Genomic DNA, 461,373 nt, shown 5'->3' with positions numbered 1-461,373 from the left:
GTGCGACAACCAGCGCTTTCACCGCTTCTCGCATGAGGTTGCGGGACAGGCCCAGCTCCGCTGCCAGCTGCTGCTCGGGCGGCAGTTTGGCACCCGGCCGCAGCTCGCCTGAGTGGATGAGGTCCCTGATGCGGTCGATCGCCTTGTCGGTCAAAGACATCCGTCTGCTCCCTGCTCGTCGCCCAAGCGGCGGCAGCGTAGCAATACATCCCATCGCTGCGGAATACATGGGATGACCCAGGCTCGCGTCCGCATGAAGGGCCGTCACATAGCTGCAGGTCGAAGGCGTATCGGAATCCTTTGCCTGTCGGGGGTATGGACAACCGTGCGGGCCGACCCTATAAATCCATCCAATGTCCGAGGCTGGTCATGACGAAGAGAACATCTCGTCGACACATGAGGACGGGTGGTTGCCATGAAGCGGGGAGTGCGCCGGAGCCTCCGAGCCGGAGGCGCCCGAAGCGATGACTGAACTGATCACCGCGGTCGAGGCGGTCGACGTGCGGTTCCCCACCTCGCGGGAGCTCGACGGTTCCGACGCCATGAATCCCGAGCCCGACTACTCCGCCGCCTATGTGACGGTCCGTACGAGTGCCGGGGGCGAGGGATACGGACTCGCCTTCACGGTGGGCCGCGGCAACGACGTCGAGGTCGCCGCCGTCCGGGCCCTGGCCCCACTGGTCGTCGGACTGCCGGTGGAGGAGGTACTGGCCGATCTCGGAGGCTTCTCGCGGCGGCTGACCGGCGACAGCCAACTGCGCTGGCTGGGCCCGGACAAGGGGGTCATCCACATGGCCGCCGCAGCCGTCGTCAACGCCGTCTGGGACCTGTACGGCCGCCGCACCGGAAAGCCGGTCTGGCGACTACTGGCAGAGCTGTCCCCGGAGCAGTTGGTCGACCTCGTCGACTTCCGCTACCTCCAGGACGCCCTCACCCGTGACGAGGCGCTGGAGATCCTGCGACGCGCCGAGCCCGGCCGCGCCCGGCGCACGGCGCACCTGCTGGAGCACGGCTACCCGGCGTACACCACGACCCCGGGCTGGCTCGGGTACGACGACGAGAAGCTGGTGCGGCTGGCCAAGGAGGCGGTCGCCGAGGGCTTCGGCCAGATCAAGCTGAAGGTCGGCGCCGATCGCGAGGCGGACGAACGCCGCATGCGGCTGGCGCGCGAGGCGGTCGGGCCGGACGTCCGGATAGCCGTCGACGCCAACCAGGCGTGGGGCGTCCAGCAGGCGATCGACTGGATGGCGTCGCTCACGCCCTACGACCCGTACTGGATCGAGGAGCCCACCTCTCCGGACGACATCCTCGGCCATGCCGCCATCCGCAGGGCACTGGCGCCGGTCAAGGTCGCCACCGGCGAACACACCCACAACCAGGTGATGTTCAAGCAGCTGCTCCAGGCGGGCTCGCTCGACGTGCTGCAGCTCGACGCCAGCCGCACCGCCGGGGTCACCGAGAACGTCGCCGTCCTGCTGCTGGCCGCCAAGTTCGGCGTCCCGGTCTGCCCGCACGCCGGCGGGGTCGGGCTGTGCGAGATGGTGCAGCATCTGGCGATGTTCGACTACGTGGCCGTCAGCGGCACCACCGAGGACCGCGTCATCGAGTACGTCGACCATCTCCACGAGCACTTCACCGACCCGGTACGCATCCGCGAGGGCCGCTACCTTGCGCCGGTCACGCCCGGCATCAGCGCCGAGCTGCACCCGCGGTCGCTGGAGGACCACCGTTTTCCCGACGGCCCCGTGTGGGGCGGGGAGGCCGGCCGATGAGCGACCCCGAGTTCACGGGTCTGAAGGCGGTCGTGCCCGGCGGCGCCTCCGGCATCGGGCCGGCCGCAGCCCGTCTGCCGGCAACCCGTGGGGCCAAGGTAGCCTGCCTCGACCTCACCCCGGCCGATGTCCCCGAACCCCTCATCGGCATCCGCGCGGACGTCGCCGACGACGCGAGCGTCCGGGTGGCCGTGGAGGAAGCGGCGCGGTTGCTCGACGGCATCGACGTCCTGGTCGACAACGCCGGAATCGGCGCCCAGGGCACGATCGAGGACAATCCTGACGAGGAGTGGCAGCGGGTCTTCGACGTCAATGTCTTCGGCATGGTGCGGGTGACCCGCGCCGCGCTGCCCCATCCGCGGCGATCCGGCAGCGCGGCCGTCGTCAACACCTGTTCCGTCGCCGCCACAGCCGGACTGCCCGACCGGGCGCTGTACTCCGCGACGAAGGGCGCTGTGCTCGCCCTGACCCGTGCGACCGCTGCCGACCTCGTGCACTCCGGCATCCGCGTGAACTGCGTCAACCCCGGCACCGCCGACACGCCGTGGATCGGCCGCCTTCTCGATAGCGCGGCCGATCCCGAAGCCGAACGCGCCGCGCTCTGCGCACGCCGGCCCATGGGCCGCCTCGTCTCCGCGGACGAAGTCGCCGCCGCCGTCGTCCACCTCGCGAGCCCGTCGTCCGGTTCGACCACCGGCACGGCTCTCGCCGTCGACGGAGGCATGGAAGGCCTGCGGATCCGCCCGCGCGCCTGACCCCTGCCCTTTCCCGGACACTCCGGCACGCCCCCCCCACGTCAGCCGGCGTACAGCCCGCCCTCGCGACCCACCGGCAAGGAGAACGAGCAATGAAGCTCAGATTCACGCGGCACGCATGCTTCGGCGGCCTCGCCGCCCTGACCGCCTTCGCACTCACCGCCTGCGGCGACCCCGGACCCGCGTCGGGCGGGGGAGGCGGTTCGACGGTCATAGGGGTCGACTACCCGCGCTCCGACACCGATTTCTGGAACTCGTACATCAAGTACACCCCGGAGTTCGCCAAGGAACTCGGGCTGAACCTTAAGACCACCAACTCGCAGAACGACGTCGCCAAGCTCACCGCCAATGCACAGACCTTCATCAGCCAGGGCGTCAAGGGAGTCGCGATGGCGCCTCAGGACACCGCGGCCATCGCGCCGACCCTGGCGCAGATGGAGGCGAAGAAGATCCCGGTCGTCACGGTGGACACCCGACCCGACACCGGCAACGTCTACATGGTGGTCCGCGCCGACAACCGCGCCTACGGCGAGAAGGCCTGCCAGTTCCTCGGCACCAAGCTGGGCGGGAAGGGCAAGGTCGTCATGCTCCAGGGCGACCTCGCCTCGATCAACGGCCGAGACCGCACCGAGGCCTTCAACGCGTGCATGAAGAAGAACTACCCCGCCATCAAGGTGCTCGGTGAAGCCACCAACTGGGACGGGGCGGTCGCGGCGCAGAAGCTCCAGACGGACCTGACGGCGCACCCCGACATCAGGGGTGTCTACATGCAGTCCAGCTTCGCGCTCGCCGGGACCCTCCAGGTGCTCAAGCAGAAGGACCTGCTGGTCGGCCCTGAGGACAAGAAGCACGTCTTCATCGTCTCCAACGACGGAATCCCCGAGGAGCTCAAGAACATCGCCGAGGGGAAGATCGACGCCACCGTCTCCCAGCCCGCCGACCTCTACGCCAAGTACGCCCTCTACTACCTCAAGGCGGCGATCGAGGGCAAGACGTTCCGGCCCGGCAAGACCGACCACGACAGCACGATCATCCAAGTCCGTGACGGCCTGTTGGAGGACCAGCTCTCCGCCCCGCTCGTGACCGCGGACGGCGGCACCTACGGCGGGGTTCCCAGCCTCAAGAGCGACGACTCGTCCCTGTGGGGCAACAACCTCGGCTGACCGGAAGGGCGGTACACACCATGGTCACGGCTCTTCCCGTCGTCCTGGCGGCAGGGCTGACGAAGCGGTTCGGGCCCACGGTCGCGCTGCACGACGCCAAAATCACGATCATGCCCGGCGAGACGCACGCGCTCGTGGGCCGCAACGGCGCGGGCAAGTCCACCCTCGTCTCCGTCCTCACCGGCCTTCAGGCACCGGACGAGGGGACGGTGGCCTTCGACGGGGTGCCGGCCCCCCGGCTCGCCGACCGGGATGCCTGGCGCAAGCGCGTGGCATGCGTCTACCAGAAGTCCACCGTCATCCCCCAGCTCACGGTCGCGGAGAACCTCTTCCTGAACCGGCACGGCAGGGGACGGGGCGGCCTGATCAGTTGGCGCACGGTCCGTGACAGGGCACGCGAGGTCCTGCAGACCTGGTCGGTGGACGTGGACGTGCGCACCCTCGCCGGCGAACTGAGCATAGAGCAGCGGCAGTTCGTGGAGATCGCCCGGGCGCTGTCGTTCGGCGCACGCTTCATCATCCTCGACGAGCCCACCGCGCAACTCGACGGAGCAGCCATCAACCGGCTGTTCGCGCGGATCCGGGAGCTCCAGCGCCAGGGCATCACCTTCCTGTTCATCAGCCACCACTTGCAGGAGGTCTACGACATCTGCGACACGGTGACCGTGCTCCGCGACGCCCGGCACATCCTTACCGCCCCCGTGGCCGAACTGCCCCGTGCCGAACTCGTGGCCGCCATGACGGGTGAGAACGCGGGCAAGGGTGGGGAAAGGCATCGTCGGCCCGTGGACACCACCTCCCCGACCGTGCTCGCGGTGGAAGGCGCGGCCGTGCAGGGAACGTACCGCGACGTGTCCTTCCGGATCCGGGCCGGGGAGATCGTCGGTCTCGCCGGCGCGGCCGGCAGCGGCCGTACCGAGGTCGCGGAGACAGTCGTCGGACTCCGCGCCGCCGAGACGGGAACGGTCCGGATCGCGGGGATCCGGCCACGGCCGGGCAGCGTCCCCGCTGCGCTGGCGGCGGGTGCCGGGTTCGTCCCGCAGGACCGCCACCACCAGGGACTCGTACCGGAGATGTCCATCGCGGACAACGGCACCCTGACCATCCCCGAACGGCTCGGCCCCCGGGGCCTCATCGACAACCGCCGCCGCGACGCCTACGCCCACTCCATGATCGACAAGCTGGCGATCAAGACGCCGGGGCCGCAGCTGCCCGTCTCCGGACTCTCGGGAGGCAACCAGCAGAAGGTCGTCATGGCCCGGGCTCTGGCCAACGGTCCGAAGGTACTGGTGCTGATCAATCCGACCGCCGGCGTGGACGTGCGGTCCAAGGAATTCCTCCTCGGCAAGGTCGAGGAGATCGCCGAGTCCGGCACCGGGGTGCTCATCGCCTCCGACGAACTCGACGACCTGCGCACGTGCGACCGGGTCCTGGTGATGTTCCAGGGCCGTGTCGTGGCCGAGCGGGCCGGAGGCTGGCACGACCACGAACTTGTGGCCGCGATGGAAGGAGTGGACCTCGATGTCTGAGAGCGCGACCGCGGCTGCCGCCAAGAACCCGGACGGCGGGCCGCCCGATGTTCCGGGCGTGCGGCCGGCCGCAGCGACAAGGAGCGGTCACAGGATCGCTCTCGCACGACTGCGCGACCTGGCGCTCGTTCCCGCGATCATCGTGATGGCGATCGTCGGCCAGCTCGTCAACCCGGTCTTCCTCCAGGCTGACAACCTGATCAACGTCCTGCAGACGATGTCCGAGATCGCACTGCTGGTCCTCGCCCAGACTCTCGTGCTGATCGTCAAGAAGATGGACCTCTCCCTGGAGTCCACCGTGGGGATCGCACCCGGCGTCGCGGCCTGGCTCACCGTCCCAGCGGGCGCGACGCACGGAATGGGCGTGCTGCCCGGCGCCTGGTCCGTGCCGGTCACGTTGACCGTGGGTCTGCTGATCGGTGTGGTCAACGCCCTGTTCATCATCCGGTTCGGGCTCAACGGCTTCATCGTGACGCTCGGCATGCTGATCGTGCTGCGCGGTGTCCTGACCGGCATCTCCGGTGGCCAGACGTTCTTCCAGCTGCCGCCGTCGATGCTCTACCTCGGCACCGCCCAGTGGGCGGGCATGCCCGCCTCGGTGTGGATCTGCCTGCTTCTGTTCGCCACCGGCATCGTGGTGCTCGGCTTCACCAGCTTCGGCCGCTCCCTGTATGCCATCGGCGGCAACGTCGACGCGGCGAAAGCGGCGGGCATCCGCACCGACCGCGTGCTGTGGACCGTCATCGTCACCGCGAGCGTGCTGGCCGCGCTGAGCGGCCTGCTGCTCTCGGGGCGCCTCGCCTCGGTGGCCTCCGCCCAGGGCAACGGCTACATCTTCACCGTCTTCGCTGCCGCGGTCATCGGCGGCATCAGCCTCAACGGCGGCAAGGGCACCATGTTCGGAGCCTTCACGGGCATCCTGCTGCTGTTCATGATCCAGAACGTCCTCACCCTCGGAGGCGTCCCCGCGCAGTGGATCGGTGCCCTCAACGGCACGATCATCCTCATCGCTCTTGCGCTGTCCCGCATCACAGGTGGCAGGGCCCAGGAATAGGAGCACTCCGGCCGGGCCGACCCGGGTGGCGGTCACCCGCGTGTGCGAACCACGCCCGCATGCCCAGGGGGCACTCCTCGGGAACGGCCCGGACACCCGCGACCGAAAGGATGACAATCCCATGGAACGAAGAGACTTTCTCGTCGCCTCCGCGGCCACATCAGCCGCGCTGACCGCCGGGCTGCCGGCCGCCGAGGCGACCGCGGCGCCGCATCCGGTTCCGGGAACGGAGCCGCACCCCGCCCACAAGCCGTCTCCCCTTTCCCTCTGGTACGACAAACCCGCCGCGCAGTGGCTGGAGGCCTTGCCACTCGGCAACGGCCGACTCGGCGCGATGGTGTTCGGCGGCGTGAACACCGAGCAACTCCAGCTCAACGAGGACACGCTGTGGGCCGGAGGCCCCTACGAGCCCGCCAACCCCCAGGGCCTGGCCAACCTCGCGGAGATCCGGCGCAGGGTCTTCGCCGGTGAATGGAACTCCGCCCAGAACCTGATCAACTCGTCCTTCATGGGCATCCCGGTCGGCGAGCTGATGTACCAGACTGTCGGGAACCTGCGCCTCACCATCCCGGGCACGGGCGACGTCACCGGCTACCGACGGGAACTGGACCTCGACACGGGCGTCGCGACCGTGACGTACAGCCGCGGCGGAGTCGCGCACCGGCGCGAGGTCTTCGCCAGCCACACCGATCAGGTGATCGTGGTCCGGCTCACCGCCGGCGGCCGCGGCGGCCTGTCCTTCAGCGCCGCCTTCGACACTCCCCAGCAGGCCGGGACGGACTCTCCCGACCTGCTGACGGCCGCCCTGGAAGGTGTCGGACAGACCCGCGAGGGAGTCACCGGACAAGTCCGCTTCCGCGCCCTGGTCCGGGCTCACGCCCACGGCGGCACCGTGCGCAGCGAGAGCGGCACACTCACGGTGACCGGGGCCGACGCGGTGACTCTGCTGGTGTCCGTCGGCACCAGTTACAACGACTACACGGATGCCTCCGGCGACCACCGTGCCCGCGCCGAGCGCCCGTTGAACGCCGCCGCCGCCGTCCCGTACGAGCGGCTGCGCTCACGGCACGTACGAGACCATCGCGCGCTCTTCCGCCGTGTCACGCTCGACCTCGGAACCACGGACGCGGCCGGCGCGCCGACCGACCAGCGGGTGGCCGCCTTCGCCCAGGCGGAAGACCCGCAACTGATCGCCCTGCATTATCAGTACGGCCGTTACCTGCTCATCGCCTCCTCCCGCCCGGGCACCCAGCCCGCCAACCTGCAGGGCATCTGGAACGACCAGCTCTCCCCGCCCTGGGATTCCAAGTACACGATCAACATCAACACAGAGATGAACTACTGGCCTGCCCCCACCACCAATCTCCTGGAGTGCTGGGAACCGATCTTCGCGCTTCTCGACGACCTGTCCCAGGCCGGACAGCGGACCGCGCGTGTGCAGTACGGCGCGGACGGCTGGGTGGCGCACCACAACACGGACGCCTGGCGCGGGACCGCACCGGTCGACGGCGCGTTCTGGGGGATGTGGCCCACCGGTGGAGCCTGGCTGGCGACCTCCGTCTGGGAGCACTACCGCTTCACCGGCGACCGCGACGCCCTGCGTCGCCGCCTGCCCGTGGTCGAGGGAGCGGTCCGCTTCTTCCTCGACTCACTCGTCCGCGACCCCGGTACGGGACACCTCGTCACCTGCCCGTCCGTGTCTCCGGAGAACGCCCACCACAATGGTGTGTCGGTGTGCGCGGGGCCGACCATGGACAACCAGATCCTGCACGACCTCTTCGACGGCTACCTGGCGGCCTGTGACACCCTCGGCGCCTCCAGCCCATACGAGGAGCGGGTGCGTGCGGCCCGGACCCAGTTGCCTCCCATGAGAATCGGCGCTTCGGGGCAGTTGCAGGAGTGGCAGGACGACTGGGATGCCGGCGCCCCGGAGCGGCAGCACCGCCATGTCTCCCACCTGTACGGCCTGCACCCCGGCAACCAGATCACCAAGCGCGGTACGCCGGACCTCTTCCAGGCGGCCCTGAAGACACTGGAGATGCGCGGGGACGCCGGCACGGGCTGGTCCCTCGCCTGGAAGATCAACTTCTGGGCGCGGGCGGAGGACGGTGCCCGCTCCTACAAGCTGCTCAGCGACCTCCTCACGCCCGGCCGCACCGCACCGAACCTGTTCGACCTCCACCCGCCGTTCCAGATAGACGGCAACTTCGGTGCCACCGCGGGCGTGACGGAATGGCTGCTCCAGTCGCACACCGACGAGGTCCATCTGCTGCCGGCGCTGCCTCCCCAGCTCCCGGACGGACGCGTCACAGGTCTCCTCGCCCGCGGAGGACTCACCGTCGATCTCGACTGGCGCGACGGCGCGCTGTCCCATGCCCGCCTGGCGGCGCGACACCGCGGCACCGTCCGGCTGCGCACCACCGTTCCGGTCGAGGTACATTCCCACGCCCATCCTCCGCGGCTCCATGTGGAACGTCCGGAGAACACCGTCGCCGTGTTCGAGGCCGAAGGCGGCAACGACTATGTGATCAAGCCCCGCTGACGGGTCCCTCCAGCGCGGCTGTGCGATCGGCTGGTCAACCGATTCGTCCGGGCACGGAGGGCGATCTCGGGGCCATCGGCCCGGAAATCTCCACCTGGGACCGCGTGTGCCTCCACGTAGTGGTGCCCATCTCGAGAGGGGTGGGCGGCAACCGACGTGGAGGCTCACGCTCGCTCGGCCCAGTGGTCGCAGACGAACACGTGCACAGGCGTGAGCGCGGGGAGTTCGGCGGACTTCCCCGCGCTGCCGGCCGTCGCGGCCTCAGGACGACATGACGCCCACGACCGCGCCTGGCCGCACGTCGGCGTGCCGCAAAGCGTGCATCAAATCGGCACCGCCACGTGAGGCCCCGTCGGATCCCCTCCGCAGCACGAACCAGTGATCACTGCCGCCGGCACAGGCGGTGAAGCCCCGTGCCACGGTGGAACATGTGCGCCTTTCCGGCATCCGATTCAACAGGGATTGCGTGATGTGAGGACACCGCGATGTTTCGCCGGCGTAAAAGGTCGAGGCGATAAGGGTGTTCACCGGCATAGGCACTTCCGGCATGCTCACATGTCCCCAAAGCGGACCATGACGCCCTTTTATTTTCGGCTCGCCGATCCTCCGGACGACCCTCTTGGGCTGCGAAAACCGCCCGGTCGGCGGCCTTCACCAGCCCTTTCGCGATGGGTCGAGAAAGTCTCGCATGTTATCGACTGCCAGTCGGAAGTTCAATGACTTTACAACTCGCTGCCGTTGATGGTCGGATGCGCTCGAACGCCGACTATGGAGGGCTTGTTGCGAGTTCCAATTTCTCGAAGATATGCGGCTTCCCTTGCCGCGGCCGTTGTTGCCGGTCTGCTGCTCTCTCCCGCAGCGTCCAGCGCTGCGCCCTCTCAACCCCTGCGCGGCGCCGCAGTTGGGCAGGCCGGCGCACAGCGCGTACCGGTCTCCGTCACGCTGATCACCGGTGACAAGGTGAGGGCGTCCCAGGAGCCCGGCGGGGCGGTGTCGGTGCACGACGTCCGGCGCGCGCCGGGAGCCAAGGGTTCGGTGCGTGTCGCCGTCGAGAACGGCGACACCTACGTGTACCCCGATGAGGCCATGGCCTACATCGCGACCGGCAGGCTCGACAAGCAGCTCTTCAACATCACGCAGTTGGTGGCCCAGGACTACGACGACGCCCACACCGGCGTGCTGCCCCTGATCATCACTCAGGCCGAGAGCGTGACCGCTCGCAAGAGCGGTGCCACCGAGCAGGCACTGCCGTCCGGTACGGCTTTGCCGGGGGCGAAGGCCACCCTGGGGCTTCCGTCCATCAATGGAGCGGCCGTCAAGGCGCAGCGATCCAAAGCCGCCACGTTCTGGTCCGCGCTCACCGACACCGCCGGACAGGTCGCCCCGCGGTCCGCGGCGCGGACCGCGGGGAGCCCGGACGAGGCGGGCGCCCCCTCGTTCGCCGCCGATGTCGACAAGGTGTGGCTCGACGCCAAGGCGCAGGCGACCATGGCGGAGACCAACGCGCAGATCGGCACACCCCAGGTGTGGAAGGCCGGTGGAACGGGAACCGGCGTCCGGGTCGCGGTTCTGGACAGCGGGGTGGACCCCACCCACCCGGACCTGGTCGAGCGCATCGTGGCATCCCGCAGTTTCGTCGAGGGCCAGGAGGTCGTCGACCGCAACGGCCACGGCACCCATACCGCCTCGACCGTCGCGGGGACCGGGGCCGCCTCCGGCGGGAAGGAGCGGGGAGTCGCCCCCGGCGCGGACCTGATCGTGGGCAAGGTCCTCGGGGATGACAACTCGGGTGCCAACTCGGGGATCATCGCGGGCATGGAGTGGGCGGCGCGGACCGAGCACGCCAAGGTGATCAACATGAGCCTGGGCTCGGGGTCGTGGCACACCCAGGACGATCCGATGAGCCAGGCGGTCAACAGGCTGAGCGCCGAGACGGGCGCGCTGTTCGTCGTCGCAGCGGGCAACGGCGGCAACACCCCTTACAGCGTGAGTGCGCCGGGAACGGCGGAGTCGGCGCTCACCGTAGGCGCGGTGGACTCCTCCGACGTCCTCGCCGCGTTGTCCAGTGCCGGACCGCGGCTGGGGGACGACGGCCTCAAGCCCGACCTGACCGCGCCGGGTGTGAACGTCCTTGCGGCGAACTCACAGCAGGTGCCGGGGGCAGAGGGCTACTACCGCACCGACAGCGGCACTTCCATGGCGGCGCCCCACGTCGCCGGTGCGGCGGTGCTGCTCGCCCAGAAGCACCCGAAGTGGACGGGAGCGCAGATCAAGGACGCGCTGATGAGCACCAGCGCGGTAACCCCCGACTACACCCCCTACCAGGCCGGTACCGGTCGCCTGGACGTCGCAGCCGCCTACCTCAAGGGCCAGGTCGTCGCGACCGGGTCCGTGGACGCCGGCCTCGTACGCTGGACCAGGGACGGGAAGCGGACTGCGGTCAAGCGGAAGATCACCTACACCAACACCACGGACAACGCCGTCACGCTGCGGCTCACGGTGGACCGCGGCAGTTCACCGGCGGGGGCGTTCACCCTGGCCGCGGACCGCGTGACCGTCCCGGCGCGCGGCACCTCGTCGGTCGAGGTCGTCGCGGACCCGAAGGGGCTCGCGGCGGGCCAGTACGCCGCCCAGGTCACCGCACGCTCCTCGGCCGGTGCCGCGCAAACGGCCGTGGGCCTCTCCGTCGAGTCCGAGAAGCACACCCTGACCGTCCTCCTGAAGGACCGTTCCGGCAAGCCTGTCAGCGGCGAGGTCGAGATCACCGGGGCCGACGGGAGTACCACCGTCATGTGGGCCCCGGACGGCAAGCTCACCAGCCGCTGGGCCCCCGGCACCTACACTGTCGTCTCCACTCTCGACGTCGAAGGCCGCAACGGCCCGCACTCCCTCGGGTACGCCGTACTGACCGCGCCCGAGGTGGACCTGAGGTCCGACCGGGCGGTGGAGCTGGACGCGTCGCGCATCCGACGGATCAAGGTGGACACGCCTGAGCCCACGTCCGTCACCAACGCCAGGATCGACCTCTACCGCTCCTTCACCTACAGCGAGCCCACGTACAAGGACACACAGGCACTGCACGACATCATCATGACCTCGCCCGAGTACGACAGCCTGTGGGCGCTTCCGACCAAGGGCGAGGTGAAGAAGGGCAGTTTCGTCTTCACCACCCGAATCCGCGCCAAGCAGACCCCGCTGAAGATCACCTACGGCGGGCGCAGCCTCGACGAGACCCTGCTGGTGCAGCCTGGCTCCGCCCCGTTCCAGGACGGTACCTCGCAGGTCGAGGCCGTCTTCGCCGGCACCGGCAGGCCCGCCGACTACGTCGGACTGTCCGCCCGCGGCAAGGCCGTGGTCGTCCGCGCCGACGCGTGGGTGGCCCCGGCGGACCAGGCGGCGGCCGCACGGGCCGCGGGTGCGGCGATGCTCCTGGTGGTCAGCAACGGCGACGGCCGCCTGACCGACTGGTACGGGGAGCCGGACGGCTACACGACCGGGCGTATCCCGGTCGCCTCTCTCACCGTCGACGAGGGCGGCGACCTGATCAAGGAGATCGCGTCCCCGGGGAAGACCAAGCTGGCGGTCGAGGCCCATCCCTCGCCGCGGTACCTGTACGACCTGGCCGACTACCACCACGGCGGCGTGCCCGAGGACCCCTCCGCATCGACGGACCCCGGCAGCCTCGCCCGCATCGACAACGTCTTCGCCACGCCCGCCGGCAAGGAGATCAGGGAGAGCCGGGAGGACAGCCCGCCGTACGAGCAGTACCCCGCCGGCCATCCCTACAGCTTCGGGCCGCGCAACCCGACATTTCCGAGGGAGCCGGTCGCACCGGGTCCCCGCACCGACTGGGTGTCCGCCGGCGACGGCGTGAAATGGCAGCAGTACGCCGGCGTCGCCGACGGCTTGTCAAGCTTCACCGACATCGTCGGCTACCGTCCGCGCAGCGTGCAGAGCGAAAACTGGTTCGGCCCCCTCATCCGGCCGCGCATGCTCAGCTTCGAGGCCCCGCAGCGCTTCGGCGACGTCATCACGGGCATCATGACGGGCTTCGGTGACGGAGGAGCCGCCCACAGCGGCAGCACCGGCCTGATGTCCCGGGACTTCGCCCTCTACCAGGGCGACGAAAAGGTGTACCAGAGCGGGCCGTACGCCGAATTCGGCGTGGGCGGCCTGGCCCCGCAGAGCCTTCCCTACCGGCTCGTGGCCGACACACAGGGGAACACCGACGTCACCCCGTACTCCTCCACCACGCACACCGAATGGAGGTTCCAGTCCGGCACCGCCGACGCTCAGGTCATCCCTCTGGTCCAGCTCGACTACGAAACGGATGTGGACCGCGCCGGCCGAGCGAAGCGCACGTCGGTCTTCTCCGTCAAACCCGTCGTCCTCGGCAGTGACACCGCCAAGGACGCGGTCTCCTCGGTCAAGCTCGAGGTCTCCTATGACGACGGGGCCTCCTGGCAGCCGCAGGACGTGAAGGCGGCCGACGGCACGTGGCAGGCGCACCTCCACGCGCCTGCCCGGGCGGGTTACGTGTCCATCCGTGTCACCGCCACGCAGCACAACGGCGGCGGCATCACCCAGACCGTCACCCGGGCCTTCGGCCTGAAGTAGCTCGCTCGAGCGGCCGGTGCCCGCGCCCCACGAGGGTGCGGGCACCGCTCGCGGCGCCGTCTTGTCAGGTCGTGGGGCGAGGCCCTGCACAGTCGGGACCGCTGGTCCACCTCGGGCTCGGTCCCGCGAGGCGACCGAGGTGGCGGATCGGAGCGAACGAGGTGTCCGGCACCTCGAGTTCGGTGCGCGGGGCCGGGTCAGGCGGCTCTCCGGGCGCGTCAAGGGCCGCACGGCACGCGCCGACCGCGCCACCGAACTGCTGGACGTGATGGGCGTGGGCTACTGCGCCGACCGCCGCCCGCAGCAGATGTCCGGTGGTGAGCAGCAGCGCACCGCCATCGCCGTCGTCCTGGCCAACCACCCCTCGCTGGTCCTGGCCGACGAACCGACCGGGCAACTGGACCCGGCCACCGGCGAGCAGAGCTTCAACTCTTCCGCACCGCGAACAAGGAACTCGGCACGACCATCGTCGTCGTCACCCACGACCAGGAGGTGGCCACCGCGGTCGACCGCACCGTCGCCATCCGCGACGGCCGTACCGCCTCCGAAGTCCTGCGCCGCACCAGCGTCGACGACGAGGGCCGCACCACCGTCCACGCCAGCGAATACGCCACAATCGACCGCTCCGGCCGCCTCCGGCTCCCCCGCGACACACCCACGCCCTCGACATCCGCAATCGCGTGATGCTCGAACTCGAACCCGACCACATCGCCGTCCGCCCCGACCGCCCTGCCGAAGGCTGAGAGGAAGGCGCGCCGCCCGCACCTCAGCGGCATGTCTCACGCCCCGTTCACAAGGAGTTTGGTCGGATGGGATCAAGGGCGCGAAGGGCGGCTGCCGGTATGAGGACAGCTCCCGGCGCATCCGAAACTCATGGAACGAGGGACTACCGATGCGTACCTCTGTCAATCGCACGCTCGGCATCTCCGTGGTGCTGGCCGCCGCGGCGGCGGCGTTGGTGTTGAACGTCGAGACAGGCAACGCCGTCGACGGAGCGGACCACGAGTACACCTCCGTGTACAGCGGCCCCTTCGACGTGGCCGGGTGGACGGACTACGCGCAGTGTCTGCGCGAGCACGGCGTCGACGCGAGGAATCCCGACCCGAAGCCGGAAGCGAACTCCATGTTCGCCCGAATGGCGGACGGCAGCGCATTGCCGGTGACCGACCCCGCCTTCAAGACGTGCGAGTCGCGTGCGGGCAAGGGGAACACCGTGTCGTTGTACGTGAGCCCGGAGGACATGAAGAGGCACAGGGACTTCTCGGCCTGTGTACGTGAGCACGGACTGCCCGATTACCCCGACCCGGACCCGCGGACTGCTCTGATACCGGACATGACGCCGTTCACGAAGAAGCACTTCAACGCGGCATGGGAGGCCTGCCACGCCCTCGCGCCGCAAAGCCCGGTCGGAGGGTGAGCTCGCTCGCACCGTGCGCAGCAGCTTCCGCCCGGGCGGTGGCCTGCCGGGACGGACGTGCGCCGAGGTAACGGGCGGCACCGGGCGGCTGGTCACATCGTCGTGGCGCCCACGACAGGCACCCAATGCGCAGGAACGATCGTGTCCCGCTGCCGGCCAGCAGCGGGACAGGCGGCCGCCTGACGCTATTGCCAAGGCGGGGCGACAGTGGGACTGACGCGTCATGGCTGCCCAGACCCCCGGCCAACTGGCCCCGTGGTGATGCAGCAGGTCAAGATCCTGCACGCATGCTCGCCGGTGCCCGGCCCCATGAGAAGAACGGTCACAACGTCTCCGGCCCCACGTACCGTGAATCGGCCGGGCGGGCGGAGAACCACTGTTACAACTCGGTCATGGTCCGATCCAGTGGCTATCACCTGCGGACGCCAGTGTTGAGCTCAGCAGGAATTCTGTAGTCGGCCAGACCCTCGCGTGATTCCCACGGTGCCGTCTCCCTGGTGCACCAGTACACCGGCGCTGCCGGCGCGAGCCGTGGTCACACACCCCTGATTCACAGGCCCCCCGCGTATACCGCGCGGCTCACCAGGGGCCCGAATCCCTCTTGATCGGATGGAAGATGTCTGGATCCCGCACTGTTCGGAAACTGGCTGTGGCAGTGAGCCTGCTGCCGCTGCTGGCGGCCTGCGGCGCCGAGACGGCGTCCTCAACCGGAGGGGACGCGCCGGGCGGTGGCAAGGTCTCGGCCGGGTCGGGGCAGCTCGACATCCCCGCTGACGCCAGTGACGACGTCAAGAAGCAATACCTCATGGAGAACGCGATCGCGGCCTGCATGAAGAAGCAGGGCTTCGCCTACACCCCAGAACCTCCCACGGACATCGCATCCGACTGGGCAAATGAGGGCGCAGACTACGAGCTGACCAAGAAGTTCCGGCAGAAGTACGGCTTCGGTTACGCCGCGGCCGCCGTGTACCCCGACGACCCCCAGTCGCCGCTCAGCAAGGCGGCGCAGGACAAGCCCTCGGCAAACGCGCAATACCTCGCCACGCTCACTGCCCAGCAGAAGGCCGCCTACAACAAGGCGCTGGGAGGTCCCCCGGACCCGAAGGCCGACGTCAAGGGCTGGTCCGGCTGCCAGGCAACGGGCAACAAGGCGGCGTACGGCAACGCCTCGACCCAGGAGCGAAGCGCCGAGGCCGAGGAGCAGAACCAGGCGAACGCACAGGCCCTCAACGGTGATCCGAAACTGGTCGGCCTGGCCCAGTCGTACGCCTCGTGCCTGAAGAGGGACGGCATCCCCGTCACGACCACGCAGCCGACCAGCATCGGGGAGATGGTGAAGCTCCAGGTGGCTTCGTCCTCCATGTCCTACTTCGTCGGGGGAGCCGACGGGACCGGTGAGAAGCACCTGACCAAGGACGAGGCCCTGCCGCTGCTCACCAAGGAGATCGACCTGGCGATGAAGGACCTGGCGTGCGGCAAGGACTTCCGGGCCACCTACTTCCCGAAGTACTTGAAGGCCCCGGGGTCCACCGGCAACGGGTGAGGCGGCAGAGGCGCCGACGGGCATGACCCGCCGGCGCCACTCCGAAGCAGCGCCTGCAACCGCCCCGTGGCCATCAGGGCCGTCGGGTCCACACGGTGCACTGCGTGCACTCCTTTTCGCTGATCCGGTGCCGTCGAGCGTGTGCCGGGTCCCACATCCCGCGATCCCCTCGGCCTGACCACAACACCCGCTCTCGCGATCGAATGGAAGACAATGTCTGGATCCCGCACTGTCCGGAGACCCGTAGCGGTGAGTCCGCTGCCGCACTTGGAATGCGGTGCGGAATTCCGGGGCGGAGACGTCAGGTGAGGCAGCGTCGGAAGAGTGGGACCAGCCGTCCCAAGCAGTTGGGGATCATCGTCGCCGGGGTGGGGCTGGTGGGAGCGGGCGGCTGGTTCGCCGGGTCCCAGATGCAGTCCCCGGCGGATGCGGCGGCCGCGCATCGGCCGCCGAAGGCCGGACCGGTCACCGTAGCGGTCGAGCGGCGGTCGCTGACCGCGAGTGTGGTTACCCAGGGCTCGGTGGAGTTCGCCTCGCCGCAGAGTCTGGCGCTGGCCGGGCCGGTGGGGCCCCCGGATTCCGGTTCCGGGGGCTCCGGTTCCACCGGCGAGGTCGTCCAGCGGGTCACCAAGGCACCGGCTGCCGGATCGGAGGTGAAGGAGGGGGACGTGCTGATGCAGGTGAGCGGCCGACCGGTCCTGGTCTTGCGCGGATCCGTTCCCATGTATCGCACACTGGGCCCCGGCGCGTCCGGAGACGACGTCAAGCAGCTCGAGAAGGCCCTGGCGCGGCTCGGCTTCAACCCCGGCGGCACCTCCGGTACGTACGGGCAGTCGGACGCCGCGGCTGTGGTCTCCTGGTACAGGAGCAAGGGCTTCCACGCGCAGGAGCCCAGTGTGGCGGACCAGCAGCAGCTGGGAACCCTCGAAGCGGCCGTGACCACCGCCCAGCAAGGTCTGCTGGAGGCACAGCAGGGCGGCGGCGCCGGTGGCACCGGCAGCACTGGTGAGGCCGGCAAGCTCCAGCTCAAGGCGGCCCGGCAGCAGTTGGACGCGGCGAACTCCGCGCTGTCCGCGTTCCAGTCCTCCTACGGCACCAGGATCCCGGCGGGCGAGGTGGTCTTCCTGCCGGATCTGCCGGCCCGGCTGGACAAGGTGTCCGTGAAGATCGGTGACACCCCGTCCGGACCGGTGGGCACGGTGACCAGTTCCAAGGTCGTGGTGCAGGCCGTGGTGCCGGGCAGCGACGCCAAGTTGCTCCACAAGGGCATGACAGCGCAGGTGGAGACCCCCGACGGCAAGAAGGTGACGGGGGAACTGGTGGCGCTCGGCGACGATGTGCCGAAGAACGACTCAGGGGACGGCAAGGACGGATCGGGGTCATCGGACGCCGAGGGCGGCGGGGGCGGCGGGGGAGGTGACGCCTCGGCTCCGGTCCCGGTGCAGATCTCCATTCCGTCGGGGGAGCTGGACAAGAACGCCAACGGCTCCGCGAAGGTGACCATCAAGGTGGGCTCGTCGCAAGGCCAGGTGCTGACGGTGCCCCTCGCCGCGCTCCACACGTCGGCCGACGGACAGGCCAAGGTCCAGGTCGCGCGCGGCAGCACCGTGGTGGACGTCCCGGTCAAGGCCGGTCTGTCCGCGGAAGGGCAGGTGGAGGTCACGCCCACCGGCGACGCCCTGAGGGTGGGCGATCAGGTGGTGATCGGGCGATGAACGGCCTGCCATCGCCTGCTGCGCCCGACGCGAGAGCCGTGCCCGATGCGAACACGGTCATCCAACTGGTCTGCGTCGTCCGGACTTTCGACTCCGAACCACCGGTGCACGCCCTGCGGGACGTGAACCTGACCGTCCGGCGCGGCGAGCATCTGTCGATCGTCGGCCCCTCCGGCTCGGGCAAGTCGACGCTGCTCAACACCCTGGGACTGCTGGACCGCCCCACCTCGGGTTCCTACTGGCTCGACGGGGTGGAGACCAACAGGCTCGGGGACCTGGAGCGTACCTCGCTGCGCGGCAGCCGGATCGGCTTCGTCTTCCAGTCCTTCCACCTGTTGCCCTACCGCACGGTGGACGAGAACGTCATGCTGGCCGAGGCCTACCGCCGGCCGCGCCCCGGGCGCGGCCGCCCCGGGCGCCGTGCCAGGGCCGAGGAGGCACTGGAACGGGTGGGCCTGGCGCACCGGATCGGCTTCCGGCCGGACCGGCTCTCCGGTGGTGAGAGGCAGCGTGTGGCGATCGCCCGGGCGCTGATGAGCGAGCCCGCGCTGCTTCTCTGCGACGAGCCCACCGGAAACCTGGACAGCGAGAACACCGAAGCGGTGCTGGACCTCTTCGGGCGGCTGGGCGAGCAGGGCATGACGCTGGTGGTGATCACCCATGAGGAGGCGGTCAGCAAGCGGGCCGACCGGCGCGTGAGGATCAGCGACGGACGGCTCACCGAGGAGAACCGATGAGGACCCGACTACGAGCCAAGGCACGCGTCCTCGAACTGGTGAGCCAGGTGGGCATGCCGAGTGCCGACCCCTACCCCGGCGATCGGCATGCTCCTCGCCGGGGAGGTGCGCGGCGCCACGAAAGGCGCAGGCGCGGTCGCAGGGGGCTCGAGCGTCCCTGGATGGACTTCAGGGATCTGTGGGCCGAAGCGCTGGCGGGGGTGCTCGCCCGTCCGATGCGCTCCGCCCTGACCACACTGGGTACGGTCCTCGGTATCACCACCCTGGTCATCACCATCGGGGTCTCGGCCACGGCGGGAAATCAGATCGTCGGCCGGTTCGACGCCCTCACCGCGACCTCGGTCACGGTGGTCGTCCCGCCGCCGCCTCCGTCGGCCGACCCCGTTCCGCTCGTGGAGTGGTCGGGTGTCGACGCGGTCCGCCGGCTGGCCGGGGTCGAATCGGTGGCGGCGATCGCCGACTCGCATGCCACCGCGAACGTCGAAGTGCGCGCGAACGACGTGGTGGCCCCCGGGGACGTCACCGGCCAGACCATGGCCGTCCTCGCCGCGTCCCCCACGCTGCCCGCCGCCGTGCACGGCACGATGACCGCCGGGCGCTTCATCGACGAGGGCAACATCGCCCGGCACGACCGCGTGGCGGTGCTCGGCGACCAGGCCGCACGACTCCTCGGCATCCGCTCGGTACAGGATTCCCCCGCGGTCTTCCTCAAGGGGCAGTCCTACACGGTGATCGGGATCCTCGGCGGAGCCGAACGCGAGCAGCAGCTCTCCACCGCGGTGATCCTGCCGCCCACGACCGCCCAGGACCAACTGGGCCTCGGAACGGTGACCAGGGTCCTGATCAACACCGCCCTCGGCGCGGCGAACCAGGTCGCCCACCAGGCACCGATCGCGCTGGCTCCCGGAACCGAGGACGCTCTCACCGTCACGGCACCACCCGACCCGACCAAGGCGCGCAAGGGAGTGCAGGGGGACGTCAACGGCCTGTTCCTGGTCCTCGGACTGGTCTCGCTGGTCGTCGGAGCCATCGGCATCGCCAACGTGACACTGGTGACGGTCATGGAGCGGATCGGGGAGATCGGCCTGCGCCGCGCTCTCGGTGCCTCGAGGCGACAGATCGCCGGCCAGTTCCTGGTCGAGTCCACAACCATCGGACTCCTCGGCGGCGTCATCGGCGCCGTCCTGGGCATGGTCATCGTGGTGACCGTCTCGGCCATCAGGGACTGGACCCCGGTCCTGGACGTCCGCCTAGCCCTCGGAGCCCCGGTCGCCGGAGCCCTCGTCGGACTCCTCGCCGGTCTCTACCCGTCACTGCGGGCCTCCCGCATGGAGCCCGTCGACGCCCTGCGCTCCTGAGGGACCAGCCGCGGCTCCGCGACGCCACCCCGGGCGTGAGCGGTGACCGATCGCGCCCGGCGTCCCGGTCACCGGCACCGAGATCGGTCGCATGGTGCGTGCAGAGGGCCCCGACCGGGACAGCGGTGTTCTCCGCGATGGTGTGCCGGTTGCCACGGCGCTGCAGGCAATTGCCGACAGAGCCGCCGCTGTGGGCCCTGTCCGAGGCGACGCTGTCGGGTTTCTCGCAGGGGCCTGCCCGGTCCGGGCTTGCTGGTGCGGATCTGTCCGGCACTGCCCTGGAACTGGATCCAGTCCAGAAGCCGCCGGCCTGCAGCAACCTCTTGCAGAGATGAAGGGGGGTGCACCGCCTCCGCACACTGACACTTGTTGAGGACCACATGTCCCTACACCACGCCCAGACCGTCGGCACGCTGCCGGCACGCCGGTTCTCTCCTCCTGAGGACGCCATGACAACCCCCACCGCCGTCGAGCCGGCATCCGCGCGCAGCAGGACAGTGTCTGGGAACGGTGGCGCACCAGCTCGGTTTCAGCCTCCACGCCCCCGCGAGCAGCGCCGAGCACACTGTGCAGGCGGTGACGGTCTGGAAGGCGGTGACCTGGGAGCGAGCGAACAGATTCGGGCCGTTCCGGGCTGCACCTGCTCAGTGCGATCGCCGCCACGGTCATGTAGGTCTTCATCGAGAAGACGTCGGTAAACCGTGCCGATCGCGCCACAGCAGGCCGGCCGGTACGCCGCGCGGAATGGGACGTTCGCAGGCGGGCGGTCCGGTGGATGCTCATCCCGGACCGGGCAGGGGGTCGGCCGGGGGGCGCGCCGGGGGCTCCTCGGCCTTGGCCGCGTCGGCGAGGGCCTCGGCAGCGGCTTCTGCGGCTCGCGCGGCGTCGGCGGCGGCCTGGGCGGCCTTGTCGTCCGAGGACTTCTCACGGGTGGCCGGCGACTGGGGCAGCACTTCGCTGAACGCGCGGGACACACCGTCGAGTGCGGAGGTGACCTCGCTGGGGATCACCCAGAAGGTGCTGCCCGCCCCTTGCGCGAGCTGGGGCAGCATCTGCATGTACTGGTACGCGAGCAGTTTGGGGTCCGGGTCGTTGCGGTGTACGGCCTGGAACACCTCGTCGATGGCCCGTGACTGGCCCTCGGCCTTGAGGATCTCGGCTGTGCGGTTGCCCTCCGCGCGCAGGACGGCGGCCTGCTTGTCGCCTTCCGCAGTGAGTATCTGCGATTGACGTTGTCCTTCGGCCCCGAGAACCACGGCCCGCTTGTCCCGCTCGGCACGCATCTGCTTCTCCATCGCGTCCTTGATGGACTGCGGGGGGTCGATGGCCTTGATCTCCACCCGGTTGACTCTCAGCCCCCATTTGCCGGTGGCCTCGTCCAGCACGCCACGGAGCTGACTGTTGATGGTGTCGCGCGAGGTGAGGACCTTCTCCAGGTCCATGGACCCGACGACGTTACGCAAAGTAGTGACGGTGAGCTGCTCGACCGCCTGGAGGTAGTTGGCGATCTCGTATGCGGCCGCCCGCGGGTCGGTGACCTGGAAGTACAGGACGGTGTCGATCTCCACGACCAGGTTGTCCTCGGTAATCACCGGTTGCGGCCTGAAGGAGACGACCTGTTCTCGCAGGTCGATCACCGGATACACCCGGTCGATGTAGGGGATGACGACGTTGAGGCCGGGTTTCAGGGTGCGGTGGTAACGGCCGAGCCGTTCGACGTTGCGAGCGCGGGCCTGGGGCACGATGCGTACCGCCCGCAGCACGGTGAAGACGACGAAGAGCGCGACGATCACTCCGGCGACGAGGAGCCCCGATTCCATGGTTCACTCCTGAGGGTAGACGAGTGCGGTGGCCCCGCTGATCTCGATGACTTCGACGGTCGTTCCAGGAGGAATCACCAGCGTCTCGTCATAGGCCCGGGCCGTCCATTCCTCGCCGCCTATGCGGACCCTGCCACCGAGGCCTGTGACCTCTGAGACGACATAGGCGCTCCTGCCGACCAGCGCCTCCACGCCGAATCGCTCCGCCTGGGGCCGGCGCATGTGGCGCAGCACGACGGGACGGATGAACAAGACGGTGCTCGCGGCGACGATGGTGAACACCAGGAACTGCAAGGGCAGCGGAAGCCCGACCGCCGCGAATCCCGCCGTGACCAACGCGGCCCCACCCAGCAGTCCCAGCGCGGCAGTGAGCGTGAAGAGTTCCGCCACGGCCAACACTGCCGCGGCGATGAGCCAGATCACCCACAGATCCATGGCCCTCCTGCCGCGTGCAGTAGGTGGACGGCCGGCCGGCGCCCCCTTCAGTCGGCGACCAGGCCTCCCCCTAAGGTGGCCTACCCGTCCCGGATGCCGGAAATCAAAGCTTTAGCGCATACATGAGCGGGAATGTCGCAATTGGTGGCGGGTGCCACGCGCAGGCGTGGCCATTCGTCACGGACGGCGTCGTCGATCGACGAACAACAGTTCGCTTGTGGTCGCGGTCGGGCTGAACGAACATCTCGTCGTGCGTCCCGTGGCCATGACGCGCGCCATCAGCGCCCGCCGCGAGAGGACTCCCGCATGCCGCGTATGACAGTCGAAGAGGCCGCCGACTCCCTCGGCATCGCTGACGAGCACCTCGCCACGTTCGTCGTCATAGTCGACGCACTGCGCACGTCAGACGCCCGGCGGGCCGAGATCGAGCGGCTGCGCGCCGAGCTCGAAGCCGTCGACGAGGTGCTGCACGAGGCGGGCATCGACCATCCGACCGGCGCCCTGGGCGTCCACGACCTGCACAGCATGCGCGACATCGCCCGCGAGGACGCCGACGAGGACGCCCGGGCAGCACGAATCGTCGCCGCCCTCAGACGCACGAGGAGCAGTCTGCCCGCAGAGGTCCTCGCCGCCCTCGACGAGTACGACGCTGCTTCGGCATGACGGGCGGACATCACATGTCGCACTGGGGGTGGACCGGCACGCTCGACAGAGGCGGGGGCCGTGCAGAGGCCGGCGCTGACGCTTTGGGGGCAGGCGTCGCTCGGTGAGGAAGGCGTGTGCGGCGGTCACGGGGGTGACGCGGTGGTGTCGGCCCGGCCAGGAACGGCCTTCGAAGTGGTCCAGGCCCAGTCCGTGCTTGAGTTCGCGGTAGTCGTGCTCGATGCGCCAACGGACCTTGGCCAGCCGGACCAGCTCAGCGATCGGGGTGTCGGCCGCAGTCGGGCAGGATGCCGTCCCACCAGCCTTGTTCTGCTGAGGCGGCGGCTCGGATCGGGCGGTCGACGGCTTTGCCGGCGGGACGGACACGCACGGCCGCGAAGCGGGAGCGTAGGTTTCCTCGGGATCCTTGGTGCCAGGTCACAGTAGTGAAGGCTTCTCGTTCCAGGCCGGCGGCCAGTTCTGCTGCCGACGGTGCGGGGTGCCGGTAGCGGGGCTGGGGCCGGCAGCCGATGTTCCCGCGGCGGTTGCAGCGGGCAGGAAGCGGTGTCGCTGGCAGCGTGCACGCTGACCGCGACCTGGCAGTTGGCCCGCTTGCCCAACGTGCCGCAGTACTGCGGAGCCACGGCCGCCGACATCCGGCCGTTGGGCATCGACACATCGTCGATCACCCAGGCCGCCGGCGCGACGCTGGTCTCAGGGCAGCGCAGTGACGAGTTCTGCCGGCGGAGTGCGGAGTTGGGTGTCCTTGCTGGGCGGTGTGCCGAACATGCGGCGGTATTCACGGCTGAACTGGGAGGGGCTGTCGTAGCCAACGCTGAGGCCCACACCGGTGATGTCTGAGGGGCGGCTGGCGAGCAGGAGCCTGGCTTCTTGCAGGCGGATGCGCTTTTGGAACTGGATGGGGCTCATCCCTGTGACGGTCTGAAAGTTGCGGTGGAACGCGGAAACGCTCATGCCGGCGATTTCCGCCAGCTCCTCCACGCGGAAGGCGGTGGCGTAGTTCTCCCGGATCTGACGCACGGCGCGGTTGATGTGGGCCAGCGCGCTGTCGGCGAGACCGAGCTGGCGGATAGCGGCTCCCTGGTCCCCGCGCAGGAGATGCCAGAGGATTTCCCGCTTGACCATGGGAGCGAGGATCTTGCGGTCCGCGGGCTGCTCCAGCAGCCGCAGCAGGCGCACGATGGCGTCCAGCAGTGAAGGCGAAGCTGTGGAGACGGCGATGCCGGGTGATGTCGTGCGTGGGGTGGTCGGCAGGTCTCGGGGGTCGGCTTCCAGTAGGAGTTCGGCAAGGGCTGAGGGAGCGAGAGTCATGCCGAAGCCGAGGGTGGGCTGCCCGGTGTCCAGGACATGGCCGGTGACGGGGAGGTCGGCAGAGGCGATCAGGTACTCGCCGGGCCGGTACTCGTAGAGGCGTTCGCCCAGGGCGAGGCGTTTGCCGCCCTGGGCGATGACTGCGAGCACAGTCCCGGACATCCCGGCCGCCGAAGCGTTGGGGGTGAACTTGCATACCTGGATGCCGTCGATCGCCGTGCTCATGTCGGGCCGCGCATGCCGGTCAAGAAGCTCACGCATTTCGTCCAGGGCAGACATGAATCCATTCTTGCACGAACCTCCACACGGAGGCGTTGGCTGGGCAGGATTGGGCACGCATTGCCCATTCCGCAGGTGTCCGGTGTCCCACGAGGCCGGACGCCCGTGGGCGGCTGTCTCGGCCGTCGCGGAGTGAGCCGTGGGCGGAGTGCGTGGCCGGAAGGGGCTTGGCGACAGCTCACAGCAGGAGCAGTTCAGAGGTTCTGGCCTCCGGAGACTTCGATGTCCTGGGCGGTGATCCACCGGCCTTCCTCGGAGACCAGCATGGCGATGACCATGCCGATGTCGTCGGGCTCGCCGACGCGGCCGAGGGTGAAGGTCTTCGCCAGTTCCGGGATGATCTCAGGGTTCTTGCTGAACGCGTCGTCGGCGAAGCGGGTGACGGTGGCTCCCGGTGCGACCGAGTTCACGCGGATGCCGCGGGGGCCGAACTCCTTGGCCATGTAGCGGGTGAGCACCGCCACGGCGCCCTTGAGAGCCGCGTAGACGGAGTATCCCGGCGCGGTCACCTGGGGCAGCGTGGAGTTGCTGGTCAGGTTGACGATGGCGCCGCCGTCGGCGATGAGCGGCAGCAGGGCCTGGGTGAGGAAGAAGGGCCCCTTGAACAGGCCGTCCGTGAGCCGGTCGAATTCCTCCTCGCGGGTGTCCTCGATCATCGCCATGCCGGCGAATCCGGCGTTGTTGACCAGGTGGTCGAAGGAGTGCCGCTGGAAGGTCCCGCGCAGCACCTCGGCAACGGTCTCCCGGAAGACGGTGAATCCTGCCGTGTTGCCGAGATCCAGGTGCAGCGCCACGGCAGTGCCGCCGTGCTGCTCGATCCGCGCGACGGTGTCCTTGGCGCCCTGTTCGTTGGAGCTGTAGGTCAGGATGACGCCGGTACCGCGCCGGGCGATCTGCAGGGCGGCGCTCTGGCCGATGCCGGAGCTTGCGCCGGTGACGACGGCTACCTTCATGTTGTGCCTCCTGGGCCTGAGGATTCGTCGGAATCCGTGGGGGAGTGTGTCCCTTCCAGGAGACCGCTGTGCCTGGCCCGCGAAAAGAATGATCCTCTTCGTCTCTTGCCTAATCCTCTTGGATGGGCCGTTTGATCCGTGCCCAGCCACTGCCCGCCGCGTAGGGATGCGTTGACCTCTGCATGGCTGCCTGGCTTCCGACCGCTGGCGGACTCGTCGCCGTGGTGTGCCTGCGTGCGGGCAGGATCGTGCAAGGATCCGCCAGGATGCCCCAGCGGGAAGGTCGACGGGTGGCTGGGGCTGCCGCCGATGGCCTCGGAATCCCGCAGGCATGGTTAAGCTCGCCATCATGTGGAGGCAGGCAGTACAGGAGATCTTCCCCGGCGCAGGGCTTTTGGGGCCGGCTGAGACGTTCGAGATTGCCGAGGCTGAAAGACGGCTGGGGCGAGTCCTGCCGACAGAGCTCAAGCAGTTGCTCCTGGAGAGCAACGGGGTGGTTGGCCACTCCCACGTGGACACGGTCTGGAGCTCGGACCAGATCGTCGAGCAGAACCTTCTCTTCTGGTCCTACGAGTCCTTCGCGCAGCTGTATATGCCGTTCGATGCCCTTCTGTTCTTTGGGAGCAACGGGGGCGGTGACCAGTTCGCGTTCGTGCAGAAGCCTCAGCGGCCAGACATCTTCGTCTGGGAGCACGAGAGCGATAGTCGCAGGTGGGTGGCCAACAACCTGCTGGACTACCTGGGACGTTCGCTACGAGTCGGCGGAGACGACTGGTACCAGCTGTAGGCGGCCCCACGACTGAATCGGGTGTCGTGATCACGGTCGAGTGAGGATGCGTATCCGGGGGAGCCGGAAGCTGGCTCGGTGTCCCATCGACGACGCCGACGCCCGCCTCGCCTACGTCACCATCTCCCGTGCACGTACCTGCCTCGACCTCGACGGCCTGACCTGGCTCAACGACCACCCCGACGGAACCCCGGTGGCCCTGGTCGCGCTGGTCCTCGCCCGCACCGAAAAAGTAGGGACGTCGGTCAGAGCAGTTGCGGCGTTCCTATCGGTGTCGTGCGGCCGGCAGTAGGCCGACGACGCCAGGAGCATCCAGCCGGTGAGGTAGGCGAAGGCGACGGCTGGGGACGCGACGGTCCAGAGGACGCCGGGCGTTGCGCACGGTCCGGCGGCCGAGCTGCATCCCCCCTGGGTGCAGGCGGTTTTGCGGGTGCCTGCCGGTCTGACTTCTCCCGTGTGGGGGGTCGGTGGAGGAGTCCCCCTGCGCGGGATGCGCCCGCCTCTCCGGCCACGCGGGGGCGACCTTGTGGAGCCGCTGGCGCCTGCCGGGGAGTGAGCGCGCGGCCCGGGCGAGGGGGCCGCGACCGGCCCGGGCGCGGGTGTGTGGTTGCCCTGCGGTTGGTGGCGGCAGGGGTTGCGGGGAGAGCCGTTGGTGCCGAAGCGGACGGGGGGTGGCAGGGCCGTTGTCCCGTGGAGGCCGCTCTGCCATGGTCTTTGCTCCGGTCATCCGGTGTAGGACCGGTGTTCGGCCTCTCTGCTGGTGGGATCGCCCGGGTCGGGGACGGCTTGAGGGATTGCCCCCAGGTGCTGGTGACGTTCTGTAGCCTCACGTGGGATGGGCTGTGGGGTGTGAGGAGGGACGGCGGTATGGCGCGTACGTGGTTGTCGGTGCGTGTCGAGTTGGTGTCTGGGCAGGGAGGGGATTTTTGGCCTCGCCCCGGCCGGGTTTTCGCGGTGGCGCGGACTCACTCGTTTGGGCAGTTCGCGGAGGCGATCGACCAGGGTTCGCCCGTTGGGACCTGTCTCACCTGCACATGTTCACCCTTGCCGACGGGATTGGCGTCAGCCCGCTGGAGTGGTGGGAAGGTGAGGCCCCGGAAGGCACCATCGACGGCCGCACGACCATGCTCGGCAGGCTGCGAGGCGGCGAGCAGCAGTTTGCCTATGTCTTCGACATGGGAGACCAGTGGGCCCGCTTGTGCACGGTGGACTCCCGGCGCGTCGACCCGGAGGAAGAGTTCGGGGTCACACCTGACCGCCCGATGCCGGCGCAACAGGCAAGACGGCCGTGTGCTCGGGATCCTCTGGCCCTAGCGGGTGCCGACCCGGACGACTTCCGCGAGAAGCTCGAGCGTGGGGAAGGCATGCCCATGGACGAGTTCTTCCAGGGGGTCGAGCACGACTTCGACACGAGTTCGAAGTACGCCTACGAGCAGTGCGACGGCTTCATCGGCGGCGCCACCGAGGTCTGCGAAGCCGTCAAGCACCTGGTCCAAGGCCGGGTGTGACTGGGCCCCACCGCCTATGCATGGTGGCGCTCCGCGACGTCGGGGGATTGGGGCCTTCGTTGTAGGCGGGGCGTTTCACCAGACGTCGGGGCCGCCGCCTCGCCACTTGCCGGATACGCGCGTTCGCGTCCACCTGGTGCCGCTCGGGGTCGGCTACGTCGGCATCGAGGCCGGCGCGCCGCAGGAACTCCAGCAAGTCGGCCATGCGGTACGCGGTGCCGAGGATTTCGTTGTCCCCCCGGACGACCCGGCCGCCGGTGTCCCCAGGTGGCATCACGACTATGCGGTGCTCCATCTCGCCAGGATGCTCCTGGGGCGGTTGAGGCGCACCGTGGCGCCCCTGTCCGGCGCCACGGGCGGGGCCGCCCATCACCTGCTTGCGGCCCTCAGCTTGTGTCCCTGCCTTGGTACGCGAAGGCTGGGCTCAGTGCGTGAGGGATCTCCTACACTCCATAGGCGCCTCTCGGGCATGCGCGGGCCCCTGCCACGGTGCTGTGGCGGGGGCCCAAATTAGCGCCCGGAGAGCGGGGTGCAGGCTTTACTGCTCGAAAAGTCCAATGACGCGAATAGGGGTGTATACCTGAAGTAACACCCAATAACTCCCATATCGGTCGCATCGCTGCGCCTCTAAGGAGCCCCAAATGCCCCACGGAGCAGATGATGCTTCCCGTCCCCCGCCCCGTGCTGACGTGGCGCTAGCCCGCGACTGTGAAATGTGTCGCGGGTGGGGAACCTTGGTCACCGCCCAGGGATGCCAGGTGCTCTGCACGGCCTGTCAAAGCCGGTGCAGCCGGGTGGGGTGCGCGGGCTGACGATCGCCCCACCATTCCGAGGCCCCTATCGCTTGCTGCCCTGCACGGCGGGGGCCTCGTGCCGTCGGCTTCCCGTTGTGCTTGCTGTCGGGGTGCTCGAAAAGAGCGGCGTGCTCGGGGTGGGCGTACAGGATGACGCTCGGTCCGGAGGCACCGTCGGCCTCGCCGACGGGGGACCGCCTCGCCCTCGATCAGCCCGCCGTAGCGGGAGCAGAGCCGGATCATCGCAGGCCTCCCGGTGGCATGAGCAGCCGCAGCGCGGCGTGACGAGGATTCGGGTAGCCCGGCAGCGTGTAGTCGCTGTCGCGCGCTTGCAGCCGTGGTGCATCTTCCTCGTAGTCCTGGCGCTTGGCGAGTTCGGGGCAGGGCTGCACATTGCCCGCCCGGCCATGCGAGTGGTTCAACGCGGCTGGCCGGACGGGCTCGAAGACGCGGCGGCCCGCCGAAGAACCTCCCCCCTCGGTCCTCGGCGGGACCGCCCGTCGCCCGTGTGCGTCTCTCCGCTTCGAGTGCAGGTCGAAGTCTGGCGCGCCGCAGGATCACCGGAGGGCCACTCCCAGAGCCCTGTCGCGCGCGCCGGCCACCCGGACGTCGGCCCACTGACGCTGTCTTTTCAGGCCCTCGACGTCCGCGAGGCCCCTGGCCAGCAGCTTGTCGTCTATCAAGCACAGCCGGACAGCCCCAGCGCCCAGGCGCTCCACCTGCTGGGCAACCTCCAAGCCACGCGCCGCCAGTCCGAACCAAGCCCCTACGGCCCCTGACCTGCCCGGCGCTGGAAGCGACCTTGTGCATGGCGCCGGCCGGCCGGAATCGGCGGAGCGGGCATTTGCGCCGGACGACGACTCTTGTCTAACCCGTAGCAGGTGAATGAGATTAGTGGCCCTTACATTCTCCGTGAGGGTGCGCCGTCGGTCGCCGACTACCTTCGACTGCGCGCCGCCGCCGGCCTCAGCGCCCGCACGCCCGAGTGCGCCGCCACCGGCCTCGCCGGGACATGGCACGCGGTACGCGTCTTCCGAGGCGAGGACCTGGTCGGCATGGGCCGCGTCATCGGTGACGGTGGATGCTTCTTCCAGATCGTCGACATCTGCGTCACGCCCGAACAGCAGGGCCGAGGCCTGGGCAAGGCCATCATGGGCGCCCTCGTCGGCGAACTCGAGCGCCGGGCGCCGCAGGACGCGTACGTCTCGCTGATCGCCGACGGCGACGCCCGGTTCCTGTACGAGAAGTACGGCTTCAAAGAGACCGCTCCGGCGTCCGTCGGCATGTACCGCTGGTCGCACACCGGCGCGTAAGGCCCCGTTGGCAACGCCACTCCGGTCGGCGGACCCACGACAAGCCGCCAGCCCGTTCTGCGTCTTCCGTGCGACGAGACCCTGAGTCCACTCAACGCAGGCGCGTCGGCATGTTCCGTTCCGCTGCTCAGCCGGTCCATGGCGACCGACCGGTGTGGAAGGAGCGGGGACGCTTCCTCCGAACCGGCCTGCGCCCAGGGGTCATGCTCCGTGCCGCACGGCGTGGACGTCGTCTGCACGCCGCGCGATCGGCCGTCGGCTCGGCAAGCCGGTGCCGATGTAGCCCGAGGGCGACCACGGCGATCCCGTGCTCGGGTCCGACCCCGCGGTCGGCCGCGTGGTGCTCCAGGCCGTCCCGCGCTCCGGCCAACCATTGACGGGACGTCAAATTCTGTGCCGCGCCTGGCCGTTGGGCGTCTGCAATCACGGGCTGCGGCCGGGAGCCGTTCGCGTACGGCGGTGACCGGCGCGCGGTCTGGCGTGCCCGCCCGTGCGACCAGGAAGCCCGTGTTGATCGGCGGATCCTCCGGCGTCAGCAGCTCCACCAGCGCACCGGACGCCAGTTCCGCCTCGCCCAGGTAACGCGGAAGCCGCTCGAAGAGCTGCCGGGCGTGGAAGAGGACGAGCTTGAGCGGGGGTTCGGCGATGGCGAAGTTGGCGTAGCCGTCGCGGAGCTTGGCCGGTTCGGTGCCGAACAGCTTGGTGTAGAAGGCGATGGACGCCTGAAGGTCGGGGACGCGGAGGGCGAGCTGTACGCGGGACATGACGTGCCTCTTCTCTCCGGGTGGGTGGGTGTCAGCAGCCGCCGCTGGTGGTGGCGGGGGCGCCGATGCCGATCTGCAGGACGGCCGGGGCGGCGCAGCAGCCGCCGCCTGCGTCCTGGGTGGTGTCGGGCTGGTCGAACAGGCCGGCGCCGCCGCACACGCCGGTGTCGGGGAGGGTGAGCTCGACGCGTTCGGCGGCCTCGTGGTCGCCGGCGATGGCGGCGGCGATGGAGCGGGTCTGCTCGTAGCCGGTCATGGCGAGGAAGGTGGGGGCGCGGCCGTAGGACTTCATGCCGACCAGGTAGATGCCCCGCTCGGGGTGGGACAGTTCGTTCACGCCGTGCGGGTAGACGGTGCCGCAGGAGTGCACGTTGGGGTCGATCAGCGGGGCGAGCGCCGTCGGGGCCTGCAGGCGTTCATCCAGGCCGAGCCGGATCTCCGACAGGAACGTCAGATCAGGGCGGAACCCGGTCAGCGCGATGACCTCGTCGACGGGCTCCAGGCGGCGTCCGTCTTCGGCGACCAGGACCAGGCGGCCGTCGGTGTCGCGTTCGATGGCCTCGGTGCGGAAGCCGGTCAGGGCGTTGGCGTGGCCGTTGTCGACGGCGGCCTTGGCGGCAAGGCCGAGGGCTCCGCGGGCGGGGAGTTGGTCGGCGGTTCCGCCGCCGAAGGTGTCGCCGGAGATCCCGCGCCGCAGGATCCACACGGCGTGTGTGCCGGTGCCGTCCTCGGCCTTGGTCAGGTCGGCGAGGTAGGCGAGGGCGGTGAAGGCGGAGGCGCCGGAGCCGATGACGGCGGTGCGCTTGCCTGCGTAGCGGGCGCGCACGGCAGGGTCGTTGAGGTCCGGGACGCGGTAGGTGATGCGGTCGGCCGCTGCCTTCTCGCCCAGGGCGGGCAGGCCGTTGCCGCCGGCCGGGCTGGGCACGGCCCAGGTGCCGGAGGCGTCGATGACGGCGCGGGCGGTGATGCGCTCCTCGCGGCCGTCGGCGTGCGCGATCTGGACGACGAACGGCTGCGTTTCCCGGTCGGCGTCGACGATCCGGTCGCGTCCGGCGCGGGAGACCCCGGTCACGGTGGCGCCGTAGCGGACCTTGTCGCCGAGGACGTCGGCCAGCGGCTGCAGGTACTGCTCGGCCCAGTTGCCGCCGGTGGGGTAGGTGGCAGCGTCCGGGCGGACCCACCCGGTGGGGGCGAGCAGCTTCTCCGCCGCCGGGGCGGTGACCTCGGCCCAGGTGGAGAACAGCCGTACGTGCGACCACTCGCGCACCGCGCTGCCCGCGACCGGGCCGGCCTCCAGAACCAGGGGTTCGATACCCCGTTCCACCAGGTTGGCGGCAGCGGCAAGGCCTGCGGGCCCGGCTCCGATCACGACGACAGGCAGCTCAGTGGTGGCAGGCGCGTTCACGACGACTCCTCGCTGTTTCGACATCCGTCGATGCATGCTGGCGACGCCAGGATCGCAGCTGTTTCGATGAACGTCAACATAGACATTCATGGAAGCAGAGGGTTCATCCCTGGAGCGGATCGATGTCGCGGCGGGAGGCGGCTGGCTGGAGGGCGCGTCGGCAGCCTCGACCGGACGGGTGGCGGCCGGGGCCTCCCGTGGTTAGTTCGACGTATGTCAACATAGACGTATGTCGAATGTGGAGCTGCTGCCGGTCCTGGACTCCAGCGTCGTTGTGCCGTGCTGCCCGCCGCTGACCGAACGTCCCCTGGACGCGGAGGAGGCCGAGCGGGCCGCCAAGATGTTCAAGGCCCTCGGTGATCCGGTGCGGCTCCGCCTGTTCTCGGCAGTTGCCTCGCATGAGGGCGGCGAGGCGTGCGTGTGCGACATCTCCGACGTCGGCGTTTCCCAGCCGACCGTTTCGCACCACCTGAAGAAGCTCAAGGAAGCAGGCCTGCTCAGCTCCGAGCGGCGCGGCACGTGGGTCTACTACCGTGTCGAGCCGTCGGTAGTGGCTGCGATGGGAAAGCTGCTGGCCGACGCCACAACCGCCTGAACTTTCGTCCTCACGGTCCAAGGTTGCAGTCAGTGCATGACGGCCGCTAATCGGGCGACGCGCTGCGCGAGTGCTTCACGGACGGCCCGGGCGCTCTCAATGCCCATGCCTTTCAGGTCGGGCAGGTGCCAGTCGTAGTAGCGCCGGCCGGACAGGACCGGGCAGGCATCACCGCAGCCGAGCGTGATCACGATGTCGGCTGCGCGGACGACCTCACGGGTCAGCGGCTTGGGGAACTCATCGTCGGGCGAGAGCTCCAGCTCATCGAGCAGGCGCAGCGCGACATGGTCGATCCACGTGGCGGGCAGAGTTCCGGAGCTGTGTACGCGCACCGTCCCGGCGGTTTCACGGCGCAGTAGGGCGGCGGCCGGTTGAGGGCGTCCGGAGTTCTCGGTGCAGACGAACAGGACGTCCGGTGAGACCTTGGGGGCCAGGACCTCGCTGCGTACGAGTGCCGGGGATGGTGGTGCGGGTGCTGGGCGCGCGAAGGAGGTTTTCGGGTGCGAAGGCCCGCGCCTGCATGGCCTTGGACGCGCGCAGGGTGTCGCGGCGGTGCGCGATGGTGACGGTCTTGGCGAAGCGGTACAGGAACGTCGCTTCTTCGATGGCGGTGTCGCCGCCGCCGATGACGGCGATGTCGTGCTCGCGGAAGAAGAACCCGTCGCAGGTGGCGCAGTACGACGCGTCCCGGCCGGACGGTTCGTCCTCGTTCGGCAGGCCGAGCATGCGGTGCTGTGAGCCGGTGGCGACGATCACGGCCTTGGCCCGGTGGATGGTGCCCTCGGAGTCGGTGACGGTCTTGACGTCGCCGCTGAAGTCGACCGCGGTCACGTCGTCCGGGACGAGTTCGGCTCCGAACCGCTCGGCCTGGGCCCGCATTTCGTCCATCAGGTCCGGGCCCATGATGCCGTCGCGGAAGCCGGGGAAGTTCTCGACCTCGGTGGTCTGCGTCAGTGCGCCACCGGCGGTGACCGAGCCCTCGAAGACCAGCGGCTTCAGGTAAGCGCGGGCGGTGTCGAGCGCGGCGGTGTAGCCGGCGGCCCGGAGCCGATGACGATGACGTCGCGGACCTGCTCGCTCATGCCTTGGGCTCCGGGGCGATCTCGGCGATCAGGCCCTCGATCCGGGCCTTGATCTCGTCACGGATCGGGCGGACGGCCTCGACGCCCTGACCGGCCGGGTCCTCCAGCGTCCAGTCCAGGTAGCGCTTGCCGGGGAAGACGGGGCAGGCGTCGCCGCAGCCCATGGTGATGCACACGTCCGAGGCCTGGACGGCCTCGACGGTCAGTACCTTCGGGATCTCGGCCGACACGTCGATGCCGACCTCCTTCATCGCCTCGACGACGGCCGGGTTGACCTGGTCGGCGGGGGCGGAACCGGCCGAGCGGACCTCCACGCGGTCCCCGGCAAGATGGGTCAGCCACGCGGCGGCCATCTGGGAGCGGCCGGCGTTGTGGACACAGACGAAGAGCACGGAGGGCTTGTCGGACATGGTGGTCTCTCTTGTCTACGACGGAATGTCCGGGCTGGCATCAGCCCCGGCTGATGTGACAGTATCAGCCCATGCTGACGTCAGTCGACACTGATCTGATCCGGGTTCTGGCGGACCCGCTCAGGCTCCAGATCGTGAGCCTGCTCGCCCGCGAGACGCTGTGCACGACGCATCTCGTGGAGGAGACGGGCGCCCGTCAGACCAACCTCTCCAACCACCTGAAGGTGCTCAGAGAGGCCGGTGTTGTCGAGACCGAGCCGTGCGGCCGGTTCACGTACTACCGGCTGCGGCCGGAGGTCATCGAGAGCCTGGCCGGGTCTTTTGCCGATCTGGCCGCCACCGCGCGGGCCACCGCCGAGAACAACACCAAGCGCGCTTGCCCCTGATCCCCGTCCCCTCGCGCCTCGCCGACAGGAGTCCCGTTGAGCGCCACCGAGACCGCCCCCGAGATCACGGCGGAACCTGCCCCCGCCGTCGTCCCCGCACCGCGCGTCCCGTTGACCCGCCGGGCAGCCGCCGAGCTGGTCGGCACCGCCGCCCTGGTCGCCATCGTGATCGGCTCCGGCATCCAGGCCACCGAGCTCAGCAAGGACGTGGGGGTCCAACTACTGGCCAACGCCATCGCCACGGTCTTCGGCCTGGGCGTGCTCATCGCCCTGCTCGGCCCGGTCTCCGGCGCGCACTTCAACCCGGTCGTCACCCTCGCCGAGTGGTGGACCTCCCGCCGCGAGAACGGAGACGGCGTCACGGCCCGCGAAGCCGCCGCCTACATACCGGCTCAGACCGTGGGGGCGATCGCCGGCGCGATCCTGGCGGACGCCATGTTCGCCGAGCCACTGGTGAAGTGGTCCACGCACGACCGCTCGGCCGGGCATCTGCTGCTCGGCGAGGTCGTCGCCACCGCGGGCCTGGTGCTGCTGATCTTCGGGCTGGCCCGCACGCAGCGGCTGCACTTCGCACCCGTCGCCGTCGCGTCCTACATCGGCGCCGCCTACTGGTTCACCTCCTCCACCTCCTTCGCGAACCCCGCAGTCACCATCGGCCGGGCCTTCTCCGACACCTTCGCGGGTATCGCCCCTGGCTCGGTGCCCGGCTTCGTCGGCATGCAGATCGTCGGCGGCGTCGTCGGCCTGGCACTGGTCGCCCTGATCTTCGCCCGCACCGAAAAGTAGGGACGTCGGTAAGAGCAGTTGCAGCGTCCCCATCGGCGTCGTGCGGCCGGTAGCAAGCCGACGAGGGCCGGCAGCATCCACGCCGTGAGGTAGGCGAAGGCGACGCCCGGTGAGGCGGCAGTCCGGAGGACGCCCGCGATGGGGCCGGCGCTCGGCGTGGAGCGGGCGCGATGCGGGGGCCCCGTACGTCCGGCGAAGTCCTGCGCCTTCCATCATGACCAAGCCGGCGGAACTCCACCGTCAAGGCGACGTCAGGGTTTGCCTCGGAGCGAGATCGCGGCCTGACCTGCGGGCATAGCCTCATTGCCGGACGCGGGCCCGTGCCCGTGTCGCGTATCTCCCTCGCTCCAGGAGGAACGACATCCATGTGTCTCTACGTGTACGGCGAAGACCCCGAGCCCGCTGAATCGGACCCGGCTGGGCTTTTCTTCGTCCCCGCCCAGTCGGGTTCCGGCGGCTGCGCGCCCCGCTACTTCCCACGGGGCCGGGCGGACGCCGATGGGGCGGTGCTCGCCAACGACCGGGAGGCAGCCGTCGGCCAACTGGAGTTGCCGAAATCCCGCAGTCGTACATGATGCCGTCTCCTCGCTGTTACGGCCGGCGGATGGCCACTGCGCGCCGATGCCTTTGTGGCGGAGGATGCTCCCGGGATGCATACGGGTCCCTGGCGTCGTCTTGATTTCGATTCCCGTCGCCGGCCGCCGAACGGTGTTACAGTTCGGATCCGTTGAAGGATAAGCGCCTGGAAATGGGGTACGTGTGGCAGAGGTTGTCCCAGCCCTCCGTACTGCGTGAATCCACTCCACTGCGTGCGCCTCGAAATGTGCTTACGACCCGTGTTGAGCTGGAGAGTTGCAGCGGTACTGCGCTGAGGCATGCTCCATGCGCACGGTGAACAGTGAGCGCGATGAGAACTTATCTTCATGTGAATGCGTCATGTGTGCACGAGGCTTTCGAGCAGCAAGCGCGGAGAACTCCGGACCGCCCCGCGGTGGTGGTCGGCGATACCAGATTCGGCTATGCGGAAATCGATCGCCTGGCGAATGGAATCGCCAGGCGATTGCATTCCTCGGGGGTGCGCGACGGTGACCGGGTCGGTCTGTGCGTCCAGCGGGACAAGTGGTTGATCCCGGCAATCCTTGGGGTGATGAAGGCCGGCGCCGCTTACGTACCCCTGGATCCGGCCTATCCCGAGGAGCGCATCAGGTTCATCGCCGAGGACGCCTCGCTCTCGGCGGTCCTCACCTCGGCGGACACGAATCACGCTGTGCCGGCCACCGTCACGTCCGTGCCCGTCGACGACGTACAACCCGCCGACAGCCTCGGTCTGGAGACCGATCCGCACAGCCCCGCGTACGTCATGTACACATCGGGTTCCACCGGCACGCCGAAGGGCGTGGTCGTGGAGCACCGCAATCTCCACACCCTGATCCGCTGGTACGCGGACTACCTCTCCGCGGACGAACTCCGCGGCATGCTGGCGGCGACGTCGGTGTGCTTCGACCCGTCGACCGTCGAGATCTGCGCCCCGCTGGTGGCCGGGGGCACCGTCATCCTGGCGGAGAACCTGTTCGCCGTGTCCGCGCTCCCGGCCCGCTCCGAGGTCACCGTGCTCATCGCCGCGGCGTCCGCCCTGTCGGCGCTGATGCGCGACACCCTGCCTCCGAGCGTGCGAACCGTCATCACGGGCGGCGAGTTGGTCACTCGTGCCCTGTGCGACCGGGTCTACGCCCACCCCCAGGTCCGGCGTGTGCTCAACGGCTACGGCCCCACCGAGTGCACCGTGGCCTGCACCATGGAGGAGGTGGACCGGCACGGCACCGGTAACCCCTCGATCGGGCAGCCGATCGCCGGAGCCGAACTGTCCGTCCGGTCTCCGGACGGTGCGATCCTGGCCGAAGGGGAGACCGGCGAGCTGTGGATCGCCGGGCCGTGTGTGTCCCGTGGATACCTCAACCGTCCCCAACTGACCGCCGAGCGGTTCGGCTCCTTCGGGTACCGCACGGGCGACCTGGTGCGACGCCTGGGGGACACCTACTACTTCGTCGGACGGGCTGACGAGCAGGTTAAGGTCGGCGGCGTCCGGCTGGAACCGGGCGAGGTCGAGGCCGTGCTCGCCGACCACCCCGGTGTCCGGCACGCCGTCGTCCTGGCCACCGGGGACCGGCTCGTCGGATACGCCGAGTCGGACTCGGCAACCGAAGGGGAGTTGCGCGCCTGGCTGACCGCCCGGCTGCCGCAGTACGCCGTCCCCTGGCGGATCGCCGTGCTGCCCCGCCTCCCCGTCCACCCCACGGGCAAGGTCGACCGCGGGGCCCTGCCCGTCATCAGGGCGGGCCGTCGGCCGGACGCCCCGTACACGGCCCCACGCGACGACACCGAGCAGCTCATCGCGGACGTCATCGCCGAGGTCCTGGGCATCGACCAGGTCGGAGTCGACGATCGCTTCGCCGACCTCGGCGGACACTCGCTGGCCGCCGCCCGCGTCGTCAGCGAGCTCGGACGTCGCCGCAGGACACCGGTGCCGCTCGCGACCTTCCTGAACCATCCCACCGCGGCCTCGCTCGCGCGCGCCATGGACACCCTGGCCGCCGAACCGCCACTGCGCCGCACGCCCGGCCTGTCCCGCCACCCGCTCACCGCCATGCAACGGGAGTTCTGGCTGCTGCGCCAGCTCGCCCCGGACGCCCCCGTCACCACTCTGACGATGCGCATCGGCGTGGGGGGCCCGGTGAGTGGACCGGCCGTACGCCAGGCGCTGGACGCCATCGTGCGCCGCCATGAGGTGCTGCGCAGCACCGTCCGGTTCGACACCGAGCCGTACATGGTGCCAGGTCCGCCGGTGCCCGTCCCGGTCACCGAGGCCGACCTGCGCGCACTGCCCGCCGACGAGCAGCAGCGGCGTCTCGACGCGCTGCACCGGGACACGGCGGGACACACCTTCGACCTCGGCACCGAAACCCCGCTGCTGCGCGCATCGTTCGCCCACACCGCCGACGACGCGGGGGAACTGTCCGTGGCCGTCGACCACATGGCCTTCGACGGCGCCTCCGTGCCGGTCTTCCTCAGCGAACTCTTGGGAGAGCTCGCCGGACACCCGGTGGACGAACTTCCCCTCCAGATGGGCGACATCGCCCTCCATGAACAGGAACTCGACGCCGATCGCCCGCGCCACGAGCGGCTGGACGCGTACTGGCGGACTGCCCTGGAGGGAGCCGTCATACCCGACGACCTGCCCGGGAGCGACCAGGCACCGGGGTGGGCCACCGAGCGCGTGACCGTCACCCTGGAACAGCCACTGCTGGCCCGCCTGGGCCGCTTCGCGGCCGAGACCGGGACGACCCCGTTCGCCGGCTACCTGGCCGCCCTGGGACTCGTGACCGGCGGCCTCAGCGGACACGACGACGTCGTGATCGGCGCGGCCGCCGCCCGCCGCCACCGGACCGGAACCGAGCGCCTGCTGGGCCCCTTGGTGGACACGCTGCCGCTGCGGGTGCGCCTCGACGGAGAGCTGACCTTCCGCGACTTGGCCGGGCATTGCGCCACGACGACCGTCGCGGCCCTCGCCCACCAGGAACTCCCCTCCCGCGAGCTGATCGACCACCTGCCCGCCCACCGGGCGAACGGTGCGTCGCGCACTCCGGTCGTCATCACCATGCTGCCGCTCGACGAACCCGCGACGCTGTCCAGCGGCCCCTTCCGCCTCGAGCTGCGCTCGGACCGGGGGAGCGGCGCCGCGGCCAACGAACTCTCGGTCTTCGTCTCGCGGACGGCGACCCGGGCCGAGCTCCAGATCGAGTACGCCACCAGGCGATTCACGCGGACGGATGCGGAGGCCTTCGCCGAGCGCATGCTCAGGACCCTGCGGACCGGCCTGGCCCAGCCCGATCTGCCGCTCGCCGGACTCGAACTGGTCAGCCCGCAGGAACGTGGCGCCTTGCTGGCTCTCGCCGCGGGACCCGCGCTGCCCGAGTCCGTGCCGGCGACCGTGCTGGACACCGTGCTCGCCGCGGCCGCCACCCGGCCGGAGTCGGTCGCGGTGACCGGGCCCGAGGGTTCCCTCACCTACGCCGAACTCCAGGCCTGGTCGGACCGGGTGGCCTCAGGGCTGCTCGACGCCGGGATCGGCCCTGGTGACGTCGTCGGAGTGAGCGTGCCCCGGGATCACTTCCTCCCCGCGGCCCTGCTGGCGGTGTGGCGGGCCGGGGCGGCCTATCTGCCGCTGGACGCCGACTACCCGGCAGAGCGGCTGGCTCAGCTCGCCGCCGACGGCGGCGCCCGGGTGGTACTGGTGCGCGGACCGGTTCCGCCCGCACTGCCGACCTCGCTGGACGCCGACGAGTTGGCCGCGCAAGCTGTCCCGCGCGCCCTGCCCGGGGCACGCCCCGAGGGGCTGGCCTACGTCCTGTACACCTCGGGGTCGAGCGGCCGGCCGAAGGGTGTCGAGGTGACGCACGCCAACCTGGCCGCCTTCGTCGCGGGATTCGTTGTTACGCCCGGCATCGGTCCGGCCGACTCGATGGCCGCGGTGGCTCCCCTCTCCTTCGACGTCTCGGTCGAAGAGATCTGGGCGCCGCTGGCGGTCGGGGGCCGCTGCGTCATCGTCGAACGGGCCTGCGCGACGGACGGGTACGCCCTGGCCGAGCGGATCACCGCCAGCGGCGTCACCGTGCTGCACCTGACGCCCACGTCGATGCGCATGCTGCTTGCCGCGGACTGGCCGGGCCACCCGGAGATGCGCGTCCTCACCGGCGGCGAGGTACTGGACCCGCAGCTCGCGCTTGACCTGCTGGGCAGGGTCGCTCACCTGTGGAACTCCTACGGGCCGACCGAGACGACCGTCACCGCCACCGTGCACCGGGTGGCCGGGACGGACGACCCGGTCCCGATCGGCCGTCCGGTGGCGGGCGCGCGCTGTTACGTGGTGGATCCGCTCGGCCGATTGGTACCGCCGGGAGTGGTCGGCGAGTTGTGGGTGGCAGGGAGCGGGGTGGCGCGTGGATACCGGAACCTGGCCTCGGGGGCGTTCACGGCCGACCCCTTCGTGCCCGGCGAACGGTGTTACCGCACGGGTGACCGGGCCCGTCGGCGGAGCGACGGGGCGCTGGAGTTTCACGGCCGACGCGACAGTCAGGTGAAGGTGCGCGGTTACCGCATCGAGCCGGGCGAGATCGAGGCCGCGCTACGAGCCGACGCGCAGGTGGACGACGCAGCGGTGACGGTCTCCGGTTCGGGCGGCGACGCCCACCTGGTCGGCTATCTGGTGCCCGACAGCGTCGACGCCACGGCCGTCCAGGCACGGCTTCGCCTGCGACTGCCCGAGCACATGGTCCCCGGCCGGTGGGTGAGAATGCCGGCGCTGCCCGTCCTGACCAGTGGCAAGGTCGACCGTGCGGCACTCCCGCATCCGACGGAGGCCTCCGGGCGCTCGCAGGTGCCGCCCGGCGGAGAGGCCGAACAACTCGTCGCCGACGTGTGGGCCGCGGTGCTGGGCGTTTCCTCCGTCTGGCAGGGAGACGACTTCTTCGCCCTGGGCGGTCACTCTCTCGCCGCCACCCGTGTCGCGGGACGGCTGCGGGAAGCCCTGGACCTCCCGGTGGCGGTGAAGTTGCTGTTCGACCACCCCGTCCTCGCCGACTTCGCGGCCGCCCTCGAGGTGCTGCTGCTCGATGACGCGAGCGGCGCGACCCAGGACACCGGCGTCTGACCCGGTCGTACGGTGCGGTCCGGCGACGGGATCGCACCGCACGTTCGTGGCAGTTCGCACATGACGGCTCCCGGTCCGGCACGGCCGGACCGGGAGCCGAAGCGTGTTCAGGCGCGCCACTGCGATGCGGGGGAAGTCACGGGTGAAAGGGCGCTCGACGACCGAGAAGATCAGCGACAAGACCGGGAGCATGGTCCTTGAGGTAGAAATGGCCGCCGTCGAAGGACCGCATGGCGAAGGTGGAGCTCGTCGCGTCGGCCCAGGCGGCTACGGAAGCCGCATCCACATCCCTGTCCGCGCGGCCGTAATAGGCGACCATCGGAACGTCGAGCGGGGCCGTCGTGGAGAATCCCGCCCGGTAGCGTCCGATGAGGTGGTAGTCCGCGCGGATCGACGGGATCAGCAGTTTCCAGAGCTCCTGATCCGCGAGGGCGTTCGCGTCCGCACCCCCGAGCTCTGCTACTTCTTCACGGATCTCCGCGTCGGTCATGGTGAGCGGGTCCCGTGAACCCGAACTCCGACCGGGTGCCGCGGAGCCCGAGACGAACAGATCCGTCAGCCGGCTGCTACCGGCGGACTGCAGGCGAAGCGCCACCTCGTATGCGACGGACGCTCCCATGCTGTGACCGAAGAACACGAGAGGTACGTCGCCCGACGCCAGGCATGCCCGCGCCACCGGGTTCGCCAGATCCGCCATGGACGCGGGTGGGGGATCGAGAAACCGGTCCTCACGACCGGGATACCGGACGGCGGCAAGGTCCATGTCGTCGGGGACCAGGTCCGCCCAGTCCCGGAAGAAGCTCGCGGCACCACCGGCATGGGGAAAGCAGATCAGCCGGGCACGGGGCTTCGTTGAGCGCTTGATCACCCGGAACCAGTTTCCGGCGACTGCTTCGCTGTCTGTGTTTGTGGTCATCTCGACGAGGTACCGCTTCTACTCTTTCCCGTGAACCGGCACTGAGCTCTTCTCCATGGCCGCGACCAGACTCCTGGGGCGCATGTCCGTCCAGGAGCGCTCGACATGGTCGAGGCAATCCTGACGCGGTGCCTCTCCGAAGGTGATCTCCCACCCCTCGGGGACGTCGGCGCGCACCGGCCAGAGGGAGTGCTGGCCCTCCTCATTGGAGAGTACGAAGTAGTGTGCGGTCGGGTCTTCGAAGGGATTCGTCACGGCTGGTCCAGTGCTGTCGTCGGTTGGTTGTGGGCTGCAAGCGCCGACCGAGGGCGGTCGGGGTCAGCGGAGCTCGCTGAAGATCTCGTGCAGCAGGCGGCGTTCGTACGTCTCCTCGTGGTCCACCCCGCCCAGCATGTAACCGCCGAACTTGACGTTGGCGCCTGCGTTGTCCAAGGCGATGACCCCCCGCCCGAGATCGGCCAGCGCCGCTTCGACGTCGGCCAGCTCCACCTCGGTGTTCTCCCGGATGTAGAGCTCCGAGAGTTTCCTGATGGGCAGCAGCTCGCCATGCCATTCCCTGACGCTCGCGTGCTGGTTGAAGGCGTCACGGTACATGCGGGATCCGGGGATGATCGCCGGCGCGGCGACGGATATCGTCGTGATGGATCCCGCATAGGCCTCCGCTATGGAGAGCCAGTTGTCCACTTCCTCTTTGAGCTGCCGCAAAGTGGTGCCCGGGAGACCGAGGATCCCCGAGAGGTACATCTTGTAGTCGAGGCTCTGCGCCAGCTCCAAGGCCTCGATCACCCTGTCGGGTCCCTTGTTGATGCCCTTCGAGTTGCCCTTCAGCAACTTCGGGTCGAAGGCCTCGATACCGACGTTCCAGGTCTTCACGAATCCCTTGCAGAGCTCCGCCGCCTGCAGGAACTCGTAGACCAGGCCGTAGGCGAGCATGAACCGCTGCCCCCGGAGGATCTCCGACCCGGCGCAGGCCTCGGCCAGCTCGTCGAGGAATGAAGAACTCCCGCCCCACTGCGCCTTCGACATCCCCAACGTGGAGTCGCCCGCCGCGTAGACGTTCGACCTCAGCTGGCCGACCAGTACTTCCAGTGTGGAGACTGCCGCGCTGACGTCCGTCGTCTTCGGCGTCAGCCCCTGGATCGAGCAGTGCAGGCACCGGCGTGTGGGGCGCCGGCCCCAGTTGCAGCCGCCGTCCAGCGGCAGGGTGACCATGCGTTTCAAGTCGTAGTGCGACGCGTACCAGACTTTGAACGCGTCGTCGTAGTGCTCCTTCAGCTGGTCCTCGATGAGCCGGTAGTCGGGGAGCATCCGCCCCGACAGGGGATACGTGGGAGCCGGCTGGTTGTGGATCTCCCCGGTTCCGTCCCGGTACGCCAGCGACGGAATCCGGGAGAGGTCGATCCTCCCCTCGAGCCACGACAGCAGTCCCATCATGGTGAACGGGCCGTTGTTCCCCGTGCAGACGAAGTCCACGATCTTCGAACCGTACGTGCCCGAGAGGACCTCGCGATGCAGGATCCCGGGGTGGTCGTTGCCGAAGACGATCACGGCGTCGGGATTCACCCGTTTGATCTCGGCGGCGACGATGTACGCCCACATCGCGGTCGAGGAGTAGACGGTGAACGCCGCCATGTCGGGCGGATCCGCCTGGATCCTCGCCCGCACGACATCCCAGTCGAGATGGCTCATGTCCAGGTACTGCCAGTCCAGATGGGGGAAGCACGCGTTCTGGTAGGTGATCATCTCGACCAGCGCGGAATGCGGGTAGACCGTGCCCTCGTTCGCGTAGCGGGACTGGTCCCCCGCCTCGTCGATGAGGGCTCCTCCGCCGGAGTGGCTGCCGCGATGGGCGGACGTGAGAGGAAGCCCCACGTACCAGATCGTCTGAATCCTCTTCGCCTGCGGCCCTGAAGCCGGCTCGTCGACCGGATAGGACCAGATGTATCGGGAATCAGTGGCGGAGACCTGCTCCTCCACCGGTTCAAGGCTCATCATGACGGTCCCTCACTTTTCCGTAACACCAAACCGGTGCTCACACTGCCGGGCCGCACCGTTGGTCCGCCCGGTGGCGGCTGCCCGAACGGGCGGCCGGACATTCTCAAATGGACGTGCTGCGGCGCTGTGCCGGTGTCCGCAGCCGCGGCGCCAGAGCGGCGACGGTCGGCGCTTCGAAGAGATCGCGGACACCGAGATCCGCGTCCAGCTGGGCGCGGATCGCGGCGACCAGCCTCGCGGCGAGCAGCGAGTGGCCGCCCAGGTCGAAGAAGCCGTCGTCGATCCCGATCCGGTCGATTCCGAGGGCCTCCGCGAACAGCTCGCACAGCGCCTTCTCGTCGCGCGACCGCGGGGTGCGGAGGACGCCGTCTCCTCCGGCCTCCGGCGCGGGCAGCGCCGCGCGGTCCAGCTTGCCGTTGACGGTCAGGGGCAGCCGCTCCAGGTACACCACGGCCGCGGGCACCATGTAGTCGGGCAGCCGCTCACGCAGGTGGGCCCGGAGGAGGGGGGTCTCCTGTGCGCCGTGGCGTGCCGCCATGGGGCTGTTGGTGTAGACGGCCGGTTCCGCGATGGGGACGGTCGGCTCGTACGCCTGGAGGATCCCGTCCACGCGGGAGAAGACGATGTCCATCTGGTCGACGGCCGTCGACGAGGGAGCGACCGCCACCCGGTAGCCGAGTTCCGCTCCGAGTGCGTACACCGCCTCCGGATCGACCCCGTGCGGTGCTTCCGCCAGCAGGCCGTGGATCTCGGCGAGGTCCGCTCCGTGGTCGAAGGCCCGGACGGCCGCGGCTTCCTGGGCTGTCCGTCGGTTCGGCACGCCGGTCACCCTCAACCACTCGGGGCGCTGCTCGCGCAGCTGGGTGGCGAGTCGGGCCGCGGACGCCACGTCCTCGGGCCAGCGCAGCCGGACGGGGTCCGGAGCGGCACGGGTGACCGGTGTGCCCGCCTTGTGCAGCACGGCGTCGTAGCGGTACCGGGTCATCTCGTTGTGGTGGCGGCCGCGGCGCACCTGGACGTCCACCGCGCCCACCGTCGGCTCCCGCCGTGCGAAGGCGTGGAAGAAGTCCGGGGCGACGAGCAGTTCGGCCTCCAGGGCCAGGGCACGTTCGGCGGCCTGCCGCAGCCTTGTCCGGTCGTCCCGTGCGGACGCGCGACGCAGGACGACGGCGCCGGAGAAGCAGCGCAGGGACCTGGCGTCGCGGACGTCGCCAGCGAAGAGGGCTCCACCTGGACGGAGCAGGTTCCAGGCCTTGCTCAGCACGTCGAGCAGGTAGTCGCCGTCGGGGAAGTACTGCAGGACGGAGTTGAGCACCACCACGTCGAAGTGCCCGGCCGGCAGGTTGCCGATGTCGTGGGCCGCGCGGTGGCTGAGCTGGACGCGCCCGTCCAGCTCGGGCCGTTCGGCCGTCTCGCGGCGCAGGGTGTCGACCGCCTGCAGGGAGATGTCGGTTCCCCAGTACTCCTCGCATCCGGGAGTCAGCTGCGACAGCAGCAGACCGGTACCCACGCCGATCTCCAGGACGCGACGGGGGCGAAGTTCCCGGATGCGCCGCACCGTTGCGTCGCGCCATTCCCGCATGTGGGGGAGGGGCAGGGCAGCGCCGTCGGCATAGGTGTCGTGCCAGCCGGTGAAGTCCTCGCCGAAGGCGGCCTCGCGCGTCGTTTCGGCGCCCGCGTACTGGGAGTCGAAGACCTTCGCCCAGTCCTCGACGTGCGCCGTGGTGTCGGCGGGTGCCCGCACCCGGCGGCGGGGGACGACGTAGGCGACCAGGCGCCGATCGCCGGGGGTGTCCTCGCGGACGACGACCGCGGCCTGGTGCACGACCGGGTGGGCCTCCAGCGCCGCCGCGATCTCACCGGGTTCGACGCGGAAACCGCGGATCTTCACCTGTTCGTCCGCGCGACCGAGGAACTCCAGGTCGCCCTGGTGGGTACGGCGGACCACGTCGCCGCTGCGGTACATGCGGGTGCCAGGCGGCCCGAAGGGATCGGCGACGAAGCGCGCGGCGGTCAGGGGCGGTTGGCCCAGGTACCCACGCACCACCCCCGGCCCGGCGACGTAGAGTTCCCCGGCGGCACCGTCGGGGACCGGGCGCAGCGCCTCGTCCAGGATGTAGGTGGACAGGTCGGCGATGCCGGTGCCGATCCGGCTCGGGGCGCCGGCGACGGCGTCGTCGCGGGTGAGTGCCGTGACGGTGGCGTGGACGGTGGTCTCGGTGATCCCGTACATGTTGATCAGGACGGGGGCGTCGTCGCCATGCCGTTCGTACCAGGGCGCCAGCCTGGCGAAGTCGAGCGCCTCACCCGCGAGCACCACGGTGCGCAGGACGAGCGGACTGCCCGTCGAGGGACGGTCCTGGTCGGCCCGCATCAGCGGGTAGAAGGCGGAGGGTGTCTGGCTCAGGACCGTGACCCGCTCGTCGGCCAGCAGTTCGAGGAAGCGTTCGGGAGCGCGGCTGACGTCGTAGGAGACCACGACCAGGCGTCCGCCGTGCAGCAGCGCACCCCACATCTCCCAGACCGACACGTCGAACGCGTAGGAGTGGAAGAGCGTCCACACGTCGCGCTCGGAGAAGCGGAAGAAGGCGGCGGTGCGGGTGAACAGGCGGACGACGTTGTGGTGGGACGCGACCACGCCCTTGGGCCGGCCCGTGGAGCCGGAGGTGTAAATGACGTACGCGGCCGCGTGCGCGGTGAGCGGGCCGTGGCGGTCCGCCGCGGTAGGCGCGGTCACCGGACCGTGCGCCAGGTCCGCCCTGGTCCCCGGGTCGTGGAGGACCATGGGCGGGACGTCGCTGCGCAGTGCGATCGGTTCGAGGCTGAGCAGCAGCACCGGGCGTGCGTCCCGGAGGGTGCGCTCCAGGCGTTCCCGAGGGTGGTCCAGGTCCAGCGGCAGATAGGCGGCGCCCGACTTGAGGACCGCGAGGACGGCCACCACGAGGTCGATCGAGCGCGGAAGGGCCAGGGCGACGACCCGTTCGGGACCGGCACCCCGCCGGATGAGCGCGTGGGCCAGGCGGTTTGCACGCTCGTCGAGGGTGGCGTAGTCGAGGTGCTCGGTGCCATAGGTGACAGCCGTCCGGTCGGAGTGCAGCCGTACCTGTGCCTCGAACAGATCCGCCAAGGTGGCGTCGTTCCTCGCGGGCGCGCGGTCCGACTCCTGCCGGTGGCGTACCGACGTGCGGTCCGACCCGGTCGTCGTCATCGCGCATCCCCATTCTCGTCGTTCATCCAGTGGACTGCGGTTCCGGGCCGTTCCGGTCAGGCGGAGTTACTCCGCCGGACGCGGTAGGGGCCGTTGACTTCGGGGCAGCGGCTCGTGGGTGAGAACCGTCGGCCCGTTCACTACTTCGTCGGGGGCCCGCTGATATCCGTTACGGCGGCCGGGCCGCAAAACAGGGCGACCGGCCGCGTGGGTTTTGCAGTCGCAAGGGAAAACGCGGCCGCCAATTCTCACGCATTTCCCCGGCGGGTGTCCGTCGCGCGGCATCTTCGGTGTCCGGCGCTGCGGCCAGGCCGAACTGTAGCACCCCGGAAAGCGGCGAAATCCATTACCAGCCCGGCTGGATGCACTCTCACTTTTCCGAGGTCCCGACATCGGCACCACCCTGGCCCGGTCCATCGCGGCACCCTGTGGCGGCTGTGCGTGAAATTCGCGTCAAGGGCAGCCTGATAACCGTCATGGACGCGTTAAAGCCTCATTTGACGGTTCCTCAAGGGATCTAGGCTGCCGTCGCCGCTGGTCGTTGCCGAGTGGATGAAATCCGCCCGCGTCGTGCGCGTGAGGGGGAATGCGTCCCGTTCTCGACGAGCAGGCCGAACGACCTCAAGGAACGGAAACGATGAACACCACAGGCGACGGGCCGCACGCACTGCTGAAGGCGCGTTTCGCGGCCGCTCGGGAGGCCTTGGCGCTGGAAACCGTCCTGCCCGCGGACACCGGTCGGCAAGGCCCTGTCCCGCTGTCGGCCGTGCAGCGCAGGCTGTGGTTCCTCGCGCAGCTGGAACCGGACAGTCCGGCGTACAACGTGCCTCTGGTACTGCGCCTGACCGGGCAGTTGGACGAGGAAGCTCTGCTGGGTGCCCTCCGGGACCTGGCGGAGCGGCACCGGGTGCTGCGCGGCGTCATCGATCCGGACGGGGACCAGCCGCTCGTACGTACCTGCCCGGCTGACGAGGTGCCGGTGTCCGTCGAGGACGTGGACGAGGAGGACCTTGACGCGGCGCTGGCCGAGGAGACCGGTCGCCCGTTCCGGCTCACCGCCGAACCGCCGATGCGGGCCGTGGTGTTCCGGTTGCCCGGCTACTGGATGCTCACGGTGACGCTGCATCACATCGCCACCGACGGATGGTCGCAGCGTCTGCTCCTCGCGGACCTGGGCTCCCTGTACGCCGTCCGGTGCGGTGACGGCGAGCCACCGGCGCCGGCACCGCAGTACGCGGACGTGCTGCCAGAGGGGGCCGAGGGCGCCGAGGAACCGGCCGACCTCGACTGGTGGGCCGGGTACCTCGCCGGCCTGCCGCCCGTGCTGAACGTGCCCACCGACCGGCCGCGGACCTCGGAGTCGGCCTGGCCGGGCGGCGCGACGCCGGTGGCGGTGCCGCCCGCGACGGCGACTCGGCTGCGTGCTCTTGCCGCGGAGTCGGGTGCCTCCCCGTTCATGGTGGTCGTGGCCGCCTGGCAGGCCCTGCTCGGACGGCTCGCGGACACCGACGACGTCGCGGTGGGCGTTCCCCACGCGGGGCGGCACACCGAGGCGAGCGAGGCGGTCGTCGGCTGCTTTCTGGACACGATCGTGGTGCGCACCGACCTCACGGGAGATCCGACCGGACGTGATCTGATCGCCCGGGCGCGGGCCGGCGCACTGGACGCGTTCAGTCACTCCCGCACTCCGTTCGAGCGCGTCGTGGAACGGCTCCGGCCGCAGCGGACCCTGTCGGCGACGCCGGTGTTCCAGGTGCTGCTCAACCTGTACGACGAGGTGGCGCCGCCCGCCCTGCCCGGCGTGCGGGCCGAGTGGCGGCTGGTCCAGCCGACCACGGCCAAATTCGACCTCAGCATGGAACTGGCCGACGGCGGTCCCGGCTCCGGGCTGAACGGCCGACTCGAATACCGCCGCGACCTGTTCGACCCGGGCACCGCGGAGAAGCTGGTGCGGTGGTTCCTCGCCCTGTTGGACGGGATGACCGGCGACCCGGGACGTCCGGTCGCCGCGATACCCATGGAACCGGCGGTGGGCCCCGCGTTCGCGGGCCCGACCGCGGAACCGTCCACGGTGCCGGTGCACGCGCGGTTCGAACGGTGGGCGGACGAGCGCCCCGACACGATCGCCGTGACCGGTCCCGACGGCTCCCTCACCTACGGCGAGCTGGATGCGCGCGCCAACCGGCTGGCGCACCGCCTGATCGCGCTGGGCGTGGGCCCGGACCAGCCGGTCGGCATCCTGCTGGACCCCGGAACCGACTTCGCCACGGCCGTGCTCGGCATCCTCAAAGCGGGTGGCGCCTACCTGCCGATGGACAAGGCTTACCCCGCCGCCCGCATCGGCGCCATGCTGCGCACCTCCGGCGCCCGGCTGGTCGTGACGGCGGGCGAACCCGCCGACCGCGTCCGCGGCATCGCGGACGTCGTCGAACCGGGCTCCGCCCACGACGTCTGGCCCGGCTCGCGGCCGGCCGTGGAGGTCGGACCGGACCACCTGGCCCATGTCGTCTTCACCTCCGGATCGACCGGGGCACCCAAGGGCGTCGCCGTGACGCACGGCAACCTCGCTCACTGCGTCACCGGTCTGACCGCCCGTATGCCCCACGTGGCGGGTGGATCCTTCGCGATCGTGTCCACGGTCGCCGCCGACCTCGGCCTCACCTGCCTGTACGGGGCCTGGCTCACCGGCGGCACCCTCCACCTGCCGGACCGGGAGACGGCCACCGACCCGCGGGCCTTCGCCGCGTACCTGACTCGGCACCGGGTGGACGTGGTCAAGCTCGTACCGAGCCACCTGACGATGCTCGCCCGCCACGGAGACCTCGCCGGTGTCCTGCCCGCGAAGCTGCTGATCCTCGGCGGGGAGGGCTGTCCGTGGTCCCTGGTGGAGGATGTGCGCCGACTGCGGCCGGACCTCGCCGTCCACACCCACTACGGGCCCACCGAGGCGACCATGATGTCGCTGGTCTGTGACGTGGACGAGGTCCCCGAGGAGGCGCGCACCGGGCTGGTGCCGCTGGGCCGCCCGCTGCCCAATGTCACCGGCCTGGTCGTGGATCGTGCGGGCCGGCCTCGGCCGGCGGGTGTCCCCGGTGAACTGCTGCTCGGCGGGCCGGGCGTGTCCCGCGGCTACGTGGGACGGCCGGATCTGACCGCTGAACGATTCGTGGACGGCCCGGACGGCGGGCGCCGGTACCGCACCGGCGACCTCGTCCGGCTCCGCGACGGCGGCGTGGTGGAGTTCCTCGGCCGCACCGACGACCAGGTCAAGGTCCGCGGCTACCGGGTCGAACCCGGCGAGGTGACCGCCGCGTTGCGGGCGCTGCCCGAGGTGGCCGACGCCGTCGTGCTGCCCGAAGGCGACGGCGACCAGCGGCGGCTGGCCTGCTGGGTCGTGCCCGCTCCCGGGCACATGCCCGGGGCGGACGCGATCCGCTCTCGGCTGCGTGAGTCGCTGCCCGACCACATGGTGCCGGACGCGATCGTCGTGGTGACCCGCATCCCGCTCACCCCCAACGGGAAACCCGACCGCGCGGCCCTGCGGGAGGCGCCGAGGCCCGTCCAGGACGAGGCGGCCCCGACGGCGCCGGGCACTCCCGCCGAGCAGGCGGTGGCCGAGGTGTGGCAGGTGCTTCTCGGCCTGCCCCGGGTCGGCGCGACGGACGACTTCTTCGCGCTCGGCGGTCACTCCTTCGCGGCCACCCGGATGGTGGGCATGCTGGCCCAAGCCACTGGCTGCAGGCTGCCGGTGCGCGTCGTCTTCGAGCGCCCGGTGCTGCGCGACCTGGCGGCGGAGCTGGAAGGCCGCACGGTGGGGACGGCGGTGTCCGGGCCCGTTCCGAGGCGCCCGGATCCTGCCGCGCCGGTGCGGCTGTCGCCCGCGCAGGAACGACTGTGGTTCCTGTGGCGCCTGCGTCCCGACAGCGACGCATACAACACCAGCGTGGCGCTGCGGTTGAACGGCTCGTTCGATGTGGCGGCCCTGTGTGACTCGGTGCGTGACCTCGGCGGCCGCCACGAGGGGCTGCGCATGGTCGTGACCGAGGGTGAGGCAGGGCCGCTGGCCGTGTCGGTCGACCCCGACACCATCGCGGTGTCCGTGGCGGAGACCGGGGAGGACGGTGTCGGCGCCGCGGTGCGGGCCGAGGTCTCACGGCCGTTCGCCCTGGACCGCGAACCACCCTTCCGGGCCCTGGTGTTGCGCATCTCGGCGGCGGAACATGTCCTCGTGTTGACGGTGCACCACATAGCCGTCGACGCCTGGTCCTGGACGGCGATCCTGGACGATCTCTCGGCGCTGTACCAGGCGCGGCGCGGCAACGGCCCGGCTCCGGAGCCGCTCGGCGCCCAGTACATGGATGTGGCCGAATGGCTGCGCGCCCGGCAGGGCGGCGGAGCGTCGGACGAGCACCTGGACTGGTGGGCAGCGCAACTGGGCGGGCTGTCCCCGCTCACCCTGCCGATGGACCGGCCGCGGGGACCGGCGGCCGGCTGGGCGGCCGCGGTCGAACCGCTGGCGCTCTCCGCGGGTCTGGCCGCGCGGCTCCGGGGCGTCGCGGCAGAGCTGGACTGCACCCCGTTCATGGTGCTGCTCACCGCCTGGCAGGCGCTGCTGGCCCGGCTTGCCGGGACCGAGGACGTACCGGTCGGCGTGCCGGTGTCCGGGCGCACCCACCCGGGCACCGAGCACATGGTGGGCTGCTTCGCGAACACGCTGGTGCTGCGCGGTGACCTGTCCGGCGATCCCACGGTCAGGGAGGCACTGCTGCGGACCCGGGCCCGGGTGCTGGCAGCCCTCGACCACGCCGATACGCCCTTCGAGGAGGTCGTGCACAGACTGCATCCGGAGCGAGACCCGGACTCCACTCCGCTGTTCCAGGCCATGCTCAACGTCATCGACCTGCCTTCCCCCACGAACAGGTTCGCCGACGTGGCCGCGACGCGGCTCGACACACCGCGGACAGCGGCGCAGGCCGACCTGTCGCTCGCTCTCGTCGACGACGGCACCGGGTTCGCGGGCACGCTGACCTACCGGACCGGTCTGTTCGACCAGGCCACCGTGCGGCGCTGGGCTCGCTGGTTCGTCGCCCTGCTCGACGCGGCGCTCGGCGCGACGGACCGGCCGATCCTCGCGCTCGACCCGCTGTCCGCCGGGGAACGCGCGGAACTGCGCTCGGCGGCGACCGGCCCGTCTCTGCCGCAGGAGCGGCCCTCCACGGTCGTCGCCGCCGTGCTCGAGCAGGCGCGCCGAAGGCCGGACGCGGTCGCGGTGCTCGCCGCCGACGGTGCGGTGGGCTACGACGAACTGGCCCAGTGGTCCGGCCGGGTGGCGTCCGCCCTGGCGGCGCACGGTGTTCGGCCGGGTGAACCGGTCGGGGTCTGCCTCCCACGGGGTCGGCTGCTGCCCGGAACCCTGCTCGCCGTGCTGCGGGCGGGGGCGGCGTACCTGCCGCTGGACCCCGACCACCCGTCCGCCCGGCTGGCCCAGCTGACCGCGGACGCGGGGGTGCGCGTGGTCGTCGCCGGTGGCACGGCTCTCGCCGCGGCCCGTGCCGTGCCGGGGGTCACCGTGATCGACGTGGACGAGGCCGAGAAGGGGGCGGCCCTGGCCGCCGAGCTGCCGGAACCGGATGCGCAGCAGACGGCGTACGTCCTGTTCACCTCCGGCTCGACCGGCCGGCCGAAGGGTGTGGAGGTGACCCACGCGAACCTCGCCGCCTTCGTCGCCGCCCTCTCGGCGAGTCCTGGGATGACGGAGGACGACGTCACCCTCGGCGTGGTGCCGTTCACCTTCGACGTGTTCGGCTACGAACTGTGGGTGACGCTGGCCTCAGGCGCCCGGCTGGCGCTCGCGGACCGTGACACCGCGGCGGACGGCCACGCGCTGGCCGACTGGATCGAGCAGACCGGCGTGACCGTCGCGACGGCGACGCCGACCGCGCTGCGCATCCTGATGGCGGCCGACTGGCCCCGTCGGCCCGCGCTCCGGGTGATCAGCATCGGCGAAGTGCTCGACCCGGCGCTGGCCCGGGGACTCGCCGGGAGCGTCGGTGAGTTGTGGAACGCCTACGGGCCCACCGAGACCACGATCTACTCGACCATCGCCCGGGTCGACCAGCCGGTCGCAGACGGTCCGGTGCCGGTCGGCGGTCCGATCGCCGGCACCCGGGTGCACGTCGTGGACCGGCGGGGGCGACTCACGCTCCCCGGTGTGACCGGCGAACTGTGGATCGCCGGCGTGGGCGTGGCCCGCGGCTACCTCGGCGGGTCCGGGCTCACCGAGGAGCGGTTCGTCACCGGTCCGGACGGCGAGCGGTGCTACCGGACAGGTGACCTCGCCCGGTGGCACGGCCGCACACTGGAGTACCTGGGCCGAACGGACGACCAGGTCAAGGTGAGCGGACACCGCATCGAACCGGGTGAGATCGAGGCCGTGCTGCGCCGCCACCCGGAGGTCGCCGACGCCGTCGTCACGGTGGTGGGCCCGGTCGGCGAGCAGCAGTTGGTCGGCTACGTCGTCACCCGTCACGGTGGCCGCCGGACCGAGCCCTTCGAGGCCCATCTGGGTGCCACGCTGCCCGAGTACATGGTCCCCCGCCGGTGGGTCGTCCTCGATGCGTTCCCCACCACGGCGAACGGAAAGGTCGACCGCGCCGCGCTGCCGGCGCCCGGCGCGGCAGGGCCGACGGCCGCGGCCTCCATGTCGGCGATGCAACAGCTCGTGGCGAGGATCTGGGCCGAAGTGCTCCACGTGGACGAGATCGGCCCCGAGGGCGACTTCTTCGCGCTGGGCGGCACGTCGCTGTCCGCGACCCGGATGCTGGGGCGGCTGCGCGACGCGCTGGGCCAGCGGGTGCCGGTGCGGACCCTCTTCGACCGGCGGGTGCTCGCGGACTTCGCCGACGAAGTGGAGCGGACGATGCTCGAGCACCTCGCTGACGAGCAGGGCGACGGACCGGCATGACGGATCTTGCGAGAGCCGTGTGCCGGCTCAGAACGATCCTGAACGCCCGAGGAGAGAACAAGTGACGACGGCCCATCCCGTGATCATGGTGGGATTCGCCTGGGTGGCGGTGGCCGCCATCGGCGTGTTCCAGCCCGACGCCTCGGTGATCCTCATCGAGGAACCGGGGACCATCCGCAAGGGTCACCTGCGGTCCCGGCTGAAGGACGCGGCGGTGATCCGTGAAGTGGTCGGCTGGGATTACCGACGCGCGGGTACGGCAGACGAGTTCTTCAACGCCCACCCCGATCTCGCCCCGGCCGCGATAGCCCCGGCCGTCGAGTACGCCACTCCGTTCGCCGCGCGGCTCGCCGAGCGCTACGGCCTCCCCGGCGCCGGCCTCGGAGCGGCGGAGCTGCTGCGCGACAAATCGGTGCTCCGCAGGGTGACCCGGGCGGCCGGTATCCCCAACCCCGAGTCGCAGTCCGTCAGCAGCGCGGATGAGGTACGGGCGTTCATGGCGGGCCATCCGGGCGCTGCGATCCTCAAGCCGGCCGACCGGGTGGGGTCCCTCGGCACGCACGTCCTCCGGTCCGCCGACGACATCGATGCGGTCTGGGCGCAGTGCGTCACGGAGTGCCGCACCCTGGATGTGAGCGTCTCGGGGTCGGACCGGCCGGCCGATGTGCGGATGCTCGTCGAGCGCTTCGTCCAAGGACGCGAGTTCAGTGTGGAGTTGCTGGTGTCGGCCGGCCGGACGCTGTTCGGCAACGTGACCGAGACAGAGCTGTACCCGGGCCCCAGGCCGGTCGAGCGCGGAAAGCTGGCGCCCGCCGACATACCCGAGGAGCTCGAAAGGCGTCTGCGTGACCAGACCGAGGCGGTCGTGCGCACGGTGGGCTTCGGTACGGGCCTCGTCTGCTGCGAGTGGATCGTCGAAGCGGGCACGCCCTACCTGGTCGAGTGCGCCGGACGCCTGCCCGGCGACTTCATGGTGGATTTGATCGAGTGGGCGTACGACACGGAGTTGTTCCGTGCCTACTGGGGCCTCCACAAGGGCGAGATCCCGACGCCCTCGCTACCGCGGCGGGCCGGGCGGTTCGCGGCGGTCCGCTTCCTGCACGCCGGGCCCGGCGTGGTCGAAAGCGTCGGCGGGCTGAAGGAGGCGTATGCGGTTCCGGACGTGATCCATTGCGGCTTCATGGTGGAGCCCGGCACACGTACCTACGAACTGCGCCATTCGATGGACTGCGCCGCTTTCGCCATCAGCTGTGCAGCGACTCCGGACGAAGCCGTGCGCCGGGCCGAGGAGGCGGTGGGCCGCTTGCGGATCACGATGCGGCCGTCGTCCGGCACACACGGATCACGAGGCTTTCCCGGGCGGCCATCGGATGCGTCCGCGCTGTACCCGCAGACATGAGGCCGTGCCGGCCGGACCGCCGGCCGCCGGCCGGCGGCAGGCATCTCGAAGGAGGATGAACGCCATGGGAGCTGGGGCTCTCGGTGAAGGCTCGCTGGTGACCGCGGACGATGCGCAGACGCGCTCCCGTGAACTGCTGGAGCGGCGCCTTGTCGCCGCGCTCGCCAAGCCCGCCGACACGTTGCCGCGACGCTCCGACCCGTCCGCGCCGGTCCCGCTCACGTCCGCGCAGACCAGGCTGTGGTTCCTCGAGCAGCTCGGCACCAGCGGCTCCGCGTTCCACTCCCGCGTCGTGCTACGGCTGCGCGGTTCCCTGGACGAACAGGCCCTGTTCGATGCCGTCCGGGAGCTGGCGCAGCGCCACGAGGTGCTCCGCAGCCGGATCGAGGAACGGGACGGGGAACCCGTCACCGTCGTGGGCAGCGCCGCGGACGTACCGGTGACCGCCGAGGACGTTCCCGCGGAACGCCTGGACGCGGCGCTTGCGGCGGAGGCCGACCGGCCCTTCGACCTGGCGCTGCTGCCGCCCATGCGTGCAGCGCTGCTCCGGAGCGGCGACGCCTGGGTACTGGCTCTGACGTTCCATCACATAGCGATCGACGGAACATCCTTGGGCGTGATCCGCGCCGAACTGCCCGTCCTGTACGCCGTAAGGCTCGGACTTGCCGAGGCCCCGCCGCCTCCGGAGCAGCACACCGATTACGCCGCGTGGCAGGTCTCCCGTCCGGAGCCGCACGACGACCTGGACTGGTGGGAGGAGGAACTGGCCGGGCTTGCGCCCCAGCTGGACCTTCCGGCCGACCGGCCCCGGCCCGTGGTCGCAAGCCCCGGGGGCGCCGAGGTCGACCTGGTGATCGCAGGCGACCGCGCCGAGCGGGTCCGGGCGGTCGCCGCGCGGACGAGCTGTACCCCGTTCATGGTGTTTCTCGCGACCTGGCAGGCGTTGCTGTCGCGTATGTGCGGCACCACCGACGTGCCCGTCGGTGTGGTGGAAGCAGGCCGCCGCCATCCCAGTACGGACAACATGGTGGGCTGCTTCATCAACACCGTCGTCATGCGTACCGACCTCTCCGGCGACCCGACGTGGGCGGAACTTCTCCAGCGGACCCGGGAAGTGGCCCTGGACGCGTTCGCCCACGCCGACGTGCCGTTCGAACGGGTGGTCTCGCGGCTCCGCCCCGACCGCAGCGCCACCTCCGCCCCGATCGTCCAGACGCTGTTCAACTTCCTCGTCCTGGGCGACGAACCGGAGGCCTTCCCGGGACTCGAGGTGACCGCGCTGAGCCCACCGGTGCTGTCCGCCAAGTCCGATCTCCACCTCACCCTGGCGGAAGGTCCGGCCGGCTTCACCGGCAACCTGAACTACCGCAGCGATCTCTTCGACGAGGAGACCGTCCGGGACATCGCGTTGTGGTACCAGAACCTGCTGGCGCAGATGCTGGACGACCTCGACGAGCCGGTGGGCGCCGCGAAGTTGACACCGGCCGCAGCGCCGTCGCTGCGCGGCCCGGTGCGCGAGGAGACACCGCGCCTCCTGCACCCGCTCGTCGAGCGGTGGGCGGACCGTACCCCCGACGCGCTCGCCGTCGTGGCGCCCGACGGGCGGCTCACCTACGGCGAACTCGACCGCACGGCCAACCGCATCGCCCACGCCCTGATCGCCGCGGGCGTCACCTGCGACGAGCCCGTCGGGGTCCTGCTGGAGCACTCGGTCGCCCTGCCCGCCGCGCTGCACGGCGTACTCAAGGCCGGCTCCGGATACGTGCCGCTGGACGCCATGTATCCGGCGAGCCGGATCGCCTCGATACTGGAGACCGCCGGGGTCCGCACGGTCGTGACCGTGCGCGAGTTCGCCGCACTGGTCGAGGGGGACGGCAGACACGTCGTCGTCCTCGACGACCCCGCGACGCTCCGGGACCGCCCCGAGCACCGGCCCGCCGTGCCGGTGCGCCCCGAACACCTGCTGCACGTCATCTTCACCTCCGGGTCCACCGGCACCCCCAAGGGCGTCGCCGTCGAGCACGGCGGCGTGACCGACTACCTGGAGGGCGTCCTGGAACGGCTGGGGGAGGATGTCCACGGCGGGGTCTACGCCGTGATGTCCACGATCGCGGCCGACTTCGCCCACACCTGCTTCCACGCGGCCCTCACCACCGGCGGCACCCTCCACCTCGTGGCGCGTGAGACGGCCATGGACCCCGTGGCCCTGGCCGGCTACCTCGCCGACCACCCCATGGACGTCATCAAGCTCGTCCCGAGCCACTTCGAACTGCTCGCGGCCCACGGAGACATCGGCGCCGTCCTGCCGAGCAAGCTGCTGATGTTCGCCGGCGAGGCGCTGCCCTGGTCCATCGTCGAGCGCGCCCGCGCCGCCCGCCCCGGGCTGCGGGTGCAGAACCACTACGGGCACACCGAATCCACGATGGTCCGCATGGTCTGCGACGTCGACGACGTGCCCGAAGGCCTGCGGACCGGCATCGTCCCGCTCGGCCGCCCGGTGCCGAACACCACCGGCTTCCTCGCCGACCGGGACGGCCGCCCGCTGCCCGCCGGCATACCGGGGGAGTTCCTCGTCGGAGGCCCCGGAGTCGCACGCGGCTACATCGGCGCACCGGAGCTGACCGCACAGCGGTTCGTGACCGTGGACGGGCGGCGCCTGTACCGCTCGGGCGACGTCCTGCGGATGCGCGCGGACGGCTGGGTGGAGTTCCGCGGACGCGTCGACGACCAGGTGAAGGTACGTGGCTACCGGGTGGAGCCCGGCGACGTCGCCGAAGCCCTGCGCGGGCTGCCGGGTGTCGCCGAAGCGGTCGTGCTGCCCGTCGGCGAGGGACAGCGACAGGGCCTCGCCGCCTGGGTCGTACAGGACCCCGGAAGCTGCCTCGACTCTCGCGAGATCCGTACCGGGCTTCGGGAACGGCTGCCCGAGTACATGGTGCCCGCCTCCCTCACGGTCCTCGACCGTTTCCCCCTGACCCCCAACGGCAAGGTCGACAGAACCGCCCTGCCGCGCCCCGCCTCACAGGACGCCGAAGACCGCGTACTGCCGCGCACCCCCACCGAGCACCGCCTCGCCGAGGTGTGGGCACAGGTCCTCGGACTGCCCGGCATTGGGATCGACGACGACTTCTTCGCCCTCGGTGGCGACTCGTTCACCGCGGTCCGGGCTGTACGGGCCTGCGACCCCGGCCTGCGGGTGATCGACATGTTCACCCGGCCCACCGTCCGCGAGTTGGCCGCACACCTCGACGCGGCCGACGCCGGGCGGGGCCGCCTGCTCCACCGCCTCAGCGGGTCGCGGAACGCCGCGGCCACCGTGGTCTGCTTCCCGTACGGCGGCGGATCGGCGGCCGTCTACCAGCCGCTCGCCGCGGCACTCCCGGACGATCTGGCGCTCCTCGCCGTCGAGTTGCCGGGACACGATCCCGCGCGCCCCGACGAGGAGTTCCGGCCGCTGGACGAGCTCACCGAACGGCTCGCCGAGGAGATCGAGGCGACGGCCGGCGGCCCCGTCCTCGTCTACGGGCACTCCGTGGGATCGGCCGCCGCCGTCGCGCTCGCCCGCAGGCTCGAGGCCGGCGGACGCGAGGTGCTCGGCGTGGTCGTGGCGGGCAACTTCCCCACCGCGGGCCTGCCGGGACGGGCGGCCGCCTGGGCCAACCGCGTCCTGCCGCTGGAACGCTGGGCCTCCAGCCGCCACTACCGCGACATCCTGCGCACGACCGGCGGAATCCTCGACGACATGGACGACACCACCACCGAGACCGCCCTGCGCGCCATGCGCCACGACTCGACACAGGCCCGGGCCTGGTACGCCCGGGAACTGGCCGCGCCACGTGCCGCCCTGAAGGCGCCGGTCCTGTGCGTGGTGGGCGAGGCCGACCACTCCACGGAGCTGTACCAGGAGCGGTACCGCGAATGGGGCGCCTTCGCCGACCGGGTCGAGCTCGCCACCATCCCCAAGGCGGGCCACTACTTCCTGCGCCATCAGGCGACCGCCCTCGCCGCCCTGCTCAGCGAGCGGATCACGGACTGGACCGCCGGGCGCCTGCCCGAGCCGGTCGCCGCGACCCCGGTACGGCCCTCCGGCCTCCGCGGCTTCCACACCGTCGCGGCCGGGCAGTTCCTGTCCATGCTGGGCGGCAGCCTCAGCATGTTCGCCCTCGGCGTGTGGGCCTACCAGCGCAGCGGCCGGGTGCTCGACCTGGCCCTCGTCACGATGCTCGCCACGCTCCCCGCCGTGCTGGTCACCCCCATCGGAGGGACGGTCGCCGACCGGGTGGACCGCCGCCGCGTCATGCTCGCGGCGGACGGCACCAGCGCCCTTGCCATGGCAGCACTGGCGGTGCTCCTGGCCACCGGCCGGACGTCCCTGGCGGCCGTGTGCCTCATCGTTACGATCACCTCCATCGCGACCGCGTTCCACCGGCCCGCGTACCTGGCCGCCACCGCCCAGCTGGTGCCCAAGCCCTACCTGCCGCAGGCCAACGCCCTCGTGGGGCTCGGACTCGGCTTCGCGAACGTCGTCGGACCGCTCCTCGGCGGCGCCCTCGTGGCCCTCGTCGGAGTGTCCGGCGTCGTCGGAGTGGGCGTGGGCGCCTTCGCCGCGGGCATCGGGTCCCTGCTGGCCGTCCGCTTCCCCGACCGGATGTTCCGGCGGCAACGCGAGACTTTCGGCCAAGCCCTCACCGGGGGCTGGCGGTTCATCGCGCGTCGCAGGCCGCTGCTTCTGCTGACAGGCTTCGCCGCGGTGCTGAACCTCTTCGCCTCGACGGTGTTCGTCGCCGTGCAGCCGCTCGTCCTGTCCTTCGCAGGAGTCCCGCAGCTCGGCCTGGTGACGACCCTGGGCGGACTCGGCGGTGTGCTGGGCGGACTGCTGATGATCCCCTGGGGCGGGACCCGGCGCCGGGCGATCGGCGTGATCGGCGCCACCCTCGGCGTCGGCGCCGGCACCGTTCTGATGGGCCTGCACGCGTCCCTGCCCGTCGTCGCGATCGGCCTCGCACTGCGGATGGGCGCGATGGCCGTGATGAACGCCCACTGGCTGTCCATCATCCAGGTCAAGGTGGGACAGGAACTGCAGGGCCGGGTCCTGGCCACCAACGTCATGCTCGCGCTCGCCACCCAGCCCGTGGGGTTCCTCGCGGCGGGCCCGCTCGCCGACGGCGTGTTCGCCCCTCTCCTGCGAGGGCACCCCGCACTCGGCGGCCTGCTCGGCAGCGGTCCCGGACGCGACATGGCCCTGCTGATGATCGCGTGCGGGCTGTGCATCGCCGTATGGGGCGCCGTCGGCCTCCTGTACCGGCCGCTGCGGCGGCTCGAGGACGAACTGCCCGACGCGACACCCGGTGCCGAGACCGAACACGACCTGGACCTCGTCCAGGAACAGGCGGACACGCGGTTCGCCGCCACCCGCCGCAAGGGCTGAGTCCGCCGAAGAAGCGGTCCAGCCAGCAGCATTCCCCGTGGTCTCGCCAGAGCCACCCAGCCAGACATGAGGAACAGACCGTGCCCGTGCACGACAAGCCCAGCCGCACAGCGGGGCGGGAGTCCGCCCAACCCATCGCGGTCATCGGCATGGCCGGCCGGTTCGCCGGCGCCGACACCGTCGACGAGTTGTGGGCGCTCCTGCGCGACGGCACCGACGCGATCACCGAGATCCCCGCCGACCGTTACGACGTCGACCCGCTCTACGACCCCACCCCGCGCACCCCCGGCCGCACCGTCAGCCGGTGGGGCGGATTCGTGCGGCAGGTCACGGACTTCGACGCGGGCTTCTTCGGTATCACCCGGCGTGAGGCGGACAAGATGGACCCCCAGCAGCGTCTGCTGCTGGAGGTCGCCTACGAGGCCCTGGAGGACGCGGGCCTCCCGCTGGCCGCGCTGGCAGGCTCCGGCACCGGCGTCTACATCGGCCAGATCAGCGACGACTACTGGCACGTCCAGCGCGCCGCACGTGACCACTACGACCTGTACGACATGACGGGAGGCGGCCTGCGCGCGCCCATGTCAGGGCGGCTGTCCTACGCCTTCGACCTGCGAGGCCCCAGCCTCACCGTCGACGCGGCGTGCTCCTCGGGACTGGTGGCGGTGCACCATGCCGTGCAGGCGCTGCGCCTCGGCGAATGCCGGCTGGCCGTCGCCGGCGCGGCCGGTCTCGTCCTCCGGCCCGACGCAGGAGTCGCTTACTCCGGAGCGGGCATGCTCGCCAGGGACGGCCGCTGCAAGTTCGGCGACGCGTCCGCGGACGGCTTCGTCCGCAGCGAAGGCGTCGGCAGCGTGATCCTCAAGCCCCTCTCCCAGGCGGTGGCCGACGGGAACCGGATCCGGGCGGTCCTGCGCGGCTCCGCGGTGGGCAACGACGGCCGGTCCGGCGGATACATGGTCGCCCCCGGGGTCAAGGGCCAGCGCGACGTACTCCTGCGTGCCTACGCCGACGCGGGCGTGAATCCGGCCGACGTCGACTACGTGGAGGCGCACGGTACCGGGACCGCTGTCGGTGACCCGGTCGAACTCGAAGCCCTCGCCGAGGTCCTGGGCAAGGACCGGCCCGCCGATCGCCCCGCCCTCGTGGGCTCGGTCAAGACCAACATCGGGCACGCCGAGGCCGCGGCGGGAATCGCCGGCCTCATCAAAGCGGTGCTCTGCCTCGAAAAACGCGTCGTCCCCCCGAGCCTGCACTTCAACGAGCCCAACCCGGCCGTACCCTGGGCGGCACTTCCGCTGAGCGTCGCGACCCGGAACACGCCGCTACCCGACGCCGGACGGCCCGCTCTGGCAGGCGTCAACAGCTTCGGTATCTCCGGCACCAACGCCCACCTCGTCCTGGAGGAGCACGTGCCCGCCCCGGTGCCCGTCGGGGAGAAGGCGACGGACCGCACGGAACTGCTCACCCTCTCCGCCGCGACACCCGAGGCGCTCACCGAACTCGCGGCCTCCTACGCGCGATTCCTGACGGCCGGGAGCAGCCGTTCCCCCCGCCTGCGCGACGTCTGCCACAGCGCGGCGCTGCACCGTTCCCACCTCGACGCCCGGCTGGCCCTTGCGGCCGCCACCCGTGAGGAGGCCGCATCGGCGCTGACCGCTTTCGCGCAAGGCGACCCCGAGCCCTCCCTGTCCTTCTCGGAGTACACCGATCCCGCACAGCGCCCCAGGGTCGCGTTCGTCTTCCCCGGCCAGGGCTCCCAATGGATCGGCATGGGACGTGAACTGCTCGACGGCGAACCGGCCTTCGCCCGCGCCATGCGGGCGTGCGACACCGCGATCCGCGCCGAGACCGGCTGGTCCGTCATCGACCTACTGCAAGACGGGTCCGAGGACCGCTTCGCCGAACTCGACGTCATCCAGCCCACGCTCTGGGCGATGGAGATCGCCCTGGCGGAGGTGTGGCGCTCCTGGGGCGTCGAACCCGACGTCGTCATCGGCCACAGCATGGGCGAATCGGCGGCGGCCTACATCGCGGGAGCCCTGAGCCTCGAGGACGCCGCGGCCGTCATCTGCCGCCGCAGCCGGACCGCCAAGCGCCTGGCCGGCCGTGGGGCCATGGCCGTGGTCGCCCTGCCCGCCGATGAGGCGGGCCGGGCCCTCGCGGGCCACGAGGACACCGTCTCCGTCGCGGCCGCCAACAGCCCCACCTCGACGCTGCTCGCCGGAGACGTGGACGCCCTCGCCGAGGTCCTGGTGGGCCTCGACGCACGGGGGATACCCAACCGGCTCGTCAAGGTCGACTTCGCCTCGCACTCCCCGCACATGGACGTGCTCCGCGACGACCTGCTGGAGGCACTGAAGGACCTCGCCCCGCGCCGAGCGATCGTCCCGATCCACTCGACGCTCCTCGGCGAGGTCATCGACGGCTCCGGCATGGACGCCGACTACTGGGCCAGGAACATCCGTGAGGCCGTCGACTTCGTCGGCGCGGTACGTCACCAACTCGACGCCGACGACACCGTGTTCATCGAGCTGAGCCCCCACCCGGTACTGATCAACGCCATCAGGGAGACCGGACGCGCGGCCGGCCGCGACGACACCATCGCCGTCGGCTCCCTCCACCGCGACGAAGGCGAACGCTCCGCATTGCTGACGGCGGCGGGGCGCCTCCACATCGCCGGGGTGGCGCTGGACCTCGCCGCCATCGTCGACGGCGGCCGGTACGTTCCGCTGCCCGGCTACGCCTGGCAGCGCACCCGGCACTGGCTGCCCGAGTCCGCCGCCGCTCCGAAGCCCGCGCGGCCCCGGCCGGAAACCAGGCCGGGCCACCCGCTCCTGGGAACCCGCACGACGACCGCCGGAGACACCCGCACGTGGGAGGGACCCCTCGATCCGCGCCGCCACGCCTACCTGGCCGACCACCGGATCCAGGACACCGTCGTCGTGCCCGGCACCCTCTACCTGGAACTGCTCACGGAAGCCACCCGTCAGATCATCGGTGACGGACCGGTCGCACTGACCGACGTCCACTACCGTCAGGCCCTCTACCTCGACGGGAACGGCCCGGCCCCCACCCTGAGGGTGAGCGCCGTCCTCCGTGCGGAGGATGTGGCGTTCCAGGTCCACGGCAGATTCTCCGACGACACCCCGTGGGTCCTGCACGCCGAAGCAGCGGGGCACGCCCTTCACGACCCGGAACACGGAGCCCCGGTCGACCTGGCGGCCGTCCGGAACAGCCTTCCCACCCACCAGAGCGCCGCCGAGTTGTACGCCTACAACGCCGAACGCGGCAACCAGTGGAACGGTGCGTTCCGGGGCGTGGTGGAGCTGTGGCGCCGGGACGGCGAGGCGCTGGCACGCCTCGCCAGTCCCGAGGCGGTGCGCGCCGGCCTCGGCGACCACCACTTCCACCCCGCGCTGCTCGATGCCGGCTGCCATGGGATGGCGGCGGCCCGTCCCCGCACGGTGGCGGACGCGGAGGGCGTGTTCGTCTTCGGCGGCATCGACGAGTTCCGCTCCTACCACCGGCCCGGGCACCAGGTGTTCAGCCACGCCCGCCTGGTACCGACCTCGCGCGAGGACTCCTTCGCCGCCGACATCCGCATGGCCGACTCCTCCGGCCGGCTCCTGGCCGAGATGCGCGGTGCGCGACTTCAGTACCTCGCCGGTCACGCCCCAGCCCTCGAGGAGGACCCCGTGACAACCACCCCGGTTCCCTCGGCCCCTGGGGACGACCTGGACAGCCTCCGGTACGAACTCCAGTGGAAGACGCAGCCACGCCCGGACACCGTCGGCGCACCTTCCCAGCACGGAACCTGGCTCGTCTTCAGCGACAGCGGGCCCCTCGGACGGGCCGTGGCCAGAGGGCTCGCGGCCGAGGGCGAGGACACCGTCGTCGTGACCGCCGCCGCGAGCTACCAGGCCGCCGACGACCGGTTCCGCATCGACCCCGCCGACCCCGCGCACTACGCCGAGGTGCTGGACGACGTCGCGGACCGCGGCCCGCTTCGTGGCATCGTGCACCTGTGGTCCCTGGACGCGGAAGCAGGACTCCACGCCACGGCAAAGGAGATCGACAGAGCCCAGCTGCTGTCCTGCGGCAGTGTCATCCACCTCGCGCAGGCCCTGGACGCCCGGAAACACCCCGGCCCCCCCGGGCTGTGGCTTACCAGCCGCCACGCCCAGCGCGTCGCAGCCGACGACCGGCACGTCGCCCCCTTCCAGGCGCTGCTGTGGGGACTGGGACGCACGCTCTCCGCCGAGCACCCGGAGCTGCGCACGCGCCTGGTCGACCTCGACCGCGACCCCAAGAGCGTCGACGCCCTGATCGCCGACCTCCTCCGACCCGACGACGAGGACCAGATCGCGTTGCGTGACGGCGCGCGCCATGTCGCCCGCCTGGTCGCGCGTCAGAAGATCCGCGAGGGCGCAGGGACGGTGGCGGCCGTGCGCCTGTCCCCGCCACGGCCGGGGAGCGCCGACGAAGTGCTGACCCCCTTCACACCTCCCGTGCCCGGCGCGGACGAGGCCGTCATCCGTGTCTCCCACGCCGCAGTCGACCTCCCGGGCGTCCCGCTGGCCACGGGCTGTTCCGGGACCGTCATCGCCGTCGGGGACGGCGTGCGCGACGTGGTCGTCGGCGACCTGGTCATCGCCCTCGCCGAGAACGCGACGGCCTCCCACGTCGTCACCGAGGCGGTCCTCACGTCGCCGATTCCCGCGGGCATCGCACCCGCCGAGGCCGCCACACTTCCCTGGGCGTACCTCACCGCCTACCACGCGCTTCACGACGTCGTCCGTGTCGCGAAGGGCGACCGCGTACTCGTCCATGCGGAGACGGCCGGGATCGGTTCGGCCGCGGTCAATGTGGCCCGGTGGCTGGGGGCGGACGTCCACGCCGTCGCCGGAAGCACCGACGATTCGGCGCTCCGTGAGGGCGCGGGCGGGGCCGGGGCCGGATTCGACGTCATCCTCAGCACCCGGACGGGCCACGGCCCGGGCGCCGGCCTCTCCTTGCTGGCACCTTATGGACACTACCTGGAGCTCAGCGGGCCCGAGAGCGCCGATGCCGGCCCCCTGGAGCGCATACCGCTGGTGCCCAACCTCTCGTTCCACACGGTCGACATCGCCCACATGATCCGGCACCAGCCCCATCGCGCCGGTACGGCGCTGCGGACGGTGGCGGACCTCGTCGGCAAGGGGGCGCTCTCCCCACTGCCCCACCGGGAAGTCAGCGCCGCCCGAGCCGCTGGGGTCCTCCAGCGGGAGAGCCCGGCCGGGCGCTTCACCGGCCAGACCGTCCTCGCCTTCCCCGACGACGTGCTGCCCGCCGCACCGGTCCGCAGGAGGACCACGTCCGCCGCTTCCGTGCGCCCTGTGGGCACGTACCTCATCACCGGTGGCGCGGGAGGCATCGGGGCACGGCTCGCCTCCTGGCTCGTCGACCAGGGAGCCCGCACCCTCCTCCTGACCGGCCGAACCCCGCTGCCCGATCCGGCAACAGCCGCCCCCGACCACCCACAGACCGGACTACCGGTCCTGCTGCGGGATCTCGCGCTGCGGGGCGTCGACGTCGAGTACGCGGCCGTCGACGTGGCCGACCACCAGGCCATGCGCGCGCTCCTCGCCGACAGGTCCCACAGGGGCAAGGCACCGCTGCGCGGGGTGTTCCACGCCGCCGGGACCTACGACTGCGTCCCGGTGAGCGACACGACGGCGCTGCACCTCAGCTCACTCCTCAGGGCCAAGGTGTCAGGGGCCTGGAACCTCCACCGACTGGTGCAGGACATGCCCCTGGACATGTTCGTCCTGTTCTCCTCCGGCTCCTCGATCCTGCCGTCACCCCTCCTGGGCGGCTACGCGGCGGGGAACGCGTTCCTCGACGCCCTGGCCCACCACCGTCTTGCCGCCGGCGCCCCGGCCACCTCGGTCAACTGGGGCTACTGGGACGGCGTCGGCATGGTCGCCCGCCAGGAACAGGAGAACGGCCGGGACCTCATCCCACAGGGCATGGCGAGCTTCACTCCCGACGAGGGACTCACCGTTCTGGGGCGCATCCTCGCCGAAGGCACCTCGCACTCCCTCGTCCTGCGAACCGACTGGCCGTCATGGGCGCGCGTCCATCCGCACGCGGCACAAGCGCCGCTGCTCGGCGAACTGACCCGGCGCGACACCCCCGCACGGCCGCACGCTCCGGCTGACCCGGCGCGATCCCAGACCCGCGCGGCCCGCCCGGCACCCCCGACACGACAGACCGTGGTCAGCCCCGTCCCCGTGTCACGCGCAGGGACGGATTCCGGGGTGGTCGAGACGCTGAAGAAGATCGCCGCCGCCATCCTGGGCCTGAAGCCGGAGCGCGTGAACGCCAGCCGGCCGCTCAACAGGATGGGCATGGACTCGATGATGGCGGTCCAGCTCAGGAACGACATCGACCGGCAGCTCAGGGTCAGACTGCCGATGGTCAAGATCCTCCGGGACAGCTCCGTCGAATCCCTCGCCCAGGCCATTGCCGACACCAAGGCCGCCACGGCGGCCGACCACGAGCCGGAAGGAGCGTCCTCGAAGTGAAGACCCCCGACCTGTACATCGCAGGGCTCGGCGTACACGTCCCCACCGTCCTCGACGCCAGGAGAGCGGTGGAACTGGGCCTGTACGACCCCGAAGACCACGAGTACCAGGGATGGACGGGAGCGGCCGTCGCCGGCGACACACCGGCACCGCACATGGCCGTGCGGGCAGCGCGCCAGGCCATCGAGCGCGCCGGTACCCACCCCCACGACCTCGCCCTCCACATACACGCCGGCATGCACAAGCAGGGGCCCGGAGCCTGGTCGGCCCAGCACTACGTCCTGCGCCACGTCACCGACCGGGACATCCCCTCCTACCAGGTCAGTCAGGGATGCAACGGACTGATCGGCTCACTCGAACTCGCCGCCTGCCATCTCCTGGCCGTCCCCGAGCGCGTGGCGGCACTCGTCACGGGCTCCGACAACGTGAGCGCCCCGCATTTCAACCGCTGGGCATCGCTGGAGAACGGCGTCATCGCCGACGGAGCCAGCGCCGTCGTGCTCACCAAAGAGCCGGGTTTCGCCAGGCTCCTGTCGATCAACAGCGGATCCACCGCCGAGGTCGAGGAGCGCTTCCGTGACGAGGAGTTCCCTCCCGTGACGGGCGTGGACGCCGAGGACCGGCCGGTGACGGCCGCACCCCTGGACGAGGCGGTCTCCGAAGCCGTGGGGCGTCAGGGGGAACTCCGGACGGAGCTCGCTCTGCGGACGATGGCCGAGGCCGACCTCGACGTCGGCGACATCACCCGCGTGGCGCACATCTTCACCGGCCGGGAGGGCTACCTCAAGGGGATCCTCGACCCCATTGGCCTGCGTACCGAGCAGGGGCTGCTCGAATTCGGCAGAGGGCTGGGGCACATGACGGTCAACGACCAGATTGTGGGCCTCAATCACCTCGTCACGATGCGGGAAGTCGACGCGGGCGACCATGTGCTGATCGTGGCGCACGGGGGCGGGGTCTCGATCACCTGCGCCGTCGTTCGCATCGAGCACCTGCCGACCTGGGCCGTGGGGCGGCCCTCGGCGGCGGCAGCCGAGAACCGCCGAGGATAGGAGCGCCTACACCTCGATCTGCGAACCCATGATCACCGTCCGGTCGCGGGGGAGCCCGAAGTACTCGGCGGCGTCGGCGGTGATGTACGAGGTGGTGATGAACAGGCGTTTGCGCCAGGGTGCCATGGTGGGCGCCTTCCCACGCCGCAGCTCGATCTTCGACAGGAAGTAGGACGCCTCGTCGAGCCGCAGCCGCCCCTCGGTCACCGCCGGGTCGAGCATCGCGATGGCCCCGGGCACGTCCGGGGTCTCCATGTAGCCGAACCGGGCGGTGACGTGGACGATCCCGTCGTCGGCGTAGCCGAGGTCGTCGACGGCGATCCGCCGGTCGGCCGGGACGCGGGGGACCGGCTCGGTCTTCAGAGCCAGGATGACGACGTGGTCGTGCCGCACGTGGTTGTGCTCGACGTTGGCGCGCAGGGCCAGGGGTGCCGTCTCCTTGCCCCGGTTGAGGAAGACGGCCGTGCCGGGCACCTGGAGCGTGCGCACCTGCCCGCCGCGGAGCCGTTCGACGAACTCGCGCAGCGAGCCTTCCCGCCGTGCCCGTTCCGCGGTGACGATCTCACGTCCGCGCTGCCACGTTGTCATGACGGTGAACGCGGTGAGCCCGATCAGCAGCGGAAGCCACGCGCCGTGCACGAGCTTGGTCAGGTTGGCCGCCACGAACAGCAGGTCGACGAAGAGCAGCACCGCCGCGCCGGCAGTGAGCAGCCACACCGGCGTGCCCCATTTCGCGCGGGCGACGTAGAAGAACAGCAGGGTCGTGATGGTGATGGTGCCCGTGACCGCCATGCCGAAGGCGAAGGCCAGCGCCGTGGAGCTGCGGAACGCGAAGACCAGGGTGAGGACCGACACCATGAGCAGCCAGTTGATCCAGGGGACGTAGACCTGGCCGATGGTGGACTCGGAGGTGTGCGCGATCCGCAGCCTCGGGAGGTAGCCGAGCTGGGCCGCCTGCGAGGCGACCGAGTACGCGCCGGTGATCACCGCCTGCGAGGCGATCACCGTCGCCGCGGTGGCCAGCAGCACCATGGGCAGCCGACCCCAGTCCGGTACGAGCAGGAAGAACGGGCTGCTGATGTTGGCCGGGTCCGCGAGGATGAGCGCGCCCTGGCCGAAGTAGCTCAGCACGCAGGCGGGGAAGACGAGGAACAGCCACCCGCGGGTGATCGCCCGGCGGCCGAAGTGCCCCATGTCGGCGTAGAGCGCCTCTGCCCCGGTCACTGCGAGCACGACCGCGGCCAGGGCGAAGAAGGCCGTTCCGAAGTGACCGAAGAGAAAACCCAGGGCGTACGTCGGCGACAGCGCCCTCAGGATCTGCGGATGGTCGGCGATGCCCGCCACTCCGCAGGCGCCGATGGCCAGGAACCAGGCGACCATCACCGGCCCGAACACCCGTCCCACCACGGCGGTGCCCCTGCGCTGCACCAGGAACAGCAGCACCAGGATGACCGCCGTCGCCGGTACGACGACGCTCTCCAGCGACGGCTGGACCACCTTGAGCCCCTCGACCGCCGACAGCACCGAGATGGCAGGGGTGATCATGCTGTCGCCGAAGAACAGTGACGCGCCGAAGATGCCCAGAGCGGCCAGCACGGCGGTGCCCCGTGCGCCCTGCTGTGCGCTCCACCCCCGCAGCAGGGTGATCAGCGCCATGATGCCGCCCTCGCCGTCGTTGTCGGCGCGCATCGCCAGCAGGACGTAGGTGACGAGGACGATGACCACCACCGACCAGAACACCAGCGAGACCACCCCGTACACGTTCTCCGTGGAGACCGGGACGGGATGCGGATCGCTCGGGTTGAACACGGTCTGGAGGGTGTAGATCGGACTGGTCCCGATGTCGCCGAAGACCACGCCGAGGGCGGCGACCACCACGGCGAGACGCACCGTGTCGCGTGCTCCCCGGCCGCTGCCGGGCGAGCCCGCCGCGGATCCGCCGTCCGGCGCGGTCCCGTGCCGGCCATCGGCCATGGTGCTCCTCCTCCGCGCGGGCCGCTGTGCTGCGGGCCGGGTGCCGTACGGCGGACGATACCCACACCCTCACGCCGAGGCGGGGATGCGGCGTCCGCCCGGACCTGTCGTCAGGGCGCCATCAAAAAATGAGAGCGGTACGATTCGACGGCCTCGACGAAATCGCCGTCACCGGCCTGCTGGGTGCGGGAGCCTCGGACCTTCGGATCGGCCCATCCGATTCCCGCGTCATTCGGACCTTGGCCCATGGCGGCCGGGGCGGACGGCCCCGAAAGTCCGGCCGGCCGTCCGGGAATGTCCGCCGCGCTGTCGGTGCAGTGGCCAACTTTCCAGGACGTCTCAGGTGCCGCCGCACCCGTCATGCTTCCCGGCGCATTCGGGTGAACACGGACAAGAGGCCGGGGAATGGCACGGTTGTTAAGGACTCATCAGCACCTCTGTGGCTTTCGACCAGATGTTCCTAGGGTGACTTGCGGCCCTGTCCGGGCGAGAGGAGCAGAGGACGTGCAACACAATTCGGGTGCCGGATCCGTGGAACTTACGGGACCCAAGGTCATGCGGGACTGTCCGACCGGCTTGCCGGGTCTGATCAGGGACGTGGCGGAACGGCACCCGTACCGCCCGGCCGTCCGGTCCGGGGCGGACACTCTCACTTATGGGCAGTTGGACGCGTGGTCGGACGCCATCGCCCGGACCCTGCGTGACCGGGCTCCGGAGGGCGTGCCGGTCGTGGTGGCGGTGCCCCGCAGCAACGGGCTGCTCGCGGCGCTGCTGGGCGTCCTGAAGGCCGGGTTGCCCTACCTGCCCGTCGACCCGAACGATCCGCCCGCCCGGCTGGCCGCCGTCCTGGAGACCGCGGGCAGCCGAATGGCGCTCGTCGGCGGGCAGGCCGGACCGGTCCTGGCCGCGCACGGACTGCGCACGGTCGAGGTCGATGCGTCGCGTGTGGCGGCGGACTTCGGTGGCTCCGGGTTCGTGGCGGATCGGTTGCCGCCGGTGGCTGACGACCAGCCGGTGTACGTCCTGTTCACCTCCGGCTCCACGGGCGCGCCCAAGGGCGTCGTCCTGCCCAGCATGGCGCTGTGCAACCGGCTGCTCTGGATGCGCGACACCTACGGCATCGGGCCCGAGGACCGGATCCTGCAGAAGGCCCCGGTCACCTTCGACGTCTCCGGCTGGGAGCTGTGGCTCCCGCTGATCTCCGGCGCCACCTGTGTCTTCCTGCCGCCGGAGGAACACCGCGACCCGGCCCTGGTGGCGCGCGCCGTCCAGGAGCACCGGATCACCGTGTGCCACTTCGTGCCGTCGATGCTCGGCGAGTTCCTGCGTGGGCCCGGCGCGCAGGACTGCACGTCGCTGCGCCATGTCTTCTGCAGCGGCGAGGCCCTGCCCGTCGCCGTGGCCCGCGACTTCACCGCGAGTCTGACCGCCCGGCTGCACAACCTGTACGGCCCCACCGAGGCCGCCATCGACGTCACGCACTGGACCTGCCCGCAGAAGGCGGCCGACATCGACCGGATCCTCATCGGGCAGCCTGTCGACAACTGCGTCCTCGGCGTCTTCGGTGGCGACGGCAAGCCGGTGCCCGCCGGGGAGGAAGGCGAGCTGCGCATCGGCGGCATGCCGCTGGCCCTGGGCTACCTCAACCGGCCGGACCTGACGGAGCGGGCCTTCGTTCCCGCGGACGCCGACGCGTCGGTGCCCGTCTGGTACCGCACCGGCGACCGGGTGCGGGTGGTGGACGGCGGCCTTGAGTACCTGGGCCGCGTCGACGACCAGGTGAAGATCCGTGGCCAGCGGACCGGTTGTCGCCTGCGACCACGCGGTGCGGGCCAGGGGTCCTGACTCAGGTGCCGCAACAGATGAGCCTGCCTACGCTAGTGCTGCGTGTCGCGTAACTCGCTGTGCGGCAGGGGGTGCAGGGACAGGCAGTGGGGCTGCGGTAGGGGGAGTCGGCACCGGCGGCGAACTGCCACCGAACTTGCCGTCTCGTGCCGGTCGGCCAGATACGGCGTGCACGCGAGCGCGAACGCGTCGCGGGTCTCATGGTGGCCGGGTCGTCGACTAGCAGCGTCAAAGCCGTGAGAGCCTGGGGTTTTTGTGCACTTGTGCACTGCTGAGCGCGCTTCCCAGTAGCCGATCGCAGTCAGCTGCTGCCGGCTGCCGGGAGGCGGCGGATCTCAGCGTGGCCAGCCGCAGTGCATGTGGTTCGAATGGCCACGATCACCGGGACAAAAGGCCGGGAAGGGAAGGCAGGCGCGCCGCCGGCGCCGCGTACGCCGCAGTGGGACACCCGAGCGGCCGAGCGGGAGCATCAGCGGAACAAGGGGCAGGTCGAGGCGGGGGAGACGTTCCGGGCGCGGCAGCAGTCGACGTGGCGGGTGGGCGGCAGGTCGTCCCGCGCGGGGGGAGAACACCCGCTGAAAGGATTGTAGCGGCGCGTACCATCCGCTACAGTGCATGAGCAGCCAGAGGCAGATCAATGTGCGGGTGGACGAGGCGACAGCCGCCGGGATCGAGGCGCGTGCGGCGGCCGCCGGCATGAGCGTGACCGACTACGCCCGGCAGGTCCTCGCGGACGAGGCGAACGACCTGCGGCACCGGTTCCTGGGCGCGGGCGCGCACTTCGCGGACGCCTGGGGCGACACCTTCGCCGAGCAGTTCGGCCACCCGAAGGCCGGGGACGGCGCCGGGGCCGCTGCGTGATCGTTCACATTGACCGGGCGTGGCTGCTGGACCTCGCACACCGGAACATGCCGGGTGACCCCGACGTGACGGACTTCGGGTCGATGGCGGCCGCCGTGGCGCGGCACGCGGACAAGGTGATGGAGACCCCGGTGTACACGGAGGTGCACCCCGCGCGGCCGCGCTGATGCACCAGCTCATCCGGGTGCCGGCGCTGGAGCACGCGAACGAGCTGTTCGGTGCGGTGGTGGCGGCGGCGTACCTGACGGCGAGCGGGGCGATCGTGACGGTGGTCGCGAAGGAGGCGGCGGAGCTGGCTGCGCGCATCGACCGGGACGCGCTGGATGTGCGGGCGGTCGCGGAGGCCATCCGCGGGTGGGTGGCGGCGTAGGCGGTCGCGCTCGGTAGCCGTGGAGGACCCCGGCCCGAGAGGGCCGGGGTCCTCTGGCTTTTGTCGGCAACACAGAGTGACAGTCTCGCGGGCCCCGCGGATCGTAGGTCCTGCAGTGGCATGGAGGGGCCGGATCACTCGCAGGGCGATGAGCACCAGCGTGTCCACCCGCAAGGTCATCCCCGGTACCAAGCTCTACGTTCGGTGTGGCAGACATGAGCGGCCCTCGTCCTCTCCAGCGTGCGTGGCGGCTTGGTGCGATGCACGCTGGAGCCGTGAGCTGGCGGCAGCCGCCTGCCGGCTGCGACGAGGACAACCTCGGTCGCCTTGCGTCAGGGCGGGCCGGCCTTTCAGCTGGGGCGGCCGGGGGCTGAGGAGCCGCGCTGAGGCGGCGGCCAGGCTCCAGGCCAGCGCCGTTCCCGGGTGGCCGCTGGGGTGCGTGAGAGGGGGTGAATGTCGTGCAGCGGCATGGTGTGCGGCGGCCCGCAGCGGGGCTGGGCCGGCTTACGGGTTTGTTCGGCCGACTGGTGCGAGAGACCGATGCGGCGGTCGGCATGCTGTATGTGCTGCCACCGGGGGAGCGGGTGCTGGAACTGGTGGCGTTGTCGGGGATGTCCCGCCGGATCGCTGCTCCGTGGGCGCGGATGGGTGTGGGCGATGCGACACCGGTGGCGGATGCCGTACGCCAGCGGCGTCTGGTGTGGGTGGGCGGCCCGGACGAGATGGCCCGCCGTTATCCCCTGATCGGTTTGATGGCCCCATTTGAGACGGTCCTGGCGGCCGCGCCGGTGGCTGGGCAGGACAGGGTGTGGGGCGGAGTGTGTCTGGTGTGGCCCTTGTGGCATCCGCCGGAGCCGAGCAGGATTGAGCGTGAGGCTATCAGCGGTTTCTGCCGCAGAGCAGGCCGACTTTCGGAGCAGGCGGCAGCACATGGTCACCCACTGTTGCCTGCTTCCGAGCCGGTCGTGCTGGCGCCGAACCGTTCGCGTACTCCAGGCCGCGGCGAGGCGATGGGTGCGTACGACTTCGCCGAACGTCTGCCGGTGGGTTGCTGTTCTTTGGACTTGGACGGCCAAGTCACCTTCCTCAATACCGCGGCGGCCGAACTGCTGGGAGTGGGGGCTGCCGACTTGCTCGGCGCCAGGCCTTGGGAACGGTTGCTTTGGCTGGGCGATCCTGCCTTCGAGGATCGTTACCGTGCTGCGCTGATGAGCCGGAAGCCGACCGCGTTCACCGCGATACGGCCGCCTGACCGGCGCTTGTCGTTTCGCCTCACCCCGGGAGCCACCGGCGTCAGCGTGCGGATCACACCCGCCGACACGGCAGCCGAGACGGGGCCGCCATCCCCGCAGGGCGCTCTGGGGGCGCTGCCGCTGTATCACCTGATGCATCTGGCGACTGCCCTGACCGAAGCGGTGAGCGTCAAGGATGTCGTCGACCGGGTCACCGACCAGGTCGTGCCGGCCTTCGAAGCCCAGGGGCTGGCCTTGCTCACGGTCGAAGACGGGCGTCTGCGCATCGCCGGATACCGGGGCTATGCGCCCGAGTTCATGGCCCGCTTCGACGGCGAACCCCTCACGTCCCCCACCCCGATCGTGCGGGCCCTGGCCACCCAGACCCCGAGGTTCTTCACCAGCTACGACGACTTTCGCCGCGCCTATCCGCAGGCTCCCCGCTACGGCGACAGAGACGCCTGGGCCTTCCTGCCCCTGATCGCCACCGGCCGCCCCGTCGGCCTCCTGGTCCTGTCCTACGACCAGCCCCGCTCGTTCACGCTGGCCGAACGCACCATCCTCACCTCACTGGCCGGCCTTATCGGCCAGGTCCTGGACCGAGCCCGCCTCTACGACACCCAGCACCAGCTTGCCCGCACCCTGCAAGACGGCCTGCTTCCCCAGGAACTCCCAACGATTCCGGGCCTGGAGGTCGCTGCTCGCTACCTGCCGGCGGGCCACGGCGCCGACATCGGCGGCGACTTCTACGACCTCATACGGTGCGGGCCTCACTGCGCGGCCATCACCATCGGCGACGTCCAGGGCCACAACGTCCAGGCCGCAGCGCTCATGGGCCAGGTCCGCACCGCCGTCCACGCCCACGCCACCTCGCACCTCACGCCTGGCACCGTCCTTGCCCGCACCAACCGCCTGGTCACCGATCTCAATCCGGGTCTGTTCACCAGCTGCCTGTACGGCCACCTCGACCTGGCACGGCACAACGCCCGCCTGGCCACCGCCGGCCACCACCCACCCTTGATCCGTTATCCCGACGGGCACACCGAAAGCCTGCATCTCCCGCCCGGGCTCTTGCTCGGCATCACCCCGGACAGCGACTATCCCACCACCGCGATCCCGTTGCAGCTGGGAACCGTCCTGGCCCTCTACACCGATGGCCTGGTCGAAGCCCCCGGCATCGACACCGACCGCACCACCGCCGACCTCGCGCGCCACCTCACCCAAGCCGACGACGACAGCGCGGACCACCTCGCCGATACCCTCTTGCACCACGCCCTGCAGACGGTCCCCGGCACCGACGACATCGCCCTGCTTGTCGTCCGCGTCAACAGCTGAATGCGTCTGCGCCGTGCGCCCGCCAAACTGCGCTGTGGCGTTGCCACACCCGGCCCGCACCGCTCATCTGGCCTGGGCTCCGGCTGGGCAGCCACGACCCGGCAAGGACGGATACCGCGGTCACCACCGCTCGACGGACACGGCGAGTCGCCGGGTCCATGGCGTTCCGCGAACCGAACGAGGAATGCATGTACACCACCCGGTTCCGGGTGGGCGCTTGGTCGGAACACCCGTCCTTCGCGCCCCCTCGGTGACACGCCACCCAAAGGGCGGGGCGGCACCCCCTCGTAGGGGGCAGGCGCAGGCGAGCTTTCCACCGCCCTCTCCGCCGGCATCGTCACGGACTGAGCACCGATCATCCGGTAACGCGGACGGGCTCGGCGCCCTGTTGCAGGCGTTCCGCGCCCCCGAGTTCTTGGCGTGAACATGACCTCTGTTTGGCGTGAAGTTGACTTATCGGTTCACCTGTCGAGAGCTGTCTAATGGCGCGATGGCTCCAAGGGGGGGCCTGGATCAGGGGGTCGTCATGAGTCGGCACAGAATGCGCTTCCAGGTGTGCGCGAGCGCGGTGGGGGCACTGACCGCCGCGGTCCTCGCGGTGAGCACCACCCCTGCCGTGGCGAGCGGAACCTACAGCGGTCGCGCCTACATCTACGGGGCAGACGCCTTTGGGAACGACTGGGGCGACGAAGGCGTCCTGTCCACCAGCACGCACCGCAACTCCAACGCCACGTGCATGTGGCAGGAGCTTTTGGTAGCGGACGGCAAGCTCGAATGGGACCAAATCGACGGGGAGTTCGGGCCCGACACCTACAACGCGACCGTTCGGTGGCAGACGGACTACAACAGGTACTGGCGTGGCAGCGACCCCGTCATCACGGTGGACGGGTCGGTCGGTAAGGCTACCTTCGGTGCCGCGGACAAGTTCCTTTCCGCAGGTAACGGGGACATCGTCTACACCGGCGCCGTGCACAATGTCCGATTGGAGCGCGACGCGGACGGCAACTACACCTTCTTGGACCAGTTCGCCAACCGGCGGAAAGCCGGATACGACTACCTGTCGTGTTCCAGCTGACGCCGAACGCTCCGGCCGCGGGGGGGGCTCGCCTCCGACAGGGGAGCCCCCGCCGCACGGCAACCCGCTCTCCGTGCTCCTGCTGCTGGTGCTCGGCGCGGCGGCCTTCTCCGGCCTCGGACCGCGCGCGTGTTCGCGACCTGGGCCCGGACGGCGCGACCATCACGCTCCACGACCATGGCCTCCGCCAGGGCTGCATGACCCACCTGAGGTGCCCTCATCGCAGAGGACTGGCCCGTGCCAACGGGCTACGGCATGATCGGCCTGATGAAGGGCAGTACGCGCTATGCGACGGCCGCGGTCGAGGCCGTGCTGTGCTTGGCTGCGCCGAGACAGCGCATGGTGGACGACCACATGTTCCGCGCACGAACCGCCACGGGACATGAATCGACCTTCCGGCTGCAGTTGTTCACCGCGCCCGGCACACGCACGGTGGCGGTAGCCACGCAGACCGCTGGCGAGGGCATGTTCCTGGCGAACGGGGCGGAGCGGTTCGCTGCCGCTGTGTGGGAACGGCACTTCCCTGCCGACTCGCAGCCTCCGGTGTGGATTCAGCGCCAGTTGCGCGATATGACCACGCACTTTCCTGAGGTCTTCCAGCTTGTCATCTTCGCCGGCGTCCACCCCTACCGGCTGAGCCAGCCGGGCTGGGCGACGATCACTCCCGAGCAACTCGAAGACCTCGTTGGCCTGCCCGTCGCCACTGACCGCGGCACCGGATACACCCCACCCCCTGCCGAGCCCGAGCCGCAGGTGAGCTTCGAGGTGACGGCGGTACGCCGGCTGGCCAGGCCGCGACCGTTCCGCGACCGACTGCATGCCCTCGGGCATCCGCTGGTGGCGCCGGTGGGCACGCCAGGCACGTCCCCGGCGAGGCTCCCGTACCTGCTGCTGGTACCACGGCGGGGACTGGCACCAGGTCAACGCCATGGCACTGGAGGTCCTCGCACGCGCACGCGCCGCCGGCGTGAGCGCCGACAGCATGGAGAACTTCGCCTTGGAGCACGCCGCCACGGCCGGAGCGGACCCATGGCAGACCCGGGCGCTTGCCACGCTGTTCAACACCGCCCACGCAATCGATGCCGATAGCCGCGGGTACACCAACGGCCGGCACCGAGTGATCGTGACCGGAGGGTCGTCCGGTCTCGGTGTCGAGACGGAGGCGGCCCTGGCCATCGTCGGAGACCATCAGTTCCGTGTTCCGTGTTCCGTGTTCCGGAGCGGGGTGGCATGCCATGCCGCCCGGCATGGCATGCCACGGTGCTTACTTCGCGGCCGCAGTAGTCGGCGGGGTCCAGGCCGGCAGCGGCTCCATCCAGAAGCGGGTCAGATTCACCGAGCTGATCAGCCACTTACCGTGGGCCTTCTCGTAGGTTTCGCGGTACTGACCGTAGCCGTGGTGTCCCTCGATGCCTTTGGTGCCGGCCGGGATGTTCATGATGTCCTGCATGGACCAGATGCCGGTCGCCGTGCGTGGTCCCGTGATGGTGACTTCCGGCATGTAGCCCGAGTGGGCGGTCGGTGCGGCGCCGATGACGTCATGGATCACCTGTGCAAAGTCCTGCGGCGACTTGAAGGCGGTGCCGTCGGTGACGATCTTGGCGTCGGGGGTGAACAGCGAGGCCAGCCGGTCGGTCTTCTTCTCGTCCACGAAGCGGAAGTAGCGGGCCTTGAGCTGGTGGATGTCCTCGATGTCGTCCAGGCGCTGGACCTTGGCCTCGAGCTCCCGGTAGGAGGAGCTCGACTGGTAAGAGGCCCGCGACTGGTTGTCGGCGATGGCGGAAGTGGAGGTGAACGCGACGGCGGCGGCTCCGCCGCCGACCAGCAGTCCGGCCGCAAGGGCCGATCCGACGATTCGTGAGCGCCAGGCGGAGGCCCTACGGGTCTTCTGCTCGTTCATGACGTGGTTCCTTTCGTTTCCGCGGGATGCCGGTGCCTCGCGCGTCTGGGAAATGACGAGCCGTCGGCCTGCCGGTGCGGAGGATCAGTGATGTGCTGGCCGGTGCGCGACCTGCCTCGTCGCCGTGGTCGCGTTTACGGCCGGGAGACCGCAGGGCCAGGGAAGACTTCCTTGGGGCGCCGGTGAAAAGCGGTTTTCACCGTCCGGGCGGAACGCCCCGTCGATCGCGTTCCCAGATGGCCGGCAACCGACCGGCTGTACGGACCAGCTTGGGCCTTGATGTGGGATGCGGGGTGTGCACAGAACCGGACGGTCAGGCCGGTCGCACTGGCCATCCCCCTGTCATCGTCTGGCTACGGTGCGGGGCAGCTTGAGGGACGGCATGTGCTGAGTCCATCGAGCAGCAGTTCTAGATGGCGATGGGCGAAGTGGTCGTTTCTTTCCAGACCAGTGCCTGGTAGAGGCCGTGCCAATTGGGCGACGGCGGCTGTCAGATCTGAGGCGGTGACATCTGCTCGAAGCGTGCCCGAGCGCTGGGCTGCCTCGACCAGGTTCGATACCAGGGCCTCCAGGCGTGAACGTGCGCGGTACAGCTCATGGTCCCGCGTGTCGGAATAGTCGGCGAGCATCGGGCACAGCGCCCCGAAGTACTCGTTGACCGCGTGGTGCATGAAGCGCCGTACGGCCTCGAAGGGGGACGGCTCTGTAGCGAGTGAGGCTTCGGCCTGATTTGCTGTATGCGAGAGCAGCGACAGCGTGACCGTGCGGATGAGATCCTGCCGGTTGCCGAAGTGCCGGTACAACGTGGCATTGCCGATGCCCGCCCGGCGGGCGATCTCGTCCAGCGGAACACCTGCGCCGTGTTCGATGAACGCTTCACAGGCGGCGACCATGATGCGCTCACGATTGAGCAGCGCGTCGATCCTGGCACGACGTTCATGCGGCGCTGTGAACCGAGTTCTCGGAGGGCCGGCCGGGTGCGCCAGGGGAGATCGGGGAGCCACCGCTACTGGCACCCGGCGCTCAGAAGGTGAGGACGAGCCTGCCACGCACGCCGCCCGCTTCGAATCGACGATGCGCCGCGGCTGCCCGGTGGGCCGGGAACTCCTCCGCAACCCGCAGTGAGATCCGCCCTTCCTCCGCGAGTGCACGCAGGGCGTCGAGCTTGTCGTTGGCATAGCGGTACTCCGGCACGAATATGTTCTGGATCGTCACGTTCTCCTGTTGGCCAAGGGGGGTGACTCCGGGTTCCCCGTCGCTGCGTACCAGGGCGATCTGTCCGCCGGCCCGGACGGCCTCCAGTACCTCGGGGCCGATGATCGCGGCATCCACAACGGCTTCCACGCCGCCGGGAATCAGCTCGCGGATGCGCTGTGCGACACCTGGTCCCCGATCGACGACGAGATCAGCGCCCAGCGCGCGCACCAACTCCTCGTCGGCGGGAGCCGCGTCCGCCACAACGCGCAGCCCATCGGCCTTGGCCAGCTGTACGGCGTATCCGCCCACAGCGCCTGCGGCGCCGGTCACCGCTATCCAGTCGCCGGGAGTCAAGCCGAGTACGTCCAGGGCCCGGCGTGCGGTGAGCCCGTTCATCGGAAGCGTGGCTGCCTCGACGTGTGTGGATCCGGCCGGGGCCCTGACGACCTGTCGGGCGTCCAGGACGAGGTACTCCGCGTAGGCTCCCCCGGAGGGGTCAATGGGAATCACCATCGCCATCACGCGGTCGCCAACCCGGAGGCCGGTGACCGTGTCCGGACCGATCGCGTCCACCACGCCCGCCGCGTCCATACCGGGTCGGTACGGCGGGGTCAGGCGACCCGCCAGCATCTGGTCGGTGTATCCCATGCGCAGCAGCACGTCCGAGGGGTTCACCGCCGCCGCGTGCACGCGCAGCCGGATCTGCCCCGGCCCCACCTCCGGGATGGGAAGATCGACGACCTCGAGTACATCGGGCTCCCCGTAGTGGAAAACTCCTACAGCCTTCATCGGGTTTCTTCTCTCTTTCGGAGGTGTGCGGGCAGCCGTGCCGCTGGGACGGACCTGATGCCACGTCGCCTCGGCGCTGTGCCGAATGGTCAGCCCGGGCGCACGGTGCGGACCGTATGAGCTGTGAGGCTTGCGCCCGTCGGTGCTTTCTCGTGTGCCCGACGGCGACGCCCCGGGTGCTGAAGTGAGGCGTCGCCGCTGTTGGCGGTGCCGTTCTGCCCTGAATCGTGGCTCCTATGCGGCGAGCCGCCGAGGCTGATCAGGGCTGCGCGTGCCGGTGTTGCCACCCCTGATGGCAGGGCTGCATGGTGATCGCAGCGCACAAGCACCGAGTGAGCGGGCCTGAGCGCGCTTGGGGAGGATTTAGTAGCCGGAGGTGAGTGCGCCGTCGATGGCGAGGGCCGCGCCGGTGATGAACGGGCTGTCGTCGCTGAGAAGGAAGGCGGCGAATGCGGCGATCTCCGTTTCGTCGGCGGCGCGGCCGGTCGGCTGCTGGTTGAGGAGGGCGCTCGCGGCTTCCGGGTTGCTCGCGGTAAAGCCTTGCCACAGGGGGGTGTTGACCAGGCCGGTCACCAGGGCGTTGACTCGCACGCCCTCCTTGGCCGCGTCGAGCGCCGTGGAGCGGGTGAGGCCCACGACACCGTGCTTGGCGGCCGCGTAGGCGGCGGCTCCCGGGTCGCCCACGACACCGACGACGGAGGCGTTGTTGACGATGGAGCCGCCGCCGCTGGCGACGATCGCGGGGATTTCGTGCTTGAGGCTGTAGAAGACGCTGGTCAGGTTGAGAGCCAGGACGCTGTTCCAGAACGACGCGTCGATGTCGCGGATAGCTCCCTGACTGTTGCCGCCGCCGGCGTTGTTGAAGGCGCCGTGCAGGCCGCCGAACTCCTTGACCGCGACGCCGACCAGGTGGGCGACCTCCTCCTCGACGGTCACATCGGTGGGCACGAACAGGGCCGTGCCGCCCTCCGCGGTGATCTCCGCCACGGTTGCCTCGCCGCGCTCCTTGTCACGGGCACCGATGAGGACGGTCGCGCCCTCGGAAGCGGCGCGCTTGGCGAAGGCCGAGCCCATGCCTGAGGTGCCTCCGGTGACGATGATGACCTTGGACTGAAGACGGTTGGACATGTGTTTCCTTTCGTTGCCCGGTGTGGCAGCGGCCACGGCTTGCCGGGAGGGGGGTTGGGCGGGCGGCTAGTTCGGATCGACGTGCATGCGGTGATCCGCAGTCGGTTCCGCCGGTCCCGTGTTTCTGGGACCCCGCTATCAGGAATGACTGATCGGTCAATAAAGAGGGTGCGAACGCCTGCGGTAGTCGACCTCGGGACGGGTCAGTGCACCGGGACGGGCTTTTCTGTGGTTGCTGCGCCGGCGGAGGACGCGCTGTGGTCTGGGCGGGGGGCGTTGACCGCGACGAGGGATATCAGCGCGGACAGGAGCAGGAAGCCGAAGGCCCACCAGTAGGCCGTGGTGAATCCGTGGACCAGTGCGACGTCGGTGACTGCCCGGCCGTGTCCGCGGGTGGCGAGGTAGGCGGTGGTGGAACTGGCGGCGATGGTATTGAGCAGGGCGGTGCCGACCGAGCCGCCGACCTGCTGGGAGGTACCGACCATGGCGGAGGCGATGCCGGCGTCCTGCGGGGCTACGCCGTGGGTGCCCAGGGACATGGCGGGCATGAAGGCGGTGCCGATGCCGAGTCCGGTGATGACCTCGGCGACGGCCAGCAGCCCGTAGGAGCTGTCGGCCTGCAGCGCGACGAGCAGGAGGACGCCGATCGCGCTGACGAGGTAACCGCCGCCCATCAGCAGCCCGGGGCGCATCCTGCCGGACAGCCGGGTGCCGAGGACCATGGAGCCGAAGGCCTGGGCGGCCCCGAGCGGAACGAACGCGGCGCCGGTCAGGACGGGGGAGTAGCCCTTGACCAGCTGAAGGTAGTAGCTGAGGAACAGGAACATGCCGAACATGCTCATCACACCGAAGGCGACCGAGAGGTAGGCGCCGGCCCGGTTGCGTTCGGTCAGCACGTGCAGCGGGAGCAGCGGCGACTTGATCTTGCCCTGTGTGATGAGGAAGGCCAGCAGTAGCACCACGGCTGCGACGAACAGGGTGATGGTGAGACCGGAACCCCAGCCTCGGCTTTCGGCCTCGGAGAAGCCGAAGACCAGGGCGACCAGTCCGAGGGTGGCCAGGATCGCGCCGGGTATGTCGATGCGGGCACGCTTGCCCTCGGTGGGGATGTCCTGCACGACGGTGATCGCACCGATGATGCCGATGACGGCGATGGGGATGTTGACGAGCATCGACCAGCGCCAGTTCAGGTACTCGGTGAGCAACCCGCCCAGGAGCAGGCCCAGGACGCCGCCGGCGGTGGCGATGGCGCCGTAGATGCCGAAGGCCTTGGCGCGTTCCCTGGCGTCGGTGAAGGTCAGCGAGATCAGGGCGAGGGCGACCGGGGCCAGAAGGGCGCCGAAGACGCCCTGGCCGGCCCGGGCCACCAGCAGGACGCCCAGGTTGCCCGCGGCTCCGCCCAGTGCGGAGGCGACGGCGAAGCCGATCAGGCCGATGGTGAAGGCCCGCTTGCGGCCGAGCAGGTCGCCCAGGCGCCCGCCGAGGATCAGCAGGCCGCCGAAGGCCAGGCCGTAGGCGGTGATCACCCACTGGCGGCCGCCGTCGGAGAAGTGCAGGGCCTGCTGGGCGGAGGGCAGCGCGATGTTCATGATCGCGCTGTCCAGGAACACCATCAGCTGGGCGATGGAGATGAAGGCCAGCGCGGCCCAACGGCGCGGGTTCGGATGGAGTGGTGTTGCAGCCATGGGAAGAGTGGTTCCTCGAAGGGGGGCGGGGGAGAGCGGGACTCTCAGACGAGCGGCCGCGGAGGCCTTCGGCAGATGGTGAGTCTCGGTTATCGGCTCGGCCAGGAGGAGTCGAACGTCCCGGCGGCCAAGTGAGCTCGCGGCGCCTGTGGAGGTGACCGCAAAGCGGACGATACTCATCCGCTTCTGCGAATGTACCACAAGGGGACACCCATCGTCCGTTTTGCTTCGGTGGCGGTCGGAGAGCTGACGTTGGCCATCTGAAGATGCCTTGGTCGGGCCTCGGCCAGACCGCGTCTGACCTGGACCGGAGGCTTGACCGGACCGGTCGGTGGACCTCCTGCGTCTTCGCGTGAACGCGGCGCCGAGAGCCCCTGTGCCCCGCCTCGCGCTTGGCCGTGCGGCGAAGGCGAAGGTGCTGTTCGAACCTGTTGCCGCACATTCCGTGATCAAGGGCGGAAGGTCGGACCGCGGGACTGGCAACGGCTTTCGCACCCGGCGGGGGAATTTGCGGACGGCATTTGGGGCCCCGGCGTGGCGGGCTGCGGTGTGCGTCGCGCCAGGTTCACCACGGAATGAAGTCCCGGGCTACGGGAAGCGGAAGCTGCGGACTCGACGAGGATGCCGTCGCCGATGCGTCTCCTCAGCCGTGATGCCTCCCCCAGGGACCCTGATGTGAGCGGGCACTGGGCCGTCCAGCCGATCCACGGCTGCGCCGGCTTCGCCGGCCCCACGGTAGGTGTGCAGCCGGAGTGTCTCGACCTTGAGTGGCTCGGTGGTCTATGTCACCTCAAGGATTGCTCTTCGGTCGTTGGTGATCGAAGCGCAGCGCGGTGCCTGCCGAAAATGACCGCGTGCTGGGCAGCGCGGGATGGCCGTTCCGGTTAGGGGCGGACCTGAGGCCCCGGCCCTTCGAGCGGGGTTCGCGCGGGGGCGCGCATCCCGTCAAGCAGGATCGTGATGACCCGGCGCCACCCGTCGGGACCGGCGTCGACGCCGAGGCAGTGGTCGGTGTCCAGTGAAGCGCGTGAGCAGATCATGATGTCCTGCCAGGTCACGTCCTCGCGCAGCTCGCCTGTTGCGCGTACCCGCTCGGTCAGCTGGATGACAGCGTCCTGCACTGCGGCGGTCCGCTCCGCGAGCTCGGGAGATGGCGGAACATCGCACGCCGCGGTGACCTCGGCCAGGCCGATGTTGTCTCGGTGTGCCCCGGCAAGTTGCATCACGAACTCCACGAGCCCGTCCCACGGGTCCTCGCGTTCCATGCACCTTTGTGCGAGGACGCACAGCTCGTCGTAGAAGCTGAGGACCACAGCGCCCAGCAGCGCTTCTTTGGTGCCGAAGCGCCGGTACAGCGTGCCCACGCCCAGGCCGGCCGCCTTCGCGATGTCCAGCGCCGAGACTTCGAGTCCGCGAGCAGCGATCGCTTCCCGCGTGGCGACGATCAGAGCGCACCGATTACGCTGCGCATCCGCCCGAGGCTCAGGCGCGGTGCCCAAATCGGGTGGTACTTGAATCTCGGTTCGCAGCCGGCCTGATCGACGGACTATCTCCTTGCGGTCGCTCACAGTGTGGCCTTCTTGTGCGTGTGCAGTGCCTGCTCAGACAGCCAGGCAGTCGGGAGAGGGGTATCTCCTTCCGTAGGCTACCACAAGGGGACGGAGTCCGTCCGCTTACCTTGTGTGCGCCCCGGGGAGCCGCCCGCCGCCAACGCAGTCCGCACGCTAGGGGAGGGATTTCCACTTCTTGTCGGTGGCCATCGCGGTGAGCTGCTCCATGGTCAGTGCAGGTGTCTCGCGGGTGACCGGCAGTTCAAAGCCGGCGGAGTTATAGGCCACGACGAGCACCCGCAGACCGTCTGTCCGCAGGCTGTCGGCCGACCACATGACCAGGCCGTCCGCCCCGTCCGCCTGCTTCGAGGTTTTGAGCAGTGTGCCGTCCGGAAGAGTGGTGGAACCGCTGAACAGGTCGTCCTTTGTCGAGGACATCCCTGTCTGCACTGTCACGTCGAGACGGGAGGCGCCCTTGCCGTCCGTGACCACGACATACGCGTTCTCGCCCTGTTGGCTTCCGTGATCGGTCACTTCGAGTTCGGGTGGAACCATCGCGGACAGCGTCGCCTGGAGTTTGGCATCGGTCAGGCCCGGCACAACGCCGATATTCGGCGCGTCGTTGACGACGTGCCCGGCCGCACCGACGACCACATAGGACAGAAGGGAGAAGACGACGGCGACCGACAGGGTAAGGGCGCGGTCCTTGAGGGTGCGGGGGAGCAGGAGGGACACGAGCAGGAGCACGACGAAGCAGCCGGTCGCCTGGGTCCAGTAGTGATGCACCCACGCGTACCCGACGCCCTCCCCACCGAAGACACCTGCGAGGGCCGCGGTCCCAGCGACGCGACGCCAACTGTTCCGGCCCGTGCGTGACCACACACCGGCGACACCGAACAGTGGGCCGGCGACGCAGGCCGCGCTCGCCCAGAAGAGCGGCATGTCGAGGGCGCCCATGCCGTCGCGCCCGAATTCGGCATAGCCGTAGTAACCGATGACCAGACCCAGTTCAGTGAGCAAGCCGGTCACAGCGGCGATCAGAAGGGAGGCCCGACTTGCGAGGATCGCGCCGGCAGCGAAGGCAGAAGCGGACCAGACCGCTCCCGAGTTGGGTATCTGGTTCGAGGCGCCGGGAAGCGGACAGCACGCCGAGGGCGGTTCCCGCGGCGAGTCCCACCCCCGGTACATAGAGGACAAGAGCACGCTTCTCTGTAAGGGAAACCGGCGTGGTCGGTGACATGATGTCCGTTCGGTCGGTGCGAGGAAGTTCCGAAGTACGCCCTGACGTCGACGGCGTACTTCGGGCCTGTCAATGTCATGGCAGGGGCGCAGAGCCGCCCCGCGAGGAAGGCGCTGGCTGGTTGCGAGGGCGGCAGATCTCAATGGCGCCTGAAACGGCAGCTCGGGGGCTTACTTGGCTGCGCCGAGCTCGATCGGCACGCCGACGAGGGAGCCGTACTCGGTCCAGGAACCGTCGTAGTTCTTGACGTTGGGCTGGCCGAGCAGCTCGTGCAGCACGAACCAGCTGTGCGCGGAGCGCTCGCCGATGCGGCAGTAGGCGATGGTGTCCTTGGCCAGGTCCACGCCCTCGCCCTCGTACAGCTCCTTCAGCTCGTCGTCCGACTTGAAGGTGCCGTCGTCGTTGGCCGACTTCGACCACGGGATGTTCCGGGCGGTCGGGATGTGGCCCGGGCGCTGGGACTGCTCCTGCGGGAGGTGGGCCGGGGCGAGCAGCTTGCCGGAGAACTCGTCGGGCGAGCGGACGTCGACCAGGTTGAGGCTGCCGATGGCGGCCACGACGTCGTCGCGGAAGGCGCGGATCGAGACGTCCTGGGCCTGGGCCCGGTACTCGGTGGCCGGGCGGGCCGGAACCTCGGAACCGTCGACCAGGTCGCGGGAGTCCAGCTCCCACTTCTTGCGGCCGCCGTCGAGGAGCTTGACGTCCTGGTGGCCGTAGAGCTTGAAGTACCAGTACGCGTAGGACGCGAACCAGTTGTTGTTGCCGCCGTAGAGGACGACGGTGTCGTCGTTGCCGATGCCCTTCTCCGACAGGAGCTTCTCGAAGCCGGCCTGGTCGACGAAGTCACGGCGCACCGGGTCCTGGAGGTCCTGCTTCCAGTCGATCCGGACGGCGTTCTTGATGTGGTTCTTGTCGTACGCCGACGTGTCCTCGTCGACCTCGACGATGACCACCTTCGGGTCGTCGATCCGGGCCTGGACCCAGTCGGCGTCCACCAGGACGTCACTGCGGCTCATTGCTGTCTCCTCCGGGGCAGTTGCGGATGTCTCGGCGCACGGACGGGTGCGCACGGGTGCCGGGCTGCGCTGCCGCATGCCTCAGGAAGCCGCTTCGAAGGCGATCTTCGTGAGCAGGGCGGCGCACTCCACAGGCATGGAGAGGAACGGAGAGTGGTGGCTGGGCAGCCGGTAAACAGCTCCTGCACGGCGTGCCATGTCCTCCTGGCACGCCGGAGGCACCGCCTGATCCTGTTCGCACACCACGTAGGTGGAAGGCACTGTGTGCCAGCCTGCGCGGGTCAGCGGCTCGTTGAACGACTTCGCGCTCTGCGGCACCAGCCGTGCGACGGCCGCTTCAGCCAGGGTCTGCGGCACGTCGCCGTACAACGCCTGGAGCGGTTCGCTGAGCGGCGGGTTGACGCCCCGCGGCTCGGTGGTTACCGGGGCTCCGTGATAGCCCAGAAGGCTCTCGCCGACATCGAGCTGGTATGCCGCCAGATAGACCACATGCGCGACGTTGGCTGCCTCAGCGGCAACCTGGCTGACCGGCACACCACCGTAGGAGTGCGCGATGACCACCACCGGGCCGTCGATGGTCGACAGTTCCCGCAGTAGTGCATGGGCGTCCTCGTGTATGCCGGCGGCCTCGTCCCCCGCGCTGGGCAGGTCGACGACACGGGTTGTCCAGCCGTCGCCATCGAGTACCACTCGTAGTTGGTCCCAGCACCAGGAGCGGTGCCAGGCTCCGTGGACCAGGAGCAGGGTCGGCCGGTTCGGTGGGATGTTCGTGGCAGTCATTGTTCGCTTCCGATGATCGGATGGATCTGAGCCCGTGGGCTGTCTGGGTCGCTGGTCGACCAGAGTTGCCCTTGGGTGAGGTTCGCGGGCAGGTGCAGACCCAGGAAGCCGGCCTTGCGCAGTGCCGTGAGCAGGGCGTCTGGCAGTCGACAGTTGCTAGTGATGTTCGCCTGCGCATTGACGGGACGGGGTTTCGGGGGTGTCGACCAGGCTGCTGGGGTCGGGAGGTAGGAAGTCGGTGCAACCAAGTACTGCTCGATCTTCACGCGTACCTCTGGGTGAAGGAGCCGGTGGACAGGCTCCGATGAGCTGAAATAGGCGTCGGCCAGGTCTGGTCACCGACCGCGACGCGAAAGAACGATTGACGGCCGGTACCCGTCTGCCCATGCACGGGATGCTCCCGTGTGCCAACAACCGGCCTGGCTTGTCCCACCGGTCAGTGACGGTGGTAGATGATCTCTGCGCCGTACCCCTTTATACAGGGTACGTGCGAGCCTGGGCAATCCACGCTCCCTTGCCGGTTGGGGTGGCGAACTGCCGCGAAGCCTGTGTGGACGAACGGGCAGAAGCGCGGAACCTGTGGGGAGCGTGACGCGGTATATGGAGCGCGTTCAGGACTTGCTGTGGTCACTGGAAGGGTGCCGACGCTGAGGATGGCTTCGTCTTGGCGGGGCCGAGCGGTACCTGGGTGGGTCGACGCGCGCGGTCAGCTTCATTGATAGTGGCCCCTCCGCCGGGACGCATGTCCATGTGCGTGGGGCTTGGTGCCGGCGGATCGGGGCCGTGACCCATTCCGCCGTGACAGCCAGCGGTGGGGCCGGTATGCCTACGGTTCTGACCGGGAAGGTTCCCCCACGAGACGTTCGCCGCATTCCATCAGAGCACTAGGCAACGCGCATCGCGCGGCGGCTGCGAACGCGATACGACGTTTAGCGAGTGGGAGGCCGGCGATCGGTATCTCCCCCGGAAGCATTCCGAGCGCGCAATTTGCGCATTTTGTGCCTGTTCCCGCAGCTGTCCTTGGCGCACCAGCGGCGCAGGCCAGGTCGCGAGGTGTCGACGAAGATCAGGAAGCACTCAGGTGCCTCACATTCGCGGATGCGATCCGCGAGCTCGCCGGTGAACAGATCCACCGCATCCCGGGCGATCGTTGACAGGGCTTCGGACCCGCTGGCCGGATAACGCCATGCAGCCGCGCTGCCATGGATTTTGAGGGTGAGGGGAAGGTGTTCGGCGGCGTTGTTGACGCATTGCACCTGGTCATGTGCAAGTGCTTGGCCTCGTGCCGCGTGTCGTCCCATGCCCCACAAGGCGGTGCGTAGGTCGAGTGCCTCCTGTAGTTCGGCATCAGAGACGCGAACCTTCTCGGGATCGAGCTGTAGCCGCGACAGGCTGAACCAGCGCGCAAGGTCCTCAGGGGTATGCAGAACGTCGTAGCGGCGCAGTTCGCCCGGGCCACCTGACGTGAGGAATTCCAGGCACAGGGCCCCCGCATCGAACAGGTATGGCGTTCCGTTGGGCGTATATGCCGTCACTCCCGGCGCGGCGGTCCTCATGGCAGCCTATAGTAAACCCGTTTTCATCTGGGGTTTTCCGTGATCCGGTGTTCGGGAACGAACACGTCCCCGCCGATCAAGGTGTTGCTGGCAATGCCACGCATGCCCGCGGTGTGCCAGGTGTCCTCAACGATCAGGTTGGCAGCCGGGATCAGTACCAGGGCCTGGTCGACCACTGCATCGTGCTCGTCCTTGAGGAGAGCGCCAACTGCTGCCCAGGTCGCGTACGGTGCACCGGAGTTGTAAGACCAGCGGCCGCTGACGCGCTTCCCGCCCGGGACTCGCCTCCCTATGCCTGTCGGCGCCGCCACACCGGTCACCCGCGCGTTCGGGTCGGCGCCGAAGGCCTCCTCCTGTGCCTTGTCCGGGAAGAGGCAGGCCAGTCGGTTGGGCACCGAGATGATCATTCCGTTTCGGGCTGCCGAGCAGTCTGCCAGGCCAGGGTCTCCGACACCGCGGGGAGCGTCCGAAGGTCCGTCTCGTGGCCGCCGTACCTCTTGGGGGGTCAGCAACCGGAACACGCCGGCCTCGTTCAGCGCCTCGAGGACGGTCGGTGGTATGACGTGGTTCGCGTCACCCTGCACGAACGCCCGCATCAGATGGAACCCGTACACCACTTCCAAGGACGCAACCGATTCTTGCCTCGCCATGATGGGCCCGCTCGATTGCGCTGCGCGTGTGCGCTTCCGCCGCGGTGGTCGACTCAGACGGCATCCGGCGTCCAGTTCTCCAGCGGGTCCATCCGCAGCCTCGTGAGCAGCAGTGAGTCGATCAGCCACTTTCCGCCGACCCTCCGGTAGCTATCCCGGTACTGTCCGTAGCCGTTGTGCCCCTCTGGGGCGTCCGCTGCCGCCGGGAAGGTCAGCAGGTCCTCCATCGCCCAGATTCCGGATGCCGTATCCGGCCCTGTGATCTCGATCTCCGGCATGTGTCCGTGATGTACGGACGGTGCGGCGCCAGTGAGATCGCGGACCGTGTTCGCGAACTCCGTCGGCGAGCCCCAGGTGATCCCGTCGGTCACGATCTTGGCGTCGGGAGTGAATAGTGCGGCCAGCTCATCGTGCTTCTTCTCATCGACGAAGCGGAAATAGCGGGCCTTGAGTTGCTTGATGCCTTCGATGCTCTCGAGAGCGTCCAGCCTCCGCAAGATTTCGTCGAGATCACTCATGATCGAGTCTCCTGTGCGTGCGGCGTCCATCCAGCCCCCGCGACAAGCGGACGCTTGCCGTCCTCTTCCGTAAGGTAACACAAGGGGACGTCGATCGTCCGTTTGAGACAGCGGCTGGTGGCACGTGAACCGGGAACTCATTTAGGGTGCGAGAGGTCCGCTTCTGGCCAAGCCGCCGGATGACCCGCGTCCCCACCACGGGACAAGGTGACGCGCGGCCGAAAGCGGGCCCCGCTGTGCAGAGTGTCATCGCAGTCCTGGCCGCTTGCTTTGGGCTGGTGTCGATCACCCGATTGCGACGTCCAGCACGGAGCGTGACTGTATCCGGCGTGGGACTACCGGTGACCAGGTTGGCCGTACCCGTCGCTCTAGGCGTCGATACGGCGACACGTATCTCCGGGGGCCTGGCCAAAACTGGACAGCACCTCGACGGCGTGGATCTTCGACCCGCAGCCGGTCACCCACTCGGATCGCACATAGCGGCCCGGCGCGGGGAGCCCCTGATGGGCGACCGCGGGAACGACCGAGAAGACCAGTGGGGGAGTGAAGGAGAGCAGTGAGAGACGAACCTGAAGCCGCGCACATCGACGACACGGCGCTCACACGTGCTGCCCAAGCGGGGGAGATCGCGGCGCTGAGCCTGCTCCTGGAACGGCACCGTGCGGGGATGCGCGCCGTCGCGCTGAGCGTTCTGGGGCCGGGCCCCGACGTCGAGGACGTGATGCAAGAAGCGGCTGTGACTGCGCTTCGGCGCGTGGGTGAAGTCCGCGACCCGGCGGCCGTGGGGGCATGGCTGCGAATGATCGTTCGGAACGCTTGCCGTTCGCTGCTGAGGAGTGTGGTTGACGTGGTGCCTGTGGCTGATGTGCCAGCAGCCTCGGCGAAGGCCAGTCCTGAGCAGTGGCTGGAACAGCACGCGTTGCGGAACTGGGTCTGGGAGGCGATGGAGAATCTTTCTCCCGCGCTGCGCCTGCCCCTGGTCTTGCGCCACTTCAGCTACGGCGTCACCTCCTACGAGCAGATCGCCGAGGCCTGCGGCATCCCCGTCGGAACGGTCCGCAGTCGCATAAGCCAGGGCCGGACCAAGCTGGCCGAAGCCCTCACGGCCACGACGGACGCTGCCCACGGGGACGTCGTGCGGCGCGTCCGTGCCAGCGAGGTCGAGGCGAACGAGACGCTGGCAGCGGCCGAACGTGGGGACTTCGGCGAACTGTTGACCGAGCGCTGGTCCCCAGACGTTCTGCTGATGCGCGGCAAGGAGCCGGTAGGTGACCGGAGCTACCTCGTACGCAGTATGAACCGGGACATTGAAGCCGGCGTGCGCCAGCGCCTCGTGCACACCGTCGCCGGAAGGTCGCTGGCTGTCTGGGAGACAGACATCCTCAATCCGGCGGACAACCCCGACCACTGCCCGCCCGCAGTGGCGTGGCTGATGAGCCTGGACGCCGATGGACGCGTGCACCAGCTGCGCCTCTCCCACCCCATGACCGGGCAGGTCGCGGACCCGGAACCGGCGATGTGACGCCGAACCGCGGACGAACCTGCTACCGGCGGGGAATGTGACGCTCGCCATACGTCTCGGATCGAACTTCCGCTCTTCTCCCGCGTCTTGTTATTGCAATCGTCACCTGCAGGACTACGGAGAACGTCATGGCCGTCCCGGCGAACGACCCCTTGGCGGTGGGCCCGCACCACTTCGAGGTGGACGGCGTCGTCCAGCGCTACCACGTGCACGGCGCAGGACCCGTGTGCATCGCGCACTCCGGCGGACCGGGAATCCTCTGGGAGTACCTGCGGATGCCGGCTCTTGAACAGCACCTCACCGTCGTCTATCCGGAACCTGTCGGATCTGGTGCGTCCGGCCGCCTTCCGACCCACCCGCACGGCTACACCCGCTCCCGCTACAGCCACTTCCTCGAGGTACTGGTGGACCACCTCGGCGTACCCCAGGTCCACCTCCTGGGCCATTCGCACGGCGGCTTCGTCGTTCAGTACTACGCGCTGAACCACCCGGAGAAGATCGCCGGGGTCATCCTGTACGACAGTGCGCCACTCAACGGACCCGCGCACGACGCAGAGACCCGGCACCGGTTCGAGCAGTTCACAGCAAGGAATGCCGACCGCCCGGAACTCGACGCAATTCTTGAAACCTTCCGAGCCCGCTCCGAGCGGTCCACCGACGAGCACGCGACAGCCTTCGCACGAGGGATGTTCCCGGTGTACTTCGCCGACTACTGGAGCCGGGAGAAGGAGTTCGCACCCCTGCGTTCCTCCGTGGACGTCACCCGCATCTCCGGGCTGGACGAGAACCAGGAGTGGCAGAGCTTCGACGACCGCGAGTCCCTGAACTCCCTCAGCGCGCCGACCCTGGTCGTCGTCGGTCGCCACGACTTCATCTGCGGAGTGCGGTGGGCACAGGAACTGCACGAGTCGATTCCCGACTCCGAGCTGCTGATTCTGGAGAGTAGCGGGCACTTCGGTCATCTTGAGGAGACGGAGCGCTTCACGCAGGCCGTGGCGGGCTTTGTAGCCGCCACTGTTCCGGCTAGCGCCTGAGCGCGGTTCTGCCTGCCCGTCCCCGTCCGGCCCGGCAACCAAGTCCATCGCTTCGACGTTCCGTGACCGCTCCTGAAAGGACTCCTCACCCATGACCATTGCAGTTGACCCGTCCGTGACAGAGCAGTCCGAGGCGGAAGCGTGGTTCCAGTTCCAGAAGTACGTACCCGACGCCACGCGCGCCGCACTGGGGATGGGCTCCGCGCGGATCGGAGACGCGGTCGCGCTCTCGATGAGCAACGACGTCACCAGGTTCTGGAGCAAGTCGCTCGGATTCAAGACAGCTGTGACCGCCGACGTCATCCGGGAGATATGCGACTTCTACCGTTCGGCGGACGCGCCGCAGGCCACCTTCCAGATCGCACCGGCGTTCCTGCCGGAGGACTGGAAGGAGATCTGCCAGAAGGAGGACCTCACCCCGCAGTCGCTGTGGGTCAAGCTCGTCTGCCCGGTCCAGGACGCCGTCGCCCGCCTCGACACACTCCAGTCGCCTGCCAGCGGCATTCGGATCACTCCCGTGCGGCCCGAACAGGCCAGGGAGTGGGGCCGGACCATGTACAGGTCCTACGGCATGCCCCTCGAGCACTACTCGGAGATGGGCCCCGGGACCGTGGGGTTGCCGGGCTGGCACCCGTTCGCCGCCTGGCTGGACGACGAACTCGTCGGGACCGGAACCGTGTTCGTGCAGGGTGAGACGGCGCAGATGTTCGCCGGCGGCGTGCTGCCACATGCCCGCCAGCGCGGCGCCCAGACGGCGTTGCTGGCCGCCAGGGTTCGCCTGGCGCAGGAACTCGGATGTCGCCTGCTCATCGCCGAGACGGGCGCTGAGGGCCCCGGAGAACACAACCCCTCGCTGCACAACATGTTCCGCCTCGGTTTCCAGGTGGCATATGAGCGCCGTAACTGGGCCTGGGTGCGGTGATCTGCCACGAGGAGTTCACCGGAGTCCGGCGATCGCGTCCGCGAGGGGCAGCAAGATCGGAAATCCTGTACCCTGTATAAAGGAGTACAGCCGTTGAGGTCGCAAACCGTCACCCGCGCACGGGGAAACCATCCCTAGGCGCACCGCGACAGGCTGCCGGTACCCGATACCCCAGGCCCGGCCGTCAAAGCAGCTCCCCAGCTACCGCTGGGAGATGACTTCACCACCCCAACAGCGGGCCCCGCGGTGTCTGGTGCGGCCTATCACGAGGCGGAGAGCCGTCCTCCCCCTAGTGGGCTACTCGGACGATTCGACAACGCAGCGTCGGGGCGCCCTGGCCAAAGGGTGGGGGAGACCGCAGGACAGCCGCGACGTTGACGACAAGACCCGGAGGCCCCTCACTGCTGGCCCAGCAGCACTGAGCACGTGAGGGCGTCAAGTACTTCCTCCTCGCCGAACGTGCCCACAGTCCGCCGGAGCGCCCCCGGCCACATCTACGCAGGGCTAGCCCCAGCGTCTGGCGACTGCTCGACCCGTGCTCTTCTCCCGGCTATGGCTTCCGCCCCGAAGCCGCTCCCTGTCCATGTCAACTCCCCGCCGACTAGGCGAGGCGTCTCAACATTGCTCACCTTCGAAGGAGAACTGTGCCCAACGCTCACGGACGCGCCGATATCCGCGACATGCTCGTCGTCCACGAGGCCTTCCGCAGGGCCTACGACAAGATGCCCGACCTCGTCCTCGGAGTCACGCCCGGCGACACGAAGAGGGCTCTCGTCGTGGCCGATCACATCCAGATGATCGAAGAGTTCCTGCACCTGCACCACAAGGGCGAGGACGTCCTGCTGTGGCCAAAGATTACGGCCCGTGCGCCACAGGGCCTGGCCCCCGCGTTGGCCCTGATGGAGGAGCACCACACCGAAATCGACGGCCTGATCGTTGAATCGTCCGCCTCACTGGCACGGTGGAGAAGCGACGCCAACGCCTCCGATCGCGATCAACTTGCCGCAGTTCTCCGGACCCTGGGCAAGAAGCTGACGGAACACTTGGCCGTGGAAGAGGCTGAGATACTGCCCATCGTCGACCAGTACCTGACGGCGACCGAGTGGCACGAACTGGGAGACCACGCCATCAAAAGCCTTCCCAAGAACAAGCTGCCCATCATCTTCGGCATGCTGGCCTCCCTCGCGGACCCCGCAGTTGTCACCCTGATGCTGTCCACCGCACCCCTTGTCCCGCGCATTATCATGCCGATCGTGGGCCCGCGTGCGTTCGCCGCACACGCCCGCAAGGTATACGGCACTGCGGGCTTCTAAAGGCCGTGCTGACCGGTGGCTACTCGCTCCTGCGTGAAGCCACCGGGCGAGGCGCGCAGCAGGCGCAGACCTGCCGTCTGGTCCTTCGGGTGAAATATGTCCGGTGGCGCGCATCCCATTGAGCAGATTTCTGGTGGCCGACGCCACCGACTCACGTACTGGGGTGCTGCTGCATTCCGTCGGAAAGCCTTGCGCCACGCAGGACATCGGCAAGGAAAACCCCGAGCGGTCGGGTTCATCGGACTGTCATCGGATTCCGTCAAGCTGACGTGGCATAGGGAGCGGTGGCGTTCCGCAGGAACGAACCGCGCACCGGCATCGCACTCGACAATGCACCGGGCACGAAGGCAACCGAGGCCGCGCCGGACGAGATCCAGGGCCGCGGGAATGTTATCGACCTCAAGGGCGGTCTGGTTGCCAGGAGGCAACTGGAGCCCCTGCTCATCAGAAAGAGCGAACCATGGTAAATCGCCCCATCCTCGTCAGAGGCGGCCACGTCGTCACAGGTGACCCGCGTCTTGGCGAACTGCCGGGAGCCGACGTGCTGGTGAGCGGCGACACGATCGCCGCCGTGGGCCACGGGCTCCAGGCGGAGGGCGCCGAGGTCATCGACGCCTCCGGCCACGTCGTCATGCCGGGCCTGGTCGACTCGCACCGTCACGTGTGGCAGAGCGCCATCGGCGGCGCCGGCGGCAAGGTGTCCCTCGGCGGCTACTTCCAGGTGGTGCTGGCCGGGCTGCTGGACAAGTACGAGCCCCGCGACGTCTACGCCGGCGTGCTGTGGGGCGCCCTGCAGGCCGTCAACGCCGGAGTCACGACCGTCGCCGACTGGTCCCACATCGTCACCACACCCGAGCACGCCGACGAGAACGTCCGCGCCCTGCGCGACTCGGGCATCCGCGCCGTGTTCCTCTACGGTCCCCCCGTGGGCGAGGGCGTGATGAAGTGGTTCGTGGAGAGTTCCGAGCGGCACCCCGCCGACGCCCGCCGCATGCGCGCCGACGTGCTGTCCGACGACGACGCCCGCGTCACCATGGGCCTGGCGCTGCGCGGACCGGAGTTCTCCACCGCGCAGACCACCGCCGACGACGTCCGCCTCGCCCGCGAACTGGCCGTCCCCTTGAGCATGCACTCCGGCATCCCGGGCTACCTGTCGAAGTACCGCACCATCGGCACACTGGAGGAACTGGGCCTGCTGGGCCCTGACGTACACCACGCCCATGGGGCGGCGTTCAGCGACGAGGACCTGAAGCGGATCGCCGCCACCGGCGGCCACATCACCCCCTGCCCGACCGTCGACATGCAGATGGCCATGGGCACCTTCCCCATCACCGGCCGCGCCCTGGCCCACGGCATCCAGCCCGCCCTCGGGGCCGACACCATCGCCGGCGCCGGAACCGACCTCTTCAGTGAGATGCGCCTGACCCTCGCCGCCGAGCGAGCCCGTGCCAACGCCGCGGCGCTCGCCCGCGACGAACCGCCGACGGAGGTGGAACTCGACCACCACGACGTCCTCGGGTTCGCCACCACCGCCGGCGCCGCAGCCTGGGGCATGAGCGACCGCATCGGCTCCCTCACCCCGGGCAAGCGCGCCGATCTCATCCTCGTCGACACCCGCCGCCCTCACCTGAGCCCGCTCAACGACGCCGTCACCACCGTGGTCCTGAACGCCGGCCCCGCGGATGTGGACACGGTCCTCGTGGACGGCCGGATCCTCAAGCGCCATGGCAAGCTGACCGGGCAGGTCGCCCACGCGCAGGAGCGGCCGGAGGAGTCCCGTCGACGCCTGTTCGCGGCCGCCGGCCTGAACGGCATCCTCGGACCTGCATGGGCATGACAGCGGGGGTGCGACGCAGCCTCTGAGGAAAGCCGTGTGCCGACGACATGAACGACGCGGTGGAGAAGCAGATCCGTGAGCTGCACGCGGCCTCCGCCTCGAAGGGCAGGAAGCCCGTCATCGAGCAAAGCGGATTCCACGGGACCAGCGTGATCCGTCGAAGACCCCAGGGAGGGGCACTGCGCGACCGGGTGATTCGCTTCGTCGAGTCCGCCTACGCCCACGTCGTAGCACGCCAGTCGACGACGGCGGTCGCGCCGGACGTAGATCTCCGGCACTGTAGTGGGTGTGCGCCTGTCGCTCGACCACCACTGGCTGGTGTGTGCCGCTGGTCGACTTGGTACCGTCAGCTTGCTGGACGCTCCCGTCACCCTCCGTGCGCTGAGCCCCACGTACCGGGTCTACATGGGGGCCACCGCCATCAGTGCCCTCGCCGCCGCCACGATCCTCGCCCGGCTGGCGAGCTTGACTGTCCACTGTCCTGACGGTGACACGGACCGTGGCGTAGGGTCTCGCGTTCCTGCTCTTCGGGACGGGGTGGATTCCTCTGCTGCTGGCCTTTGCAGCGCGGCGCCACGAGGTGAGCGGAGAACCGGTGGGCTGTGAGCCTGCCCTGTGGAGCATTCTTCCCGCTGGGCATGTACGCGGCGGCACACGCCAGCTACGGACATGGGACCGGACCGGACTCCATGGCCGAGATCGCGCGTGTAGCGGTGTGGATCGGCTTTGCGGCATGGGCTGCGGCTGCTGCTCATGGATCAAGACGTTCGTTCCTCGCCGAGGAGCAGCGCTCACGCCATAGCCCGGCGAGAGGAAGGTAGCGATGAAGACCGACCGCATCGACGACATCTGGGGACCACGCACCCCGCACACCAGCGGCAGCATATGGCCGCAGCGGGTGGACCAGTTCCTGATCGACGGAGTCAGCGAGGGCGACGTTGACGCGTGGATACGAGGAGCGTGCCTTCTGTGCTCCAACGGCTGCGGTCTCGAGGTGGCCGTCCGGGACGGCCACATGGTCGGGGTGAGAGGCCGGGCCGAGGACCGGGTCAATCACGGCCGCCTCGGGCCGAAGGGTCTGTATGGGTGGCAGGGCGAGCAGCACGACCGTCTGACCACGCCACTGATACGCGAAGGTGACCGACTGGTTGAGACAGACTGGGAAACAGCCATGTCGACGGTGGTGAAACGCTCCCGGACACTGCTTGAACGTAAGGGCCCGCTAAGTCACGCGTTCTATACCTCCGGGCAGCTGATGATCGAGGAGTACTACACGCTGGCCGTGATCGGCAAAGCAGGGATCGGCACCCCGCACATGGATGGCAACACTCGCCTGTGTACGGCGACCGCGGCATCGGCGTTTCAGGAATCCTTCGGCTCGGATGGGCAGCCCAGCTCCTACACGGACATCGACAGCTGTGACGCACTGTTCCTGTTCGGTCACAACGTTGCCGAGACCCAGAGTGTGCTCTGGTCGCGGATGCTCGACCGCCTGGACGCTGCTGACCCACCGCGGCTGGTGTGCGTGGATCCACGCCGCACCAAGGTGGCCGAGCGAGCCACCGTGCACCTGCCGATCCGGAACGGCACCAACCTCGCACTGATGAACGCACTGGTGCACGAGCTGATCGCCCACGACCGGGTGGATCATGTATACGTCGACGCGCACACCGTGGGTTTCGAGGAGATCCAGCAGATCACCCACGACACGACGCCGGAATGGGCCGCCGACATCTGCGGTGTGACCGCCGACGGCATCCGAGCGGCAGCCGAGATCTTCGGCACCAGCGACCGAGTGGTCTCCACCTGCTCGATGGGCTACTACCAATCGCACCAGGCCACCGCCGCCTCGTGCCAGGTCAACAACATGCACCTGCTACGCGGCATGCTCGGCCGCCGGGGTGCCGGGATCCTGCAGATGAACGGCCAGCCCTCGGCGGAGAACAACCGGGAAGCCGGATGCGGACCCGCACTCCCGGGGTTCCGCAACTGGGACAACCCCGAGCACGTACGTGAACTCGCCGAACTGTGGAACGTGGACCCGATGGTGATCCCGCACTGGTCGCCGCCCACCGACGCCAACACGATCTTCCGCTACGCGGAGCAGGGATCGGTCGGCTTCCTGTGGATCGCCGGCACCAACCCGGCGGTGTCGATGCCCGACCTCGGCCGCATTCGCCGCATCCTGGCCGGCGACCAGTGCTTCGTCGTGGTCTCGGACGGATACCGTACCGAGACCACGGAACTGGCCGACGTCGTAATGCCGGCGGCACTGTGGGCAGAGAAAACGGGCACCTATACCAACGTCGATCGCACGGTCCACCTGCAGGAACAGGCCGTAAAACCTCCGGGCCAGGCCCGCAGCGACCAAGTGATCTTCACCGAGTACGCCCGCCGCCTCGGCCTGACGGACAGGGCCGGCCAACCGCTCCCGGCCTGGGAATCCCCCGAGCAGGCCTTCGAAGCCTGGAAGGCGGCCAGCGCCGGAAGGCCGTGCGACTACTCCGGACTCACCTACCGACAACTCCACGACGCCGGTGGTATCCAGTGGCCCTGCAACGAAACCGCACCGCAAGGAACCGAGCGCCTTTACGTAGACGGCGTGTTCAACACGGACATCGAAATGTGCGAGACCTACGGCCACAACCTGTCCACCGGGGCACCCGTCAGCGAAACCGCCTATCGCGCACGCCGCATCGACGGCCGCGCCATCCTCAAGTCCGTTCCCTACGAGCACGCCTTCGAGGAACCCGACGAAACCTACCCCCTGCGGCTGACCACCGGCCGCACGGTCTACCACTGGCACACCCGTACAAAGACCAGGCGAAGCCGACAACTCAACGATGCCGCACCGTCGATGTGGATCGAACTCTCCGAGCCCGATGCACAGCGTCTCGGAGTCAAGGAGGGCGACATCGTGCGTGTCACCTCCCGCAGGGGAAGCATCGAAGCCCCCGCACGGGTGTCGCACATCCGCGAAGGCGTGGTCTTCGCGCCCTGGCATTACGGAGACAGCACCACGGCTGCCAACGAACTCACCCTCACCGGCTGGGATCCGGTGTCCAAGCAGCCGGAACTGAAGGTCGCCGCAGTCGCGGTCGAACGGATCGCCCCCGGCCACGGCCCCGCGCCGGCCCCCGCCAACACTGCATCCACACCGGTACGTCCCCCCGACGAAACGGTCCGTGACTGAAGGAGGCCATTGTGCATCTCGTGACCTACCTGCAGTTCCAGCGCGCGAGCGAGATCACCCTGGGCAGCAGTTACACGGTAATCTCCGAAGGCCACATTGCGGACGCAGATGTGCGCTGGACCACGGCCCGCTTCTCCCGCCAGTGCGCCGCCCATGCAGACGCACTGGTACCCGTCCTGGCCCGCCTTGACGCGCCGGACGAGTCCGTTCCCGAGCGCCTCCACATCCAGGGCGTCGCCGCCGCCCGGACGGGGCCGGCAGGACTGCTGCGCGACCTGCTGGACCTCTACCAGCTCGGCAACCTCCTCGACATCACCTGGTCCTTGGTCGGACAGGCAGGCCGCGCCATCCGCGACCACGAACTGCTCCGCGTCATCGACGACTGCGCCGCACAGACCACGGCACAACTCGACTGGCTCCGCATGCGCATGAAGGAGGCTGCACCGCAAACACTGCTCGTCGCCGCATGAGGCCTCGGCCCCGCCTGGGCATGACACCGGGGTGCGACCCAGCGTCTGAGGAACGCCGTATGCCCACGCCACGATCCAGCGGCCTCTGCCTCAGATGCGTGTGCCGTGTGCGGCTCATACATCGTCCTGCCGCACCTTCGCACAATCGGGTATCAAAGCGTTCAGCAGCGCCGAGCTGACTCCTCCCAAGGCCCGTTGCTGTTCGGGCGTCAGCACGTCGAAGACGTGCCGACGCACGTCCTCGACGTGCCCGACGGCCGCCGTCTCCAGCGCGTCCAGCCCTGCGTCCGTCAGCAATGCCACCGACCCTCGTCCATCGCCGTCCGCGACCTTGCGGCTCACGTATCCGGACTTTTCCAGTGCGGTCACGGCGTGCGACAGCTTGCTGCGTGTGGAGAAACACCTCTCGGCGAGCGTGGCCATGCGCAGGCTGCGGTCAGGTGCTTCGGAGAGGTGCACAAGTATCTCGAAGTAAGTGGCGGGGGTCGCGGAATTCTGCCGTAGCTGTTGGTCGAGATGCGCGTTCAACTTGCGGGTCGCGGCGATGAAGAGGCGCCAGACCCGTTGTTCCTCTTCAGTGAGCCAGTGAGGATTGTGCATATCTCAGCCTGCCAACAGTTGAACGACGAGCGGTAACTTGCAGTGTTTTGTCGCCTGTGGGACCGGCCCGGTCCCTGCCCCAAGGCGAGGCGGGGACCGGCGGTCGAGGGCAGTGCCGCCTCCGGCCGAACAGGCGAATCCCGGGCGCCGGACAGCGGGCCCGCACACCTGCCCTGCGGCTGCTAGGGGCAGGACGCGCCCTGTGGGCTTACTTGTCGCGGCTTGCCTACTTCTCGGGCTTGTGGCGGTCGTTGCCTCCTTCCCAGGAGGTGTAGGTGTACGGGTTGGATATCTGCTCCGTGTCCGGGAGTTCAGGCTCCTGAGCCGCCTTCCACTCCTTTTCGCCCATGGAGGTGCGGAAGTGCTCCACTGTCTCGGCGACCGCCGCACGGGCGGCGCTCAGAGGAGCGGCGTCGAGCAGCGTGTGTTCGTACTTGACGACTTTGCCGTTGACCATGACGGTGTGGACGTCGCCGCGGCCCGCCTGGAAGACGACATGTCCATAGGGGTGGACTATCGGGTACATGGCCGGCGATCGATCGTTCTTGATCAGGACCAGGTCGGCCTTCTTGCCGACAGTGATGCTGCCTACGGTCGAGGAGAGCCCGAGCGCGTGTGCGCCGCCCGTCGTGGCCCATCGCACGACCTCCTCGGCCCTGAGGTGGTTGTGGACCACGGTCTCGTCACGACTGTGTGCCTCGAGGTGGTCCCGGGCGCGATCCGCACTCAGGGTGGAACGCATGGCGGAGAACAGGTCGGCGCTCCACCACATGCTGGAGTCCATGGACAGCGAGACCGGAATGCCGTGCTTGCGCAGGTGTCGCGTGGGCGGGTAGCCCTGCCCTGCGTTGAGCTCGCTCTCAGAGGAAACCGAGACGGTGCCACCGGTCGCCGCGATCCGGTGGTAGGAGTCCTGGGACAAGGACGCCGCGTGGACGTAGGTGACATCCGGGGTCATGAAGCCGTGTTCCCACATCAGGCGGATGCTGTTGTCGTTGGTGGCCCCCCATACCCCGGCGTGGGTGGTGACGCGCAGACCCAGATCGCGTGCCGTCTCGAAGGCCTTGCGCTCGGGGAAGTCGGGGTCTGCTGTGACGTCGAAGGCCAACTGGAGACCGAGCATGTCGTCGCCTGCGGTGAACCGGCGTGCCGCGAAGGCCCTGAAGTCGGGACCGGCGGCCCACTCCCACGGGGCACCGAGCAGGTTGCCGTAGGCGAGTACGTATCGGCCGGGTGTGGCTTGGAGGGCGTCGACGGCGGCGTCGGCATGGTCCAGGGTCTGCAGGCCGTGCGACCAGTCCAGGGTCGTGGTCACCCCTGCGTCGAGCGCTTCGACAGCGGCGAGGAGATTGCCGGCGTAGATGTCCTGGGGCCGGAAGAGTTTGCCCCAGTTCAGGTAGCAGAACACGAAGTACTGGCTGAGGGTCCAGTCGGCGCCGATGCCGCGCAGCGCCGTCTGGTACATGTGGCGGTGCGAGTCGATCATGCCGGGCATCAGGATGCCGCCGGCGGCATCGATCTCGGCCGTTCCCTCGGGAACGGCCAGATTGCGGCCGAGCGCATCGATGCGGTCCCCGATGACCAGTACGTCGCCGTCCTCGAGGGCGTCCTGGGAGTCCATGGTCAGCACGGTGGCGTGGCGGAAGACAACAGGGCGGCCGGGGGCGAAGTCGTGCGGACCTGTGACGGTCTGGCGCGGGGGGTCAGAAGGGGAGTGCATGATCAGTATTGCTCCTTGTGGCGGTGATGCGGATGGATCCGGGCAGGAGGCGCGAGGACTGCGCAGTGATGCGGCGGACCGGCGGCCCATGCCGCAAGGTCAGCCGCCAGCGCGGGCGCCGAGTCGACGCGAGGCGCCGACCGCGATGAGTGCACCCAGCGAGAGCGCGGCAGCGAAACCGATCATCGAGGGGCGCAGACCGAGCTGGCGTGCAGCAAGACTGAAGCCGATCGAGGGCAGCCCCATCCCGGCGTAGGAGATGGCGAAGAACACGGCGAGCACGCCGGCCCGGGAAGCAGGCCGTGCGGCTGCCACGCTCTGCCCCACGGAAACCTTGAACAGCAGCCCTGCCCCGGCCCCGGTCAGCGCTGCGGCGACGAGGAACAGCGCCAGCACCGGATGGAAGAGTGACAAGGCGGTCAGGGCCAGGCCGACCGGGAAGAGCATTACGCCTGTTGTCAGCATGCGGGGAGCGGACAGTCGTCCCAACGCCAGCTGGGCCACTGCGGAGGCGGCGAACACCGCGAAAGGAGCGAGTCCGGTCACGAACGGAGCGGAGATGCCGAGCACGTCACGGACCATCACCGCACCGAGAGATGAGAAGAAGCCCATCACGGCGAACGCGAAGAAGCCGATACCTGCTGCGGCGGCGAAGACTGCGCCGCCTCCCGGCCGCAGCCCAAACCGGGCGGGAGGCTCTCCTGCCGTCTGCCGGTCCACGGTCTCCGGGCCCGCCAGCACCAAGGCTCCCAGGGCCACGAGCACCACGCCGAACAGCGCGAAAGGAGTGGTCAAGGGCGCCGGGACCCACTGAGCCAGTATCCCGGCGACCAGCGGCCCCACGGCGAGGCCGCCGAGGTTGGCCGCGGCCGCCACCAGACCGGGCAGGGGCGACCCCACCCGCTCCGGATGAGCCCGGGCGTACAAGTCGCTCAGGTAAGCGGTGGCGGTCGAGGCCATCAGCCCGGTACCGACCCCTGTCACCACGCGCGCGACGAGCAGCCCCGTCACTCCGTGCCAGGTCACCAGCAGCAGGGCGGCAAGGGCGGAGGTCAGCAGCGCCGGGACGATGATGCGTCGGCGCCCGAGCCGGTCAGACAAGTGCCCGAGGAACAAGAACCCCGCAGCGGCACCGACGACCATCGCAGCGAAGGCCACGGTGACCATCGTCGAACCGAATCCGTCACGGCCGGCGAACAGCGGCCACAGAGGTGTCGGCACCGTACCGAAGGCCATCAGCGCGCCGAAGGCGGCGGCTACGGTCCAGAAGCTACGCGCAGGTGGGGATCCCCGCGACGGCCCGTCCAACGCCTCGGCGCGGCGGGCGGAAAGTAGGGAAGACAACGAAACGACTCCGCTTGTTCGGAATGAATGGATGGCGACGCACCCGACCCCGGTCGATCTGCGCCTTCCTTCCAACCCGCACAGCGATCCTGATGATTTCCACTCTGAGACAGAAGATATAGATGATCCACATCTCCATGGGAGATACTTCTTCCCATGGAACTTCGTCATCTCCGGCATTTCGTCGCGCTCGCCGAGGAAGGCAGCTTCACGCGTGCCGCCACAAGGGAGCTGATCGTCCAGTCCGGGCTGTCCACCTCTGTGCGCGCCCTGGAGAAGGAACTGGGCGCACTCCTCTTCGTGCGCGGCAGCCGCCCGGTCCGGCTGACCGCCGAGGGCCAGGCCCTACTGCCTGCCGCCCGCCGCACCCTGGAAGCAGCTGCAGCAGCCAGCCAAACAGTGCAGGATGTACGCGGCCTCCTCTCCGGACACCTGCGCATCGGCACCTACCCGGTCAGCCCTCGCCTCCTGCCGCTGCCTTCGTGGCTGGCCGGCTTCGCGCGCGCCCACCCGGCACTGGAGATCACGGTGCGGCAGACCGACGGACCGGCCATGACACAGATGGTTGCCGACGGCCGACTCGACTGCGCAGTAGTCGACCCGATAGCAGGTCCACCAGACGGCCTTCACGCCCTGCCTCTGGCCTCCGAACCACTCATGGCCGCCCTACCCGCCGGGCACCCGCTGACCGAAGAGACAAGCCTGACGCTTCACCAACTCGTCCAGGAGCCCTTCGTCGAGACCGATCTTGCATGGACGACCCGCACACGCACCGACGCGGCATTCGCCGCCGCAGGCTTGACCAGACGCATTGCCTGCGAGGTCGCCGATTGGCGACTCGTGCTCGACTTGGTCTGCGCCGGGCTCGGGATCGCCCTGGTCCCCCCCAGCCATGCCGACACCATTGACGAGGAGACCCGGAACCTCCTCCGGCTGATCCCCCTGTCGGGAGTGGACATCAAGCGGGAGCTAGGCCTAGTGCTGCCTGCCAGCCAGTCTGCCTCTCCCGCAGCCAAGCGCTTCACCTCGTACCTGAGCCAGAGGATTCACGAGAGTGACGCGGGAGCATAAATCCCCAGCGCAAAGCCCGCGTCGCTTCCCGATGGCGACTCAGCTGCTGGCGTCCATGGAGTGGCTGATGGAGAACATCTGGCTGCACTCAAGCACCGAGCTGACGTCTGGGAACCTGCGGTTGGAAGGGTGACCAAGTTGAACGAGATATGGCCCTTCCAATTCGCGCGCATGCTGACGCGCCCAACTCAGGGCGGTACACCGCCCGGTACTCTGCTCCGGCCACGGGGTGCCGACGCGTAGCGATCCCTTCCGATGGCATGTTGTAGCAGCCCGGTCACCTGTGTGCGCTGCCCCGCTCCGGGACCGGACGAGCCTGCCGAGGTCGTACCGGACGAACGGGAAAGGCGGGCCACGTCCAGGTCGCGGACGTGGCCATCCGGGGTTGGCCAAGTCTGTCCACCCGGCGGCCCCGACCCGCCTTCCAGGCCAGCACAGCCCACAGGACGAACCAGCCCGACCAGCTCATGGAGTGCGCGGGCCTCGGCTCTGCTGTGGATTTCTGCCGTGAGGTGTGCGACTGTTCCATGATCTCTTGGAAGTAGATGCAGTAGAGCTCGGCAAGCGAGGCGATCCTGCTCGCGTCCGGATGGTTGGCCGGGACCGGTGCGTCGTCGAAGAAGAACGGTCGCAGGTGCGGGTACTCGATCAGGGTCAAGTGCCACCGCGCTGCCTATTACCGCGGCGAAGGCTTTCGCTTTGTCCGTCGTCAAAGTCGCTGGGGGCGGCTCGTCCCGCCAACACACCTTGTGAACGGCGTACCCAGGGCTCAACTATCGGGCAGTTAAGGGGTAGTTGAGAAGAAGCGAGATGAGCGAAGGCAGGCGGATGCCCCGCCTGTGGCAGGAGACGCGCCGCCTCCTGCCACAAGCGCTTGAGGTCAGGCCGTTGCCGGTACGGGTTCTGCGGTGTCGGACGTTGCTGCCTCCGCCATATCGCCGGCGTCGGCGGCCGAGGGGGTGAGGGGGGTGTAGAAGACGCTGCCCTGCTGGCGGGCACGCTCGGCGAGGCCCTTGGCCACCAGCGACTCCAAGGCGTTACGCACCACGGGGGCACTCGGCGTGGCACGATCGGGGTGCCGCTTGGCCAGGGCATCGACGAACTCGCTGACCATGCGCGGTTCACTGCTCGCGGTCAGTATGTCCACGACGAGGCTGCGCAGTGTCGGCTCCGTGCTCGACCGCGAAGCGGAGGGCTTGGGCTTCGTGCCCGCCTTGGGGGCTGCCGTCTTCTTCTTGGCCTTGCGGGCTGCCGACTCATCGGCCGGCTTCTTCCGCCCGCGCGGACGGGGCACCGGCTGGGTCGAAGGCGTCACCTTCGGCTCGTCGATCTTGTCGCCGGCACACGCTTCATCTGCCGGTTGCTCCGGCGCAGCCGTGCTTTGGGCACCGGCCACGGTTCCCTGCAGTTGGGTCAGCCATGCCCGCTCCTGTTCGAGCTGAGCGAGCTGGTTCTGGAGGTCCGCCAACTGCACGCGGACCTTCTCCTGCTCGTTGGCGTTGTTGTCCAGGTCCTCTGCGAGACGCGTCGCATACCGGTCCTGAATGGTGTTGTTGTTGGACACGACAGCCGCTCCTCGTGTATCGGGTGTTGCTGCCGGATAGTACCTACCCGCGAGTCAATGTGCGTTGTTGTCGTGTGTGAACAACCCCTATCGAGCATCTCGTGGCAGCCTTGTTGTGCCCTCGCAGGGCGGTGACGAAGCCATCGACTAGAGCGAGCACGGTCCTTGGACCTGCAGTTTCTCGCCACCCTTCAGGGCTTCTCCTCACTGAGGTCGAGAGCATGAAGTCACTCGCAAATTGCTCGAGTTGGGGTTGCAGGCATCACCGATGAGGAACGGTCCGGTGACTGGCTGAGCCGATTTCGGATGCCCGGATCTGGAGGGGCGTCGCACCGGAGGAATGTGTGCACTGAAACACGCGAGCATCCAGGAGATCTGCTGGTCACACGTGCAGGGCCCCATCCCTGGACTTCTTCTGATGACAGTCGAAGCCTTTCCACCAGGGAAGCCTGTTCTGTCTCGAGGTCGTGGTGAGCCCAGTCTTCTCCGGGATAGACCGGGCGGGGGATGGGGAGAGGAGCGTGAGGGCGCCGAGTCAACCGGCGCCGCCGGGGGAGGGGGACCAGTCGTGGTGGTGGTGTGGGTGGTGGTGGCGTTAGCTGCTGTGGCTGGAGCTGTGGTGGTGGCCGGGCTGGTGCGGGCGGGCCGCCGAGAGGCTGCTGCCGAGCGGATCAGGCTGGCCGAACAGGCACGACTGCAAGCCGTTCAATCGCTGGACGCGGTCTGGCGGATGAACGACCAGGAATTCGAGGAGTACGTGGCCATGCTGTGCCGCCGGGACGGCTGCACCAATGTCCGCCGCGTAGGCGGCGCCGGCGACCTGGGCGCCGACGTCATCGGCTACCTGCCCGATGGCAGAAAACTCGTGATCCAGTGCAAGCGCTACGCCCGGCACCGTTCGGTTGGCAGCCGGGATATCCAGACGTTCAACGGCACCGCCCGAGCCGAGCACGAGGCGGACGTCCCGGTCTTCGTCGCTTCCTGCAAGTACACCCAGCCAGCGAGAAGGTTCGCAGCCAAGCAGCAGTTGACGCTCGTCGACGTCGACCTACTGGGCTTCTGGAACAGTGGCACCCCTTTGACGTCGTTTCTCAGCCTGGACATCAACCGCTCGGGTACCAACCGAAAGCTTCATCCCGAGCTATGACCGTGCCGGATGGCAATGGGGGACGACGACGGTCAGGCAGTCGGCCCGACCTTCGACTACGTCGCGCCCGAAAACCGCGCCTGAACGATCCGCTGTCCAGCGGTCCTTCCGGTGTCTCGGGGCATGCAGTTCCCCCATGGTGACAGCATCAGCTCTGCCTGAGTGTCCTCGAACGTTCGACGACCTCATGGTCGTCGTGCGTGGGCATGCTGCCGAACGGAAGCAGATCCGGCGCTCCGGAGGCGGCCGCTGTGGCGTCCCGCGTCTGCCGTTACTTCAGATGAGGGGACAGGGCCCGCCTCAGTTCGTGGGGCGGGCCCCGGCATCGCCAGGCACGGGTGTCGGCCGATGCTGCCGGCCCACAGGCGGTTCAGTTCAGCAGAAGGATTGCTGCGCGTTCGCGAAGGTCTTGAATGCCGCCTGGGTACCCGATCCGGCGTCCCCGTCGATGGCGCCGGTGTAGCCGTAGTGGGCCTTCAACAGCCGCTGCAGGGCAGTCACGGTACCGCTGCCGACGACTCCGTCGATGGCGCCGGTGTAGCCGTAGGCAGGCTTGAGGTAACGCTGGAACGCCTTCCAGCTCTCGGTGCCCAACTGGCCGTCGAGGGCACCGGTGTAGCCGTAGTTTCCGTACTTCAGCCAGCACTGCACGTACCTGGCTTGCGTGGTGCTCAGGCCGAGGTTGACCACCGCCAGCGGGGTGACGCTGCCCGGGCTCGCGGCCACCGTCGAGGCCGGCACGGGGGCGGCGATGCCGGCTCCGGCCCCGGCCAGTCCGCCGGCTGCGATCCCCACCACTGCAGTGACGCTGAGGAGCGTCCTGGTCAAAACCTTCGATCGCATTCGTTCCCCTTCACGTTGCGGGTGATGTGACGCAGCCGGCGTCGGGCCAGGGCGCCACCCTTGAGCTCTCACTGCGACAGCCCGCCATTGCGGAGACTGCCGAGAACGAGTCTGTTGTGCAGGCGGATCAAGCCGCCATGCCATTCACGCCTGGCCAAAAGGGCCCAGGCCAGATCAGGATCAGTCAGCATGATGCGCTTACAGTTCACCGCTGCCGACCTGCGCAACATCACTCTCATGACACCCATAGCGCTTGAAGAGGTCACGTCCAGCGCGCGCTTGCTACGCACTGGACCTGTCAGAGGGCAAGGAAAGCGGCCGGGTCTTGTCCAGTGGTACCGGGAGCACCGAGCCAAAGCAGCCGTCCGGGCGGGCATCCTCCGCGACTTGGTGCCCCCACAGGGGAACTTTCCCGACTTTCTACTGCAGCTGTCCGACGACCTCGGATCCAGCGTTGCGCTAGCCGCCCAGACGCCTTCCAACCAACTGGCAGCTGGCATCGAGCAACTACCAGCCTCCGTCGGCACCCAGCGTCGTCTGAGAGCACTGGCCGACGGTGCACCGGATGCACGTCAGGACCTGGCCAAGGACCTACACAGCTACTTTGACACCTGCCTGTCCGAGTGGTGGCCAAAGATTCAAGCTCAGGCTGCGGCCGACCGGGCACTGAGAGCCGAGACGCTGCTGCGCGGCGGAACGGATGGGCTGCTAGCCACGCTCGGCTCCCGCTGGCGCTGGGAAGCCCCCACCCTGCACATCCCCTGTGCGGGTACGAGCGACATTGAGGTGCCCCTCTGCGGCCGGGGACTGGTCCTGGTCCCCTCCTACTTCGGCGGTCCGGCACTGATGTACCGGCCCGAGGCGTCCACCGTTCTGGTTTACCCCATGCATGTCGGAGAACCTGCCATCGGCAGCGCGGACGCGCTTGGCCCGCTGCTCGGCCGGACCCGCGCGGCTGTCCTAGCCGCCACCCGTCACCCAGCCAACACCACCACGATTGCCGAGCGGGTAGGCGTCTCGCTGCCATCGGCGAGCCAGCACACCACTGTTCTGCGCAACGCCGGCCTGATCACCACCACACGCACCGGCGGCGCAGTCCTGCACACCCTCAGCCCTCTTGGGCAGGCACTGCTGCACGGCGATAGCACCAGGCGCTGAAAGGTCACCGTCGTATCCTTGGTGACCCTCACCTCTCAGTTTGACCACCTTGCGCAATCCCTGGCCGGCGGCGGCGTTGTCCAGCGTACCGAAGGTGACCTGGTAGCTGCCCTCCTCGACCTCGGCGACGGCGGAATTGAGGCTGGCTGCAGCCCACTGACGAACAGATCGCGGCCGCCGACGCCTTCGTCACCGGTGACCACCTGGTCATCCAGGCCGGTGCCGGCACGGGTAAGACCACCACGCTCACCCAGCTTGACGCCAGCACCTCACGCCGGGGCTTGTATGTGGCGTTCAATCGATCCATCGCTCAGGACGCCGCCGGCCGCTTCCCCAGCACGGTGCTCTGCAAGACCGCGCACTCCCTGGCCTACGCCGCCATCGGTCACCGCTACCGCGCTCGCTTGAACAGCCCCCGGCTGCCCGGGAGGCACACCGCCGACGCACTGGGCATCACCAAGCCGATGCGCATCGGCAACCGCGTCGTCTGGCCGGCGACGTTGACCTCCACGGCGCAGCGCACGGCATGCTCATTCCCTGAAGCCGGGGCGGCAATCGCGGCGCCTGGGCAAGGCAGCGGGTATGACGGTCTTTGCTTGGACGCTGGGCACGTTCACCGTACGGCCTAGGTGTATTGCCCTGTGAGGTTCGGAACGCGGGTGGCGGGTGGTTGGCCTCCGAGTGAGGTGTGTCCGCGATGGTGGTTGTAGTTGTGCAGCCATTGCGGGAACGCTTCGCGGCGTTCGGTTTCGGTGAGACCTGGAAACGCTCGGCTGCCCGTCGCAGCGCCCAGCCGTCGTCCACGACGCAGCGGGCCAGTCGCAGACGACCGGTCTCGGTCAGCGGTGCATTGCGGTATGGCATGAGGGCCTTTCGAGTCGGTGGGACGTCGCAATCCACACCGAACCCGGAAGGCCCTCACTCGTTCAAGATCCCCCGACCGTGATCACCACCACTGTCCACATCGCCCCGGACAGAACACCTAGCCAAGCATGAACGCGAGCGCACTGAGCGCGAGCAGGCCGACCGAGAGCAGAAGCGTCGTTGCCGAGACGACCACGAAGCAGAGAGCCACCCTGCCGTTCCCCACCTGATCAGGGGTCAACACGTTGACGGGTTCCCGCGGATCGTAGACCACCTCGAACAGGCCCCCGACACGGGCAGGCGGGACATCGAAAGGCGCAACCGTTGTGTGTACGCCCTGGCCGCAGTCCGTCGTGAACTCGATCGTGAGTTTGTGGTTTCCGTTCGGTCCTCCTGCGATGTTCACGCACCTCGCCTGAGTCCGGATCCCGCGCTTACGCAACGCACGGCCTCCCTGCAGGATGCGCCACGAGAGCCACAGGACGAGAATCGACGCAGCCGCCAGGATCACCAGACCGAACACTTCATCCCCCCAGATGCCAGCCGCAGGAGCGCCCAGCGGTGAAAGAGTGCACGTCAAGCGGCAACCGCCCGTCACTCTAGGGCCGTTGGTCCACGCTTGTCACGAGGTGATCGATGCCCGCGGCAGTCTCTGGCGAGTCGATCACCGCCGGCGATCAGCCGATCTGCTTCGGTGTCTTCAGCTAAGTCTCCTGAGGACTGAGCTCCGTCCGGCGTTGATAAATCTGCGGGAGCGGATGCGCGAGGCGGTCCGGCCTTTGGGCACAGGGCCTGGACAGCCCAGCCATCGGCAAGCGGCTGCGCATCAGGCTCAGTACCGCCCGCGTCCACGTCTACCACGCCCGTACACGACTGGCGGCAGCAGCCTATGGCGCACGAACCGCATCACCCTGAGAGGCAGGACCGCAACGACCCTTGTTCGCCGACGCACGACACGCGGGACGATGCGCGGGTGCCGGCAGGGCTGCAGCGTGGTTCCCTCACCGAGGCCGCGGAGTTTCACCAGACGGCTGTTCTCAGATCCTCAAGATCCAGTGTCTCGTGTGTCCAAGATCAGGGGTCAAGCCCTGTTCATGGCCTCTCCTGCGGGCCGGACAAGCGACTCTGGGCGGCGGTCACCAAAGCGTGAGTTGGGCCCAGGGGGTCTGCTGCCGGGAGGGCCGTGTCCTCGTGCCGCCCGGATCCGGCCCTCCCCCTTCCGTCGGCTACCCGGCGGTGGGGACACCGAGCAGAGCCGACGCCTCCTGGAGCGGGGTGAGCCCGAGTGCCGGTGCCGTGGCAGGGAGCTCGCGGCAGGTGAAGCCGAGGCGGATCATTGCCCGGAGGACTTCGCCGGCGGTGAAGTCACGACGGTCCTGCCGGGTGATGACCTCGCCCACTTGCATGACGGGGTAGTGACGGCGGCCGATGATCACGGTCTCACCGGTGACCGGCCCGGGTCTGACGCCCCTCATCGACGCCACGACCCCACTCTTGGACAGGTCGAACGCAAAACGGGCGATGACGCAGCGCATTGTGCCTCACAGGAAGGTGGGAAGGCAAGGGAACCGGTGGCCGACGATCAGTGTGAGCGGGTGAGAACACCCACGGCGCAGCCGTGCTCGTCGATGACGGGCACGGCCGTGAGCCGTCGATGGCTCATGGTGTGCTGCGCCTCGGCCATCTGGGTCACCGGCGAGGCGAACGGCCCACCGGTGCCGGCGACCTCCCGCAGGCGGACCTGATCGGTGTAGGCGTGGCCGTCACGAAAGGCGGTGAGCTGGGCGAGGGTGACCAGACTTGTGCACCGGCCGTCCTCGTCACAGACGACCAGGTGCCCGGTGCGTGCACTGGCCATGACCGACAGGGCTACCTCTACGGTCATGTCGTCCCAGACCTGCGGTCCGGGCGCGTCCATGGCTTCGGCCACGGTGCCGTGGGCGGAGTCCGCACGGCGTGGCAGGTCGTGTGGCAGGGTCAAGAGTGCCTCCTGGAGGGGTGGATGGGCGTCATGGCCGGGAAGGTCCTAGGCCACCGCGTCGTAGGCGGATGGACGCTGGGCCGAGCGGCGTGCTGCCCGCATGGTGCGGCGCTCCTGAGTGGTGTCACGGCCGCGTCGGCCGTGGGAGGCGGGGGTAGCGCCCTCGCGTCCGGCCTCCGGAGCGGTGATGACGACGGGGGTGCCTGAGGGGGCCTGCGCGCCGGTGATGCGGATCAGGTCGGCCCCGGCCGGGTGAACCTGCGTGGTCTGCGGGTGGATTCCGGCGTGCTGCATGAGGCGGGCCATGTCGCGGCGCTGGTCGGGTGTGACCAGTGTGACCACGATGCCGGATCGGCCGGCGCGGGCGGTGCGGCCGCCCCTGTGGAGGTAGTCCTTGTGGTCGCCGGGCGGGTCTACGTTGACGACCAGGTCGAGGTCGTCGACGTGGATCCCTCGTGCGGCGACGTTGGTTGCCACCAGCACCGTCACGTGGCCTGCCTTGAACTGGGCCAGGGTCCGGGTGCGATGCGTCTGCGTCTTGCCGCCGTGCAACGCGGCGGCGCGGACTCCGCTGTTCAGCAGGTGTTCGGTGAGCCCGTCGACGGCGTGCTTGGAGTCCAGGAACATGATCACCTGGCCCTGCCGCGCCGCGATCTCGGTCGTCGTCCGCTGCTTGTCGGCGGGGTGCACGTGCAGTACGTGGTGCTCCATCGTGCTCACCGCGCCCGCGGAGGGATCCACGGAGTGGACCACCGGGTCGTTCAGGTAGCGGCGGACCAGCAGGTCGACGTTGCGGTCCAAGGTAGCCGAGAACAGCATTCGCTGTCCTTCGGGATGCACCTGGTCCAGCAACGCCGTGACCTGCGGCATGGAGCCCATGTCGGCCATCTGGTCGGCCTCGTCGAGGACGGTGACGGCGACTTGGCCGAGTCGGCAGTCGCCGCGCTCGACGAGGTCCCTCAACCGGCCAGGCGTCGCTACGAGGACTTCCGCGCCGGCGCGCAGCACGCCGGCCTGACGGCCGATCGGCATCCCACCGACGGCGGTGGCCAGTCGCAGCCTCATCGAGCGGGCGTAGGGGGCGAGAGCGTCGGTGACCTGCTGGGCCAACTCCCGGGTGGGTACCAGCACCAGGGCCAGCGGTTGCCGGGGCTCGGCGCGCCGTCCGGCGGTACGGGCCAGCAGGGCGAGGCCGAAGGCGAGGGTCTTACCGGACCCGGTCCGTCCGCGGCCCAGGACATCACGGCCCGCGAGGGTGTTGGGCAGGGTCGCCGCCTGGATCGGGAACGGCACGGTCACGCCCTCCGCGGCGAGCGCCGACAGCAGTGACCGGGGCATCGCGAGATCGGCGAACGTCTCGGCGGCGGGGAGTGCCGGGGTCATCGTGTCCGGCAGGGTGAACTCGCCCTGTGGTGCTGCGCGGCGACGGCGTTGGCCGCCGGAGCGGCTGGGGTCACTGGTCTTCGTGCGGCTGCTGTTCTTGTCGGTGTGGGAACTTCCGCTGCGAGTATGTGTGAATCCGTCGTTCGTAGGTGTGCGGCTCATACAGAACCTTCCTCAAAACGGCCACATCAGGGGATCCTGCTCCGATGAGGCAGGACACGGAATCGCGATGACGGGCCGGGCAAATGCGATGGCGAGCCGGGCCTGCGGGCGATGCCCGCGGGCCGGGTCGCTGAACGGGTGGGGTTGGGGCGATCCGGTCCGCGTCCCACATACCTGGGTTTCACGGACGCCTGGAAGCTCTGACGGATGTGCATCCGGAGCCTGAGGCGGATATCTGCTGCCAGTGGGGGATCGCGGCACCCTCAAAATCCTGCACCCCGTGAAATCGTCACGGCGTGACCAGGCAGGGTACGTGCTGATGTACCGCAAGCTGGGGCCCGCACCCAAGGTGCGGGCCCCAGCTGTGATCTACGCGTGTCCGCGTCAGGCCGGAACGATGTTCTCGGCCGTCGGGCCCTTCTGACCCTGCGCGATGTCGAAGCTCACCTTTTGGCCCTCGAGCAGTTCGCGAAAGCCCTGGGCGGCGATGTTCGAGTAGTGGGCGAACACGTCAGCGCCGCCACCGTCCTGCTCGATGAAGCCGAAACCCTTTTCCGCGTTGAACCACTTCACGGTGCCAGTAGCCATGTGTTGCATCTCCTTCGGGGCACAGCCCGGAGCCTGTACTGTACGGACCCCGCGTCGCCGCAATGATTGCCCCGCCAGTGGATGACCGGAATCAAGAAATACTCCCATTGGCATGAGCCAGTGAGGGCACTTTTCTTGGAACCACAACTGCAACTTATTCGAGAGTAGCACGGCGCGATCGGCTGTGCACGGTTGATAACCACACCCTGTCTGTCACGTGAGATACCTCATCGCGCGTTGCACAAAATCTCACTTCGCGAGCCAGCCACATATCGGGCGTCGCGGACTGCGCCGTTCCCCCGGTGCGCACGCCGACGAGGTCGGCCGCGCTTCGTGGCCCATCCGTGTCCGGCCCAGTCGTCAGGGGCCAGGACGCAACCCGTCCGCCGCCGGCCGCCTATGGAAGCTGGACGGGGGCATGAGGACAGAACCGCGGTGACTGGGGCGGCCGACGCTCCGATGGCCAGCGGCGGATGACGCCCCGTAGGTGCGGTGTACGGGCGCCGCGGTGAAAGCGCGGCGGGCCTGTGGCGGGGAGTGGGATCGGGAACCGGTGGTTCGTGGGGTGCGTCTGCCAGGTGACGGGTCGGTGGGGCCCTGTGTTTGCGGGGATGGCGAACATGTTCGTTGTGGTGTTGCTCGGTGTGCTGGCGCTTGTCGTGGGTGGGTGCGTATGCGTGGTGTGGGCGGAGCGCGGCGGGCCTCACTGGGTTCGTGTCGTTGCGACCGTGACGCTTGCTGCGGGTGAGTTGCTCCGTCTATCGGAGAGGAACAGGCGTCGGAGCATGAGCGGGACGGGCGGCGACGGGGACTAGGAACCGGGTGGCGGTTGGGTCGCGGTGACGGCGAGCCACGCTTGAGGAGCAAGACGCGGTCGTTCCTTGACCGCAGCAGCCGCCCTCACCAGTGCCCGCGTCGCACACCCGCCGACGTGGAACAGCGGGTGCTCTCCGCTCGCCGCGAACTGCGATGCGGACCCCAGCGCCTGGCCGACTACACCGGGGTGCTGGCCCGCACCGTCAGCCGCATCCTGCACCGCCACCACGTGCCGCCGCTGTCGGCGTGTGACCCGCTGACCGGACAGGCGATCCGTGCCTCGCGTGCCAGTACCGAGCGCTATGAGCACGCCCGTCCCGGCGACATGATCCACCTCGACGTCAAGAAGCTCGGGAAGATCCCCGACGGCGGCGGACACCGCGCCCACGGCCGTGGCACCAAACCGGCCGCGGTGCGCGGTCTGGGCTACGACTATGTCCACGCCGCCATCGACGACCACTCACGGCTGGCCTGTGCCGAGATCCTGCCCGACGAGAAGGGCATGACCTGCGCAGGCTTTCTGACCCGCGCCGCCGCGTTCTTCCGCACCCACGGCATCACGCGCATCACGCGGATCATGACCGACAACGCCAAGAACTACCGGCTCTCGCACGACTTCCAGGCTGCCTGCCACGCCATCGGAGCCCGGCAGAAGTTCACCCGGCCGCACTGCCCATGGACCAATGGCAAGGTCGAACGCTTCAACCGCACCCTGCAAACCGAGTGGGCCTACCGGCAGGTCTTCACCAGCAACGCCGCACGCGAAGAAGCCCCTGGCACCCTGGCTGGAGTACTACAACACCTAACGACGGTACACCGCGCTCGACGGCCAGCCCCCGATCAGCAGACTGACACCAACCTCATGACCGAGTACAGCTAGTAGACTGTCGCAGCTAATGTGTGGGGTATAGGTGGCGGAGTTTGGTGCGTGCGTCGTGGGTGGTGAACTGCCAGTTCACCTGACGTTGGTCGGTGTTGGTGGTGTTCTGCCAGGCTGAGAGTTCGGTGTTGAGGGTGTCGAGGTCCGCGATGCGGTGGTCGAGGCATTGCCGGGTCAGTGCGGAGAGTTCGATCTCTGCGATGTTGAGCCATGACCCGTGTTTGGGGGTGTGGTGGATCTCGAGGCGCTGGGCCAGGGCGAAGGCCTCGGCTGGTTCGAATGCTTCGTACAGTGAGGCGATGCCGTGGGTGTTGAGGTTGTCCATGACCAGGACCACGGTCTCGGCGTCGGGGTAGTCCTCGGTCAGTAATCGCTTGACCTGGCCGGCCCAGTCGATCCGGGTGCGACGAGGCTGGGCGTCTACTCGGCGCCACCCGCGCAGGGGTTCAACCCACACAAAGATCGAGCACGTGCCGCAGCGGATGTACTCGCTGTCCTGGCGGGCGTCGCGGCCGGGGCGGGCCGGGAGCGGGTCGCGGGCCTGGGCGAGGAGTTGGTAGGGCTTCTCGTCCATGCACACCACTGGGCGGGCCGAGTCATAAGGTCGGGCATAGACGGCCAGCACGTCTTCCATCCGGGCCGCGAACTGCGGGTTTGCTCGTGGTGGGATGGTCCAGCACTTCCTCAGATGAGGACGCAGCCTCGTTTTTTAAGATCCGCCCGATGGTTGAGTGGTCCAGATCGGGGATGCCCTCGACCAGGGCGACGTGCTTCTCCAGCAGCCGCAGCGACCACCGGGCACGGCCTGCAGGAGGCTGGGAGCACGCCAGGGCGATCAGCCGGGCCTCGACTTCACCAGTCACCGGCGAGGGCACCGGCGGGAGATCCCGCGGTTTCCGCTGGATCGTCGCCTCGACGTCACCACCGCTCTCGGCGAACCGCTTGGCCACCAGCCGCAGCGTCTCGCCCGAGACCCCGACCCGGGCAGCGATCGCATCCTGGGAGTCGATCTCACCAGCAGAGGTGTCCAGCGCGAGCAGCACCCGCGCCCGCCTGATCACCGAGGCCGGATGGACCCCCGTCGTGGTCACCCGAACCAGCACTTCACGATCGCCCGCGGTCAGCACCACCGGCCTCTTCTTCTGCGAACCCATCACACCAACTCCCGCTCGACAGAAGGGAAGGAACATCTGCCGGACACCACCATCCCAACCAAATAACCCAGGATTAAGCAACGACACGCTACTAGGACAGCCTTCACCCGCGGCTCGGCAGGATCTCTCCTTCGACCGGTCCTGCGTGCCGTCCGCAGGCGGGGCGGACAGCGCCGGGGGCGGGCAATCCAAGCAGGCACGACCGCCGTGCGCTCCAAGGTTGCACTCCCGTGCTTGAGGGCCTTGTCTCACCGTGAGTCGGTGGGGATCATGACCGTGTGCAGCGCCAAGTCGAACTCCATGAGCTACTGGCACGTGCCGGACTCTCGGTCGTCCAGGATGTGCGCCCGGGCAACCTGTTCCCGCCGGAGGCGGGCTGGCGGATCGCGCGGGGGCTCGCGGCGCCGGACGCAGTGGCCCGCGAAGCACTCGATGCCGCGTGGTGGCGCCGTCTGTGCGATGTCGACGGTGAGTTCCTGGTGGCGGTCCTCAGGCACCGGATCGGCGGCAACGACTCTTGGTGGACCCGGGTCCGGTATGCCGGGAGCGGTGTGCCGGGGTTGACCGGCGACCCCGGGTTCGTGGCGCTCTCCCTGGACGGGCAGGTGCTGCTGGCGGAGGTGCCCGGCGAGGACGGGTTTCGGGTGACTGCTCTCGACCGGCTGCCGGAGCGGCTGGAGGAGGCCGCCGCGGCAGCAGGGCTCGAGACGCAGGCCGAGCGCGCCGATGTGTGGGCGGCGGTGCCCGGTCGGCGTGCGTGGCCTCTGCACTGGGCGGAGGGGATAGGGGCCAATCCGGCCGCGACGGACGAACTGCTGATCCGGCTGCTGGATGTGGACGAGGGCTTCCTTCACGGATGCGACCGGCCCGCCGTCCTCGACGCCGCCGTGGCGCATCCCGATCGGCGGGTGCGGTCACGGCCCGCCGACACCTTCCGGCCCCAGCTCACGTCCGACCAGTGGGTACGCCTGGTCCGCGCCGAGCCGTCGCCGGATCGACGCATGCTCTTGGCGGAGCACGCCTGCTTCTGGGGCGCCGAACTTCCCGAGGACCTGTACGACGACCTCCTCGCCGGCCCGGCCCGGGCGCAAGCCGCCGAACTCCCCACGCTCCCCGCACGGTACCTGCCTGGCCTTGCGGCCGACGCCGATCCCCGGGTGCGGGCGGCGGCCTGCGCCCGGTGGGAGGACCTCACTGCGCCGCTGCGGAAGCGGCTGCTGGTCGACCCCGACCACGCGGTGAGAACGGCTGCGCTGCTCGCCCACCACACTGGCGTACCCATGCCACGCGAGATTTTCGCAGCTCTGACCGACCCGCGGCGGGCGCTCGAACGGTGCCGTCTTGCGCCCGAACTGGAGGCGGAGCTGGTCCGCAACGGGGACGTGGACGTACGCCGGGCGCTGGCCGCCAACCCGGGCCTGCGCGCACACAGCGTCGGCCTGCTGGCAAAGGACCCGCAGGACGACATCCGCTCCGCGGTGGCGGCGCGCTGCGACCTCACCGAGGAGCAACGTGCCGCGATACGCCACGACTTCGACCCGACGTCGATGTCGCGCACCCTGCCCTGGGTCGAAGACCTGCACGGTGACGCCGACGCGATGCGCGATCTCGCCGCGTCGTCCCACCCGCTGGTCCGCCGCAGTGTGGCCCGAGCCCGGCACCTCCCGCCGGATGTCGTGGCGCGCCTGGCGCGGGACGAGGACCGGGTGGTCCGCCTGTTCCTCGCCGAATCGTGCCAGGACGCGCCGGCCGACATGCTGCTGGAGGTCTGGCGCTGGTGGGACGGCAGCTTCAGCCACCCCGACCGGCCCCGCAGCCACCCCAACTTCCCCCGTACGGGACTGCTGCGCTACATCGCCGACCCCAGCGGGCGGATGCGCCGCCTGGCCCTGGACGATCCGCAGTCGACACCGGCCGACGTCGCACGCCTGGCCCGGGACCCCGAAGCCGAGGTGCGCCGCCGCGCGGCGCAGGACCCCCGGCTGTCACCGGCCGACGCGGTGCGGCTGCTGAACGACCCGCAAGCCCACGTCCGTGGCACAGCGATACGCAATCCGCGGCTGCCGGCCCGCGTCCTGGCCGGACTGCTGCACGACCGCGACACGGCAAGCGCAGCGGTCACCAACCCGGCGATCCCGGTCCCCGTCCTGCACCGCATCCTGACCGCGGCCGCGGCAGCCCCGCGCTGAACACCGGCACCCCCCCCCGCACGGACGCCGTGCCGGTGCGATGCCCAACTCCGACACGCCCCGCCCGGCCACCCCTGCTCGCTCTACCGTGGGTGCGTACCCCACCACCCGCACCCCCGCCCTGGGGGGGGGTGAGGGTGTGTTCGCTGAATCAGCCCTGGCATGAGCAGGACCTTTTCGTCAGCCAAGACGGCGGCGCCAGCCATCTGGCGTGTGAACGGGGTTGAGACGCTGCGGAGGGACCGGACGCGCCCTCCCAATCGGTGTGCCGTCCCCTGCGGGTGGCCCCCCTTTCTCACGGAACGGGGCGGTCAGCCCTCTCGCATGAGGGTGGCGAGGGCTGTGGTCCAGTCGATGTGATCGAATTCCGTGCCGGGAGGGACCAGCTGGAATGTCTCTTCCAGCCATCTCTGCAGTTGCACCAGGTCCATCTCGAAGAGGCTCGACATCTGCTGTACCTCAAGCCTCAGGAGCACCACCCGGCGGGTACGGACGCGCGAGGGCCACAACCGCACGTCCCCGATTCCGCTGGGTTCTTCCGTTCCCTCGAAGAGCACGTCACGCGAGACCATCCAGCGGACGACGGAGCCTTCCGGCGTGCGCAGGGCCAGCGAAACGACGAGGGGATCGGTCTCGTCATAGCGGAACTCGGCCTCGTGGGGGATGCGGAGCGAAGGCGACAGGATCCTGTCGGCACGCAAGCGCAGCGACCTCATGCGGTGTGCGGGCCGCTTACGCGTCGGGAAGTCTGGTTGCTGGTACGGCATGGCAAGGCCTTTCGGACTGCGGGAACTTCTCTACTGTGGCTCGGGGGACGTCGACCTGACATCAGTAACCCGACCAGGCCCATGGCTTATGTGGGGAGCCGAAGGGCGTGACACCACGAGGGAAGTGACAGGTGCGATGCCCTGTAAGCGTCTGCACTTTTGCGTGTGTGCCGGTTTCGGCGCACACGCGTCAGAGCCGGCCGCGAGGTCCTCTCGCAGCCGGCTCTGTCTGATGGGGCTTCGGTGGCCGCACTCACCTTTCCCCTGGGCTCTGGTGTTCGTGGCCCGCCTTTGATAGCCGCCCAGCCCGGGCTTTGCACAGTGCGTAGAGATCGGCAGCCGTGACGATGGCGGCGGGCAGGGGGCAGCACCGTGCCGGCCTTGTACCAGAGGAACCCGGAGTGGGAGGCGGGTGTGCTCCGCCGAGGGCCCGTCGTTCGGTTGCGGCGTGCGGAATTGAGCAGACCGGCGCAGACCGAATTGCCGGGCACGGCGACCGGCGGCCATCGGGCCGCAGGTGACTACCGCTGCGGCGGCCGGAGGGCGAGTTCGTGGCGGAGTATGCGGGCCAGTTCGGCCGGCTGGGAGAGGAACGGGCTGTGCCCGGAACGTAGCCGGACCGTGCGCTGGGCACGGGTGGCCATGGCTTCCTGGAGCGGCAGCGGGATGGCCAGGTCCTGCTCACACAGGATGTAGGTGCTGGGCACGGTGCGCCAGGCAGCCTGGGTGAGGGGCTGGGTCACCGAGGCCAGGGACTGGCGGCCGAGCTTGGCGGCTGCCTGTTGCGCCAGATGCGGCTCGACGTCGCTGTACAGCACGTCCGAAGCCTGGGCCGCTTCGAAATAGCCGTGGCCGGCTTGGCCCTGGTGCTCCTCGTGCACGTCCCAGTAGGGCGGATGAACGCCGCCGACCAGGGAGAGGACCGAGTCGCCGGCGTCCTGCATCAGGGCGCTGAGGTAGATGACGCGTTCGACGTCGCCGGCTGCCGCGGCGGCTTCGGTGACAGGGCATCCTCCGTAGGAGTGGCCGACCACGACGGTCGGGCCGCCGACGGCCGCGATGGCCTTGGCCACCGCCTCCGCATCGTCGTACAGGCCACCCAGAACTGCCGGGTCCTGCCCGCTGCTGGGCAGGGCGACGGTACGTACGTCGAGATCGGGGAGGTGCTCGACCAGCGGCTGCCAGCACCAGGTGCCGTGCCAGGCGCCGTGGACCAGGACGAGGGTGGGAAGTGTGCTCACGTGCTGGGTCCTTCCGAAGTGAAGCGGCAGTGCCCGGTCGCCTGCCGATCGGGTGAGGTGAGGGAGCAGAGGACGACGGGGGGTCAGGACTCGAGGGTGTCGCGGATCATGCCCCGGGAGGTGATGCCCAGCTTGGGGTAGATCTGGTAGAGGTGGGCGCCCACGGTGCGGTGGGAGAGGAACAGGCGCTCGGCTATCTGCTTGTTGGTCAGGCCCGAGGCCGCAAGCCGGGCTATCTCCAGCTCCTGGGGGGTGAGCGTGTGCGGTCTGGCGGTACCGGGCCGCCGCTTGGCGGAGCCGGCGGCGCGTAGTTCGGTCTCGGTACGCTCCGTCCAGGGATGGGCTCCCAACCGCTGGAAGGCGGACAGCGCTGCTGCCAGTGGTGCTCTGGATTCGGTGGTTGCCCTGGCCCGCCGCAACCGCTCGCCGTAGGCCAGCTGGACGCGGGCGAAGTCGAACGTCCACCGTTCTGCCCCGGGTACGTCAAGGCCGTGGGCGAACAGCTGCAGGGCCTGGTCGTCACCGGCGGTGCTCAGCGCGGCGCAGGCGTGGGTGAGCAGAGCGTGCCGTGAGGAAAGTTCGGCGATGCCGGCTTCCCGCATCGCCTCGACGTGGGAGGCTGCTTCCTGGTGCCGGTTGGTTCGCATGGCAGCCTCCACCAAATCCATCGTTGCCCACAGCGCGTGCGGGGCATGCGAGGCGAGGTGGCCGGCGGGGCTGATGGCGGTGGCGTGCTCGTACGCGTCGGCGAAGTCACCGCGACCCAGGGCCGCCACGGCTGCGGCGTGGTGCGCGTAGTGCGCAGCGCCGAACGCCTTGCGGCGGGTCGCCCAGTGAATGACCCGCTCGGCTGTCGTATCCGCGCGGTCGGCCTCGCCTCGGGCAGCGGCCAGGAGGGCCTGGGCGTACAGGAAGTACCAGGCAAAACCCATGTAGCCGTGGGTCTCGCACAACTGGAGCCCCTCGTCGGCAAGTTGTGCTGCCTCGTCCCACATGCCAGTGAGGTAGTCGTCCAGGGTCAGGTGGATCAGTCCGGCCATGTGCCGGCGGGCCGGGCCGCCGTCTCGTCCCATGCGGACCATGCGCCACTGTGCTTCCCGAACGTCGCCGAGGCGGTCGACATACAGGGCTGCCGAGCCGGTTCGCTGGAGCTGGACCGGGTCGGTCACATCGTCCAGCTGGGCTATCAGTTCGTCGAGTTCGTCCGAGGCCGTGATGCCTGTGCGGGCGGGGTCGGAGAAGGTCTTGGCCAGCGCGGACAGCACCGGTGGGGCCTTGGGCGTCAGCTTGTCCAGCGCACGGTGGTAGGGCTGCCACAGCTCAGACCGGGCACCGAAGAAGCACACCAGGGCAAGCGTGTGCAGGGCATCGATGAGCGCCTTGTCCTCGGCGTCGTATCCGTGGGTTCCGGCTTCGATCGCGTCGACCAGCAGGGTGTGCGCGGTGTCGATGTCGCTGTCGCTGTTCAGCATGAGAACGGCGGCCGCTGCGGCCGAGTGCAGGGAGCTCTTGGGATCCGAGACCGTGTGCCGTGCGTCGTCCAGGAGCTTTTGGGCGCTGTACAGCGACCCGGTGGCCTCGGCGCCGATGTAGGCCGCGGTGGCGAGGCGGCGGCTGCGGTCGGCTCCGGGAGGTGTGAGATCCGCGGCCCGGATCAGGGTGCGCATGCCGCCCACGGCGTCGCCGCGGCGCAGGGTGACGCGCGCCGCACCTTCCAGCAGGGCGGCCACGTTCTCGTCCGGCTCCAGGGTGGCCTCGCCCAGATGCCAGGCCCGACGCTCGGGCTGGTCCACCAGGACCTGGGCCAGTGCCGTGTGGACCGCACGCCGCCGGCTGCTGGTGGAGTTCTCCACCACGGCCGAGCGGATGAGCGGATGGCGGAACCTCAGGCGCCGTGCGTCCTCGTCGACGTAGACCAGTTGGTCGAGTTCGGCAGGTCCCAGGTCCTCCAGGTCATAGCCGTCGTCGGTCTGCCTGGAGGCGGCCTGCAGGACGCCGAGGTCCCCGACACCTTCCAGCGCGGCAAGGAGCAACAGGCGCTGGGAGGGCTGCGGCAGGCTGGTGATGCGGGAGCCGAACACTGCTTCCAGGCGCCGGCTGAGGGGCAGTACGGCCGGGACGTCGCCGCCGGCCGGCCCTGGCGTGGCCGGCAGGGCGGACGGCAGTTCCAGCAAGGCGAGCGGGTTGCCGCACGCCACGGTCAGCAGGCGCCGGCGGGCGCTGGGCACGAGGTGTGGGGACCTGTGGGCGACCAGGCGGGCAGCGGACTCGTCGTCCAGCGGCTGCAGCCGGAATTCGGGCAGGGCCCCGCAGTCGTTCAGGTACTGCACCCCGGTACGTGACGCGGCGAGAAAGCTCACACGGATGCCGACCGCCCGTCGTCGGACGAAGCCCAGGACGGCCGCACTGGCCTGGTCGAGCCAGGGCAGGTCGTCCACGATCAGGAGAAGCGGGCCTTCTTCTGCGACCGTTCGCAACAGGAGCAGCACGGCGTTGGAGACCATCAGCATCTGGGGCGGTGAGCCGCTTTCGAAGCCGAGCGCCACGCGCAGGGCGTCACGGAAGGGGACCTCCAGTTTCTCGAGTTCGCGCTGGAAGGGAAACAGGACCTGATGGAGACCGGAGTAGCTGCAGTTCGCCTCGAACTCCACCCCGGCGGCTCGCAGCAGCCGGGTGCCCTCGGCGAGGGCTCCTGCTGCGACGGCGTCCAGCACTGCAGTCTTTCCGACCCCGGCGTCCCCCGAGACCAGCAGTGCTCCGCCTCCGGTTCCGACGCCCGCGAGCTCTCGGATCGTGTGCAGATCGCGGTCCCGACCGATCAGCGCATCGGCCGTATCGCGCTGGGAAGAGTCACTACCGATCACTGCTTGCATCCGTTTCTTTTCGCGAGCTGGGGGACGGGCATGGGGCAGGGCTGCCTGGCGGCGCCCGGCGCGGGGGGCGTCGTGCAGCGCCTGGATGAACCGGGGGTGCGACGGCGAGGCCGGTTGACCGCGCCGGGCGAGTCGTGTGCGGCCGGTCGCCGGCTGCGCGGCCTGGGGCAGGGCCTGCGGGCAGACTCCGGTCAGCGCCCGGCGAGGTGGCCGGGGCCGGTGGTCGACGTGTCGAGGTTGTCGACAGTGTCGGACGCCCGACCTCTGCCGGCCACGGTCGGCGTGCCCCGCCGACGGGGGAGCGCGGCGTCCGTTCTGGCGGTGCCCGGGGGACGGGGGCTCGTGGGGCCCTGTACGCCGAGCCGTTCACCGGCGACGGCGTAGCGGACCGGCGGCGCGGCGGCCGCCCTGTCACGGACGCGGGCCACGCGGCGAAAGCGGTCCGCATCGGGGGTCGAGGGCACCAGGTCGTGGTCGTACGAGGTCCGTCCTCGGCCCCGAGTCCGCACGGTGCGGCTGGTGGCCGCGTACGCATCGGCAGTGGAGAGCGAGACAGGAATGACAGGGAACCTTTGCACTAGTGCAGAACTAAGTTTGAACTAGGAGGATACATGGACACGGGGCGTCATGCTGCGGAGGACCGAGCCGCACCGTCGGCGAGGCCTACGGTTCCGAACGACGGCCGGCCGTCCTCACCGGTGATCAGGCCACCGTCAACCGGGTCCGTGGCAGCCTCCGGCCGGGTGTCGCGACGCGACGCCGGTAGCGGCATCAACGTCGGGGTCCCGGTGCGCGACGAGATCGCGGTGCCCGGATACTCCACTGCGACGCCCGGCGTGTGCTCCCCCTGGACTCTCAGCCGGACATCGGCACCACCGTCTCGCCGCCCACGGCGGGCGAGGTCCCGTCCCTGCCTGGCGCCGTTGCCGCGCGCACCGTGCGGGTGCTCGGGTGCGGCGGGCCCGCGGGTGCGCGCCCGGGCCAGGCGCCTCCCCGCCGGCATCCCGGCTGCGCGCTTCCCGGAGCCGGTTTGCGGCTTCGAGCCGCTCCTGTGTGCGATCGGTCTCCCGGCGCGGCAACGTCGATGAGGGATCGTTCTGCCAGGCAACGCTCACTGCGGCAACCATGACGGCGCCGCAGGCTCGAACAGGAGTCAGCTCCCGGTGCCAAGCGCCTGCCGGAGGGTGGTCACGGCCTGGGCGACCGCCTTGCGGGCCGCGTCTGTCGCCGACAGCGCGTTGAGCATGACGAAGTCGTGGATGGTCGCCTCGTAGCGGGTCGCGGTCACGGGAACTCCGGCGGTGCGCAGCTTCTCGGCGTAGGCCTCACCTTCGTCCCTCAGGACGTCGGCCTCCGCGGTGATGACCAGGGCCGGGGGCAGGCCGGCGAGTTCCTGCTCGGTGGCGCGCAGCGGGCTGGCCGTGATCTGTGAGCGTTGCCCTTCGTCGGTCGTGTACTGGTCCCAGAACCACTGCATGACATCTCGGCGCAGGAAGTAGCCCTCGGTGAACTGACGGTAGGAGCGGGTGCCGAAGTCCGCGTTGGTGACGGGATAGAACAACACCTGATGGCGGAAGGAGACGTCCCCGCGTTCCTTGGCCAGCAACGTCAGGACCGTGCTGAGGTTGCCGCCCGTGGAGTCGCCGGCCACGGCCATTCGTGTGGGGTCGATGCCGTGCTCACTTCCCTGGCGGGTCACCCAGCGGGCGACCGTGTAGCACTCTTCCAGCGCCTGGGGGTAGCGGGCCTCGGGAGAAAGGGTGTACTCGGGGAAGATCACGGCAGCTCGCGCGCCGATGGCCAGTTCGCGCACCAGGCGGTCGTGGGTGCGCGTGCCCCCGAGGACCCAGCCGCCGCCGTGGATGTACAAGACGGCGGGCAGCGGCCCATCGGCGTGTCTCGGGCGCACGAGGCGCACCGCGACGCTTCCCTTCGGCCCGCCGGAAACCGCGACCCAACTGTCCTCCACCTCAAGGTGGTGGAGTTCCAAAGCCTGCGCCTTCTCCAGTGCCTTACGGCCTGCGGCCGGTCCCAGATCGAACGGGAACGGCGCGGCAGCGGTGGCTTCGGCGAACTCGCGAGCAGCCGGTTCAAGATCCGGCTGCTGCGAGGGGACGTAGTCAGGCATCACGTACTCCTGGTGGGGGGAGGGGCGAATCTGTGGAGCTGGGGGAATCGAGCCCGTGGCGGGCCGCGTCAGCTGCCGATTTCCCGGCCCCGCCCTGGGCACAGACGCTGCCTGCGATCCAACCTCGAAAGCGTGCCTTGCGGCATCGGTAATGTGACTGCGAACCCTGGATGCGGCCGTGCGCCGCCGGGGAACGGCCCGCCTCAAGGAAGCGGAGTGCCGTTGCCGCACCTGGTGACGACAGTTCCTCGACAATGCCGCCTCGGCAGCAAGGCAACGACCCTCACCGGTGGCTGGGGCTCACCCAGGAGCATCCCGCGCCATGCCAGGGCCTCGGCAGACGGGGCGAGACCAAGCACATGATTCACATGGCCCTCTTCAGCACCAATAAGCAGTGCAGTACCGGAATTTCTGCAGATCGGATTCCGCGAGGCGGGATGGCACCGGGAACGGGCGCCGCGTACTCCACGCACTGGTTCCGCAACCCTATGTGGCAATTTTAAGTGTGCGCAATATAATGGCCTGCATGGAAGTTGTGAAGTGTATAGTTTAGTGCGCAAGTATTATGTGAGAGGAGTTGCGATGAGTGAGAACCAGCCCGCCGTCGAGCAACCAACGGCGGAGACTGACGAGGTCAGCCTGCTCCTCGACGACCAGATGTGTTTCGCCCTGTACGCGGCGCAGCGGGCCTTGACCAACCGCTACCGGCCTCTGCTGGAAGAGTTCGACCTGACCTATCCGCAGTACTTGGTCATGCTGGTGCTGTGGGAACACGGTGCGCTGCCCATCAAATCGCTGGGCAAGCTCCTGCAACTCGACTACGGCACCTTGACGCCGCTGCTGAAGCGCCTGCAGGCTCACGGCCTGGTCCGGCGCGAGCGCCAGGCGAACGACGAGCGTTCGGTGCAGATCAGCCTCACCGAACAGGGTGCCGAACTGCGGAAGCGCGCGCGCGTCATTCCCGCCACGATCGGGCAGGCTGTAGGCCTCACCCCGGCCGACGTCGGGAATGTCAAGGCTCTCCTGGAGCGCCTGACGGCAAACGTCACCGCAAGCCAGTAACTCCCTGGGCGGGGCCGCCAGCCGTCAGGGACCGATCGCGCAGTCAGTCGAGCAGCCCGCGCCGATGGGCGGCGGCAGTGAGCGTTCCAAGGAGAAGGTTCCGTCCGTGGCGGAGACGCGATCGCACAGTGCCCGGAAGGATGCCCAGGATCTCCGCGACGTCGGCAGCAGTGAAGTCTTCAGCGTCGGCCAGATACACCACGATCCGTACCTCGGCCGGCAGGCGCCGCAGCGCAGCGGACACTTCCTCGTCGGGCAGTAGGTCCAGCGCCTGTGTGACCCGAGTCGCGTGTTCACCAGCGACCCAAGTCCGCGCACCGGTGACCTCCTGCGAGCGTTCTGCTGCGGGCTGGAGGGCAAAGCCCCCGGGCCGGTTCCGCTCGCCGAAGGCGTCGAGCACGGTGTCGGCGAGGATCCGGAACAGCCAGACTTTCACGCTGCCCCCCTCGGGCAGCGTCTCGAACGCCTCAAATGCCTGCAGGTACGTCTGCTGAACCAGGTCGTCGGGGTCGGCATGGCCACATGCCATCCGCGTTGCGGCTGCGTACAGCCGGCCGAGGAAGGGCATGGTCTCACGGTCGAACCGCGCGATCCTGGTCTCCCCGCAGGCCGCCCGCCGGATCAGAGCGCTGCACCCATCCCGCTCGTCCATGTGCCTGACCGGGCGGACGGGATCGATGCGGGAGGAAGACCGGTTCATGTCTGCCCTCGTGTGGAGACGACCGTTGCGACACGGCGATGCCGTCCGTGTCCGGTCAGCCAGAGGTCTCGCAGACGTTCGGATGCTGCTTTCCCCCGATGCCGGCCCTTCGCACAGTCCGTGATGACCGGCAGGCATGAAGTGTCAACGGACACCGCTATCGCTGAAGACACGTGTTTCTCCAAACTGCCAAGGAACCCCTTCTCGGTAGAAGGGGACGGGCGGTTGCCATCGCCGAGCCGGCGGTCACGGCACAGCGATCAGGTGCAGGGATGCAATGTCCGGTGACCGCAGGGAAGTCCACGGCCCAGGGCCGCGCGACCCGGGGCGGCCGGGCAGCTCGGTATCGAGCCGCTCGGCCGCCCCGCCGGGCTACGGTCTGTGCACGCGATAGGGCACAGGCCGTAGCGTCAGCGCAGGGTACGGAAGCCCGCACGCATCTCGCCGACGAGCAGCTCCGGCTGCTCCCAGGCGGCGAAGTGCCCGCCCTTGGGGAGCCGGTTGTAGTGGACGAGGTTCGGGTAGGCCTGCTCGGCCCAGCTCTTGGGGGCCTGGTAGAGCTCGTCGGGGAAGACGCTGACGGCGACGGGGAGCTTGACGCCGTTGACGCCGAAGAACGCGGTGGTGTTCTCCGCGTACAGACGTGCCGCGGAGACTGCCGTGTTGGTCAGCCAGAACAGGGTGATGTTGTCCAGGACGTCGTCCCGGGACAGACCCTCGGTCACGCCGTCGAAAGCCCTGGTGATCAGGGCCAGGCTGGCGGCGTCGTGGTCGAGCATGAAAGAGGCCAGACCCACAGGAGAATCCGCGAGCCCGGTCAGGGACTGCGGGCGCGAGCCCATCATGTAGGCGTAGTAGACGTGCCGGTACACGAAGTCCAGCTGCTCGACCGCGGCCTGCTCCTCGTCGGACAGCGACAGGCCCTCGGGCAGCGGGTTGCCCTTGGCGAGCGCGGCGTCGATGTCGCCCGGGATCACGCCCGGCATGTTGGTGTGGATGCCGGCCAGGCCCTCGGGCTCCTGCGCACCCATGAGGTCCGTGACGATCGCGCCCCAGTCGCCGCCCTGCGCGACGTACTTGGTGTAGCCCAGGCGCTTCATCAGCTCACCCCACGCGCGGGCGATCCGCTTGGGGTCCCAGCCCTTGGCGGCGGGCTTGCCGGAGAAGCCGTAGCCGGGCATCGAGGGGATCACCACGTGGAAGGCGTCCGAGGCGTCACCGCCGTGGGCGGTGGGGTTGGTCAGCGGCTCGATGATCTTCAGCTGCTCGACGATCGAGCCCGGCCAGCCGTGCGTCACGATGACCGGCAGCGCGTCCTCGTGCTTCGAGCGGACGTGGATGAAGTGAATGTCCAGCCCGTCGATCTCGGTGATGAACTGCGGGTAGGAGTTCAGCTTCGCCTCGACCGTGCGCCAGTCGTACTCCTTCGCCCAGTACTCCGCGAGCTTGCGTACCGTGTCGAGCTGGGTGCCCTGAGACTGGTCCTCGACGGTCTCCTTCTCGGGGAAGCGCGTTGCCTCAATGCGCTGCCGCAGGTCCGCGAGCTCCGCCTCGGAGAACTGGACGGTGAACGGACGGATGGCGTGTCGGTCAGTGCTGACGGACATGATGATCTCCCTAATGCCTAAAGCGATTAGCAGGAAAGGCGGGCGACGCGAAGTTCGCCGAGATTTCCGCGAATCGCGATCCCGCCGGCCGGCTGAGGCCTTGTGGCCCGCTCCTGTCTTCCGGCGCACTTCAATAGTGGGCGCTAGCTGTAAGCGCGGTAATCCGGAACGTGACCTAGATTCCGTAGCGGCGGTGGCGCTGTTCCTAGGTAACGTGACGCGGATCCTGCGGGCAGAGCCATGACAGTCATGTGGCCCAAAGCTGGCCGGCGGCGGCGCGCTCATTGCCAACTTGTCTCCCAGCAGGGCGAATTAGGGAGGTGAGAGTCTGACGACAGGTGAGCGGAACGATCCGCAGGAGGGGCTGTACAGCAGGGGGCCCCACGTGAGGCGAACCAACGGTCGGCGGCGAACGCCGGAAACGTCAGGCCCCGCCGTCCGGCCGAGGCTCCCTCAGCCCCGGTGGGTCTCCAGCAGCCTCAGCCAGATCTCGCTGATCGTGGGAAAGGCCGGCACGGCATGCCAGAGCCGGTCGATCGGCACCTCGCCGGCGACAGCGACGGTGGCCGAGTGCACCAGTTCCGCCACGCCGGGCCCGGCGAACGTCACGCCGGCCACGGTGCCACGGTCGAGGTCGATGAGCATGCGGGCCTGACCGCGGTACCCCTCGGCGTACTGGTGGGCGCCCGCCACGTGCCCCAGGTCGTAGTCGACCACCTTGATCCGGTGCCCGAAACCTATGGCGTCGTGAGTGGTCATGCCGACGGAGGCGACTTCCGGATGCGTGAAGACCACCTGCGGAACGGCCATGTGGTCGGCGGTAGCCACATGCGCACCCCACATGGTGTCGTCGACCGGTTCGCCGCTGGCGCGCGCCCCGATGACAGCGCCGGCGATGCGGGCCTGGTACTTGCCCTGGTGGGTCAGCAGGGCACGGTGGTTGACGTCGCCGACGGCGTACAACCAGCCGTCGGCGACGCCGGTCACCCGGAAGGTGTCGTCCACCTTCAGCCAGTCCCCCGGGGTGAGACCGATCGTCTCCACCCCCAGGTCCCAGGTGTTGGGGGCCCGGCCGGTGGCGAACAGGATCTCGTCCGCCACCAGGTGCCCGCCGTCGGCAAGGGCGATCTGGACCTCGCCGTTCTCACGCGCCAGGGAGGCCACGGAGGTCTTGAACCGGACGTCGACGCCGGCCTCACGCAGGCCGTCCGTCACCAGCCGGCCGGCGAAGGGTTCCATTCGCCGCAGCAGCCCGTCCTCGAGAACCAGCATGGTCACCTCAGAGCCGAGCGCCTGCCAGGCGGTGGCCATCTCGACGGCCACCACGCCGCCGCCGACGATGGCCAGGCGTCCGGGAACCTTGTCGGCGCTGGTCGCCTCACGGCTGGTCCATGCACGGACGGTGTCCAGGCCGGGAACCGCGGGCACAGCCGCATGGGTGCCGGTGGCCACGGCCACGGCGTGCCGCGCCGAGAGCGTGATCGTGTCTCCGTCCGCAGTCTCGACGCGGACCCTGCGGGGGCCGTCGAGCCAGCCGTGGCCGCGGATCAGATCGACGGAGACTGAGTTCAACCAGTCGACCTGGTCCTCGTCCTTCCAGTAGGAGGCCATCTTGTCGCGGTGAGCGAGGACCGCCCCGGCATCCAGTGGCCCGGCGACCGCCTGACCGAGCCCGGGCACCCGGCGCGCGTCAGCCTGTGCTACCACCGGGCGCAGCAGCGCCTTGCTGGGGTCGCAGGCCCAGAAGGAGCATTCGCCGCCCAGCAGTTCGCGCTCCACGATCACGGTGCTCAGCCCGGCGGCACGAGCGCGTTCGGCCACGTTCTCGCCAACCGGCCCTGCGCCGATGACGATCACGTCGTAAATGCGGGTGGTCTCGTTCATCACTGCTCCGTACTGGTGTGGGAGGAATCAGGTCAGGAATCGCAGGCCCGGATGACTGCCGACACGCGGGCCTCGGTCGCCTGCAGCGAAAGGGGGAGGCAGGCAGCCCGTCGACGGACTCCCGTGTCGGCCGCCGGGGGGTGCGGGGTGTGCCGGTGGTGGTGCAGCCGGCTGCACCTCGAGGGATCTGGCACCTGCCGGGAGAGCCGGGGGTCGAGGCCGTGCACCGTTCCACCAGGCTGTGCATGCGCTGTATCAGGCGGGACCTGCGGCTGACCGCATAGCCCGGTCCGGCACCGGGTGGTGGGGTGGACGGGGCGGCTCAGCGGCCAGGGAGCCGCTTGCTCACTTCCTGGAGCACCCAGCCGTTGCCGTCCGGGTCACTGAAGGTGAGGTAGGAGCCATAGGAGGCGCGCTCGGGGTGCAGGCCGGCGATGCGCCGCTGCCCTTTACCGTCGTGGACGCACCTGCCGCCCGCGTGGCCGTGGTGGAGGAGACCACCCTCATCGTGGAAGATCTCGCTGACGGCGATACCGCGACCCGTGAGCTCTGCGTGAGCCTCGTCGATGTCGGACACGATGAGATACAGGCCCTGGAACGCGCCCGCAGGGATATCGGTCATTCCCTTGCCGAAGATGATCGAGCACTCGGAGCCGGGCGGGGTGAAGTGCACCACCCGGAAGTCGTCACTGGCCGTGTAATCGACGTCGAGACGGAAGCCGACCTTCTCGTAGAAGGCCCTTGCCCGGTCGATGTCGGAGACGGGGAGCACGATCATTTCGAGCTTCAGGTCCATGGGGATGTCCTTCGGATAGTGATTCTTGACTGGTGAAAGGGCAGCACTCGATGCGCCGCGTGTTCATCGATGTGATGGCGCCGGCACAGCGGCGCGTACAGCCCGGGCTGCCACAACGGGCACGGGCAAGGGGGTCGGCCGATCGCCGTCGGCTCCGACCCACAGGAAAGGTACCTGCCGTTTAACTTTGATGCAAGTAACGCTTGCACACTTAACGATTGCCAAAGGTATTTTCCTTGATCGAGAAGTGCTTCCCCGGGCGGTAACCGTATGTGCGGTCACATCGGGACGAGGGCGTCACTTCGGCCCCTTGCGTGCGGCATGCGGCACCTCTGGCGCTGGCACCTACTGCAGCGCCCAGTCGACCGGCGAACTGTTACGCCGCCGCTGCAAGCCCCAAGATCGCGGACAGCACCGTTTGATGGATTCGCCCGCCGGGCCGGATCTGGGGAAGCGGGTTCAGCCGGTGTAGCTGCCGGGCAGGCGGACCCGCTGACCCGGCACAGGTGAGCAGGGACGGAGACGGAGGTGCCCCACGCAGGGCGAGATAGGGGGCACTGCGACCTCAGGGCGCGTACGCCACAGGATGGGCGGCGAGAAGAGCGCTTCGATACTGCAGGGTCCACCCCGTCACGGGTTGAGTGGCCGTGGGTGCGGGCGAGCCCGATGACGGGGTGCGTACAAGGGCAGCTACCAGCGTTTCCGCGCCTACCTGCACACGAAGCGCACCTCACCGCGACCGGTGACCGCCGTCGCCCCGAACGGTCTCCGGATGGATCCTCCGCCGCCCGGAAACCCTCACCGAGCCCGAACAACTCCAGCTCAAGACCATCCGCACCCAGTGCCCCGAGCTCGATGCCTGACCCGCCACGTCCGTTCCTTCGCGACCATGCTCACCGACCGCCAGGGCGAGCGTCTTCCGGAGTGGCTCGACGCAGTTCGGCAGGACGGCCTGCCCAGCCTCCACACCCTCGCCACTGGAATCGACCGCGACCTCGACGCCGTCATCGCCGGCCTGACCCTGCCCTGGAGCTCGGGCGTAGTGGAAGGCCACGCCAATCGCATCAAAATGATCAAACGGCAGATGTTCGGACGCGCTGGTTTCAAGCTCCTGCGCAAGCGGGTGCTGCTTGCCTCCTGACCTCATTGTCGGTGGCCAATGCGACGATCCCCAGACGACCGCGCGAGGAGAGATATGGGCACCTGGGACATGGGCCCCTTCGACAATGACACCGCCGCCGACGTCGCCGGCGACCTGGACGAGGCAACCATGGAAGAACGCGAGTCCATGATCCGCAGAGTCCTCAAACGCGCCGCGGACCCTGCGGACTACCTGATCACCCCCGACGCCGAGCGAGCAGTTGCCGCAGCAGCCCTGGTGGTCGCACAGCACCCTGACGGCGAGCCCGCATGCTCGAACTACGGCCCATCAGAGCCGCTGCCGGAGTTGCCCGCGGACCTTCGGAGGCTGGCCGTCGGCGCCCTGGACCGAGTAGTCGACGAGCGGTCTGAAATCGCCGAACTGTGGGACGAGACCACGAACGGTCCGAGATGGCGCCAAGACATCACCCGCCTGCGCGACGTCCTCGACCCCCCGATCCCGCCACAAGACGAAGCCCTCTTCGAGATATGACCGGTGACCCACAGTCATGGACCACAGAAGTTGAGCCAGAACTCATTCTCGTAAACGAAGCCGGAGGGGCTGTTGCCTCTGATCGACCGCGACCACCCGCTCATCACCGGGCTCGGCGATGCCCCCGACCCCGTCGCGGCCGCCGTGCTGCGGGACGCCGTGGCTCCGAACCGCTGGTCCTGCGCGTCGTCGGCCTCGACGGCGCACAGGTGGTGATCGCTTGGAACCACGACCGCACCACTGACCGGGACAACGGCCAGTGGTGGGAAAGCGGTGGCACCTGCACCTGAACTGCCGGCCCCGCTCCATGCATCAGTCGGCCCGCCCTGTACGGCTGCGGGAGATGACCGACACCGGCTGCCGCCGCCCGCTCATCGACCCCATCGCCTACCTTGCCCACCGCGTCATGACCGACGCCCTCGAAATGACAGGACTGGCTGGTCGGTGCTGTTCCTGATGCGGTCATGCCATGATGATGGTGCTTATCCTGGGTTCGTTGCGCGCGCCCACCAGCCGTGATTGGCTCGCCCGATGGAGCTTCTGTTGACGGCAGCTGGCCTGCGCAACGAGACACTGCAGGATGCGCTGCGGGACATGCTGGCAAAGCCTTTTGGATCGGCGAACGTCGTGTACATTCCCACGGCGTCAGTTGCAGAGCCCGGGGACCACGGATGGCTCGTCGCGGACATGAACCGAATGCACAGCCTCGGCTGGCGTGAGTTTGATGTCCTGGAGCTGAACGGACTGCCCCGGCAGATGGTGCTCGACCGGCTGCTGCACGCCGACGTCATCTATGTCGCGGGCGGCAGTCACTACCACCTCGCGCGCAGCATCACGGGCAACGACCTGGCCGACGGCTTCCTTGAGGCGCTGGCGAGCCGGGTCTATGTGGGGATGAGCGCCGGATCAATGATCTTTAGCCGGAATCTCACCGGGCGCTCCGCCGACGTCATCGGGGACGCCACGGACCTCCACGTACTCGGCGCGACGACCGTGGAGCCGCCGTTCGGCCTCTTCGACTGGTATCTCAAGCCCCACCTCCACTCGCCGGATTTCCCCGAGCGGGACGACGCCTGGGCTGATCGCATCGCTGCGCGGGCGGACTTCCCCATCTACTTCATCGATGACGAGACGGCCGTTCGCGTCGGGGACGGCAAGGTGGATGTCGTTTCTGAAGGCCGGTGGCGGCTCCATACGTGACTGCTACCTGCGGGGGCTGATGCTGGACGGCCGCCGTAAGTCGATTCAGGCGATGGCATCTCGGTTGCCGGACGGCAACGAGCAGAACCTGCAGCAGTTCGTGAGCCAGTCGACGTGGGATTCGGTGCCGGTGCAGCGACGGATCGCCGAGCGGATGCTGCCTTTGGTCGCCCCGACGGCCTGGGTGATCGACGATGTGTCGATGCCCAAGGACCAAGGACGGCCGGATGTCGGTTGCAGTGGCTCCGCAGTACTGCGGCTCGCTGGGCAAGCGGGCCAACTGCCAGGTCGCGGTCAGCGTGCCCGCTGCCAGTGACACCGCCTCCTGCCCGCTGCAATAACGCCTGTTCCTCCAGCAGGAATGGACTTCGGACGCCGACCGCCGCACCACAACCCGCATCCCGCCCGAGGTCGGCGACCGCGAGAAGTGGCGCCTGGCCCTGGACATGCTGGACACCCTCGCCGCCTGGGGCATGACTCCGCCCGTCATTGTGGCCGACGCCGCTTACGGGACCAACGCCCACCTGCGGGCCGCACTGACCGAACGCGACATCGCCTACGTCCTGGCGATCCGCGCGAACGTAACCGCGCACGCCCTCGACACCGAGCCCGAGGCTCCCGAGCGCCGCGGCGACACCGCATGCTGGCCCCAGCCCCGCTACCGGCACCCCGCACCCTCGGCGGCAGAACTGGCCGCCGGCCTGGAACGCGAAGCCTTCACCACGGTGACCTGGCGCCAAGGATCCCGAGGAGACTTACGCTCCCGCTTCGCGGCCATGCGTGTCCGTCCCGCCGGCAAAGCCGTCGAACGCCCCATCCGAGCCGCCGCCTCAGCAGAACAAGGCTGGTGGGATGGCATCCTGCCCGACTGCTGGCTCCTGATCGAATGGCCGACCCACGCGGAAGCGCCCACCGACTACTGGCTGTCCAATCTGCCGGCCGACACCCCGATCGCCGAGCTGGTCCGGCTGGCCAAGGTCCGCTGGCGCATCGAGCACGACTACCGCGAACTCAAGCACGGCCTGGGCCTGGACCACTTCGAAGGCCGGTCCTGGCCGGGCTGGCACCACCACGTCACCCTCGTGACCGCCGCCCACGCCTTCCTCACCGAACGACGCCTGTCCCCAAAAGCGTCAGCGCCGGCCTCACCCTCTACCGCCTCCTCGACGCCCTCCAGGACATCTTGAGGTGCTGGACCGGTATCCGCACCACCTGCCAGCAACCCCTCCCCGAACGCACGCCTACACCACCAAGATCAAGACAGACCTAATGAAGTCCTACTAGTAGCGTGTCGTTGCTTAATCCTGGGTTATTTGGTTGGGATGGTGGTGTCCGGCAGATGTTCCTTCCCTTCTGTCGAGCGGGAGTTGGTGTGATGGGTTCGCAGAAGAAGAGGCCGGTGGTGCTGACCGCGGGCGATCGTGAAGTGCTGGTTCGGGTGACCACGACGGGGGTCCATCCGGCCTCGGTGATCAGGCGGGCGCGGGTGCTGCTCGCGCTGGACACCTCTGCTGGTGAGATCGACTCGCAGGATGCGATCGCTGCCCGGGTCGGGGTCTCGGTCGAGACGCTGCGGCTGGTGGCCAAGCGGTTCGCCGAGAGCGGTGGTGACGTCGAGGCGACGATCCAGCGGAAACCGCGGGATCTCCCGCCGGTGCCCTCGCCGGTGACTGGTGAAGTCGAGGCCCGGCTGATCGCCCTGGCGTGCTCCCAGCCTCCGGCAGGCCGTGCCCGGTGGTCGCTGCGGCTGCTGGAGAAGCACGTCGCACTGGTCGAGGGCATCCCCGATCTGGACCACTCCACCATCGGGCGGGTCTTAAAAAAACGAGGCTGCGTCCTCATCTGAGGAAGTGCTGGACCATCCCACCACGAGCAAACCCGCAGTTCGCGGCCCGGATGGAAGACGTGCTGGCCGTCTATGCCCGACCTTATGACTCGGCCCGCCCAGTGGTGTGCATGGACGAGAAGCCCTACCAACTCCTCGCCCATGCCCGCGACCCGCTCCCGGCCCGCCCCGGCCGCGACGCCCGCCAGGACAGCGAGTACATCCGCTGCGGCACGTGCTCGATCTTTGTGTGGGTTGAACCCCTGCGCGGGTGGCGCCGAGTAGACGCCCAGCCTCGTCGCACCCGGATCGACTGGGCCGGCCAGGTCAAGCGATTACTGACCGAGGACTACCCCGACGCCGAGACCGTGGTCCTGGTCATGGACAACCTCAACACCCACGGCATCGCCTCACTGTACGAAGCATTCGAACCAGCCGAGGCCTTCGCCCTGGCCCAGCGCCTCGAGATCCACCACACCCCCAAACACGGGTCATGGCTCAACATCGCAGAGATCGAACTCTCCGCACTGACCCGGCAATGCCTCGACCACCGCATCGCGGACCTCGACACCCTCAACACCGAACTCTCAGCCTGGCAGAACACCACCAACACCGACCAACGTCAGGTGAACTGGCAGTTCACCACCCACGACGCACGCACCAAACTCCGCCACCTATACCCCACACATTAGCTGCGACAGTCTACTAGGGTCCGTCTTCAAACCGATCTTGCCCAGATCAGGAACGATGCGAGGGTGACTGCTGCTTCGTAGGAGGTGGCGGTCTTCTCGTATCGGGTGGCGATCCCTCGGAAGCCTTTGAGCCGGTTGAAGCACCGTTCGACGGTGTTGCGGCGGCGGTAGGTTTCCGGGTCGAACATAGGGGGTCTGCCGCCGTGGCGGCCAGGGGCCTGGCGGTGCCGTCGCTGGTCGATCTTCTCGGGGATGGTGTGGGCGATCCCGCGTTTGCGCAGGTAGGCGCGGAATCCGCGGGAGCTGTAGGCCTTGTCGGCGACGACCCGATCAGGCGTGCAGCGCGGTCGGCCCGGGCCGGTGCGGGGGACACGGACGCGTTCCAGAAGAGGGCGAGCGCAGATGCTGTCGTGGCGTTGTCCTGGGGTGAGCAGGATCGCGAGTGGGCGGCCTTTGCCGTCGCAGGCGAGGTGGATTTTGGTGGTCAGCCCTCCCCGGGACCGACCGAGGGCGTGATCGTCCGTTTCGTCCGGCCTGAGGCTCCCCCTTTTCTGCCGGTGGCTGCGGCATGTTGATGGGCGCGGACGATGGTGGAGTCGATCTGCACGGGCCAGTCGATGTCGCCGGCCGCGTCGGCCTCAGCCTGGACTTGTTGCAGGGCCTGGTTGAACACGCCGTGCAGTGCGTAGCGGCGCAAGCGGGTGTAGACCGTCTGCCACGGGCCATAGCGTTCCGGCAGGTCACGCCAGGAGATCCCGGTCCGGATCTTGTAGACCATCCCGTTGATGACTTGCCGGTCATCCACTCGCGGCCGGCCTGTCGCAGCCCGCGGTATCAGCGGAGTGAGCAACTCCCACTCGTGGTCAGTGAGTTCATGGCGACGTACACGCAACCATGATCCACTACCCGATGATCTTTGAAGACGGACCCTAGAGGTCCGCTACGAGAAGTCGGTAGCCGACGTCCAATGTGTCGCGGTCGAGCAGGTCAGCATGCCGTTCGTGCCACAGGCCTGAAGACAGGTCGTTGGACAGCCGGGTCAGGCCCGGGCGGAGGACCTCCTCGCCGGTTTGGGCAAGCATCGAGATACCTGCTCGCACTTCCGGATCGAGGTATGCCTCAGGTCGGCGCCAGAATGCAGCACCGAATCCGTCGGTGCAGTCGTGCGGGATCAGGACCTTCTCGATGCGGGCGCCTCCCAGCAGCGCAACCAGCCGGTCGATCGAGACCGCCCGTGTGTCGTCGAACTCGGCTACCTCCGGCAGGTACTCGTCCAGCAGCCAGAACCTGCGGAAGATGGCCTGGTCCCACGTGAAGATGACGACGCGCTGCCGCGCGATCCGGAGGAGTTCCCCGATGCCCGCTTCCAGGTTCGTCCAGTGATGCACGGTCAGCAAGGCCATCGCCGCGTCGGCCGAGTCGTCGGCGATGGGGATCGACTCCGCGGATGCCTGTAGGGCCCGCGCAGATCCGGCCGGACGTTGGGCGATCATCACTGCACTGGGTTCAACCGCCAGCACCGTTTGCGGTGGTTCGTAGGAGCCGGCACCCGCACCGACGTTGATGACAGTGCCAGCATCGCCGAGCGCCTCGTGGATCTTGACACCGATCCGGCGGTCGGTTCGCCGCGTGTGATTGTAGGTCGCACCGATGCGGTCATACGTCGTCACGACGGACAGTATGCCTCGTCGCTCACCACCTACCGTTGCTGACGAGCCATCCACAAGTATTGACAATTTCTCGGTGCTGGCCAGCGGAGCCAGTGCTGCAGAGCGTTGGCCAGGCTCTCAGGAAGCCCGACCGGCCCGTTGCTGTCGTTCTGGGTCTTGTTGGTGATGTGGTCGATGTGGGCCCACGTGCGGTCCGGGTCTAGGCGCTGCGCCTCGGCGCCGTACTCTTCCAGGCCGCCAATACCAGTTACGAGGATCTTGCCGGTACGCCAATCGGTCACTTCCCACGAGCCCTGGCCGGTCTGGCCGCCATCGACAATGCGGCGCCCTTCGGCCTCCAGGGCGGCAATCTTCTCGAGCCGGGCCTGCTCAGCAGCGAAGTCCTGGCGCAGCACAGCGCGGATGTAGTCGCCGATCGGCTGGTCGTTCATGGTTTCTCCCGGGGGAGCCGGTGCGGACGGTGCAGTTGTGCGACCGCCGGGAGCCGGCGGCTGCGGTTCAGGCCCCTGCGGGCAGGGGCAGGCCCAACTTCCCGAACGCCTCTGCGGCGACGTGCTCGGGGTGGTACTCACGTGCTCATCGGCAGCTCGATCTCCTGCTCGCCGAGAATGGCGGCCCAGGTGTAGGACCCGCCGTCGTACACGAAGTCCAGGCGGCGGCCGTCGGGGAGCGAGATTGCGACCTGTCCGTAGACGTGGCCGGACGGGCCCTTCGGGTCGTATTCCTTCTGCACGACCTGCAATCCCAGCTTCAGCAAGTGCCCCTGCAGGCCATCGACGGCGTCGCCCAGCGACGTCGGCTGGGCGGCCCGGCCGGGCAGTGCCGCCGGCTTCGTCGCTAGTGCTGTGAGGTTCGACGTACGGGAGAGGTTCCCCGGGCTCCCGGGACGGCACCTCCGCCGCATAAGCCAATCGCTCACACGTTCGACTCTGTGGTGAGGGAGTGGCGCAGCCAACCCCGGCCGCCCCCGCTCGGCATGCTCGTCTACCAGCCTGACGACCTGGTCCGTTGCCGCATGCGCATCGTCGCGCCGCCGGAGCTGGATGCGACATGAGGATCCAGCACCCGGGCGTTTCGGCGACGTGTGCGGGGTAAGGCGACTTGCTGGAGCCGCCCGTTTCGCCCCCCGCTCGGGCGGCTCCCCGAGAGCTCCCCCTCTCGGCGGTCAGCGCCTTGCAGGCCGGGGTCTGCTCCGCTCAGACCCTGGCCGGCGAGGAGGTCACATGGACGAGAAGACCCGCATGCATCGCCCCGGCGAGAAGGTCCGCGCCAGCGGCATCTACGAATGCACCTGTGGTCATGGCCACCGCTTCACCAGCACGGACGTGCAAGGCTACACTTTCCCGACTGGCGCAGATGGTCGCGTCCAAGGGGATACGCGTCAACGCCGTCGCTCCCGGCTCGGTGTGGACCCACCTCATCCCCGCCACGCAGTTCGGCGAGCAGTCCCCGATGGGCTGGCCCGCGCAGCCGGCCGAGATGGCACCGGCCTACGTCTTCACCAATTTCGTGATGTGAGTACGGGTTGAGGTTTCACCTCAACAGCGCCGCGGCGTCCAGCCCGTAGCGGGCGGCAATCCGGCTGATCGGCGACCACGGGTCTCCCCGGCCAGCTGAGCGCGTGTGATCCGGTGGTGCGCGCCTGCACCGGACGTGGAATCCACGTCAGCCACCGGCACTGCGCGCCGGTCAGCCGGACTCGGTGAGGTCGGTGGAAGCGGCCATCTCCGTGACTACGCGCAGTAGCCCGCTCAATGCGGGTGACGTGTTTCCGGGCGACCAGACCATCTCAGTGGGGGCGAACTCTCCGGTCAGCGGTACGAACACGACACCTGTGCGGCGAAGACTGCTTGCTGACCGGGCCAGGCGCGTCACCCCGACGCCGGCCGCCACGAGGCCGAGGAGCCCTTGCACGCTCGTGTCCCGATGAACGACGTCGGGGGTGAAGCCGGCCGTACGGAAGGAGCTGTCGAATGCCTGGTGCCAGGGTTCCCACGAGCTGCGTGGTGTCAGCACCCAGCGTTCGTCCGCCAGTTCCCCCAAGGCCAGTTCCGTGCGCCCCGCGAGTGGATGGTCCTCGGGCAGGACCGCGCACACCGGCTCGACCACCAGCGTCCTCGTCTTCAGGCCGTCCACCAGCGGAGGCCGGGTGAATGCGACGTCGTAGCGTCCCTTGAGCAGGCCGTCGACCAGAGGTGCGATCGTGGTCTCCTCGGTCGTCAACGTCAGACTCGGCAGGCGTTGTCGTACGGCCCGGACCACCGGCGGGAGCAGGTGGTTCGTCGTGGTGGCGAGGAAGGCGAGACGCAGGGTGCCGATCTCGCCGCGCGCTGCCCGTGCCACGACGTCGATGGCTTCGTCGGCCCGGTCCAGTACCGCGCGGGCTTCAGGAAGGAAGAGGGCTCCGACCGGGGTCAGGCTGGTGCCCCGGGTGCCGCGGTCGAAGAGCTTCACGCCCAGCATGCGCTCCAGCAGGCTTATCTGCTGGGAAAGGGACTGCTGGCTGATCATGAGGCGCTCGGCGGCACGCGTGTAGCTGGACTCCTCGGCGACGGCGACGAAGTATCTCAGCTGCCGAAGATCAGGTGTCACAGGAAGAGCTTACAACCGCGACAGGTAATCGGTGTTGGACGGCCACGAGGCCCCGAGACAACCATTGACCTCGGTGAATGCCGGATTGAAGGACACAGGAATGACACGCGGCACACAGGAAGGGCTGGTCGATCACGGGCTGCTCGGTGGGATTCGGCCGGGAGATCGCCCTGGCAACACCGGCCTCCGGCGACCGGGGGATGGTCACTGCACGCTGTCGGAAAGGCTTGCCGACTTTGCGCACACCGGCGGTGATGGTGTCAGCACAGTGATGCTGAACGTAAGGGACCCGGCTCCATAGGGACCCGGCTCCATCCTGCCGCGGTCACGGCAACACTGTCCGTGTTCGGCAGCCGACATCGCAACCTGGGAGCCCCTCAGCCGCTCGACATTCCGGTCGTGACCAGGGCCGCCACGTCACTCTCCGATTGCCGGGCCTGCTCAGCCACCTCGCCGGTCCCTTGTGGCCACGGCCACATCGCAGCTCGCTGGATCATGGCCAGTGCGCTTTGCGGCCCCTGGTGCCCGTGCGGCAACGGCAGCAAACGCGTATCGAGCGTGGAACGCCGGCCACCAGCCCTGCCGCGCGAGCAGCGTCTGCTCCCCGCGTCGAACCGAGCCTCAGGAAGCGCCACACGCTTCTGCCCGTCAACCGTTACACAAGAAAGTCGCACCATGATTCTTCGCACTCCTCAAGAACTCAGCGACCGGATCGCGATCCGCGAACTCGTCGACGCCTACTCCCACCACGCCGACCGACGCGAACCCGCACGGCAAGCTGCACTGTTCACGAAGAACGCCCATCTCGCGACCTACTCCGGCGACCCCGCGACGACTTCGCCGGACGTGGAGCTGAACGGACGCACCGAACTCCAGAACGCCTTTGAAAGTCTGAAAAACCACACTGCGACGACCCACCTCAACGGTCAAAGCACGATCGACGTGGACGGCGATCGTGCCACCGGCGAAACCTACTGCCTTGCACATCACCTCTCGGAGCAAGAGGGCGAACGCACACTCATGGTGATGGCAATCCGATACGTCGACGTATTCGTCCGCGTCGAAGACACCTGGCAATTCGACGATCGCGCACTGATCATCGACTGGGTCGACAGCCGAACCTCACACTCCTGACCCCGGGGCCCAGCCCGCCCAGCGTCCCTGGGGCGACAACTTCCACCCGCTCATGGCAGCACCGCCGGCATACCCGGCAGTCAATCTGTGAGGCGCGACCGGGCGCTGATCCTCCACACCACGGCACGAGCCGGTATCGACCCGCAAACCCTGCGCGGCCAGCCGTGGTCCCGCGCTTTCGGCGTGCGGACCCGTGGAAATGCTCCAACCTCAGGACCTGACCGTTCAAATGACAAGGCGGCTACCCACCGCCTCAAATCGATAGCCCCCCAACTGCTTTGAGCCTGAGGCTCAGAAAGTGTGCCAACGTGATCATCTATGACAAACTCTTCATCGGCGGCGAGTGGGTGAAGCCCAGCTCAGCCGAGTTGCTCGACATTCGTTCACCGCACGACCAGTCCTTGGTCGGACGTGCCGTGCAGGCCACCTCACCCGATGTCGACAAGGCAGTGGCCGCCGCTCGGAACGCCTTCGACCACGGGCCGTGGCCGCTGACCACCCCTCAGGAGCGGCAGGACCTGGTCGCCCGCTTCAACGAGCTTCACGCGGCGCGAGCTGCCGAAGCCGCCAGACTGATCAGCGCGGAGCGGGGCGCCCCTATCTGGTTCACCAGCTACCTCCAGACCGCGCTCGCCGGCCAGACAGACGCCTACTTGCGTGCCGCGGCGGCCTTCGGATGGGAGGAAGCTCTCGACCCCTCCGGTGTGGCCAAGGGCTTGGTACGCCGGGAGCCCATTGGGGTGGTCGCCGCCGTCATCCCGTGGAACGCTCCCCATCAGTCGGCACTGACCAAGCTCGTCCCAGCCCTGCTGGCCGGCAACACGGTCATCCTCAAAGCCTCACCGGAGAACTCCCTGAGCGTGTTCATGCTGGCAGAGATCATCGCAGAGGCGGGATTTCCCGAGGGCGTGGTCAGCATCATGCCCGCGGACCGCGAGACCAGCGAGTATCTGGTCGCCCACCCTGACGTCGACAAGATTTCCTTCACCGGATCCACGGCTGCCGGACGGCGGATCGCAGCCATCGCGGGCGAACAGCTCAAGCGGGTCAGCTTGGAGCTGGGCGGTAAGTCGGCCACGATCATCCTTGAGGACGCGGACCTCTCCGCCGTCACGGACGGCATCAAGTTCGCCTCGTTCGCCAACAATGCGGAAAACTGCCAGGCGCACACCCGAGTCCTCGCTCCGAGAGGCCGTTACGAGGAAGTCGTCGCAGCGCTCAAGGTGACAGTGGAAAATCTCGTGGTGGGAGATCCCGCTGATGCAACCACCTTCGTTGGCCCAATGGTCAGGGCGGACCAGCAGCGGCGGGTCCGGTCGTACATCGAGCTGGGTGTCGCGGAGGGTGCCCGCCTGGTCACCGGCGGAGCGGATGTGCCGGAAGGACTGGAGGGCGGCAACTACGTCAAGCCCACCCTGTTCGCCGACGTCGACAACCACATGCGGATCGCTCAGGAGGAGATCTTCGGTCCCGTTCTCGTGGTGATCCCTTACGAGGACGAGGAGGACGCGATCAGGATCGCCAACGACTCGCCCTACGGCCTCGGCGGCGGTGTTTGGACGGCTGACACCGACCACGGTGTTGACATCGCCCGCCGAATCCGTACCGGATTCTTCATGGTGAACGCCGCGCCGGTGAGCTTTGAAGGCCCTTTCGGCGGCTACAAGGCCAGCGGTATCGGGCGAGAATTTGGCTCGGCGGGCCTCAGTGAATACGTTGAGCACAAAACGATCAATATCTGACTGGCCCCCGTCGGTGGTCGTCGTGAGAAGTTGGAGGTCCGGGCGATTCGGCCGAATCCTCCGGCGGATTTCCAGCGGAAAAAAATCGACGCGCATTGTTTCGGCGACCTCGACCGGGAATATTTGAACACCGTTGAGATGTGGTGCATGTCGGTCGGAAGAGATGGCAGAGACTGTTGGAGTGCGGGAATGAATAGGATGCATTCAGACCAGGTTGTTGAGGGATTCTTCGAGGTATTCGAGAGGCTGGTCGGGGTGATTCCCGGGGCGTACATGCGCCAAGGGGCCAGTGGGACGCTGCTGTTGGTCAGTGCCATACCGATTCCGACACTGAACGGACTGAGCTTCGAAGCTGAACCGGACTTCGTGGAAGCCGCGGAACTTGCCGGAGAGCTGGCGGGCGGGCAGCTGCCCTGGTCGGTACAGGTGCGAGGCGAGCCGTCTGCGGAGGTAGCCGCCTTCGCTGCGAGGTACGGACTGGCAAACACCATCCGGCTGCCCCTGCTTGCTCTGGAAGAGGACATCACCCTGCCTGCGCCGCAGCTGCCTGAAGGGGCCGTGGTCCGCACGCTCTCCGGGTCGGACCGGCGCGGCTACGCCGACGCACTTGTGCAGGGCTTTGGAATGCCTGCCGAAGTCGCAGCCGTAATGGCAGCCCCCGCGATGCTCGACGGTCCTGGCATGGCTGGCTACGTTGTTGAGCGGGACGGTGCGACCGTAGCAACCGGCTTCAACGTTCTCATGGGAGACCGGGTCGGCCTGTTCAACGGCTCGGTCCCTCCTCAGCACCGCGGTAGCGGCTACTACCGCGCCCTCGTGCTGACGCGCCTGCACGATGCCCGCCAAGCCGGCGCCAAGCTCGCGTTCACGCAGAACTCGCCCATGTCCCGGCCCATTTATGAGTCACTGGGATTTCGTCACGTAGAGACCTGGACCTACCTGACCACCTGAGCCCTCCCCGTAGCCAGCTTGGCCCGCGTTGGTCACGTCCGTTGGAGTGGTGTATTGACGGCCACGCGGTGACGGGCCGAGGCGGTCGAACACGGGCTGGTGGCGCCCCTGATGGCGCTGGTCGAGCCGGACGAGCGGGGTGATCCGCAGTCTCCGCTGCGGTGGACGACCAAGTCGTTGCGTCACCTGGCGGACGAGCTGGCCGGGCAGGGGTTTCGGGTGTCCGCGCCGACCGTGGGCCGTCTGCTCAGGCAGGCGGGCTTCAGCCTGCAAGGCAACGCCAAGACCCTGGAAGGCATCCAGCACCCGGACCCGGGACGCCCAGTTCCGGTATCTCAATGAGCAGGTCAAGGCCCATCAGGCGGCGGGTGAGCCGGTGATCAGGTGGACACCAAGAAGCGCGAGCAGATCGGGCGGATGCCCATGGCCGGGCGGGAGTGGCGCCCGAAGGGCGATCCGGTCCAGGTCGAGGACCACCACTTCTTCTTCAGCTGCCCGGGTGTCGAGCAGGCGATCCCGTACGGGATTTACGACCTTGACCGCAACACCGGCTGGGTCAACGTCGGCATCGACAACGACACCTCCGTCTTCGCGGTGGAGTCCATCCGCGCTGGTGGACCGCCCGCGGCAGCCAGGACTACCCGACTGCGACCCGGCTACTGATCACCGCCGACGCAGGCGGCTCCAACGGCTACCGCTACCGGGTATGGAAAAGCGAGCTGGCCGCGTCGGCCGCCGAAACCGGGCTTGCGATCACGGTCTGCCACTTCCCGCCGGGCACCTCCAAGTGGAACAAGATCGAGCACCGGCTGTTCTCGCACATCACCCACAACTGGCGCGGGCGCCCGCTGACCAGCCACGACGTGGTGATCCAGACCATCGCCGCGACGCGCACCCGCACCGGCCTGCGTGTTGAAGCAGTGCTGGACACCGGTGACTACCCCACCGGGATCGCTATCAGTAAGGACCGCTTCGCAGCCTTGCCGCTGGAGCACCATGCCGTCCACGGACCGTGGAACTACACCCTCCACCCCCAGATTGCCGGCGACACCCTCCTCCCGGACCCGGTCGGCGAGGCCGTAGGTCCCGCCCAGCGCCGTCAGACGATGCTCGCCAAACTGGCCAACGAGCGGCTGACCGGCCTTTCCGCCGAACAACTGGAACACCTGACTGTCACACTCGCCTCCGCTCAGGCCGCCCGCACCCAGCAACGATTCAGCGAACAACGCGGCGGACGAGCCCGCCGAGCCACCGGAAAGCTACGGCACAAACCGCTCTTCGACGACTCGGCCCGGCTCCTGCTCACCCTGCTCTATCAGCGACAGGTCTGCTCGATGAACGTGCTCGCCGACCTGCTGGAAGTCACCGCGACCTGCAGCGCCAGCCACATCCATGAGACCCGTGAGGTCCTGGAGAACCTCGGCCACGTCCCCGGCACCGCCCCGGTCCGCCTCCCCACCGCTCCCGCCTTGCAGGCTTTCCTCGACAGCGACCAGCAACCTACCCGCACCGAGATCATCAACAAGTTGTCCCACCCGGAACTGACCGGCATGTCACGCCCCGATCTCCGCACACTGATCAGCCGCATGGCGCCCCGTCAAATCGCCCAGACCGAGCGCGTGTCCTACGAGCGCCGTGGCGGTGAACCCAGCCAGGCAACCGCAAAGGCGTCTTCCCACAGAAACTCGGTAACCACGAGCGCGTCGTCATCGCCCTCATTTACCTGCGGAAACTGTGCACCCTGGACGTCATCGCCGACGCCTTGGGCGACGTGAGCAGGTCCTCCATCGGCAACGTCGTCCGCGAACTGCGGCCCCTCCTCCAACGAGGCGGCCACCTGCCACCACCGGGAACCACCCGATACCGCTCCGTAGCCGACCTCCTGGCCGCGACAACACTTTGATTCTTTACGGCTCCAGTGCGTGCGGCAACGCTGCCACGAAGCCCCAGGCAGGACGGCTCCGACGGCGTCGACGCGGCAGGCGCCAGAATCAGACCGGGCAGACACCGCAAGAAACCCGACAGTGGTGTGGGACAGGGCCTACAGCAACGGCCCCTGCCGCCAATACCTGTGGCGCGGGGGCATCCGGCACACCATCCCGGAGAAGACCGACAGGCAAGCCGCCCGCCTACGCAAAGGCTCACGTAGCAGACGGTCACCCGGCATCGGCGAAGACCGCTACAAGAAACGCAACACCGTCGAGCGATCGATCAACCGGCAGGACGCCGACAGTGCTCAGCCTGGTGCCCGGATGCACGGTCGAAGTGCTTCACACCCGGCCATGCACTCCAGCAAGGTGATCTGCCGCGCCCGGAACTGCCGGCTGATCATCAGCAGCTCGCTGCCCGCGTGTGGCTGGACTCCTCGGCGACGGCTACGAAGTTCTCAACTGTCGGAGATCAGGGGTCACAGGTAGAGCCTACAGCTGCGACAGGTAGCCGATGTTGGACGGCGCTAGGTGTCGAGACAACGATTGATCTCGGTAAACACCCCTTTGAAAGGCATGCGAATGACGAACGACACGCAAGGCCGCGTCTGGCTGATCACGGGCTGCTCGACCGGGTTCGGCCGAGAGATCGCGCTGGCAGCGCTGGCCGCCGGTGACCGGGTCATGGCGACCGCGCGCCGCCCGGAAGCGCTCGCCGACCTCGTGCAGGCCGGCGGTGACCGCGTCAGCTCGGCGGCACTGGACGTGACGGATCCGGCATCCATCCAGGCCGCGGTGAAGGCGACGCAGGGCGTGTTCGGCCGCATCGACGTCCTGGTGAACAACGCCGGGTTCACCATGCTCGGCGCCGTCGAGGAAACCTCGATGGAGCAGCTTCGATCGCTGATGGAGGTCAACTTCTTCGGTACGGCGGAGGTCACCAAGGCGGTGGTCCCCATGATGCGCGAGCAGGGCAGCGGGACGATCGTGCAGATGAGCTCCCAGGGCGGCCGGATGACATACCCGGGGCTGGGCGGCTACGACGCGTCGAAACACGCGGTTGAGGCCCTCAGCGAGTCGCTGTCGAGTGAGCTGGCGCCTTTGGGCATTCGGGTACTGATTGTGGAGCCCGGCATGTTCCGCACCAAGATCACCAAGAACATGGTCCTGGCTCCTGAGAACCCGGCCTACGCCGCGACTTCGGGTGGCCTCCGCCAGATGGTCGCGGGAGTGCAGGGCAATGAACCGGGTGACCCTGCGAAGGCCGCGGCGGCCATTCTCGATGTGCTCGACGCCGAGAACCCGCCCCTCCGTCTCGTACTCGGCAGTGATGCGGTCGACGCCATGCGTGAGCACCACGAGGCCCTGCTGTCCGACATGGTCACCTGGGACGCGTTGAGCCGCTCGACAGACATTTCGTGACCAGGAGCGGGCACTGACCGCAGCGGGCCGTATTCTCCATCACGCGGCACAGCTCGTGGGATGCAGCCTGCTGCTTTGGCGGAGATGATCGCGCAGGGCCGGCCCGCGCCGGCTGGGGCGGCCCCCGGCATCGGGACAGCCCTGCTGAGCGAGCTCGACGCCCGGCCACGGGATGTGAGCAGTCGGCGGGCCTTCTTCGTATGCGGTTCGGCCTGCCCTCCGTCCGCTCACGAGGAACTTCGAAAAGCGTCGCGGGATGCGACTGATCACGCGTGGGCATGACGGCTTTCTGGCAGTTCCACCGGCCGGACTCGATCATGAGTATGAATAGGCGTACCGCATCACGCAGGGCTGTTTCCCGGTGTCGGTGCAGGCCAGGTTGCTTGGCACCGAGGGTGAAGTACTTGCCCACGATGGCAAGGCGGTACGGGAGTTGGAGGCGCGCCGCTCGTGGATCGCGGGCTCCTGCTTTGGCGGCGCAGGCGCCGACAACCTGTCCTCGAGGACAAGTTCAGCTTGGACGGCTGGCTGCGCACCGGGGACCTCGGCCGGTGCGCCCGGATGGGTATCTCACCCTCACGGACGAGGTCAAGGATGTGACCCAGTCCGGTGATGAGTGGTCCTCCGTCGAAGTGGAGAAGGGCCTCATGGTGTACTCCGCGGTCGCGGAAGCAGCCGTCATCGGGGTTGCCGACGACCGGTGGAGGGAAAGGCCACTGGCCGTCGTGGTGGGGAAGACCGACGTGCCCGCGGCCTACTCCAACTGCTGCACACTTTCTGCCACTCGCGTGGCCGGGTGGCAGGTGCCTGAGCGGTGGACGAGCGTAGAGACGATTGTTCGCAGCGAGCCTGCCCCCACATCCCAGAAGCGTGCAGGCCTCGCGCGCACTCGCGCCCTGTCATCTGGCTCAGAGGGGGGGGCTGAACTCCATCGCGGTTCCGTCCACACCCGAGCGCTGTAATCCCCTGATATCCCGAATGCGGCTGCGGTCGACCTGGGCGCCTCCCTTGGCCGGCATGCAGGCCGATCAGACGCTGCTGACACCCGAAGGAAAACAATGACCAACGCCCACGGCCGCGCCGACATCCGCGACATGCTCGTCGTCCATGAAGCCTTCCGCAGGGCCTACGGCAAGATGCCCGGCCTCGTCCTGGCCGTCTCCCCTGGCGACACGGCCAGGGCCGCCGTTGTGGCAGACCATATCGAGTTGATCAAGGAGTTTTTGCACCTGCATCACAAGGGCGAGGACGAGCTGCTGTGGCCGAAGCTCATAGCGCGGGCGACGCAGGATGTGGCCCCGACGTTGGCGCTCATGGAAGAGCAGCACACTCAGATCGACGGCCTGATCTCCACATGCTCCTCCAGTCTTGTGCGGTGGAGAAGGAATGCCGCCGCATCCGACCGCGACCAGCTCGCTGCGGCGCTGCGGGCGCTCGGTGAGGAACTGACAGCGCACTTGGCCGTCGAGGAGGCGGAGGTGCTGCCCATCGTCGACCGGTACATCACCGCGGCCGAGTGGCACGAGCTGGGAGACCATGCCATCAACGGCCTTCCCAAGAAGAAGCTGCCCATCGTGTTCGGCATGCTGGCTTCTCTTGCCGAACCGGCGGTAGTCACGCTGATGCTGGCCAGCGCTCCCCTCGTGCCGCGCATCATCATGCCCGTGCTGGGGCCGCGAGCCTTCGCATCGCATGCCAGGAAGATCTATGGGGCCAGTGGTTTCTAAAACCGCAGGTAGGCATGGCACAGAGAGTGACCACAGTAGCGAGGCGGCTGCGGCCAGTCTCTTTGTCAGGTGGCCTTGCTCCTCACAACTGGGCAGCGCGTCCACGGGGTAAGCAGCTCAGCGCCTGCTTCCCTGGCCCGCTGACGGATCTGTTCGGCAGTGGGCCGGGGGCCGCCATGCAGCACCGCGGCCCGGGCCGCGTCCCAGTCCGGTGCGTCACCAGCGGTGTGCCAGGCGGCGAGCGTGTGCACGACGTTGACGATGCGGACAGCATCTCCTGCTGCACCGGCCCGGCCCACGGGTACTTCTGGCCGTCGAACGGGCAGCCGCGTACGAGAACGGATCGAGGGGTGGAAGGAGTACCCGTCCTTGGGACGTGCAGGTACGGCTCTCCCTGTGGAGTCACGCCGAGGCGGGCCCGGATTTCCGGCAACCGTGACTGCAGCGTGCCGGTCGCCCATGGCGGGCTGGGTCCATCGCCGTGCATAGCGCGTCGGCGTTCCGGCGGGGCTTGAGCCGGGCGTCGCCGCCGGGCTCGGTACTGGTCGGTTCGGGCTGGTGCGCGCTCCTGCGGGGGTTCATCACGGCAGTAGTGGCATGGGTGGTGTGCCGGGCAGCGCGGGCGTGCCGGCAAGGCGCAGTACAGGTCGTGGAAGGTCCGGCCGGAACCGACTGAGGGCGTGGTGCAGGCAGTCCGCATCCACCAGATGCCTGAGTCTGGGCGGGGTGCGCCAGTGAGGCCCGGTCGCGGTGCGGGCACCGGCGCGCGGCAGGGGGATCTTGAACGGACCGCCGAAACACAGCCCGTGTGCGTGTAGTCCGCGGAGGGCCGGCCGGGCCCTTCGAGGACCTCGAGGTGATCCGCGTCGATGCGGGCATGCCGACCGAGGGGTTCTGCCGTCTGATCGGCGTGCCCGAGCGGACCTGGCGCTGCCATCAGGCCCGTGCCCGCCGCGATGCCGAGCCGCGGGGGGCGTGTGTCGGGTGATCCAGCTGGTCACGTCCCGAACGGACGGCGGTTTGCGGGGCGGAGCCGCCTGAGGGAACGCTTCGCGCAGCCGGCGAACGTAGTGTCTGACCACGGTCATGCCGCCTGGGTAGTCGCGCTCGCGGAGTTCTTGGAACAGCTGGGTGGCGTTGGTGCAGCCTTCCTGCCATCGCTGGTGGAGGTAGGGCTTGTGGGGGTCGAGGATGCTGGTGCGGCCGGTCCACTTGCCGACCAGCAGCTCATCTGGGCTCGCAGCGTGGGCGAGGTGGCTCACGGTGTTGCGGGCCAGGCCGAGCCGGCGGGCGATGGCCCGCTGCCCGAGGCCTTGGCCCAGGAGAGCGCGGACGGCTTTGTGCTGTTCACGGACGCGGTCCGAGAGCCGGCCCGGACCGACGGGGCTCGTCAGACGACGTGGCCGCCAGGGTGTCCAGCGGCGGGACGGTGCCCGTCGGCGTCCGGTCTGAGGGTTCTCGCAGGAGGGCCCGGTGGCCGATGACGGTCTTCTCGACGGCCTCGACGAGGTTGTGCCAGATATGCCAGCGATCAGCGGCATGGACAGCGTGCGGTGCCCCGAGCTGTCCGGCCTCGGCATAGGCAAGGGACCGATCGCGGCAGATCACCTCGACACCGGGATGGTCGGCAAGCCACGCGGCAACCGTCTCCACCGACCGGTCGGACAGCACATCGACCGGACGACGCGTCTCGATGTCCACCAGGATCATGCCGTAGACATGTCCCTTGCGCAGCGCGAACTCATCCACGCCCAGCACTCGCGGCGTCTTGAACGCCGGATCGGGCAGCGTGCGTATCAACCGCAACAGCGTGGATCTGCTTGCGGTGACCGCGAGCACGCGGGTCAGGCGGGCGCCGGCCCGGCCCGCCAGCATCAGTGCCACCTGCCCCAGCACCGCCTGCAAGCCGATACTTCGCCGCCCGTAGCGGAAGGTCAGTCCCTTGACCTGCTCGACGAACGTCGCTTTCGGACACTGCTGTTCGCGGCAGCGGAAACGGCGAACGCGTAATTCGATCACCACACGGCGGCCACCGGCCTCACGATCGGCGAGCCGCCGTACGTACCCGCTGTGCACACGGCTCGATGCCACGCCGCAGCCCGGACACCCCGCCTGCTCCGCCACAGCGGGAGCCCGTACGACAACGAACTCGCCATTCAACAGCACGTCTTCGATCAGTACACTCTCGACCTGGTGGCACCACAGGTCGGCCAGGACCACATCACCCATGGCCGTTCATGATCGCGGCTTCGGTGACCCTCCGTGGCCCGAGCACGGAAACTGATCCAGAACCTCATTTCAACCGTTGCCGACAGCTTCTGAGACACAACAGCAGCGAAAGCGTACAGGCTAGCCCCGGTCAGCCGTCCGTGCGCGGTCACGTGTTCAATGAGCGTTGCACCCGGTACATAGGCAGTGGTCAGGCTTTGTGGGGCGGGTGTGTCACGACCGCCTCCGGATCCCGCTCAGATGGAAAGACCCTGCTCAGGTGATGCCGTCGGGCGCGTCGAGGGCGATCTCGACTTCCTGACGGCTCAGCCATCCGCCGCCCGGCACCGAAAAATCGGCCCGATGCAACACGCCACGGCCCGGCCCCTCGCCGTTCGGCTCGGGGCGTACTGCAACGCCGCCCCCGGCCCGCAAAAGTACTAGCGGAATACATGCTTAAAATTCAGCAAAACCGTTAAGAATGGATCATTTGCCGCAGTACGGTGGGAATCCGCCGTCCAATGCAGGCTCCGCGACCGGTTCAGGAGGAAGCCCGCATGGCAGATGAACTTGACGTAGCGTCGCTGACTCCCGGTGATCGAGCGAATGCGATCCGCGAACTCTCGGGGTTCGTCGTCAACGGCCGCGCAGAGGTGGACCTTCCGTCGGATCCGAATCGCCAGCGGGCTCACGCGACCACCAGCGCGCTCGGGTCGGTGAAAGTCTCGGAGATCGGTTGGAACGTGACCCGCATCCGGCGCACTGCTGCCCCGGTGGACGGGGAGATGGTGCCGCAGATTCTCGTCTCCATCCGGGAAGCGGGGGTCTCCCAGTTCCACCAGGCGGGCAGGCACGGACTGATAAAGGCCGGGGATCTCATGGTGCTCGACAATGCGAAGCCCTACGAGGTTTTGTTCCACGGCCCAGTACGTGGAGTTCTAGTGAGCGTTCCCACGCACATCCTGGGGCTGCGGCCGTCCCTGCTCGATCAGATCACGGCTGGTCCACTCAGTTCGGAGCGACCGGCCGTGGGCGCCACAGCAGCGTTCTTCACCCGACTGGCTCGTCTTCGGGGCGCTGCCGGTAAAGCCGATACCGCCCTGTTCGCGGAGCCCAGTGTCGACCTGATCAGGGCTGTGGTCACCATGGTCCTGTACGGGGACGACCTGGCCAGAACGCTCCTGAACAGCACACTTCTTGAGCGTGTTCAGGAATACGTGCGCCTCCATTTGGCAGACCTCGATCTGACTGCCGAGCGTATCGCAGCCGAGCACAACGTTTCCGTACGCTGGCTCTACCTGACCCTGTCCCGAGCGGGAATCACCCTCGGTGAATGGATCAGGACGCAGCGCCTCGAAGAATGCAGGAGGGAACTGGCTTCGCCAGTGCATCAGTTCATGACGATCGAGGCCATCGCCCACCGGTGGGGGTTCCCCAGCGCACCCCACTTCAGTCGCGTCTTCAAGACGGCGTACGGCGTGAGCCCCCGCGACTTTCGGTTGGGTCAGAGTGGGCTTTCACCGGAAACAAAACATCTCCGGCAGAGCACTTTGGACGGACCACCCTGACCGTACCGGGCCCACCTGGAAGGCGAACCGGAGCCGCCCCGCGCCCCGCTCGGAACGTTCGACTGTGAGCGGGGCAGACGACAGGGCCCCCGCCGGTTGCCGATCCGGCGGGGCCCTGTTCTGTGCGTTGCCGCAGGTCAGCCCTTGCGCTTATCCCGCTCGACGTCCTCTGCCGCTTTGTGGGCGATGCCGTCGAGGATGTCGTGCTCGGAGACCACGACCTCCCGGGCGCCCGTGCGCTCCATGATCCGCAGCAGTACCAGGGCCCTGGTGCCGACCACGTCGACCCGGCCCGGGTGCATCACCGGGATCGCCGCACGCTGCAATCTCACCCGGGGCCGCCTTCACCTACCTCACCGCGTGGATGGTCCGCCCCCCTTGCCCGGGGCAGGTCACCAGCCGGTGATGCGGGGCCAGCGCGCTTGGATCACCGGGGCGGGCTCCGTGCCCTTGCTGCTGTCGACGACGTGGTAGCCGTGGTGCTGGGCGGCGGTGGCGCAGGCGTGGTTGGGCAGGATGCGCAGCCGGGTGCCGACCGGCAGGTCGGGCAAGTCGGTGCCGTCGCGGGCGGTGAGGGTGCCATGTTCCTGGCTCGCGGCCGTCATGACCAGGTTCGGGATGAGGTGGCCGGCCATGTCGGTGACCAGACCGTAGCCCTGGTCCTGGGCCTGGGCGGCGGTGCCGCGGTCGCGGGACATGGCCATCCAGCCGCCGTCGGTGACTATCCACCCGTACTCGGGGCGGTGGCCGATGATGGTGACGACCACCGACAGGGCGAGGTCCTGCACCTGGCAGACGTCGAGGCCGGCCATCACCAGATCGAAGAACATGTAGTTACCGGCCCGCAGTTCGGTGACCCCAGTGAGGTCCTCGGCCGCGTGCGCGGTGGGGGTGGAGCCGACGCTGACGCAGGCCACGGGCATACCGGCCGCACGGAGACGTTCGGCTGCGGCAACCGCGATGTCACGTCTGTGCGGCCAGGCGCTGTTCTTCGGCGCTGTAGGCGAAGTACGACTCGCCTGCGTGGGTGAGCACGCCGTCGAGGCAGGCCGCGTCGTGCAGGATGCGGCCTGCCTCGGTGAGGGCGGGGTCGTCGGGCTTGAGACCACCGCGGTGGCCGTCGCAGTCGATCTCGATCTGGGCCGGGATGGGCAGGCCGGCCTGGCCGGAGGCTTCCGCGACGAAGACGGCCTGCTCGATGCTGTCCAGCAGGACTCGCACGGTCACGCCGCGCCGCAGGAGAGCGATGACGCGGGGGAGCTTGTGGGGATCGATGCCGACGGCGTAGGTGATGTCGGTGTAGCCGCCGTCGGCGAACGCCTCGGCCTCGGCGAGGGTGGAGACGGTGATGGGACACGTGTTGCCGTCGTTCAGAAGCGCGGCGACGTCGAGGCTCTTGGCTGTCTTCATGTGCGGGCGCAGGGTGACCCCGAGCCGGCTGGCCCCGGCCCGCAGGCGTTCGATGTTGCGCAGGCTCCTGTGCACGTCGACAACGGCGAACGGGGTGTCCGGATCCATCAGGGTCTGTGCGGCGGGGGCGGGGGTGGTGGTCACAGGGAGATGTCCATCTTCTTCAGGAGGGCCAGAGCCAGGTAGAGGTCTTGCAGCCCGATCCCGGAACTGTCGAAGACTGTGATGTCACGGTGGTCGGTGCGTCCTTGGGCACGCTGGGTGAGGACTTCGCCGAGGGGGATGAGGACGGTGCCCTCGGGTGCGTGCTGGCTTTCGCCCATGCGGCGTGCCTGTTCGGGCAGGTCGCAGAAGACCCGCGCGCGGGCGAACAGGGCGGGGGGCAGCTCCCGCTTTCCGGGGGCGTCGGCGCCCATGCAGGACAGGTGCGTGCCGGGGCGGACCCACTCGGCCTCGAACAGGGGAGGGTCTTCGGCCCGTGCGGTGGTGGCGGTGACGATCACGTCGGCGCTCGCGCAGGCTTCCTCGGCACCGGCCGCACGTGCTGTGTGTCCCTCTGCGGTGAGTGCGGCAGCCTCGGTCGCTTCGCGGCCTTGTCGCGTCCCACGATCAGGATCTCGCCGATCGGCCGGACCCGGGCGACGGCCCGCGCCTCATAGTCGGCCATGTGAACGGGTTCGGACGGCCCGTTCCGGGCAAGGCCTGCCGCGCGGCCGGATGGGGCGGCGCCCGACCCACAGGGCGCAGACCCCCTCCGGCTGCCGGGTCAGACCATGAGGCTCACTCGCTCGTTCACATTCAGCAGTGTCTTGCCGTAGACCTCCAGGCCGACGGCAGGGATCAGGCCGGCGTGGCGGGCTGCGGTGTTCGCATCACGCCAAATGCGCTGCAGGGTGTTTGCCTCGGCGAAGGCAGAGGCACCGTGCGCGTCCAGCAGGATGCCGATGGCCTCGAGGATCTGGCGGGCCGCGTAGCCCGCCTCGGCCCTGATGTGGGAGCGCGCGGCATATTCCAGAGGACCGGCGGCGGCCGCCTGGTCGACCTGCGAGGTCGCGCGGTGGGTGAGAAGCCTGGCTGTCTCGATCTTCAGCGCGGCCTCGGCCACCTGCGTCTGGATCCCCACCGAGTCCGCCTGCCGGTTGTGAACGGTGAACGACAGCGGCTTTGACACCGCAGCACGTACCACCACGTCCAGAGCCGCCTTGCCCAGCCCGAGCAACGGACCGAGCAGGCACAGCAGCAGCATCGGGCCGAACGAAGCGCCGTACAGCTCCTCCTCGCGGGGCGAGCGCGGGTAGACCCCCTCCGCCGCCTCCGTGACCGAAAGGATTCGGTGAGCGGGGACGAACACATCCCGCGCGACGAGGGTGTTGCTGGCGGTACCCCGCATCCCGGCGGTGTGCCAGGTGTCCTCGATGACCAGTTCCGAGGCGGGAATCAGCACCAGAGCCTGATCCGCGACCGCACCATCCTCGTCCTGCAGGAGTGCGCCGACTGCCGCCCAGGTCGCGTACGGCGCCCCAGAGTTGTACGACCAGCGGCCGCTGACCCGCCAGCCGCCCGCCACCCGCTTCCCGATGCCCGTCGGTGCAGCCACACCGGTCACCCGTGCATCAGGGTCGGCTCCGAACACCTCCTCCTGGGCCTGATCCGGAAACAAGCACGCCAGCCAGTTCGTCACGGAAATGATCATCCCGACCCAGGCCGCCGAGCCGTCGGCTTCGCCGAGCGCCTCCGAGACATCGGTCAGGGTGCGCAGATCCGCCTCCTGACCGCCGTATCGCTTCGGTGTCAGCAGCCGGAAGACGCCGGCGTCGGACAGCGCATGGACGATCTCGGCTGGTACGACGCGGTCCCGGTCACCGCGAGCGGCGTGCTTCCGCAGCAGCGGCTGCAACGCGGCCGCCGCTGCGACCGAATCGGACGTGGGACCGGCCTCGACCGGCCCGCCGGGCACGCCGTGGGACGTGGAGCTGTGCATATATGTCTTCTCCGTCGTGGTCGTTGAGTGTGCTGCTAGAGACGCGGCGCTGCCGGCGGTGACAGCAGGTGTGCTGCCCCGCCGCCCCGGCGCCGGCACGAGACCCGCCGGCGCCTTGACCCGAAAAGCGGCCCCACCGGGCGGGGCGGGATGCCAAGCCGGCAATGCCGGCAACGCTGCCGACACCTTCGTCGTCCGTGGATGGCAGGTGCCCCATCCGCGGTGACGTCCGGTTGTTCGCATGCCGTGGCAGCCCGTGTTGAGCTGCTGCCAGGGTGCGTCAGCCCGGCGAGAGGCACGAGCGCCGGCACGGGCGAACCCGGCCCGAACGCTTGGCGCCCGGCTTCATGGGGCGAGAGGCGGAATCAATCTTATATCGAGCGTTCGTTAAAGTTTTGCGTCATGGTGGGCCCGCGGCCCGAGGAGGGAAACGGTCTCGCGTGCGACGTCAGCCGAGGGGCTGCGCGGTCTGCTGGCGGGACGAGTCCTTGATGGCGTCCATCAGTCGGTGGCGTGTGTGGGCATAGGTGAAGTCGGGGGCTGTGTGGGTGCCTTCGCGCAGGTCGCGTCCCAGGTGGGTGTAGAGCGCGGCGACGTTCCTGGCGGGGCCGACGAGGCCGTCGGGGATACCGGCGGAGTACTCGGCGGGCACCTCGAGCTTGGACACGGTGGCGTCTTCGCCGAAGCCGGCTTCGAGGGTGAGGTCGGTGACCTGGATGTTGCCCCAGGGGGCGGTCAGGACGATGTCGCCGTCGGTGCCGTTGATCTCCCAGCGGAAGTTGTCTCCGCGGGAGGCGCCGCCGCGGTAGAAGACCGAGGCCGCGGCGCCGTTCTCGAGGGTGCCGATGACCGAGATCTGGTCGGGGGCGGTGACGGGGAACACGGTGTTGCCGTCGTCGGTGACGGTCACCTCGGTGCGGCCGCGCACGAGGTTGGCCGACAGGTGGTCGAATTCCCCGAGAGTGACATTCAGTGCGTCGATGGCGTGCAGGGCGGCGCCGGACAGGGGGGTGGCGCCCTGCGTCTCGTCGTACCAGTAGGTGTGGGCCCTGGTGGTCTGCCCGTTCCAGACCATGCCGGAGGCGACGAGAGTAGTGCCGATGACCCGGCCGATCCTGCCGTTCTGGATCAGGTGGCGCGCGTAGCGCAGTTCGGGGTGGTAGCGGCCTTGCAGGCCGATGGCGGTGCGCACCCCGGCGGCGTCTGCACGCTGGGTGAGCTCGGTGGCATCCGCCAGGTTCAGGGCCAGCGGCCATTCGCTGTAGACGGTCTTGCCGGCGTCGATCGCGGCCGTGATGAGCTCCCGGTGGTGGGGGACCTTGACCGCCACCACGACGATGTCGATCCCCGGGTGGGCCAGCAGGGCGGCGTGGTTGTCGAACGCCGCCTCCACCCCGAATTCCCGCACGGCCGCCTCGGCGGACTCGCGGCGGGAGGTGCTGACGGCACGCAGTGTGAAGTCCGGCAGGGCCTTGAGGGCGGGGATGTGGCTGATGGAGGCCCAGCCGCCCGGGCTGCCGCCGATGATGCCGACGCCGATGGTGCTCATGTCGTTACTCCTGAGGTGACGGGCCCTGTGCGGGCCGAAGGGGTGGTGGGTGTTACTTCTTCGGCGCGGTGGACGGTGTCCAGTTGGGGACGGTGTCCACCCGGAACCGGGACAGCACGGTGCTGGAGATGTACCAGTGGCCGTGGATCCGCCGATAGGTGTCGCGGTACTCGCCGTAGCCGTGGAAGCCGTTCTTGTAGCTGGATCCGGCGGGGAAGCTCACGTAGTCCTCCATCGCCCAGATCGCCGTGGCGCGGTTCCCGTGCACCTGGATCTCGGGCAGGAAGCCCTGGTGGGCGGTGGGGGCGTCCCCCAGGAGCGCCGCCGTGTTCTTTGCGAGGTCCTTGCCGCTGCTGTACTTCACGCCCACGTCGATGGTGGGGTGGGCGGTGAAGAGCGCGGCCAGCTTGGACCACTGCTTGCTGTCGATGTAGCGGAAGTAGCGCGCCTTCAGCTGGCGGATGTCCTCGATGTCGGCGAGCCGCTGCACCGTGGCCGCGTTGTGCGCCGCAGCGGACTGCGCGGGGTGGTGCGCGGCGGACGCGGGCTGGGAGGCCCAGGCGGCCGCGCCCGCGCCCCCGCCGGCCAGCAGTGCGGCCACGGCGGCGGCGCCGACCACACGTGAACGCCATGCGGAAGGCGTGCGGGATTCCTGCTTGCTCATGCTGTGTCCTTTCGGCGCCGCATCCGTGCGTGGGCGGCGTTCGTTGAGTCCCGGGCCTGTGAGTGACCGACGTGGCGCTCACCGAGGAAGCGCCGCACTACCGGTCGGTCGCGACCCGGCCACGTCAGCCAGTGAACCCTATGTGGAACGATGCGTCAAAAAAATAATCGAGTTTTCTGCCTCAAATGTGAGGAATATTTGTAGCGATCGTTCGGGGCGAAGATCGCTCGCTCGTCGCCCGCACGGGCCGCTCACGCAGTGAGTCCCCCCGTCCACCTGGCCGGCTGGCGACTCGATTGGGTCCGACGCCCTGGGCAGCCTCCGCGTCCCAGGGTTGTGGCGCCCGCGGCCAGGCCGATCGGCAGCCAGGTACGGCCGCCGGTGGCGCGAGGCTCGGGGCGGCCACCGAGGGCAGGTCAGCCGCACGCTCGATGAGCTGGGTCATGGCCTCGGGGTGGGAGACAGGTGCGGCGTGCGAGGACGGCACTTCAACCGAGACGGCATGGCCCCGGGTCCAAGACGGGGCGCCGGGTTTTCACCCGGCTCCATGGCGGCGGTGCACACGTGGCGCCACCGCCCTGCGGTCAGCCGGGGTGGTGGGCGGGCGGTTGCGCCGTGCCCGCCGGGACGGAGCGGCGGGCCATCCACTGGACCAGGGGTTGGAGTGCCCTCAGCAGTGCTTGGCCGTCCGGGGTCAGGCTGTAGCGGATCTGCACGGGCGTGGTCGGCATCACTGTGCGCTCGATCAGCCCCTCGGCGGCCAACTCCTTCAGGCGCTGGGTCAGCAGGCGGTCGGAGATACCACCGACCATCGTCCGGAACTCTCCGTGGCGCCGGGCGCCATGTGCGGCGGCCGCCAGAATTCCACCCGTCCAACGTCGCCCGACAAGCTCCAGCGCGCCCAGCAGATTCGGGCAGGCGCTGTCGTCGATGGTGCGTTCTGTGCACTGCGCGGATGGTGAAGCATGCATTCCGAAAACTCCAATTCAAGGACGGTTGCCTGGTCGACGGAGACCGAGGGTCGGCCGGAGAGCCGGCACACCTCCCGGCACCGGACGGCGGGAGCGGCGCGCGTTGCACGACGGTTGCCGCATCTGAATCTCGCTGTGGCACCGCTCTGCTGCCGCCGTTGTCAACGCGCCAGCGACGAGCGCCGTTTTCTCGTTCTCGGGAAGGACGACGGTGCCCGGTGCGGGCCCGGCGGGAGCCCGGCGCGGAAGGTCTTGAGGGTCAGCGCCGGGCGGGGGCTGCTCCGCCGGCGTGGGCGGCACCGTCGCAGGGCGCCGCGGGCGGGATGGCGAAGTTGCGATTGAAGACGTTGTCCGGATCCCATGCGGCCTTCAGGGCGCGGAGCCGGGTGAGGACGGGCTCTGGGAAGGCGTCCGCCAGACGGGCCGGGTCGGTGTCCGTCTCGAAGCTGGGGTACATGCCGTTCAGGTGCGGGTACAGCCGTGCCCAGTGGGCGTTCATGCGGCTGACATGGCTGGAGGCGGTGGCGGCGATGACGGAGAAGTTCTGGGTGCGGTGCGACCAGGCCATTGCGTCCTCCGGGATGTCGTGCACGGCGCCGCCCATCGAGCGGAACTGCATGACCATCACGTCGCCCGACTTCATCGCCTTCTCGACGATGGCGGCGGCCTCCGGGGTGATGTGGTCCAGCAGCCCGCTGCGGGTGTTTCCCAGGCCTTGGCCGCGGTGCTGGTTCTCGGGCGGGGCGACGATCAGGTGGTACGGGACGAGCTGCGCCTGCTGGTCCAGGACCGGGCCGGCGCCCATGAACGGGGTCAGGGCGTTCTGCGCGTCCTCGGTGTCGTCTCCCGCGTAGACCAGGGTGATCTGCGCGGTGACCGGCCCGCCGCGGCGGCCGGGGAACATCGATATGAAGCTGGTGATCTCCCGCGGGGCGGCTTCGACCAGCCGTCCCCATTCCAGGAGGAAGCCGGCCGTGTCGGTGGCGTCCACGACCAGCGTGGCGTAGGCGACGTTCTCGACCTCGTACGCCTGCAGTTCGAAGGCGGTGACGATGCCGAAGTTGCCGCCCGCGCCCCGGATCGCCCAGAACAGTTCCGGGTGGTGCTCGGCGTCGACGCGCAGCCTGCGGCCGTCGGCGACGACGATCTCGGCGGCGGTGAGGTGGTCGATGGTCAGGCCGTGCTTGCGGGCCAGGTAACCCAGACCGCCGGCGGTGGCGAGGCCGCCGACACCGACGTCGCCGTAGTCGCCGGAGCTCATGGCCAGCCCGTAAGGTGCGAGCGCGCGGGCCACATGTCCCCAGCGTGCGCCGGGGCCGACGCGGATGCGTCCGGTGGTCCGGTCCAGGACCTCGACGGAGTTCATCTTCGACAGGTCGATGATGATGCCGCCGTCGTTGGTGGACCGGCCGCTGATGCCGTGGCCGCCGCTGCGTACCGAGAGCGCGACGTTCTGGGCGCGCGCGTAGGCGAGGGCGGCAACGACGTCGTCTGAGTTCTCGGCCCGGATGACCAGGGCGGGCGATCCGGGATGGATATAGCTGTGGCGGACGTCCTCGTAGGCGGGATCGCCCGGCTCGACGACCTTCTGCGCCAGGGATGCGGGGACCGCGTCGTAGTCGATGGTGTCGCGCCGCCCGGCGAGGACGACAGCCGTTCGGTCCGGCACCGTGCCGGTGCCGGCGGGGGCGGTCGACCGCTCGCGGGCGACGGCCTCACGCAGGGCGGGCGCCACCTCCTCGCCGAAGGTCCGGATCAGCCGGGCGTCGTCGCGGCCGATGAGGAACGCAGAGAAACCCTGCTCCAGGACCAGCGGAAGCAGTTCTTCGACCCACTGTCGCGGCGGGCCCTGGAGGTGACCGCGCCGTGTGGCGGTGAAGTCCACGCTGAAGAGGTTGAGCAGGCGCCGGATCTCCTTCGGGTCGCGGCCCTTCTCGAGGGCGGCGTCGTCGATGATCTTGTTCGCCTCCACCATCCCCGGGGTCCGGAGGTATTCCAGTGTCGGAAGCCAGCCGTTGGCCTTGCGGCCTGTCAGGCTCAGCATGCGCGGTTTGTAGGCGCCCAGCCACACGCTGATGTCGTGAGAGGGGCGCGGCCCCCGCTTCATCGACGGGACGGTGTAGTGCTCACCCTGGAAACGCAGGGAGCCGCGCTCGCCGCTGTCCCAGGCGCCGCGGAGGATGTCGATCGCCTCGTCGAGAGCCTCGACGCCCTGCCCAGGGCTCAGACGGGGTCCGCCCATGGCGTGAACGGCGTCGGGGAAGGCGCCCGCGCCGAGTCCGAGTTCGAAGCGGCCCTTGGACAGGACGTCGATGCTCGCCGCGGTACGGGCGAGCATCGACGGTGGCCGCAAGGGCAGGTTCGTGACGTTCGCCGATACGCGGATGCGGCGGGTTCTGGCCGCCACCCAGGTGAGCAGAGTATAGGTGTCAAGAAAGTCCGCATTGTACGGATGATCCTGGAACGTGGCGACGTCCAGCTGGGCAGTCTCCGTGAGTTCCGCAAGCGCCACGGCTTGCGCCGGATCCTGTGCGGTGGGGGTGATGAATGTGCCGAGCAAGAGTTCGTGGCCGTAGTCGGGCATGCACTTCCTCTGGGTGGGCATTCAGGCAGTTCATCTGCCAGACGTATGGTATCGAAAGCAACACATCTATGAAGCTGCGCATTCCTGGCGTCTGGGCGAAGAGAGGGACGGCTATCGCTGGGCACCTGCGAAAGGTCGTCGCATGCCGTGTGTGTGGGGGGGCCGGACACCTCACGCGCTGGTGTGCTCAGGCCGCGGAGCGCCGCCGGCCGCACCGTTCGCGTGCATTTTCGGTGCGGCTGATGATGTTGCACCCGATGGTTACGAGGCGGTGTTGCCGGGTGCAGGCTGGTCGGCGGCCGGTGAACTGCCGGCACGGTCCGGGGCGTGCATGCTGGCGAGGAGACGGAGGCGTTCCTCGGAGGCGCTGCCCGGCTGTGCGTGGTATGTGATCAGCGTTTGACCGGCGCTCGGTATGAGCAGCTTTTCGTAGCGCAGTTCCAGCGGTCCGGCCTGGGGGTGGCGGAACAAGGTGGTGCCGCTGGTCTTGTGCTTGACGTCCTGGCGGGCCCAGAGGGTGCGGAAGCGTTCGCTGCCCAGGGTGAGCTCGCCGACGATCTCGACGAGTCGCGGGTCGTGGATGTCGGCACCGACGATGGAGCGCAGGTAGGGGACGACCCGGGCGGTCATGTCGTCCCAGTCCTGATGGAGCTCTCGCATCTCGGGTTCCAGGAATGCGGCCAGGATGCCGTTGCGGCCGGGGGCGTTGAATGGCGAGAGCGCGAGGGCGAGGTTGTTGGCGGCCAGTATGTCCATGTACTTGCCGTGGACGTATGCCGGAGTGAGCGGCCAGGAGTCGATGAGGGTGCGAATGCCGTCGCTGACCCTCTCGGGCCTGCGGGGCCGTTTGCGCTGGGGGCCTTTTGGTGCGGCGATCTGCAACAGGTAGGCCGTGGCCTCCTCGTCCAGCCGCAGGGCGCGGGCGATGCTGCGCAGGACCTGCTCGGAGGGATTTTTGTCGCGGCCCTGTTCCAGGCGGTTGTAGTAGTCGGAACTGATTCCCGCGAGGAAGGCGACTTCCTCGCGGCGCAGCCCCGGGACGCGCCGGTTGCCTTGATCGAGAACGCCGGCCTCATCTGGTGAGATGAGCTCCCTGCGGGCGCGCAGGTAGCGACCCAGTGCGTTGGCGTCTTCGGTGGTTGGCATGTCTCCAGCGTACGAAGGCATTCCGGTTCCCTGGGTGGCCCTGCCGGTCCCAGTCTCAGCCCGTCCTGGTCTGCCTGCCGGCGTTCGGTGCAGCCTGGCGGCACAGTCCACGAAGCAGGAGGAATGCATCACATGTCCCAGCTCTTCACCACTGAATTCAACCGCGACAGCACCGCCTCCGAGGTGATCGAGGGCGTCGACCTGTCCGGCAAGCGGGTGGTCGTCACGGGGGCCAACTCGGGCATCGGGGTCGAGACCGCCCGCGCTCTGGCGGCTGGCGGTGCCGAGGTCACGCTCGCCGTGCGCCGTCCCGAGGCCGGCGAGCAGGCCGCGGCGGACCTGCGCAAGGCCACCGGGAACGAGGCGATCCACGTCGCCCGCCTCGATGTGTCCGACCTGGAGTCGGTACGCGCGTTCACCGCCGCCTGGCAGGGCCCGCTGCATGTTCTGATCAACAACGCCGGAATCATGATGCCGCCGGAACTCGAGCGCGGCATCGCCGGCCACGAGCAGCAGTTCGCCACAAACTACCTAGGGCACTTCGCCCTGACCCTGGGGCTGCACGGCGCGCTCGCCGACGCGGAGGGTGCGCGCCTGGTCTCGGTGTCCTCCGGCGGTCACCTGTTCTCTCCCGTCGTCTTCGACGACATCGACTTCCGCTTCCGCCCGTACGACGCGCTCACCGCCTACGGGCAGTCCAAGACGGCCGAGGTCCTGCTGGCCGTCGAGGCGCAGCGCCGCTGGGCCGGTGAGGGCATCACGGCCAACGCCCTGCACCCCGGTGCGATCGCCACCAATCTGCAGCGCCACACCGGCGGCCTGCGGACACCCGAGCCGTACCGCAAGACGGTCGAGCAGGGCGCCGCGACCACCGTGTTCCTCGCCGCGTCGCCCCTGGTCGAAGGGGTCGGCGGCCGCTACTTCGAGGATGTCAACCAGGCACCGGTGGTCGACGCCCGTCCCATGCAGCTCGGTGTTCCCGGCGTGGCCCGCTACGCGCTGGACCCGGCGAACGCCGAGCGCCTGTGGGAGCTCGCCAGCGGCATCGTCCGCTGAGCGCGGACGGTCCGGTCTCCGCTTCCTCACCCGCACCAACGAAGGACCACTGCAATGACGACAATCTTGAAAGCCGGCTTCATCGGTCTCGGTGACCAGGGCGGCCCCATGGCGGAAGCCATCGGCGAGCACGGCTTCGAGCTGCACGTATGGGCCCGGCGCCCCGCCTCGCTGGCCGCGGTGGAGAAGGTCCCGCACACCGTTCACGACACCGTGGCCGACCTCGGGGCGTCCGTCCAGATGATCGGGTTGTGCCTGCGCGACGACGCCGACCTGTGGGACGTCCTGGACGGCCAGGGCCTGCTGGCCGCTGTCGCTCCCGGAACGATCATCGTCAACCACGGCACCGGCGACCCCGCCGAGGCCGTACGCATCGCCGACCACGTCGCCCGGGCCGGAGGGATCTACCTCGACGCACCCGTGAGCGGCGGCAGCCCCGGCGCCCGCGCCCGCACCCTGACCACCTTCACCGGCGGGTCCCGGGACGCCTTCGAGGCGGCCCGGCCGGTGTTCGCCACGTTCAGCGACACGGTCAAGCTGATGGGGCCAGCCGGTGCGGGGCAGTTCACCAAGCTGTTCAACAACGCGCTGACCATCACCAACATGAAGAACGCCGAGGACGTCCTCGGTCTGGCCGCCCAGGTCGGTCTGGACATCCCGGCCCTCATCGAAGTGGTCTCCGCCAGCAGCGGCGGCAGCGCGGCGCTCCGCGCCCTCGGCGGCGACATCTCACCGGAACTGGCCGAACACGTCCACACCCTCATGCACAAGGACATGCACCACTTCGCCGACGCTGTACGCGCAGGTGGTGGTGACCCCTCCGAGGTGCTGGAACGCGGCCTCGCCGGTGCCGCGGGCCTGGTCGAAACGGCCCGCATGGTGGCCCGTACCCGGAAGAGCGCCATAGCGGGCCGAGGTGACGCGTGACCGCCAGGATCCCGGCGACCAGCCGCGCGGCCGCACTGACCGCCACCGGCGAAGCACTGCAGGTACTGGACGTGGAGATACCCGCGGTCATCGAGCGGGACGCGTTGCTGGTCCGCATGACCGCCGCGACGCTGTGCGGCACCGACATACACATCGCGGACGGCTCCGCGGGTGATGTCGGCGGCGCACTGCCCCTGATTCTCGGGCATGAGATGGTGGGCCGGATCGCGGCCTTCGGCGACGGTCCGCGCACCGACTCGCTCGGCCAGCCACTCGCGGAGGGCGATCGGGTCGTCTGGACCCACGGCATGTGCGGCCGCTGCCGCGCCTGCGTCATCGACGGCGAGCCGAGCCTGTGCGAGAACCGGCGCCGTTACATGACCGAGAGCACTCACACCTACCCGTTCCTGCACGGCGGCTTCTCCGAATACGGGTACGTGTACCCGACCGCCGGCAGGGTCCGCGTCCCGGACGATGTCCCGGACGCAGTGGCCTCCGCCGCGGCGTGCTCGCTGCGCACGGTGATGCACGGCTTCGAACGGCTGGGCCGAATAGCCGCGACCGACACGGTCGTGGTGCAGGGCGCCGGACCGGTCGGACTGTTCGCCGTGGCCAAGGCGGTCGCCGAGGGTGCGGGCCGGGTCATCGTGATCGGCGGTCCCGCCGAGCGGCTCGAGGTCGCCGCCCAGTGGGGCGCCGACGTGTGTATCGACGTGGCCGAGGTCACCTCCGGCGCGGAGCGCGCAGCGATCGTGAAGGAACTGACCGACGGCCGGGGCGCCGAGGTCGTGCTGGAGATGTCCGGCGTCCCGTCGGCCTTCTCCGAGGGCATCGACATGCTCCGGCCCGGTGGCCGCTACCTCATCGTCGGCCAGGCCCATCAGCGCGACGTGCCGTTCAACCCCAGTGCGATCATGCACAAGCAGGCGACGCTGATCGGGTCCCGATCCGCTGGCGTCGACCACTACTGGAAGGCCCTGGACTTCCTCCGCACCCACGCGGACCGCTTCGCCTGGGACGCCCTGCTCTCGAACCGGTACCGGCTGGACGAGATCAACACGGCGTTCGAGCGGATGCGTACGTGGAGCGAGATCAAGCCCGTCATCGAATTCGACTGGGCCTGAGGTAGCGGTGAATCCCATCCCTACCGTGAGACACACCGTCCCGGTCTCCCCTGCGCGGGGGGACCGGTGGCGGGTCGCCGGTCTTCTTCTGATCACCCTCGTGGGTGCCCTGGTCAGCAGCCTGGGCGCCCCGCTCATGCCGGCCATCGCCCACTCCACGCAGGTGTCCTTGGCGACGGCTCAGTGGACCCTCACCATCACCGTCCTCGTCGCGGTGGCGATCACCCCCGTGATGGGCAGGCTCGGTGACACCCGTCACCGGCGCATCGCGGTTCTGGTGGCACTCACGCTGGTGGCGATCGGCTCGGTCGTCGCCGCCCTGGGAACCTCGAACTTCCCTGTGCTCCTTATCGGCCGAGCCCTGCAGGGTGCCGGGCAGGGCCTGGCACCGATGACCATCGCGGTCGCCAGCGACACCTTCTCCGGCGATCCCGATCAGCGAAAGCGCGTCGTCGCGATCCTCTCGATCGTCAACGCGGCAGGTGTCGGGCTCGGTTACCCCCTCACCGGGGTTCTCGCCCAGGGTGCGGGCATTTCCGGCGCCTACTGGTTCGGTGCCGCGGTCACCGTGGCAGCCCTGCTCACCGCGCTGGCCGTCATTCCCGCCCCCCGCACCCGCCCCGCGTCTGCAATCGACGTGCCTGGCGCTGTCCTGTTCGTTCTACCGGTCACGGCTTTGATCCTGGCCACCTCCGAAGGCGGGAACTGGGGCTGGACGTCGCCGGCCACCCTCACGGCCGGCTGTACGGCGCTGCTCGTGGGCGCGGCCTGGACCTGGTTTGAGACGCGTACGGAGCACCCGCTGGTCGACCTCCGGCAGCTGCGGGTACGTCCGGTGCTCAGCGCCCACGTCACCGTGCTGCTGGCCGGGATCGGCATGTACCTGCTGCTGTCCGTGAGCACCCGCATGATTCAGGCACCGTCGACGACCGGAGGGCTCGACAAGTCCGCAGTGGTCGCCGGTCTCCTCATGCTCCCGCAGGCGCTGGGAAGTCTTGCCGCCGGATGGATCACCCGCCGACTGGGCATGTGGCTCCCGGCACGCTGGACGCTGCCGCTGGCCGGCGTCGTGATGATGTCCGCGATGGCGTTGTTCGCCCTCTGGCGGCACAGCCTGCCGGGCCTGGTGGCCGCGATGCTCCTGGCGGGCATCGGGATCGGCATCGTCTTCTCCACCGCACCGGGACTCATCGTGGAGAACACCGGCAGCGATCAACGCGGCAGCGCACTCGGCTTCAACCAGGTCTTCCGCTACGTCGGTTACGGCTTCGGCAGCGTCCTGACCGCCGTCGTCCTGGAATCCCGCACACCGCGTGGATCGCCATACCCCGATGACAGCGGCTATGCCGTGGCGGCTCTCGCCGGAGTGGCCATCTGGCTGCTCGTCGCCGTGGTGAGCGGCGTGACCGGTCTCCGGCGCCCCGTACAAGCCTCTCCAGGAGAAAAAACATGACCGCGACCCCCGCCCCCAGCGAAGCCATGCGTCTGGGGGACCTGAACGTCCGCTACCTTCCCGACGGCATCATTCGCGCCCATCCTCTGCAGGCTTACCCGGAACATGCGCACCTCGCGCGGGATTCCGAGCTGAAGCTGCTCGACGAGGACTGCATGCTGCTGCTCAGTGTCGGCGCCCTCCTCGTCGAGACACCCGCGGCACGCATACTCATCGACACCGGAATCGGGCCGCGTGCCATCCCCATACCGTCACCGGACCCCGCCCTGGCCGCGGGCGTGATGGCCGGCGGGCAACTGCTCGACAGTCTCGCGGCAGCGGGCCTTCGGCCTGGCGACGTCGACGCGGTCCTCCTGTCCCACCTCCACGCCGACCACGTCGGCTGGATCACCGCTGACGACGACACCACCAGACCCACGTTCCCCAATGCCGAGTACTTTGTCGGCGTCGGTGAATTCGACTTCTGGGGTCAGCCCGCCAACATGGCACGTCTGACCGCACCGACCCCGCAGCAGTACAGCGTCATCGGTTCACGCCGCCACAACCTGCGCACCGGCGACGAGCCCTACCAGGGAATCGAAGCCCTTCTCACACCCGGGCACACCCCGGGACACGTGAGTTTCGTCCTGTCCGGGTACGGTACTCAGCGCGCGATCGTCGTAGGCGACGCCATGCACACGGCCGCCGAGATCCTGCACCCGGACATGTGCTGGACCGGCGACCTCGACCCCCAGGCCGCGGTCGCCTCCCGGCACGCGCTCGTCGGCGAACTCTCCCGGCCCGGCACCGCGACCATCGGCCCTCACTTCACCGGAACGGTGTTCCCCACCCGTACCTGGCGGTCGGGAAGTTACACGTGATTGGTACCGGGCGGACACTGGCCCCCGCGGCCCGGAAACTCAGCGCGCCGCGTTCCACGCGTCGCGCCGAGCGGTCCGTTCCCCTGAGGCGGTCGTCTCGCGGTGCGAGAGGCCTAAGATCGGTGACGCAGCCGGCCGCCTCAGGCGGTTCAGAACTCCAGGACGAGGCGTCCACGGACGCCACCGGCCTCCATCTGACGATGGGCCTCGGCGGCCCGTTCGGGAGGGAAGGTGCTGGCCACGCGTAGGGTCAGCCTTCCAGCTTCGGTCAGTTCACGCAGGTCATCGAGCCGGCTGCGGTCGCCCAGGTAGTCCGGGACGAAGGCCATGTGCATACGCAGAGACCGCCGCCGCATCTCCTCGGGGCTGACGGCGCGGGATCCTTCGCCGAGGACGGTGACGATGACGCCGCCGTCATGGACGGCCGGGGCCACCACAGCCGAGCCGATGACCGCCGCGTCGACCAGCCCTGCCACTCCCGCCGGGACTGCTCGCAGGATGTGCTGGGCAACATCGGCCCCCCGCGGTACGACGATGTCGGCACCGAACGAGCGCACGAGTTCCTCATCGGCCTGCGAGGCGTCCGCGACGACGGTGAGTCCGTCCGCCTTGGCCATCTGGGTCACGTAGCCGCCGACGGCTCCCGCTGCGCCGGTGACCGCGAGCGTCTGCCCCCGTGAAAGCCCGGTCAGGTCGACAGCGAGCCGCGCGGTCAGCCCGTTCATGGGCAGGGTAGCCGCCTCGGCATGGGTCGTCCCCTGCGGCGCCCGGGCGACCTGCGCCGCGGGCAGGACGACGTATTGCGCGTAGGCGCCGCCCAGGGGACCCCTCGGGTCGGCCATGGCCATCACCCGGTCCCCGAGACGCAGATCGGTTTCCACATCGCTGCCGATCTCGTCCAGTACCCCGGCTGCTTCCATGCCGGGGACATAAGGGGGTGCGGGGGACGTGGGTCCCAGCGCGCCATTGCGCAGGTAGCGGTCGCCAGGGTTCACCGTGGCGGCGTGGACCCGGATGCGTACCTGTCCGGGACCGGCATGAGGCTCGGGCACCTCAAAGACGCGCAGGGCTTCCGGCCCTCCGAATTGGGATACTCCCACTGTTTTCATGATTCCTCTTCATGGGCCGAAGTTGCGTGTGCGTGGCAGGGAGGGGTCGTGTCCAGCCGGGCATCCGGCCGGGTCAGCCGAAGACGTGTACAGACCGTTCGGCTGAAGCACTTTCGATGAGGTCCGTCAACTGGTGGCCTGTGTCGGCGTAGGTGAAGGCCGTAGCTGTGCGGGGCCTGCGCGGAGGCCGCGTAGGTGGGTGGAGAGCGCGGCGATGTTCTTGGCGGGGCCGACGAGGTCGGGGATGCCGGCCGAGTACCCGCGGGACGGCGCTCCGTCCAGGCCAGGCCAGGTCTGATCGATAGCGACGCCGACGATCAGACAGATCTGCCCATGGCGACACGAACGATCTCCTCCACCGTGTCAATCAGACATGCACGGGCAACTCCCGTCCAGAGGAGCCGCCACGCAGGGCCTCGATGAGCGGCAGAGGGTTTTGCTCCCGGGCATACGTCCCGTCTGCGATGCGCAGGTCTTCCGGAAGGCGTTCATCGCCACACGTATGACTCCTCCATGTCGAATCCTCTGCGCCCCATGGAACGGAGTGTATCTCCTCTTTGAGCGAACGATACAGATTGAACCGTGGGCGAAAAGGAGCGGATGTACGGAGAGGGGAGGTGGCGCAGTTCTTTGACCTTTCGTTCCACTTAGGGTTTACTGGCAGAGCCACCGGAACCCGGCGGGGCTCTGACCAGTCACCTCTCGACGGGTGTTTGCGTCACGGGCGACCCGCCGGTGAACGGACCGGCGTGCGTCAATCGCCTGTGCACCCTGGCGTCCGTGATCGTTCAATCCGGACTCTTGCGGCGCGGAGCCCACCCTATTCTTGAGCGTCCTCTCCGGAATTCGTCGCTCGGACAGGGTGCGGACATGGCCGTTCTGGGCACCGGTATCGACGCCGCGCATCCCGACTTCGCCGGCCGCATGGCGGCGGCGGAGAGCTGCGCCACTTACCTGGCCGTGGACTTGCGACAGCTGACGGGCACTTTGATGTCGGTCATCGCAGTGGGTCGGAAACGGAGAACGGCGGCTCGGTTGCCGCGCGCACCGTGTCGACAGTGGCGCCGCGACCGAGTTCCACCAGATGCAGGCCGTCGGCAGTCACGTCGAACACTGCCAGCTCGGTGATGATCCGGTCGACGACACCGCGGCCGGTGAGCGGCAGGGTGCATTCCCGGACGATCTTCGGGGACCCGTCGCGGGCAGTGTGTTCCATGACCACGACAACCCTGCGGGCGCCGTGGACGAGATCCATGGCGCCGCCCATGCCCTTGACCATTTTTCCAGGAATCGTCCAGTTGGCCAGGTCTCCGGAGGCAGACACCTGCATGGCACCGAGGATCGTCGTGTCGACGCGGCCGGAACGGACCATGCCAAAGGACGCCGCCGAGTCGAAGTAGGCGGCGCCGGGCAGGACGGTGACGGTTTCCTTCCCGGCATTGATCAGGTCCGGGTCCACCTCGTCCTCGTGCGGGTAGGGGCCGACGCCGAGGATCCCGTTCTCGGCGTGCAGCACCACGTGCACGCCGGGGGGAAGGTGATTGGGGATCAGAGTGGGCAGGCCGATGCCGAGGTTCACGTACTGGCCATCGGTCAGTTCCCTGGCCGCGCGTGCGGCCAGCGCGTCGCGCAGATCGCCGCTGTGGGTCCCGGTGGTCGTCACTGTTCCTCCTGCGTCGTGTTGTGGTGGGTGTGGCGTGTCGAGGGGGTGAGTCAGACGTCGTTCGGCACGCGCACCGTGCGGCGCTCGATGCGCTTGTCCGCGACGTCGGCGGCCACCACGCGGTCGACATAGATGCCCGGCAGGTGGATGGCGTCGGGCGGAATCTCACCGGGCTCGACGATCCGGTCGGCCTCCACCACGGTCGTCCGGCCGGCCATGGCGCACAGCGGATTGAAGTTGCGGGCGGCGGCGTGGAAGACGAGGTTGCCGTGCCGGTCCGCGACCGCCGCCCGGACGAGCGCGAAGTCGGTGGTGATGGCCTCTTCCAGCAGGTACCGGCGGCCGCCGAATTCCCGCACTTCCTTGGGCGGGGAGGCGACCGCCGTGCTGCCGTCCGGCGCGTAACGCCAGGGCAGGCCGCCCTCTTCCACGAGGGTTCCTGCACCGGCCGGGGTGTAGAAGGCCGGGATGCCCGTGCCGCCGGCGCGCAGCCGCTCGGCGAGGGTTCCCTGGGGCACCAGCTCCACCTCGAGCTCGCCTTCCAGGTACTGGCGGGCGAACTCCTTGTTCTCCCCGACGTAGGACGAGGTCATGCGGGCGATGCGGCCTGCCCGCAGCAGGAGTCCCAGGCCGCCGTCGTCGACACCGCAGTTGTTGGACACCACGGCCAACCCGGAAGTGCCTGCGGCGACAAGAGCGGAGATGAGGGTGGAGGGGATGCCCGAGAGCCCGAAGCCGCCGACCGCGAGGGTGGCGCCACGGGGGATGTCGGCCACCGCGTCGTGTGCCGAGCCGACCACCTTGTCCATCTGACTTTCCTTCACTTCGAAGTTGGGCGCACGCGCGGGATCACCGCCGTGTTGGCACACGGCTGGAGCACGTGCCGCCGGGCACCTGATCGGCGGCACACGACCTAGCGGGGGGCCGTGGGAGCCATGAGCACGGGGTTGCGGAGCCGGCCCAGCCCCTCGATCTCCACGGTGACCACGTCCCCGGAGCGCAGGTATCCGCCGGTCGCCAGGGCGACGCCGCCGGGTGTCCCGGTCAGCACCACGTCGCCGGGCAGCAGGGGCGTCGTGGCCGAGACATGCGAGATGATGTCCGGGACAGAGAAGATCATCTCGCTGGTACGGGAGTCCTGGCGCACCTCGTCGTTGACGTATGTGCGGATCGCCAGGTCCAGGTCGGTGCCGGTCTCGTCCACCGTGACCAGTGCCGGACCCATGGGCTTGAAATGCGGGAAGGACTTTCCCCTCCGCACTCCGTCGATGTCGGTGACGACGCCTTCGGTCATCGCCGCCAGTTGTACGTCGCGGGCGGAGACGTCGTTGACCGCGATCAGCCCCGCGACGTGGTCCCACGCCCGTCCCACCGGGATGTCCCGCCCCGGCCTGCTGACCACCACGGCGAGTTCTGCCTCGTAGTCGACCTGCGAGGGGGCCTCTGCCGGCAGCCAGATGGGGTCGTGGGGCCCGGTCGCGCTCACGCCCGTCACGGTGATGAATACCGGGGCGGTGGGGGTCGGCATGCCGGCCTCCGCCACGTGGTCGCGATAGTTCGCACCGGCGATCACCACAGTGCCCGGGGCCGCCACCGGTGGCAGGAGCACCGCGTCACGCATCGGTATTCTGCTGCGGACACGGGCGGATCGGGCCCGTTCGATGCCCTCCGACAGCAGATCGGCGACATCGAGGTGGGGGAGGTCCAGCAGGGCGAGTTCATCACCCTCGCCGCGGGCCAGCCCCGCGGTCGTGCGGTAGAGGCGCACGGTCATTCACCTCCCGCGATGATGTCCACGACCCGCCGGGCGATGCGCCAGCGGCCGTCGTCGCCCTGCACGAACCGGTCCGTGAGCAGCGTCACCGCACGAGGCACCGGAGCAGTGCCCGCCCGCTGGTCTGCTTGCCGGTACAGATGCAGGTACGTCTGCGCCTCCGCCTCAGTGGGCGACAGCAGCCGGAACGAGGAGGCGGCCGGGACGTGCACGCCCTGCTTGGCGCTGTCCTCCTGCCGGGCCTGCATGGCTGCGGCCAGCCCGGCTCCCGAGAAGGACCACGGACCCATCACCATTTCACCGTCCGGGGTGAACAGTTCCACGGTGCGCGCGGCCTCGCCGTCGTCGACCCATCGGAAGATCGCGTCGATCACGTCCAGGCACGCCACCCGGGCCCGCAGGGCCGCAAGGTCGGGTTCGGTACCAGGCTGCCGCTCCGCCGCGGTGGTTGGTTCAGCCATCACTGAGCCTCATCTTCGGGATTAGGGTTGTGCGTCGTTGAGTGAGCCTTCTCGGTGGCCCCGGTGGAGGGTGACCCCAGGCGTGGCTGACACGCCCGCGATCTGGCGTGTGGGGTGTCACCCTCCTGAATGCCGGCTCACCCGATGGGTGGCCGTTGCGGCAGGCTCAGTGGCCGAGGGCCCAAGCGCGCTCGGTCAGGCCGAGCTTGTCCGTGTACATGTCCACGAGCAGGTGGTCGCCCTTGAGCTGCGCGACCGAGGCATCGTCGAGCAGATCCTCCTGGTTGACCAGCCAGCCGGTTCCCTTGCCCGGGCCGAAGGGCACGACGAGGTGCGGGAAGGGGTCTGCGAACGTGGCGTCCTGCCCCTCCTCCTCACCGGCGATGTGCCGCCGGATGTTCTTTGCGGCCACCTCCGCCTGCAGGTCGGCGAGGAACGCGGTCGGCAGGCCGAGATCGGCGATGTCGCCCACCGCGTAGACGGTCTCGTGGTCCTCGACCCGCATGTCGTCGCCCACCCGCACGGTTCCCGAGGTGTTTCGGGCCGCTGCCAGGCTCCCGGCGAGATAATCGGAGGGCACCGCCCCGCCGAAACAGCGCAGCCACAGGTCCGCTTCGATCGTCTGGCCCGTAGTGGTCTGCGCCGTGAACGGCGCCACCACCCCGGCCGGCGCCTCGGGCAGTTCCGTGAGGCACTCTCCCAGGCGCAGGTCCACCCCGGACTCGGTGATCATCTTCCGCAGTGCCGTCCGCAGCTTTTCGGGGTAGTTGCCGCCGAGCACGTCCGAGGAAGGATCGAGGAGGGTGACCTTCTTGTCCGGCCACTGCGCCAGGATCTCACCGGCCATCTCGATACCGACCGCACCCGCGCCCAGGATCACTGCGTGGTCCGCCCGTTCCAGCTCCTTGGCGGTCCTGGCGTAGTTGTCCTTGGACCTTTCGCTGCTCTCCTCCGCGTCCTTGGCCGGGAAGGGGTACCGCGATCCGGTCGCCAGCACCAGGAAGTCCGGACGCAGGACCTCACCCGAGACCAGTTCGACGCGGCCGGGCTCGACTCGTGCGGCCCGATCGTGCACCACGCTGCCCCGCGTGAGCAGGCGTTCGTAGGACATGAAGATGTTGGGCGCCCAGTCCGGCTGCACCGTCGCGCGCAGTGAACCGATGTTGTGGCGGAAGGAGTCGCGCGGCTCGACGAGGACGACGGCGGCGATGTCGTCCAGCTCCCGGGCCGCACGGATGCCGGCATAGCCGCCTCCGATCACCACGACACTGGGACGGCTGTCGGATGCCTGGGACATGTGCTGTTTCTCCAAATCGGTTGTTGTCGCGGCCGGCACGTTCGTCTGCAGCCGCTGCGGGAGCTGCTGGGATCCACTGCGTAGTGCTCGTTTCAGACCGTCTCGATCAGCAGCGACGGTCGGCACACGACGCCCCGCCGGGACATCAGAAGCGGGGGAGCGGAGGCTGGTGCGGCGGGCGGCTGTCCGTCCGGGATCGTCCGCCGCACCAACCAGGGCCCGCGCGAGGGTCGCCGCGGGCAACCTGCCTCTCGTGTACCCGCACAAAGACGAGAGGCAGGTGCTTTTAGGAGGTCACCAGGTCGGCTTGACCAGATCCTCGAAGGACTCGCCGGCCCGGAAGCGCTGCACCAGGTCGTCGAGGTCGATCGGGGCGCCGCCGGGGCGGCGGAGCCAGACCTCGCCCTGCATGAAGTCTTCGGCCTCCTCCGCCGTGGTGAAGTTGTCGATCTGCAGTTCCACCAGGTTGTCCTCGGGGTCCCGGTAGTACATCGAGGTGGTCACGCCGTGGTTCATCGCCAGAACCGGCCATATCTCGGCAGCGGCCAGCCGCTGGTAGGTGTCCAGCAGCTCCAGGAGCGTGTCGTAGGTGAAGGCGATGTGGAACAGCCCCGTGGCAGGACCGGCGAGCGCCTGGAAGATGTCGGTGTCCGCGGTGATGGGGGCGGGCTTCTCCCGCTTCACGATCGGTCGGACCGGCTCGGCCCGGTCGGGGTTCTCCAGGTCGCCCATGTTGGCCAGCGCGATCCGGTGGTGCTCATCGTCATAGGTGATAAAAGCCGAAGCAGGGTCCTCGTGCATGACCTTGCCGTCGAGCACGGTCACATACCATTCCCGCATTTCCTTCAGGTGCTGCGTCCGCAGGACCACATGTGCGAGCTTGGCAGGAGACGCCATCGTCTTTCCTCCTTGTGGTGGGACGGCCATTGGGCCGGACCGACGTTGACCGCAAGCCTGGGTGCGGCCGCGCCCAGGCTGAAACTGCCGTCAGGGCCATAACGACCCCGTCGGCGCAGCATCCGCTGACGCCGCACGACAGGAGCACGGTGGGCAGATGTGAAGGCCTGCGCGGGCCGAGGCGTCACCACGTCCTGGGTGCGTTCGCCGTTGACCCGTCCCAACCCGTCATGCGGACGGCCGCCACGGTGACCAGCCGTCGCGTCAGCGACGGCGGACGGGGCTATCGGCCGGTGAGGGCCGGATGTGCTCGGTCATGCGTCCCATGGTGCGGCCGACGCCTTTGGCGGCCAAGAGGAACATTAGTCACTAATGAAAAGTAAGTTTCGGCACCGCGCATGGACGCGCGGTCCGCAGACGCCACCCGGGTGCCCAGCGCGGCGCGATCGTGTCGCGGACACCGCCTTGCGCTCCTCAAGGGGGCGGCGGAGCGTGCTATGGGTTGGCCGTCAGGGTTGTGAACAGGGCATCGTCCGTATCGGACAGACTTGTCTGTTAGTTTTGCTGCGCCGGGGCGAACTGACCCTGCTCATCGACGGCACCCTCGCCGCGGGCAGGCTGGAGCAGAACCCGGCGATACCCGCTGCTGCCAAGGACGCGGCGTGTGCCGCGGTCGAGCGGGCCTGCCCGCCTGCCGCCTGAGGGCACGGCCGATTCATCCGCTCCGTCGCCGGCGTTCGCGCCGTGGACGGGGAGCTCGATCCCCCAAGAAGAACAGACCTGTCCGTTCGAAAGGAACCATCTTGACATCCTCCCGTCTGCCGGTCGGCGCCACGATGCGTGCCGCGGTGCTCGAAGAGTTCGGCGGCCCTTTGACCCTGAGCGAGATCGCCAAGCCGACGCCCGATCCGGGCCAGGTGCTGGTGCGGATCGCGGCCAGCGGTGTGAATCCCCTGGACACCAAGATCCGCGCAGGAAGGGCAGGCCACGCCCGCAGCGTGCTTCCCGCCGTGCTCGGCCTGGACCTCGCCGGCGTGGTCGAGGAGGTCGGTGCAGATGTCACGGGCTTCGCGCCGGGCGACGAGGTCTTCGGGATGACCGGTGGGGTCAGCGACCTGCAGGGCTCCCTCGCCGAGTACGCGGCGGTGGACGCCCGTCTGCTGGCCCGTAAACCTCCCGCTCTGACCATGCGTCAGGCCGCAGCACTTCCATTGGTGTTCATCACCGCCTGGGAGGGCCTGGTGGACCGGGCGGGGGTGCGCGAGGGGCAGAAGGTACTCGTGCACGGCGGCGCCGGCGGCATCGGGCACGTGGCCGTCCAACTGGCCCAGGCCCAGGGCGCCCTGGTCTACGCCACCGGCTCGCCGCGAAGCCTCGAGACCATCGCACGCCTGGGCGCGAAGCCGATCGACTACACGTCCACGTCGGCCGAGGCGTACGTCGCCGAGCACACCGGCGGGCAGGGCTTCGACATCGTCTACGACACCGTCGGCGGAGAAACGCTCGACGCGTCCTTCACCGCCGCGCGCACCTACACCGGGCACGTGGTGAGCGCCCTCGGCTGGGGCACCCACGGCCTCGCGCCGCTGTCGTTCCGAGGAGCCACCTACTCCGGAGTCTTCACACTGCTGCCGATGCTCACCGGTCGCCGGCGCGAGCACCACGGCGGGATCATGCGGCAGGCCGCCGCCCTCGCCGAGGCAGGCGCGCTGGAGCCCCGCGTCGACACGCGCCACTTCACCCTGGCTACGGTCGCCGCGGCGCACGAGCTGGTCGAGCGCGGGGAGGCCGACGGCAAGGTAGTCGTGGACGTCGCCGAGTGACCGCTCCGGTCCGGCCGTCCAGCGACCGGACCAGAGCGCATGTGTCAAGGGGTGGTTGCGGACGAGCCGCTGAGCCCATCCACGCAGCACGAGTTCGGCCTTGGAGTCATGCTCGCTCCTGCTTGGAGACATCCGCCCAGACCGTCTTGCCACGCCCGTTGGGCGAGCTGCCCCACGTGGTGGCGAGCCAGTCCACGATGCCCATCCCCCGCCCGTGCTCGGCGATCTGGTTCGTCGCGGGCGAGCTGGTGACGGAGGTGGGTATCGGGGGTTTGGCATCGGTGTCCCGTACTTCGAGATGAACTCTGTCGGGATACTCGCGCAACCGTACCTCCACCTCGCTGTCGGCGTGGATGAGCGCGTTGGTGACGGCTTCCGAGGAGATGACCTCCATGTCGTCGACGAGACAGGAGAGCCCGCGGTGGCGCAGGAAGCCCCGGACAAAGCGCCGCGCCGCTTTGACGCCCTGGATGTCGTGCCGGGTGATCGACATGCGGTCGACTCTTGGCAGCGGGGTGGAGGGACTGCCCTCAAAAAGGGCCAACAGCAAGACGATGTCATCGAAGGGGCGTGCGGAGCACCCCGTATCGACCACTCCTTGCATGATCATGTCCGCGAGCCCGTCGAGGGACCTGCGTTCCACGTCCTCGACCGACTCCAGTAGTCGACGGGCGTCGACGGAGGGATCGCCGCGCGGCTCGCAGGCCAGCCCGTCGGTGTACAGCATCAGCAGCGTATCCGGCGCGATAGGAGTCTCGAGGGTGGCATAAGCGTGCTCCCCGGGCATGACTGCCAGCGGGACATTGGCAGGCGCCTGCACAGAGACGATTGTCCCGTTCGGTCTGCGCAGCAGGGGCGCAGGGTGTCCGGCCAGGGCGACTTCGGCAACGCCGAACTCCAGGTCCACGCGAACGAAGCAGCAGGTGGCGTAGAGTTCGGTGTCCAGTTCGGCCAGCAGCGTGCTGGATCTGGCCAGGACGTCTGCCGGGTCGTGACCCTCGGCGGCGTACGCGTGCAGACTGCTGCGGAGCTGCCCCATGATGACCGCGCTGTCAGCGCTGTGGCCCTCCACGTCTCCTACGACGAGGCCTACTTGCCGGCCTGGTAGCGCGATGACGTCATACCAGTCCCCGCCCATTTCGGATGCGGTCGGGGGCGACTGGTAGCGGGCCGTCGCGACCAGCTCCGACCATTCGGGAAGCGTGCGGGGCAGCAGCTTGCGCTGCAAGGCGTCAATCAGCGTGTGTTCGGCTTCGGTGAGAGACTCACGCTCCATTGCTACGGCAAGGTGGGCGGACATCATCAGCAAGAGTGTCTGTTCATCGGCTGGGAAGGTTCTGGACGTGTCGAAGCCGAGCACGAGGCACCCGAGGACTTGGCCGCTGCCGGCGACGGGCACGACCGCCAGGGCCTCCTGGCCGGCGAGTTCGGTATCGGGGTAGAGGCGCAGGACTGCGGCGCGGTCCGGGAGGAAGAGGGGTCTGTTGGCGCGCAGTACATCGGCGACGGGGGCCCTGCGGTCGAGCGGGCAGCCATGGATGCTCCGTGCCAGTTGGGCGTTGCCGTCATGGCCGACGACCTGCAACCGGCCCGCCTGGCCGACCACCAGGACGAGGGCATGCGCACCGAAGGGCCTCATGATCAACTCACTGGCCGCGCACACGACGCCCTCCGTGCCGGAGGCGCGATTGAGCCGAGCGGACAATTTGTGGAAGTGGTACATCTGTGAGAGCGCTGAAGAACCAGCGAGCTCCGGCAAGCCCCATCGGTGCCGCCCCGCCGCCGGGGTCGTCTTCCCGAGCACCGGGACGATCATGGGTGTGGGTCTGATGGCGGACGCCTCTTCTCGGGGCGGCAGGCTGCGCAGGTCGGCCTCCAGTCGCGCACCCACTTCGGCAAGTCCGTCCAGTAGGCGTGGCGTCTCGGCAGGCCGGGGCGGGACCCACAGTGCGGTCAACGCGCCGAAGACTCCGTCCCCGGATGCGAGAGGAACCGAGACAACGGAGTACGGATAGGAGATGAGCTGCGACGAGGGATCCGCCTCCGGAGTCGCGACGGGCAGGCTCGAAGTCACGGGGCGCCCGGTCCGCCAGGCAGTAGCCGAGGCGTGGGTGCTCTCGTGGTGGATGCGGTCGGGCATCGTGAATACTGCGGGAGGCGCACCGCCCACGGCCGCAGCGATCAGGTCCCGCTCGCCCGCCTGGGCCACATAAACGATGGCCACAAAGGCACCAAGCTCTTGCACGGAGCGTTCGAGAGCGCCCGCGAACAGCTGGTCCTGGCATATGTCGGCAATCACGGCATGATCCGCCAACCTCGTGGTCGGTTGAACGAGCACCGTACGACTTCCATGATGGAGCCCGAGGCGAGGCGAGGCGAGACAGGGGCCGGGTAGGCGTCGTGGACGCCAGGACCACCTGGATCTGCGGTGCCCGCTAGCCAGCCCCGAAGCCGGAGAGGTCATCGGCGCCATCCCAGCCTGCGGTGGCCGCTGGCCTTGGCTGCACAGCGCTACGGGATCTGCGGCCCGAGAGATCACCCCCGGGCCTCGTGCATGCCGTGAGGACCCGCTGCAGTAGCCTCCAGGCCACGCGCTGGTGGCGACGGCCGAATGACGTCGCACGACATGCCTACAAGACCAGATGTCCGCCCCACCCGTGTCCGCAAACCTGTCCAGGAGCAGCCGGTGATGACCAGCCGCAAGACCTCCACCTTTATTTGCCGAACGTTCCAGCAATAGGTACGGTCAGGTTTATGGCACGTACTCGCGAGTTCGACACCGAAGCCGCCGTCACCGCTGCGATGCAGGCGTTCCGGCGTACCGGATACGGTGGAACTTCCGTGCGGGACCTAGCGAACGCCATGGAGATCGGCAGTGGTTCGATCTATGCGGCCTTCGGCAGCAAGGAAGGTCTCTACCTGGCTGCACTCGACTTGTACCGGCGGCGCTACGCGCTGCCGTTCATCGAGATGCTGCGCGCCGGCGGTGACGCGAGGGAGACGATCCGTGCGGCTTTCGCGGCAGTGATCGACGAAGTGACCTGCGGTCCCGGCCAAGCGTCATGCCTGATTGTGGGGGCGGCGATGGAGCGTGCGCACAGCGACGCGCAGGTGGCCGAGCGGCTTCGCGCAACGACGCAGCTGCTGGAGCTCACACTCTTCGAGGTCATTGCCGAGGCGCAAGGGCGGGGCGAGATCCCGGCCGGTCAGAGCGCCGCACACCTCGCCGGATTCCTCGCCATGACCTTCCAGGGCTTGCGGGTCATGGGGGCCATAAATCCGGATCGGGCCGCGCTGACGCAGGCCGCGGAGGTCGCCCTGAACTGCCTTCGCTGACTCCGTGGCGCCGGGCTCCGACCGGTGCTGTCGCCGCACGGCAGCCGCGCGTTTACCTGCCCGCTTAATTTAACGAGCGTTCGTGTTAAAATGGAGATGGGATGCCGGGTTCGGCGGAGGGATCAGGACTGGGCCTCATCTCGCCGCGACGTCAGCACGTCGCGACAAGGTTCGGTGCAGGCCGCCGCAGCCGCGCGCAACAACCGTGAAGAGCCTTTATGCAAGCCGCGAATTGCCTCCTGGCCGGCGCGTGGGGCGCGGACACCGTGGTCCGCTCTCTCCGGGTATCCGGGTCGTGCGGGGGCCACGACGCGCCCGCCGAACTCCGTCACCCCATGCGCGGCAACGACGCCCGCTTGTCCTCCCGGCTCGCCCCGGACCCGGGCCGGCGGAACCCAGATGGCGCCCGACGTCATGCCTTGTCCGCGCCTGACCTATGCCATCGAGCGCGCCTGCATCACCGGCACGGCGCAGACCTTCCACTCACGCGGCCCGGCTGAAAAGCCTGGCCGACAACCGACACCTTCAAGGATTGCCAGTCATGTCCCAAGACGTCCACCATCCTGACCCCCGGCGCTGGTTGGCCCTGCTGTTCATCGCCATAGCCCAGCTGATGGTCTTCCTCGACGGGGCGATCATGAACATCGCTCTGCCGTCCGCTCAGCATGACCTCCACTTCACTGACGGCGGCCGGCAGTGGGTCATCACCGCCTACGGCCTGGCCTTCGGAGGCCTGCTCATTCTGGGCGGGCGCCTGGGCGACCTCTGGGGCCGGAAGAAGGTGTTCGTGATCGGGCTGGTCGGCTTCGCCCTGGCCTCGGGCGTAGGCGGCGCGGCTCAGAACCTGCCCACGCTCCTGACTGCCCGCGCCCTCCAGGGCGTCTTCGGCGCGCTCCTCGCCCCCGCCGCCCTGGCGCTGATCTCGCTGGCGTTCACCGATGCCAAGGAGCGTGCCAAGGCCTTCGGCATCTACGGCGCCATCGCCACCGCGGGCGGCGCCCTCGGCCTGCTGCTCGGTGGAGTGTTCACCGAGTACACCGACTGGCGCTGGGGTTTCTACATCAACCTTCCCATCGCTGCCATCGGCATCATCGGCGTCCTGACTGTCGTCCGTGACGCCGGCGCGCACGCGGGTCGCGGACGGCTGGACGTCCCGGGGGCCATCCTCGCCAGCGGCGGTGCCGTCGCCCTGGTGTTCGGCTTCGCCAAAGCGGAGAGCGACGGCTGGGGCGCCGGTGTGACCATCAGCATGTTCGTCCTGTCCGCCTCCCTGCTGGCAGCCTTCGTCGTGCTGGAGGCCAAGGTGAAGTCACCGCTGCTGCCGCTGCGCGTCCTCACGGAACGCAACCGCGCGGGCTCCTATCTTTCCCTAGCTTTGTCCGTCATGTCCATGTTTGGGATGTTTCTCTTCCTCAGCTACTACTTCCAGCTGGTGAAGGGATACTCGCCGGTGCAGAGCGGTGCGGCCTTTATCCCGATGGCCGCCGCGCAGGCTATCGGCTCTACACAGATCGGCGCCCGCCTCTCGCACCGGGTTCGGCCCGGCTTGCTGATGGGTGTCGGCTACGCGGTGTCCGGCGCTGGTGTGCTGCTGCTCGCCCTGCTTGACGTCGATTCCTCGTTCGGCTTCATCGCGGTTGCCGAGATCGTGGTGGGTGTCGGAATCGGTACGGCGTTCATGCCCGCGTTCAGCCTGGGAGCCCACGGTGTCGAGCCCCGCGATGTCGGAGTCGCCTCCGCGATGACCAACACCGCGCAGCAGATGGGCGGCTCCATCGGCACCGCGCTGCTGAACACCATCGCCGCGAGCGCCACCACCGGATACGTCGCCTCCCACCACGGCTCCACATCCCTCACCAACCTGTCGCTGGTGCACGGTTACTCCATGGCCTACTGGTGGGGCACCGGATTCCTCGCTGCCGCCGCACTGGTCGCGTTCTTCGCCGTCAACGCCGGCAATCCGAAGCGACAGTCGAATGTCGCGGCCAGGAGCGCGGAGACCTCGGAACTCCAGCACGCAGAGTGACGAGAACAGGCCCAGGGGCGCGCCGCGCCCCCGCCGGTGCCTGACTGTGCAGGCGGTTGTCGGCGACATTTGAAAAGTGGTTCTGAAGCGCTTTCCGTGCTTGGGCACGGAGGGTCACCGAAACCGCGATCATGAACGGCCGTGGGTGATGTATTCCTGACCGCCCTGTGGTTCCACCAGGTCGAGGGCGTGCTCGCCGAGGAAGTGCTGTTGGGAGGGGATTCGGTGGTCGTACGGGCTCGCGCTGTCGCGGAGCGCGCGGGGTGTCCGAGCTGTGGCGTGGCATCGAGCCGTGTCCACAGTGGGGACGTACGGCGGCTTGCCGACCGTGAGGCTGGGGGATCCCCACAAGCCCTACCTCCACCAGCGATGGCAGGAAGACTGCACCAACGCCACCCAGCCGTTCGCGGAACTTCGCGGGCGCGGCTACCCAGGCGGGACCACGGCCCTCAGACGCTGTGTCCGCCGGCTACGCGAAGCCACTCCTCAGGCAGCTCCGCCCCGCAAGCCGTCTTCCGCGCGGGATGTGACCACCAGATAGATCACCTGCCACCCCGAGTATGGAGGCCCAGCAGCTCAAGGAGATCGTCGCGCGCTGCCCCGAGTTCGACCGGGCCGCTCTGCACGTCCGTGCCTTTGCCGAGCTGATGAACAACCGCCAGGGATCACGACTCAGCCAGTGGATCGAAGGGGTCCGCAGCAACGACCTGCCCGCCCTCCACACCTTCGTCAACGGCCTTGGCCGAGACCGCGACGCCGTGGTGGGCGGCCTGAGCCTGCCCCTTCAGCTCCGGCGCGGTCGAGGGACACAACATCAAGATCAAGGTGTTCAAACGCCAGATGCTCGGGCGCGCCAACTTCGACCTCCTGCGCAAGTGGGTCCTACTCGCAGCCTGAGTCCGTTCATGATCGCGCTTCCGGTGACCCTCCGTGGCCCAAGCACGGAAAGTGATCCAGAACCTGAAAAGTGGACCGGTATCGACGCCTGAAAGTTGACCCCTTCGGGGACCTGGCTCGTTGAGTCAGGCCGGAGGAGTGGTGATGAGCGTGGAGGAGGGGGCGGAGATTCGGCGGCTTCACCGGACCGAGCAGAAGCCGGTGCGGGCGATCGCTAGGAAATGGGGGACGTGAGGCACACTGTCCGCAGAGCGATCGCGGACGACGCGCCTCCGAAGTAGCAGCGGGCGCCGAGGGGCTCGATCGTGTAGGCGGCCGAGCCGCGGATTCTTGAACCGCTCAAGCAGTGGTGGGAGATGCCGGTGACGGCGATCCGAGCGTATCGGCTGGGAACGCGGACTGACTGTGCTCCCGAATCTGCGGCCGGCCTGTCGCCTGGATCCGGCTCGCGGACGGTTCATGAGCCCGGCGAGATCGGTCAGTGCGACCTGTGGTTCCCGCCCGCCGACATCCCGCTGGACTTCGGGCAGGTCGGACGGCCGCCGGTGTTGGTGGTCGCGGGCTATTTGCGGTGGATCGCTGCGCGGAAGATGCGCTCCCGGTCCGGAGCCAACTTGATCGCCGGACACTGGCGGCTGCTGACCGAGTTGGGGTCGGTTCCGCGGGTGCTGGTCCGGGACAACCAGGGAGCCGTCGGCTCCTGCCAGGCCGGTGACCAGCAACTCACCGATGACTTTGCCGCGTTCGCCGGTCTGCTGGGGATCAAGTTCCTGCTCTGCAAGCTGCGGGACCCGGAAGCCAAGGGCCTGGTTGAGCCGGCCAACGGCTATCTGGCGTGTCAGTTGCCATGCGTCCTATTGTGACGCTGGCCCCTCGGTGAGGAGGCCGGGGCGGTACCTGCCGGCATGGCTGACGGTGCGGCGCCGTTGGCCATATCCCGGTAGCCGCACCACTCCCGGGTGGTGCTCCAGCAGATGAGTAACGCCCGAGGCCGCCTCCCAACCCTGCGAACCCGTGCCGTCACCGGTACGTGTCATCGCTTTGCGAAGTCAGGTGATGGATCGCTGCGGCCGGTCGGGCTTCTGGGAGACATCGACGTCGGCGACCGCCTGAGAGGAGTGCCCCATCATGGGGTCGTCCGGGCTTACGTGGTGGGCGAGGGTGCGCAGCAAGGCACGGAAGGTGGCCCGCGACTCCTCGGGCAGGACGTCCAGGAGTTGCTGCTCGGCCAGGCCGACCGGGCCGCTGAGTTCCTCCCAGCGCTGTCTTCCGTGCTCGGTGGCGACGATGCGCCGACTCCTGCGGTCGGCGGGGTCCGGCTTGCGTTCCACCAGGTCAGCCCGTTCCAGGTCGTCCAGGAGATACGTCATGATCGTGCGGTCGATTCCTAGTCGTTTGGCCAAGGCCCGCTGGCTGTTGGCGTGGCCCTGGAGGGCAGCCATGAGCGTGAAGTAGCCGCGGGGGCCCCCAGGGATCTCGGCCACGGCCGCCTCGACAACCTTGGCATAGGCGCGGAATACCACACCGAGGGCAAAGCCGAAGTTGTCCTCCATGTGGACCCCGGCTTCCGGGTCCCCTGCACTGTTGCTGCGCTGCGAAGTCACAGCGACCACTTTAGTTGACGGAGACATTTGTTTCGTCTGCACTATAGAATGCAGATGCGACATACGGTCTTCTTCGATTCCCGGCACAGGCGCGCACCACCCGGCCGGGAAGGGTGAACGCTCACGGCTCCGATCGACAGACCGGACGGGCTCATGTCGCTGAAGTGGATCTACGAGAACATTGGTCGCGATCGACAACGTAGGAGGCCCTCACCCGGCAGACGCCTGGTCCACGCTCCGTGACAGCGGCGTTGTGCAAGGCACCGGCTGGACCGCCTGAATACCCGCGGCGTTCGACGGCATCATCGCTCAGGGCAAGATCCTGAACTCGCCCTTGCCCCATGCGGACGTTTCCCGGGGGACCCCTCGCGCCTCATGGAGTTGGTGCCCGCGAAAAGCTGACAGTTCTGCTCGGCTGGTGCGATTCATGCGGGCGCTACGACCGGGCGCTTGGCGCGGACGACAAGGGGGAACTTCACGGGCAGACTCGTCCTCCTAGGTTCCCGGGCGGCAGTGGGGGCTGCAGGACGATCTGGGCGTGATCCCGCCGGTGCTGCGCCACCTCCTGCGCGGCTGGGCCGCCGTATCCGGGAGGCGCCTGACGGGCCCGAGCGGGTTCATGAGGCTGACCGCCACCACGAGGCACGGATGCGGTTGTCGAGCAGGTCTTCCCACTGCGACAGCGTGGTGCAGTCCTGCGGGGCACGCGACCGCAGGGCGGTGTCGGCTTGGGTGAACGAAACGAGGATCCGCCGACGGATCGACTGCCCGGCACTGTTGCCGTGCTGTTGCCGTGCTGTTGTCGTCTGTGGCGGCGATGGTGTCTACCAGTGGCCACTGGTGGCGTACTTGTGTGAGCGCCTGGCGGGCAGCGGCGTTGGGTGGTTGAGCTTGTTCCGCTTTGACGGACACCCTTGATGTGGTGGTCAGGCCGCGAGGATGGCCTCGTAGTCGGCGGGTGTGCGGTATCCGAGGCTGCTGTGCAGCCGCTGCAAGTTGTACCAGCTCTCGATCCACTCGAATATCGCGGTGCGGGCGGCGGCCCGGCTGGACCAGGGACGGGCGTCGATCGGCTCGTTCTTCAGGGTGGCGAAGAAGGACTCGGCCAGCGCGTTGTCCCAGCACTGCCCGGTGCGGCCGACCGAGAGCCTGACGTCGAACTCCGCTGCCAGGAGGGCGAATTCATGGCTGGTGTACTGGCAGCCGCGATCCGAGTGGAACATCACCGGACCGGCCGGGCGGCGGGTGCGGCAGGCGGCCCGTAGGGCGTCGGCGACCAGTTCGGTTCGCAGGTGGTCGGCGGTGGCCCAGCCGACGACCCGGCGGGAGGCGATGTCGATGACGGTGGCCAGGTAGAGCCAGCCCTCCTCGGTGGCGATAAGTGATGTCGCCGCACCAGCGGGTGTCGACTGCGGCCGGGTCGGACTGGAAGTCGGGCAGGACCAGGTCTGGGTGGGTGGCCGCGTGCGGGTCGGGGACGGTGGTGCGGTGCAGGCGTCTGCGGTGCCGGCCGGCCAGTCCGGCCAGGCGCATGATGTCGTGGGCAGGTCTTGACTGACCGGGTGTGATGGCTTCAGCCCTTGGTGGGTGCCGGTGAGGGTGTGTCCCTGATGGAGGCGGAACATCCGGTCGCGGCTCGGCTTTGCGGTGGGGGAGGGCGCTGCCCAGAGGGCGGGGACGTTGGTGACGAGGAGTGCCAGGCCTTTCTGGTCGGGGCGGCGGCAGGAGCGTCACAGCCGGGTGATGTCGGTGATGAAGCCGAGCCGGGCGAGGTCGATGGCCGCGTAGGACTTGAGCGCGTATTCCTCCTCCCTCGGCCCGTCGCCGGCCACCCCGTTCCATGCCCGGGTGCAGTGCTTGAACTCGACGGCGGTCCGGCCCGCCGGACCGACGCAGAGCAGGTCCAGGTGCTCGATGCAGTCCGAGGCCCGCTGGCGGACCTCCAGTCGGGAGTGCAGGTGAGGCGCAAGTTCCCACAGGGTGCGGGCGAAAGCGTGCTGCAGATCTGCCTCGGAGTGGAACACCGGCCGGTCGCGGCACAGCCGGTCCATGACCGCGGCGAGCGGTACTTCTCCGGCGATCAACTGTGTGCCGCCGTCGGTGGCGTGCGATGTCATGGTCCGCTCCGTTGCTGGTGTTCTCACGTGTTACGGCTCGTCCGGCAGGCGGTTTCCTTGGGGGGAGATGCCTTGACGGATGGTCTCTACCGCGAACACCGGATTTATTGGTTCTACGAGTGCTGTGGTGGCGATGGCGATAAGGCCAGCGGGTGCGCTGCCCTGCTGCAATCCGCTCATATATGCGTGGGCTTGTGCGGGTGACAGCACGGGCAGTCTTTGCCGCAGGGTGCGTACGGCGTGAATGCGCCCGCGTGTGGCGGCGACTTCGCGTACCTCATCGTGCAGGTCGTCCACTGCGGTACGCACGGGTAGCCCTCGGATGCGGGCGCGGTAGTCCGCTTCCCAGTGCCCGCCTGCCGAGGAGACAACCCCGATCCGGTGCAGGCTTCCGTCGACGCGGTCGACCAGGTACGGGCCGTTCCCGATCAGCGCATACCGCCGGTTACCAGTGCGCACGTATTTGGCGGCCTGCCAGTAGACGATCCAGACCAGTTCGTGCTCATCGACACCCGACACCGCCGTGCGCACCGCGTGCGGATCGGTCGCTGCCCACTTCTGGTCCTCGCGTTCCAGCTCGCCTTCGACGATCCGCACCGCGGCTCCTCGCTCGATCATGCGTGCATCCTCCCGCGCACGCCCGAGACCGGACCAGCTGATTATGTTGACCGCGCTCGGCACGAAGCCAGTATCCGTCTGTGGTGGAGCGAGACCGTTGTGACCGAGCACAGCCCGTTTCCCTCTTGGGAAGAGCCGTGGGGCACCGAGACAGCCGCGGTGCTGCCGTCCCACTGAGGAGGCCCACCCTGCTACGCCGACCGCTGGAGAGGTCAATCCTGGCGAGTGAGCGGTCGACATCCCTGACGAGGGCGCCCCAGCCGACGTGTGCGAGACGGGCCTGTTCTGGGCACAGCGGTGGCCTGGGCCCGCGCCCGCCTCGTACAGGAAGGTGACCGAGGAGGCATCGCCGGGACGATCGTGCCGGGCGGCATCCGCGGGCAGATCCTGCGCCAGCCCACCAGTTCCAGCACGTTCCCGGGGCTGGTGGTGCGGATGCTGGAAGACCTGGAAGTCGCGGAAGGCACGCGGGTGCTCGAGGTCGGCACGGGCACCGGGTACTCAACGGCGCTGCTGTGTCACCGGCTCGGCGACGAGCGGGTCACCTCGGTGGAAGTCGACCCTGGCGTGTCGGCCAGGGCGGCGGCGGCCCTGGCGCAGGTCGGGCATGCGCCGCACCTGGTCGTCGGTGACGGCCTGGCCGGTCACAAGGACGGTGCGCCGTACGACCGGATCATCGCCACGTGTGGCGTGCTCACCATCCCGCAGGAATGGATCGCGCAGGTTGCCCCGGGAGGGACGATCCTGGCCACGGTATGCGGCTGGCTGTACTCGTCGGAGTTGGCGCGGCTGACGGTGCGGGAGGACGGCAGTGCGAGCGGGCGCCTGCTGGGCGGGCAGATCGCCTTCATGCTCGCCCGGCCCCATGCGCCGCCACCTTTGGGGATGCTGCCTGACACCGGCGCAGGCGTGGAGCGTGCCACGTCGGTGGGCGCGGACGTCCTGGACGACTGGACGGCGCGATTCGTGGCGCAGATCGCGGCGCCGCGGGCGCAGCGCGTCACGCTCGATGCCAACGAGCATTTGCTCCTGGACGTGGAGGCCGGCACCTGGGCGCTGGTGTACCGGGAGGGGCAGTCGTGCCGTGTCAGGCAGGGCGGCCCGGCCAGGCTGTGGGACGGCGTGGAGAGCCTGATCGCGCGGTGGCGTGAGGCGGGCGCGCCGGACCTGGATGGGTTCGGGCTGACCGTCACCCCCGAGGGGGAGCACCGGTACTGGCTGGACACCCCGGACTGCCCGCTGTCCCTGGACGGGTAGTCCCTGCAGCTCCCCTCCTTCCCGGAGGGGCACGCCCCCGACCTCCGTGGGGGCGAGCGGCCCGCTCCCGTGAGCGGGCCGTGCACAATCCCGCCGCGCACTCCGAGACGGCTCCCAGGGGTGCGCGGCGGTCGTGTTTCAGCGACGGGGTGTAACAGATCGCGGGCGTTGGCGTTGGGGGCTGTGAAGCGGGTGGGTGCTTTACGTCAACCCCGTGCAGCGCCCCGGGCAACGGTGACAACCGCTACAGCCCCTTCAACCACAACCAACCAGTCGCATCTGCAGGAAGACCTCTTCGTGCCATCGGCGGGCACCTGGGCCGAACCTCTCGGAGCTCTCCGCACGGAACACGGGCGTCGTCGCTCTCACGAGCACGGCAGGACAAAAGATGCCCCGCGGCATCGCGCGGACCAGGCCGGACGGTGGGGAATCGCGGCTGTTCCACTTGGCGGTGCTGCCACCGTGCCCGATCCCGGGCCGTCCGCTGCCCACGGCACGCCATCCAGGCATGAAGATCACGCACTGCGGCTGGAGCGCTGGAAGGCCAGTGTCAAGCACATGAACTTCCGTGCCACGCTCGCCGGGAGGCCACCCAAGCGTGGATGCTGCCCCGAGCGTCGACCGCGCATTGGATCGCGACCTGCGACCGAAGGGCCTCACCCTTTCTACGAATGCGCCGTCCAGCGACGTCAGACGTGATGTGCCGATTCCGAAACTGGGCCAGAACTTCGTCGGGGTGAGGGTGAGTCATGGCCGAGTGAAGGAATGTGCGGCTGTGGCGGAATTTGGCGTAGCGAGCGCTGTCCTGCCGGGCTACCTCCTGAGTCGGGCAGATAATCCGCAACACCCTCTTGGGGGTGCCGATGAGTGAAAGACCTCGTCGGCGGCATCGTTCGGACCCTTGGGGTGGCGCCACTCGCACGCCGGACAGTTCCCAGTCGGGGGCGATCGTGCTGGTCGGGATGCTTCTACCCGGCGGCGGAGTTTCCCCGGACTCAGAAAATGATCAGGCGGTCCTCGGAAATGACCTCGCTGGACTTGTTTCCGCGTTTTCCGTTCGGGGCAATCCTCGTGAGGCCCCGGGCCACAGCTCCGGGACATCCCAAGCTTCATGGAAGCTGTGCAGGAACCCTCGTCCCACGCCTGCGAACCATTATCAAGAGCCCCCAAAAACGGAGCCGCGCTGATCTCAGTTCCCATCCGCCGAGGCTGCACGTCGCACGCCAAAGGCGGCCCGCCGCCCTGGCAGGGCGTCCCTATGCTCTCGATCGCAAGATCAGCAAGCATCGGGAGGTGCTCCTTCATGTCCATACCCCGCATACCCGCCCGCGCAAGGCGAAGGCGGGTGCGTGCCGGCGTGGTTGGGCTGGCCATGGCCGGACTCATGGCGTCCCTGCCCGCCAACGCCGTGGCGGCGACGGCCGCACCGTCCGCGACCGTCGCGGCCCGGGTCGCGTCGACGGCATCCGCGTCCGACTGGCCGTACGCGGGTGGCGACCTCGGCGACACGCACAACGCGGCCGCCGAGCGCACCATCGGCACGGACAACGTGGCCAACCTGAAGACGAAGTGGACCTTCACCACGGGAGACAGCGTTTCGGCCACGCCGACCGTGGTGGACGGCTACGTGTACGCGCCGGACTGGGCAGGCAACCTGTACAAGGTGCAGGCGACGACCGGTCAGAAGATTTGGAGCCACCAGATCAGCGAGTACACCGGGATCGCCGGCGACATCTCGCGGCTCAGCCCCGCGTACTGGAACGGCGAGATCGTCACCGGGTCGGGCGAGCAGCGCAGCGACAGCACGGACGGCGCGTTCCTCTTCGGGATCGACGCCCTGACCGGCACCAGGCTCTGGAAGACCCAGATCGACGCCGACCCGGCCGCCATCGTGACGTCGTCGCCCGTCATCGCCGACGGTGTCGTGTACGTCGGCGTGTCGTCCAAGGCCGAGAAGTTCGCCCCGCCGTACACGTTCCGCGGCAGCGTTGTCGCCCTTGACGCCGTCACCGGCAAGAAGCTGTGGAAGACCTACGTCGTTCCCGAGGGCTACACCGGCGGCGCTGTGTGGGGCAGCAACCCGGTGGTCGACGAGAAGACGGGGCTGGTGTACGTCGGAACGGGGAACAACTACACCGTGCCGCCCGGCGTATGCACCTCGCCCGACGAGACCGACTGCGATCCCGGGGCGGCCGACAACTACCAGGACTCCATCGTCGCCTTCGACATGCACACCGGCGAGATCGTCTGGGGCACCAAGACCCTGACCGCCGACACCTGGACCGTCGGCCAGCGGTTCGGTGACGACTTCGACTTCGGCGCTGGTCCCAACCTCTTCACCACCACCGTCGACGGCAAGACCACCGACCTGCTCGGTATCGGCCAGAAGAGCGGCGTCTACTGGACGCTCGACCCGGCCACCGGAAAGATTGTCTGGGCCACGGCGGTCGGCCCCGGCGGCAACCTCGGTGGCCTGCAGTGGGGCTCGGCGGCCGACGGCAAGCGCATCTACGTCGCCAACACCAACACCAACCACCTGCCCGTGACGCTCACATCCGCGACCGGGCAGAAGTCGACCACCACGGGCGGATTCTGGGCGGCACTCGACCCGGCCACCGGGAACATCCTGTGGGAGACCGCGACGCCCGGCTCGGCGTCCCCCATGTCCTTCGTGTCCAGCGCGAACGGCATCGTCTACGGCGGATCCACGAACCCCACCGGCAACAACATGTACGCCCTGGACGCCGCGACCGGCGCCGTCAAGTGGGTCTTCCCCAGCGGGGGCGCGGTCCTCGGCGGCGCGTCGATCGTGGACGGCTCGGTGTACTGGGGCTCCGGGTACCACACCCAGAACCTGGGCCCGTTCTTCCCGACCAAGGGTGACAACAACAAGCTCTACGCGTTCTCCCTTCCGCAGACCCTTCCGCAGACCGTCTACGTCTCGCCGACCGCCGTTCCCTCCGCGGCCGACACCAGTTGCAGCGCTCCCGCCTTCAGCTCGATCAACGCGGCTGTCAAGGCAGTGGCCGGCGGTGGTCGAGTCGTCGTCTGCAACGGCACGTTCCACGAGGACATCACGGTGTCCAAGCCGCTGGCTCTCGAAGCCCGTTCGAACGTCACCATCGACGCTACCGACCTCATCAACGGCATCGAGATCAACGCGCCCGACGTCACGGTGACCGGGTTCACGGTGAAGAACGCCGTCGGCGAGGGCATCCTGGTCAACAGCGTAAAGAACGCGACCATCGCGAACACCATCGTCACGGGCAACAACACCGGTACGGGCCCGAACGCCGTCGCCAACTCCTACGCTCCGTGCCGGCCGACGCAGGACAAGCCCGGTGACTGCGGCGGAGGCATCCACTTGCTCGGCAGTTCCAACGCCACCGTGCTGGCCAGCACCGTCAGCGGCAACAGCTCCGGGATCGTCATCAGCGACGAGACAGGCCCCGCCTCGGGCAGCACCTTCAGCGGGAACTCCGTACACGGCAACGCACTGGGCTCCGGCTTCACCCTGGTCTCCCGCAACGGGGCGGCGGCTCCTGGAGGCGTGCGCGCCCCCAGTGCCGGTGGTGTCTTCGGCAACAGCGTCACCAGCAACAACGTGTTCGACAACGGACTTGAGGCCGGCGGCGGCGGGATCACCCTCGCGTCGGCCGTGGCCGGCGGCGCGGTCTACGGCAACACCGTGCAGAGCAACGTCGTGACCGGCAACGGCTGGGCGGCTGTGGCTGTGCACGGTGGCGCGTCAGGCCTGGACCTGGGCGGCAACGTCGTCAGCAACAACCAGATCGGCACCAACAACGTCGTGGGGGACTCCTACACGGGCACCACGCACGATCTGCAGTCCACGGGCCTGCTTGTGAGCACCGTGGAGCCGATGTCCATCCAGATTACCGGAAATACGATCTCCAGCAACGTCTTCGGCATTTGGACGCACGGCCCGGTCACGGCGGCCAACGCCGCCGGAGCCAACAACTTCAGCAACGTCACCACCCCGGTGTCGGCTCACTAGTAGCGTGTCGTTGCTTAATCCTGGGTTATTTGGTTGGGATGGTGGTGTCCGGCAGATGTTCCTTCCCTTCTGTCGAGCGGGAGTTGGTGTGATGGGTTCGCAGAAGAAGAGGCCGGTGGTGCTGACCGCGGGCGATCGTGAAGTGCTGGTTCGGGTGACCACGACGGGGGTCCATCCGGCCTCGGTGATCAGGCGGGCGCGGGTGCTGCTCGCGCTGGACACCTCTGCTGGTGAGATCGACTCCCAGGATGCGATCGCTGCCCGGGTCGGGGTCTCGGGCGAGACGCTGCGGCTGGTGGCCAAGCGGTTCGCCGAGAGCGGTGGTGACGTCGAGGCGACGATCCAGCGGAAACCGCGGGATCTCCCGCCGGTGCCCTCGCCGGTGACTGGTGAAGTCGAGGCCCGGCTGATCGCCCTGGCGTGCTCCCAGCCTCCTGCAGGCCGTGCCCGGTGGTCGCTGCGGCTGCTGGAGAAGCACGTCGCCCTGGTCGAGGGCATCCCCGATCTGGACCACTCAACCATCGGGCGGATCTTAAAAAACGAGGCTGCGTCCTCATCTGAGGAAGTGCTGGACCATCCCACCACGAGCAAACCCGCAGTTCGCGGCCCGGATGGAAGACGTGCTGGCCGTCTATGCCCGACCTTATGACTCGGCCCGCCCAGTGGTGTGCATGGACGAGAAGCCCTACCAACTCCTCGCCCATGCCCGCGACCCGCTCCCGGCCCGCCCCGGCCGCGACGCCCGCCAGGACAGCGAGTACATCCGCTGCGGCACGTGCTCGATCTTTGTGTGGGTTGAACCCCTGCGCGGGTGGCGCCGAGTAGACGCCCAGCCTCGTCGCACCCGGATCGACTGGGCCGGCCAGGTCAAGCGATTACTGACCGAGGACTACCCCGACGCCGAGACCGTGGTCCTGGTCATGGACAACCTCAACACCCACGGCATCGCCTCACTGTACGAAGCATTCGAACCAGCCGAGGCCTTCGCCCTGGCCCAGCGCCTCGAGATCCACCACACCCCCAAACACGGGTCATGGCTCAACATCGCAGAGATCGAACTCTCCGCACTGACCCGGCAATGCCTCGACCACCGCATCGCGGACCTCGACACCCTCAACACCGAACTCTCAGCCTGGCAGAACACCACCAACACCGACCAACGTCAGGTGAACTGGCAGTTCACCACCCACGACGCACGCACCAAACTCCGCCACCTATACCCCACACATTAGCTGCGACAGTCTACTAGAGCCCGCCCACCGCCCCGGCGTGCCGTGGAAGGCACGCCGAGCCGCGTCCTGCCGAAAGCCCATTCGGCAGGACGCGGCGGCGCGCCGCTGAGAGCCGTCGATCCTGCATCGAGGCGAGCAGCGACGGCCGGCGAAGTGAGGTCCGCCCGTGGACGAAAGCCCGGTTGTGGACCGGGAATCGTCCGCTCGCGGCCCGGAGCGGGAAGCTCCCGCTCCTTCGCGGCATCAGTGAACGAGCGAGCTCGGTGTCTCGCCGAACTGCCGCTTGAAGGCCCGGCTGAAGTGGCTCACATCGGCGAAGTGCCATCGAGCCGCTACGGCGGATACGGTGTACCTCCCGCCCAGTGCGACGAGTTCTTCGCGCGCTCGCTCCAAACGGCGCCGCCGGACGTATGCCATCAGGGACTCATCGACTTCGGCGAAAGCTCGGTGCAATGTGCGGACCGAGACCGACAGGGTCCTTGCCACCTCGGCCGGAGACAGGTGAGGGTCCAGGAGCCGGGCTTCCACGCAGTTGCGGGCAGCCGTGCGCAGCGAAGGGCGGAAGGCAGGGTCGGCGGACACCCCCCGGGACATGAGCGCGCCTGTCAGCAACTGCACGACGGATTGCTGAGCGGCGTGGACGCCTGCCGGACTCAATTCACCCCGCATCCTGCGGATCAGGTGAAGCTGTCCCAGCAGCAGCCGCGCCTCAGGAGCTTTCTGGGAGATGACCGTGAGCGTCGGCAGCTGGTCGAGTCCGGTGCCGGTCAGTGTTTCGGAGGGCAGGAGCAGTACCCGCGCCCGTGTGCCGGGGCGGTAGGAGAACTCCCGCGGCACCTGTGCATCCCGTACGCACATCGTGCCCGGTGGGACCTGAACGGTACGACCTGCTTCGGTGAGGCTCAGCCCGCCACTGTGCATGATGTGAACCACCGTGCGTCGCTCCGTGGCCCGCTTCATGCCTATGACGCCTTCCACCGCGTCGCCGTATTGTTCGCTCACGGCAATGTCCCCGATCTCGGAGGAGTCCACCCAGCACCGGTAATGGCCTGTCGTGTACTGCCCCGGAACTCGCAACGAGTGCACGTGCCAAGGACGAGCGTCGTTCAGTCTCCGCCACTGCTGTCTCAGCAACTCGTCGCGCTGCGCGTGCGCCAGTGCAACCTGGATGTGCATGCGAGGTGAACTGGAGTTGGACGGCGAGTCGACGCCCGAGATGCCTGGCATGATCACATCCGAAGTGTATATGGTCACCTGACCGCGATCGTGCGCCGGGAAACCACCGGGAACCACACCCGGGCGCCAAGTCCGTCGGCATGTAGGTCGGTAGCCGGATCAAGCAGTCCGATCGTTCCGGAAGAGCTGGTACGGAAGCGGGCGGAGATGCGGTGCGCGTGCCGGTCCGTGCCGGTGACTCTGCTGATATGTGCGCCGACCTTCGAGGTAGGACAGGCCGTGCGAGCCCGTCAAGCTTGATTCACAAGTACCGCTGGCCATGCCAAGATGCGTAGCAGCCGTCAGTCGGCCGTGGCAGGGCCGGCCCCGCTCGCCCTGGGTGCTCGGCGAATCCCGGCGGCCCTCAGCTGAGCTGCTCACCGCGTCCGACGGCGATGCCCTCGGGGCCACGGACGTAGCAGAGCCGGTTGACGTTCTCGTACTGGTGCGCCAGACGCGCTGTTTGCAGCAGCAAAGGGCGGTGGCGAGACCGAGGAAGGCCAGTCATCGAGGGGATCGCGGTCGTATCGGTGGTTGAGCCGGCGGTAGTCGGCCCGCCAGGGCACGGTGCGCCCGGGCTCACCTTCGGCGCCGGAGGAGGAGCCGACCGACGCGGCGTGGCCCGGCAGCACGGACGCCTCTGACATCACCGCGGCGGGCATCACCTCAGCCCGCTCCAAGGCGCAAGGCACCACCGCAGCCGTCCGCTGCTGCGGGACGGCCGACACCACCCCGGCACCTTCAGGCCCAGCACCTCCCGCTCCTTCCGCGGCACAGGCCTGAACCGGTCAGCCGGGCTCTGCATATCGACCGCCTGATGCGGACGTACGCAGTTGTACGTCGCGGTCGCGATGACTTGCTGAGAGCTGGGGACTCCCCAATGCCGGTATGACCTGCGCACCCCCGATGTCATGACCACCAGGCCTACAAGGCGGATGTCGGCGTTCAAAACCGTCCACGCCCACCAGTGAGAAGACCCCCAGCCGGTCATGGCTGACCTGGTGCTGATCGTGGGCGCCGTCGACGAGCCGACCCTGAGCGCGGGACCGGCGCCGTGGGAACGGGCGCCCGGCCGCCGCCGGGGCAGAGTCCCCGTGAGCCGACGCCACGTGTCCGCACCACGACGCCGGAAACCGCACGGCGCCCTTCGGCTGGTCATGCCCATTCCACCGTTTCGGCGGGTTGACGGGGCGACGGCAGCCGATGCACCGAAGAAGGATGACGGGGGCTGCCCCACGGGAAAACAAGTCATCACACTCATGCTCGGCCACGCGTCGATGCGTACGCTCACCTTCGCGGCCATCACCGGACTGGGCTTCGAACGGGATCTGGTTCGGATATGCCGTATCCGCACATGACGACAGGCTCATGGCGATTCGGAAGGTGAGAGGTCTTGCATGCCCGCCCATGAGCTGTGGGAACCCGCCATGACGGATCGTGGTGGGGTGTGCGCGGACCGGCGTGAATCAGACCGCCGGAAAGCCTGCCGGCATGCCGTGTCTGCCGTCCGGATTCCATGGCGTGCATGCGTTCAGTGCGGTCCCAGGCCGACCGCGTGGGATCGGCGGGCGCACCGCGGGAAGTAGCGGCGCAGCCTCTGTGGCCAGTGCCTGTATCTCGGCGGAAGCCGGCGATGTGGTGACCCGTTCCGGGTGCCCTGCATGACGACGGGCTCGCTCACCGGTGGATCCGGACACGGGCGGGCGTACAAGCCGTCGGAGAAACGAACATCAAGGAGTGGACAGCACGTGGCAGCGCATAAGAGGCGGACCTTCTTCGGGATCGCGGGAGGCGCCGTGGCCGGCGTGGCCGGCTACGGGGGGATGAATCTGCTGGCCGGTGGGGGCGCCGAGGCCAAGGCTGCGGTGGACACGTCGGCGCGGCTGAGCGGTGGCAAGGCCCTGGACCTCGAGGGCCCCTCCTTGCCGCGGGTGACCGAGCTGACGCCGTTCGAGGACGAGCTGCCGATCCCGCCCACTCTGAAGCCCTCGAGCCGGGACACCACTGAGGTGCGCCTGGTCGAGAAGAAGATACGTCTGCACTCGCAGCTCCCCGCGACCCGCATGTGGACGTACGAGGGTTACTTTCCCGGCCCGACCATCGAGGCCCGGCGTGGTCAGCGGTTCCGGCTGGCCTGGCGGAACGAGCTCACCGGCACCAGCCCCGTCAAGGGCGTCTTCGTGGAGCCCGAGGGGCCGCCGCCGGGCTTCCTGTCCCTGAACACCCCCGGCTCGCGGGGCGCGAAGGAGCGGCCCGAGGTGGCCGCGCTGACCGCTTGGACCTCGGTCCACCTGCACGGCGGCCGGCAGCACGCGATCTCCGACGGCGCCCCGGACTCGGGCGTGACCCGCGGCAGCGCGCAGCTCGCCGAGTACACCAATGACACGGCCGCGGCGCACCTCTTCTACCATGATCACGCCATGCCGGTGACCGCGCTCAACGTGATGGCGGGCCTGCTCGGCAACTACATCATCCGTGACGAGAACGAGGACCGCCTCGATCTGCCGCGCGGCCGGTACGAGATCCCGCTGACCATCGCCGATGTCAACTTCGACACCGACGGCAAGGGGCGGATCAACGGGCAGCTCCTCGCGAAGCGGATCCAGGTCGGCCCGTCCATCCCCGGGGTGATGGCGGCCGCCGTGCAGTTCCAGGGCCCCTACACCATGGTCAACGGCCGGGTGTGGCCCTACCTCGACGTGGAGGCCACCGCCTACCGCTTCCGCGTGGTGAACGCCTCCAACGCCCGGGTTTACATCCTCGCTCTGGTGGACGAGGAGACCGGGCAGCCTGTCAAGGGCGCGATCAAGGTCATCGGCACCGACATGGGCCTGCTCGACAAGCCTCAGGGCGTCGAGGGGAGCATGACCCTCACTCCTGCCGAGCGCGTTGACATCGTGATCGACTTCGCGGCTTTCCGCGGCCGGCGGCTCAGGCTCGTCAACGTCGCGCCCGGCGCCCCCGGTGCGCCCCCCGCCCCAGCGGGCACGCCCGTGCCCGCGGCCGGCGTGCCGTACCCGCAGGTCATGCAGTTCCGCGTGGGCAGGGGGCGGAAGCAGTCCTACGTCGCGCCGAAGAAGCTGGACCCGCGGTTCAAGCACCTGACCCCGTCCGACATCCCGCAGGACGCGGTCGAGCGCTTCGTCATGCTCTCCTTCGACACGCTGGGCATGCCGACGATCATGGAGCTGCAGGAGGCTCCGGCGGGCATGGGCACCGGCAAGGGCGTCGTGCAGCTCGCCCTGCCCGGCGGAACCCGTACCTTCCGCGTCGTGGGCAAGCACTTCGAGGACGCCACCAACTTCTTCGCCGCGGCGGGGAGCTGGGAGAAGTGGACGTTCATCAGCGTGGGCCCGGTGCAGCAGCAGATCCAGCACCCGATGCACATCCACCTGATGAACTTCCAGCTCCTCGAGCGCCGCATGGTCGACGGCACAGCCTTCGACACCGCGCTGGGCGGCACCACCAGGCCGATCACCATCAAGGACGCGATGCCGATCGCCGTCAGTGAGTCAGGATGGAAGGACACCGTCAACATGCCGGCGAACTCCATGGTGACCGTCGCCGGCCAGTTCGGACGCGAGACCGGCCGGTTCATGTATCACTGCCACATCCTCGACCACGAGGACGAGGGCATGATGCGTCCCTTCGTCGTCATGCCGCCGGAGGTGCTCACCCTGCAGAACATGATGCTGAAGATGATGAACACCCCGGGCAAGCCCGCCGCCGGCGGTGGCGCCGTGCCGCCGATGGACCACGGGGCGATGGACCACGGGGCGATGGGCTGACGGGCTGGGTGCGGCGGGCCTCCCTGTCCAAGGCCCGCCGCACGGTGGTCGCGACCGGAGGAGCACGGGAGGAGTCCGGCGGCGGTCAGGAGAGGATGGAGAGGGCAGGGCCGTTCACGGCTGTTTCCCCTCGGATCCTTCCGTGATCGTGCCGCCGCTCAGGAACGGTGCCCCCCCAGCACACGCCCGCCGGGTCTCCGTCGGACCACCTGGGCGGCCGACCCAGAGATACGTGACGAACCCGTCTCGGCGAACCGGCTCGAGATCCCTCCCAGGGCCTCGCGTTCTCGCGATCGGCGCTGAGATGTCACGTGAGTCCGAGGTGGCCGGTGGACGCAGCGTGGCCACACGCCGGCCGGCGCACGCGTGCGACGCCTCCCCGCCTGGGCGGCCCTGCCGACACCGACCGATTCGGGGCCGCATCATGCCAGGAGGCGGGCGAGACGATCAGGATGGGCGCCGATCTCCTCCTTCACGACTCCCGAAGTCGTGGCGCGTTGCGAACACGACGGCGATCCCCCAGCCGCCAAGGCCACGGGGGGCCGTGAGGGGCCCGGCACAGCTGCCGCGCCTGGAACGAAACGCCGGCAGTGGGCGTTCAAGGAAGACGGTGGGCGCCTTACGGCCGGCTCGGACAGCGGTCCGGTCCGGGGCCCGTCCCCGGCAGCCGTCCACCGCGGTCTGGACCCGCTGCCGCTCCCCCGGCAGCGGCGGAACAACTGCACCACCGGGGCGGACAGACGCTGTGCGCCCTGTGTGATCCAAGTAATTGGGAGACGTTCGTGAGCCGCGATCACCGTTCGCACGACTGCGAACCGGGGGAACTGGTCGGGCGTCAAAAGGACCTGGAGCTGATCGACGACCTTTTCGACCGTCCGGCGGGCGCCCTCGGGGCGCTGCTGCTGTCGGGCGAGCCCGGGGTGGGCAAGACCGCCCTGCTGGACGCGGTCGCCCGGCGCGCTTCGGCGGCCGGTGTCCGCGTCCTGCGGGCGGCGGGCGCGGAATTCGAGACGGGTATGACGTACTCCGCGCTCAACCAGCTGCTTCTCCCTCTCCATGAGGAGATCGAGGCGCTCGACGACCTCTACCGTGAGGCACTGCGGGTGGCGCTGGGGTTCGGTACAGGTGCAACACCGCAAAGCCTCGTCGTCGCCAACGCCGCACTGGCGTTGCTGCGTCGTGCGGCCGCGGAGCAGCCGTTGTTGCTGGTCGTGGACGACCTTCCCTGGGTCGACCGGGCCAGTGCCGTGGTCCTCGGGCTTGTGGCCCGCCGCCTCACCGGCACCGGTATCACCTTCCTGGCTGCGGCCCGCGGGGGAAGCAGGGGCTTCTTCGACGGCACGGGCCTGCCCACACACGAGGTCCTGCCCCTGGACCACCGTTCCGCGTGCCGACTCGTCGGCCTCCGTCATCCGGGCCTGGTGTGGAGCGTGGTGGACCGGGTCCTCACCGCCGCCCACGGCAATCCGCTCGCGCTGCTGGAGCTGCCCACCGCCTTGACCGGACCCCAGCGTTCCGCGCTGGAGCGCCTCCCCGAGGTCCTTCCCTTGGGCCGGCGCCTGGAAGCCCTCTTCGCCGGGCGCGTAGCCGGGATGCCGCCCGCCTCGCGCCGTCTGCTCCTGATCGCCGCGCTGGACGGGACCGGTGACCTGGCCGTCCTGCAACGCGCGGGACAGCACCCCTCTGTCCAGGCCACGCTGGTTGACCTGGGCCCCGCTGAACAGGACGACCTGGTCCGGATCGACGACAGCGGCCACCGCCTGGGTTTCCGGCACCCGTTGATCCGCTCGGCGGTCGTCGGAGCCTCCACCACCGCGGAGCGCCGTGCGGCACACTGCACCATCGCCGACGTGCTGCATGACCAGCTCGAACGCCGGGCATGGCATCTGGGCGAAGCGTCCGTGGAGCCCGACGAGGAGGTCGCGGCCCTCCTCGAACGCAGCGCCCACATGGCCGGCACACGCGGTGACTCCTTCGCCGCGATCCGGGCCCTCACGCGGGCCGGGCACCTGAGCCCCGAGGCGCCCGACCGCGCCCGCCGACTCGCCCAGGCAGCCTTCATCAGCGCCGACGCGACCGGCGAACTGGTCAGCGCCTCCCACCTCCTCCAAGACGCCCGGCAAGCCGGCACCGACGACCACGCCTCCCTCTACTCGGCGGCCACCACGGTCCACCTCATGCTCAACGGCACCGGGGACATCGACCCGGCCCACCAAGTGATGGTCAACGCCATCGAGAAGACGCTCCACCGGCGTGGCTCCTACGATCCCGCGCTCGACGAAGCCCTCTACGTGCTGATCCTGCTGTGCCACTTCGGCGGCCGGCAGGAACCGTGGCAGGCCTTCCACAGGATCGTGGCACGCCTTCCCGACGTGCCCGCGGTGATCACGGTGTCCGCGGCGGCGCTCGGCGATCCCGCACGGGTCGGCGTCGCCGCGCTGCGCGAACTGGACGAACTGCTTGCCGGGCTTGCCCATGAGAGCGATCCGACGAAGATCGTCCGCATCGGCACCGCGGGCGTCTACGTGGACAGGCTTTCCCGTGCGCGCGACGCTGCCCGCCGTATCCATGGCCAGGAACAGGGCGCAGGCCTGGCCGTCAAGAAGCTCGGGGTTCTTCCGCTCCTGTGCCAGGACGCGTTCAACACCGGCCGTTGGGACGAGACGATCCGCCTGGCCGACGAAGGACTGCTGCTCAGCGGGCAGGTCGACTACCCGTCCTACACTTGGTACTTCCGGTACGAGAAGGCACTGGTCGCGGCGGCACGCGGTGATGTCGGTTCCGTTGTGGAGACGGCCGACGCGATGACGTCCCAGGCGGCGTCCCGGGGCGTGGGCCACATGATGAGTACTGCCGCGCACCTGCGGGTGCTGGCGGCGCTGGCGGAAGGGGACTTCGAGAGCGCGTTCCGGCATGCGGAGGCCATCAGCCCGGCCGGCTCGCTGGCGCGCTACGTCCCGCACGCGGTCTGGGTGGTGATGGACCTGGTGGAAGCCGCCCTGCGCACCGACCGCCGGGCGGCGGCGACCGCCCATGTGCGGGCCGTTCAGGAAGCCGGGATCGCACACATCTCGCCACGCCTCGCGCTGCTCGTCGGCGGCGCCACGGCCTTGGCGGCCACGGACACCGACGAGGCGACGGCACTGTTCGAGCGGACGCTGTCGCTTCCCGGCATCGACGACTGGCCCTTTGAGCGGGCCCGGGTGACCCTCGCCTACGGCGAACGGTTGTGGCAAGCGAGGAAGATCAAAGCCGCCAGAAAGACGTTGGTGACCGCGCTGCACATCTTCGAAGAGCTCGGCGCGCGTCCATGGGCCGACCGGGCCGTACGCCACCTCAAGGCAGCCGGGTGGGCGACCCGGCACAAGTCGGACCCCGCCGGGCTCACACCACAGGAATCCGAGGTCGCCCGGCTCGCTGCCTCCGGACTCACCAACAAGCAGATCGCCGAGAAGCTCCACCTCTCCCACCGCACCGTGAGCGGCCACCTCTACCAGGTCTTTCCCAAACTCGGGATCACCACCCGCGCCGCGCTGCGCGACGCCCTGGCCGACCTGGACCGGCCCTGACCACGTCGCGGCGGTTCCGTCCGGCCTGACCCGGCAGCCGCGCCCTGACCCCCCGCCCCTAGCGACCCCGCCGTCTCGACGACACCGGCCGTAGGGCGCCGGCCCCTCGGGCGGAACGAGAGAACGACAAAGCCCTCGAGGTGGATCCTCGGCCCCCGGTTCGGTTGAGATTGCTCCGTCATCCCTTACCTGGGCCGCGTGGTCAAGTCATCTGGCCGATGCACGGGGATGCGTCCTCTTGGCATGCTCTTCTGGCGGCTGCGGCCCGTTCTCCGTTTCCGGCAAAGCAAGCGCCTTGATTCGTAGCGCTTGGACTGCCGGAAAGCCCCGCTCGGCAGCCTTCTTCGACGGCGACGGTATCGCAGCCCACCGGGCGGTCCGGTCTTGCACGACATCGTGCCCGGTCGACGAATACCGGCCGCATCCCGTGGCGGGATGTGCTGCCGCGATACAAGGGAAGAGAACATGGCTCCACTCGTCAATGAACCTATGGCCGACACGCGCGACATGTACATGGCCCACGCAGGGCTGCGCCGGGAGTTCCGGCTGCTGCCCGGCCTCATCCGGTCCGTCGCGCCGGGAGACATCCGGCGTGCGGAGGTTGTCGGCGCCCATGCCGCTCTGGTGTGCGCCGTCCTGCACCAGCACCACGAAGGCGAGGACCTGCTGCTGTGGCCCAAGCTCGTGGAACGCGGGGGCGCGGAGGCGGCGGCCATCGTGCCGACCATGGAGCAGCAGCACCAGGCCATCGAGGACGGGCACACGGAGGTCACCGGGCTGCTCGGCGGCTGGCGCTCAACCGGGCAGGGCGGCGAAGCCCTCGCTGACGCGTTCGAGAGACTGACGGCCGCTCTCGTGGAACACATGGCGCTGGAAGAGGAGCAGATCCTGCCGCTGGTCGAGAAGCATCTCACCGCGAAGGAGTGGCACCAGCTCGCCGAGCACGGCAAGGCGGTCACTCCGAAGAAGGTCATGGCGCTCGTCTTCGGAATGGCGATGTACGAGGGCGACCCCGAGGTCGTCAAGGCCGTCCTCGCGCTGGCCCCCCTGCCCGTTCGGCTGCTCGTCCCGGCCATGGCACGCCGCCAGTATGCGGCCCACGCCAAGCGGGTCCACGGCACTGCCACACCGCCCCGCATCGGCGCCTGAATTCCCCTCTCGGAGGCTGTGGTCTGGGATGCCGGGCGGGGGCCAACTCCGCCCGGCGTGATCAATTCATCGTGACGGCGATGACCAGGCCCAGCACGTCCACGGCCAGCGCCCGCTTGCGGCCCGGCACTCGTTTCCCGGCGTCCCGGCCGGTCGTCGAGGCGGGGACCCCGGCGGCCGCGTGGACACTCTGGGTGTCCAGCACCACCAGGGTCGGGTCCTCTCTACGCGCTGCTCCGCCTGAGATCCGGGTCCCGTCAGCCCCCCGCTTCGAAATCCTCGTGAACGGCCGTCATCGGGACCCAGCCATCGGGGTGGCGATACCAGTAGTGCGGTAGCCCGTTGATGGTCGTGGTGCGGAACGGGCGGCCGTGGTCGTCGACGCGGACCGAGCCGGTCCGGCCCTGCGACGACCAGTCGAGCTCGAGGTACCAGTCACAGGTGCAGGCCCCCGTGCGCGCGGAGAGGAACAGGACCTCCGGCTCACGCAGAGACACCCGGTAGGGGAGGTCGATCGCGGGGGTCGGCCTGTCCGGATCGTTGCCCGGCACTGAACGGGCCAGGGGCTGGTGCGCGTCCAGGTTCACCGAGAAGTACCGGGGAATGAGGACGGCGCCGCAGCCCTCGTACATGGAATAGGCGATGCTTCCGCGGGTGGCGGGAGCACTGCGCTCGACCATGCGCACATGCAGCGCTGTCAGGACCACGGCGCCCGAGCCCCGGCCCTGCACCGTGATCCGCAGATTGGTGGTACGCCCGTGCACCGCCCCCTGGGACGCCGCCCACACTGCGGCGTCCGCCGGGGCGGGGGGCGGCGGAACTTGACGCGGTGGCCTGGCGATGACGTAGTCGTGGTCGCATTCGAGCTGCCAGACATGGGAGTCTGCGGTCCAGGTGAGCGGCGCCCCGGCGGAGACCGTGCCGGTGTCCGCCCGGTCCTCGCGCGAGCTCTCGCCGCTCCCTGCGGCCGGTGCCGAGGGTTTCGACGAGGAGCGCGCGGAGGCCGACGGCCCCTTGCCACTCGCGGAAGGGGCTGCGGCCGGATGTGGACTGCCGTCGCTCCGCGGCGACGATGCCGGGGCACTCGGCGTGCCGCGGCCCGAGACCGCTGACACACGGTCATGCGAGCTGTCGCGGACGGCAGCGGATGCGGTGAGACCCGCCAGCGAGACGACGAGCGACACCGCCAATGCCGTCACTCGCAAGGGCCGCCGCCGGGGGCACCCGTCATGGGAGCGCCGCTCTGCCGACAAGACCCGTTCCCGACCAGGACGGGCCGGCGAGCCCCGCTCGGCGGACTCGTCCGCCGAGCCGTCCGGACTCCCGGCCATGGGCAGCACGGAATTGCTTCCGTTCACTCGCGACTTGACTGCTCGCCGGGCACCGGACGAGCGCTGTCGCCGCCGTTCCGCGTCCGCCAGGATCCACCGGCGGTGCAGGTCCTCGCGCTCTTGCCAGGAGGCTCCGCAGAGTTCGGCGAACCGCTCGACCACGGCGAAGTCCGCTGGAACCACCTCCCCCGCGCAGTAGCGGTGCAGGGTGGAGGCGTTCATGCTCAGGTGGCGGGCCAGCGCCGAGTAGCTGCGGTCCGTGCGGCTCTTCAAACGCGTCAGCAGGGACGCGAACTCCGCCGCCTCGTCGCGGATTACGTCCATGCGGTCCGACCTCACATCCGTCCATCGGTTCCGCGCCTGCATGGCCCCGATCCGTGCCAGCCACCAGCTGCCCCGCGTACGTGCACGCAACTACGGCCGGGATGGTTCCGCCCTCACGCCATCCCTCTCTTCGTCACGCATGGCCTCGCCGCCAATCGGTCGTGACTGTGCTCGGCGCCCGTGGCGCCAGCCGTCCCACCTCCGGCCCGGATTAGTCTTCCGTCCCGGAGCGGCATCCCAGGGATGTGGGTCTTCCCAGGTCACCAGCGCTGGGACCGTCCCACCGTTGCAACCTGCGGGGCAGCTGTTGTCCCACGGCCACAGGGCATCCGACGCTATGCCCGTCGCACCGGCTGAACCGGCCGGAGCACCCGCCGGTGCCAGGACAGCCGTTCATCGAAATGCCCTGGCGCCCCCACGGCCCCGGAGGGGACGGCGGTGTGGCGCGACCGTTTGAAACGCACCTGGCTCACCCCAGTTGCGGACCGATGCCGCGTGCGACCTCGTGACGATCGAAAAGGAACTCCCACATGAACGTGAAGTACCCCGCTGCCCGCCTCGTGGCTGTAGCGACGGGCCTCGTCCTCGTGCTCGGGTACGGAGTCTCGGCGCAGGCCTCCGCCAACGGGCCGCAGACGGCCAAGGGGAAGACCCGCGAGGCGGCGACGCACCGCACTAGCGCCAGCGTCACCGTCTCCGCCTGCTCCCAGAAGGACCTCGGCGTGTCCGCCGTGAAGGAGCCGGCGGACAGTACTGACGCCAGGCACCTGCTCCTCACCGTCCAGAACGCCGGCGACAAGAAGTGCAACGTCTACCGCTACCCGCTCGTGCGGCTCGGCGCCGGCCGGACCATGGCCCCTGTCATCGAGGACAGCGCCCCGAAGCCCGGCGAGCCCGTCACCCTCGCACCCGGTCAGGAGGCGTACGCCGCCCTGCTCGTGAACAGCCCCATGGACGAGTACGAGGCCAAGAGCATCACGCTCAGCCTGCAGGGCCGTAAGCCTGGCAGCACAGCCGGCAAGCCGATCGACGTCCCCATGCCCGTCGATACCCTCTACGCCAACGACGGCCAGCGTGTCACGTACTGGACGACCGCCCCCGGCTACGCGCTGGACTTCATCATGTCGAGGTGACGCCCTTCGACCGGACTGCCGGTCCAACAGCCGACCGGGCAGACCTCTCCTCTGCCCGGCTCGGTCGGGCATCTACGGACAGCCATCTTCAGCGCCCCCTCCTCAGAGGGTGATGGCTCCCGGGCTCCTCGGACCACCGAGGGCAGCGAAAACGCTGGGGTCGTGCCGCTCAAGCCACGAGGTCACCCGGGTCCAGACCTCTCGTACGTTTCCTGTCTCGTGTATCGGCGTCTCACTCACCTGAGATTTCCACCTCGGCACGGTGGACTCGTTCGCTGAGCACGCCACTGACGTCGGTGGCACCCGAGGAGCGTGGCCCGGCCTCGAGGACTATGGAGTTGTCCATCCGAGGAAGCGACGACCGCTGATTATTCATAGGAAGACCGTATGCGGGGCCACTGACAAGGACTGACTCGGAACGAGTGATCGCGGACCGTCGCCGACACACACCAGGCAGGGACTGTACAAAGAATGGCTCTGTCTCACATCCGGTGGTAACGGAGAGTCATATCGAACGAGACTGCCCTGAAGTGCTCTCTTGCAGACCGAGGGAGACTTTCCCGGGGTCCTGCGCGACGTCCACCGTGAAGCTGCTCCGTGTGGCTCATGGGTGTCTGCTACGGCTCGACCTGAGATTATAACTGTGCGCATTCGACATCACCAGGCGTTACCACCGGATGTGAGACAGGGCCGTTCGTTGGACAGACCCACTCCAGTACCGACCACTGCTCATCAGAAAGATCCCCACGCCCCATACGGTGATCATCGTGGAATGAGGCCTGGCTGGAGGACCCGTTCTAAAACACGGCCTCGTCGCCTGACCGGCTGATGGGCTGACGCAGGGGTGAGCGGCCGAGTCGGCCGTGGCCTCTCTTGGGGGGAGGAGATGCGGGCCCGGCCTTCCGCGTTGTGGAGGGAGGAACGGGTGAGGGGACGTCAGTCCCGCGACATTTCGGGCTCGGGCTGCGGCACGCGCAAGCCCTCGTCGCGTGTCCACCACCAGGCGGCCGCCGCGCCGATGCCAGCGACAGCCACTGTGATGAGCCCGCCGGTCAGGAACCCGGCCGTGGGTGAGCCTGCCGCGACAGCTGGGACGACGAGCATCGACGCCGTCCCGGCGGTGCGGATGACCGTGAGGTCCAGCGACATCAGGCGGCGGCGCGGCCCGGCGGGGAAACCGGCGAGGTGGGTCTGCAGGGTGATGCCGCAGAACGGGGCCACGAACCCGGTCGCGGCGGCGAGCGCCAGGAGGACCGGCAGGTTCGAGGCGAGGCCGTTGAAGGCGAGGAGTAGTCCGGACGCGGCCCACACCGCGCAGTACGCGGCGGGGAGTCGGGCCGGGAGGCGGACGTGCCCGGCGGCGAGGTTCCCGGCCAGCGCCCCGGCGCCGGTCGTCGCCAGGATCAGCCCGTACGCCCCGGCCCCTGCGCCCATCGTCGCGAGCAGCGCGGGCAGCGCCAGGGCGACTGCCTGGGCGAAGATCGCCGCGCCGTGCACGCCGATCGCTGCGCCGGTCGCCGGGTGCGACCTCGCCAGGCCGCGCACGCTGAGCGTCTCGGGTACGGCCGGGCGCTTCCCGGTCGGGGCCGTCTTGTGGACGCCCCGGCCGAGGCGGGCGAGCACCGCGGCGGAGACCGCGAACGTCGCGGCGTCCAGCCAGAACAGCGCGCTCTGCGGCATCGCAGCGAGGAGGACGCCGGCGGCGCCGGGGCCGGCGATGCGGGCGACGCGGCCGGTGAGGTCCATCAGCCCGTACACCGCCTGCACTTCGCTGGGGCGGACCAGGTCGGGGACGAGCGCCCCGAGGTTGGGATCGAACAGCGCCCCCGCGGCGCCGACGGCGACGGCCAGGACGAGCATGCTTGGCAGGCCGAAGACGCTCCAGGCGACCGGTAGGAGAGCGACGAGCACGATCCGGGAGGCGTCCACCGCGGCGAGCGCCCGCAGCGACGCGAAGCGGTCCATCAGACGGCGGCCGACGGTGCCCATCACGATGTACGGCACCGATTCGGCGACCGCGGCCAGGCCCATCGCGGCGGCGCCGGACTTCTCCCACGCGAGCCACATGATCGCCATGGCGTACAGGCGGTCACCGAACACCGACAGGCCTTGCGCGCCCCACAGAGCCAGGACGCGGCGGCGTCGCAGCAGTCGGACGTACCCCATGATCACTCCCGCCCAGGAAAGGCGAAGTCCCGGCCGATGGGCGTGCCGGGACTCCCCACACCCTAGTAGTGCTTGGTCAGGTCGGCTGAGTCTGTGCGTGTCCTTGTGGGGTGGTCGGGCGTTGGGAGGGTGTGAGTCCGGACGAAGTTGCTGTGGTGCGTGATGAGTTGGAGGCGTTCGCGGCGGAGGTGTTCGAGCCGTTTGCGCGCAAGGATCAGCGCCGGTGGGGGCAGGTGTATCTGCGTGGTCTGATGACGGACGCGCGGCGCAAGTCGGTCGAGCCGATGGCCGCTCGGTTGGGAGAGGACGGCAACCGGCAGGCGCTGGCCCACTTCATCACCACCAGTCCGTGGGATCCGGCCCATCTGCGGGCCCGTCTGGCGTGGAAGATGGAATCGGTGATCCGGCCCACCGCTCTGGTCTTCGACGACACCGGGTTCCTGAAGGACGGCAACGCCTCGGCGTGTGTGTCACGGCAGTACACCGGGACTGCGGGCAAGGTCACCAACTGTCAGGTGGGTGTCTCGCTTCATCTGGCCCGTGACCATGCCTCGGCGGCCGTGAACTGGCGGCTGTTCCTGCCCGAGAGCTGGGATCCGTCCTCGCCGAAAGCAGACCCGGACAAGGTCGCACGCCGCACGTCCTGCGGCATCCCCCAGGACATCGGGCATGTCGAGAAGTGGCAGCTCGCTTTGGACATGGCCGATGAGACCCGCTCCTGGGGGATCGATGTGCCGCTGGCGATCGCGGACGCCGGATACGGCGACGCGGCGGCCTTCCGGCTCGGCCTGAACGCGCGGGGCATGCACTACGTGGTGGGTATCTCCAGCACGCTGTCGGCCCAGCCGGGCGATGCGGCACCGGTCGCCGAGCCGTACTGCGGGACCGGCCGGCCGCCGGTGCCGAAATACCCCCAGCCTGCCCGCTCGGTGAAAGATCTGGTCATCGCCGCAGGCCGGAGCGCGGCACGGCCGGTGCAGTGGCGCGAGGGATCCCGGCCCGGCACCGGCCGCTCAGGCGTCAAGCGGATCTACTCCAGGTTCGTCGTCTTGCGGATCCGGCCCGCCGGACGTGAGATCCGGCAGGCCACCGACGGCGTCGAGCTGCCGGCGTGCTGGCTGCTGGCCGAGTGGCCCGCGGGTGAAAAGGAGCCGGTCCAGTTCTGGCTGTCCGACCTGCCGGAGACCACCGCGCTGACCACCCTGGTCCGTCTCGCCAAGCTCCGCTGGCGGATCGAGCACGACTACCGGGAGATGAAGCAGGCCCTGGGCCTTGCCCACTTCGAGGGCCGGACCTGGAACGGCTGGCACCACCACGTCACCCTCGTCTCCATCGCCCATGCCTTTTGCACCCTGCAGCGACTGGCCCGAGCCCCAAAAGACGCGGCGCCGGCCTGAGCCTCTACCAGGTCGTCCGCGACCTGCAGATCCTCCTCGCCACCTGGACCGGCGCCTGCCCCACCTGCCACCGCGACATACCCACCCCAATACCAACCTGACCAAGCACTACTAGGGCACCTCACGAGAAGGAAGAGACATGACGACACCACCGATCCCTCTTGAGGCGCGTATCGCAGCAGACGCGACATGCGGCGACGGAACCGTGCTGGAGCCGGTCACCGACCGGCGCGGTTGCGCGGTGTGGAAGGCCACCGGCCCGCTCCGGTCCGCCGCGGTGAAGTGCGGCGCCGGGCCTGAGGGCACGGTCATCGTGCTCCGCGAGTCCGCCGCGGTCGCCGGAATCCTCGGCAGCTCCGCCGTGATGGCGCAGGGCCGCAGCCCGGGCGGGGCCTGGATGATCACCGCCTGGCACGACGGCCCGTCGACCAGGCAGCTCCTCGCCGGAGTCCCCGACGGCACCACCGACCTCGGCGCCGCCCGGGACGCCATGGTTACCGCATGCGAAGCGGTGGCCGCCCTCCACTCGGCCGGGTGGGTGCACGGCGACATCCAGCCTGACCAAATGGTGCACACCCCCACCGGCGTGCGGTTCCTGGACTGCTCATGGGCCTGGCACCCGCTCACCCTCGGCCCGTCCAACCTGTTCCGCGGAGGCATGCCCCACCTCCTCGCCCCCGAGCTGGCGTGGAAGGTCCACCGCGGCCACCGGCCCGTCGTCGTCACCTCCACCGACGAGGTGTACACACTGGCGGCCAGCCTGTTCTGCGCGATCGCCGACGAGTGGCCGCTCTCCTACGCGGAAGCAGGCGTCGACCCGAGCGCCCTGGACGCCCCAGGGCTGCGGCACGCGATCGCCACCCGCGGGATCCCGGTCCGGTCGGCGACGGTGTGGCCTACCGCCCAGGTTGTGCTGAGCCACGTAATGTCCCGGCCGGACTACCGGCGGCCTTCGGCGGCGGATCTGGCGATCCTGCTGGGCACGGTCTTGGCGGGGGCGTGACCAGCACCGCCCGCGTGGCAACGTGCGGTCCTGTTGCGTGGGCGGTAGCCGGGGCGGGTGATGGCGCCGACACGGCCGTGGGGGCAGGTACGTTGAATGCGGCTGGTTTGTCTGCCGGCGGATTCGGAATCTTGGTCGGCGTACTGGCCCGGCAGCCGGCCTGGCGTGGTCTGCGGTTGGCCGGTGGCGTGGGCAGGAAGTCCGGCCCTACCAGTGTGGATCACCGGGTTCGGGCGGCGTGGCTGTCGTCGTTGGCTGCAACGACCTTTGATTATGGCGGGTGCGGGGTGGGAGGCGGCGAGTCCGGAAGCCGTAAGTATCGCAACTATGATAGTTCGGGTAGTGTGGCGGGTATGGAGACGAGGACGTACACGACAATCGACCTCCGCAAGGCCATGGGTGAGATCCTCGACCGCACCCGCATTGCGGGGGAGGCGGCTGCGATCACCCGCAAAGGGAAGACTGTCGCCTACCTGGTGCCCGCCGAGTGGTTTGAGCAGCAGCAGGCCGCACAGCAGTCGGCCTCCGACGTCGGCCAGGACGCGGCCTAAAGCGCCAGGCCGGAAGACCAGGAGCCTTCACACCATGACCGCCCAGCCTGTGCATGTCGATGGATCCGGGGGAGACAAGCCCCGGGTGCCACCGATGCCGGAACTGACTCCGCAAGCTCTGCGTCTGGCCATTCAGGAACACGCCCCTCATCTCCTGCCGGACTTTGAGGCTCATTGGCGGCGGGCGATCGGGGACGCTTTCAACCTCACCCCTGTTCCCGCGTTCCTGCGCCTGTGGTGGACCGAGTACGCCATCGCCCGCGACCCCCGTCTTGCCGCACACCTGCACGACCTCGAAGCTCGCGCCGCGAAGTGCGAGGATCCTGAGGAGTCGGCCGGTCTCCTGGCTGAGTACAGCCGCCTGCGGCGTGAAGCAGCCATGGTGAAGCCCGGCCAGTGACGGACGACCTTCCCCACCCGCCCTGGCAGATGGACTGGACGGCAGAGGCGCGTCAGGACTTCGACGCCATGCCCGCCGACGGCAGAGAGCTCGTCCTGGCCGCCCGCGCAGAACTGATCACCGCCCCGGACCCCTACTACCGTGGCATCGACGCTGATGCTTGCCTGCCGCACTGGATCACTGTCCGCCCCCTGGCCTCGACGAAGCCCGGGGGACCCCACATCGTCGATCTCGCGGGCGGCCGCGGATGGCTTATCTACACTTTCATCCGCCGCCATGCCGTTCCCCAGATCACGGTCATCGAGGCTTTCTGGACTTGATCGGTCAAGGGCCGGAGCGGGGTCCGGCCTTGCGGGGCTCCAGGGTTCATCGGGCGGTCTGTAGCGTGTCGGGCCCGGGCTGTGCGGAGTTGGGGCGGCCGCAATCGGCGGCGGTCCCGCCGACGTGGACTACTCCAGACCGGCTGGGGTCCGCCGATGTCCGGGAGGCGCTCCTTACCGAGATGAGGGCCCGTCCGGAGCACTGGCGACGGACCCTTGCAAGGGCGTGTCGGTGGGGCTTGGTTGCGCATGGGGGAGGTGGCGGGTCGGGTTGGGGTTGCGCATTGGGGTGTAGGGGCGGGGCCTGCGATGCGCAATGGGGGCGCTGGGCTTGTTGCGCATTGGGCCTGGATGCGCAAGGGCGGGGGTTTGGCGGCGCAGGCGGGTCGTCGGCGCTGTGGGCTCGACCCCGGGTTGATCGCGGTTGGACCCGGGGGCGTTCGGACGGCAGTTGCTGGTCTGTGGTGAGGCCGGGGTCGGCACTGTCGGGGGAGTGCTGCTGGCGGGGGTGCCGGCGGTGTTGGTGGTTAATGGTTGTCCTTGGGTGCGGCAGGGCCTCGCCGCCGACCGCGACCTGCTCGCGGTCATCGGCTCGACCGGCGACACGACCACCGGGGCGAGCCTCGACAGCTACGATGCACAGCTCGTCCCCCAGATCACGGCGTCGTCCGCGCAGTCCGAGTACGGCACGGCGGAGCCCGGTCGCTTCCTCCAGGCCGTCCCCGGCTACACGAGCCTGCCTGCCACGGCGGCCTACTCCCTGCACACCCAGGGCGCCCGGCGCGTGAGTGTGCTGATCGACCGCGAGGGGGGCATCCCGGCCTGGCAGCTCGGCCGGACGATGTTCCAGTACCTCGGCGTCTTCAAGATCGCCGGTCAGCCGCGGGTCGTACCGCGGCTGGCCGAGACCCTCGCCCCGGTGGTCGCCGAGATGGTCGCGCACCAGATGGACGGCTTCGTCTACATGGGCACTCCGGCCCGCGGCGCGGCCGTCGCACGCGCCCTCACGCAGACGGGCTTCAGCGGCATACGCGTGCTCGGCTACCCGGCCGCCGGACCGGAGTTCCTGACCGTCGCGGGCAGCGCCGCCGACGGCTGGCAGATCTTCGCCCCGTACATCGACCCTTCGGCCGCCCCCGTCCGCGCTTTCGCCACCGCCTACCGAAAGCGCTACGGCTCCGCGCCCCCCTACTGGGCGGCCGAGGCGTACGACGTGGCCCGCATGGTCATCACCCGCCTCACCGAGGCAGGCGGCCGGCCCTCCAGGACCAGGCTGTACGACCTGCTGCAGAAGGGCACGTACAAGGGACTCGTCCGGACGTACGCGTTCGACAAGGACTACCGGTGGTGGCTCAAAAGCTCTGACGTCTTCCGCTCCGAGGTGAAGGACGGCCGGTACTCCTACGAAGGCAAGGTCGGCATCTGATGCAGCCCCTGACTGCCGACGACCCCCAGGACATCGGCGGGCACCGGCTACTGGCCCGGCTTGGCGCGGGCGGCATGGGCGTCGTCTACCTCGCCCGCACGACAGGCGGGGCGCTCGTCGCCCTCAAGACGATCCGCGCCCAACACGCGGCGGACCCGGCCTTCCGCACCCGATTCCGGCGCGAAGTGACGGCGGTCCGCGGCCTGACCGGGCCCTGGCTGGTGCCGATCGTAGCCGCCGACACGGAGGCCGGCGAGCCCTGGCTGGCCACGCAGTTCATCCCCGGACCCTCGCTCGTGGAGGCGGTCGACAGCTTCGGCGCGCTACCCGTCGCCGCCGTACGGACCCTGGGCTTCCGGCTGGCCGATGCGCTCACCGCCGTCCACACGGCGGGAGTCGTGCACCGTGATGTGAAACCCGGCAACGTCCTGCTCGCCCTGGACGGCCCCCGCCTCATCGACTTCGGCATCGCCCACGCCGCGGGCGCCACCGCCCTCACCGCACCCGACGCCGTCATCGGCACGCCCGGCTTCCTCGCGCCGGAACAGGCCCAGGCCCGCGCCGGAGAGGTCGGCCCGCCCAGCGACGTCTTCTCGCTGGGCTGCGTCCTGGCGTACACGGCCTCGGGCCGGCGCCCGTTCGGCACCGGATATGCAGCGGGCGTCCTGTTCCGTACGGTCCACGAGGAGCCGGACCTGGCGGACGTCCCCGGCGAGCTCCAGGCTCCGATCGGGGCCTGCCTGGCCAAGGACCCGACCAGCCGGCCGACGGCCGCCGAGGTCGCGGCAGCGCTCGGTGACCCGCGGGCCCTACTCGCGCGGGAAATGCCCGAGGCACCAAGGGCGCACTGGCTGCCGCCCGCGGTCCTGCGGGCGGTCGCCGAACGCTCCGCACGAGCGCTGGACGTGCCCACCCCTCAACGCGCCATACGGCAACCGGCGGGCGACAACCCGGCCGCCGACCCGGCGTCGTCGCCCGCGAAGGACGCCCGCTCTCCAACCCGACGGCGCGTGCTGCTGCTGGGGAGCGCGGCGGCCTCCGTGGTCGCCGCCGGCGGCGGGGCCGCCGCCTATCTGGCGGCCGGCCGAGGGGGCACAGAGGGCTCGGGCGGCGCCCTTCCCGTATACACCCTCGGCTTCCAGGCCGACCTCAGCGGCGCAAACAAGGCGGACGGCGTGGCGCAGGAACGGGGGGCGAGACTCGCCGTGGAGCAGCACAACGCGCGCGCTGGCATCACGTTCCGCCTCGCCCTCCACACCATCGACGACCGGGGCGAGGCGACCCGCGCCAAGCAGGTGGCCCAGCGCTTCACCGAGGCCAAGGTGAGCGCGGTCCTCGGACCCAACACGGCCACCGCGGCGCTCGCCGCCGGCCCGCTCTACCAGAACGCCAGCACGGCCATGGTCCTGATCTCCCTCGACGACGACAGACTCACACCGTCCAAACTCCGCACCCTGCGCGTCACCCGCGCACCCGAGTCCTACCTGGCGCTGCCGCTGGCCGCTTATCTGACCGCCGCACGACCGGTCGACCGCACCGCCGTCATCGACGACCGGGCGGCGGGCCGCACGGGATCGGACCTCACCAACGTCATCGCGCAGACGCCGCCCCACGAGGGCACGACCAGCATCCACCCCGTGCCGGCCGACAGCGACAACTTCGCTCCCGCCGTCCACGCCGCCCTCGCCGCCAAAGCGCAGGCGGTCGTCTTCAGCGGCACATCGCCCGAGCGCGCCGCACGCTGCGCCCCCGCACTCGCCGACGCGGGCTTCACAGGACCGCGCCTTGGCACCTGGCGCATCATGCGCCCGGCCTTCCTCCAGCAAGCCGGTACTGCGGGCCAGGACTGGTTGTTCGGTACCCCGTTCACCGACCCCGGCAGCGTGTCCCGCACCTTCAGGACCGCCTACCGCGCCAGATACGGCACGGCACCCGGGCGCTGGTCCCCGGAAGCGTACGACGCCGTGGGACTGGTCGCGCGCACCCTGGAGAGACTGGGCAAGACGGCCGACATCGGACCAGGGGCCGTGGCCCAGCGCCTGTTCGACGTCACCTACCAGGGACTCGCCAAAACTCTCCGCTTCGCCACCGACGACACCCACAGCCTCGATCCGGACCGTGGCGCGTTGTATTTCCTGTTCCAGGCGAAGGGGAATGCCTTCCACCTCCTGGGACGCTACGACCTGGTCAAGTGAACTTAAAGAGGTCTGAACGATGCCGCGGGGCCGCCGCTGCCGCGCCATTGGCCCTGACAACCCTCCGAGTTGGGCAGGGCAGCGTGTGGTCAGCGGGCTGCGGGGTCCCAAAGAGCTCTTTGGGATCGGGTCTGACGGTAGAGCAACGGCCGGTCGGGGGCGCATGATGGAGGCGCCCGTCCCGTCACAAAGCGAGGTGCAGCGTCCCGATGAAACGTAGGACCGGAATCTTCCTGGCGGGCCTGGCCTGCGCCGTCGCCGGCGCGGGCCTGCTGCACAACCGCCGGCCTGATCGCAGGGAACGCCTTCACGTCACGATCTTCAACGAGCCCGGCTACATGGGCCGCAACCAAACGCTGACCTGGACCGGCGGCGAGCGTGAGGTGGTCCCGCTCACCCGGGTATCGCTGCCGCGCATCGGCTCGATCAGGCTGGAGCGGCTGGTGTACCGCTTCCAGCCCGAGGTACGGCTCCCGAACATGTACATCCTGTGGCACGCCCTCACCGAGCGCCCGGACCGCTCGGACCCCGAGGAAGGCGTGGCCAGCTTCATCGCCATGCACCAGCTCGCCGGCATGTTTTCGGTGGGTCTGTGGGAGCCGGTCCGGGAGTCCGAGGCGCGGTCGAGAGTGCGACTCTGGGCCGGGCGTCCCGGCCATCTGCTGCCCGCGCACGACGAGGGGGCCCCTTCCGGGAAGCGGGCTTCCGGCAAGGTGGCGGCTTCCAGCGAGGCGGCCGTTCCCGGCACCCGGCCCTGGCACGACGTCCTGGCCAATACGCCAGACCTCGGCTCCTGGAGCACCCGCACCCGCTACCTCGAACTCGGCTACCACGACGCGAGCGGCCCCCGCAGCTGAACGACCGCCTGCCCTGACTGCCCCCGGCCGCCCCGCCCGTGGGCGGTCAACTTGTCTCGTGGCGGTGGGTGGGGTTGTCGGATTCGTCGTTGGGGCGGTCGATGAGGATGGCTGCTACGTCGTCTGCCAGGTGGCCTTCGGTGTGGTGGAGCAGTTGCTGATGTAGTTGTTCGAGGAACTCCTTCGGGGTGCACATGTGGAGCGCTTGCACGGCTTCGGGCAGGGCGAAGAATTCGTTGTCGTGGTTGCGGGCTTCGATGACTCCGTCGGTGTAGAGGAGCAGGCGGTCGCCGGGGAGGAACGGGTAGCTCTTGGGCTTGGGCGGAGGGCCGGTGTAGAGGTCTTCCAGGCCGAAGGGCGGTAGCGGGCAGGAGGGGGTGAGGGCTTGCACGGTGCCGTGGTGGAGCAGCAGCGGGGGCGGGTGGCCACGGTTGATCAGTTCCACCACATGTTCGCCCGGGATGTCGGGGATCTGGGCCAGCAGGGCAGTGGTGAATCCCTCCAAGGCGACTTCTGGCCCGAACGCCCCGGGCACGTCCGCCTCGCGCAGCAGTGCGGCCCCACAGTGGTCCATGACCTTCACCAGGTCGTCCTCGTAGTGCACGGCTTCCCGGAAGGCGCCCAGTGCCACTGCGACCGCCCGCATGGCGTTCAGGCCCTTGCCGCGGACATCTCCCACGATCAGCCGGACGCCGTACGGTGTCTGCACCGCCTCGTACAGATCACCGCCGACCTGCGCGCCCGTTCCCGCCGCGAGGCACAAGCTGGCCGCCCGTACCGGGCCCAGCCGCGCCGGGACAGGCCGCAGGATGACCTCCTGTGCCGCCACGGCGATCCGGCGAACCTGATCGAGTTCGCTGCGCCGGCGCGCGCGCACCGTCTTGCTCAGCATCACGCTGGCGACCGAGACCACCAGCAGGCCCACGAGATTGCCGAAAACCAGGTGGGTGCCCCATGCGTGGTTGTAGGTGGCGCTGGTCACGTTGACGGCCAGAGCGACAGCCGCCGCCGACAGGGTGCCTTTGGGGCCCATCGTCAGGGCTGCCAGCGCCGGCGCCGCAGTGAGGATGGGGCCGGTCATCAGGACGTGTGCGGGTGACAGTTCGATTCCCAGCACGCCCAGCGCTATCACGAAGGGCACAGCCTGCGCGAGTGTCAGGAGGGCCCTGCTATGGCCGCTCGCTCCCGGCCCGGGAGACGAGCAGGACGGGGACCGCATATATACAGCCTTCCCGCGTGTGCAGCGCCTACCGCATCGTGGAGTGTCCGGCAGGGCCGACCTGCGATTTTGGCACCGTGCCGTAGATGCGACGTTTTAGGAGGGCCCCCGCCGGTGACGTGGTGATAGGCGGCGGGGGCCCGGGTGGTGGAGGGCTGGAGGGGTGGGGGGCCAAGCCCTCTGGATGCACCAGTCACAGCGTGCTCACCGGCTGATGCCTCTGCCACCCGGCAGCCGTCCATCGGGTGACTCGGCGGGCCGCCTGGTCAGCGGCGGAAAGTCCGGAGGAGCGCGGAGGTGCATGGCCGCACTCCGGTTTATCCCGAGTCGGGGGTTGTTCCGACCGGGGGCTGGACCGTGGGTTGCACGGTTGGCTGCGGGGGTGGGCCGTGGGTAGGACCGAAGGTAGGAACACCCGTCCCTGGCGACAGGGGTGTTGCTGCTGGTCATGGCCGTGGGCAAGCCGGTGCGGGACGGCGACACCTCTTCCTGGCGCGATAGCCGCAGGGAAGGACGGCGCGGTGCCGGCGCGGGGCGCGAACTGCCCCGGTCAGGTGGCTGCTTCGCTCCGCGATCGCGCCACCGCGAGGCGGGGTTCGCTGTCACGGCGGGACAGGAGGAGCCAGCTGTGCGGGTTGACGTCGGTGTCGGTGGCGGCGGCGGTGTTGGCCATGACCTCGAAGACCGCTCCGGCCAGTTCTTGTTGGGTCAGTCCGCTGATCTGGGAGAGGGCGAGGGTGGGCACGGGGACGGTGATCTGTCCGTGGGCTCATTCGTTCAAGGTCGCGTGTGCGGTGATCGGTCCTGCGTGCACGATGCGGGCCAGTGTGAAGTGGTACGCCGCCACGACCGGTCACCCCTTTGATCCCCCCGGGGTGTCATGCGTCGTCTGCTGGCCAGAGTCAATGCCCGGCAGGGCACGGCGGACGTCCCGGCAGACCCGGCACCATCCCGTGCACTATCCCCTGCGCTATGGCGTGCACCATCCCGTGCACCATCGCGTGCACCCTGGTTCCGGTCCGCGACAACGCCTGCGACATCACCTGTGGCAACGCCTGCGCCATTACCTGCGCCATCACCTGCGGCTTTGCTGGGACTCACCGGCATGTTGCCGCAGGCCAGACCCGGTGGTGAGTGAGGATTGTGGCTCTGACTTCCCCTGGAACCGCCCCTTGGATCCACGAAACAGGATGGAGAGGGCCGGTTCCGGAGGGATCGCTCCCCGCCGCTGGGCGGGGTGAGAGCGCGCTGCTGGCCCGGGGCCCGGGCCAGCGGTTGCGGCGGCCCCGGGGCGGGGCCGCGCGCTGTGGGCTGCGGTGGGCATCGCGGGCTAGAGGCCGCTTGCGGCGTCGTGGCAGGGGTTGCGCACAGTCCGGCGGCCGAGCTGCATTCTCCCTGGTCACGGGCGGTTTTGCGGGCGTCTGCCGGTCTGGCTTCTCCTGCCGGTCTGGCTTCTCCTGTATGGGGGTGTTGGCGTAGCTGGCCCCTGCGCGGGGTGCGCCCGCCTCTCCGGCCGTCGCGGAGGCGGCCTGGGAGCCGCTGCGCTGGGCCGGTGGTGGGATGGCGGCCCGCAGAGGGCGGGCCGCGCGGGGAGGGGGCCCGCCGCTACGACCACAAGGCCGAGCACCTTCTGGCCTTCACCGCTATCGCCCGCAGCCTCATCTGCTGCCGCGGACTCACCGCATGAGACGACGTCGTAGTGGTCGGCTCCGAAATTCCTTCGGAGGTTGACATGGGGGCCGGATTCCACATCGGTCCATTGGCGGTCTGCGGTGGCGAAGCGGGGCTGCCATGCACGGCCGAAGGTGTCCGCGTGGAGGCGATCGGTGGGCCCAGCGGCGTTTCCGGGGCTTGGCTTGATCACGTCGGAGAGGGCGGAATATCGACGGTGCCGGACTTGCTGCCCAGCGTTGTTGATCAACGAGGAGACCCCATGTCTGTGATCCTTCGGCCCCGGGCACTACGTTCCGGCGACCTCGTCGTCGTTACCGCGCCCTCGGGCCAGCTTGAGCCGGGTGAGGAACCGCTGCTCGCCCGCGGTGTGGCGATACTCGAGCGGATGGGTTTCCGGGTGCGGGTCAGCCCGATGGTCGACCCGGCGCGGAAGCGCTGGTGGGCGGCGGGCACTCCGGCGGAGCAGGCCGACGAACTCAATGCGTTGCTCCGGGACCCGGAGGTGCGGGCGATCGTCGCGCACACCGGTGGTCAGGCGACCATCGGCTACCTTGATCTGATCGACCTGGACGCAATCCGGGCAGACCCGAAACCGATCCTCGGCTACAGCGACATTTCGCTGCTGCACATGGCGTTCTACGCCAAGACCGGCCTGGTCGGTTTCCACGCCGACATCGCCACTCACGGTTTCGGCAGCGACTGGTACACGCTGGGTGACCAGGCCCGTCGCTCCGAGCTCGTCGATCTCTACACCCGTGTACTCACCAAGGCCGAGGCGCCGGGCACACTGCCGGCGGCGGGAGCTTGGGAAACCTGGCGGCCGGGCCGCGCGCAGGGACCGCTGTTCGGCGGTTTGCTGAACCGCCTGGTCCTACTGCAGGCGACACCGTTCGCGCTGGCCCCAGAACGGTTCGAGGGCGCCGTGTTGTTCTGGGAGGAACTGCAGCGGCCGGTCTCGCGGATCTGGAACGACCTGCATACTCTGCGGCTGTCCGGCGTGCTGGACCGGATCGCGGGCATGGTGGTCGGCCTCCCGACCGAGGTCACGCCCTACGAGGGCGGCGGAGAGCGCGCAGATCTACGCGACGTCGTACTCGACGTCCTGGGCCGACGTGACATCCCGGTCCTTGCACAGGTCGACTTCGGTCACACCTCGCCGAACCTGCCGCTGCCCATCGGCATCGTCGCTCACGTGAACGCCGACAATCAGACGCTGTCCCTGCTCGAGTCGGCGGTCGCGGAAAGCTGAGTCGGACAATGCGCGGGCCCGGAGGGCTGCGACCCGTCGTGTTCCGCTGCTCCCGATCGGCCCGCCTGCCATGCCCTTTGCGTCGGCCTGCCCGGTCGTCCCAACCGCTGCCGGGCCCGAACGACTCAAGGAGATGGCCTATGGCCACAAGACCGAGCACCGGCTGCGGTGCCGTGCGCAGATAATCCTGCACGTGGCACGGGGACACTCCAACGCGCGAATCGCCCGCGAGACCGTTCTGCACCTGGGCTCGGTTGGTGCCTGCGCGGCCGGTTCGCCCACGGCGGCCTGTCGGCCCTGGCCGACCGTGACCGCTCAGGGCGCCCGGCCCGCTTCACCCCAGTGCAGATCGCCGAGACCAAGAGCCGGCCTGAAAGTCACCCGCCGAGACCGGGGTGGCGTTGTCGCGCCGGTCGTGAGGGAACCGGCCGCTGAGCTGACCGCACGTAAGATCACCGACAGCATCTCGGCGGCCACGGCGAGCCGCTGTCGGCGCGAGGACGCGCTCAAGCCCTGGCAGTACCGTCCTGGATCTTCATCCAGGACCTGGACTTCCGTGCCAAGGCCCAGCGCGTCCTTGATCTGTAGGCCCGATCATACGAAGGCGAACCCCTCGGCCCTGACGAGTACGTACTCTCCAACGACGAGAAGACCTTGATACGCGAAGCGCCACAAGCGATCACGAACCGCTGCCACGCGGCCTCCGCCTCCCGCAACTCGGCCTGCAGGCCCGTTCCCCGCTGCCGGGCAGCCCCCTCCCGCTGCTCCAACAGCCCCAAAGCCGAAGGCACCCGGCACCTCCACCGCAGAGACGGCACGACACGTCATCCCCTGCCCTGCCGCCAAGACCTCACAACCGTGCCTGACCAGCGAAAATGAAACGGCCACCTTCGGAAGACAAACAGCTTCCAAGGCTCCGGGCCGCCTTCTTCAGTCAGAGCCTCTCCTTGCGGGACCGGCCTGGGACAGGCCGCCGAGCTTGCTCCAGAGCTCCTCGGCGGCGGGATGGCCGATCTCTTCGGCGGTATTCAGGGCCTGGCGCCAGGCCAGCCCGGCCTGCTCTGGGTCGCCGGCGGCGAGATGGGTGTCGCCGAGATGGTTCAGGATCTCCGTCTCGCCGTACCGGTCGCCGAACCCACGGTCCAGTTCCAGGGCGCGTCGGTAACAGTCGAGGGCCGCGGTGTACTCGGCGAGGTGGTGGTGCGCGTAGCCCAGGCTGTCCCATGCACCTGCCTCGCCGTGCCGGTCGCCGATCTTCTGGTTGAGGTCCACCGCCTGCGCGCAGTATTCGAGCGCCGCCCGGTGCTCGCTGAGCGTGATGTGCAGCCAGCCGACGTTGTTGAGCGCCTTGGCCTGACCGGCCAGATGGCCGGTCCGCTGGTACAGGGCCAGTGCCTGCTGGGCATGATCGAGTGCGTCGCGTCGGCGGCCCTGCTGGTCGCACAGCCAGCCGAAGCCGCGGTGGGTGTGGGCCTGACTGACCAGATCGCCCAACTCGCGGTAGAGGTCCAGTGCCTGACGGAAATGGTGGTGCCCGTCGGGCAGGCCCATCTGGGTATGGACGCTCGCGAGGCTGCGGTGCGCCGCAGCCTGCCATGACCGGTTGCCGATCCGCTCTGCCGCCTTGAGCGCGATGCGCTGGCTGGTAACCCAGTCGTGCCAGTGGCCGCGGTAGTCGAAGAACGTCTCCATGGCCCAGGCCAACTGCCAGGACTGCCTGTCGAAGCGGGCCGCCGCCGCCATATCGATGGTGCTCCGCAGCACGCCGTACTCGGTGGTGAACCAGTCAAGGGCCGCGCCGTGGTCCGCCGGTTCCTGTGGCGTGACCCCGGGCATGGCTGTGACCAGGCGGATCCGGTCCCGGTGCGGATCCAGCAGGGCCGCGGCGGCGCAGGCTGTGTGGAGGTAGAAGTCCACCAGCCTCAGCAACGCCTCGTCGCCGCTACCGGCGGATTCCTCTCGTGCTCGTTCGGCCGCGTAGAGGCGGACGAGATCGTGCAGACGGTAGCGGCCCGGGACGGGCTGCTGGACGAGATGGGCGTTCTCCAACTCCCTCAGCGCCGCGCGCACGGCGCTGACCGGCCGGGCGACCAGACTCACTATGGCGGCCTGCCCGATCTCCGGGCCCGATGCCAAACCCAGATGCCTGAACACCTCTGCGGCCCCGGCGGTCAGGGCGCGGTACGACACAGTGAAAGCAGCGCGTACATCGGCCGTGAGATCCCCGGCGTCCAGCGCGTCCAGCCGTGCCGACTCGTCCTTGAGTTCCTCGGCCAGCACGGCGAGCGGGAAGTCCGGGTGGACCGCGGCACGGGCGCCGACGATGCTGATCGCCAGCGGCAGCCCTCCACAGTGCTCCAGCAGGGCGGCGACGGCATCCGGCTCGGCCGCCGTCCGGTCCTGCCCCAGATGACGGACCAGCAGTTCTCGCGCTTCGGGGTGGGACAGCACGTCGAGTGTCACCAGCCGTGCCCCATGGGCGCTCGCCAGCCCCACGAGCCTCCGACGGCTGGTGACCAGCACCACGCAGCCGGCGCCACCCGGCAGCAGTGCGGCCGCCTGCTCGGCGTCGGCGGCGTTGTCCAGCACGATCAGCATCCGCCTCTCCTGGACCAGGCTCCGGTACAGCCCAGACTGCGCCTGCAGGTCCAGCGGCACGGCTCCGGACTCCACGCCCAGCGCATCGAGGAATCCGCGGACCACCACGGCGGGCGCGACGGGCTCCCCTGAGGTATCGAAACCGCGGAGGTCCACATACAGTTGACCGTCCGGGAAGCGGTCGAGACGCTCATACGCCCAGTGCAGGGCCAGCCGGGTCTTGCCGATCCCGCCGCTGCCGCCGATCGCGGAGATCACCACCGTCCCACCCGGCTCGTCCGGCGAGTCCAGTGCCTTGTCGAGCTCCGCGAGCTGCTGCTCGCGGCCCGTGAACAGCCCGAATCGTGCGGGGAGTTGACGAGGAGTGGGCATACTGCGCACACCACGTGGGGCGAGGTCCGCGTTCGGGGTCGGGTCCGGAAGGGCTAGTGCCGGGTCGCCGCTGAGGATTCGTTGATGCAACTGCCGCAGTGGCGCTCCAGGATCGATGCCCAGCTCCTCCGCCAGCCGTCTGCGGATTCCCTGGTAGCACGTCAGGGCTTCGGCGGGGCGGCCACTGCGGGAGAGCGCGAGCATGAGCTGACCGCCCAGACGCTCGTCCAGCGGGTGCTCCGCATGGCGGGTGGTGAGTTCGGGCAGCAGTTCGCCATGGAGCCCGCTCCGTAATCGGAGGTCGGTACCCTCCAGTTCGGCCGAGAACCGTTCCCGCTCCAGGGCCTGCCGCAGATCGTGGAACCACGGGGTGTCCACCGTGGCGAACGGTTCCCCTCGCCACAGCCCCAGCGCCTGCCGCATCATCGCCGCCGCCTGCTCGTCGCCGGCCGTCCGGGCCTGCGCGACCAGGCCCCGGAACCGGTGCATGTCCACGGTCGCCGGATCCACCTCCAGGACGTAGCCCCCCGGACGGCGCACGATCCGCACCTCCCCGGCCGGACGCAGTGCGCGGCGCAGACGGGACATGTAGCCGTAGAGGGTCTCCTTGCCCCGCTGGGGCACCCGGTCCCCCCACACCCGGTCGACGAGTTCGTCGACCGGCACCGTTCGGGTGGCGTCTGTGAGCAGTGCGGCCAGCACGCTCCGCTGTCGAATGTGCCCCACGTCCACCAGACGGCCGTCGACGCGAGCCTCGATCGTGCCGAGCAAGCCGAACTCCACTGCCATTGCGCATCCTCCTCTTCGTCGCGGTGTCACGGAACACCGGGCTCACCAGCCGATTCAAGGTCTTCCCAAGGTTCGCCCCCAGTCAATCGAGCAATGTGGTCACTGTCGAGGACGAGGTACTCGAGCGACGGCACCACGGATGACCACGACCACCCGCAGGTGAGAGGGGGAGCACGATGCGACGTATCAGCTGGGCGGCCGGAGTGGCCGCGGTCCTCGTGTGCGCCGGGGGATGCGGTGCCCAGCAGGGCTCGAGGAACGCGGAGCAGCCGCTGGATCCCGTTCCGGTGTCGGCGACGGGGCCCGCCCTTCCCCTGGACAGTTACATGCCGTCCCCGGATGAGCAGGCCAGGTCGGACCGCGCCCAGGCGGTATTGGAGCGGGCCTGTCTGGCCCGGTTCGGACTGCGCTGGGATGGGCCGGGAGAGTCGGCCCTCGATATCGGCCGGCGTATGGCCGCATCGAGGCAGGCCGAGCGGTTCGGGGTGGTGGACCCCGAGCAGGCCTCGCGCTACGGGTACCAGGTCCCGTCCTGGAGTACGCACAATCCGCGGGTGGGAGCGATCCTGGCGGCCCGGCACGTCGACGTCCCTCCCGACGTGGAGAAGGTGCTGTACGGCATGACACCCGAATTCGGGGGTGAACGCGTTCCGAAGGACGGGTGCCGGGCCGAGGCAGCCGGGCGGCTGGGCCGGGGTGCCCCCGAGGCGGACCGGAACCTTCCCGCCCGGCTGGCGGTACAGGCGGTGGCATCGACCGCCGAGGACCCTCGCCTGAAGCCCGTACTGCGCGCGTGGAAATCCTGTATGGAGCGTGCCGGGCACGACTACGCCTCGCCGAAGGCGGCCTCACAGGACCCCCTGTGGAAGCACCACCAAGCGCCGTCGAAAACGGAACTCACCGTGGCCGCGACGGACATCCGGTGCCAGCACGAAGCCCGTTACCTGCCCACTCTCGTCACAGTGACGGCCCAGCACCAGCGCCGGCTCATGGGCCCCCACACGGCCGAACTCGATCGGCTGCAGGACCAGCAGGAGATCCGTGCGGAGAACGTCACCGAAGCTCTCTCCACGAAACCGTCCCACTCCACGCCGGCCGAAGGCACATGGGACGGCTCCGGGTGAGAACGAAAAGAACCATCCAGCACGATCCGCAACCGAGGAAGGGACCAGATATGCGACGGACGATCACCACGGTGCTCAGCGCCCTGACGATGAGCGCGGCATGCATCACCCTAGGAGCGGCGCCGGCAAGCGCGAGCGATGTTTACCAGGGGAACGACTGGGCGACCCACGCCTACGACGGGACGTCGTTCGACTATTGCGACGGTGAGGACGACAACCACTCGGTGTGGGGCGGCTACTACACCACCGCGTCGAGCGCCTACCAGACGTCCAGCCCGGTCAACGGCTACTGCAACACCGAGTACGTGTCCGGTGTGCTGAGCAACCTCAGGATGGTCGAGGACAACCCGTCCAGCAGCACCAACTACTACGGCGCCTGGCACGGCTATCCGGTGGCCTACGCGTAGGCACGGCGGTCGGTGGCGGGCCACATTCGGGGGAGTGGCCCGCCACCGACGATCGTATCGGGGCATATCCGGCAGATGGGCGTCCGCGGCCTGTCGGCCCCCTACGTGGTCGGACACGGTTGCCGCGGATAAGAGCGACCGAGGGTAGGCGTCGTTTCGGGCGGCAGACTTCTGCTCGGGTGTCCCATCGGTAGCGGTCGCGAGCCTGCTGAATCAAACAACGCACGGTGGCGAACGCGTCGGCGAGGTAGAGGTAGAACTTGACGGTCTCGGTCGTGCGCTGTACGAACGACCGCCGCATGAGGGGCCGGGGGGCCGGGAAATCCAGTTGCTGCCTCCGTCTGTTCAATGATGGAGTGGGCGGATGGATCATGAAGCGGTACTTGCCCTGTTCGACCGACAGATGCGGCAGGAGGCGCGGGCCGATGATCCTGGGGCGCGGGTCGAGCGGATCGGTGACGTGGTGCGGCAGGTCGGCGCCGGCAACGATGACTGGAACGGCGTCGTCTGGTGTGATCTGAACGAGGCCACGGCGGACGGGGCGATCGCGGCACAAGTTCAGCATTTCGCCTCGCTGGGGCGCGAGTTCGAGTGGAAACTGTACGGTCACGATCAGCCCGGTGACCTTGCCGGGCGGCTGCGGGCTGCGGGGTTCTCCCCCGAGTCTGAGGAGACCTTGATGGTCGCCGATATCAACGAACTTTCCACCGACGTCGAACTACCTGAGGGCGTCCATTTGCAGTCGGTCACCGGCCCATCCGGTGTGGATCTCGCGGCGGACGTCCACGAGCAGGCGTTCGGCACGAGCGCCGTCCGGCTTCGCCACCGCATGCTCTCCCAACTGGCCGGGAAGCCGGAAACCTTCAGTATGGTCGTCGCGACGGCCGGTGACCTGCCGGTGTGCGCCGCGCGGATGGAACTGCACCCGGGCACCGACTTCGCCAGCCTTTGGGGCGGGGGCACTGTGGCCGCGTGGCGAGGCCGGGGCATCTACCGGGCACTGGTCGCCCACCGAGCCCGCATCGCCGCCGAACTCGGCTATCGCTACCTGCAAGTTGATGCCTCCAGCCAGAGCCGCCCGATCCTGCAACGCCTCGGGTTCGCCGTCCTGAGCACCACCACGCCACACGTGTACCAGCCATAGAGCGACCCAGGATGGGCGTCATTTCAGGCGGCGGACTTCTGGTCGGGTGTCCCATCGGTAGCGGTTGCGGGCCTGCTGGATCAAACAACGCACGGTGACGAACGCGGCGGCGAGGTAGAGGTAGAACTCGACGGTCTCGGTCGTGCGCTGGAAGCAGCGCCGGAGTTCGCCGTACCCGTTCATCCAGGAATGGGTGCGTTCGACCACCCAGCGGCGCCCGACCTGGATGGGAGCCTTCACGCCCTTGGCGGCGATCTCGCCGACAAGACCGTGTTCCTCCAACACCTCCGCGCATGGCCCGCCGTTGTACGCGGAGTCCAGGCTAACTACCCGGCCTTGGGCTGATCCGCTTTGACGGACATCCAAGATCTGGGGTACAGCCCCGGCAGGATTCCCAACGGAGGTCGCTTGCCAGTTCTTCCGCATCGAATGTCTACATGCCGACCGAAGAAGGCTGGCTCTACCTCGCCACCGTCATCGACATTACCTCCGCCGCGTCGTCGGCTGGGCCACCGCCGACCACCTGCGAACCGACCTGGTCGCCGAGGCCCTCACGGCAGCGTGCCGGCAGCGTCGCCCCACCCGTCCGGTGATCTTCCACTCGGATCGCGGCTGCCAGTACACCAGCCAGCAGTTTGCTGCCCTGGCCGACGAGTTCGGCATCCGGCTGTCGGTCGGCCGAACCGGGCAGTGCTGGGACAACGCGCTCGCCGAGTCGCTCTTCGCCACCATCAAGCGTGAGCTGCTGGACACGAGCGCCTGGCCCAGCCGGGCCGCCGCCCGCACCGCGATCTTCGACTTCATCGAGAGCTGTACAACCTGCACCGCCTGCACAGCAGCCTCGGCTACCGCAGCCCTGCCGAATACCAGACGGCACACGCAGCCTGACCACCACACCATTGGTGTCCGTGAAAGCGGAACAAGCTCAACGGCTGGCTCCTCTCCCTGCGGTGCGCGCCGCAGAGAGCCGGAGTCAATGGCAGCGTCACTACCACGTTACTGGTGGCCGCTTACCGACGTTTCCCAGGTTGCAGGGCCGCAGCGACTTACGCGCCTTGGATGCCCGTGTGTGCATGGAAAGGTGCCCCCTTCGCCGGTCGTCGACGCGGGGCATTCACAGGTCGTCGGACGCCACATGGCGTCGCATGGCCGGTCCGGCTGATGCGGCACTGGCGCCCCAGTCCGTGAACGACCACGTCGGCTGAGGCGCGACACGCGCCTGCCTGCCGCCGAAGCGGCCAGCAGGTGGGTGGCCGGTGATGTCGGGGAGTGTTTACGGTCGTGCGGTCGTCTGCCAGGTGGTTCACGGAGCGCCGGGGGTCGCTGCCGATCACGAAAACGTCCCGCGGATGCTGCACGGAGGTGAGGGAGACCAGAGGGTGACGACCGCAGGACGTCCGCTGGAACCAGCAGGCCGACGCCTACCGTCTGCAGATCCGTACCGGCGCGCGTTGTACGTGGGCGTGCCGGCCTGGGGCAGCCGCAACCATGTCGGTCTCAACCAGGAGACCACCGGTGCCACCAGCCGGCAGCTGACGCTTTCCCAGAACGGCACCCGCCCGGGCCATGGGATCTTCACCACCGTGTGCGACGCCCCCGGCCGCGGGCCGGTGGTCGTCACCGGCACGCGTGCTGTGCCCTTCACCCCGTACTCCTCCACCACCAGCACCCAGGGGACTTCACCTCCAAGGCTCCGGCCGGAGACGCGAGCGAGGCGCTGCTGCTGATCCAGTACCCCTGCCAGGTGAGGCCGGTGCCGGCCGGGCCGGCGCGGTCGGGCTGGAACTGAGCTATGGCGACGGCGGGACCTGGCACAAAGCCGGGTGCGATCGGAGCGGGTTCTTCCGTCTGGACGCCCCCGGCAAGACATCCTTCGTGTCGCTGAAGGCGAGTGCTGCCAAGGACTCGGCGGGCAACGCGGTGAGCCAGACCGTGATCCGGGCGTTCGGCCTGCGCTGAGCCGTCGCCCTTTCCCTCTCACAGCCATGTTCCCTCAGAGCATGGCTGTGAGAGGGAGGGTGCGTTCACCCTGGGACCAGGAACGTGGCAATGCAGCCGAGGCCTCATGACAAGGAGCATTCGATGAAGGACGTCGCCGTGCCGGATCTGCGGGGAAAGCTCGCCGTCGTGACAGGGGCCAGCGACGGAGTGGGCCTTGGTCTGGCCGAGCGCCTTGCCGGCGCGGGCGCCGAATTGATCCTCCCGGTGCGCAATCCGGTCAAGGGTGCCGCGGCGGTCCAGCGGATCAGGTCGACCACCCCCGAGGCGGCGGTCTCCACTCGCGAGCTCGATCTGGCGTCCCTGGAATCGGTCGGATGTCTGGCGGACGCCTTGATCTTGGACGGCCGACCCGTCCATCTGCTGGTCAACAACGCCGGCGTGATGACACCGCCCACCCGGCACAGCACCGCGGATGGATTCGAGTTGCAGTTCGGAACCAACTATCTCGGCCACTTCGCGCTCACCGGACGGCTGATGCCACTGCTGCAGGCCGGCCGCGCTCGAGTGACCACCATGACCAGCAGCGCGGCACGCGGTATCCGGATTCCCTGGGACGACCTGCAGAGCGAGAGGCGCTACGCCCCGATCCGGGCGTACGGTTTGTCGAAGCTCGCCGATCTGCTGTTCGCCCTGCAACTGCAACGTCTCAGCGCCGCCGGTGGCTGGGGCGTGACCAGCAACGCCGCCCACCCCGGCACGACCCTCACGAACCTGTACGCGTCCGGCCCCAACCTCGGGCGGTCCCGGCCGGCGCCACACGAGGCGATCATGCGGCGCCTCGCTCGCTGGGGACTCTTCGCGCAGACCGTGGACGCCGGGCTGCTTCCTCCTCTGTACGCGGCGACCAGCCCCGACGCCGGGGGCGGCCGTCTTTACGGCCCCGACGGCATCGGCCAGTTCACGGGTGCCTCGACCGAGCTGACGATCTACAAGTCGGCTCGCAGAGAGGAGGACGCCACGCGCCTGTGGGGCGTGTCAGAGCGTCTGACCGGTGTGTCGTTCGCGACCGCCTCCCTGTAGCGCGACGCATGGTCACGGTGCCGGACCTCGGCGCGGGCACCACGCGGCTGCCGCGGCCCAATCGCTCTGCAGGCCGACCGAGCACGAGACAAGACGCTCTTCACCCACGGAAACCGCGCGAACCTTCTGTAACGTGTGTCGATTCTCTGGAAGTCAGCAGGGTGGTTGCTACTGCCAGGCCTAAACCACAGGTCAGGATTGTGCTCTCCGTGCCTGCGGAGATGACCTCGAATGCACGTGCGCGTGCAGGGTGAACAAGAAGTGCTCACTGCGTCCGCGGGGATGAACCCCAGGTGATGATGCCTTCGGCAGACGCGTTGTGTTTCCGCCCCCGGGGGCTGTGCGGGCGTCCCGCGGATCGGGCGCGCAGGTTGCCGGATCCCTATGCCCCCTGATGGGCCGTCTGACCGTCACCGAAGCCGACCTCCTCAGAACGACACTCACCCAAACCCGGGTCACAGTCCGGATGTGTACACCAGCAACGGCGGGGCGTCGACGGGCACGTCGGGAGTGGCGTTGGCCAGCAGCCAGGAGGCGAGGAAGGACGTCGAGACGTCCCCGTAGGTGTCCTCACGGCCTTGGCAAAGCCGGGCCTTAAGGCTGCGGCCTGACGACGCTCACCCCCATCGGATCCACACCTGATCTCTCTTTGATCGATATCGGTGGTGGTGTGGTCGGCCAGCCTCTGACCGGAAAGACAGCGTCCCACCTGCGCCGGTCGCTGTGTCAGTCGCCGTCGATGCCGTCGTCACCGCGGGCGTGGGCGGCGAACTGAGCTGCGGCGGTGTCCGGATCGCCGGACTCAAGAGCCGAGAGGAGGTCGGCGTGGTGGTCGGCCATCCTGCCCCAGTCGCCGGTGAACAGCGGGTCCGACACTACGCGCAAGGCGCGCAGGCTGGGTTCCATAACAGCCCAGACCTTTGGGAGGAACGGATTGCCGCTGGCCTCGCAGACGAGCCGGTGGAAGCTGATGTCAGCGTCCCGGAAACGTCCGACGTCGCCTTCCCTCGCGGCCTCTCGCATGGCCTCGACCTGCGTGCGAAGCCCCTCCATCGCGGCCGGCGGCGGGGCCGCGGCCACAGTGCGGGCGGCGAGTTCCTCGATAACCACCCGGACGGACCGGGCGGAGTCGGCGTCGCTCTGCGACACCGAGGCGACGAAGCTGCCGCGGCGCGGGACGTGTTCGGCGAGGCCCTCGTGCACCAGGCGCTTCACCGCTTCCCGGACCGGCGCTTGGCTGACGGCGAGCTGGCGGGCGATCGCGGACTCCACCAGTCGGTCGCCTGGCTTCAGTTCACCGCTGATGATCAGGCCGCGGACCCTTGTGTACACCTGGTCGGACAGCAGGACCCGCGTCAGCGGCTGTCCGATGGCGCTTGCCATGGTGCCTCCCTCGTTAGACCGCTTGATTCTATCGATGATCGCTTTGATTTTGTTACCGGCTCTTGACATCCGGATGACGGGCTACATCATATCGTCTATCGATAGTCGCGAATCGGCCGAGAGGGTGTCATGAGACGCAGCAGGTCAAGCGAGGGGAACAGACCCAGCAGGTTCCTGGGTGTGGCGGGGGCGACCATGGTCGTCGTCAGCCTGGTGGCCGGATGTGGGGGTGGCGGTTTCGCGTCCACCGACTCCAGCGACCCGAAGTCGGGAGCCACGGGCACGGTGCGGATGTTGGTGAACATCACGCCCAACCTGACCAAGTCCTACTGGAGGGGGCTGGTCGCCCCCTTCGAGAAGGCGAACCCCGGGATCAAGGTCCAGATCGACGCCCCCACCTCGTCGGACGGAGGAGTGGACACCACGCTTCCCCAGCTGCTCGCCGCAGGCAACCCCCCGGACGTAGTCGAGGGCTCTCACAGTGTCAAGGTCCTGCCGCAGCTGCGTGATCTTTCCGACCTGCAGTGGGCCGCCTCGGCCCCCATGGCGGACGCCCAGCGCCGCGACGGCCGTCTGTACGACGTGTCGATCGGGCAGCAGGCGCAGTCGTTGATCTTCTACAACAAGACGGCCTTCACCAGGGCGGGCATCACCGAGCCGCCGACGAGCATGCAGGAACTCACCGCCGACATGGCCAAGCTCAAGAAGGCCGGCTACCTGCCCATGCAGACGGCGGGGGAGTGGGTCACCCAGGCGCAGGTCATGATGCTCTTCGACCCCACCCTCACGGCCGGCGACGCCGACTGGTTCCGGAAGGCGGCCGCCGGCAAGCAGACGCTGAGCAAGGACCTGGGACCGTCGCTGGCCCTGTACAAGTCCTGGCTGGACAAGGGCTATGTGGACAAGAACGCGCTGGGCGTGAAGTACCCCGAGGGCGAGTCCGAGTTCCTGTCCGGCAAATCAGCGCTGTACCCGATGGGGTGCTGGTTCGTGGCCGCTGAGGCCCAGGCCAAGAAGAACTTCGAGGTCGGGGTGTTCGCCGCCCCCCAGCTCAACAGCTCCGGCCCCGCGCGTCTCGCGGTCACTCCCGGGGCCAACTACCGGATCTTCAAGGCGAGCAAGCACCAGAACGCCGCGGCCAAGCTGGTGGAGTTCCTCACCACCGATCACGCGGCGGTGGAGAGCCAGCTCAAGCAGGACTCCTCCTTCCGCACCGGCTACCCGTACCAGCTCTCCCCACTGGCCGACGAGGTGCAGAAGCTCTTCGACGCCTCGAAGGACAACCAGGCGATCGTCGGCAGCGGTGAGTACCAGATGCCCGCGGGCTTCGAGGACGCGGCGAACAAGGAGATCCAAAGCCTGTACACCGGGGCGGATCCGGCCTCGGCGCTGAAGAACGTTGATGCCTGGCTCAAGGCGCAGCCCAAGTGACCAGTCACACCTCACAGCCCGCGGTCGCACCGCGTCGAGCCCGGCCGGTTTCCGCGCGCACCCGCGAGCGGCTGGCCGGCGTAGTGATGACCGCTCCCGCGATCGTGCTGTTCACCGTCATGATGCTGGTCCCGCTGGTGCTGTCGGGCTACCTGAGCCTGACCGACTGGGATGGCTACACTGCCCAGCCGGCCGTGATCGGCCTGCACAACTACCGTGTGCTGCTGGACGACCCCGAGGTAAGGGATGCGGCGGTCACCACGGCGGTCATCGCCGTGGCTGGCACCGTCGCGATCAATCTCGCCGGTCTCGGCACGGCGCTGGCCATCTCCACCCCGGGGCGCCTCAACACCCTGCTGCGGACCGTGTTCTTCTATCCGTACGTCATCAGCGCGCTGATCATCGGGTTCCTGTGGTCCGCCCTGCTGTCGACCAACGGCGCCGTCAACACCGTCCTTGAGGCCGTCGGCCACGCCGGACTGCCGTTCCTGTCCATGCCCGGCTGGGCGCTGGTCAGTTTGATCACCGTCATCGTCTGGTCCGGGTTCGGCTTCACCCTCGTGCTCTACATCGCGGGACTCCAGACCGTCCCCGCCTCGCTGATCGAGGCCGCGCGCATCGACGGGGCCGGCCGGTGGCGGACGCTGCGCAGCGTCACCCTGCCGATGATCGCCCCGATCGTCACCGTGAACCTCGTCCTCACGCTGGTCTCACTGCTGCGCACGTACGACCTGGTTCTCTCGCTGACCGGCGGCGGACCGGCGGGGACCACGCAGACCGCGGCATACCTGATCCTGTCGGAGTCCTTCCAGAACAACATGCTGGGGTACGGCTCCGCCCAGTCGGTCGTGCTGACCGTGGTCACCGGTATCGCCGCCCTGGCCGTCACCCTGCTGCGCCGCCGCGCCGACACGGGAGTCTCGGCATGACCCACCAGTCACCGCCCGCCCTGACCGGATCCTCCGGCACTGCCACCATGACGGCCGCCGCCGGGCCGCCGCCTGCCCCTGCTCCAGGAACCGGACCCGGTGGTCAAGCCGCGGGGCGGCCGGACCGTCCCCGCGGACCGGGCCGCGGGGTGCGGGTGGCGCGGGCCGCGGTGCTGGGTGTCGGGGCCCTCGTCATGCTGGTGCCGCTGTGGGTGCTGGTGGTCAACGCGTTCAAGTCGGAACAGGACATCCGGACCTCCCCGTTCGGGCTGCCGCTGTCGCGGCTGAGTCTGTCCCACCTGGCCGACGCCCTGCACAACCCCGACTTCAACGTGGTGAAGGCGTACGGCATCACGGCGCTGTTCGTCGTCCTGGTCAACGTGCTGTCGCTGCTGGTGGCGGCGCCCGTCTCGTACGTGATCGCCAGGGGGACGTCCCGATGGCACACCGGGCTGCTGCTGTTGTTCGTCGCCGGAACCTTCGTGCCCAGCCAGGTGCTGCTCATCCCCGTCGTCTACGTGCTGAAGTACCTCGGCCTGATGGGCACGGTCCCCGGTTTCGTGCTGTTCGAGACCACGCTGACCCTGCCGGTCTCGGTGTTCCTGTACAGCGCGTACATCCGCACCGTGCCCCGGGAGCTCGACCAGGCCGCTGCGGTCGACGGCGCGGGGCGGCTGCGGACCTTCTGGCTGATCGTGTTCCCGCTGATGCGGCCCATCGTGGCGACCGCGGTCATCCTGCACACGCTCGGCGTCTGGAACGACTTCGCGAACCCGCAGATCATCCTCGGTCCGGGCAGCGGCCTCTACACCGTCACCACCGGCGTGTACGCGGCCGTCGGCAAGTACTCCACCCACTACGCCGTGGTCTTCCCCAACCTGCTGCTCGCCATCGCCCCCGCGCTCGCCTTCTTCGTGATCATGCAGCGGCACATCATCAGCGGCCTGACGGCCGGCGCGACGAAGGGCTGACATGACCCCCGACCCGGAAACCAGCCGCACGGACGCGGCGCTCGTGATCACCGCGACCAGCCCCACCGGCCCGCCACCGGCCTGGGCGGTCCTTCAGCGCCGGCTGTTCGACGATCTCGACATCGCCTGGCGGGCCTTCCGTGACCGGTACACCGAAGCCGACGGCCGCCTGTGCCACGAGGGAACGATCGAGGACCGCGACGGCGCCGACGACTTCTACGAGGCGTTCTTCAACTGGCCCGCCCTCTATCTCCTCGGTGGCGCGGACGACCTGCTGCCCGCGGTCAAGCGGCACTGGGAGGGCGTCACCGCGCAGCTCACCGAACTCGGGCTGCTCAAGGATGAGTTCGAGCGCGGCTACGACTGGTTTCACCAGGGTGAGGCGATGCTGATGTTTTACGGCATCTGCGCCGCCGACCCTGCGGACGAGGCGTTCCGGCGCCGCGCCGTGCGTTTCGCCGAGCAGTACCTGCCCGGCAGCGACACTGGCACCTACGACCCGCACGCCCGCGTCGTCCGGGCGCCGCACAACGGCGCGGAGGGCCCCAGGCTGGGCCTCGGCCCGCAGTGGGACGACGCCTTCGCCGCCGACCAGCCCGGTATGCGCGTCTATGGCCTGCCCCTGCAGGACGTCCCCGGCATCGAGAACTGGGAGGACCTCGACGACCCCGTCCTCGCCGTGCGGATGGGGCACGCCATGCGAGACCGTCTCGGTCGCGGCGACACCGCCGTCAACCTGGCCGCGACCGCGCTCGCGGTCAACGCCTGGCTCTACGACCACGACCCCCGCTTCTCCTCTTGGGTGACCGAGTACGTCGACGCGTGGCGCGAACGAGCCGACGCCTGTGACGCGATGCCCGACAACGTCGGGCTGACGGGCACCGTGGGGGAGTACCACAGCGGCCGCTGGTTCGGCGGCCACTACGGTTGGACCTGGCCGCACGGCGTCCACTCGGTCGGCGCGGCGGCACTGGTCGGTGCCATCAGCGCCTCCCTCGTCGGAGGTGACCTCGCACCCCTGGACCTGGCCCGCCGTCCGCTCGACCAGGTCTGGGAACAACGCCGCACCGGCCTGATCGGCGAGGAGCCGGCCAGCCAGGACCACACCTGGAAACCGGTCCTCCAGGACGACGCCGAGCGCCCCGTCGGCCTGCTGCCCACCCGCGTCGGACTCCAGGGGTGGTTCGACCACCAGCCCGCTCAAGTCGCCTACTGGACCTGGCTGTGGTGGTTCGGCATGCAGGACCAGGACCGGGCCCGCCTGGACGCGCTGCGCGACGCCGCCGGCTACGACTGGACCGCCGTACGCGCGTTCCGCGGCAAGGAGGAAGCCGGGCACGAACCACCGTGGCTCGCCTACCTCGCGGGGGACAACCCCGGCTACCCCGAGGCGGCACTGCGTCTGGCACTGGGCCAGGTCTCCCGCCGGATGGCGCTGATCGCCGCCGACGACACCCCGCCGGAGAAGACCGATCTGCACCACTGGCAGCGCCTCAACCCCGTCGTGACCGAGATCCTCACCCAGCTGACCACCGGGGCCCCGCAGACCATCTACAACGGGGGTCTGCCGCTGGCCCGCCTGCGATGGTCCGACCTCGACAGCCGCCGCCCCGGCCTGCCCGCCGACGTCGCGGCGCTGGTCGAGTACATCGGCCCGGACTCCGCCACCGTCCGGCTGGTCAACCTCGGTGTCCTGCGGACCCGTCGGCTCGGCCTGCTCGCCGGGACGTTCGGCGAACACCTCATCACCGCCGTGCACTGGTCGGCGGCCGAGGCCGCCGACAGCTATCCCGGTGACCCGCACGACTACCGCATCCCCGCACCGCCGCGCACGGATCACAGCCTGGACGTACAGAGCAACCGCATCGACATCGTCCTGCCGCCCGGACGCGAGATCCGGCTCGTCCTCGACATGCGCCTGAACGCTCTCACTCCCACCCATCATCGCCTGCCCTCCCCCACACACACTTCCCGGAGCCACCTGTGACCCACCGGTCCGCCGCAGTCCCCCTCGACACCGCATCCGACACCGCACAACACAGGACCGCCACCGAGGAGCCGCCCACGGTGTGGCCGCTGCCCGTCCGCGGGGAGCCCTGGACCCGCCCCGACCGCACTCTCGTCGACGGGCTGAGCCGCGTGAGTTCCGCCACGGCCTGTGCCAAACTCCACGAACTCGGCATCCGGCGCACCTTCGTAGAGGGACCCATGTCGATGGAGCCCGGGACGAAGATCACCGGCCCCGCGCTCACCCTGCAGTTCATGCCCCAGCGCGAAGACGTGGCCAGCGGACTCGGCCAGGAGTACGTCGAACGCAACACGGCGCTGTGGGCGGTACTGGAGGCCGTCCGCCCCGGCGACGTCCTCGTCGTCCAGGCCTACGGCAGCGCCTTCACCGGCTGCTTCGGTGACATGCTCGTGCGTTACTTCAAGAAGAAGGGCGGCGCCGGAATCGTCGTCGACGGCCGCATCCGCGACTCCGAGCGAGTGCGCCGCCTCGGTGTTCCCATCTGGTGCACGGGAACCACGCCGCACTACGCCTCCCAGTCCGAACTGTTCCCATGGGCTTACGACGTCCCCGTCGCGACCGGCGGCGTGCTGTGTCTGCCCGGCGACATGGTCGTGGCGGACGACGACGGCGCGGTGGTCGTCCCCCGCGCCAAGTCCGAGCAGGTCGTGCGGAGCGCCTCGGACCACGAGGAGTGGGAGGTCTTCAGCCGTATGCGGATCGACGCCGGCGCGCGCCTGTCCGACTACTACCCTCTCAGCCCGGACAGCCGTGCCGAGTACGAGCAGTGGCGGGCGGCCCGACCCTCATGACCGGTGACACGCCGGCCCCGCCGCGGAACGCGTTCGGGCTGGGCTGCGCCCCCATTGGCGACCTGTACGGGCCGGTCGATCCTGGCACGGCTGTCGCGACGGTGGTCGCGGGTATCGAGGCGGGGGCCGGGCTGCTGGACACGGCGCCCAAGTACGGTGACGGGCTGTCCGAGCGGCGGGTCGGCGAGGCACTTGCTGCCACTGGGCGTCGGACGTTCCGGCTGTCGACCAAGGTGGGGTGGTTGATCGGCGAAGGACGACCCCCCCGGCCGGCGTTCGGTGGCGATGACATCAGGCGGAGCCTGGAATGCAGTATGCGGCGGCTCGGGGTCGACCGGCTCGACATCGTCCATGTGCATGACCCGGACGACCACATGGACGAGGCCGTCACGCAGGCCGTGCCGGCCCTGATCAGGCTGCGGGACGAGGGCGTGATCCAGGCTGTCGGCGCGGGCATGAACAGCAACGGATTGCTGTCCGAACTGGTGCGGCGAGCGGATCTGGACTGCGTCCTGATCGCCGGTCGCTACACCCTGCTGGAACAGCCCGCACTGGAGGATCTGCTGCCTCTGTGCGTCCGGCGCGGGGTCGACGTCATTGCCGGTGGGGTGTACAACTCCGGGTTGCTCGCCGACCCCCGGCCCGGCGCTCCGTACAACTACCGACCCGTGCCCGACGACGTGCTCGCGCGCGCCCTGAGGATCAAGGAGGTCTGCACGAGTCACGCCGTGCCGCTCAGGGCGGCCGCCCTGCAGTTCCCCCTGGGCCATCCCGCGGTGACGACCGTCCTGGTAGGTGCCGCGACGCCCGCGGAGGTCGTCGAGAATCTGGACCTGGTCCGGCTTCCGCTGCCCGGCCGGTTGTGGGAGGACCTGAGGGCGGCCGGGCTGCTCGACCCGCTGGCGCCGCTGCCGTGATCATCGACGCCCACTGCCACCAGTGGAACCTCGCCCTGAACCGCCACGCATGGCTCGACGACCCGGGCGCCGCTCCACTGCGCCGCACCTTCGACCGCCCCGACCACGGTGCCGCGGCACAGGGCCTGCCGCTGGCCGGGGCGGTCTGCGTCCAGGCGGAGGAATCGGCGGCCGAACTCGCCTGGCTCCGTCGGGCGGAGACCTCCGCCGGCATACCGACCCTGGGCGTGGTGGCGGCCGTCGACCTAAGCAGCCCACGAATCAGTCGTCACGTCGCGATTTTCGGGGACCGGACTCCTGACAGAGCGACCGCCACCGCCCCGGTGGTGGGCGTTCGCGACGCACGCATGCTCGACGCCGCGGGTCCGGGACCGGATCCGGCGGCGATGGCGCTGCTCGCCGAGCGAGGCCTCACCGTGGACCTGCTTGTTCCGGACCCCGGACGGCTGGGCGCCGTCGTTCACCTGGTCGCGGCGTATCCCGCCAACCGCTTCGCACTCGACCATCTGCCACAGGTGTGTCCCCCGGGGCGGTCGGCGGCCGCCCATCGCGCCGCCATGGGCGTCCTGGCGGAACTGCCGAACCTGACCGTCAAGGTCTCCGGGCTGCGGATGGAAGACAGCCCTGGAGAACCCCTGCGGCGCCTGCTCCGGATCGCCTTCGAGTTCTTCGGATCCCGCAGGCTGATGTACGGATCCGACTGGCCGGTCTCGACGGCCGGCCGCGCCCTCGGCGCGAGCGTGCGAACGCTCAGCGAGCACCTCGGCGATCTGACGGATGCCGAGCGCGACGACTTCTGGCACCGGACGGCCCTCACCGCCTACGGGCTGTGACCCGTCGGCGGCCCCCAGCGCCGGCCCGGCGACTTCCTTGCTTATACAGAGGACGGACCAGCGGGACCATGACGACACCCCTGAACATCGCGGACCGGCAGGTCCCGGGACGCCCCTTCACCCACTTCTGGAACACCTGCATCGGCGCGGGCCGCGCTGCCGAGGGGCTGCGGGCAACCTGGCAGGAGCATCTGCGCACCGGGGCCGATGCCGCCGGCTTCCGTCACGCCCGCTCCACGGCCTGCTGGACGACGACATGTTCGTCCACCGGGATGCTGATGAACCGGCTGGGCGGTGAACTGCTCGCCCAGACCGGGGGCGCTGTCGTCACCCGGGACAGCTCCGATGGCCGGCTGTCCGCGCTCGTCTACCACTACCCGCCAGAGGTGAGCCAGGCGCCGCCGGGGTCGTTCGGAAGCCGCGAGGTCGCGGAACGGACGCCGGCCACCGGAGTGCCCCGGCTCCTGAGCATCGAACTGAGCGGACTGCCTCCCGGCGCGGCCATCGCCATCAGCGCACTGGAGCAGGACCACGGCAACGCCCTCCGCCGTGTGGAAGGCCATGGGCGCGCCGCGGAATCCGTCACCAGAAAGCAGGCCCAGGCGCTCCGCGAGGCCGCGTGCGCGACCGGCCACACGGTCCGGTACGCCGACGGCACGGGCCGTTTCGCGTTCCAGGAGGCGATCGCGCCCTGGAGTGTCCTGCTGTTCTCGGAAATCTGACCCGGGCCACCGATCAGCGCGTACGGGGCCGAGGCCAGCCCCTGCCTGCGAGCCCGGCCCCGCGAGCCCGGCCCCTCGGGGCCGGGCTCACGGGGATCGGGGTCACTCGAAGGAGAACCAGTCCACGTTCGCCACTCCTGCCCTGTTGCCGAGAGCGACGAGGACCACGTCGTGGACTCCGCTGGTGGGGGCGATCGGGGTGGACTGGGTTCTGTACGCCGACCAGCCGCCGGTGGACGCGACCGTCATCGTTCCGACGGTCGTGCCGGAGCAGCTGCCGAGCCGGACGGCGAAGGACTGCCCGGCGTAGGCCGGGTCGACGGCAAGGTTTGCCGCGAAGACGGTCCGGCCGGTGCCGAAGTCGACCGAGCGGAAGGTGAGGGAGTCACCGCCGTCGAAGGATCCCGCGACCTTGCCGGTCCCCCCGGTGGCGACTGTGGTGCCCGACGAGGCGTTGGCTGACTCCGCCTCCACCTGCGAGGCGATCCGTTCCACCGAGAAGTGGTCGATGTTGGCGACCCCGGGCCCGGTCCCGAGGGCCTTGAGGTACACGTCGTGCGTGCCACTGGTGAGGGTGATGGGGACCGTCTTGGTCAGGAAGGTGTCGAAGCCGCCGGTGTTCTCGACGGTGACGGTTCCGATGACGGGTCCGGTCAGTGAGTCGATCCGGATCTCGAACCGGCCGCCTGAGTAGGGCAGTTCACTGCCGATGCTCGCCGAGAACAGGTTACGGCCGCTGCCGAAGTCGACGCCGCCGTACTGTGCCCAGTCGCCGCCGTCGAAACTGCCCATCACGGTGCCGGTGCCCGCGCTGTGCGTGGAGACGCCACTGCTGCTGGTGTACGACTCGCCCTGGACGATCGCCCGCGCCATGCGGGTCCCGCCTTGCCACGTGGGCACGCCGTACTGGTAGGCGCCGATGCTCGGTGCGGGATCGGTGTACCCGTCCGTGGCCGGCGGTCGCACCACCGCGGCACCGCGTGCGGGCGAGGACGAGGTGAGACTGAAGTCGAGCGCTGTGGGGTTGGTGAACAACGGATTGGTGGTGTGTGCGAGGTTGCTGGACGAGGTGACACCTGCCGCGGTGTCGGCGTCGCCGATGTTGTTGGCCACTTCCGTTGTCGTGTAGGTGCCGCCGAACAGGCTGACGGATTTCGGGTCGGTTCCGCTGGTGTTGTTGTAGATCTTGTTGCCCGAAGTGCTTCCGCCGTTCGGGTTGATCAGCACGACACCGTAGGTGGTGCCGTTCCACGCGACGTTATTGTGGACGGTCGCGTTGTAGGTGGACAGGTCCAGGTACACGCCGGGTGCCGGGGCGCTGGCTGCGAGCGGCGCGGCGTCATGGAGCAGGTTGTGGTGGATCGTGGTGCCTGCGAGGTTGACGTTGCAGCAGATGTAGATCGCTCCGACGTCGACGACGAGATTGCCGTAGTCGGACAGGTCGTTGTAGCTGATGTCGTGACCTGAGGCGATGGTGCCAGCGACCTTGTTGTCGATGTTGATGTCGCTGCGTCCGCTGTTGGCCACGGTGTTGTGCGTGACGGTCTGATCTGTGCCGAGGATGTTGATCCCGGCGGCGTAGCTGCCGCGGTAATCGACGTTCGTGATGCGGTTGTTGGTCACGACGTTGCCGGATCCGGCGATCAGGACACCGTTGCCGGAGCTGTGGTCGACGGTGCTGTTGCGGAGCGTGTTGGAAGTGCCACGCAGCAGGATGCCAGTGGTGGTCTCGCCGGCAGTCAGGACATCGCAGGCGTCGGTTGGGGTGACCTTGTTCGGGTCGACGTCGAGGTCCATGGAGTGGGAGACGTAGTCGGCCCGTATCCCGTCGAACACGTTCCCGGTGGAGGTGGCCGAGGTCTGCGCGGTCGCGGCGCGGATTCCGAGGCCGACGACCGAGATGTAGGAGCGCCCGGACAAGTTGATGGCCACGTTGCGCTGTTTGGCCTCGACGGCGTGCGAGCCGGGGTTGCCGCCGTCGGCGGTCCACAGATACAGCTGGTGGGCGGTCGCGTCGTAGAACCACTGACCAGGGTGGCTGAGGGCCTCGAGTTTGCCCGAGAGGGAGTACAAGTTCTGCTGGTTGGGGCCGAGCCCGACGCACGACGGCAGTCCGGCCGCCGTCACGGAGCCGGGGCCGGAAGCGGTCACCGTGCCGGTCTCACTGACGAACCAGTTGTGCGAGGTGAGTGTCGCGCCGGTCCAGAAGCCCGCGGGCTGGGTGAGTTCCGAGTCGTACAGCGTCGTTGTGGTGCCGGCGTCCGCCGAGTAGTGAACGGGCCGGGTCGGGTTGTTGCCCGGGTACGGCCACTGGGCCTCGCCGAGCATGCCTCCGTCGACGAACACCTGGTTCCCGGGGAGGGAGGCGTTCAGCACGACACTCGCCCGGAAGATTCTTCCGGAGGCGGCGGCGGACGAGAACTCCGTTCCCGTCAGGAAGGGATCGGCCGCCTGCAGTGCGGAGAGGTCGGACGCGGAGACCGCCGACCAGTTCGTCACCGGGTCACTGCCGTCGATGACGACGTTCGCGCCATCGGCGGCACGGAAGGTGATCCTGGCCGAAGGGGTTCCGCTGTGGGCCGGGGTGACGGTTTCTCGGTAGGTCCCCGACGCGATCACGCAGGTGTCGCCGGCGACCGCGGTCGCCGCGCACTTCTGCACGGTCCGGAAGGGAGAGCCCGAGGTGCCCGGATTGGTGTCCGAACCGGCGGGACTCACGTAGTGGGTGGATCCGGCCGCCTGGGCGGGCGCCGGGAGTGTGACGGTGAGTGCTATGGCTGCCGTCGCCGTCATCAAGGCGAGCGCGCTGCGCTTGAAGATCATTCCCATCCAATCGCCTATCGATAATCGGAAAGTAGTGGCGCCCTTGTGAGGTCGTCAAGAGATCGCGCAGTGCCCGGGGCAGCGGCCCTCGACGCGCAATGCCCGCGGCAGGCTCGACGCGGGAGCGGCATCGTCAGGGGCGCGATCCTTACGCGGTGAGCGCCGCGTCAGCCGAGCCCGTGCAGGTCTTGCGCGAGACGGCGCTGCCGGCGTTTGCCGCGGCAGTGATCGGTCAGCGCCCTCAAGGACCGCTGATGTGCCGGTCGAGCAACGGCAGCAGGGCCCGCAGGGCGGGGCTGGGTCTGCCGTGCGACGCGGTGGCCAGGCTCAGTTCCCAGGGCAGCGGAGGGCCGGCGATCCTCAGTACCCGCAGCATGGGGTAGTCGGTCAGCGCGGCGAAATCGGGGACCACGGCCACGCCGAGGCCCTGGAATATAGGCGGGAGCGTTGACATCCGTTCGGCGCAGTGCGAGCGCAGGAAGGAGAGCGCGCTGCGCCGACTCCTTCATCACGTCGCCCAGCTGCCCGGCGCTCGTCGACGACGGTGCGATTGCCGTATCCGGCGGGCGAGTCGATGAAGAGGGCACCGGCGAGATCCCGCAGGTCCGCCTCCGCCTGCGAGGCGAGGGGGTGGCTGGCGGGCAGGAGCACGACGAGCGGTGAACTGGCGAGCGGCCGCAGGGTCAGGCCGGGCCTGATCGCCGTCACGGCCGCCTTGTGGTAGCCCGGGCTGGCCTTCTTCCTCGTCGGCGGAGTCGTGACGGGCGCCGGGAGGGTTGACGCCCCCGGATCGCCTGGCCGGGCGGGCGCTAGCCGAGCACGGAGAGGAGCTGGAGATTGGTGTGGCTCTCCGTGCCTGGCACCGCGGTATAGACCAGGAGCCTTTGCGACTGGTCGGGGTCGACGAGCGTCTGGCAGTGCAGTTCCAGTAGTCCGACCTGCGGGTGCTGGAAGCGTTTCGCTGCGCAGGAGGGGCCCAGCACGGGATGCCCTCGCCACAGCGCGGCGAACTCCGGGCTGGCCTGGTGGAGCGCGTCGACGAGTTCGCCGGCCGGAGAGTCGCCGCCGTCGCGCGTGTACGCGCCGTACAGGTCCGCCGCCATCAGCCGGCTCTGCTCGGGGACGTCACTCTCGGGCACCAGGCGGGAGGACGGATCGGTGAACCAGCGGTAGTGCGCGCTGCGGGACCACCCGGTGTAGGCCGTCTCGTCGCCGAGCAGCGCGACGGCCAGGCGGGTCTGCTTCAACGTCTCGCCCAGGTGGTTCATCACCTGGGCCGGAGTGTCCTCCAAGCGGTCCAGGATGCGCATCATGCCCGGGTTGAGGTGGTCGCCGCGGCGCACCCTTCGCGGCAGGGCGTGACCGGCGAGCCGGAACAGGTGGTCGCGCTCCTCGAGCGACAGGTGCAGCCCGCGGGCGATCGCGGCGAGCATCTGCTCCGAGGGGTGGGGGCCGCGCGGCTGCTCAAGCCGGCTGTAGTAGTCGACCGACATGTCGCACAGGGCCGCCACCTCCTCGCGGCGCAGCCCGCCGGTGCGCCTGCGCCGCCCGCGCGGCAGCCCTATGTCCTCGGGTTGCAGTGCCTCACGGCGTGCCCGGAGAAACGCCGCCAGCCCGGCTCGGTCCGTCATGTGCCCTCCCGTCCTTTCGTCTGTGCGTTCCGGGGGTTCCGGGCCGCTCGGGTTGCGGGGCACCCACACCGCAGGGTAACTCCGCACCACCGGCCCCCCCGGTGGCGGCCGCGGGGCCGCGGACGTTCCGGTGAGCGTCCGCGGCAATCGGCGGCGTCGGTCAGCGGGTGATCGCCTTGGTCTCGAGGAACTCCTCAAGGCCGGCCCGGCCCATTTCCCGGCCGTTGCCGGACTGCTTGTAACCGCCGAACGGCGCCTGGAAATTGTGGGGCCCGCCGTTCACGTCGACCTGCCCGACCCGAAGACGCCGGGCGATTGCCACGGCGTGCTCCTCGTCGCCGGTGACGGCGCCGTTGAGTCCGTAGACCGTGTCGTTGGCGATCTCGACCGCGTGGTCGTCGTCGGTGTAGGGGATCACCACGAGGACGGGGCCGAAGATCTCCTCCTGGGCGATGGCGGAGTCGGGGTCGACATCGGCGAAGATCGTGGGCTTGACGTACGCGCCGGTCTCGAGGCCCTCGGGGCGGCCGGCGCCGCCGACGACGAGCGTGGCGCCGTCGGCGATGCCGCGACGGATGTAGCCGTCCACGCGCTGGCGCTGGGTCTCCGAGGCGAGCGGGCCGATACGGGTGCCCTCGTTGGCGGGGTCGCCGACGGTGTAAGCGGCGGCGGCGGCGCGCAGCTTCTCCACGACGGTTTCCTGCAGGTGGCCGGGTACGAGCATCCGCGTGTAGGCGCCGCAGGCCTGACCGCCGTTGCCCCAGGCGTAGGCCAGTCCGCGGTTGACGGCGAAGTCGAGGTCGGCGTCGGGAAGGATGATGTGGGCGGCCTTGCCACCGAGCTCCAGTGCGACGCGCTTGACGGTCTCGGAGGCGGCGGCCGAGACACGCCTGCCGGCGGCCGTGGACCCGGTGAAGGACACCATGTCGATCTTCGGGTGCCGCGAGATGGCCTCGCCGACGACCGGACCGGTGCCCTGCACGACGTTCAGCACACCGGCCGGCAGACCGGCCTCGGTGGCGATCTCCGCGAAAATCCGGGCGCTCAGCGGCGAGAGCTCCGACGGCTTGAGGACCACGGTGTTGCCGGCCAGCAGAGCCGGGACGACCTTGGTCACGAGCTGCTGGAGGGGGAAGTTCCAGGGGGTGATGGCGCCCACGACGCCGATGGGCTCGCGGATGATCAGCGAGTTCTCCACCGTCTCGGTCCACTCGAACCGCTCGGCCGTCACGATCGCGGCAAGGGTCGACGCCACCGGGAAGCCGGCCTGTGCCTGACGCGAGAACGTGATCGGTGCGCCCATTTCCAGGGTGATCGTTGCGGCGATCTCCTCGGAGTGCTTCTGCATCCCTTCGGCCACGCGCCGGATCACGGCGATGCGGTCCTCGGGGGCGGTCGCCGACCAGGCGGGGAAGGCGGCGAGCGCCGCGTCCACGGCCTTGTCGACGTCCTCGGAAGTGCCCTGGGCAACGGTGGCGACCACGGAGTCGTCGGCCGGGTTGATGACGTCGATCAGCGGACCGGAACCTGGGACCGCGCGGCCGCCGATCCAGTGGGACGGGGCCGGAAAGGGAACATCGGGGGTTTCGTTCATACCGCCAGACAACAGCGACTGCCACACGGCATCCATGCCCGGCCATGCCCATGATGTGCGTCACGCCCCACAACGTGGGAGTCCAGGGCCGGAGACGAGATGGCTCCGGACACGCAGCGTAGGTTTGGCGGCGGCCGGACGAGCTGGTGGAATCCGCCGGACGGGGGGCGAAAGACACACGCACCGGGGGCGGAGGGGAGAGACAACATGTTGGAGACGGTGGGTCTCAAGGAGGCGAGGGGGATGTGTACCGCCTGTCGTCGCCGGGACGGCGTCGGCGGGCCGCCAGGTCCTGCCCTCGTCGCGACGGTGCTGTCCCCGACGTAAGCACCCCAGGTACACTCGCCGTTGCTCTGAGCGGTAGCGGGCGAGGCCCCTGATCCGACGATCAGTGCGGCGACAGCACCGGCTACAGCGGCGAACTTCTTGTATCTCACGGATGCCCCGTTCATGGTGTCGACATGGAGCCCGCCTCGCCCTCGAAGGATTTAGGGCGGTCGGTTGCGGGGAGAATAGTCGGCTCAGCTGACGCGGCATAGAGGTTGACAGCTCATCGTCAAGAGCGGCCCTGGCGTCTTACCTCGATCCACCGGCTGGTGTCGGTCGTCCGGGAGCACCTGGGAGGAGGGTGGCCCCGGCCGCGCCACTGCCGCCGAGCGCGTTGGAGGTGAGGCCGTGGCAGTCCGGGCCGAAGTCGCGGGTGACGGTGTCGCAAGTAGTTTAGCGAAAATCAATTGAACAGTATCAAGCCTGCACGAAAATCAGACGGGGGAAGGTAGTCGTGCTCAGCCACGTAATGCGCTATCAGCGTCGGCGCCGCATAGAGCACTCCACTTACACCGATCACGCGAATCTCTGCGGAACCCAGGAGACTCTTCCCCTTCGGATCAAATGGGTTCTCAACCCGAATCCAATCCCTCCTGCACAGATAACACGGATGACAGCCCCTGGTCTGATTTATCCGTCGCTCAACAATTGCCTCCAGCAGTGCATCTAGGAGGCCATCCGGGCACTTCCCAGTCGGAAACTCGTGCGACTCATCAAGCCATCCAATATTCAACGGCGCCATATTTGCGGGCTCAGACTGCCGCATGCGAGGCTCCAGATATTCATAGGGTGAAAGATCTGGGTAATACGTCACCCGAAGCTCCTAAAGCCATCGTCACAATTCTTGGCGCACCCTGCACGCAATACAATAACCTCGAATCTCAATTCGAAGTCTATCCCATCCCAGCCTTGGCGACTTATCGGGATAGCGCAGCTCGCCACAAGGCCGCCTCCAGCACTAAGCCACCTAACGAGGGAGCGGGCTCTAAGAACTGCCCCTAAGGGTTGTCCCGGAATGCAGCGCCGGGCTGTCACGCCGCTACGCCTGCGGGGGCGGTGTCAGCCAGCGACCTTGGCACTTGCGTTCGACGGCCCACTCCGGGAAGAGTCTCATCAGGCAAACGCTCACCGGGGCAATGTCGCGAAGAGCTCTGAAACGGTCAAGGACAATCTCCAGTTCAGTGGGGTCTTGCCAGCGCCGTTGGGCCGAGCAATCCGTGTACACCGGGGCGGAGAGTGAGATCGAGCGCGTCGAGAGCGGTCCTCTGGCGTGCCGGACGGTCAGTCTCGTCACCTGCACGCCTATGCCAAATGTCATTGCGATGCTGATCCTGTCGCTCGTTACATTGATATTCACATGCCGGAGTCGACGAAGCCGAAGGAGTTCCGACGCAGGGCGATCAGCACCGCGCATACGGCCGCCCAGCCGCCCAGCCGCCCAGCCGACCTGGGCGGCGGAGGTGGAAGGAAGACTCGAATGCTGCGTCAGCGCTTGCGCCGACGGCGGGACTTTCGCCAAGGCATCCCGACTACGGGGACGAGGACCGCCGGCGCCCGAATGTCGGCCACGATCCCGGCGGCCGTCCGGAAGCCCAGGAACTTCCCGGGTGCCAGAACAGCCAGTGTCAGCACGAAGCCCCGCAACAGCCAAGCCGCGGCGCCTGGGCCGGAGGTCGCGGGCAGCAGGGCGGCGGCTGCGACCACTCCTTGCTTACCCGACGCCCGAGGTGCATACGCTGAGGCTGCCGCGCCGCATCCGGGCATCTGCCGGACTACTCGGTCGCCGAGGTGTCGGCGAGGAAGTCGGCTATGGTGGCTGCGAACTTTTCGGCCTCTTCCACGTGCTGGAAGTGGCCACTATGTTCGAAGACGGTCAGGCGCGAACCAGGAATCTTTTCGTGCATCTCCTCGGACCAGCGGACCGGGCATATCCAGTCGTGACGGCCGACGAGGATCTGCGTGGGGACACTTACCTTGGTAAGTTCGTTCCGCACGTCCCAGTTCCCCCGGTACTTGGCGGGGGCATACTCGATTTCGACAGCCTGTGACCATTCCCGCAGTTCCTCCTCCCGGCTCCAGTAGTCGGCGAAGTAGGCGGGCAGTAGTCTGCCCATGTATGCCATGAGTTCGGCCTTGTTCGCCCGCGGCAACCTCGACCGGTAGGCGTCCACCACATCGGGCATGCCGGGTTGGTCTGCGTGGCGCTTCTCGAAGGCGCTGATCTGGGTGTCCGCCTCGGAGTACAGGTCCGGGCCGAATACGGGAGCCCCGCCGTAGAGGATGAGCCCGGCCAGCTTGCCCGGGTGGTCGAGTTCGTATTGGAGGCCGGCGAAACTTCCTGCGGAGTGGCCCAGGAAGTAGATCTCCGGGACCGCAAGATGACCCACCAGTCCGTCGACGAAGCGGGCGAAACGTGCCGTGGAGTACTGCCCGTCCGGCAGTTCACCGGACTCGCCCGCGCCTACGGGAGCAACGTAGACGGTTGTCATGTGGCGCTCCACCAGGGGCATTCGCATGTATCCCCAGTGGCTTCCGGGCCCACCGGGGTGGACCAGGCACACAGGGCCGCGGCCCGCCACGTGGTAGCGCTGCCTGACGCCGTCGATGGTGAGCTCGTGGGCGCCCGGCGTGAGCCGGTCGTTGCCTTCGAAGGTCATGTGTCGCACGTGCTGCCTCTCACGGGTGTATGGGCCTGTCATGTCAGTGGGGAGAAGGACCCCGGAAGGGGGTGAGGCGGCTGGAGGGGATTCACCGGTGTGTAGGCGGTTTCGGTGGACCAGGAGCGCGCCGAGCGCCGCCATGCAGGCGTTGATGTGTACGGCCGTGCCGCCGGCGAAGTCCACTATTCCGAGCTTGAAGATCCAGTCGGCGGCCTGCCACACCCAGTGGGCGACGGGGAAGTAGACCAGGGTCACCCACAACGTGATGAACAGCATCCAGGCGCCGAACTCGGCACGGTCCGCAATCGATCCGCCGATGAGGGCTGGGGTGATGACGGCGGACATCATCTGGAGGGTGGCGAATGCGAATACCGGGATGGTGCCGGTCAGGCTGGTGCCAGTAATGCCGTGCATGCCGGCGACGCCGCCACCGCCGACAGGGACCGCGCGTCGACCTCGATCGAGCAGCACTGGAAGTAGAACTCCAGTGTCTCCACCAGATCGGTGCCCCCGGGGAAGGAACCGTGCTCCCGCATGAAGTAGCCGAGCGCGAAGTTCCGGTCCGCGGCGCGGCGTTCGGAAAGATGGACTGCGTTGGTGAAGCCAGACCGTGCCGCCGCCGGACAGCCTGCGCCAGGTCTCGGCGACGTAGTCGAAACGGTCGGCCGTGTCCTGCTGCGGACGGATAAGCGAGCACGACATGATGGCACCCGAGTTGATCATCGGGTTGTGCGGCAGGCCGTCACTGTTCAGCGTAAGCTCGTTGAAACCACGGCCACTGGGCTCCCGGCCCACATGCCGGTGCACCACATCGGCGCCGTGCTCCTCCAGCGTCAGACCGTAGTTGACCGGCTTGCACACCGACTGCGCGCAGAAAAGGGTGTCTGCGTCACCGACCGCGAAACGCTGCCCGTCGATGGTGCACAACGCGATCCCGAACTTCTCCGGATCGACCCGGCCGAGCTGCGGAATGTAGTCCGCGACGTGCCCACCGACCCGCCGGAGGCTCTCGTAGATCCCGGATATCTCGGTCTGCAACGTACCGAAGTCCGGGATCACGAAGTCCCCTCGGATGGACTTTGCGACGACACCACCGCCCATCTTGCACAGGTCGATGAACCGGTCGAGGTCGATTCGGGAGCGGCCGTCGATGTCGACCCCCCGGCGCAACGCCGCCCACACCTCTGTGACCCGCGGATCGGTGTCCGAGACACCGGACTCCCGGAGCCGAGCGACCAACTCGGAAGCGGCGATCCGGCCGTCCTCGCCGACACCGAAGGAAGTGAAGAGCTTGCGGTAGTACCCGGTGCCGAAATCGACCTCTCCGAGTTCGGCGCCGGGCTCCTGGGACTGCTGTGCGCCATCGGCATGACGCACCCGGAGTGCCGCTTTCGGCCTGGCGGCGCTTGGTCGCGGGCATGGCGGTGATCCGTTCTCGATAAAAGGGAACTCTAGGCGTCCATTACCACCGGCTAATGGGGAAACGGCTGCCTGCGGAACAAGGTCGATTGGCGGGGGACCTCCCAGCTGACTGTATTCCCCCCCTGTCGCGGGGCTCCCACGAAATGGCGCGGCTCACGCCTTGATTCAACCGTCCCGCGGCCCTGCACCGTTACGGTAGTGCCGGCCAGATGTCACCAACTGCGACGACTCGCTAGAGAAGCGCTAACTTCCCCTTCCGCGAGCGAGAGTAATCATCGGCTGCGAGCCGAGGGTTCGTTCCCATACCTCGGAAGGTTGCACGCGTTGAGGTCTGAACCGCATCGGAAAAACTACTCGCTTTCACGCCGTAGCTACCTTAGGTGTGCATGTTGTCCTTGCCCGCGAGTCGTGAGCTTGGGTTTGACATAGAAGTGCGACCGGCCGTACTTTCGGGCAGTCGCTTGCTGCTACCCGCTATGTCACTGGCGCGATGTCACGAGTGGCGGAACTTTGGCTGATTTTCGAACTCGGCTCTGGGGCGTCTGGATGGCCTGTGTGAGCGGGGGCTCGCTCGCCCTTTCAAGGCAGCTGCGCGGCCGTCGCGGTGTGAGACACCGACAGAAATGCATTCGGCCCGATCCTGATATGTCTGCGGAACGGAGAGGGGTTGTCATGTCTGAGTATGACTACATTGTTGTGGGGGGTGGCTCGGCTGGTTGCGTGTTGGCTGCGCGACTGTCAGAGGATCCCTCCGCGCGTGTGCTGTTGCTGGAGGCCGGCAGCCGTACTTTGCCGCGCCTGTCGGCGGTTCCGGCGGCATGGCCGGCGCTGATGCAGACCCCCCAGAACTGGGGCGATATGTCGGTCCGGATGAAGCACACCGGCACTAGCGTCATGCAGCCGCGCGGCCGAGGTCTAGGCGGCTCGTCGGCGATGAACGGCATGATTTTCCTGCGCGCGCATCGCTCTAGTAGACTGTCGCAGCTAATGTGTGGGGTATAGGTGGCGGAGTTTGGTGCGTGCGTCGTGGGTGGTGAACTGCCAGTTGACCTGACGTTGGTCGGTGTTGGTGGTGTTCTGCCAGGCTGAGAGTTCGGTGTTGAGGGTGTCGAGGTCCGCGATGCGGTGGTCGAGGCATTGCCGGGTCAGTGCGGAGAGTTCGATCTCGGCGATGTTGAGCCATGACCCGTGTTTGGGGGTGTGGTGGATCTCGAGGCGTTGGGCCAGGGCGAAGGCCTCGGCTGGTTCGAATGCTTCGTACAGTGAGGCGATGTCGTGGGTGTTGAGGTTGTCCATGACCAGGACCACGGTCTCGGCGTCGGGGTAGTCCTCGGTCAGTAATCGCTTGACCTGGCCGGCCCAGTCGATCCGGGTGCGACGAGGCTGGGCGTCTACTCGGCGCCACCCGCGCAGGGGTTCAACCCACACAAAGATCGAGCACGTGCCGCAGCGGATGTACTCGCTGTCCTGGCGGGCGTCGCGGCCGGGGCGGGCCGGGAGCGGGTCGCGGGCATGGGCGAGGAGTTGGTAGGGCTTCTCGTCCATGCACACCACTGGGCGGGCCGGGTCATAAGGTCGGGCATAGACGGCCAGCACGTCTTCCATCCGGGCCGCGAACTGCGGGTTTGCTCGTGGTGGGATGGTCCAGCACTTCCTCAGATGAGGACGCAGCCTCGTTTTTTAAGATCCGCCCGATGGTTGAGTGGTCCAGATCGGGGATGCCCTCGACCAGGGCGACGTGCTTCTCCAGCAGCCGCAGCGACCACCGGGCACGGCCTGCAGGAGGCTGGGAGCACGCCAGGGCGATCAGCCGGGCCTCGACTTCACCAGTCACCGGCGAGGGCACCGGCGGGAGATCCCGCGGTTTCCGCTGGATCGTCGCCTCGACGTCACCACCGCTCTCGGCGAACCGCTTGGCCACCAGCCGCAGCGTCTCGCCCGAGACCCCGACCCGGGCAGCGATCGCATCCTGGGAGTCGATCTCACCAGCAGAGGTGTCCAGCGCGAGCAGCACCCGCGCCCGCCTGATCACCGAGGCCGGATGGACCCCCGTCGTGGTCACCCGACCCAGCACTTCACGATCGGCCGCGGTCAGCACCACCGGCCTCTTCTTCTGCGAACCCATCACACCAACTCCCGTCCGGCAGAAGGGAAGGAACATCTGCCGGACACCACCATCCCAACCAAATAACCCAGGATTAAGCAACGACACGCTACTAGTTATGACGCTTGGGTTGAAGTTGGTCTAAAGGGCTGGGGATACGACGATCTGCTGCCGTACTTCAAGCGTACGGAGACCGCCCGGAGTGGAGACACTGCGGTGCGAGGTCAAGGCGGGCCCATGCGTGTGGGCCCAGCGGGAGATGTGCACCCGGTGATGCGGGCCGCTGGTGAGGCTGCGGTCGAGGCCGGGCATCCGCGCACCGTGGACTTCGCCGACGGGCAGGAGGACGGTGTCGGACTGTTCGACGTGAACATCGTCGACGGAATGCGGCAGAGTGCGGCCGACGCGTATGTTCTCCCCGTCGTTGATCGTGTCAACTTGGAAGTGGTGACCGACGCGCTGGTGCGACGGTTGCGATTCGACGGCGACCGCTGTGTAGGTGTCGAGTACACGGCCGGGCACGAGACGACGTTGGCCGATGCCTCGCGTGAGGTAGTACTGACTGCGGGCACCATGGGCTCGGCGCAGTTGCTGATGCTCTCCGGCATCGGCCCTGCCTGCCACCTGCGCGAGATCGGGGTGGATGTTCTGGTGGACGCACCCGAGGTCGGTTCCAACTACCACGATCACCCCACTACCACCGTTACTTACAGCGCGTCGCGGGAAGTTCCAGGCACCTCTGGTAATCACGCCGAGGTAGGTGTGCGCATACGCAGCACACCTGACGCGGAAGCCCCTGACGTTCAGCTCATCCTCAGCGAGGCACCTTTGGCTCCTGCCGTGGAGTATGGGCACGGCTATTCGTTCCTCGTGTCGCTGATGACTCCGCGCAGTCGGGGCACGGTCCGCCTCTCCGGGCCGTCTGTGGATGCTCCCTTGATACTCGACCCCAACTGCTACGCCGATCTGCGTGACGAGCAGGCCATGGTCTCCGCTCTCCGCTTGGCCCGGCAGATTGGTCAGGCCCCCGCGCTCGCCCCGTGGCGGGGCGAGGAAATCCTCCCTGGGCTCCGCGAGACAGACGAGGAACTGGCCGAGTACGCCCGCACAAGCGTTGTGGCCTACTGGCATCCCGTGGGCACCTGCCGCATGGGTGTTGACGACAGCTCGGTGGTCGACGAGGAACTGCGGGTGCGCGGTGTCACCGGAGTGCGCATCGCTGACGCCTCGGTCATGCCATCCATCGTGGCAGCCAACACCAACGCTACCGTTCTTGCCATCGCCGAACGGGCCTCTGACTTGATCAAGAACTCCAACCGCTGACGTGGCGCCGCGCGTTCTCGGCAACGCCAGGTAGCGCGCGACCACACCCCAGATCTGGGTAGGCCGGGTCGGTGGTACCCGATTGACGGGAGGACCTGGCGCCGAGACCGGTGGGCAGGGATGGATGGTGCACGCATGGCGGAGGTGCGCTCGGTCGAACGGGCGTTCGTTGGTGTTGCGGCGGCGGTAGATTTCCCGGTCGGACTTCGGGAGTCCGCCGCCGTGGCGACCAGGGGCTTGGCGGTGCCGTTGTTGGTCGGTCCCGGGGATGGCGTGGGCGATCCCGCGTTTGCGCAGGTAGGCGCGGAAGGGTAGGCCGTGTCGCCGGACCCGATCCGGGCCTGCAGCGCGGTCGGCCCGGGCCGGTGCGGGCGGCCCGGCCTGTGGCTCGCCTCTCTCTGCCGCTGACGGCGGCATGCTGGGCGCGGACAATGGTGGAGTCGATCTGGACGGGCCAGTCGATGTCGCCGGCCGCATCGGCCTGGGTCTGGACCTGTCGCAGCCCGCGATGTCAGCGGAGCGAGTAACTCCCAGTCCTGATCCGTGAGTTCATGACGACATATCACGCTGAGCCAGCACCCGATGGTAGCGGGACGTGTACGGCCGAGCAGGCGGGACCCTTCGAAAGATCTATTGACTATCGATCGATATTGATCGACAATCGATACATGCAGCGTTTCAGTATCGCCACGCTCCGAGTCGGTGTCATCGTGGCATTCCTGGCCGGGCTCTTCGGTCAGATCGTGGTCATCCCCGCGACGGCGGCCGACGAGGTGGACCGCTTCCCGCCTTACGGCCCCTTTGCCGCGCCCTACGTGGCGGTGGCGATCGCCGGCGTCGCCTGCGTCCAAGTCGCCCTTATCGCGGTGTGGATGCTGCTCGCGATGGTCCGGCGGGATGCGATCTTCACGTCGCGGGCATTCCGGTGGGTCGACATCATCATCGGGTCCTCGGTCGTCGCGACGGTGCTGGCACTCGGGGTCACCGGGCATCTCGCGTTGACCGACGTTCCCACTCCCGACGACGGCATGGAGGTCATCGGCGCTCTGGGCGCCGCGACCGTGAGCGTCGGCATCGGGGTGGCCTTCGTGCTGCTGGTCGCCGTCATGCGAAGCCTCCTGCGGAAGGCGACGGATTTGCAGACCGAGATCGCCGAGGTGGTCTGATGGCGATCCTCGTCGACCTCGACGTCCAGCTCGCCAGGCGCAACCTGTCGGTCGGCGCGTTCGCCGAGGCGGTCGGCATCACGCCCGCCAACATCGCCGTGCTGAAGAACGGACGCGCGAAGGCGGTGCGATTCACGACACCCGACGCGATTTGCCGCACCCTCGGCTGCCAACCCGGCGACCTGCTGCGCTGGGTGCCCGACGATCATACGGACAACCCCCGGGCCTGAACCGCGGACGCTGTCGACAGGTCGGTCTCCGTATCCAGGAGACCTCCGTAATGACCGACACGAGTAGTCACGGCGTGCACGGCACCGGTACCTGCGCTTGTGGGCATGGTAGCGACGGGTGAGTCCGGTGTTGGTGTGACATCCCTCGATGAAGTCGCCGCGGTACTGGATCGGGATGACGGGCGTGGACCTTCGCCCGGACCAGGTGCGGCCAGTCGGCGGGTGTCAGCGCCGTCGCTGTCGGTGCGATCAACGCGACAGTTCGTCCGAATTGCATCCACGGACGCGACACCCTGTCCCCACGAACAGTCCCACGACCGTCCAAGCCGACACGGCACAAACGACTCCGTTGAACATCTAAGGTACGCGCCGCGCCGAACCGAGGGTTTCTCCCGATGAGGAGGATCAGGCTGGTGGGCCATCCTCAGGGTGACCGGACAGCCGGTAAGCGAGGAGCGATGCTATGCCGGATGTGCGGTGGGCGAGAGGGGCCATGTTCCGGGGGCTGCCTCGGGGCTTTTGGTGGTTGTGGTCGAGCACTCTCGTGAACCGGCTGGGCACTTTTGTCTATCCGTTCCTGACCCTTTATCTCACTCTCGACCGGGGGTTCTCCGCCACTGAGGCCGGACTGGTGGTCTCGTGCTTCGGCCTCGGCTCGGTTGCGGGCTCGCTGGCCGGCGGTGAACTGAGCGACCGGCTCGGGCGGCGGGCCACCATGGCCGGTTCGTATGTCGTGACCGCGGCCGTCACGGCCGCGTTGGCCGTGACCACGCAGGTCGCCGCCATCGCCGCGCTGACATTCCTCTTCGGCGCCGGCAGTTCCGCGCCACGCCCCGCGCTCTCGGCCATGATCTCGGACCTCGTGCGTCCGGAGGACCGGCAGCGCGCCTTTTCGCTGAATTACTGGGCGGTGAACGTCGGCTTCGGTCTGTCCTCCGTGATGGCCGGGTTCCTCGTACGGGCCGACTTTGTGTGGATCTTCATCGGCGACGCGGTGACGACGCTGGCCTGCGGACTCATCGCGTGGCAGCGGCTCCCCGAGACGCGCCCGCCCACGCAGGACGCGGGCTCGGCGCCGACGGCCGGACCCGCCGCCGCACGCGGCCTGACCCTGGCCCTCCGCGACGGCCGGCTGCTGGCGCTGACCGCCGTTGCCTTCGCACTGTGGTTGCTGTTCCACCAGGGCGTGACAACGCTGCCGGTGGCCATGGAAGGCGAGGGGCTCAGCGCGCGCACGTACGGCCTGGTGATCAGCCTCAACGGCCTGGTGGTCGTGCTGCTGCAGATCCCGCTGACGCGGTGGCTGCGTGGCCGGCGATCCGGCCCGCTGCTCACCGGGGCCGCCCTAATGTTCGGCGCAGGGTTCGGCGTGACGGCCTTCGCTGGGAACGCCGCACTGGTCTACGGGCTCGGTGTGGTGATCTGGACGGTCGGCGAAATGGTCTTCGCGCCCACATCCGCTGCAGCGGTCGCCGACATGTCGCCCTTGCATCTCAGAGGCCGCTACCAGGGCGTTTTCGGCTTCGGAACGGCGGCCGCGTCCTTCGTCGCGCCGATTGTCGGCGGCGTCGTGTTGGACCGCGCCGGCGCCGCGGTGCTCTGGGCGGGTTGTGCGGCTGTCGGTCTGCTGGCGAGCTGCGCCTTCGTCTTGCTCAGATTCGACGGGAGCGCCCGTCGAGTCTGGGGGAAGGACGACGCCGAACGGTCGGGGGCGGCCGGACTGACCGACACCGTGAGTTCTTGACGGGGGTGCTCCCGGCTTCGTCCTGTGCAGCCACTCTCTCCGTTTCCCCTTGGAGGTTCTTGTTGTCCGTCATCGCCGCCGTTGAAGCCCTCAACTTCGGTCTCGACCACCTTGCCGCGGCCGCCCGGCGTCGCGGCCACGGGCTGGTGTTGCTCACAGCCGACCGTTCCCGCTATCTGCACGAGCTCGCCCTGGCGGCGCCAGGATCGCTGACGGTGGTCGACGTGGATACCGATGACGCCGACCGCGTCCTGGCCGTGCTCCGCGATATGCCCGGCGGCGTGGCCGGGGTGCTGCGAATGGTGGACACCGTCAGCGACCAAGCCATCCACGTCGCACGACAGCTCGGACTGCCCCACGCCGACCCCGCCGCAGTGGCGCTGCTGCGCGACAAGGGCGGATTCCGTGAGCATCTGCGCAGCCACGGCCTGTCCCGGGTGCGTAGCCAGGTCTTCGACCCTGCCGCGTCCTCCGCGGCGGACGACCTGGTCCCGTTCCTGGACTTCCCGTGCGTCGTCAAGGACGTGGCCGGTGCCGGCAGCCGCAATGTGTGGCTGGTTCGGGACAAGGAGGAATTCTCCGACGTGTTGGAGGCCGCCCGGCGGTCCGTGTCTCTGGGTGGCAGGCCTTTGACGGCCGAGACGTACCTGATCGGCCCCATGTACAGCGCGGAGACCCTGACCTGGGACGGACAGACGCGGCTGCTTGGAGTCTGCAGTCGCACGCTGTCCCCCGAGCCCGACTTCCGCGAGGAGTCGGCTTCCTTCCCCGTCGCGCTGCCGGACGCCTTGGAGGCAGAGATCCGGGAGCACGTGTCGCGGGTGCTGGCGTCCGTTGGCTACCGGCACGGCTTCACGCACACGGAGTTCATCCGGACGGCCGAGGGTGTGGAGACAGTCGAGGTCAACCCCCGGCTCGGAGGCGTTGTGATCGGGGAGCTCATGCGGCGTGCAGCCGGGTTCGACGTCCACCAGGCGCTGGTGGAGATGGCGCTGGGGGAGCGTCCCGCCCTCATGGACATGGTCCCGCCGCCGCCTACCGGCGCAGCGGCCGTCGGCCTGTACGCACCGGAGCCCGGTATCGTCGCATCTGTTGAGGGCGGGCCCACCCTGGCAAAGCACCCCGGGAGCCCCCGTTTGTACCCCGTCCAGGACCGTGGATCGCGAATCGATTCGATCAGCGACCAGCGCGGTCTGGTGTCCATCGTCCTCACCGAGGGGGAGACGGCCGAGTTGGCCCTGCACCACGCGTGGTCGGCGGCGGGCAAGGTCCGGGTGCGAATGGTGCCCGACGTGACTACCGGCTGACGATCCGCGGACTTCCTTGCCGTGAGCGGTTGCGCGGGTCCACTGTGGCCCGGACACGGCCATCGGGCGGGTCAGCAGGCGGAATCGCGTCTCGTGCGATGATCGCTTGTGTGGAGGATGTCATGGTCAGCCCCGTGTTCATCGGTCGTGACGAGGAGATGGCCACGCTCACGCGGGCGCTCGTCGACGCGGCCGCAGGTGAGTCCCGGATGGTGCTCGTCGGCGGTGAGGCCGGGGTGGGCAAGTCGCGTCTGGTAGCGGAACTGGCCGAGGCGGCCCGGAGCCGGGGGGCCCTCGTCGCGGTGGGCGGCTGCATCGAGACGGGCGCGGAGGAGGTGCCCTTCGCCGCGCCTCTGGCCGCGCTGCGGTCAGCGTTGCGCCAGTCGGCTGGTGGGTCGGCCGACGACATGGGCCCGTTCCCGATGGCCGACCTGCCGACCGAACTGTCCGGCATCATGCCGGAATTGGGACACGTCGCATCAGAAATGTTTGACTCCGGCGCCTCCTTCCTGCCTCACGAGGGACCGGCGCGGATGTTCGAACTCACCCTTGGGCTGCTGGAGCGGCTGTCTGCGGAGCGTGCTCTCGTCCTCGTGCTGGAGGATTTGCAGTGGGCTGATGCGTCCACTCGGCACCTGCTGCTGTACCTGTTCCGGTCACTGCGCTCGGGGCGTGTACTGATCATCGGCACCTACCGCTCCGATGACCTCCACCGGCGCCATCCGCTGCGCCCGTTTCTTGCCGAGGCCGCTAGGCTGCGCAACCTGCTCCGCATCACCCTGCCCGCCTTCACCTGGGATGAGGTGAGAGCACAGGTAACAGCGCTCCTGGGGGCGCCGGCGGATCCCTCGGTAGTGGACCGGACCCTCGAGCGGTCCGACGGCAACGCCTTCTTCGTCGAGGAACTCGTACACGCCGGACGTCTCGGCCCGGATGCCGCGCTGAACGACACGCTCCGCGACCTCCTGCTCGCTCGGATCCACGCGCTGCCCGACGCGGCACAGGAGGTCGTGAGGATCGCCGCCGTGAGCGGTGGTGCCGTCCCGCACGCCCTCCTGCGGGCGGCGTCCGACCTTCCGGAGGCAGAACTGGTCGAAGCGGTGCGTGCCGTCGTTGACTCCCAGCTTTTCCGTGCCACGCCGGATGGCTACCGGTTCCGCCACACGCTGGTCCTCGAGGCGGCCGACGACGATGTGCTGCCCGGTGAGCGTGGCCGGTTGAGCCGTCGCTCCGCCGAGGCGCTGGAAGCCCATCCCACGCTGGCGCCTGCTGAGGAGTACAGCGCCCGCCTCGCCGGATACTGGGCCGGGGCGCACGAGCCGGCGAGGGCGTTCAACTACTACGTGACGGCTGCCGCCGAGGCAAAGGAACGCTACGCCTGCACGGAGCAGTTGCACCTGCTGACCCGCGCGATGGAGCTGTGGGAGACGATCCCGTCGGCGGCCAGGACCTCGCTGCGGGCACCTGGCACCCTGGTCGCACAGGACCCTGCACTCGGCGCAGGGACCGAGGAATTCGTCTACACCGACCTGCTGGCCGAGGCGGTGGTGGCGGCGCGGATAAGCGGTGAGTGGGACCGAGGTGTGACTCTGTGCCGCAAAGCCCTGGCCCTCCCGGACTCGCAGGTCAATACCCTGCGCCGAGCCTGGTTCTGGACCGAGCACGCTCAGCTCGTGCAGGACCTTGGGCTCGGCGACGGCAAGAAGGAACTCGACCACGCACAGGACCTGGTGCGCGAGCTGCCGTCCTCCGCCGTGCACGCCGACATCCTCGGCCGCATCGCCGCGTGGGGGGCCCGCCACCAGCCAGGCCCGGACAGCATGCGAGCCGCAGAGCGCGCGGTCGGCTACGCCCGAGAGGTCGGCGACGCATACGGCGAACTGAATGCCCGAGTCACGCGGGCCTGGCTGCTCACCGGCACCGACGAGTTCGAGGAAAGCGTCACCGAACTGCGCGAGGTGCTGCGCCGCGCGCAGGAACTGCGCGCCGTCGCACTGATCGGCCGCGTATGCATCATGCTGCCCTCCGTACTGGAGGGATTGGGCCGGTCCGCGGAGGCGGTAACTGCGGGCGACGAGAGCGCCGAGCTGTGCCGCGGCCTCGGCCTGGCGAACGTCGAGTCGTGGGTCCACAGCAACCGGGCCCTGTCGCTGTTCTCGCTGGGACGCTGGCTCGAGTCGGCACGGGCGGCCGAGGAGGCCGCCCGGCTCGCCCGGTCCCGCAAGGCCCGCGGCATCGTCGCCGCTCTGAACGCCGAAACGGAGTCCGTCCGTGGCGAGTCGCGGGAGGCGGCACGGCACTTGTCCGCCGCGCGTGAGCTGTACGGCACCCGGGACCCGCAGCCGCAGCTGCTCATTCCGCTGGCCACTGTCGCTGTCCGCATCGCCGCCCGGGAGGGCCGACTGGGCGATGCCCGGCGGGAGCTGTTCACTGCCCTGTCCCGAGGCCTGCCGGCCACAACCGTGCGGTACTCCCTGCCGCTGCTGCACGCCGCCGCCGCCGCGGAGGCCGCCGCATGGGTACCGGGCAGGAACGCCGAACGCGATCAGGTCATCGCCGCTGTCCGGGCGCATGCGGCCGTGATCACCGTGAGGGTGCCCGTCTGGCAGGCGTACCAGCTCATGATCGAGGCGGAACTCGCCCGGGCTGAGGGAGACCCCTGCCCCGAGGCATGGGCCCGCGCCGTGGACGCGCTGACGGGTCTCGAGCGCCCGTACGAACTGGCCTTCGCCCGAAGCCGCTGGGCGGCCGACGCCTTGGCCGTCCGCACGCCGCGCCCGAACGTCGCAGCCGTACTGAACCAGGCGTGGGAGACTGCACGATCGCTCGGTGCCCGGCAGCTCCACAGCGACATCGAAGCGCTCGCCCGCCGGGGGGGCATCGCCCTTCCCAAGGGGGACGAACTGTCTGACGGCATCTCTCCTACGTCCCGCCAGGCCTCAGCCACCGGTGGGCCGTCCGCGACAGCGTTGCGAGCGCTCACTGTCCGTGAGGCCGAGGTTCTGCGCCTGGTCGCCCGCGGATACAGCAACGGCCGTATTGCGAAAGCCCTGTTCATCTCGCAGAAGACCGTGAGCGCACACGTGTCGCACATTCTCGCCAAACTCGGTGTTTCCAGCCGCACGGAGGCCGCGGCCCTTGCTCACCGACTCGGCTTCGACGGCGTCGAGGGGCCAGGCGAAGGCTAGGGTCCGTCTTCAAAGGCCATCGGTTGATGGACGTAGTTGCGTGATACGTCGTCATGAACTCACCGATCCGGGGCGGGAGTTGCCCGCTCCGCTGATACCGGGGGCCGAGCTCCCCGTCTACCGGTACGCCTGCCCCTGCTGCGAGAACGGGGACATGGGCCCCAGCCGGGGACGCTGCCTTCACTGCGCCGGCGTTGGCCTCACCAACGACTTCGCCGGCTGGAAGCCCGAGGAGCTCACGCCCACCCCGCGGCCGCCGGGCTCCGGCGCGTGCGGTCGGCGCCGGAGCCCCCTGCGGGCGCCTCAGTAGGCGGTGAGGCCGTGAACGTCGTAGGTGGAGTTGAACAGCAACCAGAAACGGGTGCCGTCGTTCACGTCGGTGGCGGCCGGCCCCCAGGTGTTGGCCTGGACCGTGCGCCAGGCGTCGCAGGCCTGCCGATCCTACCCATCACCAAGGCGGATCGCCCTGCCGCCTCTTCGGCCTCAGTCGGACCGACAAATCCAAGGCGGATCTCAAACGCGGCCTGAGTGGAGGCGGGGCCGCCCTACTCTCGGCGGGCGCGCTCGCGCCTCACAGGGGCCCCGCCGCCTCCTTCGTCGCCGCTATCCCGTCACCTCCTACGGCATGGCGCGCGCACTCAGGCAGGAGTTCCGTAATCGGATCGTGGAGGGAGGTGGCCTCGGCCGCGAGGTCCTGGTCGAAGCCGGTCAGTACCGTGAGTTCGGCGGTGATCTCGTCGGTCAGGTCAGTGGCAGGGCGCCGATCGAGGCGGGCTGGTCCACGATCACTAGGACGGTGCCGAACTTGGCCCTGAGCTTGTCGAAGACGGCCCGCAGCCTGGGTTCGCTATTGGGCATCGGCTTGTCGAAGACCTTCTTCCCGGCCGGGGTGAGCCCGTGACCGTGGTGAGCGGTCTTGCCGACGTCCATTCCGAGGAAGACGCCCACGCCTTCGGTGTCGAACATCGCACCCCTTCCGGGTCGTTGGCCATGCCGGCCATGGCGGTGGCACCGTGCTCGCGCATCCACGTTATGCAGACCTGCCGCCCACGTCTGTACCCGGCATTGCGCCGGACCGGGCGGTGGCCGGGTCTCTCATCAGCGTCTCCGACGGCACCCCACGGGCCCGGCGACACCACCCCCCCCCAGGTCATCCGTTCGACAGAGGGGACACAGTCATACCGGGCCCGGAGGCCAGCGGCCCCGTTGCAGGACCGCGAAGAACATAACTGTGAGAGTTCTTCTGCGGCCCGGGATGGGTTGCTGCCAGGCTCGGCGCTCGTGATCCGGCATGACTCGCAACATAACTGGCGTCCCGTCAGGGACTGCCGTGCCCCCGAGATGTCTGCCGGACGCGGGCGTCGGCCTGGCCCACCCGTTGGCTTGATCAGCAGCTTGTCCGCCTTCCGGCGTGACTCATCACAGTTCCGCCACGCGGTGACTCCACCCAGGCCGACGCCGACCACGGCCCGTCCGCCCTGAGGAGAACAACCGCGTGACCATGCTCGCAGAACACGTCGACGGCGTCATCGGTGTCGACACCCACCGCGACACGCTCGCCGCAGCCGCCGTCAGCCCCATCGGGGCCGTCCTGGAGACCACCGACACACCCGCACACATCCGCGGCTACCAGCGTCTGCTGGACTTCGCCCAGCAGCACGTGCCCGGCCGACGCTGCTGGGCACTCGAAGGAACCGGCAGCTACGGCGCCGGCCTCGCCGCCTTCCTGGAAGACGCTGGTGAACGCGTCGTCGAGGTCTGCCGTCCCAAGCGCCCGCCGGTCCGGGGAGGCCGCAAGACAGACATGCTCGACGCCATCCGCGCGGCCCGTGAGGCCCTGGCCACGGAGCACGTCATCCAGCCCCGAAGCCGCGGGGAACGCGAGGCGATGCGCGTGCTGCTGGCCACCCGGCAAGGCGCCGTGCACGCCTCCACGGCGGCCATCAACCAGCTCAAGGCACTGATTGTCTCCGCGCCGGACGACCTCCGCGCCCAGCTGCGTCGCCTCAGCCGACCGCAGCAGGTCACACGCTGCGCTGGCCTCCGCGACCGCCCCGCGCTGTCGACCGAGCACCGGATGACCATCCGTGCCATGCGGAGCACCGCCCAGCGCATCCGGCACCTCCAGGTCGAAGCCCGCGAGCTGGAGAACGAGCTTCTCCAGCTCGTCCGCCAGCAGGCCCCTGAACTCTTGGAGTTGCTCGGGATCGGGCCGATCACCGCAGCTCAGATCCTGGTCAGCTGGTCGCATCCGGGCCGGTTCCGTTCCGAGGCAGCCTTCGCCTCCTTCGCCGGGGTCGCGCCGATCCCGGCCTCGTCAGGGCTAACCAACAAGCACCGGCTGAACCGGGGCGGCGACCGCCAGCTGAACCGAGCGATGCACACGATCACCCTGATCAGGATGCGGCTCGATCCTGCCACGAAGACGTACGTCGCCCGCCGCATCAGCGAGGGCAAGAGCCCCCGCGACGCGCAGCGATGCCTCAAACGCAACATCTGCCGCCAGATCTTCAAGATCCTCGAACGACGGAACCAACAGAACCCCGAAGAGCTTCCCCGAGCGGCTTGACACGACATAGCAGCCTCGGGGGCGCCGCTCCCCTGAGTGACGGCGGCGGGCGGGGGTAGCCGGTGTGCGGACGGCCGCTTCGGAGCCGCGGATACCAGGAGAAGCGCATGTTGATGGCCCACCCCGCTGTTCTGGACGACCTCCTCGACCGCTACGAGACGCTGCGCCTGCTCAACCCGGAAGACTCCGAGGTGCGGCGGCTGGAGGACGTGTCCTACACGCTGTGCGTGGCGACCTGCACCAGCGACGTCGATGCCGCAGTGATCGCCGCTCGCCTGCGGCTGCCCGGAGCCCGCCCGCAGGACGACTCCGCAGCGGCGTGAACACGACCCGCACGTGGGAGTGGAGGAAGAACTCCTCTTGCTGGACGCCGAAACGTTTGAGCCGCGCGCACTGTCGTCCGTCGTGCTGGCCTCGACTCGCCGTGACCCCGCGGGCACGGACGAGGTGTTCGAGGCCGAGCTGCAGCGCCAGCAACTGGAATTCGCCACCCGCCCACAGACCCGGATGCAGGACCTGACCGCCGAGATCGCGCGCTGGCGCGCCGAGGCGGCACGCCACGCCGAGAGCCTGGGAGCGGCGGTCGCCGCGCTTGCGACCTCGCCCCTTCCTGTAAGCCCGTCCCTGAGCACGGGGGAGCGGTACCAGTGGATGCAGGAACTGTACGGGCTCACCGCGGACGAGCAGCTGACCGGTGGCTGCCACGTCCATGTGTCCGTGGACTCCGACGAAGAAGGCGCTGCTGTCCTGGACCGGATCCGGCCGTGGCTGTCGGTTCTGCTCGCTATGAGCGCCAACTCACCCTTCTGGCAGGCAAAGACAGCGGATGCGCCAGCTATCGCAGCCGGGTATGGGGACGCTGGCCATCGGCCGGCCCGGTGGAGATCTTCGGCTCCGCGGACCGCTACCACGAACTGGTCCAGGCCATGGTCGCCACCGGCGCCCTACGGGACGAGGGCGTGATCTACTTCGACGCTCGACTCTCCCGCACGTACCCCACAGTGGAGATCAGGGTGGCCGACGTCTGCCTGAACGCGGCCGACACCGCTCTACTTGCCACATTGATACGGGCTTTGGTCGAAACAGCCGCCCGTCGATGGCAGGACGACCAGCCGCCATCCCGGCATGGCGTGGGTCTACTGCGACTGGCGACCTGGAAGGCCGGCCGCGAGGGATTGGACGGACAGCTCATCCATCCCACCACTATGGAGCCCGCCCCCGCGGAGAGCGTCGTGCACGCCCTCTTCGATCACGTACGGGATGCCCTGGAGGACTCCGGTGACCTGATACCCGCTCAGGATGCCCTGGCCGAACTCGTCAAGGCTGGCAATGGCGCACACGTCCAGCGTGAGCTGATGGCGCAGACCGGCAGCCTGCGCGACATTGTCGCCCGCTGTACCCTGCGACCCCTTTGACAAGGGGGCCCGCCCTGACTGGCGCAGTAGGAGCACGGTGCCGGGCAGGGCGCGCAGCGTGGTCGGACGCGCGGGGTTTGCCGTGACGGCTTCGAACGAAAGCCGCTCTTCCTCGACGTGGTGGGCACGACGCCCGGCATATGACGCCGTCCTGCCGTCCCTGGGGCCTGACCACACCTGAAGTGAACAGGCAGGGCAGGCCTTGAGATGTTCCAGAAAGGGCCGACGGCGCCATCAAGGTACTGATGCGGCCCTGAGCGCGCCCTGCCGGCGGCCTCGATGCCGGTGGCGACAACCACGACGGACCGGTGCCGGGCACCATCTGCCCGTACGCGGGTACACGCACCGGAACAGGAGCGGCATCGGGATGGGAGGGCGGCATGAGCGTCGACGGCGAGGACACTTCCGTGCAACAGTCTGGGGGCGGACGCGACGAGACCCGCGAGGAGCGCGCCGACCGTCAGTGGGGCGAGCTCATCCAGGAAGTGCGCGTCGCGCAGACGGGCGTGCAGATCCTCTTCGGCTTCCTGCTGACGGTCGTGTTCACCCCGCACTACTCGCAACTCGGCGACACCGAACAGGTCATCTACATCGTGACGGTCGTCCTCGGCGCTTCGGCGACCGGGGCACTGATCGGTCCTGTGTCCTTCCACCGCTTGGTGTCGGGACAACGGATCAAGCCCCAGGCGGTCCACTGGGCATCCCGGCTCACTTTCGTGGGGCTTGTCCTTCTGCTGGCCACCATGACCTCTGCCCTGCTGCTGGTGCTGCGCGTCGCGACCCACGACGGGTACGTGCCCTATCTGGTGGCCGCGGTCCTGGCCTGGTACCTGCTGTGCTGGTTTGTCCTTCCCCTGTGGGCGCGGATCCGGTTCTCCGAGGACTGAGTTCGCTGAAGTCTCACGGACGGCTGCGCGTCGTCCTCCGGGGGCGTGCCGCAGGGCAGGTAGACCGTGCGGCTCGCCTCCTCAGAGGCGGCCCCGCCGGAGATACGCCGAACGGGTGGTCTCCCACCCCGCACGGGAGGCCGGCGTGGGCCCCGGCCCCTGCTGTGCGGGACGGGCAGCGGTGACGGGACGTGACCTCTGACGTGGCCCTGCGAAGAGCGCTCGGGCGGCAATAAATGGCGACGCGAACGTATCGCGCCTGCGACGGAGCAAAGTAGGACACGCGCACAGCTGAGAGATCAGCCGACGGACGTGCCAGCGTGCAGCCTGGGAAGGACCTCGGCGCGGTAGAAGTCGAAGAACTGCTTTTGATCGGGTCCGATCTGGTTCACGTAGACCTCGTCGAAGCCGGCCTGAGAGTAGGCGCTGATCGCTTCGACGTGGTCGTTGGTGGTGTCGCCGCAGACGATGGCGTCGGCGATCATGTCCTCGGTGACGAGGGTGGCGGCCTGCTCGAAGTGCTCCGGGGTGGGGAGGATCTGGGCCAGCTCGCCCGGAAGCTGCTCGTTGGGCCACAGCCGGTGCACGGTTTTCACCGCGCGCGCTCGGTCGGTGTTCCAGCAGACCTTCAGTCCGCCGATGACCGGCTTGCTCCCGCCCCCGGCCCGCCGGAACTGCTCCACAAGCGCCGTATCGGGTGTCATCGTGACGAAACCGTCCCCGATGCGGCCGGCCAGCGCGGCGGCTTCGGGCCCGAAGCCGGAGATGTACAGCGGAGCTGGTTCGGCGGGAATGGTGTAGAGGCGGGCGTTCTGCACGGTGTAGTGGGTGCCGTGGTGCGTGACGCGTTCTCCGGTGGAGAGTTTCCTGATGATCTGCACGGCCTCTTCGAGCATCTGCAGGCGCTCGGCGGCCTCGGGCCAAGCGTCGCCGAGAATGTGCTCGTTGAGTGCTTCACCGCTTCCCAGACCGAAGCGGAAGCGGCCCTCGGTAAGCACGGCCGCTGTCGCGGCGGCCTGGGCGTTGATCGCCGGATGAAGACGCACCGTGGGACAGGTAACCAAAGTGGTGATCGGCAGCGACGTCACCTGGGACAACGCTCCGATCATGGACCAGACGAACGAACTCTCGCCCTGCTCGTCGTTCCAAGGATGGAAGTGGTCGGAGATGGCCAGCGCCTGGAAACCGGCCTGCTCGGCCATGCGTGCCTGGTCGAGCAGGTCCGCGGGGGCGAACTCCTCCGAGGACAGGAAGTATCCGTAGGCGGTCATAGCGTTTCCTTCTTGCAGATTGATGATCAGGCGACGAGCGATTCGGCGCGCAAGATGTCGCCGCGTTGCTGCGCAGCAGCAACGCGGCCCCTGGGTCACATTGGGACATCGCCGTCAACGACTTGCTGGCTGCAAGGGCTCCGTCGGAGAGCTTGGGGCACGGCACTTTGGGCGGGCTGGACATCTCAACCGGCGTGGCTCAGGACCTGCGGGCGGTTCCAGCACGGCCCGCACCTCCAAGCTGGGCACGTTCCATGGCAACGTCCGTATTCCCATCATGCGCGTTTCTCGCGTGCTGGCGCGCGCTGTGAGCGAGGTCCGTTGGTCATGGCGACGCTCAGGAAGGGACTCGGGTTCTGGCAGTGGGGCGAGGCGACCGTCGTCGAGTGTTCCGAGGTAAGGAGCCGCTCGGGGTGCGATCACCTGGGCGGATAAAGGGCGGCGCGAAGGCTGGCACAGGCTCTCGGTCAATGGATCGCGCCCGTTGGGCCAGCGCCTCCACCAGCAGCGCATACGGCCGCTGGTCCTGCTCGCCTGCGGCCCCACCCCACCCCAACGGGCGGGAGTAGAGCACCGGGTCGACGCCGCGCTCATCGACGAACCCCAGGACATCGACCGTGCGCTTGGTCGGAAGGGCGAGCGCGGCCAGGTCCTCATCGCGGAGCACGACGGCGCGGCCGTCAGGACGCTCCAGGCCGCGCGCGATCTCCGACTGCGAGACCTCGACGTCCTCGCTCTCACGGACCCTCTGATGCCTGATCGCGGAGCTATCACGCGCATGAATCTGATGGAACCCCGCGCCGTGCTCCTCGGTCCCCGAGTAGAGGCGGACAGGGATGGTGACCAGACCGAACGACACGTAGCCGGTCCAGATCGCGCGCATTCTGACAGCGTCCAGCCCGCGGCAGCCTGCACGCGCGGCGTGATGCCCCGGCACGGTGACAGCGGTGAACGCGCGGAGCGTGTTTATTGCGACAATTCATGGCAAGCCGGGCCCTTAGGGGGAAGTCGCATCAACGAGGGAGTCCGTCATGATCATCCAAAAGATGCACGGCATGGGCATACGCAGCGAGCATGCGTACCTGGCCGGCCTGGCATCGATCGGCCTGTCCATCGCCGCCTGGGCCACCAGCATCACCGCGGAACCCGGCGTAGGCCTGGCCCGCGCCGACCGCTGGGGAATCTACGTCGGCGAGTGGGCCCCCACCTTCTTCGGCCTGGGCCTGGCCCTCAGCCAATATGAGCAGGCGGACGGCACGCTCCAGGAAAGCGACATCCATCACCTCAAGGACAAGGTGCAGGAAAAGGTAGCTGCCTGAGGCGCCCGTGCTCGCGCGCACAATCCAAGCTGCCCGTCCGGTTGTGCGGGGCCTACGCTGCGGCCGGGCGGGCGCAGACGCGGTCCCGCCGGACCCTTACCTGCCTGCCGCGGCGGGACCGCCCAACGCGTGCGGTCGAGGGCCGGCGAGCAACCGAAAACAAGGCACCCCCTCGTACCTCCCTTCAAGGCGTCCCGCGGGGCTGGCTGAGGCTCGGGTGGTGCTCGGCAGTGTTGGGGCTGATCTAGTGCACCACGCGGATCGCATCCGGGTTCCACCAGTAGGTGCGCCAGTGAACGAGAAGCCGTCGCCCTAGAGGAACTTCCCTTTCACCGGAACCGCGTGCCGCCCGTCCCGGTACCGGATCTTGTGTCACGCCACGCCGTCGCGCCACTGGCCGCCCACGCGGACCTGGACCCGTGGCTGCCGCCCCGGGCTGTCTCTCGAGCTCCGGGATCTGGCCGTGCGGCACCTCGCCGCGGTGAACGCGGACCACGTCGCCGTCCAGAAGTGCCCCTCCACCGGGCTGACCGCAGTCACCGACGCCGTGACCTCGAAGACTTGGAGGTCCCGGAACCACGCTCGCCGCCCTGCCGTCCGGCAGCACCGCCCGCACCCCCGGCCGTCCGCGTGCTCACGGCGCTCCGTCACCGTGGCCCGGTAGATCTCGGACTCAGTGACGTTTTCTCAACGGTGATCATTTCCAGTTTTCGTTGAGGACGAGGGCGGCGCGGGCGATGTCGCCGATCCTGGTGGGGCTGAGGGTGACGTGCTGCAGGGTGCGCCAGCGCTGCTTGAGCTCGGCTGCGGCACGTTCGCCGAGCGCACGGATGCCTCTGATCAGGCTGTTCGTGGTTTGTGTGTCCGCGTGCAGCGCCCGTTCGGAGCGGCCTTTGGGGCGTCGGACGGGGACATGGATGCCGATGCCGGCTCCGATGTAGCCCTTGTCGGCGAGGGTGGGCAGGCCGTCGGCCGCCGCCTTGTAGAGGGCGGGAAGTGCGTGGATGCGTGCAGCGGTGATGTCGGGGGTGGAGCCCGGTTCGACGTCGGAGACCCACAGCGGAGTGCCGTCCGGGGCGGACAGGAACTGCACGTTCCCGCCGAACGCCTTGTGTTTCTGGCTGAACCACAGGTCGTTGCCGTTCTCGCGGACCCCGGCGACGCGATCGGACTCGATCAGCGTGCCGTCCAGGACCACGTGCGTCATGCCATCGCGCCGGCAGCGGTCCAGGACCTCGTGCAGGTCCGGGGCCTGGTCGGCGAGAACGTCGATGCCTTCGTGGAGGTACCGGTAGCCGGTGGCCTGGGAGACGCCGGCGTCGCGGGCCAGGCAGTGCACGCAGCCGCGTTCGCGGAACCAGCGCAGCACCAACACCGCCTGACGGAACGGACCCAGTGCCCGCGAGCCCCTCGGTGTGCCGATCCGGCGCCGGTGCGCGGCCAGCAGCCGGGACAGGTGGTCCACGACATGGCGCGGGACATCGAGCATGGCAACATAGGTGACCAACGTGAAGCCTCTGGTTCCGCGGACGATCTTGTGGTGAGAACCGTCCTACCAGGGGCTTCACGTCTGCCCAACTCCGGGGCGGGTTCGCCCTACCTGCTCACGAACAGGGTGGTTCACATCGCTTCGCGAAGATCATTTCGCTGAGAAAACGTCAGTGACAGCAATCTGCCCGGTCGCTGATTAGTGCCCGAGGCGGTCATACGGCGGCCAAGGCGATCGCCGCGTAGTGGGCCGTGAAAGCGGCCACGGTGAAGGTGTGGAACACCTCGTGGAATCCGAACCAGCGCGGAGAGGGGTCGGGTCGGAAGACGAGTACCCCGAGGACGAAGAGAGCGAAGAAGGCGACGAAGGCGAAGAGAACGCAGAGGAAGAGGAAGGCGAGTACCCCGAGGACGAAGAGAGCGAGGAGGAGGACGAGGAAGGCGAGGAAGACGAAGAGGGCGAGGAAGGCGAGTACCCCGAGGACGAAGAGGGCGAGGAGAAGGACGAGGAAAGCGAGGCGGACGAAGAGCAGAGTGCGTGATGGCTGTTCCTAGCGGGCGAGGCAGTCGCGGGCATCCTTCTCGATCCTCGCGTGCGCCTGGATGATTCGTGCGCGGTCAGGGGCGCGAATTGAGGTGGGCAATCCTGGCGTTGAGCGCCGAAGCGAACCAGGACCATGCCGCGTAGGGCAAGAGCGCGGCGGCCGCGTGCAGGTCGCTGCGGGCTGCACGCCGAATGAGGTGCACGTTGCTGGCGTTCAGTAGGAGGGCCCCAGCCAATCCGGCACGTGGGCTGCGGGCGACGAAGAACATCCAGCTCCAAGCGGCGTTCAGGGAAAGGTTCACTGCCAGCGCGGTCGCCAGCGCCATCCGTTCCCCGTGGCCGGCCTGGCACCAGGCTCGACCTCCAGACCAGGCGATGCCCGCATACAGAGGTATCCGCGTGGCGCTGAAGGCCCACGGCGGTGGTTGCCTGGAAGGCTTGGGCAGCCGCTGATACCACGCGCTGCGGGTGTCGGCTGCCGCAATGCCAATGGTGGCAGCGGCGGCTACCGCCGCAGCGGCGCCGGCATAGGGCCGCCACCGGATCCTGCCTCCTCGGCCACGTTCGCTGATCAGTCTCACGTAAACCGTCCTTTCCCTAATCGCCCGCGGCGGCACCGAGCGCCACGCCGGTACCCGCTCATAGCCGGCTGCCTCAGTTTCCGCCTTCACGAACGGGCGTCCGTGCGGCCACGTTCGTTGTGAGATCGTGGGTTTTTGCCTAAGGGCTGTCCCGTTAATGATCTTTGAGTCATCGGAGGCAAGGTCGGTCGCGGTGCGGTCCGCTCGCCTATCCGGCGAGGGCGAGGTTGTGCATGCGGGCGATGCCGAGCATGGCGTGGTAGACCCCGTCGCCTTTGAGGCGGCAATCTCGGAGGATCTTCCAGGTCTTCATCCGGGCGAAGACGTGCTCGACACGGGCGCGGACCCGCTTGTGGGATTTGTTGTGCGCCTCCTTCCACTCGGGCAGGTCTTCGCCCTTACGGCGGCGGTGCGGCATCACGAGTCCGGTGCCCGGGTAGCCGCCGTCCGCGATCGTGAGCGTCTTGCCGACGGCAGCCTTGGCGCCGGATTCCTCCCGTGCCTTGCAGTCGTTGCGGTTCCCGGGCAGGGGTCGGCCGATCACGACGACCAGGCGGGTGTCAGCGTCGATAACGACCTGGTGGTTGGTGGAGTACCGATAGTTCTTGGACTGCTCGGCCACCGTATGGTCGGGGGTGGGGACCAGGGTGCCGTCCACGATGAGCACGGTGCCCTTGGCGAACCGCTTGCGGGGCTGGAGCGCGAGCATCGGCCCGAGGTGGTCGATGATGCGGTCCGCGGCCGACTTGGACACCCCAAACAGCGGGGCCGGCTGGCGCATCGTCAAGTTCGTGCGCCAATACGCCGCAACCAACAGTGCCCGGTCTTCCAGCGGAAGGCTCCACGGCCGGCCCTTGCGGACTGCATCCGCACCCTCGCGCCGCAGCATGGTCACCAGCTTCTTGAAGCAGCGTGGGCTCAGACCGGTGAACGGGGCTATCCAGGAGAGCTTCGACGCCGTGATCACAACAGTCACGTTGTGATCCTCTCAGTTCTGGATCGGACCAGGAACCTCAGATGCCCTCCCTGCCTATCGTGAGGCGGCGACGCCACCAGAGGTCAGCACGCCACTGCCGGCGACCGGCGAAGGGGTCAGGCAGAGTGCGCTCAAGGTAGACGGTGTCCAGGTAGGCCACTTGGCGCTTCAGCTCGGCGCGAGAACGCGAGGGCAGCCGTTGGAGAACCTCCTCAAGGACGTCGCGGGCATGCCTCACATCGTCGAAGGAACAGCCGCGGCACGAGCAGTGCGCGTCCTGGGGATACAAGGGCCGTCGCCCTGGCGGTTGCAAGAACGCTTGATAACGCCGTAGCGCGCGGGCCGTAGCGCCGGGGAAGACGTAATAGTTGCCCGAGAGGCGCTCCACTCGATGTATCGCCAGGCTGGTAAGGGCGGAGAGCCCGTGAATCCGACTCGGCGGCGGGTCCTCCCAGACGCGAGGACCATGTTGCTGGGCGCGCAGGGCGCCAGGCCGTCTACGCGGCATCGGCCCTTCGGTATGCGGTCATGGCAGTCATCCTGCCAGTCCCACGCCGACGCAGCCAGGGATTAGCGGGACAGTCCTTAGCAGGGATACTCCAACTGTGACGTCGGCTCTGGTGGGCGGGGCGCCGACTGGCTGGAGTTGCAGGCGAAGCCCGCGTCCTTCGCGCCCGACAGCGGAGACGGTCACGCACCCCAATGAAACCGCTGGTCGGGGACTCCGCCACCGTTGCTCCGCCGATCAGCCCAGGTCTGCACCTTGCTGGGTCGTGCTAAGCGCATTGGTGGCCATACACGGAAGGTCGTCCTGTTTCGCAGGCAACTACCAACACGCGGGGCGAGCGCGCTTGGATGGCCCGTTCGTACTACCTGGAATGGCAAGCGACATCGCTGGGGGCCACGGTGGGAGGCATCGGCAGGCCTGTCGATGCCCTGTGCTACCTGGGAGCGAGCGATGTCCGAACGCAATACCGTGCTGCGCAGCTTGCACGACATAGGACTGGCCGCATGGTTCGGCGGTTCGCTGATGGGCGCGGTCGGGCTGAACGGCGCAGCTAGGACCGAGGGTGGGACGTGGGAGTCCACCACCCGGATCGCTGCCTCCGGCTGGTCAAAGTGGACCCCGGTGAATGCCTCGGCGATCGGCGCCCACCTCGTAGGCAGCAGTGGTCTGCTTGCGGTCAATGCTGCCCGGGTCGTAGCCCAGCAGGGCGTCGCCGCCTCCACCCTGGCCAAAACCGTTCTGACCGGAGCGGCACTGGCTGCCACGGCCTACAGCCGCGTCCTGGGCAAGAAATTGGAGCTCGCCTCCTCCACTCGTTCCGAAGATGCGGAGAAGGCGGCCAAGCACCCGATCGAAACCGACAAGGCACAGCGACATCTGGCCGTCATGCAGTGGGCGGTACCGGCTCTGACGGGAGGGCTGCTCATCCTCAACGCAGTCCACAACGAACAGCAGCGCCCCTCTCAGCAGGTCCAGGGCATGTGGCAAAGGGCCCTATCGATCGCTCCTCACTTGCCCGCTACCCCGGACTGGCACCACCTGATGCACTCGTCGAGGTAGGCCTGCGCACGTCTCGCAAGGGGATGCCGTACGGGCCCGGAACCGATGCCATCGATCAGCTGTCGCCCAGCAGGTTGGTGCATCCGGTGCCGCTGACGGTCTCCTCCCTGGCGATCTCCCTGCAGATGCGAGCCGTAGGGACGAAGCCGATCCTGGAGACAGGGGTGCCTTCGTACAGCGCGCCTCCCGTTGAACGGCAGGTTGCAGCAGGGGCTTATAGCCACTGCAGGGCGCACGAAACGATCGACGAGATGGCTCTGACCAGCCTCACGAGCGCCCGCTGTCAACCGCACCCGACAGCCAGAATCGCAGCACGTGCAGCCCTGGAACACAGGGCGCCTGCGCGGGTGAAGGAGAGAAGCATGACGGGCAACGACCAGCTCACGGCCAGGGACATCATGTCCGGCGGAGTCCAGTGTGTCGGCGCGCATCAGTCCCTCCAGGAAGCGGCAAGGATGATGCGCGACCTGAACGTCGGATGCCTTCCCATCTGCGGGGACGACAATAAACTCACGGGCCTGATCACTGACCGCGACATCGTCGTCCAGTGCGATGCGGAGGGCATCGACCCCGCCACGGTCCAGGCGGGAACTCTTGCCGGTGACCTGCAGTGGATCGACGCGAGCGCCGGCGCCGATGAGGCATTGCAGATGATGGAACAGCATCAGATCAAGCGCCTGCCAGTTATCGACACGGAGCAGGGTCACCAACTGGTCGGCATGATCAGCGAGGCCGACCTTGCGCGCAACCTGACGGACACCCAGATTGCGGAATTCGTGACCCGGGTGTATGTCAACGCCTGATCCGGTGGCGGGCTGCGACGCCTGCCCGGTGCACGCGTCGGGGAGGACAGGGCTCCACATGCAAGATGCGCCGTCTCCTCCGGCGGAGGCATCCTGAGCGTGTGGAGCGGCATCGGGTCGTCGTGTATCCGCCGCCTTCTGAGGGTGGTGGTCGGCGCGTGTGCCTGGACTGCCAGGATCTTGGCATCGCGTACGACCTTCGGGACCTGATGGAGTTCCTGCGGCGCGCGGGCATAGATCCCGACTCGATCTATCTGGACGACGAGCTGTTCGACTGGCGCAGCGCAGGCCCAACAATATGGTGAGTTCCCTGCCTGACCCGGTTGATGGGATCACTTGGGGCCGGGCAAGGGACCCGCACCGCCAGGTCGATGATCGACACACATTCGGTTGCGGGGAGCGCCCGCTCGAAAACGAATCATTCGTCGGGCCGACCGCCGCCGAAGACGGTTGCCGTCAGCACGCCGGCGGCAGCACTCGGCAGCATCCTCCCGCCCCAGGAGCGCCACCGGTGTGCCGCTGGCTCAGACACCACCACCGTGATCCGTACTGTGCAGTCGCGGTGGGAATCGGGGGAGTGCAGCCGGATCCGGATTGGCGGTTAGGTGGGCGGTCCGCGGTAGTCCGGCAGCTCAGCCGTACCTAATGGCCAGGTCGGCCGGATCTCCGCGTCCGCCAAGATCAGCGGCCATGACCCCGGTCTGGTGAAGTGGAAAAAGCTGCATGGCGGGACGCTGCTTCCAGCGGCGCGGAATGTGGAGATGACGCGGCCGATCAGGGCATCGTGCTCCGTCGGCTCGCGCGAAGAGCCCTCGCCGGTGGTCCGGCGGGGGCCTCCTCAGGCCCGAAAAGCTTGCGGCGCAGGTCGAGCTCTCGGACGCACCGGACAGCATCGCGCCCAGTCGCGTGATCTTCGAGCGGGAAGACGCATCCGAGTGACGAGCGACCGCGCCACGGGTCAGGGAAGGGCGGAGGCGAGGCCGCATATCCATCATGCGCCCGCGCCCATGATCCCGGGAGGCCCTGATCGCCACCGCAGGCTGCGAAAGCGCCCGCCAGCGAACATACGGCATGGTGAACGGCAAGGCGGCGGTCACAGTGCCAGAAGCCGTCGGCCCCGAGCTCGTAGTGTTCCGCAGGCATCCGCTAGTGCTTGTTCGCCGCCCGGATGCTCGCCTCCAGCGCCGCCATCAAATCCACCGCCGTCACCGGCTCCTCAGGCTCCTCCAGGCCCGCGCCGGTCAACTTCGCGGCCACCAGCTGCTCCAGCGCCGCCGCGTAATCGTCGTGCAGCTCGGCGATTTCCACCCCGGCAAGCTGGTCCATCAATAGCTTGGCAAGCTCCAGCTCCCGGTCCGTCACCGGGGCATTCGAGGACAGGTCGTCGGGCTCACGGATCTCCTCCGGCCACAGCAGCGTGTGCAGCACGAGCATGCCGTGCCGCGGCCTCAGGACCGCCAGGCGCTCCCGGGTGCGCAAGGTGACCTTGGCGACGGCAATCGTGCCGTGCCGGGCCAGCGCCTCAACCAGGAGCGCGTATGGCCGCTGCCCCTGCTCGCCGGCGGCCCCGACCCAGTAGGGCTTGGCGTAGAGCACCGGGTCGACGTCGCGCTCATCAACGAAGCCGAGGACGTCGACGGTGCGCTTCGTGGCAAGGGGGAGCGCGGCCAGGTCCTCATCGAGGAGCACGACGGTGCGGCCGTCGGGGCGCTGCCAGCAGTGCGCGATTTCTGACTGCGGGACCTCCACGTCTTCGCGCTCACAGACTCTCCGGTGCCTGATGCGGGCTCCGTCGCTCGCGTGGACCTGGTGGAACCCGGTGCCGTGCTCCTCGGTCGTGACCGGTAACGAGGACGGCGCACATCGTGACCAGGCGGAACGAGACATAGCCCGACCACAGTGCCCTCATACGGACACCATGCAAGCCGGGGCGGTTCGTCGCGCGGGCTGCTACTCCGCCCTGGTGACCCCAAGTGCTGGCTGTACTGCGAACCCTGCATCAAATCACCGCACGTCGGAGATCTCGCGGCATCTGCTCGCTCGACTAGAGGACCTGGGTCCCGGCCCCATCAGAAGCCCTCATGCGCCCGCGAGGCGATCCTGCCAAGGACGGCCCCTGTCACCCTGGCGGCGCGTTGAGGGGAGTCGTTGCCAGGGCCTGGGCGACGCCGTACAGGTTCGCGGCCATGGCGCGACCCGTCGTGTGGGACCAGTCGTGGCCGCGTTCGTCGTCGAGGTAGTCGGGGCCGGCCCCGGGGCCGAGGTGCCAGTACGTCCAGGCCTGGCCCGGGATGGTGTACCCCAGGTCGCCACGCCGGCCACCCGGTTGTAGGCGACCGGGCGGCCACGATCGTCCGTCTCGGACATCATGGCGTCCATGCGCTCCAGCACGCGCTGGGCGATCGACGAGGGCCTGCCCAGCCATGTGGGGGAGGCCACGACGAGGATCTCCGAGGACAGCAGCTTCTCGTGGATTTCGGGCCACGCGTCTCCAACGCCTTCGTCGCTGGTCACGCCCGGCTTGATATCGAGGTCCACGGCGCGAACGCAGTCGATGTCCACGCCGTAGGCAGCGAGCTGGTCCGCCACCACCTTCGCCAGGGCGTAGGTATTGGACGGCTGCGGCGACCGTTCGAGAGTGCAGTTGATCACGAGTGCTTCATGCGGCTCTACCTACCTCTGGTTAAAAGCTGCGTCCCGGAATAGCGCTGGAGTCACTCTCCCGGTCAGCGCGGGCTACGGGCCGAGGGCCGACCATGGAACCGGCCCCCGAACCGCGCACCGCGGCGGACAGCGCCTCTGAGTGTCGGCTTGGGGCAGCCGTCCCGGGGTAGCCGAAGGGCGTCTTCGGGGCAGGACACCAGGGAGGGCGGGGCACATGACGACGTTAGACCGGGCGGACCGAACGGCTCCGCGAGTCACGGCGGACCACGCACGCAGTCGTGCGTTTGAAGACGCGACGAAAGTCGCGCCGGGTGACGCCCGGCAGTTATCGAAGGCGTTCTTCAGCCGGATGGACGTGCTCGAGGAGGGGACCGCCGAGTACCAGTACGTGAGGAACACGCTTATCGAGCTCAACCTCTCGCTGGTGCGCTTCGTCGCCTCGAGGTTCAGCAGCCGCGGGGAGGAGATGGAGGACATCGTCCAGGTCGGGACGATCGGGCTGATCAAAGCCATCGACCGCTTCGACCTGACGCGCGGCGTCGAGTTCACCACCTTCGCCATGCCCTGCATCCTCGGCGAGATCAGGCGCTACTTCCGCGACACCAGCTGGGCCGTCCACGTGCCACGCTGCCTGCAGGAACTGCGGATCGAGCTGGCGAAAGCAGTCGACACGTTGACCCAGACACTCGGCCGGGACCCCACGGCCGCCGAACTCGCGGCGCGCATGGGCGCGGGGGAGGGCGAAATACGCCAGGGCATCATCACAGCCAACGGCTACACGGCGGGTTCCCTGCACCTCGCCCTCGACTCCGACGACGAGGAGAACGGGAGCTACGCGGACTGCTTCGGTGCCGTGGACCCCGCGTTGGACGAGGTGGTGAACCTCGTCGCTCTCCGGCCGCTCATGGCCAGGCTCAGTGACCGGGACCGGCGGCTGCTGCAGTGAGGTTCGGCCAGGAACTGACGCAGGCCCAGATAGGCCCAGCTCTCGGAGTCAGCCAGATGCACGTGTCCCGCCTGCTGGCCCGGGTCCTGGCTCGCCTGCGTAGCCGGCTCGACAACGCGGATGAATGAAAGTGGCTAGGCGCGCCGACCGGGCAGCCCGAGAACCGGAAGGGAATCTGTGCCGGTGACGTCCGGGTGTGCCGGCGATGGCTGGTGTCGCACCACAGGTGGGTGCGGCTGCGGCGGCAGGCGCACACGGCCACGACGAAGCGGTCGGAACGCACGACGGAGCCGTGGTCCAGGATCACCTCGACGGGGCCCTCGATCAGGATCGGGCCGTCCCGGGTGATGGCCACGCGTCGGCACTGGTTCACCGTTCACGTTTGGCACGGATCACCACCAGCTCTTCCTTCTCTTCCCCTGCGGCTATCAGCCCTTGGGCCTCCAGCCATGCCGACCGGTCGCGCAGCACAGGACCGAAGGGGATGTACCGGCGCTCGGTGACCGCGGCCCGCAGGCCGGCGTGACGCAGCCGGCCCAGGGTGCGCTCGACACAGCAGAGAGCCGAGTGGACCAGGAGCAAGACTCCTCCCGGGGCGAGCAACGGCGGCGCGTCCGAGCAGATCCGGTCCAGCAGCGCCCGGCCGTCGGACCCCGCATCCCACGCCAGGGCGCGACCGCGGGTCGGGAGGCCCGCCTGCGGCGACGGAACGTACGGCGGATTGGCCGTGATCAGGTCAAAACGGCGGCCCGACACGGGTGAGCAGAGGTCGCCGCGCACGACCTTCACGCGCAGCCCATTGAGGCGGGCGTTGAGCCACGTGGTGCACACCGCGCTCACGGATGCGTCCACGGCGGTCATCTGCGCTTCGGCGGCGGCCAGGGCCAGCGCGCCGCTGCCCGTCCCCAGATCGAGGACGTCGGCATCGTCGACGAGACGCTCCCGCTTCAGCGCGTCTTCGAGGAGCAGCGTGTCGTCCTGGGGGTGGTACACCCCCGGTGGGCACAAAAGACACATACGGCACGACTACCCGCATGTCCGCGGTCAAACGGGCGGGTCCACGAGGGAGGTCATTGCCACGTGGGACTGCTGTCGAGGGAGGCCAGCACGTCGCGTGGGTCGCGGTGCACTGCGGCGGCGCCCGCCTCCTCCAGCTCGGCGCGGCCGATGCCACCGGACAGAAGCGCCACGCAGGTCACTCCTACCTTCCCGCCGGCCTTGATGTCCCACACTGTGTCGCCCACGAAGACCGCCCGGTCCGCAGGTACGCCCGCCCGTTCCAGGGCCTGCGCGACCAGGTCAGGCGCCGGTTTGCTCGCGGATACGTCGTCTTTGCTGGTGGCGTCCGCGATGACGTCGTCGGCGTCGAGGGCGGCCCGCATCACAGCGAGCTCCTTGCCGTCGGCCGAGGTGGCCAGGACGACCCGGAAGCCCCGGGCCGCCACCGCACGCAGCAGGTCCGCGGCACCGTCCAGAGGGGCGAGCGCGGGGCCGTAAGCGCCGTACAGGGCCTTGTGGGCGCCGCTGATCGCGTCATCCTCACTGCGATCGCGCTCCTTGCCCAACAGGCGCTCCAGGAGATGGTCGGATCCCATGCCGATGCAGCGGTGGATGTCCGCCATCGACACTATGTGTCCGGCCTGCCGGAACGCCTCCCACCACGAAACCGCGTGGAGGTAGTTGGTGTCGACGAGGGTGCCGTCCATGTCGAAGAGCGCGGCGCGCTCTGCCCCGTCCCCCATGATGACCGCTCCTTCCGCTCGGCTACCGGAGTGGTTCACGCCAGGGCGTCTACCCGCCACCGGTGCGGATAGACGCACGCCGTCTGCCTGCGGCCGCAACCCCTCTCCGCCGAACTACATGCGGAGTTGCGCGTCAGCACTCTGCGGCAACAGCCAGCCGGATTACCTCGTGGCGCTGGGCGGTCGTCAGCCACGGCAATGCGGTTGACGAAGCACTCAGCGGCCTCCCCGTCATCAGCCGGCCATGAACAACAGCGCCGGGGATCGTCGAGGCGGGAGCCCCGGCGCTTTCGCCGTCGCAGGTCAGGCACTGCCCGGATCTCCCCGTGTGCACGTCTTGCGCGAAGCTTGCGTCCGTGCGTACTGACGATGCGGTCGGTGGCGAGCTCGTCGCGCAGCGTGTCTGCTCAAAATGACCGGACTCGGAGGCCTGAGTCCGGGTAGGCGGATACACGGAATGCCGAAATCATGGGAGATGGTCCGTATGTCGCGCACACAACCCGGCATCGAGTAGCACCCCGATCTGCTTGAACTTCGCGCCGATTACGAGCGTGCGACCGCGACCAATCGCGGTCAGGCCATAGAGGCCATGGCTCTGCTCACGGGTGCGGAGCACTTCTCTACGTTGCGCGGTAGTCAGCCAGGGCATGCGGTCGGCAAAAGTCTCGGCCGCGGCTTTGGCGTCGCTGATCGCGGCGTGCCACGACAGAAAATTCTCACATTGGGCGATGCCCGCAACGACCGTCGGACCGCCGTCCGCACTAGAGAGGCCGCGCCACTTCATGTCTGATCGCTCTCGCCGAGCGGCTTGGCCACCCCCATGCCGGGTTCGATGACGTCGCGACGGCCGGCGTTCTGTTCCTGGTCGAGAGCAGCGACGTCGGGGTGGTGCAGGTCGAAGGCGGGGGATTCGGAGCGGATCTTCGGCAGAGTGACGAAGTTGTGGCGTGGTGGCGGGCACGAGGTGGCCCATTCCAGGGACCTGCCGAAGCCCCACGGGTCGTCCACCTCGACCGGGCGGCCGTAGCGGGCGGACTTCCACACGTTGTACAGGAACGGCAGGGTCGACAGGCCCAGGAAGAAGGCGGCGATGGAGGAGATGGTGTTCAGGGTGGTGAAGCCGTCGGCGGCCAGGTAGTCGGCGTACCGGCGGGGCATGCCCTCTGCGCCGAGCCAGTGCTGCACCAGGAAGGTGCCGTGGAAGCCGATGAACAGTGTCCAGAAGTGGATCTTGCCGAGGCGTTCGTCGAGCATTTTCCCGGTGAACTTGGGCCACCAGAAGTGGAAGCCGGCGAACATGGCGAAGACCACGGTGCCGAAGACCACGTAGTGGAAGTGAGCGACCACGAAGTAGGAGTCCGTGACGTGGAAGTCCAGCGGCGGGGAAGCGAGGATGACGCCGGTCAGGCCGCCGAACAGGAACGTGACCAAGAAGCCGATCGACCACAGCATGGGAGTTTCGAAGCTGAGGCTGCCCTTCCACATGGTGCCGATCCAATTGAAGAACTTCACCCCGGTCGGTACGGCGATCAGGTAGGTCATGAACGCGAAGAACGGCAGCAGGACGGCGCCGGTGGCGAACATGTGGTGCGCCCAGACGGTTGCCGACAGGCCGGCGATGGAGATGGTCGCCGCAATCAGGCTCACGTAACCGAATACGGGCTTGCGGGAGAAGACCGGGATGACCTCGGTGACGATACCGAAGAACGGCAGCGCGATGATGTACACCTCCGGGTGGCCGAAGAACCAGAACAGGTGCTGCCACAGCAGCGGCCCACCGTTTTCCGGGTCGTAGACGTGCGCGCCGAACTTGCGGTCCGCGTAGAGAACGAGCAGGGCGGCGGCCAGCACTGGGAACGCGAACAGCACCAGCACTGAGGTCAGCAGGATGTTCCAGGTGAAGATCGGCATCCGGAACATCGTCATGCCGGGGCAGCGCATGCAGATGATCGTGGTGATGAAGTTGACCGCGCCGAGGATGGTGCCGAATCCGGACATCGCCAGACCCAGCACCCACATGTTGCCCCCCGCATACGGGGTGTGTTCGCCGCCAGACAGCGGGGTGTAGGCCGTCCAGCCGAAGTCCGCGGCACCCTGAGTGGTGAAGAAGCCGGACACGGCGATCAACGACCCGAACAGGAACAGCCAGTACGACAACATGTTCAATCGGGGGAAGGCTACATCGGGGGAGCCGATCTGCAGCGGCATGATGGCGTTGGCGAACCCGGCGAACAGCGGCGTTGCGAACATCAGCAGCATCATCGTGCCGTGCATGGTGAACGCCTGGTTGTACTGCTCGTTCGACATGATCTGGATACCTGGCCGGGCCAGCTCCGCCCGCATCAGCAACGCCAGCACGCCGGCGATGAGGAAGAACCCAAAGCCGCTGGCCAGATAGAGCGACCCGATCCTCTTGTGGTCCGTCGTCGTGAGCCAGTCGACGATCACCGCCCCGGGGCGGCGCCGCACCAGCGCCGCCTGCTCCTCGATCGATGTCACCTGCAACGACATGGATTCTCCGCCCTCGCTGTCGGCGCTCGCTCGAAGCCCTATGCGCGTTCGCGCGAAAGTCTGCGGCTGTGCAATCCACTTTGATAGCGGCCCTGACCTCTGGGCGCTCCGAATTGGGCCGTAAGTGGGTGTGGCGGTCAATCATCCGCCGGTCTGGTTTGTGATATCTCATGTGGGCGGCCTTGTCCGGTGGTGGTCGGCCGGCGGCGCACCCGGCTCAGCCGGGTGCGCCGCCGCCTCCAAGCGTCGGTCAACGATCGAGCCGGTTTCACTGGTGGTGATTACGTGCAACTGAGCCCGGCCGTGGCTACTCGCAATGCAGGCAGGCCCACTTGGGTGGCCACCTCGCAGCTAGCTGGGCGGAGACAGGTTGCTCGTCGCGCGGGGCGGCTGAACCTTGCAGTATTGCGGCCTCATTGGTCTCGCCGGACGCCATCGTTGTCTGGCTGCACGCCCGCCGATACTGCGCACCCGTCGGGCCCGCCGAGACGCCCTGGGGCACCTGGTTGCGCGGCGGAAAACCCTCGCGGCGCTCGCCCAACGATGTCTCCGGGCACCGCCGGACGTGCGGGTTTCGAAGGAATCTGCCGCTCTACTTCGAGCATCGGATGTGCCGTCGGCCCGGGCAGGGTGCACCCCGGAAGTGCGGCTCCGCCGCTTCCTTCCAGGGCTTTCGCAGGCGGGGCCGCCCTTCGAAGAGCAGGGTGTGGCCAACCCTTTCCCGCGGCTCCCCGGGATGATCGCCGTGCAAGCTCGGACTCGCGGCGGCGCCTCGTCCCCTGGTGTTAGACCGGGTGCGCGCCTCCTACCGCCGTGGGCGGTACCGGCTCGCCGCGCCCTGAGGTATCCATCTGTGCTGGCAGCAGTACCGACGTACTGAGGCGCTGGGCGAGTTCTTGCTCGGCTCGCTGTCGCAGGCGGTGTCGCAAGTCTTCAGCGCGGAATGCCCGATTCGGTGTAGGTACTGGGTCTGTCGCAATGCGATGCCCCTTGTCCCCAATCGGTTGCTGGCGGTCTTTCACCAGTGCGCAACGAGTTCACACCGAAGGGGTTGCGCGTGGGAGGGGTGAATTGCCGGCAGGGCCGATCGCGGCCGCCGTTATGCGGTCCGCGTCAATTCGGCCCGGCCGAAAAGCAAGGCGTACCCGGTTGGCAGTTGTGCGAGAACGCGGTTGATGAGGTCGTCCCCGGCCAGGCGACTGACGTTTTCTCAACGGTGATCATTTCCAATTTTCGTTGAGGACGAGGGCGGCGCGGGCGATGTCGCCGATCCTCCTGGGGCTGAGGGTGACGTGCTGCAGGGTCCGCCAGCGCTGCTTGAGTTCGGCGGCGGCGCGTTCGCCGAGCGCACGAATGCCTCTGATCAGGGCATTCGTGGTTTGCGTGTCCGCGTGCAGCGCCCGTTCGGAGCGGCCCTTGGGGCGTCGGACGGGGACGTGGATGCCGATGCCGGCGCCGATGTAGCCCTTGTCGGCCAGGGTGGGCAGGCCGTCGGCCGCGGCCTTGTAGAGCGCGGGAAGTGCGTGGATGCGTGCGGCGGTGATGTCGGGAGTGGAGCCGGGCTCGACGTCGGAGACCCACAGCGGGGTGCCGTCCGGGGCGGATAGGAACTGCACGTTCCCGCCGAACGCCTTGTGTTTCTGGCTGAACCACAGGTCGTTGCCGTTCTCGCGGACCCCGGCGACACGGTCGGACTTGATCAGGGTGCCGTCCAGGACCACGTGGGTCATGCCCTCGCGCCGGCAGCGGTCCAGGACCTCGTGCAGGTCGGGGGCCTGGCCGGCGAGGACGTCGATGCCTTCGTGGAGGTAGCGGTAGCCGGTGGCCTGGGAGACGCCGGCGTCCCGGGCCAGGCAGTGCACGCAGCCGCGCTCGCGGAACCAGCGCAGCACCAACACCGCCTGACGGAACGGCCCCAGTGCCCGCGAGCCCCTCGGCGTGCCGATCCGGCGCCGGTGCGCGGCCAGCAGCCGGGACAACTGGTCCACGACATGGCGCGGGACATCGAGCATGGCAACATAGGTGATCAACGTGAGGCCTCTGGTTACGCGGACGATCTTGTGGTGAGAACCGTCCTACCAGGGGCTTCACGTCTGCCCGACTCCGGGGCGAGTTCGTCCTACCTGCTTACGATCAGCGTGGTTCACGCGGCTTCGTGAAGATCATTTCGCTGAGAAAACGTCACTGAGAACCGCGAAAACGGTGCCGGCGTCCCAGCGTGCGGTGGCGGGTGTGCCGCCGGTGCGGGTGGCCAGGTCGCAGACGAAGTCGAAGCCGGTGAGCGGTTCGGTGCGGGGGAGTTGGACGGTGAGCTCGAGCGCGGCCTCGACAGGAAGCCGGGCGGCCAGGGCGACGCGTTCTTCGCCGATCAGCTGCCGACCGAGTCCGGCCAGCACATCACGGACGGCCTGCTCGGCCCGTTCGCGGGTTGGGTAGGCGCCCTCGTAGCGTACGTGCTCGACCATCGCGTCGAACGTCATCGCCGGTGTGCGGAGGTCCGCTTGGGGCTGCGGGGACATTGGTGCGCCTTTCATCTTCTTGTTGTGGTGTGGGGCGGGGGCGGCGTGTCCCGCCCCCACGGTCGCGAGGGTCAGGCCGGCTCGAGGTGACCGAACAGCAGGTCGTAGCCCGGGGGCAATTGCAGCAAGAGTCGGCGAAGGAGGTCCGGTCCGGCCTCCTCGGCGGCCAGGCTGAGGACGGCGCCGACGTCCCAGCGTGCGGTCTGTTCGGTGGCGCCTTCGATCCAGGCGGCGGTGGCCCGCACGAACCGCTCGGCGTCCAGCGGCTCGGTGGCCTGCAGCGGATTGAGCAGGATGAGCGCGTAGGTCTCCGGCAGGCGGGCGGCGAGTTCCGCACGGTCCTCGCCGACCACGTGTGCACCCAGCAGGGCCAGCACGACGCGCGCCGCCTGGTCCGCCTCCCGTGGAGTGGAGTATTCGCCGCGTTCCTGCACGCGTGCCAGGAACGCCTCCGATCGCATGGCCACGGTAATCCCCTTGTGTTACGCGGAGGACGGAACCGAGGAGGGAGGGAACGGTTTTCCGTCCTCCGCCGCCTACTGTGTGTGCCGGGTGGTACCCGGCTCAGGGCTCAGCCGCTGATCTGCTTGCGGTCGCCGGTGGACGTGATGGCGATCTTGCGTGGCTTGGCCCGCTCCGCGATCGGGATGCGCAGGGTCAGGACGCCGGCGTCGTACTCGGCCTGGATGTGCTCGGCGTCCAGGGTGTCGGCGAGCATGAGCTGCCGTGAGAAGACGCCGAGGGGCCGTTCGGACAGTTCCATCTGCACGTCGTCGGCCTTGGCGACGGGACGGCGTTCTGCCTTGACCGTCAGCATGTTGCGTTCGACGTCGATGTCGATCGCTTCCGGGGTCACGCCGGGAAGGTCGAGGGCGATCACGTAGTGGTCGCCTTCGCGGTAGGCGTCCATCGGCATGGTCGAGGGCCGCGACCATGTGCCGGACGTCCCCAGGAGCTGCTGGGTCAGACGGTCCAGCTCACGGAAGGGGTCGGTGCGCATCAACATCGTGAAACACCTCCAAGGGTTCGGGCAGTGGCTGCCAATGCGCTTCACCTGTCTTCCCTTGTACCATGTCGTCTAAGCGATGACAAACTTCGAGTCGTCGAGTGGATGACATGGAAGGAAGCGATTGCCTCTTGAATGCCACCGACCCTTCTCCGTCGGCGGCCGCCGGCGACGGGGGAGCCGTGCCGCTCCTGGCCACTGCGACCGCTCTGGCAGCCATCGAGGAGGCTCTGCGTGTGGCCTGCGCCGCGGATACGGCGCCGGCGGCCACCTCAGGTGACGATTCAGAACGGGCGCTGGCCTCGCTGATGCTGCTGCGGGAGGTGCGTGAGCAGCTCGCCGGCTGGGAGAGGGGTCTGATTGAGACCGCCCGCGCCGCCGGCGCCAGCTGGGCCGACCTGGCAGGCCCTCTCGGGGTCGCTAGTCGCCAGGCTGCAGAGCGCCGCTACCTGCGCCTGCAGCCGGGAGCAGCGGGCAGTACCGGGGAGGAGCGGGTGAAGGCCACACGCGACCGCCGCGCCGCCGACCGCACTGTCACAGCCTGGGCACGCGACAACGCCGCCGACCTGCGCCGCCTGGCCGCTCTCGTCACCGGGCTGGCCGACCTTCCCCCCGCGGCCCGCTCCGCCATCGACGGGGCCCTCGCCCACAACGACGCGGCTCGATTGATGGCCCCCCTTGCCGCCGTCCGCATCCATCTGCAGCCGGGGCATCCGGAGATAGCTGCGCGCGTGGACGCTCTGACTCGGCATGCCGACCAGCTGCGCCAGGACAGCCACGACCAGCGACGCGACGCTTGACCCAGCGGAGGGATCGCCGCGGCCCAGCGTCCCCCGGGCAGGCCCGACCGGCGGATCGGTGGTCGATGCAAACTATGGTGCGGATCCGCCGCTGGGTGCCGTTTGCCAGGCCCCTGCCATCCAGAGAAGAGCCCGCCGCCCCAAGGCCCTTCCGCCCCAAGGCCCTTCCGCCCCAAGGCCCTCCCGCCCCGAGGCCTTTGCGCGCCGGGCGGCGCGGCGCGCCGCCCGCCTATCACCAAAGGTCAGGGCCGCCGCCCCGCCATTCGACCAGCTCCCCTTCCCAGAGGTCCCTGACTCGGGGCCTGAGGCCAGCCTGCCGCAGCAAGACGAGAATGGCCCTGGGCCCGTGGGCCAGGCCAAGGATGCGCTCATCCAGCCGGACCCGGCGCCCGCGGCATTCCGAAGGCGGATACACGATCACTCGGCATTCCACTTCTCCAGCCTGCGATGCAGTCTCGATGGCCGCATGCTGGAACAACGACGCTGTCCGGAGCTTTCTGCACCCCCCGCGTACGGGCCCAGCACGCCGCCGGGGAGTGACCGCCTGACACGGCAACCATCGAGGTCCGCAACAAATGCACGACAAGAAAACGACCGCGCTCGTCGTGATCGACATGATCAACACGTATGAGCACGAGGACGCCGAACTGCTGCTGCCATCTGTGCGAGAGGCGCTCCCTGGCGTACGGAGGCTGATCTCACGCGCTCGCGAGATCGGTGTGGACGTCATTTACGTCAACGACAATTACGGACGCTGGCGCTCCCATCACGACGAGATCCTCGAGATGGCACTCGCTCGCCCGCATGCCGACCTGGTCGAACCGGTCAAGCCCGACGCCGACTCGCTGTTCGTCGTCAAGGCCCGGCATTCGATCTTCTTCCAGACCCCGCTGGAGTACCTCCTGGACCGGCGGAACGTCCGCCATCTCGTGCTGTGCGGGCAGGTCACCGAGCAGTGCGTGCTGTACTCGGCACTCGACGCGCACGTCCGGCACCTGCCGACGACCGTCGCGAGAGACGCTGTCGCCCACATCCATCGCGACCTGGCCGACGCTGCACTGCGCATGATGGAGCGCAACATGGGCACCCACCTTTGCTCAGCGGACGAAGTCCCGCTGGGCGTCGAGGCTGGGACACCGTTCCCGCCACCATGACTGGTACGGTCCGCCAACACGGCCACGTGCCTTCACGAACACGGGGCTCTCCAGCGATCAGACGCTCAGCAGGAAACTGACGTTTTCTCAACGGTGATCATTTCCAATTTTCGTTGAGGACGAGGGCGGCGCGGGCGATGTCGCCGATCCTCCTGGGGCTGAGGGTGACGTGCTGCAGGGTCCGCCAGCGCTGCTTGAGTTCGGCGGCGGCGCGTTCGCCGAGCGCACGAATGCCTCTGATCAGGGCATTCGTGGTTTGCGTGTCCGCGTGCAGCGCCCGTTCGGAGCGGCCCTTGGGGCGTCGGACGGGGACGTGGATGCCGATGCCGGCGCCGATGTAGCCCTTGTCGGCCAGGGTGGGCAGGCCGTCGGCCGCGGCCTTGTAGAGCGCGGGAAGTGCGTGGATGCGTGCGGCGGTGATGTCGGGAGTGGAGCCGGGCTCGACGTCGGAGACCCACAGCGGGGTGCCGTCCGGGGCGGATAGGAACTGCACGTTCCCGCCGAACGCCTTGTGTTTCTGGCTGAACCACAGGTCGTTGCCGTTCTCGCGGACCCCGGCGACACGGTCGGACTTGATCAGGGTGCCGTCCAGGACCACGTGGGTCATGCCCTCGCGCCGGCAGCGGTCCAGGACCTCGTGCAGGTCGGGGGCCTGGCCGGCGAGGACGTCGATGCCTTCGTGGAGGTAGCGGTAGCCGGTGGCCTGGGAGACGCCGGCGTCCCGGGCCAGGCAGTGCACGCAGCCGCGCTCGCGGAACCAGCGCAGCACCAACACCGCCTGACGGAACGGCCCCAGTGCCCGCGAGCCCCTCGGCGTGCCGATCCGGCGCCGGTGCGCGGCCAGCAGCCGGGACAACTGGTCCACGACATGGCGCGGGACATCGAGCATGGCAACATAGGTGATCAACGTGAGGCCTCTGGTTACGCGGACGATCTTGTGGTGAGAACCGTCCTACCAGGGGCTTCACGTCTGCCCGACTCCGGGGCGAGTTCGTCCTACCTGCTTACGATCAGCGTGGTTCACGCGGCTTCGTGAAGATCATTTCGCTGAGAAAACGTCACTGCCTACTCGCAAAGGCCGCCATGGCTGGTAAGCCGCTCATTGTGGTGGCTCCAACTGGGCGTCCCACAGGGCCTTGTGATGCTGGCACCCGAACGCAGTGAAATTGTCCGACAGCACCACGACCAGATCGTGCTGCCCAGCTTGGCCTGCCCCGTGTGAGAGCGGCAACACCACTATCCGGCCCCTCGCTCGAGCAGGAAGACCCGGACACTGCCGCGGCGCATCCTGATACTGGGGCTCCATCTTCTGTCCCCGTCGCGCACAGCAGGCGGGGCCGCTTTGCCCAGCCGGTCCTGCGGGCTTGGGCGAAGTGGGCTGGGGGCGCGTTCTTCGGTCGGCGTTGCGTACAGCACGAGGTTGCGTTCGTAGCGGCGTGCCGCGCGGTCGTAGGGTCCGGCGCAGGTGATCAAAGCCAGCCGGTGGGGGCCGGCGCGTGTGAAGAGGTCACGTGGCAGATGCTCCTGCTGGTACGTGCGCCGGGCGGTGACCCGGTAGAGACGTACCTTGGCGTCCGCTCCTGTCACGCTGATGGGGCCTCCCACGGGTATGTCGAGGAGGGCGGCAAAGGTTCCCAGCCCGTCTTTGCGGCTGTCGACATGGCCCGCGATCAAGACCGTGCCGGTCGCCGCGCCCAGCGGGGCCCCCAGTGCCCACCATCCGCCGGTGTGAAGGTTTTCCGGCAGGTCAAGAGCACCGTCGGCCCTGGCGGCGACGGGTACGACGGCGGCGTCGAGACCGGCCGGTCCATGGATGCGGGTGGGTGGCGACGCATCTTGGTCGTCGGAGGCGGGGCGGTGCACGCTGGCGGGCAGGGTGCCCGAGTCGGTGACGCCCAGTTGTGGCGTGGTCCACGTCAGCCAGCCGGCGGCCGCCGCGCCCAGACCGCAAAGTGTCATCACAGCGGCGGCCGACCGGTGGCGTTCCGCGGGTTCTAGCTCTTCCCGGCCGTTCGGCGGCGGATGCCCAGGAGCCAGGCCGCTCCGCTGACGGCGAGCAGTGCGCCTCCGGCCATGCCGACCACGCCCGCGGTGGCGGCCGAGCCTTGCGCAGCGGCGAGCTGGCCGCCGGATCCGGCGTGGATCATGCCGGTGTCCGAGGCGGCGTGGCAGGTACCGCCGCGGACCATTTCCAGGTGCATGGCAACCACCGGACGGGCGGTGCGGGCGGCGGCCACCACTTCGGCGTTGCTCACTCCAGCACAGGAGTCTTCGTCGCCCGGCGGTGAGCTTTGATCGTCTTTCGGGCCGTGTCGTACTGCCGTCGCAGGTCAGCGAGTGCTTCGGGAACATTCATGGCGCGGATGGCAGACCGGGCCACTGACAGTGGCCGGGCTACCCGCGGGTACGTGGTCTCGCCGGGCCCCGAAAGCCCTGGCGCAAGTGGAGAGTATCTGGCGGCCGACGAGGCGCGGGGCTCGGCGTTCACGCGCTGCTGGAAGTTGGCGATGGCGGCCTGGAACTGCGCGAGGCGCGCGGTGACGTGAGGGGCCCGATTCCTGCTCGACGAGTGCGGCAAGGAAGGGCGGCCTGCTGGTCCGCGAGGCGCTGACAGGTGTTCTGCAGCACCGCGGCAACGGGGCGGCCAACTAACTCGGCGTCACCGGGCGTCAGTGGGGGACTCGCGCAGTTCCCGCACCCATCCCGGGTAGACGCCACCATGGGTGGCTCGTCGGCAAGGCGTTCGGAATTATCACGGACCTTCCCGGCGAGCCGTCGCGCCGCCCCAGTACCTCACACGAGCCAGCGGACAGCTCAAGCGCCCAGAACCCCTTCGATCAGCACACCCTCGTGGGATGTGGGGCCTGCTGGACGCGGGCGTAGTCGGCACCGACCCACGATGCGGTGGCGCGGGGATGAACGCCCGGAGCCGCCCGGGCGACCGCCGGGCGGTGTTGTCTCGTGGGCGTCACGGTTGGGCAACCACCGGGTCGTCGGGACTCGGTGCCGGGCATGCGGAGCCCCACCATAGGTGTGCCGGGTGGGATGACGAGGGGTAATGCGGGGCAATGGAATTCACGGTCGAGTGGACGCTGAGACGGCGGGGCAGACGGTTCTTCGTCTGGGGGATCGTCGTGATGGCGGTCGCCCTGGTGTGGCTGGCCGACCTTGGGACGAACGGCAGGACGACAGCCGGCAGCGACAGCACGATGGCCGCGTGGTTCGTTCTGTTCCTGTCGGTGGTGTCGGTCTTCCGTGGGTTGGGCGATCTGCGCAAGGCGAAACGGCCCTTCCGGCTGCGGGTCGACGGATTCGGTATCACGCTGCACGATGCCGAGCTTGCCTGGGAGCAGATCGACGCCGTCTCCCTCTGGCACACCCCCAACACCAGCGAGAGCGTCGACGAGCTCCCCGCGTCGCCCAAGGCGCGGCTGACCCTGTGGACCGCACCGGGCGTGACGCTCGGCCGCAAGGCCGACCTGACCTTCGGTGACGACCGGATCCGCTACACCCTTGTGGACTGCAAGGACCTGGATCAGAGTGTTTCCGAGTTGACCGCCGCACTCGCCGAGCATGCCGGAGCCCGTTTCGAGACGGCCCCGCGCTCCGTGCGGCCGCCGATCCCTGTGACTGTGTCGGGGGCCGAACGGAATGTGCCCGGCGGCGAGCAGGTCTTCGCCGACGCCCGCCAGGCCGGTACCTGGGCCCTGATATGGGCCGGGGCAGCCGCCGTCCTCATGTTCTCCTTCTGGGAGCTGATGATCAGCCACACCGCCGAGGGCGTTGGAGCCGTCGTCGCGCTCTGCTCGCTGGGCGGTGCCGTCGCCTGCTGGCCCCTCGCCGGCCGGTCCCTCCTGCGATGGCACCGGCCCTTGCGGCTGCGGATCGGACCCTCCGGGATCGGCATGCGTGAATTCACCGAAGAGGAGCAGTACTTCTCCTGGGCGCAGGTCGCAGCTGTCACGGTCGGCCCCCGGCATCCGGGTAGCCGGGACACGCGGCCGTGGGTCGTGGTGTGGCCGCTGCCGGGCACCGCCACGGAACTCCCGCACAGCTACCTGCTCGACGGCCACCAGGCTTACGCCCTGGTCCGGTTGGACCGCCTGCCCGGAGGCGCGGAAGCGGTCGTCCCGGCCATCCGGGCGTACGCGGGAGAGCGCTACGCCGAAACGGCCTGAGGCCGGAGTCTGCGGCCGCTCCTCGATGAGACCGCTTTGCCGCGCGCTGCGTCAGGACCTCCTCGGCCTGCTCGCCCGTGTTCAGCGCCCAGACGAAGCGCTCGCACCCAGCTCGAAAGGGGGCGGGCGCTCAACCGTCACGTGCGACCGAACTTCATGTACTCGGGGCATCGACGAAGTGCGCTGATCAAGGGTCCACCTCCCGACAGCTAAGACCGAGGGGCTGCACCCGGTTCCGCTTCGAGCCTTCTGGCCTTGGGCCCCCGTCCGTTTCTACGCGGCCCCCGGCCTCATCATGCACGTCACCGAAGCAGGCGATAACAAGTTCGAAGCGTGGCAGGTGGGACTCACCGCAGTGCTCTGGCACCGCTGGCCGCTGCCACGGTCGAGTGGTGCCACTTCGACGGATGAGATCGCCGTCTTCCGAGGTGGCGGGGGTCAAGGAGCTTGCCGAGCACCGTTGCCGATGTGCCAGTAGGGCACCGTGATGCTGACCTCGTCACCGAACACTGACAGGTCGATACCGGTGCCGAACTGGCTCACGGTCAGGTGGGGCGCACGGTGGTGAGCATCCCGTGGCCGAAGGCCGCGTAACGCCACCGAAGACGACCTCTCAGCCGCCGCTCTTGCGTCGGAACGACCGCTGGCTGGCAGTCGGGCCGTGCGCGCCGCGGACTTTCGACGCGTCGGTGTTCGCAGCGAGGGCCGTGGCTTCCGCCTGCATGCCGCGTTTGCGCGCCAGGGCCTCCCGAAACTTGGCCTTCAGGTCATACTGGCCGTCCTCGTTAGGCGCCAAAGCAGGGCTCTCGGCGTTAGCCGGCTCGGAACCTTCTTGCGATGGAGACGCTGCAGTCATGGTGACCTCCTGGACTCGGGCAGTGGGAAGCACAGCTTGTCATGCGGGCGACCTTGCGGGGTGCCCCGCGGCCGGCGTCGCAAGCTACCGGTGGCGCAAGCTGTCATGCGTCGGTGGCCGTCGGCTTGTTTGAACACCATAGCGGCGGAGCGGGTTTGGCCGGTGGCCTGCCTGGGCTGGGGCCGGACATGAGCAGGGGGCCGCTGCCCCACCGCGCGTCCCATCTGCTTCCACCGCTGCGCCTCAGCGGTGTCGCCGGCGTCTGGTGCCGGGCAGCCACCATCGTCATGTCCTGCCGGACCTGCCCGGCGAGCGAGTCGGCATGAACTGTGACGCCCCCGGTCACCACCACCTCGCCCGTCGTGCCGCTCAGGCACAACTACAGCCACCGGCCTCTGCGCGCTGCGGGTCACATACAGTCGGGCCCGGCTTTCCCCGGCCGCGATTCGACCCAGCGCAACGAGCGTGGCCTCGTCCCGGGACAGGAAGACCTGCTCGGCGCGCGGACCCCGCGGTCGCGGTTAGGGTGACGGTGACACCGTTGATCACGGCCGTGCCTACGTACGTCGGCGATCCGCGGCAGACTCCCTGCCCGGGCCGCTGTCGACCGGCGTGCGGGCCGTGACGGGCACCGCGGCGCGGAACCTTGCGGGCGCCTTCCCCGGCCTGCAGAGCGTCAGCCTCACGGGGAGCGAAGCGGCCCGCCGGCGTGCGGCCGCCAGAGAGCACGCACCCCGGGCGTGTACGTGGTGCGGGAGCACGACACGATCGCGGCGATCGCCCGGCGCCTGAACGTGTCGTGGCAGGAGCTGGCGGCGGTCAACGGCATCGCGGCGCCGTACATCTACCCGCGGCAGGAGCTCACGGTCCCGGGGCTGGTGGTGATCGACGTCCCGCCGTTCCCCGGCGCCAAGGTGCAGGTGTTGACGGGATCACCGCATGGATGGCGGCAGGGTGCGGTAGTCGGGGGATCGTGGACCAGACCGCCGGGGCCGACGCCTCGCATCCTGTCCACGCTGCTGTCGCCGCCGGTTACCTCACCGGCCGGCGCCCAAAAATCTGTGTTGGCTGGAGTAGACATTGGGCGGTGGTGTGGTTATGGTTTCTCTCGTAGCCCAGAGGGGCCAGAGGGCCCGGCAGAGACGAACTGCCGGTCAGCAGTATCCGCAGTACAGCTAGTTGCAGTGTGCAGGACGGTGCGGTGGTGGAGTTCCGAAGCCAGAGCGGTTGCAGGACGGCGACGGGACTGGCGACCGGACCGGGTGGCCCGCAGTGATCAGGGGCCACCGTGAGCAGTACCTGTAAGTGCAGTTCGCAGTACCCAGCAGTGAAGTCAGTGAGCAGTACCTCGGTGAAGGCGTCGGCTGCGGGCGCGCGCCGGGAGGTTCGGCAGTGGGGTTCCAAGCCAGAGCAGATGCAGGACGGGCGACGGGGCTGGCTGCCGGACAGTGGCGCTGTGGTAGGTCACTGAGCAGTTCGCATCACCAGTAGTACGCAGGAGAGCAGTACCCGCAGTAGGTAAGTGATTGATTCCCGAGGAAAGAACGGAGGAGCGAAGCGCCATCAGGATCGCCCGGGCGGAAGTCGTGAGCCCGGGTACCGCAGGACATCGATAGTGAGGTGGTCTCCGGTCACGCATCCGCGGTCCCCGCACCCCCGGCAGCATTGCGGTCGGGTGGGCGGAAACAGAAGGCCGGCGTACTTTCAGGGCCGGCAGATGGTGTAGTAGTTCCTTCGGGGCCCTGGTGCCATACGGCACCAGGGCCCCTCAGCGCGGTTCACAGAGAGGTGCAATGACAGCAGACGACTCGTTCAGCCGGCTCGACGACGACGACTACCCCGCCTACACGATGGGACGGGCTGCCGAGATGCTCGGCACCACCCAGGGTTTCCTGCGCGCCATCGGCGAAGCCCGCCTGATCACCCCGCTCCGCTCCGAAGGCGGCCACCGCCGCTACTCCCGCTACCAGTTGCGCATCGCGGCCCGCGCCCGGGAACTTGTCGACCAGGGGATGCCCATCGAGGCCGCCTGCCGCATCGTCATCCTCGAAGACCAGCTCGCAGAAGCGCAGCGCATCAACGCCGAATACCGCCGCGCCGCGTCCCGGCCCGACACCTGACCCGCAGTCCCGGGGCGACGTGCCGAGCCGTGCATTCTTCCGCCGACTCAAGAATATGAGCGCATGATCGCCGAAGATACTCAGCCGCCGGCACATGGGCGGGAGTCCCAGCCTCGCCCCGGCACAACGCCAGACGCCCTGCGTACGCCCGCGGCTGATGCGCCTGTTGGCGCAACCGGCCGGCTGACTGCCGGGCGGAACGCCGCCGGCCTGGAAGGCGGGGTGGAGCGCGCGGCGGCTGCGCTGAAGCCGAGGATGCGCGGCTGGCTGCACGCCGGCGTGTTCCCCCTCGCTCTGGTCGGCGGCATCGTCCTGATCGCCGTTTCGCGCTCGGCCGCGGCGGTTGCGGCCTGCTCGGTGTACGCGCTGTCGGCCTGCCTGCTGTTCGGTACCAGCGCGGTCTACCACCGCGGAACGTGGGGTCCGCGTGGGGAGGCGGTACTGCGGCGGCTGGACCACGCGAACATCTTCCTGATCATCGTCGGCACGTACACCCCGTTGGCGGTGCTGCTGCTGCCCGCGGGCCAGCAGCTGGTGCTGTTGGCCGTGGTGTGGGCAGGCGCCTTGGCCGGTATCGCCTTCCGCATGCTGTGGATCGGGGCTCCCCGGTGGCTGTACACCCCGTGCTACATCGTGCTGGGCTGGGTGGCCGTGTTCTACCTGCCCGACTTCGCGCGCACCGGCGGCACCGCGGTTGTCGTACTCGTCATCGCCGGTGGCCTGCTCTACACCGCGGGCGCCGTCGTGTACGGACTCAAGCGCCCTGACCCTTCACCGGCCTGGTTCGGCTTCCACGAGGTCTTCCACGCCCTTACCATCGCCGCCTTCACCGCGCACTACACGGCCATCGTCCTGGCAGTCACATGACTGCCTCGGCGAGGCCCAGCCCCAACTCCTCCTCCCGTGCTCAGCCACCCGAGGTCGGGGGTTGATCGCGGGCACGGCAGGCAAGATCCTTCGAGTGGCGAACGGCAACCATCTTCCTTAACTCTCCGCTCCCGGCGGGCCAGTATCTATGACCGCGAGGCGAGGATTTAGCGCGTGGCGTGGGGAGAGTTTTACCCGCAATGAACAGAGTGACGTTATTCAGCGTACGCGGGCCGATACGGCATGCTACTGTCGAGCTCAGTTTGCAGTCGCGGTTCCCAAAACTTCAAGCGCCTCCGTGAGTATTTTTCAGCCACTGGAGACGTTTCTATATACCGGTCATTCTTCCGGGCGGGGCGTCATCGCGGCGACACGGTGTCCGTACAGTGCGGATGCTGGTGTACTGCCCCAAAGGAGATTCGACATGGCGTCTGGCACCGTGAAGTGGTTCAACGCGGCAAAGGGTTTCGGCTTCATCGAGCAGGACAGTGGCGGCGCTGACGTGTTCGCCCACTTCTCGAACATTGCCGCCCAGGGCATTGGTGAGCTGCGCGAAGGCCAGAAGGTCACCTACGACATCGCGCAGAGCCCCAAGGGTCCGACGGCCGAGAACATCGTTCCCGCCTGACGCTGGCGCCCATTTTGTAGCTGATGCCCGAATCCCTAGGGGTGCGGGCACCATCTGCGGGCATGTCCCACAGTGGTGTCACCTGTGGGACAACCCCTGCCCGCCGACGCGCACCTCTTCGGAGCTGCACCCGTCGACGTCCTGGATTCACGCCCACGTGAAGTCACCGATTTCATTGCCTGCACCCAGCACTGGATCTACCGCAGGCCAGATGCGCTTTCGCATTCCATTTAGGCCGTTCTTGTGATTCCCCGCGCTGCTCTCCCGCTGCGGGAATTCCTTGATACGTGCCGTATCAAGGAAGGTTCTGAATGAACCCCACACGTACGAACGACCGCTCCTCCCGCACCCGCCGCCGCACCGGCGGCCCCGCTTTCGGCTCTGCCGCTGGTGCGGTTCGGGGCAGCCGCTTCGCGCCGTCCGCCCCGAGCCGTTCCGGGAGTCCGAGCCGCTCGGGCGGCTACGGCCGCCGGCCCGCAGCCGTCCAGGGCGAGTTCGCCCTGCCGAAAACGATCACTCCCGCACTGCCCGCCGTCGAGACGTTCGCCGACCTCGACATGCCCCGGGAGCTGCTGGCCGCGCTCACCACGCAGGGCGTGGCGGTGCCGTTCCCGATCCAGGGCGCGACCCTGCCGAACACCCTCGCGGGCCGCGACGTCCTGGGCCGCGGCCGGACCGGCTCCGGCAAGACCCTCGCCTTCGGCCTGGCCCTACTGGCCCGAACCGCCGGACAGCGCGCCGAACCCCGCCAGCCCCTGGCCCTGATTCTGGTCCCCACCCGGGAACTCGCCCAGCAGGTGACCGATGCCCTCACCCCCTACGCCAGAGCGGTGAAGCTGCGCCTGGCCACCGTCGTCGGCGGGATGCCGATCGGCAAGCAGGCGGGTGCGCTGCGGGGTGGCACCGAAGTCGTCGTGGCCACCCCCGGACGCCTCAAGGACCTCATCGACCGCGGCGACTGCCGGCTGAACCAGGTCGCGATCACCGTCCTCGACGAGGCCGACCAGATGGCCGACATGGGCTTCATGCCGCAGGTCACCGCACTCCTGGACCAGGTACGCCCCGAGGGCCAGCGCATGCTGTTCTCCGCGACCTTGGACCGCAACGTCGACCTCCTGGTCCGCCGCTACCTCACCGACCCCGTCGTCCACTCCGTCGACCCGTCCGCCGGCGCGGTCACCACGATGGAACACCACGTCCTGCACGTGCACGGCACCGACAAGCACCGGATGACGACGGAGATCGCGGCGCGCGAGGGCCGGGTGATCATGTTCCTGGACACCAAGCACGCCGTGGACCGGCTCACCCAGGACCTCCTCAACAGCGGAGTACGGGCGGCCGCCCTGCACGGCGGGAAGTCACAGCCGCAGCGCACCCGCACCCTCGCGCAGTTCAAGACCGGGCACGTCACCGTGCTGGTCGCCACGAACGTCGCGGCCCGCGGCATCCACGTCGACAACCTCGACCTCGTCGTCAACGTGGACCCGCCGACCGACCACAAGGACTACCTCCACCGCGGCGGCCGTACGGCCCGCGCGGGCGAGTCCGGCAGCGTCGTCACCCTGGTCACTCCCAACCAGCGCCGCGACATGACCCGCCTCATGGCCGCCGCCGGCATCGTGCCCCAGACCACCCAGGTCCGCTCCGGCGATGAAGCCCTCAACCGGATCACCGGCGCCCAGACCCCCTCCGGCATCCCCGTCACCATCACCGCGCCGGCGTCGGCGCCCGAGCGACGCAAGCGCAGTGCGGCCTCCCGCGGTCGGCGCAGTCCCGCTTCGGGTGCCCGCCGCGTGAGCGTGCGGCAGTCCGCCTTTGACGCGGCGGCCTGAGCACCACGTGATCAGGAAGCTGACCCATCTCTGCAGGAGGCACCTTTTGACGCTGGTCCAGATGCAGCCCCGCTCGGCGAGTGCCACCCCCGTGCACAAGACGGTGGCCGACGCCATGGACACCGCCGGACCGCAGGTCTGTGACGACATGACCGTCGAGGTGGCCCTGTCCGTCATGGCCAGTGCCCGCGTCGGGCACCTGCTCATCTGCGACGACGACGGCCTGTGCACCGGACTGGTCACACAGGCCCAGCTCACCGCCGTTCGTGACAGCTCCGCGTACACCGACCGGGTCCAGCTGCGCGACATCCTCGGCGACCGTGGGCCGTTCACCTCGCCCGTGACCACGATGGCCGAAGCCGAGCACGCCATGCGCTACCGCCGGCTCGATGCCCTGCCCGTCGTCGATGAACAAGGCAGCGCTCTCGGCGTCCTCGCCCTTGCCCGCTGAACCCGCCTCACCGCGGCAGAACCGTCCCCTCTTCTCCCTGTGAGGCATCATGCGCTGTGTCATCGCCCGCTTCCCGTTCGACCTCACCAAGAGCGGCGTCCTGAAATCCATGATGGGCGTCAAGCCCGAGCCGGTCACTGGCGAGTCCGTGACCATCGGCCGCCGCACCTACCCCGTCAAACAGGTCGGCCAGGTCATCACCCGCCAAGACCGACGCGATTTCAGCGCCGGCGAAGTCCTCCGGGCCATGACCCAGCTGGGCTTCACCTGCCGCGGCCTTCCCCAGACCGCACCCACACGCGCCCTCAGCCCGCTCCAGCAGGCTTCCGCGATGCTCGGCGCCCCTGCGGCCGTCTGACCGACGGGCAGGCGCGAGCGGCTGCACGGCCGTGTGCCGCCTCGTGTCAGTAGCCAGGCAGGGTCGGCTGCCTGGTGTCAGAAGGCCGTTCCCGACCCCATACAGAGGCCGGACCGGGGCTCCCCGTGCGGAGTCCTGGCCCGGCCTTCACGCGCTGCGGTGGTTGCCAGCGCAAGGTACTGCCACTGCCGACTCCACGGTGAGACCGGGCACATCCCACCCACCGAGTACGAGACCAACTACTACTACCGAGAGACCACGAAACCCCAGGTCACAGTCACGACCTAGAGTCTCGATCGAACCCGGAACGGTTCAGTGCCGGGGTGCCCCGGGTTCCGACAGCTGCCTCTGTACGGCCGCTGCGGTGCCCGGGGCCCTGGGTCAAGAAGTGTTGTGTCAGGGCATGTCGATTTCGGGTGGAACAAGGACCTGCGATCGCCCGCACGGGCCTGTTCTCATAGCATCGCCCTTGAACTCGGCCTGCGGGCCGGCCAACTTTGCCTTGGTAGCCCGAAGCTGGCGATCGCAGGTGTCCCGCACCCGTATGCGGCCCGCGGTCGCCGACCGCGGGCCGCATACGCGCGGCCAGCCGATCAGAAGGCAATCCCCATGGCCGGGTGCGGAATATAGGGTGCCTCGAGTTCGGACACTTCTTCGTCGGTCAGGCTGACGTCCAGCGCCGCCAGGGCGTCCTCAAGGTGGCGGGGCTTGCCCGCACCGACGATCGGAGCCGAGATCACTGGGTTGCGCAGCAGCCATGCCAGCGCGACCTGCGCCCGGGTAATGCCTCGCGCTGCGGCGATCGAGGCGACCTTCTCCACCACGGCCTTGTCGGCGGCCTTGGTGGCGTCGTACAGGGTGTTGCCAAAGGGGTCGGCGGAGGAACGGTCGGTGACCGTGTCCCAATCCCGGGTGAGGCGCCCGCGGGCCAGCGGGCTCCAGGGGATCACTCCGATCCCCTGGTCGGCGCACAGGGGCAGCATCTCGCGCTCTTCTTCGCGGTTCAGCAGGTTGTAGTGGTCCTGCATGGACACAAACCGTGCCCAGCCGTTCATCGTCTGCAGGTGGAGGGCCTTGCTGAACTGCCAGGCGTACATGGAGGAGGCGCCGATGTAGCGGACCTTGCCGGACTTCACCACGACTTGCAGGGCCTCGAGAGTTTCCTCGATCGGCACTTCCAGGTCCAGGCGGTGGATCTGGTAGAGGTCGATGTAGTCGGTGCCCAGGCGGGTGAGGCTGGCATCGACCTCGGTGAAGATCGCCTTTCGGGACAGGCCGCTGCCGTTCGGCCCCGGGCGCATGGCTCCGCGCACCTTGGTGGCAATGACGACCTCGTCGCGGGAAGCGAAGTGAGTGCCCGGCCTGCGCAACCGTCGTACCGGTCGAAGACATCCTGATGGTGCCCGGTCCAGGACTTGATCCGCATCCGGCGGACCCGGTCAGCCGGGCCCTGACGAAGCCCAAGCGGCTGTTGCAGCCCATTGCCGTCGATCAGGTCCACCCGAAGGGCGAGGGCATGCAGGAGATGTACGCCGGTACGGCGCTGTAAGAGGGCATCTCATTTGGCCGGGCGGTCCGCCCCGACGGCGCCGTGGCGTTGTTTGCTGCCGTGCCCGGCCGTCACTGGTCGGTGCCGTCGGCTGCTGACGTCGGTAGGGGCAGCTCGGCCCAGATGGTCTTGCCCGTCCGTGTGTGGCGGGTGCCCCAGCGCTGCGCGAGTTGAGCGACGATGAACAGACCACGGCCTCCCTCGTCGAAGAGTCGTGCGCGCCGCAAGTGCGGAGCGGTACTGCTGGCGTCCGTGACCTCGCAGATGAGCTCGGATTCATGGATCAATCGCAGGACGACCGGGGGACGGCCGTATCGGATGGCGTTGGTCACCAGCTCACTGACCACCAATTCGGTCGTGAAGGCGGCGTGCTCCAGGCCCCAGGCGGCGAGTGTGTCGCGCACCAGTTCGCGGGTGTGAGCGACCGCGACGGGATCATTGGTCAGTTCCCAGGTGACGACCTGGGTGGCATCCAGTGCCTGGGTTCGCGCGAGGAGCAGAGCTGCATCGTCTGTGCGATGCCCGGGCACAAGACGGTGCACGAGCCGGTCGCAGAACGGATCCAAGCTCTGCTGACGGCACACATCGCGAAGAGCGGCACGTAGGTCGTCGGGGCTGCGATCAGTGCCCTCAACGAGGCCGTCGGTGTAGAGGGCGAGGACGCTGCCCTCTGGGAGCTCGAACTCCGCCACCTCGAAGGGCAGCCCGCCCACCCCCAGTGGGGGCCCGGCGGGCACCTCCAGGGAGTCGACCTTTCCGTCAGGAGTGGCCAGCAGCGGCGTGGGATGGCCTGCCCGGGCCATGGAGCAGTGGCGGGACACCGGGTCGTACACCGCGTAGAGGCATGTCGCCCCCACCTCCGCGGGCCCCTCCTCCGCCTGGCAGGTGCTGCCGTCGGCCGCGGGCCGCGAGGACCTGGAGGCCGCCTTCACCGCCGCGGGCCTGGCCGACCGCCTGGACCAGGACTGGAGGCAGCGCTCCTCGGCCTGAACCGCCGCCCAGAACCGAGCCCGCGGGTAAGCGTGGACAAGGCCCTCGTGCATGTCCGCGCGTCAGCCCTGGTCCAGGTGCGGTGCGTTCGTGTCGAGGCAGGCGAACAGGTCGGCGACCAGGGGTGCCGCGTGCTGTTCGAGGTAGAAGTGCCCGCCGGGGAAGGAGCGTGTGGCGAAGCTCGACCGGGTCACTGCTGACCAGGCGTTCACCGCGTCCTCGTCGACGTGCTCGTCCTGGTCGCCGTAGTAGGCGACGACTGGAACGGCCAGAGTCGGCGGCGGGACCGCGGCCTCGTACGCGTCGAGCAGGCGGTAGTCGGTCCGAATCAGCGGAAGGAACAGTTCCCGGAGTTCCGGGTTCGCGAGCACCTCCGCGTTGGTGCCGCGCATGGCGACCAGTTCCTCGACCAGTTCCTCGTCGCTCGCGTCGGCGAGATTCCGGGAGCGCAACTTCTCGGGCCCGGGTCGACCCGAGACGAACAATGCCTCGAGTCCGGTCGCGACGGGAGCCGCCGCCAGGCGTGCCGCGACTTCGAATGCCACGGAAGCGCCCATGCTGTGGTCGAAGAACACCAGCGGACTGCCGGGGACAACCCGCACCTACATGCGGCACTGGAGGCCCGTCCGATCGGCTATGTCTTGGCGGTTTCCAGCACCCACCGAGTGACCACACGCGCGGGCAGGTTTCCAGTGAAGGACCTGGTCACGCGCATCCCGAAGCGGGCGTGGCAGCGATTGTCTGCCGGAGTGGGCGCGAAGGGCGTGCGGTTCTACGACTGGGCAGTCTTCGATACCGAGGGCCCGGCCGGGCGGCCCGGGCACTGGTGGACGCTGGTCCGTCGCAACCAGCGAAGCGGCGAGCTCGCCTTCTACCGCTGCTTCTCACCGCACCCCGTTTCGCTGTTCGAGCTCGTGCGCGTAGCTGGACGGCGCTGGACGATCGAGGAGACCTTTCAGGCCGGCAAGGGTCTGGCCGGCCTGGACGAGCACCAGGTCCGCCGCTGGAACTCCTGGCACCGCTGGGTCACCCTCTCCATGCTCGCCCACGCTTTCCTCGCCGTCGTCCGAGCACAGCAAGCACCCCGGACTAACCACCCTAATCCCCCTCACCTGCAACGAGATCCAGCGCCTGTTCACCACGCTCGTGGCCCGGCCCGTCCACGACGTGACTCACCGGCTGAGCTGGTCCCATTGGCGACGTCGCCATCAAGCCCGCGCCCACGCGAGTCATTACCGACGACAAGCTGCGAATCAGGCATGAACATCACGATCTACGGCTGGAGTATTAGGGACGTGCCATGACTCGCTCTCAAATGATCGAGTCCCCATCGAATCCGGAACGGGTGGACCCCGTTTGCCCCAGGGTGAGTTCGTGGGCGCTATTTCGCACAGTCTAATATTCGAACGTGCCGATAGACGCTCGACCGTCGCGTCCGGCCACGCGGGACCCGGCCGCGGGCAGGCTGTCACATGGACGTGCGGGGGTGGTTCAGGTCGCGCCAGTCCCGGGGCGACATTCCGTATGTCTGCCTGAACACCTTGCTGAAGTGGGACGCGTCCACGAAACCCCAGCGCCGTCCGGTCGCCGCGATGGTGCGCAGGGGCCCGTGCGGGCCGGCCAGATCCCGCTTGCACTCGGCCAGCCGGCGTGTACGGATCCAGTCGCCGAGGGTGATGCCCGAGCGGGCCAGTACGGCGTAGAGATGTCGCACGGAGACGCCGTGGACGGCGGCGATTCGCGCGGCCGACAGATCGGGGTCAGCCAGATGCGCCTGAACGTACTGAGTGACCCGCTGGGTGAGCGTCGCCTCCAACGGCCCCTTGGTCAGGCCAGAGTCGCCGTGCTGGGTTGCCAGGACGGCGCGGAGTAGTTCGATGCTGGGGGTGACGACGGAGTCGGCGTCCCCAGCACCCTGATGGAGCTCGTCGCTGACGGCCAACTGTGAGAAGTAGGTGAAGGCGAGCCGCGCGACGGGATTGCCGGGCCCCAGGGCGACCGCCGCCACATCTCTCAACAGCCGCTCGGGCAGCGCCAGTGAGGCACGGGGGAAACGCAGGAAGTGGTGGTCGACTCCCTTGTCGAAGAGAAGCGTGTACGGGGCGACGGACTCGTAGACGGCGCACTCGCCCGGCCTCAGCAGGCACTCGCGGCCGTTCTGCACCACCAGACTGGTCCCCGTCATCTGCACGCCGAGGAAGACGGCCGGCTCCTCGTCCTCCCGGGCCAGTCGTTCTGTCCGGTGGATGGTGACGGAGGTCGCACGCGCCGAACAGATCCGGAGGGGGCCGACGGTGCCGAGACCCAGGCGGACGGAGATGCCGTCGGTCGGCGGACCGTGATCGATGTCGACCGCCACGATGGAATCCCGCACCGCGTTCCGGACCACTTCCTCCCGGTCCTGCGGTGGCGTGAACGCGGTGTCCAGAACCGGGCTCATGCGCCGCACCTTTGCCCGCGTCCGCCACCCGGCTGGCCTGACGCCGGCCTGCCCCGTTTCCCCACGTGTCACCCTTCGAACGATCCCCCGGACCTCAGTTTGACGGTCTTGTTATACAGCGTGCAGCTCATTCGGCAGGCGTGCACAAAGGCATCACCGCCCTCTTCCGACACCCTCACTGGAGACGGTGCACGACGGACAAAGAAGCCTGCACGTATGACAAAGGCCGGGTACCACGCCGCCGCTAGTGTCCATGGCCGAGCCCCGGGACGGCATCGCGAGCCGTGCTCGGGCCGCCACGGAAACGACAGCGCTTCTCGCACGGAGAGGAACGACAGGTATGCGCAGGACAGGCAGGAGCAGGGCACTTCTGGCGACCGGGACCTTGCTGGGGGCCCTGATGGGAGTGGCGTCCGCCGCCGTCCCGGCCCACGCGGCGGACGGGGTGTGTACGGGAGCGGCCGCGGTGCAGATCGGATCGACGGGCCGGCACTTTGTGTACCCGATCAACGTCGCGAACAACACCATCTATTGCTACCTGCAGTCCGGGCACACCGGTCCGGGAGTCAGGGCCCTGCAGAGGAACATGAACAGCTGTTACGGCAAGAAGCTTGAACTCGACGGCATTTTCGGGTCGGACACCAGGAATGCTCTGCGGGACGTCCAGGGCAGGATCGGTGCGGTGGTCGACGGCGTCTACGGCCGGGAGACCCTGGCCAAGATGAAGTGGGCCCGCTACAGCAACGAAACCGGCGCCAAGTACGACTGCGCCTGAGCTCGACGTTCAACCTCGCAAGTCACCCGATCTGCTGATCTCACAGCGTGAGCAAGATCCTGACGCCTCTCCCTGATACCTGTCATGAGGAGCACGATGTCTTTCCGTACGTCCCGGAACAAGCCGCGCGCCCTTGCTGCGCTGGGCGCCCTGGCGGCCATACTCGCCTGCGGTGTCGCCGCCTCCCCCTCCGCGAGCGCGGCCGGTATATACCCGACCTGCAACACCACCAAGGCTGTCTCCATCACCTCGGGTCACTCCGTTACGGTTCCCGCCTACGGCAGCTCCAAGACCCTGACCTGCAAACTGGTACTCGACCAGGACACGGAGAACCCGGCCGTCAAGGCGCTGCAGCGGAGCCTGAAGAACTGCGAGGGCTACGCCTACCTTGACATCGATGGTTACTACGGCCCGCAGACGTTCCTCGCCGTTGAGGCCCTTCAGGAGAGCTATGGACTCTCCCAGGACGGCATCTACGGCCCGGACACCCGTGACAGCATGAAGCACTACAGTTCCACGTTGGGCTGCGCCCGCCTCTGACACCGTGATTCAGCGCCTGACGGCACTGGCCGTCCCTCACCGCTTCGGCCGGTCCCCCGGCCGAAGCGGCGTGCCGCTTGTCGGCGCCGCACCATGGCCGCGCGACTTCCTCGCCGGGCAGCAGCGCGACCCTGCTGTCGTAGTCCGAGGCGAGCCAGCCACGCCTCCATACCGGCCAGCTCCCTTTCGCAACAGCTCCGCACGTTCCTTGAGCCCTTCCCCGCGCTGAAGGCTTCACGAAAACCTTGGCCGAGCCTCGCGATGATGCCGCCTCGCGCACGCACTTGGGGTCGGCGAGGCCGCACGCCCGTGGTGAGGGTCCGCGGACGCTCCCGGCGTCGGATCTCGGTCGCCGCGCTGTGCTGCAACAAACCGGGCGAGAGGCCGCGGCTGATCTACCGTCCCGGGCTGTTCGCCGTCACCAATATCGACGGGGTGTGTCAACTTAACGGCTCTGGTCGTAGTCGGTGGTGACGGTGGGTGACAATGTGCTGAGCAGGATGCGGTGGCGGAGGAGTTCGAATCCTGCTCGGCCGTGCATCTGTCCCCTGATCCGCTTGGTGTGGGTGTTGACGCCTTCGGTGCGGCCGTTGCTCCAGGGGAGGGTCAGGCCGGCGTTGACAGCGGCGCGGTCGAGTTCCAGGCCGTTGCAGAAGCTGTGCAGGTGGGGCAGTCCCGCGCAGCGGGCCTGGGCGATCCATTCCGTGAGCTTGGAGTCGTTGCGGCTTGCGGGCGTCAGGAGGGCGGCGAAGTCGCGGATGAGGGCGGTGAGCTGGGTCATCTCGGGGCAGGCCGTGGTGAGAAGGCCGAGTAGCTCGGTGTCCTTGGTGCGCAGGCGGTCGGGGTGGGTGAGCAGGAGCCGGGTGAGGCGGCGGGGGGTGGTGACGGGGCGGTCGCCTTCGGCGCGGCCCTGGTTGAGGTATCGGACCAGCAGGTTGGCGCTGCCGGTGATCTCGTGCAGGAGGTGGGTGACGGGGACGGCCGGGTCGTCGGACCGGCGCTGGCGCAGGTGGTCGCGGTAGGAGTCGACCAGGGTGGGCCGGTAGCGGGCGGCGATGCGATCGGCGGGCGGTTCGGGGCTGCGGGCGTAGCGTTTTACGGTGTTCAGGGCGATGCCCAGTCTGCCGGCACATTCGAGTAGGCCGAGCCGGAGTCGAGGAGGGCGTGGACTTTGTGCCAGCGCTCGCGGGTGGTCTGCTCACGGACGCCGCCGGGGCGGGGTGGGTTGACGGTGGCCCAGCAGGAGGCGTGGGCGCGGACCTCGGCCAGTACCTTGTCGCACAGGTTTTTCCACAGGTGCCAGCGGTCGCTGACCTGCACCGCGTCAGGCAGGGCCCGGCGGATCGCCTCGGCGTAGGTGGCCGAGCCGTCCCGGCACACGACTTCGATCTCCTTCTTCCCGCGCAGCCATGCCTCCAATGTGGCGGCCTCGCGGTCGGGCGGCACGTCGAGGCGATCCCCGGTCTCGGCATTGATGATGATCGTGGCGTAGCGGTGGCGGCGCCGCAGGGCGAAGTCGTCGACCCCGATCACCCGCGGCATCCGCGCCGCCGGCGGGGGGATGCGCTGCAGCAGACGCAGGGCGGTGGCGTAGGAGATGGGCGTCGCCAGGAGCCGGGTGAGACGGGAGGCCGCCCGGCCGCATACTGTAACTCCGCGACCACCCCCGAGACCTGCCTGGTCAGACGCGTGGTGCGACGCTGAAGGCGCTCGATCAGCCCTGGGACCTGCTCGCGGAAGGTCTGCCGCCGACAGCCCCCGTACCGGGCAGACCGAGCGCCGCACCCGGACCCGGGCCACGACCTGCCGACCGTCCACCGGCACATCAGCCACCGTCCGGACGTGATACCCGTGCACCTTCCCCGTCAGCACCCCGCACACCGGACAGGGCATCGGAACATCCCGGGTTCGGGCGATGACCCGGATCACCCCGCCATCATCCGCCACATCCTCGATGACCAGCGCCGAAAGCCCCGAAAAGACTATTGCTACACGGGAGTTGACATCGCGCATACAACATCAACGACACCCGCCACCCACCGTCACCACCGACTACGGAACAGAGCCGTTCTTTGTACACACCCCTACGACGCCGTACTTGAGGCAACGGAGACGCTTCTGGGCTACAGCGCCCTCGTTGCCGCGGGCCTCGCCCACAAAGTCGACATCAGTCTATCGTCGGTAAGGGATCTTCAGCGCAAGCTCGCCAGAGGCCCGGGATGCCCGGGCCCGGGGGATTGGACAGCCATCCTGCACGGTGCGGGACCTGCTCACGGTCATCGAGGTGGAGCCCTCGGCCCTGTCGCAGCAACTCGCAGTGCTGCGCCGCTCCGGGATCGTGACTGCGGCCCGGGAGGGCTCGACCGTCGTCTACGAGCTGGCCGGCGGGGACGTCGCGGACCTGATGGGGGCCGCGCGCCGGATCCTCACCGAAATGCTGGCGGGTGCCGGCCCACCACGGCACCCACGGAACCTGATGGCTCGGCGGCCTGCCCCGGCATGGGGTCCGTCCGAACACGGTCCTGCGTTGACCGTCAGCTGCGCGAGGTGGTCTCCCTGACCCAGGGCAGCGCGAACCGCTCGATCAGCACCAAGGCGAAGTAGAGCAGGATGCTCATCAACCCGACCAGGATGATCGCCGCCCAGGCGGTGGCGGTGTCGCCGACCCCGCCGGCTTGCACGATCAGATAGCCCAGCCCGGTCTCACCGGCCTGGAACTCGCCGATGACTGCGCCGATCGCGGCGAGCGGCATGGCCACCTTCAGCCCGACGAAGATCTGCGGCAGCGCTGCGGGCAGCCGTACCTTCCGGAACGCCTGCCAGCGCGACGCGTCCAGCGAGCGCGCCAACTCGGCCAGGTCCGCCGGGGTCGAAGTGAGGCCGGTCGCGGTGGACAGCACGATCGGGAAGAAGCAAAGCAGGAAGACCATGGTCAGGACCGGCTTCTGCCCCCAGCCGAGCGCCCCCACCAGGAGCGGCCCGAGCGCGATTTTCGGAACCGCGTTGACGGCGACCAGCAGCGGTGTGAACATCCGCTCCACCACCCGTGAGCCGGCCAGTGACAGTCCGATCAGAACTCCGCAGGCGCTGGAGAGAACGAACCCGACAACTGTTTCCACCGTGGTGTGGCCGGTGTGCTCCAGGAACTGGGCCGGAGCTGCGGTGAACGCCGAGAGGACTGCACCGGGCGGAGGCAGCACTACCGGGTGGATCACCTCCAGCACCGAAGTGAGAAGCCACCACACGCCGAGCGCGACCAGCAGTCCGGCCGAGGGTAGCAGCACGGCACCGATACCCGTACTGCGCTGTAGTCCGGCTCGCGGCCCCGGCGCCGGGGCCGCCGCCGGGGCCTGCTGCTGCGAGAGTTCGGTCATCCCACCCTCCTCGAGCCGCCCAGCTCGTCCCTTTGCTCGGCCACTCAGCGCGGAGTCGGTGCGGCACATGCCGGTGCTCCCTGCCGACCGCCGGCGGGGAGCTTACGTTCGGGCAATTGGTGCGGATCAGGCCTTCGGTACGAGATCGAAGTCGATGATCTGCTCAGGAGTCATTCCTGGCGGCAGCGCACCCGCATCCTGCAGGACCGCGATGCTCCTCGCGACCCGCCCGGAGTCCAGCGTCCCGATTGCCGTGCCGGAACCGCCTGGCCTGACGTAGGAGGCCATCAACTTCAACTCGGCAGCCGCAGCGGCCGGATTCGTGGCGTCCACGTTCCGTTTCAGGATCCCGGCGGCCTCCTTCGAGTTGGCCAGGCTGTACTCCAAGCCCTTGAGCAGCGCCGTGGTGAACCGCTTCACCGTCTCCGGGTCCTCTTCGGCGATCTCCTTCGACGTGATGAGCACATTCCCATAGAGATCGGGCATCACGTCGCTGTACGGGAGCAGGACGGCCTTCTTCTTGGTCACCGCCTCTATGGTCGGCTTACCCACAACGAACTGGCCGATGCCGTCCACCGAGCCGCCGGCGAGCGTGCCCATCAGGGTCTGTGCATCGCCGTTGACCCATGTCACCTTGGCGGCGTCCACTCCGGCCAGTCGGGCGTACGTCGGGAAGAGGTTACGTACGACAGAGCCGGGCGTGTCGGCGAGCCGTTTGCCCTCGATGTCCTTCGGTACGGCGATGCCGTTGCCCTCGGTGGTGGCGATCGCGGCCATGGTGCGCTGCTGGATGGCGGCCACGGCGACGAAGTCCTTCGCCTGACCATTGCCCATCTGGAGCAAACTTCCCGTCAGGTCGGTCGGGCCGAATTGCGCCTGGCCACTCACGACGGCTGCAATCACGCCGCCGGTACCCTGGCCCGGCTTGATCTCCACATCGAAGCCGGCCTCTTCGAAGAACCCCTTGTCCTTCGCGACCCAGGCGTACGCGTCCCGGCCGAAGTTGCCGAACGAGGTCAGGTAGGTCACCTTCTTCAGTGGCTTGGCGTCCGCACCGGCGCCGGCGTCGGAGTCCGACCCGCCACACCCCGAAACCAGTGCCAGTGCCGTGGCCAGGGCCACCGCGGCAACCGTACGGGCGAACCTGTTCATGCGCACAGTGTTGTCCTTTCCGACCACCGACTACGCCGGCGGAGGGGCGTCGAGACGAAACGGCGTGACGAACCGCGGGAGGGCATGACACTTCGTGCGGACAACAGCGTACGAGAGAAGGGCAGTTGTCGGCAGGGTGAGGGATTCACCGACGGTGCGACAGGTACCGCTGAGCGGCCTGTTGCAGGTAGCCTGACCGGGCGTCACAGACCGGCCGTCATGGCGATCGCCAATGGATGGGGAGACCGCCGGATGATCAGACTCACCGGTGTGGCCCGGAGTTTCACCAGCCGGTCGGGTTCGACGGTGGCGCTCCAGGGCATCGGCCTTCACGTCGCCGAGGGTGAGTTCGTGGCGGTGGTGGGCCGGTCCGGTTGCGGCAAGTCCACACTGCTCAGGCTGATCGCCGGGCTCCTGCCGGTCACCGAGGGCGTGATCACCATCGGCGGCGAGCGGGTCACCGGAGCCCGGCGGGATGTCGCCCTGCTGTTCCAGCGGCCGGCCCTGTTGCCTTGGCGGTCCGTCCTCGACAACGTCCTGCTGCCCGTGGAGATCTTCGGGTGGAGCAAGGCAGAGCACCGCGACCGGGCGTACAGGCTGCTGGAGACGGCCGGACTGAGCGGCTTCGAGAAGCACCGGCCGCACGAGCTCTCCGGCGGTATGCAGCAACGCGTCTCACTGTGCCGGTCGCTGATGGGCGAGCCCCGGGTGCTGCTCATGGACGAGCCGTTCTCCGCACTCGACGCGCTGACCCGCGCGGAACTCGCGGTGGAGCTGCAACGCGTCCACATCGAGAATTCCGCCACCGTCGTCTTTGTCACCCACTCGATAGACGAGGCCGTGCTGCTCGCCGACCGCGTGGTGGTGCTCAGCCCGCGTCCGGGCCGGATCCGCGACGTCGTCGACATCGCCATTCCCCGGCCGCGGGCGCTGGGCCGAACCGCGCACCTCGGCGAAGTCGCCCGGTGCAGCGCCCATCTGCACGAGCTGCTGATGGAACGGGACATACCCACGTCGGCCGAAACGGACGGGCGATGACCCTGCGGATCTGTGTCTTCACCGAGCCGCACCGCGGCGCCGACTACGAAGATCAGCTGCGCTTTGCGCGACTCGTCGAGGACGGCGGGTTCGAGGGCTTCTTCCGGGCCGATCACTACCAGGCGATGGGTGTCGATCCCGGGCTGCCCGGTCCCACGGACGCGTGGCCTACGCTGGGCGCGCTCGCTCGGGAGACCTCCCGGATCCGGCTGGGCACCCTCGTCACCTCGGCCACCTTCCGTCTGCCGGGCCCGCTGGCCGTGATGGTTGCGCAGGTCGACCGGATGAGCGCCGGGCGGGTCGAGCTGGGCATCGGCGCCGGATGGTACGAACGAGAACACACCTCGTACGGCATCCCGTTCCCGGCTGTCCCGGAGCGCTTCGACCGGCTGGAGGAGCAGCTGGCGGTGATCACCGGGCTGTGGCGGACACCGGTCGGCGAGAGATTCAGCTATCGCGGCGACCACTACCAGCTGGTCGACGCGCCAGCTCTGCCGAAGCCCGTCCAGGTGCCGGCCCCGCCGATCATCGTCGGGGGTCGCGGCCCCAAGCGCACCCCGGAGCTGGCCGCCCGGTATGCCGACGAGTTCAACATGCCCTTCACAACGGTGGCAGAGACGGCCCAGGCGTACCAGCGGGTTGCCGAGGCGTGCGACCGAACCGGCCGGGCCGGCGCCGGTCAGCCACCGCTGGTGCTCTCGGCCGGTGTCGTGGTGGCGATCGGCCGTACCGACGCGGAGGCGCAGCGGCGGGCCGCCCCCCTGCACGCCAAGAGCGCGCTGCCGCCAGAGGATCCGGTGGTCGGATCCCCGGCCCAGCTCGTGGAGCGGCTCGGCGAGTTCTCCGCGATCGGCGCGTGCCGGATCCATCTGCGGCTGATCGACTTCACTGACCTCGACCACCTGGAACTCATCGCCAGTGAGGTGCTCCCGCAGCTGTAGCGCGTGAAAACCGAGGCAACCTGCGGGTGCCGATACATCATCCGTCCAGGTCGCGGCCTTGATCGTCGTTCTCTGGCCGTACTCCCGTGCACCAGCTCGCCGGGCTTGCCGCGTCCGTAGCGGCGTATCACCCGGCCTTGCCCGGTCCAGGTCTGTGCCCAGGCGGTCGCGTCCACCCAGTCGGGCAGCGGTTCTGTGGCCTGGCGCCACCGCGGCGGGATGCGTGCATCCCCCCAGGGGCGGTCTTTCCAAGAACCGGGGGAGTCATCGCCGGACCTGGTCAGTCCAGCTGAGTACCGCGTTCGTTCGACAGCGCAGGCAGTCTCTCACCCAGGAGAGTGGACGGACGCCGGTCAGGGCCTTTCGCGTACATGCCGGAGCGGTGCGAGCCCGTCGCGGCTGCGTGGTGGACGGCGCTGCTCCATTCAGGCGGTGGTGCAGCCGCTGGTCGGCAGAGAGCCGAAGGTGGGCGGCGTACGGCCGTCGTAGATCGCCAGCAGGTAGCCCTGCGGGCAGTGGGCCACGCCGTCGCTGGTCCTGATCTCCACGTGCAGGTGGGGTGCGCCGGAGTTGCCGGTGTCGCCGGTGGTGGCGATTCGGGTGCCGGCCGCCACCTGGACACCGTCGGCCACGGAACGTGCGCTGAGGTGGCAGTAGACGAAGCGAGAACCGTCCGACTGGAGCAGCCGGATACCGATGCCACAGGTCTCGCTGTTGTAGTGGTCGACGACCCCACTTTTGATCGCGTATGCCGGGACGTAGCTCACGATCAGGTCGATGGCCGGAGTGGTGCCGTAGTGCGGAGCCGCGTAGTCCGACCGGGGGACAGCGCTCCGGGCGAGCGGCAGCGAGTAACCGGACGGGGCGCCGCCACCGCCGCTGTCCGCACCGTTGGTGCCGAGGAGGCTCTGCCAGGTCTGCGGGCCGACCACGCCGTCGACGGTGAGACCGTGGGAGCTCTGGTACGAGCGCACCGCGCTGTTGGTGACGGGTCCGAACTGCCCGTCCACGGGTGTGCCCGCACCGTATGCATTGAGCTGGGTCTGCGCCGCCTTCACCGCCTCGCCGGTCGATCCCTGGCTCACCGAGACGATCAGGTGTGGCCACGTCTGCGCGCCGATCGTGCCGTCGGCGGTCAGACCGCGGGTGGTCTGGAAGCTGATCACGGCCGAGCGGGTGGCCGGTCCGAACTGCCCGTCCGCGGCGATGCCGGAACCGTGGTACCGCAACAGATACTGCGCGGCCTTGGTGTCCACCCCGCTCGCGCCCTCGCTGATCGACGGCCAGGCGGGCAGAGCCTGGGCCTGGGTTGCCGGCAGCAGCGCGACGAGGAACGCGGTCACCACGGTCAGTACGGTGACGCCAACGGATCGAAGTCTTCCTGAGTGCATGGAGGCCTCCACTGGTGGTAAGTGATGTGCCACAGCAGCACGCGGGCCGCCCGCTGTGCGATCCGGACCGCGCAACCCGCGCCCGGACCGGGCTCTGAACGCCTGGGCCTCCTTTCGCCCTGGTTCGGGCGGCCCGCCCACGCCACGCCGACGGGAGTCAGCGAGCCGGTGACGGAGCTGCAGATGCCCTGGGAGATTGCGGTTTTGGGCATGCGTGAACTCCCGTCAGGACGGATGGCGGGCCAGCCTGCGCGTGGTGCCGCACCAACATGCCACCAACGGCTCTACACGGGTAGACCCCCGCAGGGGATTCTCAGCGGCCAAGGTGTTACCGAGGCCACGGCCACCTACGTGGGCCTGCTGCCTGCCCGCACCAGCCGCGTGAGCCTCGCCCACCGACCGCTCCGTCTTCCATCAGCCCGACGCGGGCAACGTGCGAGAGACCTCGCCGTCGAGCTGGGGCGTGCGGGTCGACTCGCTGCGTTTCCGATCCGCGGCCCGGATGCGAAGTACACCGAGTCCTTCGACGCGGGCTTCGTCGCCGACTGCCGTGTTGACAGGTTCATGCCCCTCGTCTTAGCTTCCTTTGGGCCGCGGTGCCGCACCGCCCCGCGCCCTCCAGGAGGATGCACATGGTCGCATCGTTCGTCACTCATCGCGCCCTCGACGGCGGGACGTACCGCCTGGAGGGCGACCTCGATCTGCGGGCGCCGTGCACCTCGGCCGTCGAGGTGGTGGTCGGTGGACGGTTGGTCGAGTTCACCGCCGGACCGGCCACTTTAGGCGACGATGTCGCCGCTTCCCTGGGCCTCCGAGCACCCGATGCCGAGCTCACCTTCCAGAAAGGCATGCTGCGGATCTTTGAGTCGATCGAGCGCGAGCCGCGCTCGGGACTCGTAGAGCGGCCGTTGCTCGTCGTGTGGCGCGGCGAGCGCCACGCACTCGTGACCCGGCTGTACGGCCTGAGCGTGGCCGAAGTGCTCGGGCTGCTGCGGTCGGTGGGCATCGCCGAGGGCACGTACGGGCTCGCTCTCCAGCCCGGTCCGTCGGCCGGAAGTGCCTTCGCGCGGCCCGCGACGGTGATCAAGGAGGTGCCCGGCCTCGGGCTGCTGGAGCTGTCGCGGCGTACGAGGGAGCACGCCGCCCAGCTTCCGCCCTGGAAGGGGGTGGCGGTCGCGTCCGGCGAGCTGTTCCGCGACACACTCTCCGACGGCAGCTCGTTCTTCGTGCTCTCGTCGACGGATATCTGGGCCACGGTGGTGCCGCTGGCGTCGACGTCCGTCGAGCAGGTGCCCGAGGTCGTCGGGCGGCTCAAGCTGCGGCTCACGGGGTGACCCGGCGGTGATCGGCTTCTACGGTTGGCTCACCGCCGCGATCGTCGTACTGAGTCTGCTCGTGGGTGCGGGCTCCCACGCGGCGCGTCCCGCCGCCCTGGGAGAGGCACTGCGGGCGCACGGCGTGCTGGGACCGCGGCCGCGCCGGCTCGCGGCGGCCGTCCTGCCGGTCACCGAGGGCGCCCTGGGGGTGGTCGGCGTGGCCGCGCTGACGACGGGTCACCAGCGGCTGCTGCAGGGCGTACTCGCCGCGGCGGCCGCTCTCCTCGCGCTCTATGCGCTCTACACGCGGCACGTCCTCGCCCTCGGTCGTGGGGGTCCGTGCGGCTGTTCGCGCCGGGATCTGCCCCTCAGCCGCTGGGTGACCCGGCGGGCCGCGGCCCTGGCCGGACTCGCGGCGGCCGGCGCGGTCATCGCCGGGGCCGGTCCGGTACGGCTGTCCACGGCGGAGCTGGTCACGCTGATGCTCGCCGCACCTTCCTGCACCGCGCTGCTGTGGTCCCTGCCCGCCGCCATGCACGAGCCGGTCCCGGCCACTGTTCACCGACCGGCCCCCGCTTCGGTGATGACCGCGCCGGCCGCCGCCCACGATCACCCGCCGACCAACGCCACCGTGCACCGGACCACAGAAGGAGTGTCGTCGCGATGGATTTCACCACCAGCGCCTTGATCGCCTCGTGGGCGGCGATCGCGCTGCTCGCGCTGGTCGTCTCGGGACTGGTCAGGCAGGTGCACCAGTTGTCGCGCGCCCAGCCGCACCGCCCCGGGCGGGCAGGCATCGCCCTCGGCGCGCCCGCGCCCGGGCTCGACACGGCCAGGCCGGACGACACGGCACGGCTCGACGGCCTCCTGACGCCGGGCCGCCCCGCGCTGCTGCTGTTCCTCGACGCTGATTGCGGCACCTGCGTCCAGGTGCTCGCCGAAGCCGGAGCCTGGACGATCCGTCAAGGCCTGGGCCAAGATCAGGGCCGGGGCCAAGGTCAGCGCGACCCAGGTCAGCGGGACCCCGTCGCCCCACAGGTGTTCGCGCTCTACGCGGGCCCCACACCCCAGACCGGTGATGGCACCGTACCGGTCCGCGGTGGCCATGCGGACCTGTTCACGGCGTACGACATCCCCGCCACCCCCTATGCGGTGGCCATCGACGCAGAGGGCCGGATCGCGCGTTCGGAACCGCTCGGCTCGCCCACCGCGCTGCTGCGGCTCCTCGACGACATCCATCCCGCGACGCCGAGGAGCCTGCGATGACGTCACTGGACGACGTGCCCACACTTCGCCGGTCGGGGAGTGGCGGCCGCGGCTCGCGGACCAGGCGCGGGGCCCTGCCGTCGTTCGCGCCGCGCAGGCGCACGGTGCTGCAGGCGGCGACCGCCGCGGGCTTCGCCGCGCTCGGGGTGTTCTCCGCCGCCCGGGAGGCGTACGCCGACGGCTACGACATCTGGACCGGTGCGTGCCCGAGTTACGCGGAGGACCACAACTGCTCTCCGGGCTGCGGGCCCAGCACCGTCTACGCCGACGCGTGCGTGACGTCAGGGACGAACACCGGCTTCCACCGGTCGGACGGAATCACCTGGACCCTGCGGCCCAACCAGTGTTATGCCGGGACCTACGACGGCTGGCTGTGGCGCTTCAGCGCGGCCTGCGGCACCTGCGGCTGCGGTATCGAGCGGCGTTGCCACGACGGCTACCGCAACACCGGCTCCGGCTGGGTGAAGTCCATCTGCCGCTGGACCACCGACTGCGGCTGCCCCGGCTCCGTGAACTGGCCGACCATCGGCCGCGGCGCCACCGGGCCCGACGTCCACACCGTCCAGCACCTGCTCACCCACCACGGCCATTCGACGGCTGTCGACGGCATCTTCGGGCAGGACACCGAGGCGATGGTCGAGGAGTTCCAGTCGGCGAACGGATTGAGCCCCACGGGAAGCGTCGGTCCGGCCACGTGGCCGGTCCTGGTCGTCACCGTGCGGCAGGGAGACGTGAACCACGCCGTGCGCGGCGCCCAGCGGCAGCTCAACAAGCAGGGCTACGCGCTGACGGTCGACGGCAACTTCGGTCCGCTCACACTCCAGGCCGTGGTCTCGTTCCAGTCCCTGCACGGGCTGACGTCCGACGGCGTGGTCGGCCAGAACACCTGGCGCACGCTGACCGGGACGGTCTAGGTGAGGCTCGGGGAGTCCGGCCGCCACGTGGCCCGGGCGGCGAACCGTGCCGGTGGTGTACGGACGCTGCTCACCGATCCCGCCCTGCCCGTGGTGGTGCTGGGGGCGGCGGCGATCGCCACCGCCTTCTACGCCCCCATGCTGACCTGGGCGATCACCGGCGGCCTTGCCGGGTACTCGCTCTCGGGCTCCGTTTGAACGCGCAACAGCGCGTTCGCGCTGGCCTCGCCAGGTTGGCGGGCAACGTACAGACAGGCTCTGGTCCTCGGCGTGTTCACCATCGGTCTGCTGGCCGGCGGAGTGCTGACGGCCGGGGTGCTGTGGCTGTTCTCCGGTCTCTTCGTACCGCTCCCGGCCGGCGGGCGGCAGGGGCTGATCGTGGCCGTGGCGTCGCTCGCCGCGCTGCGTGACGCGGGCAGGCTGACGCTGCGTCTGCCGCAGAACGCCCGGCAGATACCGCAGGACGTGCTGCGCCGCCATCTGACGCGGGGTGCCCTGCAGTTCGGCTTCGAGCTCGGTACGGGCGTGCGCACCTATGTCTCGGCGAGCGCTCCGTACGCGCTGGCGGTCGCGGTGCTGCTGTCCGGGGGCTCCTACGCGCCCGCGCTGGCCGCCGGACTCGGCTTCGGCGCGGGCCGGGCGCTCACGCCTGCCCTGCGCCGGCTCTCCGGCAACGGGGAGGGCTGGGACGACCTGCTCGCGCGGCGGCTGAGCGCCATGACCGTGGTGTGCTCCGTGCTGATCGCCACTGTCGCCTGCGCGGGGCTCCGGTAGCGCCGTGGCCCGATGTCGTGCCACGGCGCCGAGGCCGTACGAAGCCGCCCCACTGTCGGGTGGACCGGACGTGGCGGGGTGGTGCGCCTGGGCCTGTGGTGCGCCGCCGCAGGCCGGCCCGGGCGACGTGGAGCCGCCCGGCGGGCATGCACAGCGGGCGGAACAGCAGTTTCGCACCGCAAGGCACAACGGCCCCCGCCTGCCGTCCGGTTGTGCCAGAGGTGGGGCTCCTGTGGCGTACGGTGACGCTATGGACACGCCGCGCTTGCGCGGTCAAACTCTGCTCAGCCCCCTCGCGGGGGAACTCAGGGATCGGTATGGAGGAGCGCGATGTTAAGACGTACGATCCGAGTCGTTCTGTCGATTGTCATGTTCATGGCGGCTACCTTGGGTGGCATGCTCGCCACGGCCGGCCCGGCCCAGGCCGACGAGTGCTACACCTGGGGCCGCACCCTGTCCGAAGGCATGTCGGGCGCCGACGTGACCCAGCTGCAGATCCGGGTGGCCGGGCACGTCGACTTCGGCGAGATCCTCTCCGTCGACGGCAACTTCGGCCCGCGGACCAAGGCCGCGGTCACCAAGTTCCAGCAGGCGTACGGGCTGGCGGCGGACGGCGTCGCGGGCTCCCAGACGTTCAGCAAGATCTACGCGCTGCAGGACCCGGACTGCACGCCCATCCACTTCACCTACTCCGAGCTGAACAAGTGCAACTCCACCTGGGAGGGTGGCGCCGTCAGTGCCGCGACGGCAAAGGCCAACGCCCTGCGCACGATGTGGAAGCTCGAGGCCATGCGGCACGCCCAGGGCGATACTCCGATCGTCGTGTCCAGCGGATTCCGCTCGTACGCCTGCAACAGCGCGGCGGGCGGAGCGTCGAACAGCCGGCATCTGTACGGTGACGCCGCCGACCTGGTCGGCAACCCGTCGCTCTGCCAGCTGGCGCAGCGGGCGCGCTACCACGGCTTCGGTGGCATCTTCGGTCCCGGTTATCCCGACCACAACGACCACACCCACGTGGACGGACGCACCAGCCGCTCCTGGTCCGCGCCCAGTTGCGGCATCTGAGGAGCGAGGGCGACCGCGCCCGGTTGCGGCGTCCGAGCGCAACCGGTTGCGGCACCTGAGCAACCGGTCCGACACGCACCGCTCTCCGTCTCCCCCCGGGTCGGCACCCGGCCCGGGGGGCGTACCCGCACTGCCCGACAATCACGCGGCGGGCCAGTTGCCTGCCTCGGGCAACGCTCGTCCCGGCGGGGAGCACACCCGCCGCGCCGTTCCCCCCACTCACCTCCGCACCCGAGCAGGAGTGCCCTGATGTCGTCGTCCCGCATGCCCTGGCGCACCCGCGCCGCAACGGCCCTGTTGGCGGTGCTCGCCGGTATCGGCGCGTCCGCCGTCCCCGGCCCCGCCCTGGCGGCTCCCCCGTCCCAGAACACCGGGCAAACCGTCACCTACCACGGCTACCGGATCGATGTGCCCGCCGACTGGCAGGTGGTCAATCTGGCGGAGAACCCGCGCGCCTGTCTCCGTTTCGACAGACCCGCCGTCTACATAGGCGAGCCCGCCGACCAGAACGACTGCCCCGCCCGGGTCGTCGGACGTACGGCGGGAATCATCGTGGAGCCCATCATCGCACGCTCGGCGGGCCAGGTGACGGCGGAGACCGCGCGGGCGCAGCGCGGCAAGGCCACCGTCCCGGCCGCCGTGTCCGGCAACGACACCATCCGGGTCGCGGTCGAGGACGCCGGTGTCCTCGTCACCGCCGCCCACACCCCGGCGACCGAGCGCCTGGTGCGCGGCGTCCTCGGCTCGGCGAAGCTCACCGCGGGCGCCAGGCGCACCGAACTGCCCAGAGCAGCTCAGCGGTCCGCAGCCGCACAGCGGTCCGCCGCTGCTCCGCTGGCTGCGGCCGGGCCGCAACCCGGAAGCTACCTCGGCAAGGGATTCGACGCCTGCACCGCACCCTCGCAGGCCGCCATGAACGCCTGGCAGGCCACCTCGCCGTACAGCGCGGTCGGCGTCTACATCAGCGGCTCCTTCCGCGGCTGCGCCCAGCCGAACCTGACCGCTAGCTGGGTGACCAACCAGACCGGCAACGGATGGCGTCTGTTCCCCATCGACGTCGGTCGCCAGGCGCCGTGCACCAGCTACTCACTGAAGATGTCGGCCGACCCCGCCACGGCCAAGTCCCAGGGCGTCACTGCCGCGGCCGGCGCGATCAGTGCCGCGTCGAATCTCGGTATCCCGGCGGGCAGCGCCATCTACAGCGACATCGAGGCCTACACCTCGACGGCCTCCTGCAAGGCGGCCGTGCTGTCGTACCTGTCCGGCTGGACCGAGCGGCTGCACAGCAGCGGCTACCTGTCGGGCTTCTACTCCAGCGCTGCCTCCGGCATCAAGGACGCCGCCGGCGAGTACGACAACAGCGCCTACACGCGGGTCGACCACATCTTCTACGCATGGTGGAACGGCGCCGCCGACACCAACACCGGTACCTACGTTCCGGCCGACCACTGGTCCAACCACCAGCGCATCCACCAGTACGTGGGCGAGGTCACCGAGTCCTACGGCGGCTACTCGATCAACATCGACCGCGACTACCTGGACGTGGGCACCGGCGCCCCGCCGCAGCCAGGCTGCACCGGGGTGAACCTCAACTTCGCCGCATACATCACCGTTCAGAGCGGCTCGACCGGCGACCAGGTCAAGGCGGCCCAGTGCCTGCTGAAGACCGCCGGCTACGACCCGGGGGCTCCGGACGGAGTCTTCGGCCCCGCCACGACCACCGCCACCAGGAACTTCCAGACCAGCAGAGGGCTCACGGCCGACGGCGGGGTCGGCCCGAAGACCTGGACCGCCCTGCTGTCCCGCGGATCCACCCCGACCATCCAGAACGGCTCGACGGGAGAGTCCGTCACGCGACTGCAGCGTGCCCTGACCGCCGCACTCGGCCGGGCGGTGGCCATCGACGGCGACTTCGGCCCGGGCACCGAACAGGGCGTACGCGACTACCAGTCCTCGCGAGGGCTGAGCGTCGACGGCGTCGTCGGCCCCGCCACCTGGGGCGCCCTCCAGTCAGGAAAGTGAGGAAGGAACCATGAGACAACTCGCACGCATCATCACGCTGTTCGCCGCCGTGGCCGGTCTGCTCCTCGGACTGGGCGTTTCCGCGCAGGCTTTCTCCCAGGCCGCGTTCCCGCTGACGAGCAGCGGCAACCGCGGTACCGACGTCGTCGCGCTGCAGCACCTGCTCGCCGCGCACGGCCGCACCGTGGCCGTGGACGGCGTCTTCGGATCGGGCACGCGGAGCGCGGTGGTCGACTTCCAGCAGTCCAAGGGCCTCACCGCCGACGGCATCGTCGGGCCCGCCACCTGGGGCGCGCTTGCCATCACCGTACGGCAGGGCGACAACGGGCCGGCGGTGAAGGCCGTCCAGGCGCTGCTCAACGCCAAGCGCGGATTCGGCCTGACGGTCGACGGGGCCTTCGGTCCCGCCACCGACTCGGCCGTCCGCACCTTCCAGTCGCACGCCGGGATCGGTGTGGACGGCGTCGTCGGGCCGACCACGTGGAAGAACCTGCTCTGGCACTACGAGAACATCGACTTCGGTGCCGGCACGATGTGCGCGCAGAGCCCCGACGGCAATGCCAACGCCCACTGGGCGACGGCGGGCGCCGTGGGTCAGCTGGAGGCGGCGGCAGCCGTCTTCGCCAGCACCGGGAACGGCAGGCTGCCGGTCGGCGACGCGGGCTTCGAGCACGGCGGCGACATCCCCGGTCACGCCAGCCACGAAGTCGGGATGGACATCGACGTGTGGCCGATCCGCACCGACTCGGCGCAGTGCACCGCCGGGCGCATCACCTGGCAGTCGGGGACGTACGACCGCGCGGCCACCCGCCGGCTCGTGCAGGAGATCAGGGCGAATGCCCCGGGCCATGTCGAGCTGATCTTCTTCAACGATCCGCAGCTGATCTCGGAGGGGCTGACCACGAGCTACCCGAACCACGACAACCACTTGCACATCCGCTACCGGTGACGGGTCGGCCGCGGACCCCGGGCGTCGCCGCGGGTCCGCGGCCGACCGCGGCGCTCAGCGGATCACCAGTGTCGTCCCGGCGACGGCGGGGACCAATTCCCCGATGACCGGATGTCCCGGCAGCTCCCCGGCGACGAGCAGACCGCCGGAGGTCTGCGCGTCGGCGAGCACGAGCAGCTCGTCGTCGCTCGTCCGTCCCGCGTCCAGGTGCGGGCGCACCCAGTCGAGATTGCGCCTCGTGCCGCCGCTGACGTACCCGGCGCGCAGGGACTCGCGGGCGCCGTCGAGTACGGGGACGGCGGCAGAGTCCACCACGGCGGTGACGGCGCTGGCGCGGGCCAGTTTGTGCAGATGGCCGAGCAGCCCGAATCCGGTCACATCGGTGGCGCACACGGCGCCGGCCTTCAGGGCGGCGGCACTGGCGCGGTCGTTGAGCGCGGCCATACTGGCGACGGCGTGCGGGAACACCTCGCCCGTCCGCTTGTGGCGGTTGTTGAGGATCCCGACGCCCAGCGGTTTGGTCAGGGTGAGCGGGACACCCGGCTGGCCGGCGTCGTTGCGCAGTATCCGGTCCGGGTCGACCAGACCGGTCACGGCCATTCCGTAGAGCGGCTCCGGGCTGTCGATGCTGTGGCCGCCGCCGACGAAACAGCCGGCCTTTCCGGCGACTTCGAGCGCTCCCGCCAGCACCTCCTGGGCCGGCTCAGCGGGCAGGACGTCCCGGGGCCAGCCCAGCAGGTTGAGCGCGACGACGGGCCGGCCGCCCATCGCATAGACGTCGGACAGTGCGTTGGCGGCGGCGATCCGGCCCCAGTCTCGGGCGTCGTCGACGACTGGTGTGAAGAAGTCGGCGGTCGACACCAGGGCGAAGCCGGCGCTGGTGCCTACGACCGCGGCGTCGTCGCCGTCGTCGAGTCCGACCAGCAGCCGCTCCCCGTCGGCATGACCTCCGCTCGGCCCCGGCATCAGTCCCGCGACCATCGCCTCCAGCTCTCCCGGAGGGATCTTGCAGGCGCAGCCGCCACCGTGTGCGTACTGGGTCAGCCGGACGGGCACGGCGGATCCGGCTGCGGGGCCAACTGGCGTCATACGGCGATCATTTCACCTCTTGCCCCCGCAGTGTGCGTGGATCACAATCATGCCCCGGAGGCGTTGGGCGGGCTGGTGCCCCTCCCGATCTTCAAAATCGGTGTGGTCCGGGATCCGGGCCAGGCGGGTTCGATTCCCGTCCGCCTCCGCTGACTTCGATCGGGGTGGCGCGGGTGGCGGACGAGCGGCGGGAGCCGCCTGCGGATCCCCGGCGGCGGGTGCCGAGCACGACGCTGCTGCTCGGCGATCCCCGGCTGAGCGAGGCCTCCGCGCGGCTGGGCAGGAGCGTCGTCAAGTCGGCGGTCGCCACCGCCCAGCAGGCCGTACGCGAAGGGCGGATCGGGCCGGACGAAGCCGTCGGTGCAGCGCTCGCCGCGCTCCCCCCGCACGCGGCCGGGCTGCGCACCGTGCACAACGCCACCGGCGTGGTGCTGCACACCAATCTGGGGCGGGCACCGCTCTCACCGTCCGCGCTCGAGGCGATGGCGGCGGCCGGAGGGTACACGGACGTCGAGCTGGACCTGAGCACCGGCAGACGGGCGCCGCGCGGCCGCAGTGCCATGGCGGCCCTGCGGGAGGCCGTACCGGCCGCAGGGGGCGTGCACGTGGTGAACAACGGTGCCGCCGCCCTTGCCCTGGCCGCGGCCACGCTGGCCGCGGGGCGCGAGGTCCTGCTGAGCCGGGGCGAGTTCGTGGAGATCGGCGACGGCTTCCGGATACCCGAGCTGCTGGCCGCCTGCGGCGCGCGGATCCGCGAGGTCGGCACCACCAACAGGACCCGGGTCGACGACTACGCGGACGCCGTCGGCCCCGACACCGGATTCATCCTCAAGATCCACCCGTCGAACTTCACGGTGAGCGGCTTCACCCAGGGCGTCGACGCCGGCGAACTGGCAGCGCTGGGCCTGCCCGTCGTGGTCGACATCGGCTCCGGCCTCCTCGCGCCCGACCCGTTGCTGCCGGACGAGCCGGATGCGGCCACGATGCTGCGGGCCGGGGCCACGCTGGTCACCGCCAGCGGGGACAAGCTGCTCGGCGGCCCTCAGGCGGGGCTGGTCCTCGGCCGGGCCGACACGGTGGAGCGGATGCGCCGTCATCCCATGGCCCGCGCCCTGCGCGTGGACAAGTTCACCCTGGCCGCGCTGGAGGCGACACTGCGAGGTCCCGAGCCACCCGTGCACGCCGCCCTGCACCTGCCGCTGCCGGAGCAGCGCACACGCACGCTGCGCCTCGCCGAGGACCTTGCGCGCCGGGGCCTGGATGCTCGGGTCGTGCCCTGTGAGGCGGTGGTCGGCGGAGGCGGCGCCCCCGGGACCGCTCTGCCGTCCTGTGCAGTAAGCCTGCCCGACGACCTCGCGGCACCGCTGCGCACCGGTGAACCGTCGGTGCTGGGCCGGGTGGTGCGCGGTCGGCTGCTGCTGGACCTGCGGTGCGTGCCGGAGGCGTGCGACGGCGACATCCTCGCCTCGGTGCTGCGCGCGGCGGGCCGGTGAGCATGCGGGTCATCGCGACGGCCGGGCATGTCGACCATGGCAAGAGCACGCTGATCCACGCGCTGACCGGCACCCACCCCGACCGGCTGGCGGAGGAACGGCGCCGTGGTCTGACCATCGACCTGGGCTTCGCATGGACCGATGCGCCCTCGGGCGAGCGGCTCGCTTTCGTCGACGTCCCGGGACACGAGAGGTTCGTTCCCACCATGCTGGCCGGCGTGGGGCCCGTGCCCGCCGTGCTGTTCGTCGTCGCCGCGGACGAGGGCTGGAAGCCGCAGTCCGCCGAGCATCTGGCCGCCGTGGACGCCCTGGGCGTACGGCACGGACTGCTCGCGGTCACCCGTTGCGATCTGGCCGACCCCGGCCCCGCCACGGCACAGGCACTGGACCGGATCCGGTCCAGCACCCTCGGCGGCGTCGAGGCCGTGGCCGTCAGCGCCCGCACCGGCACGGGCCTCGCCGCGCTGCGCGCCGCCCTCGACCGGCTGGCCGCGCGACTGCCGGACGGGGACGCCGACGCCCCGGTACGGCTGTGGATCGACCGCGCCTTCAGCGTGCGCGGCAGCGGGCTGGTGGTCACCGGCACGCTCGGTGCCGGGCGGATCCGGCGGGGCGACGTCCTGGTGACCGCCCGCTCCGGCCGTTCCGTGCGCGTCAGGGCGCTGCAGGCCCTCGGCAAGGAGACCGGCCTGGTGCGAGCGACCGCTCGGCTCGCCGTCAACCTCCGCGGTCTCGAGAAGGAGTCGACGGGCCGCGGCGACGCTCTGCTCACCCCCGGCAGCTTCGTCCCCTGTCTGCGCTGCGACGTGCGCGTACACGGCGGAACACCGGCCGGGGAGCTGCCCCGCACCGCCGTCGCCCACATCGGCTCGGCCGCCGTGCCGGTACGCGTCCGGCCGCTCGGTGCGGACATCGTCCGGCTGACCCTGCCGGCGCCGCTGCCGCTGCGCATCGGCGACCGCGCGGTGCTGCGCGATCCCGGTCTGCGGCGGGTGCTGGCCGGGCTGACGGTGCTCGATCCCCGGCCACCGGACCTCCTGCGTCGTGGTGCCGCGGCACGGCGCGCGGCCGAACTGGGCGATGCTCTCGGCGCTCCGAGCGAGGCGGACGAAATACGGCGCCGACTGCTGGTCACGCGCCAGGAGTTGACCGCGATGGGGGTGGCCGTCCACACCGTGCCGGTCGCGGGCGACTGGCTCGCCGAGCCCGTCCACTGGACCGCCCTGCGCGCCCGGCTGACCGAACTGGTCACCGCGTACCGCACCGAGCGGCCCGCCGAGGAGGGCGTACCGGTGGGCATCGCGCGGCACCGCCTCGGACTGCCCTCCACGTCCCTGGTGGAGGCACTGGTCACACCACCCCTGCGGCTGAGCCTCGGGCGCGTGACCAGCGGACCCGACTCCCTGCCCGCCGCTGTCGCGGACGCGGTGGGCCGTCTCACCGCCGAGCTCGCCGGCCGGCCGTTCGCCGCCCCCCAAGCCCAGCGGCTGGCGGAACTCGGCCTCGGCCGTCGCGAGCTCGCCGCGGCGGTGCGCCATGGGGCCGTACTGCGGCTCGCGGAGCATGTGGTGCTGCTGCCGGACGCCCCGCGGCTGGCGGCCGACCGGCTGAGCGAACTCGACCAGCCGTTCACCGTGGGAACGGCGAGCTGCGCCCTGGAGACCAGCCGCCGCGTCACCGTTCCCCTGCTGGAACACTGCGACGGTCAGGGCATCACCGAGTTGCTTCCCGACAGGCGCCGCCGCTGCGCGCCGCGCGGTCGACCGGCGCCGGTCGACGCGCCGCCCTGAAACCGGCGTTCTCGCTGGAGCTGTCCGGGGCGTTGCCCATGCGGGGGGAGGTGCGGTAGTGGAAGCCTCAGCAGGGTCGGGAACTGGCGTGGTGGCTTCCGCTCCGTCTCCAGTCCCCGCCGCTTCAAACCGTGCATGCGTTGGTAGGCCGCCAGCAGACCGCGACGAGTGCCCGCTTCTTGCCCCGGTGGCCGACCAGGCGCCGGAACCGTGCGGACGTGCAGTACCTGTCCGATCAGCGGAGTAAATGGGACGAGAGCGATGCCTGGGCAGCCCAGGGTATAGCCGCTGTCGTCCGCGACTTCGAGCTCTACATCGGCGGTTGCGGCGGCTGCGTTGGCTCCAGGCTGCCCCCGCTGGGCTGCGCGACGCGGCCATGGCGGTCTCCAACCCGCCGGGGCGTGACCTGGAAGCCTGGTCGGATCGGCTTCGCGACGCCAAGGCCTGGCTCGCCGCACTCGTCCAAGATGGATGGCTATCCGGACGGGATCGAGCGGATCCGCGTCCTGCTGGCATGGGCCGGGACTTCCGCCAGGGAGTCCACCGGCGGCCTGAAGTCGTACGACATGGCGGTCCAGCGGCTACTACTCGCCGAGGACCCCGACCTCATCCTCACCGCGCTAGCCACCGGCTCGCCGAGCCCGGTCCAGCTCGAGGGCGCGGCCCAACTCTTCAGCTCCGTCGAATGGACTGGAGCGCACGGCAAGGACCTGCCCGAGCCGCGGCGGTCGATGCTGATCGGGCTCCAGGCAGGCGGCACCGACTCCATGAGGTTCCGGATGCGCCATGGCTACTGCGGTGCCGAGGTATCCGCCTGACAGGACGCTGCTGACCGTCGGACGGGTTTCCCTCAGCTCCTTCGCCTCATCGCCCCCGTCTGGGTGCTGCCGGTCATCGCCGCCCAGTACCCGGCCGCCGAGGGCGGCCAGGTATCCGTGTGCAGCTCCCTTATCGCTGACCGTCGTCTTCACCGACCGACGGTTCACCCAGTGGCGAGGAATTGTCGATACTTGTGGATGGCTCATCAGCAACGGTAGGTGGTGAGCGACGAGGCATACTGTCCGTCGTGACGACGTATGACCGCATCGGTGCGACCTACAATCACACGCGGCGAACCGACCGCCGGATCGGTGTCAAGATCCACGAGGCGCTCGGCGATGCTGGCACTGTCATCAACGTCGGTGCGGGTGCCGGCTCCTACGAACCACCGCAAACGGTGCTGGCGGTTGAACCCGGTGCAGTGATGATCGCCCAACGTCCGGCCGGATCTGCGCGGGCCCTGCAGGCATCCGCGGAGTCGATCCCCATCGCCGACGACTCGGCCGACGCGGCGATGGCCTTGCTGACCGTGCATCACTGGACGAACCTGGAAGCGGGCATCGGGGAACTCCTTCGGATCGCGCGGCAGCGCGTCGTCATCTTCACGTGGGACCAGGCCATCTTCCGCAGGTTCTGGCTGCTGGACGAGTACCTGCCGGAGGTAGCCGCGTTCGACGACACACGGGCGGTCTCGATCGACCGGCTGGTTGCGCTGCTGGGAGGCGCCCGCATCGAGAAGGTCCTGATCCCGCACGACTGCACCGACGGATTCGGTGCTGCATTCTGGCGCCGACCTGAGGCATACCTCGATCCGGAAGTGCGAGCAGGTATCTCGATGCTTGCCCAAACCGGCGAGGAGGTCCTCCGCCCGGGCCTGACCCGGCTGTCCAACGACCTGTCTTCAGGCCTGTGGCACGAACGGCATGCTGACCTGCTCGACCGCGACACATTGGACGTCGGCTACCGACTTCTCGTAGCGGACCTTTAGTACTGCAATCACAGTTGTGGGGTCTGTCCTCGGCGTTTGTAGAGGCGGGGAGACGTTCCGGGCGCGGCAGCAGTCGACGTGGCCGGTGGGCGGCAGGTCGTCCCGCGCGGGGGGAGAACACCCGCTGAAGGGGGTGTAGCGGTGCGTACCAACCGCTACAGTGGGGGCATGAGCAGCCAGAGGCAGATCAATGTGCGGGTGGACGAGGCGACAGCCGCCGGGATTGAGGCGCGTGCGGCGGCCGCCGGCATGAGCGTGACCGACTACGCCCGGCAGGTCCTCGCGGACGAGGCGAACGACCTGCGGCACCGGTTCCTGGGCGCGGGCGCGCACTTCGCGGACGCCTGGGGCGACACCTTCGCCGAGCAGTTCGGCCACCCGAAGGCCGGGGACGGCGCCGGGGCCGGGGCCGCTGCGTGATCGTTCACATTGACCGGGCGTGGCTGCTGGACCTCGCGCACCGGAACATGCCGGGTGACCCCGACGTGACGGACTTCGGGTCGATGGCGGCCGCCGTGGCGCGGCACGCGGACAAGGTGATGGAGACCCCGGTGTACACGGAGGTGCACCACCGCGCGGCCGCGCTGATGCACCAGCTCATCCGGGTGCCGGCGCTGGAGCACGCGAACGAGCTGTTCGGTGCGGTGGTGGCGGCGGCGTACCTGACGGCGAGCGGGGCGATCGTGACGGTGGGCGCGAAGGAGGCGGCGGAGCTGGCTGCGCGCATCGACCGGGACGCGCTGGATGTGCGGGCGGTCGCGGAGGCCATCCGCGGGTGGGTGGCGGCGTAGGCGGTCGCGCTCGGTGGGCGTGGAGGACCCCGGCCCGAGAGGGCCGGGGTCCTCTGGCTTTTGTCGGCAACACAGAGTGACAGTCTCGTGGGGGCCCGCGTAATGCAGGTCTCGCAGGGGACGGACGCCGAAGCCCTGGCGGCGGAGAGCGGCTACACCCTCACGATGTGCAAGTCCTCCACCGTGGCCGCACCGGTCGTCGAGGCAACCCCGGCGGAGGCGCCCGCGCCCGTGGTCCAGGCCCCGGTTGAGACGCCTGCCCCGGCCGCCAAGAAGGTTCCCGGGCCCGCCAGCCGAAGCCCCGCCTGATCCCTGCGGACATCCCGAGATCACCTTCGAGATCGAGATCGACAACCGCGACCAGTGCGGCAAGCAGCGCCGCACGGCGATCGAGCAGATGGTGGCCACCGTCCCGGGCGCGACGACCACGTTCCGCTCCGTGAAGAACAAGCACAAGACCGGCAACGACGCGCTCATCATCACGGTGACCGCGCCCCGGGGCGTGGACGTCATCCTCCAGTCGCGGCTGGACAACAGCAACAAGCACCTGTCGACGCAGGTGGAGGTCGCCAAGGCAGCAGGCAAGGAGAAGGGCCTCAAGGCCACCGAGCTGCAGAAGTACTGGAAGGGCCAGACCCGCCAGTGGATCGAGGAGGAGGGCGCGGACAGGGCCTGGAAGATGGCGGGCAACGCCCCCCGGCGCGACGTGTGCGAGCAGCACTTCAACTTCTGACCGGCCCCTCGCGGCCCACTCCCCGGCACTCGACCGGCCGGGGAGCGGGCCGTCGTCATGGAGGGCGCGCGCACCTTCGACTTGCGCCGTCCGCAGCGGCATCGCGGGAGCGTGCTCCGTGCGGCGCGCGAAGGACTTGAATGCTTGATGAAGTGGCTTGCGTCCGAGGGGGACACGGTAGGGCAGGGGGCGCGGCCTGGGGGCTCGGCAGGTCAGTGATCGGGCGAGTGGAGCCCTGCTAGAAGCAGGTCCAGCAAGGTGCGGATCGCATCGGACCGCCGAGTGGCGTGCGTGGGGCGCAGCGAGGATATCGCCATCAGGACGACGCGGACGTCTGCGACGGTGGTTCCTCGCCGCAGGACGTGCTGCTGGTGTGCGCGGGCGACGAGTTGTTCCAGTGCTGCCGCGTGGGCCTGCCGGTCGGCACGAAAGGCGTCGCCTGCGGTGTGCGAGCCCAGCAGTGCCTCGTTGAGGCCGGGGGCCCGGATCTGGTGTTCAGCGAACTGGCGGATGGCTCCGCTGAGCGCGGTCCAGGCGTCCGGCTCTTTCTGTGCGGCCTGCATGTCCGCCCGGCAGGCCGCCACATGCCCGGCAAGGGCCGCGCTGATCAAGTCCGTGCGGGTGGGGAAGTGTCGGTACAGCGTCGCGATGCCCAGCCCGGCGCGCCGCGCGATCTCGCGCATGGGGAGGTCCACGCCCTCGACGGCGAAAGCCTCGTGGGCGGTCGCGATGATGTGTTCATGGTTGTCGGCCGCGTCGGCCCTGGCTTTCCGAGTCACTTTTCCCTGCGTCCCTATCGTCTTCCCGCGTAGTGGAACAGGTGGTCCGGAACCATGTTTACCTCATCGGAGCGCGCGGAGACTCCGGGCGGGAGAGGTGATCATGTTTGCTGTGCAGTTCAAGCGGTTCGGCCCGCCGGAGGTCCTGACCCTGGGCACCGTGCCCGAGCCCCATCCCGGCCCTCACCAGGTCCGCATCGCCGTCAGGACCGCCGGGGTCTCGCCCGTCGATCTCGCACTGCGCGAAGGCTCGTCCCCGGCGGGCAAGCACCTCGCCCTGCCGCACGTTCCCGGCGTCGACGCCGCCGGGGTGATCGACGAGATCGGTGCTGAGGTTACGGGCTACGCCGTCGGCGACGAGGTCTTCGGCGCGGTCGACGTGGCACGGCTGGGCGGGGCGAGCGCGCAGTACGCGGTCCTGGATGTCTGGACCCACAAACCGCACGGCATGACGTGGGCCGAAGCCGGGGCGGCGGGCACCGGCATCGAGACCGCGACCCGGGCTCTCGACCTGCTCGACGTGCGGGAGAACACGACGTTGCTGGTGGACGGTGCGGCCGGCGGCGTCGGCAGCATCGTCGTGCAACTCGCGGTGGCACGCGGCGCCCGCGTCCTCGGCACCGCACGCCCCGACAGTCACGAATTCCTCAGGGAACTGGGGGTGGAACCCGTGGACTACGGGCGCGGTCTGCCCGCCCGGATCCGCGCCGTGACCGCCACTCCGGTCGACCGGGCACTTGACGCGGCGGGGGCCGGGTCGCTGGGCGAACTGATCGAACTGGCCGGCACCCCGGACAGCGTCGTCACCCTGGCTGACTTCGGGGCATCGGCTTACGGGGTCCGGCTGTCCATGGGCCGCCTCGCCGGCGAGCCCGACGGCGTCCACGGACTGACGTCAGCCACGGCACTCGCCGACCAGGGCCGCTTCCACGTTCCGGTCCGCGAAATCTACCCGGCCCATCAGGCAACGCAGGCGCACGAGACAGCCGCACAACCGCCCCGACGGGGAAAGATCGTCCTCGACATGACCCGTACCAGTTGAGGCATTCATGTGACGGTCCCTGCCTCATGCGCGGCGTCCGCCGGTGCGTGTGGAGTCCGTCGAGGACGGCCCGGACCGCTACTTCCTCGTGGTGCACGCCGTCGATGTGGAGAAGCTGGACGTGTCCGAGACGACGGCTCCCGCGCTCATGGACTTCCTCCTGTTCACGCACGCGATCGCCTGGGCGGCCGTGTACGGCACCTTCGAGCGCTGAGCCGGCCAGACGGCCGGCCTCGGTCGGTCCCGGTGCTCGCTGCGCGCGTTGCCCGGGTGGGAAGTGTGCGAACGCGGTTTCTCAGCTTGCGGCTGGCGCTGACGCGGGCAGCATGCCTCACTGAGCTTTGCTGGATCAGGTGGGTGCTGAGTGGATTTCGAGTCCGGTGTGGGTGAGGCAGGCGGTCAGCAGAGCGGGACGGTTCTGGATGCGGCGGAGTCCTGTTCGAACGGCACGGGTGAGCTCGTCGAGGGTGAGGGCGGCGAGGTTGGCCAGGGCTGTGCGTTTGAGGTGGGACCAGACCTGCTCGACGGGGTTGAGGTCGGGAGCGTAGGCGGGCAGGTAGTGAACGGTCAGCCAGTCGCGGCCGTCGATCGAGCGTTGCATCCAGCGGCTGTGGTGTCCGGCCAGGTTGCCCCAGATCAGCACCATCGGGGCGCCGAGGGCTTGGTGGGCCTGGTCCAGTAGGGGGAACAGGTCGCGGTCGCGGTACCAGCCAGTGCGGATCCGGTAGATCAACCTGGGTGCCTGTCCCGGGCGGTAGCAGGTCAGGGCGACCATGGACAGCTTCGGCTGGCGACCCTTGACGACGGTCAGGACCGGGGTCTGCCCGGCCGGTGCCCAAGTGCGGACAACCGCGCCGGTCAGCGAGGCCCCGGCCTCGTCCTGGAAGCAGAACCAGGCTCCTGCGGCCCCCCTTTTTTCGATCTTCGGCCACTCGGTCTCTACCCACTCCTGGATCCCGCCCGCGTCGCGTTCGACGGCCCGGCGGGCGGGCACTTGCGGGGTGGAGCCCATCCGGCGCAGGAGCCGGCTCACCCCGGACAGCGAGCCATAGACAACGGAGAACCGCTCGATGATCACGCGGCGAACCCGCGCCAACGTCCAGCCATCCGTGGCGAACCCGTAGTCCTTGGCCCCGGCCCGCAGCAGTTCCCTCAGGCTCTGGCGCTGGGCCTCGTCCAGAGCGCACTGCGCGCTGGCGACCCCGTGCCCAAGCAGAGCATCCGAGCCGCCCTCCCGCCAGGCACCCGAACAGGGCCGACGGGAAGACCTAACGGAGTCCTACTACGGCCTACTTGATAAATGGTCATCTGGCGGGTTTGTGGGGCAAGGAGCGCGGGCAGGGGTCGGGCTCGACGTAGAACCGCCGGCTTGCTGGACACGGAGAGCGAGCCGGTCGGCGGTTGCCTGGCTATCGATGTGCTCGTCTCTGATCGTGCGGAGGTCGTGAGTTCGAGCTCTGACCAGATGGACGGTCGGCTTGGTGACGCCCCGAGGCCGCCTCGTGGGTTTGGGCCCGGTGCTGGGACTGACGAACCTGGCGAAGAGTCGTGTCCTACCGGCTCGAGTCGCGGCCAACCGCCCCTGCTACGTCCTACTCCTCCGGCTCCCAGGCGCGGAGCAGGTCGAGCAGCCCTGCGTCGCCGTCAACATGCAAGGAGTCGGCGGGGATACGGTCGTACAAGTAGAGGACCAACTCACTGGCCGTGCCATGGATGGAAGCGCCGGCTGCGTCCGAGCCCTCGCCGGTCGCGGCAGTGGGCGCGGGGATGCGGGTGGAGCGTGCGCCGTCGCCGTCGACCGTGAGGCGCCAGGAGCGGCCCTCGGCGGTGTGGAAGTCGAAGGCCGTGGGCTTGTGCGGCCAGGCGCTGGGCGTCGCGACGCAGGTGAACAGGAACTCCTCGACACCGTCGAGTGCGACCTCGGCCGGCAGCGGCTGCGGGGCGCCCGCGGCGAGTTGGACGTCGCAGGTGTGCACCGCGCTCTCCTGGACCCGGTGCCGGGCGACTCCGCCAGAGGTCCGCGGCGTCTGCAGGGCACTCCACCACGCCCAGCAGCCGGCGTCCGGTCCTGCCTCGCGCAGGGCGCTCAGCAGAAGCTGCGTCGACGCGGCCAGCCAGGCCAGCAGGGCCTCACGCTCCCGCGGCACTTCCAGAGCGGCGCGCGCAGCGGTGGCCCCGGCCGGGGGAGCGTCGGCAGGCCCCGCGCCGACGATGGCGGCCCAGTAACGGTCTCCCCCACCCAGGTGCTTCACCAAATCGAACAACGTCCACCCGGGGCAGGTCGGCACCTGTGCGTCGAGACTGGGCGCGGCGGCGACCGCGGTGCGGAAGGCGGTCGACCGTTCATCGATCAGTCGCAGCAGGTCAGGGAACTCGAGATTCCTTTCCACGCCGGATGTCTATCACCGTGCGCCGGTGATCGTAGAGCGATTTTCACAGTCGCCGCCGGTTGGCCATCGTGGACGTGGTCCTCGCCTCCCACCGCTCGGGTGACATGCTGCGCACTGCTGCGAGGACGCTGGTGGTGGCGGTAAGCCCGGCGTGCCGGTGGGTGCTCCGGCCTCGCCGCGCGGCCGGGCACACCCGAAACCTCCTGGCCGACCTCGGCGACCACGCCGCCGACTTCCGCTACCTGCTGCGCGACCGCGACAGCCGCTACACCCACGCATTCGACGCCATCTTCACCGCCGACGGCATCGAGATCCTCAAGACCGCACCGTAGGCGCCAAGGATGAACGCGCACGCCGAGAGATTCATACGCACCGTCCGAGCCGAGTGCAACCGCATGCTCATCTACAACGAGCAGCACCTGCGGCACGTACTCGCCGGTACGCCGAGCACTACAACACCGGAAGACCCCACCGCGCCCTGCAACTTCGAGCCCCCGCCGACGACGCGGACGTCATCCCCTTCCCCGCGCAGCGGATCCACCGCCACGACGTCCTCGACGGGCTCCCACGAATACCGGAACACCGCCTGACGAGGATCACGACGGACGGGCGAACACCCAGGTCAGTGCATGCGCGGGACTTTTGGATCCCTACAGGTTGGTGGTGTGGCGGAGTTGGTCCCTGCGCGGGGTGCGCCCGCCTCTTCGGCCGTCGCGGGGGCGGCCTGGGAGCCGCTGCGCTGCGTCGTAGGAGGGTGGCGGGCCGCGGGGACGGGCCGCCCGCACCGTGTACTACCGGGTGACCGCTGTCGGCGGGCTCCAACGGATCTGCGCAGTCGAAGATCTTGCACGAGAGCGCTCCGGCCAGTTGGAAGACTGAGGTGACCACGTCGTCGCCGTAGCCTGTGACGGCACGCCGGTAGGCGTCCGGCTGGTCTTCGGCATGCAGCACGCTGTCCGGCCGTGAGGATGTCCCGTTGCCGCTGGTTGGGTGCGACCGCGGCACGGAGTTCCGGCATGGACACCGACGCCCGGTTGCGGGTTGTCGACCGCGATCACTGAAGCGAGCCGGCGATGCCGAAAAGAAGAAAATCGGGCATATGAGCTATGGGTGACGGTAGCCCGTTTGGCCGTTTGGGCCCATTTCGTGTCGTCATACTCCTGGGAGGAACACTTTCGGTGGGGCGTTGGGACGGGCGATGCGGGGTGGGCGTGACCGAGCGTGGTAGGACCGACCTTGCCGCTCCGGGCGAGACAGGGGGGCCGGGTGTGACGGGCCATGGCGTCCCGCGCGCACGCGCGGCGGCGGAGGATCGGCGGGGCAGTCGACAGTACGGGGACGAGCAACGGCAGGACGAGCGGCCGACGCGTGCGGTACCGCGGCACGTAGCCTGCGTGATGGACGGCAATGGCCGCTGGGCACAACGGCGTTCTCTCCCCCGAACGGCGGGCCACCGGGCCGCGGAGACCACCGTCATCGACATCATCGAGGCGGCCCGGGCCGCCGGAGTCGAGTGGCTGAGCCTGTATGCCTTCTCCACCGAGAACTGGAACCGCCCCGGCAGCGAGGTCGACTATCTGATGCGCCTGGTCCGGCGGGTCGTGCGCAAGCACGCGCCGCTGCTGCTCGCCCGCGGCATCCGCTGCCGCTTCCTCGGGGCCGCCGACCCGCGAATCCCCCGTGGACTGGCTCAGGATTTCGACGACCTGTCGGCTCTGACCGCCGACAACCGGGGGATGACGCTGACCGTCGCCTTCGACCACGGCGGGCGCCGAGACATCGTCGAGGCCGCAAGGTCGCTGATCCGCAGCGAAACGCCCGCCGACGAGGTGACCGAGCGGCTCTTCGCGGACCACCTGCCGTTCCCAGACACCCCCGACGTGGATCTGGTCATCCGCACCTCCGGCGAGCAGCGCATCTCCAACTTCATGCTCTGGCAGGTCGCCTACGCCGAGTGGGTCTTCCCCGAGGTGCTCTGGCCGGATTTCCGGGCCCCCGACTTCCTCACCTGCCTGCACGCCTACCAGCACCGCGACCGCCGCTTCGGCGGCGTGCCAGCCTGGACGATCGGAGATCCATCATGACGACCGGAACCACGGGAACGGCCGACGAGGACCCTGTGTTCGGCCTGGAATCGCGGTTCAGCGCCTTCTTCGACGACCCGCGCTGGGCGCTGGCCGTAATCCGCGCCACCGTGCTGGAGGCCGCTCACCCGCAGATCGGCGCCGCCCTCGTCGACAACTCCACCTTCACCACCCACCCCTGGCGCCGGCTCCGCAACACCTTCCTCAGTACGCGGCGCATGTTCGACGCCGATCCGGCGGTGCGCGAGCGGGAGGCGGCCCGGCTCAACCGGCTGCACTCCCGCATGAGCGGCGCCGACTCCCGCGGGCGCGCCTACGACGCGATGGACCGCGCGACCCGTGCCTGGGTGGTCGCCACCCTCTTCGAAAGCGCGGTCACCATGTGCCGGCTGAGCGGCCAGCCGCTCGACCAGGACACGATGGAGCGGATGTACGTGAGGTACCGCGCGTTCCTTGCCGCGCTCGACGGCGACGCCGGGGAACTTCCCGAGGACCTGGGCGACTTCTGGCGGTACTTCGACATGGTCGTCGAAAACGAGCTGGAGAACACCGAGGCGGCCCGCGTCATCCTCTACCGGCTCTTCGACCACCTTCCCGCTCCGGCGCTGCTCAAGGGCATGCCGACGCTCTGGGCGGCCGGCCGGGCTGTCGCCGGACCGCTTCTCGGCGCGATCACCGTCGCCTCGCTCCCCGAGCCGTACCGGCGCCGGGCCGGCCTGCCCGAGATGCCCGGCGCCCCGGCCCTGATGCAGGGCGCCTACCTTGCCGCCGGACTCGCCCGCTTCCTGCCCGAGGGCTTGATCAACGTCGAAAGCATCATCGAAGTCCTCTCCGTCTCACCGGGGAGCGACGACCCCCGAGCCCGGACCGCGACCGCTCTGCGTGCCCGCATGAAGCGGGCATCGGCCCTCCTCCGCCTCCTCACACCACTGAGCGGCGACCTGGACCCCACACCGGACCCTGCGCCTTCGCCGGGCGCCGGGCAGAGCCGACGCTCGGCGGAGCAGTTCTTCCGCCAGGTGCTGGACCAGACCGGCGATGGCCACCTCGACTGGCCTGACCTCGCCGCCATGGCCCGCGAACTCTCCACCCGTCTCGACCTGGACGAACCCGAGGAGACCCGGCTCTACGACGCCTTCGCCGCCTGGTGGCGCGAACTCCAGGCCGCTCTCGACACCGACGGCGACGGCCGCGTCAGCGCCGACGAGTACGCCGCCGCCGTCCCCTCCCTGGCCGGACCCGCGCTCATCCGTGTCGCGGAGGTGCTCTTCGACGCTACCGACAAGGACAGCAGCGGAGCCATCGACGCCGACGAGTACCGGACGCTCTTCCGCACCGCCTTCCACCGCGACCTCACCATCACTGACGGCAGCTACGGCCAGAGCGCCTTCGTGGGCGACTTCCTCTCCTTCATGTCGGGCCGCCGCACGAGCACTCCGTACGACCCCCTCCTGGCCGACGCCTGACAAACTCGTGCTTCCTCGAGCGGCAGGGCCTCCTTGACGCGGCCTTGTCATCCACTCACTCGTCGCTCTGGTAACGTCGCCGGTCAGGCGGGAACACAAGCGAATGGTCCGCAGAAGCGGTGGTTGCCGGAGCGCCGGAGCCGGGTGGCGCCCATGACAGCCAGGGCCTCAGCTATCCACTCCCTGCCGGGCTGAAGTTCCAGCCCTCCGAGCCCGCATCAGCACCACCCCGGCCCAGCCAGAAGACCGCCCACCCTCATCACCCTGCGTACGGAACGCGAACTCGCTCGCGAAGACCACAAGGAGCTACGCGCGGAACGCGACCGGCTCCGCGAAGCCCTGCGCCACCAGCCGGGCCAGCAACTCGACGCTCTCCACAGCCCCGACCCGGCCCGTGTCGACGTACCAGGCTTCGGCCGGTCCGCTGGACAGGGCACGGCCCGCGCCCATCTGGGCCATGCCGAGGCCGAGCAGCCAGGGAGCAGTGCTCAGGCCCACGAGTGTCAAGGCGACGAGGTTCAGCAGGCCGGCGGCGGCCAGAACAGCGCGGCGTCCGAGGACGTCGGACAGTCCTCCGGTGGGCAGTTCCAGCGCGGAGGCGGTGAGGGAGTGTGCGGCACGCACTCACCGGTCGGGTCTCGGGATAGTGAGTGCGGGGGGCGGGGCCCCTGGGGGGAGGCGGGGCCCCGCGGTGCGCACCGGCGGTGACGGGGTGCGGGCGCGCGTGGTCCACTGAACCGGGTCTGTGGCCGCGGGGACTGCAGGCGCGATGTCGCGGGCTTGGTCGCCACTCCAACGGATGCGCACGGGCTCGTATGGTGCGTCGCTGGCTTTGCTGTGGTCAGGCGTGCGCATTGCGGGTGCGGCAGGCTGGAGGGGTGGATGATGCGCGGTTCGTGGTGCACGGTTTGTCGCCGCACGGCGGCCGGCTGGTGACGATGCACCGTGAGGACCGGATGGAGGACGACTACGTCGGCACGGCGTTCTCCGAGCACGACCTGCTGCTGATTCTGCGTTCGGCTGGCCTGCCCGATCCGGACCTGGTGGTGGACGATCCACGCTGGGTCGAATGGCGGGGCGCGGCTGCGCACCGGTGGGGGAGTGGCTGAGCCGGACCGCGGGGCGGTCGGCCACGTCAAGGGGACTTGACGCATCTCACGGGCGCGAGCGCCAGGAAAGGATGCGGCATCACCGTGTCATGGGGGCTTGACGTGTCTGATCTTGGCTGTCAAGGGGACTTGACGTGGGGTGTCAAGGGATCTTGACGGATGGTGTGAAGGGGCCTTGACATGACTGGTGGTGGGCGGGAGGAGGTGGACCGCACGGTGGAGCGCCTTGGTGTGCTGTTGCGTGAGGTGGTGGTGGCCGATCCGTTGGCGGTGCTGGAGGCGGTGGGCCGGGTGGAGGCGTTGATCGAGCGGGAGGCGCCGGCCGCGGGGGTAGAGGCGCGGGGCCAGGGCGCGACGTGGGTGGAGATCGGAGACGCGGTGGGTTCGACGCGGCAGGCGGCATTTCAGAGGTTCGCGCGTTATCTGCCGCGCGTGGCCGACGCGGACAACCCCTGCTGACCGGCCCGTAGTGGGGGTGTGGTCTGCCTGGTTGGCGGCGGCCGATGCCGCGTTGACGGTCGGCCGGGCGGGCCCCGGGAGTACCCGTCGTCCCGCCGGAGAGCCATGTCACTATGTCGCGCCTTCTCGGGTGCTGACCGTGGGGCGGGATGCCGCTGATGGTCCTTGACCGCGCTGTCCCGTGCCTGCGGCGCTGGCAGCGGAACGCTTTGATGCCGGGGTGGGATGACAAGGCCGGAACCCGGTTTGAGAGGCCCGAGTTCGATGCGCGGGTCCCGACGTGGGCTCGGTGGGTTGTGGTCTTACCAGGGGCGGGTGATGGTGTTGGTGTCCAAGGTGACCGAGCCGTTGATGGTTAGGGTCTGTCCGTGGATGGTTGCGCCGGCGTTTACGGTGATTGATGTCAGGGCCAGGATTCTGCCCGTGAAGTTGGTGTCGGGTCCGAGGGTGGCTGAGCTTCCGATTTGCCAGATCACGTTTCTCGCAGTGGCGCCGTTGATGAGGAGCACGCGGCTTGCGGTGGCTGTGGTGAGTGTGGATCCGATTTGGAAGATCCAGTCGGCGTTGCGGTTGCCTTGGCCGTCCAGTGTGAGTGTGCCGGTCAGGGCGATGGAGGTGTCGGCGTTGTAGGTGCCGGGGGCCAGCGTCAGGCCGCCGAGGTCGCCGGAGATGCTGGTGTCGGGGGGTTGGGCGACGGCGGTGTCGTAGGTGGCGATCAGATCGGCGTGAGCCTGGAGGGCGTCGGTGTCGGCGGCGTGGATGGTTCCGTGTACTTGGCCGGGCGGGAATCCGGTGACGGAGACTCCGGGGCTCACCCCGAGATCTCCGGTGATGTCGGAGGGGCCGGTGTTGGTGACCGACTGGCCGCCCAGTACCGCGAAGCGTCCCAGGTAGGTGTATGCGTCCGAGGCGGTTGTCGTGCCGCCGAGGGTGGTGACGGAGACATCGGCGGGACCGAGTGCTCCCGCGGGCAGCAGGGCGTCGATCTCCACGTCGGAAGCGATCCTCCAGGACAAGGCGGGTGTGCCACCGAAGGCGACGTCGGTGGTGTAGGAGAACCCGGTCCCGGTGATGACCACGAGATTGGCCCCGTCCACCGGCCCTTTGTCGGGGGTGACGGCGGTGATCGACGGCGAGTCGAGGTAGGTGTAGGTGACGCCGCCGGCGGTTCCGCCCCTGGTCGTTACGGTCACCATGACCGGACCGGCAATGGCAGCAGCTGGGACGGTGGCAGTGAGTTGACCGTCGGAGTTGACCGTGAACGCTGCGGCTTGCGTACCGAAGCGGACCTCATACGTGGTGTAGAGGCCGACCCCGGTGAGGGTCACCGTATTGCCGCCGGACAAGGGGCCGACGGGAGGCTGCGCGAGGCGGAAGGAAGGTGGCGGCAGATAGTAGAAGCTGCCGACGACTCCCGTTCCGCCGGGGGTGGTTACCGACACCGGGACGGCGCCGAGACCGGAAGGGGTGATGGTGGCGGTGGTGGAGTCGCTGATGACCGCGAAACTCGCGGCAGGGCGGGTGCCGTAACGCACACCGGTGGTGCCGGTGAAGTGGACGCCGGTGAGGGTCACTGCGTCGCCCCCGCCTGTGGATCCCTGATTCGGTATGACCGGCATGGGGCGCTCCCTCAAGTCCTTCGGGCCGATCGGCGGGCTTGCGCCTTCGGGCCGGGCCTACTTTGGAGTAGCCCACGGATTGAAGGGCGTGGCAACGACGGAGACCACATGTCACCCGAAAGAGTGGCGAGTTTCGTACAGCGAATTCGGCGGCCACCTCTCGGTTGAGAGGGTCTGCTTGCACGTCAGCACAGGACACCGCCCGCCCCGCGGCCATGGACTCCCGCCGGGTGACAGCGGATGTCACATCTGATTGGCATATGAAAAGATCATCTTGACTACGCCGTTGGCACGCCTGATTTCACGCCGTGGCGCTCGCTCGAACGGTTGACTTTGGGACTGAAGCCTTGTCGCCCGGTCACCCTTATGGGTTACTTCGAGTGTCCGTATCAGCGGCATTTCGAGTCTGCAGACGGACGCGGGCAAGCCCCTGATCAGGCGGCAACTCACACCTGACAGGCTGTTCTCCCTCGATAGGCCCCTGCGCTTGACGCCGACGGGTGCACACCGTCGATCGGGATCTCGAGCGCAAGGGCCATCGAGTTACCACCTGGCCAGTGGACACGAGAGCTGGCTCGCACCCACCAGGGACGTGTGCGGACCGAACGCCCTCATCACTGCTCGGAAATGTACCGCATTCCGGGCGAGGAGGAACACCTCATGCCCATCAGTCCGAACCAAGGATCCAGCGGTGGCGGCACATTGGTCACCATCACCGGCACCAACCTCACCGGCACCAGCGCCGTGCGTTTCGGCACGCGGCTCGCAACCGCCGTCACCAACGTCTCGCCCACTCAGGTCACCGCCGTCTCGCCCTCAGGCAGCGGAGCGGTCGGCGTCACCGTCACCACTCCGGGCGGAACGAGCAACCCGATCCCGTTCTACTACGTCGGGGCGCCGTTCAAGCAGAGCATCAGCCCGGCCACCGGCTCGACAGCAGGCGGCGAAACGATCACCATCAACGGCACTGGCCTGTCCAGCGCCACCAGCGTCGCCTTCGGCGCCAACACCGCCGTGCCGACCGTGGTGTCCGACGGTCAGATCACGGTCGTCGCTCCGGCCGGTGCGGCCGGTGCGGTCGGTGTCAGCGTCACCACGGCCGGCGGCACCAACAACGGGCTCTCGTACACCTACGTCGCCGCCCCGACGGTCACGACCGTCACGCCGGCGCAGGGCCCGACCTCTGGCGGCACATCGGTGACCGTGGCCGGCACGGGTCTCACCAGCACCACCGCGGTCACCTTCGACGGCAACCCGGCACCCTTCACCGTGATCTCCGACACCGCGGTGTCGGCAGTCACGCCCCCGGGGACCGCCGGCCTCGTCGATGTCGTCGTGACCAACGACGCGGGCAGCGCGACCGCAACGGACGCGTTCACCTACGTCGCCGGCCCCGGCATCTGACCGCACCCCATCGGCCGGCCCCCATGGACCGGCCCCGGGAGCGGACGCGGTAACCCGTCAGGTTCCGCCCGCCCCCCAGGCCCCGGCCCGGAAACCCCACCCGGGCCGGGGCCCTAGACCCGCAGCCCGCCACACCCGACCGGACATGGACCGGGACCAACCTCACGGCTCACGCGGGCCGAGCAAGGACAACGACAGGCCCCCGGCCGGTCCGACATCGTACGGAGACCCCGTGAAAGACAACGCCCTCCCGGCGGTATCAGCACAACCGACCGCCGTCGCCGCCGCTCCCGCTCTCACATCCGCCGTACCCAATACCGGCCCAACGGCGGGTGGCAACACCGTCATCTTGACCGGAAGCGGTTTCACAGGAATCACCGCCGTCAGGTTCGGCGCCAATCCGGCACTGGGCTACACGGTGAACTCGGCTACGCAGATCACCGCGGTCGCTCCGGCGGGGTCGGGTGCTGTGGCTGTCACCGTCACCGCTCCGGGGGGCACGAGCAATGCGGTGACGTACACCTATTCGGTGCAGCCGGTCTTGGTGTCGGTGTCGCCGAGTGGGGGGCCGACTTCTGGCGGCACGACGGTGGTCATCACCGGTTCGGGCCTCAGCGGGGCGTCGGCTGTCAGGTTCGGCAGTACGGCCGCGACGTCGTTCACGGTGAACTCGGCTACGCAGATCACCGCGGTCGCCCCGGCGGGAACAGGTGCGGTTGCCGTCACCGTCACCACCCCAGGGGGCACCAGCAATGCGGTGACGTACACCTACTTGGTGCAGCCGGTGCTGCTGTCCCTGTCACCGACTCAAGGACCGGCTTCTGGCGGCACGACGGTGGTCATCACAGGTTCGGGCCTCAGTGGGGCGTCCGATGTCAGGTTCGGCAGTACGGCCGCGACGTCGTTCACGGTGAACTCGGCTACGCAGATCACCGCGGTCGCTCCGGCGGGGTCGGGTGCTGTCGCTGTCACCGTCACCACCCCAGGGGGCACAACCGGCCCCGTCTACTTCTTCTACCTGAGCGCTCCTTTCCTCATCTCTGTCTCGCCGAGTGGGGGGCCGGCCGCCGGCGGTACGACGGTCATCCTCACCGGCACGGACCTCAGCGGGGCCACGGCGGTCCGGTTCGGCAGTACGGCCGCCACCACCTACACCGTCAACTCGCCCACGCAGATCACCGCCGTCGCCCCGGCAGGAACGGGTGCCGTCGCCGTCACCGTCACCACCCCAGGTGGCACCAGCAACTCCGTCATCTACAGCTACGTGGGGTCGCCGGTCCTCACTGGCCTTTCCCCGGCCCAGGGGCCAACCGATGCGGGATCCGGTGTCACCCTCAGCGGCACAGGGCTGACCACGACGACCGCCGTCCACTTCGGCGTCGTCTCCGCCGCGTTCACCGTGCTGTCCGACACGGCCGTCGCCGTACTCGCCCCAGCGGGGACCGCGGGTCCTGTTCCCGTCAATGTCACCACCCTCGGTGGCACAAGCAACTCGCTGACCTACACGCGCGTTGCCCCTCCCGCCATTTAGGGAATGGTCCACCCCTTCCCGCGGGCGCCTGCGGTACGAGCGCGGCAGGGTTCGGAAGGCCCGGAAACAGAGTGCTTGACCGTCATGGGTCCGGCAAAGGACCGCCTGGACCTCCACTGTGTCGCGCGCCCACACAGGTGACCACGCCGTCCCTCCCTGAAAATGCGGGACCTGACGGACCGACGTAGCGTGACGCTCCTCGACGAACTGCAGAATTACCTTACCTGCAGTCGAACAAGGAGCCTATTTCGTGAAACGTTGGCAAGCGCGAAAGGCGTGTAGGGCCGGAGCCTTCGCGGCAATAGTGGCGATCGTGGGTCTCGCCTCGCCGGCAGTGGCGGCCGAGCACTCGACAACGACGGTCCAGGTTTCACCGCCGACTGCCACAGCCGGAGCCCCCGTGCAGCTGACCGCGATGGTGACCTGCACCGGTGATCCCAGCGGCGGTCTCGGCATGACATTCTTCGACGGTGGGGACATCCTGGCAACGGTGCCGGTCGCAGCAAATGGGCAAGCCGGATATGTGGCCGCCTTCACGACCGCCGGCGCCCACACGATCACCGCCGCGTACAACGGAAACAACAACTGCTTCGCCTCGAACGCCACGGCGACGGTCACGGTAACCGCGGCCGAGTATTGTCCCTGGGGGCCTTTCCCGTGCCGGGACCACCACGCTCATCCGCCCGGCTACCCGTACTGCTCGCCCCGTCCTTCTGCGCCGACAGCCTGGTCGTTTCCCGGCTGGAGCGTCCTGAACCATTTCGGTATCGGCGACATCATCAACAGCGTCTTGGGCGATCGGCGGCCATTCAACACCCGCGACTGGTGCCGACCCTGGTGAATTTGATGTGAAGGCGGCGGCCATCTTGCATGCTGCCCGCCGGCAGATCGGTACCCCCGAGCCACGCGAAGTCATGCGCATCTCGGTGAGGCCAGGCGCGCCCGCACCCGCGGGGAGATGCCCGTCGCGCCACGCGCACGGCCTGTGCGACGCGCAGCACTGGTGCCCACTCCTGCTGCAGGACCCCTCGCCCGGACAAGCACGTTGTCACGTTGCACCCCGTCGGCGGGAGTACTTCTTGCGGGGTGGTTGGCGTTGTGACGAGAGGGAGCCCGCCGCGCGTTCCGGGTGATGATCCGGGCAGGCTCACCGGTGCGCGCGGCGGGGTGGTGTGGGGCCCGGTCCTTCTTTGGTGGGCGGTCGTTCGCTCCCGGTCGGGGGGCCGGGGCAACCTCCCCCCGGGAGCGGGGGGAGGAGTCTGCGGGGGCTGCTGATGTCAGGCCGCGTTGGGTGTGACGTCGGGTGTGCTTGCGGCGGTGGGGGTGTTGTTGTGCTGTGTGGTGGTGACTTGTGCCCATAGCAGGGAGAGGGCGGCGCTGTTGCCGAGGATCCAGACCAGGCCGAGGACGCCGAGCCGGTGCGGCGCCGTCCGGTTGCCGGAGGGTGGGGCGGGCCGGTTGGTGGGCTGTGTGGCGGGGCGGGCGGTGGTGGCGGGTATGGCGGCCGCTGGCGGCATGAGGTGTCCTTCGGGGATCGGGGGGAGCGCGGGGGAGTAGGGGCGCTGGAGGGCGGCTGCGGTGGCGCGTTGCGTGATCAGACCGGCCGCCATGCAGGCCCGGCACTTGGCCAGGGCCGCAGGGGGCCCGGGCGGGTAGACGGTCACGATGGGCGTCACCGGCAGCTGTGTGGCTCCGCACAGCAGACACGCCCCCGTTGTCCATGGGCGGCCGTCCAGCAACTCCTGCTCGGTGCTGGTCAGCTTGGGCGGGGCTGGGCCGGTGCCTGGGGCGGGGTTCATGAGGGCAGCAGTGGCATGGGTGGGGTGCCGGGCAGCAGCGGTGTACCGGCCAGGCGCATCACCGGGTGCGGCAGGTCCGGGCGAAACCGGCCAAGAGCGTGGTGCAGGCAGTCGGCATCGACCAGGTGCCCGAGCCGTTGGGGCTTGCGCCAGTGCGGCCCTGGAGCGGTGCGGGCTCCGGCCGGCGGCATGAGGATGATGAAAGGGCCGCCGAAACACAACCCGTGCGCATGTTCCCAGGCGTGGACGGTGCCGGGCGGCACGAGCCACATCAGCGCGTCACGCTCGACGTTGGCGATGACCGGCCCGCACCCGCCGGTCTGGTAGCGGTCCATCCAGCGCACGGCCCGGTCACCGGGGGTGCCGTAGGTGGTGAGCACGACGTCGAAGTCCGCGCCGCACAAGGCTTGGACGCAGCCGGCGTAGGCGTTGCCCACCAGCCGGCGGATCGCAGCCGCAAGGTCGCGCATGTCCGGCACAGGGGCTCCGGCTGCGGGAATCTGCGGCCGGTCCGCGCAGTGAGCGTCACCTTCCCTGCCGGCCCACCGCTGCACGTGCTGCCGCTCGGGGGCGCGGGTGTGGGTCACGGCCTGTTTGAGGCGGCCACTGGGGGGCTCCGCCTGGCGTGACACGAGACGGTCTTCGACGAAAGCGCTTGGCCTTCCTGCGGCATTCATGTCGGTTGCCCCCGGCATCGGTGTCTGGTTCAGGTGCTTCCAGAATGCGGACGCCGGTGGTGGCTAAGTGTCACCGCTGCGTGACACTCGGCTGCTCTGGTTGTGCCACCGAATGGAGCCGGGCTTACAGGCCGATCCATGCGGCAAGGTTGTCCAGCGTGTCGGGGGTAGTGCGCCGCATGTAGACCAGGCCTTTGATCGTCTCGCGGGCGCCGGGGTGGTAACGGGTCTGCTGCGGGGCAAGACGGCGGGCGGTGGTGATCGATTCCAGGGCGGCGTCGGTGCGGCCGGTCTCCATCTGGCAGCGGCCCCGGTCAATGTGGAAGTGGGCCTGCCTGGAGGGCGCCCAGCTGTGGGGGAGTTCGATGTCTGCCGCCAGAGCGAGTGCCGTGTCGTAGTGGTGGAGTTCGACCTGGGCGGACACCGCATGACAGGCGACGTTCGTCGGGCCGAACGACAGCCAGTGCGTCGAGCTCTCACCGGTGCGGTTCGCGCAGGCCTTCGCCTGGTCCAGATGGTCCTCGACGAGGGCGGCGTCCCGGGCGCGGGCGGCAATCACGCTGGCCCCCAGGTGCAGCTGACCGGTGACGGCCACAGCGTCGGGAGTTGGTTCGGCGTCGGCGGCCAGGCCGTGCCCGGAGGCGATGAGGCGCAGCCCGATGCGGTGCTCGCCTTCGCGGTGATAGACCAGGGCGCGCATGTACTGGCGGACCGCCGCCAGCAGGGGATCACAGGCACGGTCGGCGGCCCAGGCCATGCGGTCCAGGGCGATCGTCGACAGGTCGAAGTAGCCGAGCTTGACGGTGATGTCGTGGGCGGTGCGATAGGTCGATCCGAGCGCGCGCCACAGCGTGGTCGACGGCATGCGGTATGCCGCGGTGGTGAGCTCGGCTATGACGGCCGGCAACAGCGTCGCCACAGCGTTGAGGCGCGCGGCACGGACCAGGCGGCACAGGTCGTCAGCAGCGGCGACCAGCTGACCGGCAGGCCGCACAGGCAGGTCAGGGTCCGCCCCCAGGTCGTACAGATCCAAGGCCTCGCGGATCGGCCGGATGAGGCCCTCGAGCCGGTCCTGCTGCAATTCCGTCACGTAGGGCTGCCCGGTCAGGGCGGTGACATCGAGACGGAGCGCACGGGCGACCGCCGCGACGAGGTCAGGGCTTGCGGGCTTGTGACCGGACTCGACCTGGTGAACGAGGCTGTAGGAGTAACCGATGGTCTGGGCGAGACCTCGCTGGGTCAGACCGGCGAGCTTTCGGGCGGCGGCAATGCGCGTACCGGTGTGCTCGTGGTCACCTCTGGGCATCTTTGACCTCCGTACCCTGCAGCCATCTGGAACAGTACCCGCCGCATCCGCCATGGCATCGGCGATCGCCCCGACACCCGCTGCGGGCAGGATCGGTTGCGCCTAGTGGATCACCAGGGGTTGGGTGGGGGCATGACGCGCACCATGTACCTGTTCGCCAGCGCTGCGCCGCCGGTTTTCGATATTGCCGGGGTGATCGGTGACGCGCAGCGGCGTGGCTGGGACGTGTGTCTGGGGCTCACGCCGACTGCGGCGGACTGGCTGGAGGACAGTCTGGAAGGGCTGGCGGCGCTGACCGGGCATTCCGTGCGGTCGCGGTACAAGCGGCCCGGCGAGCCGGATGTCTGGCCGTCGGCTGACGTCATTGTCTTCGCGCCGATCACGTTCAACTCGGTGAACTCCTGGGCGCTGGGGCTCACGCATCACTTCGTAGTGGGGGTGGCCGCCGAAGGCATCGGCAAGGGCATCCCGATCGTGGCGATGCCCTGTGTGAACGCGGCCTATGTGCAGCACCACCAGTTCGAGGAGAGCGTCGCGAAGCTGCGGGCGATGGGCGTGACCGTGCTCTACGGCGACGGCGGCTTCGTCCCGAACCAGCCCGGAACCGGAAAGCCCGCAGACTATCCCTGGCACCGGGCGCTGGATGCCGCAGCGGCCCTGGCCGGGGCATGACCAGCGCCGGCCGGTGTGGCACCAGGCGTTCCGGTCACGCGGCGAGCGAGGGTGCGGGCACGACGATGGGGTGTCGTGCGGGGGCTGATGGGGCTCGTTGAAAATCCCACCCCTCGCTTGGGGGCCAGGCTTACTCCCTGGAGTTCCCCGCCCTCGTCGGGCTCACCAAGGACGGAGCGAAGCACCTGCGGAGTCCGACAGCCAGCCGTCGCGTGGGCCTCGAAAGCCGTCGCCGGAGGCGATCGCTGAGTTCACCCGCCTGCTCGCGCCCGGTGGTACCCAGCAATCTGCTGGTCGGCGATTGACATGATGGGCGGCGGCAACTTCTCAGGTGACTCTAGGGGGCGACTGTGGTGTTCGATACCGAAGCCGATTTCGGAGTCGCCGAACGGGACGAGTGGCCCTCTGTGCCGGCTGTCGGCGTCGGACCGCTCCGGTTCGGTATGACCGTCGACGAAGTGGTCGAGGCGACTGAGACGCTCGGCCAGGCGAAGGTCACCGCGACCCCCGTCTTGCCGCACACCTTCACGACCTCGAAGCCCGCGCCTCGAAGTCCGAGGATCCCGAGGAGTCGGCCGGTCTCCTGGCCGAGTACAGCCGCCTGCGGCGTGAAGCAGCCATGGTGAAGCCAGGCCAGTGACGGATGACCTTCCCCATCCGCCCTGGCAGATGGGCTGGCGGGCAGGGGCGTTCAGGACTTCGAAGCCATGCCCGCTTGGGAGGCGCTCCTTACCGCGATGAGGGCCCATCCGGAACACTGGCGACGGGTCCTTGCAGGGGTGTGAGGGTGGGCTTGGTTGCGCACGGGGGGCGGGTGGGGCTGGGGTTGCGCATTGGGGTGTAGGGGCGGGTCCTGCGATGCGCAATGGGGCGGGGCCGTCGGGGGTGCGCAAGGGGAGCGTTGGGATCGCTGTGCATGGGCCCTGCTGCGCAAAGGGGGGGCGCTGGGCTTGTTGCGCATTGGGCTTGATTGCGCATGGGCGGGGGTTTGGCGGCGTCGGCAGGTTGTGGGCGTTGTGGGCGTTGTGGGCGTTGTGGGGGTTCGGGGTCGGGGTGCTGCGCCTGGACCCGGGGGTGTCCGGGCGGCGGTTGGTGGTCTGTGGTGAGGGGTGGGGTTCGGCGCTGGCGGGGGATTTCTGGTGGCGGGGGTGTGTGGGGGTTGGTGGGTCATGGGTGTTGTTGGGTGCGGCAGGGGCATTTGCGGGCGCGGCCGTCGGGGTCGGTGGTCCAGCCGTGGTCGCATTGTCCGCAGTAGGCGGCCTGTGTGGGCCGTGTGGCGGGTTGTGGGGTGGTGGGGGGTGTCCAGTGTTCGAGGTGGCGTTTGAGGTCGTACCAGGTGGGTTTGCGGGCCATGGCGGTGGCTGCCTGGGTCAGGTGCTGTTCTTGGATGCCGGTGGCCAGGAGGGCTTCGGCGGTGTGGGCGATGCGGCCTGGTGCCAGGGCGGGGACGGGGTGGCCGTGGTGGTGGCGGGCGGTGGTCCAGGCGTCGGCGATCCGGGCTGCAGCGACTGCTCGCGGGCCGGCCGGTGCTGGTCCTGCTGGTGCGGGCGCGCCGGGGTCGGCGGTGCCGGGGGTGTGACCGTGTGGGGCGGGTGCGGCTGCTTGCGGGACGCCGGGTGCCGATCGTGCTGGTGCGGGCGCACTGGTGCCGGCATTGCCTGGGTCGTCGCCGGTGGGGCCCAAAGGCGATGGCGTGGCGGGCGGTGGGTGGGGAGGGGGCGTTTGTCCGGATGGGGTGGTGGTCTCTCTCTTCGATGCCGGGACGGTCGGACGTTGGGGTGTGGTGGGCGGGGAGGAGAGAGAGGAGTTCTTTCCGTCTTGCTTGTTCAGTCTTAGTTCTTTAGCCGACGGGTCTCCGGCGGTCGGCTGACCGGCGGCCGGTTCACCGACCGCCGGGTCGCCGACCGCCGGGTCGCCGACTGCCGGGAACCCGTCACTCGGTCCGGCGCACGTCTTCGGAGTTGTCACTGGTGGCACGCGGGTCAGGAGGCCCGTCGTGACCGGGCGGAGGGCGGACTGCGCGGCCGGGGAGTCTGTGGCGGCCGCCTCTGGCGGGATCGGCTCGGGTGAAGTGGGGGCCGGGGTGTGGTGGTTGCGGGGGTCGAGCCAGGCCGGCTCGATGCGGACGGCGCGTGTCCCGGTCACTTGGGCCAGGAGGTGGTGGATGTCTTCTTGGCGGTGGGGCAGGCCGGCGACGGAGAATTCGGTGCGCCAGGTGCCGTCGGCGGCGTCCTGGATTTTGAGTTTGACGATGTAGCCGTATGCGACGAGGTTCCGCATGGCTTTGGTGAGAGCTTCGCGGCCGGGTTTGCGGGTCTGGGCGAGGGCGGCGATGGTGAAGTCCGCGCCGTCGGGCAGGCGCAGCGCCATGGTGAGCAGTCCGATGTCCAGGACGCTCAGGCGCTGGTCGTCGACGGCGCGGTTGTCCACGGCGACGAACCGTGGAGGCTGGGTGGGTAGCTTCCTCACTGGCCGTCACCTGCCCTTGCGGGTGTGGCCGGGCCGGTATCAGCGGCGTTCGCACCCGGTGGGGGCAGCGTCTGTGCTGCACGCCCAGGGGCGCGGTGGTGTGTGGCCGTCCGGCCGGCTGTGCCGGCGTCTGGTGCCGGTGCGGCTATGCCTGCGACGTGGTGACCCGTGGTGGCTGCGGGGCCTGTCCACTCGCGCTGCTCGAGACGGGTGGGAGCCGCGGTATGCCGGGCGGTGGGGGCCTGCGGCCGGGCATCGCCAGTCGGCTTGGGCCTGTCCGGCAGTGGGGACGGGCCAGGCTCCCACGAGCCGCCGGCCGACGGGCGTCTGTCCCGCGGTGGCCCGAGGCGTGGGGCGCGGGTGGGGCTGGGGCCGGCGTCCGGGCTGAACGCGGGCTGCAGGGCGTGGTCCGGCTGCCTTCGGTACGGGCCGGGCATGCCCGGCCCAGTGGTGCCGGCTTCGGTGACGGTGATAGGCGGATGCGCAGCGGTGGTCATGTGGGCTCCCGGATGGGTGGACGTGGGTGATGTCATCCATGAAGCCCGGTGGCACTCACCGATTTGCTCACCGAAAAGGGGGTTGAAAGATCACAATCCGGCATCACCTGTAGCCGGTGAGTGACGACTGCAGTTGGTGAGTGACGGCATGTCACCGGTGAGGAGCCCGGGTCTGCTCACCACCGCAGGTCACTGGGCCGTGCGACGTCACCGCTCCACAGGCTGCCTCTGACCTTGAGTCGGATGCCGTGACATGGTGGGCCGCGGCTGCCGATGGCCGATTGGACTACTGGCCGTCACCGGTCCGAGGCATCGAGCCAGCGTGGCGAGGTGACGGGTGCGGTCTTTTCGCAGACTGCTCGTCTTCAGCTGTGAATCCGGCCGCGCGCCGCCGGCGCGATCGTCTCTCCAGGGATGCATCAGTGCATTTGCCCAGGGAATCAGGGGCTCAGGGGCAATCAGGGCTGTGCCGACTCCTCCTGATCCCGCTGTCCTGTACGCGGACGTTGCGGTCTGTGGCAGCCTTGCCGCAGCGCTCCGGGCCGTGGCGGGAGGCTGTCTCGACGCTGTTCCCGCCCGGTCCTCGGACCTGGTCCATGCGGTGGTGCCGAGCACCGTGCCGCACCGCGGACCGCTGGCGATCAGCGCTTGGTTCTGGGAGCGCCGGTGGTCGATCCAGGGCACGGAACCGTTCCGGAGCCTGCCCCTCATCGACGGCACGACGGACGACCTGGCGGAGATCGCCCGTGCCGCCCGGGCATGGCACGAGGGGGCGGCCCTGGACGACATCCGCCGGGCGGCACCCTTTGTGCACGTGACCGGGCGGCTCGAGGTGCCCGACCACGATCCCGCGCGGTTGACGGAATCCGAGTGGCAGGGCCTGCGGCCAGCAGACGGCCGAAATGGAGTACGACTGGCAGCAGAGGTACCAGGCCCTGATCGAGGCGGCGTACGCCGAGCCGGCCCTGCGCGCCTTCTACCCTTTCACCAGCCACTGGGCGCTGCGCTTTTCGACCGCAACCCGCCCGGACCTGACGGTTGTCGGACCGTGCCTGGGCGCGAACGGCGATGGCACGTACGGAGTGGGCAGGGGGCATCATCAGCCAGGGTCTGGGCGTCTTCACCACCGCCGCGGAGGCTGTGGCGCTGGACGTGCACCACCTGCCTCCCGGTCTGGCTCCCGTCGCCCTTGGCGGATGAACCCGCCCAGCGCCTGAGCCGTGCGCCCCTGCTGAGCAGCCACTGCGCAGCAGGCGTCGCCGAGAGCCTCCACGCATCGACACGCAGGGAAGTGAGCGGTGGGGCGGGTTACCGGCGGTTCAGCCGGTGGGGGTGTAGGGGTCGGTGAGGGTCATGGGGGTGGCGGAGATGTCCAGCGCCTGTTGCGGGAAGCGGTCGCCGGCGGTGTAGTAGCGGGCCCGGGTGCGGCCGACGGGGGTGAGGACATGGGCGGTGACCAGGTCGCGCAGGTCGCGCTGGGCCTGCTGCAGGCTGAGGCCCTCGGCGCTTTCGTAGCGGGAGCGGCGTACTCGTCCCGCCATGGCGACGTCGTGGAGGGCGGTGATGGTGCGTTCGTCGAGGCCGGCGTGCTGGGCGAAGTCGGCGAGTGCTTCCCAGACTTTTCCGGCCCGGGTCAGCCGGCCCTGTACGGTCTGGGCCTGCTGGTGATAGGCGGTCAGGTTGAAGCGGATCCAGCCGGCGACGTCCTGGTCGGGCAGGTACTGGGGGCCGCGGCGGGCGAGTTCCCGGTAGTACTCCCAGGTATTGCCCGGCCGTCCGAGCCATGCCTCGATGGAGGAGAACTCCGGAGCCAGGACCCCTTCCCGCGCGATCAACAAGGTTTGCAGCGAGCGGGACATCCGGCCGTTGCCGTCGGCCCACGGGTGAATGGACACCAGATGCAGGTGCGCCATGGCGGCCCGGACCAGGGGGTGGGCGTGGTCGTCGGTGCCCAGCCAGTCGACCAGTTCGTGCATGAGCGCGGGGACTGCTTCGGCGTCGGGGGCGGTGTAGGCGGCGATACTCGGGTCGCGGGCGTCGGTGACGTAGACGGGACCGCGACGCCACTGTCCGGCAGGTTTGCGCGGGTGGTGGCGGTGCCCTTGGAGCATCCAGTGCAGGGCGTTGAGAAAGCTCTTGCTGTAGGTGAAGTCGGCCGAGTCGTGCAGCGTGTGGATGTAGGTCATCATCCGGTGCAGAGCGAGGGTCTCCTCTCGGTTCTCCTCGGAGACCTCCACGTCCTGCTCGCCCTCTATCAGGTCTTCCACGTCCACGGTGGCGACCTTGAAACCCTCGATGGACGTGGACGCCGCCACAGCGTCGGCGGTCAGAAACGTACACAGGCGCTGGACCTGCCGGGACGGCATGGCACGCACCTGGTCACGCAGGGCCGAGTACATCTCGTCGATGGAGGCGAGTACACGCTCGTCGTCACGGCTGAGGGAAGGCGTGGGGTACAGCATGAAAGGAAGATGCCGTGACGTAATCATTACGTCAACGCTGCGCTCGTCTGTTCGAAACGCGCCGGGAGGCCTCAGTCCGCCGTCAGGACAAATGACGTCTATGCTTTCCCGAATCGAGATGCCGTCAGTTCGACCAGGTAGGTTCCCGGCTCCGCCGTGCCCACGGGAGGCGTCGTGCACGTGGGAGAGCTCGGTTTGCGGTTCCAATGCACGGTGTAGGTAGTGATGCCGTGGGCGGGAACTTGGAGCAAATAACTTCCGGCGGTCTTGGGGCAGTCGGCCGAAGACCAGTAGGGGACGCCGCGGTCGGCCGGCGTGATGGTCACTACCGCCGTTTGCGGTGCAAAGTCGACCTTGCAGGAACTGTCCGAGGAGTTCTTCGCTGTTATCTCCACGGTGGGGCGCTCGGTGCGCGTGTAGGCGTCGTGGGGGCTGCGTACAGTCAGCTCCACAGCATTCGCAGTGCAGGCGGGAAGAGACGTTCCGAGGGGCAGTCCCTTACCACTATCGCTTCCCTTGCCGGTCGCACGCGAGGTCTTTGGGCTGGAGGAGCCAGGAGTGGCTGAGGTGCTCGATCCCGTCTTGTCTGGTGCCCCGCCACGATCGTCGGTGTTGCCGTGGTGGGTGGCGATTGCCCAGGCCGTGACGCCGAGGACGCCGAGGGTGGCCAGCGCGGACAGCGCCCGCCCTGTCGGCCGGAACCGGCGGGCAATAGGCGCGGATCGGGGCGTGCCTGACAGGGCGGCCATCGCGGTGCTCATGTCGGGCGTCGCATCGGCGTCCGAATCGACAGCGGACGGTTCCGGGGAACGGCCCGACCGCATGGTCGCCGCTCTTGGTGGCGGCAGGAAGGAGAAGTCGTCGGTCGGGATGTCGGTCACGATCCGCAGGGCCTGGGGCTGCCCGGCTTTCCGGTATGCCCGGTGCAGTTCCGTGATCCGGTCCTGGACGGAGCGTTGGAATTCCTCAATGCCGAGCGAGACGGCACCAGTGTGAGCGGCGATCACGTCCGACACCGACCGCGAGAAGATGCTGAACGACTCGCCAGAGCGCACATCGGCCACAGCGTCGACGAGCTTGTCCCGCGAGCGCACGAACAGCGCAAACTGCCCTGCCGAGCATGCGTAGACGTATGCCACCTTGCGGCGCAGCGCCGCGCTGACTTTCTGACGGCCCCACTGCCGGACGCTCGCGACGCCCATCGACTCCTGCTCGATCCCCTCCCGGCAGGCGTCGATCAGAAAGACAATGCGACCCGCGGGCGTCTGGTCGAGGTGTGCGCGCCAGTCGATCGCCACGCACCCGGATTCGAAGGGATGTGTGTCCTCGTGAATGTCTTCTGGGACGAGGAAGTCACGCCCGGCGGCGTGCACGCCGTGCCCACTGAGCAGGATGAGCAGCGTGTCGTCCCTGCCGGCGCGTCTGAGGAAGCCCGCCACCTGGCCGTCCACGAAGTTCCGTGACACTTGCTTGCCGTCTTCACGCCCGGCCACGACCAGAACGTCAAAGCCACGGTCCTCGAGCACCGAACCAAGGCGGGCGAGGTCACCAGGGACGAAGGGCAGCGGTGGGACACCGCGCATCTCGTAGGCGCTCGCTCCGATGAGCAGAGCTCTATGACGTGCCATCACACACCGGTCACTGCTTGAACACCAGCGTGATGCCATGGCCGCGCTGGATCTGTGCGCTGCCGATGAACTGCACACCACCGCTCGCGGTCACCTGAAAGGACAGGTGCGCCTCCCGCAACGGCAGTGGCCCACCTCGCGCGGCGGCCTCGCTGAACACCTGCTGCAACGCGTCTACGGCCTCTGCAAGATTCTTGCGCAGGGGCCCCAGAGGTACACTCCTCAGCCGCACCTGGGCATCCCCGTCGCCGAACAGCCCCATGGAGTCGCCCTCGTCCTCGAGCTCCCCGTCCCGATCGTCCTGCGACACCCAGAACGGCAGCGCCGGTACGTGCGGCGGTTCTGCGGTTGAAGAGCTCACGGGTCCCCCTCAGTCAATGCCAGAAGAGCAACAGCAACTGTACGTAGCCAGAGGGTCCTTCGCGTCCACAGTGCGCAAACCAGTGCCCGGTGGGCCGCCGACCGCCCCGGCTCACCATGGAGCGAGACCGCGCCTTGCGACCGGGTGGGTGTGGCTCATGGCTGCAGTTCTTCGGGCGCCTCACGTTGGGGTCCGCCACCTCATGACGGAGCCATGGGCTTGCGGGCATCGGCTCGGTGAGGGCGTAGAGCCGGCCGGGGGCTTTTCGCTGTGGTTATTGCGGTGGGGTGACGAAGGTGCCGCGTTGGGGCACGGTGAAGACCAGTCCGTCGGCTGCCAGGACGGCGATGGCGCGGCGCACGGTGGAGCGGGCGAGTCCGTACTCCTGTACCAGGCGTTGCTCGGAGGGGATGGCGCGGTTGGGTTCCCAGTCGCCGCGGGCGATGCGGGCCGTGAGGATCCCGGCCAGTTGCCGGTAGGGGGTTACCGGGCCGTCGGCGTCGATCTCATCGTCAGGACCAAACTCCATGGTCAAGACGCTAGAGATGTCCAGATGACGCGGCAGTTTGAGATACGTTGCGAGACGTATCGATACCAGAGTGCTACAGTTGATTGAACAAACGATGGTCTGTCGTTGTGGCAGCCCGGCTGCGGGGCCCGGCGAGGTGGAGGGGGCTGGTCATGGGGGAGCCCGGCTTCACCGAGCGCTGGCTGGACACCGGCTCGGGGCCCGGTGCTGTGGTCCGGGTCCGTGTGACCCGGGTGAACCAGGCGGTCCAGGCGGCGTACCGGTCGTGGCTGGACCATGCCACCTCATGCCCCACCTGCCGGGATGGGGGCGCCCGCGAGTGCACGGTCGTGCGGCCGTTGTGGGACGCCTACCAAGCGGCTCGCCAGGCGGCCCCATGAGCCTCCTGCCCGGCTCAGCCGCCCGGGCTCCCTGCGCGCGTGCGGCTCGACCGCTGCCTTCGTGCTGGGCCACACTGGGGGCACAGCAAGCCGAGGAGGTGAAGGGGAGCGTGAGCGTTGCCGCCGCTGACCATTACGGGCCGTGGACCGTGGACGATGTCCTGGCCCTGCCCGAGGACCCGCGGAACCGGATCGAGCTGGTCGGGGGCGCGCTGATGATGAGCCCCGCGCCAGGCCTTGCGCATCAGTGGGCCTCCCACCGCCTTCACGTGCTGCTGGAACAGGCCGCTGAGACCGCGAAAGCGCCGGTGCTGGTCTTCGACGCCATCAACGTTCTCGTACCGGACGGCCTGATGATCCCGGACCTGGCCGTCGTGGACGAGGGCGTGGACCTGTCCGGTGTGACCGTGCATGCCCAGGACGTCATCGCCGTCGTGGAGATCGCCTCTCCCTCCACCCGCGTCGCGGACCGGAAGATGAAGCCCGCTCTGTATGCGGCAGCGGGTATCGAGCACTACTGGCGCCTGGAACTGGAGCCCGCTCCGCGGCTGTACCTCGGGCACCTGGAGCACGGCGCCTACAGCGACCGGCTGGTCCAGGCCGGCCAGACCACGGCAGTGACAGAGCCGTTCCCCCTGGACATCGACCCCGCCCATCTGGTGAAGCGGTAAGCAACCAGCACTGGCCGACCGTAGAGCAGGGCATGCCGCTATCGGCGCACGCGCACGGCAGGAACGCCCGACACACGCCCGCGCGACAGCAGGGCCGGCACCCTCAAGGCCGGCGTTGCTGTGTCGCCGCCCCGTGGGCTTGCCGCGGTTGAGGGAGCCCGGGTGGTGTCCGGGCGGTGTGCCGGAGCTCTGTGGCCCCTGTAGCGCTCCCTACGGTGTCCCCTATGCGGTCCCCTACGGTGACCTCCCGTGCCCGGTATTGCATTCGTGCAGTTCAGCGGGCATGTGCGTGGGTGGCGGTGGTGCCGACAGCCCTTTACTCCCGCGCTTGTGTGTCAGTGGTGGGTGGTGGAGTGGTCGTGGTCGGGCTTGCGGTGGGGCCCGGGGTGCCCGCCCAGCCCCCGGGGGTGTGCGTGCGCGGCCGCCGGCCGCGCCCCGCAGCCGGGGAGCCGGTGCGGCCCCCCGGGGGGCCGGTTGGGATATGGAGCGGCGGCGGGGGAGGCGGGTGTGGGGTGACGGGGAGCAGGCGGTGGCCGTACGGGTCGACGGCCCGGGTGCGGGGCTTGGTGCTGCTGGCGCTGGGCGTGGTGAAGGTCGCCACGGCCGGGCAGCTGCGACAGCTGGTGCTGCCGGGGACGGCGGATGTGCAGACGGTCCGCAATGCATGCAAGGACCTGAAGGCGGCAGGGCTGGTGGAGTCGGTGGGCTCGGCCAACCGGCCCGGCCGGTCGGGCAGGCCGGTGGCGGAGCAGGTGTGGAACCTGACTACGGCGGGGCTGGCGGCGGCCGCCAGCGAACTCGGCCGCCTGCCGAAGGAGATGGGCGGCACGGCGCGGGAGGCGGCGAAGGCCGGTGCCGCGCACGCGCTGAAGGTGACCGACACCATCGACGCGTTCTGTCAGTCACCGCCGCAACCCACCCACCCCATCCCCCGCCGCAGCCCTCGCCGTGCTGACGAAGCCAGGCCCGTAAGCCCCGGGCCCGCCCCAACGGAAACCCCCGCCCAAAGCGCCGGGCCTGCCGCCGGCACCCAGCCCGCCCCTGCAGTCCAGCCGGGGCCACGGCCGGTATCCGCCCGGCCTCGCGGCCTGGGCACCCTGCGCGGCTGGACGACGGAAGTGATCCTCCCGGTCACCGGAACCTTCACCACGCCCGGCAGGGGCAGTCTGCGGGCCGATGCGGTGCTGACTGCACCGCAGGACCAGCTGCCGGTGCTGTTCGTGGAGGTCGACAATCACACCGAACCGGCAGCTGTGCTGGCGGGGAAGATCGCCCGCTATCACCGCTTCTTCCAGCGCAGCCTGAACGGCCACCGCGTAGGGGACGACGTCCCGCTGTGGTCGACACGATGGGACGACTCCGGCCGTGGGGGCTACCCGCCGGTGGCGATCGTCTTCACCAGACGGGTCAGCCCCCAGGTGCTGCAGCACCGCATCAGCGAAGTGGCCCGCCTCTCGGCCCCGTACTGGCAGGGCACCTGGTACACCGGCCCCTACACCGACGCTTCGGGCACGCCAGACGGCTGGCGCACCTACGACTTCACGGTGCCCGTGCTTACTACCACCTTGGACCAGTTGGCCGCCGGCGGCCCGCACGGCCCGGTGTGGCGGCGCTTTGGCCACGACATCCGCGAGGCGCTGATCGCCGCCCTGGCCAACCCCGACGACCACCGCGCCTACCGGCAGCGTGACGAGCAGCGGCGTGCCGCCCGGCAGGCTGCCGAACAAGCCCGCGCCGCAGCCAAGGAGGCCCGCAGGCAGCGACGCAAGGAAGAACAGCGCCGCCGCCGGGCAGAAATGTGGCCATGCCCGTCCTGCGGCACCGACGTCCATCCGGACGACTACGACGACGGGCAGGGCGACGCCTTGGCGCCCGGAGCCGAGTGCCCGTCCTGCCGCAGCCAGCGTGAGCGCCTTGACCGGGAACGGGCCGAGGCGGAAGCGCAGTGGGAACGAGAGCGGCGTGGCAACGGACTGTTCGGCTGGCTTCGCGGCTGAACCCGCCGGACAGACCATGCGCTTTGCCCAACGCCCGTCTTCGGCCGCTTCCTTGCAGGCCTCCCGGCGGTGGAAGGCGTCCCGGGTGATCCGCGAGCCCGGCCCGCCGCTCACCACAGGCGGGCTCCGGAGGCGAGCGGCCTCCTGCCACTGCTCTGAAGGCGCAGGCGCTCATGATGAAGCCGCACGGTCCACGAGTTTGGCTGCGAGGTCGGGGTCGGGCTTGGGGATGGTGATGGTGCCGAAGTCTGACAAATCTGCTAACGATCACCGGGTGGATGATGCGATGGCCTGGGGATCTAGTGATCGTTTCAGGATCTTTTGCTGTGGTGTGGTGCGGCTCTGAGCTGGGGTCTCCGGGGAGCTTTGGGATTTGGAGAGGCTCTGAGCTGCAGGTTTAGTGATCGTCTCGGAATGTAGTGACCGGCGCAGGATTTTGATATCGCTGCGTGGTCCAGGTAGCTAGTAGACTGTCGCAGCTAATGTGTGGGGTATAGGTGGCGGAGTTTGGTGCGTGCGTCGTGGGTGGTGAACTGCCAGTTGACCTGACGTTGGTCGGTGTTGGTGGTGTTCTGCCAGGCTGAGAGTTCGGTGTTGAGGGTGTCGAGGTCCGCGATGCGGTGGTCGAGGCATTGCCGGGTCAGTGCGGAGAGTTCGATCTCGGCGATGTTGAGCCATGACCCGTGTTTGGGGGTGTGGTGGATCTCGAGGCGTTGGGCCAGGGCGAAGGCCTCGGCTGGTTCGAATGCTTCGTACAGTGAGGCGATGTCGTGGGTGTTGAGGTTGTCCATGACCAGGACCACGGTCTCGGCGTCGGGGTAGTCCTCGGTCAGTAATCGCTTGACCTGGCCGGCCCAGTCGATCCGGGTGCGACGAGGCTGGGCGTCTACTCGGCGCCACCCGCGCAGGGGTTCAACCCACACAAAGATCGAGCACGTGCCGCAGCGGATGTACTCGCTGTCCTGGCGGGCGTCGCGGCCGGGGCGGGCCGGGAGCGGGTCGCGGGCATGGGCGAGGAGTTGGTAGGGCTTCTCGTCCATGCACACCACTGGGCGGGCCGGGTCATAAGGTCGGGCATAGACGGCCAGCACGTCTTCCATCCGGGCCGCGAACTGCGGGTTTGCTCGTGGTGGGATGGTCCAGCACTTCCTCAGATGAGGACGCAGCCTCGTTTTTTTAAGATCCGCCCGATGGTTGAGTGGTCCAGATCGGGGATGCCCTCGACCAGGGCGACGTGCTTCTCCAGCAGCCGCAGCGACCACCGGGCACGGCCTGCAGGAGGCTGGGAGCACGCCAGGGCGATCAGCCGGGCCTCGACTTCACCAGTCACCGGCGAGGGCACCGGCGGGAGATCCCGCGGTTTCCGCTGGATCGTCGCCTCGACGTCACCACCGCTCTCGGCGAACCGCTTGGCCACCAGCCGCAGCGTCTCGACCGAGACCCCGACCCGGGCAGCGATCGCATCCTGGGAGTCGATCTCACCAGCAGAGGTGTCCAGCGCGAGCAGCACCCGCGCCCGCCTGATCACCGAGGCCGGATGGACCCCCGTCGTGGTCACCCGACCCAGCACTTCACGATCGGCCGCGGTCAGCACCACCGGCCTCTTCTTCTGCGAACCCATCACACCAACTCCCGTCCGGCAGAAGGGAAGGAACATCTGCCGGACACCACCATCCCAACCAAATAACCCAGGATTAAGCAACGACACGCTACTAGGTTTGTGCTGGTCAGGGATCGGCCTGGCGGATCACGCCTGTGGCCCAAGCTCGACCGGCTCGCGCGCTCCGTCCCCGATGCCCGTGGCATCGGCGACACCCTCGTCGCCCGCGGCGTCCGCTCCCCCCGGGTGGCAGCGTCTACGACCCGGCCGACCCGATGTCCAAGATATTCTTCAACATGCTGGCCGTCTTCGCCGAGTTCGAGGCTGACCTGCTGAGGATGCGCACCCGCGAGGGCATGGCCGTTGCCCGCACCCGCGGCAAACTCAAAGGGCCGCCAGCCCAAGCTGTCAGCACGCCAGCAGGCCGAACTCGTCCGCATGCACGCCACCGGCGAGTACACCATCGCCGAACTGATGGAGGTGTTCTCCGTGGGTCGCGCTACCGTCTACCGCGTCCTCGAACGCGCCAGCCACGGTACGGGAGGAGCGGCATGAGACGCCGCGAGTCCGAAGTCGACCGCGACGTAGCCGCGCTCCTGGCGGCCAGGGCCTTCATCGAGATCCGTCATCTGGCCGGGAGCGCACGGCTCGAGTCGGGGGACAGCCCCGAAGAGACACTGGAACGAATCAGGTTCCTGGCCAACCTGGGCCACGATCTGCCGGGTGTCGCGCGTCCGCGCCCCGCCATGCCGTCCCGCCTGGGCGTGGGCTCTGGGAGATGGGAGCAGGCGACGACCGCACGACCGATGACTGGGGTCTGGAGCACCGCTGGTCCGAAGGGGCAGGCGTGGATACTGCGTCACATAGAGCAAGAGGGACGAACCTGGACGCCGCCCCCGCCCCTGCCGGAGCGCCGTAAGGGGCCGTCCCCGATGACACCGCGGCAGTGGGCCGGATTCCTGCTCGGGCGCTGGCCCGTCAGGACCCCCGTCGGACGCCAGCCGCTGCCCGCAGAGGCGAACGTCCTCAAGTCCCTCGACACCGAAACGGTCTGCGCGCTGTACGACGAGGCACGACGGCTCCGACTCGGCCTGGGCGGAGGAGGACCGTGGCTCCGAGCCCACCTGGATCCCGACGGCGTCCATTACCTGCTGCCGGACCCGGCGTCGTACTACTGGCCCGGCACCCCGATCGGCGATGGCGAGATTGGCTGGTGGCAGTGCACCGCGCTGCTGCGGATGCGCGACGGAGAGCAGGTCAACGGCATCGTCGCCGTACTTCCGGAGACCTTCACGGCGCTGCCTTCGACGCTATCCCGGCGGCAGCAACTTCGCCTTGCTCACCGCGCCCGGTCCACCGAGCGCGACGCCTACCTCTGGGGCCGGGACCACAGGGCCGAGTGCGCCCCGGAGTTCTGCGGCTACGTTCCCGAGGCGGCCGGCAAGGCCTCGCCGACCACACGTTGATCCCCTGGCAAGCGGTCAAGATCACCCGTCCAGAGGCAGCCGGAGCGGCGCCGGTAATCTCGCGGACGTGGTGTACGAGGGAACAGTGGGCATGGATGAGGGCGCTCCAACAACGGCTCGACTGCGGGATGTGCTGAACCGTGCCGGCCGCGTCGTGATCGTCGAGGGATCGCCTGACGAGGCGGACTCCGCCGACGTGGCGCGGATCGTGGTGACCAGTGCCGAAACCACCGAATTGGCCCGAATGCTGGCCATTGTGGACGGCGGTACCGGCGACCGGTGCCGGTGCAGCGGCTGGCCGACGATCATGGTTCACGGCGTAGGTGGCGAGCTGATCGCCTGCTGGACGCTGCACCACCAATCCGGTATCCGAGGGATCGGTGACTGCGATGCCGATCTGCGGGACGGTCCGGCACTCACCGAGTGGCTGGCGGAGCGGGGCCTGACCGGATCTCGGGAGGTTCAGGCGGGGCTGGCCGTGCAAAAGGCTGAGGAGGACAGGCGTCGGCTGCGTTGGCTCCAGGCCGCGCCCGCCGGACTTCGGGACGCGGCCATGGACGTGTCCGACCCGCCGGGGCGTGACCTGGAAGCCTGGTCGGGTCGACTGCGCGACGCCAAGGCCCGGCTTGCCACGCTCGTCCAACATGGCTATCCCGACGGGATCGAGCGGATCCGCGTCCTGCTGGCCTGGGCCGGGATCCCCGCCAGGGAGTCCACCGGCGGCCTGAAGTGGTACGACATGGCGATCCAGCAGCATTTGCTCGCCGAAGACCCCGACCTCATCCTCGCCGCGCTCGCCACCCGCCCGCCGAGCCCGGCCCACCTCGACGGCGCGGCCCAACTCTTCGCGTCCCTCGAATGGACCGGAGCGCACGGCAAGCAACTGCCCGAGCCGCTGAGGTCAACGCTGATCGAGCACATCCAAGCAGACGGCACCGACCCCATGAGGTTCCGGATGCGCCACGGCTACTACGGTGCCGAGCGATCTGCCTGACAGGACGCTGCTGGCTGTCGGCCCGTGAGCCCGTCTTCGAGGCCGTTGATCAGACTCCGAGTCCGGCGCGCTCGGCGACATCCGTGTCAAAGATGACGAGCACATCGTCGGTGCACAAGTAGAACGGCCCCGGCCGGTCAGGCTCGTAAGTGGCCGAGCGGCCAGCGGCGATCCACACCTGACCGGTGGCGGTCCGCACGTGGATGGCTTCCGGCACCGGAGTCGGAGCGCCGTGCTCCTCGCCGCACCACTGAATGCGGCACGACTCGATCGGGGTGGAGACGACCCCGGACCAGAGGGGGTGCTCCGCGACCGCGACGCGTGCCGACCCGCCCGGCTCGCCGACGCGGGAGAGGGAGTCGCGCATAGGCGCCGAGTAGAGCTCGACTCCGTAGTAGTCGAACGTGCTGCCCCACACAGCCGAGTAGGTGCCGCCGTCGTCCATGGTCAGCTCGACGCCCATCGTAGGCTCGTGCCACGCGCCGTAGTCCCACTCGTCAGGATCGGTGCCTTCGTCCCCGACCATCAGCACGAAGTAATCGACCGCGACGATGGTTCGTCCGCGCAGGCCGGCGACGAGTCGTCCGTAGCTGTCGGAGGTCAGGAGCGGCGCGGTACTCACCGGGATATCCTGTCAGTGGCACTCCGACCTGGGCGAGCCCATTTCGCGGGTCGGGGACGGGCAAGGACGCTCGCGGGGCGTCCGCTGCGACCGTCGCCAATGACTAGGCGCGAGGCAATGTCGAGGCGGACTTCGCCGTAGGGGCGGATATGGCGCTTGCCAAGCACGGGAAGAAGGAGGCGTACTCGGAAGCCGTTGCCCAGGCACACGCCGACTTGGCTGACCTTCGAATCGCCGGGCCCCGGAGCGGGCTTAGGGCTCTAACGGCTGCCCCATTGATCCCCGCCGCCGTGATGGCTACTTGTCACTTCGCGGCAGCTTCGGGAGTACAGGGCCGAGCAGGGGGATACGCGAGTGGGTCCGGCCTCCATGGCCAGACCGGGCCTGGTCACGTATGCGGTTATGAGCTTGGTTGCTGGAGCGGACCGGTGCCGGACCGAAAATTCTGCCCGCTTGTCAGTGGTGGTGGTGACACTTGGTCCATGACGCTTGACCGTGCCGCTTCGGTACCGCCACTGCTGGTCCCCTCCGGATCGGCGTTCAACCCCATGGCGCTGGACCGGCAGATGCTGCTGCCTGTACTCGACGCCAATGCGCTGCTGGTGGAAGCCTGCTCTTTGGCCAAGTACGGCGGACGCCAGGACCGGGTCACTGCACTGGCCAGCACCGGCCGCGCCACCCCGTACATCGCCGCGCACGTCCCCGGCGAAGTCGACGAACACCTGGCCAAGATGGCTGATCACTTCGAAGTGGCAGAGCGTCAGGCACGTCGCGTGCTCGATCAGCGGATCTGGCCAGCCCTTCGGGTGGTCGACCTCGAAATCCGTGATCATCTGTCCTGGCGGACACGTCACATTTTGCGGGTCGACCGGGAGATGCCGCTGAAGCACCGAGGCGACCCGGACGACGCACCCACAATGGCGCTCGCGGAGTTCCTTGGGCCGTGCGTCATCGTCTCCCAAGACAGTGTCTTCGAGCGCTTCGGGTTCGCCGTCATCGAGTGGATCCCCGTCGCCCAGAATGTGCTGCGGTTGGCCGGCTTGGAGGCCACCGCCGCGAACGGGCTGGTACTCATCGAGCTGGTACTCCGGCTGTTCGGCGCGGGCGCCCACCGCCTGGTGGCCCTCGCCGCGCGCAACCCGCTTGCCGCAACGGCCGCCGTGGGCGGGCTGCTGTTGTGGTGCTACCACCGCGGCTACCTGACTCGCGACAACTGGCGGCGGAGTCTCTCGCGGATGGGAGGTGCGGCTATGCCGTTGCTGGAACTGGCCGAAGCCGGGATGACTGAACACCAGACGCTCAGTGACTCGCTTCTGGTGGTGGAGCCCCCGGCCTACCCGACCAGCGAGCAGTTGGCCGCCCGCTACCTTGCGCGCTGCGGCCGGCCCCTGACGTCCGGCGAACTGCGTGACGCGCTCGCCCGACGCGGCCACACGGTCTCCGCCGCGCAGTTGAAGCAAGACATGCTCGCCCATGGCGCATTCATCCGCACCCCCGGCGACCTGTGGACCGTCGGCCGCCAGATACAGCGATAGGAAGATCGCGCCCGGAGACCGAGTCAGAGGGCCAGGACGTCACGCAACTCCCTTACGGCACGCTTGTGGTGGTGCTCGACGGCGGGGACCGCCTCGTATAGGTCCGAGGCCCAGCGGTGGGTCAGGCCGGTGCGATAACCAGCCGGCAGCATGGTCAGGGACGACGGTCGTAGGGCGGCAGGCCCGTTCGCTGTCGCCGTCGTGACGGGCGCAGCTGTCGGCATCGATGTACAGCAGGGTGCGGTGTCGTGGTGCTGGTCGCCGCATGAGGACGGTGTTGGCTCACGTCACTTCTGCGGGGTCCACCCTGCGTCGTGAGGCGGCTGCGATGACGAGTCGTGAAGGCTGGCCAGTGCTGTCTGGACGGCGGAGAAGCGGATCCGTTCTTGTTCCAGTCGTACGCCGTGCCCGAAGTCGTCGTCCACGAGGCTCTGGTAGAGGTCGGTTTCCTCGCCGGTCAGTGACTGCAGGTGTTCCTGGGTGGGCTTGGGCTCCTTCACCCACTGGCCCCGGTGGTCCGTCAGGGTGGAGCGGTCCATCAGGACCGACTCCGTGTGGGGGAAGAGGCGGCGCAGTCGGTCGAGGATTGCGAAACCGTGGGTGTCCAGGTCGCCCCAGTACACCAGGCGCTTGTCGTGGAGCCATTGCAGTTCGGCGAGCCGGGTGACGGCGTATCCGCCCCCGAGGATCACCATGCTTGCGGGCTGGGGCGGGAAGGCGAGGTAGGTGGTCTCGTTCTCAACGATGAAGACGGTTCTGATGTCGGGCGGGGATGCGATGAACTCAACGACGCGCACGGTCAGTTCGCTGAACCCGGCGACAGAGGTGTTGTCGAGGAGACGGAATCTGACGTAGGCGGGTTTGCCCCGGAAGCGGAAGCGGGCGGTGAAGCTGGTGCGCGGCGCATCGGTGTCGATCCGGTCGGCGGGTAGGCAGTGCTCCAGCAGAGTGGTCAGGATGGCGCGGTGGCACTCGATGAACTTGGTGTCGACGCCCGGTACGTCGATCTGCCGTAGATAGAGCGGCGGACCCTGGTAGTCCAGGATCCAGCGGACGGTCTGGTGTAGGCGCTCCCAGTCCGTTTCGAGGTCCAGGACCTTCATGGGATAGGCGGTCATCCAGGCCGCAAGCTCAGGGGTGGCCTCCCGGGCGGAGGCCAGCAGCGTCTGGAAGCGGTGCACGGCACCGGTGACGCCGAGGAGGTCCCAAAGCTGTTCGCGGTGGTCGATCCACGCCTGGTGAGGGAGGTTGTTGGTGCCGACGACGCGGCCTCCGACTCGCCGGTGTTCGATGCGCGAGAACTGCTGCCCGGCGGAGTGCCAGGTGTTGACCCAGGTGCGGACGGCGTCGAAGTCGCGGGTCAGCTCGGAGGGCTTGGGGCCGCCCAGCGGGATGCCGAGCGGTTCGAAGGGGTGCTGCTGGGCGAGCGCAGTGAGGAAGTCACCGCGCATCCAGCGTCTGCGCAGGCGGTCCGTGACGTCTGCGGGTGTGGTCCATGCCCGGCGGGCGGTCGGCGCCACCATGTCAGTGCCCCTGGCCGGTGCCGGTGCCGGCGCCCTGCAGCCCGGACAGGGTGTGAGCGAGACGCTCCTGCCGGTACTGCGTGATGGTCAGGGTCCGCAGGCGTGAGTCGTGACCGTCGGGGTTGTCGACGAAGCCGACGGCGGACACGTACGGCTCGATGACGTGGATCTTCTGGAGCGGTGTGACGATGAGGAGTTGCAGACCGAGCCGTTTGAAGAGGTCGAGGGCGAACCGGGCGGAGTCCTCGGAGCCGCGGCCGAAGGCTTCGTCGATGACGACGAATCGGAAGGTCTTGGAGCGGGCCGAGTTCCAGTCGAGTTTGAACTGGTAGGCGAGGGATGCGGCCAGGATGGTGTAGGCGAGTTTCTCCTTCTGTCCGCCGGACTTGCCGCCGGAGTCGGAGTAGACCTCGTACTCGGTGTCGTCCTCGCGTCGTCGTTCACTGGCGCTGAAGACGAACCAGTAGCGCACGTCCGTGACGCGGCGGGTCCACGTACGGTCGGCCTCGGTGTGTCCTTCGCGGCCCTTGAAGCGTTCGATGAGACGGCGGACCTGGTGGAACTTCTCCTCGGAGTAGGTGTCGGAGTGGTCGTCGGCCAGGGCGTCGTCCGTGCAGGCGCGCAGTTCGGTGATGAAGTCGCGGATCTCGACGTTGGGAGTGCGGTCGGTCTTGAGCGTGATGTAGCGGCCGGGGTTGTAGTCGATGCCGGCGAGGGAGTCGTTGATGATGGCGACGCGTTCGCCGATCTGGTCGGCCTGGCTGGTCAGCTGCGCGTGGAAGCCCGCGATGTCGCGGATGACGTTTGTCTTCAGGTAGTTCTTGAACTGCTCCTGGAAGCGGGGCAGATCATCGGCGACCAGGCGCTGGTGCAGTTCGCGGTAGCCGCGGGCGGAGTTGACCGAGTCGTCTAGTTCGCCTGTCTCCACCGGGTAGTCGCGGCGGAAGGCGCCCATCTTGGAGGCGATCGCCTGGCCGATGCGGTTTTGCTGGGTGCTGAAGCGGTCTTTGGCCAAGGTCAGCTCGTCGTGCACGCGGCTTTCCGCGGCGGTGCACTCGCTCACCGTCCGGCAGGCCAGCCGTGTCTGGGCCAGGCGCTGCTCGATGGTGGGAAAGTGTGCGCGGGCGGCTGTGCAGCCCGGGTCGTCCAGCAGGGCCCGGGCTGCGTCGTGCTCACGCGTCGCGGTCTTGAGGGCCTCGTTCAGGCCGCCGACGGCCAGACCTGCCTGTTCACGGTCGTCTTCCGCCTGGGCGATCTCGTTCGTGAGCGCCTCCAGGCGGCGGGTGATCTGGTCCAGGTCCTCGGACGACTCCTCAAGGCGGCGCTTCTCCTCGGTCAGCACGGTGATGCGGCTGACGGCCGAGGCCCAGTCGATCTCGCTGTAGTCGCGGGTGGTTGCGAGCTGGGCGAGGATCTGGCCGCGGGTGATGCTGGTGTTGTGGGCGGTTTCGATGCCGTCTTTCCTCTTACTGAGGTCTTTTTGTTCTCTTTGCGTGCGGCGGGCCTGGTCGAGGAGGGCGTCGATCTTCAGCTGGTTGGTCCAGCCCAGAACGTAGGAGCTGCGGTCGTCGATGCGGGTGGTGTCGTTCTTCTCGTGACGGCCTCGCGCCCCCTTGACCAAACCCTGCGGGGTGATCGCCAGGTCGGCGCGTTTGAAGTCCGCCATCGTCTCGGCGCAGACGTGTCCGGCGCGGCGGTCCAGCTCGCCGGCCAGCCAGTGGGCGAACGGGGACTCTGCCTTGACTTCCAGTTTGGAGGCCAGGACAGGGGCTTCGGTGTGCTGCGGGCGCCGCACCGGGACTGTTTCGGGGACGCGGAAGTAGACGAGCCGGGCCCCGAGGTGGTGCGTGTTGATCCACTCGGACACGGGGGAGTACAGGTCGTGCGGGACCAGCAGCGAGAGCGCGAAACCCCGCAGGAGCCGTTCTGCGGCGCCGGCCCATGCCTGCTCGTCGGCCCGGACCTGGATCAGTTCGCCGGCGAACGGCAGCACGCTCTCCTCGATCCCGAGCTCACGGCCCAGGCGGGCGCGCAGATCTAGCTGCTTCTTGGGAATGTTGCTGCGCCGGGAGCGGAGGCTGACCAGCTCCTCGCCCAGTTCCGTCGCCTGCCGGCGCAGGCGGTCGGCATCGACCGCGAGTGCGTTGAGGGCTTCACGGGTCTCCTGCTGCACCGTGGTGGCGGCTTCCTGACAGGCGGCGATCTCCTGGAGGCGTTCGGCGAACTGTTCCGTGCTGCTGACCGGGCTGAGCTCCGCCTGGCCCAGCAGACCGGCGTGGTTCCTGGCCCTGCGCTGGCGGTCATCGCGGGCGCGCGATTCCCGTTCGATCTCCCTCTCCAGTTCACCGAGGCGAGCGCCGCCCATTCCCGCGCGCTGCAGCTCCAACCGGCTTTGCTGCCGGTGAAGATCCTTGAGCCGGTCCTTCGCGGCACCCCGGTCGTTCTCGTGGCGGCTTAGATCACGCTTCAGCGTGAGACGGTCCGCCTCCAGCAGGGCGGACTTGCGCTGGGCGAAGAAGAAGCGCAGGGCGCTTTGCTGCGTGACGGCCTCGTCGATACTCCTGGCGAGGCTGTCGTGCTGGTCGCACTCCTGAAGCAGCGGCGTGAGGGCGTCGATCTGGGCGCGTGCGCGCTGCACCGATTCATGCGTGGTGGTCAGGGCGTCGAAGTGCGCCACGATCGTCTCGGTCATTGAGGCCGCGTCGAAGGGTTCCAGCATGTGGCTGCGGACGAAGTCGTCCAGGCTGCCGACGGACTTCATGGACACCGTCTGGTGGAAGAGCTCCAGGGCCTGCTCGGACTCGATGCCCATGCGGCGGCGGAAGTCTTTGCTGTAGGCGGCAAACGACGGGTGCACCCGTACGCCGCTGCCGGTCAGCCGCTTCTTGAGGGACCTGACGTCGGTACCGAAGTCGGAGAAGTCGTCTGTGACGGACAGGGCCCGGTCCGCGGTGAGGAACAGGCGCTCCGGCTGGGTGGCGTTGCCGTCGGTCATCCAGAAAACCTGCGCGAGAGTGACCGTCGCGTCGTAGCCGCGGTTGGTGAACACTCCCAGGATCACCGAGTAGCTGCCTGGCTGGCGCAGGGCGACCGGACGGGTCGTGCCGGTGGCCTCGTTGCGTTCGGACTTGTAGTGGCCCAGGACGTAGGAGCGCAGGCTGCGTTCGCGGCTCTCCGCGCCGGCGGCCCGGTTGTAGGCGATGCGGTTCGCGGGCATGAACAACGTGGTGACCGCGTCGACCAGGGTGGACTTTCCCGAGCCGATGTCGCCGGTCAGCAGGGCGTTGGCGCCGCCGACCCCGAAGGACCACACGCGCTGGTGAAAGGTGCCCCAGTTGTACACCTCCAGCCGCTCCAGCCGGAACCCGGCCAGGTCGAGATCGGGGGAGGCATCGGTGACGAACGGGCCGGACTGAGCGGGGATCACTGTTGTCCTTCGGGAGTGGTGGGGGCCGCGTACCGGGCCAGGTTCGTATCGAAGTCGGCAAGCCACTGCCCGTCGACATAGGCCTTGATGATCCGCTGCACCTCGTACAGCTGCTCCTGGTGCTTGGCGCGGCGCAGGAACTGCAGCTCCACGGCCTTGGCGATGTACGTGTCGATCTGGTCGACCAGACGTGCCTCGTTGCTGACGGCGGGCAGGAACATGCGGATCATTTCCACGATCTCGTCGCGGGTGATCATCAGCCGGGTCTCGCCGGAGCCGGCGTCGAATTCCGCGAGCCGCTTGCGCAGCAGCACGATCAGCAGACTGACCGGGTACGACAGGGATCGGCGGGGCATCAGGCGCGGCGCAGCCAAGCGCGGATCTGCGTTCTCGTCCTCGGGCTGGGAGCGCAGGAACGCGTAGCCCTCGGCTTCGTCGATCACCACGGTCAGGCCCATGACGTCGACGTAGTCCTGGACGCGGGCGCGCAGCTGGAGCAGCGCTTCCCAGGCCCGCTCATGCTGGTCACGGAAGAGGGGACCCTTGAGCAGCTGGTTGACCGGCAGGGAGAGGCTGCGGGCCTGCCGTGGCGTGGGTGGCACAGGCGTGGTCATGACTGCTCCTCCTTGCCCGAGGCCCAGGTGGCGCCGGAGATGGTGCGGGCGAACGCCGCCACGGGGGTTTGGACGACGTGCTGGACGCCGTCCGCGCCGGCCCAGGTGATCTCTTCGCGGCGGCTGTCGTCGAAGACCACCGTGAAGCCGTCCCCGGACAGCGCGAGGTAGGCGACCAGCTCAGCGAGCCCCTGCTCCAGCGGGTGCTGGCGCACGAGGTCTGCCAGGGACACCTGAGCCTGCAGGTCCAGCGCGCGCCGGACGGTCTCGACGAGCCGGGCCGGGTCCACATAGACCGCTTCGAACAGCGCGTCGGCCGCGAACTCCTCATCTCCCACGCGGATGTCGGCACTGTCGATCGGCGTCCGGGTCACCGGCGCGTACAGCGGCCGTTCCATCGGCAAAGTGATGGCCGGGGCAGCGGCGTCGATCTCCACGATCAGGTCCATCCCGGGCGTATCACGCAGTGCGATCGCGCGGGCCTCGATGCCGCTCATCAGTTCCATAACCCGGCGGTCCTCGGACCAGGCCCGGTCGTCGAGGAAACGCCGTAGCTGCTCAGAGAGCTGGCGGACGGTCGCCTGGGTGCGCTCGGCGGCGTCCAGCCAGTCCCGGGGGATGCGCCGCATGCGGGGGTCGGGTTCGCCGATGGCGTCCATGGCTTCGACCTCGGCCAGGAGCTTCTTGAACTCGTCCTGGCGGCGGTGGGAGAGCAGGAAGCCGTAGAACGCCTGGAAGCTCCGTCCCTGGTCCGATTCGGCGATGCTCTCGCGGCTGGTCAGGATCTCGTCCAAGAGCTCGCCTTTGCTGCCGTCCCACACGGCGATCTTCCGGCGCAGTTCCCGGTCCAGGTCGCGGAAATTCGCCTCGACCTCACGGAAGTCGGCGAGCAGGTCGTGTGCGGTGGTGGTCAGCTGCTGGTAGCGGTCCCGCAGACCGGAACTGTCGAGCACGTCCACGTCGCCGGCTTCAGCCCGGGCGATCTCTTCGTCGATCTCCAGACGACGTCGTTTCAGTTCCTCGAGCCGGGTCTCGGGATCGGTCTCGGCCCCGAACGTCATCTGCCTCAGCAGGTCGAAGATGGTGTTGAGACGGGACTCGGTACCGATGAAGGACCGGACCTGAAGCGACCGGATCCAGGCGATTGCCTTCTCCACCGCCGGCGTCGCGTCATAGTGAGGCTCGTCCGAGTCCGCCGGGTAGTACTTGCGTAACCAGCCCGACTGCGGCCCCGACCAGTCGTCCAGGTACGCCTTCGCGGACTTCGGGAACGTTCCCTGGCCAATACGCTCATTGAGTGCGAACAGCTCGTCGTCCAGACGGTCGGCCAGCTCCACACCGGCGATCGAACGAATGCCATGCTCGACGAAGACCTTGTTGAAGAAGCTCAGCATCAGCGCCGCGTTGTCCGCCCGCAGCAGCTTCCAGGCGGAATGCTGCCTGCGCAGCGCGACCAGTTCGTCGTAGTCCAAGCTTCCCACCCCAGATTCCCGCTCACGCGTACGGGAAGTGCTCGCGTGCCATGGCGCCCCTCCCTCTGTCATGCGTCACCGCATGCTGATGCCGACATGTACGCAAAAGCTTTGATAGCCACGGCAGCACCGTAAAGCCCACCACTGACAAAGGCGTTTCGGCGTGAGCCAGTGCCCCACCGTGCTGACCGGCGCGGTGCTTGCTCGCTGCGGTTCACAGTGCGGCCCCTGCACGAACGCACCGGCTCGTCTGGCTGCCGGCATCCGCCGAGCGGCCCGAGGCGGTTCAGCTGAGTTGGGCGGTGGCGGCGTCGATTTCTTTGAGGGTGATGTTCTCGCTGCCGGTGCGGATCGCGATGACGGCGGCGGTTGAGATGACGTAGGTGAGGACTTTGAAGTAGGCGCCGGTGCGTCGGTGGAGTCGACGGCGTTTTCACCCCCGTCGGCTCCCGGGACCGGCCTGCCCGGTTCCCCTGACCGGGGGTGGGGGAGGGCGTGACGGTGGGGCGCGGTTCGCCGGTGTGGGTGTCCGAGTGGGGCGGGCGTGCGGGGTGGTTCCGGTGGGCTGGGTAGCGGGTTGCAGGGGTGGGTGTATCTTGCATTGCCGCAGTTCAGGGAGGGTATTCGTGCCGAAGAGGAAGATCGTTGACGAGGGGGAGGTCATTCGGTGGTTCGAGGATGGCTGGAGCTATCAGGACATGATTGATGAGTACCGGCGGAAGTACGGCATCGATACGGTGTCCTCGATGTGGGGGAATTTTCGGCACAGGCGGGGGCTTGATCGCAGGATCGCGCGTGATGACGAGCTGATTCCGTGGGCGGTCAAGAGGGAACACCGGCAGCTGTACCCGGTGATCATGCTGCGGGTGGAGGCCCGTCGGCGGGCCGGCTTGGCACTCGACGAGGACAGAGCCAAGCGCTTGGAATCATGGCGAGTCATGCTCGAGGAACAAGACGCAGTCGTCCACTACGACCCGGACACGGCGAACGGCTTCTCCTACATACCCCGCGAGCCGGGCGACATAGACATCATCCGCAAGCCCCCGATGAAGACCACCCAGCGGCGTAACGCAGACGAGCGCCCTTAGTGGTCGATTCCGGAAGTCCTTCAGGGGTTGACCCCTGGCCCTGGGTAGTGGGGTTCGCGGTCCGGGCGTCGAAGACGGTGCGGATGGAGCTCGACCACGGCGAGATGGACCAGATCCGAGCCGCTGAGCAGTGGCGGTCTGCCGAGGCATCGTGTTCGCCCGACCTCGTCGTCGATCTTCACGTACAGTGCGGCCAAAAGGGTGTTCGGATCCGTGTTCACAGACGGGCCTGGATGCCCTCCGCCCGTGCCAGGGGGACGAGACGAACCGCAGGGCTATGCGTCGCGTGTTACGCGCCCTTTGGACGGGCCCAGGTACTTCAGAGAGGGTGCCCTGGTGGAGGTATCCGTCGAGAGTTTCGACGCGACGCGTGGTGCGCGTTTGGCGGCCTACAGTGCCGTCTCCACATCGCTGGCGCTGTGCAGTGATCGCGAACTGCGCGATCTTGTGGATACGGCTGCGCCGCTGGGTTCTGGCATCGGCGGGACCTCAGCGTTGCTGGAGGTCGGCGGGACCCCAGTCTTCGTTAAACGGCTGCCGCTGACCGATCTGGAAAGGCAGCCGGAGAACGTCCAATCCACGGCGAACCTCTTCGGGCTACCTACCTTCTGCCATCCCGGCCTCGGGGTCCCCGCAGGCCCGGGATGGGGGGCCTGGCGGGAGTTGGCCGTGCACACGATGACGACGAACTGGGTTCTTGCACAGGACCATGAGGGCTTTCCCTTGATGTACCACTGGCGGGTGCTACCGCACCCCGGGCAGTCGCTACCCGAGGAACTGGCCGACGTGGAGAAGGCTGTCGCCTACTGGGGAGGTGGATCGCAGGTGCGCCACCGGATCGAGGCGCTGCGGGATTCCTCGGCGAGCGTCGCGCTGTTCCTGGAGTACATCCCGCAGAACCTGCACGACTGGCTGGACGTTCAGGTCAAAGCCGACGATGAGACGGCCGAGCAGGCATGCACCATGGTGGCGAGGGAACTTGAGGCCGGGACTTCTTTCATGAACGACCGCGGGCTCCTGCACTTCGATGGCCACTTCCAGAACATCCTCACCGACGGCAAGCGTCTGTTCTTCACGGACTACGGCCTCGCGATCTCCTCCCGGTTCGACCTGTCGAAGGAGGAGGCCGACTTCTTCGCCGATCACCAGACCTATGACCGCTGCTACACCGTCACCCACCTGGTGCAGTGGCTCGTCACCGCCTTGTACGGGTACGAGCGGGACGAGCGCAGCGCGTTCGTGCACGCCTGCGCCCGAGGGGAACCTCCGACGGGAATTCCGCCGCAGGTCGCGGCGATCCTCATCCGCCACGCCCCAGTCGCCGCAGTGATGACGGACTACTACCGCGAGTTCCGTTTTAAGAGCAGGCAGACCCCGTATCCCCTGGAGGCGATCCGCCGGATCGGGCCGGACAGCTTGTTAATTGTCTGATGGTGATCCGCTTCTGCTGAATGGCCTGCCTGCCTTGCCCGTAGCCACCGCGCGCCCGATCGTCCTGACCGCCGCCGAACGGCAGCGGCTGCAGAAAGCGGCCTACGGCCACCGGACCCCGCACCAGGACCGCCTGCGGGCGCAGATTGTGCTGCAGGCTGCCCGGGGGCTGGGCAAGCAGCGATCGCCCGCGAAACGGGAGCGCATCTGTACACCGTGCGCACCTGGCGGGGCCGTTTCGCCGACGGGGGCCTGTCTGCCCTGGCCGACCGCAGGCGCTGCGGCCGTCCACGACGCTTCACCCCGGTGCAGGTCGCCGAGGTCAAGGCCCTGGCCTGCCAACTGCCCGCCGAGACCGGCACCCCGCTGTCGCGCTGGTCGTGCCCGGAACTTGCACGCGAGGTCGTCGTCCGCGGCATCGCCGGCTCAATCTCCGCCTCCACCATCCGCCGCTGGCTGCGCGAGGACGCACTCAAGCCCTGGCAGTACCAGTCCTGGATTTTCATCCGCGATCCGAAGTTCCGGCCCAAGGCCGCCCGCATCATGGACCTGTATGCCGGCACCTTCGACGGCGTCCCGCTGGGCGCGGACGAGTACGTACTCTCCAGCGACGAGAAGACCTCGATCCAGGCTCGTTGCCGTTGCCACCCCACCCTCGCCCCCGGACAGGCCCGGGCCACGCGGGTCAACCACGAGTACCGACGCGGCGGCGCCCTGGCCTACCTCGCCGCCTACGACGTCCATCACGCCCGCGTCCTCGGGCGCTGCGAGCCCACCACCGGCATCGTGCCTTTCATGAACCTGGTCGCCCAGGTCATGACCAGCGAGCCCTACGCCAGCGCGAAACGCGTCTTCTGGATCGTAGACAACGGCTCCTCCCACCGCGGCAAGACCGCCATCGACCGCCTGGCCAAGGCGTTTCCCAACGCCGTCATGGTCCACACCCCGGTCCACGCTTCCTGGACCCACCAGATAGAGATCTTCTTCTCCGTCGTTCAACGCAAAGTCGTGGCACCCAACGACTTCCCGAATCTCGACCGGATCCGAGACCAGCTCCGAGCCTTCGAGGACCGCTACAACGCCACAGCACAGCCGTTCCAGTGGAAGTTCACCACCTCCGACCTGGACAATCTGCCGGCCCGGCTCGACCGACACACGATCGACCGACAGGAAGAATCCTCCGCCGCCAGCAACATGATCAACCCCCGAAGGACTTCGGGCTCCGACCACTTAGCGCTGGGACCACCAAGGCGGCTGACGCAGCCCAGGAACGGCGAGGACCCTGGCGACGGCAGCGCGTCAAGGTCGCAGCAGGTACGAGAAGCGCAGTGCCCCGCCCTCCTCGCGGTAGCGGCCCCGGCCGCGCTTTCCGTAGGGGTTGGGGAGCATCTGGATGGCCACCTTGTGAGGGGTGAGGGCGTGGGTGACCACCAGGAGGCGCCAGCGGTCGTTGCCCGCGTGCTGGCGGGCCGCGCGGACCTCGCTCTCTCCCAGTTCGAAGCGGCCGCCTTCGCCCCCGGTCGCCTTCACCTCGTATAGGTAGGGCCGGCTGCCGGAGCCGACCTGGAAGTCGAAGCCGAGGCTGTCGTCGCCGGCCGGGCCGGGGAAGGCTTTGCGGCGGTTGCCCGACACCCAGCCGGTCTCGTCCATGTGGTCCGGGTATTGCGCACACAGCCACTGGTACGCGTACCACTCGCCCACGTACCCGATGGCCTCCCGCTGGGCCGTGGTCAGCCCACTGTCCGTGCCGCCCCCGTACCGCCGCCCGCGCGTGCGACCGGTGGCCCGGTTGTGCCCGGTCCGGGGAAGGGGGTCCGTGAAGCGGAGCGGCCCAGCGGCGCTGATACCTGGCGCCGCGCCGTTCTGCAGGACCCGGTCGAGTTCGCGGGTGAGGGCGGTGAAGTCGCCGGAGTACACGTCGAAGTCGCGGCCGCCGACGGAGATCGAACGCAGTTTGCGCTCCCGTTCGCGGCGCTCGTGTTCCGCCGCGTTGCGCACCCGGTCCAGGTCGGCCTCGGCCAGCCCGTGCCGTTCGGGATCCGTCGCCGCCGCCATTCCGTCGGGCCACTGGCCGAGGGCCGTCAGCCAGCCGACGACGTCGGTGGGGGACAGGGGCCGGAAGTCCAGCGCGCCCGCGGCCTCCAGCCGCGCGGTGACCTCCTCGGCGGGCTCGGCTCCGGTCAGGGCCGCGGGCAACGGGTGTCCGGCCGCCTTGACCAGGACCGCGAGGTCGGCGGCCAGGCCGGTGATCATACGGAGGTTCGCGCCGCGTACCTGGTCGTACGTGGGAAGACGTTCGCCCGATCGGGGCAACGGCACCGAGCGGCCCAGGCGCAGCGCCAGCTGCTGCTCCACGTGCGCCTCCAGGCTCCCCGTGTCGGCCGTGTCCACGGTGTACGCCCATGCCTCCGGCGCGGTGATCCAGTCCAGGGCCCGGACCGAGGGCCAGTCGGGCATCGGACGGCGCGCGTCGAAGTCCTCCAGCGCCGCCCAGCGCAGCCGGTTGACGAGCTCCTTCCTGCGCAGGTCCAGATAGGTGCGGAGCGCCTCCTCGTGCTCGTCGGCGTGGCTGACCGGCGCCAGGGGCGGGCTCATCGCGCGCAGGGTGTCGTTCAGCTCGGCGAATCTGATGCCCAGGTCGCGCCGCAGTTCGTCCGTACCGCGGGCCGCACGGGCCCTGGCGATGAACTCGGATACGGGCACCGGGAGCTCGGCGGCGTACTCCTCGAGGTGAGCCTGGAACTCCCGGGTGTCGGCCGGCGGCGGCAGGAACAGCGAGTCCGCCGACTCCGTGCCGAGTAGGTGGACGAGGAAAGGCCGGCAGCGCTCCAGGACCACGCCGATGGCCCCGTCGATCCGGCGGCTCGTCTCCCCGACCTGGTGGACCGTGACTTCCAGGGCGTCGGCGAGCTCCTCCTGGCCCGGGTCGCGCAGGTCGGCGTGGCGGGAAGCGAGCTGGTGGGCGGCGAGGCGCAGTCGGTCGCCGAACTCCCGCCGTCCCAGCAACTCGGCGACCGCCACCACGATGCGGGTGGTCTCGGGCCAGCCCGGCTCGCCTGCCGGGGCGAGGACGAGCGGATGCTTCGGATCGGGCAGCGGCAGCACTCCGCCGAGGCGCCCCGGCAACGTCACGGTCCGGCCATCGAGCTCGATGTCCCAGGAGCGGTAGCGATGCAGACGTACGCTCCGGAGCAGGGACGTCAGCTCGCTCAGCTCGGCCTCGCTCGCCCGAGGGCCGTGCGCCAGGTGGTCGGAGAGAACGCCCACGGCCAGCGTGAGCCAGGGCAGCTGCTGGACCAGTGGCTCTCCCATGGTCGCGGGGTTAACCCGTGCGCCGTCCACGGTCACAGTGAACGTCAGGTCGTCGGTGTGCCTGACGGTGGCGGCGTGTTCGGCCGCCAGCAGCTCGGCGGCCTCCGCCGAGACACTGGGAAGGGTGAGCAGGGGGCGCGCCATCTCCCGTACCAGCAGGGCCGTCAGGCCGTCGCGTTCACCGCTGACGTAGAGCACGGTTCCGGCATCACCATCGCTCTCCCCGCCGTCCAGGGCGGACAGCGGTACGCTGATCAGCCGGTCCCCGGACTCAGCGAGCAGACTGGCACCCTCGGGCAGTGCGGGACGGGGCCGCTGTACGAGGTGCCTCCAGGCGCGTTCGTTGGCGCGCTGCGCCGCGGGCTGGTCCTCGGCCCCCAGCGCGCCCTCCGCCGCAAGCCGTCCCAGCGCGGCGATGAGGCGGTCGCTGTCCCGGGGGTCGTCCCAGGTCGGCAGTCGCATCTCCCGCAGGCGGTCGCTCGCCTTCCCGCGTCCCAGAAGGTGGCGCAGCCGATGGTCGACGGTCGGCGCGTATGAGGGCTCCTCCTCCAGCCCGGGCGGGCAGTGCCAGGCGTCGGCCGGCCGGACGAACCGTACGGCCCGGTCGCGGCCCCGCACCGGGAGCCACGGCTGCTCCCGGATGAAGGCGCCGAGCGGGGTCGGGACCCGTTCCCTGTCTGGGGAACTTTGGCTGCCGGCACTGGTCCAGACGCTGGTGAACCTCGCGTCCTCCCAGCTGGCCAGGCCGTGCAGGACCAGCCGTGCGTACGCCAGCCGGGCCTCCTGCCCGAGGTGTTCGACGACGTCCTGGCCGGGGAGCCGCCAGGCCGGGGTTCCCCGGTACGGCGTCCGGGGGTAGTCGGCAGTGGACCAGGTGCGGATGTACGGCTCCCACTGCTCCCGCACCTCGGCAGACACCTTCGCCATGCGGACCAACTGCCGAGCGGTGAGCTCCCGGCCTTGCTCTACCCTGCTCACGGCGTCGGAGGACCTGACCGGGACCAGTCCGTCTGCCACCCCGGCCTCCAGCAGGAACGCCCGCCACTCCTCGGTCTCGCCCCGCTTGGTGAACTCCTCGGGCGCGGCAAGGAGACGTCCGGCGATCGCCTTGAGGCTCTTCGACACGTCCTGTCCGGCGGCAACCACCACCGCCAAGTCCTCACCGACGGACGCGCGGCCCCAGCCCCGGCCGAAGACGGCGCCGCTTGCTCTGATCAGATGGCCGTCCGCCGCCGACGGTACGTACAGTCCGAGCGAGGAGATCTCCGTCCCGCCCAGTGAACGCCGCGGCTGCCACAGCCGGAAGACGAAGCGCAGGGTCTGGAGCCGCAGCCGGAGATCGGTGCTCGCGCTGAGCGCCTGCCGTACGTGGTCCAGCAGGCCCCTTACGTCGTACGGCCGGACGAGCCCCTCCTGCTCAAGGAAGGCCCGGGCAGGCCGCCCCCGAGTGCGCTCGCCGCGGTCCTTCCAGACCAGCCCCGGGTGCAGGGAGAACAATCGCTTGCCGAGCAGGGCAGGGACGGTCGGGGCCTCGGTCTGGTTCGCCTCCGTACGCAGGGGCTGGAAGAACGCTTCGCGGCGTGCACCCTGACCGCCCGGCTTGCCCTGTGTACGTGTACGTGCGCTTGTGCCCGTACCCGCCCTGTCGGGGGGACGGTTGGTGTGCCGCAGTGTGCAGTCTTCCGCGAGCAGCAACGGTCTGCCGTGCAGGACGTGCCCGTCATCATCGAAGAGGGCGGCCAGGTCCTCATACAGCGCGCTCCACTGCTCGGGGGACTCACCGGACCGGGGAAGGGGAAGGCCCCCAACGATCCGTTCCACGTACTCGGCGAGGACCTCCGGGCCCGGCTCCCACGGGCACGCGAGGGCCTTGCACAGGGTGGCCAGCCGTTTCAGCCGGTCACCGCCGATCTCGGGGTCCGCCACCACGATCCCGGCCTCGTGCGCGCGGTGTGCCGTGAGGACGGTCAGGTCGAAGGCCGGCCACAGGACCGCACCCCGCGGCGGGGCCCAGCCCGCCTCCGGCGGGGCGCCGTCCGCGGCGAGGACGGGCACGAGCGGTACGTCGGTAAGTTCGCTCCCGTGCACGCGCAGAGCTGCCGCGCGGAGCCGCCCCGCCGAGCCCTTTTCACTCTCCCAGCTCACCAGGTCCACGGCCAGCTGCCGGATGGACGGCTCGGGCACGGTACGCAGTATCGTGGCGGCCGCCAGACAGGTCTCGGCGACCGCGTCGAGCAGCAGCACGTTAAGGGGGTTGTCGAAGGGAAGCCCGGTGCGGTCGAACTTGGTGAAGAACGGAGCGTTCACGTGCCCCGGGAACGGTGCGGCCTGGTTCTCGCCCATCGGCAGGAAGGTATAGATCTGCCCGCGCCGCGGTCGGCGCGGGGCGGGTAGCGGGAGCGCGACCTCGACGACGGCGGACCGCTTCCACTCCTGCCACGTGTCGTCGAGGAGCCCGGAACCCACGGCCTCGGCGAGCGTGCTGTTCAGCCGTTCCTTCTCCACGGTGCCCCGGGCTACGAGAAAGGTGCCGGACGTCCCCAGGTCCACGGTCGCGCAGGAGACGGGGAATCCGTGCCCGGCGCCGTCCTGCGCCACCACGAAGCGCTCCTCGGATCGGGTCAGCTCGTGCCAGTCGAGCGCCTCGTGGCCGTCGTCCAACTCGCCCGCCTCGCCACCGACGGTCCGCCGTTCCAGCGTCAGGCCAGCGAGCCGGTCGAGGAACAGCATCACGGGTACCTTTGCCTCCGCGAGCTCACGCATCCGCAGCCGGACCTCGGCCCGGGCGGCCTCGCTCAGCAAGGGCAGCCGGACGATGGTTACGTACCCCTCGGCGGCGAGCTGCCGACAGGTCGCGGGCACATCGTCCAGCGGTAGGGGTGCCTGGAGCGGCGGATACTTGGCGGCCACCTCGTGGGCGTTGTCCTCACCGGCGAGGAACTCTTCCACGTCGACCTTCTGCGCGAAGCGGAAGCAGTACCCGTTCATTTCCGGGTCGAGAGGGCTGTCGGGGTCTGCGCTGTAGATCTCGGGCGCTTCGCTGATCAGCAGGATGCTGCGGAACCCGACGCCCTTATTCCCGATGCCCTCGCCGACCTCCTTCGAGCTTTGCGCGAGCTCGCAGACCCGCTCGACGTCACGCCAGGTGAAGGGCGTGCCGCCGTTGGCGACGTACAACGTCCCCCACTCGCCCTCCGCCTCGTCCAGCAGGACGTGGACCCGTCCGTCGCGGCGGTCCCTCGGATGCGCGTCGTAGCCGTTCTGCAGCAACTCGAAGAGCGACCGGCCGGCGTACTCCCGCGCGCTCGTGTACGACACGGCGTTCACCTGCCGGGCCATGCGCAGGACTTGCTCCGACCGGGCCCCCTCCAGCACGGACCGGCCGTACTCCCGCAGCTGCTCGGCCCGGGCGTTCCTCGCCATGGTTCTCCCCTCACCTCAGCGTGATGAGGACGGTATCCCGCCGCACTGACACCGGGGGCGGCGCGAGGGACCACCATGTGGAGCGCGGCTCGGAGCGAAGTTTGACGTTTTACAGGACGCGAGCCCGGGCCAGCTGGTCCGGGCTTGTTCGCGGATCCGCGGGGCCGGATGCTCCTGCACGTGATGCTGGCTCAACGACGCTGCCGCACACAGATCACCCCACGCCCGTGGCAGTGCCAGGAGAAGGCTGCTTCTCCTGCGCGTCGAGGGCCGCGTCGACGAAGGCCCGTACGAGTGCGGCCGCCTCGGATGTTGATACGTCCTTTGTCCACTTGCCGGTGTGCCATCCGCTGCACTGCAGCTCGAATCGGTGGACGTCGTGTGCGTACTCCAGCTCGCGGGCGTACGGTTGCTGGCGGCAGCGCCCGTGCCGCTCGGTCCGTTCCAGGTACGCGTGGACCACCCCGATGTGGAATCGGCGCGGCAGGGTCCGCTGCGCGCGGCAGTCCCGGCACTCCAGCAAGTGCAGCACGTTGTCCTCTTCGCGCAGGTACCAGTCTGGCGCAGACATGCCTTCACGGGTGTTGCAGCTGCCGCACAGCGGGCCTTCTCTGAACTAAGCCGTCACGCCCGATCGATGACTTGGGTAGCCTGCAGTCGGTGGAGACTGGACTGAACGAAGATGACTGGCTGGCAGATACGCGGACGTCTTATGACACCGTCGCTGCAAGTTACGCAGAGTTGACGCGTCACATTCTGGACGAAGCACCTGAAGAACGCGCGGCCTTGGCCCTGTTTGCTGACCTGGTGCGTGCCCAAGGCGGTGGGCTGGTCGCGGACGTGGGGTGCGGGACAGGCAGGATCACAGGCCACCTGCGGGACCTTGGCCTGGACGCGTTCGGCGTCGATCTGTCACCTGGAATGATCGATGTGGCCCGTCGTGATCACCCCGGTGTGCGGTTCGATCTCGGTTCCATGACGGACCTCGCCTTGGCCGACGCCTCGGTGACTGGCCTGGTCGCCTGGTACTCACTGATCCACATTCCTGACGATGAGATCAGCTCGGTTCTTGCGCATTTCCGTCGAGTGCTTCGGCCCGGTGGGCCTTTGCTGCTCAGCTTCCATGTCGGCGATGCATCGCGGTTGAAGACTGAGGGCTATGGCGGGCACCCGATGAAGGTCTATGTCCATCGCCGCCAGCACCATCAGACGATTGAGTGGCTTAACGAAGCTGGCTTCGCCGTCGAGACGCACAAGACTCTCACCTCTGCGGAGAGCAAGCTGGGAGGGATCATCCTCGCGCGTCGTCAACCGTGAGCGGCTCCGCCTGTCGCGTGACGGAGCCGATCAGGTGGTCCGTGCGGCGATCTCGCCGAAGGTTGGCAGGCCCAGGTGGATGACTGAGGGCTTGAGAGCGGCATCGAGCTGGGTCAACTTGTCCTCGGCGCCGGCCAGGCTGATCTCCAGGCCCTCGACCTCGCCGAGCCAGCCCTCCCGCTGAGCTTCGGCGATCCGGTCGAGCAGGTTGTCGCGGATCTCGGTCAGACGGTCTCGCTGGGACGGCTCGGGCCGGAGGAGCGAACATCGAACGCAAGCGTGCTCGTGGATGCACGACGTTCCGAAGGCCCGAGCGCAGGTTCCCAGAGAGAGCTTGCGCTTCTCAAAGTGGGCGAGGAAGGCGTCCCACTCCTCGTTCGTCGGGGTCCGATATTCCTCGCTGGGACGAAGCGATCGACGGCGGGCGATGAACGCGCGGTGGGCTTCGATGGCGTCCGCCGGGTAGATGGCGTTGTAGCCCATCGTGGTGTTGATGTCGGAGTGCCCTGCGAGGACCTGCGCGATGTGCGGCGGCAAGCCGCTGCGGATTGCGTCAGTGATGAAGATCCTTCGGAAGTCGTGCGGAGCGAAGTCGAGGGGCTGGCCCGCGGAGTCGGTAAGCCCGGTTCGTTCCAGGACCTCGTTGAGACCATTGCGGATCAGCTGACGGGACACCGGTGTGCGCTGGCCTCCGTATGTCCACTGGAACAGCAGCGGCATCGGCGGGTTCCAGATTTTCTCCGCGACGTCGTAGTTGGGCAGCATAGGGATCGCGCCTGTTCGAGGGTCACGGACTCGGGCAATGATCGTGCTGAGCACGTCGGCCAGTTCTGGGCTGACCAGGAGAAGCCGTTCCTCGTCGGTTTTCGAGGGAGCGACCTGGAGCAGAGGCACGACTTCACCACTGGTAGGCAGCTTGTACTGGATCAGGGCGTGATGGCTGGCCTCCAGCATCTCCTCGATCCGGACGCCGGTGTGCTGCAGGAACTCGATCGTGGCCCAGGCCCAGAACGCCCGTTCCTCGACCAGCCCCAGATGGACGCGTCGGCCGGACTCGTCGTAGGCCCGGAACGGAGTCGACGAGTCCTTCTTCTGGCGTGTGTATGTTCTGCCCCTGAACGTGAACTGGCCGCCGAGCGGGGCGGCCTGCAGAGCCTCCATCCCCTCCCGAGCCTCCGTCCAGTTCGCCCTGGCGGCGCGGACAACGGTAGACAGCGCGGGCAGTCGTTCACGGGTGCGCTGGTCCATCTTGGCCTTGCGGCGCTTCTGGTACTTGGAGGTACTGGCATCGGCGGCGCTGACCGGGCAGGGAGCAACCCACCGGCCCCAGCGTTCTGGTTCCTCGACGGCCCAGTGGGCCAGGTCAAGGTATAGAGCTCGAACTCCGATCATGAGGCTGCCGTAGTTGGCACGCTCCGTCACTGCCTCATGGATCATGCCATCAGGCAGCCGGCGGCGCGTGACTTTCGTCCGGCTGACCTGCTTCCATGCGCTCACGACTTCAGGCGGCAGCCGGAGTGTGTCGATGCCGGGCTGGATGCGCTCAATCTGCAGCCAGAAGTTCCTCACAAGCGTCCGTGACACGTCCTCCAAGGACGTGTAGTCCATGGTGGGCTGGCGTTCCTTGAGGTACTCCACCAGCAGGTCCCGGATCGGCTTGGACTGCGGCCGGTAGCGGTCGACGAGCTGCTCGACCGAGACCTGGCCGGACGTTCGGTGCAGGAGCCTCAGTGACACGGGCGCGTCGGGCGGCAGGTGACCCATGTCCTTCAGCCAGGAGTAGAACAGGCTTTGACCGCCCGACGTGGCCCGCTGAGCTCGATGCGCCTCCATGTACTCAATGGCGTCTCCGACATTGATGTCGTCCAGACCCCCACCCTTGGCGATGACCAGCTTGACCAGCACGTTCTTGGCGAGGATGCCGAGGTGAGAGGACCACGCTTCTGGGCCCACCAACTCCTGAAGGCGGGCAAATCCCTCAGGGTCACGGTACTGGCAGATGATGGCACGCAGATTGGTCGAGGTCCGGGTGAGCTGCCAGTGGAGCGACGGCCGGAGCACATCGGCGCAGACCAGGGCGAACAGGCCCGTGTTCAGGATGCCGTTCGCATTCGCTGCGTCGTAGCCGACCCATCTGGCGTTGAGCTTGTTCCACTGTGCTCCGGTCGAGGTTGCGGCGGGAGTCGCGTTCCATCGTTGTTGCCAGGTGGCGCCCGGCTGGTCCAGAAGCCATCGGAGAATGAGCGTTGCGCCCCGGCGCCGGTAGAAGTGGGTGGATTCGCTCGCGGCCCGTAGCGGAGGTTGGTTCAGTCGAGCCACGACCTCCTCAGAGGACTGGCTGGTGGCAGGCCAGGCGTCCTCGTAGGGCCGCGGCGGGAAACGCTTCTTGGCGGCCCGGAGAGCCTCGCCGGCGAGTGGCTGTGCATCTCGGATGGCGGCCGGAGCGCGCAAGGTCTCAGTGCTCGTCACCATGAGTTCTCGAAGAGAGTCTTCAGCGAGTCGGAGTTGTAGCCGGGGGCCGGTGGCGCGGGCGGCCGGTCACGCTGCCCTGCCCGGCGTGCATGATGGGCGCGGACGCGTTCGATCACTTCGTCCTGGCTGGCCGGAAGGTAGAGCTGTGTGGTCGTCAGATGTGCGTGACCGAGGACCCATTGGACGTCGGTCAGAGGCACGTTGGGGTCGCGGGCGAGCCGGTAGGACGCGGTGTGGCGTAGATCGTGAAGCGTCCAGTTCGCCCCGAGGAGATCGTTGGCCCGGTTGAACATCGCGCGCGCCGCGTCGTAGTTCAGCGGTCGCCAGGGCCGCCTCAGCGTCCACCACAATGGCAGATTCTTGCCCCGCGGGATGCCGTCTCGCCGTGTTTCCTCTTGGTAGAGGCGCAGCCAGACGAAGGCGTCGGTTGAGCAAGGAAGCTGCTGGTAGGCGCGGGTTCCCTTTCGGATTACGCCGACCAACTGCTGTCCGGGGAGGGCGTCGCGCTGCCGGCTGGTGAGCAGTTCTTCGGCGCGTGCACCGTTGGAAACCCAGAAGGCCAGTAGGGCGCGATCTCGGTTGTGTCGGAGGGCGGCGAACAGCGCGTTGAACATCTCGTCCGGGATGCGCCGGGGCGCACGTTTCGGGATGGTCGGCCGGTAGCGGCCTGTCCGCTCTTGGTCAAAGGGCCGGTCAGGCTTGTGGTGGGCGTTCGCGCGGCCGCCGCGACGCGAACGGTCGAGCGGAAACGGGTTGATGATCGGCCCGGTGCCCTCGTCCCGGTGGAAGTCGTAGAACGTGCGGAGCACGGTTTCGCAGTGCGCGCGCGTCCTCGCGGCGTACTGCGGGCCGGGTGAGACCTTGCCCGTGATGGCGTTCGGGGTGCCGGGGATCTTCTTTCGGGTCGTCCGCGGCTTCGGCGCCGTCTCTTCGGAGTGGCCCGCCTTCCGGTGTCTCCAGTGCAGGCGCTGGGGCTTGTTCGCGATCTGCATCCACCGGATGAAGTCCCGTGCATCGGTACGCGTTGCCCGGTTCCACTCGATGTTGAGAGCCCACAGGAACCGCCACCAGCGCAGCAGGTCCATGCCGTATGAGCGGACCGTGGAGGCAGGTTTGTCCTCTGCCTGCAGCTCGGCGAAATAGACCCGGACGGGGTCGACGACAACGCCGTCCTGGTCGAGCAACTGGTACGGCGCCCACTGATTACCGGTCTCCTGCAACCTGCCTAACTCGGGCAGGACGAACGCCGCCAAGTCCCGCTCGGGGACATCACCTTGAAGCATCCCGAGAAGCTAGCGGAGAGGCCATCTGACCTGCAAGAACTCACGAGTTAGTTCGGTTAACGGGCCGCGGACATAGCCGTGCTCGTGGCAGTGATCCCACGCCGATGCAGGACTCTCCTTGCACAACCGGCACAGGTAGTCGTCTGCCCGGGTGTTGCGCCTGCGCGGCGACTCGTACAGCACGCCGCACATGTGGCCGGTGTACAGCTGACAGGTCGCCCCCGCACACGGTGGGCACATAGTGACGTACCCCGTCCTCGCGCTGTGTCGTCTCCAGCCGCCCCAGTGCGGCCCCTGAGCTCCGCAGGCGCACAACCGGGCCCGAGCGACCAGCTTCTCCTCTCGCTGCTCCCAGCGGTCCAGCAGCTCCGTATAGGCGCGAGGCAGGAGCCAGGTCTCACCAGACCAGGTCAGCAGCTGCAGCGGCCGGGTGCTGGCGATGTTCTGGGAGTCCCGGCGCTGACTGCAGGCCGCGACGAATTCCTCCCAGGTCAGGCCCCCTGGCAGTCCGTTGGCACCGACTTCCTTCCAGGCGTCGTTCCATTCCTCCCACGGGACCTCCGCCTGAGCCTTGTTGCGAGCCGCGTCGAACATCCACAGCATCAGTCGGCGCCGCCAGTTGGGACGATTCCACTCCTCCGGATCGCGCTCTGGCCTTTCGTAGTACATGGGTAGCTGCACGTCGTCGACGTCACCCAAGTCCACATCTAGCTCCGCGAACGCCCGGCTGGCAGTGCGGATGTCTCGCTCGTCGTACGTCCAGCGTGCCTTGTGCTTGTAGCAGCGCAGCGCTATGTCACCGATGAAAACGTGGCCGTGTCGCTGCAGGCCTGGCATGTGGAGGAGCTCGTCGGGGTCCAGCGGGACCATGACGCTTTGCGTCAGGTCCGCGAACAGTGAATGCGCGTACTCACGGCTGATGAGCATGGCCGGATGGTGGCAGAAGCCAGTGACAACGCCTCCATGTATGGGTGGCGGGCGCTTCCGATCTTCGATACTGACCACCACGGCGCACGGCTTCGATCCGTAGTAGGACGTCACCTACTGGGCACCGGTCGGTTCCGTCGACCTCAAGGCGTTCGACGACGGCGGCACTCATACGACATCCGCGCATGCCAAGACTGCTTGCCCTGGCATGCGGAGGTTGTCCTCGTTGCGGGGAGGCTCTCGTCAGGGAGTGACATGCCGTGGGGTGTCCGCAGTCCCGGGAGCTTTTCCAGGGCTGAGACGCGAAAATCAGAACCGGGACGCTCCTTCGATGGGTGATGATGTTGCGGTGAGTCTGGATTTGAGCAACTACGAACTGCGCTGGCCCGCATCACTGTTCATGTCCGAGGGTGAGCGCATCCTTCGGTCCGCCGGCTCCTGGCAGAACCGGGCGACATGGCTCATGACGGAGGCATTGGTTGGCACCACCGCGGTCGCCGACTTCGAAGACCTGCCCAACCAGACCGCGCCGACGGCCGATCCTTGGGCGACCACTGCCACAGGCTGGAGCACCAGACGGACCGTGCCGGACCAGCACGCATGGTTCACGGAACTCATCAACCGGGGGTCCGAGCTCAGGCGCGCTGCTGCGCCCCGACCATACTGGCCGCAGCGCCATGGCAACGGACTCGCCCACGACGGCAGTACTGCGCGAGACTCCCGGCGCGCCTTCGCTCGGCTCATCAACGAGTTCGATGCCGACGGCTACCTAGTTGAGGCGTTCGGTGAGGAATGCGTCGACGATCACAGCAATCTGCCCGATCCCTCCGAGGTGATCAACGGGCGCTTGGGTATCCCTGATCTTTGGCCCCTGAAGCCAGCGACCTGGGACGAGGACACCTTTTACGGGCTGATCGAGGTATTCCACGATCTGGTGAGCCGTCCCCGTGTGCGCCACTACCACTCCTACGGCAGCTGCGGATGGCACCACTCGGAGTTCCACAACGGCCCCGCGCGCACCCTGTACCGGTGGAAGATCAACCGCCTGCTGCGAGAGGCCAGCATCGAGTACGAACTGGCCGCGGAAGGCGAGGACCTCGGGCGCTTGGTCGCAGTAACCGACGACGCCCGAAGCCAGCTGGTGCACCGTGCACTCAACGACAGCCCACCCGACACCACAGCCGGCGTCCGCCATGCCATCGCGCTCTTCCGAGGACGTGACACGTCGGCCGAGAGCAAGCGATCGGCGATCTTCAACCTCGCCCGCATCCTCGAGGAACGCCGCGCTCTGATCAAGGAGCACCTTGGGAAAGACGAAGGTGCGCTGTTCGAGATCGCCAACCGCTTCGACCTGCGCCACCGCCGGGCCGATCAACTAGGTGATTACGACGACGTGTTCCTCGACTGGATCTTCTGGTGGTACCTCGCCACGGTGGAGCTGACCAACCGATTGATCGCTTCGCGGAACCCCTTTTGACCTCTGCGGATCAGCCTTTGAAACCGCCCCCCGACTCTGCTGCGCACTTCGGACGAGCCGCAGGGAACGGCTACGAAGGCTGCGACGACCACCTCGTCGCAGTAGATTGCAGTGGGCGCCTCGAAGCCGCCCGGGATTGCGCAGCGGTCGACGCGGGCGAGTGGCCTGACCAGCAGTGAACGCGAGGAGCTGGTCGCGCTGCGGCGGGAGAACCGCAGGCTGCGGGAGGACGTGGAGATCCTCAAGCGGGCCACGGCTCCAACGCAGCGGTCAGATTCGGTGCGCTTCGGCGCTGCGCCCGCTGGCCGGGCTGGCGGTGCTGGTGGGGGAGGGCGGTCATAGAGAACTGGGGTGGCGTTTGTTGCCTTGGCGGCTGGCGCCGACCTTGTCCTTCCAGCTCGACTCGCAGGCCTACGCCGCGGAGATTTTGTCGGTCACCGGCCGAAGCAAGGCAGCCCTCCCCACCCGGAGGCGACGGCGCTCGGCAGGCGGGATCCGGCCATCCGGCAGCCACGGGCGTGAACGAGGCCAGCCGCCCACTGCCTCTGCGGCGTGTCTCAAGGGCTGAGTTGGGCGGTGGCGGCGTCGATTTCTTTGAGGGTGATGTTTTCGCTGCCGGTGCGGATTGCGGTGACGGCGGCGGTGGAGATGACGTAGGTGAGGGCTTTGAAGTAGCCGCCGGTGCGTCGGTGGAGTTCGACGGCGTGTTTGGCCAGGGCGTGTTCTTCGAGCCGGTACAGGCTCAGGTCTGCCTCGAAGCCCGCCAGTACTTCCCGGAAGGTCTTTTGGTCTCCGGTGTCCAGGGGCAGGGGGTGCAGCCAGGTCACGGGCAGCAGCGCGGTGGGGGAGGGTGAGGCGGGCGCCGCCGGGCGGCCCGCCTGTTCGAGCCGTACCCGGTTCTCCTCGCTGACGCGGGTCAGGTCCCCGGCCAGGATGCGCGCCTGGTGCAGGAGGTGGCTGGCGCCGGTGCCGCAGAAGACGAGCGAGATGCCCAGCTTGTCGCGCAGGTAGTCGAAGTAGGGCAGCGCGTTGGCCAGCTGGGGCGGGGTTGCGCGGTTGATGTCGTCGATGAGCATCAGCCGGGTCTGCGCCGTCTCCAGGACGTAGTTGACCGGCAGGGTCAGGTCCTGATGCCGGCGCATCTCTAGGACTTCGGCAATACTCTTCGGTTCGGGCTGAAGGCCCAGGTAGGAGGCGATCTCCCAGACCCAGTTCACCTTCTGCTCCGGGTCCGCGGGGGTGGTGATGTGGACCACCGGGATCGTGTTCGGGCGCCTGCCGCCTGTGCCGGCTTCGAATTCCCGCTGGGCGGCGCGTCCCGCCGCCCGCAGCAGACAGGACTTCCCGGTGCCGGCGGGCCCGTCGATGACATGGTCCATCAGACCGTCACGGCGACCGCTGTTGCGATGGACCGCCTCGACGACCATCTCCTGCATGTGGGACATCGCGTCAGTGGGCACCATCCGCAGATGCCGGTGGTAAGCGATGGACTGCTCGTCCTTGCGCCTGTCCGGGCCAGGACTGCTGCCCGCTCGCGTGGGGGTGTCCACTTCCTCGTCGACGAAGTGGTTCCAGCCGGTGAGTTGGAAGAGCGGCAAAGGCCGCATCGGGGTGTCCTTGAGCTGCTGGCGCAGGCGCGCCTCGCGCTTGTCGCGCAATTCCACGGACGCTTTCATCACAGTGTCCTCTCGTGCACGGTTCCCGGTTCATTCCTTCCGCAAGGCTGGCTCTGGTGCGCGGAGCGCACCTGGTGGAGCGGCCTGCGGCCTCGTCGTTCACGGCTGCATGCCTCCCGGCATGTGCTCCTCCCACACGTCGATGACGTCGTCGGCGTCCTCATAGCGGTCGTCGTCCGCACCGGAGCCTCCTTCGTCGAGGAGTTCGGCCTCGACAACCTCGTGCGCCTCGCCAGGCCTCCCGCTGTCGGAGGCGTCCGGTGGGCCGCCGGCGGTGTCGGCGGCCACGAAAAGAGCCTCGAGCGGGTGCGGAGCCTGAACGCCGTCCTGCTCCCCGCCCGCACCGGCGGAAAGGGCCGCAGAGGTGGGCGCGGGCCGGGGCGCCATGGGGGAGATGGGCAGCGCCGGGCGGGGCCGCAGGGTCGACAGGTCGAAGTCCTCCAGGCCCGCGTAGGGGTCCTGGGACGGTTGCTCGGTCTCCAGCCCCAGGCCCTGGAAGGGAGGTTCGGATCCGGTGCGCTGCGGCGGCGGCCTGCGACTGCGCCGCCGCCGGTCGCGCTGCGCCAGGGCCAGGGCGATCGCTTCCTCGTCCTGTTCGCTGCCGCCGGCCGCGCGGTGCTGCTCGGCGTGTTCCTGCCACATGTCCGCGGTCCACGGATCGTGCAGCAGGTGCCGTAGCCGGAAATCGCACGTCACCCAGGTGCCTGCCGTGTGGTCGTGCAGCCACACCCGCTCGGGACGGTACGGGTTGAATCGGCATTCCCACTGCTTCTCCCGACCGGGCAGCTTCGAGCCGCCACGTAGGAGGATCTCCCGGTAGTGGGCGGCGTCCTGCGCGATGGGCTGATAGGTCCGGTAGTTGATCATGAAGCCGCTCTTGCCGGGGGTGACCCACCGCGACAGCAGGAAGAAGCGGTTCTGGGCGGGGGAGAGCGGCACGGGCCGGTAGCCGCTGCGGGCCACCTGGACGGCGTACATGTCGTTGGGCGACAGTACGATGCCCGGCCGAAAGGGATCGCGCAGCCCCGCGTCGGGGGTCTGCTGGTACTCCAGCGCCACCCACTCTTGGGCCATCTGCTGGAGTTCGGCGATCGTGTACAGCGGCATCCGCTCGATGCCGCGGCCGCGTTTTTTGTGGCTGCGGCCCTGCCAGCCGTGCCGCACGTACTGGCTGAAGCGGTGCGCGAGGGTGATGAAGAAGCTCTCGACGAGCGGCTTGTCGGGCCCGGTTCTCTTGCGCGCCGGGCGGCGGGCGATCCGCAGCCGGTCGCAGACCGACGTGAAATGCTCGCTCACATAGGGGCTGCCCTGGTCGTAGATGATCAGTTCGGGGCGGATGACCGGGCGGGCGGCGGTGGCCTCGGTGAACCGTTCGTCGGCTGCCCGCAGCGCCCCGAACGGCAGGCTGGATGCGGCGGCCGCGCTCAGCGGGTCCCAGCCGGGCATCACCGGCCAGGGCGCGAAAGCCTGGGCCAGCATCAGGGTCAGGTCGATCGCGCGGGTCGCCTGGCCGGCCTGTCCGCGCTCGGAGTCCTGGGGACGGCTGGGTGTGATCATCAGCGCGCAGATGCCGTGGTTGGCCACATCGATCAGCGTGGTCATCTCCGTGGCGGTGGGCCGGCCGTCGTCGCCGCGGGCCAGGATCCGCAGCGGCGTGGTGTCGGCCTGGGTGACCTGTCCCGGCCGCAGCACGGCCTCGCGGCCGCCGTGGGGGAGGGACGGGGTGGCGGACAGAGCGGCCCGGGCCCGCGTCGGCCCGGCCAGGACATCAGCCAGGCCGGACTCCTTCATCCGCAGATAGAAGGTGGAGCGGGAGGGCAATAGGGCCGCCGCGGCAGCCGGGTCGTCGAGTTCGGCGGCGTACCGCGAGCGCAGCAGGTCTTCCACTTCCTCGCGGATCAGTTCGATGGTCACGTCCGACTCGCGTGCGCGCTGGGCCACGACCTCCTGTATCGCTGCCAGGCACCGTGGATCGGTGAAGCCCCCCGGCCGTTTGTCCCGCGTCCTGGGCAGCAGGACCGCCGCGTTCTCTCCGGCCGCTTTCCACGTGCGCCGCTTGTCAGCGAGTGTGTGGGCGGAGCAGCGGATGCCGGCGGCGGCCAGCCGCGCCGACATCGCGGCACACCGCTGCGCCAGCGTCGTCCCTGGCCCGAATCCCCGCTCATGCTTGCTTCGGCCCGGCGCCAGACCCGTGTCGATCTCCACCATGCGCGCCTGCCACAGCGCGGCCTCCTCCTGGTCCTCCTGCCGCCCCCACCCGTCAAAGGTCGCGCTGTCCGGGGCCGGCGCCGCACCGCCACTGAGGACAGCGAAGTCCTCTGCGCCCACCAGCCACCGGTATGACACCGCCCGAGGAGTCTGGCCGCCGTCCCGCGGCAGCAGTGTGACCTGCGGCCCCTGCCACGCCACCACCTCCCACTCGCGCATCTGCCAGCACACCCGCGCCCCGATGGACAAAGACCACGACAGCCGGCCCGCACCTGTTCCCGCCATGCCCCGCCCCGCGCGCCTTCAGGCCGTCCAGGCCATGGCATCGGGCAGCAGCGGATGCGCGATGTCGAACAGCAACCGCCGCTGCCAGAGCATCCGGTAGGCGAGGTCCAGCCCTGTCAGCTCGGGCAACCCGCTCGCGGCCACCCCGTCCCGCAGACCGGTCGGTTTCCTGAACGCCGCCAGCAGTGCATGCTCCTGGCCGTCCCCGTCACTGGCAGGGAACCGGTAGCCGGCCAGCCACCCCAGATTGCGTCCGTGTACACCCGTCGGCTCACGCACCTGCCGCACCCGCCAGCCGGCCGCTCGCGCGACCGCCTCGAGCACCTGAAGCTTTGCTGCGGGCAGGCTGTCCTGGTCGGGAGGCTTCAGTACCAGCACCTCCCGCACGCCATCGGCCGTGCGTGCAAGGAAATCCGGGCGCCACCGGCGAAGGCGGCCTCCTGCCCGCCACCGCAGCTCCACCGGGCCGGCACTGAACGCTGCCCAGGCCGGATCGAAGTCCAGCTCCACCGCGAGCCGCCACTGCCGCAGACTGCCGCACACCACCGTCTGCTCCCGGGTCGCCACCGGCCAGTAGGTGATGATGCTTTTGCGGCCCTTATAGGGCACCGGCTCACTCACCGGCCCGAACTCCTCGAGCACCACCCCGCGCAGCCCCGCCGCGCTACTTGAGCGCACCCGCCCGTACGGCTCCCGGTACAGGGCCACGACATCCTGCCCCGCGCCCGGCGCCGCTTCGCCGTCCAGCAGGCCGCCCGAGTCCACCACTGTGCTCACGCTTCCCACCTCCTGCCGCGGTGCCGGTTTCCCGGTGCCACACCATGACGACCCGCGCCGGCACTTCCCACGTGGCTGATCACCAGCGTGACGCTCTGCGATGGCGACCCGCCGGAACGGCTGCTTGCGTCACCCGAACGAGGAACGTGCTCTTGACGCCGCACCCATGTGGTGCCCCGACTGGATTTACAGTTCCGCAGCTGCCATGCCGAGTTGCCAGGGCAGGCAGGAGCGCCTGTCCAGCGAGCCGGTCCGCGCGGCGATGCGGTCGTGTCCCATAGCCAGCCTCAGACGACAACGACGGGGGGAGTGGGCCGGTGCGGGCGCCGCCGCATGGCTGTGGCGCTCCAGCCACGCCAGCAAGGGCTGCTTCCCGACCCCGAAGTCCACCTCCCACCCCTCCATCAGGTGCTGCACGCCGGCCAGCCACCGCGCGCGCCCGGCCGGGTCACGCTTCCCGTCGTGTTCGAACCGCAGCATGGCCAGCGCGAGCGATGCCGCTTCGGGATAGAGCACCAGCGGTGCCGCCCTCATCGCGCGGACTTCCAGCCCGGCAGACCGTGCCCGCTGCACCCAGCGTGTCGCGTGCGGCATGGTCGTCCACCAGTGGACGGCGACCTGGAAGGCGTCGGCGAACAGTTCCTCACCCGCCGGCCCGAACCACCGCCTCAATCGTTGCCGCTGCCGGTGTGCCCATACGGTCTCTGGCAGCTCCGCCAGGTCTACGAAGGCGGGGTCATCGCTTCGGGAGTCGTCCGTCCAGGAATGATGGCGCGGGCACACCCGCCAGCTGTCCGCAGACATCAGCCACGCCGGCTCTCGGACCCCGCGGTCTTGTGCGCACAGCGTGCAGCAGGGCACGAGGTGCCCTTCGGATGGTTCCCACGGCCATTTCCACACGGCCTCGTCCGTACCGGGCAGCAGGTGCTGCTCGGCGAGACTGGGCAGCATCCGCTGCAGGAACGCCGCCGGCTGGTCCGTCAGAACGGCCAGGTACCGCAGGCCCGCGGCGTTCACGTACATCTCGGTGACCTGGGGGTACTTCCCGACCCGCGCAGGATCCTCCGACGCCTTTCCCTGGCCGACACGGTCAAGGAACTCGTGGAGCTCCATCCCGTTGCTGTGGGCGTACCGGTTCACGAACGAGCCCGTCGACTCGCCGACAACGTACGGCGTTCGCAGCGGCAGCGGCTGGCGCGGACCGTACGCAACGGGGATGTCCAGCATCGTTCTCCCCTTTACGTCAGACGCCGTTAACGCACCATCGTCAGCTCCTCCATGGCCAGTCAAGACCTTCATCACTCGTTCCGGTGAACCCCGTCAAAGGCGCCGAAATGTCGCTGAGGTGCCCTTCCACCCTGTAATCAAGGGCAACCGCACAGGCACAGCACACCCCAGCAGGAGGTACAGACCGTGGCCACGCTGACCGCCAACGGCCTGCGAACCCCGTTGAGAGGACACCAGGAGATCGCCGTCGGCTCCTGCGTGACCAGCTTCGCCCAGGGCACACCACGTGTCACAGTCACCATGGCCACCGGAACCGGCAAGACCCTCGTCGGCCTCAACACCGTCCAGGAAACGGCCCCCCACGGCAGCGCCCTGGTGGTCATGCCGACGCTGAAGCTGCTCGAACAGACAGCAGCCGTCTGGCACACAGAAGGCCGCCGCGGCCTCTACCTCGGCGTCTGCCACCTTCCCCAGCCGGAAGAACCCGCCCTGCACGGCATCCTCACGATGGTCCACACCGCAGAAGAACTGGCTGCCCAAGTTGCCAATGCCGACGGCCCGGTGAACGTCTTCAGCACCTACGCTTCACTGAAAAAGATCGAAGCCGCGCACCGAGATTTCCATCTGCCTCGATGGGACGTGCTCATCTCCGACGAGGCCCACCGCTCCGCGGGCGACCTGGGCAAGACATGGGCAAACATCCACAGCAATGACGCCCTCCCCGCCCACCACCGCCTTTACATGACCGCGACCCCCCGGGTCTTCGACCACGAAGCGGTCAGCAAAGGCCTGCGCCCTGCACCGGAGTGTGAGATCGCGTCCATGGACGACCTGAGCCTGTACGGCCCGGTCGTCTACCGCATCTCCCTCGCCGAGGCCATCGACCAGGGGCTGCTGGCCGACTACGAGATCGTCGCCGTAGAGATCACCGATGAAGAACTGCGCCGCATCCTCAACCGGCAGACCCTCAGCACGCAGACCACCGAAGGGCTCCGCGTGGCTGCCGCTCAGGTCGCGCTGCTACGTGCCCAGCACCGCTACGACCTCAGACGCACCCTGTCATTCCACGCCCTCGTGGCAGCCGCGAGCGCCTTCGCCGAGACCCTGCACGAGACCGCCAAGCTCATGCCGGCCACGACACAGACACCTCTCCAAGTTTCCACGGTCAACTCCCGCCAGAGTCCCATCGAACGCCACCGAGCCACCGAAAGTTTCGTCGCCACGCCCCTGCACGCGCCGCACACCGGGACACCACCACGACGCGCGGTCCTGACCAACTGCCGCTGCTACACCGAAGGCGTCGACATCCCCACGATCGACTCCATCCTCTTCGCCGACCCCAAAACCAGCTCCGTCGATATCGTCCAAGCCGTCGGCCGCGCCCTGCGCCAGACACCCGGAGACGGCAAGATCTCCCGGATCATCGTCCCCGTCTACATCGCTCCCGGCCAAGACATCGGCGAAGGCACCAAAAGGACCCCCTTCCACCTGCTCTACCAGGTCATGATCGCCCTCAGCGTCTACGACGAGCACGTCTTCCACCGCGTCAAATACATCCGACACGACGACGACGCCGATCGCCCCCACATCGCCGCACGCCCTGAACGCGCCGACGAGATCATCCCGCTCCTCAGCCTCACCCACGCCGCGCCACCCAACAAGGTGTGGGAACGCGGATTCGAAAGCGCCGAACGCTTCCACGCCGAGCACGGTCACCTCGACGTCCCCAGCCGCTACCTGGGCACCGACCGTTTTTACCTCGGCTGGTGGATCGGCCAGCAGCGTTCCCTACGCCAGAACCACATGCTCCTGCCCGAGCGAATCAGCGCCCTCGACACCCTCGGCATGACTTGGGAGCACCCAAGGCACAGCATCGAGTACACGCTCCAGCTCGCCCGTGATTACGCTGCCCACCACGGACACCTCGCGCCGCGCACCGACGAACGCCATCGTGGCATCCGCCTGGGCCGCTGGATCGCCGAACGCCGCAAGGAAGCCCGCGAGCGCACGCTCCCCTTCTGCTATCACCGGGCCCTCAACGAGATCTACCCCTGGTGGAACGCCCGCTGGTCCAGCTCATGGAACCGCGCCTACACCGAGGCCCTGGCCGCCGCCCGCAGTGGAGACCTGACCTTCCCCGACCTTCGCCCCGACCAGGAAGACAGCACGTTGACCCGGTGGCTCGACGCGCAGATCGACGCCTTCGGCAACCTGCAAGCAGACCAGCAGAATCTCCTTGGCGCCCTACCGTTCGACCACCCGCTGGCCTTGCTGCTACGGCGCCCACGCGGTGCCGCCGAGTTCGCCTTCGTCCGCGGTCTGAGAGCAGCTCGCGCCTTCTGGCGCGGTCACCAGCACCTCAACGTCCCCACCAATCACATTACGTCAGAACACGGACGATCCTTCCGCCTGGGGGACTGGATCTCCGAGAAACGCCGCAACCCCCAGAGGCTCTCGCAGGAACAGCTCGACGCCCTCCATGCCCTGGACATGCGCTGGATCCCCCGCCAACAGCGATTCCGACACAGGAACGGGCGTTAGGCATCCACACCGAGACTGCCGGCCACCGTGCACACAACTCCCGCTCAATGTCGCGGCGACCGGTAGCACCCCGTACGAGGACGGGCTCAGTACGAAGCACCCAGGAGACTCCGCATGGAAGAGACAACCGCCGCTGGTCAGCTGACCCCGACCACCGACGAAAATGGGTACAGCGCCACCGTGATCCACATCGATCTTCCCCTCGGACATTGGATCGCGCGGCAACACCCTAAAAGGCCGACGCACGTGCTGCTCGAGCGGGCGGAAGTGCCCATGGTCGTCATCGTGCTGAACGCTGACCCGGGCGGCGCAGGGCCGGTTGCGTTGGCCGAGACATTCGGCTGGCCGATGTGGCGGGACACCATGTGGCGATGCCCCATGTGGCAGTACCCCAGGCGGCTAGAGTTCGGAGAGGGCTGGTATGCGATTTTCGACACCAAAATCCATACCTTGGGGGGCGTCTATAGCCAATCCTCCGAATTCTCACACAAAATCCCATTCGCCTTTGGGTGCGGGGTGCAGGTGTCCGACCAAATGTGGGAGACGCTCGAGATCGCGCAGCACGTGCTGCTCTGTGCAGGTCTGTCCAGCGACCCATCAGGCCCTGAACTCAGCGGTGCCATCCGTGAAGGACGGATGCGCGCCGTCTTTGCGCACGTACTGCTGGACTGATGCAGGCATAGACGTCCCCGGCACCGCAGGTCGTACCTACGGACACTGTGGGCGGAGGCATGCGAACGTACTGTGAGGCAATGCCAGGCGCGCCGTAGCCGGATTCAAGGACGTAGACCATCGTTTCGAGGACGCGCGTCGTCCGCCACTCGGAACAGCGCACAGATCGAGGATGCGGTTGTAGAGATCCGGTGGTGCGGTAGCCGCCTGAGCTCGGACGTTCCGATCAGCCGTAAAGGGCTTCGTCGTCCCACCACGTCGCTTCCTCCTCAGCGGTCTGTAGTGCTTCATCGTCACTGGCGAGAGCGCTGTTGCTCGGCGTGGCATCGCTTGCTCCGCCGTGTGGTTCGTGGACGGCGGCGGCGTGCCGTGTGGCTGCTGCGCAAGCGCGGCACGCGTCAGCGAGACGCCAGATCCGGCCGTGCGCGCTGCGTGTCAGCAGCAGCGCGATCGGTCCGTCACAGCCGCGGTGGCGCTGATGCCACTGACAGCCGGTTTCCCCGCACTGGCACGTCCGTAGGTGGCCGGGGAGCGTCTCGGAGCGTGCATGCTGCGCCAGATGCGTGACGACGACTGCTTGTGTCGCGGCACTCTCCGGAGTGGCTGGTAGGCGGCCGCACCGCGGGCAAGTGACGACCGTCCCGCTGGGGCCGGGACGGAGTTCGAGTGTCCAGGCGCGCCCTTCTGGGCGGGTGATCGCGCCGTGCCCCATGGAGAGCTGTCCCCCCTGCTGATTGATGGGTTGTCGGGCCGGCGTCCCGAGGCGGGGAGTGCCGGTGGCGGCACACGGTAGTGCAGATGTCTGCCCTGCCGCTTGCGGCCTGACGAGGGCAAATAGGGCAGGGGTCTGCACTGACAGGGCAGGGTTCTGCACCGTGCGATAGAGCGGTGACGATCACTCCGCCGCCCGACCCGAACCTCGACGCGCTCCGCCTGGAGCTGTCACGACTGCGGGCCGAACGCGGCTGGACCTACGACGAACTCGCCGCCCGAACCAGCCTGTCACGCCGCACACTGATCGAGATCGAACAGGGCCGCACCATCGGCACCCTGGCCACCTGGCACGCTCTCGCCCACGCCCTGGGCGCCCCGCTCGACCAGCTCTTCGGCACCCTCTGCGCCGGCCATGAACCTCCCGCGCGGCCTGCTCCCTGACCGCCCGGCGAAAGCCTCAGGGGCCCAGTTGCCGGGAGGCGTGACACCACCCGAAACGGCGACCAGCACCGAACGCACGCGCTAAGAAGCGAACGCCAGGACGACTGATGCGGCCATGAAGGTGACCTGAGCGGCCTGGTCAGCCCAGTTGCAGGGTGTCGGCGGTCATCGTCTGCGGTCATGCGCTCGACGAACAACTCCTTCGCTGACGACGGCTGTGCCTGGGACGGCAGCCGCAAGAACTACCAGCCCCGCCGGGCGCTGCGTATTGACGCGGACAGTCCCAGCCGGTTGCTGCGGTCCGCGCAGGTCGGCCGGTGCGACGTTTGCGGGAACCGTGTGGAGTGGTACCAGCGCCCCGGCAGTACTCCTGTCCCGCTCCACCCCGAGGAACTGCCCGCCAGCACCGTCCCTGCAGGGGAGCGCTGGCACGTCTCCTCTGGCGCCGCACACGCCGGCCAGGACGGGAGTGCCTGGTGCCGGGTTCGGCACCACGCGGTGTGCCCGGCCGGCCCGGCGGGCAATCGCAGCCCGCTGCTGGCGGAGATGCGCCGGGCACTGGGTCTGACCTCGCGTCGGCTGCAGGACGCCGGCTTGTTCACGCCCCGTCCTGAGATGGAGTCGGCCCCTGCGCCGCCCTCCCTGCCGGTTCGGCCGGTGGTGTGTCTGCTCTACACCCGCTACCTCGCCCCCGGGCCTCTTGAGCATCTTCAGTGCGTGGCCCACACCCGCAGCCGCCGCCGCTGCCCTCTGCCGGTCCAGGACCCAGGTGCCCTGCCGGGTATGTGGCGCCTGGAGCCAGCGGATCCGCTCCTTGGCCCCGGCGGTGGCCGCCTGCCGCTCACGCAGGAACTGATGGCGGTCTACGACCTGACCGGACTGCCGTATGCCGAGCAGTTGCGCTGGCACAAGCAGCGCTGCTCCACGCACGCCGGCATCGGCGAGGCCGCGGACCACGCGCGGACCGAGTGGGAGCCCTTCGACCCGGTGCGCCACCGCCCATACGTCCGTGACCGGCTTCCCGATCCCTGACCCGCGCACAGGCAGGGACCGCCGCCTCCGCCCGTAGGCGCGGCCACCGGCATCCCGCTGCGGTCGACCCTGCTGCTCCGGCAACCTCGTAGCTGTCGACTCCGTTCTCCGCCCATCTGTGAGGCGCCCATGTCCAAGACCCTGATCGGCACTCCCGACCCTGATCAGCCGCCGTCCGAGCCTGTTCTTCGCGACGAGCACGCCGAGCGCATGGTCCTGGCGGCCGTGTTCCACCACTCGCAGCTGGTCCCGTATCTCGTGGCGGTCCTGCGACCGACGCATTTCAGCAGCCCGGCCTGCCGGGAGGTCTTCCTTGCCGCCGCCGCGGTCCACCGCCACAAGGAGCCCTGCACCCAGGCAGCTGTCACGGCCGAGCTCGAGCGCCATCAGCAAGCCGGCGCCGACCACTCTGGCGACGAGGCGAAGAAGGGCCTCGTCCACGACCTTGCTCGTGCTGCCGTCCCGGCGGAGCCGGTGGTGGTGCACTACGTGGCGATCGTGCGGGACCTGGCCGACCTGCGCCGCCACGCGGCCGTGCTCTCCGAGGGTTTGCCGCCTGTGCCGATGCGCGGCTTCCTCACCGACGACGACACCTGACCAACCCCGCGCACGTGTTGCGCCCTCACAGATCGATGAAGCTCAACGTGCTGAAGCCCACTGACGAACAGATCGCGGCCGCTGACGCCTTCGCCACCGGTGACCACCTGGTGATCCAGGCCGGTGCTGGCACGGGTAAGACCACCACCCTCACCCAGCTCGCGGCCAGTACCTCGCGCCGGGGCTTGTATGTGGCGTTCAACCGGTCCATCGCCCAGGATGCGGCCGGCCGCTTCCCCGGCACGGTGCTGTGCAAGACCGCACACTCCCTGGCCTACGCCGCCATCGGCCACCGTTACCGCGCTCGCCTGAACGGTCCCCGGCTGCCCGGTCGGCACACCGCCGATGCCCTGGGCATCACCAAGCCCATGCGCATCGGCAATCGCGTCGTGTGGCCGGCGACTTTGACCTCCACGGCGCAGCGCACCGTGACCCGGTTCTGCCAGTCTGCCGACCCCGTCATCGAGCGCCACCATGTGCCGCCGCTCCGTGGCCTGGACACCGCGGACCTGCACGCGGAGCTCGCCTGGCGCATCCTGCCCTACGCCCGCGCCGCCTGGGCCGACCTGCAGCACCCCGACACCGGAGCGGTCCGCTTCGAACACGACCACTACCTAAAAATCTGGGCCTGTCCGACCCGAAACTCCACACCGACTTCGTCCTCCTGGACGAAGCCCAGGACACCAACCCCGTCCTCGAGCAAGTCCTGCTCAACCAACGCGGCCACGCTCAGCTGGTCATGGTCGGCGACTCCGCGCAGGCCATCTACGGATGGCGTGGCGCCAAGGACGTCATGACCGGCTTCGACGGCACCGCCCTGTCCCTGACCCAGTCCTTCCGGTTCGGCCCCATCCTCGCGCTGGAGGCCAACCGGTGGCTGGCGATCGCCGACGCCCCGATCCGCCTGGAAGGCAGCCAGGCGATCCCCACCGAGGTCGGCAAGGTGACCCAGCCGGACGCGGTGCTGTGCCGCAGCAACATCGGCGCCATGGCGCAGATTTTCCGCTTTCTCGCCAAGGGCCGCAGGGTCGCGCTGGTCGGAGGAGGGGAAGCCCTGCGCGCTCTGGCGCTGGCGTCACGCGACCTGCAGGACGGGCGCCGTACCTCCCATCCCGAGCTGGTGCTGTTCACCTCCTGGGGCCAGTTGCAGGAGTACGCCGAACACGACCCTGCCGGCAGTGACCTGCAGCCCCTGGTCGACCTCGTCGACCACCACGGCACCGACGCCGTCCTGGCCGCGGTGGGCCGTCTCGTACCCGAGCAGGACGCACAGGTGACGATCTCCACCGCGCACAAATCCAAGGGCCGCGAGTGGCCCCAGGTCGAGATCGCCGACGATTTCTACCCGCCCAAGGACAGCGACGACAAGGACGAGCACGGAAACCCCCTGCCCGGCCCCATTGGCGACGCCGACGCCCGCCTCGCCTACGTCGCCGTCACCCGCGCACGCACCCGCCTCGACCTCGGCGGCCTGGAATGGATCCACGACCACCCCGACGGAAACCCACCGGCGTCACACTCCTGGCGAACCGGCGACCTGGTCGCTGTTGCAGGCTGAGCCGATTTACACGCGGCAGTTCTGTCTGCTTCAGCGCTTTCCTGTCGCACGGATGCTGGCCTCCAGCGCCGCCAACAGATCCACGGCCGGCGTCGGCTCTTCTGGCTCCTGCAGCCCGGCGCCGGTCATTTTGGCGGCCACCAGCTGCTCGAGCGCCGCTGCGTACTCGTCGTGGAGCTCGGCGATGTCGACCCCGGCAAGCTGGTCCATCAGCAGCTCGGCGAGCTCCAACTCCCTCTCCGTCACCGGGGCGGGGCTGGAGAGGTCGTCGGGCTCACGGATCTCCTGCGGCCACAGCAGCGTGTGGAGCACGAGCATCCCGCGCCGCGGCCTCAGTACCGCCAGCCGCTCCCGGGTGCGCAAGGTGACCTTGGCGACGGCGACCGTCCCATGCCGGGCCAGCGCCTCCACCAGGAGCGCATAGGGACGCTGTCCCTGCTCGCCGGCAGCCCCGACCCAGTACGGGCGGGCGTAGAGCACCGGGTCGACGTCGTGCTCGTCGACGAAGCCGAGGACGTCGACCGTACGCTTCGTGGGGAGGGGGAGCGCGTCAAGGTCCTCATCGAGGAGCACGACGGTGCGGCCGTCGGGACGCTCCCAGCCGCGCGCGATCTCCGACTGCGGGACCTCCACGTCCTCGCGCTCGCAGACCCTCCGGTGCCGGATGCGGGCCCCGTCACTCGCGTGGACCTGGTGGAATCCGGTGCCGTGCTCCTCGGTCGCGGAGTAGAGATGGACGGGGATGGTGACCAGGCCGAAGCTCACGTAACCGGTCCAGATCGCGCGCATACCGACAGCGTGAATGGCAGGGCGGTTCGGTGCGCGGTGGGCTACTCCGGCGCAGTGATCACGATGCGCCCGCGACAAGGCGTACTGGGATGCTGGTCTCCAGAGCGCTCTGGAGAGGGCTCCGGAGCATCCTGATACGGCGGGCTCGTTAAGCTCCGCCCTGGCTGGCAGACCCGTTCACCTTTCCAGCCGACGACAGTGGAACCGGATTGCATCCGGTTCCACTGGCTGGCAACGTTCCATCCGCGGAGTACTCGGTAACGGCCTGGTGGTCTGCAGGTTGGGGCTGCACAGCTCGCAGGCCCGTACGTCCCACCGGGCGGCCCATGTGGTGGCTTCGGTACCGGTGAGTGCCTGGCCGTCGTCGAGCCAGCAGTCCTGGCGGTGCAGGACATACCGGGGCGGCCGGCCGGCAGCGTTCGGAAGGCGCTGCAGGCGCCACCCCGGTGCGGGGCCCGATACCCACGGCTGATCGCCGGTCTCCACCTCGTAGATCTGCTCGCGGACCCGGTGCAGCTGCTACAGCAGATGGAACTCGGATCACGCGGAGGCGGGCGAGTTCGGTGGGCAGGTCGTCGTGCACGCGGCGCCGGCCAGGGTCAGGCGCTGCGGCGGCGGTGAGCGAGCGCGCCCCGGGTGACAGCGCCGGGCCCGAAGCGGGCATTGACCCGGTCGACGACCGGGTCCAGGCGCCGGCTGTTCTCCCGGCCGGCGTCGAGGCTGAGCTGCTGCGGTGCGCCTGCAGCGTCGACCAGGTGCTCGAGGCGGACCGAGACTCCCCGCACCCGGGCCCGTTCCAGCCCGAGACGTTCGAACACCGCCATCGCCGCGTCCCGCAGGTCGTCGGTGAACGCGCTCGGCTCGGACAGGGTCCGGGACCGGGACACGCTGCTGCCCCCGGCGAAGGACACACCGAGAGCGATGCCCCGGGCAACCTGACGGCGCTCGCGGAGCTGATCGGCAAGGTCCACCACGGCGTCGAGGATCTCGGTGCGCACCAGGTACGGGTCGATGGTGTCGCGGTCCAGGATCCGCTGGACGCTGATGCTCTGCGGCAACTCGGACGGGGTGACCGGGCGCGGGTCGATGCCTCGTGCCCGCTCGTGCAGCAGCCGCCCCTCCCGGCCGCCCAGGATCCGCTGGATGGTCTGCAGGGGCTGGCGGGCCAGTCGGCCCACCGTCGCCAGGCCGTACTGCTCGAGCGTCGCCGCCTGAACCGGCCCCACCCCGTACAGGTCACCGACCGGCAGAGGGTCGAGGAACGCGCGGACCGCCTGATGATGGTCAGGGACGACGCGGATGCCGCCACGGCCGGGATGCGCGGAGGCCACCGCCGCGACCGCCCAGGTGGCGGCCACACCGATCTGCACGGAACAGGCCGGCCGCCAGAGCCCGGGCCCGGATCCGCTGGGCCAGCTCGTACGGGGTGCGGTCCCAGTACCGCAAGGCGCCGGCGACGTTGGCGAGCGCCGCGGCCGGCGGCAGGGGCTGCACCACCGGGGTGACCTCACCCAGCATTCCCAGCAGCTCCGCGTACCCGGACTCGCGCACCGCGCGGTCCGCCCGCACGTGCAGGACGTGCGCGCCGAGCTCGGCGCGACGCGCCTCATCACGCGTGCTCACCGCTTCCACATCACTCATCGTACACTTGTTCTATTTCGGCGAACGTGGATACTCCGCCGCTGCGCGCGGTTGAATGCGCTCGGCCGGAACTAGGAAAAGGGCCCTTCCCTGAAGCCCGGCGGCGTCCGGCGCGATCAGCATCGCCGGCGGCCGGTCCTCCCGGTCACGCCGCTTTCGGCCCCTGCCGCCACTCGTCTTCCGGCCGGAGCGGATGCCGTCACCTCGACGGCGGCGCGGCACGCCAGCGTGAGACGTTCGGATTCGTCCTCGGCGTGAGCAAGGGGCCTGGTGGAGTCCAGTGCGATCCGGGCGAGGAGTCGGGTTACGGCTGACCCGCGCCGCCCCATGTAGGGCGTGCTTCGCGCATTCGGGGACAAGTGAAAGATGCGGGCGCCGCTGAAACGGCTGGAGTGGTAATTCAGCGCGCTCAACTTCCTATCGATCTTCGCGCGGCACGGTGACGGCCTGTCGGCCTGGTCGGTGCCACCAAAAAGATTTCTATCTGGCCATACTGCTTCCGCACTGTTGAACGCTATACTGATTGGGAAAGGTTCACATCTATGTGATTGCCGGTGGCATGGAGTGACGATGAGGATCAAGGAGCTTTCGGAACGGGTCGGGGTATCCACCCGCCTTTTGCGCTACTACGAAGAGCAGGGTCTTATCACCCCGCGTCGTGAAGAGAATGGCTATCGATGCTACGACGAGGCGGCTGTGGAGCGGGTTGAGCAGATTCGCGGTCTGCTTGGAGCCGGGTTGACCACGGAGATCATCCGGGAGGTTCTCCCATGCCTGGGTGCCGCAGCGTGCTCCCAGTATGACGACCCTGAGTTCGTTCGCCGGATCGCAGCAGAGCGAGACCGGTTGCGGGAACGCGTAACCATACTGATGCAGCACGTCAATGCTCTAGACGACTATCTGGGCGCTGTGTCTCAGGTTGCGCCATCCGTTGATGCCGCCTGACCGTGTAGGAAGTCCTCGAGTGCGCGATTGAACGTTGCCGGATCCTCCAGGTAGGGAAGATGTCCACTGTCGGGGAAGCGACTGATTGTTGCCTTTCTGGCGAGCGCGGTCAGCTGCTCGGTGGACGACGTGGGGACAAGCTGATCTCGCTCTCCCACGATCAGCTGCACAGGAATGGCCAGTCCGCGGAACTCCTCCGCCTGATCGACCCCGTCAACCTGGTGAAAGACTGCATTCACGTGTGCGGGATCGATGCGATCTGCTGACGCGAGAAATCCTCGCGCTATGCCGGCGTGTCCGGAGACCCCCATGCCTTCGAGCAGCAGCTGGGCCCATTCGCGTGCACCACCCGGGCTCAGGAGCAGATCATAGAGCTCGACGCGTTTTTCGTGCTCGCGCGGCGGAAGCTCCAAGTACCCGTTCACGATCGTCAGACGCCTGACACAGCGTGGCGATCGTGCCGCGAGCGTGATCCCCACTCTGGCACCCATCGCCAGTCCCACGACCGACACTTCGTTCACTCGAAGGTGATCGAGTAGGGCCTGTGCGGCGGCCGCGTACTGCCCGAACGGGACTGACGTTCCGGTGGATCGCCCGTGGCCGGGGAAGTCCAGGGTGATCACGCGGTGATGCTCCGCAAAGGCTCGGCGCTGGTGCAGCCAATTGTTCGCGTTGCCGCCCAGACCGTGGAGGAACAGGATTGCGTCGTCGGTGGCCCCTTCGTCGGTGTAGTGCAGGGTCTCCCCGAGCCAGCTCAGTTCCATCGCCGCGCTCCCTTCCCGCCGCGTACGGTCAGTCCGCTGCTCAGCGGCTGCCGGGTCGGACGAAGTCGCCCCAGCCGCGCAGATGGCTGATGAAACGCTCGCTCAGTCCACCTCTCCGCAGGAAGTCCGCGGGGACGGGGAGGACCGGGCTTTCGTGCTCGAAGTCCGACTCCACCAGAACGGGGCAGTTCCGCTCCAGGATGCCGGCCCGTCCGATCAGCACGAAGTCGCACCCTTCGTCCAGCAGCCGACCGGCGCGCTCCGCACTCCTGATGCGGCCTGCTGCGCCCAGGCGCACGCCCTTCCGTGGCAGATCGGCGAAGACGCTCAGCATCGTCCGGCCTCGGAACGCACCCTCCTGGACGATCTGGTTGTAGTCCCACAGGGCGAGATCCAGATAGTCGATCAACTCTCGATCGAGGATCTCCGCGGTCATCTCCCGAAGCTCCTCGATGCGCAGGCCGTACCGCTCGATCGACAGGCGCCATCCGATCTGGAAATCAGGTCCGCACTCCCGACGGATGCCCTCGATCACCTCGATGGTGAAACGTGCGCGATTCTCCAGGCTGCCGCCGTACTTGTCCGTCCGGTCGTTCAGTATCGGAGACATGAACTCCGACAGGATCCACCCGAAGGCGCCGTGGACCGCGACGCCGTCGAAACCGGCCTTCTCGGCCCTCTTCGCGCCTGCGATGAAGCTGTCACGGATGCGCTCCACTTCTGCGGTCGACAATGCGGAGATTCCGGGCAGCGTGTGACTGGAGGCGGGCGAGGGCACACCTCCGAAGTGCGGATTCGCGCGATGCCCCGCGTGGTGGAGCTGGACCGCCGACAAGCCGCCGCCCTCGCGGATGGAAGCAGCAACCTCCGCCAGCCCGGGCAGGTGCTTGTCGCTGAAGATGCCCGGCTGCCGAGCGCACGCAATTCCACTGGCCTCGACGATCGTCGCGCCCGTCTGGACCAGCCCGTATCCACCCTGGGCCAGCTGTCGCATCCACTCCTTGTCGAAATCGGAGAGGAAGCCTTCCGGCTCGCTCTGCTGACTCGTGAGCGGCGCCATCATGAACCGGTTTCGCATCGCAGGGCCATGCAGAAGCGCGAGCGGCTCGAAGAGGTCTGCAACGGTCACGGAAGATCTCCAGTTCAGTAGTGGTCGACCGGCGGATGGGTGCCGCCGGCTCGTCAGGAGGCGGGGCAGTGACGCGCGGCCCACCCTTACACCTTCACATCAATGTGAAGGCAAGTCGGTAAGCATGTGCTTTAAATTTCAAGCGTGTGACGTGCGTGGCGCCTTCTCGTGGCGGACCGCTCTGCCCACGTCGTAGGGCGGCGCCGGTGCAGTTCTGGGGTCGGGTGGTGTTCCGGCGTGGGGCCGGCGGGAGGACCGCAACCGCGCCGCCGGGGCCGCTCAGCTCTGGGGCAGGTGCGCGACGCCGGCCCGATCCGCATGCCCGCGGTCTAGGGATCGGCGGGAGAAGGCAGCCTCAGAGACCCCTGGCGGGCGCCTCCTGGGAGAGCCGCTCGCGGACAGATTTGCCTTCACATCACTGTCAAGGTTGCAGTATCGCCTTCGACGCCGCGATCGCGGTGCATCGAGACGTGGCAGATCGTCGATCTTCGGTTTCGACGTGCCAGAGAAAGAAGAAGAAGAAGTGACCAAGGTTCAGGACGCGATCTTGCAGGCACCGGAACGAGAACGCCTCCCCATCGGAGCTCTCATCGCGCTCTTCACGGCAGGCTTCATCACCACGCTCACCGAGGCCCTGCCGGCGGGGGTGCTCCCGCAGATGAGCCGTGCGCTCGGCGTTTCCGAGTCGGTAGCGGGACAGACGGTGACAATTTATGCCGTCGCTACGATGCTCACGGCGATCCCGGTGGCGGTCGCCACGACGAACTGGCCCAGACGGCATCTTCTCGTCGTCGCGCTCGTCGGGTTTCTCGTGGCCAACCTCGTCACAGCGCTCTCCGTCGACTACACGATCACGATGGTGGCGAGGTTCGTTGCCGGCGCAGCGTCCGGCGTGACATGGAGCATCCTCGGCGGCTATGCGCAGCGCATCACCCCGGACGCCCTGAAGGGCAGGGCCATGGCCTTCGCTTTCGCCGGCACGCCCGTCGCGCTCGCCCTGGGTGTTCCCGTCGGAGCGTTCCTCGGTCAGATCGTGGGCTGGCAGGTGACCTTCGGCCTCATGTCGGTGCTGACGGCGCTCCTCATAGCCTGGACGATGTGGAAGCTGCCGAACGTCCCCGGCCAGAAGGCCGCTGAGCGATTGCCTCTTGGTCACCTCCTCCGTATCCGAGGTCTTCGCACCATCCTGGTCGTCACGGGTGTGTACGTGCTCGCTCACACCATCCTCTACACGTACATCGCGCCCGTGCTGGCAGGAGTCGGGCTCGCGGACCAGGTGCAGTGGATTCTGCTCGCATTCGGCATCGCCTCGATCTTGAGTATCTGGCTCACCGGTGTGTTCGTCGACCGGCACCACCGGCGCCTCACCATCCTGAGCACTGTGTTCTTCGCCGTGGCCGCGGTCGCGCTGACTCTCTGGTCGGGGAACGTGGTCGTGGACTACGTCGCGGTGACGGCGTGGGGACTGGCGTTCGGCGGGGCCGCGACCCTGTTCCAGGGCGCACTGATGGCAGCGTCGCGCGAACACGCAGACGCCGCGCAGCCGCTGATGGTCACGATGTGGAACGGTGGAATCGGCCTCGGCGGCCTGATCGGCGGCATCCTCCTCGCCGGCTTCGGATCGGCGTCGCTCATGATCGCCGTCGCGGTCCTCGTCATCTTCACGGTCGTCGTCGTGATCCTCGCACGAACTCACGCCTTCCCCGGACCCAGCACAAAGCCTTGAGGGCATCGACGTATCGAGCTGAACGTTAGATAGAGCGGGACATGACAGCGCTTCTTCATGCACTTCACCGATGCTCGAGCTGATGACTCCCGACGTGTGCAATCGGTGCGGACCGCACTGCGAAAATAAGGAAGAAAGTTATGGCAGGAAATGAGGACGTTGACTCCATGTCAGCACCTGCGGCGGCAGCAGGGATCGATCCGATCCGAGTCGACGTATGGTCGGACATCGCTTGCCCCTGGTGCTACATCGGTAAGCGAAAGTTTGAAAAAGCTATGACCGTAACCGGAATCCCGGTGGAGATCGAGTACCACGCGTATGAACTCGCGCCGGATCTCCCGGAGGAGTTCGAGGGAAGCGAACAGGACTACCTCGAGATCCGCGGATTCACGGCCGATCAGGTTCAGCCGCTGCTGGCCAGGATCGTTGCCGCGGCAAAGGCTGTCGGACTGGACTTCGATTACGACATCCTCCGGCACACGAACATGCTGAAGGGACATCAGCTGATCCGGTGGGCCAAAGCGGAGGGGCGCCAGCTCGACATGGTCGAGCGGATTCTCGCGGCTCACTTCGAGGAGGGGCGGCACGTCGGCCGGGACAAGGATCTGGCCGAGCTCGCCGCCGAGATAGGACTCGACCGCGAGAAGGCGCTCAGCGCACTCGAGGAGGGCCGGTATGCCGACGATGTGCGGGCGGACGAAGCCCGCGCGCGACAACTCGGGATCCAGAGTGTTCCGTTCTACGTGTTCGAGAACGCCTACGGAGTCGCGGGAGCACAGGATCCGGCGACGTTCGCCGACATTCTGCGCCAGCTCGCCGAGAAGAAGCGGGAGGCCGCTTGATGACCGAGGAAGAGCCGAGCCCGATCGCCCAGCGGACGGTACCGGTGGCCACTACGGGCATCGACGGCACGTGCACGACGCCAGAGGAAGACTCGAGCCCGCTCGTCAGGCTGACGGTGCCGGCGGCCGCTACTTGCATCGACGGTGTGTGCACGATCCCCGACGTCACTGATCACTCGGAGGATCAGCCAGCCTGAACCTGCCAAAAGGATCAAGGCAGGTAGGTCGTTCTAACGTTGTGCCGGGATCAGTGGGCCGTCTGGTGGCGGCTTGTTGATCCAGGCCGTTGCGGGGAGCTTCGGCGGCTCGGGAGGCTTGCAGATGAAGCGCTCGGGGTGCTTGGCGTAGGCGGCCTGGAGGACGTCGGCACGCATCTCGCGGAGCTGTTCGGCGAGGCCGAAGTGCACGTCATAGGGGGTGGGGAGGCAACTTCGGGGCGGCGACGTCCTCCTCGATGACGGCGTGGTCGGGCAGGAGGCCGGCGACAGCCTGTGCGGATCGCGCCCGCGGCTGACGCCGTGGGCGCGGGCGAGGGCCGCGATGGAGCGGCCTTCCAGGTACGCGGTGCGGACGGTGTCGGTCTTCGCGGCCGTCATGGTGGGGCGGCGTCCGTCCTTGCTTCCCTTGGCCTCGGCGGCGCGCAGCCGCTGCGGTGGCGTCCCCCTCGCGGTCCCCCGCCACGAGGGGGGACGCACCTACGCGCCGCCTGATCCGCACCGGCAGCTGCGACCAGCCCCCACCGGGAGCGCCAGTCCGAGAAACATCGTCGGCCGGTCGGACTTTCCCGCCAGCCACCGCATCGTGCAGGTATGACCGGCACCACCATTGAGGAACGACACATGAATCCGCTGTCCCCAGGCCACCACGTCATCGAGGTCGACGGGATCCCCCAGGAGTACGAGGTCCGCGGGCAGGGGCCCGCGGTATGCCTAGCGCTGAGCGGGGGTCCCGGGTCGACGACGGCTACCTGCGGTTCCCGCTGCTGGAGGAGGATGTCACGATGGTCTACCCGACGCAGGTCGGGACGACCGCCGAGAGCAGGCTTCCGAGCCACCCCGACGGGTACACCTTGGACGTCTACGCCCGCTTCATCCACGCCGTCGTGGAGCACCTCGGCCTCCCCCGGGTACATCTGCTCGGCCACTCCGCGGGCGGTTTCGCCCAGCGGTACGCCCTGACGTACCCCGAGCGGCTGGCTGGGCTGGTCCTCTACGACTCCCTGGCGCACAACACGGAGGAGCTGGCCAAGGAGGCCACCGCCCGACTGGCGGAGTTCGCGGACCGCTTCGCGGGCGACCCGCGGGTGGCGCCCGTCCTCGCGGCCTGGGCGGACGACACCGTCGCGGACACCGACGAAGCCCGGACCGAGCACCTGCGTGCCCTGCTCCCTGCCTACTTCGCGGACTACTGGGGCCGCGAGGACGAGTTCGCGCGGCTGCCCGGGCTGAGGGTCACCCACGTGACCGGCGGCGCCTTCGACCACCGCGGACGCCTGGGCGCCGTCATGACGCCCACGCTGGTGGTGGTCGGAGCGTACGACTTCATCTGTGGCCCCCGGTGGGCGCGGGCGATGGACGACGAGCTCCCGCACTCCACCGTGGTAACCCTGGAAAACAGCGGTCATTTCGGGCACATCGAGCAGCCGGAGGATTTCGCCGCCGCTGTACTCGGCTTCGTGCGGAGCGTGAAGAGCGGAGGACGACGATGACGACTGTGCCGTTCGGGCTGGCAGAGCGCACGGAGATCGAGGCGTACGGGGACTTCGCGGCGGGCGCGCCGGGCTCCGCGGCGGAACGGCTGGGGGCCGCCGCCCTGCGGATCGGGCCCGCGCTGGCCCTCTGCGTCCGGGAGGACCCCAGCGGCTTCTTCAACCGGGCCGGAGGATTCGCAGACGACGTGCCCGTCGGCGCCGACGTGCTCACCCGCGTCCGGGACTTCTACCGCGAGCAGGGCCTGCGGCAGGGCTCGATGATGATCGCGCCCGCGCTCCTGCCGGAGGACTGGCCCGCCGTCGCCGAGAGGCTGGCGCTCACGGCGGGGAGCTCGTTCGTCAAGCTCGGGTGGGACCTCGCCGCCGGGACGCCAGCGCCCGACGGGCTCCCGCCCCTGGACGCGGGGCTGCGTGTCGGCCTGGTCGAGCCGCGCCAGGCGAAGGAGTGGGCCACCGTCATGATGACCACCTTCGGCTTCGGCGCACCGGACATGATCGAGCTGGCCGCGTCCTGCGTTGGCCGACCGCACTGGCGGCAGTACGCGGTCCGCGACGGCGAGCAGATCGTCGCGGTCGGAAGCGTCTACCTGAACGGAGACTGCGCCGACATGTTCGGCGGCGCCACGCTGCCCGAGGCCCGGGGCCGGGGTGCCCAGTCCGCGCTGCTCCTCGCCCGGGCGGCCGCGGCCCGCGAGGCCGGCTGCCGGTGGCTGGTCGCCGAGACGGGCGCGGAGCGGGGAGGCGAACGAAACACCTCGCTGCGCAACATGCTGCGAACCGGTTTCGAGCCCCTCTACGAACGGGTCACCTGGGTCTGGCGCGAAGAGGCTTGAGCGCGGGCCGGTGGCGGTCTGTGCGGGTGGCGCCCGCAAGCGCCCGCACAGACCCGGGCGCCCCCAGCCCCCCGTCCCGCCGCCCCCTCCGCACGCTTCAGCGAACGGGTCGGCGGGGGTGCAGCCGCCTGGCCGCCGTCCAGGAAGTACGCCCATGTCACGCCGGGCGGGCAGTGGTACGGGTCCTCCGGCGGGTTGAGCATCGCGTCCTCCCAGACGACCACGTCACCGCCGGGGCGCGGGCAAGACGAGGCTCCTCAACCATTTCCTGGGGGGAGCGCAGGGGCACCAGGATCGGCGTGGCCGTCAGGGACTTCGGGGCCGTGGAGATCGACGCCATGACGGTCGCCGACAGGTCGGCTCGCCGATGGTGCCGGTCGGCAACGGCAGCGTGTGCTGCGCGGTCGACGCGAGCGACCCCGACGTCGTAGTCGCGACCCCGCTCCCTCCTCACACCGCCGGTAGGGGCTGCGGCGGCGTCTCGCCCACGTACCGCGCGCCCGGACGGATGATCTTCGGATCGGCGGCCTGTTCCAGGATATTGGCGCTCCAGCCGACGACCCTGGCGACCGCGAACGTCGGCGTGAACATGGCCCGCGGCAGGCCGCACTGCTCCATGACGACGCCGGCGTAGAATTCGACGTTGGAGTGCAACTCGCGGCCCGGCTTGAGTTCGGCGAGGATCGCCTCCACGCGTTCCTCGACCCGCACGGCGAAGTCGATGAGCGGTCCGCCGAACGCCAGACCTGTGCTGCGCAGCATCCGGGAGCGCGGGTCCTCGGTGCGGTAGACCGCGTGTCCGAAGCCCATGATTCGCTCGCCCGCGAGGACCCGCTCCCTGATCCACGGGTCGATCCGGTCGACGGTGCCGATCGCGTCGAGGGTGTCGAGCGCGCGGGCCGGCGCGCCGCCGTGGAGCGGGCCCGAGAACGCGCCGACCGCGCCGACGAGGCAGGCCACCAGATCGGCGCCGGTGGACGCGATCACCCGCGCGGTGAACGTCGACGGGTTGAAGCCGTGGTCCACCGTCGCCACCAGGTACTGCTCGATCGCTCGCGCATGCACTGGGTCCGGCTCCGAACCGGTCATCATGTACAGGTAGTTGGCGGCGTGTCCGAGGTCGTCGCGCGGCGCGAGCGGCTCCTGGCCACGGCCGATCCGGTGCAGCGCCGTCAGGATGGTCGGCACGACGGCAGAGGCGGCGAGCGCGTCCTCGGCGCGGCGTGCCGGATCAGTGTCGTACAGCGGGCCCAGGCCCGTGGCGGAGCCGTACAGCGACAGCGCGGTGCGCAGTCCGGCGAGCGGGCCGGCCGCGGCGGTCGCCCGGGCGATCGCCGGCAGCGCCTCAGCGACCTCGTCCGGCAGGTGGCGCAGTGCGGCGACGCGGGCGGCGAAGGCGGCCGAGCGCTCCGCGTCGGGCAGCGTCCCGTGGAACATCAGGTGCCAGACGTCCTCGAAGCTCCGGCTCGCCGCCAGTTCGATCGCGGAGTACTGGCGGTAGTGGTAGAAGCCCTCGGTTCCCCGCACGTCCCCGAGTGCGGTATCGGTGACGACGACGCCCGCCAGTCCTCGCGGTACCTCGACGGCCGCCTGCCGCGGCCTGGTGTCGGACATGATCTCTCCTTCTCGATGTGACTATGGCTGCCCATGGTTGAGGGTGCCGGGCAGCCCGGCCGAGGGGCACGGCTGACCGTGTGCGAGGCCGCGCGAAGGCTCGGAGCGAAGCCGAAGCCCCGCCTAACTGGTGGCTTGACTCCCGGTAGCCCGCTGGTCGTGGTTGCCGTGCTCGCCGACCTAGTCGCATGGCCGGACAACACGTTGACCGTTTTGTCTCCGGCCACGCGATGGGTTGCTCCGACCACATCGCGCGACCGCGACACGTAGTGGATCGTTTTCCAACCTGCGACGGGAGCCGCCGGCTGCCGGGGGAGCGCCCTGGCAGAGCTACTTCTTGAGTCTGCGGCTTCCGGCGTGCCAGTCCTCGGTCTTGCCCGTCTCCTGCGCTGTTACGCCGAACGACGGTAGCTGCGGACGCTCGCGCAGGCTGCGCTTGAGTTCGGCGAAGCCGGGGAACCGGGCGAGGCCGATGACGTGATCCCACAGCACCCCTGCCTGTTCCTCGTCAGGCAGTCGGCTGATCACCGGTCCGAAGAAGGCGATGCCCTCCGGCGGCTCGAAGTGCACAATCGGCGTGCCGACATCCTTGCCCGTCAGCGACAGCGCCTCGTCGGACTCGGCCTGGATCTCGGCATCTCGGGTCGTGTCGTCGAGTGCGTCGACGAGCGAGGTCGGCAGGTTGGCTTCGGCGAGGGCGTCGGCGGCGAGGTCGGGGGTGCCTTGCCAGCCGGGGGCCCGGCCCTCGTCGGGTCCGGCCTCCATGATGCGCGCGCCGTAGGCCGCGTAGAGCGGGCCGATCGCCTCGCGTCCGTGCTTCTCTCGGGCCGCAGAGGCCACTCGCAGGAGCCGCAGGCCCGCGGTGTGCTGGGCGTGGTACTCCTCAGGGAAGTGGGTGTCGTAGTCGATGTGCGAGTTGATCAGACGCAGTGAGATGAACCGCCAGTCGACGGTGTAGTGGCGCTGTGCCTGGACGATCCGGATCCACTTGCTCGTCATCCACGCGAACGGACAGATGGGGTCGAAATAGAAGTTGATGTCGGCGTTCTTTGTCGAAGTCATGTTCATGTCACAATCCTGGGTCGACTGGCTTCGCGATCAGGGGCAGGAGTGGCAAACGCTCCACGGACGAGGTCCTTGGAACGTCCATCTGGGTAGTGGTCACGACGGCTGTCCTTCGTGATCAGAGCCTCGGAGAGGTGGCCTCGGGCTCACATCGAGCCTCCGCAAGCGCGGCGACTCGACTAGGCTCCAACCTTGACATCAGTGTGAAAGCAAGTCGCTTAGCGCAGAGCTTCGCCTCAGCTCATGCAGGCGGCTGATGAACGAGCAAGCGAGCGGTTCGGTTCGAGCTGGGGAAAGCGGCGAGGGCTGGGACTCCGCACCCAGCCGCGCCCAGGGCGTCCTCGCGCGCGGTGTGGGCAGTTGCCAGTCGAGAGGCGCAGCCCACAGCGCAATCCGAACCCTCGGTAAAGGGCGATGGCGGCGGTCTGTCTGAACCGCGCGGCTGGCTGCTCGGGGGCAAGGGTGGTTTCGCGGTGACCGTCGCCGACACGAGTGTCAGGCATCCCACCGCCACCGCGAAGCGCTTCTGTCCCCAGGGAACAGCAGTACGTGAGACGCCTCGGCGGTCGGGCGAAACGAGCGACCGGCCGTACGCAGGACCTGGTGACAGAAGAACACACCGCTGCGGCACATTGGGGTACCGGCAAGAGCCGAGCCGCAGACGGCAGTGATCAGTCTTCGGACCTGGAGTGTCGGGGCAGTTCCAGCGCACTCGCCGTTCAGCGAGTGCGAGGCGACCGCCCTTCAGATCAGGCACGCAGTTGTGGATCGTTCCTGGAGACGCCGAGGAGCTTCGCGATCGAGGTGACGGTGTTCTCCGGTCCGGTCGGACAAGCAGGTCGCGAGCGTGGCACTACCGCTTCTCCGTCCTCGCAGGCCGGCCCGCGGCGGATGCCGCGGGCCCGGGCGGTATCCAGGCCCTCGTTTGGTGCCTGAACGATGAGTTCACGCGATCCGGCCGCGCGCCGCCGCTTATCGATCTTGCTCATCAAGCGGTCGATAGACGAACGTTGCCCAGCGGTGAGCAAGACTGAACATGTTGTATGGTCATTGCGTATGGGGTCTGTTGACCGATTCTGCGCCGTGGGGCGTGCGCGGCAAGGCCTGCTTGAGGAGATGTGCTGTGAATGCGAGTGCGAGTCGCCCGACGTTCCTGTTGGTGCCGGGGGGCCACCACGGGCCGTGGGTATGGGAGCGGCTGCAGCAAGTTCTTGAGAGCGATGGCTGGTCCACGCGAGCGGTGAGCCTCGTGAGTGCGGTGGAGGACCCGTCGGCAGTCGAGCCGCTGCCGGGCATGCATGACGACGCCAAAGTGATCAAGCGGGCCCTGGAGGCGATAGCCGGCCCGGTGATCGTTGTGGCGCACTCCTATGGCGGGGTACCGGTCACTGAGGCGATCGCCGGGGCTTCCAATGTCGTGCACGCCGTGTACGTGGCGGCCTACATGCTTGACGTCGGCGAGGGCATGTTCCAGATGCACGGCGTGCCGGCCCCCGACTCGCTGATCGGCCTGCGTCCGCCGGAGAACCCCGATCTGAATCTTCCCGCAGGCTTCTATGACGGTGACGCCTCGAATCCGGAGACGGTGGAGGCGATGGCGAGACTCGTCCCGCAGACCGTGCGTGCCGACTTCGAGACGGTGACGCAGGCGGGCTGGAAAACCGTGCCCAACAGCTATGTGATCCCGGACTACGACGTGTCCACCGTCGCTGCGGTCGAGGAAGACATGGCGAAACGTGCCGATGCCGTGTACCGCGTCCCTGGTCACCACGCGCCCTTCTACTCCCACCCCCGCGAATTCGCAGACGTTCTGACGAAGATCGCGACGAACACGGCGACCGTCAGGCCGGTGCAGGATGCATGAGAGCCGCGCGGAGCGAGGCCTTCCCTCTCCCTGTACGTAATCCCACACTGACGAACGGAAGGTGCCCGTTGCGATCCGTTACGCGACGCAGGTCCACCCACCATGCGGTGCAAGCAGAGGCGACCGAGGCTCGCCTGCTGTCGGCGGTGACTGAGCTCCTTGATGCAGGCGAGCCCTTCACGGCGATCAGCGTGCAACGCATCATCGACGAGGCTGGCGTCTCACGAGCCACCTTCTATGCACACTTCCGCGGAAAGTCAGACATTCTAGCGCGCCTGTCCGCTCAACTGCGTGAGTCGCTACTGGCGCTGGCCCGCCAGTGGGATCCAGCCGTCGCAGAGGACGGAGCAGACCGGTTTACCCGGTTCTTCGAAGAAGTGATCGTTGTTCACCGTACCCATCGCAGCCTGATCACCGCGATCCGTGAGGTGGCGGCCTACGACCCAGAGGTGAGCGACTTCTACACAGCCGACCTCGAAGGGTTTGACGAGCACGTGCTGGAGACGCTGCTGGCCGAGCAGGATGCAGGATCAACGTCACCCGATCTCGATGCTGTGGCCGCGAGCCGGATCATCGTGTGGGGAGGCGGACAGGCGATCGCCCACCACATCAGCGTCGACGACGGAAGCGGCGACGCCTCATTCGCCCGTGAGCTCGCCAGGATCTGGTGGTACGGCGCCTACCGCCGTCCTGCGGAGTGACGCGTGTCACGAATGCGAGCGCGAAAGAGTACTCCCTCTGAGGCCCTGAATGCCTTATTCGACGTGTAAAAGGACACAACAATGACGAACAACGCACTCGATGGTCTGCCCACTCACCCGCTGGCCGGCAAGACGGCGGTGGTCACCGGCGGTGGGCGGGGAATAGGAGCGAGCACGGCTCTCCTCCTCGCCCGTGCGGGTGCGCGGCTCGCGCTGGTCGGCCGCCGCGAAGAGTCGATGAAGGCGCTAGCGGACAGTTTGCCCGATACCACGGTGGTGATTCCGGCAGACCTGTCCCGGCCTGAGGCTCCCGAGGCAGTCTGGGAGGCTCTTATCGCACAGCTTGGCCAGGTCGACGTACTCGTCAACAACGCCGGTCAGTTGGGCAGCTTGACGCCTGCTCAGGATATGACGGCCGAGGAAGCCGACGCGCTGTGGGCACTCAATACGCGCGCACCTTTGCTGTTGGGCGCGAAAGCTGCCGCGCACATGGCCTCGGTCGGCGGCGGGAGCATCGTCAACGTGACCTCCGCGGTGGGAAGCGACCGGAGCATGGCGAATGTAAGCCTGTACGCCACCACTAAGGGCGCGGTGGACGCCCTCACGCTCGCGCTGGCTGCAGAATGGGGTACCGCGAACGTACGGGTCAACGCGGTCAGGCCTGCCGTAGCCCGTACCGACTTCTCCCGCGCTGTCACGGAGAATCCGGCGCTGGAGGAGATGCTGACGAAGGAATACGTCCTTGGGCGGCTCGGCGAGCCGGAGGACATCGCGCAGGCCATCCTCTTCTTCGCCAGTCCTGCCAGTTCCTACGTGACCGGTCAGCTGCTCAGCGTTGATGGAGGGTGGGGCTCCGTCCACGCACGCGGGTGACGCACGGCCTGCCCGCAAAGGCCGGCACACAGTGCAGCGTCACGTGACGGTGGGCGGCCGTGGCGAGATCATCGGCAGGTGGTCAACTGAGTGCTGTGGCGGTTGCGTACGAGTGCTCCGTGGCGGGATTTGCCGGAGCGCTACGGGCCCTGGCAGACCGTCGAGCGGTTTGTGCGCTCGGAGACGGACGGGACCTGGGCCCGGCTGCTGGAGCACGTCCACATTCGCGACGACGCGGTGGGCACGGTGCAGTGGACCGTGTCCGTCGACTCCACGATCAACCGTGCGCACCAGCCCGCCGCCGGCGCCCGCAGAAGGGGACGAACTGGCGGATCCGCAACGGCGCGGCAGGTACTCGGCCGGTCCGGAGGCGGACTGACCACCAAGGTCCACCTCGCGGTCGACGGACGCGGCCTGCCCCTGTCGAGATCGTGCTCACCGCAGGCAACGCCCACGGGGGTCGGCCGCGCACCCGCCCGCCCCGCGTGGTGGCAGACAAGGCTTATTCGTCAAGGGCGATCCGTGCCTGGTGCCGACGGCACCACATAGGCATTCGCATACTGGTATCTCAAGGTATACGGGCACGAGGACATACGACTGCTCGATGGCGGCCGCAAGAAACGGGAACTCGACAACCGAGAACCGGTGCAGGAAGGGGCTACCCGCCAGCCCACCGCGTACAAGGCATCAGCTCCGAAACCATCTATGCGTGCCCTGCGAGATGACGTCCTAGCGGCCATCGGTTCACTCAATCTTGTGGACGTGGGTTCGCCCGAGGAGCTCTCGGGCAAAATCAGTGCCCCCGCCCACCAGGAGGCAGCCCTGCAGCGAGAACACATCCCCACCACAGTGAATGTGCCATGGTCCAAGGCCGCCAACGACGACGGCACCTTCCGCTCCGATGACGAGTTCGTCGGACTGTACGGAATTCTCGAACTTTGATCCAAGAACCTGCGCAACTACGACGGATCGTGGGCCGAACACGGCTCCTCGTGGGTATTCCCATCACACTGCCGACCGCAGACGAAACCTGATCCGCTCCGTCTTGGCCTCATCCGGCTCGGCGAACGTCAGCCGAATGGGGAACAGGGACTGCCCGCCACCGCACGCCGCGTGGTGAGCCCCTGATGCACACCGACACAGTCACCAAGGATGGTCCACAGCATGACCACGTTCCCCGATCCCGCAAACGCCCGCATCCCTGGCATGATAAAGAGCGAGCGGCGCCCCGGATTGGTCGAAGCAGCCGAAGACGTCACTGTCTTCCTCAAGCCGCTCATCAAGTCGCCCAGGATCGAGGTCGGTGAATTCACCTACTACAACGACACCGAAAACGCCGCCGGCTTCGAGGACAACAACGTTCTCTATGCGTATGGACCGGAAAGACTGGTCATCGGCAAATTCTGCTGCCTGGCCATGGGGACGAAGTTCATCATGTCGCCGGGAACGGACTACCACATGCCCGGTGGCACCACCTCATACCCCTTCTTCATCTTCGGCGGATCGTGGCTCGAGAAGACGGCCGACTTGCTGCCCAATCTGCCTAGCAAGGGCGACATCGTCGTAGGCAACGATGTGTGGATCGGTCGTGAAGCCGTCATCATGCCCGGCGTCACCATCGGTGATGGTGCAGTCATCGGAGCGCGGTCCCTGGTCACCAGCGATGTCGCACCTTACAGCGTGGTCGGAGGCAACCCCGCGAAAGAGATCAAGAAGCGGCTGCCAGACGAGGACATCGACCGCATGCTGCGCATCGCCTGGTGGAACTGGCCTGCCGAGGACATCACTGAGCACGTTCGCACCATCTGGTCTGCAACCCCGTCGGATCTGGAGGAGCTGGCCAAGAAGATCGGCCATCTGGGCGGCTGACCAAATGGCCGTCTCGCAGAGAGACGGGAATCCTCAGCGGAGCTGCCTGAAGCACGAGTTGCGTTTTGCGGACCTCAATGTGGTGACGCCTCCGTAGCGGCCGATTCCTGGATCTTTGGACCGGGCACTGCAAAACCCTTTACCGAACTCAGAGGCAACTGTGCGAGCCGTCCCTACTGCTTCGAAAAGCGCGAATGGTTGATCCGATGGACTCAAGTACGACTTACATGATTTCCGAGATGGAAGGGTGGAGCGAAGGCGCGGAGGCGGTCTACGCAATATTGCGCCGCCGACGACACGCATTTCTTGAGCTCTTGAACAACATCGAAGAATCTCAATTCAACGCACAGTCTCGCTGCACGGACTGGTCGGTGCATGAAGTGGTACGCCACGTTCGTGATGTAACCAAGGTGCATATATCTATGCTAGATGAGACTGAATACCCTTTCGGAAACCCCAGGAACTTCAGTCCGAAAACCTCACCTGCCGCTTGGATGAGGCATTCGGAGGGCGAATCCGTAAGGGAGACGGTGGATGAGCTATCGCAATTGATCCAACGGGAAGGGGAGTTGTTCCTCCGGCGCGTGATGGAAGGGTCCCCCCAAGTGAAGCAGGGTCCACTTCGGAGAAAATTGCACTGGTCCGTGTTCGGCACCCATACGATCTGGGATGCGTGGATGCATGAGCGAGATATATGTATTCCCCTAGGACTTGACGTTCCACTTGATGGCGAGGAAGGTCGCCTCATGGTGATGTACACCCTGCTTGCCGCCTCGGCACCTGCCGCTTGGTCTGGCGACTACGTGGAGACAGCGATCAAGCTGTACGGATCACCCGACTGCACGTATCGCATAGGCCACAGCAACTCCCACGTCTACGTCCAGACGGGTGGCCGAGCAGACGTCGGTGGCGATATGGCAGTGCTCCTGGACAGCCTCGCAGGACGTGGGCCTGAACTGTCGGAGATACTCGGGACATCAAGTGAAGCAGTACGGAAACTCTCGCTTCTTAGGGCAGTGGCGACGTGATGGTGCACCGCTGGATAGGGCTTCGTTAACCTCGATCTTTCGTGACGGTTCGTCGGATTCTCTGGCGGGCGGTTTCGGTCGTTCGGGCGGTCACGGGTAGGTCTGTGGCCCGGCTGTAGCGTCGGGTGGGCGCCGGGTTCCACGGTTCCGGGCGGGGTGGTGCTGTTCGTAGGGACGGGACGTTGCTGGTCAGCCGGGGTTCGGCAGGGCTTGGAGCCGTTGCAGGGCTTGGTTGATCAGGTCTGTCCAGGGCCAGTGCGTCGCGAGGCGGAGGATGCGGCGTCGTCCGGTGGTGACGAGCTGGGCGGCGGTGGAGAACAGTCGGAGTCGAAGCCGCCGGGGTTCCCAGCGGCGGACATAGCCGGTCAAGGCGAGCATCGACATCCATGCGAGTAGGTCCAGGGCGATCTGGACGATCTCCAGCCAGATCTGGTTCTGCGCGGTGTGGTGGAGGGGCAGTTACGCAGGCCGGTGGCTCGCGCGGCACGGATGCGGTCCTCGGCTCGCGCACGCTGGCGGTGCCTGAGCTCGAGCGATCGGCACGTTGTGGGTGTTGGTGGCGAACGCGGTGAGCCGCAGGCCGTCGGCGTCAGTGATCCGTAACTGTGCGCCGGGGCGCGGCCGTTCCTTGCGGACGATCAGTCGCATCCCTGTCGGCCATCCCTTGAGGGCGTCACCGGCAAGTTCGGCGACCCAGGCGCCGTCGCGGACCTCGCCACGGGGCTCGACGGCCCGCGTCCTGCGGTGGCGGGAACGTGCAGCACTGCTCGGTGGATGGGATCGGTGATGGTCATACCGACCGAGTACGACAGCCACCTTCCGCACTGGGCCAGCCAGGCCACGAACTCGTGGGTCCCGCCGCCGGAGTCGGTGCGGATGAGGGTGTGGCGTCCGCGCCGGTAGGTCTTCGGGAGCTGGGCCAGGGCGAGCCGGGCGGCTTCGACGTGGTCGGCCGCGGTGTTGGAGCCGGCGTTGCCGGGCCGCAGCAAGCCCGCCACGGGTTCTCCGCTGCCGCCGCTGCCGTGGTCGACGAATCCCATCAGCGGGTGGTGGCCGAAGGACTTCTTCCACGTCGGCTTCGCGTCTTGCTTGTCGGAGTGCGCGATCACCAGCACCCCGTCCAGGTCCACGATGACCTGTCCGCCGCGGTCCGGGGCCGCATCACCGGCCACTTTCCACACACGTTCACGGACCTCGGACCGTGCGGCCCGGATGGCTGTCAGCGCTTTCGGCCCGGCTGCGGCGAGGGTGTCGATCAGCCGCGAGACCGTCGGGTCGGAGGCCACCGACTCGAACACGGCCGGCTCGACCCCGGAACTTGCAACCGCCCTGGAGCCGACCCCGAGACCGAGGCAGACTTAACTAGCCGGACTGGGCTGCCGGTTCGCCGCGGAACGTCGACCGGTACGCGCTCGGCGATACGCCCAGCGCCGCCTGGAAGTGCTGGCGCAGCGAGGCACCCGTGCCGAAGCCAGCTTCCGCCGCCACCCGGTCCACCGGGAGGGCCGACTCCTCCAGGAGCTGGCGGGCGCGCTCGATTCGTTGCTGCGTAAGCCATTGCAGCGCCGAGACGCCGACCTCCTCGCGGAAGCGGCGGGTGAACGTGCGGGTGCTCATCGACTCGCGGGCCGCCAGCTCGCGCAGCGTCAGCGGGCGGTGCAGGTTGTCCAGCGCCCAGGCACGGGCGGCCTTCGTCGACGACGTCCGGGGCTCGAGCACCGGGCGGCGGACGAACTGGGCCTGGCCGCCCTCGCGGTGCGGGGAGACGACCGTGCCGCGGGCGACCTCGTTGGCCACAGCCGTGCCGTGGTCGCGGCGGATCATGTGCAGCACCAGGTCGATCCCGGAGGCGACGCCGGCGGAAGTGAGAACGTCGCCGTCGTCGGTGTAGAGCACGCACGGGTCGACGTCGACCTCCGGGAACCGTTCCTGCAGTTCCGCGGCGGATTGCCAGTGCGTGGTCGCCGGGCGGCCGTCGAGCAGGCCGGCGGCGGCCAGCACGAACGCGCCGGTGCAGATCGACGCGATCCGTGCGCCCTCCCGGATCCGCGCCAGCGCGGCGCGCACCGGCGGGGCCAGCTCGCGCGCCGCCGGCTCGTAGTCCGCCATCGACGCCGAAACGATCACGGTATCGGCCTCTGCGAGGACTTCCGGACCGCGGTGGACGGGGATGACGACGTCGGAGTCGGTGCGCACCAGCCCTGGCTCGGGCGTGCAGGTGACGACCTCGTACAGCGGCTCGCCTGCCGCCGAGCGCGCCTGCCCGAACAGCCGCTGGATGATGCCGAGTTCCATCACGAGCATCCCGTGCCGCACCAGGACGGCGACGCGGTGGCGGTCGGGGTGCGCGAACGCGGCAGGAGAAGTCATGGCCCGATTCTTGCATATATTGGCTATCAGGCCACTCGCTCACGCTCCGCAACGGTCGGATGATCGAAGTCATGAACGTGTTGTGGGTATTCGCCCATCCCGAACCCCGCTCGCTGAGCGGCGCCCTCCGCGACGACAGCCTCCAGACACTCCGGAACCTCGGCCATGACGTCCGCGAGTCGGATCTGTACGCGATGAAGTGGAACCCGGTCGTCGACGCGGCCGACTACGGCACCGAGGCCGCCGACGAGCGGCTGCAGGTCGGGGCGGCGTCCGCCCGTGCGTACGCCGGGGGCATGCTGAGCCCGGAAATCGTTGCCGAGCAGGAGAAACTGGCCTGGGCGGACGCGGTCGTCGTGCAGTTCCCGCTGTGGTGGTTCGGCGTCCCCGCGATCCTCAAGGGCTGGATCGACCGCGTGTTCGTGAAGGGTTTCGCGTACGGCCTGTCCGGCGATGACGGCCGCACACTCCACTACGGCGAGGGCAGACTGGCGGGCAAGCGCGCGATGGTGGTCGTGACGGGCGGCGCCAGCGAAGCGGCGCTGGGCCCGCGCGGCATTAACGGTTCACTGGACGACCTGCTGTTCAGCCTCCAGCACGGGACGTTCTTTTACACCGGGATGTCGGTCCTCCCGCCGTACGCGGTGTACGGCGCCGACCGGGTGCCCCCGGAGCAGTTCACCGAGGCCCGCGGCGCGCTGCGCGAGCGGCTGCGCACGCTGGAGACGACGCAGCCGCTGCCGTACCGCTCCCGCAACAGTGGCGACTACGACGAAAACATGGTTCTCGAGGAGGCGCACGTGCCCGGTGAGACCGGGTTCGCGATCCACCTCCGGTAACCACGGCGCGGGCGGGGTCAACAGGACTTCGACGCCGTCCGCGAGCAGCGCGCGCGCACCACCGCCGGGCCCACGTCATGCGTGCCGCCGGCGACGACAGCGCCCGGGATCATTTTTGGGGATCTCGGAAGGTGCCGATGCACGGTCGGTGACGTTTTCTCAGCGAGCTGTCACCCAGGACCGATAAATCGATTACATGAAGGCGACAAGGAGAGATTGATGATCAACGGTGTCGACACGGACGCTTTGAGCCAGACCGTGGATGCGGTCCGGGACAAGCCCGAATTGGCCCAGGTCACCTTCGGCGTCCAGTCTGAATGGAGCGGGGGCGCCCACCAGCGGGCCACCACGACCGCCCCCCGACAGAACGGTGAAGTCATCGCCAGCCGTACCGCCACGTACGTCTTCGAGTCGGACGAGCCCACAGCGCTGCTCGGCACGGACAAGGCGGCAAACCCTGCCGAGTACATCCTCCAGGGCCTGGCAGGCTGCTACGCGGTGACCTACGCGTCGGTCGCGGCCACGCGTGGCATCGAGCTGAGCTCTCTGAGCCTGGATCTGCAGGTCGACTTCGACCTCCAGGGCTTCCTCGGCATCGACAAGTCCGTCCGTCCGGGAGCACAGGAGATCCGGGTGGACGTCCATGCGCAGTCGCCGAACGCGACGGCCGAGCAGCTCCAGGAACTGACCGAGCTCGTCCAGCAGCGCTCCCCGATCAGGGAGACACTGGCCAACCCCGTCAAGGTGACGACGACCCTGGTGACGGACGAGGCTCAGTAGCCACAGAGGCATGGCCGGCGCACGGCAGGCCAACCACCGCGAACACGGCCGAGGAAGGGCCCTCCCCGACAGCCGGGGAGGGCCCGGAGAAGAAACGGCATGAAAAGGATTTTCTGTGGTTGACGCGACCGCGTCGGCCACCCGGGGTCGGCAAGACCCACCTCGCCCTCGCGGTCGCGGCCTGCCGGGCCGGCTTACTCGATCTACTTCACCAGCCTCGACGACATGGTCCGCAACCTCACCGCCGCCGAAGCCGCAGGGCGCCTGACCAGTAAATTCGGCACCTACCTCAGCCCCAGCGTCCTCGTGGTGGACGAGGTCGGCTACCAGCCCCTGGAACGAGCAGAGGCCAAGCTCGTCTTCCAGGTGATCTCCGAACACTACGAAAAGGGCTCGATCATCCTGACCTCGAACAAGACCCTCAGGGCACATGTTCCGGCGAACCCGTGCCAGGCAGCGCCGAAACTTCACGGGTCCCGGCAGCGACGCGGATGCTGCATGATCGAGCGGTGCTGATCGAACTGGTGAAGGTCGCGAGGTCCCTGGAAGTCCTTGGCTTGCAGATGTCCGGACCTCGTTCGGTCACACCGCGGTCCGATGGTGCGGGGATCGTGCCGCGGAGCCCGGCGAGTACCACGTTGAGTGGACGATCGACGAGGACATAGTCTGGGGGCAGAACGCCAAGCCTGCTGTTGTATCGGTCCCGGGCTCCGGACCGGTGGGCACTGCGCAGTCCTGCGGGGACAGCTGAGCCTCACTGAGGTCGGTGCCGCCCTGCTGGACTTCGACGGCACGAATATCCTGCTGGACCTTGCTGATCCGCTGCCCGAAGATGTCGCCAATACGTGGGTCGAACTCTTCATCGAGCGCGAGAAGGTCAGCCTCTACCCGTACGTACTCTGACCAGGGATCAGGTCAAAAACGTGGGAGCGATAGGCAGTTGAGGCCGGGCTCGCCCGGCTGATCGAGCTGTTCGCCTCGCCAGAGGTGGGTACCTACATCGGTGGCCCTCAACCGCGTGATGAGCTGGAGCGCGCGGTGCCTGAGGTGCCTGGGCAACGCCCTGGCTCTTTTGTGGTCGAGCTCGACGGAGCGTTGATCGGCATAGTCACGCTTGATCGGCGTGCCCCGGAGCGTCTGGGTTACCGTCCGGGAGGCGGGGAGGCCGAGCTCGCTACTCCCTCAAGCGTGAGGATACGGGTACGCCACCGAGGCGTGCGCGGCGGCACTCGACTGGTTCGCCGACGCGCTTCCCGGATTGGCCGCCCGGCGTCCCGCACGACCCGGCCACTGATTGGGATGCGCGCGCACGATCGCTTGGTAAGGACACGCTGGCGAGGTCGTCTGCTGGAACCGGAACTGGAGCGACGTCGGAGGTGGCCGTGCCTGAGCTGTGGGCTGGGACGGATGCGGGCAAGACCGAGCATCACTGCATGGTGATCGACGCTGAGGGCCAGCGCAGGCTGTCGCGGCGGGTGGCCAACGACAAGACCGTGTTGCTGGACTGGAACTGATCGCGGATGTCCTCGCGCTGAGCGAGGGAGATCCGGTGACCTGGGCAATCGATCTCAACTCCGACGGGGCGGCGCTGATGATCGCCCTGCTGACCGACAACGGGCAGCAAGTCCTCTACATCCCCGGCCGCAGCGTCCACCATGCCTCTGGCTCCTACCGGGGCGACGGGAAGAGCGACGCGAAGGACCTTCATCATCGCTGACCAGGCCCGCATGCGCCGCGATCTGCAGACCATGCACCGTGGTGACGACATCGCCGTCGACCTGCGCATCCTCACCTCGCGCCGGCTCGACGTTGCCGCGGACCGCACGAGGGCGATCAACCGGATGCGAGCCCGGCTGCTGGAGTACTTCCCTGCCCTGAACGGGCCTTCGACTACAGCACTTCCAAGGCGTCCCTGGTGCTGCTGACCGGCTACCAGACACCGGCCGCCCTGCGACGGCAAGAACCGCCTCGCGACGTGGCTGAAGAACCGCAAGGTCCGCAACCACCAGCTCGTCGCGGCCACCGCCGTCCAGGCAGCTGAGGCCCAGCACACCGCCGCCCCCCGGGGAAAAACTGGGGGCGGCCGTGGTCGCCAGGCTCGCGAGGGAGGTGATGGCCCTCGACGATGAGCTCGACGAGACCGACGCCCTGATCGAGCGCCGATTCCGCGACCACCCCTACGTCGAAATCATCCTGAGCACGCCCGGCCTCGGCCCTGTCCTGGGCGCCGAGTTCATCGCCCACACCGGCGGAGGCATGAACGTATTCGGCAGCCCCGACCGCCTCGCCGGTGTCGCCGGCCTGGCACCCGTCCCCCAAGACTCCGGACGGATCAGCGGCAACATGCGCCGACCCTGCCGCTACTGCCGCCGCCTGATGCGGGTCTTCTACATGCCCGCCCAGGTCGCCGCCCGATGCTGCCCCACCTCGAAGGCGTTCTACGACCGAAAACGAGCTCTCGCACGCCGCCGCCTGAACGTCCTGTGGGCACTACTGCGCGACAATCGGCCCCTCGAAAGCAGCCCACCATTCCCCGTTGCCACCCTTGGCTGAGCCAGCTACAGCCAGTCACGGGTCAAGCGTTGACAACCACATTGGGAATCAGTAGACACACGGAGGCCCGTGAAGTCGGGCGAGCCCATCGGTCCGAGGGGCTTCAAAGCAGGATGTCAGGCTTCAGGGCCCTGGATTCGATCGAACCCCGCTCGATGCTCCTCAGACCACTCGGTGGGGCGCATCGTCTCGCCGCTTACATTCACGATGGTCCGCGTCCCGTGTGCGTACGTGCTGCTGCCATCACGACTACACACGCGGAAGCCGGTCGTTGCCGATGTGCGGCCTATCCGCTCGGTCCAGAGGTGGACGGCGATTTCCCCGTTGCCAATCAAAGGGAGGTCGAACACGATGGCGACCGCCTTCACGACATAATAGGTCGGCACGGCCACTTCGGATCCGCCGAAGCCCAGGCTAAACGCGTACGTGTTAAAAGCACGTTCGGCCATCACGGTGTAACGACCGTTGTGCAGCATCCCGTATGGGTCAAGGTCGTCGAAGTAAACATCCAGTGGGATCAAGACGCCGTAGTCGACCGAATCGAATACGAGAGATGATGCAGTCGCGTCAACCATTGAAAAGTCCTTTTCATGCTGTTTGCTATTCCGCGGTCGCGGTACCCGCCGGGTGCCGGTTATGCCTCCGCCTGGCTACTGAGCCTGGTCCGTCAGGAGGGTCGTCGTCACCTTGACGGGGTTGGCCAGTGTCATCCCTGATCGGGGAGCGCTGCGCGCTGTGAGGCTGAGCCAATGGTGGAACATTCACATCTATGTGATGTCAAGTGGCAGGCGGCGGTGATGAGAATCACGGAGCTTTCGGGGCGGGTCGGCGTGTCCACCCGCCTCTTGCGCTACCAAGAAGAGCAGGGTCTTCTCGCCCCGCGTCGTGAAGAGAACGGCTACCGATACCACGAAGAGGCGGCTGTAGAGAGGGTCGAGCAAATTCGCGGTCTGCTGGGAGCCGGGGCTGACCACTGAGATCATCCGAGAGGTTCTCCCATGCTTGGCTGCCGCCGCGTGCGACCTATATTTCGTTCGCCGGATCGCAGCAGAACGAGACCGACTGCGGGAACACGTCACCGTTCTGACGCAGGAAATCAATGTCCTAGACAACTACGTGAGCGTTGATCTCTCGTCCGGAATCGAGACTTCCGTACAGCGCCGCGAGCTCGTTATCGGAGCGGAACGTACCATCTTCGTTGGCGGCTTTGGACCATGGCACATTCACTGCGGAGGGATGTGCCCTCGCTGCAGGGCTGCCTCCTGGATCAGGTGCGCAGGGGCACTGAATCTGCCCGAGAAGTCTTCGGGTGAGCGCACGTCACGAGACTGATGGCCTCCAGGACGTCGTCCCGCAGCGCACGCATGGACGAGTCCGGAGCTGATGCCTTGTGCGTGGTGGGCTCGGTGAGGGCGGTGTTCGGCCCCCCAAAGATCTACCACGAGGTCCGCGACTAAAGGACCCCCGACTGTCAGTCACGCCACTGGAGAGCTTGGGCGACGAGGACGACGACGCGGGAGGTCAGTGACGCTGAGGCCGACGTGGCTCGTCTTGAGGGTGGCAGGGCGAAAGCGGTTGACCTAGCTCTGGCAACCGCTGAAATGCTCTTAGCAGGTTATGATGGCATGGACCTCGACCCGAAAGGGCGCACCGCATGAACACTCATCCAGCCCCCACCACTGACGCGGATCCCCGCCCTCTCCTCGGAGAACCTCTGCCGCTGGACCTGCTGAACACGCGCTGGATCGACGACAGCGGCGCCCACGACCTGCTGGAACGCCCTGGTGGTCTTGCGATCTGGCTCTCGTCCGCCGGCCTTGCCGACATCGCGCCGGACACGCAGGAAACCCTCGGCGCCCTCCTGGCCACGCGGACCGCACTGAGCTCGATCGTGGCAAGTGACGGACCCGACCTGGAGCGGTCTCGGGAGATGCTCAACGACACACTCGGTCACGGCCGCATTCGGCGGCTTCTGGGGACGGCCGGCCCGGAAACGCTCGTGGAGACCGACACTCCCGGCTGGGTCGCGGCGTGGCGCACGGCCGACCTCTACCTGCACCTGCTCGAGGAGGGACCCGACCGCATCCGCAAGTGTGCCAACCCTGAGTGCCCCCTGCGCTTCTATGACACGTCCAAGAACGGAGGCCGCCGGTGGTGCTCCATGACGTCCTGCGGCAACCGTGCCAAGACCCGCCGGCATTACGAACGCCACCAGAGTACCTTCAGGCGGGGCAGGGCCACTGCGGCCGGCGACCCATCCGAAGGCGCATGAGAGCGCGATGCGCCACTGCGCTTCCCCAGGGACGGCCCGGGTTTCACCATGATCTTCGAATGGTACGGACACCGACTCCACTACACCGACGAAAGCACATGGCCATCGCGGATCGGGGAGATGCCGGACCTGCCGCTGCGCAGCCGACGCCGCTGCTGTTCCTGCACGGCCTCGGAGGCAGATGCGGCAACTGGCTCCATCAATGACGCTATTTCTCCGCCGCCCGCCGCGTCATCGCCCTTGACTTGCCCGGACATGGACTGCCCAGTGGAACCGCCGTGCCGTTCAGCTCCTATCCTGCAGCCATAGGCGCCGCTTGGGACCATTGCGGCATCGAGCGCCCAGTAGTCGTGGGGCTGTCCATGGGAGCACCTGTGGGCCTGGCATTCCCAGCGCGTCGGCCCCGGCGTGTCCAGTCGCTGACGATCGTCAACACCTTCCTCGCCCTCGTTCCACGGACCGCAGCGCCAGACTCGCCCTCTACGACCTCCTGCTCCGCCCGGGCGAGGGCGCCGGTGGGCGGAGTTGCTGCTCGATTGTGGGGGTGACCGCACACTCCGCGATCGCGCGCGGCTTCGTGAGATCGCTCCCCGCGCTGGATCCGGCGCACCTGCACCGAATCTTCTACGAAGCCGTAGACCTTGATCAATGGCAGGAGCTGCGGGGGCTCGGTGGGCGCGTCCGAGGGGAACAGGGCCGCCTCGTTGCCCTATTGCATCGACGACCTGCACGCCGGGAACCCTGCAGCACGACTCCGCGTCCGCCACGCGCAGGGCGCGGGTCAGGCCCGGCGCACGGTGGGCCAGGAGATCGATGACCGCGTGCACGTAGGCGTGGGCGGTGCCCACACTGATCCGGAAGCCGGCCGCGATCTGGGTCGTGCTTGCGTATGTGCACCAGCGCGACCAGGGCCCGCTGCGAGGGCCGGAGCTTGCAGCGGCGGTCACCCTCCCGAGTGACGATCAGCATCGCCATCCCCTCAACAAGCGAGACAGGCAGGATATGGGCCAGACCGCACCCCGGGGACGGCATCTCCATTCTCACAGGCAGGATACGTAACCAACGAGGCTCCCCGGCAGAAGAGTTGGGACGTCAGACGTTTCGCTCAACCGCCGGGGAGCCTCGTCCGTTCTGTACCGGTATACGCCCAGTCGGCCATCACTCGATCGGTGGCCCCGCTGAAAAGGCTCATGATCTATGCGTAGATTTCACACCAGACTCGTTTACCGGTTCTGTTCTTCTCGATGCCCCATGACTGCGCGAGGGCGTCGACCAGTATCAGACCGCGTCCGGAGGTGGCGTCTGCATCTTTGTTCTGGCAGGCAGGCATCGACGGGAGTGCGTCATGAACTTCCACCCTCACCCCACATTTCAGCGGTATCACCGCCAGAAATGCAGGCCCCCTTGAGTGCTGAAGTGCATTGGTGATCAGCTCAGTTGCGAGCAGCGCCGCATCGCCGCTAATCGGAGCCAGGCCGCAATGCGACGCGTGCTGAGCAACTGCCCTGCGCGCAGCCCACAGGGCAGCGAGGTCGTGCGGTTGGATCTGGAGGACCAGGCCGGAGTGGCGAATGCGGGTCCAGGCCATCCAAAGCTTCCGTCCGAGGCGTGTGTCGAAGCGTGAACGATCAGGATGGGTTGAGATCGCGCATCGCCGTCCGGTCAAGGGCATTGTTCGACCCTCCACTCGTTGCAACCCAGATACCAAACCAGTAAACATCATTTTGGTGGTTTAATGCAAGGGGTCCTGGAAAGTGACAGTTGTGGTCCGGTGGGGAACCGCTTTACGCGGCAGGCCGAGCCCGGGAAGCTGAACATCATGTCTCGGAACCACAGCTGAGCTGTGTCTTCCGGTCTCGTAGTGATGGCGGCGCCTTGATCATCAAGGTGTCGACGGTGCAGGAAGGCTTTTGGCCCCTCCGCGAACGAGTCCAGGAAGTGGCCGATCGCTCTGTTGAAGCCGGTTAGGTCCTGCAGGTAGGGCTGATGGCCACTGTCGGGGAACCGCAGCACCTGGCCCGGGTGGACGGCACGCTCGCCGAGTGCGACCGGGTCGGCGACGGACGCGCCGACTACTCCGGCAAGCACCGCCGCCACGGCGTGAACATCCAGGTCATCACCCACCCGCGAGGCGAGATCGTCTGGATCTCCCACACCCTTCCGGGCCGTACCCACGACCTCACCGCGGCCCGCCCCCATCGCATCGTCGCCACCTTCGCCACGCCGACCAGACGCCCGCCCCGCAAGGAGCTCACCGCCCGGCAAAGATCGCGAAACCGGGCGCACGCCCGGCTGCGGTATCCCGTCACGAGGCATGGCCACCCTCAACGCTGGCGTAACTTCCGTCACGCCCGCTGCAGCCATCAGCCGTCACCTGCGGGCAGCTCTCGTTGGATGCGGGCGATGTACGTGCGAAGCGTCGGAGCCACGATGTGTCCGATCTTCGGCATCTTTGGTACCCCAATGAGCTGGTCGGCGGGAAGCTCAGGCGCGGAAAGTCGTACCACGCACTGCGAGAGAGGACGGTCGTCGGCGGCTCGCTGTGAGGCCCACATGGCCAAGTGCTCATTCCACGAATCTGGTGGCTTTGCTTCCGGATCGAATCTGTAGACGTCCAACAGGCGGCCGCCATCGGTGCGGGCGTTTTCGTCGAGGATGTCGGCGGCGGTGATGGTGGTCGCGTCCGGGACCGGCCGAAGGGAAAAGTGCTTACAGGTGGCGTCCCATGCCTGGTCCGGTCGGTACCAGGTGGTGCCGTCCCACCAGTATCCGCCCTGGCGGAACAGGAGTTTGGGCCCCCTCCAGCTGCTGTGCCAGAGGGGCGCGTCCTTGGTGAGGAGCAGCAGAACCGTGCGGCCGTGCTCGGGATGGTGGCGGACGGCCCAGGCAAGCTCCGGGCGGAGCGGGTCGGCCGTGTAGGCGAGCCACGCTCCTTGAGCCTCGTTCATTCGCTCCCAGCGGCCCATTGAGGCGCCGCCTTCTCGGCAAATGACGGCCTCTATGGCGGCGGGATCGTGGATCGGAATGTGGCTGTCGTCGACGAAAGGTATCCCGGGGACGGGATGATCTGTGTGAAGACCGTTAGCGAGCGGCTGAAGGCGATGCATATTTGCTGTACCTCCTCACATCTTCTGGGATGGAATGACCTCAGGACACCGTCCAACATGGGGGTAATGCCCTGAACGGGGGTTTAGTCGACAATTTAACTGGTCTCTGCCGCCCATATCGGAGTCGGCGCCCCCAGCGTGTTCTAGTTCGGGCCCGGCCACGCTTGGGCTTCGTCGACGATGGTGAACGCGTCTTGCACTTCTCCAGGCGAGATCAAGGACGGAGGCTCGCACGGCCGGCCGATGAGCGAACGCCGGGCACGGAAGTGTAGTCCCCGATATGGGGTTCCCCTCACACGCTGAAGCGCTGAACGAAGCTCGGCCATCCCCGCATGTGGTTGATAAAGCGCTCGCTCATTCCTCCGTCACGCAGGTACTGCGCCCTGACCGGCAGCTCTGGGCTGTCATACACCGGGTTCTTCTTTACTTGCAGGGGAAAGTCTCGCTGGAGAATTCCGGCACGACCGATCAGCACAAAGTCGCAACCTTCATCAAGTAGCTGCCCTGCACGCTGGGCGCTCATGATCTTGCCCGCTGCTCCCACCCGTACACCCTTCCGGGGAAGGCTCGTGAAGACACTGAGCATCGTCTGCCCGCTGAAGGCTCCCTCTCGCACGATCTGGGCTGAGTCCCACAGGGCCAGGTCAAGGTAGTCGATCAGTTCTCGGTCGAGAATCTCAGCGGTTATTTCGCGCAGCTCCTCCAGGAACAGCCCGTATCGCTCGACTGACAAGCGCCAACCGATCTGAAAGTCCGGGCCGCATTCCCTGCGAATCCCTTCGATCACCTCGATCGTGAGGCGAGCCCGGTTCTCGGTATTGCCACCGTACTTGTCGGTGCGGTCGTTGAGGAGGGGGGACATGAACTCTGAGAGGATCCAGCCGAAAGCACCGTGGAGCGCGACGCCGTCGAAGCCTGCCAGCTCTGCCCTTCTCGCTGCTGCAATGAAGCTGTCGCGGATTCGCTCTACCTCGTCCGTTGTCAGCGCTTTGACGCCCGGAAGTGTGCGGCTGGAAGCCGGTGCCGGCACTCCCCCCAATTCTGGACTGGCGCGATGCCCTGCGTGATGCAGTTGCACCGCGGAGAGGCCGCCTCCGGCGCGGATCACGGTGGCTATCTGCGTCAGCCCGTGCAAATGTTCATCAGAGTGGATGCCCAACTGCCGCTCATATGCAATGCCGCTGGCCTCGACTGTAGCGGCACCGGTTTGTATCAGGGCGTAGCCGCTTTGTGCGAGCTGCTCCATCCAGTCTTGATCGAATTTCGACACGGATCCGTCATACTCACTCTGTTGGTTCGTGAGCGGTGCCAGCATGAATCGGTTCCTCATCGCCGGACCGTGACCGAGAGTGAGTGGTTCGAACAATTCTGCAACGGCCATGCAGATCTCCTACAGGTCAGAGCTGGGCGACGTGGCCCCGGGCTCACGTCGGGCTCCGCGGTCGCGGTGGCTCGACTACCCTCCAACCTTGACACCAGCGAGAAGGCAAATCGTCGCTAAGGAGTTGTGATGAGGATCAAGCAGCTGTCCGAGCGGACAGGCGTATCGTCCCGGCTGCTGCGCTACTACGAGGAGCAGGGCCTCCTACGGCCGAGGCGCGAGGAGAACGGGTATCGGGACTACGAGGAATCCCAAGTTGCGAGGGTCGAGCAAATTCGCAGCTTGCTGGATGCGGGCCTGACGACTGAGATCATCAGGGCTGTGCTGCCCTGCTTGGCCGAGGCAGCGAACTGTCAGTACCCTGCCCCCGACTTCGTGAGTCGAGTCCGGCAAGAGCGCAGCCGCATGGCCGAGCGCCTCGCTTGCCTGGCGAAGAACGTCCAGGCCATCGATGACTATCTGGACCGTCTCCCCAAGAGCTCGTAACGCGATCTTGCTCAGTCGTCCGCCTCGAAGTCGAGTCGCTGGGCGTCGTCAGGGAGCCAGGGGGCCGGGGGTCCGTTGCGCCAGGTGTCGTGGCAAGCCAGCACCGCATCGACGAAGGGCCTCGGCGGGAGGTAGCTGTGTGCCTGTACGTAGTGTCCGATGAGGAAGGGGGCGGCGAAGACCTCGGTGGGTGATGCCGGGACGCGGATCTCGCTGCTGCCGCGGGGTGCTTGAGGCGTGTCGTCTTCTGCGATGTCGCACAGTTCGCACGGGTGCGTCCCCAGGGCGGCGTTGACGTACTGGCCGTGCAGGATGCGGTCGAGTTGTTCCTCGAAGCCGGGAGGGGGTGAGCCGACGTCGAAGGGGTGGTCGGCCGCGAGCCAGCCGACGTTGATCCGCGTGTAACGGGGGGTGAAGGTCACCACGCGGGTGCCCTCGCCCTCCCAGAAGGTGTCTTCCGGCTCCTCGGAGTAGGGGCTCAAGTCTTCGTAGAAAGTCACCGCTGATCTCTAGCATGTCCTGTCGTGCACACGGTTGCCTGGGGGTTATCGATGCCTCAGCCGCCGCCAACAGATGAGTGCGCAGGCCAGGGAGGCCAGGGCTTCGTGGAGGTCGGGGCGTCGTTCCCAGCGGACTGCGAGGCGCTTGAACTGGTGCAGTAGGGCGAAGGTCTGCTCGACGACGTAGCGGAGTGTGCCCAGGCCCTGGATGTTCGTGCTGCCCTTGCGGGAGATCACCGGCTGGATCCGGCGGTTGCGTAGTTCTCGGCGAAGGGGGTTGCTGTCGTAGGCCTTGTGGCCGAGGAGCGTGTCGGGCCGGCTGCGGGGGGCGTCCTGGGCGGCCGGCGACGGGCGGGATGCCGTCGACCAGGGCGAGGGCCTGGGTGACGTCGTTGACGTTGGCCGCGGTGGTAATGACCGTGAAAGGGGTGCCTTTGCCGTCGCAGATCACGTGGTGTTTGCTGCCGGTCCTACCTCGAGCGACCGGTGACGGGCCGGTCGCATCGCCCCCTTTTTCGCCTTCACGTGGGAGGCGTCCACGCAAGCGCAGCGACCAGTCGATCTGTCCGGCCGCGTTCAGTTCGGCCAGAAGTCTCTGATGCAGGGCCTCGAAGACGCCGGCCTCGCGCCACCGCCCCAGGCGCCGCCAGCAGGTCTGGCCCGAGCCGAAGCCCAACTCCATCGGTAGCTGCTGCCACGTGATGCCGGTGTACAGGACGAACAAGACGCCCCGCAGGCACCGGCGGTCGTCCACCGGGCGCGGCCCCGGCGACCGCTCCGGCCACTTCGGCAGCAGTGGCTCGACCAGCGACCACAACTGATCATCCACGATCCGCGGCTTGCTACTCACACCCCACGAACGGCGGGATCGTCGCACCGGACACGCTCACCAGAGACGATTCACATGACCGCGTTACGAGCTCTAAGCAGTGACATGCAGTGGCGCTTTGGGTACCCGCACGAGTCGGACGAGGGGAGCTGGTCGCCGTGTGCTGCAGAGTGGGTCGGCCGCAACATGGAAGGCGCGTTCGGACACGGGGACTCTGCGATGGAAGGGAAGCGTCTCTCGTTTCTGTAACCGTGAAACGGTATTTTGGTGGTTGGCAGAAAGTTGACCTCTACTGCAGTCCAGGCAGTGTCATTCCTGCTGGAGGCCGGTCCGGGGGCCTGAGCGTTGGGCTGTATCACTTCAGGCAGGAGCCACCTTTGCGGTCCTTGCAGCCGTGGCTGTGGCCTGTCCCTATGGTGGGTCGCAGGAGCGGGACAGCGATCGGCATTGTCCGGCCGGATGTCCTGGAAGATGGTTGTAGCGCTGAAGCCGATGGTGACGGAACACGGGGCGGGGTCGCGGGGTGGCAACTTCAGCGGGTCCTGCTCTGCCTCAGACTGCCCTGGTGGCGTTCGTAGTGCCGGCGGGTCTTGGCGCGGTTGCCGCAAGCTGTCATAGAGCACCACCGACGGCGTCCGTTCCTCGTCGTGTCATAGAACCGCAGAGGGCACTCGGGGTTGGCGCACTTGCGGATGCGGTCGGCCCCTTCCTGTAGCAGGCGCAGGTAGAGGTCGGCGGTGCGCCACGCGGCGAGCCAGCCGGGGGTGTCGGTCTCTACGACGGCTTCCGGGCCTGTCGTCCCCAGCAGGCGCCGAATACGTCCGTGAGCAAGCGTGTCGTTAAGCATCTCCCTCGCTCGTTCGAGGCCGGGTCCTTCGCTGGTCACGAGGGAGCTCAATGCGGTCCGTGTGGCGAGAAGAGCGCCAAGGGTTTCCTGGGTGTCGGGCGCATCGTCGGTGAAGCCGGCGGACGAGAGCCAGATTGTGAGCCCGCCGGGGCGTTCCAACAGGTCGTGGGCACCGCTGTCGTCAATCCAGCGCGTGTTCAGCAGGTCCAGCGGCAGGGGTTCCCCAAGAAGTGGGCGGGGGTCCGCGTCGGCCGTGTGGGCGGGATGAGCGTTCATGCGGTGTGCCCTTTCGTGTTCGGGGACCATGCCATCACACAGCCGAACCTTGCACCTGTAAAGAGAGTTTTAAGGGTTGACACTCGATCGTGCAACCGTTAACTTAAAGTTGACCGGTTAGGTGAGCGGAGCGGCTCACGCTCCGGTCAGATGCATCCACTTCGTGTAAGGAACCTCATGACTACCTCTCTGTCCTCTGCCACCCTCAAGACGGGCCACATCGGCCTGAGCGTCACCGACCTCGACCGATCGCTTCCGTTCTACGCCCGGGTCTTCGGCTTCGAGACCCTTGCCGAGGGCAAGGAGGACAGCCGCCGATGGGCGTTCCTCGGCCGCGGCGAGGAGATCGTTGTGACGCTGTGGCAGCAGAGCGAGGACGGCTTCGCCACCGGAACCGCCGGCCTTCACCACCTCTCCTTCCAGGTAGACACTCTCGAGGAGATCGCCGCGACCGAGGCGGTACTGCGAGAGCTGAACACGGACTTCGTCTATGACGGCGTCGCAGCACACGCCGAGGGCGCCACCTCGGGCGGCATCTTCTTCCGCGACCCCGACGGCATTCGCCTGGAGCTCTACGTGCCCACCGGCGCGGAAGGTGCACCCGCACCGGCCGGTCAGGAGCCGACCTGCGGCTTCTTCTAGAGGCCATCACGCCGGGAGGCTCCAGCCTGCACCGAGTCGCCGGGTGTGGGCCTCCCGGCGCACCGAGACCACCTACATATGAGCGAGCACCGACTCCCAGTACGCACCCTCGCGCGGGTCCGCGGGATCTTCCCGCACGGGTCGACGACGGGCCGGCAGCACGTAATACGCCGACATCGGGAGGAGCAGACATGGAGCCGTATCACCGCGGCGAACTAGCTGTGCAGAACAGAGCCGGCCTTCGAGAGATGGCCAAGGCTGTCTCCGCCGCAATCATGACCGAGATCCCGCACGCGGCCCAGGCCTTCCTGGCCGAGCAGCCTGTGCTCTTCATCGGCGCAGCCAACAGACGAGGGGAAGTCTGGTCGTCTCTCCTGACGGGAGATCCCGGATTCATCACCGTCAGCGGCCCCTCCTCTGTGAGCGTCGCCGCCACACTCTCAGACAGCGACCCCCTGTACCGCACACTCGCCGAACCGGCCCGCCTCGGCATGATCGCCATAGAACCCGGCACGCGGCGGCGCATGCGCATGAACGGCACAGCGCGCCCCGCCCGGGACGGCCTGGAGATCGAGCTCGAGCAGATCTACGCCAATTGCCCCAAGTACATTCAGAAAAGGGTGCCGCACTGGCAGTCGGCCACCCCCGACGATCCACTCGAAGGCAGCGGGCTCACCCCCGAGGACATCACCCTCGTCCACAGCACGGACACCTTCTTCATCGCCTCAGCAGACACGGTCGGCAACGCCGACGCCTCCCACCGCGGCGGCAACCCAGGCTTCCTCAAAGCCCTGGGACCCAATCACCTGCGTTGGCCCGACTACGTCGGCAACTCGATGTTCAACACCTTGGGTAACCTCGAAGTCAATCCCCGTGCAGGGCTGCTGATCCCCGACTGGACCACAGGAACCCTCCTGCACCTCACCGGCACAGCATCCGTGGACTGGGACCCGGACCACGTGGCCGCTCTGCCAGGAGCACAGCGAGTCGTGGACTTCACCGTCGAAAAGCTTGTCCGCGTCGGCCACGCCTCTCCGCTGCGTTGGAGTGCGCCTCAATTCTCCCGCTTCAACCCCCCGACCGAGTGAAGGAACAAGCGCATGCCTGAGCGTCCCGTCACCAGCCTCGAAGTGATCGTCGACATGGGCCTGTGCGAGAGCCACGGACAGTGTGTCTTCGCCGCACCGCAGGTGTTTGCCTTCGACGAGGACGACGTCCTGGTCTACGAGCCGGCTCCTGACGTCTCCCAGTACGACAAGGTCGTCGCCGCCGCGGCAGCATGTCCCGTGCGTGCGATCCGCATCGAGCGCACCACCGAGGGCGGCGCACACCCGGAGGCCGCAACCGGCAATAACCCTGGGCCCACACGATGACCACGCAGCCGATGCGTATCGTCATCGTCGGTGCGTCGCTCGCCGGGCTGAACGCGGCGCGAGCCCTGCGCGAGTACGGACACGTCGGTCCCATCACTCTGATCGGCGAGGAACCCTACAGCCCCTACGACAGACCCCCCCTGTCGAAAGGATTCCTCACCTCTGACGCGAACCACTCGTCGCTGGCCCTGACGGATACGGCTGCTCTCGGACTGACGGAACTTTACGGTCGGCGAGCAGTCCACCTCGACCCCAGCGAGCGTACGGTGCACCTGGACGTTGGCCAGAGCGTCCCGTATGACGGTCTGGTCATCGCCACTGGCGTCGGGGCACTCCGCTGGCCATCCCCCCTCCCCGCCACGGGTGTCCACACCCTCCGCACCCTCGATGACGCCACAGCGCTGCGGCGAGACCTCGGCACGAGGCCGCGCCGCATCCTCGTCGTCGGCGGCGGATTCATCGGGACCGAAGCTGCGGCGACTGCCGCAGAGTTGGGGCACGACGTGACCCTCACCTTCCAGGGGCCCGCGCCACTGCACCGCGTCATAGGTGAGGACGCGGCATCGTTCCTCTCGGAACTCCACCGCACGGCAGGTGTCTCCCTCGTGCCGTTCGCCACGCTCACCGCGCTGCAGGGACGTCAGCGCGTCACCTCGGTCACCCTTAACGGGGCACGTCAGGTGAACGCAGATACCGTGGTCCTGGCGCTGGGGACCACACCCCATACCGACTGGCTCTCCACCTCGGGCCTGAGGCTGGACAGAGGCCTGGTCACCGACTCTCACGCACGCGTTGTGGGAACGAACGGTCGGCCGCATCTCAGCATCGTCGCCGCGGGTGATGTCACGCGCTTTCCTCATCCGCACGCTTCGGGCTTGGTGAACCTTGGGCACTGGAGCAACGCGGTGGAGCAGGCGCGGACCGCGGCTCACACGCTTCTCTACCCGCACGCTCCGGCGATCTACCGGCCCGTCGCGTCCTTCTGGTCGACTCAGTTCGGCGTCCGCTTCCGGGCAGTCGGTCTTCCGCGGGAGGCCGATGAAGCTGAGGCTCGGGAAGTGGACATCGAGCGGCGGCGGCTGAACGTCGCCTACTACCGCGACGGACGGCTCGTAGGAGCACTGACAGCAAACCGTGCGGCGGCCATCGCGCAGTACAGGGAACAGCTCGCCACGGCCCTGGAGTCCTCCGCCCGAGCACGAGCCGCGTGACCACAGAGCCTCCTTCCAACGGGGCGCCATCTGAGGAGATTCACATGTATGTCAGGCAACAAGAGCAATGATGAGGATCAAGGAGCTTTCGGAGCAGGTCGGCGTCTCCACAAGGCTCTTGCGCTACTACGAGGAGCAAGGTCTTCTCGCCCCACTTCGTGAGGAGAACGGTTACCGGTCCTACGACGAGGCGGCTGTGCAGAGGGTTGAGCAGATCCGCGGTCTGCTGGGAGCCGGGCTGACCACAGAGATCATCCGGGATGTTCTCCCGTGCTTGGCTGCCGCAGCGTGCTCTCAGTACGGCGACCCCGAATTCGTGAGCCGGATCACCGCGGAGCGGGACCGGCTGCGGGAACGCGTCACCGTCCTGACACAGCACCTCCAAGCCCTAGACAACTACCTGAGTGCCGTGGTCCAGGCTGCGCCCTCCTCTGACGCTGCCTGACGGTGTATGAAGTCCTCAAGCGCACCAGAACGTTGCCGGGTCCTCCAGATAGGGAAGATGGGGCCTTGGCCCCAAGGCCGGGTAGCTAACGGATTTGCGCTGGTGGCAAGGGGTTTCGGCGTCGATTGCAACGTGGGCAACGGGATCGAAGTTGATCGGATAGTCCGCCAAGACTGCTGATCGCCGAGGCGTCCCGTTGCCCGCGCCGCTGGATCGGGTCATGGCTGCTGCGAGCGCCCGCTGGGCGCGCGGCGGGGTGGGTCGTTGGGTGAGGCATGGACCTCCATCCCTGCGGGACCTCCCGCAGGCAGCCGCCGACGGCCGCCTCTGCGCACTGCTCGCAGTCGTCGCCCGCGCCATTGCCCAGGCACCGGAAGCCGCCACTGACGGCACTCTGCTGCAGGTACGGGTTCTCATCGACGCCCTCACCCCGTTCCTGGCCCTGTACCGGAGGCGGAGCATGCAGCCATCGGTGAGCGTCGGCCGTGTTGTTTCAACCTTGCTGTTCTACGCGCTTCCGGCGACGGCGGTGACGAGGGGGATGAGTTGGGCGAGCAGGGCGGTGGCTGCGGGGTGGGTTTCGATGGTGCGGGTGAGGAAGAGCCCGGCGGCTTGGAGGCGGCGCAGGAAGGTTTGGGGGTCGGCGGGTCCTGGGGCTGTGAAGGCGTCGTCGACGTGGGCGAGGGCGGTGGAGACGGCTTGCTGGACCGCGGGGTCGTGGTGCTGGGGGAGTGCCTGTCGGATGGCGGCGATGTGGTCACGGATGGCTTGGACGGCTTCGTCGTTGATGTGGATGGTCTGGTTGGTCTGCTGGACGTGGTAGCCGCCTGCGATGGGGCCGTGCTGGGTGCCGCCGGAGATGTTGACGCCGATGAAGCCGTGCTCGTCCGGTGTGGCCATGGGTGTCCTTTCGTAGCAGGGGTGCTTGCAGCGCAGCAGGTCAGGCGGGCGGTGGGCTGGAGGCGGTGCCAGTCTGCGGGCTGGAGGGGGTGCTGGGTTGGACGTTGGTTTGGTTGGTCTGGGCGACGGTGTGGCCGCTGGCGATGGAGCCGCTTTGCACGCCGCCGTTGATGATTACGCCGGTGTTGAAGACCTGGCTGACGCGGGCGGTGAACTCGTCGCTTTCCAAGTTCTTGCGTTCCAGGAGGTCCTGGACGGAGGAGATGAGGCGGTGCTCGACGGCTTTGACGTACCGCTCGATGTCCGGGCGCTGGAAGAGGTTCTGCGGGCTTGGTTGTGCGACCTGCTCGCGCAGCGAGTTGATGTGCAGGGGAGGCGCGGGCACGTCCCAGCCTTCGGCCTGGGCCGCGCTGCGCTCTGCGGGCTCCGGCTCTTTCCCCCACATCAGGCGAAACCGGCGTGCGAGCTGCCACGTGTGGCGTGGCACGGCGAGCAGGATGTCGCCGGGAATCGAGCGCAGCGCGCTGAGCATGCCGGCGTCGATGGTGCGGATCGACCAGCGGTACTTGTTCTGTACTGGGAGGAGGACCCGCACGGAGACTTCCAGGTAGAGGATGTCGCCGTGGGTGGTGGCTCGTACGAAGGTGGTGGTGCTGAGGTCCTCCTCCCAGCTGCCGACGCGGATGCCGAGCATGTGCCGGGCCTCTTCGTCCTCGTCGGCAAGGACGTCCCCGGCCGGTCGCTTGGCGATCAGTGCTGGGTGGCCCTGGGGTGCGAAGACGTAGTCCCGCATCGTGAGCTGCTGCAGGCGCGCGCCGGATCTGGCCTCTCCGGCCCGGAACCGGTGCATGCCTTCACGGATGGCGTCGATGACCTCGGTGTGGCTGAGCAGCGGTCCGCTGTCTTCGGGCGGTTTGACCAGCCGCAGATGCCCGGCGCCGGCATCCGGCGGTGCGGGGGGCGTGCGGCGCCGTAACTGTGTGGCGAACGACCACGGCGGAAACTGTTCCAGCTCGTCGCCGGCACCGTAGAAGGCATCGTCGGCGTACTCGACGTGGGTGACCTGCTCCAGCTGCGACAATCGGCGCAAGCCCCGGGCGGTGGACGTCTCGATCACGCCCCACAACCCCCGGGTCTCCGGTGGGCCGAGCCGCTTCGGGGTGCGGATCTCCTGCCAGCGCCGCCGGCGAACCCTCCGCTCGGCAGCCGCCACCACGCCCCACCCGGCCGGCAGTCCCACGAGCACCCACGTGCCGGCCGCCTGAGCGGCAACGGCCGGAGCCGACGACGCAGCAAGCCACGGCACCCGTCCGCCCAGCCCGGACCACACCGCATAGACCAGCAATGCCGCATAGACGGCAAGAGACAACGCCACGATCACCGTCAGGGCTGGCACCGCCAACTGCCTCACACCCGACGGCTTCGGCACATGTAGGCGTAGCCGCTGCCGCCAGTAGCTCCGCAAGCGCAGCGCCGTGGCAACGTAGACCACGAAAGCGGCTGACACCGGCTCCACCCACAACGCCGCCGCCAGCACAGCCAGCGCCGCCAGCTCCCGCGCCGCATCCAGCCGCTGCGCCCGGACGCAATGCCACGCCACCGCCCCAGGGTCCACCCCGTAAGCGGGCGGCAGGAAACGCTCGGTCGGCAGCGTCAGACGCTGCAGGATGCCGGCCCGGAACGACTCACGATGGTTGTAGGCGGCCGCGCACAGGAACCGGGTCACCCGGCTCACGCCGCTCCACGACGGGCTCGTCCCTCCGACTGGCATAGCCGGATACGTTTCCAGGCTCTCTTCGGACAGCTCCCCACCCCCCACCCCCATGGCCACAGTGTCAGCCGCAGCCAGGCGGGAACCGTACCCGCGCCGGTGAGCCCCCTACACCTCCGCAGCCCAGGCCGTTACAAACAGCCCCCCTACTGATGCCATCCGCTGCCGGAGAACTTATGTCCCATGTGATGGCCACCACCGGCGGGCATGTCGATCTTGCCTTACTCACTGCAGTGGCACCCACTTCTGCCCCTCCACGAGCCCGCAGGGCTCGTCTCCCCGGGTCCGACCTGTCGGGGACCACGCTGGACCGCTGCCACCGCGGCTACAAAGCACTCATCAGGACCTCAGTAGCAGTGAAGACTCCGAGTGCACGCGGGGGCGTCAGTCGAGACCCAGGTGCGCGGCCACGTCCTTGTACAGCGCGGCTACCTCGGGTGGGGTTCCGTGGGGGTAGCGGGTAGCGAAGAGGGCGCCCACCCGCGGCTTGCTGGTGGTGTCCCTCTGGGCCTGGTCGAGGATCTGGGGGTCCAGGCGTCGCAGGTACGCCTCCAGTTCGCCGGACTTGCTGCGGTCGTCGCCGAACTGGTCGGCGAGGGTGAACACGCCTGCGGCTTTCCAGTAATCGGTCCAGGCGGTGAAGTCGTTTGCGTCGTCGGGAGGGTTGAGGGGGCGAAGCTGCTGCTTGGTTAGTTGTTTGGCGAGTGCGCTGGTGTTGCGGAGGGCTGGCCCGTCGGCGACGACTGCCCATGGGACACCGAAGGCGGATAGGTACTTGATGTAGCCGCCGAAGTTGTTCTGGCCTCCGACATCCAGCAGGGGGATGTTGGCCGCTTCCGGTCCCAGCTGGGTGTCGGTGTTCCACCATTGGCCCAGGGCGCCGGTCTCCGACGCGCCCTCGCAGAGGATTACCGCCCGGGCGAAAAGCAGGGCCCTGGTGTCAGCTGCGGCTAGGTTCTGGATCCAGCCAGCCAGGTCCGAGGCGGCCCTGGCCGGGGCGCGCCGGACAATGGTCGCTCCGTCCGGCCCGGGGGCTAGACGGACGATGCGCTTGAGATCGGCTTCCGTGACTACCGGGACCAGGTCCGCGCTGTGGGTGATCAGGAGGGCTTGTACGTCACGCAGGGCAGTTGTGGCGATGCGTCGCTGCATGGTCGGATGCAGTTGGACCGCCGGTTCGTCTAGAACGATGACGCGGCCGGACCCACCTGCTGTCAGGGCCGCCAGCAAGACGACTTCCTGCAGTCCTGCTCCGCTGAATTCAGCACGGCGTTCACCACGGCCGGCGTCGATCACGACATCGATGGCCAGCCCGTCCGTCTCGGGGGATGCCTGGACTTCCAGGTGGGCCCCGGTGATGGTGTGAAAGATCTTCTGGGCTTTGCAAAAGCCCTCGCGTTGTTCACGCGTACCGTTCTTCAGTCTGTACAACTCGGCGGACACCTGGCTGCCGTCGCTCAGATCGAGCGCGCTCGCCAGTTCATTGAGGGAGAAGTTCCGGCGCGCGGGCAGGCGCCGATTGACGGTCACCGAGACGCCCGCGGCCCAGATCTTGCCGAGCACCGCGACGAAGGGTACGGAATGCTGCTCGGTCAGCTGCAGCGCTTGGGCGAGCGCGGTCATGGAGACGGGCCGAGGGCTGTACGCGTCGTTGAGCGTGGGCACGTTGAACATGACCGGCTGCTCAAGCCGGTCCAAGATGCGCGGGAAATCAACGAGTTCGGGCGGAGGGTCTTCGGTCACCTGCTCCATGGCGACGGTCTTCCAGCCCTGGGCTGCCCCGGGGCGGAGCTGCTCCGGCCAGGGGCCCTCCAACTGGATATGGAAGGGGTCCCCGCCGTAGATGAACTGCCAGGCGCAGGACCAGCCACTGCGTCTGTGTGAGTCGAAGTCCAACCGCAGTGTGCCTTGGAACAGTGCGGCCACTGAGTCCCCGGTGATGCGGGTTTCGGCGGCCTCCTCCACCTCGGCAGTGCTGGGGCCCATCCCGTCGTACTTCTTGCAGGCGACGCTGATGTACGAGGCCTTCACGAAGTCCGTGACCAGCTTCTGTTCCCATGGCTGGTCCATTTCGAAGGAGACCGTCAACGTGAAGGTGGGGGCCCCGTGGTGGCCGGCCTGCTCGTACAGGGAGAGCAGGTCGCGCTGCTTCGGCTCGAGGTGGCGATTCAGGACCGCGGATACAGCGCTAAGTACCTGGCACAGGTTCGACTTGCCCGCAGCGTTGGGGCCGGTGACCACGGTCAGGCCCTGGTCCAAGTCCAAGTCGAACTCGGCAAACGACAAGAAGCCTTGTGCCGTGATCCTGCTGATCCTCACTCTGTGCCCCCACCATTGGCTGCGCGCTCGCGATGATCCTTCCAGAATCCGCGGCGTTAGGATGCCGCCGCGTGGACCTCGGCCTGAGGCAGCCCATACCCCTGCGGGCGTGGTGCCAGTTCGAAACAGCATCACCGGACCGGACCATCAGGGGCGAGACAGGGGCGGTACCTAACGCCCCGGATTTGCTGGTTTGTGCCTTGTGGTTCGACCACCCCTTGTAGTGTTCGCCGGGAGATAAGGGGTGGATGTTGTATCTGGGGCGGGTCAGGGCTAAGGGTTTCAAGTCGTTGTTGAGTGCGGATGTTCCGCTGCGGCAGGGTGTCACGGTGGTGGTGGGGGAGAATAATGCCGGCAAGTCGAATCTCATCGATGCGCTCCGGCTGCTGACCGATCCGCTTGATGGGCGGCGCAGCAGATGGTGGGAGGCCGAGGACGTTCACCCGTGGGCCGAGGCCGGGGCAGAGCTCACTGCGGTCTACGGCGGCATGGAAGCTGCCGAGGCTGCCACACACCTGCAGGCGTTGGTGCCCGCAGCGGACGAGCCTGGCCTGCTGGGTGGCCACCGCGCCCGTTACACCGTTCAGTTTGCGCGCCCTGCCGCCGACACCCGGCCGCAGCGACCGGTGTGGTCAGCCGGCCGGCTCCTGGATGACCCGGAACCTGAGGCGCGCCGTACGATCCGGCATGTCTACCTGCCCCCCATGCGCAACGCCCAACAGGAACTGGCCTCAAGCGCCGGTAACCGGCTGCGATTGATCCTTGCCGCGGAATTGGGCGCCGAAGAGGCCATCAAGGAGTTCGAGAAGGAGCAGGCCGAGCACTTCCGTGGCCTGGAGCAGCACGACAAGATCGAGGCCACCCGTAAGCGCATCAACGATCCCCTCGCCTTGCTCACAGCCGGCGCGCACCCCCAGCACATGGGACTGTCGTTCGCCGACCCCACCCTGGTGTCGATCGCCCGGGCACTGCGCACGCGTATGGGCGATGAAGGCCTGGCGGTCGAGGACATCGCCCGCTCCGGCCTCGGTTACGCCAACCTGCTCTACATCGCCACCGTGCTGGCCGAACTTGAAGCGGCCCGCGGCGCCGACCTCACGCTGTTTCTGGTCGAGGAGCCCGAGGCCCATCTCCATCCCCAGCTGCAGAACCTGTTGCTTGACCATCTCAAGACCCAGGCCCTGCAATCACAGCAGGCGCGCCCGGAAGCCGAGGGAACCCCGCTCGGCCGGATCCAGGTCGTGATCACCACACACTCCCCGGTGCTGGCCGCGGCCACCACGGTCAAGGACCTGGTGGTCCTCAAACGATGTCGCACACCCAACCCGAAGCCAGCAGCACCAGCCACCGTGCCGGCGCAAGCGGATGCGGGAGTGCTCGCGCCCTCCAGTCCGCAAGCCGCGAACCAAGGTGACAGCGGCGTCCCGACGCCGCCTGCAGCCTTTGCGTTTACGACTGCTGCTGTACCGGTAGCAGCGATTCCCTTCGCCAAGCACGAACCGGCCAAGCTCGACCGCTACCTCGACATCACCAAGAGCGCCATGCTCTTCGGCACCCGGGTGGTCCTGGTGGAGGGCCTGGCCGAGGCCCTGCTGATGCCGGCCTTCGCCAACATCGTCCTGGGCGCCATCGCGGACGAGGCCGACCGCAGACGAGCCAAGGCCGTGTTCCGCGGAAGCTGCATCGTCGCCGTCGACGGAGTGGACTTCAAGCCCTACATGCGCGCGCTGCTCGCCGACGTGGACGGCGTCCGGATCGCCGATCGCGTCGTTCTCATCACTGACCAGGATCCCCGCAAGAGGAAAAGCGCCCAGGACTCCGACGACGACGAGTCCACCGAGGAGACCGCGGCCAGCGAGCCAGAGGCCGCCGATCCTGCGAGCGACGACGAGGCCCTCGAGGTCGGCTTCAACCGCGCGACCTACCTGGCACGACACCTGCAGGAGTGGGACGTGCCGTCCAGCGCCTTCCACATCGCGGAGAGCAAGCCGACCCTCGAACCGGAACTGATGCGGGCCGAGAACCACGACCTGCTCGCCGAGGTCTTCTTCGACCTCCGCCCCAGATCCCAGCACCACTGGAAGCCGGTACAGGACGCCACCACTCCACAAGAGCAGGCAGCTGCGTTCGGGAACCTGTTCACCTCCCAGATCAAGCTGCCGAAGGGCGACTACGCCTACCGCCTCGCCGAGCGCCTCAGCGAAAAGCCCGACGGCTTTGTGGTGCCCGACCACCTGGCCACAGCCATCCGCTGGATCGCAGGAGTGGACGAGAACGCCGCATGACCAACCTCGAGGCTCAGCGCAACCACGCCCTCCACCAACAGCAACAGGCCGTCCACGCCGCGGCCCCCGTCTTCGTCCGCGCGTGCCCGGGAGCAGGCAGAACCCGGATTCTAGTGGACCGCCACTGCCTCACCCCACCCGGCCCGCGACGCGCCGGCCGTGCCCTGATCTCCTTCACCAACGTCGCCGCCGACGAACTACGCGAGCGTTGCTCCGGCAACCGCCCCGACCTGACGTCCTTTCCCCACTACATCGGGACCTTCGACAGTTTCCTGTGGCGCTACCTGGTCCGTCCCTTCCTCCCGGCCACGCCGCCGTGGCAGCACGTGCTGTCCTGGGACCAGGTCCCCTCAGCCGTCGTCGGCTGGGGCAAGCGCAAGGTACCCTTGTCGGCCTTCAAGTTCACCTACGACCCTTCCACCCGGCAGACGCTCGTCACCTGGCCCAAACCGGACAAGTACCTCCACAACGCCGCCATGACGGCGGAGGACTTCATCGTCCAAGCGGAAAAGAAGCAGGAGTTCCTCTGGCAGACCCGCGGCTACATGACCGGTCACGAACTCCGCATCGCTGCACTCGACCACGTCAGAAACCCCGCCGTCACCGACCTGCTTCGCGAGCGCTTCTTCGAAATCGTCGTCGACGAGGCCCAGGACTGCTCCGCACTCGACCTCGCCATCCTCGGCCACCTGCACGGTGCCGACATCCCTCTGGTCATCGTCGCCGACACCGACCAGGGCATCTACGAGTGGAACGACGCCCGCCCGACGGACCTCCACACCCTCACCAGCGCCATCAACAACGACCTTGAACTGAACGGCAACTGGCGCAGCAGCCCACCCATCTGCGAACTTGCCGCAACCTTGCGCCCGGCCCCACGACAGACACCGGACCTGTGCGTGGGGGAGCACCACGCCCACACCACCCCAGTCCTCCTGCTGCCCTACGGCAGCAACCGCAAGAACCCCTCCGGGCTCCCTGACGCCCAAGCAGCCAGCGAGGCGTTCCTGGACAGGGCCGCGGAGGAGGGCATCGACGCCGCTGACTGCCTGGCCGTGGCCTACCGCAACAGCGCCATCCCCAAGGCCCGCTCCAAGCCTGCCCCTCACCTGCCCAAGGAACCGAGCACCATCGCCCTGGCCTGGTGTGCCGCTGTCTTCGCATCAGACGACGCGACCTCCACCGCCCGCGCCCACGCGCTGGCCATGGCAACCACATTTCTGAGCGCGTACTGGTATCCCGAAGCAGACGGCCCGGTCGCGGAAACCCTCGCCCAGCGCGACATCCCGGCCGGGCTGATGCGTAGGCGCGCGGGAATGCTGCTGTCTCAACTACCCCCGGTGGACACCTCGCCCGCCAGAATCTGGCGCAGCCAAGCACGAGCAGTACTGAAGGCCCAACTGCCCACTCCTGGCACCGAACTCGCCACCCCTACAGCTCCATACCTGGCCAATGCCGACCTGGACAAGCCCATCCGCTCCCTGATCGGCCTGCTGGACACACCCGACGACGAAGCGACGCCGACCACGATGCGCAGCTCCTCCGTCCATCAAGCCAAAGGCAGCGAAGCCGAAGCAGTCCTCATCCACCTTTCCCGCCCCCAGGACGTCACCGACCTCCTCGAAGCCTGGGCGAACCCGCTCCACCACACCCAAACCAACGAGATGCTCCGCGTCTACTACGTTGCCATCACCCGCGCCCGGAAACTGCTGACGATCGCCTACCCCTACTCCAAGCACGCCGAAGTGAGCTCTCATCTGGACGAATTGAAGATCACGTATCAGACCTTCGCTCCATGGGGGACTCGGCATACCTCGGCTTAGGCGGAGATTTGGTGACAGCTCTGGTGAAAACCTGCGGCGGCGACAGGGCAAGCCCACGATGATTAGCCGATGACTACGCCTGCTGAAGATCGACCGGGCCCGGGGCACCGGATCACACGGGTGACCCGTCGTGATCTCTTCGACTACATCAGAACCTCGGGCTTGGCCTGGCATGGGCGCTTGGACGAGATTGCCTTCCTCTCACGGTTGTACGACCTAGATGCCCTGCCGTCGGAGGACTACCGCTTCAGCACTGCCCGCGAGGATATCCAGCAACATCGTTACAGGAACCCTTACGACTGGTCTGAGGAGTGGGTACTTACCGATGCCCGCTTCGAGCTAGACGGGGGTCCCGACGAGAAGCTCCTGGGCTTCCTGTCGCAGATGGTGCACCCAGTGGTGCGCGCTACTCCAGAACACGCTGAGACTATGGTCTCCGCGTTCAACGAGATCCTTCGGCGTGATGGATGGGTTCTTGAGCCGCAGGGGAGCATGTCTGGACGCCCGGTCTATGCAGCCACGCTGCTGGGCGGCCTCCCCAACAGCGCGATCAGCCACGCGCATGCTGCAGCCACCCGCCTGGACGCGGAGTACATTGCGCAACAGGTCACGCGCATGGAAGCGGCGATCTCTGCGGAGCCCGAACTTGCGATCGGGACGGCAAAGGAGTTCATCGAAAGCATTTGCAAGACGATCCTCGATGAACAGCAGGAACCCCACGCCAAGAGCGACGACGTTCTAGTTTTGGTCCGCAAGACGACCAAGTGTCTGCATCTTCAACCAGGCCAGCTTGATGCCTCTGCCCCCGCAGCAGACACGCTCAAGCGAATGATGATGAACCTGGCTCAACTCGTTCAGGGCGCCGCCGAGCTGCGTAACGCCTACGGTACGGGGCACGGCAAATCCAAAGCACAGGCCAACCAACGCCTTACGTCGCGCCACGCTCGCCTGGCAGTTGGCGCAGCATCGACACTAGGCGTCTTCCTCTACGAGACACACGAAGAGGGTTGAACCGTTCCGGGTTCGGTGGGGACTCGATCATTTGAGAGGATCGAGTCATGGCACGTCCTTCCCCTTATCCCCTTGAGCTGCGCAAGCGCGCGGTCCGCATGGTCGCCGAGGTGCGGCCCGAGTACGACACGGAGTGGTCCGCGATGAAGGCGGTTGCGGCGAAACTGGGGATCGGGACGACCGAAACGCTGCGCAAGTGGGTCCGCCAGGACCAGATCGACAGTGGTGCCAGGCCGGGCACCACGACGGAGGAGTCGGCCGAGCTCAAGCGCCTACGCAAGGAGAACGCCGAGCTCAAGCGGGCAAACGAGATTCTGAAGGCCGCGTCGGCTTTCTTCGCGGCCGAGCTCGACCGGCCACACACACGCTCGTGACGTTCATCGACGAGTACCGGAACCGCTTCGGCGGCGTCGAGCCGATCTGCACCGTGCTCACCGAGCACGGTCTCAGCATCGCCCCCTCCACCTACTACGCAGCCAAGAGTCGCCCACCTTCGCAACGGGCCAACCGAGACGCGGAGTTGAAGGTGCTGATTCAGGCGGTGTTCGATGCCAACTACCGCGTCTACGGGGCTCGCAAGATCTGGCGTCACCTACAGCGACAGGGTCATCGGGTGGCCCGCTGCACCGTCGAGCGACTGATGCGGGAACTGGGAATCACCGGGGCAGTCCGCGGCAAGAAGGTCATCACGACGATCCAGAACCACGCGGCCGAGCGGGCACCGGACCTTCTTGACCGCGACTTCGTGGCTTCGGCCCCGAACCGGTGCTGGGTGGCCGACTTCACGCACATCGCGGCCTGGGCCGGCACCGTCTATGTCGCCTTCGTCGTCGACACCTTCTCCCGCCGCATCGTCGGCTGGTCCGCTGCCACCAGCAAGGAGACCCAATTGGTACTGGACGCACTGGAGATGGGGTTGTGGCAACGTGACCGCGAGGGCCATCGCCATGTCGCCGGGGAGTTGGTGCATCACAGCGACGCCGGGTCGCAATACACGTCCTTCAAGCTCGCCGAACACCTGGATACGGCAGGCATCGCGGCATCCATCGGTTCAGTCGGCGACGCCTACGACAATGCCCTGATGGAGTCGGCGATCGGCCTGTTCAAGACCGAGCTGATCAAGCCCCGGCGGCCCTGGAAGACTCTCTCCGAGGTCGAGTTGGCCACCGCCGAGTGGGTCGACTGGTTCAATCACCGCCGCCTGCACGGTGAGATCGGCCACGTCCCGCCCGCAGAATACGAAGCCGCCTACCACCAACAGAACGCAAATCCCCAGGTCACAGTCACAACCTAGAGTCTCGATCATACCCGGAACGGTTCAGGTGGCGCCGACACCGCGGCCGGACCTGGCCTGTGACGTCACTCATCAACCGAGGAGGGAGGACTCACGCTAAACCCAGCGCATGCCGAGTGCGGTGAGCTCTGCGATCCGCTCAGGGGCGAGGCTGGCACGGCGGCCGCGTTGGTTGGCGATGAAGATGCCGAGGGTGTGATCGGTGCCGTCGACTTCCTCGACGTGGGATCGGGGAACGTTGAGGTGTCCCTCCCGTTCGGCGTATTGACGGGCGGCGGTGAGGTTGGCGGCCCAGATCTGCGCCCGGGTGCGCTTCGGCCTCGGCGCCCCTGAGCCTGGTGCCTGCTTGTCCTCAGATGTGGTGAAGCCGAGGATCTCGGTCAGGAGCCATTGCTGGACCGCGCTGAGGGTGCCCCATTGGGTTTGCTGGGCTTGGACCCAGCGGCCGATGTCTTCGCCTTGGATGATGAGCTGACCATCCCGCTCAGGTAGTGCGCCGCCGGCGGTGCGGTAGGTGCGGGCGAGGTGGAAGCAGCGCTGCCACACCACCGGCCACGCGGGGCACCAGGCGGGATCGATCTCTTCCAGTGCCCGCCGCCGCTCCCGGTCCAGCCCCGCAGCCTTCCCAGCACCGGCTGTACTGCTGCTGCGGCGGGCTGCTGCGCGCTGGTTCTTCAGCCACTGCCCGAGGGGGTAGCCCTGCCAGGTGGCGTCGGTGGGCGGGAGGAGGTGGCCATGTTCGGCGGCCCAACCCCGCGCGGCGGCCAGGCCTTCGGTGAAGGCGATGTCGGCGTGGTTCCAGATCATGCCGAGCTCGTCGAGTTGATGGACCCGTTCGGTGTCGAGGCGGCCGCGGGTGTGGGTCTGGCGTTGGGTGGCGATCCACACGCCTAGGGGGAAGCCGTCGGGGGTGCGGTGTCCGTAGGGGACGCGCAGGTCGCCGTGGTCGCCGTGGTAGGCGAGGGCGGCTTGCAGGCCGCGCCGCCAGAACTCGGTCTCCGGCTTCAGCACTCGCAGGCTGATGAACGCCGCCAGCTGTGCGGGATCGCGCGGGGTGGAGAACGACAGCAGCCCACCTGCCGGCGCACTGACCGCTCCTACCGCGCCCTGTCCTCCACCATCTGCCACCGCAGTCGGCTTCCGCCGGGATGCCGCCTGTGGGGTGGCCAGCTGTTCGACGGCCTCGGTGTCATGCGCGCGCAGCGCGGTCAGCACCTTGATCAGGCCTTCGTAGGAGCGCGAGGAGAGCATGTCGTCGGGTTCTTCGCCGGGGCTGAGGAAGACGGGTACGACCAGGGAGGCCGTCTTGCCTTCGCCTGGCTGCATGCGCAGGGCCCGGCCGACGGCCTGGACGATGTCGACCGTGGACCCGAGCACGTCCGCGAAGACCACCGCATCGCAGTTTTTGGTGTCCACGCCCTCACCGAGTACCCGCACCGAGGCCAGCACGCACCGCTCCATGACCGCCCCCTCGGCGGTGGCACCGGCGGTGAACTCACCCAGCACCTGGCGCCGGTGGGCCGGCTTGTGCTCCCCGTACAGCCACTGCGCCCAGACCGAGCCTGGCTCCGGGTACGCCTCGGGGTCGCTCTCCCACAGGGCTTTGGCCACGGATGGTAGGCCGCTAGCGAAGGCCTCGGCTTCGCTTGTGCGGTAGTGAAAAGTCAGCAGCCGCCGCAGCCGGTGCTCGGCCCCGGTCTTGAGCACGGCGGTCTGCAGCGCGGCCAGGCGGGCTCCGCGGACGGTATCGGTGCGGGCGTCTTGGCCGATCAGCTGGGCTGCCTGCAGTTGTGGGTCGGCGATGTCCACGCATACGACCTGGTACTGCGCGATCAGGCCCCGCTCGATCGCGTCCGACAGCGTCAGCCGGTACACCACGGGCCCGAACACAGCCTCGTCATCCATCGACGCCACCAACTGACCCGGCCCCCCAACCCCACCGGCACCAGAGAAGTCACCGGCAGAAGCTGGCTCCCACAGCCGCGGAGTCGCCGTCATGTACAACCGGCGCACGGCCGGCAGCCGCTCGTTGTCATGGACCCCCGCCCACGGCTTGCCCAGCGCCCCCGAGGTACGGTGCGCCTCGTCTACCACCACCAGATCCCACGGCCCCAGCCCCGCCGCGTGTGCACGCTCCAGGACTCCGAGCCCCACCGCCGCATACGTGGCGAACAGCGTGACCCGCCCCCCGCTCCCGAGCCATCGCACCAGCTCGGCAGGATCCGTGGTGCACGGCATCCCCAGCGCCTCACCCTCGGACAGCGAACACGCCCCGAACAACTGGCCGGTGCGCCCGCCCTCCCGCCACACAGCGGCCATCTGAGCGAGTAGATCGAGGGTAGGTACCAGAACCAGCACCCGCTCAGCGCGCAGCTCGTGCGCGGCATGCACCGCGATCAAGCTCTTGCCCGTTCCAGTGGCCGCAACGACCTGAGCCCGCAACCCGCCCTCAGGCAACACCCCATCCGCAGGCGCCTGCAGCGCACGGACAGCAGCATCCACTGCCTCGATCTGATGAGGATGAAGCCGCTTCGGAGTCGACATGAGATCTTGCCTCTCGCTTGCCTTCGGCCCGACCGGGAGGCAGTGGGGCCTAGCTTTAGACTTTATCCCGGATCCTTTTGATGCAACCCTCCTTTCGGAGAATGGCCCCTAGATCGGGTGACCCCAGCAGCGGCCCGGGAACGGGGCCCGCCTTCAATCACCGCACTTACCGCCCGTCAGGTGCGTTCAAGCGACCAGCCCACCTGACGGAACATCAACTTCTCCGGTAGGTGGCAGCACGCGAGAGCCCCTGACGCGTAGCCAGCCGTGCCCGCGTCAGCGGGCACCAAGCCCGAAGGCGAAGCCGGAGGGCTCAGGCAGGGAGCGAAGCGAACCTGCCGCTCTCTCAACGGGCGCGCAGCGCCGGCTGCTGGCGAAGTCAGCAGGGTGCCGAAGGCACCCCAAGATCCGCGAAGCGGATCTCCGGCGGCGAAGCCGGCCGTCCCGCCACGCGAAGCGTGGCGGTTTTCACTTCCAGCGCGCGCAGCTGCTGGCAC

364 protein-coding genes, 1 tRNA gene and 46 pseudogenes (1 of these 411 only partly in view) are annotated in these 461,373 nt (G+C 68.6%); 226 read left to right on the top strand and 185 right to left on the bottom strand.

What is annotated here, in order from left to right; translation table 11 throughout:
• Positions 1-160, bottom strand: the beginning of a protein-coding gene (locus OIE69_RS02040; RefSeq protein ID WP_326570195.1) for a FadR/GntR family transcriptional regulator. It extends 560 nt beyond the left edge of the window; 160 of the gene's 720 nt are visible here — the first part of the coding sequence; its start codon is at positions 158-160; its stop codon lies beyond the left edge, outside the window.
• Between the two features lie 304 nt (positions 161-464).
• On the opposite strand from OIE69_RS02040, the gene OIE69_RS02035 reads away from it, so the two are divergent.
• The 13 genes and pseudogenes from OIE69_RS02035 (at position 465) to OIE69_RS01975 (ending at position 20,202) form a co-directional block, all read left to right on the top strand.
• Positions 465-1,772 carry an enolase C-terminal domain-like protein gene (locus OIE69_RS02035; RefSeq protein ID WP_326570194.1) on the top strand — a complete coding sequence of 436 codons (1,308 nt, stop codon included), beginning with the start codon at positions 465-467 and terminating at the stop codon, positions 1,770-1,772.
• A complete protein-coding gene (locus tag OIE69_RS02030) occupies positions 1,769-2,527 on the top strand; it encodes an SDR family NAD(P)-dependent oxidoreductase (protein WP_326570193.1) in 759 nt (252 codons plus the stop codon). Before OIE69_RS02035 ends, OIE69_RS02030 begins: the two co-directional genes overlap by 4 nt.
• 92 nt (positions 2,528-2,619) lie before the next feature.
• Entirely contained in the window at positions 2,620-3,690 is a 1,071-nt protein-coding gene (locus tag OIE69_RS02025; RefSeq protein ID WP_326570192.1) for a sugar ABC transporter substrate-binding protein, read from the top strand.
• 20 nt (positions 3,691-3,710) lie between these two features.
• Complete coding sequence (locus tag OIE69_RS02020; RefSeq protein ID WP_326570191.1) at positions 3,711-5,219, top strand: sugar ABC transporter ATP-binding protein; 1,509 nt, start codon at positions 3,711-3,713, stop codon at positions 5,217-5,219.
• On the top strand, positions 5,212-6,273 hold the full coding sequence (locus OIE69_RS02015) for an ABC transporter permease (RefSeq protein WP_326570190.1): 1,062 nt from the start codon (positions 5,212-5,214) through the stop codon (positions 6,271-6,273). Before OIE69_RS02020 ends, OIE69_RS02015 begins: the two co-directional genes overlap by 8 nt.
• A 121-nt stretch (positions 6,274-6,394) precedes the next feature.
• Entirely contained in the window at positions 6,395-8,815 is a 2,421-nt protein-coding gene (locus tag OIE69_RS02010) for a glycoside hydrolase family 95 protein (RefSeq protein WP_326570189.1), read from the top strand.
• 960 nt (positions 8,816-9,775) lie between these two features.
• Positions 9,776-13,432, top strand: a complete 3,657-nt coding sequence (locus OIE69_RS02005) for a S8 family peptidase (protein ID WP_326570188.1) — start codon at positions 9,776-9,778, stop codon at positions 13,430-13,432.
• Positions 13,433-13,643: 211 nt separating this feature from the next.
• Positions 13,644-14,175 (top strand): annotated as a pseudogene (locus OIE69_RS02000) (ATP-binding cassette domain-containing protein); the annotation flags it as partial.
• 185 nt (positions 14,176-14,360) lie between these two features.
• The gene (locus tag OIE69_RS01995; protein WP_326570187.1) at positions 14,361-14,849 is read left to right on the top strand and encodes a hypothetical protein; all 489 of its coding nucleotides are present in this window, start codon (positions 14,361-14,363) and stop codon (positions 14,847-14,849) included.
• Between the two features lie 649 nt (positions 14,850-15,498).
• Entirely contained in the window at positions 15,499-16,392 is an 894-nt protein-coding gene (locus OIE69_RS01990; RefSeq protein WP_326570186.1) for a hypothetical protein, read from the top strand.
• Between the two features lie 305 nt (positions 16,393-16,697).
• Positions 16,698-18,107 (top strand): peptidoglycan-binding domain-containing protein, encoded by a 1,410-nt coding sequence (locus tag OIE69_RS01985; protein WP_326570185.1) that lies wholly within the window; start codon positions 16,698-16,700, stop codon positions 18,105-18,107.
• Positions 18,104-18,844 (top strand): ABC transporter ATP-binding protein, encoded by a 741-nt coding sequence (locus OIE69_RS01980; RefSeq protein WP_326570184.1) that lies wholly within the window; start codon positions 18,104-18,106, stop codon positions 18,842-18,844. Before OIE69_RS01985 ends, OIE69_RS01980 begins: the two co-directional genes overlap by 4 nt.
• 161 nt (positions 18,845-19,005) lie before the next feature.
• Positions 19,006-20,202: an ABC transporter permease gene (locus tag OIE69_RS01975; protein WP_326570183.1), complete on the top strand. Its 1,197-nt coding sequence runs from the start codon at positions 19,006-19,008 to the stop codon at positions 20,200-20,202.
• Positions 20,203-20,981: 779 nt separating this feature from the next.
• Here the strand turns inward: OIE69_RS01975 and OIE69_RS01970 are convergent.
• On the bottom strand, positions 20,982-22,022 hold the full coding sequence (locus tag OIE69_RS01970) for an SPFH domain-containing protein (protein WP_326570181.1): 1,041 nt from the start codon (positions 22,020-22,022) through the stop codon (positions 20,982-20,984).
• 3 nt (positions 22,023-22,025) lie between these two features.
• The gene (locus OIE69_RS01965) at positions 22,026-22,457 is read right to left on the bottom strand and encodes an NfeD family protein (protein ID WP_326570179.1); all 432 of its coding nucleotides are present in this window, start codon (positions 22,455-22,457) and stop codon (positions 22,026-22,028) included.
• A 306-nt stretch (positions 22,458-22,763) separates the two neighbouring features.
• Between OIE69_RS01965 and OIE69_RS01960 the strand changes: the two genes are divergently transcribed.
• Positions 22,764-23,120 carry a hypothetical protein gene (locus tag OIE69_RS01960; protein ID WP_326581580.1) on the top strand — a complete coding sequence of 119 codons (357 nt, stop codon included), beginning with the start codon at positions 22,764-22,766 and terminating at the stop codon, positions 23,118-23,120.
• A gap of 12 nt (positions 23,121-23,132) precedes the next feature.
• Here the strand turns inward: OIE69_RS01960 and OIE69_RS01955 are convergent.
• The 3 genes and pseudogenes from OIE69_RS01955 to OIE69_RS01945 form a co-directional block, all read right to left on the bottom strand.
• Positions 23,133-23,806: pseudogene (locus OIE69_RS01955) on the bottom strand (transposase); the annotation flags it as partial.
• Between the two features lie 7 nt (positions 23,807-23,813).
• On the bottom strand, positions 23,814-24,710 hold the full coding sequence (locus OIE69_RS01950) for an AraC family transcriptional regulator (protein ID WP_326570178.1): 897 nt from the start codon (positions 24,708-24,710) through the stop codon (positions 23,814-23,816).
• Between the two features lie 194 nt (positions 24,711-24,904).
• Positions 24,905-25,663: an SDR family NAD(P)-dependent oxidoreductase gene (locus OIE69_RS01945; protein ID WP_326570177.1), complete on the bottom strand. Its 759-nt coding sequence runs from the start codon at positions 25,661-25,663 to the stop codon at positions 24,905-24,907.
• Positions 25,664-25,994: 331 nt separating this feature from the next.
• Between OIE69_RS01945 and OIE69_RS01940 the strand changes: the two genes are divergently transcribed.
• From OIE69_RS01940 to OIE69_RS01930, 3 genes are all read left to right on the top strand, one after another.
• Positions 25,995-26,450 carry an SMI1/KNR4 family protein gene (locus tag OIE69_RS01940; protein WP_326570176.1) on the top strand — a complete coding sequence of 152 codons (456 nt, stop codon included), beginning with the start codon at positions 25,995-25,997 and terminating at the stop codon, positions 26,448-26,450.
• 46 nt (positions 26,451-26,496) lie between these two features.
• Positions 26,497-26,742, top strand: a complete 246-nt coding sequence (locus OIE69_RS01935) for a hypothetical protein (protein ID WP_326570175.1) — start codon at positions 26,497-26,499, stop codon at positions 26,740-26,742.
• A gap of 742 nt (positions 26,743-27,484) precedes the next feature.
• Complete coding sequence (locus OIE69_RS01930; RefSeq protein WP_326570174.1) at positions 27,485-27,958, top strand: hypothetical protein; 474 nt, start codon at positions 27,485-27,487, stop codon at positions 27,956-27,958.
• A gap of 1,033 nt (positions 27,959-28,991) precedes the next feature.
• Here the strand turns inward: OIE69_RS01930 and OIE69_RS01925 are convergent.
• Entirely contained in the window at positions 28,992-29,174 is a 183-nt protein-coding gene (locus OIE69_RS01925) for a hypothetical protein (RefSeq protein WP_326581579.1), read from the bottom strand.
• Between OIE69_RS01925 and OIE69_RS01920 the strand changes: the two genes are divergently transcribed.
• Positions 29,160-29,531, top strand: coding sequence for an MmyB family transcriptional regulator (locus OIE69_RS01920; RefSeq protein ID WP_326570173.1), 372 nt, complete (start codon positions 29,160-29,162; stop codon positions 29,529-29,531). The genes OIE69_RS01925 and OIE69_RS01920 overlap by 15 nt on opposite strands.
• A gap of 102 nt (positions 29,532-29,633) precedes the next feature.
• Positions 29,634-30,065, top strand: a complete 432-nt coding sequence (locus OIE69_RS01915; RefSeq protein WP_326570172.1) for a GNAT family N-acetyltransferase — start codon at positions 29,634-29,636, stop codon at positions 30,063-30,065.
• 617 nt (positions 30,066-30,682) lie between these two features.
• Here the strand turns inward: OIE69_RS01915 and OIE69_RS01910 are convergent.
• Both OIE69_RS01910 and OIE69_RS01905 read right to left on the bottom strand, forming a co-directional pair.
• Positions 30,683-30,829, bottom strand: a pseudogene (locus OIE69_RS01910) (VOC family protein); the annotation flags it as partial.
• A gap of 31 nt (positions 30,830-30,860) precedes the next feature.
• A complete protein-coding gene (locus OIE69_RS01905; RefSeq protein ID WP_326570171.1) occupies positions 30,861-32,234 on the bottom strand; it encodes an NAD(P)-binding domain-containing protein in 1,374 nt (457 codons plus the stop codon).
• Positions 32,235-32,463: 229 nt separating this feature from the next.
• On the opposite strand from OIE69_RS01905, the gene OIE69_RS01900 reads away from it, so the two are divergent.
• Positions 32,464-32,829, top strand: coding sequence for an ArsR/SmtB family transcription factor (locus OIE69_RS01900; RefSeq protein WP_326570170.1), 366 nt, complete (start codon positions 32,464-32,466; stop codon positions 32,827-32,829).
• A gap of 29 nt (positions 32,830-32,858) precedes the next feature.
• On the opposite strand, the gene OIE69_RS01895 is transcribed toward OIE69_RS01900, so the two are convergent.
• The 3 genes and pseudogenes from OIE69_RS01895 to OIE69_RS01885 all read right to left on the bottom strand — a co-directional run bounded on the left by OIE69_RS01895 (position 32,859) and on the right by OIE69_RS01885 (position 34,321).
• Positions 32,859-33,185 (bottom strand): arsenate-mycothiol transferase ArsC, encoded by a 327-nt coding sequence (locus OIE69_RS01895; RefSeq protein WP_326580910.1) that lies wholly within the window; start codon positions 33,183-33,185, stop codon positions 32,859-32,861.
• A 145-nt stretch (positions 33,186-33,330) separates the two neighbouring features.
• Positions 33,331-33,911, bottom strand: a pseudogene (locus tag OIE69_RS01890) (NAD(P)/FAD-dependent oxidoreductase); the annotation flags it as partial.
• Positions 33,908-34,321 (bottom strand): arsenate reductase ArsC, encoded by a 414-nt coding sequence (locus OIE69_RS01885; protein ID WP_018557307.1) that lies wholly within the window; start codon positions 34,319-34,321, stop codon positions 33,908-33,910. The gene OIE69_RS01885 and the pseudogene OIE69_RS01890, both read right to left, overlap by 4 nt.
• A 71-nt stretch (positions 34,322-34,392) precedes the next feature.
• Between OIE69_RS01885 and OIE69_RS01880 the strand changes: the two genes are divergently transcribed.
• The 3 genes from OIE69_RS01880 to OIE69_RS01870 all read left to right on the top strand — a co-directional run bounded on the left by OIE69_RS01880 (position 34,393) and on the right by OIE69_RS01870 (position 41,200).
• Positions 34,393-34,707 (top strand): ArsR/SmtB family transcription factor, encoded by a 315-nt coding sequence (locus OIE69_RS01880; RefSeq protein WP_089229364.1) that lies wholly within the window; start codon positions 34,393-34,395, stop codon positions 34,705-34,707.
• A 36-nt stretch (positions 34,708-34,743) separates the two neighbouring features.
• Entirely contained in the window at positions 34,744-35,493 is a 750-nt protein-coding gene (locus OIE69_RS01875; RefSeq protein ID WP_392567443.1) for an aquaporin, read from the top strand.
• Positions 35,494-36,400: 907 nt separating this feature from the next.
• Positions 36,401-41,200 carry a non-ribosomal peptide synthetase gene (locus tag OIE69_RS01870; protein WP_326570169.1) on the top strand — a complete coding sequence of 1,600 codons (4,800 nt, stop codon included), beginning with the start codon at positions 36,401-36,403 and terminating at the stop codon, positions 41,198-41,200.
• 136 nt (positions 41,201-41,336) lie between these two features.
• Here the strand turns inward: OIE69_RS01870 and OIE69_RS01865 are convergent, their stop codons facing one another.
• From OIE69_RS01865 to OIE69_RS01850, 4 genes are all read right to left on the bottom strand, one after another.
• Positions 41,337-42,116 (bottom strand): thioesterase II family protein, encoded by a 780-nt coding sequence (locus tag OIE69_RS01865; protein ID WP_326570168.1) that lies wholly within the window; start codon positions 42,114-42,116, stop codon positions 41,337-41,339.
• Positions 42,117-42,134: 18 nt separating this feature from the next.
• Entirely contained in the window at positions 42,135-42,371 is a 237-nt protein-coding gene (locus tag OIE69_RS01860) for an MbtH family protein (RefSeq protein WP_326570167.1), read from the bottom strand.
• Between the two features lie 63 nt (positions 42,372-42,434).
• Positions 42,435-43,988 (bottom strand): B12-binding domain-containing radical SAM protein, encoded by a 1,554-nt coding sequence (locus OIE69_RS01855; RefSeq protein WP_326570166.1) that lies wholly within the window; start codon positions 43,986-43,988, stop codon positions 42,435-42,437.
• A gap of 226 nt (positions 43,989-44,214) precedes the next feature.
• Positions 44,215-47,319: an amino acid adenylation domain-containing protein gene (locus tag OIE69_RS01850; RefSeq protein WP_326570165.1), complete on the bottom strand. Its 3,105-nt coding sequence runs from the start codon at positions 47,317-47,319 to the stop codon at positions 44,215-44,217.
• 637 nt (positions 47,320-47,956) lie between these two features.
• Between OIE69_RS01850 and OIE69_RS01845 the strand changes: the two genes are divergently transcribed.
• The 5 genes from OIE69_RS01845 (at position 47,957) to OIE69_RS01825 (ending at position 68,728) form a co-directional block, all read left to right on the top strand.
• Entirely contained in the window at positions 47,957-54,283 is a 6,327-nt protein-coding gene (locus OIE69_RS01845) for a non-ribosomal peptide synthetase (protein WP_326570164.1), read from the top strand.
• A gap of 61 nt (positions 54,284-54,344) precedes the next feature.
• Entirely contained in the window at positions 54,345-55,682 is a 1,338-nt protein-coding gene (locus OIE69_RS01840) for an ATP-grasp domain-containing protein (RefSeq protein WP_326570163.1), read from the top strand.
• Between the two features lie 64 nt (positions 55,683-55,746).
• Entirely contained in the window at positions 55,747-61,110 is a 5,364-nt protein-coding gene (locus OIE69_RS01835) for a non-ribosomal peptide synthetase/MFS transporter (protein ID WP_326570162.1), read from the top strand.
• An 80-nt stretch (positions 61,111-61,190) separates the two neighbouring features.
• Positions 61,191-67,676 (top strand): polyketide synthase, encoded by a 6,486-nt coding sequence (locus tag OIE69_RS01830; RefSeq protein ID WP_326570161.1) that lies wholly within the window; start codon positions 61,191-61,193, stop codon positions 67,674-67,676.
• Positions 67,673-68,728 carry a ketoacyl-ACP synthase III family protein gene (locus OIE69_RS01825; RefSeq protein WP_326570160.1) on the top strand — a complete coding sequence of 352 codons (1,056 nt, stop codon included), beginning with the start codon at positions 67,673-67,675 and terminating at the stop codon, positions 68,726-68,728. Before OIE69_RS01830 ends, OIE69_RS01825 begins: the two co-directional genes overlap by 4 nt.
• Before the next feature lie 6 nt (positions 68,729-68,734).
• Here OIE69_RS01825 and OIE69_RS01820 read toward each other — a convergent pair whose 3' ends face one another.
• Positions 68,735-70,702, bottom strand: a complete 1,968-nt coding sequence (locus OIE69_RS01820) for a potassium transporter Kup (RefSeq protein WP_326570159.1) — start codon at positions 70,700-70,702, stop codon at positions 68,735-68,737.
• Positions 70,703-71,299: 597 nt separating this feature from the next.
• Here OIE69_RS01820 and OIE69_RS01815 point away from each other — a divergent pair.
• The 7 genes from OIE69_RS01815 to OIE69_RS01785 all read left to right on the top strand — a co-directional run bounded on the left by OIE69_RS01815 (position 71,300) and on the right by OIE69_RS01785 (position 78,509).
• Entirely contained in the window at positions 71,300-72,547 is a 1,248-nt protein-coding gene (locus OIE69_RS01815) for an amino acid adenylation domain-containing protein (RefSeq protein WP_326570158.1), read from the top strand.
• A gap of 615 nt (positions 72,548-73,162) precedes the next feature.
• The gene (locus OIE69_RS01810) at positions 73,163-73,408 is read left to right on the top strand and encodes a plasmid mobilization protein (RefSeq protein ID WP_326570157.1); all 246 of its coding nucleotides are present in this window, start codon (positions 73,163-73,165) and stop codon (positions 73,406-73,408) included.
• Entirely contained in the window at positions 73,405-73,575 is a 171-nt protein-coding gene (locus tag OIE69_RS01805; RefSeq protein WP_326570156.1) for a hypothetical protein, read from the top strand. Before OIE69_RS01810 ends, OIE69_RS01805 begins: the two co-directional genes overlap by 4 nt.
• Positions 73,575-73,778, top strand: a complete 204-nt coding sequence (locus OIE69_RS01800; RefSeq protein ID WP_326570155.1) for a hypothetical protein — start codon at positions 73,575-73,577, stop codon at positions 73,776-73,778. Before OIE69_RS01805 ends, OIE69_RS01800 begins: the two co-directional genes overlap by 1 nt.
• A gap of 449 nt (positions 73,779-74,227) precedes the next feature.
• A complete protein-coding gene (locus tag OIE69_RS01795; protein WP_326570154.1) occupies positions 74,228-76,345 on the top strand; it encodes a SpoIIE family protein phosphatase in 2,118 nt (705 codons plus the stop codon).
• Between the two features lie 541 nt (positions 76,346-76,886).
• A complete protein-coding gene (locus OIE69_RS01790) occupies positions 76,887-77,420 on the top strand; it encodes a peptidoglycan-binding domain-containing protein (protein ID WP_326570153.1) in 534 nt (177 codons plus the stop codon).
• A 237-nt stretch (positions 77,421-77,657) separates the two neighbouring features.
• Positions 77,658-78,509, top strand: coding sequence for a hypothetical protein (locus OIE69_RS01785; protein WP_326570152.1), 852 nt, complete (start codon positions 77,658-77,660; stop codon positions 78,507-78,509).
• A gap of 175 nt (positions 78,510-78,684) precedes the next feature.
• Here the strand turns inward: OIE69_RS01785 and OIE69_RS01780 are convergent, their stop codons facing one another.
• The 13 genes from OIE69_RS01780 to OIE69_RS01720 all read right to left on the bottom strand — a co-directional run bounded on the left by OIE69_RS01780 (position 78,685) and on the right by OIE69_RS01720 (position 91,429).
• Positions 78,685-79,320, bottom strand: coding sequence for a nuclear transport factor 2 family protein (locus tag OIE69_RS01780; protein ID WP_326570151.1), 636 nt, complete (start codon positions 79,318-79,320; stop codon positions 78,685-78,687).
• Between the two features lie 353 nt (positions 79,321-79,673).
• Positions 79,674-80,213 (bottom strand): TetR/AcrR family transcriptional regulator, encoded by a 540-nt coding sequence (locus OIE69_RS01775; RefSeq protein WP_326570150.1) that lies wholly within the window; start codon positions 80,211-80,213, stop codon positions 79,674-79,676.
• Positions 80,214-80,343: 130 nt separating this feature from the next.
• Positions 80,344-81,306 (bottom strand): NADP-dependent oxidoreductase, encoded by a 963-nt coding sequence (locus OIE69_RS01770; protein ID WP_326570149.1) that lies wholly within the window; start codon positions 81,304-81,306, stop codon positions 80,344-80,346.
• A 363-nt stretch (positions 81,307-81,669) separates the two neighbouring features.
• Entirely contained in the window at positions 81,670-82,434 is a 765-nt protein-coding gene (locus OIE69_RS01765; RefSeq protein WP_326570148.1) for an SDR family NAD(P)-dependent oxidoreductase, read from the bottom strand.
• A gap of 203 nt (positions 82,435-82,637) precedes the next feature.
• Complete coding sequence (locus OIE69_RS01760) at positions 82,638-84,119, bottom strand: MFS transporter (RefSeq protein WP_326570147.1); 1,482 nt, start codon at positions 84,117-84,119, stop codon at positions 82,638-82,640.
• A gap of 884 nt (positions 84,120-85,003) precedes the next feature.
• Entirely contained in the window at positions 85,004-85,687 is a 684-nt protein-coding gene (locus OIE69_RS01755) for a TetR/AcrR family transcriptional regulator (RefSeq protein ID WP_326570146.1), read from the bottom strand.
• 156 nt (positions 85,688-85,843) lie between these two features.
• Positions 85,844-86,857 carry a DUF6518 family protein gene (locus OIE69_RS01750; protein ID WP_326580906.1) on the bottom strand — a complete coding sequence of 338 codons (1,014 nt, stop codon included), beginning with the start codon at positions 86,855-86,857 and terminating at the stop codon, positions 85,844-85,846.
• Between the two features lie 222 nt (positions 86,858-87,079).
• Positions 87,080-87,925, bottom strand: coding sequence for a sulfurtransferase (locus tag OIE69_RS01745; protein ID WP_326570145.1), 846 nt, complete (start codon positions 87,923-87,925; stop codon positions 87,080-87,082).
• Positions 87,926-88,006: 81 nt separating this feature from the next.
• Positions 88,007-88,705: an alpha/beta fold hydrolase gene (locus tag OIE69_RS01740; RefSeq protein WP_326570144.1), complete on the bottom strand. Its 699-nt coding sequence runs from the start codon at positions 88,703-88,705 to the stop codon at positions 88,007-88,009.
• On the bottom strand, positions 88,702-88,971 hold the full coding sequence (locus OIE69_RS01735) for a hypothetical protein (RefSeq protein WP_326570143.1): 270 nt from the start codon (positions 88,969-88,971) through the stop codon (positions 88,702-88,704). Before OIE69_RS01735 ends, OIE69_RS01740 begins: the two co-directional genes overlap by 4 nt.
• Positions 88,972-89,634: 663 nt before the next feature.
• Entirely contained in the window at positions 89,635-90,261 is a 627-nt protein-coding gene (locus tag OIE69_RS01730; protein ID WP_326570142.1) for a CGNR zinc finger domain-containing protein, read from the bottom strand.
• A 23-nt stretch (positions 90,262-90,284) separates the two neighbouring features.
• Positions 90,285-90,884, bottom strand: coding sequence for an acyl-CoA dehydrogenase family protein (locus OIE69_RS01725; protein ID WP_326570141.1), 600 nt, complete (start codon positions 90,882-90,884; stop codon positions 90,285-90,287).
• A gap of 80 nt (positions 90,885-90,964) precedes the next feature.
• The gene (locus tag OIE69_RS01720; protein ID WP_326570140.1) at positions 90,965-91,429 is read right to left on the bottom strand and encodes a nuclear transport factor 2 family protein; all 465 of its coding nucleotides are present in this window, start codon (positions 91,427-91,429) and stop codon (positions 90,965-90,967) included.
• Positions 91,430-91,985: 556 nt separating this feature from the next.
• On the opposite strand from OIE69_RS01720, the gene OIE69_RS01715 reads away from it, so the two are divergent.
• The 8 genes from OIE69_RS01715 (at position 91,986) to OIE69_RS01680 (ending at position 101,720) form a co-directional block, all read left to right on the top strand.
• The gene (locus tag OIE69_RS01715; RefSeq protein WP_326570139.1) at positions 91,986-92,951 is read left to right on the top strand and encodes an RNA polymerase sigma factor; all 966 of its coding nucleotides are present in this window, start codon (positions 91,986-91,988) and stop codon (positions 92,949-92,951) included.
• A 128-nt stretch (positions 92,952-93,079) separates the two neighbouring features.
• Positions 93,080-93,985: an alpha/beta fold hydrolase gene (locus OIE69_RS01710; protein WP_326570138.1), complete on the top strand. Its 906-nt coding sequence runs from the start codon at positions 93,080-93,082 to the stop codon at positions 93,983-93,985.
• 91 nt (positions 93,986-94,076) lie between these two features.
• Positions 94,077-94,907: a GNAT family N-acetyltransferase gene (locus OIE69_RS01705; RefSeq protein ID WP_326570137.1), complete on the top strand. Its 831-nt coding sequence runs from the start codon at positions 94,077-94,079 to the stop codon at positions 94,905-94,907.
• Positions 94,908-95,551: 644 nt separating this feature from the next.
• Positions 95,552-96,220 carry a hemerythrin domain-containing protein gene (locus OIE69_RS01700; protein WP_326570136.1) on the top strand — a complete coding sequence of 223 codons (669 nt, stop codon included), beginning with the start codon at positions 95,552-95,554 and terminating at the stop codon, positions 96,218-96,220.
• Positions 96,221-96,504: 284 nt separating this feature from the next.
• Positions 96,505-96,687 carry a hypothetical protein gene (locus OIE69_RS01695; RefSeq protein ID WP_326570135.1) on the top strand — a complete coding sequence of 61 codons (183 nt, stop codon included), beginning with the start codon at positions 96,505-96,507 and terminating at the stop codon, positions 96,685-96,687.
• Entirely contained in the window at positions 96,681-98,057 is a 1,377-nt protein-coding gene (locus OIE69_RS01690) for an amidohydrolase family protein (protein WP_326570134.1), read from the top strand. The genes OIE69_RS01695 and OIE69_RS01690 overlap by 7 nt, the downstream gene beginning before the upstream one ends.
• 823 nt (positions 98,058-98,880) lie before the next feature.
• Positions 98,881-101,250 carry a molybdopterin oxidoreductase family protein gene (locus OIE69_RS01685; protein ID WP_326570133.1) on the top strand — a complete coding sequence of 790 codons (2,370 nt, stop codon included), beginning with the start codon at positions 98,881-98,883 and terminating at the stop codon, positions 101,248-101,250.
• Positions 101,251-101,261: 11 nt separating this feature from the next.
• Positions 101,262-101,720 (top strand): hypothetical protein, encoded by a 459-nt coding sequence (locus OIE69_RS01680; RefSeq protein WP_326570132.1) that lies wholly within the window; start codon positions 101,262-101,264, stop codon positions 101,718-101,720.
• 114 nt (positions 101,721-101,834) lie between these two features.
• On the opposite strand, the gene OIE69_RS01675 is transcribed toward OIE69_RS01680, so the two are convergent.
• The 3 genes from OIE69_RS01675 to OIE69_RS01665 all read right to left on the bottom strand — a co-directional run bounded on the left by OIE69_RS01675 (position 101,835) and on the right by OIE69_RS01665 (position 105,555).
• Complete coding sequence (locus OIE69_RS01675; RefSeq protein WP_326570131.1) at positions 101,835-102,320, bottom strand: MarR family winged helix-turn-helix transcriptional regulator; 486 nt, start codon at positions 102,318-102,320, stop codon at positions 101,835-101,837.
• Between the two features lie 226 nt (positions 102,321-102,546).
• On the bottom strand, positions 102,547-104,040 hold the full coding sequence (locus tag OIE69_RS01670; protein ID WP_326570130.1) for an amidohydrolase family protein: 1,494 nt from the start codon (positions 104,038-104,040) through the stop codon (positions 102,547-102,549).
• Positions 104,041-104,139: 99 nt separating this feature from the next.
• Entirely contained in the window at positions 104,140-105,555 is a 1,416-nt protein-coding gene (locus tag OIE69_RS01665) for an MFS transporter (protein WP_455424424.1), read from the bottom strand.
• Between OIE69_RS01665 and OIE69_RS01660 the strand changes: the two genes are divergently transcribed.
• On the top strand, positions 105,541-106,455 hold the full coding sequence (locus OIE69_RS01660; protein ID WP_326570129.1) for a LysR family transcriptional regulator: 915 nt from the start codon (positions 105,541-105,543) through the stop codon (positions 106,453-106,455). The genes OIE69_RS01665 and OIE69_RS01660 overlap by 15 nt on opposite strands.
• 880 nt (positions 106,456-107,335) lie before the next feature.
• Here OIE69_RS01660 and OIE69_RS01655 read toward each other — a convergent pair.
• Positions 107,336-108,019, bottom strand: coding sequence for a hypothetical protein (locus OIE69_RS01655; RefSeq protein ID WP_326570128.1), 684 nt, complete (start codon positions 108,017-108,019; stop codon positions 107,336-107,338).
• A 568-nt stretch (positions 108,020-108,587) separates the two neighbouring features.
• Between OIE69_RS01655 and OIE69_RS01650 the strand changes: the two genes are divergently transcribed.
• A complete protein-coding gene (locus OIE69_RS01650) occupies positions 108,588-109,166 on the top strand; it encodes a restriction endonuclease (RefSeq protein ID WP_326570127.1) in 579 nt (192 codons plus the stop codon).
• Positions 109,167-109,541: 375 nt separating this feature from the next.
• Here the strand turns inward: OIE69_RS01650 and OIE69_RS01645 are convergent, their stop codons facing one another.
• The gene (locus tag OIE69_RS01645; RefSeq protein ID WP_326570126.1) at positions 109,542-110,009 is read right to left on the bottom strand and encodes a peptidoglycan-binding domain-containing protein; all 468 of its coding nucleotides are present in this window, start codon (positions 110,007-110,009) and stop codon (positions 109,542-109,544) included.
• 387 nt (positions 110,010-110,396) lie between these two features.
• Between OIE69_RS01645 and OIE69_RS01640 the strand changes: the two genes are divergently transcribed.
• Both OIE69_RS01640 and OIE69_RS01635 read left to right on the top strand, forming a co-directional pair.
• The gene (locus OIE69_RS01640) at positions 110,397-111,167 is read left to right on the top strand and encodes an ArsR/SmtB family transcription factor (RefSeq protein ID WP_326570125.1); all 771 of its coding nucleotides are present in this window, start codon (positions 110,397-110,399) and stop codon (positions 111,165-111,167) included.
• Positions 111,168-111,313: 146 nt separating this feature from the next.
• Positions 111,314-111,703, top strand: a pseudogene (locus OIE69_RS01635) (AAA family ATPase); the annotation flags it as partial.
• 217 nt (positions 111,704-111,920) lie between these two features.
• Here OIE69_RS01635 and OIE69_RS01625 read toward each other — a convergent pair.
• The 6 genes and pseudogenes from OIE69_RS01625 to OIE69_RS01600 all read right to left on the bottom strand — a co-directional run.
• Positions 111,921-112,031, bottom strand: a pseudogene (locus OIE69_RS01625) (IS481 family transposase); the annotation flags it as partial.
• A gap of 118 nt (positions 112,032-112,149) precedes the next feature.
• Complete coding sequence (locus tag OIE69_RS01620; protein ID WP_326570124.1) at positions 112,150-112,554, bottom strand: DUF3592 domain-containing protein; 405 nt, start codon at positions 112,552-112,554, stop codon at positions 112,150-112,152.
• Between the two features lie 703 nt (positions 112,555-113,257).
• Positions 113,258-113,566, bottom strand: a complete 309-nt coding sequence (locus OIE69_RS01615; protein WP_326570123.1) for an SCO5918 family protein — start codon at positions 113,564-113,566, stop codon at positions 113,258-113,260.
• 47 nt (positions 113,567-113,613) lie between these two features.
• Entirely contained in the window at positions 113,614-114,012 is a 399-nt protein-coding gene (locus OIE69_RS01610) for a CBS domain-containing protein (protein ID WP_392567442.1), read from the bottom strand.
• Between the two features lie 45 nt (positions 114,013-114,057).
• On the bottom strand, positions 114,058-115,557 hold the full coding sequence (locus OIE69_RS01605; RefSeq protein WP_326570122.1) for a DEAD/DEAH box helicase: 1,500 nt from the start codon (positions 115,555-115,557) through the stop codon (positions 114,058-114,060).
• 384 nt (positions 115,558-115,941) lie between these two features.
• The gene (locus tag OIE69_RS01600) at positions 115,942-116,145 is read right to left on the bottom strand and encodes a cold-shock protein (RefSeq protein WP_004986771.1); all 204 of its coding nucleotides are present in this window, start codon (positions 116,143-116,145) and stop codon (positions 115,942-115,944) included.
• Between the two features lie 611 nt (positions 116,146-116,756).
• On the opposite strand from OIE69_RS01600, the gene OIE69_RS01595 reads away from it, so the two are divergent.
• Positions 116,757-116,960, top strand: a complete 204-nt coding sequence (locus OIE69_RS01595) for a hypothetical protein (protein WP_326570121.1) — start codon at positions 116,757-116,759, stop codon at positions 116,958-116,960.
• A 65-nt stretch (positions 116,961-117,025) separates the two neighbouring features.
• A pseudogene (locus tag OIE69_RS01590) lies at positions 117,026-117,767 on the top strand (IS481 family transposase); the annotation flags it as partial.
• An 87-nt stretch (positions 117,768-117,854) separates the two neighbouring features.
• Here the strand turns inward: OIE69_RS01590 and OIE69_RS01585 are convergent.
• Positions 117,855-118,511: an IS630 family transposase gene (locus OIE69_RS01585; RefSeq protein ID WP_326580900.1), complete on the bottom strand. Its 657-nt coding sequence runs from the start codon at positions 118,509-118,511 to the stop codon at positions 117,855-117,857.
• Positions 118,438-118,995, bottom strand: coding sequence for a helix-turn-helix domain-containing protein (locus tag OIE69_RS01580; RefSeq protein ID WP_326570060.1), 558 nt, complete (start codon positions 118,993-118,995; stop codon positions 118,438-118,440). The genes OIE69_RS01585 and OIE69_RS01580 overlap by 74 nt, the downstream gene beginning before the upstream one ends.
• A gap of 278 nt (positions 118,996-119,273) precedes the next feature.
• On the opposite strand from OIE69_RS01580, the gene OIE69_RS01575 reads away from it, so the two are divergent.
• Positions 119,274-121,184: a hypothetical protein gene (locus OIE69_RS01575; RefSeq protein ID WP_326570120.1), complete on the top strand. Its 1,911-nt coding sequence runs from the start codon at positions 119,274-119,276 to the stop codon at positions 121,182-121,184.
• A 311-nt stretch (positions 121,185-121,495) separates the two neighbouring features.
• Here the strand turns inward: OIE69_RS01575 and OIE69_RS01570 are convergent, their stop codons facing one another.
• The 4 genes from OIE69_RS01570 to OIE69_RS01555 all read right to left on the bottom strand — a co-directional run bounded on the left by OIE69_RS01570 (position 121,496) and on the right by OIE69_RS01555 (position 128,193).
• On the bottom strand, positions 121,496-121,951 hold the full coding sequence (locus tag OIE69_RS01570) for an SsgA family sporulation/cell division regulator (protein WP_326570119.1): 456 nt from the start codon (positions 121,949-121,951) through the stop codon (positions 121,496-121,498).
• Positions 121,952-122,472: 521 nt separating this feature from the next.
• The gene (locus OIE69_RS01565) at positions 122,473-123,192 is read right to left on the bottom strand and encodes an alpha/beta hydrolase (RefSeq protein ID WP_326570118.1); all 720 of its coding nucleotides are present in this window, start codon (positions 123,190-123,192) and stop codon (positions 122,473-122,475) included.
• 83 nt (positions 123,193-123,275) lie between these two features.
• Entirely contained in the window at positions 123,276-126,065 is a 2,790-nt protein-coding gene (locus OIE69_RS01560) for an ATP-binding protein (protein ID WP_405771588.1), read from the bottom strand.
• A gap of 1,153 nt (positions 126,066-127,218) precedes the next feature.
• Entirely contained in the window at positions 127,219-128,193 is a 975-nt protein-coding gene (locus OIE69_RS01555; protein WP_326570116.1) for an alpha/beta hydrolase, read from the bottom strand.
• A 582-nt stretch (positions 128,194-128,775) separates the two neighbouring features.
• Between OIE69_RS01555 and OIE69_RS01550 the strand changes: the two genes are divergently transcribed.
• Positions 128,776-129,255, top strand: coding sequence for a MarR family winged helix-turn-helix transcriptional regulator (locus OIE69_RS01550; protein WP_326570115.1), 480 nt, complete (start codon positions 128,776-128,778; stop codon positions 129,253-129,255).
• 43 nt (positions 129,256-129,298) lie between these two features.
• Here OIE69_RS01550 and OIE69_RS01545 read toward each other — a convergent pair whose 3' ends face one another.
• From OIE69_RS01545 to OIE69_RS01530, 4 genes are all read right to left on the bottom strand, one after another.
• The gene (locus OIE69_RS01545) at positions 129,299-129,823 is read right to left on the bottom strand and encodes a sigma-70 family RNA polymerase sigma factor (RefSeq protein WP_326570114.1); all 525 of its coding nucleotides are present in this window, start codon (positions 129,821-129,823) and stop codon (positions 129,299-129,301) included.
• Positions 129,824-130,365: 542 nt separating this feature from the next.
• Positions 130,366-131,562, bottom strand: coding sequence for an epoxide hydrolase family protein (locus OIE69_RS01540; protein WP_326570113.1), 1,197 nt, complete (start codon positions 131,560-131,562; stop codon positions 130,366-130,368).
• 453 nt (positions 131,563-132,015) lie between these two features.
• Positions 132,016-133,446 carry a dihydrolipoyl dehydrogenase family protein gene (locus tag OIE69_RS01535; RefSeq protein ID WP_326570112.1) on the bottom strand — a complete coding sequence of 477 codons (1,431 nt, stop codon included), beginning with the start codon at positions 133,444-133,446 and terminating at the stop codon, positions 132,016-132,018.
• Between the two features lie 322 nt (positions 133,447-133,768).
• Positions 133,769-134,242 carry a VOC family protein gene (locus OIE69_RS01530; protein ID WP_326570111.1) on the bottom strand — a complete coding sequence of 158 codons (474 nt, stop codon included), beginning with the start codon at positions 134,240-134,242 and terminating at the stop codon, positions 133,769-133,771.
• A 772-nt stretch (positions 134,243-135,014) separates the two neighbouring features.
• Here OIE69_RS01530 and OIE69_RS01525 point away from each other — a divergent pair.
• From OIE69_RS01525 to OIE69_RS01495, 7 genes and pseudogenes are all read left to right on the top strand, one after another.
• A complete protein-coding gene (locus OIE69_RS01525) occupies positions 135,015-135,383 on the top strand; it encodes a transposase (RefSeq protein WP_326570110.1) in 369 nt (122 codons plus the stop codon).
• A gap of 54 nt (positions 135,384-135,437) precedes the next feature.
• Positions 135,438-135,875 carry a DUF4259 domain-containing protein gene (locus OIE69_RS01520; RefSeq protein ID WP_326570109.1) on the top strand — a complete coding sequence of 146 codons (438 nt, stop codon included), beginning with the start codon at positions 135,438-135,440 and terminating at the stop codon, positions 135,873-135,875.
• A 72-nt stretch (positions 135,876-135,947) separates the two neighbouring features.
• Positions 135,948-136,091 carry a hypothetical protein gene (locus tag OIE69_RS01515; RefSeq protein WP_326570108.1) on the top strand — a complete coding sequence of 48 codons (144 nt, stop codon included), beginning with the start codon at positions 135,948-135,950 and terminating at the stop codon, positions 136,089-136,091.
• Positions 136,092-136,406: 315 nt separating this feature from the next.
• Positions 136,407-137,075: a Type 1 glutamine amidotransferase-like domain-containing protein gene (locus tag OIE69_RS01510; protein ID WP_326570107.1), complete on the top strand. Its 669-nt coding sequence runs from the start codon at positions 136,407-136,409 to the stop codon at positions 137,073-137,075.
• Positions 137,038-138,262, top strand: a pseudogene (locus OIE69_RS01505) (IS701 family transposase). Before OIE69_RS01510 ends, OIE69_RS01505 begins: the two are co-directional and overlap by 38 nt.
• A 188-nt stretch (positions 138,263-138,450) precedes the next feature.
• On the top strand, positions 138,451-138,921 hold the full coding sequence (locus tag OIE69_RS01500; protein ID WP_326570106.1) for a helix-turn-helix domain-containing protein: 471 nt from the start codon (positions 138,451-138,453) through the stop codon (positions 138,919-138,921).
• A complete protein-coding gene (locus tag OIE69_RS01495; protein ID WP_326570105.1) occupies positions 138,810-139,592 on the top strand; it encodes an IS630 family transposase in 783 nt (260 codons plus the stop codon). The genes OIE69_RS01500 and OIE69_RS01495 overlap by 112 nt, the downstream gene beginning before the upstream one ends.
• Positions 139,593-139,618: 26 nt before the next feature.
• Here OIE69_RS01495 and OIE69_RS01490 read toward each other — a convergent pair.
• The 4 genes from OIE69_RS01490 to OIE69_RS01475 all read right to left on the bottom strand — a co-directional run bounded on the left by OIE69_RS01490 (position 139,619) and on the right by OIE69_RS01475 (position 142,181).
• A protein-coding gene (locus OIE69_RS01490) for an IS5 family transposase (RefSeq protein ID WP_326570104.1) occupies positions 139,619-140,484 on the bottom strand; the annotation gives its coding sequence in 2 pieces (ribosomal slippage) (positions 139,619-140,122 and positions 140,125-140,484; 864 coding nt in all).
• A gap of 37 nt (positions 140,485-140,521) precedes the next feature.
• Positions 140,522-141,262: a methyltransferase domain-containing protein gene (locus tag OIE69_RS01485; RefSeq protein WP_326570103.1), complete on the bottom strand. Its 741-nt coding sequence runs from the start codon at positions 141,260-141,262 to the stop codon at positions 140,522-140,524.
• Positions 141,263-141,291: 29 nt separating this feature from the next.
• Positions 141,292-141,693, bottom strand: coding sequence for a hypothetical protein (locus OIE69_RS01480; RefSeq protein ID WP_326570102.1), 402 nt, complete (start codon positions 141,691-141,693; stop codon positions 141,292-141,294).
• Positions 141,694-141,830: 137 nt separating this feature from the next.
• Positions 141,831-142,181: a hypothetical protein gene (locus OIE69_RS01475; RefSeq protein ID WP_326570101.1), complete on the bottom strand. Its 351-nt coding sequence runs from the start codon at positions 142,179-142,181 to the stop codon at positions 141,831-141,833.
• Between the two features lie 428 nt (positions 142,182-142,609).
• Between OIE69_RS01475 and OIE69_RS01470 the strand changes: the two are divergent.
• Positions 142,610-142,762, top strand: a pseudogene (locus OIE69_RS01470) (SDR family oxidoreductase); the annotation flags it as partial.
• A 189-nt stretch (positions 142,763-142,951) separates the two neighbouring features.
• Here OIE69_RS01470 and OIE69_RS01465 read toward each other — a convergent pair.
• Positions 142,952-143,854 (bottom strand): LysR family transcriptional regulator, encoded by a 903-nt coding sequence (locus tag OIE69_RS01465; RefSeq protein ID WP_326570100.1) that lies wholly within the window; start codon positions 143,852-143,854, stop codon positions 142,952-142,954.
• 675 nt (positions 143,855-144,529) lie between these two features.
• Between OIE69_RS01465 and OIE69_RS01460 the strand changes: the two genes are divergently transcribed.
• From OIE69_RS01460 to OIE69_RS01435, 7 genes and pseudogenes are all read left to right on the top strand, one after another.
• Complete coding sequence (locus OIE69_RS01460) at positions 144,530-144,988, top strand: nuclear transport factor 2 family protein (RefSeq protein ID WP_326570099.1); 459 nt, start codon at positions 144,530-144,532, stop codon at positions 144,986-144,988.
• Between the two features lie 308 nt (positions 144,989-145,296).
• Positions 145,297-146,730, top strand: a complete 1,434-nt coding sequence (locus OIE69_RS01455; RefSeq protein WP_326570098.1) for an aldehyde dehydrogenase — start codon at positions 145,297-145,299, stop codon at positions 146,728-146,730.
• A 198-nt stretch (positions 146,731-146,928) separates the two neighbouring features.
• The gene (locus tag OIE69_RS01450; protein ID WP_326570097.1) at positions 146,929-147,681 is read left to right on the top strand and encodes a hypothetical protein; all 753 of its coding nucleotides are present in this window, start codon (positions 146,929-146,931) and stop codon (positions 147,679-147,681) included.
• Between the two features lie 111 nt (positions 147,682-147,792).
• Positions 147,793-149,456: pseudogene (locus OIE69_RS01445) on the top strand (ISAzo13 family transposase).
• Between the two features lie 735 nt (positions 149,457-150,191).
• Positions 150,192-151,031, top strand: a complete 840-nt coding sequence (locus tag OIE69_RS01440; RefSeq protein ID WP_326570096.1) for an oxidoreductase — start codon at positions 150,192-150,194, stop codon at positions 151,029-151,031.
• Between the two features lie 278 nt (positions 151,032-151,309).
• The gene (locus OIE69_RS44690; RefSeq protein WP_392567441.1) at positions 151,310-151,993 is read left to right on the top strand and encodes an AMP-binding enzyme; all 684 of its coding nucleotides are present in this window, start codon (positions 151,310-151,312) and stop codon (positions 151,991-151,993) included.
• Positions 151,994-152,089: 96 nt separating this feature from the next.
• Positions 152,090-152,758, top strand: a complete 669-nt coding sequence (locus OIE69_RS01435; RefSeq protein WP_326570095.1) for a hemerythrin domain-containing protein — start codon at positions 152,090-152,092, stop codon at positions 152,756-152,758.
• A 1,347-nt stretch (positions 152,759-154,105) separates the two neighbouring features.
• On the opposite strand, the gene OIE69_RS01430 is transcribed toward OIE69_RS01435, so the two are convergent.
• On the bottom strand, positions 154,106-154,987 hold the full coding sequence (locus OIE69_RS01430; RefSeq protein ID WP_326570094.1) for an ISL3 family transposase: 882 nt from the start codon (positions 154,985-154,987) through the stop codon (positions 154,106-154,108).
• 536 nt (positions 154,988-155,523) lie between these two features.
• On the opposite strand from OIE69_RS01430, the gene OIE69_RS01425 reads away from it, so the two are divergent.
• Positions 155,524-156,534, top strand: a complete 1,011-nt coding sequence (locus OIE69_RS01425) for a helix-turn-helix domain-containing protein (protein ID WP_326570093.1) — start codon at positions 155,524-155,526, stop codon at positions 156,532-156,534.
• Between the two features lie 137 nt (positions 156,535-156,671).
• On the opposite strand, the pseudogene OIE69_RS01420 reads toward OIE69_RS01425, so the two are convergent.
• The 9 genes and pseudogenes from OIE69_RS01420 to OIE69_RS01380 all read right to left on the bottom strand — a co-directional run.
• Positions 156,672-156,857 (bottom strand): annotated as a pseudogene (locus tag OIE69_RS01420) (exopolyphosphatase); the annotation flags it as partial.
• 69 nt (positions 156,858-156,926) lie between these two features.
• Positions 156,927-158,052, bottom strand: a pseudogene (locus tag OIE69_RS01415) (DSD1 family PLP-dependent enzyme).
• A gap of 32 nt (positions 158,053-158,084) precedes the next feature.
• Positions 158,085-158,471 (bottom strand): annotated as a pseudogene (locus OIE69_RS01410) (ornithine cyclodeaminase family protein); the annotation flags it as partial.
• 239 nt (positions 158,472-158,710) lie between these two features.
• Positions 158,711-159,925 carry an acyl-CoA dehydrogenase family protein gene (locus OIE69_RS01405; protein WP_326570092.1) on the bottom strand — a complete coding sequence of 405 codons (1,215 nt, stop codon included), beginning with the start codon at positions 159,923-159,925 and terminating at the stop codon, positions 158,711-158,713.
• A 448-nt stretch (positions 159,926-160,373) separates the two neighbouring features.
• Complete coding sequence (locus OIE69_RS01400) at positions 160,374-161,474, bottom strand: Gfo/Idh/MocA family protein (RefSeq protein WP_326570091.1); 1,101 nt, start codon at positions 161,472-161,474, stop codon at positions 160,374-160,376.
• Between the two features lie 52 nt (positions 161,475-161,526).
• Positions 161,527-162,138: a nuclear transport factor 2 family protein gene (locus OIE69_RS01395; protein ID WP_326570090.1), complete on the bottom strand. Its 612-nt coding sequence runs from the start codon at positions 162,136-162,138 to the stop codon at positions 161,527-161,529.
• Between the two features lie 584 nt (positions 162,139-162,722).
• The gene (locus OIE69_RS01390; protein WP_326570089.1) at positions 162,723-163,109 is read right to left on the bottom strand and encodes a winged helix-turn-helix transcriptional regulator; all 387 of its coding nucleotides are present in this window, start codon (positions 163,107-163,109) and stop codon (positions 162,723-162,725) included.
• A 259-nt stretch (positions 163,110-163,368) separates the two neighbouring features.
• On the bottom strand, positions 163,369-165,714 hold the full coding sequence (locus OIE69_RS01385) for an LLM class flavin-dependent oxidoreductase (protein WP_326570088.1): 2,346 nt from the start codon (positions 165,712-165,714) through the stop codon (positions 163,369-163,371).
• A gap of 240 nt (positions 165,715-165,954) precedes the next feature.
• The gene (locus tag OIE69_RS01380) at positions 165,955-166,839 is read right to left on the bottom strand and encodes a helix-turn-helix transcriptional regulator (protein WP_326570087.1); all 885 of its coding nucleotides are present in this window, start codon (positions 166,837-166,839) and stop codon (positions 165,955-165,957) included.
• Between the two features lie 132 nt (positions 166,840-166,971).
• Here OIE69_RS01380 and OIE69_RS01375 point away from each other — a divergent pair, with 132 nt between their 5' ends.
• Genes OIE69_RS01375 through OIE69_RS01355 form a run of 5 tightly spaced genes read left to right on the top strand, consistent with a single transcriptional unit; the run spans position 166,972 to position 172,259 of the window.
• Positions 166,972-167,895, top strand: coding sequence for an SDR family NAD(P)-dependent oxidoreductase (locus tag OIE69_RS01375; RefSeq protein ID WP_326570086.1), 924 nt, complete (start codon positions 166,972-166,974; stop codon positions 167,893-167,895).
• Between the two features lie 54 nt (positions 167,896-167,949).
• Complete coding sequence (locus OIE69_RS01370) at positions 167,950-168,822, top strand: NAD(P)-dependent oxidoreductase (RefSeq protein WP_326570085.1); 873 nt, start codon at positions 167,950-167,952, stop codon at positions 168,820-168,822.
• Positions 168,819-169,946, top strand: a complete 1,128-nt coding sequence (locus OIE69_RS01365; RefSeq protein WP_326570084.1) for a zinc-binding dehydrogenase — start codon at positions 168,819-168,821, stop codon at positions 169,944-169,946. Before OIE69_RS01370 ends, OIE69_RS01365 begins: the two co-directional genes overlap by 4 nt.
• 25 nt (positions 169,947-169,971) lie before the next feature.
• Positions 169,972-171,399: an MFS transporter gene (locus OIE69_RS01360; protein WP_326570083.1), complete on the top strand. Its 1,428-nt coding sequence runs from the start codon at positions 169,972-169,974 to the stop codon at positions 171,397-171,399.
• Positions 171,396-172,259, top strand: a complete 864-nt coding sequence (locus OIE69_RS01355; protein WP_326570082.1) for an MBL fold metallo-hydrolase — start codon at positions 171,396-171,398, stop codon at positions 172,257-172,259. Before OIE69_RS01360 ends, OIE69_RS01355 begins: the two co-directional genes overlap by 4 nt.
• Before the next feature lie 149 nt (positions 172,260-172,408).
• Here OIE69_RS01355 and OIE69_RS01350 read toward each other — a convergent pair whose 3' ends face one another.
• From OIE69_RS01350 to OIE69_RS01320, 7 genes are all read right to left on the bottom strand, one after another.
• On the bottom strand, positions 172,409-173,368 hold the full coding sequence (locus OIE69_RS01350; RefSeq protein WP_326570081.1) for an NADP-dependent oxidoreductase: 960 nt from the start codon (positions 173,366-173,368) through the stop codon (positions 172,409-172,411).
• Between the two features lie 997 nt (positions 173,369-174,365).
• On the bottom strand, positions 174,366-175,031 hold the full coding sequence (locus OIE69_RS01345) for a 3-oxoacid CoA-transferase subunit B (RefSeq protein WP_326570080.1): 666 nt from the start codon (positions 175,029-175,031) through the stop codon (positions 174,366-174,368).
• A 50-nt stretch (positions 175,032-175,081) separates the two neighbouring features.
• Positions 175,082-175,840 (bottom strand): CoA transferase subunit A, encoded by a 759-nt coding sequence (locus tag OIE69_RS01340; RefSeq protein WP_326570079.1) that lies wholly within the window; start codon positions 175,838-175,840, stop codon positions 175,082-175,084.
• A 104-nt stretch (positions 175,841-175,944) separates the two neighbouring features.
• On the bottom strand, positions 175,945-176,805 hold the full coding sequence (locus OIE69_RS01335; RefSeq protein ID WP_326570078.1) for a fumarylacetoacetate hydrolase family protein: 861 nt from the start codon (positions 176,803-176,805) through the stop codon (positions 175,945-175,947).
• Positions 176,802-177,266 (bottom strand): nuclear transport factor 2 family protein, encoded by a 465-nt coding sequence (locus OIE69_RS01330; protein WP_326570077.1) that lies wholly within the window; start codon positions 177,264-177,266, stop codon positions 176,802-176,804. The genes OIE69_RS01335 and OIE69_RS01330 overlap by 4 nt, the downstream gene beginning before the upstream one ends.
• Before the next feature lie 166 nt (positions 177,267-177,432).
• A complete protein-coding gene (locus OIE69_RS01325) occupies positions 177,433-178,563 on the bottom strand; it encodes an NAD(P)/FAD-dependent oxidoreductase (protein ID WP_326570076.1) in 1,131 nt (376 codons plus the stop codon).
• Between the two features lie 294 nt (positions 178,564-178,857).
• A complete protein-coding gene (locus OIE69_RS01320; RefSeq protein ID WP_326570075.1) occupies positions 178,858-179,460 on the bottom strand; it encodes a VOC family protein in 603 nt (200 codons plus the stop codon).
• A 561-nt stretch (positions 179,461-180,021) separates the two neighbouring features.
• Between OIE69_RS01320 and OIE69_RS01315 the strand changes: the two genes are divergently transcribed.
• Positions 180,022-180,162 (top strand): hypothetical protein, encoded by a 141-nt coding sequence (locus tag OIE69_RS01315; protein ID WP_326570074.1) that lies wholly within the window; start codon positions 180,022-180,024, stop codon positions 180,160-180,162.
• Between the two features lie 101 nt (positions 180,163-180,263).
• Positions 180,264-181,283, top strand: a complete 1,020-nt coding sequence (locus OIE69_RS01310; protein ID WP_326570073.1) for a zinc-dependent alcohol dehydrogenase family protein — start codon at positions 180,264-180,266, stop codon at positions 181,281-181,283.
• 106 nt (positions 181,284-181,389) lie between these two features.
• Here the strand turns inward: OIE69_RS01310 and OIE69_RS01305 are convergent, their stop codons facing one another.
• The gene (locus tag OIE69_RS01305; protein ID WP_326570072.1) at positions 181,390-183,582 is read right to left on the bottom strand and encodes a SpoIIE family protein phosphatase; all 2,193 of its coding nucleotides are present in this window, start codon (positions 183,580-183,582) and stop codon (positions 181,390-181,392) included.
• Positions 183,583-184,037: 455 nt separating this feature from the next.
• On the opposite strand from OIE69_RS01305, the gene OIE69_RS01300 reads away from it, so the two are divergent.
• The 4 genes from OIE69_RS01300 to OIE69_RS01285 all read left to right on the top strand — a co-directional run bounded on the left by OIE69_RS01300 (position 184,038) and on the right by OIE69_RS01285 (position 188,405).
• A complete protein-coding gene (locus OIE69_RS01300; protein WP_326570071.1) occupies positions 184,038-184,619 on the top strand; it encodes a TetR/AcrR family transcriptional regulator in 582 nt (193 codons plus the stop codon).
• A 541-nt stretch (positions 184,620-185,160) separates the two neighbouring features.
• On the top strand, positions 185,161-186,645 hold the full coding sequence (locus OIE69_RS01295) for a DHA2 family efflux MFS transporter permease subunit (RefSeq protein ID WP_326570070.1): 1,485 nt from the start codon (positions 185,161-185,163) through the stop codon (positions 186,643-186,645).
• Between the two features lie 560 nt (positions 186,646-187,205).
• Entirely contained in the window at positions 187,206-187,634 is a 429-nt protein-coding gene (locus OIE69_RS01290; RefSeq protein WP_326570068.1) for a hypothetical protein, read from the top strand.
• Between the two features lie 270 nt (positions 187,635-187,904).
• Entirely contained in the window at positions 187,905-188,405 is a 501-nt protein-coding gene (locus OIE69_RS01285) for a hypothetical protein (RefSeq protein WP_326570067.1), read from the top strand.
• A gap of 186 nt (positions 188,406-188,591) precedes the next feature.
• On the opposite strand, the gene OIE69_RS01280 is transcribed toward OIE69_RS01285, so the two are convergent.
• From OIE69_RS01280 to OIE69_RS01265, 4 genes are all read right to left on the bottom strand, one after another.
• Positions 188,592-189,146: a MarR family winged helix-turn-helix transcriptional regulator gene (locus OIE69_RS01280; RefSeq protein WP_326570066.1), complete on the bottom strand. Its 555-nt coding sequence runs from the start codon at positions 189,144-189,146 to the stop codon at positions 188,592-188,594.
• Between the two features lie 926 nt (positions 189,147-190,072).
• Positions 190,073-190,771, bottom strand: a complete 699-nt coding sequence (locus OIE69_RS01275) for an IS3 family transposase (protein WP_326570065.1) — start codon at positions 190,769-190,771, stop codon at positions 190,073-190,075.
• Positions 190,772-190,876: 105 nt separating this feature from the next.
• Positions 190,877-191,263: a hypothetical protein gene (locus OIE69_RS01270; RefSeq protein ID WP_326570064.1), complete on the bottom strand. Its 387-nt coding sequence runs from the start codon at positions 191,261-191,263 to the stop codon at positions 190,877-190,879.
• A gap of 30 nt (positions 191,264-191,293) precedes the next feature.
• A complete protein-coding gene (locus tag OIE69_RS01265) occupies positions 191,294-191,881 on the bottom strand; it encodes a YrhB domain-containing protein (RefSeq protein WP_326570063.1) in 588 nt (195 codons plus the stop codon).
• Between the two features lie 297 nt (positions 191,882-192,178).
• Here OIE69_RS01265 and tgmC point away from each other — a divergent pair, with 297 nt between their 5' ends.
• The 4 genes from tgmC to OIE69_RS01245 all read left to right on the top strand — a co-directional run bounded on the left by tgmC (position 192,179) and on the right by OIE69_RS01245 (position 198,385).
• A complete protein-coding gene (tgmC, locus tag OIE69_RS01260) occupies positions 192,179-193,138 on the top strand; it encodes an ATP-grasp peptide maturase system methyltransferase (protein WP_326570062.1) in 960 nt (319 codons plus the stop codon).
• 1,372 nt (positions 193,139-194,510) lie between these two features.
• A complete protein-coding gene (locus tag OIE69_RS01255) occupies positions 194,511-197,153 on the top strand; it encodes an outer membrane protein assembly factor BamB family protein (RefSeq protein WP_326570061.1) in 2,643 nt (880 codons plus the stop codon).
• A 91-nt stretch (positions 197,154-197,244) separates the two neighbouring features.
• Entirely contained in the window at positions 197,245-197,802 is a 558-nt protein-coding gene (locus OIE69_RS01250; protein WP_326570060.1) for a helix-turn-helix domain-containing protein, read from the top strand.
• Entirely contained in the window at positions 197,699-198,385 is a 687-nt protein-coding gene (locus OIE69_RS01245) for an IS630 family transposase (protein WP_326580898.1), read from the top strand. Before OIE69_RS01250 ends, OIE69_RS01245 begins: the two co-directional genes overlap by 104 nt.
• 243 nt (positions 198,386-198,628) lie before the next feature.
• Here the strand turns inward: OIE69_RS01245 and OIE69_RS01240 are convergent, their stop codons facing one another.
• Positions 198,629-199,639 (bottom strand): helix-turn-helix domain-containing protein, encoded by a 1,011-nt coding sequence (locus tag OIE69_RS01240; protein ID WP_326570059.1) that lies wholly within the window; start codon positions 199,637-199,639, stop codon positions 198,629-198,631.
• Between the two features lie 1,709 nt (positions 199,640-201,348).
• On the opposite strand from OIE69_RS01240, the gene OIE69_RS01235 reads away from it, so the two are divergent.
• The 3 genes from OIE69_RS01235 (at position 201,349) to OIE69_RS01225 (ending at position 208,106) form a co-directional block, all read left to right on the top strand.
• Positions 201,349-203,388, top strand: a complete 2,040-nt coding sequence (locus OIE69_RS01235; RefSeq protein ID WP_326570058.1) for a multicopper oxidase family protein — start codon at positions 201,349-201,351, stop codon at positions 203,386-203,388.
• Between the two features lie 782 nt (positions 203,389-204,170).
• On the top strand, positions 204,171-206,957 hold the full coding sequence (locus OIE69_RS01230; protein WP_326570057.1) for a helix-turn-helix transcriptional regulator: 2,787 nt from the start codon (positions 204,171-204,173) through the stop codon (positions 206,955-206,957).
• 489 nt (positions 206,958-207,446) lie between these two features.
• Positions 207,447-208,106, top strand: a complete 660-nt coding sequence (locus tag OIE69_RS01225) for a hemerythrin domain-containing protein (protein ID WP_326570056.1) — start codon at positions 207,447-207,449, stop codon at positions 208,104-208,106.
• 67 nt (positions 208,107-208,173) lie between these two features.
• Here the strand turns inward: OIE69_RS01225 and OIE69_RS44685 are convergent.
• Both OIE69_RS44685 and OIE69_RS01215 read right to left on the bottom strand, forming a co-directional pair.
• Positions 208,174-208,335: pseudogene (locus tag OIE69_RS44685) on the bottom strand (IS5/IS1182 family transposase); the annotation flags it as partial.
• 28 nt (positions 208,336-208,363) lie between these two features.
• Positions 208,364-209,761 carry a helix-turn-helix domain-containing protein gene (locus OIE69_RS01215; RefSeq protein WP_326570055.1) on the bottom strand — a complete coding sequence of 466 codons (1,398 nt, stop codon included), beginning with the start codon at positions 209,759-209,761 and terminating at the stop codon, positions 208,364-208,366.
• 530 nt (positions 209,762-210,291) lie between these two features.
• Between OIE69_RS01215 and OIE69_RS01210 the strand changes: the two genes are divergently transcribed.
• Positions 210,292-210,894, top strand: coding sequence for a DUF4232 domain-containing protein (locus OIE69_RS01210; RefSeq protein WP_326570054.1), 603 nt, complete (start codon positions 210,292-210,294; stop codon positions 210,892-210,894).
• 936 nt (positions 210,895-211,830) lie between these two features.
• Here OIE69_RS01210 and OIE69_RS01205 read toward each other — a convergent pair.
• A complete protein-coding gene (locus OIE69_RS01205; protein WP_326570053.1) occupies positions 211,831-213,060 on the bottom strand; it encodes an MFS transporter in 1,230 nt (409 codons plus the stop codon).
• Between the two features lie 131 nt (positions 213,061-213,191).
• Between OIE69_RS01205 and OIE69_RS01200 the strand changes: the two genes are divergently transcribed.
• The 8 genes from OIE69_RS01200 (at position 213,192) to OIE69_RS01165 (ending at position 221,209) form a co-directional block, all read left to right on the top strand.
• Positions 213,192-214,457 carry an IS701 family transposase gene (locus tag OIE69_RS01200; RefSeq protein WP_326570052.1) on the top strand — a complete coding sequence of 422 codons (1,266 nt, stop codon included), beginning with the start codon at positions 213,192-213,194 and terminating at the stop codon, positions 214,455-214,457.
• A gap of 139 nt (positions 214,458-214,596) precedes the next feature.
• A complete protein-coding gene (locus tag OIE69_RS01195; protein ID WP_326570051.1) occupies positions 214,597-215,460 on the top strand; it encodes a protein kinase family protein in 864 nt (287 codons plus the stop codon).
• Between the two features lie 353 nt (positions 215,461-215,813).
• Positions 215,814-216,011: a type II toxin-antitoxin system Phd/YefM family antitoxin gene (locus tag OIE69_RS01190; protein WP_326570050.1), complete on the top strand. Its 198-nt coding sequence runs from the start codon at positions 215,814-215,816 to the stop codon at positions 216,009-216,011.
• Positions 216,012-216,045: 34 nt separating this feature from the next.
• On the top strand, positions 216,046-216,411 hold the full coding sequence (locus OIE69_RS01185) for a DUF6247 family protein (RefSeq protein ID WP_326570049.1): 366 nt from the start codon (positions 216,046-216,048) through the stop codon (positions 216,409-216,411).
• Positions 216,408-216,731 (top strand): hypothetical protein, encoded by a 324-nt coding sequence (locus tag OIE69_RS01180; protein WP_326570048.1) that lies wholly within the window; start codon positions 216,408-216,410, stop codon positions 216,729-216,731. Before OIE69_RS01185 ends, OIE69_RS01180 begins: the two co-directional genes overlap by 4 nt.
• 544 nt (positions 216,732-217,275) lie before the next feature.
• Positions 217,276-218,157, top strand: a complete 882-nt coding sequence (locus OIE69_RS01175; protein WP_326570047.1) for an ABC transporter substrate-binding protein — start codon at positions 217,276-217,278, stop codon at positions 218,155-218,157.
• Complete coding sequence (locus OIE69_RS01170; protein ID WP_326570046.1) at positions 218,157-220,352, top strand: bifunctional serine/threonine-protein kinase/ABC transporter substrate-binding protein; 2,196 nt, start codon at positions 218,157-218,159, stop codon at positions 220,350-220,352. Before OIE69_RS01175 ends, OIE69_RS01170 begins: the two co-directional genes overlap by 1 nt.
• Before the next feature lie 209 nt (positions 220,353-220,561).
• Positions 220,562-221,209, top strand: coding sequence for a hypothetical protein (locus OIE69_RS01165; RefSeq protein WP_326570045.1), 648 nt, complete (start codon positions 220,562-220,564; stop codon positions 221,207-221,209).
• A 46-nt stretch (positions 221,210-221,255) separates the two neighbouring features.
• Here the strand turns inward: OIE69_RS01165 and OIE69_RS01160 are convergent, their stop codons facing one another.
• On the bottom strand, positions 221,256-222,350 hold the full coding sequence (locus tag OIE69_RS01160; RefSeq protein WP_326570044.1) for a PP2C family protein-serine/threonine phosphatase: 1,095 nt from the start codon (positions 222,348-222,350) through the stop codon (positions 221,256-221,258).
• 628 nt (positions 222,351-222,978) lie between these two features.
• Positions 222,979-223,173 carry a hypothetical protein gene (locus OIE69_RS01155; protein ID WP_326570043.1) on the bottom strand — a complete coding sequence of 65 codons (195 nt, stop codon included), beginning with the start codon at positions 223,171-223,173 and terminating at the stop codon, positions 222,979-222,981.
• Between the two features lie 1,188 nt (positions 223,174-224,361).
• Between OIE69_RS01155 and OIE69_RS01150 the strand changes: the two genes are divergently transcribed.
• On the top strand, positions 224,362-225,351 hold the full coding sequence (locus tag OIE69_RS01150) for a S66 peptidase family protein (protein ID WP_326570042.1): 990 nt from the start codon (positions 224,362-224,364) through the stop codon (positions 225,349-225,351).
• A 930-nt stretch (positions 225,352-226,281) separates the two neighbouring features.
• Here the strand turns inward: OIE69_RS01150 and OIE69_RS01145 are convergent.
• Positions 226,282-229,110, bottom strand: a complete 2,829-nt coding sequence (locus tag OIE69_RS01145) for an AfsR/SARP family transcriptional regulator (protein WP_326570041.1) — start codon at positions 229,108-229,110, stop codon at positions 226,282-226,284.
• Positions 229,111-229,562: 452 nt separating this feature from the next.
• On the opposite strand from OIE69_RS01145, the gene OIE69_RS01140 reads away from it, so the two are divergent.
• The 3 genes from OIE69_RS01140 to OIE69_RS01125 all read left to right on the top strand — a co-directional run bounded on the left by OIE69_RS01140 (position 229,563) and on the right by OIE69_RS01125 (position 231,785).
• On the top strand, positions 229,563-230,234 hold the full coding sequence (locus tag OIE69_RS01140; protein ID WP_326570040.1) for a hypothetical protein: 672 nt from the start codon (positions 229,563-229,565) through the stop codon (positions 230,232-230,234).
• A 50-nt stretch (positions 230,235-230,284) separates the two neighbouring features.
• Positions 230,285-230,641, top strand: coding sequence for a hypothetical protein (locus tag OIE69_RS01135; RefSeq protein ID WP_326570039.1), 357 nt, complete (start codon positions 230,285-230,287; stop codon positions 230,639-230,641).
• A gap of 364 nt (positions 230,642-231,005) precedes the next feature.
• Positions 231,006-231,785: a GNAT family N-acetyltransferase gene (locus tag OIE69_RS01125; protein WP_326570038.1), complete on the top strand. Its 780-nt coding sequence runs from the start codon at positions 231,006-231,008 to the stop codon at positions 231,783-231,785.
• An 18-nt stretch (positions 231,786-231,803) separates the two neighbouring features.
• On the opposite strand, the pseudogene OIE69_RS01120 reads toward OIE69_RS01125, so the two are convergent.
• Positions 231,804-232,112: pseudogene (locus OIE69_RS01120) on the bottom strand (IS5/IS1182 family transposase); the annotation flags it as partial.
• A 40-nt stretch (positions 232,113-232,152) separates the two neighbouring features.
• Here OIE69_RS01120 and OIE69_RS01115 point away from each other — a divergent pair.
• On the top strand, positions 232,153-232,947 hold the full coding sequence (locus OIE69_RS01115) for a DDE-type integrase/transposase/recombinase (RefSeq protein ID WP_326580896.1): 795 nt from the start codon (positions 232,153-232,155) through the stop codon (positions 232,945-232,947).
• A 920-nt stretch (positions 232,948-233,867) separates the two neighbouring features.
• A complete protein-coding gene (locus OIE69_RS01110) occupies positions 233,868-234,806 on the top strand; it encodes an SDR family oxidoreductase (RefSeq protein ID WP_326570037.1) in 939 nt (312 codons plus the stop codon).
• Positions 234,807-235,532: 726 nt separating this feature from the next.
• Here the strand turns inward: OIE69_RS01110 and OIE69_RS01105 are convergent.
• On the bottom strand, positions 235,533-236,189 hold the full coding sequence (locus OIE69_RS01105) for a GntR family transcriptional regulator (protein WP_326570036.1): 657 nt from the start codon (positions 236,187-236,189) through the stop codon (positions 235,533-235,535).
• Positions 236,190-236,369: 180 nt separating this feature from the next.
• On the opposite strand from OIE69_RS01105, the gene OIE69_RS01100 reads away from it, so the two are divergent.
• From OIE69_RS01100 to OIE69_RS01065, 8 genes are all read left to right on the top strand, one after another.
• Positions 236,370-237,620, top strand: coding sequence for an ABC transporter substrate-binding protein (locus tag OIE69_RS01100; RefSeq protein WP_326570035.1), 1,251 nt, complete (start codon positions 236,370-236,372; stop codon positions 237,618-237,620).
• Positions 237,621-237,706: 86 nt separating this feature from the next.
• Entirely contained in the window at positions 237,707-238,549 is an 843-nt protein-coding gene (locus tag OIE69_RS01095; RefSeq protein ID WP_326570034.1) for a carbohydrate ABC transporter permease, read from the top strand.
• Between the two features lie 194 nt (positions 238,550-238,743).
• A complete protein-coding gene (locus tag OIE69_RS01090; RefSeq protein ID WP_326580894.1) occupies positions 238,744-239,520 on the top strand; it encodes a carbohydrate ABC transporter permease in 777 nt (258 codons plus the stop codon).
• A gap of 1 nt (position 239,521) precedes the next feature.
• Positions 239,522-241,507 carry a hypothetical protein gene (locus tag OIE69_RS01085; protein WP_326570033.1) on the top strand — a complete coding sequence of 662 codons (1,986 nt, stop codon included), beginning with the start codon at positions 239,522-239,524 and terminating at the stop codon, positions 241,505-241,507.
• A complete protein-coding gene (locus tag OIE69_RS01080) occupies positions 241,504-242,340 on the top strand; it encodes an RraA family protein (protein WP_326570032.1) in 837 nt (278 codons plus the stop codon). Before OIE69_RS01085 ends, OIE69_RS01080 begins: the two co-directional genes overlap by 4 nt.
• Positions 242,337-243,257 (top strand): aldo/keto reductase, encoded by a 921-nt coding sequence (locus OIE69_RS01075; protein WP_326580892.1) that lies wholly within the window; start codon positions 242,337-242,339, stop codon positions 243,255-243,257. The genes OIE69_RS01080 and OIE69_RS01075 overlap by 4 nt, the downstream gene beginning before the upstream one ends.
• Positions 243,254-244,090, top strand: coding sequence for an amidohydrolase family protein (locus tag OIE69_RS01070; RefSeq protein WP_326570031.1), 837 nt, complete (start codon positions 243,254-243,256; stop codon positions 244,088-244,090). Before OIE69_RS01075 ends, OIE69_RS01070 begins: the two co-directional genes overlap by 4 nt.
• 68 nt (positions 244,091-244,158) lie before the next feature.
• Positions 244,159-244,812: a hypothetical protein gene (locus OIE69_RS01065; RefSeq protein WP_326570030.1), complete on the top strand. Its 654-nt coding sequence runs from the start codon at positions 244,159-244,161 to the stop codon at positions 244,810-244,812.
• A gap of 102 nt (positions 244,813-244,914) precedes the next feature.
• Here OIE69_RS01065 and OIE69_RS01060 read toward each other — a convergent pair whose 3' ends face one another.
• The 7 genes from OIE69_RS01060 to OIE69_RS44930 all read right to left on the bottom strand — a co-directional run bounded on the left by OIE69_RS01060 (position 244,915) and on the right by OIE69_RS44930 (position 255,224).
• Positions 244,915-247,641 carry a carbohydrate-binding protein gene (locus OIE69_RS01060; protein ID WP_326570029.1) on the bottom strand — a complete coding sequence of 909 codons (2,727 nt, stop codon included), beginning with the start codon at positions 247,639-247,641 and terminating at the stop codon, positions 244,915-244,917.
• Between the two features lie 235 nt (positions 247,642-247,876).
• On the bottom strand, positions 247,877-248,053 hold the full coding sequence (locus OIE69_RS01055; protein WP_326570028.1) for a hypothetical protein: 177 nt from the start codon (positions 248,051-248,053) through the stop codon (positions 247,877-247,879).
• Entirely contained in the window at positions 248,023-248,343 is a 321-nt protein-coding gene (locus tag OIE69_RS44680; protein WP_392567440.1) for a LysR substrate-binding domain-containing protein, read from the bottom strand. Before OIE69_RS44680 ends, OIE69_RS01055 begins: the two co-directional genes overlap by 31 nt.
• Positions 248,344-248,444: 101 nt before the next feature.
• A complete protein-coding gene (locus OIE69_RS01050) occupies positions 248,445-249,266 on the bottom strand; it encodes a helix-turn-helix transcriptional regulator (RefSeq protein WP_326570027.1) in 822 nt (273 codons plus the stop codon).
• A gap of 160 nt (positions 249,267-249,426) precedes the next feature.
• The gene (locus tag OIE69_RS01045) at positions 249,427-250,860 is read right to left on the bottom strand and encodes an aldehyde dehydrogenase family protein (protein ID WP_326570026.1); all 1,434 of its coding nucleotides are present in this window, start codon (positions 250,858-250,860) and stop codon (positions 249,427-249,429) included.
• Positions 250,861-251,590: 730 nt separating this feature from the next.
• Complete coding sequence (locus tag OIE69_RS44935; protein WP_455550597.1) at positions 251,591-252,001, bottom strand: DUF7919 family protein; 411 nt, start codon at positions 251,999-252,001, stop codon at positions 251,591-251,593.
• Between the two features lie 958 nt (positions 252,002-252,959).
• Complete coding sequence (locus OIE69_RS44930) at positions 252,960-255,224, bottom strand: alpha/beta fold hydrolase (protein ID WP_455550596.1); 2,265 nt, start codon at positions 255,222-255,224, stop codon at positions 252,960-252,962.
• Positions 255,225-255,941: 717 nt separating this feature from the next.
• On the opposite strand from OIE69_RS44930, the gene OIE69_RS01025 reads away from it, so the two are divergent.
• Complete coding sequence (locus OIE69_RS01025; protein WP_326570025.1) at positions 255,942-256,271, top strand: GMC family oxidoreductase N-terminal domain-containing protein; 330 nt, start codon at positions 255,942-255,944, stop codon at positions 256,269-256,271.
• Here the strand turns inward: OIE69_RS01025 and OIE69_RS01020 are convergent.
• Entirely contained in the window at positions 256,254-256,910 is a 657-nt protein-coding gene (locus OIE69_RS01020) for an IS630 family transposase (RefSeq protein WP_326580888.1), read from the bottom strand. The genes OIE69_RS01025 and OIE69_RS01020 overlap by 18 nt on opposite strands.
• Positions 256,837-257,394, bottom strand: a complete 558-nt coding sequence (locus OIE69_RS01015) for a helix-turn-helix domain-containing protein (protein WP_326570024.1) — start codon at positions 257,392-257,394, stop codon at positions 256,837-256,839. Before OIE69_RS01015 ends, OIE69_RS01020 begins: the two co-directional genes overlap by 74 nt.
• 72 nt (positions 257,395-257,466) lie before the next feature.
• Between OIE69_RS01015 and OIE69_RS01010 the strand changes: the two genes are divergently transcribed.
• The 6 genes from OIE69_RS01010 (at position 257,467) to OIE69_RS00985 (ending at position 266,331) form a co-directional block, all read left to right on the top strand.
• Positions 257,467-258,696, top strand: coding sequence for a GMC family oxidoreductase (locus tag OIE69_RS01010; RefSeq protein WP_326580886.1), 1,230 nt, complete (start codon positions 257,467-257,469; stop codon positions 258,694-258,696).
• 650 nt (positions 258,697-259,346) lie between these two features.
• A complete protein-coding gene (locus OIE69_RS01005; protein WP_326570023.1) occupies positions 259,347-259,862 on the top strand; it encodes a DUF2975 domain-containing protein in 516 nt (171 codons plus the stop codon).
• Positions 259,862-260,092: a helix-turn-helix domain-containing protein gene (locus OIE69_RS01000; protein ID WP_326570022.1), complete on the top strand. Its 231-nt coding sequence runs from the start codon at positions 259,862-259,864 to the stop codon at positions 260,090-260,092. The genes OIE69_RS01005 and OIE69_RS01000 overlap by 1 nt, the downstream gene beginning before the upstream one ends.
• Positions 260,093-260,555: 463 nt before the next feature.
• The gene (locus tag OIE69_RS00995) at positions 260,556-261,836 is read left to right on the top strand and encodes an MDR family MFS transporter (RefSeq protein ID WP_326570021.1); all 1,281 of its coding nucleotides are present in this window, start codon (positions 260,556-260,558) and stop codon (positions 261,834-261,836) included.
• A 62-nt stretch (positions 261,837-261,898) separates the two neighbouring features.
• Positions 261,899-263,143 carry an ATP-grasp domain-containing protein gene (locus OIE69_RS00990; protein WP_326570020.1) on the top strand — a complete coding sequence of 415 codons (1,245 nt, stop codon included), beginning with the start codon at positions 261,899-261,901 and terminating at the stop codon, positions 263,141-263,143.
• On the top strand, positions 263,086-266,331 hold the full coding sequence (locus tag OIE69_RS00985; RefSeq protein WP_326570019.1) for a helix-turn-helix transcriptional regulator: 3,246 nt from the start codon (positions 263,086-263,088) through the stop codon (positions 266,329-266,331). Before OIE69_RS00990 ends, OIE69_RS00985 begins: the two co-directional genes overlap by 58 nt.
• Positions 266,332-266,968: 637 nt before the next feature.
• Here OIE69_RS00985 and OIE69_RS00980 read toward each other — a convergent pair.
• A pseudogene (locus tag OIE69_RS00980) lies at positions 266,969-267,297 on the bottom strand (IS110 family transposase); the annotation flags it as partial.
• A 529-nt stretch (positions 267,298-267,826) separates the two neighbouring features.
• Between OIE69_RS00980 and OIE69_RS00975 the strand changes: the two are divergent.
• The 4 genes and pseudogenes from OIE69_RS00975 (at position 267,827) to OIE69_RS00960 (ending at position 271,202) form a co-directional block, all read left to right on the top strand.
• Entirely contained in the window at positions 267,827-268,900 is a 1,074-nt protein-coding gene (locus OIE69_RS00975) for an IS110 family RNA-guided transposase (protein ID WP_455550595.1), read from the top strand.
• Between the two features lie 107 nt (positions 268,901-269,007).
• On the top strand, positions 269,008-269,223 hold the full coding sequence (locus OIE69_RS00970; RefSeq protein ID WP_326570018.1) for a DUF5133 domain-containing protein: 216 nt from the start codon (positions 269,008-269,010) through the stop codon (positions 269,221-269,223).
• Between the two features lie 13 nt (positions 269,224-269,236).
• A pseudogene (locus OIE69_RS00965) lies at positions 269,237-270,315 on the top strand (glutamate--cysteine ligase).
• A 380-nt stretch (positions 270,316-270,695) separates the two neighbouring features.
• On the top strand, positions 270,696-271,202 hold the full coding sequence (locus OIE69_RS00960; RefSeq protein ID WP_326570017.1) for a DUF6328 family protein: 507 nt from the start codon (positions 270,696-270,698) through the stop codon (positions 271,200-271,202).
• 299 nt (positions 271,203-271,501) lie between these two features.
• Here OIE69_RS00960 and OIE69_RS00955 read toward each other — a convergent pair whose 3' ends face one another.
• A complete protein-coding gene (locus tag OIE69_RS00955; RefSeq protein WP_326580882.1) occupies positions 271,502-272,473 on the bottom strand; it encodes a TIGR03557 family F420-dependent LLM class oxidoreductase in 972 nt (323 codons plus the stop codon).
• Positions 272,474-272,810: 337 nt separating this feature from the next.
• Entirely contained in the window at positions 272,811-273,356 is a 546-nt protein-coding gene (locus tag OIE69_RS00950) for a Ku protein (RefSeq protein WP_326570016.1), read from the bottom strand.
• Between the two features lie 148 nt (positions 273,357-273,504).
• Between OIE69_RS00950 and OIE69_RS00945 the strand changes: the two genes are divergently transcribed.
• Positions 273,505-273,792 carry a hypothetical protein gene (locus tag OIE69_RS00945; protein WP_326570015.1) on the top strand — a complete coding sequence of 96 codons (288 nt, stop codon included), beginning with the start codon at positions 273,505-273,507 and terminating at the stop codon, positions 273,790-273,792.
• Positions 273,793-274,489: 697 nt separating this feature from the next.
• On the opposite strand, the gene OIE69_RS00940 is transcribed toward OIE69_RS00945, so the two are convergent.
• Both OIE69_RS00940 and OIE69_RS00935 read right to left on the bottom strand, forming a co-directional pair.
• Positions 274,490-275,299, bottom strand: coding sequence for a transposase family protein (locus OIE69_RS00940; protein ID WP_326570014.1), 810 nt, complete (start codon positions 275,297-275,299; stop codon positions 274,490-274,492).
• A gap of 196 nt (positions 275,300-275,495) precedes the next feature.
• Positions 275,496-275,603, bottom strand: a pseudogene (locus tag OIE69_RS00935) (hemolysin III family protein); the annotation flags it as partial.
• On the opposite strand from OIE69_RS00935, the gene OIE69_RS44670 reads away from it, so the two are divergent.
• Positions 275,556-275,822 carry a hypothetical protein gene (locus tag OIE69_RS44670; protein WP_392567439.1) on the top strand — a complete coding sequence of 89 codons (267 nt, stop codon included), beginning with the start codon at positions 275,556-275,558 and terminating at the stop codon, positions 275,820-275,822. The pseudogene OIE69_RS00935 and the gene OIE69_RS44670 sit on opposite strands and share 48 nt — an antisense overlap.
• 76 nt (positions 275,823-275,898) lie before the next feature.
• Here OIE69_RS44670 and OIE69_RS00930 read toward each other — a convergent pair whose 3' ends face one another.
• Both OIE69_RS00930 and OIE69_RS00925 read right to left on the bottom strand, forming a co-directional pair.
• On the bottom strand, positions 275,899-276,405 hold the full coding sequence (locus OIE69_RS00930; protein WP_326570013.1) for a TspO/MBR family protein: 507 nt from the start codon (positions 276,403-276,405) through the stop codon (positions 275,899-275,901).
• Positions 276,406-276,613: 208 nt separating this feature from the next.
• Positions 276,614-277,381, bottom strand: a complete 768-nt coding sequence (locus OIE69_RS00925; protein ID WP_326570012.1) for a transposase — start codon at positions 277,379-277,381, stop codon at positions 276,614-276,616.
• A gap of 958 nt (positions 277,382-278,339) precedes the next feature.
• Here OIE69_RS00925 and OIE69_RS00920 point away from each other — a divergent pair.
• The 3 genes from OIE69_RS00920 to OIE69_RS00910 all read left to right on the top strand — a co-directional run bounded on the left by OIE69_RS00920 (position 278,340) and on the right by OIE69_RS00910 (position 280,056).
• Positions 278,340-278,948 (top strand): hypothetical protein, encoded by a 609-nt coding sequence (locus tag OIE69_RS00920; RefSeq protein WP_326570011.1) that lies wholly within the window; start codon positions 278,340-278,342, stop codon positions 278,946-278,948.
• A 362-nt stretch (positions 278,949-279,310) separates the two neighbouring features.
• The gene (locus OIE69_RS00915; protein WP_326570010.1) at positions 279,311-279,751 is read left to right on the top strand and encodes a CBS domain-containing protein; all 441 of its coding nucleotides are present in this window, start codon (positions 279,311-279,313) and stop codon (positions 279,749-279,751) included.
• A 101-nt stretch (positions 279,752-279,852) separates the two neighbouring features.
• A complete protein-coding gene (locus OIE69_RS00910) occupies positions 279,853-280,056 on the top strand; it encodes a hypothetical protein (RefSeq protein WP_326570009.1) in 204 nt (67 codons plus the stop codon).
• An 841-nt stretch (positions 280,057-280,897) separates the two neighbouring features.
• Here the strand turns inward: OIE69_RS00910 and ku (OIE69_RS00905) are convergent.
• Positions 280,898-281,638 (bottom strand): non-homologous end joining protein Ku, encoded by a 741-nt coding sequence (gene ku, locus OIE69_RS00905; protein ID WP_326570008.1) that lies wholly within the window; start codon positions 281,636-281,638, stop codon positions 280,898-280,900.
• Between the two features lie 232 nt (positions 281,639-281,870).
• A pseudogene (locus OIE69_RS00900) lies at positions 281,871-282,403 on the bottom strand (flavodoxin family protein).
• Between the two features lie 226 nt (positions 282,404-282,629).
• On the opposite strand from OIE69_RS00900, the pseudogene OIE69_RS00895 reads away from it, so the two are divergent.
• Positions 282,630-283,489: pseudogene (locus tag OIE69_RS00895) on the top strand (SigB/SigF/SigG family RNA polymerase sigma factor).
• A gap of 86 nt (positions 283,490-283,575) precedes the next feature.
• On the opposite strand, the pseudogene OIE69_RS00890 reads toward OIE69_RS00895, so the two are convergent.
• The 10 genes and pseudogenes from OIE69_RS00890 to OIE69_RS00845 all read right to left on the bottom strand — a co-directional run.
• Positions 283,576-283,716, bottom strand: a pseudogene (locus OIE69_RS00890) (CDGSH iron-sulfur domain-containing protein); the annotation flags it as partial.
• A gap of 14 nt (positions 283,717-283,730) precedes the next feature.
• Positions 283,731-284,378: a HemK2/MTQ2 family protein methyltransferase gene (locus tag OIE69_RS00885; protein WP_326570007.1), complete on the bottom strand. Its 648-nt coding sequence runs from the start codon at positions 284,376-284,378 to the stop codon at positions 283,731-283,733.
• Between the two features lie 53 nt (positions 284,379-284,431).
• Positions 284,432-285,103, bottom strand: coding sequence for an HAD family hydrolase (locus tag OIE69_RS00880; RefSeq protein ID WP_326570006.1), 672 nt, complete (start codon positions 285,101-285,103; stop codon positions 284,432-284,434).
• Positions 285,104-285,569: 466 nt separating this feature from the next.
• On the bottom strand, positions 285,570-285,887 hold the full coding sequence (locus OIE69_RS00875) for a hypothetical protein (RefSeq protein ID WP_326570005.1): 318 nt from the start codon (positions 285,885-285,887) through the stop codon (positions 285,570-285,572).
• Complete coding sequence (gene ctaD / locus OIE69_RS00870) at positions 285,884-287,614, bottom strand: aa3-type cytochrome oxidase subunit I (RefSeq protein WP_326570004.1); 1,731 nt, start codon at positions 287,612-287,614, stop codon at positions 285,884-285,886. Before ctaD ends, OIE69_RS00875 begins: the two co-directional genes overlap by 4 nt.
• A gap of 1,099 nt (positions 287,615-288,713) precedes the next feature.
• Positions 288,714-288,818 (bottom strand): annotated as a pseudogene (locus OIE69_RS00865) (DUF2267 domain-containing protein); the annotation flags it as partial.
• Positions 288,819-288,834: 16 nt separating this feature from the next.
• A complete protein-coding gene (locus OIE69_RS00860; RefSeq protein WP_326569999.1) occupies positions 288,835-289,644 on the bottom strand; it encodes a transposase family protein in 810 nt (269 codons plus the stop codon).
• 153 nt (positions 289,645-289,797) lie between these two features.
• Positions 289,798-290,133: pseudogene (locus tag OIE69_RS00855) on the bottom strand (DUF2267 domain-containing protein); the annotation flags it as partial.
• A gap of 71 nt (positions 290,134-290,204) precedes the next feature.
• Positions 290,205-290,600, bottom strand: coding sequence for a DUF2267 domain-containing protein (locus OIE69_RS00850; protein WP_326570003.1), 396 nt, complete (start codon positions 290,598-290,600; stop codon positions 290,205-290,207).
• Positions 290,601-290,704: 104 nt separating this feature from the next.
• Positions 290,705-291,139: an Hsp20/alpha crystallin family protein gene (locus OIE69_RS00845; protein ID WP_326570002.1), complete on the bottom strand. Its 435-nt coding sequence runs from the start codon at positions 291,137-291,139 to the stop codon at positions 290,705-290,707.
• Between the two features lie 131 nt (positions 291,140-291,270).
• On the opposite strand from OIE69_RS00845, the gene OIE69_RS00840 reads away from it, so the two are divergent.
• Entirely contained in the window at positions 291,271-291,939 is a 669-nt protein-coding gene (locus tag OIE69_RS00840; protein WP_326570001.1) for an HSP18 transcriptional regulator, read from the top strand.
• A 575-nt stretch (positions 291,940-292,514) separates the two neighbouring features.
• Entirely contained in the window at positions 292,515-293,093 is a 579-nt protein-coding gene (locus tag OIE69_RS00835; protein ID WP_326570000.1) for a cysteine hydrolase family protein, read from the top strand.
• A 97-nt stretch (positions 293,094-293,190) separates the two neighbouring features.
• Here OIE69_RS00835 and OIE69_RS00830 read toward each other — a convergent pair whose 3' ends face one another.
• The 3 genes from OIE69_RS00830 to OIE69_RS00820 all read right to left on the bottom strand — a co-directional run bounded on the left by OIE69_RS00830 (position 293,191) and on the right by OIE69_RS00820 (position 295,348).
• The gene (locus tag OIE69_RS00830) at positions 293,191-294,000 is read right to left on the bottom strand and encodes a transposase family protein (protein WP_326569999.1); all 810 of its coding nucleotides are present in this window, start codon (positions 293,998-294,000) and stop codon (positions 293,191-293,193) included.
• A 329-nt stretch (positions 294,001-294,329) separates the two neighbouring features.
• Positions 294,330-295,052 carry a class F sortase gene (locus tag OIE69_RS00825; protein WP_326580880.1) on the bottom strand — a complete coding sequence of 241 codons (723 nt, stop codon included), beginning with the start codon at positions 295,050-295,052 and terminating at the stop codon, positions 294,330-294,332.
• A gap of 35 nt (positions 295,053-295,087) precedes the next feature.
• Positions 295,088-295,348 carry a hypothetical protein gene (locus tag OIE69_RS00820; RefSeq protein ID WP_326569998.1) on the bottom strand — a complete coding sequence of 87 codons (261 nt, stop codon included), beginning with the start codon at positions 295,346-295,348 and terminating at the stop codon, positions 295,088-295,090.
• Between the two features lie 813 nt (positions 295,349-296,161).
• Between OIE69_RS00820 and OIE69_RS00815 the strand changes: the two genes are divergently transcribed.
• A complete protein-coding gene (locus tag OIE69_RS00815; protein WP_326569997.1) occupies positions 296,162-297,271 on the top strand; it encodes a hypothetical protein in 1,110 nt (369 codons plus the stop codon).
• A gap of 613 nt (positions 297,272-297,884) precedes the next feature.
• Here OIE69_RS00815 and OIE69_RS00810 read toward each other — a convergent pair.
• Positions 297,885-298,127: a DUF5302 domain-containing protein gene (locus tag OIE69_RS00810; RefSeq protein WP_326569996.1), complete on the bottom strand. Its 243-nt coding sequence runs from the start codon at positions 298,125-298,127 to the stop codon at positions 297,885-297,887.
• Between the two features lie 1,793 nt (positions 298,128-299,920).
• On the opposite strand from OIE69_RS00810, the gene OIE69_RS00805 reads away from it, so the two are divergent.
• The 6 genes from OIE69_RS00805 (at position 299,921) to OIE69_RS00780 (ending at position 304,383) form a co-directional block, all read left to right on the top strand.
• The gene (locus OIE69_RS00805) at positions 299,921-300,247 is read left to right on the top strand and encodes a helix-turn-helix domain-containing protein (protein WP_326569995.1); all 327 of its coding nucleotides are present in this window, start codon (positions 299,921-299,923) and stop codon (positions 300,245-300,247) included.
• A gap of 63 nt (positions 300,248-300,310) precedes the next feature.
• Positions 300,311-301,114, top strand: a complete 804-nt coding sequence (gene trhA, locus OIE69_RS00800) for a PAQR family membrane homeostasis protein TrhA (protein ID WP_326569994.1) — start codon at positions 300,311-300,313, stop codon at positions 301,112-301,114.
• 424 nt (positions 301,115-301,538) lie between these two features.
• Positions 301,539-301,742 (top strand): cold-shock protein, encoded by a 204-nt coding sequence (locus tag OIE69_RS00795; protein WP_326569993.1) that lies wholly within the window; start codon positions 301,539-301,541, stop codon positions 301,740-301,742.
• Positions 301,743-302,053: 311 nt separating this feature from the next.
• The gene (locus OIE69_RS00790; protein WP_326569992.1) at positions 302,054-303,574 is read left to right on the top strand and encodes a DEAD/DEAH box helicase; all 1,521 of its coding nucleotides are present in this window, start codon (positions 302,054-302,056) and stop codon (positions 303,572-303,574) included.
• A 46-nt stretch (positions 303,575-303,620) separates the two neighbouring features.
• The gene (locus tag OIE69_RS00785; RefSeq protein ID WP_326569991.1) at positions 303,621-304,025 is read left to right on the top strand and encodes a CBS domain-containing protein; all 405 of its coding nucleotides are present in this window, start codon (positions 303,621-303,623) and stop codon (positions 304,023-304,025) included.
• Positions 304,026-304,074: 49 nt separating this feature from the next.
• Positions 304,075-304,383, top strand: coding sequence for an SCO5918 family protein (locus OIE69_RS00780; protein WP_326569990.1), 309 nt, complete (start codon positions 304,075-304,077; stop codon positions 304,381-304,383).
• Between the two features lie 593 nt (positions 304,384-304,976).
• Here OIE69_RS00780 and OIE69_RS00775 read toward each other — a convergent pair.
• A pseudogene (locus OIE69_RS00775) lies at positions 304,977-305,732 on the bottom strand (aldo/keto reductase); the annotation flags it as partial.
• On the opposite strand from OIE69_RS00775, the pseudogene OIE69_RS00770 reads away from it, so the two are divergent.
• Positions 305,723-305,932 (top strand): annotated as a pseudogene (locus OIE69_RS00770) (hypothetical protein); the annotation flags it as partial. The pseudogenes OIE69_RS00775 and OIE69_RS00770 sit on opposite strands and share 10 nt — an antisense overlap.
• 71 nt (positions 305,933-306,003) lie before the next feature.
• On the opposite strand, the pseudogene OIE69_RS00765 reads toward OIE69_RS00770, so the two are convergent.
• Positions 306,004-306,807: pseudogene (locus tag OIE69_RS00765) on the bottom strand (SpoIIE family protein phosphatase); the annotation flags it as partial.
• Positions 306,808-306,984: 177 nt separating this feature from the next.
• Complete coding sequence (locus OIE69_RS00760) at positions 306,985-307,467, bottom strand: thioesterase II family protein (protein WP_455550594.1); 483 nt, start codon at positions 307,465-307,467, stop codon at positions 306,985-306,987.
• A gap of 42 nt (positions 307,468-307,509) precedes the next feature.
• On the opposite strand from OIE69_RS00760, the pseudogene OIE69_RS00755 reads away from it, so the two are divergent.
• Positions 307,510-308,185: pseudogene (locus tag OIE69_RS00755) on the top strand (IS701 family transposase); the annotation flags it as partial.
• 205 nt (positions 308,186-308,390) lie between these two features.
• On the opposite strand, the gene OIE69_RS00750 reads toward OIE69_RS00755, so the two are convergent.
• Entirely contained in the window at positions 308,391-309,362 is a 972-nt protein-coding gene (locus tag OIE69_RS00750) for an AraC-like ligand-binding domain-containing protein (RefSeq protein WP_326569988.1), read from the bottom strand.
• A gap of 340 nt (positions 309,363-309,702) precedes the next feature.
• On the opposite strand from OIE69_RS00750, the gene OIE69_RS00745 reads away from it, so the two are divergent.
• From OIE69_RS00745 to OIE69_RS00735, 3 genes and pseudogenes are all read left to right on the top strand, one after another.
• On the top strand, positions 309,703-310,137 hold the full coding sequence (locus OIE69_RS00745) for a peptidoglycan-binding domain-containing protein (RefSeq protein ID WP_326569987.1): 435 nt from the start codon (positions 309,703-309,705) through the stop codon (positions 310,135-310,137).
• 96 nt (positions 310,138-310,233) lie between these two features.
• Positions 310,234-310,677 (top strand): peptidoglycan-binding domain-containing protein, encoded by a 444-nt coding sequence (locus tag OIE69_RS00740; RefSeq protein ID WP_326569986.1) that lies wholly within the window; start codon positions 310,234-310,236, stop codon positions 310,675-310,677.
• A gap of 258 nt (positions 310,678-310,935) precedes the next feature.
• Positions 310,936-311,082, top strand: a pseudogene (locus OIE69_RS00735) (IS630 family transposase); the annotation flags it as partial.
• A 40-nt stretch (positions 311,083-311,122) separates the two neighbouring features.
• On the opposite strand, the gene OIE69_RS00730 reads toward OIE69_RS00735, so the two are convergent.
• Positions 311,123-311,512, bottom strand: a complete 390-nt coding sequence (locus OIE69_RS00730; RefSeq protein ID WP_326580878.1) for a transposase — start codon at positions 311,510-311,512, stop codon at positions 311,123-311,125.
• A gap of 9 nt (positions 311,513-311,521) precedes the next feature.
• Here OIE69_RS00730 and OIE69_RS00725 point away from each other — a divergent pair, with 9 nt between their 5' ends.
• Complete coding sequence (locus tag OIE69_RS00725; protein ID WP_326569985.1) at positions 311,522-311,818, top strand: hypothetical protein; 297 nt, start codon at positions 311,522-311,524, stop codon at positions 311,816-311,818.
• Here OIE69_RS00725 and OIE69_RS00720 read toward each other — a convergent pair.
• A complete protein-coding gene (locus tag OIE69_RS00720) occupies positions 311,782-312,570 on the bottom strand; it encodes an ISL3 family transposase (protein WP_326580876.1) in 789 nt (262 codons plus the stop codon). The genes OIE69_RS00725 and OIE69_RS00720 overlap by 37 nt on opposite strands.
• A gap of 364 nt (positions 312,571-312,934) precedes the next feature.
• On the opposite strand from OIE69_RS00720, the pseudogene OIE69_RS00715 reads away from it, so the two are divergent.
• Positions 312,935-313,123, top strand: a pseudogene (locus tag OIE69_RS00715) (ArsR family transcriptional regulator); the annotation flags it as partial.
• Between the two features lie 88 nt (positions 313,124-313,211).
• On the opposite strand, the gene OIE69_RS00710 reads toward OIE69_RS00715, so the two are convergent.
• Both OIE69_RS00710 and OIE69_RS00705 read right to left on the bottom strand, forming a co-directional pair.
• Positions 313,212-314,120 (bottom strand): ABC transporter permease, encoded by a 909-nt coding sequence (locus tag OIE69_RS00710; protein ID WP_326569984.1) that lies wholly within the window; start codon positions 314,118-314,120, stop codon positions 313,212-313,214.
• Positions 314,121-314,177: 57 nt separating this feature from the next.
• On the bottom strand, positions 314,178-315,203 hold the full coding sequence (locus tag OIE69_RS00705; RefSeq protein ID WP_326569983.1) for an ABC transporter substrate-binding protein: 1,026 nt from the start codon (positions 315,201-315,203) through the stop codon (positions 314,178-314,180).
• Positions 315,204-315,455: 252 nt separating this feature from the next.
• On the opposite strand from OIE69_RS00705, the gene OIE69_RS00700 reads away from it, so the two are divergent.
• On the top strand, positions 315,456-316,241 hold the full coding sequence (locus OIE69_RS00700; protein ID WP_326569982.1) for an ABC transporter ATP-binding protein: 786 nt from the start codon (positions 315,456-315,458) through the stop codon (positions 316,239-316,241).
• On the top strand, positions 316,238-317,182 hold the full coding sequence (locus OIE69_RS00695; protein WP_326569981.1) for an LLM class F420-dependent oxidoreductase: 945 nt from the start codon (positions 316,238-316,240) through the stop codon (positions 317,180-317,182). Before OIE69_RS00700 ends, OIE69_RS00695 begins: the two co-directional genes overlap by 4 nt.
• Positions 317,183-317,607: 425 nt before the next feature.
• Here OIE69_RS00695 and OIE69_RS00690 read toward each other — a convergent pair whose 3' ends face one another.
• Positions 317,608-318,528, bottom strand: coding sequence for a peptidoglycan-binding protein (locus OIE69_RS00690; protein WP_326569980.1), 921 nt, complete (start codon positions 318,526-318,528; stop codon positions 317,608-317,610).
• 677 nt (positions 318,529-319,205) lie between these two features.
• Between OIE69_RS00690 and OIE69_RS00685 the strand changes: the two genes are divergently transcribed.
• From OIE69_RS00685 to OIE69_RS00645, 9 genes are all read left to right on the top strand, one after another.
• Positions 319,206-319,907: a hypothetical protein gene (locus OIE69_RS00685; RefSeq protein ID WP_326569979.1), complete on the top strand. Its 702-nt coding sequence runs from the start codon at positions 319,206-319,208 to the stop codon at positions 319,905-319,907.
• A gap of 7 nt (positions 319,908-319,914) precedes the next feature.
• Complete coding sequence (locus OIE69_RS00680; RefSeq protein WP_326569978.1) at positions 319,915-320,577, top strand: MauE/DoxX family redox-associated membrane protein; 663 nt, start codon at positions 319,915-319,917, stop codon at positions 320,575-320,577.
• On the top strand, positions 320,553-321,155 hold the full coding sequence (locus OIE69_RS00675) for a thioredoxin domain-containing protein (protein WP_326569977.1): 603 nt from the start codon (positions 320,553-320,555) through the stop codon (positions 321,153-321,155). The genes OIE69_RS00680 and OIE69_RS00675 overlap by 25 nt, the downstream gene beginning before the upstream one ends.
• Complete coding sequence (locus OIE69_RS00670; protein WP_326569976.1) at positions 321,152-322,069, top strand: peptidoglycan-binding domain-containing protein; 918 nt, start codon at positions 321,152-321,154, stop codon at positions 322,067-322,069. The genes OIE69_RS00675 and OIE69_RS00670 overlap by 4 nt, the downstream gene beginning before the upstream one ends.
• Positions 322,070-322,267, top strand: a complete 198-nt coding sequence (locus OIE69_RS00665; protein WP_326569975.1) for a hypothetical protein — start codon at positions 322,070-322,072, stop codon at positions 322,265-322,267. It begins immediately after the preceding gene.
• Positions 322,268-322,339: 72 nt separating this feature from the next.
• Positions 322,340-322,843: a hypothetical protein gene (locus OIE69_RS00660; RefSeq protein ID WP_326569974.1), complete on the top strand. Its 504-nt coding sequence runs from the start codon at positions 322,340-322,342 to the stop codon at positions 322,841-322,843.
• A 330-nt stretch (positions 322,844-323,173) separates the two neighbouring features.
• Positions 323,174-323,908 carry a D-Ala-D-Ala carboxypeptidase family metallohydrolase gene (locus OIE69_RS00655; RefSeq protein ID WP_326569973.1) on the top strand — a complete coding sequence of 245 codons (735 nt, stop codon included), beginning with the start codon at positions 323,174-323,176 and terminating at the stop codon, positions 323,906-323,908.
• 249 nt (positions 323,909-324,157) lie between these two features.
• The gene (locus tag OIE69_RS00650; protein WP_326569972.1) at positions 324,158-325,930 is read left to right on the top strand and encodes a glycoside hydrolase domain-containing protein; all 1,773 of its coding nucleotides are present in this window, start codon (positions 324,158-324,160) and stop codon (positions 325,928-325,930) included.
• A gap of 10 nt (positions 325,931-325,940) precedes the next feature.
• Entirely contained in the window at positions 325,941-326,879 is a 939-nt protein-coding gene (locus OIE69_RS00645; protein WP_326569971.1) for a penicillin-insensitive murein endopeptidase, read from the top strand.
• Positions 326,880-326,933: 54 nt separating this feature from the next.
• On the opposite strand, the gene selD is transcribed toward OIE69_RS00645, so the two are convergent.
• Positions 326,934-327,968 carry a selenide, water dikinase SelD gene (gene selD / locus OIE69_RS00640; protein ID WP_326569970.1) on the bottom strand — a complete coding sequence of 345 codons (1,035 nt, stop codon included), beginning with the start codon at positions 327,966-327,968 and terminating at the stop codon, positions 326,934-326,936.
• A 56-nt stretch (positions 327,969-328,024) separates the two neighbouring features.
• Here selD and OIE69_RS00635 point away from each other — a divergent pair.
• The 8 genes from OIE69_RS00635 (at position 328,025) to OIE69_RS00600 (ending at position 334,582) form a co-directional block, all read left to right on the top strand.
• A tRNA-Sec gene (locus OIE69_RS00635) sits at positions 328,025-328,118 on the top strand.
• Positions 328,119-328,141: 23 nt separating this feature from the next.
• Positions 328,142-329,461 carry an L-seryl-tRNA(Sec) selenium transferase gene (gene selA, locus OIE69_RS00630; protein ID WP_405771875.1) on the top strand — a complete coding sequence of 440 codons (1,320 nt, stop codon included), beginning with the start codon at positions 328,142-328,144 and terminating at the stop codon, positions 329,459-329,461.
• Between the two features lie 2 nt (positions 329,462-329,463).
• The gene (gene selB / locus OIE69_RS00625) at positions 329,464-331,251 is read left to right on the top strand and encodes a selenocysteine-specific translation elongation factor (RefSeq protein ID WP_326580874.1); all 1,788 of its coding nucleotides are present in this window, start codon (positions 329,464-329,466) and stop codon (positions 331,249-331,251) included.
• 467 nt (positions 331,252-331,718) lie between these two features.
• Positions 331,719-332,069, top strand: coding sequence for a hypothetical protein (locus OIE69_RS00620; protein WP_326569968.1), 351 nt, complete (start codon positions 331,719-331,721; stop codon positions 332,067-332,069).
• 248 nt (positions 332,070-332,317) lie between these two features.
• Complete coding sequence (locus OIE69_RS00615; protein ID WP_326569967.1) at positions 332,318-333,058, top strand: methyltransferase domain-containing protein; 741 nt, start codon at positions 332,318-332,320, stop codon at positions 333,056-333,058.
• A 168-nt stretch (positions 333,059-333,226) separates the two neighbouring features.
• Complete coding sequence (locus OIE69_RS00610) at positions 333,227-333,478, top strand: plasmid mobilization protein (RefSeq protein ID WP_326569966.1); 252 nt, start codon at positions 333,227-333,229, stop codon at positions 333,476-333,478.
• Positions 333,475-333,849 carry a fic family toxin-antitoxin system, toxin component gene (locus tag OIE69_RS00605; protein WP_326569965.1) on the top strand — a complete coding sequence of 125 codons (375 nt, stop codon included), beginning with the start codon at positions 333,475-333,477 and terminating at the stop codon, positions 333,847-333,849. Before OIE69_RS00610 ends, OIE69_RS00605 begins: the two co-directional genes overlap by 4 nt.
• A gap of 247 nt (positions 333,850-334,096) precedes the next feature.
• On the top strand, positions 334,097-334,582 hold the full coding sequence (locus OIE69_RS00600; RefSeq protein ID WP_326569964.1) for a hypothetical protein: 486 nt from the start codon (positions 334,097-334,099) through the stop codon (positions 334,580-334,582).
• A 212-nt stretch (positions 334,583-334,794) separates the two neighbouring features.
• Here the strand turns inward: OIE69_RS00600 and OIE69_RS00595 are convergent, their stop codons facing one another.
• Complete coding sequence (locus OIE69_RS00595; protein WP_326569963.1) at positions 334,795-335,361, bottom strand: TetR/AcrR family transcriptional regulator; 567 nt, start codon at positions 335,359-335,361, stop codon at positions 334,795-334,797.
• A gap of 103 nt (positions 335,362-335,464) precedes the next feature.
• On the opposite strand from OIE69_RS00595, the gene OIE69_RS00590 reads away from it, so the two are divergent.
• Both OIE69_RS00590 and OIE69_RS00585 read left to right on the top strand, forming a co-directional pair.
• Positions 335,465-336,403: an NADP-dependent oxidoreductase gene (locus tag OIE69_RS00590; RefSeq protein ID WP_326569962.1), complete on the top strand. Its 939-nt coding sequence runs from the start codon at positions 335,465-335,467 to the stop codon at positions 336,401-336,403.
• Positions 336,404-336,446: 43 nt separating this feature from the next.
• Positions 336,447-336,617 carry a hypothetical protein gene (locus OIE69_RS00585; RefSeq protein ID WP_326569961.1) on the top strand — a complete coding sequence of 57 codons (171 nt, stop codon included), beginning with the start codon at positions 336,447-336,449 and terminating at the stop codon, positions 336,615-336,617.
• Between the two features lie 135 nt (positions 336,618-336,752).
• On the opposite strand, the pseudogene OIE69_RS00580 reads toward OIE69_RS00585, so the two are convergent.
• Positions 336,753-337,637 (bottom strand): annotated as a pseudogene (locus tag OIE69_RS00580) (IS630 family transposase); the annotation flags it as partial.
• Positions 337,638-337,995: 358 nt separating this feature from the next.
• Positions 337,996-338,793, bottom strand: a complete 798-nt coding sequence (locus tag OIE69_RS00575) for a maleylpyruvate isomerase family mycothiol-dependent enzyme (RefSeq protein WP_326569960.1) — start codon at positions 338,791-338,793, stop codon at positions 337,996-337,998.
• A gap of 59 nt (positions 338,794-338,852) precedes the next feature.
• Between OIE69_RS00575 and OIE69_RS00570 the strand changes: the two genes are divergently transcribed.
• The 4 genes from OIE69_RS00570 (at position 338,853) to OIE69_RS00555 (ending at position 342,343) form a co-directional block, all read left to right on the top strand.
• Complete coding sequence (locus OIE69_RS00570; protein WP_326569959.1) at positions 338,853-339,125, top strand: hypothetical protein; 273 nt, start codon at positions 338,853-338,855, stop codon at positions 339,123-339,125.
• Between the two features lie 9 nt (positions 339,126-339,134).
• On the top strand, positions 339,135-339,383 hold the full coding sequence (locus OIE69_RS00565; protein WP_326569958.1) for a hypothetical protein: 249 nt from the start codon (positions 339,135-339,137) through the stop codon (positions 339,381-339,383).
• Between the two features lie 621 nt (positions 339,384-340,004).
• On the top strand, positions 340,005-340,877 hold the full coding sequence (gene uppS, locus OIE69_RS00560; RefSeq protein ID WP_326569957.1) for a polyprenyl diphosphate synthase: 873 nt from the start codon (positions 340,005-340,007) through the stop codon (positions 340,875-340,877).
• Positions 340,874-342,343 (top strand): oxygenase MpaB family protein, encoded by a 1,470-nt coding sequence (locus tag OIE69_RS00555; protein WP_326569956.1) that lies wholly within the window; start codon positions 340,874-340,876, stop codon positions 342,341-342,343. The genes uppS and OIE69_RS00555 overlap by 4 nt, the downstream gene beginning before the upstream one ends.
• Positions 342,344-342,729: 386 nt before the next feature.
• Here the strand turns inward: OIE69_RS00555 and OIE69_RS00550 are convergent.
• Positions 342,730-342,961, bottom strand: a pseudogene (locus tag OIE69_RS00550) (MFS transporter); the annotation flags it as partial.
• 260 nt (positions 342,962-343,221) lie between these two features.
• Between OIE69_RS00550 and OIE69_RS00545 the strand changes: the two are divergent.
• Together OIE69_RS00545 and OIE69_RS00540 are read left to right on the top strand one after the other, a co-directional pair.
• The gene (locus OIE69_RS00545) at positions 343,222-343,452 is read left to right on the top strand and encodes a hypothetical protein (RefSeq protein WP_326569955.1); all 231 of its coding nucleotides are present in this window, start codon (positions 343,222-343,224) and stop codon (positions 343,450-343,452) included.
• Positions 343,453-343,632: 180 nt separating this feature from the next.
• Positions 343,633-343,911: a hypothetical protein gene (locus OIE69_RS00540; RefSeq protein ID WP_326569954.1), complete on the top strand. Its 279-nt coding sequence runs from the start codon at positions 343,633-343,635 to the stop codon at positions 343,909-343,911.
• Between the two features lie 302 nt (positions 343,912-344,213).
• Here OIE69_RS00540 and OIE69_RS00535 read toward each other — a convergent pair whose 3' ends face one another.
• Positions 344,214-345,530 (bottom strand): ice-binding family protein, encoded by a 1,317-nt coding sequence (locus OIE69_RS00535; protein ID WP_326580872.1) that lies wholly within the window; start codon positions 345,528-345,530, stop codon positions 344,214-344,216.
• Between the two features lie 660 nt (positions 345,531-346,190).
• Between OIE69_RS00535 and OIE69_RS00530 the strand changes: the two genes are divergently transcribed.
• The 3 genes from OIE69_RS00530 to OIE69_RS00520 all read left to right on the top strand — a co-directional run bounded on the left by OIE69_RS00530 (position 346,191) and on the right by OIE69_RS00520 (position 349,306).
• Entirely contained in the window at positions 346,191-346,934 is a 744-nt protein-coding gene (locus OIE69_RS00530; protein ID WP_326569953.1) for an IPT/TIG domain-containing protein, read from the top strand.
• Positions 346,935-347,166: 232 nt separating this feature from the next.
• The gene (locus tag OIE69_RS00525; RefSeq protein WP_326569952.1) at positions 347,167-348,465 is read left to right on the top strand and encodes an IPT/TIG domain-containing protein; all 1,299 of its coding nucleotides are present in this window, start codon (positions 347,167-347,169) and stop codon (positions 348,463-348,465) included.
• Positions 348,466-348,715: 250 nt separating this feature from the next.
• Positions 348,716-349,306: an Ig-like domain-containing protein gene (locus tag OIE69_RS00520; protein WP_326569951.1), complete on the top strand. Its 591-nt coding sequence runs from the start codon at positions 348,716-348,718 to the stop codon at positions 349,304-349,306.
• 436 nt (positions 349,307-349,742) lie between these two features.
• Here OIE69_RS00520 and OIE69_RS00515 read toward each other — a convergent pair whose 3' ends face one another.
• The 3 genes from OIE69_RS00515 to OIE69_RS00505 form a co-directional block, all read right to left on the bottom strand.
• The gene (locus tag OIE69_RS00515; protein ID WP_326569950.1) at positions 349,743-350,264 is read right to left on the bottom strand and encodes a hypothetical protein; all 522 of its coding nucleotides are present in this window, start codon (positions 350,262-350,264) and stop codon (positions 349,743-349,745) included.
• The gene (locus tag OIE69_RS00510) at positions 350,261-350,734 is read right to left on the bottom strand and encodes a hypothetical protein (RefSeq protein ID WP_326569949.1); all 474 of its coding nucleotides are present in this window, start codon (positions 350,732-350,734) and stop codon (positions 350,261-350,263) included. Before OIE69_RS00510 ends, OIE69_RS00515 begins: the two co-directional genes overlap by 4 nt.
• 331 nt (positions 350,735-351,065) lie before the next feature.
• The gene (locus OIE69_RS00505; RefSeq protein WP_326569948.1) at positions 351,066-352,247 is read right to left on the bottom strand and encodes a helix-turn-helix domain-containing protein; all 1,182 of its coding nucleotides are present in this window, start codon (positions 352,245-352,247) and stop codon (positions 351,066-351,068) included.
• A 132-nt stretch (positions 352,248-352,379) separates the two neighbouring features.
• On the opposite strand from OIE69_RS00505, the gene OIE69_RS00500 reads away from it, so the two are divergent.
• Entirely contained in the window at positions 352,380-352,919 is a 540-nt protein-coding gene (locus OIE69_RS00500; RefSeq protein WP_326569947.1) for a hypothetical protein, read from the top strand.
• A gap of 1,167 nt (positions 352,920-354,086) precedes the next feature.
• Here OIE69_RS00500 and OIE69_RS00495 read toward each other — a convergent pair.
• Positions 354,087-355,388, bottom strand: coding sequence for a hypothetical protein (locus tag OIE69_RS00495; protein WP_326569946.1), 1,302 nt, complete (start codon positions 355,386-355,388; stop codon positions 354,087-354,089).
• 1,399 nt (positions 355,389-356,787) lie between these two features.
• Between OIE69_RS00495 and OIE69_RS00490 the strand changes: the two are divergent.
• Both OIE69_RS00490 and OIE69_RS00485 read left to right on the top strand, forming a co-directional pair.
• A pseudogene (locus OIE69_RS00490) lies at positions 356,788-356,934 on the top strand (DUF6193 family natural product biosynthesis protein); the annotation flags it as partial.
• Positions 356,935-356,953: 19 nt separating this feature from the next.
• A complete protein-coding gene (locus tag OIE69_RS00485) occupies positions 356,954-357,085 on the top strand; it encodes a hypothetical protein (RefSeq protein ID WP_326581578.1) in 132 nt (43 codons plus the stop codon).
• 119 nt (positions 357,086-357,204) lie between these two features.
• Here the strand turns inward: OIE69_RS00485 and OIE69_RS00480 are convergent, their stop codons facing one another.
• The 4 genes from OIE69_RS00480 to OIE69_RS00465 all read right to left on the bottom strand — a co-directional run bounded on the left by OIE69_RS00480 (position 357,205) and on the right by OIE69_RS00465 (position 360,865).
• The gene (locus tag OIE69_RS00480) at positions 357,205-358,347 is read right to left on the bottom strand and encodes a Fic family protein (RefSeq protein WP_326569945.1); all 1,143 of its coding nucleotides are present in this window, start codon (positions 358,345-358,347) and stop codon (positions 357,205-357,207) included.
• Positions 358,348-358,445: 98 nt separating this feature from the next.
• Positions 358,446-359,975: a caspase family protein gene (locus tag OIE69_RS00475; RefSeq protein ID WP_326569944.1), complete on the bottom strand. Its 1,530-nt coding sequence runs from the start codon at positions 359,973-359,975 to the stop codon at positions 358,446-358,448.
• Positions 359,976-359,985: 10 nt separating this feature from the next.
• Positions 359,986-360,336, bottom strand: a complete 351-nt coding sequence (locus OIE69_RS00470) for a Pepco domain-containing protein (protein WP_326569943.1) — start codon at positions 360,334-360,336, stop codon at positions 359,986-359,988.
• A gap of 274 nt (positions 360,337-360,610) precedes the next feature.
• A complete protein-coding gene (locus OIE69_RS00465; RefSeq protein ID WP_326569942.1) occupies positions 360,611-360,865 on the bottom strand; it encodes a winged helix-turn-helix domain-containing protein in 255 nt (84 codons plus the stop codon).
• A 490-nt stretch (positions 360,866-361,355) separates the two neighbouring features.
• On the opposite strand from OIE69_RS00465, the gene OIE69_RS00460 reads away from it, so the two are divergent.
• A complete protein-coding gene (locus OIE69_RS00460; RefSeq protein WP_326569941.1) occupies positions 361,356-361,916 on the top strand; it encodes a Uma2 family endonuclease in 561 nt (186 codons plus the stop codon).
• Between the two features lie 512 nt (positions 361,917-362,428).
• Entirely contained in the window at positions 362,429-363,913 is a 1,485-nt protein-coding gene (locus tag OIE69_RS00455; RefSeq protein WP_326569940.1) for a replication-relaxation family protein, read from the top strand.
• 479 nt (positions 363,914-364,392) lie between these two features.
• On the opposite strand, the gene OIE69_RS00450 is transcribed toward OIE69_RS00455, so the two are convergent.
• A complete protein-coding gene (locus OIE69_RS00450) occupies positions 364,393-365,175 on the bottom strand; it encodes an IS630 family transposase (RefSeq protein WP_326569939.1) in 783 nt (260 codons plus the stop codon).
• Positions 365,064-365,534: a helix-turn-helix domain-containing protein gene (locus tag OIE69_RS00445; protein ID WP_326569938.1), complete on the bottom strand. Its 471-nt coding sequence runs from the start codon at positions 365,532-365,534 to the stop codon at positions 365,064-365,066. Before OIE69_RS00445 ends, OIE69_RS00450 begins: the two co-directional genes overlap by 112 nt.
• Before the next feature lie 254 nt (positions 365,535-365,788).
• Between OIE69_RS00445 and OIE69_RS00440 the strand changes: the two are divergent.
• From OIE69_RS00440 to OIE69_RS00425, 4 genes and pseudogenes are all read left to right on the top strand, one after another.
• Positions 365,789-365,836, top strand: a pseudogene (locus OIE69_RS00440) (hypothetical protein); the annotation flags it as partial.
• A 40-nt stretch (positions 365,837-365,876) separates the two neighbouring features.
• Entirely contained in the window at positions 365,877-366,068 is a 192-nt protein-coding gene (locus OIE69_RS00435) for a helix-turn-helix domain-containing protein (protein ID WP_326580871.1), read from the top strand.
• Between the two features lie 377 nt (positions 366,069-366,445).
• Positions 366,446-366,979 carry a hypothetical protein gene (locus tag OIE69_RS00430; RefSeq protein WP_326581577.1) on the top strand — a complete coding sequence of 178 codons (534 nt, stop codon included), beginning with the start codon at positions 366,446-366,448 and terminating at the stop codon, positions 366,977-366,979.
• Positions 366,980-367,046: 67 nt separating this feature from the next.
• Complete coding sequence (locus OIE69_RS00425; RefSeq protein ID WP_326569937.1) at positions 367,047-367,973, top strand: hypothetical protein; 927 nt, start codon at positions 367,047-367,049, stop codon at positions 367,971-367,973.
• 49 nt (positions 367,974-368,022) lie between these two features.
• Here the strand turns inward: OIE69_RS00425 and OIE69_RS00420 are convergent, their stop codons facing one another.
• Positions 368,023-368,595 carry a hypothetical protein gene (locus OIE69_RS00420; protein WP_326569936.1) on the bottom strand — a complete coding sequence of 191 codons (573 nt, stop codon included), beginning with the start codon at positions 368,593-368,595 and terminating at the stop codon, positions 368,023-368,025.
• A 482-nt stretch (positions 368,596-369,077) separates the two neighbouring features.
• Between OIE69_RS00420 and OIE69_RS00415 the strand changes: the two genes are divergently transcribed.
• On the top strand, positions 369,078-370,130 hold the full coding sequence (locus OIE69_RS00415; protein WP_326569935.1) for a PIN domain-containing protein: 1,053 nt from the start codon (positions 369,078-369,080) through the stop codon (positions 370,128-370,130).
• Between the two features lie 23 nt (positions 370,131-370,153).
• On the opposite strand, the gene OIE69_RS00410 is transcribed toward OIE69_RS00415, so the two are convergent.
• The 5 genes from OIE69_RS00410 to OIE69_RS00390 form a co-directional block, all read right to left on the bottom strand.
• Complete coding sequence (locus OIE69_RS00410; protein WP_326569934.1) at positions 370,154-370,282, bottom strand: hypothetical protein; 129 nt, start codon at positions 370,280-370,282, stop codon at positions 370,154-370,156.
• Positions 370,283-370,417: 135 nt separating this feature from the next.
• Positions 370,418-371,653 (bottom strand): Wadjet anti-phage system protein JetD domain-containing protein, encoded by a 1,236-nt coding sequence (locus OIE69_RS00405; RefSeq protein WP_326569933.1) that lies wholly within the window; start codon positions 371,651-371,653, stop codon positions 370,418-370,420.
• A gap of 1 nt (position 371,654) precedes the next feature.
• A complete protein-coding gene (locus tag OIE69_RS00400) occupies positions 371,655-375,080 on the bottom strand; it encodes an ATP-binding protein (RefSeq protein ID WP_326569932.1) in 3,426 nt (1,141 codons plus the stop codon).
• Positions 375,077-375,694 carry a DUF4194 domain-containing protein gene (locus OIE69_RS00395; protein ID WP_326569931.1) on the bottom strand — a complete coding sequence of 206 codons (618 nt, stop codon included), beginning with the start codon at positions 375,692-375,694 and terminating at the stop codon, positions 375,077-375,079. Before OIE69_RS00395 ends, OIE69_RS00400 begins: the two co-directional genes overlap by 4 nt.
• Positions 375,691-377,166: a DUF3375 domain-containing protein gene (locus tag OIE69_RS00390; RefSeq protein ID WP_326569930.1), complete on the bottom strand. Its 1,476-nt coding sequence runs from the start codon at positions 377,164-377,166 to the stop codon at positions 375,691-375,693. The genes OIE69_RS00395 and OIE69_RS00390 overlap by 4 nt, the downstream gene beginning before the upstream one ends.
• Before the next feature lie 626 nt (positions 377,167-377,792).
• Here OIE69_RS00390 and OIE69_RS00385 point away from each other — a divergent pair.
• Entirely contained in the window at positions 377,793-378,254 is a 462-nt protein-coding gene (locus tag OIE69_RS00385) for a hypothetical protein (protein ID WP_326569929.1), read from the top strand.
• Between the two features lie 89 nt (positions 378,255-378,343).
• On the opposite strand, the pseudogene OIE69_RS44925 reads toward OIE69_RS00385, so the two are convergent.
• Positions 378,344-378,475 (bottom strand): annotated as a pseudogene (locus tag OIE69_RS44925) (IS982 family transposase); the annotation flags it as partial.
• 115 nt (positions 378,476-378,590) lie between these two features.
• Here OIE69_RS44925 and OIE69_RS00380 point away from each other — a divergent pair.
• Positions 378,591-379,685: a protein kinase family protein gene (locus OIE69_RS00380; protein ID WP_326569928.1), complete on the top strand. Its 1,095-nt coding sequence runs from the start codon at positions 378,591-378,593 to the stop codon at positions 379,683-379,685.
• A gap of 153 nt (positions 379,686-379,838) precedes the next feature.
• Positions 379,839-380,753: pseudogene (locus OIE69_RS00375) on the top strand (IS630 family transposase); the annotation flags it as partial.
• Positions 380,754-380,984: 231 nt separating this feature from the next.
• On the opposite strand, the gene OIE69_RS00370 reads toward OIE69_RS00375, so the two are convergent.
• Entirely contained in the window at positions 380,985-386,420 is a 5,436-nt protein-coding gene (locus OIE69_RS00370; RefSeq protein WP_326569927.1) for a sacsin N-terminal ATP-binding-like domain-containing protein, read from the bottom strand.
• Positions 386,421-386,634: 214 nt separating this feature from the next.
• Positions 386,635-386,991, bottom strand: coding sequence for a hypothetical protein (locus OIE69_RS00365; protein WP_326569926.1), 357 nt, complete (start codon positions 386,989-386,991; stop codon positions 386,635-386,637).
• A 101-nt stretch (positions 386,992-387,092) separates the two neighbouring features.
• On the opposite strand from OIE69_RS00365, the gene OIE69_RS00360 reads away from it, so the two are divergent.
• Positions 387,093-387,737, top strand: coding sequence for a class I SAM-dependent DNA methyltransferase (locus tag OIE69_RS00360; protein ID WP_326580870.1), 645 nt, complete (start codon positions 387,093-387,095; stop codon positions 387,735-387,737).
• 30 nt (positions 387,738-387,767) lie between these two features.
• On the opposite strand, the gene OIE69_RS00355 is transcribed toward OIE69_RS00360, so the two are convergent.
• From OIE69_RS00355 to OIE69_RS00345, 3 genes are read right to left on the bottom strand one after another with little or no spacing between them, the layout of a single operon-like run.
• Positions 387,768-390,209, bottom strand: coding sequence for a tyrosine-type recombinase/integrase (locus OIE69_RS00355; protein ID WP_326569925.1), 2,442 nt, complete (start codon positions 390,207-390,209; stop codon positions 387,768-387,770).
• Entirely contained in the window at positions 390,203-391,492 is a 1,290-nt protein-coding gene (locus tag OIE69_RS00350; RefSeq protein ID WP_326569924.1) for a tyrosine-type recombinase/integrase, read from the bottom strand. The genes OIE69_RS00355 and OIE69_RS00350 overlap by 7 nt, the downstream gene beginning before the upstream one ends.
• 9 nt (positions 391,493-391,501) lie before the next feature.
• Positions 391,502-392,419, bottom strand: coding sequence for an endonuclease domain-containing protein (locus OIE69_RS00345; RefSeq protein ID WP_326569923.1), 918 nt, complete (start codon positions 392,417-392,419; stop codon positions 391,502-391,504).
• A gap of 331 nt (positions 392,420-392,750) precedes the next feature.
• Between OIE69_RS00345 and OIE69_RS00340 the strand changes: the two genes are divergently transcribed.
• Positions 392,751-393,896: a hypothetical protein gene (locus OIE69_RS00340; protein ID WP_326569922.1), complete on the top strand. Its 1,146-nt coding sequence runs from the start codon at positions 392,751-392,753 to the stop codon at positions 393,894-393,896.
• A 557-nt stretch (positions 393,897-394,453) separates the two neighbouring features.
• On the opposite strand, the gene OIE69_RS00335 is transcribed toward OIE69_RS00340, so the two are convergent.
• From OIE69_RS00335 to OIE69_RS00320, 4 genes are all read right to left on the bottom strand, one after another.
• Positions 394,454-395,572, bottom strand: a complete 1,119-nt coding sequence (locus tag OIE69_RS00335; protein WP_326569921.1) for an AAA family ATPase — start codon at positions 395,570-395,572, stop codon at positions 394,454-394,456.
• A 99-nt stretch (positions 395,573-395,671) separates the two neighbouring features.
• Positions 395,672-398,065, bottom strand: a complete 2,394-nt coding sequence (locus OIE69_RS00330) for a transposase (protein ID WP_326569920.1) — start codon at positions 398,063-398,065, stop codon at positions 395,672-395,674.
• 18 nt (positions 398,066-398,083) lie between these two features.
• Complete coding sequence (locus OIE69_RS00325) at positions 398,084-398,842, bottom strand: TnsA-like heteromeric transposase endonuclease subunit (protein WP_326569919.1); 759 nt, start codon at positions 398,840-398,842, stop codon at positions 398,084-398,086.
• A gap of 186 nt (positions 398,843-399,028) precedes the next feature.
• The gene (locus OIE69_RS00320) at positions 399,029-400,069 is read right to left on the bottom strand and encodes a TniQ family protein (protein WP_326569918.1); all 1,041 of its coding nucleotides are present in this window, start codon (positions 400,067-400,069) and stop codon (positions 399,029-399,031) included.
• Positions 400,070-400,255: 186 nt separating this feature from the next.
• Between OIE69_RS00320 and OIE69_RS00315 the strand changes: the two genes are divergently transcribed.
• The 6 genes and pseudogenes from OIE69_RS00315 (at position 400,256) to OIE69_RS00290 (ending at position 407,624) form a co-directional block, all read left to right on the top strand.
• Positions 400,256-402,610 (top strand): DEAD/DEAH box helicase, encoded by a 2,355-nt coding sequence (locus OIE69_RS00315; RefSeq protein ID WP_326569917.1) that lies wholly within the window; start codon positions 400,256-400,258, stop codon positions 402,608-402,610.
• Positions 402,611-402,724: 114 nt separating this feature from the next.
• Complete coding sequence (locus OIE69_RS00310) at positions 402,725-403,282, top strand: hypothetical protein (RefSeq protein WP_326569916.1); 558 nt, start codon at positions 402,725-402,727, stop codon at positions 403,280-403,282.
• 888 nt (positions 403,283-404,170) lie between these two features.
• The gene (locus OIE69_RS00305) at positions 404,171-404,437 is read left to right on the top strand and encodes a helix-turn-helix transcriptional regulator (RefSeq protein WP_326569915.1); all 267 of its coding nucleotides are present in this window, start codon (positions 404,171-404,173) and stop codon (positions 404,435-404,437) included.
• A gap of 180 nt (positions 404,438-404,617) precedes the next feature.
• Positions 404,618-405,469, top strand: a complete 852-nt coding sequence (locus OIE69_RS00300) for a DUF6083 domain-containing protein (protein ID WP_326569914.1) — start codon at positions 404,618-404,620, stop codon at positions 405,467-405,469.
• 129 nt (positions 405,470-405,598) lie between these two features.
• Positions 405,599-406,066, top strand: coding sequence for a DnaB-like helicase N-terminal domain-containing protein (locus OIE69_RS00295; RefSeq protein ID WP_326569913.1), 468 nt, complete (start codon positions 405,599-405,601; stop codon positions 406,064-406,066).
• Between the two features lie 50 nt (positions 406,067-406,116).
• A pseudogene (locus OIE69_RS00290) lies at positions 406,117-407,624 on the top strand (UvrD-helicase domain-containing protein).
• 30 nt (positions 407,625-407,654) lie between these two features.
• Here the strand turns inward: OIE69_RS00290 and ku (OIE69_RS00285) are convergent.
• From ku (OIE69_RS00285) to OIE69_RS00275, 4 genes are all read right to left on the bottom strand, one after another.
• Positions 407,655-408,413 carry a non-homologous end joining protein Ku gene (gene ku, locus OIE69_RS00285; RefSeq protein WP_326569912.1) on the bottom strand — a complete coding sequence of 253 codons (759 nt, stop codon included), beginning with the start codon at positions 408,411-408,413 and terminating at the stop codon, positions 407,655-407,657.
• 177 nt (positions 408,414-408,590) lie between these two features.
• A complete protein-coding gene (locus tag OIE69_RS44660) occupies positions 408,591-408,899 on the bottom strand; it encodes a DUF6233 domain-containing protein (protein ID WP_392567437.1) in 309 nt (102 codons plus the stop codon).
• Positions 408,900-409,012: 113 nt separating this feature from the next.
• Positions 409,013-409,771, bottom strand: coding sequence for a DNA polymerase Y family protein (locus tag OIE69_RS00280; RefSeq protein ID WP_326569911.1), 759 nt, complete (start codon positions 409,769-409,771; stop codon positions 409,013-409,015).
• A complete protein-coding gene (locus OIE69_RS00275; protein WP_326569910.1) occupies positions 409,698-410,036 on the bottom strand; it encodes a hypothetical protein in 339 nt (112 codons plus the stop codon). Before OIE69_RS00275 ends, OIE69_RS00280 begins: the two co-directional genes overlap by 74 nt.
• Before the next feature lie 588 nt (positions 410,037-410,624).
• Between OIE69_RS00275 and OIE69_RS00270 the strand changes: the two genes are divergently transcribed.
• The gene (locus tag OIE69_RS00270; protein WP_326569909.1) at positions 410,625-410,999 is read left to right on the top strand and encodes a MerR family transcriptional regulator; all 375 of its coding nucleotides are present in this window, start codon (positions 410,625-410,627) and stop codon (positions 410,997-410,999) included.
• On the opposite strand, the gene OIE69_RS00265 is transcribed toward OIE69_RS00270, so the two are convergent.
• Positions 410,969-411,763, bottom strand: coding sequence for an alpha/beta fold hydrolase (locus tag OIE69_RS00265; RefSeq protein WP_326569908.1), 795 nt, complete (start codon positions 411,761-411,763; stop codon positions 410,969-410,971). The two genes, OIE69_RS00270 and OIE69_RS00265, sit on opposite strands and share 31 nt — an antisense overlap.
• A gap of 40 nt (positions 411,764-411,803) precedes the next feature.
• Positions 411,804-412,892, bottom strand: a complete 1,089-nt coding sequence (locus tag OIE69_RS00260; RefSeq protein ID WP_326569907.1) for an NADH:flavin oxidoreductase — start codon at positions 412,890-412,892, stop codon at positions 411,804-411,806.
• A 499-nt stretch (positions 412,893-413,391) separates the two neighbouring features.
• Here OIE69_RS00260 and OIE69_RS00255 point away from each other — a divergent pair, with 499 nt between their 5' ends.
• The 3 genes from OIE69_RS00255 to OIE69_RS00245 all read left to right on the top strand — a co-directional run bounded on the left by OIE69_RS00255 (position 413,392) and on the right by OIE69_RS00245 (position 415,657).
• Positions 413,392-414,618, top strand: coding sequence for an MFS transporter (locus OIE69_RS00255; protein WP_326569906.1), 1,227 nt, complete (start codon positions 413,392-413,394; stop codon positions 414,616-414,618).
• 140 nt (positions 414,619-414,758) lie between these two features.
• On the top strand, positions 414,759-415,460 hold the full coding sequence (locus OIE69_RS00250) for a DsbA family oxidoreductase (protein ID WP_326569905.1): 702 nt from the start codon (positions 414,759-414,761) through the stop codon (positions 415,458-415,460).
• On the top strand, positions 415,460-415,657 hold the full coding sequence (locus tag OIE69_RS00245) for a hypothetical protein (protein ID WP_326569904.1): 198 nt from the start codon (positions 415,460-415,462) through the stop codon (positions 415,655-415,657). The genes OIE69_RS00250 and OIE69_RS00245 overlap by 1 nt, the downstream gene beginning before the upstream one ends.
• Before the next feature lie 33 nt (positions 415,658-415,690).
• Here the strand turns inward: OIE69_RS00245 and OIE69_RS00240 are convergent.
• A pseudogene (locus OIE69_RS00240) lies at positions 415,691-415,885 on the bottom strand (IS3 family transposase); the annotation flags it as partial.
• A 500-nt stretch (positions 415,886-416,385) separates the two neighbouring features.
• On the opposite strand from OIE69_RS00240, the gene OIE69_RS00235 reads away from it, so the two are divergent.
• Positions 416,386-417,168, top strand: coding sequence for an alpha/beta fold hydrolase (locus OIE69_RS00235; RefSeq protein WP_326569903.1), 783 nt, complete (start codon positions 416,386-416,388; stop codon positions 417,166-417,168).
• Positions 417,165-418,004 carry a GNAT family N-acetyltransferase gene (locus OIE69_RS00230; protein ID WP_326569902.1) on the top strand — a complete coding sequence of 280 codons (840 nt, stop codon included), beginning with the start codon at positions 417,165-417,167 and terminating at the stop codon, positions 418,002-418,004. The genes OIE69_RS00235 and OIE69_RS00230 overlap by 4 nt, the downstream gene beginning before the upstream one ends.
• A gap of 450 nt (positions 418,005-418,454) precedes the next feature.
• Here OIE69_RS00230 and OIE69_RS00220 read toward each other — a convergent pair whose 3' ends face one another.
• The 3 genes from OIE69_RS00220 to OIE69_RS00210 form a co-directional block, all read right to left on the bottom strand.
• On the bottom strand, positions 418,455-419,618 hold the full coding sequence (locus OIE69_RS00220; protein ID WP_326569901.1) for a citrate/2-methylcitrate synthase: 1,164 nt from the start codon (positions 419,616-419,618) through the stop codon (positions 418,455-418,457).
• Positions 419,619-419,948: 330 nt separating this feature from the next.
• Positions 419,949-420,680, bottom strand: a complete 732-nt coding sequence (locus tag OIE69_RS00215; RefSeq protein WP_326569900.1) for a mycothiol-dependent nitroreductase Rv2466c family protein — start codon at positions 420,678-420,680, stop codon at positions 419,949-419,951.
• Between the two features lie 752 nt (positions 420,681-421,432).
• Positions 421,433-421,672 (bottom strand): hypothetical protein, encoded by a 240-nt coding sequence (locus OIE69_RS00210; RefSeq protein ID WP_326569899.1) that lies wholly within the window; start codon positions 421,670-421,672, stop codon positions 421,433-421,435.
• Between the two features lie 47 nt (positions 421,673-421,719).
• Between OIE69_RS00210 and OIE69_RS00205 the strand changes: the two genes are divergently transcribed.
• The 8 genes and pseudogenes from OIE69_RS00205 (at position 421,720) to OIE69_RS00175 (ending at position 427,018) form a co-directional block, all read left to right on the top strand.
• Positions 421,720-422,547 (top strand): alpha/beta fold hydrolase, encoded by an 828-nt coding sequence (locus OIE69_RS00205; protein ID WP_326569898.1) that lies wholly within the window; start codon positions 421,720-421,722, stop codon positions 422,545-422,547.
• Between the two features lie 107 nt (positions 422,548-422,654).
• The gene (locus OIE69_RS00200) at positions 422,655-423,248 is read left to right on the top strand and encodes a TetR/AcrR family transcriptional regulator (RefSeq protein WP_326569897.1); all 594 of its coding nucleotides are present in this window, start codon (positions 422,655-422,657) and stop codon (positions 423,246-423,248) included.
• 81 nt (positions 423,249-423,329) lie between these two features.
• Positions 423,330-424,121, top strand: coding sequence for an SDR family NAD(P)-dependent oxidoreductase (locus OIE69_RS00195; RefSeq protein ID WP_326569896.1), 792 nt, complete (start codon positions 423,330-423,332; stop codon positions 424,119-424,121).
• A gap of 51 nt (positions 424,122-424,172) precedes the next feature.
• A pseudogene (locus OIE69_RS00190) lies at positions 424,173-424,792 on the top strand (IS5 family transposase); the annotation flags it as partial.
• Positions 424,793-424,883: 91 nt separating this feature from the next.
• Positions 424,884-425,063 carry a rhodanese-like domain-containing protein gene (locus tag OIE69_RS00185; protein WP_326569895.1) on the top strand — a complete coding sequence of 60 codons (180 nt, stop codon included), beginning with the start codon at positions 424,884-424,886 and terminating at the stop codon, positions 425,061-425,063.
• A gap of 264 nt (positions 425,064-425,327) precedes the next feature.
• Entirely contained in the window at positions 425,328-425,990 is a 663-nt protein-coding gene (locus OIE69_RS00180; protein ID WP_330294185.1) for a CatB-related O-acetyltransferase, read from the top strand.
• Between the two features lie 194 nt (positions 425,991-426,184).
• A pseudogene (locus tag OIE69_RS44655) lies at positions 426,185-426,673 on the top strand (DinB family protein); the annotation flags it as partial.
• A gap of 63 nt (positions 426,674-426,736) precedes the next feature.
• Positions 426,737-427,018, top strand: coding sequence for a hypothetical protein (locus OIE69_RS00175; RefSeq protein WP_326569893.1), 282 nt, complete (start codon positions 426,737-426,739; stop codon positions 427,016-427,018).
• Positions 427,019-427,207: 189 nt separating this feature from the next.
• On the opposite strand, the pseudogene OIE69_RS00170 reads toward OIE69_RS00175, so the two are convergent.
• Positions 427,208-428,325, bottom strand: a pseudogene (locus OIE69_RS00170) (IS1380 family transposase); the annotation flags it as partial.
• A gap of 55 nt (positions 428,326-428,380) precedes the next feature.
• Positions 428,381-429,388 (bottom strand): GlxA family transcriptional regulator, encoded by a 1,008-nt coding sequence (locus OIE69_RS00165; RefSeq protein WP_326569892.1) that lies wholly within the window; start codon positions 429,386-429,388, stop codon positions 428,381-428,383.
• A 71-nt stretch (positions 429,389-429,459) separates the two neighbouring features.
• Between OIE69_RS00165 and OIE69_RS00160 the strand changes: the two genes are divergently transcribed.
• The 6 genes and pseudogenes from OIE69_RS00160 to OIE69_RS00135 all read left to right on the top strand — a co-directional run bounded on the left by OIE69_RS00160 (position 429,460) and on the right by OIE69_RS00135 (position 433,560).
• Positions 429,460-430,227, top strand: coding sequence for an NAD(P)H-dependent oxidoreductase (locus OIE69_RS00160; protein WP_326569891.1), 768 nt, complete (start codon positions 429,460-429,462; stop codon positions 430,225-430,227).
• A 219-nt stretch (positions 430,228-430,446) separates the two neighbouring features.
• On the top strand, positions 430,447-431,007 hold the full coding sequence (locus tag OIE69_RS00155) for an OsmC family protein (protein WP_326569890.1): 561 nt from the start codon (positions 430,447-430,449) through the stop codon (positions 431,005-431,007).
• A gap of 137 nt (positions 431,008-431,144) precedes the next feature.
• Positions 431,145-431,427, top strand: a pseudogene (locus OIE69_RS00150) (ATP-binding protein); the annotation flags it as partial.
• 222 nt (positions 431,428-431,649) lie between these two features.
• Entirely contained in the window at positions 431,650-431,910 is a 261-nt protein-coding gene (locus OIE69_RS00145) for a hypothetical protein (protein WP_326569889.1), read from the top strand.
• Positions 431,911-431,961: 51 nt separating this feature from the next.
• Positions 431,962-432,265: pseudogene (locus tag OIE69_RS00140) on the top strand (GNAT family N-acetyltransferase); the annotation flags it as partial.
• A gap of 124 nt (positions 432,266-432,389) precedes the next feature.
• Positions 432,390-433,560, top strand: a pseudogene (locus OIE69_RS00135) (IS110 family RNA-guided transposase).
• Between the two features lie 116 nt (positions 433,561-433,676).
• On the opposite strand, the gene OIE69_RS00130 reads toward OIE69_RS00135, so the two are convergent.
• Positions 433,677-434,135: an acyl-CoA thioesterase gene (locus tag OIE69_RS00130; RefSeq protein WP_326569888.1), complete on the bottom strand. Its 459-nt coding sequence runs from the start codon at positions 434,133-434,135 to the stop codon at positions 433,677-433,679.
• A 174-nt stretch (positions 434,136-434,309) separates the two neighbouring features.
• On the opposite strand from OIE69_RS00130, the gene OIE69_RS00125 reads away from it, so the two are divergent.
• Positions 434,310-434,537, top strand: coding sequence for a MerR family transcriptional regulator (locus OIE69_RS00125; protein ID WP_392567436.1), 228 nt, complete (start codon positions 434,310-434,312; stop codon positions 434,535-434,537).
• Between the two features lie 175 nt (positions 434,538-434,712).
• Here OIE69_RS00125 and OIE69_RS44650 read toward each other — a convergent pair.
• Positions 434,713-434,959: pseudogene (locus OIE69_RS44650) on the bottom strand (sulfurtransferase); the annotation flags it as partial.
• Positions 434,960-435,214: 255 nt separating this feature from the next.
• On the opposite strand from OIE69_RS44650, the gene OIE69_RS00120 reads away from it, so the two are divergent.
• Both OIE69_RS00120 and OIE69_RS44645 read left to right on the top strand, forming a co-directional pair.
• Positions 435,215-435,832, top strand: coding sequence for a CGNR zinc finger domain-containing protein (locus tag OIE69_RS00120; RefSeq protein ID WP_326569887.1), 618 nt, complete (start codon positions 435,215-435,217; stop codon positions 435,830-435,832).
• A gap of 233 nt (positions 435,833-436,065) precedes the next feature.
• Entirely contained in the window at positions 436,066-436,380 is a 315-nt protein-coding gene (locus OIE69_RS44645) for an alpha/beta fold hydrolase (protein WP_392567642.1), read from the top strand.
• Positions 436,381-436,584: 204 nt separating this feature from the next.
• Here the strand turns inward: OIE69_RS44645 and OIE69_RS00115 are convergent.
• Together OIE69_RS00115 and OIE69_RS00110 are read right to left on the bottom strand one after the other, a co-directional pair.
• A pseudogene (locus tag OIE69_RS00115) lies at positions 436,585-436,864 on the bottom strand (helix-turn-helix domain-containing protein); the annotation flags it as partial.
• A 163-nt stretch (positions 436,865-437,027) separates the two neighbouring features.
• Complete coding sequence (locus tag OIE69_RS00110) at positions 437,028-437,420, bottom strand: ATP-binding protein (protein WP_326569886.1); 393 nt, start codon at positions 437,418-437,420, stop codon at positions 437,028-437,030.
• A 392-nt stretch (positions 437,421-437,812) separates the two neighbouring features.
• On the opposite strand from OIE69_RS00110, the pseudogene OIE69_RS00100 reads away from it, so the two are divergent.
• Positions 437,813-438,193 (top strand): annotated as a pseudogene (locus OIE69_RS00100) (transposase family protein); the annotation flags it as partial.
• Between the two features lie 2 nt (positions 438,194-438,195).
• Here the strand turns inward: OIE69_RS00100 and OIE69_RS00095 are convergent.
• Both OIE69_RS00095 and OIE69_RS00090 read right to left on the bottom strand, forming a co-directional pair.
• On the bottom strand, positions 438,196-438,939 hold the full coding sequence (locus OIE69_RS00095; RefSeq protein WP_326581575.1) for a hypothetical protein: 744 nt from the start codon (positions 438,937-438,939) through the stop codon (positions 438,196-438,198).
• Between the two features lie 292 nt (positions 438,940-439,231).
• Positions 439,232-440,320: an NADH:flavin oxidoreductase gene (locus tag OIE69_RS00090; protein WP_326569885.1), complete on the bottom strand. Its 1,089-nt coding sequence runs from the start codon at positions 440,318-440,320 to the stop codon at positions 439,232-439,234.
• A gap of 129 nt (positions 440,321-440,449) precedes the next feature.
• Here OIE69_RS00090 and OIE69_RS00085 point away from each other — a divergent pair, with 129 nt between their 5' ends.
• The gene (locus OIE69_RS00085) at positions 440,450-440,806 is read left to right on the top strand and encodes a MerR family transcriptional regulator (protein ID WP_326569884.1); all 357 of its coding nucleotides are present in this window, start codon (positions 440,450-440,452) and stop codon (positions 440,804-440,806) included.
• An 11-nt stretch (positions 440,807-440,817) separates the two neighbouring features.
• Here OIE69_RS00085 and OIE69_RS00080 read toward each other — a convergent pair whose 3' ends face one another.
• The 3 genes from OIE69_RS00080 to OIE69_RS00070 all read right to left on the bottom strand — a co-directional run bounded on the left by OIE69_RS00080 (position 440,818) and on the right by OIE69_RS00070 (position 443,258).
• The gene (locus OIE69_RS00080) at positions 440,818-441,306 is read right to left on the bottom strand and encodes a DUF7919 family protein (RefSeq protein ID WP_326569883.1); all 489 of its coding nucleotides are present in this window, start codon (positions 441,304-441,306) and stop codon (positions 440,818-440,820) included.
• A gap of 45 nt (positions 441,307-441,351) precedes the next feature.
• A protein-coding gene (locus OIE69_RS00075; protein WP_326569882.1) for an IS5 family transposase occupies positions 441,352-442,156 on the bottom strand; the annotation gives its coding sequence in 2 pieces (ribosomal slippage) (positions 441,352-441,633 and positions 441,635-442,156; 804 coding nt in all).
• Positions 442,157-442,667: 511 nt separating this feature from the next.
• Complete coding sequence (locus tag OIE69_RS00070) at positions 442,668-443,258, bottom strand: CGNR zinc finger domain-containing protein (RefSeq protein WP_326569881.1); 591 nt, start codon at positions 443,256-443,258, stop codon at positions 442,668-442,670.
• 177 nt (positions 443,259-443,435) lie between these two features.
• On the opposite strand from OIE69_RS00070, the gene OIE69_RS00065 reads away from it, so the two are divergent.
• From OIE69_RS00065 to OIE69_RS00045, 5 genes are all read left to right on the top strand, one after another.
• Positions 443,436-443,900, top strand: a complete 465-nt coding sequence (locus OIE69_RS00065) for a VOC family protein (RefSeq protein ID WP_326569880.1) — start codon at positions 443,436-443,438, stop codon at positions 443,898-443,900.
• 191 nt (positions 443,901-444,091) lie between these two features.
• On the top strand, positions 444,092-444,988 hold the full coding sequence (locus tag OIE69_RS00060; RefSeq protein WP_326569879.1) for a pyridoxamine 5'-phosphate oxidase family protein: 897 nt from the start codon (positions 444,092-444,094) through the stop codon (positions 444,986-444,988).
• Positions 444,989-445,000: 12 nt separating this feature from the next.
• The gene (locus OIE69_RS00055) at positions 445,001-445,273 is read left to right on the top strand and encodes a ferredoxin (RefSeq protein ID WP_326569878.1); all 273 of its coding nucleotides are present in this window, start codon (positions 445,001-445,003) and stop codon (positions 445,271-445,273) included.
• Positions 445,270-446,484 (top strand): NAD(P)/FAD-dependent oxidoreductase, encoded by a 1,215-nt coding sequence (locus OIE69_RS00050; protein ID WP_326569877.1) that lies wholly within the window; start codon positions 445,270-445,272, stop codon positions 446,482-446,484. The genes OIE69_RS00055 and OIE69_RS00050 overlap by 4 nt, the downstream gene beginning before the upstream one ends.
• Positions 446,485-446,551: 67 nt before the next feature.
• Positions 446,552-446,929 carry a MerR family transcriptional regulator gene (locus OIE69_RS00045; RefSeq protein ID WP_326569876.1) on the top strand — a complete coding sequence of 126 codons (378 nt, stop codon included), beginning with the start codon at positions 446,552-446,554 and terminating at the stop codon, positions 446,927-446,929.
• Positions 446,930-447,436: 507 nt separating this feature from the next.
• On the opposite strand, the gene OIE69_RS00040 is transcribed toward OIE69_RS00045, so the two are convergent.
• The 3 genes from OIE69_RS00040 to OIE69_RS00030 all read right to left on the bottom strand — a co-directional run bounded on the left by OIE69_RS00040 (position 447,437) and on the right by OIE69_RS00030 (position 451,919).
• Positions 447,437-447,829, bottom strand: coding sequence for a hypothetical protein (locus tag OIE69_RS00040; RefSeq protein WP_326569875.1), 393 nt, complete (start codon positions 447,827-447,829; stop codon positions 447,437-447,439).
• A 40-nt stretch (positions 447,830-447,869) separates the two neighbouring features.
• Positions 447,870-449,564 carry a hypothetical protein gene (locus tag OIE69_RS00035; protein WP_326569874.1) on the bottom strand — a complete coding sequence of 565 codons (1,695 nt, stop codon included), beginning with the start codon at positions 449,562-449,564 and terminating at the stop codon, positions 447,870-447,872.
• 420 nt (positions 449,565-449,984) lie between these two features.
• On the bottom strand, positions 449,985-451,919 hold the full coding sequence (locus OIE69_RS00030) for an AAA family ATPase (protein ID WP_326569873.1): 1,935 nt from the start codon (positions 451,917-451,919) through the stop codon (positions 449,985-449,987).
• A gap of 248 nt (positions 451,920-452,167) precedes the next feature.
• Here OIE69_RS00030 and OIE69_RS00025 point away from each other — a divergent pair, with 248 nt between their 5' ends.
• From OIE69_RS00025 to OIE69_RS00010, 4 genes are all read left to right on the top strand, one after another.
• Positions 452,168-454,204, top strand: a complete 2,037-nt coding sequence (locus OIE69_RS00025; protein WP_326569872.1) for an ATP-dependent nuclease — start codon at positions 452,168-452,170, stop codon at positions 454,202-454,204.
• Positions 454,201-456,027, top strand: coding sequence for an ATP-dependent helicase (locus OIE69_RS00020; protein WP_326569871.1), 1,827 nt, complete (start codon positions 454,201-454,203; stop codon positions 456,025-456,027). Before OIE69_RS00025 ends, OIE69_RS00020 begins: the two co-directional genes overlap by 4 nt.
• 69 nt (positions 456,028-456,096) lie before the next feature.
• On the top strand, positions 456,097-457,038 hold the full coding sequence (locus OIE69_RS00015; protein ID WP_326569870.1) for an abortive infection family protein: 942 nt from the start codon (positions 456,097-456,099) through the stop codon (positions 457,036-457,038).
• Between the two features lie 47 nt (positions 457,039-457,085).
• Positions 457,086-458,332 (top strand): IS3 family transposase gene (locus OIE69_RS00010; RefSeq protein ID WP_326569869.1). Its coding sequence is split into 2 segments (ribosomal slippage): positions 457,086-457,368 and positions 457,368-458,332, totalling 1,248 coding nucleotides; the frame shifts between segments, so codons are not numbered across the junction.
• A 96-nt stretch (positions 458,333-458,428) separates the two neighbouring features.
• Here the strand turns inward: OIE69_RS00010 and OIE69_RS00005 are convergent.
• Positions 458,429-460,876, bottom strand: coding sequence for a DEAD/DEAH box helicase (locus OIE69_RS00005; RefSeq protein ID WP_326569868.1), 2,448 nt, complete (start codon positions 460,874-460,876; stop codon positions 458,429-458,431).
• Positions 460,877-461,373 lie beyond the last annotated feature (497 nt).

The organism is Actinacidiphila glaucinigra (assembly GCF_035918135.1).
Classification (GTDB): Bacteria; Actinomycetota; Actinomycetes; order Streptomycetales; family Streptomycetaceae; genus Actinacidiphila; species Actinacidiphila glaucinigra.
The sequence above is the reverse complement of the archived record's forward strand: the minus strand, read 5'-3'. Positions and strand labels throughout refer to the sequence as shown.

What these genes read in the sequence shown, in the direction of transcription:
- OIE69_RS01270 (WP_326570064.1), bottom strand. Translation starts at nt 191,263, where the DNA reads ATGACATCGCACGCCACCGACGGCGGCACACAGTTGATCGCCGGAGAA.
- OIE69_RS01450 (WP_326570097.1), top strand. Translation starts at nt 146,929, where the DNA reads ATGCATTCAGACCAGGTTGTTGAGGGATTCTTCGAGGTATTCGAGAGG.
- OIE69_RS01215 (WP_326570055.1), bottom strand. Translation starts at nt 209,761, where the DNA reads ATGGACGTAATCCGCGACGAGGCGGCGGAGTTCGCGTCCCTGCTGACG.
- OIE69_RS01125 (WP_326570038.1), top strand. Translation starts at nt 231,006, where the DNA reads ATGGATCATGAAGCGGTACTTGCCCTGTTCGACCGACAGATGCGGCAG.
- OIE69_RS00085 (WP_326569884.1), top strand. Translation starts at nt 440,450, where the DNA reads ATGAGGATCAAGCAGCTGTCCGAGCGGACAGGCGTATCGTCCCGGCTG.
- OIE69_RS01930 (WP_326570174.1), top strand. Translation starts at nt 27,485, where the DNA reads ATGTTCACCCTTGCCGACGGGATTGGCGTCAGCCCGCTGGAGTGGTGG.
- OIE69_RS01150 (WP_326570042.1), top strand. Translation starts at nt 224,362, where the DNA reads ATGTCTGTGATCCTTCGGCCCCGGGCACTACGTTCCGGCGACCTCGTC.
- OIE69_RS01110 (WP_326570037.1), top strand. Translation starts at nt 233,868, where the DNA reads ATGAAGGACGTCGCCGTGCCGGATCTGCGGGGAAAGCTCGCCGTCGTG.
- OIE69_RS01710 (WP_326570138.1), top strand. Translation starts at nt 93,080, where the DNA reads ATGGCCGTCCCGGCGAACGACCCCTTGGCGGTGGGCCCGCACCACTTC.
- OIE69_RS00055 (WP_326569878.1), top strand. Translation starts at nt 445,001, where the DNA reads ATGCCTGAGCGTCCCGTCACCAGCCTCGAAGTGATCGTCGACATGGGC.
- OIE69_RS00955 (WP_326580882.1), bottom strand. Translation starts at nt 272,473, where the DNA reads ATGACCGCCTACGGATACTTCCTGTCCTCGGAGGAGTTCGCCCCCGCG.
- OIE69_RS01250 (WP_326570060.1), top strand. Translation starts at nt 197,245, where the DNA reads ATGGGTTCGCAGAAGAAGAGGCCGGTGGTGCTGACCGCGGGCGATCGT.
- OIE69_RS01980 (WP_326570184.1), top strand. Translation starts at nt 18,104, where the DNA reads ATGAACGGCCTGCCATCGCCTGCTGCGCCCGACGCGAGAGCCGTGCCC.
- OIE69_RS01615 (WP_326570123.1), bottom strand. Translation starts at nt 113,566, where the DNA reads ATGCGCTGCGTCATCGCCCGTTTTGCGTTCGACCTGTCCAAGAGTGGG.
- OIE69_RS01340 (WP_326570079.1), bottom strand. Translation starts at nt 175,840, where the DNA reads ATGGACAAGGTGGTCGGCTCGGCACACGACGCGGTGGCCGACATCCCC.
- OIE69_RS02015 (WP_326570190.1), top strand. Translation starts at nt 5,212, where the DNA reads ATGTCTGAGAGCGCGACCGCGGCTGCCGCCAAGAACCCGGACGGCGGG.
- OIE69_RS00220 (WP_326569901.1), bottom strand. Translation starts at nt 419,618, where the DNA reads ATGTCCGACACCAGGCCGCGGCAGGCGGCCGTCGAGGTACCGCGAGGA.
- OIE69_RS00515 (WP_326569950.1), bottom strand. Translation starts at nt 350,264, where the DNA reads ATGAACCCCGCCCCAGGCACCGGCCCAGCCCCGCCCAAGCTGACCAGC.
- OIE69_RS01335 (WP_326570078.1), bottom strand. Translation starts at nt 176,805, where the DNA reads ATGACCGTGCGCCTCTACCGCACGACCGCGGGGCTGGCCCGCGGCGAG.
- OIE69_RS01940 (WP_326570176.1), top strand. Translation starts at nt 25,995, where the DNA reads ATGGTTAAGCTCGCCATCATGTGGAGGCAGGCAGTACAGGAGATCTTC.
- OIE69_RS00130 (WP_326569888.1), bottom strand. Translation starts at nt 434,135, where the DNA reads ATGGTTGACGCGACTGCATCATCTCTCGTATTCGATTCGGTCGACTAC.
- OIE69_RS01960 (WP_326581580.1), top strand. Translation starts at nt 22,764, where the DNA reads ATGCCGCGTATGACAGTCGAAGAGGCCGCCGACTCCCTCGGCATCGCT.
- OIE69_RS00810 (WP_326569996.1), bottom strand. Translation starts at nt 298,127, where the DNA reads ATGACTGCAGCGTCTCCATCGCAAGAAGGTTCCGAGCCGGCTAACGCC.
- OIE69_RS00535 (WP_326580872.1), bottom strand. Translation starts at nt 345,530, where the DNA reads ATGCCGGTCATACCGAATCAGGGATCCACAGGCGGGGGCGACGCAGTG.
- OIE69_RS01885 (WP_018557307.1), bottom strand. Translation starts at nt 34,321, where the DNA reads ATGTCCGACAAGCCCTCCGTGCTCTTCGTCTGTGTCCACAACGCCGGC.
- OIE69_RS01555 (WP_326570116.1), bottom strand. Translation starts at nt 128,193, where the DNA reads ATGCCTGACTACGTCCCCTCGCAGCAGCCGGATCTTGAACCGGCTGCT.
- OIE69_RS00945 (WP_326570015.1), top strand. Translation starts at nt 273,505, where the DNA reads ATGATCATCCAAAAGATGCACGGCATGGGCATACGCAGCGAGCATGCG.
- OIE69_RS00155 (WP_326569890.1), top strand. Translation starts at nt 430,447, where the DNA reads ATGATCAACGGTGTCGACACGGACGCTTTGAGCCAGACCGTGGATGCG.
- OIE69_RS01850 (WP_326570165.1), bottom strand. Translation starts at nt 47,319, where the DNA reads ATGACGACGACCGGGTCGGACCGCACGTCGGTACGCCACCGGCAGGAG.
- OIE69_RS00005 (WP_326569868.1), bottom strand. Translation starts at nt 460,876, where the DNA reads ATGTCGACTCCGAAGCGGCTTCATCCTCATCAGATCGAGGCAGTGGAT.
- OIE69_RS01320 (WP_326570075.1), bottom strand. Translation starts at nt 179,460, where the DNA reads ATGGCGTCTCCTGCCAAGCTCGCACATGTGGTCCTGCGGACGCAGCAC.
- OIE69_RS00165 (WP_326569892.1), bottom strand. Translation starts at nt 429,388, where the DNA reads ATGACTTCTCCTGCCGCGTTCGCGCACCCCGACCGCCACCGCGTCGCC.
- OIE69_RS00215 (WP_326569900.1), bottom strand. Translation starts at nt 420,680, where the DNA reads ATGACTTCGACAAAGAACGCCGACATCAACTTCTATTTCGACCCCATC.
- OIE69_RS01390 (WP_326570089.1), bottom strand. Translation starts at nt 163,109, where the DNA reads ATGCATGCTTCACCATCCGCGCAGTGCACAGAACGCACCATCGACGAC.
- OIE69_RS01545 (WP_326570114.1), bottom strand. Translation starts at nt 129,823, where the DNA reads ATGCCCTTCCTCGGCCGGCTGTACGCAGCCGCAACGCGGATGGCATGT.
- OIE69_RS01425 (WP_326570093.1), top strand. Translation starts at nt 155,524, where the DNA reads ATGGCAGATGAACTTGACGTAGCGTCGCTGACTCCCGGTGATCGAGCG.
- OIE69_RS00340 (WP_326569922.1), top strand. Translation starts at nt 392,751, where the DNA reads ATGGGTGATGATGTTGCGGTGAGTCTGGATTTGAGCAACTACGAACTG.
- OIE69_RS01670 (WP_326570130.1), bottom strand. Translation starts at nt 104,040, where the DNA reads ATGCACTCCCCTTCTGACCCCCCGCGCCAGACCGTCACAGGTCCGCAC.
- OIE69_RS01760 (WP_326570147.1), bottom strand. Translation starts at nt 84,119, where the DNA reads ATGGCTGCAACACCACTCCATCCGAACCCGCGCCGTTGGGCCGCGCTG.
- OIE69_RS01395 (WP_326570090.1), bottom strand. Translation starts at nt 162,138, where the DNA reads ATGAGCAAGCAGGAATCCCGCACGCCTTCCGCATGGCGTTCACGTGTG.
- OIE69_RS00405 (WP_326569933.1), bottom strand. Translation starts at nt 371,653, where the DNA reads ATGGTGGCGCCGACCGCCCGCCGGGCATGGACCACACCCGCAGACGTC.
- OIE69_RS01645 (WP_326570126.1), bottom strand. Translation starts at nt 110,009, where the DNA reads ATGCGATCGAAGGTTTTGACCAGGACGCTCCTCAGCGTCACTGCAGTG.
- OIE69_RS01835 (WP_326570162.1), top strand. Translation starts at nt 55,747, where the DNA reads ATGGGAGCTGGGGCTCTCGGTGAAGGCTCGCTGGTGACCGCGGACGAT.
- OIE69_RS00230 (WP_326569902.1), top strand. Translation starts at nt 417,165, where the DNA reads ATGACGACTGTGCCGTTCGGGCTGGCAGAGCGCACGGAGATCGAGGCG.
- OIE69_RS01170 (WP_326570046.1), top strand. Translation starts at nt 218,157, where the DNA reads ATGCAGCCCCTGACTGCCGACGACCCCCAGGACATCGGCGGGCACCGG.
- OIE69_RS00095 (WP_326581575.1), bottom strand. Translation starts at nt 438,939, where the DNA reads ATGCATCGCCTTCAGCCGCTCGCTAACGGTCTTCACACAGATCATCCC.
- OIE69_RS01770 (WP_326570149.1), bottom strand. Translation starts at nt 81,306, where the DNA reads ATGAAGGCTGTAGGAGTTTTCCACTACGGGGAGCCCGATGTACTCGAG.
- OIE69_RS01775 (WP_326570150.1), bottom strand. Translation starts at nt 80,213, where the DNA reads ATGGTCGCCGCCTGTGAAGCGTTCATCGAACACGGCGCAGGTGTTCCG.
- OIE69_RS00540 (WP_326569954.1), top strand. Translation starts at nt 343,633, where the DNA reads ATGACTGGTGGTGGGCGGGAGGAGGTGGACCGCACGGTGGAGCGCCTT.
- OIE69_RS00670 (WP_326569976.1), top strand. Translation starts at nt 321,152, where the DNA reads ATGACGTCACTGGACGACGTGCCCACACTTCGCCGGTCGGGGAGTGGC.
- OIE69_RS00530 (WP_326569953.1), top strand. Translation starts at nt 346,191, where the DNA reads ATGCCCATCAGTCCGAACCAAGGATCCAGCGGTGGCGGCACATTGGTC.
- OIE69_RS01600 (WP_004986771.1), bottom strand. Translation starts at nt 116,145, where the DNA reads ATGGCTACTGGCACCGTGAAGTGGTTCAACGCGGAAAAGGGTTTCGGC.
- OIE69_RS00310 (WP_326569916.1), top strand. Translation starts at nt 402,725, where the DNA reads ATGGAAGAGACAACCGCCGCTGGTCAGCTGACCCCGACCACCGACGAA.
- OIE69_RS01145 (WP_326570041.1), bottom strand. Translation starts at nt 229,110, where the DNA reads ATGGCAGTGGAGTTCGGCTTGCTCGGCACGATCGAGGCTCGCGTCGAC.
- OIE69_RS00330 (WP_326569920.1), bottom strand. Translation starts at nt 398,065, where the DNA reads ATGGCGGGAACAGGTGCGGGCCGGCTGTCGTGGTCTTTGTCCATCGGG.
- OIE69_RS01460 (WP_326570099.1), top strand. Translation starts at nt 144,530, where the DNA reads ATGATTCTTCGCACTCCTCAAGAACTCAGCGACCGGATCGCGATCCGC.
- OIE69_RS00350 (WP_326569924.1), bottom strand. Translation starts at nt 391,492, where the DNA reads ATGCTTCAAGGTGATGTCCCCGAGCGGGACTTGGCGGCGTTCGTCCTG.
- OIE69_RS00610 (WP_326569966.1), top strand. Translation starts at nt 333,227, where the DNA reads ATGAGCAGCCAGAGGCAGATCAATGTGCGGGTGGACGAGGCGACAGCC.
- OIE69_RS00555 (WP_326569956.1), top strand. Translation starts at nt 340,874, where the DNA reads ATGACGACCGGAACCACGGGAACGGCCGACGAGGACCCTGTGTTCGGC.
- OIE69_RS44690 (WP_392567441.1), top strand. Translation starts at nt 151,310, where the DNA reads ATGACGGCTTTCTGGCAGTTCCACCGGCCGGACTCGATCATGAGTATG.
- OIE69_RS00065 (WP_326569880.1), top strand. Translation starts at nt 443,436, where the DNA reads ATGACTACCTCTCTGTCCTCTGCCACCCTCAAGACGGGCCACATCGGC.
- OIE69_RS00235 (WP_326569903.1), top strand. Translation starts at nt 416,386, where the DNA reads ATGCCTAGCGCTGAGCGGGGGTCCCGGGTCGACGACGGCTACCTGCGG.
- OIE69_RS00175 (WP_326569893.1), top strand. Translation starts at nt 426,737, where the DNA reads ATGGTGATGTACACCCTGCTTGCCGCCTCGGCACCTGCCGCTTGGTCT.
- OIE69_RS01355 (WP_326570082.1), top strand. Translation starts at nt 171,396, where the DNA reads ATGACCGCGACCCCCGCCCCCAGCGAAGCCATGCGTCTGGGGGACCTG.
- OIE69_RS00430 (WP_326581577.1), top strand. Translation starts at nt 366,446, where the DNA reads ATGACACCGCGGCAGTGGGCCGGATTCCTGCTCGGGCGCTGGCCCGTC.
- OIE69_RS01400 (WP_326570091.1), bottom strand. Translation starts at nt 161,474, where the DNA reads ATGAGCACCATCGGCGTCGGCATCATCGGCGGCAGCCCGGGCGGCTGG.
- OIE69_RS00650 (WP_326569972.1), top strand. Translation starts at nt 324,158, where the DNA reads ATGTCGTCGTCCCGCATGCCCTGGCGCACCCGCGCCGCAACGGCCCTG.
- OIE69_RS01480 (WP_326570102.1), bottom strand. Translation starts at nt 141,693, where the DNA reads ATGAACGACCAGCCGATCGGCGACTACATCCGCGCTGTGCTGCGCCAG.
- OIE69_RS00950 (WP_326570016.1), bottom strand. Translation starts at nt 273,356, where the DNA reads ATGCGCGCGATCTGGACCGGCTACGTGTCGTTCGGTCTGGTCACCATC.
- OIE69_RS01380 (WP_326570087.1), bottom strand. Translation starts at nt 166,839, where the DNA reads ATGCCAACCACCGAAGACGCCAACGCACTGGGTCGCTACCTGCGCGCC.
- OIE69_RS01000 (WP_326570022.1), top strand. Translation starts at nt 259,862, where the DNA reads ATGGCGATCCTCGTCGACCTCGACGTCCAGCTCGCCAGGCGCAACCTG.
- OIE69_RS01265 (WP_326570063.1), bottom strand. Translation starts at nt 191,881, where the DNA reads ATGATCGAGCGAGGAGCCGCGGTGCGGATCGTCGAAGGCGAGCTGGAA.
- OIE69_RS00110 (WP_326569886.1), bottom strand. Translation starts at nt 437,420, where the DNA reads ATGGCCTGGACCCGCATTCGCCACTCCGGCCTGGTCCTCCAGATCCAA.
- OIE69_RS00410 (WP_326569934.1), bottom strand. Translation starts at nt 370,282, where the DNA reads ATGCTGCCGGCTGGTTATCGCACCGGCCTGACCCACCGCTGGGCCTCG.
- OIE69_RS00740 (WP_326569986.1), top strand. Translation starts at nt 310,234, where the DNA reads ATGTCTTTCCGTACGTCCCGGAACAAGCCGCGCGCCCTTGCTGCGCTG.
- OIE69_RS01525 (WP_326570110.1), top strand. Translation starts at nt 135,015, where the DNA reads ATGGATCCTCCGCCGCCCGGAAACCCTCACCGAGCCCGAACAACTCCA.
- OIE69_RS00745 (WP_326569987.1), top strand. Translation starts at nt 309,703, where the DNA reads ATGCGCAGGACAGGCAGGAGCAGGGCACTTCTGGCGACCGGGACCTTG.
- ku (WP_326569912.1), bottom strand. Translation starts at nt 408,413, where the DNA reads ATGCGCGCGATCTGGACCGGTTACGTGAGCTTCGGCCTGGTCACCATC.
- OIE69_RS01920 (WP_326570173.1), top strand. Translation starts at nt 29,160, where the DNA reads ATGCGAGTGGTTCAACGCGGCTGGCCGGACGGGCTCGAAGACGCGGCG.
- OIE69_RS00590 (WP_326569962.1), top strand. Translation starts at nt 335,465, where the DNA reads ATGTTTGCTGTGCAGTTCAAGCGGTTCGGCCCGCCGGAGGTCCTGACC.
- OIE69_RS00480 (WP_326569945.1), bottom strand. Translation starts at nt 358,347, where the DNA reads ATGCTGTACCCCACGCCTTCCCTCAGCCGTGACGACGAGCGTGTACTC.
- OIE69_RS00355 (WP_326569925.1), bottom strand. Translation starts at nt 390,209, where the DNA reads ATGGTGACGAGCACTGAGACCTTGCGCGCTCCGGCCGCCATCCGAGAT.
- OIE69_RS00835 (WP_326570000.1), top strand. Translation starts at nt 292,515, where the DNA reads ATGCACGACAAGAAAACGACCGCGCTCGTCGTGATCGACATGATCAAC.
- OIE69_RS00345 (WP_326569923.1), bottom strand. Translation starts at nt 392,419, where the DNA reads ATGCTCATCAGCCGTGAGTACGCGCATTCACTGTTCGCGGACCTGACG.
- OIE69_RS01225 (WP_326570056.1), top strand. Translation starts at nt 207,447, where the DNA reads ATGGCCGACACGCGCGACATGTACATGGCCCACGCAGGGCTGCGCCGG.
- OIE69_RS01045 (WP_326570026.1), bottom strand. Translation starts at nt 250,860, where the DNA reads ATGAACGAAACCCCCGATGTTCCCTTTCCGGCCCCGTCCCACTGGATC.
- OIE69_RS00780 (WP_326569990.1), top strand. Translation starts at nt 304,075, where the DNA reads ATGCGCTGTGTCATCGCCCGCTTCCCGTTCGACCTCACCAAGAGCGGC.
- OIE69_RS02035 (WP_326570194.1), top strand. Translation starts at nt 465, where the DNA reads ATGACTGAACTGATCACCGCGGTCGAGGCGGTCGACGTGCGGTTCCCC.
- OIE69_RS00915 (WP_326570010.1), top strand. Translation starts at nt 279,311, where the DNA reads ATGACGGGCAACGACCAGCTCACGGCCAGGGACATCATGTCCGGCGGA.
- OIE69_RS01510 (WP_326570107.1), top strand. Translation starts at nt 136,407, where the DNA reads ATGGAGCTTCTGTTGACGGCAGCTGGCCTGCGCAACGAGACACTGCAG.
- OIE69_RS01440 (WP_326570096.1), top strand. Translation starts at nt 150,192, where the DNA reads ATGACGAACGACACGCAAGGCCGCGTCTGGCTGATCACGGGCTGCTCG.
- OIE69_RS01820 (WP_326570159.1), bottom strand. Translation starts at nt 70,702, where the DNA reads ATGGCCGATGGCCGGCACGGGACCGCGCCGGACGGCGGATCCGCGGCG.
- OIE69_RS00205 (WP_326569898.1), top strand. Translation starts at nt 421,720, where the DNA reads ATGTTGTATGGTCATTGCGTATGGGGTCTGTTGACCGATTCTGCGCCG.
- OIE69_RS01435 (WP_326570095.1), top strand. Translation starts at nt 152,090, where the DNA reads ATGACCAACGCCCACGGCCGCGCCGACATCCGCGACATGCTCGTCGTC.
- OIE69_RS00960 (WP_326570017.1), top strand. Translation starts at nt 270,696, where the DNA reads ATGAGCGTCGACGGCGAGGACACTTCCGTGCAACAGTCTGGGGGCGGA.
- OIE69_RS00790 (WP_326569992.1), top strand. Translation starts at nt 302,054, where the DNA reads ATGAACCCCACACGTACGAACGACCGCTCCTCCCGCACCCGCCGCCGC.
- OIE69_RS01140 (WP_326570040.1), top strand. Translation starts at nt 229,563, where the DNA reads ATGGCCGCATCGAGGCAGGCCGAGCGGTTCGGGGTGGTGGACCCCGAG.
- OIE69_RS00700 (WP_326569982.1), top strand. Translation starts at nt 315,456, where the DNA reads ATGATCAGACTCACCGGTGTGGCCCGGAGTTTCACCAGCCGGTCGGGT.
- OIE69_RS01540 (WP_326570113.1), bottom strand. Translation starts at nt 131,562, where the DNA reads ATGTCCGTCAGCACTGACCGACACGCCATCCGTCCGTTCACCGTCCAG.
- OIE69_RS00125 (WP_392567436.1), top strand. Translation starts at nt 434,310, where the DNA reads ATGGTGGAACATTCACATCTATGTGATGTCAAGTGGCAGGCGGCGGTG.
- OIE69_RS01570 (WP_326570119.1), bottom strand. Translation starts at nt 121,951, where the DNA reads ATGCCGTACCAGCAACCAGACTTCCCGACGCGTAAGCGGCCCGCACAC.
- OIE69_RS01015 (WP_326570024.1), bottom strand. Translation starts at nt 257,394, where the DNA reads ATGGGTTCGCAGAAGAAGAGGCCGGTGGTGCTGACCGCGGCCGATCGT.
- OIE69_RS01135 (WP_326570039.1), top strand. Translation starts at nt 230,285, where the DNA reads ATGCGACGGACGATCACCACGGTGCTCAGCGCCCTGACGATGAGCGCG.
- OIE69_RS01090 (WP_326580894.1), top strand. Translation starts at nt 238,744, where the DNA reads ATGCTGGTGCCGCTGTGGGTGCTGGTGGTCAACGCGTTCAAGTCGGAA.
- OIE69_RS01330 (WP_326570077.1), bottom strand. Translation starts at nt 177,266, where the DNA reads ATGGCTGAACCAACCACCGCGGCGGAGCGGCAGCCTGGTACCGAACCC.
- OIE69_RS01745 (WP_326570145.1), bottom strand. Translation starts at nt 87,925, where the DNA reads ATGAGCCGCAGTGACGTCCTGGTGGACGCCGACTGGGTCCAGGCCCGG.
- OIE69_RS01665 (WP_455424424.1), bottom strand. Translation starts at nt 105,555, where the DNA reads ATGACGAAGTTCCATGGGAAGAAGTATCTCCCATGGAGATGTGGATCA.
- OIE69_RS01255 (WP_326570061.1), top strand. Translation starts at nt 194,511, where the DNA reads ATGGCCGGACTCATGGCGTCCCTGCCCGCCAACGCCGTGGCGGCGACG.
- OIE69_RS01300 (WP_326570071.1), top strand. Translation starts at nt 184,038, where the DNA reads ATGGCACGTACTCGCGAGTTCGACACCGAAGCCGCCGTCACCGCTGCG.
- OIE69_RS01105 (WP_326570036.1), bottom strand. Translation starts at nt 236,189, where the DNA reads ATGGCAAGCGCCATCGGACAGCCGCTGACGCGGGTCCTGCTGTCCGAC.
- OIE69_RS00815 (WP_326569997.1), top strand. Translation starts at nt 296,162, where the DNA reads ATGGAATTCACGGTCGAGTGGACGCTGAGACGGCGGGGCAGACGGTTC.
- OIE69_RS00720 (WP_326580876.1), bottom strand. Translation starts at nt 312,570, where the DNA reads ATGCCCTGTCCGGTGTGCGGGGTGCTGACGGGGAAGGTGCACGGGTAT.
- OIE69_RS00970 (WP_326570018.1), top strand. Translation starts at nt 269,008, where the DNA reads ATGTTGATGGCCCACCCCGCTGTTCTGGACGACCTCCTCGACCGCTAC.
- OIE69_RS02020 (WP_326570191.1), top strand. Translation starts at nt 3,711, where the DNA reads ATGGTCACGGCTCTTCCCGTCGTCCTGGCGGCAGGGCTGACGAAGCGG.
- OIE69_RS01185 (WP_326570049.1), top strand. Translation starts at nt 216,046, where the DNA reads ATGACCGCCCAGCCTGTGCATGTCGATGGATCCGGGGGAGACAAGCCC.
- ctaD (WP_326570004.1), bottom strand. Translation starts at nt 287,614, where the DNA reads ATGTCGTTGCAGGTGACATCGATCGAGGAGCAGGCGGCGCTGGTGCGG.
- OIE69_RS00270 (WP_326569909.1), top strand. Translation starts at nt 410,625, where the DNA reads ATGAGGATCAAGGAGCTTTCGGAACGGGTCGGGGTATCCACCCGCCTT.
- OIE69_RS00485 (WP_326581578.1), top strand. Translation starts at nt 356,954, where the DNA reads ATGGCACGTACGGAGTGGGCAGGGGGCATCATCAGCCAGGGTCTGGGC.
- OIE69_RS00025 (WP_326569872.1), top strand. Translation starts at nt 452,168, where the DNA reads ATGTTGTATCTGGGGCGGGTCAGGGCTAAGGGTTTCAAGTCGTTGTTG.
- OIE69_RS00020 (WP_326569871.1), top strand. Translation starts at nt 454,201, where the DNA reads ATGACCAACCTCGAGGCTCAGCGCAACCACGCCCTCCACCAACAGCAA.
- OIE69_RS01965 (WP_326570179.1), bottom strand. Translation starts at nt 22,457, where the DNA reads ATGGATCTGTGGGTGATCTGGCTCATCGCCGCGGCAGTGTTGGCCGTG.
- OIE69_RS01370 (WP_326570085.1), top strand. Translation starts at nt 167,950, where the DNA reads ATGACGACAATCTTGAAAGCCGGCTTCATCGGTCTCGGTGACCAGGGC.
- OIE69_RS01075 (WP_326580892.1), top strand. Translation starts at nt 242,337, where the DNA reads ATGACCGGTGACACGCCGGCCCCGCCGCGGAACGCGTTCGGGCTGGGC.
- OIE69_RS01205 (WP_326570053.1), bottom strand. Translation starts at nt 213,060, where the DNA reads ATGGGGTACGTCCGACTGCTGCGACGCCGCCGCGTCCTGGCTCTGTGG.
- OIE69_RS01810 (WP_326570157.1), top strand. Translation starts at nt 73,163, where the DNA reads ATGAGCAGCCAGAGGCAGATCAATGTGCGGGTGGACGAGGCGACAGCC.
- OIE69_RS00045 (WP_326569876.1), top strand. Translation starts at nt 446,552, where the DNA reads ATGATGAGGATCAAGGAGCTTTCGGAGCAGGTCGGCGTCTCCACAAGG.
- OIE69_RS01595 (WP_326570121.1), top strand. Translation starts at nt 116,757, where the DNA reads ATGGCGAACATGTTCGTTGTGGTGTTGCTCGGTGTGCTGGCGCTTGTC.
- OIE69_RS00335 (WP_326569921.1), bottom strand. Translation starts at nt 395,572, where the DNA reads ATGAAAGCGTCCGTGGAATTGCGCGACAAGCGCGAGGCGCGCCTGCGC.
- OIE69_RS02010 (WP_326570189.1), top strand. Translation starts at nt 6,395, where the DNA reads ATGGAACGAAGAGACTTTCTCGTCGCCTCCGCGGCCACATCAGCCGCG.
- OIE69_RS00875 (WP_326570005.1), bottom strand. Translation starts at nt 285,887, where the DNA reads ATGAAGTGGCGCGGCCTCTCTAGTGCGGACGGCGGTCCGACGGTCGTT.
- OIE69_RS01550 (WP_326570115.1), top strand. Translation starts at nt 128,776, where the DNA reads ATGAGTGAGAACCAGCCCGCCGTCGAGCAACCAACGGCGGAGACTGAC.
- OIE69_RS00880 (WP_326570006.1), bottom strand. Translation starts at nt 285,103, where the DNA reads ATGGGGGACGGGGCAGAGCGCGCCGCGCTCTTCGACATGGACGGCACC.
- OIE69_RS01520 (WP_326570109.1), top strand. Translation starts at nt 135,438, where the DNA reads ATGGGCACCTGGGACATGGGCCCCTTCGACAATGACACCGCCGCCGAC.
- OIE69_RS01845 (WP_326570164.1), top strand. Translation starts at nt 47,957, where the DNA reads ATGAACACCACAGGCGACGGGCCGCACGCACTGCTGAAGGCGCGTTTC.
- OIE69_RS00565 (WP_326569958.1), top strand. Translation starts at nt 339,135, where the DNA reads ATGAACGCGCACGCCGAGAGATTCATACGCACCGTCCGAGCCGAGTGC.
- OIE69_RS00695 (WP_326569981.1), top strand. Translation starts at nt 316,238, where the DNA reads ATGACCCTGCGGATCTGTGTCTTCACCGAGCCGCACCGCGGCGCCGAC.
- OIE69_RS00090 (WP_326569885.1), bottom strand. Translation starts at nt 440,320, where the DNA reads ATGGCCGTTGCAGAATTGTTCGAACCACTCACTCTCGGTCACGGTCCG.
- OIE69_RS00655 (WP_326569973.1), top strand. Translation starts at nt 323,174, where the DNA reads ATGTTAAGACGTACGATCCGAGTCGTTCTGTCGATTGTCATGTTCATG.
- OIE69_RS00475 (WP_326569944.1), bottom strand. Translation starts at nt 359,975, where the DNA reads ATGGCACGTCATAGAGCTCTGCTCATCGGAGCGAGCGCCTACGAGATG.
- OIE69_RS00370 (WP_326569927.1), bottom strand. Translation starts at nt 386,420, where the DNA reads ATGGCGAGGAACGCCCGGGCCGAGCAGCTGCGGGAGTACGGCCGGTCC.
- selD (WP_326569970.1), bottom strand. Translation starts at nt 327,968, where the DNA reads ATGACGCCAGTTGGCCCCGCAGCCGGATCCGCCGTGCCCGTCCGGCTG.
- OIE69_RS00675 (WP_326569977.1), top strand. Translation starts at nt 320,553, where the DNA reads ATGGATTTCACCACCAGCGCCTTGATCGCCTCGTGGGCGGCGATCGCG.
- OIE69_RS00395 (WP_326569931.1), bottom strand. Translation starts at nt 375,694, where the DNA reads ATGACCACGCCTGTGCCACCCACGCCACGGCAGGCCCGCAGCCTCTCC.
- OIE69_RS01405 (WP_326570092.1), bottom strand. Translation starts at nt 159,925, where the DNA reads ATGCACAGCTCCACGTCCCACGGCGTGCCCGGCGGGCCGGTCGAGGCC.
- OIE69_RS01580 (WP_326570060.1), bottom strand. Translation starts at nt 118,995, where the DNA reads ATGGGTTCGCAGAAGAAGAGGCCGGTGGTGCTGACCGCGGGCGATCGT.
- OIE69_RS01430 (WP_326570094.1), bottom strand. Translation starts at nt 154,987, where the DNA reads ATGGGTGATGTGGTCCTGGCCGACCTGTGGTGCCACCAGGTCGAGAGT.
- OIE69_RS01275 (WP_326570065.1), bottom strand. Translation starts at nt 190,771, where the DNA reads ATGTTCCGCCTCCATCAGGGACACACCCTCACCGGCACCCACCAAGGG.
- OIE69_RS00710 (WP_326569984.1), bottom strand. Translation starts at nt 314,120, where the DNA reads ATGTGCCGCACCGACTCCGCGCTGAGTGGCCGAGCAAAGGGACGAGCT.
- OIE69_RS00320 (WP_326569918.1), bottom strand. Translation starts at nt 400,069, where the DNA reads ATGCTGGACATCCCCGTTGCGTACGGTCCGCGCCAGCCGCTGCCGCTG.
- OIE69_RS00885 (WP_326570007.1), bottom strand. Translation starts at nt 284,378, where the DNA reads ATGTGTCTTTTGTGCCCACCGGGGGTGTACCACCCCCAGGACGACACG.
- OIE69_RS00805 (WP_326569995.1), top strand. Translation starts at nt 299,921, where the DNA reads ATGACAGCAGACGACTCGTTCAGCCGGCTCGACGACGACGACTACCCC.
- OIE69_RS01065 (WP_326570030.1), top strand. Translation starts at nt 244,159, where the DNA reads ATGACGACACCCCTGAACATCGCGGACCGGCAGGTCCCGGGACGCCCC.
- OIE69_RS00750 (WP_326569988.1), bottom strand. Translation starts at nt 309,362, where the DNA reads ATGAGCCCGGTTCTGGACACCGCGTTCACGCCACCGCAGGACCGGGAG.
- OIE69_RS00500 (WP_326569947.1), top strand. Translation starts at nt 352,380, where the DNA reads ATGACGCGCACCATGTACCTGTTCGCCAGCGCTGCGCCGCCGGTTTTC.
- OIE69_RS00620 (WP_326569968.1), top strand. Translation starts at nt 331,719, where the DNA reads ATGGATGGCTATCCGGACGGGATCGAGCGGATCCGCGTCCTGCTGGCA.
- OIE69_RS01765 (WP_326570148.1), bottom strand. Translation starts at nt 82,434, where the DNA reads ATGTCCAACCGTCTTCAGTCCAAGGTCATCATCGTCACCGGAGGCACC.
- OIE69_RS00300 (WP_326569914.1), top strand. Translation starts at nt 404,618, where the DNA reads ATGCGCTCGACGAACAACTCCTTCGCTGACGACGGCTGTGCCTGGGAC.
- OIE69_RS00685 (WP_326569979.1), top strand. Translation starts at nt 319,206, where the DNA reads ATGGTCGCATCGTTCGTCACTCATCGCGCCCTCGACGGCGGGACGTAC.
- OIE69_RS01060 (WP_326570029.1), bottom strand. Translation starts at nt 247,641, where the DNA reads ATGGGAATGATCTTCAAGCGCAGCGCGCTCGCCTTGATGACGGCGACG.
- OIE69_RS00210 (WP_326569899.1), bottom strand. Translation starts at nt 421,672, where the DNA reads ATGAGCAAGATCGATAAGCGGCGGCGCGCGGCCGGATCGCGTGAACTC.
- OIE69_RS00070 (WP_326569881.1), bottom strand. Translation starts at nt 443,258, where the DNA reads ATGAACGCTCATCCCGCCCACACGGCCGACGCGGACCCCCGCCCACTT.
- OIE69_RS01500 (WP_326570106.1), top strand. Translation starts at nt 138,451, where the DNA reads ATGGGTTCGCAGAAGAAGAGGCCGGTGGTGCTGACCGCGGGCGATCGT.
- OIE69_RS00180 (WP_330294185.1), top strand. Translation starts at nt 425,328, where the DNA reads ATGATAAAGAGCGAGCGGCGCCCCGGATTGGTCGAAGCAGCCGAAGAC.
- OIE69_RS01975 (WP_326570183.1), top strand. Translation starts at nt 19,006, where the DNA reads ATGGACTTCAGGGATCTGTGGGCCGAAGCGCTGGCGGGGGTGCTCGCC.
- OIE69_RS00120 (WP_326569887.1), top strand. Translation starts at nt 435,215, where the DNA reads ATGAACACTCATCCAGCCCCCACCACTGACGCGGATCCCCGCCCTCTC.
- OIE69_RS01530 (WP_326570111.1), bottom strand. Translation starts at nt 134,242, where the DNA reads ATGGACCTGAAGCTCGAAATGATCGTGCTCCCCGTCTCCGACATCGAC.
- OIE69_RS01325 (WP_326570076.1), bottom strand. Translation starts at nt 178,563, where the DNA reads ATGTCCCAGGCATCCGACAGCCGTCCCAGTGTCGTGGTGATCGGAGGC.
- OIE69_RS01945 (WP_326570177.1), bottom strand. Translation starts at nt 25,663, where the DNA reads ATGAAGGTAGCCGTCGTCACCGGCGCAAGCTCCGGCATCGGCCAGAGC.
- OIE69_RS02030 (WP_326570193.1), top strand. Translation starts at nt 1,769, where the DNA reads ATGAGCGACCCCGAGTTCACGGGTCTGAAGGCGGTCGTGCCCGGCGGC.
- OIE69_RS01740 (WP_326570144.1), bottom strand. Translation starts at nt 88,705, where the DNA reads ATGACTGCCACGAACATCCCACCGAACCGGCCGACCCTGCTCCTGGTC.
- OIE69_RS00040 (WP_326569875.1), bottom strand. Translation starts at nt 447,829, where the DNA reads ATGGCCACACCGGACGAGCACGGCTTCATCGGCGTCAACATCTCCGGC.
- trhA (WP_326569994.1), top strand. Translation starts at nt 300,311, where the DNA reads ATGATCGCCGAAGATACTCAGCCGCCGGCACATGGGCGGGAGTCCCAG.
- OIE69_RS00295 (WP_326569913.1), top strand. Translation starts at nt 405,599, where the DNA reads ATGTCCAAGACCCTGATCGGCACTCCCGACCCTGATCAGCCGCCGTCC.
- OIE69_RS00825 (WP_326580880.1), bottom strand. Translation starts at nt 295,052, where the DNA reads ATGACACTTTGCGGTCTGGGCGCGGCGGCCGCCGGCTGGCTGACGTGG.
- OIE69_RS01560 (WP_405771588.1), bottom strand. Translation starts at nt 126,065, where the DNA reads ATGCAAGCAGTGATCGGTAGTGACTCTTCCCAGCGCGATACGGCCGAT.
- OIE69_RS00245 (WP_326569904.1), top strand. Translation starts at nt 415,460, where the DNA reads ATGACCGAGGAAGAGCCGAGCCCGATCGCCCAGCGGACGGTACCGGTG.
- OIE69_RS01190 (WP_326570050.1), top strand. Translation starts at nt 215,814, where the DNA reads ATGGAGACGAGGACGTACACGACAATCGACCTCCGCAAGGCCATGGGT.
- OIE69_RS00445 (WP_326569938.1), bottom strand. Translation starts at nt 365,534, where the DNA reads ATGGGTTCGCAGAAGAAGAGGCCGGTGGTGCTGACCGCGGCCGATCGT.
- OIE69_RS01900 (WP_326570170.1), top strand. Translation starts at nt 32,464, where the DNA reads ATGTCGAATGTGGAGCTGCTGCCGGTCCTGGACTCCAGCGTCGTTGTG.
- OIE69_RS01295 (WP_326570070.1), top strand. Translation starts at nt 185,161, where the DNA reads ATGTCCCAAGACGTCCACCATCCTGACCCCCGGCGCTGGTTGGCCCTG.
- OIE69_RS01750 (WP_326580906.1), bottom strand. Translation starts at nt 86,857, where the DNA reads ATGTACCGGGGGTGGGACTCGCCGCGGGAACCGCCCTCGGCGTGCTGT.
- OIE69_RS00060 (WP_326569879.1), top strand. Translation starts at nt 444,092, where the DNA reads ATGGAGCCGTATCACCGCGGCGAACTAGCTGTGCAGAACAGAGCCGGC.
- OIE69_RS00250 (WP_326569905.1), top strand. Translation starts at nt 414,759, where the DNA reads ATGGCAGGAAATGAGGACGTTGACTCCATGTCAGCACCTGCGGCGGCA.
- OIE69_RS00160 (WP_326569891.1), top strand. Translation starts at nt 429,460, where the DNA reads ATGAACGTGTTGTGGGTATTCGCCCATCCCGAACCCCGCTCGCTGAGC.
- OIE69_RS01800 (WP_326570155.1), top strand. Translation starts at nt 73,575, where the DNA reads ATGCACCAGCTCATCCGGGTGCCGGCGCTGGAGCACGCGAACGAGCTG.
- OIE69_RS01350 (WP_326570081.1), bottom strand. Translation starts at nt 173,368, where the DNA reads ATGAAAACAGTGGGAGTATCCCAATTCGGAGGGCCGGAAGCCCTGCGC.
- OIE69_RS01950 (WP_326570178.1), bottom strand. Translation starts at nt 24,710, where the DNA reads ATGTCTGCCCTGGACGAAATGCGTGAGCTTCTTGACCGGCATGCGCGG.
- OIE69_RS01095 (WP_326570034.1), top strand. Translation starts at nt 237,707, where the DNA reads ATGACCGCTCCCGCGATCGTGCTGTTCACCGTCATGATGCTGGTCCCG.
- OIE69_RS01880 (WP_089229364.1), top strand. Translation starts at nt 34,393, where the DNA reads ATGCTGACGTCAGTCGACACTGATCTGATCCGGGTTCTGGCGGACCCG.
- OIE69_RS01865 (WP_326570168.1), bottom strand. Translation starts at nt 42,116, where the DNA reads ATGACCACAAACACAGACAGCGAAGCAGTCGCCGGAAACTGGTTCCGG.
- OIE69_RS01375 (WP_326570086.1), top strand. Translation starts at nt 166,972, where the DNA reads ATGTCCCAGCTCTTCACCACTGAATTCAACCGCGACAGCACCGCCTCC.
- OIE69_RS00995 (WP_326570021.1), top strand. Translation starts at nt 260,556, where the DNA reads ATGCCGGATGTGCGGTGGGCGAGAGGGGCCATGTTCCGGGGGCTGCCT.
- OIE69_RS01210 (WP_326570054.1), top strand. Translation starts at nt 210,292, where the DNA reads ATGAACGTGAAGTACCCCGCTGCCCGCCTCGTGGCTGTAGCGACGGGC.
- OIE69_RS02025 (WP_326570192.1), top strand. Translation starts at nt 2,620, where the DNA reads ATGAAGCTCAGATTCACGCGGCACGCATGCTTCGGCGGCCTCGCCGCC.
- OIE69_RS01165 (WP_326570045.1), top strand. Translation starts at nt 220,562, where the DNA reads ATGAAACGTAGGACCGGAATCTTCCTGGCGGGCCTGGCCTGCGCCGTC.
- selB (WP_326580874.1), top strand. Translation starts at nt 329,464, where the DNA reads ATGCGGGTCATCGCGACGGCCGGGCATGTCGACCATGGCAAGAGCACG.
- OIE69_RS00015 (WP_326569870.1), top strand. Translation starts at nt 456,097, where the DNA reads ATGACTACGCCTGCTGAAGATCGACCGGGCCCGGGGCACCGGATCACA.
- OIE69_RS01660 (WP_326570129.1), top strand. Translation starts at nt 105,541, where the DNA reads ATGGAACTTCGTCATCTCCGGCATTTCGTCGCGCTCGCCGAGGAAGGC.
- OIE69_RS01730 (WP_326570142.1), bottom strand. Translation starts at nt 90,261, where the DNA reads ATGAGGACCGCCGCGCCGGGAGTGACGGCATATACGCCCAACGGAACG.
- OIE69_RS00265 (WP_326569908.1), bottom strand. Translation starts at nt 411,763, where the DNA reads ATGGAACTGAGCTGGCTCGGGGAGACCCTGCACTACACCGACGAAGGG.
- OIE69_RS01690 (WP_326570134.1), top strand. Translation starts at nt 96,681, where the DNA reads ATGGTAAATCGCCCCATCCTCGTCAGAGGCGGCCACGTCGTCACAGGT.
- OIE69_RS01675 (WP_326570131.1), bottom strand. Translation starts at nt 102,320, where the DNA reads ATGCACAATCCTCACTGGCTCACTGAAGAGGAACAACGGGTCTGGCGC.
- OIE69_RS01720 (WP_326570140.1), bottom strand. Translation starts at nt 91,429, where the DNA reads ATGAGTGATCTCGACGAAATCTTGCGGAGGCTGGACGCTCTCGAGAGC.
- OIE69_RS01085 (WP_326570033.1), top strand. Translation starts at nt 239,522, where the DNA reads ATGACCCCCGACCCGGAAACCAGCCGCACGGACGCGGCGCTCGTGATC.
- OIE69_RS00845 (WP_326570002.1), bottom strand. Translation starts at nt 291,139, where the DNA reads ATGTTGATGCGCACCGACCCCTTCCGTGAGCTGGACCGTCTGACCCAG.
- OIE69_RS00510 (WP_326569949.1), bottom strand. Translation starts at nt 350,734, where the DNA reads ATGCGCGACCTTGCGGCTGCGATCCGCCGGCTGGTGGGCAACGCCTAC.
- ku (WP_326570008.1), bottom strand. Translation starts at nt 281,638, where the DNA reads ATGTCTCGTTCCGCCTGGTCACGATGTGCGCCGTCCTCGTTACCGGTC.
- OIE69_RS00920 (WP_326570011.1), top strand. Translation starts at nt 278,340, where the DNA reads ATGTCCGAACGCAATACCGTGCTGCGCAGCTTGCACGACATAGGACTG.
- OIE69_RS01970 (WP_326570181.1), bottom strand. Translation starts at nt 22,022, where the DNA reads ATGGAATCGGGGCTCCTCGTCGCCGGAGTGATCGTCGCGCTCTTCGTC.
- OIE69_RS01685 (WP_326570133.1), top strand. Translation starts at nt 98,881, where the DNA reads ATGAAGACCGACCGCATCGACGACATCTGGGGACCACGCACCCCGCAC.
- OIE69_RS00645 (WP_326569971.1), top strand. Translation starts at nt 325,941, where the DNA reads ATGAGACAACTCGCACGCATCATCACGCTGTTCGCCGCCGTGGCCGGT.
- OIE69_RS01790 (WP_326570153.1), top strand. Translation starts at nt 76,887, where the DNA reads ATGCGCTTCCAGGTGTGCGCGAGCGCGGTGGGGGCACTGACCGCCGCG.
- OIE69_RS01605 (WP_326570122.1), bottom strand. Translation starts at nt 115,557, where the DNA reads ATGAGCCGCACACCTACGAACGACGGATTCACACATACTCGCAGCGGA.
- OIE69_RS00465 (WP_326569942.1), bottom strand. Translation starts at nt 360,865, where the DNA reads ATGGAGTTTGGTCCTGACGATGAGATCGACGCCGACGGCCCGGTAACC.
- OIE69_RS00795 (WP_326569993.1), top strand. Translation starts at nt 301,539, where the DNA reads ATGGCGTCTGGCACCGTGAAGTGGTTCAACGCGGCAAAGGGTTTCGGC.
- OIE69_RS01385 (WP_326570088.1), bottom strand. Translation starts at nt 165,714, where the DNA reads ATGCCCACCCAGAGGAAGTGCATGCCCGACTACGGCCACGAACTCTTG.
- OIE69_RS00705 (WP_326569983.1), bottom strand. Translation starts at nt 315,203, where the DNA reads ATGAACAGGTTCGCCCGTACGGTTGCCGCGGTGGCCCTGGCCACGGCA.
- OIE69_RS01705 (WP_326570137.1), top strand. Translation starts at nt 94,077, where the DNA reads ATGACCATTGCAGTTGACCCGTCCGTGACAGAGCAGTCCGAGGCGGAA.
- OIE69_RS00365 (WP_326569926.1), bottom strand. Translation starts at nt 386,991, where the DNA reads ATGTCTGCGCCAGACTGGTACCTGCGCGAAGAGGACAACGTGCTGCAC.
- OIE69_RS01870 (WP_326570169.1), top strand. Translation starts at nt 36,401, where the DNA reads ATGAGAACTTATCTTCATGTGAATGCGTCATGTGTGCACGAGGCTTTC.
- OIE69_RS01935 (WP_326570175.1), top strand. Translation starts at nt 26,497, where the DNA reads ATGCGTATCCGGGGGAGCCGGAAGCTGGCTCGGTGTCCCATCGACGAC.
- OIE69_RS01050 (WP_326570027.1), bottom strand. Translation starts at nt 249,266, where the DNA reads ATGACGGACCGAGCCGGGCTGGCGGCGTTTCTCCGGGCACGCCGTGAG.
- OIE69_RS00415 (WP_326569935.1), top strand. Translation starts at nt 369,078, where the DNA reads ATGACGCTTGACCGTGCCGCTTCGGTACCGCCACTGCTGGTCCCCTCC.
- OIE69_RS01025 (WP_326570025.1), top strand. Translation starts at nt 255,942, where the DNA reads ATGTCTGAGTATGACTACATTGTTGTGGGGGGTGGCTCGGCTGGTTGC.
- OIE69_RS00195 (WP_326569896.1), top strand. Translation starts at nt 423,330, where the DNA reads ATGACGAACAACGCACTCGATGGTCTGCCCACTCACCCGCTGGCCGGC.
- OIE69_RS01195 (WP_326570051.1), top strand. Translation starts at nt 214,597, where the DNA reads ATGACGACACCACCGATCCCTCTTGAGGCGCGTATCGCAGCAGACGCG.
- OIE69_RS00505 (WP_326569948.1), bottom strand. Translation starts at nt 352,247, where the DNA reads ATGCCCAGAGGTGACCACGAGCACACCGGTACGCGCATTGCCGCCGCC.
- OIE69_RS01535 (WP_326570112.1), bottom strand. Translation starts at nt 133,446, where the DNA reads ATGAACGAGACCACCCGCATTTACGACGTGATCGTCATCGGCGCAGGG.
- OIE69_RS01780 (WP_326570151.1), bottom strand. Translation starts at nt 79,320, where the DNA reads ATGAACGAGCAGAAGACCCGTAGGGCCTCCGCCTGGCGCTCACGAATC.
- OIE69_RS00050 (WP_326569877.1), top strand. Translation starts at nt 445,270, where the DNA reads ATGACCACGCAGCCGATGCGTATCGTCATCGTCGGTGCGTCGCTCGCC.
- OIE69_RS01290 (WP_326570068.1), top strand. Translation starts at nt 187,206, where the DNA reads ATGGAGGCCCAGCAGCTCAAGGAGATCGTCGCGCGCTGCCCCGAGTTC.